Origin of the sequence: Sphaerotilus mobilis, assembly GCF_004216565.1 — a bacterium.
GTDB classification, from domain to species: Bacteria; Pseudomonadota; Gammaproteobacteria; order Burkholderiales; family Burkholderiaceae_C; genus Sphaerotilus; species Sphaerotilus mobilis.
The window spans coordinates 56,390-509,257 of sequence record NZ_SGWV01000009.1 but is presented as its reverse complement, the minus strand read 5'-3'; the positions used below and the strand labels follow the sequence as shown (position 1 = coordinate 509,257).

The 452,868-nt window shown below is 69.4% G+C and carries 420 protein-coding genes, 6 tRNA genes and 1 pseudogene (2 of these 427 only partly in view); 220 read left to right on the top strand and 207 right to left on the bottom strand.

Features of this window, described 5'->3' with window-relative positions:
* On the top strand, positions 1-132 hold the 3' end of the coding sequence (locus tag EV685_RS11600; protein WP_130482165.1) for a 2OG-Fe(II) oxygenase family protein. Its footprint begins 735 nt before the window's first position; 132 of the gene's 867 nt are visible here — the last part of the coding sequence; the start codon falls outside the window, past its left edge; the stop codon is at positions 130-132.
* A 32-nt stretch (positions 133-164) separates the two neighbouring features.
* Positions 165-584, top strand: a complete 420-nt coding sequence (locus EV685_RS11595) for a nucleotide pyrophosphohydrolase (RefSeq protein WP_242615541.1) — start codon at positions 165-167, stop codon at positions 582-584.
* Here the strand turns inward: EV685_RS11595 and EV685_RS11590 are convergent, their stop codons facing one another.
* From EV685_RS11590 to galE, 11 genes are all read right to left on the bottom strand, one after another.
* Positions 585-2,216 carry a methyl-accepting chemotaxis protein gene (locus EV685_RS11590; protein WP_165396778.1) on the bottom strand — a complete coding sequence of 544 codons (1,632 nt, stop codon included), beginning with the start codon at positions 2,214-2,216 and terminating at the stop codon, positions 585-587.
* Positions 2,217-2,455: 239 nt separating this feature from the next.
* Positions 2,456-2,531 (bottom strand) — tRNA-Phe (locus tag EV685_RS11585).
* A gap of 79 nt (positions 2,532-2,610) precedes the next feature.
* Entirely contained in the window at positions 2,611-3,450 is an 840-nt protein-coding gene (locus EV685_RS11580; protein ID WP_130482163.1) for a response regulator, read from the bottom strand.
* An 8-nt stretch (positions 3,451-3,458) separates the two neighbouring features.
* Entirely contained in the window at positions 3,459-5,807 is a 2,349-nt protein-coding gene (locus EV685_RS11575) for a sensor histidine kinase (RefSeq protein WP_130482162.1), read from the bottom strand.
* A gap of 63 nt (positions 5,808-5,870) precedes the next feature.
* On the bottom strand, positions 5,871-6,500 hold the full coding sequence (locus tag EV685_RS11570; protein ID WP_242615540.1) for a DUF4390 domain-containing protein: 630 nt from the start codon (positions 6,498-6,500) through the stop codon (positions 5,871-5,873).
* A gap of 51 nt (positions 6,501-6,551) precedes the next feature.
* The gene (rsmB, locus tag EV685_RS11565) at positions 6,552-7,955 is read right to left on the bottom strand and encodes a 16S rRNA (cytosine(967)-C(5))-methyltransferase RsmB (RefSeq protein ID WP_338054449.1); all 1,404 of its coding nucleotides are present in this window, start codon (positions 7,953-7,955) and stop codon (positions 6,552-6,554) included.
* A 46-nt stretch (positions 7,956-8,001) separates the two neighbouring features.
* The gene (locus tag EV685_RS11560; protein WP_130482161.1) at positions 8,002-8,883 is read right to left on the bottom strand and encodes a hypothetical protein; all 882 of its coding nucleotides are present in this window, start codon (positions 8,881-8,883) and stop codon (positions 8,002-8,004) included.
* Between the two features lie 136 nt (positions 8,884-9,019).
* Positions 9,020-9,580 carry a LemA family protein gene (locus EV685_RS11555; protein ID WP_130482160.1) on the bottom strand — a complete coding sequence of 187 codons (561 nt, stop codon included), beginning with the start codon at positions 9,578-9,580 and terminating at the stop codon, positions 9,020-9,022.
* A gap of 67 nt (positions 9,581-9,647) precedes the next feature.
* Positions 9,648-10,355 carry a 7-cyano-7-deazaguanine synthase QueC gene (gene queC, locus EV685_RS11550; RefSeq protein ID WP_130482159.1) on the bottom strand — a complete coding sequence of 236 codons (708 nt, stop codon included), beginning with the start codon at positions 10,353-10,355 and terminating at the stop codon, positions 9,648-9,650.
* A gap of 13 nt (positions 10,356-10,368) precedes the next feature.
* Positions 10,369-11,649: a glutamate-5-semialdehyde dehydrogenase gene (locus EV685_RS11545; protein WP_130482158.1), complete on the bottom strand. Its 1,281-nt coding sequence runs from the start codon at positions 11,647-11,649 to the stop codon at positions 10,369-10,371.
* A 65-nt stretch (positions 11,650-11,714) separates the two neighbouring features.
* A complete protein-coding gene (gene galE, locus EV685_RS11540; protein ID WP_130482157.1) occupies positions 11,715-12,764 on the bottom strand; it encodes a UDP-glucose 4-epimerase GalE in 1,050 nt (349 codons plus the stop codon).
* A 172-nt stretch (positions 12,765-12,936) separates the two neighbouring features.
* Between galE and EV685_RS11535 the strand changes: the two genes are divergently transcribed.
* From EV685_RS11535 to htpX, 6 genes are all read left to right on the top strand, one after another.
* Positions 12,937-13,452 carry a hypothetical protein gene (locus tag EV685_RS11535; RefSeq protein ID WP_130482156.1) on the top strand — a complete coding sequence of 172 codons (516 nt, stop codon included), beginning with the start codon at positions 12,937-12,939 and terminating at the stop codon, positions 13,450-13,452.
* A gap of 8 nt (positions 13,453-13,460) precedes the next feature.
* Positions 13,461-15,041: a ubiquinone biosynthesis regulatory protein kinase UbiB gene (gene ubiB / locus EV685_RS11530; protein WP_420820827.1), complete on the top strand. Its 1,581-nt coding sequence runs from the start codon at positions 13,461-13,463 to the stop codon at positions 15,039-15,041.
* A 101-nt stretch (positions 15,042-15,142) separates the two neighbouring features.
* Positions 15,143-15,517: an FmdB family zinc ribbon protein gene (locus EV685_RS11525; protein ID WP_130482154.1), complete on the top strand. Its 375-nt coding sequence runs from the start codon at positions 15,143-15,145 to the stop codon at positions 15,515-15,517.
* A gap of 87 nt (positions 15,518-15,604) precedes the next feature.
* Positions 15,605-16,252 carry a DUF502 domain-containing protein gene (locus EV685_RS11520; RefSeq protein WP_130482153.1) on the top strand — a complete coding sequence of 216 codons (648 nt, stop codon included), beginning with the start codon at positions 15,605-15,607 and terminating at the stop codon, positions 16,250-16,252.
* A 33-nt stretch (positions 16,253-16,285) separates the two neighbouring features.
* Positions 16,286-18,082 carry an aspartate--tRNA ligase gene (gene aspS / locus EV685_RS11515; RefSeq protein ID WP_130482152.1) on the top strand — a complete coding sequence of 599 codons (1,797 nt, stop codon included), beginning with the start codon at positions 16,286-16,288 and terminating at the stop codon, positions 18,080-18,082.
* A gap of 135 nt (positions 18,083-18,217) precedes the next feature.
* The gene (gene htpX, locus EV685_RS11510; RefSeq protein ID WP_130482151.1) at positions 18,218-19,093 is read left to right on the top strand and encodes a protease HtpX; all 876 of its coding nucleotides are present in this window, start codon (positions 18,218-18,220) and stop codon (positions 19,091-19,093) included.
* Positions 19,094-19,207: 114 nt separating this feature from the next.
* Here the strand turns inward: htpX and clsB are convergent, their stop codons facing one another.
* The 7 genes from clsB to EV685_RS11475 form a co-directional block, all read right to left on the bottom strand.
* Positions 19,208-20,587 carry a cardiolipin synthase ClsB gene (gene clsB, locus EV685_RS11505; protein ID WP_130482150.1) on the bottom strand — a complete coding sequence of 460 codons (1,380 nt, stop codon included), beginning with the start codon at positions 20,585-20,587 and terminating at the stop codon, positions 19,208-19,210.
* Complete coding sequence (locus EV685_RS11500) at positions 20,584-21,393, bottom strand: endonuclease/exonuclease/phosphatase family protein (RefSeq protein ID WP_130482149.1); 810 nt, start codon at positions 21,391-21,393, stop codon at positions 20,584-20,586. The genes clsB and EV685_RS11500 overlap by 4 nt, the downstream gene beginning before the upstream one ends.
* Positions 21,390-21,890, bottom strand: coding sequence for a dihydroneopterin triphosphate diphosphatase (gene nudB, locus EV685_RS11495; RefSeq protein ID WP_130482148.1), 501 nt, complete (start codon positions 21,888-21,890; stop codon positions 21,390-21,392). The genes EV685_RS11500 and nudB overlap by 4 nt, the downstream gene beginning before the upstream one ends.
* 75 nt (positions 21,891-21,965) lie before the next feature.
* Positions 21,966-22,916 carry a prenyltransferase gene (locus EV685_RS11490; protein WP_130482147.1) on the bottom strand — a complete coding sequence of 317 codons (951 nt, stop codon included), beginning with the start codon at positions 22,914-22,916 and terminating at the stop codon, positions 21,966-21,968.
* Between the two features lie 75 nt (positions 22,917-22,991).
* A complete protein-coding gene (locus tag EV685_RS11485; RefSeq protein WP_130482146.1) occupies positions 22,992-23,453 on the bottom strand; it encodes a hypothetical protein in 462 nt (153 codons plus the stop codon).
* A gap of 2 nt (positions 23,454-23,455) precedes the next feature.
* A complete protein-coding gene (locus EV685_RS11480; protein WP_130482145.1) occupies positions 23,456-24,094 on the bottom strand; it encodes a glutathione S-transferase family protein in 639 nt (212 codons plus the stop codon).
* Between the two features lie 121 nt (positions 24,095-24,215).
* Entirely contained in the window at positions 24,216-27,200 is a 2,985-nt protein-coding gene (locus EV685_RS11475; protein ID WP_420820826.1) for an adenosylcobalamin-dependent ribonucleoside-diphosphate reductase, read from the bottom strand.
* A 302-nt stretch (positions 27,201-27,502) separates the two neighbouring features.
* On the opposite strand from EV685_RS11475, the gene EV685_RS11470 reads away from it, so the two are divergent.
* From EV685_RS11470 to EV685_RS11455, 4 genes are all read left to right on the top strand, one after another.
* A complete protein-coding gene (locus EV685_RS11470) occupies positions 27,503-27,922 on the top strand; it encodes a metal-sulfur cluster assembly factor (RefSeq protein WP_130482143.1) in 420 nt (139 codons plus the stop codon).
* A gap of 153 nt (positions 27,923-28,075) precedes the next feature.
* On the top strand, positions 28,076-28,519 hold the full coding sequence (locus tag EV685_RS11465; RefSeq protein ID WP_130482142.1) for an iron-sulfur cluster assembly protein: 444 nt from the start codon (positions 28,076-28,078) through the stop codon (positions 28,517-28,519).
* 89 nt (positions 28,520-28,608) lie between these two features.
* The gene (gene asd / locus EV685_RS11460) at positions 28,609-29,469 is read left to right on the top strand and encodes an archaetidylserine decarboxylase (RefSeq protein ID WP_130482141.1); all 861 of its coding nucleotides are present in this window, start codon (positions 28,609-28,611) and stop codon (positions 29,467-29,469) included.
* Between the two features lie 5 nt (positions 29,470-29,474).
* A complete protein-coding gene (locus EV685_RS11455) occupies positions 29,475-29,669 on the top strand; it encodes an oxidoreductase-like domain-containing protein (protein ID WP_130482140.1) in 195 nt (64 codons plus the stop codon).
* 68 nt (positions 29,670-29,737) lie between these two features.
* Here EV685_RS11455 and EV685_RS11450 read toward each other — a convergent pair whose 3' ends face one another.
* On the bottom strand, positions 29,738-32,422 hold the full coding sequence (locus tag EV685_RS11450; protein WP_130482139.1) for a bifunctional acetate--CoA ligase family protein/GNAT family N-acetyltransferase: 2,685 nt from the start codon (positions 32,420-32,422) through the stop codon (positions 29,738-29,740).
* A 469-nt stretch (positions 32,423-32,891) separates the two neighbouring features.
* Positions 32,892-34,601, bottom strand: a complete 1,710-nt coding sequence (locus EV685_RS11445) for an AMP-binding protein (protein ID WP_130482138.1) — start codon at positions 34,599-34,601, stop codon at positions 32,892-32,894.
* A gap of 152 nt (positions 34,602-34,753) precedes the next feature.
* Between EV685_RS11445 and EV685_RS11440 the strand changes: the two genes are divergently transcribed.
* A complete protein-coding gene (locus EV685_RS11440) occupies positions 34,754-35,794 on the top strand; it encodes an esterase/lipase family protein (RefSeq protein ID WP_130482137.1) in 1,041 nt (346 codons plus the stop codon).
* Here the strand turns inward: EV685_RS11440 and EV685_RS11435 are convergent.
* The gene (locus tag EV685_RS11435) at positions 35,791-36,651 is read right to left on the bottom strand and encodes an HDOD domain-containing protein (RefSeq protein WP_130482136.1); all 861 of its coding nucleotides are present in this window, start codon (positions 36,649-36,651) and stop codon (positions 35,791-35,793) included. The genes EV685_RS11440 and EV685_RS11435 overlap by 4 nt on opposite strands.
* A gap of 159 nt (positions 36,652-36,810) precedes the next feature.
* On the opposite strand from EV685_RS11435, the gene EV685_RS11430 reads away from it, so the two are divergent.
* Both EV685_RS11430 and EV685_RS11425 read left to right on the top strand, forming a co-directional pair.
* Positions 36,811-37,599, top strand: a complete 789-nt coding sequence (locus tag EV685_RS11430; protein WP_130482135.1) for a DUF2189 domain-containing protein — start codon at positions 36,811-36,813, stop codon at positions 37,597-37,599.
* Between the two features lie 17 nt (positions 37,600-37,616).
* Positions 37,617-37,826 carry a DUF2788 domain-containing protein gene (locus tag EV685_RS11425; RefSeq protein ID WP_130482134.1) on the top strand — a complete coding sequence of 70 codons (210 nt, stop codon included), beginning with the start codon at positions 37,617-37,619 and terminating at the stop codon, positions 37,824-37,826.
* 16 nt (positions 37,827-37,842) lie between these two features.
* On the opposite strand, the gene EV685_RS11420 is transcribed toward EV685_RS11425, so the two are convergent.
* The 9 genes from EV685_RS11420 to EV685_RS11380 form a co-directional block, all read right to left on the bottom strand.
* Positions 37,843-38,118 (bottom strand): DUF493 family protein, encoded by a 276-nt coding sequence (locus tag EV685_RS11420; RefSeq protein WP_130482133.1) that lies wholly within the window; start codon positions 38,116-38,118, stop codon positions 37,843-37,845.
* A gap of 38 nt (positions 38,119-38,156) precedes the next feature.
* Positions 38,157-39,080 (bottom strand): aminotransferase class IV, encoded by a 924-nt coding sequence (locus EV685_RS11415; RefSeq protein ID WP_130482132.1) that lies wholly within the window; start codon positions 39,078-39,080, stop codon positions 38,157-38,159.
* A 91-nt stretch (positions 39,081-39,171) separates the two neighbouring features.
* Complete coding sequence (locus tag EV685_RS11410) at positions 39,172-40,353, bottom strand: D-alanyl-D-alanine carboxypeptidase family protein (protein ID WP_130482131.1); 1,182 nt, start codon at positions 40,351-40,353, stop codon at positions 39,172-39,174.
* A gap of 41 nt (positions 40,354-40,394) precedes the next feature.
* Positions 40,395-41,021 carry an alpha/beta hydrolase gene (locus EV685_RS11405; protein ID WP_130482130.1) on the bottom strand — a complete coding sequence of 209 codons (627 nt, stop codon included), beginning with the start codon at positions 41,019-41,021 and terminating at the stop codon, positions 40,395-40,397.
* Positions 41,022-41,049: 28 nt separating this feature from the next.
* The gene (locus EV685_RS11400; protein ID WP_130482129.1) at positions 41,050-41,382 is read right to left on the bottom strand and encodes a (2Fe-2S) ferredoxin domain-containing protein; all 333 of its coding nucleotides are present in this window, start codon (positions 41,380-41,382) and stop codon (positions 41,050-41,052) included.
* 50 nt (positions 41,383-41,432) lie between these two features.
* Positions 41,433-42,536, bottom strand: a complete 1,104-nt coding sequence (locus EV685_RS11395) for a VanZ family protein (RefSeq protein WP_130482128.1) — start codon at positions 42,534-42,536, stop codon at positions 41,433-41,435.
* A 13-nt stretch (positions 42,537-42,549) separates the two neighbouring features.
* Positions 42,550-42,990: a CopD family protein gene (locus tag EV685_RS11390; protein ID WP_130482127.1), complete on the bottom strand. Its 441-nt coding sequence runs from the start codon at positions 42,988-42,990 to the stop codon at positions 42,550-42,552.
* A 111-nt stretch (positions 42,991-43,101) separates the two neighbouring features.
* Positions 43,102-43,359 (bottom strand): hypothetical protein, encoded by a 258-nt coding sequence (locus EV685_RS11385; protein ID WP_130482126.1) that lies wholly within the window; start codon positions 43,357-43,359, stop codon positions 43,102-43,104.
* 103 nt (positions 43,360-43,462) lie between these two features.
* Positions 43,463-44,797 carry a serine/threonine-protein kinase gene (locus EV685_RS11380; protein WP_130482125.1) on the bottom strand — a complete coding sequence of 445 codons (1,335 nt, stop codon included), beginning with the start codon at positions 44,795-44,797 and terminating at the stop codon, positions 43,463-43,465.
* 158 nt (positions 44,798-44,955) lie between these two features.
* On the opposite strand from EV685_RS11380, the gene argS reads away from it, so the two are divergent.
* From argS to rpoN, 6 genes are all read left to right on the top strand, one after another.
* Positions 44,956-46,641 carry an arginine--tRNA ligase gene (gene argS / locus EV685_RS11375; protein ID WP_130482124.1) on the top strand — a complete coding sequence of 562 codons (1,686 nt, stop codon included), beginning with the start codon at positions 44,956-44,958 and terminating at the stop codon, positions 46,639-46,641.
* A gap of 70 nt (positions 46,642-46,711) precedes the next feature.
* Entirely contained in the window at positions 46,712-47,407 is a 696-nt protein-coding gene (locus EV685_RS11370; RefSeq protein WP_130482123.1) for an SPOR domain-containing protein, read from the top strand.
* Between the two features lie 57 nt (positions 47,408-47,464).
* Positions 47,465-48,133, top strand: a complete 669-nt coding sequence (locus tag EV685_RS11365) for a thiol:disulfide interchange protein DsbA/DsbL (protein ID WP_338054448.1) — start codon at positions 47,465-47,467, stop codon at positions 48,131-48,133.
* Positions 48,134-48,290: 157 nt separating this feature from the next.
* Entirely contained in the window at positions 48,291-48,902 is a 612-nt protein-coding gene (gene lptA, locus EV685_RS11360) for a lipopolysaccharide transport periplasmic protein LptA (RefSeq protein WP_130482122.1), read from the top strand.
* Entirely contained in the window at positions 48,899-49,681 is a 783-nt protein-coding gene (gene lptB, locus EV685_RS11355; protein WP_242615539.1) for an LPS export ABC transporter ATP-binding protein, read from the top strand. Before lptA ends, lptB begins: the two co-directional genes overlap by 4 nt.
* A 33-nt stretch (positions 49,682-49,714) precedes the next feature.
* Complete coding sequence (rpoN, locus tag EV685_RS11350) at positions 49,715-51,409, top strand: RNA polymerase factor sigma-54 (RefSeq protein ID WP_130482121.1); 1,695 nt, start codon at positions 49,715-49,717, stop codon at positions 51,407-51,409.
* Between the two features lie 96 nt (positions 51,410-51,505).
* Here the strand turns inward: rpoN and EV685_RS20625 are convergent, their stop codons facing one another.
* Complete coding sequence (locus EV685_RS20625; RefSeq protein ID WP_165396777.1) at positions 51,506-51,817, bottom strand: hypothetical protein; 312 nt, start codon at positions 51,815-51,817, stop codon at positions 51,506-51,508.
* A gap of 302 nt (positions 51,818-52,119) precedes the next feature.
* Complete coding sequence (locus EV685_RS11340) at positions 52,120-52,725, bottom strand: 2-hydroxychromene-2-carboxylate isomerase (protein ID WP_130482119.1); 606 nt, start codon at positions 52,723-52,725, stop codon at positions 52,120-52,122.
* Between the two features lie 149 nt (positions 52,726-52,874).
* Between EV685_RS11340 and EV685_RS11335 the strand changes: the two genes are divergently transcribed.
* Entirely contained in the window at positions 52,875-53,495 is a 621-nt protein-coding gene (locus EV685_RS11335; RefSeq protein ID WP_130482118.1) for a hypothetical protein, read from the top strand.
* 2 nt (positions 53,496-53,497) lie between these two features.
* Here EV685_RS11335 and EV685_RS11330 read toward each other — a convergent pair whose 3' ends face one another.
* The 5 genes from EV685_RS11330 to EV685_RS11310 form a co-directional block, all read right to left on the bottom strand.
* Entirely contained in the window at positions 53,498-55,498 is a 2,001-nt protein-coding gene (locus EV685_RS11330; protein ID WP_130482117.1) for a TRAP transporter large permease, read from the bottom strand.
* The gene (locus EV685_RS11325; protein ID WP_130482116.1) at positions 55,495-56,115 is read right to left on the bottom strand and encodes a TRAP transporter small permease subunit; all 621 of its coding nucleotides are present in this window, start codon (positions 56,113-56,115) and stop codon (positions 55,495-55,497) included. The genes EV685_RS11330 and EV685_RS11325 overlap by 4 nt, the downstream gene beginning before the upstream one ends.
* Before the next feature lie 121 nt (positions 56,116-56,236).
* Positions 56,237-57,352: a TRAP transporter substrate-binding protein gene (locus EV685_RS11320; RefSeq protein ID WP_130482115.1), complete on the bottom strand. Its 1,116-nt coding sequence runs from the start codon at positions 57,350-57,352 to the stop codon at positions 56,237-56,239.
* Between the two features lie 193 nt (positions 57,353-57,545).
* Positions 57,546-58,667 carry an N-acetylglucosamine-6-phosphate deacetylase gene (gene nagA, locus EV685_RS11315; protein ID WP_130482114.1) on the bottom strand — a complete coding sequence of 374 codons (1,122 nt, stop codon included), beginning with the start codon at positions 58,665-58,667 and terminating at the stop codon, positions 57,546-57,548.
* Positions 58,664-59,554 carry a glucosamine kinase nucleotide-binding domain-containing protein gene (locus EV685_RS11310; RefSeq protein WP_130482113.1) on the bottom strand — a complete coding sequence of 297 codons (891 nt, stop codon included), beginning with the start codon at positions 59,552-59,554 and terminating at the stop codon, positions 58,664-58,666. The genes nagA and EV685_RS11310 overlap by 4 nt, the downstream gene beginning before the upstream one ends.
* Positions 59,555-59,756: 202 nt before the next feature.
* On the opposite strand from EV685_RS11310, the gene EV685_RS11305 reads away from it, so the two are divergent.
* Positions 59,757-62,306: a bifunctional diguanylate cyclase/phosphodiesterase gene (locus EV685_RS11305; protein ID WP_130482112.1), complete on the top strand. Its 2,550-nt coding sequence runs from the start codon at positions 59,757-59,759 to the stop codon at positions 62,304-62,306.
* A gap of 109 nt (positions 62,307-62,415) precedes the next feature.
* Positions 62,416-62,973 (top strand): CZB domain-containing protein, encoded by a 558-nt coding sequence (locus tag EV685_RS11300; RefSeq protein WP_242615562.1) that lies wholly within the window; start codon positions 62,416-62,418, stop codon positions 62,971-62,973.
* Positions 62,974-62,992: 19 nt separating this feature from the next.
* Here EV685_RS11300 and EV685_RS20620 read toward each other — a convergent pair whose 3' ends face one another.
* Entirely contained in the window at positions 62,993-63,559 is a 567-nt protein-coding gene (locus tag EV685_RS20620) for a hypothetical protein (RefSeq protein WP_165396775.1), read from the bottom strand.
* Positions 63,560-63,918: 359 nt separating this feature from the next.
* On the opposite strand from EV685_RS20620, the gene EV685_RS11290 reads away from it, so the two are divergent.
* Positions 63,919-64,368, top strand: a complete 450-nt coding sequence (locus EV685_RS11290; protein WP_130482109.1) for a cupin domain-containing protein — start codon at positions 63,919-63,921, stop codon at positions 64,366-64,368.
* A 19-nt stretch (positions 64,369-64,387) separates the two neighbouring features.
* On the opposite strand, the gene EV685_RS11285 is transcribed toward EV685_RS11290, so the two are convergent.
* On the bottom strand, positions 64,388-65,128 hold the full coding sequence (locus EV685_RS11285) for a glutathione S-transferase family protein (RefSeq protein ID WP_130482108.1): 741 nt from the start codon (positions 65,126-65,128) through the stop codon (positions 64,388-64,390).
* 97 nt (positions 65,129-65,225) lie between these two features.
* On the opposite strand from EV685_RS11285, the gene EV685_RS11280 reads away from it, so the two are divergent.
* The gene (locus EV685_RS11280) at positions 65,226-66,512 is read left to right on the top strand and encodes a polyhydroxyalkanoate depolymerase (RefSeq protein WP_130482107.1); all 1,287 of its coding nucleotides are present in this window, start codon (positions 65,226-65,228) and stop codon (positions 66,510-66,512) included.
* Between the two features lie 178 nt (positions 66,513-66,690).
* Here the strand turns inward: EV685_RS11280 and EV685_RS11275 are convergent, their stop codons facing one another.
* From EV685_RS11275 to glpD, 7 genes are all read right to left on the bottom strand, one after another.
* Positions 66,691-68,424, bottom strand: a complete 1,734-nt coding sequence (locus EV685_RS11275; RefSeq protein WP_130482364.1) for an ABC transporter substrate-binding protein — start codon at positions 68,422-68,424, stop codon at positions 66,691-66,693.
* A 128-nt stretch (positions 68,425-68,552) separates the two neighbouring features.
* Entirely contained in the window at positions 68,553-68,861 is a 309-nt protein-coding gene (locus EV685_RS11270; RefSeq protein WP_130482106.1) for a DUF2160 domain-containing protein, read from the bottom strand.
* Between the two features lie 13 nt (positions 68,862-68,874).
* Complete coding sequence (locus EV685_RS11265; RefSeq protein ID WP_130482105.1) at positions 68,875-69,687, bottom strand: carbohydrate ABC transporter permease; 813 nt, start codon at positions 69,685-69,687, stop codon at positions 68,875-68,877.
* The gene (locus tag EV685_RS11260) at positions 69,680-70,564 is read right to left on the bottom strand and encodes a carbohydrate ABC transporter permease (protein ID WP_130482104.1); all 885 of its coding nucleotides are present in this window, start codon (positions 70,562-70,564) and stop codon (positions 69,680-69,682) included. The genes EV685_RS11265 and EV685_RS11260 overlap by 8 nt, the downstream gene beginning before the upstream one ends.
* Entirely contained in the window at positions 70,561-71,643 is a 1,083-nt protein-coding gene (locus EV685_RS11255) for an ABC transporter ATP-binding protein (RefSeq protein ID WP_130482103.1), read from the bottom strand. The genes EV685_RS11260 and EV685_RS11255 overlap by 4 nt, the downstream gene beginning before the upstream one ends.
* A 1-nt stretch (position 71,644) precedes the next feature.
* Positions 71,645-72,763 (bottom strand): ABC transporter ATP-binding protein, encoded by a 1,119-nt coding sequence (locus EV685_RS11250; RefSeq protein WP_130482102.1) that lies wholly within the window; start codon positions 72,761-72,763, stop codon positions 71,645-71,647.
* Positions 72,763-74,415 carry a glycerol-3-phosphate dehydrogenase gene (glpD, locus tag EV685_RS11245; RefSeq protein WP_130482101.1) on the bottom strand — a complete coding sequence of 551 codons (1,653 nt, stop codon included), beginning with the start codon at positions 74,413-74,415 and terminating at the stop codon, positions 72,763-72,765. Before glpD ends, EV685_RS11250 begins: the two co-directional genes overlap by 1 nt.
* Before the next feature lie 190 nt (positions 74,416-74,605).
* Between glpD and EV685_RS11240 the strand changes: the two genes are divergently transcribed.
* The 6 genes from EV685_RS11240 (at position 74,606) to EV685_RS11215 (ending at position 80,795) form a co-directional block, all read left to right on the top strand.
* Positions 74,606-75,373, top strand: a complete 768-nt coding sequence (locus EV685_RS11240) for a DeoR/GlpR family DNA-binding transcription regulator (protein ID WP_130482100.1) — start codon at positions 74,606-74,608, stop codon at positions 75,371-75,373.
* Positions 75,374-75,442: 69 nt separating this feature from the next.
* Positions 75,443-76,966, top strand: a complete 1,524-nt coding sequence (gene glpK, locus EV685_RS11235) for a glycerol kinase GlpK (RefSeq protein WP_130482099.1) — start codon at positions 75,443-75,445, stop codon at positions 76,964-76,966.
* A gap of 153 nt (positions 76,967-77,119) precedes the next feature.
* Positions 77,120-77,503: a response regulator transcription factor gene (locus EV685_RS11230; RefSeq protein ID WP_130482098.1), complete on the top strand. Its 384-nt coding sequence runs from the start codon at positions 77,120-77,122 to the stop codon at positions 77,501-77,503.
* A gap of 46 nt (positions 77,504-77,549) precedes the next feature.
* Positions 77,550-78,419: a phosphate/phosphite/phosphonate ABC transporter substrate-binding protein gene (locus EV685_RS11225; RefSeq protein ID WP_130482097.1), complete on the top strand. Its 870-nt coding sequence runs from the start codon at positions 77,550-77,552 to the stop codon at positions 78,417-78,419.
* A gap of 20 nt (positions 78,420-78,439) precedes the next feature.
* Positions 78,440-80,419: a sensor histidine kinase gene (locus EV685_RS11220; RefSeq protein ID WP_242615538.1), complete on the top strand. Its 1,980-nt coding sequence runs from the start codon at positions 78,440-78,442 to the stop codon at positions 80,417-80,419.
* Positions 80,420-80,423: 4 nt separating this feature from the next.
* Positions 80,424-80,795 (top strand): response regulator transcription factor, encoded by a 372-nt coding sequence (locus EV685_RS11215; protein ID WP_130482096.1) that lies wholly within the window; start codon positions 80,424-80,426, stop codon positions 80,793-80,795.
* A 135-nt stretch (positions 80,796-80,930) separates the two neighbouring features.
* Here the strand turns inward: EV685_RS11215 and EV685_RS11210 are convergent, their stop codons facing one another.
* The 9 genes from EV685_RS11210 to EV685_RS11170 form a co-directional block, all read right to left on the bottom strand.
* A complete protein-coding gene (locus tag EV685_RS11210; protein ID WP_130482095.1) occupies positions 80,931-82,061 on the bottom strand; it encodes an acyl-CoA dehydrogenase family protein in 1,131 nt (376 codons plus the stop codon).
* A gap of 52 nt (positions 82,062-82,113) precedes the next feature.
* The gene (locus EV685_RS11205) at positions 82,114-82,809 is read right to left on the bottom strand and encodes an SDR family NAD(P)-dependent oxidoreductase (protein ID WP_130482094.1); all 696 of its coding nucleotides are present in this window, start codon (positions 82,807-82,809) and stop codon (positions 82,114-82,116) included.
* Between the two features lie 4 nt (positions 82,810-82,813).
* Positions 82,814-83,941, bottom strand: coding sequence for a histidinol-phosphate transaminase (gene hisC, locus EV685_RS11200; RefSeq protein WP_130482093.1), 1,128 nt, complete (start codon positions 83,939-83,941; stop codon positions 82,814-82,816).
* Positions 83,942-83,982: 41 nt separating this feature from the next.
* On the bottom strand, positions 83,983-84,651 hold the full coding sequence (locus EV685_RS11195; protein ID WP_130482092.1) for a LysE family translocator: 669 nt from the start codon (positions 84,649-84,651) through the stop codon (positions 83,983-83,985).
* Between the two features lie 13 nt (positions 84,652-84,664).
* Positions 84,665-85,852 (bottom strand): acetyl-CoA C-acyltransferase, encoded by a 1,188-nt coding sequence (locus EV685_RS11190; RefSeq protein ID WP_130482091.1) that lies wholly within the window; start codon positions 85,850-85,852, stop codon positions 84,665-84,667.
* 62 nt (positions 85,853-85,914) lie between these two features.
* On the bottom strand, positions 85,915-87,747 hold the full coding sequence (gene aceK / locus EV685_RS11185) for a bifunctional isocitrate dehydrogenase kinase/phosphatase (RefSeq protein WP_130482090.1): 1,833 nt from the start codon (positions 87,745-87,747) through the stop codon (positions 85,915-85,917).
* Positions 87,747-88,469, bottom strand: a complete 723-nt coding sequence (gene can, locus EV685_RS11180) for a carbonate dehydratase (protein ID WP_130482089.1) — start codon at positions 88,467-88,469, stop codon at positions 87,747-87,749. Before can ends, aceK begins: the two co-directional genes overlap by 1 nt.
* Before the next feature lie 48 nt (positions 88,470-88,517).
* The gene (locus tag EV685_RS11175; protein WP_130482088.1) at positions 88,518-88,982 is read right to left on the bottom strand and encodes a PaaI family thioesterase; all 465 of its coding nucleotides are present in this window, start codon (positions 88,980-88,982) and stop codon (positions 88,518-88,520) included.
* Positions 88,983-89,015: 33 nt separating this feature from the next.
* Complete coding sequence (locus EV685_RS11170) at positions 89,016-89,438, bottom strand: MerR family transcriptional regulator (protein WP_130482087.1); 423 nt, start codon at positions 89,436-89,438, stop codon at positions 89,016-89,018.
* A gap of 119 nt (positions 89,439-89,557) precedes the next feature.
* Between EV685_RS11170 and EV685_RS11165 the strand changes: the two genes are divergently transcribed.
* Positions 89,558-90,646 (top strand): MBL fold metallo-hydrolase, encoded by a 1,089-nt coding sequence (locus EV685_RS11165; RefSeq protein ID WP_130482086.1) that lies wholly within the window; start codon positions 89,558-89,560, stop codon positions 90,644-90,646.
* A 19-nt stretch (positions 90,647-90,665) separates the two neighbouring features.
* Here EV685_RS11165 and EV685_RS11160 read toward each other — a convergent pair whose 3' ends face one another.
* The 6 genes from EV685_RS11160 to EV685_RS11135 all read right to left on the bottom strand — a co-directional run bounded on the left by EV685_RS11160 (position 90,666) and on the right by EV685_RS11135 (position 96,191).
* Positions 90,666-91,436 (bottom strand): ParA family protein, encoded by a 771-nt coding sequence (locus tag EV685_RS11160; RefSeq protein WP_130482085.1) that lies wholly within the window; start codon positions 91,434-91,436, stop codon positions 90,666-90,668.
* A 61-nt stretch (positions 91,437-91,497) separates the two neighbouring features.
* The gene (locus EV685_RS11155) at positions 91,498-92,109 is read right to left on the bottom strand and encodes a LysE family transporter (protein ID WP_130482084.1); all 612 of its coding nucleotides are present in this window, start codon (positions 92,107-92,109) and stop codon (positions 91,498-91,500) included.
* A 124-nt stretch (positions 92,110-92,233) separates the two neighbouring features.
* Positions 92,234-92,890, bottom strand: coding sequence for a 16S rRNA (guanine(527)-N(7))-methyltransferase RsmG (rsmG, locus tag EV685_RS11150; RefSeq protein WP_130482083.1), 657 nt, complete (start codon positions 92,888-92,890; stop codon positions 92,234-92,236).
* Positions 92,880-94,868, bottom strand: a complete 1,989-nt coding sequence (gene mnmG / locus EV685_RS11145) for a tRNA uridine-5-carboxymethylaminomethyl(34) synthesis enzyme MnmG (protein WP_130482362.1) — start codon at positions 94,866-94,868, stop codon at positions 92,880-92,882. Before mnmG ends, rsmG begins: the two co-directional genes overlap by 11 nt.
* 113 nt (positions 94,869-94,981) lie before the next feature.
* Positions 94,982-95,512 carry a M48 metallopeptidase family protein gene (locus tag EV685_RS11140; RefSeq protein WP_130482082.1) on the bottom strand — a complete coding sequence of 177 codons (531 nt, stop codon included), beginning with the start codon at positions 95,510-95,512 and terminating at the stop codon, positions 94,982-94,984.
* A 25-nt stretch (positions 95,513-95,537) separates the two neighbouring features.
* Positions 95,538-96,191, bottom strand: coding sequence for a YecA/YgfB family protein (locus EV685_RS11135; RefSeq protein WP_165396774.1), 654 nt, complete (start codon positions 96,189-96,191; stop codon positions 95,538-95,540).
* A 93-nt stretch (positions 96,192-96,284) separates the two neighbouring features.
* Here EV685_RS11135 and EV685_RS11130 point away from each other — a divergent pair, with 93 nt between their 5' ends.
* Positions 96,285-96,563: a YkgJ family cysteine cluster protein gene (locus EV685_RS11130; protein WP_130482080.1), complete on the top strand. Its 279-nt coding sequence runs from the start codon at positions 96,285-96,287 to the stop codon at positions 96,561-96,563.
* A gap of 26 nt (positions 96,564-96,589) precedes the next feature.
* On the opposite strand, the gene EV685_RS11125 is transcribed toward EV685_RS11130, so the two are convergent.
* Positions 96,590-96,817, bottom strand: coding sequence for a DUF2061 domain-containing protein (locus EV685_RS11125; protein WP_130482079.1), 228 nt, complete (start codon positions 96,815-96,817; stop codon positions 96,590-96,592).
* A gap of 341 nt (positions 96,818-97,158) precedes the next feature.
* Between EV685_RS11125 and EV685_RS11120 the strand changes: the two genes are divergently transcribed.
* The 8 genes from EV685_RS11120 (at position 97,159) to EV685_RS11085 (ending at position 107,381) form a co-directional block, all read left to right on the top strand.
* The gene (locus EV685_RS11120; protein WP_130482078.1) at positions 97,159-97,506 is read left to right on the top strand and encodes a ribbon-helix-helix domain-containing protein; all 348 of its coding nucleotides are present in this window, start codon (positions 97,159-97,161) and stop codon (positions 97,504-97,506) included.
* 170 nt (positions 97,507-97,676) lie between these two features.
* The gene (locus tag EV685_RS11115) at positions 97,677-98,960 is read left to right on the top strand and encodes a PQQ-dependent sugar dehydrogenase (RefSeq protein WP_130482077.1); all 1,284 of its coding nucleotides are present in this window, start codon (positions 97,677-97,679) and stop codon (positions 98,958-98,960) included.
* Between the two features lie 20 nt (positions 98,961-98,980).
* Positions 98,981-99,343 carry a c-type cytochrome gene (locus tag EV685_RS11110; protein ID WP_130482076.1) on the top strand — a complete coding sequence of 121 codons (363 nt, stop codon included), beginning with the start codon at positions 98,981-98,983 and terminating at the stop codon, positions 99,341-99,343.
* Between the two features lie 418 nt (positions 99,344-99,761).
* On the top strand, positions 99,762-105,698 hold the full coding sequence (gene uvrA, locus EV685_RS11105; RefSeq protein WP_130482075.1) for an excinuclease ABC subunit UvrA: 5,937 nt from the start codon (positions 99,762-99,764) through the stop codon (positions 105,696-105,698).
* A gap of 32 nt (positions 105,699-105,730) precedes the next feature.
* Complete coding sequence (locus EV685_RS11100; protein ID WP_130482074.1) at positions 105,731-105,961, top strand: DUF433 domain-containing protein; 231 nt, start codon at positions 105,731-105,733, stop codon at positions 105,959-105,961.
* A complete protein-coding gene (locus EV685_RS11095) occupies positions 105,958-106,290 on the top strand; it encodes a DUF5615 family PIN-like protein (RefSeq protein WP_130482073.1) in 333 nt (110 codons plus the stop codon). The genes EV685_RS11100 and EV685_RS11095 overlap by 4 nt, the downstream gene beginning before the upstream one ends.
* 193 nt (positions 106,291-106,483) lie before the next feature.
* Complete coding sequence (locus EV685_RS11090; RefSeq protein ID WP_130482072.1) at positions 106,484-106,855, top strand: hypothetical protein; 372 nt, start codon at positions 106,484-106,486, stop codon at positions 106,853-106,855.
* 121 nt (positions 106,856-106,976) lie between these two features.
* Positions 106,977-107,381: a hypothetical protein gene (locus EV685_RS11085; protein WP_130482071.1), complete on the top strand. Its 405-nt coding sequence runs from the start codon at positions 106,977-106,979 to the stop codon at positions 107,379-107,381.
* Between the two features lie 15 nt (positions 107,382-107,396).
* Here the strand turns inward: EV685_RS11085 and EV685_RS11080 are convergent, their stop codons facing one another.
* The 5 genes from EV685_RS11080 to EV685_RS11055 form a co-directional block, all read right to left on the bottom strand.
* On the bottom strand, positions 107,397-108,125 hold the full coding sequence (locus EV685_RS11080; RefSeq protein WP_130482070.1) for a pseudouridine synthase: 729 nt from the start codon (positions 108,123-108,125) through the stop codon (positions 107,397-107,399).
* 65 nt (positions 108,126-108,190) lie between these two features.
* Complete coding sequence (locus EV685_RS11075) at positions 108,191-108,469, bottom strand: DUF2917 domain-containing protein (protein ID WP_165396773.1); 279 nt, start codon at positions 108,467-108,469, stop codon at positions 108,191-108,193.
* 336 nt (positions 108,470-108,805) lie between these two features.
* Positions 108,806-109,216, bottom strand: a complete 411-nt coding sequence (locus EV685_RS11065; RefSeq protein ID WP_130482068.1) for a helix-turn-helix domain-containing protein — start codon at positions 109,214-109,216, stop codon at positions 108,806-108,808.
* Complete coding sequence (locus EV685_RS11060) at positions 109,213-109,497, bottom strand: type II toxin-antitoxin system HigB family toxin (protein ID WP_130482067.1); 285 nt, start codon at positions 109,495-109,497, stop codon at positions 109,213-109,215. Before EV685_RS11060 ends, EV685_RS11065 begins: the two co-directional genes overlap by 4 nt.
* Before the next feature lie 99 nt (positions 109,498-109,596).
* Positions 109,597-110,940 (bottom strand): THUMP domain-containing class I SAM-dependent RNA methyltransferase, encoded by a 1,344-nt coding sequence (locus EV685_RS11055; RefSeq protein ID WP_130482066.1) that lies wholly within the window; start codon positions 110,938-110,940, stop codon positions 109,597-109,599.
* A gap of 54 nt (positions 110,941-110,994) precedes the next feature.
* On the opposite strand from EV685_RS11055, the gene EV685_RS11050 reads away from it, so the two are divergent.
* Complete coding sequence (locus tag EV685_RS11050) at positions 110,995-111,969, top strand: 2-hydroxyacid dehydrogenase (protein WP_130482065.1); 975 nt, start codon at positions 110,995-110,997, stop codon at positions 111,967-111,969.
* 92 nt (positions 111,970-112,061) lie between these two features.
* Positions 112,062-112,742, top strand: a complete 681-nt coding sequence (locus tag EV685_RS11045) for a YiaD family glycine zipper/OmpA-like lipoprotein (protein WP_130482064.1) — start codon at positions 112,062-112,064, stop codon at positions 112,740-112,742.
* A gap of 197 nt (positions 112,743-112,939) precedes the next feature.
* On the opposite strand, the gene EV685_RS11035 is transcribed toward EV685_RS11045, so the two are convergent.
* From EV685_RS11035 to EV685_RS11025, 3 genes are all read right to left on the bottom strand, one after another.
* Positions 112,940-113,509, bottom strand: coding sequence for a DUF3455 domain-containing protein (locus EV685_RS11035; protein WP_130482062.1), 570 nt, complete (start codon positions 113,507-113,509; stop codon positions 112,940-112,942).
* A 62-nt stretch (positions 113,510-113,571) separates the two neighbouring features.
* Positions 113,572-113,913: a hypothetical protein gene (locus EV685_RS11030; RefSeq protein ID WP_130482061.1), complete on the bottom strand. Its 342-nt coding sequence runs from the start codon at positions 113,911-113,913 to the stop codon at positions 113,572-113,574.
* The gene (locus tag EV685_RS11025) at positions 113,910-115,109 is read right to left on the bottom strand and encodes a Bcr/CflA family multidrug efflux MFS transporter (RefSeq protein ID WP_130482060.1); all 1,200 of its coding nucleotides are present in this window, start codon (positions 115,107-115,109) and stop codon (positions 113,910-113,912) included. The genes EV685_RS11030 and EV685_RS11025 overlap by 4 nt, the downstream gene beginning before the upstream one ends.
* Positions 115,110-115,323: 214 nt before the next feature.
* Between EV685_RS11025 and EV685_RS11020 the strand changes: the two genes are divergently transcribed.
* Positions 115,324-115,704: a hypothetical protein gene (locus tag EV685_RS11020; RefSeq protein WP_130482059.1), complete on the top strand. Its 381-nt coding sequence runs from the start codon at positions 115,324-115,326 to the stop codon at positions 115,702-115,704.
* Between the two features lie 51 nt (positions 115,705-115,755).
* Positions 115,756-116,148, top strand: a complete 393-nt coding sequence (locus tag EV685_RS11015) for a hypothetical protein (protein WP_130482058.1) — start codon at positions 115,756-115,758, stop codon at positions 116,146-116,148.
* A 3-nt stretch (positions 116,149-116,151) separates the two neighbouring features.
* Here EV685_RS11015 and EV685_RS11010 read toward each other — a convergent pair whose 3' ends face one another.
* The 4 genes from EV685_RS11010 to EV685_RS11000 all read right to left on the bottom strand — a co-directional run bounded on the left by EV685_RS11010 (position 116,152) and on the right by EV685_RS11000 (position 120,214).
* On the bottom strand, positions 116,152-116,820 hold the full coding sequence (locus EV685_RS11010; protein ID WP_242615537.1) for an ATP-binding protein: 669 nt from the start codon (positions 116,818-116,820) through the stop codon (positions 116,152-116,154).
* The gene (locus EV685_RS20990) at positions 116,730-117,152 is read right to left on the bottom strand and encodes an AAA family ATPase (protein WP_242615536.1); all 423 of its coding nucleotides are present in this window, start codon (positions 117,150-117,152) and stop codon (positions 116,730-116,732) included. Before EV685_RS20990 ends, EV685_RS11010 begins: the two co-directional genes overlap by 91 nt.
* Positions 117,153-117,221: 69 nt before the next feature.
* Entirely contained in the window at positions 117,222-119,423 is a 2,202-nt protein-coding gene (locus EV685_RS11005; protein WP_130482057.1) for a malate synthase G, read from the bottom strand.
* A gap of 104 nt (positions 119,424-119,527) precedes the next feature.
* Positions 119,528-120,214, bottom strand: coding sequence for a haloacid dehalogenase type II (locus tag EV685_RS11000; RefSeq protein ID WP_130482056.1), 687 nt, complete (start codon positions 120,212-120,214; stop codon positions 119,528-119,530).
* A gap of 146 nt (positions 120,215-120,360) precedes the next feature.
* On the opposite strand from EV685_RS11000, the gene EV685_RS10995 reads away from it, so the two are divergent.
* Positions 120,361-121,314 (top strand): LysR family transcriptional regulator, encoded by a 954-nt coding sequence (locus EV685_RS10995; RefSeq protein ID WP_130482055.1) that lies wholly within the window; start codon positions 120,361-120,363, stop codon positions 121,312-121,314.
* Between the two features lie 404 nt (positions 121,315-121,718).
* Here the strand turns inward: EV685_RS10995 and EV685_RS20985 are convergent.
* A pseudogene (locus tag EV685_RS20985) lies at positions 121,719-122,237 on the bottom strand (class IV adenylate cyclase); the annotation flags it as partial.
* A 92-nt stretch (positions 122,238-122,329) separates the two neighbouring features.
* Between EV685_RS20985 and EV685_RS10985 the strand changes: the two are divergent.
* From EV685_RS10985 to EV685_RS10970, 4 genes are all read left to right on the top strand, one after another.
* Entirely contained in the window at positions 122,330-122,653 is a 324-nt protein-coding gene (locus tag EV685_RS10985; protein ID WP_130482053.1) for a type II toxin-antitoxin system Phd/YefM family antitoxin, read from the top strand.
* Positions 122,646-123,035 carry a type II toxin-antitoxin system RelE/ParE family toxin gene (locus EV685_RS10980; RefSeq protein WP_130482052.1) on the top strand — a complete coding sequence of 130 codons (390 nt, stop codon included), beginning with the start codon at positions 122,646-122,648 and terminating at the stop codon, positions 123,033-123,035. The genes EV685_RS10985 and EV685_RS10980 overlap by 8 nt, the downstream gene beginning before the upstream one ends.
* Before the next feature lie 69 nt (positions 123,036-123,104).
* On the top strand, positions 123,105-125,195 hold the full coding sequence (locus EV685_RS10975) for a sigma-54-dependent Fis family transcriptional regulator (RefSeq protein ID WP_130482051.1): 2,091 nt from the start codon (positions 123,105-123,107) through the stop codon (positions 125,193-125,195).
* A 228-nt stretch (positions 125,196-125,423) separates the two neighbouring features.
* Complete coding sequence (locus tag EV685_RS10970) at positions 125,424-127,214, top strand: NAD(P)-binding domain-containing protein (protein ID WP_130482050.1); 1,791 nt, start codon at positions 125,424-125,426, stop codon at positions 127,212-127,214.
* A gap of 153 nt (positions 127,215-127,367) precedes the next feature.
* On the opposite strand, the gene EV685_RS10965 is transcribed toward EV685_RS10970, so the two are convergent.
* The gene (locus EV685_RS10965) at positions 127,368-128,096 is read right to left on the bottom strand and encodes an alpha/beta hydrolase (protein ID WP_130482049.1); all 729 of its coding nucleotides are present in this window, start codon (positions 128,094-128,096) and stop codon (positions 127,368-127,370) included.
* Between the two features lie 138 nt (positions 128,097-128,234).
* On the opposite strand from EV685_RS10965, the gene EV685_RS10960 reads away from it, so the two are divergent.
* Genes EV685_RS10960 through EV685_RS10950 form a run of 3 tightly spaced genes read left to right on the top strand, consistent with a single transcriptional unit; the run spans position 128,235 to position 129,455 of the window.
* Positions 128,235-128,813 (top strand): tRNA-uridine aminocarboxypropyltransferase, encoded by a 579-nt coding sequence (locus tag EV685_RS10960; protein ID WP_130482048.1) that lies wholly within the window; start codon positions 128,235-128,237, stop codon positions 128,811-128,813.
* Between the two features lie 32 nt (positions 128,814-128,845).
* Complete coding sequence (locus tag EV685_RS10955) at positions 128,846-129,124, top strand: type II toxin-antitoxin system RelE/ParE family toxin (RefSeq protein WP_130482047.1); 279 nt, start codon at positions 128,846-128,848, stop codon at positions 129,122-129,124.
* 16 nt (positions 129,125-129,140) lie between these two features.
* On the top strand, positions 129,141-129,455 hold the full coding sequence (locus EV685_RS10950; protein WP_130482046.1) for a HigA family addiction module antitoxin: 315 nt from the start codon (positions 129,141-129,143) through the stop codon (positions 129,453-129,455).
* A gap of 46 nt (positions 129,456-129,501) precedes the next feature.
* Here the strand turns inward: EV685_RS10950 and mgrA are convergent, their stop codons facing one another.
* From mgrA to EV685_RS10880, 14 genes are all read right to left on the bottom strand, one after another.
* Positions 129,502-130,542, bottom strand: coding sequence for an L-glyceraldehyde 3-phosphate reductase (gene mgrA / locus EV685_RS10945; protein WP_130482045.1), 1,041 nt, complete (start codon positions 130,540-130,542; stop codon positions 129,502-129,504).
* 160 nt (positions 130,543-130,702) lie between these two features.
* Positions 130,703-132,355, bottom strand: coding sequence for an alpha-amylase family glycosyl hydrolase (locus EV685_RS10940; RefSeq protein WP_130482044.1), 1,653 nt, complete (start codon positions 132,353-132,355; stop codon positions 130,703-130,705).
* Positions 132,352-133,980, bottom strand: coding sequence for an alpha-amylase family glycosyl hydrolase (locus tag EV685_RS10935; RefSeq protein WP_130482043.1), 1,629 nt, complete (start codon positions 133,978-133,980; stop codon positions 132,352-132,354). The genes EV685_RS10940 and EV685_RS10935 overlap by 4 nt, the downstream gene beginning before the upstream one ends.
* Before the next feature lies 1 nt (position 133,981).
* A complete protein-coding gene (locus tag EV685_RS10930; RefSeq protein WP_242615535.1) occupies positions 133,982-135,652 on the bottom strand; it encodes an alpha-amylase family glycosyl hydrolase in 1,671 nt (556 codons plus the stop codon).
* Positions 135,653-135,666: 14 nt separating this feature from the next.
* The gene (locus tag EV685_RS10925) at positions 135,667-136,110 is read right to left on the bottom strand and encodes a pullulanase-associated domain-containing protein (RefSeq protein WP_130482042.1); all 444 of its coding nucleotides are present in this window, start codon (positions 136,108-136,110) and stop codon (positions 135,667-135,669) included.
* Between the two features lie 76 nt (positions 136,111-136,186).
* Positions 136,187-137,077 (bottom strand): maltose ABC transporter permease MalG, encoded by an 891-nt coding sequence (gene malG, locus EV685_RS10920; RefSeq protein WP_130482041.1) that lies wholly within the window; start codon positions 137,075-137,077, stop codon positions 136,187-136,189.
* Between the two features lie 22 nt (positions 137,078-137,099).
* The gene (gene malF / locus EV685_RS10915) at positions 137,100-138,638 is read right to left on the bottom strand and encodes a maltose ABC transporter permease MalF (protein WP_130482040.1); all 1,539 of its coding nucleotides are present in this window, start codon (positions 138,636-138,638) and stop codon (positions 137,100-137,102) included.
* 28 nt (positions 138,639-138,666) lie between these two features.
* Entirely contained in the window at positions 138,667-139,875 is a 1,209-nt protein-coding gene (gene malE / locus EV685_RS10910; protein ID WP_130482039.1) for a maltose/maltodextrin ABC transporter substrate-binding protein MalE, read from the bottom strand.
* Positions 139,876-139,967: 92 nt separating this feature from the next.
* Positions 139,968-141,074, bottom strand: coding sequence for an ABC transporter ATP-binding protein (locus EV685_RS10905; RefSeq protein ID WP_130482038.1), 1,107 nt, complete (start codon positions 141,072-141,074; stop codon positions 139,968-139,970).
* 35 nt (positions 141,075-141,109) lie between these two features.
* Positions 141,110-142,825 carry an alpha-amylase family glycosyl hydrolase gene (locus EV685_RS10900; protein WP_130482037.1) on the bottom strand — a complete coding sequence of 572 codons (1,716 nt, stop codon included), beginning with the start codon at positions 142,823-142,825 and terminating at the stop codon, positions 141,110-141,112.
* A 132-nt stretch (positions 142,826-142,957) separates the two neighbouring features.
* Entirely contained in the window at positions 142,958-144,187 is a 1,230-nt protein-coding gene (locus tag EV685_RS10895) for a maltoporin (RefSeq protein ID WP_165396772.1), read from the bottom strand.
* Positions 144,188-144,392: 205 nt separating this feature from the next.
* On the bottom strand, positions 144,393-145,181 hold the full coding sequence (locus EV685_RS10890; RefSeq protein ID WP_130482035.1) for an SHOCT domain-containing protein: 789 nt from the start codon (positions 145,179-145,181) through the stop codon (positions 144,393-144,395).
* Between the two features lie 100 nt (positions 145,182-145,281).
* Complete coding sequence (locus tag EV685_RS10885; RefSeq protein ID WP_130482034.1) at positions 145,282-146,373, bottom strand: LacI family DNA-binding transcriptional regulator; 1,092 nt, start codon at positions 146,371-146,373, stop codon at positions 145,282-145,284.
* Between the two features lie 150 nt (positions 146,374-146,523).
* Entirely contained in the window at positions 146,524-147,087 is a 564-nt protein-coding gene (locus tag EV685_RS10880) for a phasin family protein (protein WP_130482033.1), read from the bottom strand.
* 323 nt (positions 147,088-147,410) lie between these two features.
* Between EV685_RS10880 and EV685_RS10875 the strand changes: the two genes are divergently transcribed.
* The 18 genes from EV685_RS10875 (at position 147,411) to EV685_RS10790 (ending at position 162,086) form a co-directional block, all read left to right on the top strand.
* Positions 147,411-148,625 carry an HD-GYP domain-containing protein gene (locus EV685_RS10875; RefSeq protein WP_130482032.1) on the top strand — a complete coding sequence of 405 codons (1,215 nt, stop codon included), beginning with the start codon at positions 147,411-147,413 and terminating at the stop codon, positions 148,623-148,625.
* Positions 148,626-148,775: 150 nt separating this feature from the next.
* The gene (locus tag EV685_RS10870) at positions 148,776-149,561 is read left to right on the top strand and encodes an inositol monophosphatase family protein (protein WP_130482031.1); all 786 of its coding nucleotides are present in this window, start codon (positions 148,776-148,778) and stop codon (positions 149,559-149,561) included.
* Between the two features lie 38 nt (positions 149,562-149,599).
* A complete protein-coding gene (locus tag EV685_RS10865) occupies positions 149,600-150,655 on the top strand; it encodes an ABC transporter substrate-binding protein (protein WP_275938347.1) in 1,056 nt (351 codons plus the stop codon).
* A gap of 73 nt (positions 150,656-150,728) precedes the next feature.
* A complete protein-coding gene (locus tag EV685_RS10860) occupies positions 150,729-152,597 on the top strand; it encodes an ABC transporter permease (RefSeq protein WP_130482030.1) in 1,869 nt (622 codons plus the stop codon).
* A gap of 4 nt (positions 152,598-152,601) precedes the next feature.
* Entirely contained in the window at positions 152,602-153,687 is a 1,086-nt protein-coding gene (locus tag EV685_RS10855) for an ABC transporter ATP-binding protein (RefSeq protein ID WP_130482029.1), read from the top strand.
* Between the two features lie 131 nt (positions 153,688-153,818).
* Positions 153,819-155,036, top strand: coding sequence for an MFS transporter (locus EV685_RS10850; RefSeq protein ID WP_130482028.1), 1,218 nt, complete (start codon positions 153,819-153,821; stop codon positions 155,034-155,036).
* A gap of 27 nt (positions 155,037-155,063) precedes the next feature.
* Entirely contained in the window at positions 155,064-156,323 is a 1,260-nt protein-coding gene (locus EV685_RS10845; protein ID WP_130482027.1) for an MFS transporter, read from the top strand.
* A 228-nt stretch (positions 156,324-156,551) separates the two neighbouring features.
* Entirely contained in the window at positions 156,552-157,232 is a 681-nt protein-coding gene (rplC, locus tag EV685_RS10840; protein WP_130482026.1) for a 50S ribosomal protein L3, read from the top strand.
* Positions 157,232-157,852 carry a 50S ribosomal protein L4 gene (rplD, locus tag EV685_RS10835; protein WP_130482025.1) on the top strand — a complete coding sequence of 207 codons (621 nt, stop codon included), beginning with the start codon at positions 157,232-157,234 and terminating at the stop codon, positions 157,850-157,852. Before rplC ends, rplD begins: the two co-directional genes overlap by 1 nt.
* A complete protein-coding gene (gene rplW, locus EV685_RS10830; RefSeq protein ID WP_130482024.1) occupies positions 157,849-158,166 on the top strand; it encodes a 50S ribosomal protein L23 in 318 nt (105 codons plus the stop codon). Before rplD ends, rplW begins: the two co-directional genes overlap by 4 nt.
* A complete protein-coding gene (gene rplB, locus EV685_RS10825; RefSeq protein WP_130482023.1) occupies positions 158,166-158,990 on the top strand; it encodes a 50S ribosomal protein L2 in 825 nt (274 codons plus the stop codon). Before rplW ends, rplB begins: the two co-directional genes overlap by 1 nt.
* Positions 158,991-159,005: 15 nt before the next feature.
* Complete coding sequence (gene rpsS, locus EV685_RS10820; RefSeq protein ID WP_130482022.1) at positions 159,006-159,281, top strand: 30S ribosomal protein S19; 276 nt, start codon at positions 159,006-159,008, stop codon at positions 159,279-159,281.
* 12 nt (positions 159,282-159,293) lie between these two features.
* Complete coding sequence (gene rplV / locus EV685_RS10815) at positions 159,294-159,623, top strand: 50S ribosomal protein L22 (RefSeq protein ID WP_130482021.1); 330 nt, start codon at positions 159,294-159,296, stop codon at positions 159,621-159,623.
* A 15-nt stretch (positions 159,624-159,638) separates the two neighbouring features.
* Entirely contained in the window at positions 159,639-160,487 is an 849-nt protein-coding gene (rpsC, locus tag EV685_RS10810) for a 30S ribosomal protein S3 (protein ID WP_130482020.1), read from the top strand.
* A gap of 3 nt (positions 160,488-160,490) precedes the next feature.
* Entirely contained in the window at positions 160,491-160,907 is a 417-nt protein-coding gene (rplP, locus tag EV685_RS10805; protein ID WP_130482019.1) for a 50S ribosomal protein L16, read from the top strand.
* Positions 160,908-160,924: 17 nt separating this feature from the next.
* Complete coding sequence (gene rpmC, locus EV685_RS10800) at positions 160,925-161,122, top strand: 50S ribosomal protein L29 (RefSeq protein WP_130482018.1); 198 nt, start codon at positions 160,925-160,927, stop codon at positions 161,120-161,122.
* Entirely contained in the window at positions 161,122-161,397 is a 276-nt protein-coding gene (rpsQ, locus tag EV685_RS10795) for a 30S ribosomal protein S17 (RefSeq protein WP_130482017.1), read from the top strand. Before rpmC ends, rpsQ begins: the two co-directional genes overlap by 1 nt.
* A gap of 182 nt (positions 161,398-161,579) precedes the next feature.
* Complete coding sequence (locus EV685_RS10790; protein WP_130482016.1) at positions 161,580-162,086, top strand: peroxiredoxin; 507 nt, start codon at positions 161,580-161,582, stop codon at positions 162,084-162,086.
* Positions 162,087-162,187: 101 nt separating this feature from the next.
* Here EV685_RS10790 and EV685_RS10785 read toward each other — a convergent pair whose 3' ends face one another.
* From EV685_RS10785 to EV685_RS10720, 14 genes are all read right to left on the bottom strand, one after another.
* The gene (locus EV685_RS10785; protein WP_130482015.1) at positions 162,188-163,489 is read right to left on the bottom strand and encodes a zinc-ribbon and DUF3426 domain-containing protein; all 1,302 of its coding nucleotides are present in this window, start codon (positions 163,487-163,489) and stop codon (positions 162,188-162,190) included.
* Between the two features lie 22 nt (positions 163,490-163,511).
* Entirely contained in the window at positions 163,512-164,426 is a 915-nt protein-coding gene (prmA, locus tag EV685_RS10780; protein ID WP_130482014.1) for a 50S ribosomal protein L11 methyltransferase, read from the bottom strand.
* Complete coding sequence (accC, locus tag EV685_RS10775; protein ID WP_130482013.1) at positions 164,423-165,775, bottom strand: acetyl-CoA carboxylase biotin carboxylase subunit; 1,353 nt, start codon at positions 165,773-165,775, stop codon at positions 164,423-164,425. The genes prmA and accC overlap by 4 nt, the downstream gene beginning before the upstream one ends.
* 114 nt (positions 165,776-165,889) lie before the next feature.
* Positions 165,890-166,354 (bottom strand): acetyl-CoA carboxylase biotin carboxyl carrier protein, encoded by a 465-nt coding sequence (accB, locus tag EV685_RS10770; RefSeq protein ID WP_130482012.1) that lies wholly within the window; start codon positions 166,352-166,354, stop codon positions 165,890-165,892.
* A gap of 360 nt (positions 166,355-166,714) precedes the next feature.
* Positions 166,715-167,311, bottom strand: coding sequence for a TlpA family protein disulfide reductase (locus tag EV685_RS10765; protein WP_130482011.1), 597 nt, complete (start codon positions 167,309-167,311; stop codon positions 166,715-166,717).
* Positions 167,312-167,336: 25 nt separating this feature from the next.
* Positions 167,337-167,969 (bottom strand): hypothetical protein, encoded by a 633-nt coding sequence (locus EV685_RS10760; protein ID WP_130482010.1) that lies wholly within the window; start codon positions 167,967-167,969, stop codon positions 167,337-167,339.
* Positions 167,970-167,991: 22 nt separating this feature from the next.
* Entirely contained in the window at positions 167,992-168,783 is a 792-nt protein-coding gene (locus EV685_RS10755; protein ID WP_130482009.1) for a transglycosylase domain-containing protein, read from the bottom strand.
* A 16-nt stretch (positions 168,784-168,799) separates the two neighbouring features.
* On the bottom strand, positions 168,800-169,735 hold the full coding sequence (locus tag EV685_RS10750) for an energy transducer TonB (protein ID WP_130482008.1): 936 nt from the start codon (positions 169,733-169,735) through the stop codon (positions 168,800-168,802).
* Positions 169,736-169,752: 17 nt separating this feature from the next.
* Positions 169,753-171,822, bottom strand: coding sequence for a ribonuclease catalytic domain-containing protein (locus EV685_RS10745; protein WP_130482007.1), 2,070 nt, complete (start codon positions 171,820-171,822; stop codon positions 169,753-169,755).
* 107 nt (positions 171,823-171,929) lie between these two features.
* The gene (locus EV685_RS10740; protein ID WP_130482006.1) at positions 171,930-172,670 is read right to left on the bottom strand and encodes a beta-ketoacyl-ACP reductase; all 741 of its coding nucleotides are present in this window, start codon (positions 172,668-172,670) and stop codon (positions 171,930-171,932) included.
* Positions 172,671-172,717: 47 nt separating this feature from the next.
* Complete coding sequence (locus tag EV685_RS10735) at positions 172,718-173,347, bottom strand: YqiA/YcfP family alpha/beta fold hydrolase (RefSeq protein ID WP_242615534.1); 630 nt, start codon at positions 173,345-173,347, stop codon at positions 172,718-172,720.
* Entirely contained in the window at positions 173,340-174,704 is a 1,365-nt protein-coding gene (gene mpl, locus EV685_RS10730; protein WP_130482004.1) for a UDP-N-acetylmuramate:L-alanyl-gamma-D-glutamyl-meso-diaminopimelate ligase, read from the bottom strand. The genes EV685_RS10735 and mpl overlap by 8 nt, the downstream gene beginning before the upstream one ends.
* 377 nt (positions 174,705-175,081) lie before the next feature.
* Positions 175,082-175,471 carry a type II toxin-antitoxin system VapC family toxin gene (locus tag EV685_RS10725; protein WP_130482003.1) on the bottom strand — a complete coding sequence of 130 codons (390 nt, stop codon included), beginning with the start codon at positions 175,469-175,471 and terminating at the stop codon, positions 175,082-175,084.
* Positions 175,468-175,713, bottom strand: a complete 246-nt coding sequence (locus EV685_RS10720) for a FitA-like ribbon-helix-helix domain-containing protein (RefSeq protein ID WP_130482002.1) — start codon at positions 175,711-175,713, stop codon at positions 175,468-175,470. The genes EV685_RS10725 and EV685_RS10720 overlap by 4 nt, the downstream gene beginning before the upstream one ends.
* A gap of 148 nt (positions 175,714-175,861) precedes the next feature.
* Here EV685_RS10720 and EV685_RS10715 point away from each other — a divergent pair, with 148 nt between their 5' ends.
* On the top strand, positions 175,862-176,953 hold the full coding sequence (locus EV685_RS10715; protein ID WP_130482001.1) for a 6-phosphofructokinase: 1,092 nt from the start codon (positions 175,862-175,864) through the stop codon (positions 176,951-176,953).
* 19 nt (positions 176,954-176,972) lie between these two features.
* Here EV685_RS10715 and EV685_RS10710 read toward each other — a convergent pair whose 3' ends face one another.
* The 3 genes from EV685_RS10710 to thiD form a co-directional block, all read right to left on the bottom strand.
* The gene (locus tag EV685_RS10710; protein ID WP_130482000.1) at positions 176,973-177,854 is read right to left on the bottom strand and encodes a D-hexose-6-phosphate mutarotase; all 882 of its coding nucleotides are present in this window, start codon (positions 177,852-177,854) and stop codon (positions 176,973-176,975) included.
* Positions 177,855-177,859: 5 nt separating this feature from the next.
* Positions 177,860-179,164 (bottom strand): glutamate-1-semialdehyde 2,1-aminomutase, encoded by a 1,305-nt coding sequence (hemL, locus tag EV685_RS10705; RefSeq protein ID WP_130481999.1) that lies wholly within the window; start codon positions 179,162-179,164, stop codon positions 177,860-177,862.
* Positions 179,165-179,254: 90 nt separating this feature from the next.
* Positions 179,255-180,199 carry a bifunctional hydroxymethylpyrimidine kinase/phosphomethylpyrimidine kinase gene (thiD, locus tag EV685_RS10700; protein ID WP_242615533.1) on the bottom strand — a complete coding sequence of 315 codons (945 nt, stop codon included), beginning with the start codon at positions 180,197-180,199 and terminating at the stop codon, positions 179,255-179,257.
* Positions 180,200-180,431: 232 nt separating this feature from the next.
* Between thiD and EV685_RS10695 the strand changes: the two genes are divergently transcribed.
* The 7 genes from EV685_RS10695 (at position 180,432) to EV685_RS10665 (ending at position 192,835) form a co-directional block, all read left to right on the top strand.
* On the top strand, positions 180,432-180,584 hold the full coding sequence (locus EV685_RS10695) for a rubredoxin (RefSeq protein WP_130481998.1): 153 nt from the start codon (positions 180,432-180,434) through the stop codon (positions 180,582-180,584).
* Between the two features lie 22 nt (positions 180,585-180,606).
* Positions 180,607-181,044, top strand: coding sequence for a response regulator (locus EV685_RS10690; protein ID WP_242615532.1), 438 nt, complete (start codon positions 180,607-180,609; stop codon positions 181,042-181,044).
* A 92-nt stretch (positions 181,045-181,136) separates the two neighbouring features.
* Positions 181,137-181,502, top strand: a complete 366-nt coding sequence (locus tag EV685_RS10685; protein ID WP_130481997.1) for a response regulator — start codon at positions 181,137-181,139, stop codon at positions 181,500-181,502.
* A gap of 48 nt (positions 181,503-181,550) precedes the next feature.
* On the top strand, positions 181,551-182,090 hold the full coding sequence (locus EV685_RS10680; RefSeq protein ID WP_130481996.1) for a chemotaxis protein CheW: 540 nt from the start codon (positions 181,551-181,553) through the stop codon (positions 182,088-182,090).
* Positions 182,091-182,187: 97 nt separating this feature from the next.
* The gene (locus tag EV685_RS10675) at positions 182,188-184,518 is read left to right on the top strand and encodes a methyl-accepting chemotaxis protein (RefSeq protein ID WP_207224806.1); all 2,331 of its coding nucleotides are present in this window, start codon (positions 182,188-182,190) and stop codon (positions 184,516-184,518) included.
* 47 nt (positions 184,519-184,565) lie between these two features.
* Positions 184,566-191,723, top strand: a complete 7,158-nt coding sequence (locus EV685_RS10670; RefSeq protein WP_130481995.1) for a hybrid sensor histidine kinase/response regulator — start codon at positions 184,566-184,568, stop codon at positions 191,721-191,723.
* Positions 191,724-191,737: 14 nt separating this feature from the next.
* On the top strand, positions 191,738-192,835 hold the full coding sequence (locus EV685_RS10665) for a GGDEF domain-containing protein (protein ID WP_130481994.1): 1,098 nt from the start codon (positions 191,738-191,740) through the stop codon (positions 192,833-192,835).
* Positions 192,836-192,851: 16 nt separating this feature from the next.
* Here the strand turns inward: EV685_RS10665 and EV685_RS10660 are convergent, their stop codons facing one another.
* Positions 192,852-194,330: a cryptochrome/photolyase family protein gene (locus EV685_RS10660; protein WP_242615559.1), complete on the bottom strand. Its 1,479-nt coding sequence runs from the start codon at positions 194,328-194,330 to the stop codon at positions 192,852-192,854.
* A 112-nt stretch (positions 194,331-194,442) separates the two neighbouring features.
* Here EV685_RS10660 and EV685_RS10655 point away from each other — a divergent pair, with 112 nt between their 5' ends.
* The 8 genes from EV685_RS10655 to EV685_RS10620 all read left to right on the top strand — a co-directional run bounded on the left by EV685_RS10655 (position 194,443) and on the right by EV685_RS10620 (position 200,341).
* Positions 194,443-195,027: a YqgE/AlgH family protein gene (locus EV685_RS10655; protein WP_130481992.1), complete on the top strand. Its 585-nt coding sequence runs from the start codon at positions 194,443-194,445 to the stop codon at positions 195,025-195,027.
* A gap of 46 nt (positions 195,028-195,073) precedes the next feature.
* Complete coding sequence (ruvX, locus tag EV685_RS10650; RefSeq protein ID WP_130481991.1) at positions 195,074-195,583, top strand: Holliday junction resolvase RuvX; 510 nt, start codon at positions 195,074-195,076, stop codon at positions 195,581-195,583.
* Positions 195,580-196,092: a bifunctional pyr operon transcriptional regulator/uracil phosphoribosyltransferase PyrR gene (pyrR, locus tag EV685_RS10645; protein WP_130481990.1), complete on the top strand. Its 513-nt coding sequence runs from the start codon at positions 195,580-195,582 to the stop codon at positions 196,090-196,092. The genes ruvX and pyrR overlap by 4 nt, the downstream gene beginning before the upstream one ends.
* Positions 196,092-197,054 (top strand): aspartate carbamoyltransferase catalytic subunit, encoded by a 963-nt coding sequence (locus EV685_RS10640; protein ID WP_130481989.1) that lies wholly within the window; start codon positions 196,092-196,094, stop codon positions 197,052-197,054. Before pyrR ends, EV685_RS10640 begins: the two co-directional genes overlap by 1 nt.
* A 73-nt stretch (positions 197,055-197,127) precedes the next feature.
* Entirely contained in the window at positions 197,128-198,447 is a 1,320-nt protein-coding gene (locus EV685_RS10635; protein WP_130481988.1) for a dihydroorotase, read from the top strand.
* 30 nt (positions 198,448-198,477) lie between these two features.
* A complete protein-coding gene (locus tag EV685_RS10630; RefSeq protein ID WP_165396771.1) occupies positions 198,478-199,212 on the top strand; it encodes a lysophospholipid acyltransferase family protein in 735 nt (244 codons plus the stop codon).
* A gap of 67 nt (positions 199,213-199,279) precedes the next feature.
* Positions 199,280-199,603, top strand: coding sequence for a DUF1840 domain-containing protein (locus tag EV685_RS10625; protein WP_130481987.1), 324 nt, complete (start codon positions 199,280-199,282; stop codon positions 199,601-199,603).
* A 3-nt stretch (positions 199,604-199,606) separates the two neighbouring features.
* Positions 199,607-200,341 (top strand): histidine phosphatase family protein, encoded by a 735-nt coding sequence (locus tag EV685_RS10620; RefSeq protein WP_130481986.1) that lies wholly within the window; start codon positions 199,607-199,609, stop codon positions 200,339-200,341.
* A gap of 36 nt (positions 200,342-200,377) precedes the next feature.
* On the opposite strand, the gene ruvB is transcribed toward EV685_RS10620, so the two are convergent.
* The 4 genes from ruvB to EV685_RS10600 all read right to left on the bottom strand — a co-directional run bounded on the left by ruvB (position 200,378) and on the right by EV685_RS10600 (position 204,944).
* Positions 200,378-201,454 (bottom strand): Holliday junction branch migration DNA helicase RuvB, encoded by a 1,077-nt coding sequence (gene ruvB / locus EV685_RS10615; RefSeq protein ID WP_130481985.1) that lies wholly within the window; start codon positions 201,452-201,454, stop codon positions 200,378-200,380.
* Between the two features lie 49 nt (positions 201,455-201,503).
* Positions 201,504-202,079: a Holliday junction branch migration protein RuvA gene (gene ruvA / locus EV685_RS10610; RefSeq protein WP_130481984.1), complete on the bottom strand. Its 576-nt coding sequence runs from the start codon at positions 202,077-202,079 to the stop codon at positions 201,504-201,506.
* Positions 202,080-202,132: 53 nt separating this feature from the next.
* Positions 202,133-202,801: a response regulator gene (locus EV685_RS10605; protein ID WP_130481983.1), complete on the bottom strand. Its 669-nt coding sequence runs from the start codon at positions 202,799-202,801 to the stop codon at positions 202,133-202,135.
* Positions 202,802-202,922: 121 nt separating this feature from the next.
* On the bottom strand, positions 202,923-204,944 hold the full coding sequence (locus EV685_RS10600) for an ATP-binding protein (RefSeq protein WP_130481982.1): 2,022 nt from the start codon (positions 204,942-204,944) through the stop codon (positions 202,923-202,925).
* Positions 204,945-205,072: 128 nt separating this feature from the next.
* Here EV685_RS10600 and EV685_RS10595 point away from each other — a divergent pair, with 128 nt between their 5' ends.
* Complete coding sequence (locus EV685_RS10595) at positions 205,073-206,203, top strand: PhoH family protein (RefSeq protein WP_130481981.1); 1,131 nt, start codon at positions 205,073-205,075, stop codon at positions 206,201-206,203.
* Positions 206,193-206,720, top strand: a complete 528-nt coding sequence (gene ybeY / locus EV685_RS10590; protein WP_130481980.1) for an rRNA maturation RNase YbeY — start codon at positions 206,193-206,195, stop codon at positions 206,718-206,720. The genes EV685_RS10595 and ybeY overlap by 11 nt, the downstream gene beginning before the upstream one ends.
* Before the next feature lie 12 nt (positions 206,721-206,732).
* Here ybeY and EV685_RS10585 read toward each other — a convergent pair whose 3' ends face one another.
* Positions 206,733-207,668, bottom strand: coding sequence for a LysR family transcriptional regulator (locus EV685_RS10585; RefSeq protein ID WP_130481979.1), 936 nt, complete (start codon positions 207,666-207,668; stop codon positions 206,733-206,735).
* A 134-nt stretch (positions 207,669-207,802) separates the two neighbouring features.
* Here EV685_RS10585 and EV685_RS10580 point away from each other — a divergent pair, with 134 nt between their 5' ends.
* Both EV685_RS10580 and EV685_RS10575 read left to right on the top strand, forming a co-directional pair.
* Entirely contained in the window at positions 207,803-208,045 is a 243-nt protein-coding gene (locus EV685_RS10580) for a hypothetical protein (RefSeq protein WP_130481978.1), read from the top strand.
* Between the two features lie 59 nt (positions 208,046-208,104).
* Positions 208,105-208,338 carry a hypothetical protein gene (locus EV685_RS10575; RefSeq protein ID WP_130481977.1) on the top strand — a complete coding sequence of 78 codons (234 nt, stop codon included), beginning with the start codon at positions 208,105-208,107 and terminating at the stop codon, positions 208,336-208,338.
* Between the two features lie 132 nt (positions 208,339-208,470).
* Here EV685_RS10575 and EV685_RS10570 read toward each other — a convergent pair whose 3' ends face one another.
* The 3 genes from EV685_RS10570 to EV685_RS10560 form a co-directional block, all read right to left on the bottom strand.
* Entirely contained in the window at positions 208,471-210,357 is a 1,887-nt protein-coding gene (locus EV685_RS10570; protein ID WP_130481976.1) for a phosphoenolpyruvate carboxykinase (GTP), read from the bottom strand.
* Between the two features lie 272 nt (positions 210,358-210,629).
* Positions 210,630-211,379: a 16S rRNA (uracil(1498)-N(3))-methyltransferase gene (locus EV685_RS10565; protein WP_130481975.1), complete on the bottom strand. Its 750-nt coding sequence runs from the start codon at positions 211,377-211,379 to the stop codon at positions 210,630-210,632.
* Positions 211,380-211,442: 63 nt separating this feature from the next.
* Positions 211,443-212,957 carry a YifB family Mg chelatase-like AAA ATPase gene (locus tag EV685_RS10560; protein ID WP_130481974.1) on the bottom strand — a complete coding sequence of 505 codons (1,515 nt, stop codon included), beginning with the start codon at positions 212,955-212,957 and terminating at the stop codon, positions 211,443-211,445.
* Between the two features lie 285 nt (positions 212,958-213,242).
* Here EV685_RS10560 and EV685_RS10555 point away from each other — a divergent pair, with 285 nt between their 5' ends.
* The 21 genes from EV685_RS10555 to rplQ all read left to right on the top strand — a co-directional run bounded on the left by EV685_RS10555 (position 213,243) and on the right by rplQ (position 226,135).
* The gene (locus EV685_RS10555; RefSeq protein WP_130481973.1) at positions 213,243-213,581 is read left to right on the top strand and encodes a P-II family nitrogen regulator; all 339 of its coding nucleotides are present in this window, start codon (positions 213,243-213,245) and stop codon (positions 213,579-213,581) included.
* A gap of 23 nt (positions 213,582-213,604) precedes the next feature.
* A complete protein-coding gene (locus EV685_RS10550; RefSeq protein ID WP_130481972.1) occupies positions 213,605-215,113 on the top strand; it encodes an ammonium transporter in 1,509 nt (502 codons plus the stop codon).
* A gap of 126 nt (positions 215,114-215,239) precedes the next feature.
* Complete coding sequence (gene gshA, locus EV685_RS10545) at positions 215,240-216,535, top strand: glutamate--cysteine ligase (protein ID WP_130481971.1); 1,296 nt, start codon at positions 215,240-215,242, stop codon at positions 216,533-216,535.
* A 307-nt stretch (positions 216,536-216,842) separates the two neighbouring features.
* Positions 216,843-217,211, top strand: a complete 369-nt coding sequence (rplN, locus tag EV685_RS10540) for a 50S ribosomal protein L14 (RefSeq protein ID WP_130481970.1) — start codon at positions 216,843-216,845, stop codon at positions 217,209-217,211.
* Between the two features lie 21 nt (positions 217,212-217,232).
* Positions 217,233-217,550, top strand: coding sequence for a 50S ribosomal protein L24 (gene rplX, locus EV685_RS10535; protein WP_130481969.1), 318 nt, complete (start codon positions 217,233-217,235; stop codon positions 217,548-217,550).
* Between the two features lie 14 nt (positions 217,551-217,564).
* Positions 217,565-218,116 (top strand): 50S ribosomal protein L5, encoded by a 552-nt coding sequence (rplE, locus tag EV685_RS10530; RefSeq protein ID WP_130481968.1) that lies wholly within the window; start codon positions 217,565-217,567, stop codon positions 218,114-218,116.
* Positions 218,117-218,124: 8 nt separating this feature from the next.
* The gene (gene rpsN / locus EV685_RS10525) at positions 218,125-218,430 is read left to right on the top strand and encodes a 30S ribosomal protein S14 (RefSeq protein WP_130481967.1); all 306 of its coding nucleotides are present in this window, start codon (positions 218,125-218,127) and stop codon (positions 218,428-218,430) included.
* A gap of 32 nt (positions 218,431-218,462) precedes the next feature.
* Positions 218,463-218,858 carry a 30S ribosomal protein S8 gene (gene rpsH / locus EV685_RS10520; RefSeq protein ID WP_130481966.1) on the top strand — a complete coding sequence of 132 codons (396 nt, stop codon included), beginning with the start codon at positions 218,463-218,465 and terminating at the stop codon, positions 218,856-218,858.
* 15 nt (positions 218,859-218,873) lie between these two features.
* A complete protein-coding gene (gene rplF, locus EV685_RS10515) occupies positions 218,874-219,407 on the top strand; it encodes a 50S ribosomal protein L6 (protein ID WP_130481965.1) in 534 nt (177 codons plus the stop codon).
* A gap of 11 nt (positions 219,408-219,418) precedes the next feature.
* Positions 219,419-219,781 (top strand): 50S ribosomal protein L18, encoded by a 363-nt coding sequence (rplR, locus tag EV685_RS10510; protein ID WP_130481964.1) that lies wholly within the window; start codon positions 219,419-219,421, stop codon positions 219,779-219,781.
* Positions 219,782-219,811: 30 nt separating this feature from the next.
* Positions 219,812-220,330: a 30S ribosomal protein S5 gene (rpsE, locus tag EV685_RS10505; RefSeq protein WP_130481963.1), complete on the top strand. Its 519-nt coding sequence runs from the start codon at positions 219,812-219,814 to the stop codon at positions 220,328-220,330.
* Between the two features lie 16 nt (positions 220,331-220,346).
* Complete coding sequence (gene rpmD / locus EV685_RS10500) at positions 220,347-220,529, top strand: 50S ribosomal protein L30 (RefSeq protein WP_207224805.1); 183 nt, start codon at positions 220,347-220,349, stop codon at positions 220,527-220,529.
* A gap of 28 nt (positions 220,530-220,557) precedes the next feature.
* Positions 220,558-220,992, top strand: coding sequence for a 50S ribosomal protein L15 (gene rplO / locus EV685_RS10495; RefSeq protein ID WP_130481961.1), 435 nt, complete (start codon positions 220,558-220,560; stop codon positions 220,990-220,992).
* Between the two features lie 31 nt (positions 220,993-221,023).
* Positions 221,024-222,334 carry a preprotein translocase subunit SecY gene (gene secY, locus EV685_RS10490; RefSeq protein WP_130481960.1) on the top strand — a complete coding sequence of 437 codons (1,311 nt, stop codon included), beginning with the start codon at positions 221,024-221,026 and terminating at the stop codon, positions 222,332-222,334.
* A 15-nt stretch (positions 222,335-222,349) separates the two neighbouring features.
* Positions 222,350-222,568 (top strand): translation initiation factor IF-1, encoded by a 219-nt coding sequence (gene infA / locus EV685_RS10485; protein ID WP_130481959.1) that lies wholly within the window; start codon positions 222,350-222,352, stop codon positions 222,566-222,568.
* Positions 222,569-222,623: 55 nt separating this feature from the next.
* The gene (gene rpmJ / locus EV685_RS10480) at positions 222,624-222,737 is read left to right on the top strand and encodes a 50S ribosomal protein L36 (protein ID WP_012348927.1); all 114 of its coding nucleotides are present in this window, start codon (positions 222,624-222,626) and stop codon (positions 222,735-222,737) included.
* Between the two features lie 34 nt (positions 222,738-222,771).
* Positions 222,772-223,137, top strand: coding sequence for a 30S ribosomal protein S13 (rpsM, locus tag EV685_RS10475; protein WP_130481958.1), 366 nt, complete (start codon positions 222,772-222,774; stop codon positions 223,135-223,137).
* A gap of 29 nt (positions 223,138-223,166) precedes the next feature.
* The gene (gene rpsK, locus EV685_RS10470; protein ID WP_012348925.1) at positions 223,167-223,571 is read left to right on the top strand and encodes a 30S ribosomal protein S11; all 405 of its coding nucleotides are present in this window, start codon (positions 223,167-223,169) and stop codon (positions 223,569-223,571) included.
* A gap of 303 nt (positions 223,572-223,874) precedes the next feature.
* Complete coding sequence (gene rpsD, locus EV685_RS10465; protein ID WP_130481957.1) at positions 223,875-224,498, top strand: 30S ribosomal protein S4; 624 nt, start codon at positions 223,875-223,877, stop codon at positions 224,496-224,498.
* Positions 224,499-224,658: 160 nt separating this feature from the next.
* A complete protein-coding gene (locus EV685_RS10460; RefSeq protein WP_130481956.1) occupies positions 224,659-225,648 on the top strand; it encodes a DNA-directed RNA polymerase subunit alpha in 990 nt (329 codons plus the stop codon).
* Between the two features lie 94 nt (positions 225,649-225,742).
* Complete coding sequence (gene rplQ / locus EV685_RS10455) at positions 225,743-226,135, top strand: 50S ribosomal protein L17 (protein ID WP_130481955.1); 393 nt, start codon at positions 225,743-225,745, stop codon at positions 226,133-226,135.
* Between the two features lie 68 nt (positions 226,136-226,203).
* On the opposite strand, the gene EV685_RS10450 is transcribed toward rplQ, so the two are convergent.
* The 5 genes from EV685_RS10450 to EV685_RS10430 all read right to left on the bottom strand — a co-directional run bounded on the left by EV685_RS10450 (position 226,204) and on the right by EV685_RS10430 (position 231,105).
* Positions 226,204-226,734 (bottom strand): CinA family protein, encoded by a 531-nt coding sequence (locus EV685_RS10450; protein ID WP_130481954.1) that lies wholly within the window; start codon positions 226,732-226,734, stop codon positions 226,204-226,206.
* Positions 226,731-227,315, bottom strand: coding sequence for a phosphatidylglycerophosphatase A family protein (locus tag EV685_RS10445; RefSeq protein ID WP_130481953.1), 585 nt, complete (start codon positions 227,313-227,315; stop codon positions 226,731-226,733). Before EV685_RS10445 ends, EV685_RS10450 begins: the two co-directional genes overlap by 4 nt.
* Positions 227,312-228,307: a thiamine-phosphate kinase gene (gene thiL / locus EV685_RS10440; RefSeq protein ID WP_130481952.1), complete on the bottom strand. Its 996-nt coding sequence runs from the start codon at positions 228,305-228,307 to the stop codon at positions 227,312-227,314. Before thiL ends, EV685_RS10445 begins: the two co-directional genes overlap by 4 nt.
* A gap of 66 nt (positions 228,308-228,373) precedes the next feature.
* Positions 228,374-229,024, bottom strand: a complete 651-nt coding sequence (locus tag EV685_RS10435) for a response regulator transcription factor (RefSeq protein ID WP_130481951.1) — start codon at positions 229,022-229,024, stop codon at positions 228,374-228,376.
* Positions 229,021-231,105, bottom strand: a complete 2,085-nt coding sequence (locus tag EV685_RS10430; protein WP_130481950.1) for a sensor histidine kinase — start codon at positions 231,103-231,105, stop codon at positions 229,021-229,023. Before EV685_RS10430 ends, EV685_RS10435 begins: the two co-directional genes overlap by 4 nt.
* A 229-nt stretch (positions 231,106-231,334) precedes the next feature.
* On the opposite strand from EV685_RS10430, the gene EV685_RS10425 reads away from it, so the two are divergent.
* The 4 genes from EV685_RS10425 (at position 231,335) to EV685_RS21195 (ending at position 234,966) form a co-directional block, all read left to right on the top strand.
* Entirely contained in the window at positions 231,335-233,629 is a 2,295-nt protein-coding gene (locus tag EV685_RS10425) for an NADP-dependent malic enzyme (RefSeq protein WP_130481949.1), read from the top strand.
* 290 nt (positions 233,630-233,919) lie between these two features.
* On the top strand, positions 233,920-234,366 hold the full coding sequence (locus tag EV685_RS10420; protein WP_130481948.1) for a guanyl-specific ribonuclease: 447 nt from the start codon (positions 233,920-233,922) through the stop codon (positions 234,364-234,366).
* 34 nt (positions 234,367-234,400) lie between these two features.
* Entirely contained in the window at positions 234,401-234,796 is a 396-nt protein-coding gene (locus EV685_RS10415) for a barstar family protein (protein ID WP_130481947.1), read from the top strand.
* A gap of 38 nt (positions 234,797-234,834) precedes the next feature.
* A complete protein-coding gene (locus EV685_RS21195) occupies positions 234,835-234,966 on the top strand; it encodes a hypothetical protein (RefSeq protein WP_275938346.1) in 132 nt (43 codons plus the stop codon).
* A 109-nt stretch (positions 234,967-235,075) separates the two neighbouring features.
* Here EV685_RS21195 and rsmA read toward each other — a convergent pair whose 3' ends face one another.
* The 3 genes from rsmA to EV685_RS10400 are packed head-to-tail and all read right to left on the bottom strand — an operon-like array spanning position 235,076 to position 239,892.
* Positions 235,076-235,867, bottom strand: a complete 792-nt coding sequence (gene rsmA / locus EV685_RS10410) for a 16S rRNA (adenine(1518)-N(6)/adenine(1519)-N(6))-dimethyltransferase RsmA (protein WP_130481946.1) — start codon at positions 235,865-235,867, stop codon at positions 235,076-235,078.
* A gap of 40 nt (positions 235,868-235,907) precedes the next feature.
* Complete coding sequence (locus EV685_RS10405; RefSeq protein WP_130481945.1) at positions 235,908-237,284, bottom strand: peptidylprolyl isomerase; 1,377 nt, start codon at positions 237,282-237,284, stop codon at positions 235,908-235,910.
* 46 nt (positions 237,285-237,330) lie between these two features.
* Positions 237,331-239,892 (bottom strand): LPS-assembly protein LptD, encoded by a 2,562-nt coding sequence (locus EV685_RS10400; RefSeq protein ID WP_242615531.1) that lies wholly within the window; start codon positions 239,890-239,892, stop codon positions 237,331-237,333.
* A gap of 216 nt (positions 239,893-240,108) precedes the next feature.
* Between EV685_RS10400 and EV685_RS10395 the strand changes: the two genes are divergently transcribed.
* From EV685_RS10395 to EV685_RS10365, 7 genes are all read left to right on the top strand, one after another.
* Positions 240,109-241,194 (top strand): aminoglycoside phosphotransferase family protein, encoded by a 1,086-nt coding sequence (locus EV685_RS10395; protein ID WP_130482354.1) that lies wholly within the window; start codon positions 240,109-240,111, stop codon positions 241,192-241,194.
* Between the two features lie 4 nt (positions 241,195-241,198).
* Complete coding sequence (locus EV685_RS10390; protein ID WP_130482353.1) at positions 241,199-242,428, top strand: benzoate/H(+) symporter BenE family transporter; 1,230 nt, start codon at positions 241,199-241,201, stop codon at positions 242,426-242,428.
* A 15-nt stretch (positions 242,429-242,443) separates the two neighbouring features.
* Positions 242,444-243,394, top strand: coding sequence for a glutathione synthase (gene gshB / locus EV685_RS10385; RefSeq protein WP_130481944.1), 951 nt, complete (start codon positions 242,444-242,446; stop codon positions 243,392-243,394).
* Between the two features lie 222 nt (positions 243,395-243,616).
* Positions 243,617-243,889, top strand: coding sequence for a hypothetical protein (locus EV685_RS10380; protein ID WP_130481943.1), 273 nt, complete (start codon positions 243,617-243,619; stop codon positions 243,887-243,889).
* Positions 243,890-244,163: 274 nt separating this feature from the next.
* Positions 244,164-244,868, top strand: a complete 705-nt coding sequence (locus tag EV685_RS10375) for a class I SAM-dependent methyltransferase (protein WP_130481942.1) — start codon at positions 244,164-244,166, stop codon at positions 244,866-244,868.
* Between the two features lie 46 nt (positions 244,869-244,914).
* Complete coding sequence (gene infA, locus EV685_RS10370) at positions 244,915-245,196, top strand: translation initiation factor IF-1 (RefSeq protein ID WP_130481941.1); 282 nt, start codon at positions 244,915-244,917, stop codon at positions 245,194-245,196.
* Between the two features lie 120 nt (positions 245,197-245,316).
* A complete protein-coding gene (locus EV685_RS10365; RefSeq protein WP_130481940.1) occupies positions 245,317-246,087 on the top strand; it encodes a sulfite exporter TauE/SafE family protein in 771 nt (256 codons plus the stop codon).
* Positions 246,088-246,109: 22 nt separating this feature from the next.
* On the opposite strand, the gene EV685_RS10360 is transcribed toward EV685_RS10365, so the two are convergent.
* Positions 246,110-249,712, bottom strand: coding sequence for an indolepyruvate ferredoxin oxidoreductase family protein (locus tag EV685_RS10360; protein WP_130481939.1), 3,603 nt, complete (start codon positions 249,710-249,712; stop codon positions 246,110-246,112).
* A 180-nt stretch (positions 249,713-249,892) separates the two neighbouring features.
* Here EV685_RS10360 and EV685_RS10355 point away from each other — a divergent pair, with 180 nt between their 5' ends.
* Positions 249,893-250,417 (top strand): Lrp/AsnC family transcriptional regulator, encoded by a 525-nt coding sequence (locus EV685_RS10355; RefSeq protein ID WP_165396770.1) that lies wholly within the window; start codon positions 249,893-249,895, stop codon positions 250,415-250,417.
* A 22-nt stretch (positions 250,418-250,439) separates the two neighbouring features.
* Here EV685_RS10355 and mltA read toward each other — a convergent pair whose 3' ends face one another.
* The 4 genes from mltA to apaG all read right to left on the bottom strand — a co-directional run bounded on the left by mltA (position 250,440) and on the right by apaG (position 257,141).
* Positions 250,440-251,714: a murein transglycosylase A gene (gene mltA, locus EV685_RS10350; RefSeq protein ID WP_420820822.1), complete on the bottom strand. Its 1,275-nt coding sequence runs from the start codon at positions 251,712-251,714 to the stop codon at positions 250,440-250,442.
* Positions 251,715-251,933: 219 nt separating this feature from the next.
* Positions 251,934-254,312 carry an HzsA-related protein gene (locus EV685_RS10345; protein WP_207224803.1) on the bottom strand — a complete coding sequence of 793 codons (2,379 nt, stop codon included), beginning with the start codon at positions 254,310-254,312 and terminating at the stop codon, positions 251,934-251,936.
* Positions 254,313-254,634: 322 nt separating this feature from the next.
* Positions 254,635-256,770 (bottom strand): site-specific recombinase, encoded by a 2,136-nt coding sequence (locus EV685_RS10335; protein WP_130481935.1) that lies wholly within the window; start codon positions 256,768-256,770, stop codon positions 254,635-254,637.
* Entirely contained in the window at positions 256,767-257,141 is a 375-nt protein-coding gene (gene apaG, locus EV685_RS10330) for a Co2+/Mg2+ efflux protein ApaG (RefSeq protein ID WP_130481934.1), read from the bottom strand. Before apaG ends, EV685_RS10335 begins: the two co-directional genes overlap by 4 nt.
* 37 nt (positions 257,142-257,178) lie before the next feature.
* Here apaG and rpe point away from each other — a divergent pair, with 37 nt between their 5' ends.
* From rpe to EV685_RS10200, 26 genes are all read left to right on the top strand, one after another.
* Entirely contained in the window at positions 257,179-257,874 is a 696-nt protein-coding gene (rpe, locus tag EV685_RS10325; protein ID WP_130481933.1) for a ribulose-phosphate 3-epimerase, read from the top strand.
* Complete coding sequence (gene gph / locus EV685_RS10320; protein ID WP_275938345.1) at positions 257,871-258,554, top strand: phosphoglycolate phosphatase; 684 nt, start codon at positions 257,871-257,873, stop codon at positions 258,552-258,554. Before rpe ends, gph begins: the two co-directional genes overlap by 4 nt.
* Positions 258,555-258,867: 313 nt before the next feature.
* The gene (gene trpE, locus EV685_RS10315) at positions 258,868-260,355 is read left to right on the top strand and encodes an anthranilate synthase component I (RefSeq protein WP_130481932.1); all 1,488 of its coding nucleotides are present in this window, start codon (positions 258,868-258,870) and stop codon (positions 260,353-260,355) included.
* A 17-nt stretch (positions 260,356-260,372) separates the two neighbouring features.
* Complete coding sequence (locus EV685_RS10310) at positions 260,373-260,951, top strand: anthranilate synthase component II (protein WP_130481931.1); 579 nt, start codon at positions 260,373-260,375, stop codon at positions 260,949-260,951.
* A complete protein-coding gene (gene ltaE, locus EV685_RS10305) occupies positions 260,948-262,054 on the top strand; it encodes a low-specificity L-threonine aldolase (protein WP_242615529.1) in 1,107 nt (368 codons plus the stop codon). Before EV685_RS10310 ends, ltaE begins: the two co-directional genes overlap by 4 nt.
* Positions 262,055-262,077: 23 nt before the next feature.
* Entirely contained in the window at positions 262,078-263,115 is a 1,038-nt protein-coding gene (gene trpD / locus EV685_RS10300; protein ID WP_130481930.1) for an anthranilate phosphoribosyltransferase, read from the top strand.
* A 10-nt stretch (positions 263,116-263,125) separates the two neighbouring features.
* The gene (gene trpC, locus EV685_RS10295) at positions 263,126-263,920 is read left to right on the top strand and encodes an indole-3-glycerol phosphate synthase TrpC (RefSeq protein ID WP_130481929.1); all 795 of its coding nucleotides are present in this window, start codon (positions 263,126-263,128) and stop codon (positions 263,918-263,920) included.
* 25 nt (positions 263,921-263,945) lie between these two features.
* A complete protein-coding gene (locus EV685_RS10290; protein WP_420820825.1) occupies positions 263,946-264,680 on the top strand; it encodes a uracil-DNA glycosylase in 735 nt (244 codons plus the stop codon).
* Between the two features lie 154 nt (positions 264,681-264,834).
* Positions 264,835-264,920, top strand: a tRNA-Tyr gene (locus EV685_RS10285).
* A gap of 104 nt (positions 264,921-265,024) precedes the next feature.
* Positions 265,025-265,098 (top strand) — tRNA-Gly (locus EV685_RS10280).
* A gap of 90 nt (positions 265,099-265,188) precedes the next feature.
* Positions 265,189-265,263: transfer RNA gene (locus EV685_RS10275), tRNA-Thr, on the top strand.
* Positions 265,264-265,324: 61 nt separating this feature from the next.
* Positions 265,325-266,515 carry an elongation factor Tu gene (gene tuf, locus EV685_RS10270; RefSeq protein ID WP_130481887.1) on the top strand — a complete coding sequence of 397 codons (1,191 nt, stop codon included), beginning with the start codon at positions 265,325-265,327 and terminating at the stop codon, positions 266,513-266,515.
* 14 nt (positions 266,516-266,529) lie between these two features.
* Positions 266,530-266,605 (top strand) — tRNA-Trp (locus EV685_RS10265).
* Between the two features lie 128 nt (positions 266,606-266,733).
* Positions 266,734-267,117, top strand: coding sequence for a preprotein translocase subunit SecE (secE, locus tag EV685_RS10260; protein WP_130482349.1), 384 nt, complete (start codon positions 266,734-266,736; stop codon positions 267,115-267,117).
* Positions 267,118-267,175: 58 nt separating this feature from the next.
* On the top strand, positions 267,176-267,751 hold the full coding sequence (gene nusG, locus EV685_RS10255; protein WP_130481927.1) for a transcription termination/antitermination protein NusG: 576 nt from the start codon (positions 267,176-267,178) through the stop codon (positions 267,749-267,751).
* A gap of 166 nt (positions 267,752-267,917) precedes the next feature.
* On the top strand, positions 267,918-268,349 hold the full coding sequence (rplK, locus tag EV685_RS10250) for a 50S ribosomal protein L11 (RefSeq protein ID WP_130481926.1): 432 nt from the start codon (positions 267,918-267,920) through the stop codon (positions 268,347-268,349).
* Position 268,350: 1 nt separating this feature from the next.
* Entirely contained in the window at positions 268,351-269,064 is a 714-nt protein-coding gene (rplA, locus tag EV685_RS10245) for a 50S ribosomal protein L1 (RefSeq protein ID WP_130481925.1), read from the top strand.
* A 316-nt stretch (positions 269,065-269,380) separates the two neighbouring features.
* Positions 269,381-269,905, top strand: coding sequence for a 50S ribosomal protein L10 (rplJ, locus tag EV685_RS10240; protein WP_130481924.1), 525 nt, complete (start codon positions 269,381-269,383; stop codon positions 269,903-269,905).
* 39 nt (positions 269,906-269,944) lie between these two features.
* Positions 269,945-270,322 carry a 50S ribosomal protein L7/L12 gene (gene rplL / locus EV685_RS10235; protein ID WP_130481923.1) on the top strand — a complete coding sequence of 126 codons (378 nt, stop codon included), beginning with the start codon at positions 269,945-269,947 and terminating at the stop codon, positions 270,320-270,322.
* 349 nt (positions 270,323-270,671) lie between these two features.
* Positions 270,672-274,799: a DNA-directed RNA polymerase subunit beta gene (gene rpoB / locus EV685_RS10230; protein ID WP_130481922.1), complete on the top strand. Its 4,128-nt coding sequence runs from the start codon at positions 270,672-270,674 to the stop codon at positions 274,797-274,799.
* Between the two features lie 22 nt (positions 274,800-274,821).
* Positions 274,822-279,033, top strand: coding sequence for a DNA-directed RNA polymerase subunit beta' (rpoC, locus tag EV685_RS10225; protein ID WP_130481921.1), 4,212 nt, complete (start codon positions 274,822-274,824; stop codon positions 279,031-279,033).
* 129 nt (positions 279,034-279,162) lie between these two features.
* Positions 279,163-279,239 (top strand) — tRNA-Met (locus EV685_RS10220).
* Between the two features lie 163 nt (positions 279,240-279,402).
* Entirely contained in the window at positions 279,403-280,446 is a 1,044-nt protein-coding gene (locus tag EV685_RS10215) for a LacI family DNA-binding transcriptional regulator (RefSeq protein ID WP_130481920.1), read from the top strand.
* 122 nt (positions 280,447-280,568) lie between these two features.
* Positions 280,569-281,531, top strand: coding sequence for a Bug family tripartite tricarboxylate transporter substrate binding protein (locus EV685_RS10210; RefSeq protein WP_130481919.1), 963 nt, complete (start codon positions 280,569-280,571; stop codon positions 281,529-281,531).
* Positions 281,532-281,558: 27 nt separating this feature from the next.
* On the top strand, positions 281,559-282,917 hold the full coding sequence (gene gudD, locus EV685_RS10205) for a glucarate dehydratase (RefSeq protein WP_130481918.1): 1,359 nt from the start codon (positions 281,559-281,561) through the stop codon (positions 282,915-282,917).
* A 29-nt stretch (positions 282,918-282,946) separates the two neighbouring features.
* Positions 282,947-283,504, top strand: coding sequence for a GNAT family N-acetyltransferase (locus EV685_RS10200; RefSeq protein WP_130481917.1), 558 nt, complete (start codon positions 282,947-282,949; stop codon positions 283,502-283,504).
* A gap of 22 nt (positions 283,505-283,526) precedes the next feature.
* Here the strand turns inward: EV685_RS10200 and EV685_RS10195 are convergent, their stop codons facing one another.
* Positions 283,527-284,027, bottom strand: a complete 501-nt coding sequence (locus tag EV685_RS10195; protein ID WP_130481916.1) for a Crp/Fnr family transcriptional regulator — start codon at positions 284,025-284,027, stop codon at positions 283,527-283,529.
* A gap of 242 nt (positions 284,028-284,269) precedes the next feature.
* On the opposite strand from EV685_RS10195, the gene EV685_RS10190 reads away from it, so the two are divergent.
* The 7 genes from EV685_RS10190 (at position 284,270) to arsA (ending at position 294,879) form a co-directional block, all read left to right on the top strand.
* A complete protein-coding gene (locus tag EV685_RS10190) occupies positions 284,270-285,412 on the top strand; it encodes an NAD(P)/FAD-dependent oxidoreductase (RefSeq protein WP_130481915.1) in 1,143 nt (380 codons plus the stop codon).
* Positions 285,409-286,266 (top strand): fatty acid desaturase, encoded by an 858-nt coding sequence (locus EV685_RS10185; protein WP_130481914.1) that lies wholly within the window; start codon positions 285,409-285,411, stop codon positions 286,264-286,266. Before EV685_RS10190 ends, EV685_RS10185 begins: the two co-directional genes overlap by 4 nt.
* Positions 286,263-289,700, top strand: a complete 3,438-nt coding sequence (locus EV685_RS10180) for an adenylate/guanylate cyclase domain-containing protein (RefSeq protein WP_165396769.1) — start codon at positions 286,263-286,265, stop codon at positions 289,698-289,700. The genes EV685_RS10185 and EV685_RS10180 overlap by 4 nt, the downstream gene beginning before the upstream one ends.
* A gap of 56 nt (positions 289,701-289,756) precedes the next feature.
* Positions 289,757-290,935 (top strand): oxygenase MpaB family protein, encoded by a 1,179-nt coding sequence (locus EV685_RS10175; RefSeq protein ID WP_130481912.1) that lies wholly within the window; start codon positions 289,757-289,759, stop codon positions 290,933-290,935.
* Positions 290,936-291,000: 65 nt separating this feature from the next.
* Complete coding sequence (locus EV685_RS10170; RefSeq protein ID WP_165396768.1) at positions 291,001-291,870, top strand: pyridoxal phosphatase; 870 nt, start codon at positions 291,001-291,003, stop codon at positions 291,868-291,870.
* 35 nt (positions 291,871-291,905) lie between these two features.
* Positions 291,906-292,961 carry an aldose epimerase family protein gene (locus EV685_RS10165; RefSeq protein ID WP_130481910.1) on the top strand — a complete coding sequence of 352 codons (1,056 nt, stop codon included), beginning with the start codon at positions 291,906-291,908 and terminating at the stop codon, positions 292,959-292,961.
* A gap of 64 nt (positions 292,962-293,025) precedes the next feature.
* Positions 293,026-294,879: an arsenical pump-driving ATPase gene (gene arsA, locus EV685_RS10160; RefSeq protein ID WP_130481909.1), complete on the top strand. Its 1,854-nt coding sequence runs from the start codon at positions 293,026-293,028 to the stop codon at positions 294,877-294,879.
* Here the strand turns inward: arsA and EV685_RS10155 are convergent.
* From EV685_RS10155 to EV685_RS10130, 6 genes are all read right to left on the bottom strand, one after another.
* The gene (locus tag EV685_RS10155) at positions 294,870-295,112 is read right to left on the bottom strand and encodes an ATP-binding protein (protein WP_130481908.1); all 243 of its coding nucleotides are present in this window, start codon (positions 295,110-295,112) and stop codon (positions 294,870-294,872) included. The two genes, arsA and EV685_RS10155, sit on opposite strands and share 10 nt — an antisense overlap.
* Before the next feature lie 34 nt (positions 295,113-295,146).
* A complete protein-coding gene (locus EV685_RS10150; protein WP_130481907.1) occupies positions 295,147-299,532 on the bottom strand; it encodes a cellulose biosynthesis protein BcsC in 4,386 nt (1,461 codons plus the stop codon).
* Complete coding sequence (bcsB, locus tag EV685_RS10145) at positions 299,529-301,910, bottom strand: cellulose biosynthesis cyclic di-GMP-binding regulatory protein BcsB (RefSeq protein WP_165396767.1); 2,382 nt, start codon at positions 301,908-301,910, stop codon at positions 299,529-299,531. The genes EV685_RS10150 and bcsB overlap by 4 nt, the downstream gene beginning before the upstream one ends.
* Positions 301,911-301,927: 17 nt before the next feature.
* Positions 301,928-304,126 carry a UDP-forming cellulose synthase catalytic subunit gene (gene bcsA / locus EV685_RS10140; RefSeq protein ID WP_130481905.1) on the bottom strand — a complete coding sequence of 733 codons (2,199 nt, stop codon included), beginning with the start codon at positions 304,124-304,126 and terminating at the stop codon, positions 301,928-301,930.
* 124 nt (positions 304,127-304,250) lie between these two features.
* Complete coding sequence (locus EV685_RS10135; protein WP_130481904.1) at positions 304,251-304,460, bottom strand: hypothetical protein; 210 nt, start codon at positions 304,458-304,460, stop codon at positions 304,251-304,253.
* Positions 304,461-304,949: 489 nt separating this feature from the next.
* Positions 304,950-305,753, bottom strand: coding sequence for an IclR family transcriptional regulator (locus EV685_RS10130; RefSeq protein ID WP_420820824.1), 804 nt, complete (start codon positions 305,751-305,753; stop codon positions 304,950-304,952).
* A gap of 159 nt (positions 305,754-305,912) precedes the next feature.
* On the opposite strand from EV685_RS10130, the gene EV685_RS10125 reads away from it, so the two are divergent.
* The 7 genes from EV685_RS10125 (at position 305,913) to EV685_RS10095 (ending at position 312,181) form a co-directional block, all read left to right on the top strand.
* On the top strand, positions 305,913-306,869 hold the full coding sequence (locus EV685_RS10125) for an MBL fold metallo-hydrolase (RefSeq protein WP_130481903.1): 957 nt from the start codon (positions 305,913-305,915) through the stop codon (positions 306,867-306,869).
* 3 nt (positions 306,870-306,872) lie between these two features.
* Positions 306,873-308,513 carry an FAD-dependent oxidoreductase gene (locus EV685_RS10120; protein ID WP_130481902.1) on the top strand — a complete coding sequence of 547 codons (1,641 nt, stop codon included), beginning with the start codon at positions 306,873-306,875 and terminating at the stop codon, positions 308,511-308,513.
* 17 nt (positions 308,514-308,530) lie between these two features.
* Positions 308,531-308,761 (top strand): DUF2783 domain-containing protein, encoded by a 231-nt coding sequence (locus tag EV685_RS10115; RefSeq protein WP_130481901.1) that lies wholly within the window; start codon positions 308,531-308,533, stop codon positions 308,759-308,761.
* Positions 308,762-308,798: 37 nt separating this feature from the next.
* The gene (locus EV685_RS10110) at positions 308,799-309,338 is read left to right on the top strand and encodes a VOC family protein (protein ID WP_130481900.1); all 540 of its coding nucleotides are present in this window, start codon (positions 308,799-308,801) and stop codon (positions 309,336-309,338) included.
* Between the two features lie 8 nt (positions 309,339-309,346).
* Positions 309,347-310,675 carry a fumarylacetoacetase gene (gene fahA, locus EV685_RS10105; RefSeq protein ID WP_130481899.1) on the top strand — a complete coding sequence of 443 codons (1,329 nt, stop codon included), beginning with the start codon at positions 309,347-309,349 and terminating at the stop codon, positions 310,673-310,675.
* 28 nt (positions 310,676-310,703) lie between these two features.
* Positions 310,704-311,684 (top strand): DMT family transporter, encoded by a 981-nt coding sequence (locus tag EV685_RS10100; RefSeq protein WP_130481898.1) that lies wholly within the window; start codon positions 310,704-310,706, stop codon positions 311,682-311,684.
* A 77-nt stretch (positions 311,685-311,761) separates the two neighbouring features.
* On the top strand, positions 311,762-312,181 hold the full coding sequence (locus EV685_RS10095) for a VOC family protein (protein WP_130481897.1): 420 nt from the start codon (positions 311,762-311,764) through the stop codon (positions 312,179-312,181).
* A gap of 18 nt (positions 312,182-312,199) precedes the next feature.
* On the opposite strand, the gene EV685_RS10090 is transcribed toward EV685_RS10095, so the two are convergent.
* From EV685_RS10090 to EV685_RS10080, 3 genes are read right to left on the bottom strand one after another with little or no spacing between them, the layout of a single operon-like run.
* Positions 312,200-313,321, bottom strand: a complete 1,122-nt coding sequence (locus tag EV685_RS10090; protein ID WP_207224802.1) for a response regulator — start codon at positions 313,319-313,321, stop codon at positions 312,200-312,202.
* Between the two features lie 22 nt (positions 313,322-313,343).
* Positions 313,344-316,892: a hybrid sensor histidine kinase/response regulator gene (locus EV685_RS10085; RefSeq protein WP_130481896.1), complete on the bottom strand. Its 3,549-nt coding sequence runs from the start codon at positions 316,890-316,892 to the stop codon at positions 313,344-313,346.
* Positions 316,889-317,914 (bottom strand): ABC transporter substrate-binding protein, encoded by a 1,026-nt coding sequence (locus EV685_RS10080; RefSeq protein ID WP_130481895.1) that lies wholly within the window; start codon positions 317,912-317,914, stop codon positions 316,889-316,891. Before EV685_RS10080 ends, EV685_RS10085 begins: the two co-directional genes overlap by 4 nt.
* Before the next feature lie 89 nt (positions 317,915-318,003).
* Between EV685_RS10080 and dmeF the strand changes: the two genes are divergently transcribed.
* Together dmeF and EV685_RS10070 are read left to right on the top strand one after the other, a co-directional pair.
* Entirely contained in the window at positions 318,004-319,047 is a 1,044-nt protein-coding gene (gene dmeF / locus EV685_RS10075; RefSeq protein WP_130481894.1) for a CDF family Co(II)/Ni(II) efflux transporter DmeF, read from the top strand.
* 788 nt (positions 319,048-319,835) lie between these two features.
* Complete coding sequence (locus tag EV685_RS10070) at positions 319,836-324,512, top strand: cupredoxin domain-containing protein (RefSeq protein ID WP_242615527.1); 4,677 nt, start codon at positions 319,836-319,838, stop codon at positions 324,510-324,512.
* Between the two features lie 28 nt (positions 324,513-324,540).
* Here EV685_RS10070 and EV685_RS10065 read toward each other — a convergent pair whose 3' ends face one another.
* The 4 genes from EV685_RS10065 to EV685_RS10050 all read right to left on the bottom strand — a co-directional run bounded on the left by EV685_RS10065 (position 324,541) and on the right by EV685_RS10050 (position 330,269).
* Entirely contained in the window at positions 324,541-326,217 is a 1,677-nt protein-coding gene (locus EV685_RS10065) for a putative bifunctional diguanylate cyclase/phosphodiesterase (protein WP_130481893.1), read from the bottom strand.
* Between the two features lie 129 nt (positions 326,218-326,346).
* Complete coding sequence (locus EV685_RS10060) at positions 326,347-328,221, bottom strand: TRAP transporter large permease (protein ID WP_207224816.1); 1,875 nt, start codon at positions 328,219-328,221, stop codon at positions 326,347-326,349.
* Positions 328,218-329,270, bottom strand: coding sequence for a TRAP transporter substrate-binding protein (locus EV685_RS10055; RefSeq protein ID WP_130481891.1), 1,053 nt, complete (start codon positions 329,268-329,270; stop codon positions 328,218-328,220). Before EV685_RS10055 ends, EV685_RS10060 begins: the two co-directional genes overlap by 4 nt.
* A gap of 42 nt (positions 329,271-329,312) precedes the next feature.
* On the bottom strand, positions 329,313-330,269 hold the full coding sequence (locus EV685_RS10050; protein ID WP_165396766.1) for a TRAP transporter TatT component family protein: 957 nt from the start codon (positions 330,267-330,269) through the stop codon (positions 329,313-329,315).
* A 201-nt stretch (positions 330,270-330,470) separates the two neighbouring features.
* Between EV685_RS10050 and EV685_RS10045 the strand changes: the two genes are divergently transcribed.
* On the top strand, positions 330,471-331,745 hold the full coding sequence (locus EV685_RS10045; protein ID WP_130481889.1) for an O-acetylhomoserine aminocarboxypropyltransferase/cysteine synthase family protein: 1,275 nt from the start codon (positions 330,471-330,473) through the stop codon (positions 331,743-331,745).
* 10 nt (positions 331,746-331,755) lie between these two features.
* Here the strand turns inward: EV685_RS10045 and EV685_RS10040 are convergent, their stop codons facing one another.
* The 6 genes from EV685_RS10040 to rpsL all read right to left on the bottom strand — a co-directional run bounded on the left by EV685_RS10040 (position 331,756) and on the right by rpsL (position 337,738).
* A complete protein-coding gene (locus EV685_RS10040) occupies positions 331,756-332,580 on the bottom strand; it encodes a M48 family metalloprotease (protein ID WP_130481888.1) in 825 nt (274 codons plus the stop codon).
* 195 nt (positions 332,581-332,775) lie between these two features.
* Positions 332,776-333,087, bottom strand: a complete 312-nt coding sequence (rpsJ, locus tag EV685_RS10035) for a 30S ribosomal protein S10 (protein ID WP_019561663.1) — start codon at positions 333,085-333,087, stop codon at positions 332,776-332,778.
* 91 nt (positions 333,088-333,178) lie between these two features.
* Positions 333,179-334,369 (bottom strand): elongation factor Tu, encoded by a 1,191-nt coding sequence (tuf, locus tag EV685_RS10030; RefSeq protein ID WP_130481887.1) that lies wholly within the window; start codon positions 334,367-334,369, stop codon positions 333,179-333,181.
* 148 nt (positions 334,370-334,517) lie between these two features.
* Complete coding sequence (gene fusA, locus EV685_RS10025) at positions 334,518-336,620, bottom strand: elongation factor G (protein ID WP_130481886.1); 2,103 nt, start codon at positions 336,618-336,620, stop codon at positions 334,518-334,520.
* Between the two features lie 85 nt (positions 336,621-336,705).
* Positions 336,706-337,176 (bottom strand): 30S ribosomal protein S7, encoded by a 471-nt coding sequence (gene rpsG / locus EV685_RS10020; protein ID WP_130481885.1) that lies wholly within the window; start codon positions 337,174-337,176, stop codon positions 336,706-336,708.
* Between the two features lie 187 nt (positions 337,177-337,363).
* Positions 337,364-337,738: a 30S ribosomal protein S12 gene (gene rpsL / locus EV685_RS10015; protein ID WP_130482345.1), complete on the bottom strand. Its 375-nt coding sequence runs from the start codon at positions 337,736-337,738 to the stop codon at positions 337,364-337,366.
* Between the two features lie 305 nt (positions 337,739-338,043).
* Here rpsL and EV685_RS10010 point away from each other — a divergent pair, with 305 nt between their 5' ends.
* Positions 338,044-338,979: a LysR substrate-binding domain-containing protein gene (locus tag EV685_RS10010; RefSeq protein ID WP_130481884.1), complete on the top strand. Its 936-nt coding sequence runs from the start codon at positions 338,044-338,046 to the stop codon at positions 338,977-338,979.
* 87 nt (positions 338,980-339,066) lie between these two features.
* Positions 339,067-340,230, top strand: a complete 1,164-nt coding sequence (locus tag EV685_RS10005) for an alpha-hydroxy acid oxidase (RefSeq protein WP_130481883.1) — start codon at positions 339,067-339,069, stop codon at positions 340,228-340,230.
* Positions 340,231-340,278: 48 nt separating this feature from the next.
* Here EV685_RS10005 and EV685_RS10000 read toward each other — a convergent pair whose 3' ends face one another.
* The gene (locus tag EV685_RS10000; protein ID WP_130481882.1) at positions 340,279-341,919 is read right to left on the bottom strand and encodes a peptide chain release factor 3; all 1,641 of its coding nucleotides are present in this window, start codon (positions 341,917-341,919) and stop codon (positions 340,279-340,281) included.
* Between the two features lie 91 nt (positions 341,920-342,010).
* Entirely contained in the window at positions 342,011-342,559 is a 549-nt protein-coding gene (locus tag EV685_RS09995; protein WP_130481881.1) for a YaeQ family protein, read from the bottom strand.
* A 130-nt stretch (positions 342,560-342,689) separates the two neighbouring features.
* Between EV685_RS09995 and EV685_RS09990 the strand changes: the two genes are divergently transcribed.
* The gene (locus EV685_RS09990) at positions 342,690-342,995 is read left to right on the top strand and encodes an antibiotic biosynthesis monooxygenase family protein (RefSeq protein ID WP_130481880.1); all 306 of its coding nucleotides are present in this window, start codon (positions 342,690-342,692) and stop codon (positions 342,993-342,995) included.
* 74 nt (positions 342,996-343,069) lie between these two features.
* Here the strand turns inward: EV685_RS09990 and EV685_RS09985 are convergent, their stop codons facing one another.
* Positions 343,070-344,254 (bottom strand): acetyl-CoA C-acyltransferase family protein, encoded by a 1,185-nt coding sequence (locus EV685_RS09985; RefSeq protein ID WP_130481879.1) that lies wholly within the window; start codon positions 344,252-344,254, stop codon positions 343,070-343,072.
* A 198-nt stretch (positions 344,255-344,452) separates the two neighbouring features.
* Here EV685_RS09985 and EV685_RS09980 point away from each other — a divergent pair, with 198 nt between their 5' ends.
* Positions 344,453-345,577, top strand: a complete 1,125-nt coding sequence (locus EV685_RS09980) for a calcium:cation antiporter (RefSeq protein WP_130481878.1) — start codon at positions 344,453-344,455, stop codon at positions 345,575-345,577.
* A gap of 128 nt (positions 345,578-345,705) precedes the next feature.
* Here EV685_RS09980 and EV685_RS09975 read toward each other — a convergent pair whose 3' ends face one another.
* The 3 genes from EV685_RS09975 to EV685_RS09965 form a co-directional block, all read right to left on the bottom strand.
* Positions 345,706-346,695, bottom strand: a complete 990-nt coding sequence (locus EV685_RS09975) for a PQQ-dependent catabolism-associated beta-propeller protein (RefSeq protein WP_130481877.1) — start codon at positions 346,693-346,695, stop codon at positions 345,706-345,708.
* A gap of 163 nt (positions 346,696-346,858) precedes the next feature.
* A complete protein-coding gene (locus EV685_RS09970; protein WP_130481876.1) occupies positions 346,859-347,518 on the bottom strand; it encodes a response regulator transcription factor in 660 nt (219 codons plus the stop codon).
* Complete coding sequence (locus EV685_RS09965; RefSeq protein ID WP_130481875.1) at positions 347,515-349,053, bottom strand: histidine kinase; 1,539 nt, start codon at positions 349,051-349,053, stop codon at positions 347,515-347,517. The genes EV685_RS09970 and EV685_RS09965 overlap by 4 nt, the downstream gene beginning before the upstream one ends.
* An 82-nt stretch (positions 349,054-349,135) precedes the next feature.
* Between EV685_RS09965 and EV685_RS09960 the strand changes: the two genes are divergently transcribed.
* Together EV685_RS09960 and EV685_RS09955 are read left to right on the top strand one after the other, a co-directional pair.
* Positions 349,136-350,260: a 3-deoxy-7-phosphoheptulonate synthase gene (locus EV685_RS09960; protein WP_130481874.1), complete on the top strand. Its 1,125-nt coding sequence runs from the start codon at positions 349,136-349,138 to the stop codon at positions 350,258-350,260.
* A 142-nt stretch (positions 350,261-350,402) separates the two neighbouring features.
* Positions 350,403-350,993: a CBS domain-containing protein gene (locus EV685_RS09955; RefSeq protein WP_130481873.1), complete on the top strand. Its 591-nt coding sequence runs from the start codon at positions 350,403-350,405 to the stop codon at positions 350,991-350,993.
* A gap of 15 nt (positions 350,994-351,008) precedes the next feature.
* Here the strand turns inward: EV685_RS09955 and EV685_RS09950 are convergent, their stop codons facing one another.
* The 4 genes from EV685_RS09950 to icmF all read right to left on the bottom strand — a co-directional run bounded on the left by EV685_RS09950 (position 351,009) and on the right by icmF (position 358,536).
* Positions 351,009-352,721 (bottom strand): NAD(P)/FAD-dependent oxidoreductase, encoded by a 1,713-nt coding sequence (locus EV685_RS09950; protein WP_130481872.1) that lies wholly within the window; start codon positions 352,719-352,721, stop codon positions 351,009-351,011.
* A gap of 104 nt (positions 352,722-352,825) precedes the next feature.
* Entirely contained in the window at positions 352,826-352,993 is a 168-nt protein-coding gene (locus tag EV685_RS20615; protein ID WP_165396765.1) for a hypothetical protein, read from the bottom strand.
* A 108-nt stretch (positions 352,994-353,101) separates the two neighbouring features.
* Positions 353,102-355,150, bottom strand: a complete 2,049-nt coding sequence (locus tag EV685_RS09945; RefSeq protein WP_130481871.1) for a peptidylprolyl isomerase — start codon at positions 355,148-355,150, stop codon at positions 353,102-353,104.
* Positions 355,151-355,245: 95 nt separating this feature from the next.
* Complete coding sequence (gene icmF / locus EV685_RS09940) at positions 355,246-358,536, bottom strand: fused isobutyryl-CoA mutase/GTPase IcmF (protein ID WP_130481870.1); 3,291 nt, start codon at positions 358,534-358,536, stop codon at positions 355,246-355,248.
* A 557-nt stretch (positions 358,537-359,093) separates the two neighbouring features.
* Between icmF and EV685_RS09935 the strand changes: the two genes are divergently transcribed.
* On the top strand, positions 359,094-359,675 hold the full coding sequence (locus EV685_RS09935) for a hypothetical protein (RefSeq protein WP_130481869.1): 582 nt from the start codon (positions 359,094-359,096) through the stop codon (positions 359,673-359,675).
* Between the two features lie 132 nt (positions 359,676-359,807).
* Complete coding sequence (locus tag EV685_RS09930; protein ID WP_130481868.1) at positions 359,808-360,599, top strand: type III pantothenate kinase; 792 nt, start codon at positions 359,808-359,810, stop codon at positions 360,597-360,599.
* A gap of 28 nt (positions 360,600-360,627) precedes the next feature.
* Here the strand turns inward: EV685_RS09930 and EV685_RS09925 are convergent, their stop codons facing one another.
* From EV685_RS09925 to EV685_RS09865, 13 genes are all read right to left on the bottom strand, one after another.
* Positions 360,628-361,419 (bottom strand): hypothetical protein, encoded by a 792-nt coding sequence (locus tag EV685_RS09925; RefSeq protein ID WP_242615526.1) that lies wholly within the window; start codon positions 361,417-361,419, stop codon positions 360,628-360,630.
* The gene (locus EV685_RS09920) at positions 361,416-361,910 is read right to left on the bottom strand and encodes a RidA family protein (RefSeq protein WP_130481867.1); all 495 of its coding nucleotides are present in this window, start codon (positions 361,908-361,910) and stop codon (positions 361,416-361,418) included. Before EV685_RS09920 ends, EV685_RS09925 begins: the two co-directional genes overlap by 4 nt.
* A 32-nt stretch (positions 361,911-361,942) precedes the next feature.
* A complete protein-coding gene (locus EV685_RS09915; protein WP_130481866.1) occupies positions 361,943-362,347 on the bottom strand; it encodes a putative signal transducing protein in 405 nt (134 codons plus the stop codon).
* Positions 362,344-362,754: an iron chaperone gene (locus EV685_RS09910; protein ID WP_130481865.1), complete on the bottom strand. Its 411-nt coding sequence runs from the start codon at positions 362,752-362,754 to the stop codon at positions 362,344-362,346. The genes EV685_RS09915 and EV685_RS09910 overlap by 4 nt, the downstream gene beginning before the upstream one ends.
* Before the next feature lie 26 nt (positions 362,755-362,780).
* Positions 362,781-363,398, bottom strand: coding sequence for a hypothetical protein (locus EV685_RS09905; protein ID WP_130481864.1), 618 nt, complete (start codon positions 363,396-363,398; stop codon positions 362,781-362,783).
* 79 nt (positions 363,399-363,477) lie between these two features.
* A complete protein-coding gene (locus EV685_RS09900) occupies positions 363,478-363,894 on the bottom strand; it encodes a PH domain-containing protein (RefSeq protein WP_130481863.1) in 417 nt (138 codons plus the stop codon).
* A gap of 69 nt (positions 363,895-363,963) precedes the next feature.
* Positions 363,964-364,710 (bottom strand): hypothetical protein, encoded by a 747-nt coding sequence (locus EV685_RS09895; RefSeq protein WP_130481862.1) that lies wholly within the window; start codon positions 364,708-364,710, stop codon positions 363,964-363,966.
* 7 nt (positions 364,711-364,717) lie between these two features.
* On the bottom strand, positions 364,718-365,161 hold the full coding sequence (locus tag EV685_RS09890; protein WP_130481861.1) for an SRPBCC family protein: 444 nt from the start codon (positions 365,159-365,161) through the stop codon (positions 364,718-364,720).
* A gap of 200 nt (positions 365,162-365,361) precedes the next feature.
* Complete coding sequence (gene hslU, locus EV685_RS09885) at positions 365,362-366,738, bottom strand: ATP-dependent protease ATPase subunit HslU (protein WP_130481860.1); 1,377 nt, start codon at positions 366,736-366,738, stop codon at positions 365,362-365,364.
* A 20-nt stretch (positions 366,739-366,758) separates the two neighbouring features.
* Entirely contained in the window at positions 366,759-367,295 is a 537-nt protein-coding gene (gene hslV / locus EV685_RS09880; protein ID WP_130481859.1) for an ATP-dependent protease subunit HslV, read from the bottom strand.
* A gap of 115 nt (positions 367,296-367,410) precedes the next feature.
* On the bottom strand, positions 367,411-369,168 hold the full coding sequence (locus EV685_RS09875; protein WP_130481858.1) for a hypothetical protein: 1,758 nt from the start codon (positions 369,166-369,168) through the stop codon (positions 367,411-367,413).
* A 63-nt stretch (positions 369,169-369,231) separates the two neighbouring features.
* The gene (gene dksA / locus EV685_RS09870) at positions 369,232-369,720 is read right to left on the bottom strand and encodes an RNA polymerase-binding protein DksA (protein WP_130482343.1); all 489 of its coding nucleotides are present in this window, start codon (positions 369,718-369,720) and stop codon (positions 369,232-369,234) included.
* Positions 369,721-370,014: 294 nt separating this feature from the next.
* A complete protein-coding gene (locus EV685_RS09865; protein ID WP_130481857.1) occupies positions 370,015-371,067 on the bottom strand; it encodes a CobW family GTP-binding protein in 1,053 nt (350 codons plus the stop codon).
* A gap of 186 nt (positions 371,068-371,253) precedes the next feature.
* Between EV685_RS09865 and EV685_RS09860 the strand changes: the two genes are divergently transcribed.
* The 4 genes from EV685_RS09860 to EV685_RS09845 all read left to right on the top strand — a co-directional run bounded on the left by EV685_RS09860 (position 371,254) and on the right by EV685_RS09845 (position 376,422).
* Positions 371,254-372,144, top strand: a complete 891-nt coding sequence (locus EV685_RS09860; RefSeq protein ID WP_130481856.1) for an HlyC/CorC family transporter — start codon at positions 371,254-371,256, stop codon at positions 372,142-372,144.
* 13 nt (positions 372,145-372,157) lie between these two features.
* A complete protein-coding gene (gene lnt, locus EV685_RS09855) occupies positions 372,158-373,729 on the top strand; it encodes an apolipoprotein N-acyltransferase (protein ID WP_130481855.1) in 1,572 nt (523 codons plus the stop codon).
* A gap of 110 nt (positions 373,730-373,839) precedes the next feature.
* Positions 373,840-374,397 carry a peptidoglycan-associated lipoprotein Pal gene (gene pal / locus EV685_RS09850; protein WP_130481854.1) on the top strand — a complete coding sequence of 186 codons (558 nt, stop codon included), beginning with the start codon at positions 373,840-373,842 and terminating at the stop codon, positions 374,395-374,397.
* A gap of 144 nt (positions 374,398-374,541) precedes the next feature.
* Positions 374,542-376,422 (top strand): ATP-binding cassette domain-containing protein, encoded by a 1,881-nt coding sequence (locus EV685_RS09845; protein ID WP_130481853.1) that lies wholly within the window; start codon positions 374,542-374,544, stop codon positions 376,420-376,422.
* 43 nt (positions 376,423-376,465) lie between these two features.
* Here EV685_RS09845 and EV685_RS09840 read toward each other — a convergent pair whose 3' ends face one another.
* Genes EV685_RS09840 through EV685_RS09820 form a run of 5 tightly spaced genes read right to left on the bottom strand, consistent with a single transcriptional unit; the run spans position 376,466 to position 380,733 of the window.
* Positions 376,466-377,101, bottom strand: a complete 636-nt coding sequence (locus EV685_RS09840; RefSeq protein ID WP_242615525.1) for an SCO family protein — start codon at positions 377,099-377,101, stop codon at positions 376,466-376,468.
* 8 nt (positions 377,102-377,109) lie between these two features.
* The gene (cyoE, locus tag EV685_RS09835) at positions 377,110-378,024 is read right to left on the bottom strand and encodes a heme o synthase (RefSeq protein WP_130481852.1); all 915 of its coding nucleotides are present in this window, start codon (positions 378,022-378,024) and stop codon (positions 377,110-377,112) included.
* Positions 378,021-379,271, bottom strand: a complete 1,251-nt coding sequence (locus EV685_RS09830; protein WP_130481851.1) for a COX15/CtaA family protein — start codon at positions 379,269-379,271, stop codon at positions 378,021-378,023. Before EV685_RS09830 ends, cyoE begins: the two co-directional genes overlap by 4 nt.
* A gap of 9 nt (positions 379,272-379,280) precedes the next feature.
* Positions 379,281-380,009: an SCO family protein gene (locus EV685_RS09825; protein WP_130481850.1), complete on the bottom strand. Its 729-nt coding sequence runs from the start codon at positions 380,007-380,009 to the stop codon at positions 379,281-379,283.
* A complete protein-coding gene (locus EV685_RS09820) occupies positions 379,951-380,733 on the bottom strand; it encodes an SURF1 family protein (protein ID WP_130481849.1) in 783 nt (260 codons plus the stop codon). Before EV685_RS09820 ends, EV685_RS09825 begins: the two co-directional genes overlap by 59 nt.
* Between EV685_RS09820 and EV685_RS09815 the strand changes: the two genes are divergently transcribed.
* The gene (locus EV685_RS09815) at positions 380,732-380,962 is read left to right on the top strand and encodes a DUF2909 domain-containing protein (RefSeq protein WP_130481848.1); all 231 of its coding nucleotides are present in this window, start codon (positions 380,732-380,734) and stop codon (positions 380,960-380,962) included. The two genes, EV685_RS09820 and EV685_RS09815, sit on opposite strands and share 2 nt — an antisense overlap.
* A gap of 135 nt (positions 380,963-381,097) precedes the next feature.
* Here EV685_RS09815 and EV685_RS09810 read toward each other — a convergent pair whose 3' ends face one another.
* The 7 genes from EV685_RS09810 to EV685_RS09785 form a co-directional block, all read right to left on the bottom strand.
* Positions 381,098-381,979, bottom strand: a complete 882-nt coding sequence (locus EV685_RS09810; RefSeq protein WP_130481847.1) for a cytochrome c oxidase subunit 3 — start codon at positions 381,977-381,979, stop codon at positions 381,098-381,100.
* A 76-nt stretch (positions 381,980-382,055) separates the two neighbouring features.
* A complete protein-coding gene (locus EV685_RS09805; RefSeq protein WP_130481846.1) occupies positions 382,056-382,319 on the bottom strand; it encodes a DUF2970 domain-containing protein in 264 nt (87 codons plus the stop codon).
* Between the two features lie 8 nt (positions 382,320-382,327).
* Complete coding sequence (locus EV685_RS09800; RefSeq protein ID WP_130481845.1) at positions 382,328-382,963, bottom strand: cytochrome c oxidase assembly protein; 636 nt, start codon at positions 382,961-382,963, stop codon at positions 382,328-382,330.
* Positions 382,964-382,967: 4 nt separating this feature from the next.
* On the bottom strand, positions 382,968-383,087 hold the full coding sequence (locus EV685_RS20975) for a cytochrome oxidase small assembly protein (RefSeq protein ID WP_242615524.1): 120 nt from the start codon (positions 383,085-383,087) through the stop codon (positions 382,968-382,970).
* A 50-nt stretch (positions 383,088-383,137) separates the two neighbouring features.
* Complete coding sequence (ctaD, locus tag EV685_RS09795; protein ID WP_130481844.1) at positions 383,138-384,775, bottom strand: cytochrome c oxidase subunit I; 1,638 nt, start codon at positions 384,773-384,775, stop codon at positions 383,138-383,140.
* A gap of 29 nt (positions 384,776-384,804) precedes the next feature.
* Positions 384,805-385,980, bottom strand: a complete 1,176-nt coding sequence (gene coxB, locus EV685_RS09790) for a cytochrome c oxidase subunit II (RefSeq protein WP_130481843.1) — start codon at positions 385,978-385,980, stop codon at positions 384,805-384,807.
* Positions 385,981-386,367: 387 nt separating this feature from the next.
* Positions 386,368-387,312, bottom strand: a complete 945-nt coding sequence (locus EV685_RS09785) for a biotin synthase (protein ID WP_242615523.1) — start codon at positions 387,310-387,312, stop codon at positions 386,368-386,370.
* A gap of 115 nt (positions 387,313-387,427) precedes the next feature.
* Here EV685_RS09785 and EV685_RS09780 point away from each other — a divergent pair, with 115 nt between their 5' ends.
* Complete coding sequence (locus tag EV685_RS09780) at positions 387,428-388,210, top strand: ComF family protein (protein WP_242615522.1); 783 nt, start codon at positions 387,428-387,430, stop codon at positions 388,208-388,210.
* Positions 388,211-388,230: 20 nt separating this feature from the next.
* Positions 388,231-388,701: a tRNA (cytidine(34)-2'-O)-methyltransferase gene (locus tag EV685_RS09775; RefSeq protein ID WP_130481841.1), complete on the top strand. Its 471-nt coding sequence runs from the start codon at positions 388,231-388,233 to the stop codon at positions 388,699-388,701.
* Positions 388,702-388,725: 24 nt separating this feature from the next.
* Here EV685_RS09775 and EV685_RS09770 read toward each other — a convergent pair whose 3' ends face one another.
* Positions 388,726-389,715: an NAD(P)H-dependent glycerol-3-phosphate dehydrogenase gene (locus EV685_RS09770; RefSeq protein ID WP_130481840.1), complete on the bottom strand. Its 990-nt coding sequence runs from the start codon at positions 389,713-389,715 to the stop codon at positions 388,726-388,728.
* A 63-nt stretch (positions 389,716-389,778) separates the two neighbouring features.
* On the bottom strand, positions 389,779-390,234 hold the full coding sequence (gene secB / locus EV685_RS09765; protein ID WP_130481839.1) for a protein-export chaperone SecB: 456 nt from the start codon (positions 390,232-390,234) through the stop codon (positions 389,779-389,781).
* Between the two features lie 761 nt (positions 390,235-390,995).
* On the opposite strand from secB, the gene EV685_RS09760 reads away from it, so the two are divergent.
* From EV685_RS09760 to EV685_RS09740, 5 genes are all read left to right on the top strand, one after another.
* Positions 390,996-395,987, top strand: coding sequence for a cupredoxin domain-containing protein (locus tag EV685_RS09760; RefSeq protein WP_130481838.1), 4,992 nt, complete (start codon positions 390,996-390,998; stop codon positions 395,985-395,987).
* Between the two features lie 153 nt (positions 395,988-396,140).
* Positions 396,141-396,962, top strand: a complete 822-nt coding sequence (locus tag EV685_RS09755; RefSeq protein WP_130481837.1) for an FKBP-type peptidyl-prolyl cis-trans isomerase — start codon at positions 396,141-396,143, stop codon at positions 396,960-396,962.
* A gap of 10 nt (positions 396,963-396,972) precedes the next feature.
* On the top strand, positions 396,973-398,829 hold the full coding sequence (locus EV685_RS09750) for a c-type cytochrome (protein WP_130481836.1): 1,857 nt from the start codon (positions 396,973-396,975) through the stop codon (positions 398,827-398,829).
* Between the two features lie 64 nt (positions 398,830-398,893).
* Positions 398,894-399,547 carry an SCO family protein gene (locus EV685_RS09745; protein WP_130481835.1) on the top strand — a complete coding sequence of 218 codons (654 nt, stop codon included), beginning with the start codon at positions 398,894-398,896 and terminating at the stop codon, positions 399,545-399,547.
* Positions 399,548-399,646: 99 nt separating this feature from the next.
* A complete protein-coding gene (locus tag EV685_RS09740) occupies positions 399,647-399,898 on the top strand; it encodes a hypothetical protein (RefSeq protein ID WP_130481834.1) in 252 nt (83 codons plus the stop codon).
* Between the two features lie 13 nt (positions 399,899-399,911).
* On the opposite strand, the gene EV685_RS09735 is transcribed toward EV685_RS09740, so the two are convergent.
* Both EV685_RS09735 and EV685_RS09730 read right to left on the bottom strand, forming a co-directional pair.
* Positions 399,912-401,630 (bottom strand): type II secretion system protein GspD, encoded by a 1,719-nt coding sequence (locus EV685_RS09735; protein WP_165396764.1) that lies wholly within the window; start codon positions 401,628-401,630, stop codon positions 399,912-399,914.
* Between the two features lie 118 nt (positions 401,631-401,748).
* Positions 401,749-402,771: an SLAC1 anion channel family protein gene (locus EV685_RS09730; RefSeq protein WP_130481832.1), complete on the bottom strand. Its 1,023-nt coding sequence runs from the start codon at positions 402,769-402,771 to the stop codon at positions 401,749-401,751.
* A gap of 337 nt (positions 402,772-403,108) precedes the next feature.
* Here EV685_RS09730 and soxC point away from each other — a divergent pair, with 337 nt between their 5' ends.
* The 8 genes from soxC (at position 403,109) to EV685_RS09690 (ending at position 410,466) form a co-directional block, all read left to right on the top strand.
* Entirely contained in the window at positions 403,109-404,494 is a 1,386-nt protein-coding gene (gene soxC / locus EV685_RS09725; protein WP_242615521.1) for a sulfite dehydrogenase, read from the top strand.
* A complete protein-coding gene (locus EV685_RS09720; protein WP_130481830.1) occupies positions 404,478-405,596 on the top strand; it encodes a c-type cytochrome in 1,119 nt (372 codons plus the stop codon). Before soxC ends, EV685_RS09720 begins: the two co-directional genes overlap by 17 nt.
* A 122-nt stretch (positions 405,597-405,718) precedes the next feature.
* Positions 405,719-406,177, top strand: coding sequence for a thiosulfate oxidation carrier protein SoxY (gene soxY, locus EV685_RS09715; RefSeq protein ID WP_130481829.1), 459 nt, complete (start codon positions 405,719-405,721; stop codon positions 406,175-406,177).
* Between the two features lie 66 nt (positions 406,178-406,243).
* A complete protein-coding gene (gene soxZ, locus EV685_RS09710) occupies positions 406,244-406,555 on the top strand; it encodes a thiosulfate oxidation carrier complex protein SoxZ (protein WP_130481828.1) in 312 nt (103 codons plus the stop codon).
* 78 nt (positions 406,556-406,633) lie between these two features.
* Positions 406,634-407,455, top strand: a complete 822-nt coding sequence (gene soxA / locus EV685_RS09705; RefSeq protein ID WP_130481827.1) for a sulfur oxidation c-type cytochrome SoxA — start codon at positions 406,634-406,636, stop codon at positions 407,453-407,455.
* 17 nt (positions 407,456-407,472) lie between these two features.
* Positions 407,473-408,138, top strand: a complete 666-nt coding sequence (gene soxX, locus EV685_RS09700) for a sulfur oxidation c-type cytochrome SoxX (RefSeq protein WP_130481826.1) — start codon at positions 407,473-407,475, stop codon at positions 408,136-408,138.
* 143 nt (positions 408,139-408,281) lie between these two features.
* Entirely contained in the window at positions 408,282-410,012 is a 1,731-nt protein-coding gene (gene soxB / locus EV685_RS09695; RefSeq protein ID WP_130481825.1) for a thiosulfohydrolase SoxB, read from the top strand.
* A 25-nt stretch (positions 410,013-410,037) separates the two neighbouring features.
* On the top strand, positions 410,038-410,466 hold the full coding sequence (locus EV685_RS09690; protein WP_130481824.1) for a DsrE family protein: 429 nt from the start codon (positions 410,038-410,040) through the stop codon (positions 410,464-410,466).
* A gap of 39 nt (positions 410,467-410,505) precedes the next feature.
* Here EV685_RS09690 and EV685_RS09685 read toward each other — a convergent pair whose 3' ends face one another.
* The 3 genes from EV685_RS09685 to EV685_RS09675 all read right to left on the bottom strand — a co-directional run bounded on the left by EV685_RS09685 (position 410,506) and on the right by EV685_RS09675 (position 413,384).
* Positions 410,506-411,627: a YeeE/YedE family protein gene (locus EV685_RS09685; RefSeq protein ID WP_130481823.1), complete on the bottom strand. Its 1,122-nt coding sequence runs from the start codon at positions 411,625-411,627 to the stop codon at positions 410,506-410,508.
* 66 nt (positions 411,628-411,693) lie between these two features.
* Positions 411,694-413,019, bottom strand: a complete 1,326-nt coding sequence (locus tag EV685_RS09680) for an NAD(P)/FAD-dependent oxidoreductase (RefSeq protein WP_242615520.1) — start codon at positions 413,017-413,019, stop codon at positions 411,694-411,696.
* 20 nt (positions 413,020-413,039) lie between these two features.
* A complete protein-coding gene (locus tag EV685_RS09675) occupies positions 413,040-413,384 on the bottom strand; it encodes a c-type cytochrome (RefSeq protein ID WP_130481822.1) in 345 nt (114 codons plus the stop codon).
* A gap of 149 nt (positions 413,385-413,533) precedes the next feature.
* Here EV685_RS09675 and EV685_RS09670 point away from each other — a divergent pair, with 149 nt between their 5' ends.
* Genes EV685_RS09670 through EV685_RS09660 form a run of 3 tightly spaced genes read left to right on the top strand, consistent with a single transcriptional unit; the run spans position 413,534 to position 415,987 of the window.
* Positions 413,534-414,568 (top strand): MBL fold metallo-hydrolase, encoded by a 1,035-nt coding sequence (locus EV685_RS09670; protein ID WP_130481821.1) that lies wholly within the window; start codon positions 413,534-413,536, stop codon positions 414,566-414,568.
* Between the two features lie 50 nt (positions 414,569-414,618).
* A complete protein-coding gene (locus tag EV685_RS09665; protein ID WP_130481820.1) occupies positions 414,619-415,134 on the top strand; it encodes a TlpA disulfide reductase family protein in 516 nt (171 codons plus the stop codon).
* A gap of 1 nt (position 415,135) precedes the next feature.
* Complete coding sequence (locus tag EV685_RS09660) at positions 415,136-415,987, top strand: formylglycine-generating enzyme family protein (protein ID WP_130481819.1); 852 nt, start codon at positions 415,136-415,138, stop codon at positions 415,985-415,987.
* Between the two features lie 14 nt (positions 415,988-416,001).
* Here EV685_RS09660 and EV685_RS09655 read toward each other — a convergent pair whose 3' ends face one another.
* Positions 416,002-416,955 (bottom strand): LysR family transcriptional regulator, encoded by a 954-nt coding sequence (locus EV685_RS09655; protein WP_130481818.1) that lies wholly within the window; start codon positions 416,953-416,955, stop codon positions 416,002-416,004.
* A gap of 139 nt (positions 416,956-417,094) precedes the next feature.
* Here EV685_RS09655 and EV685_RS09650 point away from each other — a divergent pair, with 139 nt between their 5' ends.
* The 11 genes from EV685_RS09650 (at position 417,095) to EV685_RS09600 (ending at position 428,024) form a co-directional block, all read left to right on the top strand.
* Entirely contained in the window at positions 417,095-418,564 is a 1,470-nt protein-coding gene (locus EV685_RS09650; RefSeq protein WP_130481817.1) for a form I ribulose bisphosphate carboxylase large subunit, read from the top strand.
* 103 nt (positions 418,565-418,667) lie between these two features.
* Positions 418,668-419,102: a ribulose bisphosphate carboxylase small subunit gene (locus tag EV685_RS09645; RefSeq protein ID WP_130481816.1), complete on the top strand. Its 435-nt coding sequence runs from the start codon at positions 418,668-418,670 to the stop codon at positions 419,100-419,102.
* Between the two features lie 43 nt (positions 419,103-419,145).
* Positions 419,146-420,138 (top strand): CbbX protein, encoded by a 993-nt coding sequence (gene cbbX / locus EV685_RS09640; protein WP_130481815.1) that lies wholly within the window; start codon positions 419,146-419,148, stop codon positions 420,136-420,138.
* Positions 420,139-420,211: 73 nt separating this feature from the next.
* Positions 420,212-421,312 (top strand): class 1 fructose-bisphosphatase, encoded by a 1,101-nt coding sequence (locus EV685_RS09635; protein ID WP_130481814.1) that lies wholly within the window; start codon positions 420,212-420,214, stop codon positions 421,310-421,312.
* A 67-nt stretch (positions 421,313-421,379) separates the two neighbouring features.
* Positions 421,380-422,258, top strand: coding sequence for a phosphoribulokinase (locus EV685_RS09630; protein ID WP_130481813.1), 879 nt, complete (start codon positions 421,380-421,382; stop codon positions 422,256-422,258).
* Positions 422,259-422,378: 120 nt separating this feature from the next.
* Positions 422,379-424,388, top strand: coding sequence for a transketolase (gene tkt, locus EV685_RS09625; protein WP_130481812.1), 2,010 nt, complete (start codon positions 422,379-422,381; stop codon positions 424,386-424,388).
* A gap of 46 nt (positions 424,389-424,434) precedes the next feature.
* Positions 424,435-425,166: an HAD-IA family hydrolase gene (locus EV685_RS09620; protein WP_130481811.1), complete on the top strand. Its 732-nt coding sequence runs from the start codon at positions 424,435-424,437 to the stop codon at positions 425,164-425,166.
* Between the two features lie 59 nt (positions 425,167-425,225).
* Positions 425,226-426,263, top strand: a complete 1,038-nt coding sequence (gene fba, locus EV685_RS09615) for a class II fructose-bisphosphate aldolase (protein WP_130481810.1) — start codon at positions 425,226-425,228, stop codon at positions 426,261-426,263.
* 1 nt (position 426,264) lies between these two features.
* Positions 426,265-427,005, top strand: coding sequence for an HAD-IA family hydrolase (locus EV685_RS09610; RefSeq protein WP_130481809.1), 741 nt, complete (start codon positions 426,265-426,267; stop codon positions 427,003-427,005).
* A gap of 174 nt (positions 427,006-427,179) precedes the next feature.
* Positions 427,180-427,551, top strand: a complete 372-nt coding sequence (locus EV685_RS09605; protein ID WP_242615519.1) for a hypothetical protein — start codon at positions 427,180-427,182, stop codon at positions 427,549-427,551.
* A 110-nt stretch (positions 427,552-427,661) separates the two neighbouring features.
* Positions 427,662-428,024, top strand: coding sequence for an ArsR/SmtB family transcription factor (locus EV685_RS09600; protein ID WP_207224800.1), 363 nt, complete (start codon positions 427,662-427,664; stop codon positions 428,022-428,024).
* 28 nt (positions 428,025-428,052) lie between these two features.
* Here the strand turns inward: EV685_RS09600 and EV685_RS09595 are convergent, their stop codons facing one another.
* The 4 genes from EV685_RS09595 to EV685_RS09580 form a co-directional block, all read right to left on the bottom strand.
* Positions 428,053-428,343, bottom strand: a complete 291-nt coding sequence (locus EV685_RS09595; protein ID WP_130481807.1) for a metal-sensing transcriptional repressor — start codon at positions 428,341-428,343, stop codon at positions 428,053-428,055.
* Positions 428,344-428,464: 121 nt separating this feature from the next.
* Positions 428,465-428,689 carry a YgaP family membrane protein gene (locus EV685_RS09590; protein WP_130481806.1) on the bottom strand — a complete coding sequence of 75 codons (225 nt, stop codon included), beginning with the start codon at positions 428,687-428,689 and terminating at the stop codon, positions 428,465-428,467.
* Positions 428,686-431,991 (bottom strand): efflux RND transporter permease subunit, encoded by a 3,306-nt coding sequence (locus EV685_RS09585; RefSeq protein ID WP_130481805.1) that lies wholly within the window; start codon positions 431,989-431,991, stop codon positions 428,686-428,688. The genes EV685_RS09590 and EV685_RS09585 overlap by 4 nt, the downstream gene beginning before the upstream one ends.
* Before the next feature lie 44 nt (positions 431,992-432,035).
* A complete protein-coding gene (locus EV685_RS09580; RefSeq protein ID WP_130481804.1) occupies positions 432,036-433,136 on the bottom strand; it encodes an efflux RND transporter periplasmic adaptor subunit in 1,101 nt (366 codons plus the stop codon).
* A gap of 168 nt (positions 433,137-433,304) precedes the next feature.
* On the opposite strand from EV685_RS09580, the gene EV685_RS09575 reads away from it, so the two are divergent.
* Entirely contained in the window at positions 433,305-434,393 is a 1,089-nt protein-coding gene (locus EV685_RS09575; protein ID WP_130481803.1) for an adenosine deaminase, read from the top strand.
* 26 nt (positions 434,394-434,419) lie between these two features.
* Here the strand turns inward: EV685_RS09575 and EV685_RS09570 are convergent, their stop codons facing one another.
* On the bottom strand, positions 434,420-435,055 hold the full coding sequence (locus EV685_RS09570; protein WP_207224799.1) for a response regulator: 636 nt from the start codon (positions 435,053-435,055) through the stop codon (positions 434,420-434,422).
* Positions 435,052-436,530 carry a sensor histidine kinase gene (locus EV685_RS09565; RefSeq protein ID WP_130481802.1) on the bottom strand — a complete coding sequence of 493 codons (1,479 nt, stop codon included), beginning with the start codon at positions 436,528-436,530 and terminating at the stop codon, positions 435,052-435,054. The genes EV685_RS09570 and EV685_RS09565 overlap by 4 nt, the downstream gene beginning before the upstream one ends.
* Positions 436,531-436,623: 93 nt before the next feature.
* Here EV685_RS09565 and pqqA point away from each other — a divergent pair, with 93 nt between their 5' ends.
* The 8 genes from pqqA (at position 436,624) to ahpF (ending at position 443,409) form a co-directional block, all read left to right on the top strand.
* Positions 436,624-436,806: a pyrroloquinoline quinone precursor peptide PqqA gene (gene pqqA, locus EV685_RS20780; RefSeq protein ID WP_207224798.1), complete on the top strand. Its 183-nt coding sequence runs from the start codon at positions 436,624-436,626 to the stop codon at positions 436,804-436,806.
* 177 nt (positions 436,807-436,983) lie between these two features.
* Positions 436,984-437,916, top strand: coding sequence for a pyrroloquinoline quinone biosynthesis protein PqqB (pqqB, locus tag EV685_RS09555; protein WP_130482336.1), 933 nt, complete (start codon positions 436,984-436,986; stop codon positions 437,914-437,916).
* Positions 437,917-437,944: 28 nt separating this feature from the next.
* The gene (gene pqqC / locus EV685_RS09550; protein ID WP_130481801.1) at positions 437,945-438,706 is read left to right on the top strand and encodes a pyrroloquinoline-quinone synthase PqqC; all 762 of its coding nucleotides are present in this window, start codon (positions 437,945-437,947) and stop codon (positions 438,704-438,706) included.
* Positions 438,707-438,726: 20 nt separating this feature from the next.
* Positions 438,727-439,002, top strand: a complete 276-nt coding sequence (gene pqqD / locus EV685_RS09545) for a pyrroloquinoline quinone biosynthesis peptide chaperone PqqD (RefSeq protein ID WP_130481800.1) — start codon at positions 438,727-438,729, stop codon at positions 439,000-439,002.
* Complete coding sequence (gene pqqE / locus EV685_RS09540; RefSeq protein WP_242615518.1) at positions 438,999-440,153, top strand: pyrroloquinoline quinone biosynthesis protein PqqE; 1,155 nt, start codon at positions 438,999-439,001, stop codon at positions 440,151-440,153. The genes pqqD and pqqE overlap by 4 nt, the downstream gene beginning before the upstream one ends.
* A 61-nt stretch (positions 440,154-440,214) precedes the next feature.
* Positions 440,215-440,886 carry a LysE family translocator gene (locus EV685_RS09535; RefSeq protein WP_130481799.1) on the top strand — a complete coding sequence of 224 codons (672 nt, stop codon included), beginning with the start codon at positions 440,215-440,217 and terminating at the stop codon, positions 440,884-440,886.
* Between the two features lie 114 nt (positions 440,887-441,000).
* Entirely contained in the window at positions 441,001-441,564 is a 564-nt protein-coding gene (gene ahpC / locus EV685_RS09530) for an alkyl hydroperoxide reductase subunit C (protein WP_130481798.1), read from the top strand.
* Positions 441,565-441,825: 261 nt separating this feature from the next.
* A complete protein-coding gene (ahpF, locus tag EV685_RS09525; protein ID WP_130481797.1) occupies positions 441,826-443,409 on the top strand; it encodes an alkyl hydroperoxide reductase subunit F in 1,584 nt (527 codons plus the stop codon).
* Positions 443,410-443,411: 2 nt separating this feature from the next.
* Here the strand turns inward: ahpF and EV685_RS09520 are convergent, their stop codons facing one another.
* The 4 genes from EV685_RS09520 to EV685_RS09505 form a co-directional block, all read right to left on the bottom strand.
* Positions 443,412-444,164: a cytochrome c3 family protein gene (locus EV685_RS09520; protein WP_130481796.1), complete on the bottom strand. Its 753-nt coding sequence runs from the start codon at positions 444,162-444,164 to the stop codon at positions 443,412-443,414.
* Complete coding sequence (locus EV685_RS09515; RefSeq protein WP_130481795.1) at positions 444,161-444,745, bottom strand: hypothetical protein; 585 nt, start codon at positions 444,743-444,745, stop codon at positions 444,161-444,163. The genes EV685_RS09520 and EV685_RS09515 overlap by 4 nt, the downstream gene beginning before the upstream one ends.
* The gene (locus EV685_RS09510; RefSeq protein ID WP_242615517.1) at positions 444,745-445,992 is read right to left on the bottom strand and encodes a 2Fe-2S iron-sulfur cluster-binding protein; all 1,248 of its coding nucleotides are present in this window, start codon (positions 445,990-445,992) and stop codon (positions 444,745-444,747) included. Before EV685_RS09510 ends, EV685_RS09515 begins: the two co-directional genes overlap by 1 nt.
* Before the next feature lie 102 nt (positions 445,993-446,094).
* Positions 446,095-447,012: a LysR family transcriptional regulator gene (locus tag EV685_RS09505; protein WP_130481794.1), complete on the bottom strand. Its 918-nt coding sequence runs from the start codon at positions 447,010-447,012 to the stop codon at positions 446,095-446,097.
* A 113-nt stretch (positions 447,013-447,125) separates the two neighbouring features.
* Between EV685_RS09505 and EV685_RS09500 the strand changes: the two genes are divergently transcribed.
* A complete protein-coding gene (locus EV685_RS09500; protein WP_242615516.1) occupies positions 447,126-447,848 on the top strand; it encodes a DsbA family oxidoreductase in 723 nt (240 codons plus the stop codon).
* Between the two features lie 39 nt (positions 447,849-447,887).
* On the opposite strand, the gene EV685_RS09495 is transcribed toward EV685_RS09500, so the two are convergent.
* From EV685_RS09495 to glyQ, 5 genes are all read right to left on the bottom strand, one after another.
* Positions 447,888-448,952, bottom strand: a complete 1,065-nt coding sequence (locus EV685_RS09495) for a M48 family metallopeptidase (protein WP_242615515.1) — start codon at positions 448,950-448,952, stop codon at positions 447,888-447,890.
* 72 nt (positions 448,953-449,024) lie between these two features.
* Entirely contained in the window at positions 449,025-449,831 is an 807-nt protein-coding gene (locus EV685_RS09490; protein ID WP_130481793.1) for a lysophospholipid acyltransferase family protein, read from the bottom strand.
* 36 nt (positions 449,832-449,867) lie between these two features.
* Positions 449,868-450,488, bottom strand: coding sequence for a D-glycero-beta-D-manno-heptose 1,7-bisphosphate 7-phosphatase (gene gmhB, locus EV685_RS09485; RefSeq protein ID WP_130481792.1), 621 nt, complete (start codon positions 450,486-450,488; stop codon positions 449,868-449,870).
* An 11-nt stretch (positions 450,489-450,499) separates the two neighbouring features.
* On the bottom strand, positions 450,500-452,662 hold the full coding sequence (gene glyS / locus EV685_RS09480) for a glycine--tRNA ligase subunit beta (protein ID WP_130481791.1): 2,163 nt from the start codon (positions 452,660-452,662) through the stop codon (positions 450,500-450,502).
* An 11-nt stretch (positions 452,663-452,673) separates the two neighbouring features.
* Positions 452,674-452,868: the 3' end of a glycine--tRNA ligase subunit alpha gene (gene glyQ, locus EV685_RS09475; protein WP_130481790.1), read on the bottom strand. It continues 747 nt past the right edge of the window; only the last 195 of its 942 coding nucleotides appear in the window; the start codon falls outside the window, past its right edge — the gene reads right to left on this strand; it ends in the stop codon at positions 452,674-452,676.

The following is a 452,868-nucleotide window of genomic DNA, read 5'->3' as shown; positions in this document are numbered from 1 at the left end:
GAGGGTGCGCGGCGCTCTCGCCTGTCGATGCCGCTGTTCCTGCATCCGCGCCCCGATGTGCGCCTGTCCGAGCGCCACAGCGCCGGCAGCTACCTGCTGGAACGGCTGCGCGAGCTGGGGCTCAAGCCATGAGCCACCCGGATCACACAGCGAAGGGAAGCTCGATGAACACGGGCATCCTGGACGTCGCCGCCGTGCAGCGCCGGCTGCGCGCCTTCTCCGACGCACGCGGCTGGGAGCCCTATCAGACGCCCAAGAACCTCGCCATGGCGATGGTGGTCGAGGCCGGCGAGCTGGTCGAGATCTTCCAGTGGATGACGCCCGAGGCGTCCGCCCGCATCGCCGAGAAGCCCGAGGTCCAGCAGCACCTGGGCGAGGAAATGGCCGACGTGATGGTCTACCTGCTGCAGATCGCCGACCGCTGCGGCATCGACATCGCCGCCGCCATCGACCGCAAGATGGCGCTCAACGCCGCCAAGTACCCGGCCCCGGCCGATGCCACCCAGGCCACGCTGGTGCTGGGCGCCAACGGCAAGCTGGTGGTCGACGACGGTGCGCAGGTCGCGGGGTCCGACGTCGCCTGATCAGGCCGCCATCGCCGCCTTGGCCGAACGCCGCAGATCCACCGCATCGAGCTCGGCCAGCGTGCGGTCACGCGCGTCGAGCCGGAACATGCGCATCGAATCGGTCACCGCCACGACCTGGCCATTGAGCGTCATGGCCGACGCCGCCAGCTGCTCGACCATCGCCGCGTTCTGCTGCGTGATCGCGTCCATGTGCGAGACCGCCTCGTTGACCTGCGAGATGCCCAGCTGCTGCTCCTGCGCGGCGTTGCTGATCTCGCCCAGCAGGCTGCTGACGTTGGCGACCGCCTGCAGCGCATCGCCCATGCGGTTGCGTGCCTCGCGGGTCTGCTGATCACCTTCCTCGACCCGCGTGTGGGCCTCGCCGATCAGGCCGCGGATCTCGCGCGCGGCGGTGGCCGTCCGGGTGGCGAGCGCGCGCACCTCGGCGGCCACGACCGCGAAGCCGCGGCCCGACTCGCCCGCGCGCGCCGCCTCGACCGCCGCGTTCAGCGCCAGCATGTTGGTCTGGAACGAGACCGACTCGATCACGTGAACGATCTCGCCGATGCGCTGCGACGACTCGCGGATCGCCCCCATCGCCTGCGCCACGCCCTGCACCGCGTCATGGCTGCGCTGCGCGACCTCGGCGGTCTCCTGCGCCAGCCGGGCGCCCTGGCGGGCCGATTCGGCGCTTTGCTGCACCGTGCCGTTGATCTGCTCCATCGACGCCGCCGTCTGCTCCAGGCTGCTGGCCTGCGCCTCGGTGCGGCCCGACAGGTCCTGGTTGCCGGCGGCGATCTCGCCCACCGCCGCGCTGACCTGGCCCATCTCGGCCCGGCAGTCGCCGATCAGCGCGTGCAGGTTGACCGTCATCTGCGCCAGCGCCTGCTGGACCTCGCCCAGCGGCCCCGGGTCCGTGACCGCCGGTGGCGGCGACAGATCCCCCGCCGCCAGCCGCTGCGCATCGCGCGCCAGGCTGCGCAAGGGCTGGCGCGCCTGGTGCTGGCTGGCCCAGGCAGCGGCCAGCGCCAGCAGGGCGGCCAACGGCACCCAGGTCTGCACCGGCAAGGTCGCCGCCGCCAGACCAACGCTGGCCAGCGTCGCGCCGTGCAGGACCAGCGTCGCCGCACCGCCCAGCGCATGCCAGCCGGCAGCGACATGGCGCCGCCCGCGCCCCATCCACGTCGTCGTGTGGACACGGCTGCGGTGCACCACATGCCGCAGCGACCGGCCGGACGCGGCCTCGTCGCGCATCTGCGCATACAAGGCCTCAGCCGCCGCGATGCCCTCGCGGCTGGCCGGCGTGCGCACCGACAGGTAGCCGACGATCTGCTCGCCGTGGCGCATCGGCGTCGCATTGGCCTGCACCCAGTAATGCTCGCCCGACTTGCGCCGGTTCTTCACCAGCCCGGTCCAGGGCAGGCCGGCCTCGACGGTGTCCCACAGATCCCGGAACGCCTCGGCCGGCATGTCCGGATGCCGCACCAGGTTGTGCGGCTGCCCCAGCAGCTCGTCGCGGTCGTAACCGCTGACGTCGACGAAGGCCTGGTTGCAATACGTGATCCGCCCCTTGAGGTCGGTCACCGACACCAGCATCCGGTCGACCGGAACCTTGAATTCTTGCCCCGTGACAGGCAGGTTGACGCGCATCGCCGCACTCCATCCAACAACCGCAGCGTCCCGCGACTTCGGGGACACGAAACCGGATTGGGCCAGCGGGCACCCCCTCGACATCGCTTGAACAAGGGCGGGATTGGGGGGTAGATGCGTGGTGGTGGGGGGATGCGCGACGCGGCAAAGAGCCGCGCAGCAACGTGCGGACGCAAAAAAGCCCGGGCATGCCGGGCTGTCTTGCTGAGCCGGTAGCAGGACGCTTCCGGCGATGTTCTTGGTGGCCTGGGGCGGAATCGAACCACCGACACGCGGATTTTCAATCCGCTGCTCTACCAACTGAGCTACCAGGCCATCGAGCCCGAAAGTATAGCCTGAAAATGCTGGGGCGCCAGCGGTTTGTGGGGCTTGGGCTGGGAAAACGGGTGGGGCGTCAGTTGCCGCTGCGTTTGCTGCGGTTGAGGTCGACGCCAAGCTGCTTGAGCTTGCGGTACAGGTGGGTGCGCTCAAGGCCGGTGCGTTCGGCGACGCGGGTCATGCTGCCGTTCTCGCGGGCGAGGTGGAATTCGAAGTAGGCCTTCTCGAAGGCGTCGCGCGCCTCGCGCAGCGGGCGGTCTAGGGAGAAGTTCTGCTCGGACTGCGGACCGGTGGTGAGCATGGCCGAGATCATCGGTGCGCCGCCGGATGGGTGGTGCCCGGTGTGCAGGCTGCCGTGGTTGATCGGGTGCGCGCTGCTGGGCGTGCCCATCACCGGCGCGTCGACCAGACCGACGTCGCGGTCGAGCGAGCCGTAGGACGACACGCCGGGGTTGGTGCCGGGGCTGCGCAGCGGCGCCATGGAGGACATGCCCAGGTTGCCGCCCATGGATGTGGCGACCGGCGTGGCGGGGCGGGGTGCCGATGCGGGAGCCGGCTTGGCCAGACCCTGTTCGACAGCGCGCAACAGCTTCTGCAAGGTGATCGGCTTCTCGAGGAAGGCCATGGCGCCGTACTTGGTGGCCTCGACCGCCGTGTCGATGGTGCCGTGGCCGGACATCATGATGACCGGCATGCCCATCTGGGTCGCCGCGCCCCATTCCTTCAGGAGCGTGATGCCGTCGACGTCGGGCATCCAGATGTCGAGAAGGACGAGGTCCGGCCGCATGCGCTCGCGCGCGGCGCGGGCCTGGGCCGCGTTCTCCGCGAGCTCGACATGGTGGCCTTCGTCCGAAAGGATCTCGTGCAGCAGGGCACGAATGCCCATTTCGTCGTCGACGACAAGGATGTTGGCCATTGGGGGAATCAGGACACGCTCACCAGGGGAGGCGGGGTTCGACCCCGGGACGTCCGGGCATCGAGGGCCGGCTGGGCCGTCTCTGCCCAGCGGGAAAATGATATCGAAACTTGTGCACCGCTCCGCGCGGGGCTACCCGGTTGAGTGGGGGACAAATCGGCAAGGTTACCGAGTTGGATGCGCGCGCCGTGTTCCTCGACGATCTTGCGCACCACCGCCAGGCCCAAGCCGGTGCCGCGGCTCTTGGTCGTGACATAGGGCTCGAAGGCGCGCTTGAGCAGCGCCTCGCTGAACCCGACGCCGTTGTCCTGGACCTTCAGGCGCACGCTGCGCAGGCTGCCGTCGTCGTGGTGGGCGGTCTCGGTGCAGACAACGACATGGCCAGCTTCGTTGCGCTCGGCGACCGCATCCAGCGCGTTCTGGACCAGGTTGTGGATGACCTGACGCAGCTGGCTGGCGTCGCCGATCAGCGCCGGCAGGTCATCGGCCAGGCGGGCCTCGATGCGGCCGGACTCCAGGTGCTGGCCATAGAGCCCGAGCACCTCGCCGACCAGCCCGTTGAGGTCCAGCGGCGTGAGCTGGGCCGCCGGCAGGCGGGCGTAGTCGCGGAACTCGTTGACCAGGGTCTTCATGGCCTGGACCTGGTTGACGATGGTCGAGACCGAGCGTTCGAGCATCTGCGCGTCCGGCTCGGCCAGCTTGGATTCGAGCTTGTGGCGCAGCCGTTCGGCCGACAGCTGGATCGGCGTCAGCGGGTTCTTGATCTCGTGGGCGACACGCCGGGCGACCTCCGCCCAGGCGACGCTGCGCTGGGCCGAGACGACGTCGCTGATGTCGTCGAAGACGATCAGGCGGTTGCCGTCGGGCAGGAGCGCGCCGCGCACCAGCAGGGTCAATTCGCTGCCTTCGACGCCGGCCAGCTCGAAGGTGTGCTGCCAGTGGCCGCGCTCGCGCTCGGGGCTGGTGGTGTCGGCGCCGTCGGCGGTGTCCTGCAGGGCGCCTTCGAAGTGATGGTCGATCGAGCGCGAGAAGGCCTCCAGTCCCGGCACCTGGGCCAGCGGATGCCCGCGCCAGGCGGCCATCGGCACGCGCAGGATGCGCGCCGCACCCGGGTTGACGGTGTCGACGATGCCCCGCGCGGCAAACAGGATCACGCCGGCGCTGAGGTTGTCGAGGATGGTCTGCAGGTGCGCCTGGGCGCTCTCGGCGGTCGCCAGGCTGGTCTGGACCTGGGCGCGCGCGTCGGCCAGCTGCTGGGTCATGTCGGCGAAGGAGCGGGTCAGGCCGCCGAGCTCGTCGCGCGAGCTGAAGACCTCGGTCGGCCGCAGGTCGCCGCTGGCCACCTGGCGCACGCCGTCGGCCAGCACCAGCAGCGGCCGGGCCAGCTGGTGGCCCAGCGCAGCGGCCATCAGCAGGGCGCTGAAGACGCCGAGGATCAGCGCCAGCGTGAGCGTGCCGATGTACATCTTGCGCAGGCCCAGGCGGCCCAGCGCACGCTGCTGGTATTCGCTGTAGGCGGCCTGCACGTGCAGGGCGTTGTTGGCCAGCTCGAAAGGCACCTGCTGGGTGACTTGCAGGAAGCGGTCCTCGCTGGTCAGGCTGTAGTTGCCCGAGGGCACCCAGGCGATCGAGCGGATGCGGGCGTCCTGGATGGTGGCCAGCTGGTCGCGCGTCTCGGTCGGGTCGCCGTCCAGGCCTTCGAGCTGCGACAGCACGCGCTGACTGCGCGCCTGGCGCAGCATGGCCGCGCTGGGCCGGTCGGGCAGGAAGACGGTGCCCAGCGTGCCACCGGCGCTGGCCAGCACCTGGCCGCTGGGTGACAGCACCGCGACGCTCTGTGCGGCGAGCTGTTCGCGCAGGCGCTCGAGCGCGATGACGCTGAGCCGGTCGGGCGCCTCGGCGGCCCGTTCGGCGGCCAGCCGGGTCTTGCCGCCGAGATCGGTGACCAGCATCTGCAGCGAGGTGCGGCCCAGGTTCAGGCCCGATTCCAGTGCGCCTTCGACCTCGACGTCGAACCAGCTCTCGATGCTGCGGGACACAAACTGGTAGGACACGCCGTAGATCAGCGCCCCCGGCACGACACCGACGAAGGCGAAGATGGCCGCGAGCTTGAACAGCAGCTTGCTGCCGAACTTGCCGCGCCTCATGCGTCGCCACAGGTGGGCCAGCGCCGCGACGATGACCAGGCCCAGCACGGTCGCCACGCCGATGTTGACCCACAGCAGCCAGCCGAAATGGCGTTCGTAGAGGGCCCGGTTGTTGGTGGCGACGGCCAGCAAGAAGGCCAGCACCAGCACGGTGGCACCCGTCGCGATCAGGGCGACCAGCAGGGTCCAGCGCAGGGAACGGCGGCTCATCGAAGGGCGGGGGAGGACGGAGCGGGCGCTCGGGGGTTCGACGGATCGCGGGGCCGGGCGGCCTCAGCGGGCCGGTGGCAGCAGGATCGTACGCTCGATGCGCAGGCTCCATTCCGGCTGGCTGCCGATGGAGATCAGCAGCGGCCGGGGCAGCTGGTCAAGGTCCAGCCCGTAGCGGAATTCGAGGTAGTCGGCGTCCTGGGCGTCCTCGCCATCGCCGATGCGCCAGGCGCTCAGGCGCTGGACGGCGCGCAGCGCCTCGCGCAGCGTGGCATAGGTCTGGGCCAGGCCGCCCAGACTGACGCGGTAGTTCAGGGTCAGCGGCTGATAGGCCAGGCGCCAAGTGCGCCGGACCTGGGCCAGGCGCTTGTCGCGCCAGTACCAGCGCGATTGCACCAGGTCGGCCTCGGCGACGAAGTGCAGCGCGACGCCCCTCTGCAGTGCGTCTTCGACGCCGGCAGGCAACTCGAAGCGGGCGTCGAACTCGATGGCCAGACCCTGCTCGGTGCGCAGCACCTCAAGCCGGGGCAGGTCGACGGCCGTGGCAGCGTGGCCGGGACTGGCATGCCAGAGGCCCAGCCCGGCCAGTGCGATCAGCAGCAGCCACCGCGCCAGGCGACCGGACACACGTCGACCGACCGCCCGGGCGGGCAGGACAGCGGTGCGAGGGTCGTTCGGGCAGGCGGAGGGCACGGGATGTCGGGGGGCTGGCGTCGGCGCGACCCCGGACGTCCACGCCGCAGGTCAGGAAGGCTTGTCGAGGCGGGCGTAGAAGAAGCCGTCACCCCGGATCGCGGGTTGCGCGGATGCCTCGCCTGCCGTCTGCGACCCATTTTCAGCGATGCCCAGCCGATGCCCAGGCACCGCTTGTGTGCGCGCGTCGGCGGTCCGTTGCAGAAACGCCGCAAGCTGGGCGTCGCCCTCCGCGCGGAAGACCGAACATGTCGCGTAGACGAGACGGCCGCCCGGCTTGAGCAGCGGCCAGAGCGCGTCCAGCAGCCCGGCCTGGGTCCGCACCAGGGTGTCGATGTCGGTCGGGCGACGCAGCCAGCGCACGTCCGGGTGGCGCCGCACGATGCCCGAGGCGCTGCAAGGCGCGTCCAGCAAGATGGCGTCGAAGGGCCTGCCGTCCCACCAGGCGTCGACACGGGCGGCGTCGGCCACCTGCAGGCGCGCCGCCAGGCCGCAGCGGCGCAAGGTCTCGTCGACCCGGGCGAGGCGTTCGGGCTCGACGTCCAGCGCCAGCAGGTCGAGCGCGGCCAGCTCCAGCAGGTGGGCGGTCTTGCCGCCCGGCGCGGCACAGGCGTCCAGCACGCGGGCGCCGGCGGGCAGGCGGTCGGCGCCGTCGCCCAGCAGCAGCGGCGCGGCGACCTGGGCCGACAGGTCCTGCACCGACACACGGCCGGTGGCAAAGCCGGGCAGGGCCGTCACCGGCACCGGCCGGGACAAGACCAGCGCGTGGCTGCCGACCGCTTCGGCGTCGATGCCGGCTTCGGCCAGCTCGGCCAGGTAGCCGACCGCGTCGGTCTGTCGGGCGTTGACGCGCAGGGCCATCGGCGCGGCCCGGTTGGCGGTCGCCAGCAAGGCCTGCCAGTGTTCGGGCCAGTCGCGCTGCAGGCGCTCGATCCACCAGCGCGGGTGCTGCCAGCGCACCACCGGGTCTTCGGCCTGCCAGGCCGGCACCAGAGCGGCGCGCTCGCGCTGGAAGCGCCGCAACACGGCGTTGACAAAGCCGGCGCTGGCGGCACGGCGCTGGCGCATGCAGGCCACCGCCTGGTCGACCAGGGTGTGGTCGGCATAGACCGGCGACGCGGCGTCGGGGTCGTCCTGCGGCCACAGCAGGGCCAGCGCACACAGCAGGAGCGACTGGACCTCGGGCGGCGGCTTGCGCGGCGCCAGGTGGGCCAGCGCACGCTGCGCCCCGCCAAGCTGGCGCAGCGCGTGGAAGGCCAGTGCCTGGGTGCCGGGCCGGGCAGGCGCCGGGCAGGCCGCCAGCGCGTCGGTCAGCGAGCGGCCGGCCAGCACGGCGCCGACGGCGTCGGCGGCATGCCCCAGCAGGCGCTGCAGCGGCAGGCTGGCCGAAGGGCCTGAAGAGGCTCCCGGCGCAAGGCCGGTGCGGGGCGGGCGGGCAGGTTCGGTTCGGGTCACGGGCGGCAGTCTACGGGCCAGACATGAGCCCGCCGACCCGGTGCGGTCAGCCCGGCGCGGGGCCCGGCAATTCGATGAAGAGCCTGGCCAGCTCGGGCGGCAGGGGCGAGTCGAGCAGGCCGCAGCAGACCCGCAAGGCTTCGGCACCGCCCAGGTCCAGGCCGCCCAGGCGGGCCAGACCACCGCTGGCGACCGGCGCGCCGGGCTGTTCGGACAAGGCGCGCAAGGCGTCGAGCCAGAGCCGCACGATCAGCGGGCGGCGCATCCAATCGAGCTGGCGCACCGTCAACAGCGCACGCGCAAGGCCGTCGGTGTCGGGCACCTGACAGGCCGGCGGGTGCGGCGCCGGGCCCCACAGCGTCGCGACAACGCGGGCGTGCCAGCCCGCACCGGCGGCGCCGACGCGCGCCTGTGCATCGGCCTGCGGCACGACCCGCGCGAGGAAGGCCGTCAGGTCGGCCACGGCGATGCGCAGGGCCAGCGGCAGGTGGCCGAGCTCGGGGTCGGCGTCGCGCAGGCTGGCGCGTTGGGGCGACGCGTCGCCGGCCAGCCGCTGGCGCGCCAGCAACAGCGTCAGGCGGTCGATCGGGCGGACCCGGCCATCGGCGCACATGACGCGGCGCAAGGCCGGGGCCAGCTCCTGGCGCACAGCCAGCGGCAGCGCGGCGGCATGGGCCAGCGCAGCCTCAAGGGCCGGCAGTCGGGCGCTGGCAGGCAGGCTTTCGAGGTCGGACATCAGGAAGGAGACGCCCTCGAGCGTGTCGGTCTCCTCACGCCAGCACTGCCGCTCGCGCGCGCTGCCCGGCGTCAGGACCAGCGCCAGCAGCATCGCCCGCAGCTCGCCGGGACCGCGTCGCAGCCGAAGCCGGGCCCAGGCGTCCAGGGCGGTCGCCGGCAACGGTGCAGCCCCGGTGATCGGAAGGTGCATCACGGACATCTCGGCGGGCACGACAGACATGGCATGGGACATCAGCCAATGGCCAGTGATCGGTTCGGTTCTGAGCCGCGATGCTGCGTCGGCGTCGACCGCTTGTCCAGCGAAGGCCGACAGGCGGCCCGCAGGCTCAGATCGGCGGGAACTCGGGCGCCCGGTGGAAGCGCAGCAGGTTGGCCACCAGCGTGGTCGGAAACAGCGCGATGGCCTGGTTATAGGCGTCGGCGGCGCGGTTGTAGAGCAGCCGCGAGAAGGCGATCTGCTCCTGCAACTGGTCGCGCTGGCGCAGCAGGTCGCTGACGACCGGGTCGGGGCCGTCGCCGGAGGTCAGGTCCTGCAAGGCCAGGCCCAGTTCTTCGAGCAGGGACACCAGCCGCTCCTCGGCCACGGCGACTTGCTGCAGCACGTTGCCGCGCAAGGCCTTGAGCTGGACCTGGTCGCAGGCGTGACCGGCCCGGCGGGCCGCGCCGATGGTGCCGTCGACCAGCTCGGCGCGTGGGCTGTCGCCCATGCGGGCGCGCGAGGTCTCGGCCAGCGTCAGCGCCACCGCATGGCGTTGACGCAGCGCGCTCGACAGTGGCGCGTAGGCCTGGCGCAGGTCATGGCGCAGGCGCACCAGTCGGTTGTGCGCGCCGAGCATCCAGAAACCGAGCACGGCCAGCAGCAGGACCCAGGTGAGCGTGCTCGACATCGAGGCGATCGTGGCGGAGGCGGCGGAAGGGAGGGAAGCGGGGGATGACGGTCGACCGGCGCGGGGCTCAGCGCCCGCTCAGCCAGGCCGCATGACCGGCCGCACGCAGCGCGCAGGCGGGGCAGTGGCCGCAGCCATAGCCCCAGGGGTGGCGCTGGCCGCGTTCGCCGAGGTAGCAGGTGTGGCTGTGCTCGACCAGCAGCTCGACCAGCGCGGTGCCGCCGAGGTCCTCGGCCAGCGTCCAGGTCTGCGCCTTGGTCAGGAACATCAGCGGCGTCTCGAGCGTCATCGGCGTGGCCAGGCCCAGCGACAGCGCCACCTGCAGCGCCTTGAGCGTGTTGTCGCGGCAGTCGGGGTAGCCGGAGTAGTCGGTCTCGCACATGCCGCCAACCAGCACGCTGGCGCCACGCCGGTAGGCCAGCGCGCCGGCCAGCGTCAGGAAGAGCAGGTTGCGGCCGGGCACAAAGGTGTTGGGCAGGCCGTCGGCCTGCAGCGCGATCTCGCGCTCGACGGTCAGGGCGCTGTCGCCGACCTGGCCCAGCACCGACAGGTCGAGCAGGTGGTCGTCGCCCAGCCGATCGGCCCAGTCCGGGAAGCGGCGGCGGATCTCGGCGCGCACGGTCAGTCGGCAGTCCAGCTCGATGCGATGGCGCTGGCCGTAGTCGTAGGCGACGGTCTCGACGCGGGCGTAGCGGTCCAGCGCCCAGGCCAGGCAGGTGGTGGAGTCCTGCCCGCCTGAGAACAGGACCAGGGCGGTGCGCGGGTCGCGGCTCATGCGGTCGCCGGCTTCAGGTGCGGATCTCGCCCTGACCCAGCACGACGTACTTCAGCGAGGTCAGACCATCCAGCCCGACCGGGCCACGGGCGTGGAACTTGTCGGTGCTGATGCCGATCTCGGCGCCCAGGCCGTATTCGAAGCCGTCGGCAAAGCGGGTGCTGGCGTTGACCATCACGCTGGCCGAGTCGACCTCGCGCAAGAAGCGCATCGCGTTCGGGTGGTGGGTGGTCAGGATCGCGTCGGTGTGGTGCGAGCCGTGGCGGTTGATGTGGGCGATGGCCTCGTCGAGCGTGTCGACCACCTTGGCGCTGATGACGGGGGCGAGGTATTCCTCGGCCCAGTCCTGCTCGGTCGCCACCGCCGTCTTCAGGCCGGCCACGCCGGCGATCGCCGCCAGCGTGCGGGCGCAGCCACGCACCTCCACGCCCTTGGCCGCGAACACCGCCGCGATGCGCGGCAGGAAGGTCGCCGCCTGGGCTGCATGGACCAGCAGCGACTCGGTCGCGTTGCAGGGGCTGTACTTCTGAGTCTTGGCGTTCTCGGTCACGAGCAGCGCCATGTCGAGGTCGACCTCGGCATCGACGTAGGTGTGGCAGTTGCCGTCCAGGTGCTTGATGACCGGCACGCGCGACTCGGCGCTGATGCGCTCGATCAGGCCCTTGCCGCCCCGCGGGATGATGACGTCGACCGACTCGGGCATGGTGATCAGCTTGCCGACCGCCGCACGGTCGGTGGTCTCGATCAGCTGCACCGCCTCGGCCGGCAGGCCGGCTTCGAGCAAGGCCGCCTGGACCAGCTTCCACAGCGCGACGTTGGAATGCAGCGCCTCGGAGCCGCCACGCAGGATGGCCGCGTTGCCGCTCTTGATGGCCAGCGAGGCGGCCTCGATGGTCACGTTCGGGCGGCTCTCGTAGATCATGCCGAAGACGCCCAGCGGGACCCGCATCTGGCCCACGGCGATGCCGCTCGGGCGGCGCCGCAGGTTGAGGATCTCGCCGATCGGATCGGGCATCGCGGCGATCTGCTCGCAGCCTTCCGCGACGGTGGCGATGACTTTGTCGCCCAGCTTGAGGCGGTCGAGCATCGGGCCGTCGAGTCCGCCCGCCGCCGCAGCGGTCAGGTCACGCGCATTGGCCTCGGCGAGCGCCGGGCCGTTGTCGCGCAGCAGGCGGGCGAGCGCCACGAGGGCCTCGTTCTTGGCCGCCGTCGAGGCGGCGGCCATGCGGGTCGAGGCGCTGCGAGCGGCAGCGCCGACATGGGCCATGTAGGCGGAAAGATCGTGCACGTCCATGGCCCAGATTGTCGCAGAGCCTCCCGCTGCGAGGACCTTCGAGGGCCGGTTCCGGCCCCCCTCGATCAGGCCGCGATCGAGGTGTCGGCCGCACCCAGCGCCGGTGCATAGCCCTGCGGGTTGCGCGACTGCCAGCGCCAGGCGTCCTCGCACATCGCGTCGATGCCGCGCTCGGCCTGCCAGCCCAGCAGCTCGCGCGCCAGCGTCGCGTCGGCATAACAGGCCGCCACGTCGCCAGGGCGGCGCGCAACGGTCTTGAACGGCACGGCACGACCGCTGGCACGCTCGAAGGCGCGGATCACGTCGAGCACGCTGTAGCCTTGGCCGGTGCCGAGGTTGACCGTCAGCGACTGCTTGCGTTCGAGCAGGTGGCGCACCGCCGCGACATGGCCGGCGGCCAGGTCGAGCACGTGGATGTAGTCACGCACCCCGGTGCCGTCGGGCGTGTCGTAGTCGTTGCCGTAGACCTGCAGGAAAGGCCGCTTGCCAACCGCCACTTGCGCCACGTAGGGCATCAGGTTGTTGGGGATGCCACGCGGGTCCTCGCCGATCAGGCCGCTCGGATGGGCGCCGACCGGGTTGAAGTAGCGCAGGTAGCCGATCTTCCAGCGCGGGTCGCAGCGTTCAAGTTCGCGCAGCAACTGCTCGCCCATCAACTTGGTCAGGCCGTAGGGGTTGGTGGCCGACAGCGCGGCGGACTCCGCGATCGGCAGGGTCTCGGGCTGACCGTAGACCGTCGCCGACGAGCTGAAGACGAGCGCGAAGACATCCTGGTCGGCCATCGCCTGGGCCACGTTAACGAGGCCGCCGAGGTTGTTGCGGAAGTACTCGAGCGGCTTCTCGGCCGACTCGCCCACCGCCTTGTGGGCGGCGAAATGCACGACGGCCTGGGCGCCATGGGCCGAGACCACACGCGTCATCGCAGCGGCGTCGTTGACGTCGGCCTCCTCGAACACCGGCGCCTCGCCCAGCAGCGTGGCCAGGCGGTCGAGCACCTGCGGCGAGCTGTTGGCAAAGTTGTCGACGCCGACCACGTCATAGCCGGCGTGCTTGAGCGCGAGCCAGGTGTGCGAGCCGATGTAGCCGGTGGCGCCGGTCAGGAGGACGGTGGTCATGGCGGACTCTCAGGGCAGGAGGTGGTACGGCGCGGTGCGTCCGCCTGCCAGGCCGCACCGAATCCGGGTCGAGTGATTCGACAGATCCCGGACAAAACATTCTGTCAAACCCCCTGCCTCGCGACCGACCCGCCAAATCAAGGTTTCGTGAACTGCCTCCTACAATTCCTGGATGTTTCAAAACCTGCTCGATCCCCTCGGTCGCGAAGCCCAGGCTCGCGTCACGCTGCTGGTCAACCACGTCATCGCCGCCGAGCCCGAAGCAACGCGGCGCCTGCTGGCCCACAGCGGCGCGCTGATCGAGGTCGAGTGGACCGGCTGGCCCGCCTTCCTGCCACCGCCACCGGCGGCGCAATGGCGCATCACGCCGGCCGGGCTGCTGGAGGTCGAGGACGGCAGCGCCGCCGAGCCGGTCGATCCGGCCCGCACGCTGGTGGTCACACTGGACCAGCCCGCGCTGACCGCCTGGGCCTTCTCCGGCGCCCAGGGCCGCCCGCCGATGGCCGTGCGCGGCGACGTCGGCCTGGCCGCCGAGATCGGCTGGCTGGCCGAGCACCTGCGCTGGGACATCGAGGACGACCTCGCCCGCGTCGTCGGCGACGCCCCGGCGCGCCAGCTGGCCCAGTTCGGCCGCGCGGTGGCCCAGGGCGCCCAGGCCCTGCTGCAGCGCCTGCGTCCGCAGGCATGAAGGGCAGCCTGCGCAACACCTTGCGGCTGGGCCTGATCGTCTGGGTCCTGATGCGCCACGGCATGGACCAGCTGGTCCTGCGCAGCCTGCCGCATCCAGGCCTGCGGCTGCTGGCACGCATCCTGGCCATTGGTCGCACCCATGACGCCCCACGCGGCGAGCGGCTGCGGCTGGCGCTGGAACGGCTCGGGCCCATCTTCGTCAAGTTCGGCCAGGTCCTGTCGACCCGCCGTGACCTGGTCCCGCACGACATCGCCGACGAGCTGGCGCGGCTGCAGGACCGCGTGCCGCCGTTCCCGAGCGCCGCTTCGCGCGCCATCGTCGAGCGCTCGCTGGGCCGGCCGATCGAGGCGGTGTTCCAGCAGTTCGAGGCCGATCCGGTGGCCAGTGCCTCGATCGCGCAGGTCCATTTCGGCGTGCTGCACGACGGTCGCGAGGTCGCCATCAAGGTGCTGCGCCCAAACGTGCTGGACATCATCGAGGCCGACCTGGGCCTGCTGCGCAAGGCCGCAGCCTGGCTGGAGCGCCTGTCGCCGGACGGCCGCCGGCTGCGTCCGCGCGAGGTCGTTGCCGAGTTCGACAAATACCTGCACGACGAGCTGGACCTCGGCCGCGAGGCCGCCAACGCGGCCCAGCTGCGCCGCAACATGTTCGCCCTGGGCTTGCTTCTGATCCCCGAGATGATCTGGGACCTCTCCAGCGCCGAGGTGCTGGTGATGGAGCGCATGCGCGGCGTGCCGATCAGCCAGATCGACACCCTGCGCGCGGCCGGCGTGGACATCCCCAAGCTGGCGCGTGACGGCGTGACGATCTTCTTCACCCAGGTCTTCCGCGACGGCTTCTTCCACGCCGACATGCACCCCGGCAACATCATGGTGTCGACCGCGCCGGCGACCTTCGGGCGCTACATCGCGCTGGACTTCGGCATCGTCGGCACGCTCGATTCGCGCGACAAGGAATACCTGGCGCAGAACTTCCTGGCCTTCTTCCGGCGCGACTACCGGCGCGTGGCCGAGCTGCATGTCGAGTCCGGCTGGGTGCCCGCCAACACGCGCGTCGACGAGCTCGAAGGTGCCGTGCGGGCGGTCTGCGAACCGCACTTCGACCGGCCGCTCAAGGACATCTCGCTGGGCCAGGTCCTGATGCGGCTGTTCCAGACCTCGCGCCGCTTCAACGTCGAGGTCCAGCCGCAGCTGGTGCTGCTGCAGAAGACGCTGCTCAACGTCGAGGGACTGGGTCGCCAGCTCGATCCGGAGCTGGACCTGTGGCAGACCGCCAAGCCCTTCCTCGAGCGCTGGATGAACGAGCAGGTCGGCTGGCGTGCGCTGCTGGCGTCGGTCAAGGACGAGGCGCCGCGCTACGCCAAGCTGATCCCCGAACTGCCCCGCCTGCTGCATGACGCGCTCAAGCGCCAGGCCCATCCGGACGCCGCCCAGGAACAGCTGCTGCGCGCCCTGCTGCACGAACAGCGCCGCACCAACCGGCTGCTGACGATGGCACTCGGCGTGGCGGGCGGCTTCGTCGCAGGCGGGCTGTTCGCCTACTGGCTGCTGCCGGGCCTGTGGATGTGGCTGCACCGGGCCCTCTGAACGGGCGTGCCGCCCCGCAGCCTGGCGGGCCGCGTGACACAGACCGCCCACCTATAATTTTGGGTTTCGCATCAACGGTCTGATCCACTGTTTCCACAGCCATGCCGATCTATGCCTACCGATGCAGCGCGTGTGGTCATGCCAAGGACGTGCTGCAGAAAATGTCTGACCCGGTCCTGAGCACCTGCCCAGCCTGCGGCGCCGAGACCTTCTCCAAGCAGGTCACCGCCGCCGGCTTCCAGCTCAAGGGATCCGGCTGGTATGCGACCGACTTCCGCAACGGCGGCACCAACACGGCGGCCAGCACGGCGGCCACCGCGGCGGCGGCTGCCGGCACCGCTGCAGCGCCGGCATCAGCGTCCGACGGCTCGGCCTCGGGCGCCACGTCCAGCGCCGCCAGCTCGACGGACGCCGGTTCGAGCAGCACGGGCTCCGGTGGCGCCACCGCCTGCGGCGGCTCCTGCGCCTGTCACTGAGTCCCCGCTGATGCCCGTGCCGGCTGCGTGCCGGGCCGGGCATCACCTTCCACCGCACGTCCTCACCACGCCGCTGGGCGCCCTGTCGTGAAGAAATACATCGTCGCCGGCCTGCTCGTCTGGCTCCCGCTGGCCGTCACCATCTGGGTGCTGGCCTGGGTGCTGGGCGTGCTCGACGGCGTCTTCCAGGCCCTGCTGTCGCTTGTGGCCGCCGTGCTGCCGGCCAGCGCCGCCGCGCTGATCGAGTCGATCTCGCAGATTCCCGGGCTGGGCGTCATCGTGCTGGTCGTGCTGATGCTGCTGACCGGCATGTTCGTGGCCAACTTCGTCGGCCAGTGGTGGATCCGGATGTGGGACCGGATCTTCCAGAACATCCCCATCGTCAAGTCCATCTACAGCTCGGTCAAGCAGGTCTCCGACACGCTGTTCTCGAGCAGCGGCCAGGCCTTCCGCGAGGCCGTGCTGGTGCAGTACCCGCGCGACGGCCTCTGGACCATCGCCTTCGTCACCGGCAAGCCCGGTGGCGAGGTCGGCGAGGCGCTGCAGGGCGACTACGTCAGCCTCTACGTGCCGACCACGCCCAACCCGACCTCGGGCTTCTTCCTGATGGCCGCCCGCACCGACATCCGGCCGCTGGCGATGAGCGTCGACGAGGCGCTGAAGTACATCATCTCGATGGGCGTCGTCGGCCCCGAGAACGGCGCCCCGGGCGAGCCCGAGCCGGCCCCTCACTGAATCCAACCAGACTTGCCCCGGAGACTTCCCACCATGCGCAGCAGCTATGCAGGCCTCGTCAGCGAGAAGCTGATGGGCCAGACCGTCACCCTGATGGGCTGGGCCCATCGCCGTCGCGACCACGGGGGCGTGATCTTCATCGACCTGCGCGACCGCGAAGGCATCGTCCAGATCGTCTGCGACCCCGATCGCGCCGACATGTTCAAGACCGCCGAAGGCGTGCGCAACGAGTTCTGCCTTCAGGTCACCGGCCTGGTGCGGGCTCGTCCGGCGGGCACCGAGAACACCGGCCTGGTCTCCGGCAAGGTCGAGGTGCTGTGCCATGCGCTGGAGGTGCTCAACCCCAGCGTGACGCCGCCGTTCCCGCTCGATGACGAGAACCTCAGCGAGACCACCCGCCTGACGCACCGCGTGCTGGACTTGCGCCGCCCGCAGATGCAGAAGAACCTGATGCTGCGCTACCGCGTCGCGATGGAGGTCCGCAAGTTCCTCGACGCCAACGGCTTTGTCGACATCGAGACCCCGATGCTGACCAAGAGCACGCCCGAAGGCGCACGCGACTACCTCGTGCCCAGCCGCGTGAACGACGGTCATTTCTTCGCACTGCCGCAGTCGCCCCAGCTGTTCAAGCAGCTGCTGATGGTTGCGGGCTTCGACCGCTACTACCAGATCACCAAGTGCTTCCGCGACGAGGACCTACGCGCCGACCGCCAGCCCGAGTTCACGCAGATCGACATCGAGACCTCCTTCATGGGCGAGGAGGAGATCCGCGCGATGTTCGAGGGCATGATCCGCACGGTCTTCCGCCACGCCATGAACGTCGAGTTGCCGGTCTACCCGGTGATGAGCTATGCCGACGCGATGTTCAAGTACGGCTCGGACAAGCCCGACCTGCGCGTCAAGCTGCAGTTCACCGAGCTGACCGAGGTCATGAAGGACGTCGACTTCAAGGTCTTCTCGACCCCGGCCCAGAGCAAGGGCGGCCGCGTCGTCGCGCTGCGTGTGCCGGGCGGAGCCGAGATGAGCCGCGGCGAGATCGACGGCTACACCGAGTTCGTCAAAATCTATGGCGCCAAGGGCCTGGCCTGGATCAAGGTCAACGACGCCGGCAAGGGCCGTGACGGCCTGCAGTCGCCGATCGTCAAGAACCTGCACGACGGCGCCATCGCCGAGATCATCGCCCGCACAGGCGCCTGCAACGGCGACCTGATCTTCTTCGGCGCTGACAAGGCCAAGGTCGTCAACGACGCCATCGGCGCGCTGCGCATCAAGGTCGGTCACAGCGACTTCGGCAAGAAGCTCGGCCTGTTCGAGGACAAGTGGGCGCCGCTGTGGGTGGTCGACTTCCCGATGTTCGAGCACGACGAGGAAGAGGGCCGCTGGAACGCCGTGCACCACCCGTTCACGGCGCCCAAGGACGGTCACGAGGACCTGATGGACACCGACCCGGGCGCCTGCATCGCCAAGGCCTACGACATGGTGCTCAACGGCTGGGAACTCGGCGGAGGCTCGGTGCGGATCCACCGCGCCGAGGTGCAGAGCAAGGTCTTCAGCGCGCTCAACATCAGCAAGGAAGACGCCCAGGTCAAGTTCGGCTTCCTGCTCGACGCGCTGCAGTACGGCGCGCCGCCGCACGGTGGCCTGGCCTTCGGCCTGGACCGCCTGGTCACGCTGATGACCAAGGCCGAGTCGATCCGCGACGTCATCGCCTTCCCCAAGACCCAGCGCGCCCAGTGCCTGCTGACCGGAGCGCCCAGCCTGGTCGACGAGAAGCAGCTGCGCGAGCTGCACATCCGCCTGCGCAACGCGACGATCGCCGCGCAAGGCTGATCGCCACATGGCCGACCACCACGGTCGGCACCCTCAAGCCGGCTCACGCCCTGTGCGTGCAGCCGGCTTGAACTTTTCGGGCCACGCCTGCATCTGAGGGCTTCGCGTCACGACCTCCACCCTTCGGGAACCCACATGAAACGCATCGCGATCTTCCTTGTCACCAACCTCGCTGTGATGCTGGTGCTGGGCATCACGGCCAGCCTGCTCGGCGTCAACAAGTTCCTGGATGCCAATGGGCTGAACCTGGGCGCGCTGCTGGGCTTCGCGCTGATCATGGGCTTCGGCGGCGCCTTCATCTCGCTGCTGATGAGCAAGCCGATGGCCAAGTGGAGCACCGGCGCGGTCGTCATCAACGACTCGCACGACCCGATGCACCGCTGGATCGTCGGCACCGTGCAGCGCTTCTCTGCCGCCGCCGGCATCCAGATGCCCGAGGTCGCGCTCTACGAGGGCGAGCCCAATGCCTTCGCCACCGGCGCCTTCAAGAACTCGGCCCTGGTGGCGGTCTCCACCGGCTTGCTGCAGAGCATGTCGCGCGAGGAGGTCGAGGCCGTCATCGGCCACGAGGTCGCCCACGTCGCCAACGGCGACATGGTGACGATGACGCTGATCCAGGGCGTCATGAACACCTTCGTCGTCTTCCTCTCGCGCGTGATCGGCTACGTCGTCGACCGCGTCATCCTGAAGAACGACAAGGACGCGCCGGGCATCGGCTACTACGTCTCGACCATCGTGCTCGACATCGTGCTGGGCCTGGTCGCCGCCATCGTCGTGGCCTGGTTCTCGCGCCAGCGGGAGTTCCGCGCCGACGCCGATGCCGCCAAGCTGATGGGCAGCCGCGTGCCGATGCAACGCGCGCTGGCCCGCCTCGGCGGCCTCGAGCCCGGCGCCCTGCCCCAGAGCGTCGCCACGCTCGGCATCGGCAGCCGCGCCGGTGGCCTGATGGCCCTGATGTCCAGCCACCCGCCGATCGAGGAACGCATCCGCGCCCTCGAACAAGTCCGCTGATTGGAGCCCCTCGCCCGGCGGGTACGCCGGGCGATCCCCCGAGGGGATACGCAGGCCGCTTGGGAGCGGCCCGGCGCTGGCCTGCAAAGGCGCTCGGCCCCGGCCAGCCGGACCTCAATACCTGCCGGTGACCCCCGCGACACGCAGGTAGACGTAGGCCACCCACGCCACCACCGCCCGCCTGGCCAGCCGTACCCAGCCGGCTTCGCGCAGGCTGTCGGGCAGGACCTCGCGGCTGTCGGCCATGGCGCCTTCCAGCTCGGTGGCCAACGTGGCGCAGAAGCCTGCGTCCGACACGATCAGGTTGGCCTCGAGGTTGAGCAGCAGCGACAGCGGGTCGATGTTGCTGCTGCCCACCGTGCACCAGTCGTCGTCGATCAGCATGACCTTGGCATGCAGGAAGGCCGGCAGGTACTCGTGGATGTGCACGCCGTGCTGGTGCAGCTCGCGGTAGAGCGCACGGGCCGCCCAGGCCGCCAGCCGGTAGTCGGCCTTGCCTTGCAGCAGCAGCCGGACCTCGACGCCACGCCGCGCCGCATCGGCCAGGGCCAGCCGGAAACCGGTGCCCGGGTAGAAGTAGGGCGTGACCAGCCAGATGCGCCGCTGCGCCCCGCGCATCGCCTCGACGCAGGCGCGTTCGATGGTGCGGCGCTGGCGCACGTTGTCGCGCACCACCAGCGCGGCGCGCATCGTCGCTGCGGGGCTCGACCCGCCCGGCGGCTGGCCATCGGCGACCCCTTCGGCACCTGGGCGCAGCGGCATGCGCAGCTCGCGCAGCAGGCCGCGCAGACGCTGCATCGGCTGCGGTGCGACGACCAGCCGGCGCAGCGCGTCGCGCCAGTCGCTGCCGTGCCAGGCGCGTGACCACATCGCCCGGACCACCTGCCGCATCGTCTCCACCACCGGCCCGGACACCGCCAGCGCGTAGTCCAGCCGCGGCGCCTCGGTGCGGCCGTGGTTGAGGTCGACGTGGTCGTCGATCAGGTTGATGCCACCGATGTAGCCGACCGTGTCGTCGACCGTGCACAGCTTCATGTGCAGGCGGCGCAGCTGGCCGGGTTGCAGCCAGTGGGTCCAGCGCTCGATCGGCCGGAACACCGCCAGCTGCAGTCGCCGCGACGGCCGGCCGGTCTCGACGGCGATGCCCGGCGACGCGGCCAGCCGCTGCTCGATCCGGCTGCGGCTGTGCTTGGTGCCGAAGCCGTCGATGACGACCCTGACCCGCACGCCGCGCGCTGCTGCGGCCACCAAGGCATCGGCCACGACCAGCGCCTGCTCGTCGTCGTTGAAGATGTAGGTCGCCAGCCAGACCTCGCGCTGCGCCGCCGCGATCGCCGCGCACATCGCCGGGAACAGCTGCGCGCCGCCACGCAGCAGCGTCACCGCATGACCGTCGCGCAACACCGGCCGCTGCAGCAGGTACCAGCCGTAGCGGCCCCGTCGCAAGCTGGGACGCAGGCGGCCGGCCGGGGGCGACGGCGTCGGCGCGTTCACCCGGTCAGCTCCAGTTCCACCACCAGTGGCAGGTGGTCGGACATGCGGGCCCAGGACGCGCCGCGTGGCACCTCGGTGCGCAGGCAGCGCAGCCCGCGCGTGTAGACCCGGTCGAGCGAGAACAGCGGCAGCCGCGACGGAAACGTCAGCGGGTGGCGCAGCGCGCCCGGCACCGTCGCCCGCGCCAGCCCGGCCTGCACGAACCACGGATCGAGCCGCTCGCCCCAGTCGTTGAAGTCGCCCGCGACGATCACCGGCGCCCCCGCCGGCACCCGGCTGGCGACGTATTCGCCCAGGCGCTGCGCCTGGCGCGCCCGGCTGGCGTGGAACAGGCCGAAGTGCGCCACGATGCCGTGCACCGCCACGCCCTGCCAGTTCACGATCGCATGCAGCAGGCCGCGCTGCTCGAAGCGGTGGTCCGACACATCGTGATGGCCGATGTCGCCCAGCGGCCAGCGCGACAGCAAGGCGTTGCCATGCTCTCCACCGTGGGTGACCGCGTTGGTGCGGTAGGCCGTCTCGTAGCCGTCGGGCGCCAGGAACTCGGCCTGACCCTGCGCCGGCCAGCCGAAGGAGGTGTGGTCAAAGCGCCGCGCGTCACCGTGGTGGAACAAGCGGACCTCCTGCAGAAAGACCAGATCGGCGCCCAGCTGCGCCACGCCGTCGCCCAGGTTGTGGATCTCCAGCCGCTTGCGCGGACCCACGCCGCGCACGCCCTTGTGGATGTTGTAGGTCGCCACCCGCAAGCGGCGCTCGGCACCGGCCGGGTGTTCGGCGCGGTGCGGCGTCCGCAGGCTGCGGGTCATGCCTCACCCCGTTGGTGAGGCAGTTGCAGGATGGCCTCGGCATTGCTCGGCGAGAAGCAGCGATCGGCCGCCTCGCGCCACGGCAGCCAGGCGTGCTGCAGATGCTCGCGCGGCGCCAGCGTCACCGCGATGTCGCGCGGCACGGTCAGGCCGAAGACATGCTCGGTGTTGTGCGTCACGCCCGGCGCATAGCGGTGCCGCCAGACCGGGTAGATCTCGTAGACGTTGCGCAGGCCCCAGTCCCGCAAGGCGGCATCGGGCACCGCCGCCGAGCCGACCACGATGCCGGTCTCCTCGGCGACCTCGCGCACGGCGGTCAGCCGCAGGTCCTCGTCCGGATGGTCCTTCGAGCCGGTCACGCTCTGCCAGAAGCCGGGCTTGTCGGCCCGCTCGATCAACAGCACCTCCAGCGCGGCGGTGTGGATGACGACCAGCACCGATTCGGGGATCTTGGGTGGGCGGGTCGACGGTGGGAGATCAGGGTCAGAAATCGACATGGGCGGCGGACAACAGGTGGGCGATGAGCGGTCTGACGAGGATACCGGCCGACCCTGTCCGCGAACGCCCGGCCTTCACCCCCGCAACCACACCACCCGCCCATAAGCCGCACTCAGCAGCAGCCCGTGCAACACGGCCACCGCCACGGTCACGACCATCACGGCGCGCAGGCGCTGGGGGTGGCGGGCGTCGATCAGCAGCCAGATGGCGGCCCAGCCGCTGGGCAGGGCGGTCAGCAGGGCCCAGCCGGCCTTGGACGGCAGCCAGTCGGCCCACCACCAGGCGGCGACCCAGGTGTGGGCGGCCAGCACGATCAGCAGGTGCAGCCACGCGGCGGGGACCGGGCCGAGCCGGACCACCAGCGTGCGCTTGCCGACCTGGGCGTCGGCCTGCGCGTCGGGGAATTCGGCGACCCACAGGATCGCGCCGACCAGCAGCGCCAGGCTGACGCCGGGCAGCAGCGCCAGCGTGTTGAGGCGGTGCTGCTGGACCACGTCGGCCCCCAGCACGACCAGCCACCAGGCCAGCACGACGCCGAGTTCGCCGAGCCCGCGCGACATCAGCGCGACGCGTGGCTGCGAGTAGGCCCAGCCCAGGGTCAGGCCGACCAGGCCGATGGCGATCAGCGCCGGCCCGGCGCGGGCGGCCAGCACGATGCCGCCGCCGACGACGACCATGGCGAGCACGTGCACGGCGTCGCGCAGCTGATCGGGCGTCAGCACGCCGTCCTGGACCATGCGCGAGCCGCCACTGAAGGGCGCAATGCGGCCGGTGTTGATGGCGTCCGAGCCGATCTGGGCGTCGCCCCAGTCGTTGTGCAGGTTCATCGCCGCATGTGCCAGGACGGCCAGCACGATGGCGGCAGCGCCCGCCGGCCAGTCCGGCGGCGCACCACAGGCCAGTCCGGACAAGGTCCCCAGCAAGGCCGCCACGGCGGTGACGAGCAGAAAGCCCGGCCGCGTGGCGCGGACCCAGGTGCGCCAGCCGGGTCGGCGCGCCCCGGCGGAAAGGAGAAGGTCGGTCATGGCGCCAGCTTGACAGCGACGCCGGATCAGGCCTTGACGGTTCGCAAGCGGGCCGAAGGCCGGACCGCCGTCGCTTCAACGCCCTTGTTGTGGCGCACGTCCGCGCGCCTTCAGGGCCTGGCGGATGCGCTCGCTCATGGCCTCGAAGTCGCTGCGCAGCTGGCTGCAGGCGGCGGCGTTGCTCGACTCGCACAAGGTCGACACGTCGACACGCAGCTCGCCGCCGCGCGGGCGCTCGACGATGCGACGCACCAGCGCCGGGTGGGCCGGGTGGCCGGCCGGCGTGAAGGACCACTGCGCCGATGCCATCGGTTCATTGACCGTGGTCCAGCCGTCGGCATGCGTGACAACGGTGCCGTTGCCGTCGCGGGCCTCTAGTGCGCTCAGGGCCTCGGCAACCGTCGCATACGGGATCGGTGGCAGGGCGCTTGAACCGGTTGAGGCGGTTGATGCAGTCGAGGCCGCATCCTGGGCGAGCGCCGAAATCGCCAGCAGCAGGCCGGGTAGCACCAGCCAAGCGCGTGAAACACGATTCATCGTCATGCCTTCGTCGCGTCGATGCGGGCCTGGTTGATCTGGTGGGCGCGCCGTGCGGCCTGGCGGGACTGGACCCGGGCGACATAGGCCTCGAAGGCCGGCCGCTTCTCGATGGTGCCGAACATCAGGCCCCAGCCGAGGCTGGAGCCGACATACACGTCGGCCGCCGTGAAGCGCTCGCCGCACAGGTAGGGCCCGGTCGACACCGCGCCTTCGAGCGCCGCCAGCGTCTGGTCCCTGGAGCCAAAGCCGACCATGCCGCTGCGGCCCTCGGGCACCTGCCAGCCCAGCGCATGGGCGACGGTCGCCTGCTCCAGCGGGCCGGCCGCGAAGAACAGCCAACGCAGGTAGGCCGCACGCTCGCGGCTGGCCGGATCGGGCGCCAGCCCGGCCTGCGCAAAGCGGTCGGCCAGATAAGCGCAGATGGCAGGCGCCTCGGTCACGACCGCATCACCATCCCGCAGCGCCGGCACCTTGCCCATCGGGTTGATGGCCAGATAGGCCGGTTCCTTCATCGCCGGCCCGTAGTCGAGCCAGACGGTGGTGTAGGGCTGCCCGACCTCTTCGAGCATCCAGTGCGCGATGCGGCCGCGCGACTGGGGGTTGGTGTAGAAGACGAGCGCGGCGGGATCGGTGGACATGAGGGCCTCCTGAGGGGACGGAGGCTGACCCTAGCGCCAAAGCAGCCGCTTGTCGGCCCCGGGGAAGTGCGCAGAGGCGGGCCCGAAACACCCGCCCTCAGGCAACGATCCCCGAGCTCGCTCACCCACACGCCCCCACATACCCACAGCTGGTGCAGAAATCGCACCCGTCCTTGTGGATCATGGTGGCGTTGCCGCACTCGGGGCAGGGCTTGCCTGCCATCACCTTGCGGGTCGGGGCGGCGGCTTCGGCGGTGTCGGTGGTGTCGATTGAGGCCACGGCGGCGATCGGGGCGGCGAGGACGCCCATGGCGTTGACCGGCTCGCCCTCGGCCGTCAGCACGCCCAGCATGGCGTAGCGGTGGATCACGAGGCGGGCGACGTAGGCGACCGTGCTGGGCCAGATCTGCTGGCGCTTCTGGCCGGGGACCGGGGCCATGAAGTGGCCCAGTGGCTCGCCGACGTTGAGCAGCTTGCGCAGCTTCATGCCGACCCAGGCCGGGTCGATCACGCGCATGTCCAGCGACAGCAGGCGAGCCAGGCCGTCGAGGGCGCGCGGGTAGTTGCCGGCGAAGCCGATCGCGCAGGGCCGGGTGACGTGGCTGCCGTCCGGGCCGGGCAGGGTCACTTCCTTGAGCGTCAGGGTGAATTCCTCGCCGGTGGCGGGGTTGTGGATGTCGACCGCCCAGGCCAGCGTGCCGTCGCTGCCGGTGCGCGGCTCTTCCCGGCTGAACATGGCCGCCAGGACAGGCGACGGACCGCCTTCCTGCAGCGCGCCGAGCTGCTCGCAGCGCCAGCGGATCACCGCTGCGGTCGCGGCGACGACGCCGGGGAAGAGCTTCTTCTCGCCGGTCGGCGGGAAGGGCATCTCGAAGGCACGTTCCTCGGCCACGGTGGCCAGCGCGTCAAGCTTGAGCTTGAGCCAGGCGGCGTCGTTGGCCCGCATGTCCAGCGACAGGGTCTTGGCCAGTGCGGCCAGGCCGCGCGGCTGCTCGGCGCCGTTGACCCAGACCTCGAAGGGCACGTTGCGCTCGAACAGGCCGGCATCCGGTCCGGCGGCGGCCGGCAGCTCGCCCACGAACAGCGCGAAGTCGCCGTGCGGGTGCTGGATCATGTAGCTCCAGGCCGGGTTGCCACCGCTCATCTCGGGCCGGCTCGGCCAGCGCAGGCTGGACATCACCGGCTGCGGCAGGCGGTCCAGGCGCAGACGCTGGTTGGCGCCGGACGGTGCGCCCTCGGCGACGGTCAGCGGCTTGGGGCTGGCGGCGACAGCCGCCGGTGCATCGGCCACCGGAGCGGCGACCGGTGCGGCCACTGGCGTCGGCTCGACGCTCAGCACCGCGCCCAGCACGCTGTTCGGGCGGTAGGTCGCCAGGCCCTTCAGGCCGGACTTCCAGGCCGCCATGTAGAGGCCCTGGAAGTCCTCGTAGGGATAGTCGGCAGGGACGTTGACGGTCTTGCTGATCGAGGTGTCGACGCAGGGAGCGACCGCCGCGACCATCATCTCGTGGGCCTCGGCGCTCATCTCCAGCGCGGTCACGAAGGCCTCGCCCATGGGCGCGTCGACGCCCTTGAGGTGGCGGTGCAGGCGCCAGGCGTGGTCCTCGACGCTGTATTCCTTGAAGCTGCCATCGGCCTCGCGCTTGCGGCGGGTGTAGGTCCAGCTGAAGGGCGGCTCGATGCCGTTGGAGGCGTTGTCGGCGAAGGCCAGGCTGATGGTGCCGGTCGGCGCGATCGACAGCAGGTGCGAGTTGCGCAGGCCGTGGGCGCGGATGCGGTCCTTGACGGCGGCCGGCAGGCGCGAGGCGAAGCTGCCGCGGCTGAGGTAGAGATCGGCGTTGAACAGCGGGAAGGCGCCACGCTCGACGGCCAGGTCGACCGAGGCGTTGTAGGCCGCGTCGCGCATGACCTCGCTGATGTGGCGCGCCATGTCGCGCGCGGCCGGGGTGTCGTAGCGCAGGCCCAGCATGATCAGCGTGTCGCCCAGGCCGGTGAAGCCCAGACCGACGCGGCGCTTGTTGGCCGCTTCCTGCTGCTGCGCGGGCAGCGGCCAGACGGTGGCGTCCAGCACGTTGTCGAGCATGCGGGTGGCGACGGCGCAGACCTCGCTGAAGCCGGCCTCGTCAAAACCGGCATCGGCCTCGAACGGGCGGGTCACGAAGTGGGTCAGGTCGACCGAGCCCAGGCAGCAGCAGCCGTAGGACGGCAGCGGCTGCTCGGCGCAGGGGTTGGTGGCGGCGATGGTCTCGCAGTAGCCCAGGTTGTTGTCCTGGTTGATGCGGTCCAGGAAGAGCACGCCCGGCTCGGCGTGGTCGTAGGTCGAGCGCATGACCTGGTCCCACAGGTCGCGCGCGCGGACCTCGCGGTAGACCCACAGGCCGTCGGCGCGCTGGCGGGCACCCGCCGCCTTCTGCTTCGGACCCGGCTCGGCCTTGTGGACCAGCTCGATCGGGCCGTCGGCCTCGACCGCCTGCATGAAGGCATCGGTCACGCCCACCGAGATGTTGAAGTTGCGCAGGTCGCCCTGGTCCTTGGCGTGGATGAAGGTCTCGATGTCCGGATGATCGCAACGCAGCACGCCCATCTGGGCGCCGCGCCGGCTGCCGGCCGATTCGACCGTCTCGCAGCTGCGGTCGAACACGCGCATGTAGCTGACCGGGCCGGAGGCGTGGCTCTCGGTCGAGCCAACCCATGCGCCTTGCGGGCGGATGCGGGAGAAGTCGTAGCCGACCCCGCCACCGCGCCGCATCGTTTCGGCGGCTTCGGTCAGGGCGGTGTAGATGCCGGGGAAGCCGTCCTCGGCCTCGGCGATCGAGTCGCCGACCGGCTGGACGAAGCAGTTGATCAGCGTCGCGCTGAGCGTCGTGCCAGCGGCAGAGGCGATCCGGCCGGCCGGCACGAAGCCGCGTTCCTGGGCGGCCAGGAATTTCGCCGTCCAGGCCTCGCGCTGCTCGGGCGCCTCGACGGCCGCCAGCGCGGCGGCCACGCGGCGGCGCACGTCGGCGATGGTCTTCTCGTCGCCCTTGGCGTACTTTTCCTGCAGCACCTCGGTGCTGATGGCCTGGGCCGGCAGGTTGGCGCGGCTGGGGGCTTCGGGGGTGTTCACGGCGCTGCGGCGGGGCGCGGCAGGGCGGCTCGGGGAGGTGGTGGCGTCGCTGTCGAAGAGCGACAGGTCCTGGCGATTCGGGTCGGACATGGAGGGGTCTCCGTGGATCAGGGGCGGAGCATAGTGCGGACGCCGGGCGCCGCCCATACCCCGGCGGGAACCTGCGCGATGGATCAGATCCGGCGCATTCCGACCCCTTGACAGCGCCCTGATCGGTCGCTTGGCTTGACCCGGCGCAAGCCCTTCCGGCGCGTCCGACCGATAGTGCGCACACCCTGTCGCACGCCTTGCGGAGGCCCGCCATGTCGCGCTGTCCTGACATTTCCTACCTGCCGATGAGCTGTCCGAGCGGTCTGGCCGAACCACCACGCCCGGGCCTGAGCAGCGATGCCGACCTGCGCCTGGCCGGGCCGACCGGCGCGCTGCTGCGCGCGCTCGATGCCCTGCGCGGGGTGCGCGACCCGCTGCTGGGCGCCGGCATCGTCGAGCTGGGCCTGGTCGAGTCGCTGCAGATCGAGGACGGCGACGTCCGCCTCTGTCTGGTGGCCATCGGCCCGGACTGCCCCCTGTGCGACTTTGCCGCCGACCGCGCCCTGCGTGCATTGCAGGCGGCGCTGCCCGACACCGACATCTATGTGCGCCACGACCCGTGGCTGGAATGGACGCCCGAACGCGCCAGCCCAGGACTGCGCGATCGGCTCGACGCGGTGCGGCACGGCTGAACCGGCGCCGGTCGACCCCACGATCCAGGGGTCGGGCCGGACCCGCACCGCCTCGGATGCAGCAGCGCAACAGGCGTCGACTTTCACGGCCGGGCGTGTCAAGCTTGACTTCGCTCAACTTCGTCGAGCCCACCCGGGCGCAGGATCTCACCCATGGACTCCGACACCCGCCACGCCCGTCCCACGAACCCGACGATCTGGCTGCAGGCCGCCCCCGCCACGGCCGACGCAGCCGTGGCGACCGACACGGCCTGCGGACCGTGCGCGAACCTGCCGTCATCCCACCAGGACGAACCGGCGCAGCTGCGGCTGTCCGGTCCGGTGGCCCACCTTGAAGCGGTGGTGGCCGCCCTGCGTGGCGTGCAGGAACTGCGCGAGCCTCAAGACATCGTCGCAAGCGGTCGTGTCCAGGCCATCGACATCGCGGGCGACGAGGCCACGCTCACGCTGCGCATGGGACAAGGCCGGTGCGTGGACGCCCATGTGCTGGCCGAACGGGCCTTCGAGGCCCTGCGCGCCGCCTTGCCCGACACCGATCTCTATCTGCGTCACGACCACCCGATCGGCTGCGCCGGCAAGGCTGCAGCGGGCACCTGAAACGGTTGCATCCGGGCACGTCCGGGGGTCAGGACCCGCAAGGTGGCGCCGATACACTGCGGCCCGTTTGTCCACCACCGGTGCCTGCCGTGTCCGATCGCCTTGCCGTCCTGCCGCAGTACCTCCTGCCGAAACAAGCCCTGACGGCCCTGGCCGGACGCTTCGCCTCGGCCCGCGCTGGCGGCCTGACGACCTGGGTGATCCGCCGCTTCGTGGCCCGCTACGGGGTCAACATGGCCGAGGCGGCAGACCCGGACATCGGCCACTACGCCAGCTTCAACGACTTCTTCACCCGCGCGCTGCGGCCCGATGCCCGGCCACTGGCCGATGCCGATCTGATCTGCCCGGTCGACGGCGCCATCAGCCAGTTCGGACGCCTCACCGGCAACGCCGGTGACCAGATCTTCCAGGCCAAGGGTCACCAGTACAGCACCACCGCGCTGCTGGGCGGCGACCCCTTCCAGGCGCTGCCGTTCGCTGGCGGCCACTTCGCCACGCTCTACCTGAGCCCGCGCGACTACCACCGCATCCACATGCCCTGCGACGGCCGGCTGACGCGCATGACGCACGTGCCCGGCGCGCTGTTTTCGGTCAACCCGACGACCGCACGCGGCGTGCCCGGCCTGTTTGCGCGCAACGAACGGGTGGTCTGCTTCTTCGAGGGCCCGCACGGCCCCTTCGTGCTGGTGCTGGTGGGCGCGACCATCGTCGGCAGCATGGCGACCGTCTGGCACGGCCTGGTCAACCCGCCGCGTCCCGGTCACCTGCGGACCTGGACCTACGAGGCCAGCGGCAGCAGCGCCGTCATGCTGAAGAAGGGCGAGGAGATGGGCCGCTTCCTGCTTGGATCGACCGTGGTGATGCTGTTCCCGGCCGGCCCCTTGCGCTTCAACCCCGCCTGGGCGCCGACCCGCGCGATCCGCCTCGGCGAGGCGATGGCCAGCCTGTGACGTCGATGAACGGGATCGCCGAAGACCCGCGCCCGCTCGAACCTGAGCCGCTGCCCGAAGGCGCCTGCTGCGACAGCGGCTGCGACCCCTGCGTCCTGGACACCTGGCGGGCCGACTGGCTGGCCTGGAAGGCGGCGCTGAAGGCCTGGGAAGGCCGTCAGGCGCAGCGGGTCATCCCGATCCAGCCCACATCGGATTGATGCTGGGTTGATGCTGGACTGAGGTCAGCCTCAGGTCGGCCTGAGGTCAGCCTGAAAAGCCGCCCGCATCAAAGCGGCTTGCTGACCAGCTTGAACTCCGGATCTTCCGCAAAGCTGGCCACGCGAAAGCCCAGGCCACGCATCAGGCGCAGCATGTTCGGGTTGTTGGCCAGCACCAGGCCGTCGATCTCCGACAGGCCACGGCTGCGCGCCACCTCGATGATGCTGAGCATCAGCCGCGATCCCAGGCCCTGGCCCTTGTAGGCGTCCGACACCACCAGCGAGAACTCGCAGCTGGTCTGGTCCGGGTTGGTGATGTAGCGCGACACGCCGATGATCTGGCGCACCTCGCGCACGCCGCCCTCCGCGCTGTCGTCGGGGATCTTGTCGACATGCACGGCGACCAGCGCCATTTCCCGGTCGTAGTCGATCAGCGTGTAGCGCGCCAGCATGCGGGCCGGCAGCTCGTGCATGGCGCTGGCGAAGCGGAAGTAGCGGCTTTCCTCGGACAGGTTGCGGGTGAAGGCCTGCAGCATGTCGGCATCGTCGGGCCGGATCGGCCGGATCGTGTAGAGGTCGCCGCCCTTCATCGGCCACTCGCGTTCCTGGCTGGCCGGGTAGGGCAGGATGGCCAGGTGGTCGTAGCCGTGCATCGCGCTGGCGGTGTGTTCGATGACGATGCGCGCGTCGACCGCGACCACGCCGTCCTCGTCGACGATCAGCGGGTTGATGTCCATCTCACGCAGCTGCGGCAGCGCACAGACCATCTCCGAGACCCGCAGCAGGACCTGCTCGATCGCGTCGGCCTGGACCGCCGGCAGGCCGCGCCAGGCACCCAGCATCTCGGCGATGCGTGAACGTTCGATCAGCCGGTGCGCCAGGAACTGGTTGAGCGGCGGCAGCTCCATCGACCGGTCGGCGATCAGCTCGATCATGGTGCCGCCGGCGCCGAAGGTGATGACCGGGCCGAAGGGGTCGTCGGTGGTCATGCCGATGTAGACCTCGCGGCCATGGCGCTTGCCGCTCATGGGCTGCACGGTGACGCCGTGGATGCGCGCCTGCGGCAGCGCCCGGGCCACCGTCGAGAGCATGTCCTGGCAGGCGTCGCGCACGGCGCTGGCGCTGCGCAGGTTGAGGATCACGCCGTTGACATCGGACTTGTGGCTGATGTCGGGCGAGTCGATCTTCAGCGCCACTGGGTAGCCCAGCTGGCTGGCGATCAGCATGGCCTCGTTGGCATCGCGGGCCCGCATCGTGCGGGTGACGGGGATGTGGAAGGCCGCCAGCAGCGCCTTCGATTCCATCTCCGTCAGGACCTTGCGGCGCTCGGCCAGCACACCCTCGATCAGCAGCCGGGCGCCTTCCGCGTCGGGCACCAGCAGGCTGGACAGCGGCGGCGGCGTCTGCTGCAGCAGCTGCTGGTTTTGATAGAAGCTGGCGATGTTGTGGAAGGCGTCGACGGCCGACTCTGGCGTGCGGAAGGTCGGGATCGAGCGGTCGTTGAGCAGGATGCGCGCATCGCGCACGCTTTCCTCGCCCATCCAGCTGGTCAGCACCGGCTTGGCCACACGCGACAAGGTCTCGCAGACCACCTGCGCGATCGCGTCTGGGTCGCCTTCGGGCTTGGGGGCGTGCAGCACCAGCAGGCCGTTGACCGCTGGATCGCGGGCACAGGCCAGCAAGGCGGCGCGGTAGTGCTCGGGGCCGGCTTCCTCGCTCAGGTCGATCACGCCGTCCAGCGTCGCGCCTGCGGGCAGGCTGGGCGCCAGCTCGTCGCGCAGCGTCTGGCCCAGCGTGACCACGTTCAGACCCATCTCGTTGGCATGGTCGGCGGCCAGCACGGCCGGGCCGCCGCCGTTGGTGATGATGGCCAGGCCCCGGCCGGTCGGCCGGTAACGTGAGGCCAGGCACTTGGCCGCCGAGAACATCTGCGTGAAGGTCCGCACCCGCACCACGCCAGCGCGTCGCAAGGCGGCCTCGAAGACATCGTCCGACCCCACGATGGCCGCCGAGTGCGTCAGCGCGACGCGGCTGCCCGCCGGCTTGCGGCCGGCCTTCATCACGACCACTGGCTTGGCGTAGGCGGCCGCGCGCAGCGTGCTCATGAAGCGGCGTGCGTTCTGGATGCCTTCCAGGTAGACGAGGATGCTTTGTGTGGCCGCGTCATGGGCCAGGAAGTCCAGCACCTGCGGCAGGTCGACGGCGGTGTTGGCGCCCAGCGAGATGACGTTGGAGAAGCCCACGCCGTTGCGCGCGGCCCAGTCCAGCATCGACGCGGTCAGCGCGCCGGACTGCGACACCAGCGCCAGCGGTCCGGGCGCCGCCAGCCGGCCGGCCAGGCTGGCGTTGAGCTTCTCGTGCGGGCGCTGGAAGCCCAGGCTGTTTGGACCCAGCAGGTGCAGGTCATGACGCCGGGCGATCTCGTGCAGTTCCTGACACGAGGACTGCGGCAGGTTGCTCGACAGCACCAGCGCGGCGCGGCAGCGGATGCGCCCGGCGATCTCCAGTGCGGCGGCGATGCGCTCGTGGGGCAGCGCGATCAGCGCCAGGTCCGCCCGCGTGATCGCCAGATCACCGAGCGTGCCGGTCATCTCGGTGTCGAGGTGGGTGACGCGGCCTTCGAAAGGCTGCGCCTTCAAGGCCTTCAACAGGACCCGTGCGGGGCCGTGCGTCAGCGTGTCGGGATCCTCGCCGCCGGTGAAGACGACCAGGCTGGAAGGCAGAAACAGGGGATGCAGGAAGTGACGGTCCACGGGCGGGGTCCGGACGGCAGGAAGTGAACAGATGTGGCTCAGGATAGGTCAGCACGGTGTCAGGCGGGCGGTCCCGCCAGGGCCGTCAGGAACTTCCTTGTTGCACCGCAACATCGACCCGTGAGGTCCTCACGCCGCAGGCCCCGCAGGGCCGGCGTTGTCCCCTGTATTCATCGGCTGTTTTTGAAAATTTTCAGGGTAGTAGTCGTAATAGAGGCGCCCATCTTCTGTGGACAAGCCCGAAAAGCCCTTTTCGATCAAGGACTTGCAAGGCCCACAAGCCTGTGGGCCGGGGCCCTGGAAGCACAGGGGCAAGGTGACAACAACTTGACGGACGGCGCCGGACCTGTGGATTCATCCCGAACCGTGCCGGACTTGCCCACAGGCTTGTCCTCGCGACGCGGATCGCTGTGGGCAAGATGTGGACAAATTCGGGCAAGTTCAGGCAAGTTCAGGCAGCTCTGGTCCTTCAGCCCGCCTTGGCAGGCGGTGCGTCGCGCAGTTCGCGGCGCAGGATCTTGCCGACGTTGGTCTTGGGCAGCGTGGTGTGGAACTCGATCACATGCGGCCGCTTGTAGGCGGTCAGCTGCTGGCGGCACCAGGCGGCGACGTCCTCGGCGCTGAGCTGCGGATCACGCCGGACGATGCACAGCCGGACCGCCTCGCCGGTGCGCTCATCGGGCATGCCGACCGCCGCGCACTCGGCCACGCCCGGCATCAGGCTGACGACCTGCTCGATCTCGGTCGGGTACACGTTGAAGCCGGAGACCAGGATCATGTCCTTTTTGCGGTCGACGATGCGGACCTGGCCGGTCGCATCCATCGTGCCGATGTCGCCGCTGCGGAACCAGCCCTCGGCGTCCAGCACCAGCGCGGTCTCGTCTGGCCGTTGCCAGTAGCCCGACATCACCTGCGGTCCGCGGATGCAGATCTCGCCGGCCTCGCCGATCGGCAGGTCACGGCCGTCGTCGTCGCGGATGGCGATCTCGGTGGACGGCATCGGATAGCCGATAGCGCCGGTGTACGCCTTCACGTCGACCCGGTTGGCGCAGGCCACCGGCGATGTCTCCGACAGGCCGTAGCCCTCGACGATCGGACAACCCGTCAGCGCCAGCCAGCGCTGCGCGGTGGCCTGTTGCACCGCCATGCCACCGCCCATCGAGATGGCCAGCGCCGAGAAGTCCACCGTCTTGATGTCCGGGTGATCGAGCAGCGCGTTGTAGAGCGTGTTGACGGCCGGGAAGAGGTGGAAGCGCACGCTGGCCAGCGTCTTGATCGTGCCGGCGATGTCGCGCGCATTGGGCACCAGCACCATGCGCTGGCCCAGCCGCGAGCCCAGCATGAAGCAGATCGTCAGCGCGAAGATGTGATAGAGCGGCAGGGCACAGACGCCGGTCATCTGCTCACCATGCTGGCGGGTGATCGGGCTGAACCAGCTCTCGCACTGGGCGATGTTGGCGACCACGTTGCGGTGCCGCAGCATCGCGCCCTTGGATACGCCCGTGGTGCCGCCGGTGTATTGCAAGAAGGCCAGATCGTCCGGTCCCGGCGCCACGCGGCGCAGCGTCATGCCCTGGCCGGCCTTCAGGGCCTCGGGCCAGCGCCGCAGCGTGTGGCCGGCCCGCTCGGGCAGCGTCCAGGGCGGGATCAGCTTCTTGACATGCCGCACCACCGTGTTGACCAGCAGCCGCTTAAGCGGCGCCAGCGCGTCGCCCAGCTGCGTCACCAGGACATGGCGCACGCGGGTCTGGGCGATCACCGGCGCCAGCGTGGCGGCGAAGTTCTCCAGGATGACGATGGCCTCGGCACCCGAGTCGACCAGCTGGTGCGACAGCTCGCGCGGCGTGTAGAGCGGGTTGACGTTGACGACCACATAACCGGCGCGCAGCACCGCCGCCAGCGAGATCACCATCTGCGGCACGTTGGGCATCATCAGCGCGACACGCGCGCCCGGTTCCAGTCCCAGCGATTGCAGCCAGGCGCCGATCGCGCGCGACTGCGCTTCGACCTCCGCGAAGCGCAGTGCATGACCCATGAACAGCAACTGCTCGCGCTGGGCATGGCGTTCGAAAGCGTCTTCCAGCAGGTGGACCAGGCTGGGAAAGGCGGCCGGTCCGAGATCGGCGGCGACGCCGTCGGGGTATTGGTCCAGCCAAGGGCGGGAGCTGCGCGTGTCCATGGTGTTCCTCGAGACGTTGGAATGCCGGGGCTACGGGCGGCGTTGCCCAGATGAACCCAAGCTGCACCTAGGATGCCAGCGAGCGCCGCCCTGGCCCACTGGGGTCGGCACCATGTCGGCCCCTCGTCAGGGCCACCGGATCGGGAGCTTGGATGGGTGCACCGCAGCAAGGACGAACGGCCGATGACGCCATCTGGCGCCTGCGCACAACTTGGCTGATCGGCCTGGCCTCCGCGCTTGGCTTGGCAGCCTGGCTCTGGCAGGGCGCCGATGACGTCGCACCCGTGGCGCGCCTGCTGCTGGCGCTGCTGCCCTTCTGGTGCGGCCTGTTGCTGACCGTGCTGGCCTTCGCCACCGAGATGGTGTCGGTGGCGCTGCAGCACCGCGACGACCCGGCCCCGCGTCCCGCCGCAGCGATGCTGCTGCGTGCCGGCCTGCGTGAATCCTGGCTGGCGACCCGCGTGTTCGGCTGGCGCCAGGTCTGGCGCAGCCGGTCGGCGCCGGATCGCCTGGGTCAGCCGGGTCAGACCGGCGTGCTGCTGGTCCACGGCTACCACTGCAACCGCGGCTTCTGGTGGCCGGAATGGCCGGCTTGGCTGGAGCACAAGCGTCTGCCGCATGTCGCGCTCGACCTGCAGCCGGCCTGGACCGGCATCGACAACTATGCGCCGCAAGTCGAAGCCGGCGTGGCCCGCTTGCTGGCCTCGACCGGCCGGATGCCGCTGATCGTCGCCCACAGCATGGGTGGCCTGGCGGTGCGTGCCTGGTGGCGCTGGCGCGAGGCACAACGCGCCGCCGGCGTCGACCTGCCGGATCTGCCCATGCCCCTTGTGCTGACCTTGGGCACCCCGCATCGCGGCACCTGCCTGACACAGCTCTCCGGCGGCTTCGGCCCGCCCAACGCCCGCCAGATGGCCCCCGACAGCCCCTGGCTGCAAGCCCTCGCCGCCAGCGAGTCAGCCGCCTGGCGCGCGCGTTTCACCTGCGTGCACAGCCACTGCGACAACGTCGTCTTCCCACCCGCCCGCGCGGTGCTCAAAGGCGCCGCCGAGGTCCAGCACTGGCCGGGCCTGGCGCATCTGGAGTTGTCGCGGGATGGGCGGGTGTGGGGGGTGGTGGAGCGGCTGTTGGCTGACGCGACCGGTGACAGTTGGACGACGACCGGACGAACGTCAGCAAGCCCGTTGACCTAGCTGTCCAGCTCCCCCAGCAAGCCCCGCACCGCCATCGGCGACAGGTTGAGCAGCTGTGAGAGTTCTTCGATGTCGTCGGGCAGGGCGGCGTTGTCCCAGCCGGATTGGGTGTGGCGGGCCAGTTGGACCGCGAGCTTGACCAGGCGGCGCTGGGGTTGGACCAGGGCGAGGCCTTCGGCGTGGTCGTCGGTCAGGCGCAGCAGGCGTTCGGGCAGGTGCCAGGCGCGCAGCAGCGATTGCTCGAGGTCGATCAGGCTGACGTGCAGGACGTCGCGCTGGGCGGTCTCCGAGCGCAGCGTCGGGTCGGCGTGCAGGCGGGCGGCGACCTCGCCGATCAGGGCGGGGGCGTGGCACCACAGCAGCATCTCGGTGACGTCATGCAGCAACGCGGCGATGCGCAGCAGCGTGACGTCGGACTCCATGCGGTGGATGCCAAAGCCGAGCGCGAAGCGGGCCGATCGGTGGGCCCGGCGCAGCACGGCGGCCAGGCCTTCCCGGGCCTGGGGCTGGTTGGCCAGCAGGTCCTCGACCACGCGGGCCTCGGCGCTGGCGCGGAAGAAGGTGCCGATGCCCAGCATCATCACCGCCGACGTGATGGTTTCGGCCGGCGTGACTTGGCGGACGTGGCGCTGGCGGGCGGCGAGGTCCAGCACCCAGAGCGTGGCCAGCGGGTCGTCGTCGATCGCGACGTCGATGCGGTGGGCGTCGACGTTGCCATGGGTCTCTTCGGCCTCGGCCAGCGCGGCCAGGGCGGCGGCGCTGCTGGCCAGCAGGGGGATGGGCCGGTCGCGCAGGGCAGCGGTCCAGGACGCCAGGTCGGGCAGGGCGGCGGTCAGCGGGCGGAGGTCGGTGGACATGGCTTCGGTCTTCCGGCGGGGTCTGCGTCATGCCGGTACAGGCATGGGCCGATGATGAGCTTATCGGCCACATCCGCCATCGCCTTGAACCATGCCAAACGCGGCTTTCCCATGACGAAGCGCATGAAACCGCGTCGGACGCTGCTCTAGCATCGACCCATGAACGTCGACGCCACTGTCCCCCAGACCCCCATCCGCATCCTGCGGCCGCTGCAGCCGCTGACCTGGCTGGAGCGGGCGTGGCACGACATCCGGATCGCCCCGGGCATCGCCTTCTCGCACGGCCTGCTGCTGGCGCTGGCGGGATGGTTCATCCTGGCCGTGGCACGGCACCAGTTCTGGGTGATGGCCGGCGCCTTGTCGGGCTTCCTGATCGTGGCGCCGGTGGCGGCCACAGGGCTCTACGCGGTCAGCCGGGCGATCGAGCGCGGCGAGCCGGTGGGCTGGTCGACCGTGACGGCGATCTGGCTGTCGGTCGACCGCCGGCTGGTGACCTTCGGCCTGCTGCTCGGGCTGGCGGGCACCGGCTGGGTGCTGACCTCGGCGGCGCTGATCCACGCGCTGTCGCCGTCGCCGGTGGTCACGCCGATCGACTTCCTGCGGCTGGTCGTCGCGAATCGCCAGTCCTGGCTGTTCGAGCTCTGGCTGGCGCTGGGGGCTCTGCTGGCCGCGCCGGTCTATGCGTCCAGCGTGCTGGCCATTCCGCTGATGCTGGACCGCCCGGTCGGCGTCCTCGACGCCGTGCTGGTGAGCTGGCGCGCTGTGATCGAGAACCCCTTGCCGATGGCGATCTGGGCCGCCCTGCTGATGGGTTTCACGCTGCTCGGGCTGGGCTCGCTGTTGATGGGCCTGATCGCGGTGGTGCCGATGCTGGGTCATGCCAGCTGGTACGCCTACCGCGACCTGGTGCCGCCGGCCACGCCGGCCGTTGCGATGGCGCGCGGCTGAACGGGACGGACGACACCATGTTTGGCTACTCCGAAGAACAGCTCGCCCAGTTCGGCCTGACGGTTGGCGTCACGGCCTTCATCCTCTACATGCTTTTCATCATCGCGCAGCTCGCGCGCGAGTCGAAGGCGGGCCGCTTCGGCACCTTCGTGCTCTTCCTGGTGCTGTCGTTCGGGATGCTCGGCTTTGTCGCCAAGAACGTGATCGCCTGGGTCCTCGACATGTGAGGTGTTGGCCGCTCGCTCAGAGAACGATCTTCACCATCGGATGCCCCGACAGCGCGCGGTAGAGCGCGTCGAGCTGCTCGCGGCTGGTGGCGCGGATGGTGATCGTCAGGCCAAGGTAGTTGCCGCTCTTGCTGGGCCGTTGCTCGACGGTGGCGGGGTCGAAGCCGGGGTCGAATTCGCGCGCGACCGCGACGATGGCGTCCAGGTAGCCGGGCACGTGCGGGCCCATGACCTTGATCGGGAAGTCGCAGGGGTACTCGATCAGCGATTGTTCGGGCGGGATGTCAGGCATGGCGTGCGGTCCTTGGGGCGAGCCAGGGACGTGGGGCATCAGATCGATTGTTCAAGCTTGGCCTGCTCATAGGCTTCATGCAGCCGGGCATAGACCGGACCGGGCTTGCCGCGACCGGCGCCGTGGCCGACCGGCTCGCCGTCCAGGCGCGTCACCGGCAGCAGCTCGCGGCCGGCCGAGCTGATCAGGATCTCGTCGGCCGCGTAGAGCTCGGCCTCGCCGATCGGGCGCAGGTGGCAGGCGATGCCGGTTTCCTCGCACAGCGACTGCAGCAGTTCCAGCCGGATGCCGGCCAGCGTGTGGCCGGAGGGCGGCACGCCGATCAGCGCGCCTTCCAGCACGATCCAGACATTGCTCGAAGAGCCTTCGCTGACGGTCACGCCGCCGTGCGGCATCTCGCGCAGCAGGATGGTCTCGTCGGCACCGGCGTCCATGGCCAGCTGGCGCGCCATCACATTGCCCAGCAGCGAGGTCGACTTGATGTCGCCGCGCGACCAGCGGAAGTCCGCGTGCGTGATGCACGAGGCGCCGCGGTGACGCTGTTCCGGCCCGGGCGGGTGGTGCGGCGTGCTCATCAGGAAGACGGTCGGCTTGAGCCCGGCGGGCATGCCATGCACCCGTGGGGTGACGCCCCGGGTGATCTGCAGGTAGAGCAGCTGCTCATCGCCACCTCCGGCCTCGGCGACGCGCTCGACCAGCTCACGCATCAGCGCCAGCCAGGCATCGCGCCCGTGCGGGTTGGGGATGCGCACGGCGGTCAGGGAACGTTCCAGCCGCAGCATGTGCTCGTCGAAGCGGAACAGCCGTCGGCGGTAGACCGGCACGACCTCGTAGATGCCGTCGCCGAACATGAAGCCGCGGTCCAGCACCGGCACGCGGGCCTCGTCCAGCGCCAGCCAGCGGCCATCGAGGTGGCAGGGCAGTTCGCCGACGTGCACGTTTCGGGTCGGGTGATGGGTCATGACCAGCCTCCGTTCGCTCCCGGCCCGGGCGGGCTGCCCCGGCTGGAAGGACCAGATTAGCGCGACTGCCGCCGCCGCGCCATGTGCTGGCTCAGCGTATCCACAGCCGCAAGCTGTCCCAGCTGCGGCCCAGCAGGCCGGCCAGCGGCACGTCCTCGGTCACGGTGATGGGCGTCTGCGCGAGCACCTTGCCGTTGGAGGTGATCTTGAGCGTGCCAACGTTCTGGCCCACCGTCAGCGGCGCCAGCAGCGGGTCGGTGCGGGTGATCTCGGTCTGCAGCTTGCCCAGCTCGCCACGCGGCGCGGTCACCACCAGCGGCTGCAGCAGGCCCAGCTTGGCTTCCTTGGCGGCGCCCTTCCAGACCGTTGCGGTGGTGATGGTGGCCCGGGCGTCGTAGACCTTGACGGCGTCCCAGGCGCTGTAGCCCCAGTTCAGCAGTTTCTGGGCCTCGTTGGCGCGCGACTCCCGCGAGGCCGAACCCAGCACCACCGCCACCAGCCGGCGCGGACCGGCGGGCATGTCGCGCTTGGCGGTCGCGATCAGACAGTAGCCGGCGGCGTCGGTGTAGCCGGTCTTGAGGCCATCGACCGTCGGATCGCGCCACAGCAGCAGGTTGCGGTTGCTCTGCTTGATCTTGTTGTAGGTGAATTCCTTGGTCGTGTAGTACTTCGCCTCGTTGGGGAAGTCCAGCAGCAGGCGGGTGGCCAGCACCGACAGCTCGCGCGCCGTGCTGACATGGCCGGGCGCGGGCAGGCCCTCGGGGTTGCGGAACTGCGTGACCTTGAGGCCGAAGGCCTGGGCCTGGCGGTTCATCATGGCCACGAAGTTCTCGACCGAGCCGCCGACCGCCTCGGCCAGCTGCACGGTGGCATCGTTGCCGCTCTGCACGATCATCCCCAGGATCAGGTCCTCGACCCGCACCTGCGTGCCGATCTGGATGTACATGCGCGAGGCGTCGGTCATGCCGGTGCGCCAGGCGCGTTCGGACACGGTGAGCGGCTGGTCCAGGCTGAGCTTGCCCTCGCGCAGGGCCTGGAAGACCAGGTAGGCGGTCATCAGCTTGGTCAGCGATGCCGGTTCGACGGTGGCATCGGCATCGCGTTCGGCCAGCACCTGACCGGCGCTGGCGTCATAGAGCATGTAGGCGCGCGCGGCCACGTCGGGCGCGGCGACCTGGGCCTGCGCCGGGGCCACGGCAAGCACCAAGACCAGCGCGGCGGCGAACAGCGGTCGGCACAGGCCGGCCAGCAGGGAAGGGGTCGAAAACAGCATGTGGTGATTCCAGGTGGGGCCGATGGCCCGGCGCGGCCGGCTCAGTGCCAGCTGCGCACGATCAGTTGGCGCAGCTGGGTGAGCTGGCCGTGGAAGAAGTGGCCGACGCCGGGCATGACGATCACCGGCAGCTGCTGCGGCCGGGCCCAGTCCAGCGTGGCCGACAGCGGCACGACGTCGTCCTGCTCGCCATGGATGACCAGCGTGTCGGCTGGCACCGGCGCGGGCGTGGCCCGCTGGGTCGATGGGCCGACCAGCACCAGCCGCTCGGCCGCCTCGGCGCCGCTCAGGCGGGCCGCCGCCAGCGTCGTCACGTAGGCGCCGAAGGAGAAGCCGCCGAGCACCAGCGGCAGGCCCGGGCGACGCAGGGCAGCGACCACCGCGAGCAGGTCGTCGGACTCGCCGCGACCCTCGTCGTGCGTGCCGGCGGTGGCGCCCACGCCGCGGAAGTTGAAGCGCACCGTCTCGTAGCCCAGCAGCACCAGCGCGCGGGCCAGGGTCTGGGCGACCTTGTTGTCCATCGTGCCGCCAAACAGCGGATGCGGATGCGCAACCACCGCCACGCCGCGCGGTGTCTCGCGATGCAGCTCATCGGTTGGTCGGTCGATGGCGCATTCGATGGCCCCGACAGGGCCGTCGATGAGGCGGCGTTCGGTCTGGGCGTTCATCGCGGCAGCCCTGGCGGGCGACGAGCGATCACCGGCCGACGTCCGGCGCCAGCACCAGGCGCTCGACCACCTGACCGTCGCGCAGGTGCGATTCGACGATCTCGTCGATGTCGGTCTGGTCGACGAAGGTGTACCAGGTGGCTTCGGGGTAGACCACCGCGACCGGGCCGCCGGCACAGCGGTCCAGGCAACCGGCCTTGTTGACGCGGACCTGGCCCGGGCCGGCCAGACCGAGGCTCTTGACCTTCTGCTTGCAATGGTCGAAACCGGCCTGGGCGGCGTGGTCGGCGCAACTGGATTCGCCGTTCGAACGCTGGTTCAGGCAGAAGAAGATGTGACGCTGGTAGTAGCTGCTGCTCATGGGCGGGATTGTAGAAGTCGACCTGAGGGCGCCTGGCGCCGGGACTTGTATCAGCGTGCACCCGGCCGCGCGCGCGCGACCTCGGCGAGCAGCCAGCCCAGCGCCGCGAAGGGCCAGATCCAGCCGACCCAGCGCGCCACGCCGTGGAAGCGGATGAAGCGGCCCTGCTCCCAGCGTGCCAGGCTGGAGGTGAAGTAGGGATCGGTGCCCGCCTGCGAGGCCAGCGCGATCAGCGCCGTCAGGCCGACCAGCCCGAGCGCGGCGACGACCCGCGCGGGCAACACCGCCAGCAGCAGGCCGAGCAGGCCGGCCAGCGCGAGCGCCGGCCAGAAGGCGGGCGTCAGCCAGGTCAGGGCATGGTCGGGGCCGAAGTTCAGCGCCGTCGACAAGGTGGTGGTGGCCACTCCCAGCACGGCGGCGCCCAGCACCAGGACCAGCCGGTGGCGGCGCTGGTGCGAGATCGCGCAGGCGATCCAGCAAGGAGCGAGCAGGCCGAGGGCGATCGCGGCGGTTTCCAGGCTGGGCGACAGCGGCGGCGGTGGGGTCGGCGCGTTCAACCAGCCCTCGAAGGCACTGCCGGCGAGTTCCTCGTGCAGTGCATCGGCCAGCCGGACCAGGCCTTCGCCCAGCCCCATCGGCACCGGCGGCGGGAACAGCAGGCCGACGGGCCAGGTCGTCAGCAGCGTCAGGCCGACGGCACCGTGCGGCACGAACCAGCGGTCGCGCCAGCGCTGCCAGACCTGCAGCAGGCCGAGGTCCTTCGCGCTGGCCGCCAGCAAGGCGCCGACCAGCGTGCCGGCGCTGTTGAGGGCCCAGTCCACCCGCGACGGCACGCGCGAGGGCAGCAGCAGCTGGCACCACTCCATCAGCAGCGACAGCAGCGCGCCCCACAGCAGCGCTTGCGCGCCAGCGCGCACGACGCCGTGGCCCGCGCGCAGCCAGCCCATCGCCAGCAGGAAGCCGAGCGGCTGGTAGGCCAGAAAGTTGGACCACAGGTCGAAGCGCGGCGAGGCCGGGCTGGGCAGCCACAGGCGCAGGTACCAGGGCGGGCCGGGCGGCCAGCGCCAGCCGTCGAAGGGATGCAGGCTGGCGTAGACGATCAGCAGCAGCCAGGCCAGCGCCATCGGCCAGGCCGAGGATCGGGAGGGGCGCATCGGCCGGGCGGCGTCAGAAGGGCTTGACGACCACCAGCACCACGATGGCCGCGAAGGCCAGCACGGCGATCTCGTTGTAGACCCGGAACCAGCGGTGGCTGCGGGTGTTGGCGCCGCGTTCGAAGCGCCGGAGGTGGACGGCGTTGACGTGGTGGTAGCCGATCACCACCAGCACCAGCGCCAGCTTGGCGTGCAGCCAGCCGTTGCCGGGCCCCTGTCCGATGCCCACGCCGAGCCAGAGCCACAGGCCGCTGGCCAGCGCGATCCACATCAGGCCACTCGCGAAGCGGTGCAGCTTCCGCGCCATCACCAGCAGGCGCTCGCGCTCGGCGATGCTGTCGGACGCGACCATGGCCAGGTTGACGAACAAGCGCGGCAGGTAGAACAGGCCAGCGAACCAGCTGGCGATGAAGACGATGTGCAGGGCCTTGACCCAGAGGTAGCTGGCAGACATGCGAACGATCATAGCCACGGGCCATCGACGCGCATCGCTTCGGTTCTTTTCCGGATCGCGCCATGAAAAACGCCCGGACCAGCCGGGCGTCGTCGCGATGTCAGCGTGTGCTTACTTGGCCGCGTCGGCCACGCACTTCTTGACGAAGCTGTTCTTGGCAGCGCCGGCCAGCTTCTTCTCGGCGGCCTTGGCGTCGCAGGCGGCGCCAGCGTCACCGGCGCCCGACTCACGCTCGCACTTCTTGACGAAGCTGTTCTTGGCGGCGCCCGCCAGCTTCTTCTCGGCGGCCTGGGCTTGGCAGTCGGCGGCCTGGGCGGCGCCGCTCAGGGTGGCCAGGGTCAGGGCGATCAGGGAGATCCAGGTCTTCATGGCAGGGTTTGCTCCAGCACGTTGGCAAGGTTGACCAGCCCGGGTCGGGCTGGCGGCCGGCGGGATTCAACCCTGAGCCCACGCGGGGCACAAGGGGTGTTGCTCAGAGGATGCGGCGCGGGTGCGCCAGCGCCTCGTGGGCGGCGTGCAGGCGGCGCACCAGCACGCGGATGAAGGCCTCGTCGAACAGGTGGCGGCAGGCCGGGCTGAGCTTGCCCAGGCTGTCGGGCGAGAAGCTGATCGTGGTGGTGGTCTCGGTCACGACGATGTCGGTGCTGTGGCGGCGCAGCTCCGGGTTGGGTGCCAGATAGGCCATCTCGCCCACCGAGGTGCCGGCGCCCAGCTCGGCCACGCGGCGGCCGTCGCGGTACACCTCGACCGCACCGGAGGCGATGATGTGGAAGTGCCGCCCTTCCTCGCCCTTGGCGTAGAGCGCGTGGCCGACCGGGAAGCGCTGCCACTTGGCGCGGTGCACCACTTCCCACAGCGCCACGTCGCCGAAGTTGTTGAAGAACTCGAGCGTGCGCAGCAGCGTGAAGCGTTCCGAGTCCAGCACGCCCTGCAGCGCACCGCGTGGCACGTGGTGCTTGGCGATCAACTGTGACAGCGCATCGCCGACGGCGTCCCAGGACGGGTAGCGGTGGTCGCTGCGCTTGGACAGGCAACGCTGCACGACCTGGTCCAGCGCCGTCGTGACCCCCGCGCGCAGGCCCACCAGCGAGGCCGGCTGGGCGTGGCAGATCTGGTGCATCAGGCTGGCCTGGCTGGCCGCCTCGAAGGGCGCGTGGCCGGCGATCAGGTGGTAGAGCACCGCGCCGAGCGAGTAGATGTCGGCCCGCGCGTCGAGCTGGCTGCCGTCGAGCTGCTCGGGCGACATGTAGGCCAGCGAGCCGACCCGGTGCACCTGGGTCGAGTCCGAGGCCAGGTTCAGCGCGCTGCCGAAGTCGGTGATCTTGACGTCCGAGACCACCCCGCCGGCCTCCAGCGCCAGGATGTTGGCCGGCTTGACATCGCGGTGGATCAGGCCCTGCCGGTAGCAGTAGCCCAGCGCCATCGCGCACTTGAAGCCGATTTCGACGATCTGCTCCAGCGGCAGCAGGTGGCCGGGCTGGCAGTAGGCGCGCAGGGTCGTGCCGGGCACGTACTCCATGACGACGTAGGGCGCCGACGGGTCGGGCACGGCGTCGAAGATGTCGACCACGTTGGGGTGGTGCAGCAGACCGGCCAGCGCCGCCTCGGAGGCGAAGAAGCGCGAGAAGACGTGACCGTCCTGGGCGTCCGTCAAGACGTTGGGGCGCACCCGCTTGACCGCCACCTGGCGGTCATGGAATTCGTCATGGCAGAGGAAGACCTCGCTGGTGGTGCCTTCGCCCAGGCGTCGGATGACACGGTACTTGCCGATGCGTTCGGGCTGTTCCGCGATGCTGAGGTCGATCATGGGATGGGGTCGGTGGGGGACGCTTGAGTTTTTCACTGCCACGCCCGCCCGACAAGCCGATATGAGGGGTAACTCAGGGGCATCTGACACGCATGCGCCCGCTCCCGACGCCCAGCCTTGCGGCCGGACGAGCCTGGGGGGCCCCCTAGAATGAAGCCATGATTCAAGCCAAAGCGGAACTGTTGGCAGCGCTGGAACAGGCGCTGGCCGAGGTGGCACCGGGACATGCCCTGGTCCCCACCTTCGAGAACCCCAAGCAGGCCGCCCACGGCGACCTGGCGATCACCGCCGCGATGCCGCTGGCCAAGGCGCTGAAGAAGAACCCGCGCGAGCTGGCGTCGGCGCTGGTCGAGGCCCTGGGCCGCCAGCCGGCCGTGCAACGCTGGGTCGAGGCCACCGAACTGGCCGGACCGGGCTTCATCAACCTGCGCCTGCGCCCGGGCGCGCGCCAGCAGGTCATCGCCCAGGTGCTGGCCGACACGGACCGCTTCGGCGTCCAGCCGGCCAACGGCCAGCGTGTGATGGTCGAGTTCGTCTCGGCCAACCCGACCGGTCCGCTGCACGTCGGCCACGGCCGCCAGGCGGCGCTCGGTGACGCGATCTGCAACCTCTACGCGACCCAGGGCTGGCAGGTCCACCGCGAGTTCTATTACAACGACGCGGGCGTGCAGATCGGCACGCTGGCCGCGTCGACCCAGAGCCGCCTGAACGGCCTGAAGCCGGGCGACGCCGGCTGGCCCGAGTCGGCCTACAACGGCGACTACATCGCCGACATCGCCGCCAGCTTCAGCCAGCGCGAGACGGTGGCGGCCGATGACCGCAGCTTCACGGCCTCCGGCGACGTCACCGATCTGGACGGCATCCGCCAGTTCGCCGTCGCCTACCTGCGCCATGAGCAGGATCTGGACCTGCAGGCCTTCGGCGTGCGCTTCGACCACTACTACCTCGAGTCCGGGCTCTACACCAGCGGCCGGGTCGAGCAGATCGTCGCCCGCCTGGTCGCCGCCGGCAAGACCTATGAGGACGGTGGCGCGCTGTGGCTGCGTTCGACCGACTACGGTGACGACAAGGACCGCGTGATGCGCAAGTCCGACGGCACCTACACCTATTTCCTTCCGGACGTGGCCTACCACGCGCACAAGTGGGAGCGAGGCTTCAACAAGGTCGTCAACATCCAGGGCAGCGACCACCACGGCACCATCGCCCGCGTGCGCGCCGGCCTGCAGGCGGCCGGCGTCGGCATCCCGCTGGGCTGGCCCGACTACGTGCTGCACAAGATGGTCACCGTCATGAAGGGCGGCGAGGAGGTCAAGATCTCCAAGCGCGCCGGCAGCTACGTGACGCTGCGCGACCTGATCGACTGGACCAGCCGCGACGCGGTGCGCTTCTTTCTGATCAGCCGCAAGGCCGACACCGAGTTTGTCTTCGACGTCGACCTCGCGCTCAAGGCCAACGACGAGAACCCGGTCTATTACGTCCAGTACGCCCACGCACGGATCTGCTCGGTGCTCGACGCCTACGTGGCCGATCGTGGCGGCGACCTGGCCGCGCTGGCTGGCGTCGACCTAGCGGCGCTGACCGCGCCGACCGAGACGGCGCTGATGAACAAGCTGGCCGACTACCCCGAGATGCTGCAGCGCGCCGCCGCCGATCTGGCGCCGCACGACATCGCCTTCTACCTGCGCGACGTCGCCTCGGCCTTCCACAGCTACTACGCGGCCGAGCGCTTCCTGGTCGACGACGCCACGCTGCTGCACGCCCGCATGGCGCTGTTGGCGGCGACCGCCCAGGTGCTGCGCAACGCGCTGGCCCTGCTGGGCGTGTCCGCACCGCGCAAGATGTGATCGGGGCGCAAGCCCATCTCCGCAGCCACCTCCGCGTCCACCGCAACCTCCACGCATCCCAACTGACTCCATGGCCTATCCGCAATCCGGCGCGCGCAAGGGCGCCCTCAGCAGCCAGCGCGGCGGTTTTGCGCTCGGGCTGATCGTCGGCCTGCTGATCGGGGTGGCCCTGTCGCTGGCTGTGGCGCTCTACGTCACCAAGGTGCCGGTGCCCTTCATCGACAAGGTGCCGCAGCGCACCGCCGAGCAGGACGCCGAAGAGGCCCGCAAGAACGAGAAGTGGAACCCGAACGCGCCGCTGGCGGGCAAGTCCGGCAACAGCCCGGCGGCGTCCGCCGTTCCTGGCGCCGTGCCAGGAACGACGCCGGGAACCGTGCTGGCGCCTCCGACGGCGCCGGCCACGCCACCAGCCGTCGTGGCCCCGGCGGCCAGCACCGGGTCGGCCACGCCCGCGCCGGTCGCCCCGCCCATCGCGGCCATCGGCGCCTCGCGTCCGGCGCCGTCGGCGCGCACGGCTGCCGATCCGTTGGGGTACGTGGTGCAGATCGCCTCCTACTCGCGCGCCGCCGAGGCCGAACAACAGCGCACCCGGCTGATCCTGGCCGGGCTGACCGATGTCAAGGTGGTCGAGTTCGAACAGGCGGGCGGCAAGATGTACCGCGTTCGCCTGGGGCCTTTCAAGGTCCGTGAGGATGCCGACCGTGCCAAGGACCAGGCGGCCAGTGCCGGCTTCAGCGATGCGTCGGTCTGGCGGGCCGGTCAATGAGACCCGCGGCAGGCCGTGGGCCTGCCGGAATGTTCAGCTTGCCAAGAGGAAAACGAGATGATGGATCGTCGTGAGTGGATGCAGGGCAGTGCCGCGCTGGCGCTGCTGGGTGGCTGGGCCGGTTCGGCCGCAGCGCAGAACTTCGTCGAGGGCAAGCACTATGTGAAGCTGCCCTCGCAGGTGCCAGTGACGGCGCCGACCGGCAAGATCGAAGTGGTCGAGTTCTTCTGGTACGGCTGCCCGCACTGCAACGCCTTCGAGCCGGCCCTGGATGCCTGGGCCAAGAAGCTGCCGGCGGACGTGGCCTTCCGCCGTGTGCACGTGGGCTTCCGCCCGAGCTTTGAGCCGCAGCAGCGCCTGGCGGCGACGCTGGAGGCGCTCGGCTGGTTCGACGCCTTCCAGCGCAAGATCTTCCACGCCATCCACGTCCAGCGTCAGCGCCTGGACCGGGCCGAGGAAATCATCGACTTCATCGAGAAGAACGGCGGCGACAAGGCCAAGTTCGTCGAGATGTACAACTCCTTTGGCATGCAGGCCAAGGTGCGCCAGGGCAAGCAGCTGGCCGAGGCCTACAAGATCGACGGCGTGCCCGCGCTGGGCATCCATGGCCGCTTCTACACCTCGCCCTCGTTGGCCGGCGGTGACAACACCCCCGAGCAGGAAGGCGGCCAGCGTGCGCTGGCGCTGACCGACCAGCTGATCGCGCGGGTGCGCAAGAACGCCTGATCGGCCGGTTGGCCGATGGCGGCGCCGCACTCCGGGCGGCGCCATGCATCGTTCAGGTCGAGCCGCTTGGGGCACCGCCCCGCGTCACGATTGATGCATCTAAACCACCCGGCGGCGCAGACGTGTGGATAGAATCGTCTGCAATTTCTGTGCCGCCATGAACCCGCTCCCCGTCCTCGCCCCCCGCCTGCGTGCTGCCCTGACCGGGCTGGCGCTGTTGTCGGCCCTCGTCAGCGCGTGGCCGGCACGGGCCGAGCGGGCCGACCGCGAGCTGCCGCTGACCTTCGATGCCGGCCAGTTGCGCATCGACGGCAAGCGCAAGGTCCAGGTGCTGAGCGGGGGCGTGGAGATCACCCGCGGCACGTTGGTGCTCAAGGCGGCGGGCGTCGAGTTGCGCGAGACGCCGACCGGCCAGGTCGCCGTCGCCACCGGCAGTGCCGAACAGCCCGCCACCTTCCGCCAGAAGCGTGACGGCGTCGACGAGACCGTCGAGGGTCAGGCCCTGCGCATCGACTACGACACCGTCACCCAGACCGTGCGCTTCCAGCAGCTGGCCCAGGTCCGGCTCTGGCGCGGCAATGTGCTGGCCGACCAGATCAGCGGCGAGACCATCGTCTACGACCACGGCCGCGATGCCTTCGAGATCCTCGGCGGCGCGCCCGCCGCTGCCGGTGCCGCCAGCGCGGCCGGCTCGGGGCGTGTGCGCGGCGTGGTCACACCGCGCCCGGCGCCCGCAGGCGCTTCGGCACCGGCCGGAGCCAACCGTTGAACGTGCCGGCCGAGCTCGACCGTCGGGCCACGCCGGCGCCCAGCCGGCTCGAGGCCCAGGGGCTGCAGAAGTCCTACGGCGCCCGCAAGGTCGTCAAGGATGTGCACCTGGCCGTCGACAGCGGCGAGGTGGTCGGCCTGCTCGGCCCGAACGGCGCGGGCAAGACCACCAGCTTCTACATGCTGGTCGGCCTGGTTCGGGCCGATGCCGGTGAGATCCTCATCGACGGCCAGCCGGTGCAGGGCCAGCCCATCCACCTGCGAGCCCGGCTCGGCCTGTCCTATCTGCCCCAGGAGGCGTCGATCTTCCGGCGCCTGACGGTCGAGGAGAACATCCGCGCCGTGCTCGAACTGCAGCAGGACGCCAACGGCCGTCACCACGGGGCCGCTCACATCGAGCAGATGCTCGAAGCGCTGATGGCCGACCTGTCCATCACCCGGCTGCGCCACAGCCCGGCGCCGGCCTTGTCCGGTGGCGAGCGCCGCCGCGTCGAGATCGCCCGCGCGCTGGCCACCCAGCCGCGCTTCATCCTGCTGGACGAGCCCTTTGCCGGCGTCGACCCGATCGCGGTGATCGAGATCCAGCGGATCATCGGCTTCCTCAAGGCGCGTGGCATCGGCGTGCTGATCACCGACCACAACGTGCGCGAGACGCTGGGCATCTGCGACCGCGCCTACATCATCAGCGAGGGACGTGTGCTGGCCGAAGGCACGCCCGCCGCGATCGTCGAGAACCCGGATGTGCGCAAGGTCTACCTTGGCGAGCACTTCCGCATGTGATGTCCCTGTCTCTGTGACCCCCGGCCGGCCCCCATGAAACCCTCCCTGCAGGTCCGCCTTTCCCAGCACCTGGCGCTCACGCCGCAGCTGCAGCAGTCCATCCGTCTGCTGCAGCTGTCGACGCTCGAACTGCACCAGGAAGTCGAGCAGATGCTCGAACAGAACCCTTTCCTCGAAGCCGACGAGGATGCCGCCGGTGCCGATCGGCCGATGGCCCTGCCCGACGAGGGCGTGCCGGTTGCGCCCGCCGATGACGGTGGCAGCGCTGGCGTGGCGGACCGCGTGTCCGAGCAGGCCGCCGAGCGGGTCGCCGACAGCCCGTCCGATGCCGCCAGCACCAGCGCCGACGGCGATGGCGCGGGCATGGAGCAGCTCGATTTCGGTGCCTCCGAGGCCACCCCCGACGACTGGGACAGCGGCCACGACCGCGAGGATTTCAACAGCCTGTCCGACAGCAGCGGCAACCGCAATGGCGCGCTGGACGACGACGACAGCGACTGGAGCGAGCGGTCCACCGCCACGCCCAGCCTGGCCGAGCACCTGCGCGCCCAGCTGCACGGCATGCGCCTGGCCGACGAGGACGTCATGCTGGTGGAGTCGCTGATCGACTCGCTCAACGACGACGGCTACCTGGCCGACCGGCTGGAGGAGATCGTCGAACGGCTGGTCCAGGTGCTCAGCGGCGCGCCGCTGACCGAGGCCACCGAGACCCTGTCGGCCTCGCTGGTGGACGACACCGCCGACGCCATCGACCCGGCCCTGCTGGCCGAACAGGCGCTGCTGCGCGAGGACCTGCTCGACCGCCTGCGCTGCGCGCTCGGCTGGCTGCAGAGCCTGGAGCCGACCGGCGTGGGCGCGCGTGACCTGGCCGAGTGCCTGGTCCTGCAGCTGCGCGAGCGCGACACCACGCCGGTGCGCGACGTCGCCATCCGCCTGTGCCGCGACCACCTCGACCTGCTGGCGCGCCGCGACGTGCGCAAGCTGACCCTCGCGCTGGGCGTCGACGAGGACATGATCCGCGACGCCCAGAGCCTGATCGTCACCCTGGAGCCCAAGCCGGGCCGGCGCTTCGCCCGGGCTGAGGCCAACATCGTCGTGCCCGACGTGATCGTGCAGAAGGCCGGGCGCGGCTGGAAGGTCGTGCTCAACCCCGACGTGATGCCCAAGCTGCGCATCAACGACATGTATGCCCAGGTGCTGCGCCAGCACCGCAGCCAGCGCACCGGCGGTGGTGGCGACAACGGCGCGACGCTGTCGGCGCGGCTCCAGGAGGCGCGCTGGTTCGTCAAGAACATCCTCCAGCGCTTCGACACCATCCAGCGCGTCTCGCAGGCCATCGTCGAACGCCAGAAGGCCTTCTTCACGCATGGCGAGATCGCGATGAAGCCGCTGGTGCTGCGCGAGATCGCCGATGAGCTCGGCCTGCACGAGTCGACCATCTCGCGTGTGACGACGGCCAAGTACATGGCCACGCCCTTTGGCACCTTCGAGCTGAAGTACTTCTTTGGCAGCTCGCTCAACACCGAGGCCGGCGGCAATGCCTCCAGCACGGCGGTGCGCGCGCTGATCAAGCAGTTCGTCGCTGCCGAGGACCCGAAGAAGCCCCTGTCGGACAGCCAGCTCAGCGCGATGCTGGAAGAGCAGGGCATCCAGGTCGCGCGGCGGACGGTGGCGAAGTACCGCGAAGCCCTGAAGATCGCGCCCGCGAACCTGCGCAAGGACATGTGACGGGTCTGGCCCCGGTCCTGTCCGACGTGGACGGCCGGGCCCAGGGCGTCACGGTTGGTCTTGCTGCTGTTGCTACTGCTACTGCTATTGCTATTGCTATTGCTGTTGTTGCTGCTGCGCCAGCTGCGCCGCATAGCGGCTGGCGGGGCGCAGGCTCTGCTGGGCCTGGGCGCGGCTGCTGCGCAGGAAGTCCTCGGCCAGGCCTGCCAGCTCGGGGTTGCCGCTGGCGCGGCACAGGCTCATGACGGCGCGGGCGTATTCGGCCGGGCCGAGCATCAGGTTGATGTCGATGTCCTCGCCCATCTCGTGCAGCAGCAAGGCATGGATGCGGTGCACGAGGACGAGGCGCTGGCCGTCGTGCGTGCTGGTGGTGGGGTTGATGCTGACGTGATCGGTGACGGTGGGCATGGTGTGTGACTCCCTGATGAGCCCACTATGCAGATGACGTGCCCGTTCCGGCGCTGCCAGCCGGCCGGACGACGCCGCAAACGATCTCGTGTGACAGCGCACGATCGGGCGTCCGGGTAAGCCCGGGGGGCGGCGGCGAGTCGTGAGCCTTTGCACGCCGTGAGATGAACGGCAAAACACCCCGGGGATGAGCGACGGCCGAACGAGCCGCCATCGGCGCACCGAACTGCGGCGCAGCCCCGCCCGGCCGCGCTCGCCTTGCACCAGCCTGCGTCGGTGCACCGGTCTGGATGCCCCTCGGTTCAGCGCTCGCCGCCGAGCCAGCGGTCGATCTGGTGCTTGCGGTCGTTGCCCCAGAAAGGCTCGCCGTCGACGATGAAGAAGGGCGCGCCAAACACGCCGGCGGCGATCGCGGCCTCGTTCTCGGCGCGCAGGCGGTCCTTCCAGACCGGGTCGGCGCAGATGGCGGCCGCCTGTTCGGGCGCGATGCCAAATTCCGCCGCCAGGCCCTGCAGCGCGGCCATATCGCTGAGGTTGATGCCCCGCGCGAAGAAGCCGCGCAGGCCGGCGTGGGCCCAGTCGACCGCACGCTGCGGGTCCTGGCTGTCCAGCCACCAGAACAGCCGGGCGGCGTTGTGGCTCGGGATCGGGAAGGGCGAGGGCATCACGTAGGGCACGCCTTCCATGCGGGCCGACCGGGCGAAGTCGCGCAGCGAGTACTCGCGCTTGATCGGGTAGGAGACGGGGCTCTTCAGCTCGGCCGCCTGGAAGGTCACGCCCAGCAAGATGGCATGCCAGCGCACCGGACGGCCGTGGCGCGCGGCCAGTGCCGCGATCCACTCGGACGCGATGTAGGCGTAGGGCGACGAGAAGTCGAAGTAGAAGTGGATGGGCGAGGGTGCGTTCATTGCCACACCTTATGGCGCAGAAGAGACAGCGTCCATCGGCGACAGCCCGGGTTCGCGGCCAGGACGCCACGCTGCGCGCCGAGCCTGACGCGTGTGCGCAACTTGACCGGGGTCATGCCCCGGTGAAGACAGCTGCCTAGCATCGCCCCATGACCGACCTGCTGATCACGCTGGCCTGCACCGCGCTGGCACTCGCCCTGAGGCCCTGGCGCGGCTTTGCCGTAGAAGGTCCGCCCTGGCCGTGGCTGGCCTGGTGGCTGACCTTGCCGCTGTTCTGGGCCAGCGACCGGCTGGCCGCGTCCGCCCTGATCCAGCCGATGTCGGGTGTGCCCTTGCTGGTGCTGATGGCCGGTTGGCCGCTGGCCGTGCTGGCGCTGCTGCCGACCACGCTGCTGACCGCCTGGCTGGCCGGGCTGGACCTGTGGGAGGCCCTGCACCGGCTGGTCTGGCTGGGCCTGGTGCCCGCCGGCCTGACCGTCGCCCTGGGCGCAGCGGTGCGGCGCTGGTTGCCGCACCACCTCTTTGTCTACATCCTGGTGCGCGGCTTCGGCATGTCGCTGCTGGCGCTGACCCTGGCCGGGTTGGGCGCGCTGGCGGTCGACGGCGTGCCGGCCGGCTTGCAGACCGGCGAGGTCGCCATCGCCCGCTGGCTGGCTGCCTGGGGCGATGCCTTCCTCACCGGCATGCTGGTGGCCATCTTCGTGGCGTTCAGGCCGGGGTGGCTGGCGACCTGGTCGGACCGGATCTATCTGCCACCCCAGCGGCCTTAGCTTCAGCGACCGTAGAGCACCTGCGGCAACCAGAGCCCGATCTCCGGGAACATGTAGAGCAGGAAGATCGCGACGACCTGGATGCCCATGAAGGGCAGCATGCCCGCGAAGATCTGGTTGAGCGTGACGTGCGGCGGGCTCACGCCCTTCAGGTAGAAGGCCGCCATCGCCACCGGCGGGCTCAGGAAGGCGGTCTGCAGGTTCAGCGCGACCAGCAGGCCGAAGAACAGCGGGTCGACGCCGAAGTTGTCCAGCAGCGGCACGAAGATGGGCATGAAGATCACGATGATCTCGGTCCACTCCAGCGGCCACCCGAGGATGAAGATGATCACCTGACTGAGCAGCAGGAACTGCGTCTTGGTGAGGTTCATGCTCAGGACCCACTGCTCGACCAGCTCCTGCCCGCCCAGCAGCGCGAAGGCCGCCGAGAAGATCGCAGAGCCGACGAACAGCCAGCAGACCATCGCGCTGGTCTTGGCCGTCAGGAACACGCTCTCCTTGACCACCGTGAAGTTGAGCTGCTTGTAGGCCGCCGCCAGCAGCAGGCCGCCGAAAGCACCCACGGCAGCCGCCTCGGTCGGCGTGGCCAGACCGAACACGATCGAGCCCAGCACCGCCAAGATCAGCAGCACCAGCGGGAAGAAGGACGCCAGCAGCATCTTGAAGACCTCAAGCCGCTGGAAGCTCAGCATCGCGTAGAACGCGACCAGCGCCAGCGAGCCCACGCCCAGGCCGACCCAGTAGCCCGTCGAGGCGGGCACCGGCTCGGCCGGCGCGGCGGGAGCTGCCTCGGCGCCGGGTGGTTCGCTCACGCCTTGCGCGACGGTGCTGGTCTCGCCCGTGCTGGCCGATGCGGCCTCCTCGCTGCCCGGAGGCTCCTGCACGCCACCTTCGGCGCCCGGAGGTTCCTGCACACCGCCTTCGGACGGCGGCTCCTGCAGGCCACCTTCCTCGCCCGGTGGCTCCGCGAGTCCGCCACCTTGCGCGGCAGGCTCATCGGATGAGCCAGGGGGCGCACCGACACCGCCGTCGTTCTGCTGGATCTCGATGGCGGCCGCTGCCGGCCGGGTCGAGACATCGTGGCCCCACAGCGCGACGACCGCAAAGACCAGCGCCGGCAGCAGCGTGATGCCGAGCTGGCGCAGCAGGTAGCCGGCCGGGACGTCGACGTTGCGCTCGCCCTTGAGCGCCTTCACCAGGCCCGGCAGGGCGGTGTTCGAGATCGCATCCGAGACCCGCTGCGTCAGCGGCGGCAGCGGCACGAAGCGCTGTTCGGCCGACAGGGGCGGTGCCAGGTGCGGCTTGAGCTTGGCGATGATGATCACGTAGACGATGTATAGGCCCGCCAGCATGATCCCGGGGAAGAAGGCCCCGGCGTAGAGCTGCACCACCGACACGCCCGCCGTCGCGCCATAGACGATCAGCATGACGCTCGGCGGGATCAGGATGCCCAGGCAGCCGCCGGCCGTGATGGCACCGGCCGACAGCCGCACGTCGTAGCCAGCGCGCAGCATCTGCGGCAGCGCCAGCAGGCCCATCAGCGTGACGACCGCACCGACGATGCCGGTGGCGGTGGCGAACACCGCGCAGGTGAACAGCGTGGCCACGGCCAGCGATCCCGGCACCCGCGCCAGGGCCAGGTGCAGGCTGCGGAACAGCTTGTCGATCAGGTTGGCGCGTTCGACCAGATAGCCCATGAACACGAACAGCGGGATCGAGATGAGCACGTCGTTGCCCATCACCTTGAAGGCGCTCTGCACCATCAGCGTGAGGGTCTTGTCGGTGTCGCGCTCGTAGGCGATCCACGTGAAGATCATGCCCATGCCCATCAGCGTGAACGCCGTGGGGAAGCCCAGCATGATGGCCACGACCACCAGCGAGAGCATCAGCAGGCCGATGTGGCCATTGCTGATCTTGTCGGCGCTGACCAGCATGGTCAGTGCGCCCAGGATGATCAGCCCCATCAGGATGAAGCCGAACCAGAGTTCCTTGCGGATCTTCATGACGCGTCCTTCGGCGGCTTGATGTACTTGTCGAGGGCGATGATGTCCTCGTCCTTCACATGGACCATCTGCTTGAGCTTGTCGACGTCGACCTCTTCGACGTCCTGCTCGCGCGAGGGCCACTCGCCGTCACGGATGCAGCGCACGCAGCGCACGATCTCCACGACGCCCTGCAACAGCAGCATGGCGCCAGCCAGCGGGATGATGAACTTGAAGGGGTAGAGCGGCAGCGGCTCGGCCGAGAAGGTCTGCTCGCGGATGGCGAGCGACTCGTGGGCGAAGTTCCAGCCCGCCCAGGTCAGCGCGAAGATGCCCGGCAGGAAGAACAGCACGTAGAGCACCAGGTCCACGGTGGCCTGCGTGCGTGGCATGAAGAAGCCGTAGAGCACGTCGCCGCGCACATGGTTGTTCTTGGCCAGCGTGTAGGCGCCGCCCATCATGAACAGCGTGCCGTACAGCATGATCTGCGCGTCCAGCGCCCAGGCGTGCGGGTGGTTGAAGACATAGCGGGAGAACACTTCCCAGGTGATTAACCCGGTCAGCGCAACGATGGACCAGGCGAACAGCTGGCCCAGCCAGGTCGACATCCGGTCGACCAGCAACAGCAGGCTTTGCATGCGTGACACCCCTCGGTAAGCGGCCCCGTCGGTCGGGGCTCAAACAGACAAGCGCCTGCACGGAGCAGGCGCTTGTGTTTCGTTCAGTGGTCGGTCCGGCGGCGCGCAGGCCGCCCGGACATCAGGCCTTCTTGGCGCCGAAGTAGCGGTTCCAGGCCATCTTGAAGTCGACCATGTAGTCGTTCTGCCATTGGCCGGCGCGCTGAGCAAACTCGCGCTGGCTGTCGAGCACCTTTTTGAACAGCGGGTTCTCGGCGCCCTTCTTGGCGATGACCTTGTCCCAGGCGTCGAGCTGGGCCTTGAGGATGGCGTCGGGCGTCTTGTAGAACTTGATGCCGGCCTTCTTCAGCTCGATGTAGTCCTGCGAGTTGCGCTGGATCGCCTTCCAGCTCATGTCGGCGCTGCCGGCCTGCACGGCGTAGTCGATGATGGCGCGCAGCTCGGCGGGCAGGGCGTCGTACTTGGCCTTGTTGAACAGGATCTCGAACTGCTCGCCGCTCTGGTGGAAGCTCTGCAGCATGCAGTTCTTGGCCACGTCGGGGAAGCCCAGGATGCGATCAGAGGTCGCGTTGTTGAACTCGGCCGCGTCGATCAGGCCACGGTCCAGCGCCGGCACGATCTCGCCGCCGGGCAGCGGGTTGACGGCGGTGCCCAGTTCGGTGAACACGTCGACCGCCAGGCCGACGGTGCGGAACTTCAGGCCCTTCATGTCAGCGACCTTGGCCACCGGCTTCTTGAACCAGCCCAGCGGCTGGGTCGGCATCGGGCCGTACAGGTAGGAGACCACGTCCATGTTGATGGACTTGTAGATCTCTTCCAGCAGGGCCTTGCCGCCGCCGTAGTTGTGCCAGGCCAGGACCATGTTCGGGTCCATGCCGAAGGCCGGGCCCGAGCCCCACAGCGCCAGCGCCGACTGCTTGCCGTAGTGGTAGGCGACGACGCCGTGGCCGCCGTCGAGGGTGCCCTTGTTGACGGCGTCCAGCAGCTGGAAGGCCGGCACGACCGAGCCCGAGGGCAGCACCTCGATCTTGAGGCGGCCGCCGGCCATGTCGTTGACCTTCTTGGCGAAGTCGTTGGCGTACTCGTGGAAGATGTCCTTGGCCGGCCAGGTGCTCTGGAAGCGCAGCGTGGTGGTCTGTGCGCGCGAGATCATCGGCGCGGCGAGCGCGCCGGCGCCGATGGCACCGGCCGAGGCATTGCGGAGAAATCGGCGACGCGGTTGTGCGGGCTGGGTCATGTCATGTCTCCTGTGGAACGGTCCGTGGAACGGGCGCGGCCGGCTTTCCGTCTTGGACAAGCGACCTGCAAATGTGAGACACGATGCTAGGAGGCCGGCACGACCGTTCGTGCCCATGGATACCCTAGCGACGGGTCTCCGGCCACGTCAGTCTGTCGCTGGGGTGACATCGGGCAGCCGTTGACCGGCTTGTTCAGGGCGTTCGGCCGCCGATCAGCACCTGTTGCACCGTCAGCGGCTGCGGGTCGAGCACGACCAGGTCGGCGCAGGCGCCGACGGCCAGCCGGCCCAGGTCGGGTCGGCCGATCAGGTCGGCCGCGTGGGTCGAGACACGCATCGAGGCCTCAACCAGCGGCAGGCCAATGGCGACGAGGTTGCGCAGCGCCTGGTCCAGCGTCAGCGCGCTGCCGGCCAGCGTGCCGTCGGCCAGGCGCACGCCGCCTTCGCACTTGCGCACGGTGTGGCGGCCGAGCCGGAAGTCGCCGTCGGGCATGCCGGTGGCGGCGGTGGCGTCGCTGACGCAGTACAGGCCCGGGATGGCACGCCGCGCCGCGTGGATCGCGCCGGGATGCACATGCAGCAGGTCCGGGATGATCTCGGCGTGCGCCGCGTGCGCCAGTGCCGCGCCGACCAGGCCGGGTTCGCGGTGGTGCAGCGCGCTCATCGCGTTGAACAGGTGGGTGAAGCTGACCGCGCCGCAGCGCAGCGCCGCCACGCCGTCCTCGTAGCGGGCGTTGCTGTGGCCGAGCTGGACGCGGTGACCGGCCGCGCGCAGCGCTGCGATCAGGTCCAGGTGACCGTCGACCTCGGGCGCCAGCGTGATCGTCACCAGCGGCGCCAGCGCGTGCAGCTCGCGCACCTCGGCCAGCGTCAGCGCCCTGGCGAAGTCCGGTTGCGCACCCAGCCGGCCGGGGCTGATGTAGGGGCCTTCGAGGTGCACGCCGAGGATCCGCGCGCCACCGGCCGGACGCTGGCGCACATGCGGCGCCAGGGCGATCAGCGCGGCGCGGATCTCGTCCATCGGTGCGGTCATCGTGGTGGCCAGCAGCGCGGTGGTGCCATGGCGGGCGTGGCAGCGGGCGATCTCGGCGGCGGCGTCCGCATGGTTGGCGCCGTCCATCACGTCGTGGCCACCGCCGCCGTGCACGTGCAGGTCGACGAAGCCGGGCAGGATCAGCGGGGCATCTCCGGCCGGCGCGTCGACCGGCTGGCCGGTGATCGCCGCGATGTGACCGTCGCGCCAGGCGATCCGCCCGCGCAGCAGGCCGCCGGGGGTCAGGATGTCGCCGTCCAGATGCTCCAGCGCGTGGCTCATCGGGCGTTCTCCTGCAGCGCCGTGCGGATCAGGTGCAGCGCGCCGTCACAGGCGTCGCCGACCGGCTCCACCACGGCCTGCGTCAGCCCGGTGGCGATGCGCCGGGCGAGCTGCCGGCCGATGCTGCCGGCGATCACCAGCGGCAGGGCGCCGGACGGGTCCATCGCCCGCACGATGGCGCGGGCGTGGTGCACGGCCTGCTCGACCAGCGCAGCGGCGGCCGGGTCATGGCCGGCCTGTTCGAAGACCAGCGGCGCCAGTTCGGCATAGCCCGTCTGGCCGGCCGCCGCGCACCAGTCCAGCAAGGTGGCGCGGGTCGCGCCGCAGCCTTGCCAGACCGCCTGCACCAGCGCGCCGGCTGGCGCGCGGCCGTCCATCGCGCGCTGCGCCAGCCGCACCGCCTGCTGGCCGAACCAGGCGCCGCCGGCCTCGTCGCCGATCTGCCAGCCCCAGCCGCTGACCATGTGCCGGCTGCCGTCGGCATGGCGGGCCACGCCGATGCTGCCGGTGCCGATGGCCAGCAGCGCGCCGGGCCGGCCGCCGTGGGCGCCCAGCACCGCCGCCGCGCCGTCGCTGTCCAGCACGACACGGCCCCAGCCCGGATCGGCGGCATGGAAGTCCGCGACCCAGCCCGGGTTCTCGGCGCCCGACAGACCCAGGCCGAGCGCGCAGTCGGCCGGCCGTGCGGCGGCCATGCCGGCCGCCGCGAAGGCCGCAGCCACCGCCTCGCCGATGTGGCGCCAGGCCTGCGCGCTGCCTTGCCCGAGCGCCGAAGGGCCGGCCATGCCGTCGCCCAGCAGGCGGCCGTCGCGCGCGCTCAGGCGGGCCCGGGTGCCGCTGCCGCCGCCGTCCAGGCCGATCAGGAAGGAGAGGTTCTGCGTCGTCATGGCGACGATCGTAGGCGCCAGACCGTCCGTCCCGCTTCCCGCAAGACCGCACCACGCGGCGCGCGCGCCACCGTGGGGCGTGGATTTGTGTCGGGTTGCAAACGATTGATGGCCGGGGTGCGCCACGCGGCCCGGGTCTGACTACATTGATTGCCCGCCCACGCCGTTTCGTGCCGCCCTCGTTGTCGCCGTGCCGCCTTTCGTGACCCTTTCCGCCCATCTGGGCGATGTCGATCCGAACGAACGGATCGAGCCAGCGCGCTGGCGCACCCTGGTCGAGGACCAGGTCGAAGCGATCTCCCTCGCTCGACCGGATGACTTCGTGCGCGGCTACGTCAACCCCGCCTATGCGGCGCTCTATGGCCTGCCGCGCGAGGCGTTGCTGGGGCGTTGTCTGCTGGACCAGGTGCCGCCGCAGGACCGTGACGAGGTGGCACGACGCCTGGCCGTGATCCGCGACGAGGGCCGCACCGAACGCAGCGAGAACCGCATCGTCTTGCGCGATGGGCGCGTGCGCTGGGTGTCTTGGACGAACCGGGTGCTGCGTGGCCCTGACGGTCGCGTCGAGTGGCTGCATTCGGTCGGCCGCGACATCACCGACGAGGTGCTCGGCCGACAGGCGCTGGCCGATCGGGAACAGCAGTTCCGGGCGCTCTACGACCGCACGCCGGCGATGCTGCAGTCCATCGACGGCGAAGGGCGCTTGCTCAGCGTCAGCGATGCCTGGCTGGCGCACCTGGGTTATGCGCGCGAGGAGGTCATCGGCCGGCTGTCGGTGGACTTCCTGGCGCCGGATTCACGCCGCTTCGCGCTGGAGCAGGTCCTGCCGGCCTTCTTCCGCGATGGCCGCAACCACGGCGTGCCTTACCAGATGGTGCGGCGCGATGGCAGCCTGATCGACGTGCGCCTGTCGAGCGTGCTCGAACGCGACGGCGACGGTCGGCCCTTGCGCTCGATGGCGGTGATCGAGGACGTCACCGAGCGGCTGCGCCTGGCCCGCGGGCTGGAGGCCGAACATGAGCGCCTGTCGGTGGCCCTGCATGCGATCGCCGACGCCGTCATCACCACCGATGCCCTGGGCCGCATCGACGACATCAACCCGGTGGCCGAGGCGCTGACCGGCTGGCCGCGTGCGCAGGCCCTGGGCCAGCCGGTCGAGCGGGTCTTCCAGCTCGTCCACGAGACCCGTCACGACCCGCTGGACAACCCGGTTCTTCATTGCCTGGCCGACGGCCAGCCGGTGCCGCTGCGCTCCGATGGCCTGCTGCGGGCGCAGGACGGGCAGTCCTGCGGCATCGAGCACGCCGCGTCGCCGATGCGCGGCGTCGACGGCCGGCTGATCGGCGTCGTGCTGGTCTTTCGCGACGTCACCGCGCAGCGCCGCATGGCCGGCGAGATGCGCTACCGCGCCACCCACGATGCGCTGACCGGTCTCGTCAACCGCAGCGAGTTCGAGGACCGCCTGCAGCGCGCGCTCGACCACAGCGGGGACACCGGCGGCCAGCATGCGCTGCTGTTCATCGATCTGGACGAGTTCAAGCTCGTCAACGACAGCAGCGGGCATGCCGCTGGCGACGAACTCTTGCGCCAGATCGCCAGCTTGCTGCAGCGCGCCGTGCGCGGCCGCGACACGCTCGCGCGCCTGGGTGGCGACGAGTTCGCGGTCATCCTCGAACACTGCCGCATCGATCAGGGTCTGCGGCTCGCGCAACAGCTGTGCGAGCAGATGGACGAGTTCCGCTTCGTGCATGGCGAGCGGCGGTTCCGCATCGGCGCGAGCATCGGGCTGGTCGGCATCGATGCCCGCTGGACCGACACCGCCAGCCTGCTGCAAAGCGCCGACGGCGCCTGCAGGAGCGCCAAGGCGGCCGGGCGCAACCGCGTGCACGTGGCCGATGACCATGAGCAGCATCTGCAGACCCTGCGCGGTGAGGCCCAGTGGGCCGCCCGCATCGATGCGGCGCTGGACGAGCAGGCCTTGCCCGAGCACACGCTGGTGCTGCATGCACAGCGCATCGTGCCGGTGGTGGCCGGTGAGCCTTCCGCCTGCGGCGATGGCGCTGAGGCGCACGGCGGCCGCGCGCCGCTGCATGCCGAGGTCCTGCTGCGCATGGCCGACGGCCAGGGCGGACTGATCACGCCGGGCGCATTCCTGCCGGCGGCCGAACGGTTCCACCGCGCCGGCCGGATCGACCGCTGGGTGCTGCGCAGCGTGCTGGACCTGCTGGTGCGCCTGCACGACCGGCTGCGGCCGGGCGACCTGCTGGCGGTCAATGTGTCAGGACAGTCGGTCAGCGATCGTGCCTTCCATCGATGGGTGCTGGCCCTGGTCGACGCCCATGCCGGCCTGGCCGCCCACCTCTGCCTGGAAATCACCGAGACCGCCGCGATCACCCGGCCGCTCGATGCGGCCGCGTTTGTCACCGAGTTGCGCCAGCGTGGCGTGCGCATCGCGCTGGATGATTTCGGCGCCGGGGCCTCGTCCTTCGGCTACCTGAAGTCGCTGCCGGTGGACTACCTCAAGATCGACGGCCAGTTCATCAGCGGACTGGGCAACGACCCGCTGGACCTGGCGGCGGTGCGCAGCTTCTGCGACGTCGCCAGCGTCATCGGCGTGCCGACCGTGGCCGAGTTTGTCGAACACCCCGCCACGCTCGACGAGCTGCGCAGCCTGGGCGTGACGCTGGCCCAGGGCCACCTGCTGCATCGGCCCGAGCCGCTGGCGGCCTTGCTGGCACGCAGCCTGCGCTGAGGTCGCCCGGCGTTGTTCGACATTCCTTCAGATGCCGCAGGCACCATCGGCCACCGCACGGCCCGACCGGGCCCTGACCGGCAACGAAGGGGAGCTTGACGTGGCACTGATGGATTGGTTGAGGGGCCTGTCTGGCCGGCTGGATCGGCATGAACGGCGGCGGCGTGAGCTGCAGGCCCTGGGCGTACCCACCGGCCCGGCACCGCTGACCGAACCGGCGCCGCTCACCGACCTGGGTCAACTGTCGGTCGATGAACAGGGCCAGGCGGTCTTCGAAGGGCTGGACTTTGCCGGCGCGATCCGCGCCCATCAGCTCTGGAAACGTCGGCTGCTGCAGGTCATGGACGGTGCCAGCGACGAGAACTTCGACATCGCCCGCGTCCGCCGCGACGACTGCTGTGACCTGGGCCGCTGGCTGCATGGCGATGCCAAGCGCAAGCATGGCGGCGACGACGTCTTCCGGCGCCTGTTGCTGAGCCACCAGACCTTCCACGAGACCGCCGCCGATGTGCTGGTGCTTTGTCAAGCTGGCGACGTGGCCCGTGCCCGTGAACTTGTCGAGCGGGGCCTCTACGCGCGCTTCTCGGTGCGGGTGCAAGGGCTGCTGGCGCAGTTCTTCATCGAGCGCCAAAACGGTGGACCCGGCGGACCCGGTGGCCCCGGCTGACGCACCCGCCACCCACCGGTCAGTGCGGCAACGCGGCGCGGGCGGAACCTGCCGTCGCCACCCGCACCGGCTGGGCCAACAGCTGGATCTCGTCGAGCGAGATGTCCAGCGGCGTGTAGAGGGTGGGCAGGTCCAGCCAAGCGACCGGCGGGCCGTTCTCCAGGTTCGGGCTGACGTCCAGGCCCTTGCGCTCCGGCGGGCTTTGCGGCTCCTCGCCGGTGGGCGTGAACCAGCGCCGCAGCGAGCGACGCATCACCCGTGGCGCCACCGACTTGCCGATGTAGAGGTCGGCGTGAACGTCGGCCAGCTGCGCCAGCGTGACCTCCTCCGGCCGATCCACCAGCAGCACCAGCGGCGCGCGGCGCAGCGTGCGCCGGAGTTCGCGCAGCAGCGCAGGCGCCGCCGACATGCCGCACCAGGCCAGGTCGACGAAGACCAGGTCCGGTCGTTCGTGGTGGCTCTGCTCGCCGGCGTCCAGCGGCGCAGCACCGCTGCAGCGCACCTGGGCCATGGCGGACATCGGGTTCAGGATGTCCTGCAGCAAGGGGAGCAGGGTTTTCTGGTGGCTCAGGATCAGGGCATTCATCGGTTCTCCTCCGGGGATGGGCTGGGGTGCACGCGCCTCCTGGCCCGGTGGTCGACGGGCGACTTCTTTGTGTGAGGTTTTTCGCGTTTGGGACCTGATCGTGACCGCTTGCAGCCGACCGCGCCTGCCGCTTCCTGCAACCGCGTCGAAGGTCTGTTGCCGGACGTGAATGGCGCTCACAACTGATCCCCCAAACGGGTGTGGCTGCAAGCGAGTGTGTGCAGGGGGTATCCAGGTGCAACCCAGCGGGGTATGACCGGCCCCGGGCCGAGGTTCAGGCAGGCCGCAGGCCGAGGGAATGGAACATGCATGTCGCGCTGCAGCATTCTTCAACCCGCCCTGCATCTCAGGAGGCTCCCATGCTCGACAAGGTCCGCGCCGTTGCCGGCGACACGCTGTTCTCCCACGTCAAGCCGATGGACACGACGTTCCGGGGTGACGGCCTGCGCGATTTCTTCCTCTACCGCGACCTCGGCGTGGCAGCCGCGACCGGCGGCAAGGTGCTCGCGCAACTCGTCGTGGCGCACAACGCACCCGAGAAGGGCACCGGTTGGCACCGCCACGAGGCCGATTTCCACATCGTGATCATGTTGCGCGGCTGGGCCCGCTTCATGTACGAGGACCAGGAGACGCTGGTCAGCGCCGGTGACTGCGTGCACCAGCGCCCAGGCGTGCGCCACTACCTGTTCGACTACTCGCCCGACATGGAATACCTCGAGATCGTCGGCCCGGCCGACTTCAAGACCATCGACGTCGATGCGGTCTGCGAGATCCCGGCGGCGCAGGGTTGGGGGCTCAAGGCGGCGTGAGCCGCCGGGGGTGGCGGGGCTAGAACTCCACCTCCAGCTCATCGATCGCCTCCGGCTCCGCTAGCGCCGCCGCGATCCATTCCTGCATCGCGGGCAGCGCCAGGATGGTCCGGCAGTAGGCCGCGCAGACCGGGTCGGCGACCTTCACGTCATAGGTCTGCAGGCGCGTCACCACCGGCGCGTACATCGCATCGGCGACGGTTGGCGTGGCGCCGAAGAGGTAGGGGCCGCCATGCTGGTCCAGGCACTCGCGCCAGATCTGCAGCACCCGCGCGATGTCGGTGGCCGCGCGGCTCCAGACCTTGTAGGCCGGGAAGCGGCCCTTGAGGTTCATCGGCAGGGCCGACCGCAGCGAGGTGAAGCCCGAGTGCATCTCGCCGCTGATGGCGCGGCAGTGGGCCCGCGCGGCGCGGTCGGCCGGCAGCAGGCCGGCGTCGGGGCAGACCTCGTTCAGGTATTCGGCGATCGCCAGCGTGTCCCACACCGTCGCGCCCTCGTGGCGCAGGCAAGGCACCAGCATGGACGGCGCCAGCAGCAGCATCTCGGCCTTGGCGTCGGGGTCGTCCGGCGACAGCATGACTTCGTCGACGCTCAGGCCGGCAAACCGGCACATCAGCCAGCCGCGCAGCGACCAGGACGAGTAGTTCCGGCTGCTGAGCGTCAAGGTGGTGCGGGGGGTGGTGCCGGGTGCACCGGCGATGGCCGGGGCGGCCGCAGCTGCGGTGGCGGCGGCGCGGCTGCGTGGGGTCTTCGAGGGCATGGGGCGGTCTCCTGCGTTCAGGGGACCGACGCAATCGATGTGCCATGTCGGGCCAGCCCCACGCTGAAACTGGCCTGCAACTTGCCTGTTCCGGTCCATGAACCAGCTCTATGCCGCCTATCAGGCGCTCACCGATGCCATCGGTCCCTGGCAACAGGCCGCTGCGTGGACGTCGCAGGCGCTGGCCCGGAGCGCCCAGCATCTGCAACCCTGGCCGGCACCGCCCGGCCTGTACGCGGCCGCCGCTGCGCACGAGGTCTTCTCGCGGCTGCGCCTGACCCATCGCAGGCCCGACTACGGCATCCACGCCGTGCTGCCCGCCGAGCCCGGCGTGATCCCCAACTCGGTGGACGCGCCCGGCGCGGTGGCCGTCACCGAACACGTGATTCGGCGCAGCGCCTTCGGCAGCCTGCTGCACTTTCGCCGTGCCGACCTCGCGCAGGCCGGCGATGGCGGCAAGCCCCTGCCGCGCGTGCTGGTCGTCGCGCCGCTGTCGGGCCATTTCGCGACCCTGCTGACCGACACCGCGCGCACGCTGCTGGCCGATCACGACGTCTGCATCACCGACTGGCACAACGCCCGCGACGTGCCGCTGGCCGAAGGGCCGTTCGGGCTGGCCGAGTACATCGAGACCGTCATCGACTTCATCGCGGCGATGGGCGAGGGCGTGCATGTGCTGGCGGTCTGCCAGCCTTGCGTGCCGGTGCTGGCCGCCGCCGCGCTGATGGCCCAGCGTGAACACCCGGCCCAGCCGCACAGCCTGACGCTGATGGCCGGCCCGATCGACACGCGCATCAACCCGACCCAGGTCAATGTGCTGGCCACCGGCAAGCCGATCGAGTGGTTCGCCAAGAACCTGGTCCACCCGGTGCCGTGGCGACATGCCGGCGCGGGCCGCGAGGTCTACCCGGGCTTCCTGCAGCTGACCGCCTTCATGAGCATGAACCCGCAGCGCCATGCCGACGCCTTCCGCAAGCTCTACGACAACCGGCGCGACGGCGACCACGCGGCAGCGGACGCGACCGCGGCCTTCTACGACGAGTACTTCGCGGTCAACGACCTGCCGGCCGAGTTTTACCTGGAGACCGTCGAGCAGGTCTTCCAGACCCACCGGCTGGCGCGCGGCGAGCTGGTCGTGAACGGCCAGAAGGTCGACTGCGGCGCGATCCGGCGCAGCGCGCTGTTCACCGTCGAGGGCGAGCGCGACGACATCTGCGCCATCGGCCAGACCGTTGCCGCGCACGACCTGTGCACCGGCATCAAGCCCTGGCTCAAGAGCCACCACGTGCAACTCGGCGTCGGCCACTACGGCGTCTTCAGCGGCCGGCGCTGGCGCCAGCAGATCTACCCGCGGGTGCGGGAGATGATCCATTCGGTGAACTGAGCGGAGGGCCGCCGGGGGACGTGTGCGGCGCGGCCGAGACGCAGCTCAGGGGCGGCCATGAAGCGGCCATGAAAAAGGCGGTCGGGGAGACATCCGACCGCCTGAAGGACCCCGCACGCGGCGGGGCCCACCCTTCCCGGAGAGGTGGCCGGCGCCTCGCAGCGCCGGCGGGGCACGATCAGCGCGCCTTGCCGGCCTTCCACGCGCTCAGCAGCGAGTCATAGGCGATGGTCTCGCCCTTGGGCTTCTCGTTGGCCAGCTTCTTCCACGGCGCGGCCTTGTCGCTCAGCCACTTGTCGGGGCTGCCCTTGGCGTTCATCTTGGGCGGGCACTTGGCCATGCCGGCGCGCTCCAGACGGGTCAGGACCTGATCCATCTCGTCGGCCAGCGTGTCCATCGCACCCTGCGGGGTCTTCTCGCCGGTGACCGCCTGCGCCACGTTCTTCCACCACAGCTGCGCCAGCTTCGGGTAGTCGGGCACGTTGGTGCCGGTGGGCGACCAGGCCACGCGGGCCGGGCTGCGGTAGAACTCGACCAGGCCACCGAGCTTGGGCGCGAGGTCGGTCATGGCCTTGCTCTGGATGTCGGACTCGCGGATCGGCGTCAGGCCGACCACGGTCTTCTTCAGGCTGGTGGTCTTGGCGGTGACGAACTGGGCGTAGAGCCAGGCGGCGGCGGTCTTGTTGGCATCGTGGTCCTTGAAGAAGGTCCAGCTGCCGACGTCCTGATAGCCGTTTTGCATGCCCTGCTTCCAGTACGGACCGTTGGGGCCGGGGGCCATGCGCCACTTCGGCGTGCCGTCGGCATTGACCACCGGCAGGCCCGGCTTGGTCATGTCGGCGGTGAAGGCCGTGTACCAGAAGATCTGCTGCGCGATCTGGCCTTGTGCCGGGACCGGGCCGGCCTCGCCGAAGGTCATGCCGGTGGCTTCCTTGGGCGCGTACTTCTTCATCCAGTCGACGTACTTGGTCAGCGCGTAGACGGCGGCCGGCGAGTTGGTGGCGCCGCCGCGAGCGACCGAGGCACCCACGGGGGTGCACTTGTCGTCGGCCACGCGGATGCCCCACTCGTCGATCGGCAGGCCGTTGGGCGCGCCGATGTCGGCGGTGCCGGCCATCGACAGCCAGGCGTCGGTGAAGCGCCAGCCCAGCGACGGGTCCTTCTTGCCGTAGTCCATGTGGCCATAGATGGCCTTGCCGTCGATGGTCTTCACGTCGTTGGTGAAGAACTCGGCGATGTCCTCGTAGGCGCTCCAGTTCAGCGGCACACCGAGGTCATAGCCGTACTTGGCCTTGAACTTGTCCTTCAGGTCCTTGCGCTCGAACAGGTCGGCGCGGAACCAGTAGAGGTTGGCGAACTGCTGGTCGGGCAGCTGGTAGAGCTTGCCGTCCGGCGCGGTCGTGAACTTGGTACCGATGAAGTCCTTGACGTCGATGCCGGGGTTGGTGAACTCCTTGCCCGCGCCGCTCATGTAGTCGGTCAGGTTGAGGATCTTGCCGTAGCGGTAGTGGGTGCCGATCAGGTCGGAGTCGCTGATCCAGCCGTCGTAGATCGACTTGCCCGACTGCATCGAGGTCTGCAGCTTCTCGACCACGTCGCCTTCCTGGATCAGGTCGTGCTTGACGGTGATGCCGGTGATCTCGGCGAAGGCCTTGGCCAGCGTCTTGGCCTCGTACTCGTGCGTGGTGATGGTCTCGGAGACGACCGAGATCTCCTTGACGCCCTTGGCCTGCAGCTTCTTGGCGGCGTCGATGAACCACTTCATCTCGGCCATCTGCTGGTCTTTGTTCAGGGTCGACGGCTGGAACTCGCTGTCGACCCACTTCTTGGCTTCGGCCTCGCCGGCCTGTGCGGCCTGGCTGGCGAGCGCGGCCACGGCGGCCAGCGCGAGTGCGGTGTGTCGCATCTTCATGGTTCTGGACATGGACTTGTCTCCTCGGAGCGCTTCCCCTTGCATTGATCAGGAACGGCCCCGGGGAAGCGTCGGGCCGGATCCGTGGAAATCGTGGCCACGCCGGGTGGCGCAGCGCTTGCGCCGCGTCAGCCGCGCCGCATGATCAGCGCGAGGGCCGCCATCGAGGCGACGAAGCTGACCCAGATGCTGGGCTCCTGGTCCAGGGCCAGCCAGCCGGCGATGCGCCCGGCCAGGCCGATGAACACGAGGTTGATGTAGGCCGCGCAGAGCAGCCCGATGAACAGCCGGTCGCCGCGGGTCGTGGCGATCGGCAGGAAGCCCTTGCGCAGGGTCGTGGGCGAGCGGATCTCCCAGACCGTCATGCCCACCAGCATCAGGGCGATGCAGATGAAGAAGACGGCCACCGGGAGCGTCCATGCCATCCAGTCGAACATGGCGTGTTTCCTTTCAGACGCGACCCATCGCAAAGCCTTTTGCGATGTAGTGGCGGACGAACCAGATGACGATCGCGCCGGGCACGATCGTGAGGACACCGGCGGCGGCCAGCGTGGCCCAGTCCATGCCCGAGGCGCTGACCGTGCGTGTCATCGTCGCGACGATGGGCTTGGCGTTGACGCTGGTCAGCGTGCGCGCCAGCAGCAGCTCGACCCAGCTGAACATGAAGCAGAAGAAGGCTGCGACGCCGACCCCGGCCTTGATCAGTGGCAGAAAGATGGTGACGAAGAAGCGCGGGAAGGAATAGCCGTCGATGTAGGCGGTCTCGTCGATCTCGCGCGGGATGCCGCTCATGAAGCCTTCCAGGATCCACACCGCCAGCGGCACGTTGAAGACCAGGTGCGCGAGCGCCACCGCCAGGTGCGTGTCCATCAGCCCGACGGTCGTGTAGAGCTGGAAGAAGGGCAGCAGGAAGACCGCCGGCGGCGTCATGCGGTTGGTCAGCAGCCAGAAGAAGACGTGCTTGTCGCCCAGGAAACTGTAGCGGCTGAAGGCATAGGCGGCCGGCAGCGCCACGCCCACCGAGATCACCGTGTTGATCGCGACATAGATCAGGCTGTTGATGTAGCCCGAGTACCAGGACACGTCGGTGAAGATCGTCTTGTAGTTGGCCCAGGTGAAGTGCTGCGGCCAGAGCGAGAAGCTCGAGACGATCTCCTCGTTGGTCTTGAAGGACATCATCGTCATCCAGTAGATCGGCAGGATGGCGAAGACGATGTAGGCGATCAGGAAGATCGTCCGCTTCTGGAAGCGTGGCTCAGTCATGGCTGCCTTCCTTCTCGGCCTGGCCGACCCGCTGCATCCAGTTGTAGAGGATGAAGCACAGCAGCAAGATGATGAGGAAATAGATCAGCGAGAAGGCTGCGGCCGGGCCGAGGTCGAACTGGCCGACCGCCTTCTGCGTCAGGTACTGGCTCAGGAAGGTGGTGGCATTGCCCGGCCCGCCGCCGGTCAGCACGAAGGGCTCGGTGTAGATCATGAAGCTGTCCATGAAGCGCAGCAGCACCGCGATCATCAGCACGCCACGCATCTTGGGCAGCTGGATGTAGCGGAACACCGCGAGCTTGCTGGCGCCGTCGATGCGGGCAGCCTGGTAGTAGGCGTCGGGGATGGAGCGCAGGCCGGCGTAGCACAGCAGCGCGACCAGCGGCGTCCAGTGCCAGACGTCCATCACCAGCACTGTGACCCAGGCGTGCGTGGCGTTGCCGGTGTAGCTGTAGTCGAAGCCCAGCCCCTGCAGCGTCGCGCCGAGCAGGCCGATGTCGGCGCGGCCGTAGATCTGCCAGATGGTGCCGACCACGTTCCACGGGATCAGCAGCGACAGGGCCACCACCACCAGCGTGGCCGAGGCCTTCCAGCCCTGTGCTGGCATCGACAGCGCCAGCGCGATGCCCAGCGGGATCTCGACGGCCAGCACCGACAGCGAGTAGGTCATCTGGCACCACAGCGCGGCATGCAGGTCCTCGTCACGCATCACGGCGGCAAACCATTCGGTGCCGACGAAGACGCGCCGCTCGGGCGAGATGATGTCCTGCACCGAGTAGTTCACCACCGTCATCAACGGCAGCACCGCCGAGAAGGCGACGCACAGGAACACCGGCAGGATCAGGAACCAGGCTTTCTGGTTGACGGGCTTGTTCATGCGATGAGCGCCTCGTTCTGGTTGTAGAAGCAGGTGTGCGGGCCCAGCACCTGCAGCCACAGCGGTCGGCCGGGTGCGGGCACCTCGGCATCGGCGCCGAGGCGGACCTTGACCTCATGGGCGCCGATGCGCGCGCTGACCAGCCACCAGGTGCCGACGTCCTGCACCTGCACCACCTCGGCCGGCACCGCGCCGGGCGTGCTGGCGGCGCAGGGCACCAGGTATTCGGGCCGCACGCCCAGCAGCAGCTCGCCCTCGGGCAGCGTGGCGATGTCCTCGGGCAGGCTCATCGCGTGAGCCTCCAGCCGAAGGCTGCGGCCCAGGCTGTGCACCGGCAGGAAGTTCATGCCCGGCGAGCCGATGAAGTGACCGACGAAGCGGTGCGCCGGTCGTTCGAACAGCGCATCCGGCGAGCCCAGCTGCACGACCCGGCCGCGTGTCATGACGACGACCTGCTCGGCAAAGGTCAGCGCCTCGACCTGGTCGTGCGTGACGTAGATCAGCGTGAGCTTGAGCTCGCGGTGGATCTGCTTGAGCTTGCGCCGCAGCTGCCACTTCAGGTGCGGGTCGATGACGGTCAGCGGCTCGTCGAACAGCACCGCGCTGACGTCCGAGCGGACCAGGCCGCGGCCCAGCGAGATCTTCTGCTTCTGGTCGGCCGAGAGGCCGGCCGCGCGCTGGTCCAGCTGGTGGCTCATCTCCAGCATCTCGGCGATCTGGCCGACGCGCTGGCGGATGCGGTCTTCCGGAACGCGCCGGTTGCGCAGCGGGAAGGCGAGGTTCTCGGCCACGGTCATCGTGTCGTAGATGACCGGGAACTGGAACACCTGGGCGATGTTGCGCTGCTGCGGCGTGGCGCGGGTCATGTCGACGCCGTCGAAGGTGACGCGGCCCTGCGAGGGCACCAGCAGGCCCGACATGATGTTGAGCATGGTCGTCTTGCCGCAGCCCGAAGGACCGAGCAGCGCGTAGGCGCCGCCGTCCTCGAAGCGCATCGTCAGCGGCAGCAGGGCGTAGTCGCTGTCCTGCGAGGGATTGGGGCGGTAGCTGTGCGCCAGGTCGAGGTCGATGCGGGCCATCTCAATGTCCTTGCACGGTGCGACGCGGCGGTGCGAGCAGCAGCTCGCCACGGCCGTCGAAGACGTGGATCTGGCGCGGGTCCAGGTGCAGCGTGATCGCGCTGCCCAGTTCGAAGTCATGCACGCCGGTCAGCTGCGCGACCAGCTCGCCGGCCAGCGTGGCCACGTGTACGAAGGTGTCGGAGCCCGACAGCTCGGCCAGCTCGACCTGGCCGGGAATGGCGATGTCGCCGGGCCGGGCCTGCATGCGCAGCGCGCTGGCGCGCACGCCGACGGTCAGCGCATGGCCGGAGGCGGCATGGCCGTGGCCGTTCACGACACCGGCCGGCAGGCTGCGCGGCAGCGTCAGGGCCAGCACCGCGCCGCCGGCCAGTCGCACGCCGCCGTCCTGTGCCTCGGCGGCGATCAGGTTCATCGGCGGGTCGCTGAAGGCACGCGCCACGCGGATCGAGGCCGGGGCGTGGAAGACGTCGGCGGTGGGGCCGTACTGCAGCAGCTCGCCAGCGTCCATCACGGCGGTCCAGCCGCCCAGCAGCAGCGCTTCGCCGGGTTCGGTGGTGGCGTAGACGACGGTGGAATCGCCGGCCGCGAACAGCGCGCCGAGTTCCTCGCGCAGCTCCTCGCGCAGCTTGTAGTCGAGGTTGACCAGCGGCTCGTCGAGCAGCATCAGCGGCGCATTCTTGGCCAGCGCACGGGCCAGCGCGACACGCTGCTGCTGGCCGCCCGACAGCTCGGCGGGCAGGCGCGGCAGGAAGGTCTCGATGTGCAGCCGCGCGGCGATCTCGCGCACCCGGGCGTCGATGCCCTGTTCGCCGCGCAGCTTCAGCGGCGAGGCGATGTTGTCGTAGACCGTGAACGACGGGTAGTTGATGAACTGCTGGTAGACCATCGCGACATTGCGCTCGCGCACCGGCACGCCGGTCACGTCCAGGCCGTCGACGGTGACGCGTCCGGTGGTGGGCACGTCCAGGCCGGCCATGATGCGCATCAGGCTGGTCTTGCCGGCCTGGGTGGCGCCCAGCAGCACGGTGACCGCGCCGGGCTGCGGCTGCAGGTCCATCGCGTAGAGGTGTTCGGATGGGCCAACCTTGCGGGTGATGCCCTCCAGCGCCAGTTTCATCAGGCAGCCTTTCTGGATGCGGGGGAGTTCGGGGACCGGGCTTGCGTGGGCCGGTGAGGATGCGCCGCCAGCCAGTCCGCCACCGCCGCGCGCTGGTCGGCGCTCAGGTGCAGGCCGAGCTTGGAGCGGCGCCACAGGACGTCGTCCGCGCTGACGGCCCATTCGGTGCGCTGCAGGAAACGCAGTTCGGCCTCGTGCAGCCCAGGCGCGATCTCGTTGCCCAGGTCGGCCAGCGTGGCGGCGTCGCCGATCAGGTCGTCGATCCGGCTGCCGTAGGCACGCGCCAGGCGGTGTGCCAGGGTCGGCGCCAGCCAGGGATGGCGCTGCGTCACGGCTTGGACGAAGCGGGTGAAGTCGGTGTCGGGGCGCTGCGCCGGGCCGATCCAGCCGGACAGGTCGCCGCCGGGCAGGGCGGCCTCGCGGGTCCAGGCCGGGCGGCGTTCGCCGAGCATGCGGCCGATGTCCTCGGCGGCGTCCTCGGCCAGCTTGCGGAAGGTGGTGATCTTGCCGCCCCAGACGCTCAGCAGCGGCGCGGCGTCCTGGTTGGACTCCAGCAGGTAGTCGCGCGTGACGGCCGATGCGTCGCCCGACTCGTCGTCCAGCAGCGGGCGCACGCCGCTGTACTGCCAGACCACGTCGGCCGGCGTGAGCGGCTCGCGGAAGTAGTGGCTGGCCTGGGCGCAGAGGTAGGCGATCTCGTCGGCATCGATGCGCGCGCCGGCCGGGTCGGTGCCGGGCAGTTCGACGTCGGTGGTGCCGATCAGCGTGTAGTCGCGCTCGTAGGGGATGGCGAAGATGATGCGCTTGTCGGGGTTCTGGAAGATGTAGGCGTGCGGGTTGGCCGGGTCGTGCTCGAAGCGGCTGCGCACCACGATGTGGCTGCCCTTGACCAGGCGCAGGTGGCGCGTGGCCAGGGTCTCGCCACCGGCCGGGCGGGCGACGCCGCGCAGGAAGGCTTCGGCCCACGGCCCGGCCGCGTTGACCAGGGCGCGGGCGCGCAGCGTGCGGCGCGTGCCGTCAGGGCCTTGCAGGCTGACGTTCCAGCCGCTGGCATCGCGTTCGGCGCCGATGCAGCGGGTGCGGGTGTAGATCTGCGCGCCCCGCGCCTGGGCGTCCAGCGCGTTGAGCACCACCAGCCGGGCGTCGTCGACCCAGCCGTCGGCGTAGATGAAGCCGCGCCGGTACTGCGGCTGCAGCGGCTGGCCGACCAGGTGCTGGCGCAGGTCGACGCCGGTCGAGCCGGGCAGGACCTCGCGGCGCGCCAGGTGGTCGTAGAGGAACAAGCCCAGCCGGATCAGCCAGGCCGGCCGCAGCAGGTTGCCATCGGGCTGCAGCGGCATCACGAAGCGCAGCGGCCACATGATGTGCGGGGCGCTGCGCAGCAGCACCTCGCGTTCTTGCAGCGCCTTGCGGACCAGATTGAACTCGTAGTACTCGAGGTAGCGCAGCCCGCCGTGGATCAGCTTGGTCGACGAGGACGAGGTGTGCGCGGCCAGGTCGTCGGCCTCGACCAGCGTGACGCGCCAGCCGCGCCCGGCCAGGTCACGGGCGATGCCGCAGCCGTTGATGCCGCCGCCGACCACGAGCACGTCGCAGCCGGCGCTGTCGTCGGGGCTGTGGGGAAGGGCGGTCGGGGAGGCGGTGGCGGGCATGCGGCGAGGCGGGTCGGTGGATGGGGGGCGGCGAATGGGTGGGCGATGGGGACTGATCGCTGAGGCTCGAATGTTCGATTGATGTTCGTTTGTTTTCGCTTTTTTTCTTTGTAGCGGCGAAAGCCGGGCATGTCATCACCGGAATTACCCGCAACTGGCTTCGTTTCAGCTTGGGCTAGGCTCGCGACCCATGAATCCGAACCCCCGTCAGGCCGAGCTGCTGGCCGAGGTGCGTGCGCGTGGCTCGGCCACCGTCGAGGCGCTGGCCGAGCGTTTCGGGGTGACGCTGCAGACCGTCCGGCGCGACGTGAAGCTGCTGGCCGAGGCCGGCCTGCTGTCGCGCTTCCACGGCGGGGTGCGCCTGCCGGGCTCGACCACCGAGAACATCGCCTACCGCCAGCGCCAGGCCCTGCATGCCGACGGCAAGCAGCGCATCGCCCGGGCGATCGCGCAGGCGGTGCCGGCGGGCAGCTCGCTGTTCATGAACATCGGCACGACCGTCGAGGCGGTCGCCCATGAGCTGCTGCAGCACCGCGGGCTGCGCGTCATCACCAACAACCTGAACGTCGCCGGCATCCTGGCCGACAACCCGGACTGCGAGGTCATCGTCACCGGCGGCCTGCTGCGCGCCCGCGACCGCGGCCTGATCGGCGAGGCGACGGTGGACTTCATCCGCCAGTTCAAGGTCGACATCGCGGTGATCGGCATCTCCGGCATCGAGGCCGACGGCACGCTGCGTGATTTCGACTTCCGCGAGGTCAAGGTCTCGCAGGCCATCGTGGCGCAGTCGCGCGAGGTCTGGCTGGCGGTTGACGCGAGCAAGTTCAACCGGCCGGCGATGGTCGAGCTGGGGCGGCTGTCCGACCTGGACCGGGTCTACACCGACGCCGCGCCGCCCGAGCCCTACGCCCAGCTGCTGGCCGAGGTGGACGTGCCGCTGGTCGTCGCCGCCGGCTGAGCGCCTGCACACGAACGCCGAACCCAGAACCTCGAACCCAGAACCCGAACGAACCTCCCGGAGCCCGCCATGGCCTACCTGCTCGCCCTCGACCAGGGCACCTCCAGCTCGCGCAGCATCGTCTTCGACGAGCACGGCCACATCGTGGCGATGGCGCAGCGCGAGTTCCGCCAGATCTACCCGCAGCCCGGCTGGGTCGAGCACGACCCGTTCGAGATCTGGCAGAGCCAGCTCGAGACCGCCCGCGAGGCTTTGGCCAAGGCCGGTCTGGCGGCGCGCGACATCCGTGCCATCGGCATCACCAACCAGCGCGAGACCACGCTGGTGTGGAACCGCCGCACCGGTCAGCCCATCCACCACGCCATCGTCTGGCAGGACCGGCGCGGCGAGCCGACCTGTGCCCGGCTGCGCCAACAGGGGCTGGGCGAGGTCTTCCAGCGCAGCACCGGGCTGAAGGTCGACGCCTATTTCTCGGCCACCAAGATCGCCTGGATCCTGGACCACGTGGCGGGCGCGCGCGAGGCCGCCGGCCGGGGCGAGCTGGCCTTCGGCACGGTCGACAGCTGGCTGCTGTGGCAGCTGACCGGCGGGCGGGTCCACGCCACCGACGTCACCAACGCCTCGCGCACGATGCTGTTCGACATCCGCCAGCAGCGCTGGGACCCGGAGCTGCTGGGTCATCTGGATGTGCCCGAGAGCCTGCTGCCGCAGGTCTTGCCGTCCAGCCACGTCTACGGCGAGACCGAGCCGGCGCTGTTCGGCGCCGCCCTGCCGATCGCGGGCATCGCTGGCGACCAGCAGAGCGCCCTGTTTGGCCAGGCCTGCTTCAAGGCCGGGCTGGCCAAGAACACCTACGGCACCGGCTGCTTCATGCTGATGCACACGGGCGGGCAGTTCCAGCCCTCGCACAACGGGCTGCTGACGACCTCGGCGGCGCAGGTCGCGTCGCCGCCGGCGCCGCAGGGCGGCGGCCTTGGGGGCCCACAGTACGCGCTGGAAGGCAGCGTGTTCATCGGTGGTGCCGTCGTGCAATGGTTGCGCGACGGCCTGCGCGCCATCCAGGGCAGCGGCGAGGTCCAGTCGCTGGCCGAGAGCGTGCCCGATGCCGGCGGTGTGATGTTCGTGCCGGCCTTCACCGGCCTGGGCGCGCCCTACTGGGACGCGCAGGCACGCGGCGCCATCGTCGGTCTGACACGCGGCAGCACGGTCGCCCACATCGCCCGCGCGGCGCTGGAGTCGATCGCCTTCCAGAGCGCCGCCCTGCTGCAGGCCATGGCGCGCGACGCCCAGGCCAGCGGTGGCGCGGCGGTGACCGAGCTGCGGGTCGACGGTGGCGCCTGCGTCAACAACCTGCTGATGCAGTTCCAGGCCGACCTGCTCGGCATCCCGGTGGTGCGGCCCCAGGTCATCGAGACCACGGCGCTGGGCGCGGCCTATCTTGCCGGCCTGGCCACCGGGGTCTGGCGTGACACCGACGAGCTGGCCGGCCACTGGCGCGCCGAGCGCACCTTCGTGCCGACGCTGCCGCGCGAGCAGGCCGAGGAGCGCCTGGCGCTGTGGGACCGCGCCGTGCGCCAGGCCACCACGACCTGATGCCGCCCCAGGCGCCCCGGCGGGCGCCAACGCCGTGACTGAGGGGTGAGTACCTGCGTTTTCTCAACTTCAGCGCCGGCCGTTTGGCATCCAATGGATGGTCTCCCGTCGTTGCGCGCCGTGTCGGCGCGCGGGCGGGTCGGGTGATGTCCGATGAAGATCCTGATCGTTGAAGATCAAGCCGACCTCCGCAAGCTCATGCAGATGACGCTGGGGCTGGATGACCACGAACTGCACGAAGCGCCCGACGCCCAGGCGGGCTGGGATGCGGCGCTGGTGCACCAGCCCGACCTGGTGCTGCTCGACATCATGATGCCCGGCACCATGGACGGCCTCGACCTGTGCCGGCGCCTGAAGGCCGACCCGCGCACCGCGCGCGCCAAGGTGGTGCTGGTCAGCGCCCGCGGCCACCGCAACGACATGCAGATCGGCATGGACGCTGGCGCCGACGACTACCTGCTCAAGCCCTACAGCCCGATGCGCCTGCTGGATGTGGTGTCGGCCATGGCGGCGATTGCACAATCCAAGCAGGGTTGAACCGGGGCCTGCACCCGCTGCGCCCACGGCACCCACCGGAGCCCCCATGAGCAACCTTCTGTCTGCCTGGCGCCGCTGCGCCGGCCTCTTACTGGCTGCGGCGCTGCTGGGCGGTGCACCGGCCCGGACGCTGGCGCAAGAGGGCGATGTCTACCGCTTCTCGCCGGTCAACCAGTACGGCATCGCGGTCACCGCCGCCTACTGGAATCCGATCATGACCTACGTGTCGCAGAAGAGTGGCGTGAAGCTGCAGCTCAAGATCGGGCGCACCTCGGCGGACACGACCGCCTATGTGCTGGCGCAGGAGGTCGAGTTCATCTTCAGCAACCACCTGTTCAGCCCCGAGCGTGAAGGCCTGGGCTGGAAGGTCTTCGGCCGCCGCCTGACGCCGCCTGTGCACAGCCAGATCCTCGTGCCGGCCGACTCGCCGATCACCGACCTGAGCCAGCTCGCCGGCAAGGAGGTGGTCTTCCCCGGCCCCGAGGCGCTGGTGGCCTACAAGTTCGCGGCCGCCCAGCTCATGTCGCGCAAGGTCGAGTTCAAGACCGTCTTCGGCGGCAACATGGACGGCGCCTTTGGCCAGCTTTTCAGCGGCAAGGCCGCCGCCGTCGGCGCCAACTCGCAGCTGGCCGAGGGCTACACCCGGCGCGAGGGCCGCAAGTTCCGCGTCCTGTGGCAGTCGCAGCCGCTGCACGATCTGGCGCTGATGCACTCGTCCAAGGTGCCCGACAAGGTCCTGAAGGCGGTGGCTGCCGCCTTCATCGGCATGCATGCCGACCCCAAAGGCCGGGCCGTGCTGACCCAGGCCTCGGCTGAGGTCGGTCTGGGCGAGGAGGCCTACTTCATCGCTTCGGACGGCAGCGAATACGCCGGCTACCGCGACTTCTACCGCAACGCACCGCCCAGCCTGCGCTGACCTTCGCGCCTCGCACCGTCGTGACGCGCCCGCCGATCCACCTGCTGCCCCGTTCCCTGGTCGGGCGCGTCTTCGCGCTCTATTCGGTCACCTTGCTGGGCTTCGTCGCCATCGGGCTGCTGCTGTTCTACCGCTACCAGCTCAGCGTCGAGCTGGAAGAGGCCCAGCTGCGCGCGGACGCGCTCAGCGCGGTCATCCAGCCGGCCGTCACCGACAGCGCCGTGATCGGCGACTACGACACCATCCACCGGACGCTCGAAAGCGCGGTGCACCACCCGTCGTTCGCCCAGGCCATCTTCATCGACCTGGTCGGTGGCGTCGTCAAGGCAACCCGCACGGACGCGCCGGCGGTGCCGCCACCGGCCTGGCTGCTGGCGACCGTTCAGGCCCGTCTCTACGACACCAACATGCCGATCCGGGTCGGCGGGCGCGACTACGGCGTGCTGCGCCTGGGCTTTGCCGCCGAGCGCATCGCCGGGGGCCTGTGGCAGCAGACCCGCATCGCGCTGGCGCTGGGCCTGCTGGGTGTCGTCGGCGGCATGTTGCTGATCCGCTGGCCGCTGGTGCGCTGGTTGGGCAAGCTCAGCCGGGTGCATGACTTCGACGAGGCCATGCGCCATGACGGCGCGCCACTGCCGATCCCGAGTGCCGAAGACGCACCGCTGGAATTCCGCGAGACCTTCGAGGTGCTCGGCCGCGCCGCCGCCAGCGTGCGTGGTCAGCGTGAGCAAGCCGCCGTTTCGCTGGAGGCTCTGCGCCGCGTGCTGGAGGACCTGACGCCGGGCATGCCCGCGGCAGCGGCGTCCGCAACCGACGATCTGGCCGCCATCTCGCTGATGATTTCCGAGCTGGTGCGCCGGCTGCGCGAGCGCGGCGAGCAACTCGACGCCATCTTCGCGCTCAGTGCCGACGGCTTCGTCTCCTTCAATGCGCAAGGCCAGGTCAACTACGTCAGCCCGGCCTTCACGCTGCTGACGGGCCAGCCCGAGACCGACCTGCTCGGCGCCGACGAGCGTGCGGTCGAACGGCTGCTCAACAGCCTGGTCGACGCACCGATGCGCTGGCGCGGCTTTTCGGCGATGCGCCTGAGCGGCCAGACCGAGGCCGCTGCCGACGGCGTCGCCTTGCCGACCCGGGATCGCATCGAGACCCGTCGCCCGGCCCGCCGCACGCTGGAGGTCGCCCTGCGCATGGGCGACGGCCAGGTGATCTCGCAGGTGCTGTCGCTGCGCGATGTCACGCACGAGAGCCTGGTCGACCAGATGAAGAGCGAGTTCCTGTCGACCGCCGCGCACGAGCTGCGCACGCCAATGGCCAGCATCTTCGGCTTCGTCGAGCTGCTGTTGCGCCGCAAGATGACACCCGAGAAGCAGGCCGACGTGCTGGAGACCATCCACCGCCAGAGCGCCCGGATGATCGCCATCATCAACGAGCTGCTCGACCTCGCCCGCATCGAGGCCCGGCGCGGCCAGGACTTCGTGCTCGAGACCCTGGACCTCAACCTGCTGCTGCCCGAGGTGCTGCACGACTTCAAGCCGCCGCAGGAACGCGACACGCCGGGCGTGGACCTGCTGCCGCTGCCGGTCTGGGTCCGGGTCGATCGCAACAAGCTCACCCAGGCGCTCGTCAACGTGCTGTCCAACGCCTACAAGTACTCGCCCGAGGGCGGTGCCGTGCGGGTCCGGCTGCTGCGCGAGGCCGGGCTCGACGGCCAGGCCGGGCGCATCGGCATCGAGGTGCGCGACGCGGGCATCGGCATGACCGCCGACCAGCTCGCGCGCGTCAGTGAACGCTTCTACCGCGCCGATGCCTCCGGCAGCATCGCCGGCACCGGACTGGGCATGAGCATCGTCAAGGAGATCATCGAGCTGCTCGGCGGCACGCTGGCGCTGTCGAGCCATCAAGGCGCCGGCACGTCGGTGACGCTGTGGTTGCCGCGTGCCTCGGCCCCGCGCCCACCCGGTCAGCCAACCAGCGATTTCCTGAGCCTGGGCGCGTGATCCGATGGCCCGCATCCTCGTCATCGAAGACGTCGCGGCGATCCGCCGCCTGATTCGCTGGAGCCTCGAACCCGAAGGCCACGTGATCACCGAGGCCCCGGACGCCCGCCGTGGCCTGCTGACCCTGCGCGAAGGCCTGCCCGAGCTGATCGTGCTCGACGTCATGCTGCCCGGCGACATCGACGGCTACGCGCTGTGCCGCACCCTGAAGTCGCAACCCCGCTGGGCCCACATCCCCGTGCTGCTGCTGACCTCGCTGTCCAGCGCCCGCGAACGTGCCACCGGCGAACAAGCCGGCGCCACCGCCTACCTCACCAAGCCCTTCGTGCCGATGGAATTGGTGGAGGTGGTGGAGGCGTTGTTGTTGCCGACGTGAGCCGGGCGGTCGGATACGCCGTGTCCGACCGCCCGGGTGGCATGCAGGATGTCGCGGGCGGGCGTTGCGGGCGGGTGAGATGAACCGGTGCGAGGAGCGGTGGTTCTGAATGGGCGGCCCGTGTCGGCTGCGCCGTCAGGCCAGCGCTCGACCGATCAGGATGCGCTGCACGTCGCTGGTGCCTTCGTAGATCTGGCAGACCCGCACGTCGCGGTAGATGCGCTCGACCGGGAAGTCGCTGACGTAGCCGTAGCCGCCGAAGGTCTGTATCGCGGCCGAGCAGACCCGTTCAGCCATTTCGCTGGCGAACAGCTTGGCCATGGCCGCTTCCTTGAGGCAGGGCAGGCCGGCGTCCTTCAGGCTGGCGGCGTGCCAGATCAGCTGGCGTGCGGCCTCGATCTGCGTGGCCATGTCGGCCAGGCGGAACTGCACGGCCTGGTGGTTGAAGATCGCTGTGCCGAAGGCGACGCGGTCCTTGCTGTAGGCCAGCGCGGCCTCGAAGGCGGCGCGGGCCATGCCCACGCTCTGGCTGGCGATGCCGATGCGGCCGCCTTCCAGGCCCGACAGCGCGATCTTCAGGCCCATGCCCTCGTCGCCGATGCGATAGGCGGCCGGCACGTGGCAGTTCTCGAACAGGATCTGGGCGGTGTCGCTGCTGTGCTGGCCCATCTTGTCTTCGAGCCGCGCCACCGTGTAGCCGGGCGTGGTCGTGGGCACGAGGAAGGCGCTGATGCCCTTCTTGCCGGCGGCCTTGTCGGTCACGGCCATGACGATCGCGACGTCGCCGTGTTTCCCGCTGGTGATGAACTGCTTGACGCCGTTGAGCACATAGCCGTCGCCCTCGCGCGTGGCGGTGGTCTTCAGGCCACCGGCCTCGGAGCCGACGTGCGGCTCGGTCAGGCAGAAGGCGCCGAGCATCTCGCCGCGCGCCAGCGGCTTGAGGAACTGCGTCTTCTGGGCCTCATTGCCGAAGGCCATCAGGATCGAGCAGACCGGGCAGTTGTTGACGCTGATGACGGTGGAGGTGCCGCCATCGCCGGCCGCAATCTCTTCGAGGATCACCGCCAGCGCGAGGTAGTCCAGCCCGGCGCCGTCCCAGTCGGTGGGCACCGCGACGCCGTAGCAGCCCAGCGCTGCCAGGCCTGCCAAGGCCTCGGCGGGGAAGGTGTGGTCGCGGTCCCATTGCGCGGCATGTGGCGCGATCTGGTCCTGCACGTAGGCGCGCACGGCGTCCTGCACGGCGCGGTGGTCTTCGCTCAGCAGCATCGGGGTCTCCGGTCTGGTCGTTGTTCTGGCTGGGGATCGATGGGGCGGTCGATCACCACGGCATCGGCGTGCCGTCGTGGTTGAACAGCCCGCCGTTGTCGGCCGGCTTCAGGCCGTCGAGCAGGCGACGCAGATCGGCCGCGCTCTCGGCCGGATCGAGCGTGCCGCCGGCGCCACCCATCGCGGTGCGGACCCAGCCGGGGTGTGCGGCGATGCAGATGGCGCGGTCGGCCAGGGCCAGCGCGACGTCCTTGAGCACCGAGTTCAGCGCCGCTTTGGAGGCGCTGTAGAGCCAGCTGCTGGCACCTTGCCGGCTGCCGATCGAACCCAGCACCGAGCTCATCACCAACAGCCGCGCACCCGGCGCGAGCGCGTCGACCAGCTGCGGCAGGACCTGCATCGGACCCAGCACGTTGACGTGCATGACGGCGTCGAAGTCGGCCACCGACGGGCTGTCGAGCGTGCGCAGGCGCGGGCCGAACACGCCGGCATTGACGAAGACGCGGTCGAAGCCGGCCCCGTCGAGCTGCCAGGCCAGCGTCGCGACGCTGGCGGGCTGGGTGACGTCGAGCTTGATGGCGCGTGCGCCGAGCTGGCCCAGCGTCATCAGGCTGTCGTCGTCGCGGGCGGTGGCCACGACCTGATCGCCGTCGCCGACCGCCTGTTGGGCCAAGGCCAGGCCGATGCCGCGCGAGGCGCCGATGACGAGGGTGCGCAAGGCGCGCGCCGAGGAAAGGGAACTGCTCATGGTGTCACCCCTGTGGGCCGAGGATGTCGCGCAGCGCCGCGACCAGCGCGTCGCACTGCGCGGGCGTGCCGATGGTGATGCGCAGCCGGTCGGCGATGCGTTCGGGCCGGCTGAAATGGCGCACCAGGATGGCCCGCTCGCGCAAGGCGCGTGCGAGCGTGGCGGCGTCGTGGCGCGGGTGGGCCGCGAAGACGAAGTTGGCCTGCGAGGGCAGCACGTCAAAACCCAGCGCGGCGAGTTCGGCGCTCAGCTTGGCGCGGCTGTCGCTGACCGCGCGGCAGGCCCGCGTGAACCAGTCGGAGTCGGCCAGCGCGGCCTGTGCGCCGACCAGTGCGAGGCGGTCCAGCGGGTAGGAGTTGAAGCTGTCCTTGACCCGCACCAGGGCGTCGATCAGCTCGGCGTGGCCCAGCGCGTAACCCACCCGCAGGCCGGCCAGCGCGCGCGACTTCGACAGCGTGTGCACCACCAGCAGGTTCGGGTGCGCGGCGATCAGCGGCACGGCCGACTCGGCGCCGAAGTCGACATAGGCCTCGTCGACCACGACGACCGTGTCGGGCAGGGCGACCAACAGGCGCTCGATCTCGGCACGCGCCACGCCGCAGCCGGTCGGCGCGTTGGGGTTGGGGAAGACCACGCCGCCCGCGTCATGTGTCCGGGCGGCGTCGATCAGGTCGTCGACCCGCAGCTGCAGGTGCGCGTCCAGGGCGACGGTCTGCGGCGTGATGCCGTAGAGCCGGCAGTAGGTCGGGTAGAAGCTGTAGGTGATGTCGGGGTAGAGGAGCGGTCGCGCCGAACCGTCCGCACGGCGGTGGTTCAGCAGCGCCTGGAAGGCATGGGCCAGCACCTCGTCCGAGCCGTTGCCGACGAAGACCTGGGCGGCGTCCAGCCCATGCACGTCGGCCAGCGTGGCGCGCAGCGCGGCGGCGCTCGGGTCAGGGTACAGACGCAGGCGCTCGCCGGCCTCATCCACCGTGCTGCCCGCCAGCTCGGCGGCGATCGCTTCGGCGACCTTCGGGCTCGGCGGCCACGGGTGCTCGTTGGTGTTGAGCTTGATGAGCTGCGCGATCTTCGGCTGCTCGCCCGGCACATAGGGGCTCAGCGTGTGAACCAGCGGACTCCAGTAACGGCTCATCGGGAAAGGTCTCGGGGAAGGGCGATGTCCGGTCGGACGGATCAGGGCCGGGTCGTCAGCGCCAGCCGCGCGGCCAGGCCCAGGAACAGCAGGCCAGTCAGGCCATCGAGCGCGCGCCGCAGCAGCGCACCCGGCCGCCAGCGCCGCAGCGGCGCGACGGCCAGCACCAGCGCGATCAGGAACACAGCGCTCTGCAGGACAAACCAGGCACCCAGGGCCAGGAAGGCCCAGGTCTTGTGCGGCGCCTCGGCGGCGATGAACTGCGGCAGCAGGGCAAGAAAGAAGATCGCGACCTTGGGGTTCAGCACATTGGTCAGCAAGCCCTGCCGGAAGATCGCGGCAGGCGACTCGGCCGCGACCGAGGTCGACGCCCCCGCAGAAGCCGCATCGACGGGCGCCGGGTCCACTGCTTGCCGGCAGGCCGCCCGCCAGGCCGAGAACCCCAGCCACAGCAGGTAGGCCGCACCGGCCCACTTGAGCACCGCAAACGCCGCCGCCGACGTCGCCAGCAGCGCCGCCAGCCCGAAGGCCGCGCCGACCGCATGCACCACGCACCCGGCCGAAATCCCCGCCGCCCCCGCCAGCCCACCCCGCACGCCGTGCTTGAGCGTGCGCGTGATCGTGAACAGCAGGTCCACGCCAGGCGTGGCGTTGAGCACCAGCACGGTCAGGCTGAAGAGGGCGAGGTCCTGGAGGCCGAGGGGGGTCACGTTCGCGCCAGGTTCACAACATCTCAAGCGCCAGCGCCGTCGCCTCGCCGCCGCCGATGCACAGGCTGGCCATGCCGCGGCTCAGGCCGCGTTTGCGGAGGGCGCCCAGCAGCGTCACGACGATGCGGGCGCCGGAGGCGCCGATGGGGTGGCCGAGGGCGCAGGCGCCGCCGTGCACGTTGACGATGTCGTGGGGCAGGTCGAAGTCGGCCATGGCGGCAAGGGTGACGGCGGCGAAGGCCTCGTTGACCTCCCAGAGCTGCACGTCAGCGGCGCTCCAGCCGGCCTTGGCGAGGGCCTTGCGGATGGCGCCGGCCGGGGCGGTGCTGAACCAGGCCGGCTCCTGGGCGTGGACCGCGTGGCTCACGATGCGAGCCAGCGGGTGCAGGCCGCGCGCCTGGGCGGTCGAGGCCCGCATCAGGACCAGCGCGGCCGCGCCGTCGCTGATGCTGCTGGCGTTGGCGGCGGTGATGGTGCCGTCCTTCACGAAGGCCGGCCGCAGGCTGCCAATCTTGTCGAGCCGGGCCTTGGCGGGCTGCTCGTCGTGGCGGACCAGCGTCTCGCCGCCGCGGCCGCTGACTGTCACCGGCGCGATCTCCCAGTCGAAGCTGCCGTCCTCGTTGGCGGTCTTGGCGCGGGTGGTCGAGGTGATGGCGTAGCCGTCCTGCGCCTCGCGGGTGAAACCGTATTTCGCCACGCAGGCCTCGGCGAACACGCCCATGGCCTTGCCGCGCTCGTAGGCGTCTTCGAGGCCGTCCATGGCCATGTGGTCGAACATCTGCGCCGCGCCGTACTTCACGCCCTTGCGCGCGAACATCAGGTGGGGCGCGTTGGTCATGCTCTCCATGCCTCCGGCGACGACCACGTCGGCGCTGCCGGCAGCCAGCATGTCGTGGCCGAACATCATGGCGCGCATGCCCGAGCCGCACATCTTGCTGAGCGTGACCGCACCGGCGCTCAGCGGCAGGCCGGCCTTCAGCGCGGCCTGGCGGGCGGGGGCCTGGCCCTGTCCGGCCATCAGGCAGTTGCCCATCAGGACCTCGTCGACGGCGGCACCGTCGATGCCGGCGCGCTGCACGGCCGCCGCAATGGCGACACCGCCGAGTTCGGCGGCGCTCAGGCCGGCGAAGTCACCCAGCAGGCCGCCGATCGGCGTGCGGGCGGCGGAGACGATGACGATGGGGTCGGTGGCGGTGGACATGGCAGTGGACATAGCAGGAACCTCGTGTGGATCGGCCCTGGCGGCCGTGGGCCTGGGCGGAATCAGTCGGCCGATTGGCCGGCTTGCGCCAGGCTGTTGCTGCTGGGGCCACGCGGCGCGCCGCCGTTGCGGTGGCTGACGAAGCGCTTGTCTTGTTCGTAGGGGAAGACGTCGTGCACGTGGCCGGCCAGGATGCGTTCCTTGTGGCCCTGCCAGAAGGCGGCATCGAGCAGGTCGCCGTGGTGCTTGAGGAAGACCGCGCGCACCGCGTGGTTGCCCAGCAGGAAGGGGCCGAAGGTCTCGGGGAAGACGTCCTTGGGACCGACCCGATACCAGATCTCGCCGGACATCTCGTCTTCCTCGTTGCGCGGCTCGGGCACGCGGCGGAAGTTGCAGTCGGTGATGTATTCGATCTCGTCGTAGTCGTAGAAGACGACCTTGTTCTGCCGCATCACGCCGAAGTTCTTCCACAGCATGTCGCCGGGGAAGATGTTGGCCGCCACCAGGTCCTTGATCGCGTTGCCGTACTCGATCACCGCATGTTCGAGCTGCGACGGATCGGCCTCCTGCAGGTAGATGTTGAGCGGCACCATGCGGCGCTCGATGTAGACGTGCTTGAGGATGACCTCCTGCTCGCCGTCGCCGTCGCGGTCGGAGATCTCCAGCTGGCTGGGCGCGAACTTCAGGATCTCGTCGATCAGCTCCTGCTCGAAGCGGGCCCGCGGGAAGGCGACGTTGCTGAACTCGAGCGTGTCGGCCATGCGCCCGACCCGGTCGTGCTGCTTGACCAGCAGGTACTTGCTCTTGATCAGCTCGCGCGTGGTGTCCTTCTGCGGCGGGTAGTAGTCCTTGATCACCTTGAAGACGAAGGGATAGCTCGGCAGGTCGAACACCAGCATCACCATGCCCTTGATGCCGGGCGCGATGCGGAAATGGTCGCTGCTGTGACGCAGGTGGAACTGGAAGTCGCGGAAGAACAGCGTCTTGCCCTGCTTTTGCAGGCCCAGCGCGTTGTAGAGCTCGCTGCGCGGCTTGCGCGGCATCATCGAGCGCAGGAACTGCACATAGGCCGAGGGCACCTCCATCTCGACCATGAAGTAGGCCCGCGCGAAGCTGAAGAGCATCTGCAGGTCGTCCTCGCCGAGCAACATGGCGTCGACGTAGAACTCGCCGGTGGCGTTGTGCAGGATGGGCAGCGCGAAGGGCGTCTCGCGGTAGCCGTTGAGGATCTTGCCGACGATGTAGGCGCCCTTGTTGCGGAAGAACAGCGAGGACAGCACCTGGAACTGGAAGTTGGTGCGCAGGCGCTCGTCGCCGAGTTCCTGGCGCATGACCGCGTCGATGTGGTCGATGTCGCGGTCGAAGTTCTCCCAGCGACCCTGCAGGTCGAAGTCACCCACCAGCTGGGCGAGCGTCTCGCGCAGCGTCTCGCGGGTCGGGTACCAGGCCCGGAAGGTCGGCTTGGCGGTGGGCTCGTTGTTCTCGATGTACTCGGTGCTGACGGCCGGGCGCACGAAGATGAAGTCGTTGTGGAAGTAGTCCCGGTGCAGGATCTTGGTGGTGACCGAGTTGAAGAAGGTCTCGGCCAGCTCGGGCTGGTGGTGGTTGGTCAGCAGGCCGATGTAGTGCAGCTTGATCTGCTGCCAGACGTCCATCGCCAGCGTGCCGGCCTTGAACTCGGTCTGCAGCCGGTCGGCCGCTTCCTGCACCCGGATGTCGTAGAACTCGATGCGCTCGCGCTGGGCGCGCTGCTGGCCATGCCAGTCGGCCACCTCGAAGCGGGCCTTGGCCTCGGCACTGGTCTCGCGGAACAGCCGGTAGTGGCGGTTGAAGCCTTCGAGCAACGCGGTGGCGATGTCAAAGGCGCGGCTGTCGTTGAGCTGTTGCGGGAACATCAGTCGGCTTTCTGCGCCGCCGTCGGGTCGGCGGGTGCGGCGGTGGCGGCGGTCGCGGGATCCGCGCTGACGTAGCGGGCGGTCAGCGCGTCGAGGGCGGCAGCGTAGGCCGGCTGGATATCGCCACCCTGACGGACCGTCATGCGCAGGTCCTGCAGCAGACCGTTGTGCAGGCCGTAGACCCAGCCGTGCACGACGACCTCCTGGCCGCGCGCCCAGGCGTCCTGCACGGCGCTGGTGTGGCAGACGTTGAGCGACTGCTCCAGCACGTTGAGCTCGACCAGCGCGTTCAGGCGCAGCTCCGGCGCGATGCGGTCCAGCAGGTTCTGGTGCAGGTGGCGCACGTCCTTGACGTGGCGGATCCAGTTGTCGACCAGGCCCAGGCGGAGGTCGTTGAGCGCGGCCTTCACGCCGCCGCAGTTGGAATGGCCGACCACGATGATGTGCTGGACCTTCAGCCCGTCGACGGCGAACTGGATCACCGACAGCGCGTTCATGTCCGAGTGCACGACCACGTTGGCGACGTTGCGGTGCACGAACAGCTCGCCGGGCAGCAGCCCGACCAGCTCGTTGGCCGGCACGCGGCTGTCGGCGCAGCCGATCCACAGGTATTGCGGCGTCTGCTGTTCCAGCAGCTTCGAGAAGAAGCCGGGCTCCCGCTGCTCGACCTTGCGGGCCCAGTGGCGGTTGCTGTCGAAGAGTTCTTGCAGTTCGGTGGTCATGGCGAGAATTGTTGCGCAGCCGCATGGCGCTGCGGTCACTTCCGGGTATCAGCCGCGCACGTCCTCGCGGCCGCTGATGGTCATCACCGTGGCCGTCATGGTGGCCACGACCTGGGTCTGCGCCGGGTCGCGCGGGTGTGCTTGCACGGCCTGTCCCTCGACCACGCTGATGGTCCGGCCGGCCTTGACGACCCGTCCGGTCATGCGGATCACCGGTCCGCGCGCGGGCGCCAGCAGGTTGACCTTGAACTCGATCGTCAGCACGCCCGCATCGGCCGGCATCAGGCTGGACGCCGCATAGCCGCAGGCCGAATCGAGCGCGGTGGAGACGATGCCGGCGTGCACAAAGCCGTGCTGCTGGCAGATCGCCGGGCCGTGCGGCAGCTCGATCTCGACCTCGCCGGGCCGCACCGCGACCAGGCGCGCGCCGATGGTCGACATGGCGCTCTGGCGGGCAAAGGACTCTGCGACGCGTTCGGCGTAGGCGGGGTCGGCGGCCTGGAAGGCGGACATGGGCGGGTCTCCGGTGGGGGCTCGATCAGTCGATCAGTCGATCGCGTCGCTCAGCTCGCCGGACTTGCCGTCGAGCATGCGCAGGCAGCGGTCCTCGTGCTGGGCGATTTCGGCCAGCGTCACCTGCAGATCCTCCAGCTGCTGCTCCAGCTGGCTGCGGTGCTGGCGCAAGATGCCGAGGAAGGCCTGCAGCTGCTGGTGGGTGTCGTCCGGCGAGTCGTACATGTCGACCAGCTGCTTGATCTCCTGCAGGCTCAGCCCCAGGCGCTTGCCGCGCAGCGTGAGCTTGAGCCGCGTCCGGTCGCGGTGGGTGTAGACGCGGTTGCGGCCGTCGCGGGCCGGTTCGAGCAGGCCGACGTCCTCGTAGAAGCGGATCGCGCGCGGCGTGATGTCGAACTCGGCCGACAGCTCGGAGATCGTGAAGGTCCGGGTGGCAGCAGCAAGGCTGGTGGTCATGGCTCGCGGTCCGGTCGGAGGTGAGAGGCGCTGGTTAAACTGCCGTTGACGTAAACGTCAAGTTCACCAGTCTAACCTTGCGATCCGGCCGCTGACCGGGTCGACGCGATGGAGTCCCGATGGCCAATCCGCTCGAACACCAGCTCGACTACGTCCTTGGCGACAGCGTCCCCGAACCGGGCCAGGCGATCACGCTGGCGCCCGGCGTGCGCTGGATCCGCATGGGCCTGCCCTTCGCGCTGGACCACATCAACCTGTGGCTGCTGCGTGACCGGCTCGACGGCCGCGAGGGCTGGACGGTGGTCGACTGCGGCATCACCAACGACCCGACCCAGCGCGCCTGGGAACAGGTCTTCGCCGAGCAGATGGACGGTCTGCCGGTGCTGCGGGTGATCGTCACCCACATGCACCCGGACCACATCGGGCTGGCGCACTGGCTGTGCGAGCGCTGGACCACGCCCGAGCATGACTGCCGACTCTGGATCAGCGGCACCGACTGGAACGCCGCGCGCATGGCCAGCCAGCAGACCACCGGTTATGGTGGCGAGGCGGCGGCGCGCTTCTTCGCCTCGCATGGCCTGAACGATCCGGAGCGCCAGGCCAAGGTCCGCGCCCGGGGCAACTACTACGGCTCGATGGTGCCGAAGGTGCCGACCCAGTTCCGGCGCCTGATGGACGCTCAGGTGATCGAGATCGGCGGCCAGGCGTGGCACTGCATCGCCGGCCACGGCCACGCGCCCGAGCACATCAGCCTGCATGCGCCGGGGCTGGGCCTCATGATTTCCGGCGACATGGTGCTGCCGCGCATCTCGACCAATGTCAGCGTGATCGACCTGGAGCCCGAGGCCGACCCGCTGCGGCTCTACCTCGAATCGCTCGACCGCCTGCGTCCGCTGCCGGCCGACACGCTGGTGCTGCCCTCGCACGGCAAGCCCTTCCGCGGGCTGCACGCGCGCATCGACCAGTTGCATGGCCACCATGAGGAACGCCTGGCCGAGGTGATGGAGGCCTGCGCCGCCGCGCCGCAGAGTGCCGCCGATGTGCTGCCGGTGCTGTTCAAGCGGGCGCTGGACCTGCACCAGACCACCTTCGCGATGGGCGAGTCGGTCGCCCACCTGCACGCGCTGTGGCTGTCCGGCCGGCTGGTGCGCAGCCGGGACGCCGAGGGCATCTGGCGCTTCGGCTTGCCGGCCAGCGCGCTGGCCTGAGGCCAGCCGGCGACCCTGGTCAGAGCGCCTTGACGCGCTCGACCATCTCCTGCGCGAACTCGACGAAGGCCTGCGCGCCGCGCGAGGCCGGGTCGAACACGACGCCCGGCAGGCCGTAGCTGGGCGCTTCGGCCAGGCGAACGTTGCGCGGGATCATGCTGTTGAAGACCTTGTCGCCGAAGTGCGCCTTGAGCTGGTCGCTGACCTGCTGCTGCAGCGTGATGCGCGGGTCGAACATCACCCGCAGCAGGCCGATCAGCTGCAGGTCGCGGTTGAGGTTGGCGTGCACCTGCTTGATGGTGTTGACCAGGTCGGACAGGCCTTCGAGCGCGAAGTATTCGCACTGCATCGGCACGATCACGCCGTGGGCGCAGTTCAGACCGTTGAGCGTCAGCAGGCTCAGCGAGGGCGGGCAGTCGATCAGCACAAAGTCGTAGTCGTCCAGCGCGGGCGTCAGCGCGACTTTCAGGCGGCGGTCGCGCTGCTCCAGGTTGACCAGCTCGATCTCGGCGCCGGCCAGCTCGCGGTTGGCGCCCAGCACGTCATAGCCGGCCTTGTCGCTGCGCACGCGGGAGTCGCGCACGCTGACGCTGCCCAGCAGCACGTCGTAGACGGTGGCCTTCAGCCCGCGCTTGTCGACGCCTGAACCCATGGTCGCGTTGCCCTGCGGGTCAAGATCGATCACCAGCACGCGCTGGCCGATCTGACCGAGTCCGGCGGCGAGGTTGACGGTGGTGGTCGTCTTGCCGACGCCACCTTTTTGATTGGCGATGCAGAAGATACGGGCCATGGGTGCGCGGTCTGGGAGCGGTGGGGGAAGGTCAGAGGGGCGAGGGGCGGACGGACGAGGCTCAGCGCACCATGCGCAGGCCGAAGCCGATCAGGCAGAGACCGGCGCCGCGTTGCAGCAGCAGGGCCAGCCGGCGATGCGCCCGGACGTGCCCGGCGATGCGTTCGGCGAAGGCACACAAGGTCAGGCACCACAGCGCGGTGATGACCGCGATGGTCACGGCCATGGCCGCGAAGGTCGGCAGGCCGAGGTGGGTGGCTGGGTCGATGAAGAGCGGGAAGAAGGCCATGTAGAACACGATGGCCTTGGGGTTGAGCAGGGTGATCAGCAGGGCCTGGCGGAAGTAGTGGCTGGGGGCGATCTTGACGGGGCTGGCGTCTTCGCCCTCCTTGGCGACCAGCAGCTTCCAGCCGATCCACGCCAGGTAGGCGGCGCCGGCCCAGCGCACCGCGTCGAACAGCCAGGGCGTCGCGGCCATCAGCGCGGCAACGCCCGCAACGGCCAACCACAGCAGGACCTGGTCACCGACGATCAGGCCGAAGGTCGCGGCGCTGCCGGCCTTGAAACCGCCTTGTCCGGTGGCGCCCAGCAGCGCGAAGGTGCCCGGTCCGGGCAGGGCGAGGAAGACGACGATGGCGGCGCAAAAGGCGCCGAAGTCCGCGATGCCGAGCATGGAGAAGGTCTTTCGGAAGGCCGTGGATCAGGGGCGATCGAGCGTACCGCAGATGCCTGTCACGGCATCCGTCGCGCGCGAGCCCAAGCGATGCGGTGGGACCGTCGGCGCGCCGACTGTTGCGTCAAACAGTCGCCGGGCGCATCCAGATCAGGCAGCGTTCGGCATCCAGCTGCGGGACCTTCAGCGGTTCCACGTGAAACACGGTGACATCGGCCGGCAAGGCGTCGATCTCGGTTTGCGGATGCTGGCCCTTCATCGCCATCCAGCAGGCGCCGGGCGCCAGCAGAGCGCGCGTCAGCCGGACCAGGTCCGCCAGCGAGGCGAAGGCGCGGGCGGTGATGACGTCGAAGGGCGGGTCCTTCAGTTCCTCGACCCGGGCATGGCGGGCCTGCAGATTGGGCAGACGCAGCTCGGCGGCCACCTGGCGGATGAAGGTCGCCTTCTTGCCGACCGTGTCGACGCAGGTGACGGCCACGTCCGGCCGCAGCACGGCGACGACCACGCCCGGCAGGCCGCCGCCGGAGCCGACGTCCAGCAGCCGGATCGCCGGGGCACCGAGCGTGGCGCGGTGCCGGTCCAGCGGCGCCAGCACCGACAGGCTGTCGAGCAGGTGCTGCACCAGCATCTGCTGCGGGTCGCGGATGGCGGTCAGGTTGTAGACCGCGTTCCAGCGCTGCAGCAGCGCCAGATAGGCCAGCAGCGTGTCGGCTTGTGCGTCGCTGATCGGTGTGCCGAGCGTCGTGGCACCGGTCTGCAGCTGGGTGCGATCAGCCGACATCGCTGGCCGTTTCTGCCGGGGTGCCGACCATCTTGTCGAAGCCCTTGTACTTGCCCTTCTTCAGGTGGACCAGCAGCAGCGAGATCGCGGCCGGGGTGATGCCCGACACCCGCGAGGCCTGGCCCAGCGTCTCCGGCCGGTGCTTGGCCAGCTTCTGGCGAACCTCGAAGGACAGGGCGGTGACCTGGGCGTAGTCCAGCTCGGCGGGCAGGCGCAGGTGTTCGTAGTGGGCGGCGCGCATGACTTCGTCGTTTTGCTTGTCGATGTAGCCGGCGTATTTGGTCGCGATCTCCAGCTGCTCGATGACCGCATCGGCCAGCGTCGTGCCGAGGCGGGCGATCAGCGTTTCACGTGAAACACGCTCGTCCGGCGCCGTGTGCGGGCGGGCGAGGGCGGCCACTTCGGCGACCGCGTCGTAGCCGACGCCGGGCCGGCGCAGCAGGTCGGTCAGGTTGTATTCGCGCTCCAGGGCCTTGCCCAGCAGCCGCTCGGCCTGAGCCGCATCAAGGATGCCGGGGTGCACCCAGGTCGACTTCAGCCGCTCGGTCTCGCGCGCCAGCGCGTCGCGCTTGCGGTTGAAGGCTTCCCAACGCAGATCGTCGACCAGACCGATCTGCCGGCCCAGCTCGGTCAGGCGCAGATCGGCGTTGTCTTCGCGCAGTTGCAGACGGAACTCGGCCCGGCTGGTGAACATGCGATAGGGCTCGGTCACGCCCTTGGTGATCAGGTCGTCGACCAGCACACCGAGGTAGGCCTGATCACGACGCAGCGTCAGCGGGCCGTCGCCGCGTGCCTGCAGAGCGGCGTTGGCGCCGGCGTGCAGGCCCTGGGCGGCGGCTTCTTCGTAGCCGGTCGTGCCGTTGATCTGGCCTGCGAAGAACAGGCCGCCGATCGCCTTGGACTCGAAGCTCGCGCTCAGCTCGCGCGGGTCGAAGTAGTCGTATTCGATGGCGTAGCCGGGCCGCAGGATGTGGGCGTGTTCCAGGCCCGGCAGGGTGCGCACGGCGGCGAGCTGGATGTCGAAGGGCAGGGAGGTCGAGATGCCGTTCGGGTAGTACTCGTTCGTCGTCAGGCCTTCGGGCTCCAGGAAGATCTGGTGGCTGTCCTTGTCGGCGAAGCGGTTGATCTTGTCTTCGATGCTGGGGCAGTAGCGCGGGCCGACGCCCTCGATCACGCCAGTGAACATGGGGCTGCGGTCGAACCCGGTGCGCAGGATGGCGTGTGTCTGCTCGCTGGTGTGGGTGATCCAGCAGGGCACCTGGCGCGGGTGCTGCCCGGCGTGGCCGAGGAAGCTGAAGACGGGCACCGGGTCCAGGTCGCCGGGTTGTTCGGTCAGGCGGCTGAAGTCGATCGAGCGGCCGTCGATGCGCGGCGGCGTGCCGGTCTTGAGGCGGCCTTGCGGCAGCTTCAGCTCCTTGAGCCGGCTCGACAGGCTGACGGCGGGCGGGTCTCCGGCGCGTCCGGCCGGGTAGTTGTTCAGGCCGACATGGATCTTGCCGTCCAGGAAGGTGCCGGCGGTCAGCACGACGGTGCGGCTGCGGAAGCGGATGCCGACCTGGGTGACGGCGCCGACGACGCGGTCGCCTTCCACCATCAGGTCATCGACGGCTTGCTGGAACAGCCACAGCTTCGGCTGGTTCTCCAGCCGCTGGCGGATGGCGGCCTTGTAGAGGATGCGATCGGCCTGCGCCCGGGTCGCCCGCACGGCGGGGCCCTTGCTGGAGTTCAGGATGCGGAACTGGATGCCGGACTCGTCCGTGGCCGCCGCCATCGCACCGCCGAGCGCGTCAACTTCCTTGACGAGGTGACCCTTGCCGATCCCGCCGATCGACGGGTTGCAGCTCATCTGGCCCAGCGTCTCGATGTTGTGGGTCAGCAGCAAGGTGCTCGCGCCCATGCGCGCGGCGGCGAGCGCGGCCTCGGTGCCGGCATGGCCGCCGCCGACCACGATCACGTCGAATTCCTGGGGATAGAGCATCTGGGCTACCTGCTTGGACAACCCACGATTTTAGGGAGGGCCTGTGGACAAGTCACCCGCGCCGCCCGGGAGGCCCTGCACGGTTCCACGTGAAACAGCGCCAGGGCGCCGGATCAGGCGATGCGCGGAGCGGCCTTGTCCAGCGCCAGCGCGATCAGGTGCAGGCGCAGGTCGAACTCCAGCTGGTGGTAGTCCGGCTCCATGTGGCAACACAGCGCGTAGAAGGCGCGGTCGTGTTCACGCTCGCGCAGGTGGGCGAGTTCGTGCACGACGATCATCTTCAGGAACTCGGGCGGCGCATCGCGGAACAGCGCGGCAATGCGGATCTCGCGCTTGGCCTTGAGCTGTCCGCCTTGCACCCGGGCGATGGTCGTGTGGGTGCCGAGCGCGTTCTGGATCACGTCCAGCCGGGCCGCGTAGACCACCTTGGCCAGCGGCGGCGCACTCTTCAGAAAGCGTGACTTGAGCGCCTGGGTGTAGTCGTAGAGCGCGGCGTCGGTGCGCACGATGTGGCGTTCCGGGTAGCGCCGGGCCAGTCGTTCAGGCAGTCCGCCGGACAGCGCCAGCGTGCGGACCTGCTCGCGCACCGCATCGCCATAGCCGGCGACCAGGCGCAGCGCGTGTTCGACGGTGCTCGCATCCATGGCCGGGCGGATGGCGGTGCGGCGATCAGGCGTCGGCCGCGTCGTCGCTCGGGTCGGCGGCGACGGCCGGGTCCAGCCTTGTCGGATGCCAGTGGCGCAGCAGCGCCTCGATCGAGTCCGGCACCTGGCGGCTCCACTCGTCGCGCTGGGCCGGCGTGGCGACCAGGGCGGAGTCCTCGGGCGCCAGCTCGTCGCCGCCCAGCAGCACGATCGGGCGCAGCGCCAGCGCCACCTCGGGCAGGTCCCAGTCGTGTTGCCACTGGTCGGCGCAGAGGTCCAGCGCCAGCAGGAAACCGGCACACCAGACCTGGGCATCGACCCATTCTTCGGGGCCCGACTCGGCCACACCGAACCAGGGCTCGAAGCGCGACATGTCGCCGCGCAGTTGGCGGTCTGTGCCGGCCATCATGCGCAGCGCGAGTTGCACCACCTTCTTGGTCTGCTTGCCGCTGGGGAAGGGCGGCTCGCTGTCCTCGTCGCCGCCCCAGATCCGCGACAGCCAGACGTCCGAGGCCGGCAGCTGCGGGCTGACCAGCAGGCCGGTCAGGTAGCCGTCGAGCGATTCGACATCGAGCACGGCATCGCTGTCGACCTTGGCGAGCAGGCTGTCGAGCTGGTCGACCTCGGCGTCGCTGAGGGGCTCGTTGGGCAGGGCGGGGTTGTATTGCGGGTGCTTCATGGCAGTCGATCGGCTGGCGCGGAGGGCCGTCAGTGTGGCACGCCCGGGGCGCCGCTCCGGCGACCGGAAGGGTGGCCTGCCTATCATTTGGCGATGCCGCCCACGCCGCCGCCCGTCTTCATCTGCCGACCGCACTGCGGTGCCTGCTGCACCGCACCGTCGATCAGCAGCGCCATCCCCGGCATGCCCGACGGCAAGCCGGCCGGCGTGCCCTGCGTGCAGCTCGATGCGGACCTGCGTTGCCGCCTCTTCGGCTCGCCCGAGCGCCCGGCGGTCTGCGCCGGCCTGCAACCCGGCCTGGAGATGTGTGGCACCGACCGCGTCCACGCGATGACCTGGCTGACGCGCCTGGAACAGGCGACGCGACCCTGAGGCGTTGTGCCGCTGACCCGGCTCGATCAGGCGCTGACCGAGGCCCCGTAGCCGGGTGACGGCGCGTCGATGCGAACCTCGCGAGGCTGCTGGCGACCTTCCCACCAGCGGTCGAAGAAATAGTGCGCGACCGTGTTGACGATGGGCTCGACCACGGTGATGGCGCCTGCGATCTGCCAACTTCCGGTCAGTCCGTAGCTGACGCCAAAGGCAATGCCGAGGTGCATGACGCCGAAGGTTGCCGACTTGGCCATGGTGGAACTCCTGTCTTCTTGAGAATGATTCGCAACAAGAGAAGGATCTCATGCCCGCTGGCCGAGCGGGATCGGGTCTGGCAATGGCTGCATTAGGGTCGCATCAGGTCCACATCAGGTCCACATCAGGGCCGCATGAGGGCCGTGTCGAACGCTTGTCCCAGCGCGGGCGCGTCACCTTGTCGCCTGGGCGACCTGTGTGCTTGGGATCTTCCCGCGTAGGTAGCCAACTATCACCAGAGCCTGCAAACCAGCGGAGAAACTCCGCTGTAACGGTCTCCCGGCAGCTCCGGTCTGCGGAGTCAGGAGCGGTGTCAGGAAGCACACGACAGGAGTTCCGCATGTGCGAGTTTTTCGTCAAGGCTGATCCCATCCTCTATGAACAGCGCACCCGGACCATCCGGATCCACGGTGTGCTGACCAGCATCCGGCTGGAGAACATGGTGTGGGACACCTTGGCCGAGATGGCCGCCGCCGAGGACCGCACGACCAACGCGCTGATCGTCCAGCTGCACGACGAGATCGTGGCCCATCGCGGCGAGGTGCCGAACTTCGCGTCCTTCCTGCGCGTGACCTGCATGCGTTTCATGCGCCGCCAGATCGACAACCTGCAGGCCGACGAACCCGTGGTCGCGAAGGTTCAGCCGCTCGCCCGGCCACAGGTGGTGCCGATGGCCGCGCGCAGCTAGCGCCGCTGTTTGCCGGCAGGCGCGTCTTGTGGACGTGCGGGTCGGCTCTCCAGATTTCAGGGATTCAGGCAACTCCGCCGCCGATGGCGGGGGCGGCCGGATGGCTGCTGCGTGAACGTCGGACGCAGTGGTTTCACGTGAAACGACGATCAAACCGTGGAGACTCAGACATGAAGCACCGTTCCTTGTTTGCCGTGGGTGGGGTTGCGCTGGCGGCCATGCTGGCCGTAGCTGGCGTGCAGGCCCAGACCATCGAGAAGATGAAGCAGTTCAAGGTCGCCACCACCGATCTGAATCTGCCGGTGGTCGCCCAGGAAGGGCGCAACGCCAACGCGATCCGCAAGAACCTGGAAAAGGTGAAGCTGCCGCCGGGCTTCAAGATCGAGCTGTTTGCGGTCGTGCCCGATGCCCGTCACATGGCGGTGGCGCCCAGCACCAACATGCTCTTCGTCGGCACCCGCAAGACGTCCGTCTGGGCCGTCACCGACCGCAACAGCGACGGTGTCGCCGACGAGGTCAAGTCCTTTGCCCCGGGCCTGAACTTCAAGGTGCCCAACGGCGTGTGCTGGACCAAGGACGGCTTCCTGATCGTCGTCGAGCACAACCGGGTCCTGAACTTCCCGGCCGCCGAGTTCTTCTACGAAGGCCCGGACGTCGCGGTGATCGAGGCGGTGCCGCAGGGCGCGCTGATTCCCACCGAGCATGAGAGCTTCAACCACGGTGCGCGCACCTGCCGGGTCAGCGATGACGGCAAGCTGCACATCACGCTGGGTCAGCCTTTCAACGTGCAGCCCAAGGAGAAGATCGCCGAGTTCGAGAAGCTCGGCATCGGCGGCATGATCCGGCTGAACCCGTTTGACGGCTCCGGCCGTGAGGTGGTCGCCAGGGGCGTGCGCAACTCGGTGGGCATGGACATCAACCCGAAGGACAAGACGGTCTGGTTCACCGACAACCAGACCGACGGCATGGGCGACGACATCCCCCCGGGTGAACTCAACCGCATCACCAAGGCGGGCGGCGAGCACTTCGGCTATCCCTACATCCACGGCAACAACACCCAGATCGCCGGCACCGGCGCGGCGCCTGACCTGAAGGGCATGCAGCCGCCGGCGCAGTGGACCAAGCCGCAGGTCGAGCTGCCGGCCCACCAGGCGCAGCTGGGCATGAACTTCTACACCGGCAAGCAGTTCCCGGCGAAGTACCAGGGCGGCGTGTTCATCGCGGCACACGGCTCGTGGAACCGCACCAAGCCGTCCGGCGGTCTGGTGCAGTTCGTGCCGATCAAGGCCGACGGCACGGCCGGCGCGCTGGAGACCTTCGCGGAAGGCTTCCTCGACGCCGAGACCGGCAGCTACCGTGGCCGCCCGGTCGACGTGGCGGTCTGGAAGGACGGCTCGCTGCTGGTGTCGGACGACTACGCCGGTGCGATCTACCGCATCAGCTACAGCAACTGACGCCGGGGAAGGACCGCCGCATGAAGGTGTTTCAAGCAGGACGGGACGCTGTTGCGGCGACCCTGACGACCCTGGCCCTGGCCTCAGGTCTGGCGGCGGCGAGCGGATCGGCGCTCGCCGCTGACCCGGTCGCCGGCCGGCAGAAGGCGGGCATGTGCGCGACCTGCCACGGTCCGCTCGGCATGGGCCAGACGCCGGACGCGCCCCATCTGGCCGGTCAACCGGCGATCTACCTCGACGCCCAGCTCAAGGCCTTCCGCAGCGGCGCCCGCCGCCACGAGGTCATGAACGTGATGGCCCGGCCGCTCAGCGATGTGGACATCGCCAACCTGGCCGCCTGGTACGCCAGCCTGAAGATCGACGTCGTCCCTCCGCCGGACTGACGTGTCTCGGGGTCGTCCACGGACCCCGCAGACCTTCCAAGGCCACCCGGCATCCGTCGGGTGGCCTTTTTCATGGTTGTCCCGCCTTGTTCCCAGCCTGTCCATCGCTTGCCCCCAGGCTTGTCCACAGGTGGATCGACCGCCAGCGGCTTGTCCACACGCCGTCCCGCCGCCTGCACAGCCTGCCCCCAGCTTGTCCACAAGCCGATCGCCCTTTGTCCACCGACGGATGCGTTCCGACCGCATCGGACCGTTTCTGTCCACCGTGTCCGCACAGCTCATCCACCCGGTCTTGCACAGCCCGCGCAAGGCTTGTCCCCAGACTTGTACACAGGGCTCGGGTCGTGCCTGACAGCGGCAGCAGGGACGGGGCTGGCTTCCTAGAATGCTCGGTTCCCCCTTGAGCAAGCAGCCTCTCATGCCTGGTTCGAATGGTTCTTCCGCTTCCGCTCCCGGCTCGCGCGCCGGCCTGATCCGCATCCGGGGCGCGCGCCAGCACAACCTCAAGAACCTGGATCTGGACATCCGCACCGGCGAGCTGACGGTGGTGACCGGCCCGAGCGGCTCCGGCAAGTCCAGCCTGGTGTTCGACACGCTCTACGCCGAGGGCCAGCGCCGCTACGTCGAGACCTTCTCGGCCTATGCCCGCCAGTTCCTCGACCGCATGGACCGCCCGGCGGTCGACGCGGTCGAAGGTGTGCCGCCGGCCATCGCCATCGACCAGACCAACCCGGTGCGCACCAGCCGCAGCACGGTCGGCACGATGACCGAGCTGAACGACCACCTCAAGCTGCTGTTCGGCCGCGCCGCCCATCTGCACGATGCCGACACCGCCCGGCCGGTGCGCGAGGACGATCCGCAGAGCATCTGGCGCGATCTGCAGGCCCGCGCGGCGGCGGCCGGCGACCCGCGCCTGGTGCTGACCTTCCCGGTCGAACTGCCCGCCGGCACGACCACCGAGGAGATCACCCAGTGGCTGTCGGCCAGCGGCTACACCCGCATCCAGGCCGAACGCGAGGTCGCGACGCCGGCGGGGCCACGCAAGCGCCTGGACGTGGTGGCCGACCGGCTGCGCATGGGCAACGCCGAGAAGGTTCGTGTGGTCGAGGCGATCGAGGCGGCGCTGAAACGTGGCGGTGGCCGCTTCAATGTCTACGTGCTCAAAAATGAGGCAGGTGCGGAAGGCGGCTCGGACCTTGTCCACAGCCCCCCTGCCGAGCCTGAGATCTGGCGTTACAGCGCGGGCCTGCATTGCCCGGAAAGCGACCGCCGCTACAGCGCGCCGCAGCCGTCGATGTTCTCGTTCAACTCGGCCTACGGCGCCTGCGAGACCTGTCGTGGCTTCGGCCGGGTGATCGGGGTGGACTTCGGCCTGGTCATCCCCGACGTGCGCAAGACCTTGCGTGGCGGTGCCATCAAGCCGCTGCAGACGCCCGCCTGGAAGGAATGCCAGGACGACCTGATCAAGTACGCCGGGGACGCTGGCGTGCCGCGCGACACGCCGTGGAACCAGCTGACGGCGGCCCAGCGCGACTGGGTCATCGAGGGTTCGCCGAACTGGAACGGCAAGTGGAACCAGCAGTGGTACGGCATCCGGCGCTTCTTCGAGTACCTCGAAAGCAAGGCCTACAAGATGCACATCCGCGTGCTCTTGTCCAAGTACCGCAGCTACACGCCCTGCGGCGACTGCGGCGGTGCGCGGCTCAAGACCGAGTCGCTGCTGTGGCGCATCGGCACGAAGGCCCAGGCCGACGCGGTGCTGTCGCCCGCGAAGCGCTTCATGCCCAAGGGTGTGGCCTGGACGCGCGAGCAGCTCGAAGCCTTGCCCGGCCTGGGCCTGCATGACCTGATGACCGTGCCGATCGAGCGCCTGCGCCGCTTCGCCGATGCACTGGCCGCCGAGCCACAGCACCTGCCGGGCGAGGGCGCCGCCGATGCCGCGATGCAGCTCGTGCTCGACGAGGTCCGCACCCGGCTGCGCTACCTCTGCGATGTCGGCCTGGGCTACCTGTCGCTGGACCGCCAGAGCCGCACGCTGTCGGGCGGCGAGGTTCAGCGCATCAACCTGACGACGGCGCTGGGCACCTCGCTGGTCAACACGCTGTTCGTGCTGGACGAGCCCAGCATCGGCCTGCACCCGCGCGACATGCACCGCATCAACCAGGCGATGCTGCGCCTGCGCGATGCCGGCAACACGCTGGTGGTGGTCGAACACGACCCGGCGGTGATGCTGGCGGCCGACCGCGTCATCGACCTCGGCCCCGGTCCCGGCACGCAGGGCGGGCGCATCGTCTTCGACGGCACGCCCGAACAGCTCAAGTCGGCCGAGACGCTGACCGGCGCCTACCTGGGTGCGCGCCGCAGCATCGGCCTGGGGCTGGCGCGGCCGGTGCTGGACAGCACGCCGCGCCTGATCCTCGAAGGCGCGCGCGAACACAACCTGCGCGACCTGACGATCGAGTTCCCGCTGCAGCGCCTGGTCTGCGTCACCGGCGTCAGCGGCTCGGGCAAGTCGACGCTGATCCAGGACGTGCTGCACCCGGCGCTGGCCCGCCACTTCGGCCAGGCGACCGAATCGCCCGGCGAACACGACCGGCTGCTCGGCGCGGACTGGCTGTCCGACGCCGTCTTCGTCGACCAGAGCCCGATCGGCAAGACCGCGCGCTCCAACCCGGCCAGCTTTGTCGGCGCCTTCGATGCCGTGCGCGAGCTGTTCGCCGCGCTGCCGGCTGCGCAGCAGCGCCACTACACCGCCGGCATGTTCAGCTTCAACGCCGGCGACGGCCGGTGTGCGACCTGCGGCGGCTCGGGCTTCGAGCATGTCGAGATGCAGTTCCTGAGCGACGTCTACCTGCGTTGCCCGGACTGCGACGGCACCCGCTACCGGGCCGAGATCCGCGAGGTCAGGCTGACCCGGGCCGGTCGCGACCTGAGCATTTCCGATGTGCTGGAACTCACCGTCGCCGATGCCGTGCGCCTGTTTGCCGACGACCGCGAGGTGGTGCGTGCGCTGCAGCCGCTGGCCGATGTGGGTCTGGACTACGTCAAGCTCGGCCAGCCGGTGCCGACGCTGTCCGGCGGCGAGGCGCAGCGCCTGAAGCTCGCCGGCTTCCTGGCCGAGGCGGCGCGCAACAGCACCGCCAGCCGCCAGAAGCTGGCCCGCAAGGGCACGCTCTTCCTGTTCGACGAGCCGACCACCGGCCTGCACTTCGACGACATCGCCAAGCTGATGCGGGCCTTCCGCAAGCTGCTGGAGGCCGGTCACAGCCTGCTGGTGATCGAGCACAACCTCGACGTCATCCGGGCCAGCGACTGGCTGATCGACCTCGGCCCCGAAGGTGGCGACGCTGGCGGCCTGCTGGTCGCCGAAGGCACCCCGGCCGACCTGCGCGCCCACGCCAGCAGCCACACCGGCCGGGCCCTGCGCGAGTACGAGGAGATGCTCGGCCACGGCGGCGTGCGCGTGGCCGAGAAGAGCGCCACCTATGCGTCGACCGAAGAGGCGCGCGACGCCCAGGCCGACGCCGAAGGCCGCCCGCTGCAGTCGCTGCTGAAGGCGCGGCGCGACCAGGCGATCCAGATCGTGAACGCCCGCGAGCACAACCTCAAGGGCGTCAGCGTCGACATCCCGCGCGGCAAGTTCAGCGTCGTCACCGGCGTGTCCGGCTCGGGCAAGAGCACGCTGGCCTTCGACATCCTGTTCAACGAGGGCCAGCGGCGCTATCTGGAGAGCCTCAACGCCTACGCCCGCAGCATCGTGCAACCGGCCGGCCGGCCCGACGTCGACGCGGTCTACGGCATCCCGCCGACCGTGGCCATCGAGCAGCGCCTGTCGCGCGGCGGGCGCAAGAGCACGGTCGCCACCACCACCGAGGTCTGGCACTTCCTGCGCCTGCTCTACGTCAAGCTGGGCGTCCAGTACTGCCCCGCCTGCAGCGACTTCCATGTCCTGCCCGACAAGGCCGGCGCGGTGCCCGACGAGTGGGTGGCCGTGCAGCCGCAGACGCCCGAATCGATCGCTGCGCAGATGCTGCGAGAGTACCGCGGCCAGCACATCGGCCTGCTGGCGCCGCTGGTCGTCAACCGCAAGGGCGTCTACACCGACCTGGCCAAGTGGGCCAAGGGCAAGGGCTACACCCATCTGCGGGTCGACGGCGAGTTCCTGCCGACCGACGGCTGGGGCGGCAAGGGTGCCAAGCTCGACCGCTACAAGGAACACACCATCGAGCTGCCGGTGGCCGACCTGGTGGTCGAACCCGAGAACGAGGCCCTGCTGCGCGCCAAGCTGGCCGAGGCGCTGGAACACGGCAAGGGCGTGCTGCACCTGCTGACGCCGCTCAAGGGCCTGAAGACGGCGATGGCGGCGGGCACCTCCGGGCGCATCGGCCGGGCCAAGGTCTTCTCGATCAAGCGTGCCTGCCCGCAATGCGGCACCAGCTACCCCGAGCTGGACCCGCGCATGTTTTCCTACAACAGCAAACACGGCTGGTGCCCCGACTGCGTCGGCACCGGCCTTACGCTGACGCGCGAGCAGCGCAAGGCGCTCGACGACAGCCTGCAGGACGACGACAACAAGGGCCGCGAGCGCACCTTCGCCGAACCCGAGATCGAGCTGGAGGAGGGCGCCGAGGCGACGCCCTGCGCGGCCTGCCACGGCGCGCGGCTCAACCCGGTGTCGCGCTCGGTGCGCTTTCGCGGCGAGTCGATCGCGGCGCTGGCCGCGCTGTCGGTCAACGACGCGGCGCGCTGGGTCACGCGCCAGAAGCTCGACGGCCGCGAGGCCGCGATCGCCCGCGATGTCGTCAGCGAGATCAAGTCACGCCTGGGCTTCCTCGACGAGGTCGGCCTGGGCTACCTGACGCTGGACCGCGCCGCGCCGACGCTCTCCGGTGGCGAGGCCCAGCGCATCCGCCTGGCCGCCCAACTCGGCAGCAACCTGCAGGGCGTCTGCTACGTGCTCGACGAGCCGACCATCGGCCTGCACCCGCGCGACAACCAGGTGCTGCTGGACGCGCTGCACAAGCTCGGCGCCTCGGGCAACACGCTGGTGGTGGTCGAACACGACGAGGACACCATCCGGCGCGCCGACCACATCATCGACATCGGCCCGGGCGCCGGCAAACGCGGCGGCCGCATCATGGCCGAGGGCACCGCCGAGCAGCTCAAGGCCAACCCCGAGTCGATCACCGGGCGCTACCTCAACGCGCCGCTCAAGCACCCGCTCAAGCCGCGTCGCACCATCGACGCCGACACGCCGGTGCTGACGCTGCGCGGCGCGAAGCTGCACAACCTGCGCAGCGTCGACGCCGAGGTCCCGCTGGCCCGGCTGGTGGCCGTCACCGGCGTGTCCGGCTCGGGCAAGAGCACGCTGGCGCGCGACGTCCTGCTGGCCAATGTGCAGGCGGCCGTGACCGCCCGTGGCACCGGCCGCAAGGCGGCCGAGGCGCCGCTGCCCAAGGTCGCCTGGACCGGCTGCGAGGCGGTCGAAGGCTGGAGCAACGTCGAGCGCGTGCTGGAGGTCGACCAGACCCCGATCGGCAAGACCCCGCGCAGCTGCCCGGCCACCTACATCGGCTTCTGGGACACCATCCGCAAGCTCTACACCGAGACGCTCGAAGCCAAGGCGCGCGGCTACGCCGCCAACCGCTTCAGCTTCAACACCGGCAATGGCCGCTGCCCGGGCTGCGAAGGGCAGGGCATGCGCACCATCGAGATGGCCTTCCTGCCCGACGTCAAGGTGCCCTGCGACCTCTGCCACGGCGCCCGCTTCAACCCCGAGACGCTGGCCGTCACCTGGCGCGGCAAGAGCATCGGCGACGTGCTGCGCATGGAGGTCGACGAGGCCGTCGAGTTCTTCGCCAGCATGCCCAGCATCGCCCACCCGCTGCGCCTGCTGCAGGACGTTGGCCTGGGCTACCTGACGCTGGGCCAGCCCTCGCCGACGCTGTCCGGCGGCGAGGCCCAGCGCATCAAGCTGGTGACCGAACTCAGCAAGGTCCGGGATGAACTGCCCTTGCCCCCCGGCCCCGCCGACGGCCCGACCCCGCGCGCCACGGTGCGCCGCGGCCCCGGCGCGCCGCACACGCTCTACGTGCTGGACGAGCCGACCGTGGGCCTGCACATGGCCGACGTCGAGAAGCTGATCCGCGTCCTGCACCGCCTGGTCGACGCCGGCCACAGCGTGGTGGTGATCGAGCACGACCTCGACGTCATCGCCGAAGCCGACTGGGTCATCGACCTCGGCCCCGAAGGCGGCACCGGCGGCGGCCAGGTCGTGATGGCCGGCTCGCCCGAACAGGTGGTGCGCAGCAGGACGCACACGGGGGTGGCGTTGAAGGCGGTGCTGGCGCGGTAGAGTCAAGACACGCTTTGATTCGGAGGAAACCCATGTCGCTCTACCGCGATCGGATCACGCTGGAACCCGGCAAACGCGGCGGCAAACCGTGCATCCGGGGCCTGCGCATCACGGTGCACGACGTGCTGGCCTGGCTGGCCAGCGGCATGTCGACCGAAGAAATCATCGAGGACTTTCCGCAACTCGCGCCCGAAGACATCCAGGCTGCATTGGCCTACGCGGCTGATCGCGAGCGTCACACCGCCTGGGTGCGCGCCGCGTGAAGCTGTTGCTGGACGAAAACCTGTCGCACCGCCTCGTGCCTGCCTTGCAGCTCGACTATCCCGGTTCGACGCAGGTGACGCTCGCTGGGCTGGGCGCTGCAGACGACCGGGCCGTCTGGCGCTACGCCGCGGAGTCCGGGTTCGTGCTCGTCACCAAGGACGACGATTTTTTGGACCTTGCGGCACACCACGGCGCACCGCCCGTCGTGATCCGGCTGGTGCTGGGCAACTGCCGCAATGAGCAAGTGCTCGCCGTCCTGCATGCCCATCGGCAAGCGATTCAGGACATGGTTGATTGCGGAGATGTCGGGGTGATCGAGCTGGGGTGAGTGCGTCCCGAAACCTGCCCCGTCCCCCACATTCAGGTGGTGTCCCAGGTGGCAGGACCGCACGGATCGGCGGTCTCAAACCAGACAATTGTCAAGATCCGAAATCGTTTGCTGCCTACGATGGGTGCAACCCGACGAGATGCCGGCCTCGGTCGGGGCTCCGACCCACCCTCCCTATTCAGGCAGAAACCACATGGCCAACACGAACTCCCGCACCATCCAGCCGCTGCGCGACCTGGAAGGCTTCATCGCCGCCGCCCTGGTCGACTCGACCAGCGGCATGATGATCGAGTCCACCAGCAACGGCAGCTTCGACATCGAGGCCGCCTCGGCCGCCAACACGCAGGTCGTGCAGGCCAAGCTCAAGGCGATGAAGGCGGTCGGCCTCGGCGACCAGTCGATCGAGGACATCCTCATCAGCCTGACCGAGCAGTACCACCTGATCCGCCCGCTGGGCATCAACCGCGAGGTCTTCCTCTACCTGTCCATCGACCGCCGCCACGGCAACCTGGCGCTGTCGCGCATGGAGATGAAGAAGCTCGACCAGTCGATCAAGAAGCTGTGACCCGGGACGGCGGGCATGGCGGCTGCGGCTGTCACGCCTGACACGTCCTGCAACCCGCTGGCGCGGCGGCTTGCGCAGACTTCATTCCGAACCGGCAGTCATGCGGGATGGAGTGAAGGTGATGAGCAGCAAGCGGATCCACAAGTTGACGATGGCCTGGGGTGTCATGGGCACCCTGAGCATGTTGGCGGCCAGCGCCGTGCTGGCGAGTCCAGCCGCGCGTGTCGGCTCAGCGCCCCGTGTCGAACGGGTCAGTCGCCCGGGCAGCGTGCCTGCCCCGGTGGTCACGCCGGTCGCAGCGCCTGTTGCCGCGCCGGCTTCCGACGCCCGGCTCGACCAGTTCGTGGCCGATGCCCGGGCGCTCTGGCCGGACCTGTCGCCCGACGTCCGGGAGATGGTGCTGGAGCTGGTCCGCAGCCGCGGCCGGCAGGCCGAACTGGCCGCCTTCAGCGGTTTGGATGCGGCGTCGACCCAGTTGGCGGACGCCCGCAAGCTGCAAGCCACGCAAGCAATCGTGACGGAATGAACACCTGAGCGGCGCTCAGGCCGCCGGCTGGACCTCGGTCGGGCTGGTGATCCAGCGCCAGCGGCCCGGCGCCAGGTCGGCCGGCAGGGTGTAGGCGCCGAAGGTGCTGCGGTGCAGGGTCTCGACCCGGTTGCTGACAGCGGCCACCATGCGCTTGACTTGGTGGTACTTGCCTTCGGTCAGCGTCAGCCGCAGCCCGTGCAAGGTGCCGTGCTGCGGATGTTCGAACGGCCCGGTCGCCTCGGCGGCGGCCGCCTTCACCGGCAGCGGATCGTCGTGCAGCACGACGCCGTGCAGCAGATCGCGGATCGCGCGCTCGTCCACCGGATGTTTGCAGCCGGCCTCGTAGACCTTGGCCAGCACATGCTTGGGCGAGGTCCAGCGGTGGATCAGGTTGCCGTCGTCGGTGAACAGCAGCAGGCCGGTGGTGTCCTCGTCCAGCCGGCCGATGGTCTGCACGTCCCGACGGCGCAGCGGCGCCGGCAGCAGGCTGTAGATGCTCGGGTGGTGCTTGGGCTTCTGCGAACACTCGTAGCCGGCGGGCTTGTTCATCACCAGCAGCGCCTTCTCCTGGTAGGTCCAGGCCTGGCCTTCGACGACAAAGCGCAGGCCGACCGGATCGACCTCGTGGAAGGGGTCGTCGACGACGACATCCCCGATGCGCACCTCGCCCGAACAGATCAGGCCTTCACAGGTGCGGCGCGGGCCGAAGCCTTGGGAGAACAGCAGTTGGGAGAGCTTCACGGCGGCGGGGCGGATGGGCGGTTGGGGAAAGGCGCGATTGTCTCCGCGCCGCCCGGCCAGCACCGCTAGGCCGTCCAGCGCCAGAGGCTGGCGGCCGCACCGTCCGCGTCACCCTGGATGACGCAGCGCCCGGCGCGCGTGGCCGTCCAGCCTTGTCCGGCGGCGACGAAGTGGTCATCCGGATCGCCGTGCAGCGTGATCCACAGGCGCCCGGCCAGCACCGTCAGCGACGCGCCGACGGCGACCTCGCGGCGATGAAGGGCCGCGTGCGCCAGCGACAGCGCAGGGCAGGCGGTGGCCGGGGTCGATGCCGGCAGGGCGACGAGGGCGGTGGTGGTATCCATGGGCCACATCGTGTGAGCCCTCTGTGCACCCCACCAGCCACAGGAACGGCTGGACCGCACCGGCATACCGGGACCGGGTGGCGCGGCTGTGTCGGCTTCCCCAAGGGCACCCGCGTCACCGACCCGGCCGGTGGCTTCATCCTGTGGGTCGAGTTGCCGGGAGGCTTGGATGCGATGGCGCTGACCCAGGCCTGCCTGGCACGCCGCATCTGCATCGCCCCGGGCACGATGTTCAGCGCCACCGACCGCTTCCGCCACTGCATCCGACTGGGCGTCGGCGGCCGACGGGACGCGGCGCAGCGATGGCGACAAGGCCGTCCTCCGCCGCGCGAAGGTTCACCCCACGAACACGTCCATCGGCACACTGAACCTTGCCGCCAGCGCCTTGATCTGCCGGAGATTCAGGCTGCGCTTGCCGGCCAGCACCTCGCTGACCACGCCCTGGGAGCCGACTTCGGGCAACTGGCCCTGGGTCAGGCCGTGGTCCTGCATCAAGCTGGCCAGGACCTGGGCGGGTGTGCTGGTGTCAGGCCACGGATGATGACGCGCCTCGAACTCGCGGATGCGGTCGCCCGCCACGCCTATCAGTCCCCAGAGCGGGTGCGCATCGTTGCCGCCGGTGGCGTCAACCATCGCATCCACCTGGGCGAGCAGGGCGAGGTAGGCGGCTTCGTCCACCAGCGGCGCGCCGACGCCCAGCGCCTCATGCAGCGCAACCCAGTGCGACGAGATGTCCTGCACGTTCATTTCCAGGCTCCTTGGTCGTACTCAGCGTGGGTCATGACAGCCTTGATCCACAGGAGTTGCGGGGCGTACGCGATGGTGGCTACCAGTCGGTACTTGTTGCCGCCGATATTGAACACGTGGCGCTCCCCGACCTTGTCGACGGTCGCAAACGTGGCGCGCAATTGGGCAAAGCTGCCGAACTCACCCCGCTCGATCAGTCGACGCCATGCCTGCAGGGGGCCGTCGGCGTCTGGATGCCGGGCCGCGAACTCGCGCAGCGTCTTGTTCGAGATGAGTTTCATCAGCCCCCTGAAGCTTATCTCAATATGAGATTGGACGGCTGTTGACCTCGCGGCCGGCAATGGATCCGGCGTCGCCGGTCGGCCATCGAGCGTGGCGGTTCAATCCTGCGCATCGACCTCAACTTGCCCCAAGCCCGACGCCGGCTTGCTCTCCCGCATCGACCCGGCCACCAGGTCGAAGCGGAACAGCCGGCATTCGATCGGGCCGTTCCACATCGGGATGCGGCGGCTTTCCTTCAGGCGCATGGCGCTGGGGAGCTTGGCGTCGGGGCTGAGGACCCAGGCGGTCCAGCCGCCGTATTGGCGCTTCCAGTGCGCCGCCAGGGAGGAGAAGAAGGTGGCGGCGTTGGTGGCGCCTTCGAAGCCTTCGCGGGCACCGGCGTCGTCGCGCTGGCCGGGGCGTTCCCAGGCTTCGGCCGACTGCCAGCGGTCGTTCTCGCGCGACGGGCGGCCGCCCGAGCCGCTGCCCTTGGCCTCGATCCGCTCGCCATAGGGCGGGTTCATGATCAGCACGCCGCGCGGGCCCGGGGCGGGGCGTTGCAGGGCGTCGGCGGTCTTGAACTGGATGGCGGACATGACCCCGGCGCGTTCGGCATTGCGGGTCGCGAAGTCGGTCATGCGAAAGGAGACGTCGCCGGCATGGATCGCCACGGCGGGCGCGTGGCGGGCTTCGCGGGCTTCGGTCTTCATCTGCTGCCAGGCGACGGCCTCGGCGCGGAAGGGGGCCAGCTTCTCGAAGGCGAAGCTGCGTTGCAGGCCGGGCGCGATGCCGCAGGCGATCTGGGCGGCCTCGATGGCGATGGTGCCGGCGCCGCAGCAGGGGTCGAGCAGGTCGCCGTCTTCCTCGCGGCCATGCCAGCCGGCGGCGGCCAGCATCGCCGCGGCGAGGGTTTCCTTCAGCGGGGCCTCGCCCTTGGCCTCGCGCCAGCCGCGCTTGAACAGGGCCTCGCCGCTCAGGTCGATGCTGAGCGCGGCGTGGTCTTCGTGCAGGTGCAGGACCAGGCTGAGATCGGGGTGGCGCGGGTCGACGTCCGGACGCGCGCCGTGGCTGGCGCGCAGCGCGTCGCAGACGGCGTCCTTGATGCGCAGCGAGGCGAAGTGCAGGCTCTGCAGCGGCGAGCGGATCGCCGTGGTGTCGACCCGGATCGAGTTCTTCGGCGTGATCCAGTCGCCCCAGCGCACGCCCATGGCTAGCGCGTAGAGGTCCTGCTCGTCGCGGTAGGGGCCGGCGGCGATCTGCCACAAGACGCGCTGGGCCAGCCGGCTGTGCAGGTGCAGCCGCATGGCGGTCGCGGAGCTGCCCAGCAGGCCGACGCCGCCGCGTCCGGCGTTGATCGTCTCGAGCGCACGCGGCGCGACGGGGGCCAGGATGGCGCGAACTTCGTCGGCCAGGAGGGCCTCGACGCCATTGGCGCAAGGCAGGAAGAGGGGTGTCGGATTCACCGCCGGATTGTCGCCGTGAACCAGGCCGCGAGGCTCGCTCGGTATGCTGGCGCGATGGATGCCCCGATCACCGAACCGACCATTCTGCTGACCGGCCGCTGGGATCGCGACGAGCGCGACGACTGGCACCGCGCGCTCGCCGCTCGTCTGCCCGAGGCGCGCTGGGTGCTGGACGCACCGGCGACGCCCGACGAAGCCGGCCGCATCGACATTGCCATCGTCGCCAACCCGGCACCGGCGGTGCTGCGCGGCCTCCCGAAGCTGCGTCTGGTGCAGTCGCTCTGGGCGGGGGTGGAGAAGCTCTTGGCCGATGACAGCGTGCCGGCGGACTTGCCGATCGCCCGCATGGTCGACCCGGCCATGAACGCCGCCATGGCCGAGACCGCGCTGTGGGCCGTGCTGATGCTGCATCGCGGCTTCCACCGCTATGCCCGCGCGCAGCAGGAGGGCCGCTGGGCGCCGCACCCGCAGCGCCGCGCCGACGAGGTCCGCGTGGCCGTGCTGGGCCTGGGCCAGATGGGCCGCACGGCGGCGCTGCGGCTGAAGGCGCAGGGCTACGACGTGACCGGCTGGGCCGCCCAGCCGCGCACGTCGGGGGTCGATCCGGACGGGCTTGCCAAGGTGACTGGACCGGACGCCTTGTGGCCGCTGCTCGCGCGCAGCGAGGTCGTCGTCAACCTGCTGCCGCTGACGCCGGCCACGCGCGGACTGATCGATGCGCGCTTCCTGGCCGCCTTGCCGCGAGGCGCTGCGCTGGTCAACCTGGCGCGCGGCGCCCATGTGGTCGAGGCCGAGCTGCTGGCGGCGCTGGCGTCCGGCCAGATCGGCCATGCGGTGCTGGACGTCTACACGACCGAGCCGCTGCCGGCCGGTCATGCCTTCTGGACGCATCCGGCGGTGACGATGCTGCCGCACGCCGCCGCGATGACCGACCTGCGCAGCGCGGCCGACGTCGCCGTGGCCAATGTGCGTGCGGCCTTGACCGGCGGCACGGTGCGGCACCGGGTCGACCGGCGACGGGGCTATTGACAGCTTGTGACAGGCCGTTCGGGCAGCGGCGACAGAATCGCGCCGCGCGACCGGGTCGATGTCTGCCCGGCGCTTGCTACAGGAGTTTCTCGATGAACCACGTCCAAACGACCCGCACGCCCCGTTCGAACTTCCGCCCGATCGCCGTTGCCGCCTTGACGGGCTGTGCCTTGCTGCTGGGCGCCTGCGCCAACATGAGCGAAACCCAGAAGGGCACGGCCGCTGGTGCGGCCATCGGGGCGGTCGGCGGCGCGCTGATCGCCAAGGGCACCGGCGGCAAGGCCGGCACGGGCGCAGTGGTCGGTGGCGCCGTGGGGGCGGTGGCCGGCAACCTGTGGTCCAAGCGCATGGAAGACAAGCGCCAGGCCATGGAAGCCGCCACGCGCGGCACTGGCATCGACGTTGCCCGCACGACCGACAACCAGCTCAAGGTCAACATCCCGGCCGACTTCAGCTTCGACGTCGGCCGCGCCGCGATCAAGCCGGTGATGGTCCCGGTGCTCGACAAGCTGGCCCAGGGCCTGGACGCCGACATGCAGATGCACGTCATCGGCCACACCGACGACACCGGCAGCGAGGCGGTCAACAACCCCTTGTCGCTGGACCGCGCCGAAGCCGTGCGCGACTACCTGTCCCGCCACGGCGTCCCGGCCAGCCGCGTCCAGGTCGAAGGCCGTGGCGAACGTGAGCCGGTGGCGACCAACACCACGCCGGCCGGCCGAGCGATGAATCGGCGGGTGGAGATCTACCTGCGGGAGCCGCAGAAAGGCTGATCTCTGCCCCCGGTCACGCGGGAGCCATCGCACCAACCCGGTAGGTCGGACACCCGTGTCCGACGGGTTGTTGCCGGGTGCGCCAGCCCGAAACCTGGCCTGGCGCGCCTGCCGGGCCGAGCGCCGGGCCGCCCCAAGCCGGCCCGGCATCCCCCTGGGGGATCGGCCAGCGTACCCGCTGGCCGAGGGGCGCCATGTCACATCTTCTTGGCTGCCCAGAAGATGTAGTCCGCCTGGTACTTGACGACCTCCTTCTTGCCGACAGCGCCCGCATCGCAGGCCATCGCCGGGGCGACGCCGCCCATCGTGGCAACACGCTGGATGTGGCTGATGCCTTGCATCGCGCCCATGCCCATGGCCGGGTTGGCCTGGACCAGTTGCAGCGGGATGTTGCCGGTGCCGGCCGGGGCGACCGCGAGCTGCTTGCCGGTGATGGCCGAGCCGTCGTTGGCCTTCCAGGTGGCGGGCGGGCCGAAGTAGCTGCCAATGGCCTTGCCGCTGCGGTCCTTGAGCACGGCCATCGGGCCGACGAAGACCCACTCGTGGCCGCTCATGTCGGCCTTGGCCTTGCATTCGTAGGTGATGTCGCCAGCGCCGACCGTCTCCAGCACGACCTGGTGGCCGGCGGGAACCTGCACGGCGGCGGGCAGGGCGGCCTGGTCGAAGGGCTTCATCGCCATCTTGTCGGCCATCGGCTTCATCGAGCCGCAGGCGCCCAGCAGCAGCGTGGCGGTGGTGGCGGCGATCAGGGTGAGCGTGCGTTGCATGGTGTGCGTTCCGGGTGAGGTTGAAGGGCTGAGCGGCCGACGTCGGCCGCTCACCTCACCCTTTACGCAGGACGCAGCGGATCGGATGCAGCGATCGGCGCGACCTCGCTCCAGTTCCAGCCCAGCAGCTCCGCCAGGCGCTGCAGCACCCAGCCGGCTTCGGTGGCGTCCATCTGGCTGGACGGATCGGCCAGGCCGGCGCCGATGCGGGCGATCACCTGGTCCTGTGCCACGCCCAGGTCGTGGTGGACCTGCTGGGCGCGGTCGACCAGCATCTGCGCCATGTCCTCGCACCACTCGTAACGCTGGCGCAGGTCCAGCCGGGAGATGCGCAGTCGCCCGCGCGGATCGGCGTGCAGGGCGATGAAGGAGGCCGGGATCTCGATCTGGTCGTCGTCGCTCATGAGGTGGCAGGCACCGTGTCGCGCCGTCCCAGCGTGCCCCAGGTCAGCAGGGCGGCCATGACCGCGCAGCCGGCAATGCCGCAGACCATCGGCCAGGCGGTGCCGTCGACGAAGACCGACACCGCGCCCATCACGGCCGCGCCGATCACGAACTGGATCGTGCCCTGCAGGGCCGATGCGGTCCCGGCGACCGCGCCGTGGTCTTCCAGCGCCAGCACCGCCGTGGTCGGCACCACCAGGCCGAGGCAGCCCAGGCTCAGGAAGACCAGCACCAGCATCAGCGGCAGCGAGCCAAAGCCGGCCGCGAAGCTCAGCCACAGCAGCAGCGCCATGCTGGCGTAGCCGATCACGCCGATCCGCACGACGGCCGGCAGGCCGTGGCGCTCGACCAGTCGACCGTTGAACTGCGCCAGGCCGATGAAGGCCGCCGCGTTGATCGAGAAGCAGAAGCTGTACTGCGTCGGGCTCAGGCCGTAGTGCTCGATCAGCACATAGGGCGAACTGCCCAGGTAGGCGAAGAAGCCCGACATGCCAAAGGCGCCGATCAGCGTCAGGCCCAGGAAATGGCGGTCGCGCAGCAGCATCAGATAGGCCGGCAGGACGCCGCTCAGGCGGGTGCCGACACGGGCGGCGGGCGGGCGGCTTTCTTCCAGCCACATCGCCATCATCACGATGGCGGCCAGCGCGAACAGCGTGACGATCCAGAAGATGCCGCGCCAGCCGACCACCGCGATCGTCAGGCTGCCGGCCAGCGGCGCCAGGATGGGCGAGACGCTGAAGACCAGCATCAGCAGCGAGCTCAGCCGGGTCGCCTCGACGCCGGTGTGCAGGTCGCGCACGATGGCGCGCGGCACGACGGCACCGGCGCAGGCGCCCAGGCCTTCGAGGAAGCGGAAGGCGATCAGCGTCTGCACGTCGGTGGCCAGCGCGCAGCCGATGCTGCCGATGATGAACAGCGCCAGGCCGAAGTACAGCGGCGGCTTGCGGCCGTAGCGGTCCGACATCGGGCCGTAGATCAGCTGGCACACGCCCATGGCCAGGAAGAAGACGGTCAGGCTGTTCTGCACCGCATGAGGCTCGGCCTGCAGCGCCCGGCCGATCTCCGGCAGCGCCGGCAGGTACATGTCGATCGCGAAGGGGCCGATGGCCGACAGCAGCCCCAGGATCAGGGCGTGGTGGAACAGGGAGCGGTTCATCGGCAGCGGTTTCTTTCGGGCAAGGGCGGGATGCTATCGGCTCGGGCGTCCTCGCCGACCCGCGCGGCCTTCCGCCCAGGCGCCAGCGGCTTGCGCCCGGTCAAGGCCGGCGCGGCGCACGGGGCAGAACATGGCCTTGACGCCCGGGGCACGCCAACCACCGGCAGCCCGCCGACCCGGCCCCGGACGCGATGCTGATGCAGGAGATTCTTCGATGACGATGTTCCATGCCGTGGTTCTGATCGATCACCACCAGGCCCAGGTGCTGCAGTTCGACGCCGAGCATGTGCAGGCCGAGAAGATCAAGGCCCGCACCCACCACACCAAGCAGCACGGCAGCGCGGTGCGCACCGAGCATGAGTTCTACGCGGTCGTCTGCGACGCCTTGACCGGCATCGCCGAGGTGCTGGTGACGGGCTCGCACACCGCGCTGGCGGACTTCCGCCACTACGTCGACAAGCACCGCCCGGCGCTGTCGCCGCAGGTGGTGGGCTACGAGGCGGTCGACCATCCGAGCGATCGGCAACTGGTCGCGCTGGCCCGCCAGTATTTCCTGAAGCACGACCGGATGGCCGGCACGCCCGTCCCGACCTGAAGGCCTGTGCCCGGCGATGCCGGCGGGCCGGGCCGGGACAGAATCCCGCCGATGACCGCACCGATCGCCCTGACCTTGCTGGACTTCGAGACCAGCGACGACGGCGAAGGCCACCTGACGCTCGACGTCATGGCCTCCGTCCGCCCGGACCACCTGCCCACCTTGCATGCCGAGGTGGTGTCGGTGCTGGCCTGGCTGCATCGCCATGCCCCCGACGGCCCCGGCCCGCTCGACGAAGGCTCGTCCTGGGATGCCGACCTGCGCGCCAGCACCGAACGCAGCACCCGCGAGCGACTGCGCTACGAGCCGTCCACCCGCCGCCTGATCGCCGAAGCCGTCAACGGCGGCGAGACCGTGCGCCACACCGTCACGCTGTCGATCGCCGCGACCGAGGCGGTCGGACAGGCGCTGGCGGAGGCTTTCTCGTGGGGCGGGGAGGGGTGAGGTTCAGCCCAACTCGGCGCACAAGCTCGCCAGCGGGATCACCTCGACGCCGCGCGCCAGCGGGTAACGCTCCGTGCCGGGGTAGACCACCAGCCGGCGCTGTGGCTGCAGGTCGTCGCAGGCGGCATGGAAGCCGCGCCTCACCTTCGGACTCAGGCTGCGCTTGACCTCGATGCCCAGCAGCGCATGCACCAGGCCGCTGTCGCGCACGTAGACCTTGGGCGACTTGACCAGGCGCTTGCCCAGGTTGGCGTGCCAGGGCGGCAGGCGGCGCAGCAGCAGCAGGTTTTCCAGCAGGTTGATGTAGCCCTGCACCGTCTTGACGTCGACGCCCAGGTTGCGGGCGAACTGCGACATGTTGAGCAAGCCGCCCTGGTGGTGCGCCAGCATGGTCCAGAAGCGCTGAAGCATGGCCGCAGCGATGCGCGGGCCGAACTGCGGGATGTCGCGTTCCAGGTAGGTGCGGATGAAGTTCTGCCGCCAGCGCAGGCTCAGCGCGTCGCTGTCGGCCTCCAGGCTGTCGGGAAACCCGCCGCGCAGCCAGAGCCGGTCGGGTGGCACCGAGCCGGTCTCGCGCACGGTCAGCGGTGCCAGTTCCAGGTAGGCGATGCGCCCGGCCAGGGTCTCGCCGGACTGGGCCAGCAGGTCCAGCGATGCCGAACCCAGCAGCAAGCAGAGGCCCTGCCGACGGCCGTCGGCAGGGCCTGGCCGATCAGCCCGCGCAGCAGCGGGAACAAGGCCGGCACGCGGTGCACCTCGTCGAGGATCACCAGCTTGTCCAGGTGGCCGGACAGGGAGAGCTCGGCCTCGCCCAGGCGGGCCCGGTCGCGCTCGGATTCGAGGTCCAAGTAGAGGCTGGACGGCCCGGGCTGGGCGCGCGCCAGCTCATCGGCCAAGACAAGGGCCAGCGTCGTCTTTCCCGTCTGACGCGGCCCGAGCAGCGCCACGGCCGGCTTGTGCGCCAGCTCGTCGCGCAGGTCGAGGAGCCGGGCTCGATCAAACATCCTTGCAATTCCGGAGTCTGACCCCCTGATTTGCAAGGATAAAGAGCGACCTCAGGCCCTTCCGCGGCCTCAGCCCGCCTTGACCTTCAGCCGCCACGCGTGCAGCAGCGGCTCGGTGTAGCCGCTGGGCTGTTCCTTGCCCTTGAAGACCAGGTCCAGCGCGGCCTGGAAGGCGGCGCCGTCCGGGTGGGCGACGAGGCTCTTGTAGGACGGGTCGCCGGCGTTTTGCTGGTCGACCTTGGCGGCCATGCGGGCGAAGGTCTCGCGCACCTGGGCTTCGGTGACGACGCCGTGGTGCAGCCAGTTGCAGATGTGCTGGCTGCTGATGCGCAGCGTGGCGCGGTCTTCCATCAGGCCGATGTCGTTGATGTCGGGCACCTTCGAGCAGCCCACGCCCTGGTCGACCCAGCGCACCACGTAGCCGAGGATGCCCTGCACGTTGTTGTCGATCTCCTGCTGGCGCTCGGTGGCGCTCCAGTTGGCCTGGGCGACGACCGGGATGGTCAGCAGGTCGGTCAGCAGCTTCTCGGTCAGGGCCGCGTCGCGGGCGTCGCCGCTGGCCTCGATCTGCTGCTGGACGGCCGCCACGCTGACCTGGTGGTAGTGCAGGGCGTGCAGCGTCGCGGCGGTCGGGCTCGGGACCCAGGCGGTGTTGGCACCGGCCTTGGGGTGGCCGATCTTCTGGTCGAGCATGGCGGCCATCAGGTCGGGCATGGCCCACATGCCCTTGCCGATCTGGGCCCGGCCGCGCAGGCCGCAGGCGAGGCCGATCAGCACGTTGCGGCGCTCGTAGGCGGCGATCCAGGCGCTGCTCTTGATGTCGCCCTTGCGCAGCATCGGGCCGGCCAGCATGGCGGTGTGCATCTCGTCGCCGGTGCGGTCCAGGAAGCCGGTGTTGATGAAGGCGACCCGCGACGAGGCCGCCGCGATGCAGGCCTTGAGGTTGACGCTGGTGCGGCGCTCCTCGTCCATGATGCCCAGCTTGACGGTGCTGTCGGGCAGGCCGAGCAGCTGCTCGACGCGGCCGAACAGCTCGGCGGCAAAGCCCACTTCGGCCGGGCCGTGCATCTTGGGCTTGACGATGTAGACGCTGCCGGTGCGCGAGTTGCGCAGGCCGCCCTGGCCACGGCCCTGCAGGTCATGCAGCGCGATGGTGGTGGTGACGACGGCGTCCAGGATGCCTTCGGGGATCTCCCGATCGTCGGCGCCCCACAGGATCGCCGGGTTGGTCATCAGGTGGCCGACGTTGCGCACGAACATGAGCGAGCGGCCGTGCAGGCGGACCTCGCCGCTGCCCGACGGCGCGGTGTAGAGGCGGTCGGCGTTGAGGCGGCGCACAAAGGTCTTGCCGCCCTTGCTGACCTGTTCGGTCAGCGTGCCCAGCTGGATGCCCAGCCAGTTGCGGTAGGCCAGCACCTTGTCCTCGGCGTCGACGGCGGCGACCGAGTCTTCCAGGTCCAGGATGGTCGACAGCGCCGACTCGACGACGATGTCGCTGATGCCAGCGGCGTCGCTGGCGCCGATGGTCGTGCTGCGGTCGATCTGCACGTCCAGGTGCAGGCCGTTGTGGCGGATGAGCACCGAACGCGGCGCGGCTGCGTCGCCGGTGTAGCCGACGAAGGCGGCACCGTCCTGCAGGCCGGTCGTGGCGCCGCCCTGCAGCGTCACCACCAGCGCGCCGCCGGCCACCGCGTAGCCGGTCGCATCCGCGTGGCTGCCGGTTGCCAGCGGGGCGGCCTGGTCCAGCACCCGGCGGGCGTAGGCGATGACCTTCGCGCCGCGCACCGGGTTGTAGCCGCCGGCCCGCTCGGCGCCGTCGCTCTCCGGGATGGCGTCCGTGCCGTAGAGCGCGTCATAGAGCGAACCCCAACGGGCATTGGCCGCGTTCAGGGCGTAGCGGGCATTCAGGATGGGCACGACCAGCTGCGGGCCGGCCTGGGTCGCCAGCTCGGCATCGACGTTGGCGGTGGTGGTCTGCACCGTCTCGGGCACCGGCACCAGGTAGCCGATCTCGCTCAGGAAGGCGCGGTAGGCGGCCATGTCGGCGATCGGGCCGGGATGGGCGCGGTGCCAGCCGTCCATCGCCGTCTGGAGGCGGTCACGCTCGGCCAGCAGCGCGGCGTTGCGCGGTGCCAGGTCGCGGACGATGGCGTCAAAGCCGGCCCAGAAGCTGGCGCTGGCGACGCCGGTGCCGGGCAGCACCTCGTCTTCGATGAAGCGGAACAGCTCGGTGGCGACCTTCAGGCCGTGGACGGTGGTGCGTGCGGTCATGGGGATGTCCTTCGGGGGAGGTTGGCGGTCTTGTGGTCGGGGACGGGATGCCGATGTGCAGGGAGGCCCAGCGGCAGGGCAGCAGAGAGGCAGAAAGGCAGGAATCAGGCCGGCTCGTCGAAGAAGCCCAGCACGTCGGCCAGGCTGTGGCCGATGCGGCTGGGCTCGGTGCCCAGCGGGTCCAGCGGCAGGCCGGCGCGGTTGACCCACAGGGTCGTGTAGCCGTACCAGGTCGCGCCGATGGCGTCCCAGCCGTTGCTGGAGACGAACAGGATGTCGCGCGCCGGCAGGCCCAGCGCCTGCGGGCCCAGGGCGTAGGCGCGGGCGTCGGTCTTGAAGGCGCGCACCGGCTCGACGCTCAGGAGCGGGTCGATCAGGTTGTCCAGCCCGGCGCTGCGCACCGCGATGCCCAGCATGGCCGGGTCGCCGTTGCTCAGGATGCCGGTGCGGATGCCGCGGGCGTGCAGCGCCTGCAGCACCTCGCGCACCTCGGGGAAGGCGCTCAGGTGGCGGTACTGGTTCATCAGCCGGTCCTCGGCCTCGGCGCTCATCGCCAGGCCCAGGCGCTGGCCCGCGAACTGCAAAGCCGCGCGGGTGACGTCCCAGAACGGCCGGTAGCGGCTGCCGTCCGGTGCGCTCATGGTGATGAGGCGGGTGTATTCGATCTGCTTGTCGCGCCAGAGCAGCGCCAGCGCCTCGCCGCGCTGCGGGAACAGCTGCTCGGCCAGCAGGCCGACGCTGTAGACGTCGAACAGGGTGCCGTAGGCATCGAACAGGACAGCGCGGACCATGGTGCAGTGCGGCAATCGCAGGTGGGTGGATCGGGAGACAGCGTGAGTCGTCACTTTATTCCATACTTTGATCTGCATTACGCACGCCAAAGTTCTTGGATTCGTGCATGGGATGCATGAATGAACGACTCCCCCGGAGCCCCGCCATGTCCGACCGCCTGACCCAGCTCGAAGCCTTTGTCGCCGTCGCCCAGAAGGGCAGCCTGACCGCCGCAGCGGCGGGCGCGGGCGTGGCGCCGGCCATGATCGGCCGGCGCATCGACGCGCTGGAGGCCCGACTGGGCGTCAAGCTGATGCTGCGCACGACCCGCCGCATCACGCTGACCCACGAGGGCAGCGCCTTTCTGGAGGACTGCCACCGCCTGCTGGCCGATCTGGCCAATGCCGAGGCCAGCGTCAGCGCCGGTGGCGTCAAGGCGGCCGGCCAGTTGCGCCTGACCGCGCCGGGCGGCTTCGGCCGCCGCCATGTCGCGCCGCTGGTGCCGCGCTTCCAGGCGCTGCACCCGGAGGTCCGCATCTCGCTGAACCTGGCCGACCGGGTGATCGACCTGGTCCACGAAAGCTACGACTGCGGCGTGCGCGTCGGCGACCTGCCCGACTCCAGCCTGATCAGCGTGCGGCTGGCCGACAACCGGCGCCGCTGCGTCGCCGCGCCGGCCTATCTGGCGCGCGCCGGCCGGCCGCAACACCCCGGCGACCTGATGCGCCACGAGTGCCTGACGCTCAGCTCCGAGGCCAGCCAGTCGCGCGGCTGGGCCTTTGCGATCGACGGCGAGGTCAGCCACCTGCGTCCGCCCGGCCGGCTGGACTGCAGCGACGGCCAGGTCCTGCACGCCTGGTGCCGCGACGGCCTCGGGCTGGCCTGGCGCAGCCAGTGGGAGGTCGAGGACGACCTGCGCAGCGGCCGCCTGGTGGCCGTGCTGGACGACTACGCCGCCCCGCCGAACGGCATCTACGCGGTCTTCTCCCACGCCCGCCACCTGCCGCTGCGGGTGCGGCTGTGGATCGACTACCTCAAGCACACGTATGGGGCGCCCAGCTACTGGACCGGCGGGACGGGCTGGACGGGCGCGGCGGCGTCGCCAGCTCAGCAGGCGTGAACGCCTAGGCGCGGCGCTGCGTCGGGCAGGCTCACCGTGACGCCGGCCGCCCGCACCGCCAGTGCAGGACCGTGGGCGGGCGCAAGCTCCAGCCGCAGCGAACCGGTCAGCGTGCCCGGGCAGGGCAGGGCGAGCGTGCGGCCCGTGTCGACGCCGACCACCCGGGCGCTGCGAATGCGGCCGGGCGTGACCTCGGCGAGCGTCGCCGCATCTATTCCGTCGACCGCCTCGAAGCGCAGGCTCGCACCCAGCGCGTGTTCGGCTTCGACGCCCTCGGCGCGTTGCGCGGCTGACGGAACAAGCACCGCGACCGCCAGCCGCAGCTGCAGGCCGCCGTCCGCGTCGAGCCGGATCTCCGCCAGCTCGGAATCGGCCAGGTCCAGGTGCCAGGCCCGGACATCGGCCAGCAGGTCGACATAGGCCCGCGCCACCAGCTGGTCCGCGCCGATGCCCAGCTGCGCCATCAGCGCACGCGCCTCGGCCAGACCGACCTCGGCTTGCTCGCCGTCGCGCATCACCACCTCCAGCTCCAGGAAGTCGCCCAGCCCCTCGACGGCATCCAGGTGCACGCGGGTCCGTCCCACGATGTAGAGCACGCGCCGCTTGCGCACCCGCCCGGTCTGGCCCTGCGCCTCGGCCAGCAAGGCACGCATGCCGTCCGGATCCGGGCAGGCGCTGATGCGGTAGTGGCTGGCCTTCGGCCCGGCCGCGTCGGCCCGTTGATAAAAGATCAACTCGGCCGGCGCGGTCCTGCCCTGTGCATCCGGCCCGAAGGCCCGCAGCTTGAGCCGACCGTTCGCACAGGCGAAGAAGGTGTCGTCCTGCAGCAGCACCACCGGCCCCTCGTTGGCCACCGCCGCAACAAGCGGCTCGACGGCCGCGAGGGAGGGGAGGCGGGCCTTGATCTCGATGTTGCTGGGCATGGGGCATTCCTTGGGGAGGGCCGGTGCAGGCAGCCTGGGCGCTGTCGTAGACTGCACAGAATTCTGTCATCTACCCAAGCGAGGAGCCGGTCATGGGATTTTCAGCCAGCGATGTGGTGCCCTTCACCCAGGCACGCGCCAACCTCTCCGAGCTGGCCGATCAGGCCAAGGCCGGGGCCGAGAAGATCATCACCAAAAACGGTGAGAGCTACGTGGCCCTCATCGATGCCGACCGCTTGGACTACTACCACCAGCTGGAGCGCGAGCGCATCCATCTCCTGCTGATCGATGACGCCAAGCGCAGCCTGGCCGACATCGAGGCCGGCCGCGCCTACGGTGCCGATGCCGCCCTCGCCCAGCTTCAACAACGCCGCGCCAGCGCAGCCACAGGCAAGGCCGCCAAGAAGCATGGCTGAGGATCTGTACCGCGTCGAATTGACGGCCAGCTTCCTGGAGCGGCTGGACGACATCGAGGCGTTCCTGACCGAAGCCGATGCCGCCTTTGCCTTCGACGACCTGTTGGCCGAACTGCGCGCCACGGTTGTCCCTAACCTGGCCCGGTTCCCTCGCATCGGGCGGCGCTATCTGAAGAACCCGCCGCAGTCGGCAGAGGCCCTGGCCCAACTGGCGACGCTGCCCGCTGGGGTGGCCAGTGCCTTGCGTGAATACCTGCATGGCGACTATCTGATCCTCTACACGGTCACGGAAGCCGGATCGACGGTCCATCTCCTGTCCATCCGTCACCACCGCCAACTGTCGTTTGATTTCGCCCGCCTCTGGCCGTCCTCCGCTCCGTGATTCCACCCCCTCGCCACCCCGCCGCCCCTGCGGCACATTCGGCGGTTCCGATCTGACCGGAGACCGACCATGGCCGCTGCCGCGCCCCTTGCCTCGCCGCTGAACCGGCAGGCCCACATCGCCACGGTGATGCAGGTGGCCGATGGCGGGATCGGCGTGCCGGCTGCGGCGCGGCACGACACCATCATCCGGGCGAGCTGGGAGCGCTGCGTGCGCGAGCACCGGCTCGATCCGACCCGGATGCAGGAGGCGGTCATCCTGCCGCAGGCCCGGCTGCGCGAGCACCAGGACCAGATGGATGCCTTCCTGTCGATCGCGCGGCATGGGCTGGAGTCGCTCTACCAGCAGGTGGCCGGACAGGGCTATGTCGTGCTGCTGACCGATGCGCGGGGCATCACCGTCGACTTCCTGGGCGACCTGCAGTTGGAGCCGCATCTGCGCCGCGCCGGGCTTTATCTGGGGGCCGACTGGAGCGAGCACCACGCCGGCACCTGCGGCGTCGGCACCTGCCTGAGCACCGGCCAGGCGCTGACGGTGCATCTGGACGACCACTTCGACGCCACACACATCCCGCTGACCTGCACCGCCGCGCCGGTGCACGACACGCTCGGGCGGCTGCAGGCCGTGCTGGACATCTCGCAGCTCAGCTCGGCCCAGCCCAAGGAGAGCCAGCATCTGGCGCTGCAGCTGGTGAAGGTCTATGCCCAGCACGTCGAGAACGCCGCCTTCCTGCAGCGCCACCGGCAGGACTGGGTGCTGCGCCTGAGCGAGGCGCCGCAGTTCCTCGACGTCAACCCGGACTACCTGCTGGCGCTGGACGAGGCCGGCCGCGTGATCGGCCACAACCGCCGCGCCCAGCTGCTGTTCGAGGCCGGCCTGCCGGGGCTGGCGGCGATGCCGGGGCGGCCTTCGGCGCTGATCGGCCAGCCGCTGGCGCGCCTGATCGACGTGCCGCTGGAGCGGCTCGGCCGCTATGTGCAGGGCCGTTCGGTCGACCAGCGCGCGGTGCGCCGCAGCGACGGCCGGCAGCTGCTGTTCCTGCTGGCCTCGCCGCCGCCGGGTCGGCCGCAGGTGCAGCGCCCGGGTGGCGACGCCGGGCTGATCGCCGACCTGTCGGCTGACCTCAAGGTGCCCGCGCCGCTGGCCGTGCTGTCGGCCGGCGACCCGGCGCTGGACCGCCAGATCGAGCGCGCCGCCCGGCTGGTCAACAGCCCCGTCAGCCTGCTGATCACCGGCGAGACCGGCAGCGGCAAGGAGCTGTTCGCGCAGGCCATGCACGCGGCATCCGAACGGCGCAGCGGGCCCTTTGTGGCGGTCAACTGCGCGGCGATTCCCGAGTCTCTGATCGAGAGCGAGCTGTTCGGCCACCTCGCGGGCAGCTTCTCCGGTGCCGGCCCCAAGGGCAAGCGCGGGCTGATCCAGGAGGCCGACGGCGGCACGCTCTTCCTCGACGAGATCGGCGACATGCCGCGACCGCTGCAGGCCCGGCTGCTGCGTGTGCTGGCCGAACGCGAGGTGCTGCCGATCGGCGCGACCCGGCCGGTCAAGGTCAAGCTGCGCGTGATCGCCGCGACCCACCGGCCGCTGGAGGCGCTGGTGCGCGAGGGCCGCTTCCGCGACGACCTCTACTACCGCCTCAACGGGGCCCATGTGCAGCTGCCACCGCTGCGCGAACGGCGCGACCTCGACGGCCTGATCGACCGCATGCTGGCCGAGCCCCGGCCGACGCCGGCTTTGAGCGACGAGGCCCGCGCCGCCCTGCATGCGCACCGCTGGCCCGGCAACCTGCGCGAGCTGCGCAACGCGCTGGACTACGCCCGCACCGTCTGTGTCGACGGCCGCATCACCCGGGCCGACCTGCCGGATGCGGTGCTGCGCCCGGCCGACGCGGGCGACCACGGCGGCGCTGACGACGCTGACCACGCGGCCGCGCCGCGGACGTCCAAGCCACGTGTGATGCCCGCGCTGGACCGGCGCGTCGAACAGGCCAACGAGGTCGATGAAGCCGACACCTTGCGCCACGCGCTGCAGGCGCAGCGCTGGAACGTGTCGGCGGTGGCGCGCAGCCTGGGCTGCTCGCGCATGACGCTGTACCGGCGCATGAAGCGCTGCGGCATCGTCTCGCCGCTGGACCAGCCGGGCGCGGCCGGCGGGCTGTGACAGCTGTCTCGCGCGGCCTGTGACAGCTGATCGGCTGTGACAGGTGCACGGGGTCGGTGAACGGTTGCTGACGACCGTGCCCACACGTGCCTGATCGCAGGGAAAGCCGATCAACACGGGCAAACGTCGCCTCTTGGTTGTGTGGAACGGGGTCGGCATGGGCCTTGCGCTGGATCAAGTCGCCAGGCCCGATCCGCCTGGTGGACCACACCACAGGAGACTTGATCGATGACGACACCCACACAACATGCCCAGGCTTGGCTGGGGCGTTTCGAGGCGGCGCTCGACAGCGGCGATGCCGATGCCGTGGCGGCGCTGTTCGAGGCCGACAGCTACTGGCGCGACCTGGTGGCCTTCACCTGGAACATCCGCACCGAGGAAGGCCGCGACGCGATCCGCGAGATGGTGGCCGCACGCGCCCGCGACGTGCAGGCGCGAGGCTTCACCGTGCGCGGCGAGGCCACCGAAGCCGGCGGCGTGACCGAGGCCTGGTTCGACTTCGAGACCGGACTGGCGCGTGGCCACGGCCTCTTGCGCCTGAAGGGCGAGCTTGCCTGGACGCTGCTGACGACCATGACCGAGCTCAAGGGCCATGAGGAGAAGAAGGGCACGCAGCGCGTCAAGGGTGCCGAACACGGCGTCTTCCCGGGCCGCAAGTCCTGGGCCGAACAGCGCGCCGAGGAAGAGGCCACGCTGGGCTACAGCGTGCAGCCCGACACCGTGATCATCGGCGGCGGGCAGGGCGGCATCGCACTGGCCGCGCGGCTGCGTCGGCTGGGCGTGCCCGCCGTGGTCATCGAGAAGAACGCCCGGCCGGGCGACAGCTGGCGCAACCGCTACAAGAGCCTGCACCTGCACGACCCGGTCTGGTACGACCACCTGCCCTACCTGCCCTTCCCGGACGACTGGCCGGTCTTCGCCGCCAAGGACAAGATCGGCGACTGGCTGGAGCACTACACCCGCATCATGGAGATCAACTACTGGAGCTCCACGGTGGCCGAGAAGGCCCGCTGGGACGAGGCCAGCGGGACCTGGGAGGTGCGCGTGGTGCGCGAGGGCAAGCCGGTCACCCTGCGCCCGAAGCAGCTGGTGTTCGCGCTGGGCGTCTCGGGCTACCCGAACGTGCCGAAGATCGCCGGTGCCGAGACCTTCGAGGGCGTGCAGGTCCACTCCAGCAAACACGCCGGCTCGGACGGTTGGACCGGCAAGAAGGCGGTCGTGCTGGGCTCCAACAACTCGGCCCACGACATCTGCGCGGCGCTCTGGGAACACGGTGCCGACGTGACGATGCTGCAGCGCAGCTCGACCCACATCGCCCCGTCGGATTCGCTGATGGAGCTGGCGCTGGGCGGCCTCTACAGCGAGCAGGCGGTGGCCAACGGCATCGACCACCACAAGGCCGACCTGATCTTCGCCAGCGTGCCCTACAAGATCATGCACACCTTCCACATCCCCGTGTACGAGGAGATGAAGAAGCGCGATGCGGACCTGTACGCGCGGCTGGAGAAGGCCGGCTTCATGCTCGATTTCGGCGAGGACGGCTCAGGCCTGTTCATGAAGTACCTGCGCCGCGGCTCGGGCTACTACATCGATGTCGGTGCCAGCGAGCTGGTGGCCAACGGCAGCATCAAGCTCAAGAGCCGCGTCAACATCGAGCGCATCAACCCGAAGTCGGTGACGCTCACCGACGGCACCGAGTTGCCCTGCGACCTGCTGGTCTACGCCACCGGCTACGGCTCGATGAACGGCTGGCTGGCCGATCTGATTTCGCCCGAAGTGGCCGACCAGGTCGGCAAGTGCTGGGGCCTGGGCTCGGCCACCACCAAGGACCCCGGCCCGTGGGAGGGCGAGCTGCGCAACATGTGGAAGCCCACGCCGGTCAAGAACCTCTGGTTCCACGGTGGCAACCTGCACCAGTCGCGCCATTACTCGCAGTTCCTGTCGCTGCAGCTCAAGGCCCGCCACGCCGGGCTGGACACGCCGGTCTACAAGCCGGCACCGGCGCATCACGTGCGGTGAGGGGGCGGCCTCTCGTGTGAACGGACGCGCCCGGTGGTTTTCCGCCTGGGTGCGTTCAACACGGATTCGGAGCGGTTGCCCATCGGCACCAGCCCGTCGGGCTGGTGCCGACGGTCCTCTGCCCCAACACCTCGATCAACGCGTCCCTGTCGCTCAATCCCGCCCGGCCCGCTCGATCGCCCGGGCCAGCGCGGCCGGTTCGGTGAACCAGGCCTCGTGGCTGCCCGCGCTCTCAATGTAGCGGTAGAGGCCCAGGCGCTCGGACAGCCGCGGGTGCCAGGGCAGGCTGGCGGGCAGGGCGGTGTCGAGCACGCAGTTGACGTAGGACTTGCCGATCATCAGCGCGGCCATCGGCTGCTCAATCGCCGAGGGCTCGGTGAAGGTCCGGTAGGGATGCGGGTTGAGACGCTCGAAGGCCGATTGCGCCAGCGCCAGGTCGCCGTCGTTGATGAAGGCCTCGCGCCAGACCGGGAAGGGCAGCATCACCGCGTTGGCGTTGGCCGCCGCGATGGCGTCGAACAGGGCCGTGTAGTGCGGCGGCACCAGGTCGTTCAGGCACTCGCCCGGCAAGGGCACGAAGGCGTTGACGTAGACCAGCCGGGCCAGCCGGGGCAGCAGCGCGGCCGCGGCGCCGGAGATCACCATGCCGCCGTAGCTGTGGCCGACCAGGCGCACGCCCTGCAGCTGTGCGGTCTCGACAAAGTCGACCAGCGACGCCACCGCGTCGGCCAGGCCGATCGCGCTGCGGTCGTCGCTGGGCCGGTTGCCGGCCAGCGTCGGGCAATGCACCACGTGGCCGGCGGCGCGCAGCTCGCTGGCGACCGCTTCCATCTCGGCGCCGGTGTGCCAGGCGCCGTGGACGAGGACGTAGGTGTCGGACATGGGTCTTGTCTCCTTGGAGTGTTCGATCGCGTGGGACGGCAGGAGCGCCGATCCTGCGCAAGGCCGGTGCCGATGGGCAAGCGAGCAAACCCGGCGCGGGCGCGCGGGCAAGCGGCGTTGCGCAGCGAAGATCGGCCGATGCCCCGTCCCATCTGTTCCGCCTGCCAGCGCCCACGGCCCACCTGCCTGTGCGCCTGGGTCCGCCCGACCGCGAACACGGTCGAGGTCCTGCTGCTGCAACACCCCGACGAGGCCGGCCAGGCCAAGGGCAGCCTGACGCTGTTGCAGCGCAGCCTGCGGCAGGCCGAGGTCCACTGGGGCGAGACCCTGGGCCGTCCGGCCGATGCCGGCGCCGAAGGCCGCACCGTGCTGCTCTACCCGGTCACCGAATCCGCGCCGGGCCCGCTGGCCGATCGTTCGATGCGCCCGCAGCGCGTGGTCGTGCTTGACGCCACCTGGCGCAAGAGCCTGCGCATGCTGCACCTCGACCCCGCCCTGCAGGCCCTGCCGCGCTGGCCACTGCTGGCCCCACCCCCGACCCGCTACGCCGCACTGCGCAAGGCCGCCCGCCCGGGCCAGGTCTCGACGCTCGAAGCGACCTGCCTGGCGCTGGCCGACATCGAAGGCGATGCCGCACCCTATGCGCCTCTGCTGGCGGCGTTTGAAGGGTGGGTGGCGGCGCAGGCGGCTTGGCGGCGAGGGATGCAAGAACGTTGAGCAATTACGTTTAACGTAATACGATTCGCGGCATGATCCAGTCGTTTCGGGACAGGGATACGCAGGCGCTGTTCGAGGGCAGCTGTCCTCCTCGTTTTCGGGCGATCCAGGCCACGGCCGAGCGCAAGCTGGCTCAGCTCGACGCGGCGCAGACCCTGGACTTCCTTCGTGCGCCGCCAGGCAACCGGCTGGAAGCTCTCAAGGGCGATCGAGCGGGCCAGCACAGCATCCGTGTCAACGACCAGTTCCGGCTGTGCTTCATGTGGACCGACACCGGTCCGGCGAACGTTGAAATCGTCGACTATCACTGAGCAGGAGTGACTCACCATGCCCCGACCCACCAACGGCTTGCGCCCCGTTCATCCGGGCGAGGTGCTGCGCGAGGACTATCTGACTCCCTTGGGGATGAGCGTGAATGCGCTCGCCATGGCCCTTCAGGTGCCGGCCACGCGCATCCACGAGATCGTCAAGGAACGCCGCAGCGTCACGGCGGACACCGCTGAACGGCTGGCGCGCTACTTTGGCGGTGATGCGGCCTCTTGGCTGGCGCTTCAGGCCAGCTACGACCTCAAGACCTTGTCCACCCGCGACGAGATCGAGCAGCGGGTGTTGCCGCGAGAGGCGGGCGAGCTGGCCGCCTGAGCGGCGCAGGCGGCTTGGCGGCCGGCGTGAGCCGGTCTGCGCGTGCTCAGGCCCAGTCCGACGCCGGTGCGCGCCACAGGTCGACGCCGCCTTCGCTGGCGTGCTGGTCGATCTCGGCGAGTTCCTCGGCGCTGAATGCCAGGTTCTGCAGCGCGGCGACGTTCTCGCGGATCTGGGCGGCGCTGCTCGCGCCGATCAGCGTGGTGGTGACCCGCGGGTCGCGCAGCACCCAGGCGAGCGCCATCTGGGCCAGGCTCTGGCCACGGCGCTGGGCGATGCCGTTCAGGGCGCGCACGCGCTGCAGGTTGGCCTCGCTCAGGTGCTCGCGCATCAGCGAGCCGCCGCCGGGGCGGTTGATGCGGGCATCGGCCGGGATGCCGGCAAGGTACTTGTCCGACAGCACGCCCTGCGCCAGCGCGGTGAAGGTGATGCAGCCCGCGCCGTGCTGCGCCAGCGTGTCGAGCAGGCCGTTCTCGATCCAGCGGTTGAGCAGGTTGTAGCTGGGCTGGTGGATCAGCAGCGGCACGCCTTCGGCCTTGAGCAGCGCGGCCATCTCGGCGGTCTTGCCAGGCGAGTAGGACGAGATGCCGATGTACAGCGCCTTGCCCTGCCGCACCGCATGGGCCAGCGCGAGCGCGGTCTCTTCGAGCGGCGTGTCCTTGTCGTAGCGGTGCGAGTAGAAGATGTCGACGTAGTCCAGACCCAAGCGCTGCAGGCTCTGGTCCAGGCTGGCCAGCACGTACTTGCGCGAGCCGCCGCCTTGTCCGTAGGGGCCGGGCCACATGTCCCAGCCGGCCTTGCTGGAGATGATCAGCTCGTCGCGGTAGGGCTTGAAGTCCTCGCGCAGCAGCCGGCCGAAGTTCAGCTCGGCGCTGCCATAGGGCGGGCCGTAGTTGTTGGCCAGGTCGAAGTGGGTGATGCCCAGGTCGAAGGCGGTGCGCGCCATCTCGCGCTGCACGTTCATCGGCGTGGTGTCGCCGAAGTTGTGCCACAGCCCCAGCGACATCGCCGGCAGCTTCAGCCCGCTGGCGCCGCAGCGGCGGTAGGGCATGGATTCGTAGCGGTCGGCGGCAGCGGCATAGCTCATGGTGGGTCTCCTCGGGGCGGTCGTTCGGCGAGGCGGGATGATGCCGCGATCGGCTGCGACGGGCAGCGGGCAAAAGAGAACCCGGACGTGCCGGGTTCTGAAGAAGCCCGGCCGGGCTCGCTGGCCGGGTTTCGAGGAGGCCCGTGCCGGGCAGCTCGGTTCAGGGCACGGACTCGAAGACCCGGAAGGACTGGGCCGGTAGCTGCAGCCAGGCGGCGCCTTGTGCGTCGGTGCGCAGGGCCCCATCGCCGGCGGGCCAGCGGTTGGTCAAGGTGCTGTTTGCAGGCAGTCCCTCGACCCGGGCGTTGGCGGCGCGGCGCGCATGGTTGAAGACGACCAGCGCACGGCGCTCGCCGAGCACGCGCTGGAAGCTGAAGACCAGGCCGTCGACCCGGGGCTGCGCGTAGGCGCCTCGCATCAGTGCCGGTGAACTGCGTCTCAGCGCGATCACGTCCCGGTAGAAGCCGCGCAGCGAGGCCGGGTCGCCTCGCTGTGCCGCCGCGTTCTGGCGGGTCACATTGGCCGCCAGCGCCCGGTAGGGCTCGCCGGTGGTGAAGCCGCCCCGCAGCGGGTCGCCGGTCCAGCTCATGGGCGAACGCAACTTCGGGTCACCCGTGAGCGTGGCCGCGTTGGCCATGCCGACCTCTTCGCCGTAGTAGATGAAGGGCGTGCCCGGCAGCAGCAGATAGCTGGCGGCGGCCTGGCGGATCTGCGCCAGGTCGCCATCGAGCTGGTTCCACAGCCGGTCACCGGCGAAGCTGTCGTGGTTGCTGGCCATGGTGGCCATGGTGGCGGGCGCGGTGCTGAAGTAGGCCGCCGCGTCGGCCAGCGAGGCGTCATCGCCCGCCGCGGCACCGACGACGTTGAAGTTCTGCGTGAACGCGAAGGAGGCGCCACAGGTGTGGGCCGATGCGTAGCGCAGCGGCGCGCCCGGCGATTCGCAGACCAGGTAGCGGTTCGGGTAGCCCATGACGACGCGGCGCACGCCGTCGAGGAGGGCATCGTTCTCGGGCTGGTTCTCCCAGCGGTCCGGGCCGTTCTCGACCAGGTTGCCGACGGCATCGAAGCGGAAGCCGTCGACACCGCGGTTGAGCCACCAGCGCAGGTTGTCGTGGTGCCAGGCCACGACCGCCGGGTTGCGCAGGTTGAAGTCGGGCATCTGGTTCCAGAAGCCGGCGAAGTAGGCACCGTGGTCGGTCTCGTACCAGGGGTTCTGGCCGTAGATCTTCCAGCCCTCGGGCACGGTGTCGCGCCAGACATACCAGTCGCGCCAGGGCGAAGCCCCCGTCGTGTCCGACGCAATGAACAGCGGGTGCTCGGCGGCGCTGTGGTTGATGACGTAGTCGATGATGACGCCGATGCCGCGCGCATGGGCCTGCCGCAGCAACTCGTCGAAGTCGGCCAGCGTGCCGTAGGCCGGCTCGATGGCGCGGTAGTCCTTGACCGCATAGCCATGGTCCTGATCCTGGCTGGGCATGACCGGCAACAGCCACAGCCCGGTGATGCCCAGCGCCTGCAGGTCGTCGAGCCGCGAGATCAGGCCGCGCAGGTCGCCGTGACCGTCGCCATCGCTGTCCTGGTAGCTGCGCACGAAGACCTGCATGAAGGCGCCGTGTCGCCAGTCCGACGACAGGGTGCTGGGGCTGTGACGTGCCGGCACCGGCGTCAGGTCGACCGCAGGTGCGCTGATGCTGGCGGTGCCGGCCATGGCGGTCATGCCGGACATGCTGACCGCGCCCAGGACCAGCGCCAGGGCGACGCGCTGGAGCGATGCCGTCCAGGTGCGTGCCGCCGGGCATCGAGACGGGTTCATGGCGTCGCTCCTGGCGGGATCTGGAAGACCGCGAAGCTGCGCCCGGGCAGCGTCACCGAGGCGCGACCCGCGCCGTCGGCCTGCAGGTCGCTGGCACCGGTCGGCCAGTGGCGGACCAGGCGGGTGTTGGCCGCCAGGCCCGGCACGTCCAGCGTCACCGGCGTGTCGCCGTGGTTGATGCCGACCCAGGCACCGCCCTCGCGGACCGGATCGTTGCCCGGGCGCTGGAACTGCAGCGCCAAGCCGCTCGACGATGCGTGGGCATAACGCCCGGTGGCCAGCGTCGGCACGGCCCGCCGCAGCGCGATCACGGCGCGGTAGTGCGACAGCAGCGAGTCCGGATCGGCCTGCTGCGCCGCCACGTGGTGGGTGGACGCGTTGCCGGCCAGGGCGCGGAAGGGCGTGCCGGTGGTGAAGCCGGCACGGCCGCGCTCGCCGGTCCAGCTCATGGGGGTGCGCAGCTTCGGATCGCCGTCCAGGGCGGCGGCACCGGTCATGCCGATTTCTTCGCCGTAGTAGACGAAGGCGGTGCGGGCCTGCAGCAGGTAGGTCGCGGCCAGCAGCTTGAGCCGCGTGGTGTCGCCACCGAGCTGGTCGGCCACACGCTGACCGGCGAAGCCGTCGTGGTTGCTGGCAAAGAGGGCCATGCCCGGCGGGGCCGTCAGCGGATAGGCGGCCACCCGCGCCACCGCTGGCGCGTCGCCTCGGGCGGCGGACACCAGATCGGCCTGATGTCCGAAGGCGAAGGCCGCGCCACAGCTGTCGGACGCGGCATAGCGCTGCGGCAGGCTGGGCGCTTCGCAGACCAGGTAGCGCCCGCCATAGCCGTCCAGCACGGCTCGGGTCGCGGCCAGCACAGCATGGTTGTCGCTCTGGTGTTCCCAGGCGGCGGGCCCGTTCTCGACCAGGTTGCCGGCCGCGTCGACCCGCAGGCCGTCGATGCCCCGGTTGAGCCAGAAGCGCAGGTTGTCCTGCTGCCAGGACACGACCGCCGGGTTCTTCAGGTTGAAGTCCGGCATCTCGGTCCAGAAGGGCGCGTAGTACGACCCGTTGGTGGTGCCGCGCCAGGGATCGCTGCCATAGACCGACCAGCCAGCCGGGTGCTGGCGCTGCCAGACGTACCAGTCGCGCCAGCGGTTGTTGTCGGCGCTGCGCGCTTGCGCGAACAGGGCATGGCGCGCGGCGCTGTGGTTCATCACCCAGTCCAGGATGACGCCGATGCCGCGTGCGTGGGCCTGTTGCAGCAGCTCGTCGAGGTCGGCCAGCGTGCCGTATTCGGGTGCCACGGCGCGGTAGTCGGTCACCGCGTAGCCGTGGTCGCCGTCCTGACTCGGATGGATGGGCATCAGCCACAGGCCGGTGATGCCGAGTTGCTGCAGATGGTCCAGGCGCTGGGTCAGACCGCGCAGGTCGCCGATGCCGTCGCCATTGCTGTCCTGATAGGCCCGCACGAAGACCTGCATGAACACGCCGTCCTGCCAGCCGGCGGGCAGCGCGCTCGGACGGGCCGTTGCGGCCACCGCGCTGGTGTCGGGTGTGGGCAAGGGGGTGTCGGCAGATCCGCCGCCGCCGCAGGCGCCCAGCAGCAGTCCCGCAGCCAGGGCCGCGAACGTGTGGATCCGCATGTCAGCGCCCCTCGACCGACCAGACCTGCAGCGACTGCGGGCCCAGGTCCAGCTGGACGCGGCCGCGCCGGTCGACCTTCCGCGCGCGGGGCGGCGCGGTCTGCGTCTGCGCTGGCCACAGCGGCCGCAGCGTTGCGCCCGGCGGCAGTTGTTCGACGCGCCCGCGCCGTTTCGTGGTGCCGAAGTTGTAGACCACCAGCGTGCGCTCGCTGCGTCCGGTGTCGCCGTCGACCGGCGCGGCGCGCTGGAAGCTCATCATCCAGCCGTCGGTGCGGGCCTGTTCGTAGCTGCCTTGGCGCAGCGACGGCCGGCTGTTGCGCAAGGCGATCAGGGCGCGGTAGTGCGACAGCAGCGAGCGCGGGTCGGCCTGCTGTGCCGCGACGTGGTGGCTGGCCGCATTGACCGGCGCCGCACGGTAGGGCGTGGCGGTGCTGAAGCCGGCATGCGTGCCGCCGTCCCAGCTCATCGGTGCGCGCAGCTTCGGATCACCCTTGAGGCCAAGACCGCCGGCCATGCCGATCTCCTCGCCGTAGTAGATGAAGGGCGTGCCCGGCTGCAGCAGGTAGGTCGCGGCCACCAGCCGATAGGCGGCCTCGTCGCCGCGCACGCGATCCATCAGGCGCTGGCCGGCGAAGCTGTCGTGGTTGCTGGCGAAGGTCGCCATGCCGGCGGGCATGCGCTCGAAGTAGCCGGCCACATGTTCGAGCGGGGTCGGGCTGCCCATGGCCGCGCTGACCAGTCGGTTGTTGTGGCCGAAGGCAAACGCGGCACCGCAGGCGCGGGCGTAGGCGGGCGGGTCGCCGGGTGCCTCGCAAACCAGGTAGCGGCGCTCGTAGCGCGCGACCAGCGCGGCCACGTCGGCCATCAGCGCGACGCTCTCGGGCTGGCTCTCCCAGGCCAGCGGGCCGTTCTCGATCAGGTTGCCGACCGCATCGAAGCGGAAGCCGTCGACGCCGCGGTTGAGCCACCAGCGCAGGTTGTCGTGGTGCCAGGCGACGACGGCCGGGTTCTTCAGGTTGAAGTCCGGCATCTCGCTCCAGAAGCCGGCGAAGTAGTGGCCGTGGTCGGTCTCGTACCAGGGGTCGTTGCCGTAGATCTGCCAGCCCTTGGGCTTGGTGTCGGACCAGACGTACCAGTCGCGCCACGGGCTGGCCGGTGAGGCCTCGGCGGCGCGGAACAACGGGTGGTCGGCGGCGCTGTGGTTGATGACGTAGTCGATGATGACGCCGATGCCGCGCGCATGGGCCTGTCGCAGCAGCTCGTCGAAGTCGGCCAGCGTGCCGTAGTCCGGCTCGATGGCACGGTAGTCGCGCACCGCGTAGCCGTGGTCGCCGTCCTGGCTGGCGGTGATCGGCATCAGCCACAGGCCGCGCACGCCCAGCGACTGCAGGTGATCGAGCCGCTGCGTCAGGCCGCGCAGGTCGCCGATGCCGTCGCCGTCGCTGTCCTGGTAGCTGCGCACGAAGACCTGCATGAATGGGCCATGACGCCAGTGCGGGTCCAGGCTGCTGCCCGGGTCGGCCATGGCCACTGGCGAGGTGTCGATGGCGGGCTCGGCGGCCTGCAGCGGGGCGGTGCTCATCAGCATGAGTGTGGCCGCTGCCAGCAGGCGCGCCCAGGCGCGTCGGCCGGGTCGACCGGCGGGGTCCGTCGGGCGGGCTGCTGCGGGCATGGCGGCGTCCTCGATCAGGAGCAGGGCTTCTCGGCGCGCGCCTTCTGCGCGTCGTCGAGCGAGCTGTAGATCTTGCGATCTCCACCCAGCACCCAGATCTCGCGGGTGGTGTTGCCGTCGAACTTCATGTCGCGGCCACCCTGCTCCTTGGTGTCGCCCTTGTGGATGATGTAGTTGACGGTGGCGGACTTGCCGAACTCGGCCAGGTCGGCCTGCCAGAACACGCCGAAGTCGCTCTTGCCGGTGGGCATCATCGGGTTCTGCCACTCGATGCCCGGCAGCGGGATGCCAGGGTTCTTCCAGAGGTGCACACCCCAGCCGTCATAGGCGTTGTCGCAGCGGCTGTAGTGGATGACGACCTTGCCATCGGGTGGCGCGGCATGGGCCGGCGCGGCTGCGAAGGTCGACAGGATGAGGGCAAGGGAGCCGAGCAGGCGGGCGGTGCGGATCAGGCGCATGGTGGTCTCCTGGGTTGCGCGTGGGGAAGATGGGGTGAGTGGCTCATGGCATGAGCCTGTGAGGGACGGGCGTCGATCAGCCCTTGATGCCGCCGGCGGTCAGCCCGGCGATCATCCATTTCTGGGCCAGCATGAAGACGACCGTGATGGGCAGGCCGGACAGGATGGCCACGGCCGCGAAGTCGCCCCACTTGAAGTTGTGCTCGGCGACGAACATCTTCGTGCCCACGGCCAGCGTCAGCATCTCCTCGCGGTGCAGCAGCACCGAGGCGACCGGGTACTCGATCAGCACGCCGATGAAGGCCAGCAGGAAGACCACCACCAGGATGGGCAAGGCCATCGGCAGCAGCACCAGGCGGAAGGCCTGCCACGGCGTCGCGCCGTCGACCCTGGCCGCTTCCTCGACCTCGTAGGGAATCGTGTCGTAGTAGCCCTTGATGGTCCAGACGTGCATGGCGATGCCGCCCGAATAGGCCAGCAGCAAGGCCCAGTGCGTGTCCACGCCCAAGGCTGGGAAGACGCTGCCGATGCGGTCGAAGATGGCGTAGATCGCCGCCAGTGCGAGCACGGCCGGAAACATCTGCATCAGCATCAGGCCGCTGAGCAACTGACTGCGACCGCGGAACTTCATGCGCGCCAGCGCATAGGCGCCGGTGGTGGAGAACAGCAGCGTGATCAGCGCCGACAGCGTCGCCACCTTGACCGAGTTCCACAGCCACAGCAGCACCGGCAGTTCGGGCTCGACCATCACGCCGTCGCGGCCCAGGTAGGGCAGGCCGAAGGCATAGCGCCAGTGGTCCAGGCTGATGGCCTCCGGGATCAGGCTGCCGGTGGCGAAGTTGCCGGGTCGGAAGGACACCGACAGCACCACCAGGAAGGGGAAGATCACCAGCGCACACAGTGCGATCAGGAACGCATGGGCAGCGGCGACGCGCCAGCGCTGGGACTTGTCGAGAACGATGGCCATGGGGCGCTCCGGCGGCGTGGGGTCAGCGGGTTTCCTGGGCTGCGATGCGGGTGAACCGCATCTGCACCAGCGTGATGGCCGCGACGATCAGGAAGATCACCGTCGAGATGGCCGAAGCCAGGCCGAACTGCTGGCCCGAGTCCTGGAAGGCGATCCGGAAGGTGTAGGACACCAGGATGTCGGTCGTGCCCGCTGGCACCTGGGTGTCGAGGAAGTCGGGCCGTCCGCCGGTCAACAGCGTGATCAGCACGAAGTTGTTGAAGTTGAAGGCAAACGACGAGATCAGCAGCGGCGTCAGCGGCTTGAGGATCAGCGGCAGCGTGATGCCGAAGAAGTTCGTCAGCGGGCCGGCGCCGGCCACCGCCGAGGCCTCGTAGAGGTCGCTCGGGATCGACTTGATCAGCCCCATGCAGACCACCATCATGTATGGGAAGCCCAGCCAGGTGTTGACGATCAGCAGCATCGCCTTGGCCAGCAGCGGGTCCGAGGTCCATGCGGGCTTGATGCCGAACAGGCCGTCCAGGATCAGGTTGATCTCGCCGAGGTTCTGGTTGAACAGGCCCTTGAAGATCAGGATCGAGATGAAGCCCGGCACCGCATAGGGCAGGAACAGCAGCATGCGGTAGACGCCCTTGAAGCGCAGGCTGTCCCAGTTCAGCAGCACCGCCAGCAGCAGGCCGAGCGAACTCGCGAACAGCACCGTCAGGCCCGAGAACGCGAGCGTCCAGCCGAAGATGCGCAGGAAGGGTTCGCTGAACTTCGAGTCCGTGAAGATGCGCGCGTAGTGCGACAGGCCGACACCGACCTTGAAGCCGGGCTGGACACGCTCGCCGGCCGGGTCGACGTAGAAGCCGATGTGGAAGTCAGGTCGCAGCCGCGCGCCGGTGTCGCGGTTGAGCAGGCTGCCATCGGCCTGGGCCTCATACAGCGGCTGCACCGGGGCGTAGCTGCGCAACGAGGCCATGCGCAGGTCGATGCCGTCGGGCTTGCGCAACGTCAGGGCCTTGAGCGCCTGCTGCCGCGCGATCACGTCCTTGAGCGGCAGGGGCTCGCCGAGTGCGATCTCGGCGGCCTGCCCATCCACCAGCACCACCGGCGTGTTCGACAGCGCTTGCAGCGACAGCACCGGGCTGAGGTAGACACGTGTCTCGTCGTCCTGATCGACCAGCCGCAGGCGGTGCCCGCCACCGTCTGCGTGCAGCGTGTAGGCGTGGTTGCCGCCGGGGGCCTGGAAGGTTTCGTCGAGCAGGTACTGGCGCGCGCGGTCGTGGTCCAGCAGGTTGGTCGAGCTGTAGTTGGTGAAGCCGATGCTCACCGTGTAGACCATCGGGAAGACGACGAACACCACCGCCGCCGCGATGCCCGGGAACAGGTAGCGCAGCGCCATCGTGCGGGCCGACGTGTAGGTCCACAGCGCCAGCGCGCTGATCAGCAGCAAGGTGCCGGCCAGCAGCGGTTCGCCGAAGGTGTAGACCACCGTCACGAGGTAGAGCGCGGCCAGTGCCAGCACGCCGGCCAGGGCATGGCCGGCGTGCCGGCGCAACGGGTTCGGGGAGGTCATCGCGGGCTTGCGTCGACGGTCCGGCGGCTCACTTGGCCTGGATGCGCTTGGCCGCGCCGTCCATCGCTTCCTTGGGCGACTGACGGCCTTCCATCACATTGCCCAGAGCCGACACCATGGCCGACCAGAAGCGGCCCATCTCGGGGTTGTTGGGCATCGGTGCGCCGTCTTGCGCCGAGGCCATCGTGGCGGCGATGTTGGGATTGCCCTTGAGCTCGTTGTAGAACACCTTGCTGGCCGGCGCCCCGATCGGCTCGGCGGCGTTGACGGTCTTCAGCCCCTTGAGGCTGAGCATGTGGTTCTCGATGAACTCGACGGCCAGGTCCTTGTTGGGCGAGGCCTTGTTGATCATCACGCCCTTGACGCCGACGAAGGGCGCGGCCTTCTTGCCGGCCACGGCCGGGATCTTCGCCACGCCGAAATCGATCTTGGCCTTGCGCAAGTTGTCCCAGGACCAGGGGCCGTTGATCATCATCGCGACCTTGCCCTGGGCCATCGCCCCTTCCATCTCGGCGTAGCCGCTGCCTTCGGGCATGTAGTCCTCGCGCAGCAGCTTGTTGAGCAGCTCGACGCCCTTGAGCGCGCCCTCGTTGTTGACGCCGGTGTCGCTGCCGTCATAGGTGCCGTCGGCGCGCTGCTTGAAGGCATAGCCGCCGTTGGCGGCGATCAGTGGCCAGGTGAAGTAGGTGTTGGTGTAGTCCCAGAGAATGGCCTTCTTGCCCTGACCGGCCAGTTGCTTGTCCAGCGCCATGACCTCCTCGAAGGTCTTGGGCGGCGTCTTCACCAGAGCCTTGTTGTAGACCAGCGAGACGGCCTCGATCGCGTACGGATAGCCCCAGGTCTTGCCACCGATGGTGAAGGCCTTCATCGCCAGCGGATCGATGTCCGCAGCGATCGCCTTGCTCGGCGTGACCGGCACGATCAGGCCGCCAGCGATCCATTCGCCGATGCGGTCATGGGCCCAGACCCAGATGTCCGGGCCCTTGCCGGCCGCAGCGGCCTGCTGGAACTTGCCGGGGCCGTCCTCGGGTGCCTCGACCACCACCGGCACGCCGGTCTTCTTGGTGAACTCGTCGGCGACCTGTTGCAGCGCCTTGGTGCCGTCGGTGGTGAACCAGATCAGCAGCTTGCCGGGCTCGGCGGCGGTGGCCGGCAGGCTCAACAAGGTGCCGAGCGTGGCAGCGCCGAGGGCGAGGCGCAGGAAGGGGCGGCGGGTGTTGGACGGCAGGGCGGTCATCGGGTTCTCCTCGCGAGGGGTCGGGCGGGTCGGTCGGGTTGGGTGGAACAGGCGGGTCAGGTGGTACACACGGTTCACGCGGTTCAAGCGGTTCAAGCGGTTCCGGTGGGTCGGGCCAGCGTGCGGCCTTCGGCATCGAACAGGTAGCAGCGCTGCGGCGGCAGGACCAGGTGGGCCAGTTCGCCAACCGCCAGCGGGTTGTCCGGATCGGTGCGGGCCACGAAGCTGGTGTCGCGGCCGGGTGTCTGCAGGTAGAGGTAGGTCGTGTCGCCCAGGTGCTCGGCGGCCTGCACGTAGCCCTGCAGGGTGTTGTCGACCGGATCGGCGACGGCCAGGACGTGTTCCGGCCGCACGCCCAAGGTCAGCGCCGCGCCGGGACGCAGCCCGCTGGCATCGGCCTGCACGACGATGGGGGTGCCGTCGGCCAGCGCCACGCGGGCCTGATCGGCCCCGGCCGAGACCAGCGTCGCGGGCATGAAGTTCATCGTCGGCGAGCCGATGAAGCCGGCCACGAAGAGGTTGACCGGCCGGTGGTAGAGCGCCATCGGCGTGCCGACCTGCTCGATGCGACCCTGGTTGAAGACCACGATGCGGCTGGCCAGCGTCATCGCCTCGACCTGGTCGTGGGTGACGTAGACCATGGTCGTGCGCAGCTCGCGGTGCAGCCGGGCCAGCTCGACGCGCATCTGCACGCGCAGGGCGGCATCGAGGTTGGACAGGGGCTCGTCGAACAGGAACACGCCGGGCTTGCGCACGATGGCGCGACCGATCGCCACCCGCTGGCGCTGGCCGCCGGACAGGTCCTTCGGCCGACGTTCGAGCAGGTGGCCGATCTGCAGGATGTCGGCGGCCCGGTTGACGGCGGCGTCGATCTCGGCGTTCGAGTAGCCCGCCAGCTTCAGGCCGAAGGCCATGTTCTTGGCCACCGACATGTGCGGGTAGAGCGCATAGCTCTGGAACACCATCGCGATGCTGCGACGGGCCGGCGGGATCTCGTTGACGACCTGATCGCCGATGCGCAGTTCGCCCTCGGTGATGTCTTCAAGACCGGCGATGCAGCGCAGCAGCGTCGACTTGCCACAGCCCGACGGGCCGACGAAGACGACGAACTCGCCGTCGTCGATCGTCAGGTCGATGCCGTGCAGGATGCGGGTGTCGCCATACGACTTGCGCAGGCCGGTGAACTGGAGATGGGCCATGTGGAGGTCCTTGGGTCCTTGCGTCCTGCGGTCCGTCAATCCCTGAGGAGGGCGATGTGGATGCCGTAGCCCGGCACGACGAGCGCCTGGCCGTCGCGACGGGCGGCCTGTCGCGCGGGCAGGCCCGGCACCGCGATGGCCTCGGCGGACTGCAGCGCGGCGGCGTGCTCGGGGGCCAGCGCGGCGCAGCCCAAGGTCACTGGCGTGGCCTCGAAGTTCAGGACCAGCACCAGCGTGTCGCCGGCCGTGCCGGGCTCGGGGCGGCGGATGGCCACGAACAGCGCCGGCTCGGGGGTGTCGATGAACTCGACCGGGCCGCGCACCAGGGCCGGCTGGCGACGCCGCCAGCGCAGAAAGGCGCGCATGAAGTGCAGCGGCGAATCCGGGTCGGCCTCGTGGCGGTCGACCGCCAGGGCCCGGTGGGCCTCGGGCACCGGCAACCAGGGGCGCCGCCCGGTGTCGGTGCCGAAGCCGGCGTGGGGTGCGTCGTGTTGCCAGGGCATCGGCGTGCGGCAGCCGTCGCGGCCCTTGTATTCGGGCCAGAAGGCGATGCCCGGCGGGTCCTGCAGGTCCTCGAAGCGCAGCTCGGCCTCGGGCAGTGCCAGCTCGTCGCCCTGGTACCAGCAGACGCTGCCCCTGAGCGCCAGCAGCGCCACCAGCTTCAGGCGCACGAAGTCCGCAGGCGCCTGGCCGCCTTCCCAGCGGGTCAGCAGCCGGGTCGAGTCGTGGTTGCCCAGCGTCCAGCAGGGCCAGCCGCCTTGGCCGGGTGCGCGGGCACCGGCTTCGAACTGCTCGCCGTGGCGGCGCAGGTGCGCCACGCTGTGGTCGCGCGAGAGCAGCGCGAAGCTGTAGGTCATGTGCAGGCGCTTGCCGCCGGCCGTGTAGGCAAGCATCTTGTCCAGCGCTTCGGCATCGCCGACCTCGCCGACGCTGGTCGCGCCGTAGGCATCCAGCAGTCGGCGGACCTGCTCCAGGAAGACCTCGGTCTCGGGCCGGTTCTTGTCGTGCAGGTGCTGTTGGTGGTCGTAGGGATTGGCCGGCAGGGGCACGTCCGCGGCGCGTTCGAGCGCCGGGTTCGAGCGCAGCGCGCGGTCGTGGAAGAGGTAGTTGGTGGTGTCGAAGCGGAAACCGTCGACGCCCCGGTCGAGCCAGAAGCGCAGGTCCGACATCAACTGCCCCTGCACGTCCGGGTGGTGCAGGTTCAGGTCGGGCTGGGCGGCCAGGAAGTTGTGCAGGTAGTACTGTTTGCGGCGCGTGTCCCATTGCCAGGCCGGACCACCGAACACGCTCAACCAGTTGTTGGGCGGGCTGCCATCGGGCAGGGCATCGGCCCAGACATACCAGTCGGCGCGCGCGTTGTCGCGGCTGCTGCGGCTTTCCTGGAACCAGGCGTGGCTGTCGGACGTGTGCGAGAGGACCTGGTCGATGATGACCTTCAGGCCCAGGTGGTGGGCATGCGCCACCAGCCGGTCGAAGTCGGCCAGCGTGCCGAACATCGGGTCGATGTCGCGGTAGTCCTCGACGTCGTAGCCGAAGTCCTTCATCGGACTGCGGAAGATCGGCGACAGCCAGACCGCGTCCACACCCAGGCTGGCCACATAGGGCAGCCTGTCGGTGATGCCGGCCAGGTCGCCGATGCCGTCGCCATTGGCGTCGGCAAAGCTGCGCGGGTAGATCTGGTAGATCACGGCGCCGCGCCACCAGTCCAAGTCGGCGGGCGGGCGCGGGGTACGGGCGGAGATCGAGGTCATGGGCATTGAACTCGGCGCGCGCCTGGGGTCGGCGCACGCGGGGGCAGGGCGGGCCCGCCGACACGAGGTCGGCGGGCTGCAGGGCCGGGACGACCCGTGACGGGGCCTCAGGCCCGCGTCACCGGCGTCCGATCACCACCAGGCTTCGGCCTGGACGCCAAACGAGGTGCCGGCCTTCTTGGCGCCGAACACGCCGTTGGCCACGGTGCCGTTGTCGCCGTTCCACTTGGCGTGGGTGACGAAGCCGCGCAGCACCGGACGGGCCCACGCGCCGGCGGCCAGCGCCAGCTGCGGGGCGATCGTCAGCTTGGTCATCGTCGGCTTGGACGCGCCTTGCTTGCCCTGGTCACGGCCGACCTCGGCCGCGATGCTGAAGTTCTTGGTGAAGTTGTACTGCGGCCGCACGCCGTAGCTGATCCAGGTCTGCTTGTCGCCGGTGCCGGGCTTGACCTCGGCATAGCTGGCGGTGGCCATGCCGGTGATGTTGGTGCCCTTGAAGTCGAAGTACAGGTGGTCGTGGATGCGGAAGGACTTGGAATCCGCCTCGCCGCCGCCGGCATAGGTCGGCAGCCATTCGAAGCCGTTGCCGCCGGCATCCTTGCCCAGCACGACCGCGATGTGGTTGAAGCCGCCGAGCACGCCGTCCTGCGCCAGCTTCAGGAACAGGGCCTGGCCGCTGCCAGCCGGCGTGGTGCCGGCGGTGCTGCCCTTGATCGCGACCAGCTCGCCTTCGAGCTTGGTCTTCTCGCCCAGGCTGATGTCGTAGAAGCGCAGCGAGTAGCGCTTGGCGTTCAGGTCGTTGACGGCGTTGGCGTTGGGGCTGTTCTGCATGTAGGCCAGCGACAGCTTGGCCGGGCCGGCCTGGATCTCCTCGATGCCGCCGCCGACGCCGTTGTTGGTCCAGTAGTAGTAGTCGCTCATGTGGATGTCGTGGCGGTTGTAGAACCGCTTGCCGACCCACACCTTGGCGTTCTCAAGCGCACCGGCGCTGAAGAAGCCGCCCGCCTCGAAGAAGTTCTCGCGATGCAGCATGTTGAAGCTGTCGCCGATCGTGTTGTCCGGCTCGCTGCCCTTGTCCTGCAGCGCCAGCGTCAGGTGGTACTTGGCCCAGACGTCGTTGGTGTCGCCGAAGCCCAGGCCGATGCTGTGCTCGCTGTAGTTGTCGCACTCGTTGCCCAGACGGTACTTCGAGCGCACCGGGTAGGCGCCGCTGAAGCACTGCAGGTTGCCGCCTTCGGTGGTGCCGCCGGCCTGGATGCGCGTGTAGCCGTGGTACTCGATGCCTTCGGCGCGCACGCCGGCCGAGGCCATCACGCCCGCGATGGCCAGGGCCATCGGCAGCAGGACAAATCGTTTTTGCATCTCCATGCTCCTCAGAGGTCGGGCCAGGGCCCGAGGGGTGGGCGTTGGGTCGCCTGGGGTTGTGGTGTGTGGGGTTTGGGGGTCATCTGAATCGATTCAGATGACAGGGCGCGATTCTGAATCGATTCAGTTTTGCGTCAAGAAGCGCCGATTCGGTGCTTACCCTGAGGCGTGGCCGATGGCCGACAGGCGCTGCCGGGCGTCCTCAGAGCGCGTCGAGCAGGCTGCGGCGCTTGTGCGCGTAGTCCTCGGCGCTGATCAGGCCCTGCTCGTGCAGCGCCTTGAGCCGGCGCAGACGGTCTTCCAGCGTGGCATCGCCTGCGACGGGCACGGGCGCGGTGCCGGGACGTGGCTCGGCCGTCTCCAGCGGCCAGGTCAACCAGTCCGGCCGCGGCCCGGGCGGCCCCTCGCGCTGCAGTCGCACCTCCGAGGCGCCGGACCGTGTGCCGAAGGCCAGCGTCGGCATCACCTGCTGCGACCGGAACGGCGTGACGATGTTGAGCCGATCACCCTGCACCAGCAGCTGCAGCGCGCCGTCGGCCACGAACAGCCGGGCGGTGACGCTGAGCATCGGCGTGAGCGGTCCGGACCGCCGCGCCGAGCTGAGCAGGATCAGGTCCTGGTCCGGCCGCGCCACCTGAAGCGCCGCCACCACGCCCTTGGCAACGGCCTCGACCTCGTCGCGCATGAACAAGGGCTCACGCCCACCGTGCAGGCGTGCCTGTGCCAGCCAGCGTTCAACCTGCTCGACCGGCAGGCTGCGTGGATGCTGGTTGGGCGTGGCACCGGTCTCGATCGGCACCAGCCTGACGGCGCTGTACTCGGCGATGTTCCAGGCCTGTGCGCGGGGCTCGCCAGCGACGACGGTCGGCCGGGGGCGGCCTTGCAGCACGTGGTCCATCGGACCGTCGGCGGCGGCAGCCGGGGAGCAGGGCAGCAGGCCCGTCAGGGCCAGCAGGACCGACAGGACAGACGGGCGCAGGGGTGAGGTCATGCGGGCTCCGGGACGTCGGAAGGACGTGGACGGGCGGCATGATGCCGAGATCGTCTGAATCGATCCAGACGGCAAACCCTGATCGGGTCGACGGCGCCGGTCAGGTCCGGCGCACGACCAGTTCGACCGGCAGGTCACTGGAGGGCAGGCCGTCCAGCACGGTCTGCACCGCCAGTTCGCCCTTGCGGTGGGCGTCCTGCCGGACCGTGGTGAGCCCGGCGGCGGCGGCGGGCACGTCGTCGAAGCCGACCACTGCCACCACCTCGATCTCCTTCCAGGTCGCCAGTTCGACCAGCGCGGCCAACGCCATGCGGTCGGTCATCGCGACCACCGCCAGCCGGGTGCCGGGCGCCATCGAACTGCGCAGCTCAGCCAGGCGGGCGCTGGCCGATTCGGGGTGGCGGTCCTCGACCTCCAGCCAGTCGATCCGCCCGGCGGTCCAGCCGGCCGACAAGGCGGCCTGGACCATGCCGGTGCGCCGCTCGACCGCGACCGACGGGCTGCGTGGTGGCAAGGTCCGCCCACCACGGAAGACCTGCGTGCGCTGCACCTCGTTGAGCGTGAAGCACAGCGCGATCAGGCGGTCCGGCTGGCGCGACAGCGCATGTGCCATCGCCATGGCCGAGCCCTTGCGATCCTCGACGCCGACGGCCGCGACGCCGTCGACCAGCGTGTCCACCAGCACCAGGCGCTTGCGCGCGGCCAGCACCTCGGGCGCCAGCTCGGGGCCGATCTCGGCATGCACGATCAGGGCATCGGCGGTGGTGTGGAAGGCGGCGGACAGCTCCAGGTCCCGGCCCAGCTTGGGAATGAGCTGCAGGCTCAGGCCGCGCGCATCGAGTTCGGCCCCCACGCCCTGCAGGAACTGCACGCTCAAGGGGTCGTTCAGCGCGAACGACAGGCCGTGGTGATAGACCACCGCCACCTCGCGCAGCGACTGGCGGCGCAGGGCCCGCGCCGCTGGATCGGGACCGAAGTAGCCGAGTGCGCGTGAGCGGGTCAGGATCTCGTCGCGCAGGTTGGCCGAGAGCTGGTCGGGCCGGTTGAAGGCGTTGGAGACGGTGGCGCGGCTGACCCCGAGTTCGGCCGCCACGTCGCTCAATGTCAGTCGGGTGCGAGCCGGTGCGGCGTCGGCAGCGTCCGGGACCGACGTGGCTTTTGTGGTGGACGACTTCGGGGCGCGGGACGGCATCGGCAGCAATCGGCGGGACAGGATCGGCCGATGTTAGGGGGCGCTTCCTGGCGAGCGGATCACACCCGTCAGACGCACAAAAGCCCGGCCAGGGCCGGGCTTCTGAAGCGGATCGGACGGTGCCTGTCTGACGACAGGCGCCGTTGGGGATCAGCGCTTGGTGGACTTCTTGACGGCTTCGGCGGCGGCCTTGGCGGTCGATTCGGCCGTGGCGCTCAGCTGCTTGAAGTTGGCTTCAGCGGCCGAGGCGGCTTGCTTGGCGGCCTTCTGGACGGTGTCGTAGGCGGCGGTGGCGTTGGCGATCGCGGTCTTGACGGCGGCGACGGCGCTTTCGCTGCCGGCCGGGGCTTGCTTGGTGGCGGCTTCGACCAGGGCTTGGAACTGGTCTTGAGCGGCCTTGACCTGGGCTTCGGCCAGCTTGGTCACTTCGGCTTGCGTGGCGGCGGCGATGTCAGCGACCTGACGGCCGTAGGCGACGGCCTTTTCCTGGGCCGGCTGGATCAGGCTGGCTTGCAGGCCGACGAGTTCTTGCGGGTCCTTGGCGCCCAGGGCGGCCTTGGCCTTCTCGGCGGTGTCGTCCAGCGAGCTGCGGGCGGCTTGCATGTTCAGCTCGACCAGCTGTTCCATGCCCTTGAAGGCTTGCTGGGTCAGGGTGACGAGGTTGTCGAGGGCGGCCTTGTTGGCGGCGGCGATCTGGTCGGGGGTGATGGTCATGGTGTGACTCCGGGGGGTTGGTGGATCGGGTGGATCAGGTACGGCTGGGACTCGTCTGCGGTGCCGGCACTTGTTTGCTGCACTGCAACATGGATCGGACTATAGGGGTCCGTGCCGGGGATCGCAAGCGATTTGCTGCGCTGCAGCAAAGTCTGGTGATGAAACTCTAGAAGGCCGCTGCTTGGCGTCTCGGGTGACCTCTCCCGCGACCTCGGCCGCGACCGGGTCAGCAGGTCGGCGCGTGACGGTGAGAGACTCGAACCCCGTCGGTTTGTGGCTGGCAGAGCCGCATCGGCGAGAACCGGTCCCAGGTGGAGGAACCCATGAGTGCTGCACAACCCCCTGCCGGAAGCGTTCCCCCCGGTGAGCGCGTCCCGCTGGCGCAGGTCCGGGACCTGATCCAGATGGGTCAGCCCTTGCCATTCCGCGTGCTCGACGCGCAGGCCCGACTTCTGCTCGCGCAGGGCCAGAGCGTGTTGACCGAACGCCAGTTCGAGATGCTCAACGAGCGCGGCGCATGGGTCGAATACGCGCAGGTCCAACGTCTGCGCAGTGAACGTGCCAGCGCGGCTGCGCAGGGCAGCGGCAAGGTGCCCAGCGCCCGTCACATGACCCTGTTCGACCGCTGGGAGCAACTGGTCTGGGACTACGACGCGCTGCTGCGCCGGGTGCCGAAGTTCAGCGACCTGAAGCCGGAGCTGGAGGCCTTTGCCGACAGCTGCATCGCCCTGGTCGACCGCGATGCGGACGTGGCGCTCTACCTCGCGGTGCGGCGTGACGACCGCCGTTTTGCGCTTTATGCGCTGACCCATGCGCTGCACGTCGCGACGATCTGCCTGTTGACCGCCCGGGCGCTGGGCTGGCCGGCCGAGCGCCAGCGCCGCATGGTCGGCGCGGCCTTGACGATGAACGTGTCGATGCTGGAGTTGCAGGCGGTGCTGGCCGAACAGGTCGATCCGCCCAACACGCGCCAGCGCGAGGCGATCCGACTGCACCCCAAGCTGTCGGTGGAGCTGCTGCGCGGCTGCGGCGTCGACGATGCCGAGTGGCTCGACGCCATCCTGATGCACCACGAGGAGCCCGGCGGCGGTGGCTACCCCCACGCGGTGGCCGAACCGACCGAGGCGGCCCGGCTGCTGCGCGCGGCCGATGTCTACATGGCCAAGATCAGCCCGCGTGCGGTGCGCGCCGCGCTGGCGCCGCAAGTGGCGGCGCGCCAGCTCTACCAGTCCGAGCAGGTCGACGCGCTCGGCAAGTCGATCGCGCAGGCGCTGATCCGCTCGATCGGCATCTACCCGCCGGGCGACCTGGTCAGCCTCAAGAGCGGCGAGACGGCGGTCGTGACCCGCCGCGCCGCACAGGGCCCGGCGCCCAAGGCGGCGGCGATCAGCGACACACGCGGCAACCCGTCGCTGGCGACCACGCCGCGTGACACCGCGCAGGCCGAGTTCGCCATCGCCGGCCCGCTCGACCCGGCCAAGGCCGCCCAGCTGCCCAAGCTGCAGCCCGAACGCTTCTACGGAATCATCCCGGCCTGACCCGCCGGACGGCCTGCGGACGGCCTGTGGTCGGCGGGCGTCCTTGCGGGAAAGTCCGGGTGCGGGCCCGCCGGTATCGCTTGGGTTGGCCGGCTAGCATGGTTTCATGACAAGCATGTGTCGGTTTCATGACATCGGCGGGGTCGGTCGATGAGCCGGCTTGCCTTCCTGCGCCAGCTCGCCTGCGAGGCCGGCGCGCTCGCCCACACCGGCTTCGGCACGGCGCCGTCGTCGCTGAAGGGCCGCCATGACGTGTTGACCGAGATGGACGGCCGGGTCGAGCGCCATGTCCGCGCGGCCATCGCGGCGGCGTACCCGGACGACGCGGTGATCGGCGAGGAAGACGGCGGCGAGTCGGGCGAACGGGTCTGGATCATCGACCCGATCGACGGCACCGCGAACTACGCCCGCGGCATCGCGCACTACTGCGTGTCGATCGGCTACCTGGAGGCCGGCCAGCCGGTGCTGGGCGCCATCCACGACCCCTGCCACGACCGGCTCTACCTGGCGCAGCGCGGACAAGGGGCCTGGCTGATCGAGCCCGGTCAGCCCGACCGGCGCCTGGCGGTCAGCCCCTGCGCGACGCTGGACGCCGCCACGGTGGAATGTGGCTGGTCGCTGCGCCGCTCGACCGAGGACTACCTGGCGATGGTCTCGCGCGTCATGCACGCCGGTTGCGCGATGCGCCGCGCCGGCTCGGGTGCGCTGGGCCTGGTCGACGTGGCCGCCGGCCGCATCGAGGCCTATGCCGAGCTGCACATCAACGCCTGGGACTGCGCGGCCGGCATCCTGCTGGTCGAAGAGGCCGGCGGGCACTGCAACGACTTCTTCACCGCCGACGGCGCCGGCGTGCGCGACGGCAATGTGCTGGTCGCCACCAACGACGCGCTGGCCCGTCTGCTCGAACCGGTCATCGGCATTGCCCGACTGACCTGAAACCTCTGCATCCACCGAACCCACCTGAGGAGAACACCATGAACCCGTGCAAGTCCCCGCTGTCGTCGATGCGTCGCTGGTTGTTGCTGCTGGGCAGCGCGACGGCGCTGGTCGCCCCTTCGATCGCCTCGGCCCAGGGCGAGCTGACGGTCTATTGCACGGTGCAGGAAGAGTGGTGCCGGCCGATGGTCGCGGCCTTCGAGAAGACCACGGGCATCAAGGTGTCGATGACGCGCAAGAGCTCCGGCGAGTTCTACGCCCAGATCAAGGCCGAGGCCGCCAACCCGCGCGGCGACATCTGGTGGGGTGGCACCGGCGACCCGCACATGCAGGCCGCTGAAGAGGGCCTGACAGAGGCCTACAAGTCCCCGCGTCTGGCCGAGTTGCAGGACTGGGCGGTGCGCCAGGCCGAGCAGGCCAAGTTCCGCACGGTCGGCATCTACGCCGGCGCGCTGGGCTACAGCTACAACGCCGACGAGCTGAAGAAGCGCAAGCTGCCCGAGCCGAAGTGCTGGTCCGACCTGACCTTGCCGGCCTTCAAGGACGAGATCCAGGTCGCCAACCCGAACTCCTCGGGCACGTCCTACACGATGCTGGCCACGCTGGTGCAGATCATGGGCGAGGACAAGGCCTTCGCCTTCATGAAGGCGATGCACCGCAACGTCAACCAGTACACCAAGAGCGGTGCGGCGCCGGCCCGTGCGGCGGCCACCGGCGAGTCGCTGGTGGGCATCACCTTCCAGCATGACGCGGTGGTGCAGGCGCTCGGTGGCGCGCCGGTCAAGATCGTCTCGCCCTGCGAGGGCACCGGCTACGAGATCGGCAGCATGTCGATCATCAAGGGCGCCAAGAACCTCGAGAACGCCAAGAAGTGGTACGACTGGGCGCTGACGCCGGAGGCCCAGGCCATCGGCGCGAACGCCAAGGTCGCCTACCAGGTGCCGTCCAACAAGTCGGCAGCGGTGCCGGCTGCAGCGCCCAAGCTCAACGAGATCAAGCTGATCCCCTACGACTTCGCCAAGTACGGCTCGTCGGCCGAGCGCAAGCGCCTGCTCGCCAAGTGGGATGCCGAGGTCGGCAACCAGCCGAAGTGATGCGGACCGGGCGTGCAGGCATGTTTGAGACGATCCAGGGCGCGGTGCATGGCGCGATGACCACGGCAGCCGCATGACGACCGCGCTGACCCTGGCGCTGGTCGTCGTTGGCGCGCTGGCGCTGGCGCAGCTGCTGGCGCGCCGTGGTGCCTTCGGGGCGGACCGGACCGTCGCGACCATCGTGGTCCTGATCGCCACGCTGCTGCTGCTGTTCATCTTCTACCCGGTCGGCCGCTCGCTGGGCGCCGCGCTGTTCGACGACACCGGCGCTTTCGCGCCCTGGGTGGTGATGCGCCGGCTGGCCGCACCGGACATCTGGGGCCTCGGCTGCCTGAGCGGCGCGGGCGTGCAGTGCGGCGTGGCCATCAACTCGATCGTGCTGGCCAGCCTGGTCGGCCTGCTGTCGACCTTGCTGGGGCTGGTGCTGGCGCTGGCCGCCCAACGCGGTCATCGCGACCCGGAGGCGCAGCGCCGGCAAGGGGCGCTGTTCCGTCTGATGGCGGTGCTGCCGATCGTCACGCCGCCCTTCGTGATCGCGCTGGCGCTGGTCGTGCTGTTTGGCCGCACCGGCCTGGTGACGGGCTGGCTGTCGAGCGTCTTCGAGATCCCACGTTCGCGCTGGATCTACGGCCTGACCGGCGTGACGCTGGCGCAGCTGCTGAGCTTCACGCCGATCGCCTTCATGATGTTGCACGCCGCGCTGGCGGCCATCAGCCCTTCGCTGGAAGAGGCGGCGCAAACGCTGCGGGCCTCGCGCTGGCGGGTCATGCGCACCGTCACCTGGCCGCTGCTGCGGCCGGCGCTGGCCAACGCCTTCCTGCTCGGCTTTGTCGAGAGCATGGCCGACTTCGCCAACCCGATCGTGCTGGCCGGCAACTACGAGGTGCTGTCGACCAAGATCTTCTTCGCCGTGGCTGGCGCGCAGCACGACCCGGGCCGGGCCGCCGTGCTCGCCGCCGTGCTGCTGGCCTTCACGCTGGCGGCCTTCGCGCTGCAGCAGCGCTGGCTCGGCCGGGCCAGCTATGTCAGCGTCACCGGCAAGGGCGATGGTGGCCTGCCCGCCGTCTTGCCCGACGGCCTGCGGCGCGGCTGCGTCGGCCTGTCTTGGCTGTGGATCGGCTTCACGCTGGCCTGCTATGCGGTGATCGCGGTGGGTGGCTTCGTCAAGGACATCGGCCGGGGCGACATGACCTTGTCGCTCAAGCACCTGGGCGACGGCTTCGGCATCGACTGGGGTCCGCATGGCCTGCTGTTCAGCGGCTCGGCCTGGGACAGCTTCTTCACCACCGTGACCGTGGCGGGTGTGGCCGCACCGCTGACGGCCATCGTCGGCCTGCTGTCGGCCTATGTCATCACCCGGCACCGCTTCGCCGGCCGCGGTGCCTTCGAGTTCCTGACCCTGGTGGCCTTCGCGGTGCCGGGCACGGTCATCGGCGTGGCCTACATCGTGGCCTTCAACGTGCCGCCGCTGGAGCTGACCGGCGGCATGGCCATCCTGGTGATCTGCTTTGTCTTCCGCAACATGCCGGTGGGCGTGCGCGCTGGCGTTGCGGCGCTGGCGCAGATCGACCGCTCGCTTGACGAGGCCTCATCGACACTGCGTGCGGGCACCTTGACGACGCTGCGCCGGGTCGTCATCCCGTTGCTGCGACCGGCCATCGTGACCACGCTGGTCTTCAGCTTCACGCATGCGATGACGGCGGTCAGCGCGGTGATCTTCCTGGCCACCGCCAAGTACAACCTCGCCACCGTCTACATCATCGGCCGGGTCGAGGCGGGCGAATATCCGCTGGCGATCGCCTATTCGACCGTGCTGATCTTCTTCATGCTGGCCGTGTTGCTGGCCGTGCAGGCGCTGACCGGCGAGACCCGCATCGGCCGCCGCCAGCGCGATGCCGAACCAGCCGCGGGCACGCGCGACGTGCTCGTCACCGGACATTGATCTCATGAACCAGCCCGTCCCCCAGAACGCCGCCGGCGGTGTCGCCTTCGAAGGCGTCAGCAAGCGCTACGGCAGCTTCACCGCGGTCGACGCGGTGAGCTTCACCATCGCGCCCGGTGAACTGGTCACGCTGCTGGGCCCCTCGGGCTGCGGCAAGACCACCACGCTGCGCATGGTCGCTGGCCTGGAAACCGCCAGCGGCGGCACGATCCGCATCGGCGGCGTCGACGTCACGCGCCGGGCCGCGCACGAGCGTGACGTCAGCATGGTGTTCCAGTCCTACGCGCTGTTCCCGCACCTGAACGTGCTGGACAACGTCTGCTACGGCCCGATTGCCAGCGGCACGAAGCCGGCCCAGGCCCGTGAGCTGGCGCAGGACAAGCTGCGCATGCTGGGTCTGGCAGGACTGGAGCAGCGCCTGCCGTCGGAGCTGTCGGGCGGCCAGCAGCAGCGCGTTGCGGTGGCGCGTTCGCTGGTGCTGGAGCCGGCGGTGCTGCTGTTCGACGAGCCGCTGTCCAACCTCGACGCCAAGCTGCGGCGGCGGGTGCGCCAGGAGATCCGAGAGCTGCAGCAGTCGCTGGCGCTGACGGTGCTCTACGTGACACACGACCAGAGCGAGGCGCTCGCGGTGTCGGACCGCGTCATCGTCATGAACGGCGGACGCATCGCCCAGCAAGGCACGCCGGCCGAGCTGTACGAACGACCGGCCAGCCGCTTTCTGGCCGACTTCATCGGCGACGCCAACCTGGTCGACGGCAGCCTGCAGCGCGATGGCGAACGCAGCCGCTTCGAAGCCGGTGGCGTGGTCGTGCCGGTCGAGCCGACGGCGGTCGCGGCGGGCCTGCCAGCGGGGCCTGCCTCGCTGGCGCTGCGCCCGCACCGCATCGGCCTGGTCGCCGCTGGTCAGGGCCGCTTCGACGCCACCTGCCGGCGTGCCGACTACCTTGGCAGCCATGCCGAGGTGCTGCTGGATTCGCCCTGGGGCGAGCTGCTGGCCTTCGGCCCGGTCGGCGCGGCGGCGCTGCGCCGGGGTGATGCGGTCGGCGTCGCCTTCGAGCCCGGCGACGCGGTGCTGCTGCCGCGCGACTGACCGGACGCGGCAAGGACGTTCGACGATCCGCCGCAGGCCGTGTTCCCATGCTGTCGCACGGCCTGGCGTCGTGCGTCGGATACTGCGCGGCCGCCATCGCACCGCCCTGATCCGACCACCGGAGCCGCCGCTTGTCCTCGTCCCTGATCCACCGCCTCGGGCTCACCTTGCCCGCCCATCGCCGCGTCTTCGCCGGCTTCTTCCTCTATGCCTTCGGCTTTGGTGGCTTCTTCCCGCGCCTCGGTGAGCTGCAAGGAATGATGGGCATCACCGAAGGCCAGCTCGGCCTGGGCCTGATCGGGGCGGCGATGGGCACGCTGGTCTCCCTGACCTTTGCCGGCCGGCTGATCGAGCGCATCGGCCACCGCCGCATGCTGCTGATCGTGCCGCCGCTGCTGCCGATCTTCTACGCGGTCGCCTCGCATGCGAACGGCACGCTGGCGCTGTTCCTCTGCCTGTTCCCCGCAGGCCTGTTCATCGGCGCGATCGAGGTGGTCGTCAACCTCGAAGCCGATCGGGTCGAGCACCAGGAAGGCCGGCGCATCATGAACCGGGCCCATGCCTTCTGGAGCTTCGGCTTCTTCGGCGCCGGCCTGCTGGGCGCGCTGGCCGCCCGCGCCGGCATCAGCCCGCAGTGGCAGCTCGCCGGCATGGTGCCGCTGTCGCTGGTCATGACGGTGCTGCTGATGGGCCGCTTCGAAGCGGCACCGCACCGCGTGGCGGCGGTCGATCCTTCGGCCGAAGCAGCGCCGATGTTCGCCCGCCCCACCGGCGCGATCCTGGTGCTGGTGGCGCTGTCGCTGTCGGCACTGGTGCTTGAGGGCGCAGGCTTCGACTGGTCGGCGATCTACATGCGCGATGTCTTCCAGACCGCCCCCTGGGTTGGCGCGGCGGCAGTGGCCATCGGCGCCTTCACGCAGGCGGTGACGCGCTACCTCGCGGACCGCCACGTCGAGCGCCACAGCCCGATGAAGGTGGCGCGCCTGATGCTCACGCTGCTGGGCATCGGCAACGTGCTGGTCGTGGTCGCCAATCACCCGGCGCTGGCCTTGCTCGGTTTTGGCCTGATGGGCGTGGGCACCAGCGTGCTGTTCCCGCTCGCGATGTCGGCCGCAGCGCAGCGCACCGACCGGCCGGCGGCGGTCAACGTCGCGGCGCTGGCGCAGATCGCCTTCGTCAGCTTCATGCTGGCGCCGCCGCTGCTTGGCTTCATCGCCGAGCACATCGGCATCCGCTGGAGCTTTGGCCTGTGCCTGCCCCTGGTGCTGCTGAGCCTGGCCGTCACGGGTGTGCTGCGACAGCGTCCGGCGGCGTCCGCTGCCGCGCCAGCGGGCGTGCAGAGCGCCTGAGCGCGGTCCGGTCCGCCTGCTGCACCCATGTCCGTCAACGAATCGCGTTCCTTCCTCAGGCCCGCCTGGGGCGTGTTCTCGCCGCGCGTCGTCACGACAGCGGTGTTCTTTGCCTTTGCCCTTGGCATCGGCCTGTGGGCTGGCTCGATCCCGGTGCTGATGCACCGCACAGGGCTGGGCGCTGAAGGCCTGGGCCTGGCGCTGACCCTGCACAGCGCGGCCTACATCGGCGCCATGACACTGGCCGGGCGCATGACCCGTCGCTTCGAGCTGCGCGCCTTCATGGCCTGGCTGCTCGCGGCCCATGGCGTGGCGTTTTTCGGCATCTTCCTGGCCCCGAACGCCTGGCTGCTGGTGCTCGCGCTCATCGTCATGGGCCTGACCGCCGGTTCGCTCGACCTGGCGATGAACACCGAGGCGACCACGCTGGAACACGAGCGCGGCCGCCCGCTGCTGACGCGCATGCACGCGGCGGCGTCGGCCTCGTTCGCGCTGGGGGCGATCGGCGGCAGCCTGATCTCGACCTCGCTCGGCCCGCTCGCCTGCGCGCTGCTCAGCGCGGCGGTGGTCGCGCCGGTCTGGCTGGCGGTGCGACGACTGGGTCGACGCCGGCCCTTGCCCGATCCCGCACCGGCCACCTTGCGCGAACCTGAGCTGGAAGCGGCTGGCGCGGCGGCGGTCCAGGCCGCGGCGCGGACCGCGTCAACCACCGAGCCTGCCACCCGTCGCCGGCCGGATCCGGTGCTGCTGTTCGGCATCGTGCTGGGCCTGTCGACCGTGGCCGAGCTGACGGCGCAGATGTGGTCGGCCAAGTTCCTGGCCGAACAGGCCGCCAGCCTGGCGGCGCTGGCCGGCGCTGGCGCGGCGTTGTATGCCGGCTGCCAGTCGGCGGTCCGGCTGGTGGGCGATCAGCTGCGCCGCCGCTTCGGCGATGTCCGGGTGATCGCGGTCTCGCTGGTGCTGGCGGCGGTCGGCTTCGTGGTGGTCGCGCTGGCCGATGGTTTCGCCACCGGCGTGGCCGGCTTTGCGCTGGTCGGCCTGGGCACCGCCTGCGTCGTGCCCTGCTGCTTCGCGCAGATCGCGGCGGCGCTGCCCGGGCGCGGCGGTCAGGCGCTGGGCAAGGCCTCGCTGATCTCGGGCGTCATCCGCCTGCCCACGCCGATGCTGCTGGGCCTGATCGCGGCGCGTCAGTCCGATTCGACGGCCTTTGCGCTGATCGCGGTCTCGCTGCTGGTGGGTGTCGCCGGCATGCTGATCGCCCTTCGGCAGGCCGCCCGAGCAGCCTGACAACCGTCGCTTGACAGCCCATGCGCTTCCCCGTTAAGCGCGACTTGATGCCCGCGCATCGCCTGTGCTAGCATCGCGAGCTTTCCCGGACGAGGGGCAACCCGCGTCCATTTCAAGCGCTCGCTGGAAAAGTCCGGTCACCAGATCCGCCAGGGTCTGAGGATCTTGCTGGCCAGACGAGCACATCAGTCAGCCCGGCCAATCGTTGTCGGGCATTGGAGAAGAACCATGACTACCCCCAACCCGGGCGAACGCCTCGGTTTGCTGGGCCGCAAGGTGGGCATGATGCGCATCTTCACGGACGACGGCGATGCCGTGCCCGTGACCGTGCTCGACGTGTCCAACAACCGCGTGACCCAGGTCAAGTCGGTCGAGAACGATGGCTATGTCGCCGTTCAGGTCGCCTTCGGCAGCCGCAAAGCCTCCCGCATCACCAAGCCCGAAGCCGGACACCTGGCCAAGGCTGGCGCTGATGGCGCGGAGCTGCTGCGCGAATTCCGTGTCCCCGCAGACGTCGCCGCCGAGCTGAAGCCGGGTGCCACGATCGCTGCCAGCCTGTTCCAGGTCGGCCAGCAGGTCGACATCCAGGGCACCACGATCGGCAAGGGCTTCGCCGGCACGATCAAGCGCCACCACTTCGGTTCGCAGCGCGCGTCGCACGGTAACTCCCGTTCGCACAACGTGCCGGGCTCGATCTCGATGGCGCAGGACCCGGGCCGTGTGTTCCCGGGCAAGAAGATGTCCGGTCACCTGGGCGACGACACCGTCACCACCCAGAACCTCGACGTCGTGCGCATCGACGAAGCCCGCCAGCTGCTGCTGGTCAAGGGCGCGGTTCCTGGCGCCAAGGGTGGCTTCGTCACCGTGCGTCCGGCCGTGAAGGTCAAGCTCAAGAAAGGGGCCAACTGATGCAGCTCGAGCTCCTGAACGAGCAGGGTCAGGCCACCGCCAAGGTGGACGCGCCTGACACCGTGTTCGCCCGCGATTACAACGAAGCGCTGATCCATCAGCTCGTCGTCGCCTACCAGGCCAACGCGCGTCAGGGCACCCGTGCCCAGAAGACCCGCGCCGAAGTCCACCACTCGACGAAGAAGCCGTTCCGCCAGAAGGGCACCGGCCGCGCTCGCGCCGGTTCGACCGCCTCGCCGCTGTGGCGCAGTGGTGGTCGCACCTTCCCGAACAAGCCCGACGAGAACTTCAGCCAGAAGGTCAACAAGAAGATGTATCGCGCCGGCATGGCGTCGATCCTCTCGCAGCTGGCCCGTGAAGGCCGTCTGGCCGTGGTCGATTCGATCTCGATCGAAGCGCCCAAGACCAAGCTGCTGGCTGCCAAGCTGAAGGCGATGAACCTGGATCACGTCATGGTGATCTCGGACGCGATCGACGAGAACCTGTTCCTCGCCTCGCGCAACCTCGCCAATGTGCTGGTGGTCGAGCCGCGTTACGCCGATCCGCTGTCGCTGGTCTTCTACAAGAAGGTCCTGGTGACGAAGGCCGCCATCGAGCAGCTGCAGGAGATGTACGCATGAGCGCCGCACCCAAGTCGAACGAGGGCCGTCTGGCCCAGGTGCTGGTTGCCCCGATCATTTCGGAGAAGGCGACCCGCGTTGGCGAGAAGAACAACCAGGTGACCTTCAAGGTGCTCCAGGACGCCACCAAGACCGAGATCAAGGCCGCTGTTGAACTGATGTTCAAGGTCGAGGTCGCGTCGGTGAACGTGCTGAACATCAAGGGCAAGACCAAGCGCTTCGGTGGCCGCATCGGCCGTCGTGACCATGTGCGCAAGGCCTATGTTTCCCTGAAGGAAGGCCAGGAACTCAACTTCTCCGGGGAGGCCGCGTAATGGCTGTCGTCAAGGTCAAACCGACTTCGCCCGGCCGCCGTGCCGTGGTGAAGGTGGTGCACAAGCACTTGCACAAGGGTGCGCCGGAAGCTTCGCTGCTGGAACCGCAGAAGCAGAACTCCGGCCGCAACAACAACGGTCACATCACCATCCGCCACAAGGGCGGCGGGCACAAGCACCACTACCGCGTGGTCGACTTCCGTCGCAACAAGGACGGGATTCCGGCCAAGGTCGAGCGCATCGAGTACGACCCGAACCGCACGGCGCACATCGCTCTGGTGTGCTATGCCGACGGCGAGCGTCGCTACATCATCGCCCCGCGTGGCCTGGAAGTGGGTCAGACGGTCCTGAGCGGCGCCGAGTCGCCGATCAAGGCTGGCAACACCCTGCCGATCCGCAACATCCCGGTGGGTTCGACCATCCACTGCGTCGAGATGATGCCCGGCAAGGGCGCCCAGATCGCCCGTTCGGCCGGCACCTCGGTGACGCTGATGGCGCGCGAAGGCACCTACGCCCAGGTCCGCTTGCGTTCGGGTGAAGTGCGCAAGATCCACGTCGACTGCCGCGCCACGCTCGGCGAGGTCTCCAACGAAGAGCACAACCTGCGCCAGTACGGCAAGGCCGGTGCCAAGCGTTGGCTGGGTATCCGCCCGACCGTTCGCGGCACGGCGATGAACCCGGTGGACCACCCGCACGGCGGCGGCGAAGGCCGCACCGGCGAGGGCCAGGCCCCTGTGTCGCCGTGGAACACCCTGACCAAGGGCTACCGCACCCGCAACAACAAGCGCACGCAGACGTTCATCGTCTCGCGTCGCAAGAAGTAAAAGGGGAGCGAACACATGTCTCGTTCACTCAAGAAGGGTCCCTTCGTCGACCACCACCTGCTCGCGAAGGTCGAGAAGGCTGTGGCCACCAAGGACAAGAAGCCGGTCAAGACCTGGTCGCGCCGTTCGACCATCCTGCCCGAGTTCATCGGCCTGACCATTGCCGTGCACAACGGCAAGCAGCACGTGCCTGTGTACGTGTCCGACCAGATGGTCGGCCACAAGCTGGGCGAGTTCGCGCTGACCCGTACGTTCAAGGGTCACCCGGCGGACAAGAAGGCCAAGCGCTAAGGAGTCGCAGCAATGGAAACCAAAGCAATCGTGCGAGGCGTCCGCTTGTCCTGCGACAAGGGCCGTCTGGTCGCGGACATGATCCGTGGCAAGAAGGTCGATCAGGCGCTGAACATCCTGAACTTCACCCAGAAGAAGGCCGCCGGCATCATCAAGAAGGCGCTGGAAAGCGCCATCGCGAATGCCGAGCACAACGATGGCGCTGACATCGATGAGCTGCGCGTCACCTCGATCTACGTCGAGCAAGGCGCCACGCTGAAGCGATTCGCTGCACGCGCCAAGGGCCGTGGCAACCGCATCAGCAAGCCCACCGCGCACATCTACGTGACCGTCGGCAACTAAGGCAGGACGAAATCCATGGGACAGAAAATCCATCCGACCGGGTTCCGCCTGCCGGTGACGCGCAACTGGTCGTCTCGTTGGTACGCTGGCAACCGCCAGTTCGCCGCGATGCTGGCCGAAGACATCGAAGTTCGTGAGTTCCTGAAGAAGAAGCTCAAGAGCGCCGCTGTCTCGCGCATCACCATCGAGCGCCCGGCCAAGAACGCCCGCATCACGATCTACTCGGCACGTCCGGGCGTGGTGATCGGCAAGAAGGGCGAGGACATCGAGAACCTGAAGGTCGAACTGGCCAAGATGCTGGGCGTGCCGGTGGCCGTCAACATCGAGGAAGTGCGCAAGCCTGAAGTCGATGCCCAGCTGATCGCCGAATCGATCACCCAGCAGCTCGAGAAGCGCATCATGTTCCGCCGCGCCATGAAGCGCGCGATGCAGAACGCGATGCGCCTGGGCGCCCAGGGCATCAAGATCATGTCGGCCGGCCGCCTGAACGGCATCGAAATCGCTCGCACCGAGTGGTATCGCGAAGGCCGTGTGCCGCTGCACACCCTCAAGGCCGACATCGACTACGGTTTCTCGGAAGCCAAGACCACCTACGGCGTCATCGGCGTCAAGGTCTGGGTCTACCGGGGTGACCGCCTGGCCAACGGCGAAGCGCCGCAGCTGCGTGGTGAGGATCGTCCGGAAGACGACCGTCGCCGCCGTGGCCCGCGCAACGACCGCCCGGGTGATCGTCGTGGTCCGCGTGGTCCCGCTCGTGGTGACGGCCCTGCCGCTGCCCCGTCGGCCGGCCCCGCCGGTGATGCCAAGCCGGGTGCCAAGCGCGTCGTTCGCGCTGCTGCACCGGCGGCTGCCAAAGGAGAGTAAGGAATGTTGCAACCATCGCGTCGCAAGTTCCGCAAGGAACAGAAGGGCCGCAACACCGGCCTCGCCACCCGTGGCGCCAATGTGTCGTTCGGCGAGTTCGGCCTGAAGGCCACTGAGCGTGGCCGCATCACCGCGCGCCAGATCGAAGCCGCCCGTCGTGCCATCTCGCGCCACATCAAGCGCGGCGGCCGCATCTTCATCCGGATCTTCCCGGACAAGCCGATTTCGCAGAAGCCGGCCGAAGTGCGGATGGGCAACGGCAAGGGCAACCCCGAGTACTACGTGGCCGAGATCCAGCCGGGCAAGGTCCTGTACGAACTCAACGGCGTGCCCGAAGAACTCGCTCGCGAGGCGTTCACGCTGGCAGCCGCCAAGCTGCCGCTGCGCACGACCTTCGTGTCGCGTGGCTTTGGCGCCTGAGCGCAAGGAGAACAAAGATGAAAGCCTCTGAACTCCGTGCCAAGGATGTCGCAGCTCTCGAAAAGGAAATCAGCGATCTGCTGAAGGCCCATTTCGGTCTGCGCATGCAAAAGGCCACGCAACAATTGAGCAATACCAACGTGCTCAAGCAGACGCGTCGCGACATCGCCCGCGCCCGCACGATCCTCGCTGAGAAGAAGAAGGGAGCTGCGTGATGAGCGAAGCCCAAACCCGCGCCAAGTCTGTCCGCACCTTCGTGGGCAAGATCGTCAGCGACAAGCGTGCCAAGACCGTGACCGTGCTGGTCGAGCGCCGTGCCAAGCACGAGCTCTACGGCAAGATCGTGGCCCGTTCGCGCAAGTACCACGCGCATGACGAGACCGGCGAATTCAAGATGGGCGACGTGGTCGAGATCACCGAGAGCCGTCCGCTGTCCAAGACTAAGAGCTGGGTCGTGACCCGCCTTGTCGAGAAGGCACGCACGGTCTGATGACCGACCGGTGCCGGCCTTCGCGCCGGCGCTGTCGCACCGACCCCTGGTGATCGAGCGGTTTAGCCGCTGCGGGTCACCTCGAAACCGGACTGCTGGGATACTGGCAGGCCGGTTTTTTCATGTCTGCGCGCAGCCCGTGCAGGCCCATCCCACACGGTTCACTCACGCTGGAGAAGCAGATGCTGAAGGTTGGAGACAAGTTGCCCGCGGGCACGTTGCAGGAATTCATCGAGGTCGAGGGCAATGGCTGCTCGCTCGGCCCCAACAGCTTCGACGTGCAGAAGGAGACCGCCGGCAAGAAGGTCGCGATCTTCGCCCTGCCCGGTGCCTACACGCCGACCTGCTCGGCCAAGCATGTGCCCGGCTATGTCGAAGCGGCTGCGGACCTGAAGGCCGCCGGTGTCGATGAGATCTGGTGCGTGTCGGTCAACGACGCCTTCGTGATGGGCGCCTGGGGCCGTGACCAGGGCACCGCCGGCAAGGTCCGCATGATGGGCGACGGCTCGGCATCCTTCACCCAGGCCGTCGGCCTGACGCTGGACCTGACCGCGCGCGGCATGGGTGTGCGCTCGCAGCGGTATTCGATGCTGGTCGAGGACGGTGTGGTCAAGACGCTCAACATCGAAGGCCCCGGCGCCTTCGAAGTCAGCGATGCGCAGACCATGCTGAAGCAGGCGCGCGCCTGAAATTTCGCCCGCGCTGGCGCATGTGACAAGGGCGACCACGGGTCGCCCTTTTTCATGTCCGTCTGAATGCGACCGAGTCCTCGCGACCGTGGCCGGCGGGCTCAGGGATAGAAGATCGCCACCGTGTAGCCGGCGACCCGGCGGTCGCTGCTGGCGAACTCCAGCTGCCAGTTGCCCTCTGCGGCGGCGGCCAGCGCATCGGCCTGCTGGAAGTCGGCGGGCTTGAGCACGCGACGAACCACCAGTGCTCCGGCCGCATCGGTCAGGCTGAGCTCGACATTTGGCGCACGAACGGCGTGTTCGGCGCGGTTGCGCAGCAGAACCTGCAGACGATAGCCGTCGACCCCGGAGAGCTTGACCATGTTGCTGTACTCGACCGCCAGCGCGTCAAGCAGGCGCGGCGCTTCGAGGGTGCAGCCCATGGCTGCGCAGACCGGCTGCAGGACGGCGGCGGCGAGGGGCGACTGGGCCGCCAGCAGGTCGCGCCGCATCAGTCCGAACTGAAGCACCAGCCCGGCTGCCGCCAGCACACAGCCGGCGTACAGCGCGACCCGAACCGCCGGACGGCCCCACCATGCGGCACGGTCGGCGTGGCGCACGAAACTCGGGGCCGCCTGCATCTCGCCCCAGGTGGCCGATCCGGGGCCGCCCAGCGCATCGGCGTCGACCGCTGAAGCGACCGAGCCCGCATCGCGCAGGGGCATCTCCGGCCAACCCCCGGGCAAGGGCTCGAAACGGGGTTCGAGGGCCTGAACATCGTCGGCGGCGCGGCCATCGGACCGATCTTCGCCCGGACGTTCACCCATCAGCCCGAGGTCAAGGGCGCCCTGAGGGTCATGGGCCTGGAAGACGGTGTCGGCATCCGAGAAATCGGGGTGATGTCGCGCGCTCGTGTCCGCCGCTTCCAGCTCATGGCGTTCGTGCACCGTCCCTTCGGGTCCCTGCGCCGGCATCGTCGACACGGGCGCCATGGACCAAGTCTCACGAGTCTCACGAGTCTCACGAGTCTCACGAGCCTCCCGAGGCTGATCCTGCGGCGGCACGAACTCGGTCGGCAGCTCCGACGTCTCGGCCGTGCCGAAGCCCGAGGGCGCGGCCAGGCCCGATGTCGCGACCGCCGAGCGGGTCTGACGGATGGGGAGGTCCGGCGATGCCGGGCCCGTGCCTTCCGGCGGCGCCATTTCCGGCACTTCCTGCAGCACACCGGCCCCGCTGGCCAGACCTTCGCTCATCGGGCGGGAATGGCCGCTGCGCGGGCGCGCGCCGAGGTCGAACAGACCTTCCAGCGCGTTGAAGACCGAATGGCAGTGGCCGCAGCGGACCCAACCCTCGGATACCTTGAGCTGGTCCTCGATGACCTTGAAGACCGTGCCGCAGGAAGGGCAGGACGTCGCGAGCGTCATGGGCGATCGGGCCTGCGGCTTGTCAGGTGCGGCGGCCGGTCAGCAGCACCCAGCCGTCCTGCTCGTCACCGACCTCGAGCGCGAGCCAGGGCGCGTAGGCTGCCTGCAGTTCTTCGGTCTGGCGGGTCAGGATGCCCGCCAGCACGAGATGACCACCCGGCGCGACATGGCTGCACAGCAGCGGCGCCAGCAGCTTGAGCGGCGCCGACAGGATGTTGGCCAGCACGACCGGATAGAGCCCGCTGGCCCGGTCGGGCAGACCCGGCTGCAGCGTCACGCCGTTGGCGCTGGCGTTGGCCAGCGTCGACTCGACGGCGGCCGGGTCAATGTCGACCGCATCGATGCCACGCGCGCCATGCAGTGCCGCGCCGATGGCGAGGATGCCGGAGCCGCAGCCATAGTCCAGCAGGCGGTCCCAGCCCGGCGCCTGGTCGCCGTGGCGGGCGATCCAGCGCAGGCACATGCGGGTGGTCGGGTGCGTGCCGGTGCCGAACGCCAGGCCAGGGTCCAGTCGCATCACCTGCCGCGCTTGGGCCGGCGGCTGGTGCCAGGACGGCACGATCCAGAAGCTGTCGGTGATCGGCACCGGGTCGAACTGCGACTGGGTCAGGCGGACCCAGTCCTGGTCGGCCACGGTCAACATTGACTGGACATGCACGCCCTCGTCGCCGGCCATGCCGTCTTGCGCCAGCAGGATCGTCAAGGCCTCGGTGGCGGCGTCTTCATCCTCGAACAGCGCCTTCAGGATCGACCGCTGCCAGCCGCGGATCTGCTCGGACAGGGTCGCCGGCATGCCGGGCTCGCCGAAGATCGGCGCCTCGTCGGGCGTGTCGGCGTCGGCGTCCTCGACCGTGACGGCCAGCGCATCCAGCTCCATCAGGATGTCGGAGACCTCGTCGACGCGCGTGGCCGGCGTCAGCAGCAGCAGCTCGATCATCGACGCTTGCGCCTTTCCATCCAGCCTTCGAGGTAGTGGATGCTGGTGCCGCCTTCCACGAAGGCGGCGTCGGCCATCAGCTCGCGGTGCAGCGGGATGTTGGTGGATATGCCTTCGACGAGCGTCTCGCTCAGCGCGCTGCGCATGCGCGCCAGCGCCTGCTCGCGGGTGTCGCCATGCACGATGATCTTGCCGATCATCGAGTCGTAGTTGGGCGGCACCATGTAGTTGGTGTAGGCGTGCGAGTCGACCCGCACACCCGGGCCACCGGGCGGATGCCACATCGTGATGCGGCCCGGCGAGGGCATGAAGGTGTACGGATCTTCCGCGTTGATGCGGCACTCGATCGAATGGCCGCGCAGCGGCACCTGCTTCTGCGTCACCGACAGCGTCTCACCGGCCGCGATCCGGATCTGCTGCTGGACGATGTCGATGCCGGTGACCAGTTCGGTGACCGGATGCTCGACCTGGACGCGGGTGTTCATCTCGATGAAGAAGAACTCGCCGTTCTCGAACAGGAACTCGAAAGTGCCGGCGCCGCGATAGCCGATCTTCTTGCAGGCCGCCGCGCAACGCTCGCCAACCTTCTCGATCACCTTGCGCGGGATGCCCGGTGCTGGCGCCTCCTCGATGATCTTCTGGTGGCGGCGCTGCATCGAGCAGTCCCGCTCGCCCAGCCAGACCGCATTGCCGTGGGTGTCGGCCAGCACCTGGATCTCGATGTGGCGCGGGTTCTCGAGGAACTTCTCCATGTAGACCGACGGGTTGCCAAAGGCCGCACCGGCCTCGGCGCGCGTCGTCTGCACCGCATTGATCAGTGCGGCCTCGGTGTGCACCACGCGCATGCCGCGACCACCACCGCCGCCCGCCGCCTTGATGATGACCGGGTAGCCGATCTGGCGGGCGATGCGCACGATCTCCTTGCTGTCTTCAGGCAGCGCGCCGGGCACGCCGGGCACGGTCGGGACGCCTGCTTCGACCATCGCCGCCTTGGCGGAGACCTTGTCGCCCATCAGCCGGATCGACTCCGGCGTCGGGCCGATGAAGGCGAAGCCGCTCTTCTCGACACGTTCGGCGAAGTTGGCGTTCTCGGACAAGAAGCCGTAGCCGGGGTGGATGGCCTCGGCATCGGTCACTTCGGCCGCCGCGATGATCGCCGGCATGCTGAGGTAGCTCTGCGCCGAGGGCGCCGGGCCGATGCAGACCGCTTCGTCGGCCAGCTTGACGTACTTGGCTTCGCGGTCAGCCTCGGAATAGACGACCACCGCGCGGATGCCCATCTCGCGGCAGGCGCGCTGAATGCGCAGGGCGATCTCCCCGCGGTTGGCAATGAGAATTTTCTTGAACATGGTGCCTCGGCTCTGGGCCCTCGCGGGCCTTGCCCGGTGAGCGCGCGCCCCGGTGGTCGGGGCGCGGCGGTCAGGGTCTCGTGAACATCGGTCCCGCGTGGCGGGACGCCGGGATCACTCGATGATGAAGAGCGGCTGGCCGTATTCGACCGGCTGACCGTTCTCGACCAGCACCTTGGTGATCACGCCGGCCTTGTCGCTGTCGATCTCGTTCATGATCTTCATGGCCTCGATGATGCACAGCGCCTGGCCTTCCTTGACCTGCTGACCGACATCGGCGAGCGGCTTGGCGCCGGGGTTGGACGCGCGGTAGAAGGTGCCGACCATCGGCGACTTGACCATGTGGCCGGTGACGGCCGGCGCGGCGACTTCCAGCGGCACGGCGGCGGCAACCTGGGCGGGCGCGGCCATCGCCGGGGCGGGCTGCGCGGTGGCCATCACCATCGGCGCGGCGGCTTGGATGATGGTCGGCGGTGCCTTGACGATGCGCACCTTGCCTTCGGCTTCGGTGATCTCCAGTTCGGACACGTTGGATTCCGACACCAGGTCGATCAGGGTCTTGAGCTTGCGAAGGTCCATACGAGGCGCTCCAGGATTGTTCTGCTTGGGAAGTTCGGACGCCGCTGGGGCTGTCGCGTTGCGTGACTTGCTCATGCGCGGGCGCACCATCCAAAAGTTGTGGGATCACCGCCGAGCTGCCGTGGCGACGCGAGGAGCGCGCCACAGATCAACAAGCGGCCGGTCGTGCCAGCCGGTGCCGTCCGGAACCCTTCAGGCCGGTCCCGTCGGGGAGACGGGGCGGCTGGCCGAGAGGGGCGAAACAGCGACGTTCGACGCCGGAAGCGGTGGGTTTCCGAGGCGAAACCCGGACTTTACGCGCTTTTCAGCCCAAAAAGAGCCTTGACAGCCGATCGCTTCGTTCCGTGGGCAAGGCCCGCGTCAGAGCTTCAGGGCACGCGCCCAGTCGGCCAGATCGGCCGCCTTGGTTTCGCCGAGCTTGCGCACGATGGCGCTGCCGGCGGCGTCGAAGACGACGGTGAAGGGCAGGCCACCCTGCTCGTTGCCGAGCTGTCGGGCGAGCTCCGTGCCGGCAAAGCCGGTCAGGCCGATGGGGAAGCTGACCGGGGTCTTCTGCAAGTATTCGCGCACCGGCGACGGGCTGTCGACGGCCAGGCCCAGCACCGTCAGGCCGTGGCCGGCGTGCTGCTTCGCCCAAGCGTCCAGCAGCGGCATCTCGCGCACGCAGGGCGGGCACCAGGTGGCCCAGAAGTTGATCACCAGCGGCTTGCCCTTCAGGCTGGCCAACTCGATGCGGCCCCCGTCGGGACGGTCGAAGGCCAGGCTCCAGAGATCACCACCCGTGGCCGACGGGGCGGAGGCCGGATCGCCGGCGACCGCCGAGCCCGATGCAGCCGGGGCGGCCGGGGCGGAGGTCTCGGTGACTGGCGTGAGCGGCGTGCGGCGCAGCGACCAGCCGATGCCGGCGGCGAGGGCGACGCCAGCGACGGCGCCTAGGGTGAGGTTGCGACGGTTCATGCGGCGATTCCAGAAGCTCAGCGGTTCAGGTGGACCCGGCGGGGTCGGAGGCGAGATCGGCGTCCAGCAGACGACGCAGCGCCACGAGGTCGCCACGCTGTGGCCGGCCACGCGCATCGGGCTTGAGGGCGCCGCGCAGGTCGTCGTGGTCCAGCACGCTCAGGCGCACCAGCACATGGGTCTGCAGCGCCCGGCAGGGTAGCTCGCACAGCAGCGTGTCGATGGGCTGGCCACGCGGCCCGGGGGCCGAAGCCACGTCGAAATCCACACCCGCGTCGAGCAGCGCGATCTCGGCGGTCTTGCTGTCCTCGCAATACAGCTCGATGTGCACGGTCGACAACCGGGTGGCCGTGCCGCGCCAGACCGCCCCGCACAGGTAGGGACGGAACTGCGGCCAGCGCGCCATCCACTGCGCGGCCAGCTCGCGCAGGGCCCGCAGCTCGGCGGGCTGGGTGTCGGCGCAGAACAGCGCGATGTGCTCGCGCACCGCGTCTTCCAGCAGCTCGTTGTCCGGCAGCTCGGCGCCGCCCCGGCGACCACCCGTGCGCAAGCCCAGGCTGTCGGCGGCGCGGCGCTTGGCGGGTCCGTATTCCATGCCCTCGTCGACCACCAGCCGGGCGGCGACGGCGGCGATCTCGAGCGTCAGGTCGGAGGTCATGGCGTTGTCCGGTGGGACGGGTTCAGGGCAGCTCGACCGCGCCCATGCGGGCGGCGACCGTGCCGGCGCGGCCGATCACGTAGGCCGAGTCGGGCCGCTTCTCGAAGCGCTTGGGGGCCGGCAGCATCACCGCCAGGCGCGCCGCCTGCATCGTCGTCAAGGCGCCGGCATCCTGCCGGAAGTAGTGGCGCGCCGCCGCCTGGGCACCGAACAGGCCTTCGCCCCACTCGACGTTGTTCAGGTAGATCTCCAGGATGCGCTGCTTGGGCAGCAGCGCCTCCAGCATCAGCGTGATGACGAGTTCCTGGGCCTTGCGCGCGGCGGTGCGCTCACCCGACAGGAAAAGGTTCTTGGCCAGCTGCTGGCTGATGGTGGACCCGCCGACCAGCTTGGGACTCACCGGCGTGCTGGCGGCTGGCGCCGCCTTGCCACGCTGGGCCAGGCGCTGCTCGCGCCGTTCGCGCGCCTCGTTGAGCTGCTCGGCGCGGGCCTCGGCCTTCTGGTTGCGGCTCCAGGCCTTCTCGATCGCGTCCCATTCGACGCCGCTGTGTTCGGTGAAGCCGGCGTCCTCGCTGGCGATCACCGCACGCTTGAGGTGATCGGCGATCTGGGCCTGATCGACCCAGCGCTGGCTCCAGTCGACCTGTTGCCGCTCGACCGCCAGGCGCCAGATCTCGCTGCGCTGGAAGGTGGTTGACTCGGGCGCGATGACGCGCATCAGCGCGATGCGGCCGGCGAAGAACACCTGCAGGCCGATCCCGCTCAGCAGGATCAACAGCGCCAGGCGCAGGGCGTGGGTTCGCAGCGCGCGCATCGCCAGCGGGGTCGGTTCAGCGCGCCGCCGGGTCGGCCGCGCGTTGCACGCTGGCGTCCTCGACGTTGGCGCGCAGGCCCTCGTCGCGGGTGAAGCGGAAGCGCGAGACGAACACCAGCTGGTCGAACTGCGCGCGCATCGCGGTGCTGAACTCACCGTAGGGCCCGGCGCCGCGCACGATGGTGAGCGCCCGCTTGTCCAGCGCGGCATTGCCCGAACCCTGCACGATCTCGGCCTCGGCGACCCGGCCGAGCGCGTCGACGGCCACCAGCACGGTCAGCTCGCCATAGAGCTTGCGGCCATTGGCGGTCGGGAAGTTGCGCGTGCCGACCTCCTCGATGCGGTGGCGCAGCTGGTCGTAGTACAGCGCATGCACGCCCTCTCGCGCGGCCGGGCCGACGTAGCGGCGGCGCGGCCGTTCGTTCTCGATCTGGATGCGCTTCTCGATCTCGGCCAGCAGGTTGAGCAACTGCCGGCGCCGGTCCTCATCGGACGGGCGCAGCTTGGGCGAGCCGGCCTGGCGCTGTTCGGGCGACGGCAGGTTGGCCAGCTCGCGCTTGACCTGGGCCAGCAACTGCATCTGCTGGACCTGCATCTGCTCCAGGTGCTTGCGGGTCTCCTCCAGCGCGTCGCCCGACTGGTTGGCGACCATCGGCGGCAGCGGCGAGGTGGCGCGGCCCTTGGCGGCGTCGCCGCCGCCGGTGAGGTTGCGCTGCGCGATCACCTGAGCCTTTTGCGGCGCGGTCGCACTGCTGGCGTTGATCAGCACCACCTCCAGCGGCGTGTCGTCCAGCACCCGGCGCAGGGCTTCCGGATCGGCAAAACGCACGGTCAGCAAGGCCAGATGCACGAGCACCGACACCAGCAGCGCGCGCTGCAGCGTCGTCATGTCGCGCCAGGTCTGGCGGCTCAGCAGCCGGCGCAGGTCAAGGCGGGGCAGGGCCAGGCGCATGGTGGATTCCGAAGACGTCAGGCGGCCGGCGGCGCCACCGGCGCTTCGGTGGCCTCGTCCGCGTCCGCCACGTCGATGGCCAGCGCCAGCGGCGCGGCGGCGGCGCCTTCTTCGGCATCGGCGTCGTCGTCGACCGGGGCGTCATCGGTCGGCACATCGTCCAGACGGGCGATCACGCTGCCGCCGATGTCCAGCGTCAACAGGTCCGGCTCGCCCAGGCGGATGCGCACATGCGCGCCGCGCGGCAGGCTGTCGGCACCGACCGCGCGCAGCACCAGCGGCAGCGTGTCGGCGCGCACCAGGCCGTCCTTCATCGCCGTCGCGGTGATCTCGGTCGTGCCCGACTGCTGCAGCCAGCGCAACGTCCAGTAGCGCTCCATGCCGTTCTGGAAGCCGTTGTAGGCGGTGTAGGCCGCGTCAAAGCCGCTGATGATGGCCAGCAGCGTCGTGTCCTTGGGCTTGAACGGGGCGGCCAGCAGCGCCGTCGCGCCGTGGCGGGCGCAGGCAATGATCTGCCACTGGTTGACCAGGTCGACGTAGCGCCGCAGCGGCGAGGTCGCCCAGGTGTAGTGCGCCACGCCCATGCCGGCGTGTGGCGCCGCGCGGGTCGACATGCGCACCTTGATGCCCGGCGCCATGCTGGCCTGGCTGCGGTAGATGCCCGGCACGCCCAGCGTGGCCAGCCAACCGCCCCAGGTGTTGTTGGCCAGGATCATGGCCTCGGCCACGATCAGGTCCAGCGGCGCACCGCGGCGGCGTTCGCTGATCTGCACCGACTCGACGCCGGTCGGCGGCTCGCTCGGCGACTTCCCGTCGGCGTCGACCAGGCGGAAGTTGTAGTCCGGCCGGTTGAAGTTCTCCGGCTTGCCGCGCACCACCTCGCGCTGCGCCTTCAGATGACGCGCCAGCCGGTGGGCGAAGGTCAGCTCGGTGGCGAAGTCGAAGGAGGCCGGCGCCTCGCCGCTCAGCGCCGCCTCGGTCACGACCGCATCGAGCTGGTCGTGGCGCAGGTTGGCGACGATGGGCACGCGCTCCAGCTTCGTCTCGCTGGCCTGCACGGCCAGCGTGGCCTCGTCGAAGGTGACGTAGAGCGAGACCGCAGGGCAGTCGCGGCCTTCCAGCAGCGTGTAGGCCTGCACCACCTCGTCAGGCAGCATGGTGATCTTCCAGCCCGGCATGTAGACCGTCGAACAACGGTCGCGCGCGACCTTGTCGACCGCTGAATCCGGCGCGATCGCCAGCGCCGGCGCCGCGATGTGGATGCCGACCACGACCGTGCCGCTGCCGATGCCCTGGAAGGACAGCGCGTCGTCGATCTCGGTCGTCGACGAGTCGTCGATCGAGAAGGCCCGCACCGGCGCCAGCGGCAGCTCGGCGGTGATGGCCGGCGCCTGCAGGCCCGCCGGGAAGCCCGGGCCCTTGGGGAACTGGTCGAACAGGAAGCGCCGCCAGTGGAACTGGTAGGGGCTGTCGATCGCCCCGGCCGCCAGCAGCAGGTCCAGCGGCGCACGCTGGGCACGTTTGGCCGCGTCGACCACGGCCTTGTATTCGGGCGCGTTCTTGTCGGGCTTGAACAGGATCTTGTAGAGCTGCTCGCGCACCGGCTGCGGGCACTGACCGGCGACGAGTTCGTCGACCCAGCCGGCAATCTGCGCGGCCTGCTGCGCCTTGCGCTCGATCGCCAGCAGGGCGGCCTTGACGATCTCCTCGGGCGCCTTGCGGAACTGGCCCTTGCCGGCGCGGCGGAAGTAGTGCGGCGCGCCATGCAGGCGGAACAGCGCGGCGGCCTGCTGGGCGGTGCCGGCGCTGGCGTCGAAGTAGTCGCGGGCGAAGTCGGCGAAGCCGAAGTCCTCTTCCGGAGCGAACTCCCAGGCCAGGTCCAGGTCGATGGTCTCGGCCAGACGCTGGCCGTCGGCCAGCAGCTCGGCGGGCGCTGGCTTGTCGAAGCGCAGCATCACGTTGGCCGACTTGACCTTGACGCGCTTGCCCGAGTCGAGCTCGACCTGCAGGGAGCTTTCGGCTTCGGAAAGGACACGGCCGGCGAGGAATTTACCGGCGTCATCGAACAGGGCGTAGGTCGAGGGCATAGGGCGCGGATTGTGGCAGGGGCGACATGACCGACCGCCCCCGCTGGGCGTGACGGATGCCAGCGAATTCAGCCAGCCAATGCCGCGCGCAGGGCGGCGTCAAGCCGTCAAACCGTCAAGCCGCCAGCGACCTCGATCACGGCGCCGTTGATGTAGCTGGCCTCGTCGCTCGCCAGGAAGGCGTAGACATTGGCGATCTCCTCGGGCTGGCCCAGGCGGCGCAGCGGCACCTCCTCGCGCATCTGGGCGATCAGCTTGTCGGGGATGGTCGCCAGGATCGGCGTCTCGATGAAGCCCGGCGCCACCGCGTTGACGCGGATGCCCTTCGGCCCCAGCTCGCGGCTCCAGGTCTTGGCATAGCCGATCACGCCGAACTTGCTGGCCGCGTAGTTGGTCTGGCCGTAGTTGCCGTAGATCCCCACCACGCTGCTGGCCAGCAGGATCACGCCCGAGCCCTGCTCGACCATCGCATCCGCGACCGCTTGCGAGCAGTGAAACACCGCGCGCAGGTTGACGTCGATGACCGCGTCGAACTGCTCCAGCGTCATCTTCTGCAGCCGCGCGTCGCGGGTGATGCCGGCGTTGTTGACCAGCACGTCGATGCGGCCGAAGCGCTCGCGCACGCTCGCCACCAGCGCATCGACCGCCGCCCGGTCGGTCACGTTGACGGCATGGCCGACGGCCTGCGCGCCCAGCGCGAGGCACTGCGCAACCGCCGCCTCGACCGCCTCGGGCTTCATGTCGACGATGACGACGATGGCGCCCTCGCGGGCGAACTTCAGCGCGGTGGCCAGGCCGATGCCCTGGGCGGCGCCGGTGATGATCGAGACCTTGTTCTGCAAACGCATGGTGGCTGGGGTTTGGGTGGGTGGGTCGATGGGGGGACGGTTGGGCATCAGCTTGCCGGATCGAAGCCAAGAAAGGCCAGCACGCCGGGCAAGTGGTCCTCGAAATCGCTCAAGGCATGGTCGCTGCCCTCGACCACGACGGTGTCGCCGCTGGCGTAGCGCGCGGCCATCTCGCGCCAGTCCAGGACCTCGTCGCCCGTGGCGATGACGGCGTGGTATCGGGCCGGGCGGGTCAGCGGCACCGGCGGCTGCAGCGCGCGCAACTCGTCGATGAACTCGGGGCGGAAGAAGAAACGATCCTGCGGGTCGTGCCAGCTGGTCTGCTCGCCGATGTGCCGGGCCAGGTCCCGGGCCGGCTCGACGGCGGGGTTGAGCAGCACCGCCGGCCAGCCGTGCCGTTCGGCGACCACCGTCGCATACCAGCCGCCCAGCGAACTGCCCATGACCGCGCTGCGACCGGCCGGCCAGCTGGCGATGCCCGCTTCGATCAAGGCCACGGCCTCGGCCGGCGACGGCGGCAGCTGCGGACACCAGAACGTCAGCCCCGGCGCCCGCTCCACCGCCCAGCGCGCCATGCGCTGCGCCTTGGTCGATTGCGGCGACGAGCGGAAGCCGTGCAGATAGAGCAGGTGGGTCGGCGGACCCGGCTGGGTCAGCGACACCGGCAGATCAGCCACGCCGCGTGGCCAGCGCGTCCAGCAGCTTCTGGTGCACGCCACCGAAGCCGCCATTGCTCATGCACAGCACATGGTCGCCCGGCCGGGCGGCCTTGACGACGGCGGCGACCAGCCGGTCGAGCTGGTCATGCACCTGCACCTGCTCGCCCAACGGCGCCAGCGCGGCCCCCGCATCCCAGGCCAGCCCGGCGCTGTGGCAGAAGCTCAGGTCGGCTTCTTCCAGCGCCCAGGGCAGCAGCTCGGCCATGGTGCCCAGCTTCATCGTGTTCGAACGTGGCTCGAAGACCGCCAGGATCCGGTCCAGCCCGACCTTGCGGCGCAGGCCGTTGACGGTGGTCCGGATGGCGGTCGGGTGGTGCGCAAAGTCGTCGTAGACCTTGACGCCCCCCGCCTCGCCGCGCAGTTCCAGCCGCCGCCGCACGTTCTCGAAACGCGCCAGCGCGACGCCGGCGACCTCCGGCGTCACCCCCACCGACTCCGCCGCCGCGATCGCCGCCAGCGCGTTCAGCTGGTTGTGCTCGCCCAGCAGCGCCCAGTCCACACGGGCCACCTTCAGGCTGCCGCGCAGCACATCAAAGGCATGCGGCTCACCCCGGGCACGCAGGGCACCGGGCGTTTCCTTGCGCGCGCCAAACCAGGTCACCTCGGTCCAGCAGCCACGCTCCAGCACCCGCTGCAGGCTGTCCTCCCGCTGGTTCACCACCAGCCGCCCGGCCCGCGGCACGGTGCGCACCAGGTGATGGAACTGCAGCTCGATGGCCGCCAGGTTCGGAAAGATGTCGGCGTGGTCATGCTCCAGGTTGTTCAGCACGGCGGTGCGCGGCCGGTAGTGCACGAACTTGCTGCGCTTGTCGAAGAAGGCGGTGTCGTATTCGTCCGCCTCGATGACGAAGGGGGCGCCCGCCGTACCCAGCCGCGCCGACACCCCGAAGTTCTGCGGCACCCCCCCCACCAGAAAGCCCGGCTGCAGACCGGCCGCTTCCAGGATCCAGGCCAGCATGGCCGTGGTGGTCGTCTTGCCATGCGTCCCCGCGACAGCCAGCACATGCCGCCCCGCCAGCACATGCTCGGCCAGCCACTGCGGCCCGCTGGTGTAGCGCGCACCGGCATCCAGGATGGCCTCCATCAGCGGATTGCCCCGGCTGACGACGTTCCCGATCACGTACAGATCCGGCTTCAACGCCATCTGCCCCGGATCCCAGCCCTCGATCAGCTCAATGCCGAGCGCGCGCAACTGGTCGCTCATCGGCGGATAGACATTGGCATCGCAACCCGTCACGCGATGCCCCGCTTCACGTGCCAGAGCGGCCAGACCTCCCATGAAGGTGCCGCAGATGCCGAGGATGTGGATGTGCATCGGACGATTCTAGAAGTCGGGGCATGGCGGCCTGGTGAACGGGCGGGGGTGCTTTCCCGTGGCTGCGGGGTCCGCCGCCGACGCCGCAAGGCATGGTCGACCTGGATCCTTCGCACCCGTTCGAGCACCCCTTCGGCCACGCCCTTTGGACCTTGTTCGCTCGACGTCCTCTGCATGTACGAGCGGACGCTGATGCCGGTCATCGTCGCGGCAAGGGACGCCCAGAGCCTGCCCGCTCGCATGACGGTGGCATGGGCAGACGTTCTAGAGGCCGTTGGCGTGTCGCGCCTCGACATCGATGCGGAACTGGCCGAGATGCGGTCGACCATTCGTTTCCGGACGACGCGACGCGCGCGGCCGGCGGGGCCTGAACCGCTTCAGCTCAGCGCCACCGCCCGGTCCGGAAACGCCCGCAGCAGTTTCTTGTCGAGGGTGAACAGCCGGGTGTCCAAAGACATGGCCAGCGCGATGAACTCGCAGTCGTAGGCGGAACAGTCGCTGTCCCGGACGAGTTCGAGGACGGCCCTGGAATCGACCTCGTGCTCGCAACCCGCCATCAGGCTTTCGGCTTCGGCCTGCAGGCTCAAGGCCTGTCCGAACGAAAGGGTGGCGCGACGGACGTATCCCGCCAGGATGTTGCGGAACTCGCTGCGCCAGAGCACGGGCGCACACCAGTCCGGATCCCGCCGCAGCAGTGACTCCGCAGCGGCCGTGTGCTCGCCGGGCAGGTAGAGATAGGCCAGCACGTTCGTGTCGACCACGATCATGGTCGGCCCTCGCGCTTGGCAGCGTCGATGTCGTCGGCCAGGAAACCTTGTTGGGGCAGCGCCGCTCGCAATTCACGCGCCCTGGCCAGCCGCTCGCCGGTCGACAGCCGGGTCGGCAGGAGGACCGCTTCCAGGCACACGATCGCCTCGCTGTTCAGGCTGCGCCGGTTCATCTCGGCGGCAGATTTCAGGCGCGCGTAGACCGCGTCGGGGATGTTCTTTAGCGTGAGGGTCGTCGGCATGTCGATGGCACCATTCGGGAACCAGAATGGTTGCATTGTTGCGCGAAGCTGTGGCCGTCGCCAGCCTCTCGCCAAGCGTTCCGCCCTGTGCGAGAAACCCGGCTGGATCCACCAGACACTGCTGCTCCCCGGTTGACAGCGCTTCCATATGCCCAGCTCCACGCCCCCCACCCGCATCGCCATCCTCACCGGCGGCGGCGACTGCCCCGGCCTGAACGCGGTCATCCGCGCGGTCACCAAGTCGCTGATCGGCCAGTGCGGGGCCGAGGTCATCGGGATCGAGGATGGGTTTCTCGGGCTGATCGAGCGGCGGGTGCGGGCGCTGGACTGGCGCAGCGTCAGCGGGATTCTGGGGATGGGGGGGACCTTGCTCGGGACGAGCAACACCGCCAGTCCGTTCAACTTCCAGGGGCGGGACGTGTCGGGCGAGGTGTTGGCCTATGCGCGGGAGACGCTGGGTTTGCAGGCGCTGGTGGCGATTGGGGGTGACGGGACCATGACCATGGCCGGGCGGCTCAGTGCGATGGGCTTGCCGGTGGTGGGCGTGCCCAAGACCATCGACAACGACATCGCCTGCAACGAGCGCAGCTTCGGGTTTGACACCGCCGTGGCCATCGTCACCGATGCGCTGGAGCGGGTGCAGACCACCGGGCAGAGCCATGGGCGGGTGATGGTGGTGGAGACCATGGGGCGTTATGCCGGCTGGATCGCGCTGGAGGCGGGCCTGGCTGGGGCGGCGGACGTGATCCTGTTGCCGGAGATCGCCTATGACCCGGACCGGGTCGCGGCCGTCTGTGCCGAGCGGGCCGGGCGGCAGCGCTACACCGTGGTCTGCATCGCCGAAGGGGCGTGCGCACAGGGCGCGGGGCTGACGGTCGAGCGGACCGTGGCCGACAGCCCGGACCCGTTGCGGCTGGGCGGCGTCGGCCATGTGCTGCGCGCGCAGCTGGAGAGCCGGCTGGCGGTGCTGGGCGTCAAGACCGATGTGCGGACCACCGTGTTGGGCCACATCCAGCGCGGCGGCAGCCCGACGCCGTTTGACCGGGTGCTGGCGACCCGCTATGGCCATGCCGCCGCGCAGGCGGTGCAACGCGGCGAGTTCGACTGCATGGTGTCGCTGCAGCGCGGCGAGATGGTGACGGTGCCGCTGGCGGAGGTGGTCGGGCGCAACCGCACCGTGCCGCTGGATCACCCGCTGCTGCGGTGCGCGCGGGACATCGGGGTCTGCCTGGGCGACTGAGGCGGGGCGCCCGGTCGCGTCAGGTCTGGACTTCGAGCGTCTGCATGCCGGTCCATTCCTCGCCGGGGGCGAGGCGGACCGGGTTACCGATCTGGGCGGCTTCGACGCACAACATGCCGAGCCAGCCGTCATCGGGCAGATCGGGCAGGGCGGCGCTGCGCTCGGGGCCGGGGTTCCAGACGACGGTGTCCTCGAAGGCGGTCTGGCGGATCTCGACCTTGCGGCCGACCTCGCGCAGCAGCAGCTGGCGCGGCGATTCCCAGTAGATGCGGTCCAGCTCCTGGGCGATGGTGACGACGTCGATCCACTGCTGGCGCGGCTGGTCCAGCACCTTGTCGTGGTAGTTCTGGTCGAGCAGGCCTTCGAGCTGGGCGCGGCGCACGTCGGCGCAGGCCAGGTAGGTGTGCAGGGCGGCCTGGAACTCGAAGGGCGTGTCGCCGCGGTTGATGACGGCGAGCTCCATCTCGATGCGGCGGCGGTCGACGCTGATGGTGAGTTCGAGCGTGAAGGCGTGCGGCCAGAGGGCGCGGGTCTCGGCGTCGTCTTCGAGCGTCAGCACGGCAAAGGCGTGTTCGCCGCGCACCGTCGCCTGTTCGAGCGTCCAGGTGCGGGTGCGGGCCAGGCCGTGGCGTTCGAGCGGGCCTGTGTCGCTGAACTGCGGGAAGACCACGGGCACGCCGCCGCGCACGGCGGTGTGGCCGTCCAGCACCGTCTCGGGCGACAGATAAAGCTGTTCCTCGTCGCCAGCGGGGATCCAGGACACAAGGTGCGCGCCCTGCAGCAGCACGGTCGCTTGGGCGCCATCGGGCGAGCGCAGGTGAACGGCGGGCAGTCCGCCGAACTCGCAGGGGCCGGTGCGGTGCAGTGCGCGGGGTTGCTGGGGAGCGTCGTGGGTCGTCATGCGGATCAGGAAGCGCGCAGCGCCTCGCGGGCGGCGGCGATGGTGGCGTCGATGTCGGCGTCGGTGTGGGCGGCGCTGACGAAGCCGGCTTCGTAGAGCGCCGGGGCGAGGTAGACGCCGCGGTCGAGCAGGCCGTGGAAGACGCGGTTGAAGCGGTCCTTGTCGGTGGCCATGACGGCGCTGTAATTCTGCGGCAGCTCGGGCCCGAAGAAGAAGCCGAACATGCCGCCCTGGCAGTCGGCCGCGAAGGGCACGCCGGCCTCGCGGGCACCGGCGCTCAGGCCGTCGACGAGCCGACGGGTCTTGCGCGACAGGTCCTCGAAGAAGCCGGGCTGGCTGATCTCGTGCAGCGTCGCCAACCCGCAGGCGGTGGCGATCGGGTTGCCGCTGAGGGTGCCGGCCTGGTAGACCGGGCCAAGCGGCGCGAGCAGCCCCATGATCTTGCGGGACGCTCCGAACGCCGCCAGCGGCATGCCGCCGCCGATGACCTTGCCGAACACGCTGATGTCGGGCTGGAAGCCGGGGATGGCCTGGGCGTAGAGGCTTTGTGCGCTGCCGAGCGCGACCCGGAAGCCGGTCATCACCTCGTCGAAGACGAAGAGGGCGCCATGCTGGTCGCACAGCTCGCGGATGCGCTTGACGAACGGCACCTGGGCGCGCACGAAGTTCATGTTGCCGGCGATCGGCTCGATCATCACGCAGGCGATCTCGTCGCCGTGGGCGGCAAAGGTGGCCTCGATCTGTTCGATGTTGTTGTATTCGAGGACCAGGGTGTGCTGCACCACCTCGGCCGGCACGCCCGCGCTGGTCGGGTGGCCGAAGGTGGCGAGGCCGGAGCCAGCCTTGACCAGCAGCGCGTCGGCATGGCCGTGGTAGCAGCCCTCGAACTTGATGATCTTGCTGCGGCCGGTGGCGCCGCGCGCCAGGCGGATCGCGGTCATGCCGGCCTCGGTGCCGGAGCTGACCAGGCGGACCTGCTCGATGCTGGGCACGGCCTCGACGATGGCCTCGGCCAGCTCGACCTCGCGCTCGGTCGGTGCGCCGAAGCTGAAGCCTTCGGTGGCGGCGCGCTGCACGGCGTCCAGCACGGCCGGGTGGCCGTGGCCCAGGATCATCGGGCCCCAGGAGCCGATGTAGTCGATGTAGCGCTGGCCTTCGGCGTCCCACATGTAGGCGCCCTGCGCGCGGGCGATGAAGCGCGGTGTGCCGCCGACGGCGCGGAAGGCGCGCACGGGCGAGTTGACGCCGCCGGGGATGGTGCGCTGGGCGCGCTCGAACAGGGCGGCGTTGGTGGTCGGGGCGGTGCTCATCGTGGGGGCTCCAAACGGGCGCGACGGCCATCGGCCGTCGCGGGGGTCGTCATCGGGCAGGCAAGGTGCCAGCCGCTGTCCAGGGGGTGATCAGTGGATGTTGCGCGACGGCGGCACGGTGGCGTCGCCGTCGTCGCCGCCATCCACGCCGTTGGCCTCGGCGCCTTCCTCGTCCTCGTCCTCGGGCGGCAGGGCCCAGAAGAAGCGGTCGGGGATGACGCTGCCCATGCCAGGGCGGAAACCGGCGTCGAGCGCCTGGTCGAGGAAGGCGAGCGCCTCGGACACGGCCAGGTGCAGCTCCTGCCCGGTCGCCAGCAGCGTGGCCAGGGCCGACGAGAGGGTGTCACCGGCGCCGACGAAACTGGTCTCGAAGCGCTCGAACTTCTCGCCGGTGATGGCGCCCTGCGGCGAGGCCAGCACGTTGTCGACGAAGTTGTTGGGCAGCTGCACGCCGGTCACCAGCACGTGGCTGGCGCCCAGCTCGCCGGCAGCGACCGCCAGTTCGCGGGCCGAAGGCGGGCGCTCGGCGTCCCAGTCGGGCAGCAGGAAGTCGGTCAGCGTCTTCTGGTTGCCGACCAGCACCTCGGTCTGCGGCAGCACCAGCTCGCGCAGCGCGTCGTGGTAGCTCTGGGCGGCGTCCTCGTCGTCGATCCAGGACAGCGAGGGCACGTAGGTGACAAGCGGCACGTCGGGGTAGTCCGACAGCACCTCGGCCACCGCGCCGACGGCTTCGGCGGTGCCGAGGAAGCCGACCTTCCAGCCGCCGATGGTGAGGTCTTCCAGCACGCTGCGGGCCTGCTCGACGACGGTCTCGGGGTCGATCGGGGTGTGGTCGAAGATCTCGGCGGTGTCGCGCATCACGATGGTCGTGATGACCGGCAGCGCGTGGCCGCCCATGGCCGCCACAGTGGTGATGTCGCCGGACACGCCACCCGCGCCGCTGGCGTCGCTGGCGTTGAAGCACATGACGCAGACCGGGCCCGAGACCTGGTCGTCGTTCGGGTCGATGGGAGCTTCTGTGTCGGGCGTGTTCATGGCGTCCTGCGCGTGGGTTGGGGCTCGGGTTCGGGCTGCGGACCCGAAGGCCGGGCCGGGCTTTTCAGCATGACCCGGGCTGCGCCGACGTGCGCTGGAAAAAGCTCCAGCACTTCCTGAGAAATGTTGTCTAGGTGCCGACAAAACCTCGCTTTTCAGGCAAGTCTCGTCGCTAGAATCTGATTCATTGTAGACAAGCTGATCGCACGCTGTGAGCGCAACTCAAACCTGGATGTGCCTGATCTGCGGCTGGATTTACGACGAAGCCGCAGGCGATCCCGATCACGACATCGCCCCTGGAACCCGGTGGGCCGACGTGCCGATGAACTGGGTCTGTCCGGAGTGCGGAGCCCGCAAAGAAGACTTCGAGATGGTCCAGGTCTGAGACCACACATCGGGAGGCGTTCATGAGCCTGGATACCGCGGTTGCGCAGTTCCCGTCCGATGCCGCCGGCTCGGTCCGTGACCCACAGGTCACGCGGGTGCTGGTCATCGATGACAGCAACACGATCCGGCGCAGCGCCGAGATCTTCCTCAAGCAGGGCGGCTGCGAGGTCGTGCTTGCCGAGGACGGCTTCGATGCCCTGGCCAAGGTCAGCGACCACCGGCCCGACCTGATCTTCTGCGACATCCTGATGCCCCGGCTGGACGGCTACCAGACCTGCGCCATCATCAAGCGCAACGCGGAGTTCGCCGGCGTGCCCGTGATCATGCTGTCCTCCAAGGACGGACTGTTCGACAAGGCCCGCGGGCGCATGGTGGGCTCGCAGGACTACCTGACCAAGCCCTTCACGAAGGATCAGCTGCTGCGGGCAGTGGCCCAGCACCTGCGCGCACCCGCCTGAACGGCGGCGGCCGCGCCCGGAGCCGGTCCCGACCTCCGGCCAGCCTGCGGCCTCCACCGCCGACCTCGAAACCACGCAAGGGACCCTGCGCCATGGCGATCCACAACATCCTCCTGGTGGACGACTCGAAGACGGAGCTTCACTTCCTGTCCGACGTCCTGACGCGCCAGGGCTTTCGCGTTCGCACCGCCGAGAGCGGTGACGAGGCCCTGCGCCGCATCGTCGAGGAAAAGCCCGACCTGATCCTGATGGACGTGGTGATGCCCGGCGTCAACGGCTTCCAGCTGACCCGCACCATCACCCGCAACCCGCAGTTCGCCGATGTGCCGGTGATCATGTGCACCAGCAAGAACCAGGAAACCGACAAGGTCTGGGGCATGCGCCAGGGCGCCCGCGACTACGTTGTCAAGCCGGTCGATCCTGACGAGCTGGTGCAGAAAATCCGCGCCTTCGGCTGAGCGCTGCGGCGCCTGAGCTGACCGACCGAACCCTCCGACCCCCACGACATGGCCAACAAGGAAGCGTTGCGCGAACTGCAGGGCCGACTCGCCGAGCGGCTGCACGAGGTCAAGACCCAGGAGCGCGTGCAATCGTGGCTGGCGGTCGAGGCCGGTGGCTGCGGCTTCCTGTTCCCGCTGTCCGAGGCGGGCGAGATCTTCCAGTGCGGCGCGCTGGTGCGTGTGCCGCATGCCTCGCCCTGGTTCCTGGGTGTGGCCAACCTGCGCGGCGTGCTGGCCGGCGTGATCGACCTGGGCCGCTACCTGGGCCTGCGCGGCGGCGCTTCGGGCGATGCGGCCGAGGCCACCGAGCAGGACCGCGTGATCGCGTTCAACCCCTCGCTGGACGTCAACGCGGCGCTGCGGGTGGACCACCTCGCGGGCTTGCGCAACGCCTCTCAGCTTTCGCTGATGCCCGACGACGGCGTGGCGCGGCCCGGCTTCGTGGGCGCGCGCTACCGCGACGCCGCCGGCCGCATCTGGGTCGAGCTGCGGCTGGCCTTGCTGGCCCGTGATGAACGTTTCCTGCGCATCGTGGGGGCCCTGTGAACCGCCGGCCCGCGTGCGACGACGAACCAACGACGCGCGCCGCGCTGGCCGATCCGGCCGGGCTGGCTGGCTGCGCGGACCTGATCTGAGGCTGGGCATGACCTTTCTCGACAAGCTCAAGGGTGTGGGGGCCGACAAGCGCGGCCACGACAGCGAACTGGCCGACGAGGTCTCCTACGTCGATGCGCTGTCCATCGTCGACGACCCTAACGATGCGCGCGACACGGTGCAGGACATCGGCCTGCTGGGCGAGCCGCACGGGGGTTCCCTGATCAGCGAATCGGCGCCGTCTGCGGCTGCGTCCAGCTACCTGAACACCCGCATGCCGGGCGCGGATCCGGCCCAGGGACAGGCGCCCCAGGCTGGCGTTCGCCTGCCGCTGATCGGCCACCTGGGCTCGGACCAGCAGCAACGCCTGCTGGGCGTGCTGCTGGCGCTCGGCGTGCTGGGTCTGGTGCTGGCCTCGGTGCTGGCGGTGCGTTCGGCCGGCGGCAGCGCCGCCCAGGTCGGTGCCACCGGCCAGGCGCTGATGCAGTCGCAGCGGCTGGCCAAGTCGGTGCTGCAGGCCATGGTGGGCAACCCGGCCGCCTTCGCCGAGGTCCGCACCTCGGCCGACGTGCTGGCGCGCAATGTGCGCGGCCTGTCCGACGGCGCGTCCATGCCCGGCCTGGAAGCGGCCCCGCTGACCGCCCAGCCGCTGCTCACGCCGCTGCTGCCTCTGGTCGACAAGGCCGAGAAGAACGCCCAGGTCGTGCTGGCCCAGGAACAGGTGCTGACCCAGGTCGGCAAGGCGCTGCGGGCGATCGGCAAGCAGTCGGCCGACCTGCTCGACCCGGCCGATGCGGTCGCCAACGCCCGGCTGCAGGCCGGCGGCCCGGCCACCGACATCGCCGCCGCCGGTCAGCTGGTCATGCTGACCCAGCGCATCGGCCGCTCGGCCAGCGAGGCGCTCAGCCCGCAGGGCGTCTCGCCCGAGGCGGTCTTCCTGCTCGGCAAGGACCTCAACACCTTCAACGACCTGGCCCGCGGCCTGCTCGACGGCAGCCCCGAGCTGCGTCTGACCGGCGCCCGCGACGCCGCTTCGCGCGAACGGCTCGAGGCCTTGCTCAAGGCCCATGAGCAGCTGCGCGCGCAGGCCGGCGTCATCGTCGGCAACCTGCAGGGCCTGGTGGCCGCGCGCGATGCCCAGCTGGCCATCCTGACCGACAGCGAGGCGTTGCGCGCCGGTCTGGAGGAGGTCCAGGGCTCGCTGTCGGCTGCCGGCGGCATGGGCTGGTTCAACGTCATCCTGATCGGCCTGTCGCTGCTGCTGGGCGGCCTGGGCGGCCTGGGCCTGCTGGCGGTCTTCACGCACGACCAGCGCCAGCGCGCCTCGATGTCGGACACCCAGCGTGCCGAGGCCGAACGCCAGGAGCGCGAGGCCAAGCGCGTCAACGATGCCAACCAGGCGGCCATTCTTCGGCTGATGAACGAGCTGCAGTCGGTGGCCGAAGGCGACCTGACCCAGCAGGCCACCGTGACCGAGGACATCACCGGCGCGATCGCCGATTCGGTCAACTACACCGTCGAAGAGCTGCGCAACCTGGTGTCGCAGGTGCAGGGCACGGCCGCCCGCGTGACCGACACGACCCAGCAGGTCGAAGCCACGTCGACCGAACTGCTCGCCGCCTCCGACGAACAGCTGCGCGAGATCCGCGAGACCGGCGAGGCGGTGCTTCAAATGGCCGGCCGCATCCAGCGCGTCTCCGGCCAGGCCCAGCAATCGGCCGACGTGGCGCGCGAGTCGCTCGCGGCGGCAACCTCCGGCCTGACGGCGGTGCTCGACACCATCACCGGCATGAACACGCTGCGCGACCAGATCCAGGAAACGTCCAAGCGCATCAAGCGCCTGGGCGAGTCGTCGCAGGAGATCGGCGAAATCACCGAGCTGATCTCGGACATCACCGAGCAGACCAATGTGCTGGCGCTGAACGCCGCCATCCAGGCGGCCTCCGCCGGTGAGGCTGGGCGCGGCTTCTCGGTCGTGGCCGAAGAGGTGCAGCGGCTGGCCGAACGCTCGGCCGACGCGACCCGCCAGATCGCCGTGCTGGTCAAGACCATCCAGACCGACACCGCCGACGCGGTCGGCGCCATGGAGCGCTCGACCCAGGGCGTGGTCGAAGGCGCGCGGCTGTCGGACAACGCCGGCACGGCGCTGGCCGAGATCGACCGCATCTCGCGCCAGCTCGCCGAGCTGATCGAGGAGATTGCCTCCCAGGCGCGGCGCGAGTCCGACTCGGCCACCGTGGTGGCGCAGAACATCCAGCACATCTTCGCCGTCACCGAACAGACCGGCGAGGGCACACGCTCGACGGCGCAGCTGGTGCGCCAGCTCTCGCGCACCGCCGAGGAACTGCGCCAGTCGGTGGCTCGTTTCAAGATCAGCTGAAGCCGGCTCACACCCGGCTGACCCCGTAGATCGGTTCGGTTACTCTGATGTCGATGGATCCGCAACGCCACGCCGCCCCCGCTCCTGCGCAGGCCGACGACCTCAGTGCCCTCGCCTGGGTGCTGGAGGAACTGCGCAAGAGCCTGGAGCAGGCCCACAAGGGCCTGCGGCGCTACCTGCGCGAAGCCGAAGCCAGCGCCAGCTCCGACCTCGAGGACGTCGAACCGGCGGTTCTTCGAAACGCGAGGCAACAGTTGCATGGCGCCGTGGGTGCGCTGCAGCTGGTCAACGAGGCCGAGGGTGCCTTGTTGCTGCGCGCCAGCGAGGCGGCGGTGCAGCGCTTCGTGCAGCGCCCGCAGCGCGCCGATGCCAAGGGCGTCGAGACCATCGAGCGCGCATCCTTCGCGCTGCTGGACTACCTGAGCCGGCGCCTGGCCGGCAAGCCCGCGCCGGCGGTCGGCCTGTTCCCGCAGCTGCGTGCGCTGCTCGAACTCAATGGCGCCGAGCGCATCCACCCGGCTGACCTCTGGCCGCATGACTGGCGCTGGCGCCCGATCTCGCCGATCGGCTCCTTCGGTCACCCGGTCGACCCGACCATGCTGGCCGACGTCGAGCGCCGCATGCTCGGCCTGGTCAAGTCCAACTCGGTCGAAGCGGCGGCGGGTCTGTCGCGCGCCTTCGATTCGGCCGCCATCGGCGCCCGTGCCGGACATCACCTGGCCGAGGCCACGCTGTGGTCCATCGCCGCCGGCTTCTTCGAGGCCTGGGGCCACGGCCTGATCGCGCCCGACCTGTTCGTCAAGCGCACCGGCTCGCGCGCCATGGCCGCCTTGCGCGCCAAGGTGAAGTCCGCCGAGGTCGATGCCTCTGAGCGGCTGGCGCAGGACCTGCTGTTTTTCTGCGCCCGCGCGCTGCCGGTCGACCCGGCGCACTCGCCCTATCTGCACACGGTCTGGATCGGCTACCAGCTGCGCCACGAGGCCGGCGGCGACTACGCCGAGCCGCGCTATGGTCGCCATGATCCGGCGCTGATCGTGCAGGCGCGCAAGCGCATCGTCTCGGCCAAGGAGGTCTGGAACGGCGTGGCCGGCGCCGAGCCGCAGCGGCTGGCCAACCTGACCGAGTCCTTCAGCCTGGTCGGCGACTCGATGCGCCGGCTCTACCCGGGCGGCGGTGACCTGGCCGGCGCGCTGGCGTTCGCCGCCGAGCAGTGCACCCGCACCGGCCGCCCGCCGGCCCCGCAACTGGCGATGGAGGTCGCCACCAGCCTGCTCTACCTCGAAGCCGCGCTGGACGACGGCGAGCTGGACCAGCCCGACCAGGGCGGGCGGGCGAGCGCGCTGGCGCAGCGCATCGGCGCAGTTGCGCAGGGCCATCCGGCCCAGCCGCTGGACCCGTGGATGGAAGAGCTCTACCGCCGCGTCTCCGACCGCCAGACCCTTGGCAGCGTGGTGCAGGAGCTGCGCAACACCTTGTCGGAGATCGAGCGCCAGGTCGACCAGTTCTTCCGCAGCCCGGCCGAAAGCGGGCTGCTGGCGGCGGTGCCCGAGCAGCTCAACGGCATGCGTGGCGTGTTCTCGGTCATGACGATCGCGCCCGCCATGCAGGCCGTGGCGCGCATGCGCGGCGACGTCGAGCAGCTGCTGCACGGCGAGGCACCCGATCCACGCGCACCCGCCACGCAGGCCGCGTTCCACCGGCTGGCCGGCAACCTGGGCGCGCTCGGTTTCCTGATCGACATGCTCAGCGTGCAGCCGCAGATGACGCGCCAGCTGTTCCGCTTCGACATGCTCAACGGTGTGCTGTCGCCGGTGATGGGCCGCAGCACCATGGCGCCGGACGTGATCGACCGCGCCCAGGCCATCGCCGAGGCGGTGCGCCGCCACGAGATGCCGCTGGCGCTGGTCTCGGCCGAGCTGGCCGAGCTGTCGCGCGACACCCAGGTCAGCGACCAGCCCGAGCTGGCCGCGTCGCTGCAGTCTGCCCGTGCGGCGCTGGCCCAGGCCCATGAAGCCGGGGCGGGCCACGACACCGAGGACGCTGCACGCGAGCATGTCGCCCAGGCCATGGACGACTTCGTCGCCACCGCCACCTCGCCGATGGGCCTGGACCCGATCGGTCTGGCGCTGATCTCGCGGCCGATGTCGCTGGGCCCGGAGGAACACGCCGAGTTCGCCGCCACCGGTCTGGAAGACGACGACGAGATGCGCGGCGTCTTCCTGGAGGAGTCGACCGAGGTGCTGGCCGACGCCATGGCCGCGCTGGAGACGCTCAACCACGCGCCGTCCGACCTGTCGGCGCTGACGACGGTGCGGCGTGCCTTCCACACCCTCAAGGGCAGCTCGCGCATGGTCGGCTTCAGCGCCTTCGGCGATGCGGCCTGGGCCAGCGAGCAGCTCTACAACCACGTGCTGGCCGAGCAGACGCCCGCCAGCGCCGACCTGCGCACCTACACCAGCGATGCGCTGACCTACTTCGCCGCCTGGATCGCGGCCATCACCCGCCACGAAGCCGGCGTGTTCGCGCCCGATCCGGTGATCGCGGCGGCCGATGCGCTGCGGTTGGCCGGTGAGCTGATGCGGGTCCATCTGCCTGGTGCGGCCGAACCCAACGCGCCGGCCATCGGCGCGCTCGATGCGGTCTCCGACCTGGTCGACCTGGAGGTGCCGATCGACGACGCACCGATGCCGGTGCTGGAGACCCTGCAGGCGACCCAGCCGGTGCCTCGCCCGACGCTGGAGGACCTGCCGCCCGAGCCCATGGCGTTGCCCGAGATCGACCTGGTGCTCGACTTCGACGCCGCCGATTTCGGCCTCGCGGCCGAACCCGAGGCGATGCCGGCCTTGGCACTGGCGCCGGTGCCGGCACCGATGTCGGACTTCAGCCCGACCGAGCCGCTGGTGACCGCGCTGACCCCGGGTGCGGCGGTCACCGGGTCGCTGGACCTGTCGGGCTGGGAGCCCACCGGCCTGGTCGAGCCCGACGAGTCCGGAGCGGTCGATCCGCTGCAGCCGCTGGATGCGCTGCACTCGCCGGCGCTGATCGACCTGCCGCTGGACGTGTCCTTCGACTTGCCGGCCGATGGTGTCGTCGACCTGGACCTGGACCTGCCCGACCCCGCCGGCCGGGTGCTGGAGCCCGATGCCGGCCCGCCGGTCGAGCCGTCCGATCTGGCGCCGCTCGGCGACGTGCTGCCGTTCGAGCCCTGGTCGCCGTATGAACGCGCCGCAGCGGCTGAGCAGGCCGATCCGGCTTATTTTGCTGAAGCGGCTGAAGCGGCTGAAACACCCGGAACACCCGGAACGCCCGGAACGCCCGGAACGGCAGGAGCCGCTGGCGAGGCGGACATCGAGCCGCTGCCGCTGCCCGAGACCCGCTGGGATGACGCGCCGGTCACGATCAACGACGAGGACCCGGCCTCGCTGCTGCTGCCGCTGGCCCAGACGCCCGCGCCGACGCCTGAGCTGCCCGACGTGCCCGTGCTCACCGAAGTCTTCGAGCTGGCCGACGACTGGGACGCCGCATCGCCCGAGCCGGAGCCGCTGGCGGTCGGCGAGGTGCTGTCCGAACCGGTCGACGAGCCGGTGGTCGAGTTGCTGGACGATGTGGCGGACCAAGCAGCGGACGATGTGGCCGACAGCGCGCTGCTCGACGCCACCGAGCCGCCGGACGGCGTGGTCGACCCGATCGACCTGGCGCATCTGGCCGCCCTCGATGGGGTCGATGCGCTGCTGCCCTTGTCGGACGATGCCGAGCCCGCCGTCATGGCTGCACCGGCCCCCGCTCCCGCCGGCGCCGAAGTCATCCGCCTGGACGACTTCCGCCCGTCGACCAGCCTGCCCGCGCCGATGGACCTCAGCGCCCTGCTGGGCCGCGACGATGACATCAAGGTGGTCGGCTCGCTGCGGCTGCAGATCCCGCTGTTCAACATCTACCTCAATGAGGCCGACGAGCTGTCGCGCCGCCTCAGCACCGAGCTGACGCTGTGGTCGATGGAGCTGGATCGCCCGGTGGGAGCCACCGCCGTGGCGCTGGCGCATTCGCTGGCGGGCAGTTCGGCCACGGTCGGGTTCAGCGACCTGTCGCAGCTCGCCCGTGACCTCGAACATGCGCTCGACCGGATCCAGTTCCTGGGCGCGGGCGAGGTCGACGATGCGGCGCTGTTCGTGGCGGTGGGCGACGAGATCCGGCGCCTGCTGCACCAGTTCGCCGCCGGTTTCCTGCACAGCCCGCCGCCGGAGCTGGCGCAGCGTCTGCACGACTGGATGGAATCGGCCGCCGCGCGCCAGCCGGTGCGCTCGCCCGAATCCCGGCTGGGCGACTCGACGCTGGATTCGCGTGGCATGGGCGACAGCGACCTGGCCGGCCTGACCCTGCCGACGGGCTGGATGGTGGAGCCCGATGCCGCGCCACCGGCCGCTGGCGTGGATCTGCCGCTGGACCTGCCCGTCGACCTGCCGCTGGATTTGCCGCTGGACGTCTCGCTGGACGGCTCGCTGGACGTGCCTCTCGGCGACCTGCCTCTTCCAGTCGCCGACGCAACGCCGATGTCGCTGGCCGAGCTGCCAGCGCTGCAGGGCGTGTCGCTGGACCTGTCGCCGCCGGCCTCGCCGACCTACGCGATCGCGCCGCCGGCCGCACCGGTGCCACACGACGACGTGGCCGCGCTGATCGAGGCGCTGGGCGAGGACATCGACCAGTCCGACCACGTCGATGCCGAGCTGTTCCCGATCTTTGACGAGGAAGCACAGGACCTGCTGCCACAGCTGGCAGGTCAGGTTGGCGAATGGCGTCAGGCACCGACCGATCCGAGCGCCGCCACCGCTTGCATGCGCACCTTGCACACCTTCAAGGGCAGCGCGCGGCTGGCCGGTGCGATGCGACTGGGCGAGCTCGCCCACCGCTTCGAGTCGGCGGTCGAGAAGCTCTCCGGCGTGGCCGTGAGCGCGGCCGACCTGGACGAGCTGCAACGCCGCGTCGACGTGCTGGCGGCGGTGTTCGACTCGGTGCGCCGCACCCACGGCGTCGCCCCGGCCACCAGCATGGGCCTGCTGCAACCCACGGCCAGCTGGACCACCCGAGCGGGCGGCTTGGGCACCGGCAGCGGCGAATTGCGCAGCAGCTACGGCACCGGCGCGATGGCGCTGGGCGATGGCACCGGCTTCGACATCACCGGCTTCGGCAACACCGGCTACCGCACCACCGGCTACGGCTCGCTGGACACCCACATCGGCGCCGCGCCGTCCGACCCGGACGCCGCCGCGCTGTCGCTGTCGCCCGAGGGCATCGACTGGCAACGCTTCGTCGCCGCCGGGGAACCGGCCCCTGTCAACCCGACCGAACGTGCGCCCGTCAGCGCCCAGCCGGTGCGGGTGCGGGCGCCGCTGCTGGACCGCCTGGTCAACCTGGCCGGCGAGGTCAGCATCACGCGGGCCCGGCTGGAATCCGAGGTCGGTTCAATGCGAGGTTCGCTGGTCGACCTCAACGAGAACCTGGACCGCCTGGGACTGCAGCTGCGTGACCTGACGCTGCAGGCCGACACGCAGCTCGAATCGCGCATGCAGGCCGCCCGTGCCGCCGCGCTGGAGTTCGACCCGCTGGAGCTGGACCGCTACACCCGGCTGCAGGAGCTGGCCCGCATGATGGCCGAGTCGGTCAACGACGTGGCCACCGTGCGCAGCGCGATGCAGCGCACGCTGCAGACCACCGAAGACGAGCTGGCGGTGCAGGCGCGCCTGACGCGCGAGCTGCAGGGAGACCTGCTGCGCACCCGCATGGTCGAGTTCGAGAGCCTGTCCGAACGGCTCTACCGGGTCGTGCGCATGGCGGCCAAGGAGACCGGCAAGCAGGTCCGCTTCGACATCGTCGGCGGCTCGATCGAAGTCGACCGCGGCGTGCTCGACCGCATGACCGCCGCCTTCGAGCACCTGCTGCGCAACTGTGTCTCGCACGGCATCGAACCGGGCGATCAGCGCACGGCCGCCGGCAAGGACCCGACCGGCAGCATCGTCATCGAGCTGCAGCAGGAGGGCAACGAGGTCAGCATCGAGATCCGCGACGACGGCGCAGGGCTGGACCTGGACCGCATCCGCGAGCGCGCCATCGCGATGGGCGTGATCGACGCCCAGGCCGCACTGGCCGACAAGGACCTGTCCAACCTGATCTTCGTGCCCGGCCTGTCGACCAGCGCGGTGGTGACGGAGCTGTCCGGCCGCGGGGTTGGCATGGACGTGGTGCGATCGGACGTGCACGCCATGGGCGGGCGCATCGAGACCCGCAGCACGCGCGGTCGGGGCACCCGCTTGCGCCTGGTCCTGCCGCTGACGACGGTGGTCACGCAGGTCGTGATCCTGCGCGCCGGCACGGTCCAGATCGCCGTGCCGTCCAACCTGGTCGAACTGGTCCAGCGCGCCACGCCGCAGACCCTGGAGGCGTCCTACCAGCAGGGCGTCTACGGCTATGGCGGCCTGCAACTGCCCTTCTTCTGGCTCGGCGCCCTGCTCGATGCCAGCGGACGTGGCACCGAGACCGGTCGCACGTTGCCGGTGGTGATCGTGCGCTCGGCCCAGCAGCGTGTCGCGCTGCATGTCGACGACGTCCAGGGCAGCCACGAAGTGGTGGTCAAGAACCTCGGCCCGCAGCTCTCGCGCATGCCCGGCCTGGCCGGCATGACGCTGCTGCCGGCCGGCGGCGTCGCGCTGATCTACAACCCGGTCGCGCTGGCGGCGGTCTATGGCGCCCATGCCCACCGCCTGATGCAGCTGGCGATCGCCGAGCCCGCGCCAGGTCCGGCGCTGCCCGAGCTGTCGTCCGATCGGCCGGCGCCGCTGGTGCTGGTGGTCGACGACTCGTTGACGGTGCGCCGCGTCACCAAGCGTCTGCTGGAGCGCGAAGGCTATCGCGTCGCGCTGGCCAAGGACGGCCTGGAGGCGCTCGATGCGCTCAGCGGCGAACGCCCGGTCGCCGTGCTGTCGGACATCGAGATGCCGCGCATGGACGGCTTCGACCTGCTGCGCAACATCCGCGGCGATGCCGAGCTGGCGTCGCTGCCGGTGATCATGATCACCTCGCGGATCGCCCGCAAGCACCGTGACCTGGCGACCGAGCTGGGTGCCAACCACTACCTGGGCAAGCCCTACAGCGAAGAAGAACTGCTGGGCGTGCTGCGCCAGCACGCCAGCGTGCAGCGTCGCGTGGTGGCCTGAACACGGGCACGCCGATGTTGACCCGAGGGCCGGAGCACGGCGTTCCGATCGCCGCTCAGGACGGCGGATCCAACACCGGGTCCAGCGCCCTGGACCATGTCGTCGAGCTGACCCGCTCGCGCGACCGGGCCTTGGTCGAGTCCTCGCTGATCAGCGCGCTGATGGATCTGCTGGGTGCGCGCGAGGTCACGATCTGGCACCTGGTCCCAGAAGGCACGGGGACGCCGACGTGGCGGCGCATCGCCCAGCGCCTGGCCGTCGACGAGCCGGCATCGACCCGGACCGTCGACGCCGACGGCCTGCCCGAAGACCGTCTTCCCGAGCACCTGCGTTGTCTGCGCGAAGACCGGGCGGTCGCTCAGCCCGTGGCTGTCGACGGCTGCTTCGGCGTCTTGCTGCCGATGGGTGGCGAGCTCGAAGGCGGTGGCGTGATCGAGCTGGTCTTGCCGCAGCCGCTGGACGAGCGCGACGGCCGCGTCGCCACCAGCATGCTGCGCATCCATGCCAACTTCATGCACCTGCTGGACTACAGCGAGCGCGACACGCTGACCGGCCTGCTCAACCGCAAGAGCTTTGACGAGACCTTCATGAAGGCGACCGTGCTGGAGGCCCGCCGCCAGTACGTCGAACTCGCCCAGGAGCGTCGCACCGGTCAGGAGCGCCACCAGTTCCTGGGGGTCATCGACGTCGATCACTTCAAGCGCGTCAACGACGTGCACGGCCACCTGATCGGCGACGAGGTGCTTGTGCTGGTCGCCCGCATCATGCGCGGCGCGCTGCGCAGCGACGACCGGCTCTACCGCTTCGGTGGCGAGGAATTCGTGGTCCTGCTCGACGCCAGCGACGAGACGGGTGCCCGCGCGGCCTTCGAGCGCTTGCGTCTGGCCGTGGCGGCCTACGACTTCCCGCGCGCCGGCCATGTCACCGTCAGCGTCGGCTACGTCGACGTGCGCCCGGGCGACACGCCGCAGGCCGCCTTCTCGCGCGCCGACCAGGGCGTCTACCACGCCAAGGCGCACGGGCGTGACCGGGTCGTGGCCTATGCGGAGCTGGTGGCGGCCGGCGTGGTCGTCGAGAGCGACGGCGCCAACGACATCGAACTGTTCGAGTGACCGTGGCGCGTCTGGCTCAGTCGTCCACCGCCTTCGGCGCCGGTCCCTTCTTCACCACCGCATAGCGCGCCAGCGTCTGCTCGCGGGCCACGGCGTGGTCGACCAGTGGCAGCGGGTAGTCGATGCCCAGGCGCAGGCCGGACGCGGCCAGGTCGATCGGGCGTGCCTGCCAGGGCGCATGGATGGCCGGGGCCGGCAGCTGCGCCAGGGCTGGCAGGTAGCGGCGGATGAAGCGGCCTTCGGGGTCGAAACGCTGGCTCTGGCTGACCGGGTTGAAGATGCGGAAATACGGTTGCGCGTCACAGCCGGTCGACGCGGCCCACTGCCAGCCGCCGTTGTTGGCGGCCAGGTCGTAGTCGTTGAGCTGGCGCGCGAACCAGGCCTCGCCGCGTCGCCAGTCGATGCCAAGGTCCTTGGTCAGGAAGCTCGCCACGATCATGCGCAGCCGGTTGTGCATGTAGCCCGTCTGGTTGAGCTGGTGCATCGCCGCGTCGACGATGGGGTAGCCGGTGCGGCCCTCGCACCAGGCCTCGAACCAGGCGTCGGCCTCATGGCCGTGGTGCCAGCGGATCGCGTCGTATTCGGGCTTGTAGCTGTGGCTCACGACACGCGGGTGGTGCAGCAGGATCTGGTGATAGAAGTCGCGCCAGACCAGCTCGGACAACCACGTCGCCGCGCCGCTCGAGCCGGCTGTCATGCGTTCGTGGGCATGGCGGGCCAGTTGGCGGATCGACACCGTGCCGAAGCGCAGGTGCGTGCTCAGGTAGCTCGGCCCTTTGACGGCGGGGAAGTCGCGCGTCTCGTCGTAGGCGTCGATGCGTTCGAGGAAGTCCAGCAGCAGCGTCGCGCCGCCCGAGGCCCCCGGGTGCAGGCGCGTGGCCATGTCGGTGGGCAGGAAGTCGAGGTCGCTCAGGCGCGGCAGGCCACGGTCGACCCCTTCCGGCGGTCGGGCCAGCGCGCCCAGGTGCCGCTCGATGGGGTAGCTGCGCAGGTAGAACGGTTCGAGCTTGCGCAGCCACGCGTTCTTGTAGGGGGTGAAGACGCCAAAGGGCGAGCCGGCCTGGGTCAGCACCTCGTCGCCCTCGAAGATCACCTGATCCTTGTGGCTGTGCAGCGCGATGCCGGCGTGGGCCAGTTCGCCGCGCACGCGGGCATCGCGCTCGATCGCGGCGGGCTCATGGTCGCGGTTGATGTGCACGGCCTGCACGCCCAGCGCACGGGCCAGCGCGGGGATCTCCTCGAAGGGGTCGCCATGGCGCACCAGCAGACCACCGCCATGCTGGCGCAGCGTCGCATCGAGTTCGGCCACGCTGTGCCAGATGAACTCGACCCGGCGGTCGGCGCGCGGCAAGTCATCGAGGATGGTGGTGTCGAAGACGAAGGCGCACCAGACCTTGCGGGCGCTGCGCAAGGCGTGGTGCAGCGCGGCGTGGTCGTCCAGGCGCAGGTCGCGGCGCAGCCAGACCAGGGCGCCGTCGACCGGCTCGATGGCCACCGCCCGACGGGCGTGGGCGGGGCGGCTCCAGGGGTGGGGAAGGGCGGTGGTCACGGGGCGCGGGGGGTGGTCTTCGAAGGGCCGCAGTGTGCGTGATCGGTACAATCCGCGCATGTCCGAGGCCCGCGAAATCAACCTGACCAACCAGTTCCTGATCGCGATGCCGGGCATGGCGGACGACCAGTTCGCGGGCTCCGTGGTCTACCTCTGCGAGCACTCCGGCAAGGGTGCGCTGGGTCTGGTCATCAACCGCCCGATCGACATCAAGCTGAAGAACCTGTTCGAGCGCGTCGACCTCAGCCTCGACCGCGAGGACCTCGCCGACGAGCCGGTCTATTACGGCGGCCCGGTCCAGACCGAACGTGGCTTCGTGCTGCACGAGCCGATCGGCGAGGCCGGCGGCGACGGCTACAGCTCCACCCTCAACATCCCCGGCGGCCTGGTCATGACGACCAGCCGCGACGTGCTCGAAGCGCTGTCCAACGGCGCCGGCCCGAAGCGCGTGCTGATCACGCTGGGTTATGCCGGCTGGGGGGCGGGGCAGCTGGAGGACGAGCTGGCCCGCAATGGCTGGCTGACCGTGGCGGCCGACCCGGGCGTCATTTTCGAAACCCCGGTCGAGGCGCGCTACGAGCGTGCCCTCGGCCTGCTCGGCATCGACCGGCTGATGCTGTCGTCGGACGCCGGCCACGCGTGAGGTCGACCGCATCGATGCCGGCCCGCGCCCCACAGGAGCGTTGCCGATGAGTGTTCCGGGCCCCACCGCAGCCGCCGCACATGGCAAGGCCAGCGGGCCGTTGCAGCAATTCCTCGCCTTCGACTACGGCCGCAAGCGCACGGGGGTGGCCAGCGGCAACCGCGTGCTGCGCCAGGCCGCGCCGCTGACGACGGTCGCGGCCGAGGGCGATGCCCGCTTCCCGCTGATCGCCAAGCTGATCGCGCAGTGGAAGCCCGACGCGCTGGTGGTCGGCATCCCGCGCCACCCCGATGGCCGTGGCCACGACAACACCCGCTTTGCGCAGCGCTTCGCGCGCCAGCTGCATGGCCGCTTCAACCTGCCGGTGTTCGAGGTCGACGAGCGCTACAGCACGACCGAGGTGCTGTCCTCGCGTCCGCGTGACGCCGACGCGGCCGCCGCCGCCGTGCTGCTGCAACAGTATTTCGACGCCAGCGAGCGCGAGGCCGCAGCCGCCGCTGCTGCAGCCGCCGACGTGACGCCACCGGCCGACGACCCCAAGGAGTCCACCCCATGAACCTGAGCCTGGATGCCGAGGACCTCTACCTTGGCCTGCGCCACGGCGTGCGTCAGCTGCTGGCCGCCGAGGAACGCCGCGACGCGGTGCTGGTCGGCGTCTGGTCCGGTGGCGCCTGGCTGGCCGAGCGGCTGCAGCGCGACCTTGGCCTGGCGACGCCGCACGGCGTCATCTCCAGCACGCTGCACCGCGACGACTTCAGCGCGCGCGGTCTGGCCAGCGGCCATGACGCCACCCAGCTGCCCTTCTCGGTCGACGGCCGGCCGATCGTGCTGATCGACGACGTGCTCTACACCGGCCGCACCATCCGGGCGGTCATCAACGAGCTGTTCGACTTCGGCCGCCCGTCCAGCGTCACCCTCGCCGTGCTGGTTGACCGTGGCGGTCGACAACTGCCGATCGAGGCCGCGATGGCCGCCGCCCGCGTGACCCTTCCCCCGGAGCAGAAGCTGGCGCTGGCACGCGCTGGCGACGGCTCCTTCTCGTTCAAGATCGAGGAGACGCGCTGATGCTCGCGCGCCGCAACCCCCAGCTGAACTCGCACGGCGAGCTGATCCACCTGCTGTCCATCGAGGGCCTGCCCAAGGCCGTGCTGACGCACATCCTCGACACCGCCAGCACCTTCCTGGCGGTCAATGACCGCGAGGTCAAGAAGGTCCCGCTGCTGCGCGGCAAGAGCGTCTTCAACCTGTTCTTCGAGAACAGCACGCGCACCCGCACGACCTTCGAGATCGCCGCCAAGCGCCTGTCTGCCGACGTGATCAACCTCGACATCGCCCGCAGCAGCACGGCCAAGGGCGAGAGCCTGCTCGACACCATCGCCAACCTGAGCGCGATGCATGCCGACATGTTCGTGGTCCGCCACAGCGACAGCGGTGCGCCCTACCTGATCGCGCAGCACTGCGCCCCGCACGTGCACGTGGTCAACGCCGGTGACGGCCGCCACGCGCACCCGACGCAGGGCCTGCTCGACATGTACACGATCCGTCACTACAAGCGCGACTTCACGCAGCTGCGCGTGGCCATCGTGGGCGACATCGTGCACTCGCGGGTGGCACGTTCGGACATCCATGCGCTGACCACGCTGGGCGTGCCCGACATCCGTGCGGTCGGCCCCAAGACCCTCGTGCCGGGCGACCTGCGCGACATGGGCGTGCGGGTCTGCCACGACATGGCCGAAGGCATCCGCGATGCCGACGTGATCATCATGCTGCGCCTGCAGAACGAGCGCATGAGCGGCGCCATGCTGCCCAGCGCCGGCGAGTACTTCAAGAGCTACGGCCTGACCGCCGCCAAGCTGGCGCTGGCCGCGCCCGACGCCATCGTCATGCACCCCGGCCCGATCAACCGCGGCGTCGAGATCGACTCGGCGGTGGCCGACGGCGCGCACAGCGTGATCCTGCCGCAGGTGACCTTCGGCATCGCGGTGCGCATGGCCGTGATGTCCATCATTGCCGGGAACGACGCATGAGCCCCCGCACGCCCCATCGTTCGTCGCCCCCCGAGTGCGTGTGCCGCCTTGAGGCGGCTCGGCGGAGAACCGCATGAAGATCCTGATCAAGAACGGTCGCGTGGTCGACCCCGCCAGCGGCCGCGATGAGCGCGCCGACGTCGCCATCGCCGCCGGTCGCATCCTGCAGATCGGCGGGGTCAACCCCGACTTCCAGGCCGCCCGCGTGATCGATGCGCAGGGCTGCGTCGTCGCTCCCGGTGTGGTCGACCTGGCCGCGCGGCTGCGCGAGCCGGGTCACGAACACGAGGGCATGCTCGAAAGCGAGCTGAACGCCGCCGCCGCCGGGGGTGTCACCAGCCTGGTCTGCCCGCCCGACACCGACCCGACGCTGGACGAGCCCGGCCTGGTCGAGATGCTCAAGTTTCGCGCCCGCAAGCTCAGCCTGTGCCGGCTGTTCCCGCTCGGGGCACTGACCCGCGGCCTGGCCGGCACGACGCTGACTGAGATGGTCGAGCTGACCGAGGCCGGCTGCGTCGGCTTCTCGCAGGCCGAGGTCGCCATCGCCGACACCCTCGTGCTGCAGCGCGCGCTGATGTACGCGTCGACCCACGGCTACACCGTCTGGCTGCGGCCGCAGGACCCGTGGCTGGGCAAAGGCGTGGCCGCCAGCGGCGGTGTCGCCACCCGCATGGGCCTGTCGGGCGTGCCGGTGATCGCCGAGACCATCGCGCTGCACACGCTGTTCGAGCTGATGCGCGTGACCGGCGCGCGGGTCCACCTGTGCCGCCTGTCGAGCGCGGCCGGTGTGGCGCTGCTGCGCGCGGCCAAGGCCGAGGGCCTGCCGGTGACGGCCGACGTCAGCATCAACTCGCTGCACCTGACCGACATCGACATCGGCTACTTCAACCCGGCCATGCGCCTGAACCCCCCGCTGCGTCAGGGCCGCGACCGCGACGCGCTGCGCGCCGGCCTGGCCGACGGCACGATCGACGCGCTGGTGTCGGACCACACGCCGGTCGAGGGCGACGCCAAGCAGGTGCCCTTCGCCGAGGCCGAACCTGGCGCGACCGGGCTGGAGCTGCTGCTCAGCCTGGCGCTGAAATGGGGCGCCGACGCCGGCTTGACGATGCCGCAGACGCTCGCCCGCGTGACCTGCGAGCCGGTGCGCGTGCTGGGCGATGCGCTCGGCTCGCTGGTCCACACGGCCGGCCGGCTGGTCGAGGGTGGCGTCGCCGACGTCTGTGTCTTCGACCCGGAAGCGACCTGGGCCGTCACGCCCGACGTGCTGCGCAGCCAGGGCAAGCACACGCCCTTCGCCTTCGCCGACACCGGCATGGCGCTGCCGGGCCGCGTCCAGGCCACGCTGGTGGCTGGCACGGTGGCCTACGAGTCGCCGCGCCGCGCCGGCTGATCCTTCTCGTTCCAGCGTTCAAGACCTTCGATGCGACACCTGATCGGCGCGTGGCGCCTGCTGCGCACGTTTGCGCACGTCCTGCACGGCACCTGGGTGGTGTGGCGCGAGTTCGGCGCGGCCAGCGAGGCGACCCGCTGCGCCCACATCCAGTGGTGGTCGGCCAAGCTGCTGCAGGTGCTGGGCGTGCGGCTGCAGCCGATGGGCCGCTTCGAGGGCGGACCGCAGCTGATCGTGGCCAACCACATCTCCTGGTTGGACATCGCGGCCATCCATGCGGTCTGCCCGCAGGCCCGTTTTGTCTCCAAGTCCGACGTCAAGGAATGGCCGCTGCTGGGCTGGCTGATCGGCTCGGCAGGCACCTTGTTCATCGAACGCGCCAGCAAGCGCGACGCGCTGCGGGTGGTCCACCAGATGGCCGCCGCGCTGCAGGCCGGCGACACGGTGGCCGTCTTCCCGGAAGGCACGACCGGCACCGGCCACACCCTGCTGCCCTTCCACGCCAACCTGCTGCAGGCGGTGCTGCCGGGCGCCACGCCGGTTCAGCCGGTGGTCTTGCGCTATGCCGAACCCGGCCATGCGGTCAGCCCGGCGGTCGCCTTTGTGGGCGACACGACCTTGGTGGGCAGCATCTGGGCGGTGGTCTGCGCACGTGGCCTGTCGGTCGAGGTCGAGGTGCTGGCGCGCCAGCCCAGCGCGGGCCTGGACCGGCGCGCGGTCTCGCAGCTCGTCAGCGACCAGATCGCCGCGCGGCTGGCCCGCTGACGTTGGCCTGGTGAAGTTGGCCCGGTGAAGTTGGCCTGTTGAAGCGGCCACGGCCCACAATCGGCCCATGCTCTACAAGTTCAAGTCCAAGGCCGCCAGCGACCTGATCATGACCGCGCCCGTGGGCGACCGCCTGCTGCGTGTGATGGGCCGCGAAGCCGCGCCACAAGGCATCTTCGAGGTCGTCGACATGCCCACGCTGATGGCCGCGCTGGAGGCCGCCATCCTCACCGAAGAAGTCGCCCAACGCGCCGCCGAGCAGCTCGCCGAGGCCGAGGGCCGCAGCCCGCCGCGCCGCGCCGAGGTCGGCTTGCGTCAACGCGCCTGGCCGCTGGTCGAGATGATGAAGCGCTCGCACGCCGCCGATCAGCCCATCGTCTGGGGCGTCTGAGGCATGGGGCACGAGCAGATCACCCGCATCCTCGCGATCCGGCACGGCGAGACGGCCTGGAACCGCGATCACCGCATCCAGGGCTTTCTCGACATCGCGCTGAACGACGCCGGTCTGGCGCAAGCCGAACGCATGGCCCAGGCACTGGCCGACGAGGCCATCGACGCCGTCTACAGCTCCGACCTGCAACGCGCCCACGCCACGGCCCTGCCGCTGGCCCGCTCGCGTGGCCTGGCGGTGCAGACCGACACGGGTCTGCGTGAACGTTGCTTCGGCACCTTTGAGGGCCTGACCTTCGTCGAGCTGGAGGCGCTCTACCCCGAGGAGACCCTGCGCTGGCGGCGCCGCGACCCGGACTTCGGCCCGGCCGGCGGCGAGCGCCTGGTCGACTTCGACGCCCGCTGCATCGCGGCCATCGCCCGCCTGGCCGAGCGCCACCGCGGCGGCTGCATCGCGGTCGTCAGCCATGGCGGCGTGATGGACTGCCTCTACCGCGCCGCCGCCCGCCTCAGCCTGGACGCGCCACGCACCTGGACGGTGGCCAACGCCAGCATCAACCGCGTGCTGCACAGCCCGGAAGGCTTTGCGCTGATCGGCTGGGGCGACACCCGCCACCTCGACGGCACCGAACACGCCGCCCTCGACAGCCTGAGCAGCCGCCACGCGCTGACGACCGACGAGTTGCGCGCAGCGGTGCTCGATGACGACAGCGACGGCGGGCGCACGACGGCCGCCTGAGCCGCTGCCCGATTCATCGCCCGAGCCGTCGCCCGCTCAGCCCTCGAACAGGTCCGCTGCCCCCGAGCCCGCGCCGCGCGGCGGCGTGACGCCCAGGTGTCGGTAGGCGGCCACGGTGGCGATGCGTCCGCGTGGCGTGCGCTGCAGGTAGCCCTGCTGGATCAGGTAGGGCTCGATGACGTCCTCGATCGTGCCGGCGTCCTCGCCGATCGCGGCGGCGACGTTGTCCAAGCCGACCGGCCCGCCGTCGAAGCGGTGCACCACCGCTTCGAGCAGCTTGCGGTCCATCACGTCGAAGCCCTTGGGGTCGACGTCCAGCATGGTCAGCGCCAGGTCGGCAATGGCCTTGACGATGCGGCCGTCGGCCTTGACCTCGGCGTAGTCGCGCACCCGGCGCAGCAGCCGGTTGGCGATGCGCGGGGTGCCACGCGAGCGGCGCGCGATCTCCAGCGCGCCGTCGGCGTCGATCGGCGCGTTCAGCAGCTTGGCCGAACGCGTCACGATGCGGGTCAGTTCCTCGGCCGTGTAGAACTCCAGCCGGGCGACGATGCCGAAGCGGTCGCGCAGCGGGTTGGTCAACATGCCCGCGCGGGTTGTCGCACCGACCAGCGTGAAGGGCTGCAGGTCCAGCTTGATGCTGCGGGCGGCCGGGCCCTCGCCGATCATGATGTCGATCTGGTAGTCCTCCAGCGCGGGGTAGAGGATCTCCTCGACGACCGGGGACAGGCGGTGGATCTCGTCGATGAAGAGCACGTCGTTGCGCTCGAGGTTGGTCAGGATCGCGGCCAGGTCCTTGGGCTTTTCCAGCACCGGGCCGCTGGTCTGGCGCAGGTTGACGCCCAGTTCGGCGGCGACGATGTGGCTCAGCGTGGTCTTGCCGAGGCCCGGCGGGCCGAACAGCAGCACGTGATCGAGCGCCTCGCCGCGCTTTCGGGCTGCGCCGATGAAGATCTCCAGCTGCTCGCGGGCCTTGGTCTGGCCGATGTATTCGTCGAGCAGCTTGGGCCGCAACGCCCGTTCGAGCGCGTCTTCCTGTGGCGAGGCGGGCGCCGCGCTGACGATGCGCCGGTCAGGCGGCGGTGCGCTGGCGAAGGTGTCGGTCTGGATGGCCATGCCGGATTATCGGGACCGGCTGTCCGGGCGGACGCCTGGGGCTGCCGGCTCAGCGCGCCAGCGCCTTGAGCGCCAGCTTGATGCCGTCGCTGACGCCGACATCGGCCGGCAGCGGCTTGATGGCCAGGGCCGCTTCCTTCTCGTTGTAGCCCAGCGCGATCAGGGCCTGGACGATGTCGCCCTGGTTGTCGCTGACGATGGCCGCACCCGGCAGACCCAGGTCAGCGCCGAGCTTGCCCTTGAGTTCAAGCAGCAGCCGCTCGGCCGTCTTCTTGCCGATGCCCGGCACCTTGACCAGCCGGCCGGCCTCCTGCCGCGTCACCGCCTGCGACAGCTCGGCCACGCTCAGGCCCGACAGGATGGACAGCGCGGTGCGCGCGCCGATGCCGGTGATCTTGATCAGCAGACGGAAGGTGGCGCGTTCCTCGGCGCTGAGGAAACCGTAGAGCAGCTGCGCGTCCTCGCGCACCACGAAGTGGGTCAGCAGCGTGACCTTTTCGCCGAGCGCGGGCAGGTTGTAGAACGTGCTCATCGGCACGTCGACCTCGTAGCCGACGCCGTGCACGTCGACCAGGATCTGGGGCGGGGTTTTTTCAGCCAGCTGGCCGACGAGGCGTCCGATCATGGGCGCGGATCATAGGCGGGCCGTCCCGCCACCCGGCCCCGCGAACCGGGCGTTCAGCGCCGGAACAGGCCCAGGCGCTGCGCCTCCAGCGCGGCCTCGGCGCGCGAGCTCACGTTGAGCTTGCGGTAGATCTGCTTGACGTAGTCGGCGATGGTGTGGCGCGACAGGCCCAGCTGGGTGCCGATCTCCGGCAGCGTGAAGCCCTTGGCGACGCGCAGCAGCACCTCGCGTTCGCGCTCGGTCAGCTGGACGTTGGGCATCAGCTGGTCGGCGGCGGGTTGTTGTGCCATCGGCCGGCTGGCCTGGGCCGAGAAGTAGGAAATCATGCGCCGCGCGATCGACGGCGACAGCGGCGGCTCGCCCTGGCTGATGCGCTGCAGGTGCTCCATCAGCTGCTCGCGCGGCTGTTCCTTGAGCAGGTAGCCGTAGGCGCCGGCCTGCAGCGCCGGGAACAGGTGATCGTCATCGTCGTGGATGGTCACGACCACCGACTGCGCATCGGGTTGCTGGTCACGCAGCGCCTGCACCACCTTCACCCCCGAACCGTCGGGCAAGCCCAGGTCGATCATGGCGAGGTCGAAGCGGTGGGCGCCGACCTGCTGCAGCGCGTCGGCAATGCGGGCCGATTCGACGACGGTCGAGCCGGGGAAGACCTGCAGCACCAACGCGCGGAGGTAGGCGCGGATCTCGGGCAGGTCTTCAAGCAGCAGGATCTGTTTCATGGGCTCTCCGCCGGCGAGGCTGGGGCAAGGTTGGCGAATATGAGTGTCACCGAGTATCGGCGCGGCGCGGCTGCGCTGTCGCGTGCGGGTGACGCCAGTGGCGTGCAATCGGTTGTATGCATCACAACGGCAAGGTCAGCCGGATGGTCGTGCCGTAGCCCGGACCGGATTCGACCAGGCACTGGCCCTGCAACTGCTTGGCGCGGCCCTTCATCGTCGACATGCCGTGGCCGCGGTCGAGCTTGCCGTCCAGCTCGCTGGGGATGCCCTTGCCGTTGTCCGCGATGGTCAGCTCGAAGTCGTTGTGATCCTGCCGGATCGTGATCTCGCAGCGCGTCGCGCGGCTGTGCTTGAGCACGTTGCTGACCGCCTCGCGCAGGATGCGGGTGGTCTGCACATAGGCCCGCGCGCTCATGGCCCGCTCGCTCATCAGCAGCTCGTCGGAGGCGTTCCAGACCAGCTCGACGCCACCGTGCGAAAAGCGCGTCATCAGCTCGCTGCGCCAGTCGCCGATCGCGTCGCCGATCTGCATCGCCCGGCCGGTCAGGCCGCGCACGGACAGGCGCATCTCTTCCAGTGCCTCGCGGGCCAGCGTGGAGATGCGGTCGTTGTCGGCGGTGTGCACGATGGTCAGCAGCTTGGCGCCGAGGTCATCGTGCAGGTCGGCGGCGATGCGCTTGCGTTCCTTGGCCGTGACCTGCTCGACCCGCAGCTCGGCCATCTGGCCGTAGTTCTGCTCCATGTCGGCGGTTGCCTGCAGCAGCCGGCGTTCGGCCTGCACACGGCCTTGTTCGGCCGCCGCAATGGCGCCCTGGAAAAGCTGGTGCATGCGCCCGACCATGCCGGCGAACATCACCAGCAGGCTGACGCTGATCGCGTGTTTGCCCGGCAGCAGAACGTCGCCGGGGCGCAGCAGCAGCTCGGCGCCCAGCGTCAGCGCAAAGGCCGCCAGCGCCACCGCGCCGATCCAGAAGTCGTTGCGCGAGTAGCGCCAGGCGCGGTGCAGGAAGACGCCACCGACGCCGACCACCTCCAGCAGCAGGATCGAGGTCCACGGCAGCGCCACGCTGTGGATGCGGTCCGGCGCGGCCAGCGCCAGGCTGGCGGGCACGACGATGCACTGCAGCGCCATCGCAACCTCCAGCCAGACCACCCGCAAGCCGCAGTAGCGCAGCAGGTAGAGCATGGCGGCCAAGGCGACCGGTGGCGCGAAGGCGGCGATCAGCAGCTCGGTCCAGAGGCCCGGCATGGGCAGCGCCGCACCGGTCATCAGGGCGGTCAACAGGGCCCAGCCCAGCGCCGTGGCGCCAAAGTAGCCGAAGTAGGGCAGCTGGCTGGACGCGCGCAGCAGCAGCGCGGCCAGGCCGACGACCGCCGCGACGGTCGCCAGGGCCTGGGTGGCGCCGAGGTTGAAGGCCAGCGTCTGGCGGTGCAGCGGGTCAAGCGCCGCATGCGCGCCGATGCGCACCGGCGCGAGCTGCGCCGCGCGCTCGCGGGCGGCCACCTGGGCCAGCGCCTGACCGGACACGCGCACGTCCAGCCGGTTGCCTTCGGCCTTGAGCAGGCTGGGCGGCAGGGGGATCAAGGCGGGCTCGTAGCAGTCGCCGGGATGTGGGTCGGCCAGGTTGCCGCGGGCGTCGATCAGCTGGCCGTTCAGGCGCACCTCGAAGGCGGCGCAGACCTGCGGCAGAAAGGCCGCGAGCATCGCGCGGTCGGACTGGTTCGGCGTGCGCGGCGCGACGAAGGCCAGGCGGTATTCATGCACGCCGCTGTTGTCGCGGCCGGGCCGTTCGCGCAGGTGGGGCAAGGTGACGGGCCGGGCGTCGGCCTCGACCGGGTGGCCGTCCGGCGCGATCCGCACCATGCTGGCCTGGGTCAGCAGGATGCTGCCTGCGGTGCTGCCGCTGTTGGCGACCTCAAGGCTCCACAGCGAGACCAGCACCAGCGTCGTCAGCAGCAGGCCCCAACGCGCCGGGTGCAGGCCCTGGGCGCAGGCTCGCAGGCCGCTGCGCAGGCGGGGGAGCAGGGCGGGGCGGCGGGCTGGCGACGGCTCGGAGGCGGGCGCCTCGGCAGGCGCCATGACGACGGTCTCGGGAGATGGGTGCACGGACAAGGTGGTCAAGCGCGGCTGGATCGGGGTCATGCGGGGCGCCGGGCGGCGCCGCTGTCCGGTCTTCGGCCAGCGAGGTGCGATTCTGAAGGCGCGCAACGCCGGCCATGTCGGCGCGACAATCAGGTTTCCGGGCCCAGCCCGAAAGATGCACGCTTGCCTTGATCCTGCGCCACGCCTTCATCCCGCCCGACAACCGCCGGCTCGCCCATGTCTGCGGCTCGCTCGACCAGAACCTGCGCACCATCGAGGCCGCGCTCGACGTCGTCATCCAGCGCCGCAACGAGTCCTTCCGGGTCGACGGCCCGAAGCGCGGCGCCGAGCGGGCGGTGGCGCTGCTGCAGCAGCTCTACGACCAGGCCAGCGCCCCGATCGAGCCGGCCCGGCTGCAGCTCGAGCTGATCCAGGTGATGCAGGCACCGGCCAGCACGAACGGTTCGAACGGCCCGAACAGTCCGAACGGCACCGCACCGCTGGCGCCGTCCACCGCGATGCCCGAGCGGCTGGACGGGCTGGACGCCATCGGCGCGATCGAACGCCCGGCCGACGAGATCGTGCTGCGCACCCGCCGCAGTGACCTCGTCGGGCGCACCGTCAACCAGGTCGACTACCTGCGCAACATCCTCGGCCACGACATCACCTTCGGCATCGGCCCGGCCGGCACCGGCAAGACCTTCCTGGCGGTGGCCTGTGCGGTCGATGCGCTGGAGCGCAACCAGGTCCAGCGCATCGTGCTGACCCGCCCGGCGGTCGAAGCCGGCGAGCGGCTCGGCTTCCTGCCCGGCGACCTGGCGCAGAAGGTCGATCCCTACCTGCGTCCGCTCTACGACGCGCTCTACGACCTGATGGGACTGGAACGCGTGGGCAAGGCCTTCGAGAAGGGCCTGATCGAGATCGCCCCGCTGGCCTTCATGCGCGGGCGCACGCTCAACCACGCCTTCGTCATCCTCGACGAGGCCCAGAACACCACGCCCGAGCAGATGAAGATGTTCCTGACCCGGATCGGCTTTGGCAGCCGCGCCGTCGTCACCGGTGACATCAGCCAGATCGACCTGCCCAAGGGCAGCAAGAGCGGTCTGGTCGACGCCGCCCAGGTCTTGCGCCGGGTGCGCGGCATCGCGCACACCCGCTTCACCTCGGCCGACGTGGTGCGCCACCCGCTGGTCGCCCGCATCGTCGAGGCCTACGACGCCGTGCCCGACTCGGCCCGCCGGCTGGCCGAGGCCGAAGCCGAAGCGGCGCTGGACGCCGCCGCACGTCCGACCCGCCCTGGAGCCCGCGATGGCCGCTGAACCTCCAGGCCGCGGTCCGCACCGCTCTGCCGCGCCCGAGTTGTCGCTGTCGCTGCAGTTCGCCGACCCGCGCCACCGCGACCAGCTCAAGCGCCACCTGGTGCAGCGCTGGATCCGCGCCGCGCTGGAGGCGCCCGGCGAGATCACCGTGCGCATCGTCGATGCCGACGAGGGCCTGAGCCTCAACACCGACTACCGCGGCAAGGCCTACGCCACCAATGTGCTGACCTTCGACTACGCGCAGGAACCCGTGGTCTGCGCCGATCTGGTGCTGTGCGCCCCGGTGGTCGAGGCCGAGGCCCTGGCCGCCGGCAAGCCGCTGCTGGCGCACTACGCCCACCTGCTGGTGCACGGCACTTTGCACGCCCAGGGTTACGACCACGAGGACGACGAGGCTGAGGCCGAGCACATGGAAGCGCGGGAGCGCGAGGTGCTGGCCGCGCTGGGCTTCCCAGACCCCTACGCGGAACCGGACGTGAAACCGGGCGCGGAACCGGACGCGGCAGGCGGCGGCTGAGCCGCCCATCGCTCAAGCCGGCGTCTGCGCCACCACGGTGGCGATCTGATCGCGCAGCCACTGCTGGGCCGGGTGCCGGTCCAGTCGGCGGTGCCACAACATGTGCACACGCAGCGCTGCGAGCGGCAGCGGCAGTTCGCGGATGACCAGTTCGCCGTGGTCACCGGTGACCGGCAGGAAGGCGCGCGGCAACACGGTCAGCAAGTCGGTCTGGGCGACGACGCGGCCGGCGGTGAAGAACTGGTTGACCGTCAGCACCAGCCGGCGCTGGCGCTGCACGGCGGCCAGCGCCTCGTCGATCAGACCTTGGCCACGGCCAGAGAAGCTCACCAGCAGGTGCTCCGCGGCGCAGTAGTTGTCCAGCGTCAGGGCGACCTCAGCCAGCGGGTGGCCGCGCCGCATCACGCAGACGTATTCGCTCAGGTAGAGCTCGCGGTGCAGGATCGGAGCCTGCAGGCCGAGGCCGGACTGGCGCACCACGACCTCCGGGAAATGGCCGATCGCAAGGTCGGCCTCGCCTTGTTCGAGCAGCCCGCTCGGGTCGCGTGTGGCCAGCGGCTGGACCCGCAGCCCGGCCCGCGCCTGGCCGTCCTGCAGCTGGCGCAACAGCGGCGGCAGGATCAGCGCAGCGGTCGCATCCGCCATCGCCAGCAGGAAGTCGTGGCCCTGCTCCTGCGGGTCGTAGTGGCTCGGGTCCAGGTTCTCGCGCAAGAGCGTCAGGGCCTGTTGCACGGTCGGCCAGAGCGCCTCGGCGCGGGCGGTGGGCTTGACGCCGTTGGAGGTGCGCGTGAACAGCGTCTCGCCGACGCTGTCACGCAGCCGGCGCAAGGCATTGCTCACGGCCGGCTGCGTCATCGCCAGCTGCTCGGCGGCGCGCGTCAGGTTGCGTTCGGCCATCACCGTGTCGAACACGCGCAGCAGGTTCAGGTCCAGCGTGCGGAAGTTCATGGCAGTCCCCAGAAAGCGCCTTCGATCATAAGCACTGTGAATGATGGGGATTCACAAATGCTGCTTGGCGCATAACAAGGGTTTACCCTAGACTGCGAAGCACTGGGGTAAACCCTAGATCCAAGGAGTTAGAAATGACCGTGACCACCATGACCTTCCAGCACGTGAACGCCTTTGACGCCCTGATGGCGCAGGCAGGCGCAGCGGTCGGCAACGCCCTGCGTTCGGTGGCGAACCTGTTCGCGACCGACGCTGCCACCGAGCCGCGCACGGCGCAGGAGCTGCTCGACTGGGCCGACCAGTACGAGGACACCCAACCTTCCTATGCCGCTGACCTGCGCGCCGCCGCTCAGCGCCACATCGACCGCAACCGCTGAGACGTCCGCGACCTGAGTTCGCGACCCGCCACCGCACACACCGTATCCAGGAGTCTTTCATGACCGCTCACACGATGACCTTCCACCCGGCCTCGCCCATCGACGCGCTGATCGCGCGCGTGGCGGGCTGGACCGTCCGCACCGCCACGAACGTGGCCACCTGGCTGAACGCCGATCCGCAGCGCGAACCGCGCACCCCGGAAGAGCTGATCGCCTGGGCCGAACAGTACGAGTCGACCCAGCCGTCCTACGCGGCCGATCTGCGCGCCATCGCCAAGCGCCACATGGACTGATCCGACACGGCGGGCGCACCACCGCCTGCCGCGACGATGACGACGGAGCCGGCGCATCACCCCACGCGACCGGGCTCCAGAAACGACAAGGCCCGCCAATCCGGCGGGCCTTGTTCGTTCCGGGGAGGGGTTTCAGCCTGCCAGGCGCGCCTCGATCGCCGACTTCGTGTCGCGCAAGGCCTGCGGCAGGTGGTGGGCCAGTTGCTGGAACAGCTCGCCGTGCAGCGTCAGCTCTTGCTGCCAGGCGGCGCGGTCGATGCCGATGACGCTCTGGAACTGCTCGGCGCTGAAATCCAGGCCGGACCAGTTCAGGTCGGCGTAGCCGGGGCTGACACCGAAGGCGTTGTCGGTGCCGGCGGCACTGCCGTCCAGGCGACCCAACATCCACGCCAGCACGCGCATGTTGTCGCCGTAGCCGGGCCAGACAAACTTGCCGTCCGTCCCCTTGCGGAACCAGTTGACGCAGTAGATCGCCGGCAGTGTGGCGCCCTGGGCCTTCAGCTTCGCACCCAGGTCCAGCCAGTGCTGGAAGTAGTCCGACATGTTGTAGCCGGTGAACGGCAGCATCGCGAAGGGATCGCGCCGGACCACGCCCTGCTGGCCAGCGGCAGCGGCGGTGGTCTCCGAGCCCATGGTCGCGGCCATGTAGACGCCTTCGGTCCAGTCGCGCGCCTCGGTCACCAGTGGCACGGTGGTCGAGCGGCGGCCGCCGAAGATGAAGGCGTCGATCGCCACGCCGGCCGGGTCGTCCCAGGCCGGGTCCAGTGCCGGGTTGTTGGTGGCGGCGACCGTGAAGCGCGCGTTCGGGTGTGCGGCCGGGCGCAGCTTGCCGTCGGGCTGGCGGGCGTTCTCGGGCGTCCAGTCCTTGCCTTGCCAGTCGATCAGGTGGGCCGGCGGGGTGTCGGTCATGCCTTCCCACCAGACGTCGCCGTCGTCCGTCAGCGCGACATTGGTGAAGATGACATCGCGGTCCAGCGAGGCCATGCAGTTCGGGTTGGTCTTGTGGTTGGTGCCCGGGGCGACGCCGAAGTAGCCGGCCTCCGGGTTGATCGCGTAGAGGCGGCCGTCGGCGCCCGGCTTGATCCAGGCGATGTCGTCACCGATGGTGGTGACCTGCCAGTCGCCCAGCGCGGCCGGCGGGATCAGCATGGCGAAGTTGGTCTTGCCGCAGGCGCTCGGGAAGGCGGCGGCAACGTGGCGCTTCTTGCCTTCGGGCGAGGTCACGCCCAGCACGAGCATGTGCTCGGCCAGCCAGCCCTGGTCGCGGCCCATGGTCGAGGCGATGCGCAGCGCGAAGCACTTCTTGCCCAGCAGCGCGTTGCCGCCATAGCCCGAGCCGTAGGACCAGATCTCGCGCGTCTCGGGGTAATGGACGATGTACTTGGTCTTGTTGCACGGCCAGGCGACGTCGCCCTGACCGGCCACCAGCGGCGCACCGACGGTGTGCACGCAGGGCACGAACTCGCCGTCGACGCCCAGCACGTCGTGAACGGCCTTGCCCATGCGGGTCATGATGCGCATGTTGACGGCCACGTAGGGGCTGTCCGACAGCTCGATGCCGATGTGAGCGATCGGCGAGCCCAGCGGGCCCATCGAGAAGGGCACGACATACATCGTGCGACCGCGCATCGAACCGGCGAACAGTGCCGGCGTGCCGTCAGGCTGACCGGTCTGCAGCAGCGCGCGCATCTCGGCCGGTGCCATCCAGTTGTTGGTCGGGCCGGCATGTTCCTTCTGCTCGGAGCAGATGTAGGTGCGGTCCTCGACGCGGGCCACGTCGCTCGGGTCGGAGCAGGCCAGGAAGCTGTTCGGCCGCTTGACCGGATCGAGCTTGCGGAAGGTGCCGGCGTCGACCAGCTGCTGGCAGAGGCGGTCGTACTCTTCCTGGGAGCCGTCGCACCAGTGGATCGCGGCCGGTTGCGTCAGCGCAGCGATCTCCGAGACCCAGGCGATCAGCTGGGCGTTCTTGACGTAGGCGGGTGCGTTCACGCGCAGGCCGACCATGGCGGGATGGTTCATCGAGCAGGCTCCAAGGTTGAAAAAGGCATCTCGACAACACCGCGCTGCGGCGTTCTCGGGATGCCCCCAAAACCAGTTTGAGCTTCTGCTGGCTCGATTACAAAGCGATTACATGCGCATTCAGCATGACTGGATGCGCGCCCATCGGCGCCCGTGCGATCCGTCGCAGTTCTTTCCGGGCTGACCCTGAGACGTGGGCACAGACCTGGTTCAGCTCTCCGGGACAACCCGACACCCGCTCTTGGGGGTGTTGCCCGGGCGCCGCAGGGGGGTCAGCCCGCGACGCTGGCTGTGAGCCCGATGTAACCCAGCGCCGCCAGCGGCGCGGTTTCGGCGCGCAGCACGCGCGGTCCGAGCGTGGTCGGCAGGGCGCCGGCACGACGCAAGGCCTCTTCCTCGGCGGGGCTGAAGCCGCCTTCCGGCCCGCTGTAGAGGCGCAGCGAACGCAGCGGGGCGTCGGCGGCGGCCAGCCGTTCGGCCAGCGGACGCGCCTCGGCCAGGCTCAGCGCCAGCGTCGTGACGGCATCCGGGCCGCCGTCGGGCGACGCCAGGGCCGCCGCCAGCGTGCGGACCGCGGCGATGCGCGGCACGCGGGTCCGGCCGCACTGTTCGGCCGCCGCCACCGCGATGGCTTGCCAGTGCGCGCGCTTCTTGTCCGCCCGTTCGGCGTTCAGGCGCAGCACCGAGCGCTCGCTCATCAGCGGCTCGATGACGGCTGCGCCCAGCTCGGTCGCCTTCTCGATCAGCCAATCGAAGCGGTCATTGGCGGGCATGACAGCTGCCAGCGTCACCGCCAGCGGCAGCTCGCGGGCGACCGGGTCGTGACAGCCGATCTGCACCCGCACGTCGCTGCGGCCCATCTGCAGCACGGTGGCCTGCCATTCGCCGCCCTGGCCGTTGAACAGCGTCAGCACGTCGCCCGGTTGATGGCGCAGCACCTGGACATGCCGTGCCGCGCCGGCCGGCAGTTCGAGTTCCAGGCCTGCTTGCAGCGGGAGGTCGACGTGGAGGCGGGCTGGCATGGCGGCTGGTCGGCTGGGCGATGAAGTGCGGCCCGGCAGTGTGCCGCAGCGCCCCGGCTGGCTTCAGGCGCCCGGCAGCCCGCGTCGCAGCTGGATCGCTTCGGCGACAGGGCCCAGGCCGATGCTCTCGGCGCCGTCCAGGTCGGCCAGCGTGCGGGCCACCCGCAGCACGCGGTGCAGGCTGCGCCCGGACCAGCCGAGCCGGTTCGCCGCGCTGTCGAGGAATTCGCGGGCGCCGGCCTGCAGCGCGGCGACCTCGTCGAGCTGGCCGGATTCGACGACCGCGTTGGCGCAGCCCTGACGATCAAGCTGGCGCTGGCGCGCGGCGGCGACCCGTGCGGCGACGGTGGCGCTGTCCTCGCCGTCGCGACGGGCGGACAGCGCCTGCGGGGTCAGCGCGAGGACCTCGACGCGCAGGTCGATGCGGTCCAGCAGCGGGCCGGAGATGCGACCTTGGTAGCGCCGAACCTGCTCGGGCGTGCAGCGACAGGCCGGCCGGATCGCACCCAGGTGGCCGCAGGGACACGGGTTCATCGCCGCGACCAGCAGGCAGCGGGCCGGGAACTCGGCCTGCCGAGCGGCCCGCGAGATGGTGATGCGGCCGTTCTCGAGCGGTTCGCGCAGGGCTTCCAGGGCGGCGCGAGGGAACTCCGGCAGCTCGTCCATGAAGAGCACACCATGGTGCGCCAGCGACACCTCGCCGGGGCGCGGCGGCGAGCCACCCCCGACCAGCGCGACCGACGAGGCGCTGTGGTGCGGCGTGCGCAGCGTGCGTTGCGACCAGCGGCTGGCGTCGAAGGGGCCGGCCAGGCTCAGGACGGCGGCCGATTCGAGGGCCTCCTGTTCGGTCATCGGTGGCAGCAGACCGGTCAGGCGTTGCGCCAACATCGACTTGCCGGTGCCGGGCGGGCCGACAAACAGCAGGCTGTGGCCACCGGCGGCGGCGATCTCCAGTGCACGCCGCGCCCCCACCTGGCCACGCACATCGACCAGATCGGGCCAGCGCGGGGCCGGCTGCGGGATCGGCGCGGGTGGCAAGGCCAGCGGCGGGGTGTCGTCGCCATCGCGCAGCGCGGCGACCACATCGAGCAGGTGACGTGCGCAGCGCAGGGGCAGATCAGGCACGCGGGCGGCTTCCTGTGCACTGCTTTCGGGCAGCACCAGACAACGTCCCGTCGGTGCACGCCGCATCGCCAGGGCCATCGCCAGGGCGCCGTGCACCGGCCTCAGGTCGCCGGCCAGGGACAGCTCGCCCGCGAACTCGTGCCGGTCCAGCCGCCGGGCGTCGATCTGGCCGCTGGCGGCCAGGATGCCCAGCGCGATCGGCAGGTCGAAGCGGCAACCTTCCTTGGGCAGGTCCGCCGGCCCCAGGTTGACCGTGATGCGCTTGTCGTGCGGGAAGGTCAGGCCGCTGTTGAGCACGGCGGCGCGGACCCGTTCGCGCGATTCCTTGACCTCCATCTCGGCCAGCCCGACGAGGGTGAAGCTGGGCAGGCCGTTGGCCAGATGCACCTCGACGGTGACGGGTGGCGCCTGCAGGCCCAGCAAGGCACGGCTGTGGACGGTCGCAAGAGACATTTCAGGGCACTCCGGAAGCGCCCGGCGGGCGCACAGGGGCCGGATTCTGGGCAGCACGTCACATCTGCTGACACCCTCCGAAGGGGGTTGCACCGTCATGGTGCATTTGTGGGTGCTTCCGTGCGTCGTGCGTGACCTGGGGGCGGACGCCGCGCCGGAATGGGGCGGAGGGCCGTCCTCGCGAGGCGCCGAGGGCTGGCATGGAAGCTGCAGAAGAAAGGCTCAGCTGCTGCCCAGCTATCCGCTGTTTTGCTTTCCACCGCCATCAACCTTCCGGAGGCCGCCATGAAAATGGTCACCGCCATCATCAAACCCTTCAAGCTCGACGAGGTGCGTGAAGCCCTCAGCAACATCGGCGTGCAAGGGATCACCGTCACCGAGGTCAAGGGCTTTGGCCGTCAGAAGGGCCACACCGAGCTGTACCGGGGTGCCGAGTACGTCGTCGACTTCCTGCCCAAGGTGAAGATCGAGGCCGCCGTGGACGACGCCATCGTCGACCGCGTGATCGAGGCGATCGAGGGTGCCGCACGCACCGGCAAGATCGGCGACGGCAAGATTTTCATCACCGCCCTCGAGCAGGTGTTGCGCATCCGGACCGGCGAGACCGGCAAGGACGCTCTCTGATTTCCCTCACCCCGAGAAAAACCATGAAAAAACTGCTTGCCATCCTGGCCTTGGGCTTGGCGGTGCTGGGATCTTCCGGCGCTGTCTGGGCCCAGGCTGCTTCCGAGCCTGCTGCCGCCGCCTCGGCGGTTGTCGAGGCTGCGGCTGTTGCCGCTGACGCCGCTTCTGCGGCCGTCGAAGCCGCTGCACCCGCTCCCGTTCCCAACAAGGGCGACACCGCCTGGCTGCTCGTCTCCACGCTGCTCGTCATCATGATGACGGTGCCTGGCCTGGCGCTGTTCTACGGCGGCCTGGTGCGTGCCAAGAACATGCTGTCGGTCCTGATGCAGGTGATGGTGACCTTCTCGATGATCGTCGTGCTGTGGGCCATCTACGGCTACAGCCTGGCGTTCACCGAAGGCAACGCCTTCATCGGTGGCTTCGACCGCCTGTTCATGAACGGCGTCTGGGACAACGCGGCCGGCACCTTCGCCAACGCGGCCACCTTCAGCAAGGGCGTCTACATCCCCGAGATCGTGTTCGCGGCCTTCCAGGCCACGTTCGCGGGCATCACCTGCTGCCTGATCGTCGGCGCCTTCGCCGAACGCATGAAGTTCTCCGCCGTGCTGATGTTCATGGTGCTGTGGTTCACCTTCAGCTACGCGCCGATCGCGCACATGGTCTGGTTCTGGATGGGCCCTGACGCCTACGCCGCTGCCGACGTGGCCGAGTCGATGACCGGCAAGGCTGGCCTGATCTGGCAATGGGGCGCGCTGGACTTCGCTGGCGGCACCGTCGTGCACATCAATGCGGCCGTCGCGGGTCTGGTCGGTGCCTTCATGGTCGGCAAGCGCGTCGGCTACGGCAAGGAAGCCTTCACGCCGCACTCGCTGACGCTGACGATGGTGGGTGCCGCGCTGCTGTGGGTGGGCTGGTTCGGCTTCAACGCCGGCTCGGCGCTGGAAGCCAATGGCTATGCCGCGCTGGCCTTCATCAACACGCTGTTCGCCACCGCTGCTGCGGTGCTGGCCTGGTGTGTTGGTGAAGCGCTGATGAAGGGCAAGGCCTCGATGCTGGGCGCTGCTTCCGGCGCCGTCGCGGGTCTGGTTGCCATCACCCCGGCCGCCGGCAACGTCGGCATCCTGGGCGGCATCATCATCGGCCTGATCGCCGGCTTCGCCTGCCTCTGGGGCGTCAACGGCCTGAAGAAGATGCTGGGCGCGGACGACTCGCTCGACGTGTTCGGCGTGCACGGTGTCGGCGGCATCCTGGGTGCCCTGCTGACCGGTGTCTTCAACTCGCCGAACCTGGGCGGCCCGAGCGCCGTGGCCGACTGGGTCACCGTGGGCATGATCGCCCCGGACGCCTACTCGATCGCCTCGCAGGTCTGGATCCAGGCCAAGGCCGTCCTGCTGACCGTGGTGTGGTCGGGTGTCGTCTCGGTGATCGCCTTCAAGGTCGTCGACCTGGTGATCGGCCTGCGCGTCACCGAGGAAGAGGAACGCGAGGGTCTGGACATCAGCTCGCATGGCGAGACCGCGTACCACAAGTGATCTGAGCCGGTCTCCGGCCTGAATCGAGGGGTCGCCGCTGGCGGCCCCTTTTCATTTGGCGCGGCATCCCCAGATGCCTCGCTCCTTAGAATCGATTCCACCCGTCGGCTACGCCAGGACACGCGCATGGTTCCCCACCTCGTCACCGCTCTCAACGGTCCCATCAACGAACTGGAGGCGCGCATCCTGGAGTCGATGCCTGCCATCGAACGCTGGTTCCGGCTCGAGTGGATGGAGCACACGCCGCCGTTCTACTCGTCGGTCGACGTGCGCAACGCTGGCTTCAAGCTGGCGCCGGTCGACACCAACCTCTATCCGGGCGGCTGGAACAACCTGACGCCCGAGATGCTGCCGCTGGCGGTGCAGGCGGCGATGGCGGCGATCGAGAAGATCTGCCCCGAGGCCAAGAACCTGCTGCTGATCCCCGAGAAGCACACCCGCAACCCGTTCTATCTGCTGAACGTTGCGCGGCTGCAGGAGATCTTCACGCTGGCTGGCCTGAACGTCCGGCTGGGCACGCTGGACCCGTCGATCGACAAGCCCACCCCGGTGGCACTGCCCGACGGCAGCGAGCTGCTGATGGAGCCGCTGGTTCGCACCCAGCGTCGGCTCGGCCTGAAAGGCTTCGACCCGTGCACCATCCTGATGAACAACGACCTGTCGGCGGGCATCCCCGGCATGCTCGAAGACCTGCATGAGCAATACCTGCTGCCGCCGCTGCATGCGGGCTGGGCGGTGCGGCGCAAGACCAACCACTTCCAGGCCTATGAGGAAGTGGCCAAGAAGTTCGCCAAGCTGCTGGGCATGGACCCGTGGCTGATCAATCCGATGTACACCCAGTGCGGCAAGGTCAACTTCGGCGAAGGTGACGGCATCGAGTGCATCAAGTCGAACGCCGAGGCGCTGATCGCCAAGATCCGCCGCAAGTACAAGGAATACGGCATCAACGAAAAGCCGTTCGTGATCGTCAAGGCCGACAACGGCACCTACGGCATGGGCATCATGACCGTGCGTGATCCGAAGGAACTCGATGAACTGAACCGCCGCACGCGCAACAAGATGAGCGTGGTCAAGGACGGCCAGGAGGTCTCCGAGGTCATCATCCAGGAAGGCGTGCCGACCTACGAGCGCATGAACGACGCGGTCGCCGAGCCGGTCGTCTACATGATGGATCGCTATGTGGTCGGCGGTTTCTACCGTGTGCATGCCGACCGCGGCATCGACGAGAACCTCAACGCGCCCGGTGCCCAGTTCGTGCCACTGGCCTTCGCCGAGAGCCATCACCTGCCGCGTGTGGGAGCCAAGCCTGGCCAGAGCGCGCCCAACCGCTTCTATATGTATGGCGTCATCGCTCGCCTGGCGATGCTGGCGGCCAGCTACGAGCTGGAGGCGACCGACCCGGATGCCGAGGTCTACGACTGACGGGGGGCCAGTGCGTGCGGCCATGGCGTGCCGCATGGTCCTTCCCAGGTCCTTGCAGGGGCGGCGACTTCACCCGAAGCGTCGCCCCTGAATCTTTCTTCTGGATGTGTTGACTTGCCCTGCGAGCCACATGCATAATCGCTGACTCTGCTGGCTTGAGCGCGTGCCTAGCCGCCCGCTGCGCAAGCCAGTTTCGCCCCCAGCTGCGTCCTGATCAAATTCTTGAACAGGACGTACGACGGGCCCAAGACTGACCGCAGTGGTGGCCATCCGGCCGCAGCCAGAGCGGGACAAGTTGGGGATAGACATGATCCAAATGCAATCGCGACTCGACGTCGCGGACAACACGGGTGCGAAGTCCGTCATGTGCATCAAGGTGCTTGGCGGTTCGAAGCGTCGTTACGCCAGTATTGGCGATGTGATCAAGGTCAGCATCAAAGAAGCTGCGCCGCGTGGTCGCGTCAAAAAGGGCGAGGTCTACAACGCCGTGGTCGTGCGCACCGCCAAGGGTGTGCGCCGCCAGGACGGTTCGCTCGTCAAGTTCGATGGCAACGCTGCGGTGTTGCTCAATGCCAAGCTCGAGCCGATCGGCACGCGCATCTTCGGCCCGGTCACCCGCGAACTGCGGACCGAGCGCTTCATGAAGATCGTGTCGCTCGCTCCTGAAGTGCTCTAAGCCGACGGCGAAGGACAGGCCATGAACAAGATTCGCAAAGGCGACGAGGTCATCGTGCTGACCGGTCGCGACAAGGGCAAGCGCGGCGCTGTGTCGCTGCGCGTGGACGAAGACCACCTGGTCGTTGACGGCGTGAACGTCGTCAAGAAGCACGTCCGCCCGAACCCGCTCAAGGGCACGACCGGTGGCATCGTCGACAAGACCATGCCGATTCATCAATCGAATGTGGCGATCTTCAACCCCGCGACCGGCAAGGCCGACCGCGTGGGCATCAAGCTCCTGGCTGACGGCAAGAAAGTGCGTGTCTTCAAGTCCAGCGGCGACGAGATCAAGGCCTGAGGCAGGAACCTGAAATGGCTCAACAACAAGCTCGCCTGCAAGCCTTCTACAACGACACCGTCGTCCCGTCGCTGGTCGAGAAGTTCGGCTACAAGTCGGTGATGGAAGTGCCGCGTTTCCAGAAGATCACCCTGAACATGGGTGTCTCGGAAGCCGTGTCGGACAAGAAGGTCATGGACCACGCCGTCGGCGACCTCACCAAGATCGCCGGCCAGCGCCCCGTCGTCACCAAGTCGCGCAAGGCCATTGCCGGATTCAAGATCCGCGAGAACGTGCCCATCGGCTGCATGGTCACGCTGCGTGGTGCCCGCATGTTCGAATTCCTGGATCGCTTCGTCACCATCGCGCTGCCGCGCGTGCGTGACTTCCGCGGTATCTCGGGCCGTTCGTTCGATGGTCGTGGCAACTACAACATCGGCGTCAAGGAACAGATCATTTTCCCCGAAGTCGAGTACGACAAGGTGGATGCTCTGCGTGGTCTGAACATCAGCATCACGACGACGGCCAAGACCGATGACGAGTGCAAGGCGCTGCTGTCGGCCTTCCGCTTCCCGTTCAAGAACTGAGGTGTACGGTGGCAAAACTGTCCTTGATCCAGCGTGAAGAAAAGCGCGAGAAGCTGGTCGCCAAGTACGCCAAGAAGTTCGCAGAACTGAAGGCCATCATCGGTGACCAGAGCAAGTCCGAAGACGAGCGTTACCTCGCTCGCCTGGCGCTCCAGAAGCTGCCCCGCAACGCGAATCCCACGCGTCTGCGCAGCCGCTGCGAGATCACCGGTCGTCCGCGTGGCACTTTCCGCAAGTTCGGACTGGGCCGCACCAAGATTCGTGAACTGGCCTTCCGTGGCGACATCCCCGGTGTCGTCAAGGCGAGCTGGTAAATCGGCCCCAGGGCACGAACAGGAGTGATTCCATGAGCATGAGTGATCCGATCGCGGACATGCTGACCCGCATCCGCAACGCGCAGATGGTCGAGAAGGCCAGCGTTGTGATGCCGTCGTCCAAGCTGAAGGCTGCCATCGCGCAGGTCTTGAAGGACGAGGGTTACATCGACAGCTACGCCATCAAGGCAGACGGCGGCAAGGCCGAACTGCAGATCGCGTTGAAGTATTACGCCGGTCGCCCGGTGATCGAACGCATCGAGCGCGTCAGCCGTCCTGGCCTGCGTATCTACAAGGGCCGCCATGACATTCCCCATGTCATGAACGGTCTCGGTGTGGCCATCGTCACCACGCCCCAGGGCGTGATGACCGACCGCAAGGCGCGCGCTGCCGGTATCGGTGGCGAAGTGCTCTGCTACGTCGCTTAAGGACAGGAGCAGCAGATGTCCCGCGTTGGAAAGATGCCGATCGCCGTCCCGCAAGGCGTGGACGTGTCGGTCACCCCGGAGCAGATCAGTGTGAAGGGTGCCCTCGGCACCCTGGTGCGCCCCGCGCACAGCCTGGTCAGCGTGAAGAATGAAGCTGGCACGCTGAGCTTCGCGCCGACCAACGAGTCGGCCGAAGCAAACGCGATGTCGGGTACTGTGCGGGCGCTGGTCGCCAACATGGTCACTGGCGTCAGCAAGGGTTTCGAGCGCAAGCTCAATCTGGTTGGCGTGGGCTTCCGCGCCCAAGCCCAGGGTCAGAAGCTCAACCTGCAGATCGGGTATTCGCACCCGGTCGTCAAGGACATGCCGGCCGGTATCAAGGTCGAATGCCCGACGCAGACCGAGATCCTGATCAAGGGTGCTGACCGCCAGGTCGTCGGTCAGATCGCAGCAGAGGTGCGCGCCTTCCGTCCTCCCGAGCCCTACAAGGGCAAGGGCATCCGTTATTCGGATGAGAAGGTCACGCTCAAAGAGACCAAGAAGAAGTAAGGAGCCGCACCATGTTGAACAAGAAGGAACAGCGGCTGCGTCGCTCCCGTCAGACCCGTGCCCGCATCGCCTTGCAGGGTGTCGAGCGCCTGACCGTCTTCCGCAGCAACCTGCACATCTACGCCAGCGTGATCTCCGCCGATGGCGGCAAGGTCCTGGCGTCGGCCTCGACGGCCGAGAAAGACGTTCGTTCGGAACTGGGTGCTGGCAAGGGCGGCAACGTCAATGCAGCCCAACTGATCGGCAAGCGCATCGCGGAGCGTGCGAAGGCAGCAGGCGTCGAGAAGGTCGCATTCGACCGTTCGGGCTTCGCCTACCACGGCCGCGTCAAGGCACTGGCCGAAGCTGCCCGCGAAGCGGGTCTGCAGTTCTGATCCGCGCGTCGGCAAACCAAGGAACATCAAATGGCTAAGTTTCAACCCAAGGTGGCTGACGAAGGTCGCGACGATGGGATGCGCGAGAAGATGATCCAGGTCAACCGCGTGACCAAGGTGGTCAAGGGCGGTCGGATCATGGCATTCGCGACCCTGACGGTCGTCGGCGACGGCGATGGTCGCGTCGGCATGGGCAAGGGCAAGGCACGTGAAGTGCCGGTGTCCGTGACCAAGGCGATGGAGCAGGCGCGTCGCAACCTCGTGAAGGTCCCGCTGCGCAATGGCACCGTCCCGCACAACGCGACCGGCGAACACGGCGCTGCCAAGGTTCTGCTGGCGCCTGCGCCGGCGGGTACCGGCATCATTGCTGGCGGCCCGATGCGCGCCATCTTCGAAGTGATGGGTATCACCGACATCGTGGCAAAGAGCCTCGGTTCGTCGAACCCGTACAACATGGTTCGCGCCACGTTCGACGCTCTGTCCCGCATGACGACGGCTTCTGAAGTCGCAGCCAAGCGCGGTCTGACGATCGAACAGATCTTCAACTGAGCGCCGGGAGTCCATCATGGCTGAACAAAAGACCCTCAAGGTGCAGCTGGTTCGCAGCCCGATCGGCACCCAGGCATCGCACCGCGCCACCGTTCGTGGCCTGGGCCTGCGCAAGCTGAACAGCGTCTCGGAACTGCAAGACACGCCGGCCGTGCGCGGCATGATCAACAAGATCGCCTACCTGGTGCGCGTGCTCTGAGCGGCGCGCGTCATCAAGGAAGAATGACATGGAACTGAATTCGATCAAGCCGAGCTCGGGTGCCAAGCACGCCAAGCGTCGCGTCGGTCGCGGCATCGGCTCGGGCCTGGGCAAGACCGCAGGTCGCGGTCACAAGGGCCAGAAGTCGCGTGCTGGTGGCTACCACAAGGTGGGCTTCGAAGGCGGACAGATGCCGCTGCAGCGTCGCCTGCCCAAGCGTGGCTTCAAGTCGCACCTGCTGAAGTTCAATGCCGAGATCAACCTCAGCGAACTGAATGCGCTGGGCGCCGATGAAGTCGACCTCCTGATGCTCAAGGCCGTCGGCCTCGTGGGTGAGCTGGTTCGCAACGTCAAGGTCGTGAAGTCCGGCGAGCTGACCCGCAAGGTCGTGCTCAAGGGCATCGGTGCGACCGCTGGCGCCAAGGTCGTCATCGAAGCCGCTGGCGGCTCGTTGGTCGACTGAGCGACAGAACGCTGCCAAGCACAGGTACTCCGTGGCAACCAACGCGAATCAACTGGCCAAGAGCGGCAAGTTCGGCGACCTCCGTCGCCGGCTCGTCTTTCTGCTGCTGGCGCTGGTGGTGTACCGGATCGGGGCTCATATCCCGGTTCCGGGCATCAACCCCGATCAACTGGCGGAACTGTTCAAGGGCCAGCAGGGCGGCATCCTGAACCTGTTCAACATGTTCTCGGGTGGCGCGCTGTCCCGCTTCACCGTGTTCGCGCTCGGCATCATGCCGTACATCTCTGCATCGATCATCATGCAGCTGATGGGGTATGTGGTGCCGACGCTGGAAGCGTTGAAGAAGGAAGGCGAAGCCGGTCGCCGCAAGATCACGCAGTACACCCGCTACGGCACGCTGGCACTTGCCATTTTCCAGTCGCTGGGCATTGCGCTCGCACTGGAAGGGTCGGCTGGGCTGGTGGTGAATCCGGGCCCGATGTTCCGGATCGGCGCGATGGCAAGCCTCACCGCTGGCACGATGTTCCTGATGTGGCTGGGTGAACAAATCACCGAGCGCGGTCTGGGCAACGGTATTTCCATCTTAATTTTCGCGGGTATCGCCGCTGGTTTGCCCAGCGCGATCGGCGGGCTCTTGAATCTGGTGAACACCGGTTCGATGAGCATCATCGTTGCCTTGTTCATTGTTTTGTTGGTCGTGGGCGTCACGTTCGCCGTGGTGTTCGTTGAACGTGGGCAGCGCAAGATCCTGGTGAACTACGCCAAGCGACAGGTCGGCAACAAGGTTTATGGCGGCCAGTCGTCGCACCTGCCGCTGAAGATCAACATGTCGGGTGTGATCCCGCCGATCTTTGCGTCGTCGATCATTTTGCTGCCGGCGACGGTGGTTGGCTGGTTCGCGACCGGCGACAAGCTGACCTGGCTGAAGGACATTTCCTCGGCCTTGTCGCCCGGACAGCCGATTTATGTCCTGCTGTATGCGGCCATGATCGTGTTCTTCTGCTTCTTCTACACCGCGCTGGTTTTCAACAGCCGTGAGACCGCAGAGAACCTTAAGAAGAGCGGCGCATTCATCCCGGGTATTCGCCCGGGTGACCAGACCGCTCGACACATCGACAAGATCCTGGCGCGGTTGACGCTGGGAGGGGCGGTCTACATCACCTTGGTGTGTTTGCTGCCTGAGTTTCTGGTTCTGAAGTACAACGTCCCGTTCTATTTTGGTGGCACCTCGCTGCTGATCATCGTGGTCGTGACGATGGACTTTTGGGCCCAAGTGCAGTCCTATGTCATGTCCCAGCAATACGAAGCTTTGCTCAAGAAGGCGAGCTTCAAGGCTGGGTGATGTTCTGGTTGTGCGATGGCCAAGGACGACGTCATCCAGATGCATGGTGAGGTTGTTGAAAACCTCCCCAACGCGACGTTCAGGGTGAAGCTGGAAAACGGGCACGTGGTGCTCGGCCATATCTCCGGGAAGATGCGCATGCACTACATCCGCATCCTGCCAGGCGACAAGGTGACAGTGGAACTGACGCCGTACGATCTTTCCCGTGCTCGCATCGTTTTCCGGGCGAAGTGAGCGACAGCCGTAGAGTCCCGGAAGACAAAGCGCTTAGCCGATCAAGGAGAAGACCATGAAAGTCTCCGCATCCGTCAAGAAGATCTGCCGCAATTGCAAGATCATCCGCCGCAAGGGTGTGGTCCGTGTCATTTGCACCGACCCGCGCCACAAGCAGCGCCAGGGCTGAGCCTTCCTGGGCTGTCACCGAATAGAGGACGCACATGGCACGTATTGCTGGTATCAACATTCCGCCGCACAAGCACACCGAGATCGGCCTGACGTCGATCTACGGCGTGGGCCGCACCACGGCTCAAAAGATCTGTGAGGCTTGCAGCATCCCCTTCAACAAGAAGGTCAAGGATCTGACGGACGCCGATCTCGAAAAGATCCGCGACGAAGTCGGCCGCCTGACCATCGAAGGTGACCTGCGCCGCGAGATCTCGATCAACATTAAGCGACTGATGGACCTGGGCTGCTACCGCGGCTTCCGCCATCGTCGTGGTCTGCCGGTCCGCGGCCAGCGCACGCGCACCAACTCCCGCACCCGAAAGGGTCCGAAGAAGGGCCCGCAGGCGCTGAAGAAATAATCGAGGCGTCGCCCCGGAGAACATGATTCATGGCTAAAGCACCCGTCAACAACGCAGCCCGTCGCGTCAGCAAGAAGGTTCGCAAGAACATTGCCGACGGCGTCGCGCATGTGCACGCGTCCTTCAACAACACGATCATCACGATCACCGACCGTCAGGGCAATGCGCTGTCGTGGGCTTCGAGTGGCGGTCAGGGCTTCAAAGGCTCGCGCAAGTCGACCCCGTTTGCTGCGCAGGTCGCTGCAGAAGTCGCAGGTCGTGCTGCTCAGGAACAAGGCATCAAGAACCTTGACGTCAAGATCAAGGGCCCCGGCCCGGGTCGCGAGTCGTCGGTTCGCGCGCTGGCATCGCTGGGCATCCGTATCGCGTCGATCTCCGACGTGACGCCGGTTCCGCACAACGGCTGCCGTCCGCAGAAGCGTCGCCGCATCTGAACCCGATGCGTGACCCGTCGGGCTTTCCGGCCCGATGTGCAGCAAATGGCTGCATGCCCGGTTTATAATTTCCGGCTGTCCGGCGAGGCCCAGGTGCGTCGCCGGATTTTCCATTGAGGCGTGCATCTCCCTGCCGGAGGATGTGCGGCGACGGGTCTGCCCGTCGGTCGGAATCGCCTCGCTGATAAGCCCACTGTCGGGCTGCCTCGCACGGTGCGCTTGACGCGACGGTCCGTGTGTTGAGCCCGACTTGCGCGGTGCGCCGATCCGGCCCCGCGTCAGCACAGACACAAGGACAAGACTGTGGCACGTTACCTCGGCCCGAAGGCCAAACTTTCCCGCCGCGAAGGCACCGACCTGTTCCTGAAGAGCGCCCGCCGCTCGATCAGCGACAAGGCGAAGTTCGAATCCAAGCCTGGCCAGCACGGCCGCACCTCGGGTTCGCGCACCTCTGACTTTGGCCTGCAGCTGCGCGAGAAGCAGAAGGTCAAGCGCATGTACGGCGTCCTCGAACGCCAGTTCCGCCGCTACTTCGCCGAAGCCGAGCGCCGCAAGGGCAACACGGGCGCGAACCTGCTGATGATCCTGGAATCGCGCCTGGACAACGTCGTCTACCGCATGGGCTTCGGCTCGACCCGCGCCGAGGCTCGCCAGCTGGTGTCGCACAAGTCGGTGACGGTCAATGGTGAGGTCGTGAACATCCCGTCCTACCTGGTCAAGGCCGGTGACGTCGTGGCCGTGCGCGAGAAGGCCCGCAAGCAGCTGCGCATCGCTGATGCGCTCAAGCTCGCCGACTCGATCGGCCTGCCGGCCTGGGTCTCGGTCGACCTCAGCAAGATGGAAGGTGTCTTCAAGAAGACGCCGGACCGCGACGAGTTCGGCGCGGACATCAACGAATCGCTGATCGTCGAACTGTATTCGCGCTGATCGGTCGGAGCGGCCCCTGTCGGGACGTCGGAAACGATGTCCTGCCAGCCGGGCCGCTGCGCCGTTTGGCCTTTGCCGAAGGTCCGGCCTCTCCCGGATCTTCGGCTGGTCCCGCAGCCTTATCGGTGTAACGAGCCGAGGGTATTGACAGGAACTTTCGATGCAAACCAATCTGCTGAAGCCCAAAGCCATCAACGTCGACCCGCTTGGCGGTCACCGTGCCAAGGTGACGCTCGAGCCGTTCGAGCGTGGCTACGGGCACACGCTGGGCAACGCGCTGCGTCGCGTCCTGCTGTCGTCGATGGTCGGCTACGCGCCCACCGAAGTGACGATCGCCGGCGTGCTGCACGAATACTCCACCGTTGACGGTGTGCAGGAAGACGTGGTTCACATCATGCTCAACCTCAAGGGCGTGGTGTTCCGTCTGCACAACCGCGACGAAGTCACGTTGGTGCTGCGCAAGGAAGGCGAGGGCCCGGTCAAGGCCAGCGACATCCAGACGCCGCATGACGTCGAGATCATCAACCCGGACCACGTGATCGCTCACCTGGCCCAGGGTGGCAAGCTCGACATGCAGATCAAGGTCGAGAAGGGCCGTGGCTACGTGCCTGGCAGCATGCGCCGTTATGCGGATGAGCCGACCAAGTCGATCGGCCGCATCGTCCTGGACGCCTCGTTCTCGCCGGTAAAGCGCGTCAGCTACGCGGTCGAAAACGCCCGCGTTGAGCAGCGCACCGACCTCGACAAGCTGGTGATGGAGATCGAGACGAATGGCTCGATCTCGCCGGAAGAGGCGATCCGTGCGTCGGCCAAGATCCTGGTCGAACAGCTGGTGGTGTTCACCCAGATCGATCCGGGCGAAATGGCCTCGATCATCGACTCGCCGCAGCCGCGCGCCCAGCACTTCGATCCGATCCTGCTGCGCCCGGTCGACGAGCTCGAACTGACGGTGCGTTCGGCCAACTGCCTGAAGGCCGAGAACATCTATTACATCGGTGACCTGATCCAGCGCACCGAAACCGAGCTGCTGAAGACCCCGAACCTGGGTCGCAAGTCGCTCAACGAGATCAAGGAAGTGCTGGCCTCGCGTGGCCTCACCCTTGGTGCTCGTCTCGAGAACTGGCCGCCCCAGGGTCTCGACAAGCGTTGATTTCTTGAAAGTGGAGTGGCGGCTTGAACCGCCCTCCGGTGCACCCGGCGGTACCTGATCCGGCCGTCGGTATTCATAAGGAAAGGAAAGCACCATGCGTCACGGCAACGGCCTCCGCAAACTCAATCGCACCTCCGCCCACCGTCAGGCGATGCTGCGCAACATGGCCAACTCGCTCATCGAGCACGAGGCCATCAAGACGACCGTCCCCAAGGCCAAGGAACTGCGTCGCGTCGTCGAGCCGCTGATCACGCTGGCCAAGGAGCCGACGGTCGCCAATCGCCGCCTGGCCTTCGACCGCCTGCGCAACCGCGACAACGTCGTCAAGCTTTTCGACGTGCTGGGCCCGCGCTTCAAGGCGCGCCCGGGCGGCTACACCCGCATCCTGAAGATGGGATTCCGTGTGGGCGACAACGCGCCGATGGCTTTCGTTGAGCTGGTTGACCGCGAGGACACCACCACCGACGTGCCGACCGCCGCTGAATAAGTCGCGTTTGACACCCGAAGGGCCGGCATTGCCGGCCTTTTTTCATGGGCGGTCGACAAGTGCCTGGATCAGGTCGGCGACGCGGACTGGCCCAAGGTGGTGACGAGCCAGCCCAAGGCGTGGCGCACGGTCTGACGACGCACGGCGCGGCGATCACCGGTGAAGTGGCAGACCTCGACGTGCTGACGCCCTGGCAGCGACCAGCCGAACCAGACGGTGCCGACTGGCTTGTTCGGTGAGCCACCGGTCGGTCCGGCCACGCCCGTGACAGCGACCGAAACCTGCGCTGCGCTGTGTGCGCAGGCGCCCCGGGCCATCGCGGTGGCAACGGGTTCGCTGACCGCGCCGTGGGTGGCGATCAGCTCGCCGGATACGCGGAGCAACTCGGACTTGGCGGCGTTGCTGTAGGTCACGAAGCCACGCTCGAACCAGAGGCTGGATCCCGACAGCTCGGTGCAAGTGGCCGCGATCAGGCCGCCGGTGCAGCTCTCGGCGCTGGCCAGCATCCAGCCCCGCGCCATCAGTTGCTGGCTCAGTGTCTGAGCCAGTGCCAGCAGCTCGTCGTCGCTGACCTCGGTCGACGTTGCGATGCCGTTCATGCCCAGCCCAACCAAACCATGAGGCGCTCGACAACGGCCAGCACGAACAGGCTGCAGCCCGCAGCGACCAGGTCATCGAAGAGGATGCCGAAGCCGCCACGCCAGCCGCCACCCTTGAAGACCTGATCGGCCCAGCGCACCGGTCCAGGCTTCGCCGCGTCGAAGTAGCGGAACACCGCGAAGGCCAGCAACTGCATGGCCCAGTCCGACGGCGCGATGACCCAGAGGATGAGCCAGAAGGCGAGAACCTCGTCCCAGACGATGAACCCGGGATCGGCGATGCCGGCGTGACGGGCCGTCACCGTGCAGGCCCACCAGCCCAGCGGCAGGGACAGCCCGATGACCCAGCCCCAGTCCGAGGGCGCGAGGTAAGCCCCGAAGACCAGCCAGGCGACCCAGGCCCACAGCGTGCCGAAAGTGCCGGGCGCCTTGGGGCTGAGACCACTGCCAAAGCCGAGCGCGATCAGGTGAGCCGGGTGAGCCAGCATGAAGCGGCCGTCGATGCGGGGACGTTTCGACGCACGTGGCGCCACCTCGATGTCATCGGCTTGTCCGCCCGCATCCCGTGGCGTGCCGCTCATGCCCTGCCGCCTTCCTGCGTGCCGAAGTGGTCATAGCCTGACCATGGGCCTTCCAGCGACCGCCCCATCGCATCTCGCACCTCGACGCCGGGCGCCTCCACGATCTGGCCGATTGCGTGCACGGCGACACCGGCTCGTTGCGCTGCCTCCTGCACGTCGGCATCCCGCGAGGGCGGGGCGGTGAACAGCAGTTCGTAGTCGTCGCCGCCCGCGAGCAGGCAAGCGAGCACGGTCTCTTCGGGCAGCCCCGCCAGGGCAGGATGACGCGGCAGGCGGTGGGCGTCAATGCGCGCGCCCAGCGCCGCATCCGACGTCGGCCCGGAGCGCGCGAGCACATGCGCCAGATCGCCAAGCAGGCCGTCCGACAGGTCGATCGCGCTGCTCGCCACGCCCCGCAGCGCCAGGCCCAGCCCGACCCGGGGTTGCGGGTACTCCATCGCCAGCCGGCCGGCTTCGAATGAAGCGCCCTCCAGACGCAAGGTGCCTCGCACCGCGTCGAGCCAGAGCCGTGCCCGCCCCGGCCAACCGCTCACCCAGATGACGTGCCCCGGCCGCGCGCCACTGCGCAACAGCGCCTGTCCCGGCGGCACCTGACCCATCACGGTGATGCCGATGGTGAGCGGACCGGCGGTGGTGTCGCCGCCGACCAGTTCGATGCCGTGCGCATCGGCCAGGGCGTGCAGGCCGCTGGCGAAGGCGCCGAGCCAGGCGTCGTCGACGCGGGGCAGGGCCAGCGACAAGGTGTAGGCCATTGGCTCGGCGCCACAGGCCGCGAGGTCCGACAGGTTCACCGCCAAGGCCTTGTGGCCGAGCGCCTGGGGTGCCACCGTCGACAGGAAGTGCCGGCCTTCGACCAGCAGGTCGGTCGACACCGCCAGTTGCTGGCCCGGCGTCGGCGCCAGCAAGGCGCAGTCGTCGCCCACACCCAGCGGCTGGTGTCGCACCGGCCGGTCGAAGTGGCGTCGGATCAGGTCGAATTCGCCGAGGGGCATCGGGGCTCGCGGGCGAGCCGCGTCGTCAAAAGCCTGGATTATCGGCAGAGCGATCCGGGCGGGGCCTCAACCCAGGCCGTGATCGCGCAGCAGGTTGGCCAGCTCGACGGCTGACTTCACCCCCATCTTGTCGAACACCCGCGAACGATGGACCTCGACGGTGCGAACACTGATGTCGAGCGCATCGGCGATCAGCTTGTTCGGCCGGCCATCGACGATCAGGCGCATCACCTCGCGCTCGCGTTCGGTGAGCTCGGCCATGTCGCGCTCCACGCCGCGCACGGCCAGGCGGGCGGCCAGGGCGGCGGCGCTGGCCTGCAAGGCCTCCACCACACGATCGACCAAGGCGTTGTCGGAAAACGGCTTCTCGACGAAGTCAAAGGCGCCGCGCTTGACCGCCGACACGGCGGTGCCGACATCGGCGTGACCGGTCAGGAAGATGACCGGCATGGCCTGGGCCCAGCCGCGCTCGATCAGCCGCTCGAACAGCGCCATGCCGTTCATGCCGGGCATGCGCATGTCCAGCAACAGACAGGACGGGTCGTCGATGCGAACGTCGCCGCTCTCGATCGCGGCATGGAAGGCGTCGGCGCTCGGAAAGGTGCGCGGCAGCAGGCGCCGGCTGCGCAGCAACCAGCCGAGTGCGTCGCGCACAACTTCCTCGTCGTCGACAACGTGCACGGTGCCGGAGGCGGTCGGTCGAACGGGCGGGTTCATGGTGTGTCTCCAGTCAAATCCGGCGAGGCAGGCGGCGCGGGCGGCGTCGACGAGACCGGCAGCGTGAAGCGGAAGATCGTGCCGCGGCCGTCGCGGCCGGGGCCGAAAGTGAGGGTGCCGCCGTGCTGCTCGACCACCGTGCGGCACATCGACAGGCCGATGCCCATGCCCTCGGCCTTGGTGGTGAAAAACGGCGTGAACAGCTGTCGCGCCACTTCCTCTGGAATCCCCGGTCCGCTGTCCTCGACCCGGAACGCCACCCAGCGTTCGTCGACCATTTCGGCGCCCAGCGTCAGCAGCCGTTCGATGCCCGCATCGACATCGGCCTCCATCGCTTGCAGCCCGTTGCGGGCGAGGTTGAGCAGCACCTGTTCGACCATCGTGCGGTCGCAGCTGACCCGTGGCGGCGGCTGTGCCACATCGACCACAACCTGTGCATGGCAGCGCCTGGCGGCCAGGCGGACCAGCGGCAGCACGGCCTCGATGGGTTCATGGGCGCGCAGGTTCTCGCGCAGGCGCTCGCGGCGGCGCACGAACTGGTGGACGCTGCGGATGACACGGCCAGCCCGGTCGGCCTGTTCGGCGACCCGCACCAGGGCCTGCCGGATCATCAACTGCGTGTCGGCGTCGGCGGGCACATCGCTGTCCGCGCCGGGCAACAGGTTCAGCGAACCGTGTGCATAGCTTGCGATCGCCGCCAGCGGCTGGTTCAGCTCGTGGCTCAGCAGGGTGGCCATCTCGCCCATGGTCGCCAGCCGGGCGCTGGCCTGAAGCTTCTCCTGCTGCTGGCGAGAGAAATCCTCGGCGCGCCGCTGCGCCGTCAGGTCCAGCACCGAACTCATCCATCCCGTGCGACGGCCCCGGCTGTCGAGCAGTGGCGCCTCGAAGATCAGCACCGGAAAGCGTTCGCCGTCGTGGCGCATGAAGACCGTCTCGTGGCCCTCGCGCGGCGGGGCGTCGCCGGCCTGCCGTTCGGCATGACGGCGCCGGTAGGTGTCGCGCAACTCGGGTGGCCAGTACGGCGGATCGTCGGCGCCGCGCAGCTCGGCCTCGCTCCAGCCGACCATCTGGCAGAAGGCCCGGTTCACATAGGTGATCGCGCCGTCGAGGTTGCGGGCTCGCAGGCCCGTCACCAGCGAGTTCTCCATGGCCTTGCGAAAGGCCAGCGCCTCGGCGAGTTCGCGCTCCGCAGCGGCGCGACGCCGCACGTCCAGCGCCAGCAGGCCGATCACCAGGCACAGCGCGGCCGACAGCGCCAGCACCAGCGAGGAGCCGACATGCGACAGCAGCGAGGGCCGCGCGGCCGTGCTGTCCAGCCGCAGCAGGGCGGTGAAGTTGTCGAGGTCGACCAGGCGATCGGCCCGAAAGGCCCCCAGGCCACGCTGAGAGCCGGCCCGCGCCAGGCGGGTGCCGTCGCTCTCGACCAGCATCACCTCATGGTCGCGCATCAGCTCGTTGGGCGTGGCTTGTTCGAGCAGCACCGACAACACCAGCGTCGCCACCAGCGCGCCGCGCACCTCGCCCTCGATGATCTGGGGCACGCACAGGTCGACCACCTCGCCGCCGAGGCCGCCTTGTTGCGGCACGAAATAGCTGCGCGAATAGACAGGGATGCCGAAGCGCTGGGCGGTCAGGCAGGCCGCTTCGGCGTCGGACTTGAGCGCCTCGCGCGGCAACGGACCGGGCATGGCGCTGCGCAAGGCAGACCGGACCTCGGCGCGCAGGCCGAAGCGGGCATCACGCCATTCGATGCGCGCCAGCTCCGGTCGACGCCGCAGCGTCTCGATGGCCTCCTCCTGGAAGCGCCGCTCGGTCAAGGGCGACCACAGCAGCGCCTGCAGCGCGCCGCTGGCGTCGGCGAGGCGGCGCCGGACCTCGATCGCGGCGCGCGCGGCGGCTTGCTCGGTGGCGTCCTGCAGGCGGTTGCGCTCGTTCTGCCATGTCAGCCACAGCAGGCTCGATTCCATGGCGACCAGCAGCAGCGCCAGCGCCAGCCAGATGCCGGCGCGTCGCACGTTCCAACGCCGCCAGGCGGGGCGACCGGAAAAGGACTGCGAGACGGGCATGACGCGCTCAACCATCGCGGCAGTATCCGGGCGACCCGTGCGCGAGCGCTAAGCAGTTCCTCGCATGGCGGGCGCTGGCCCGCGCCGGACACTGCGGCAGCGCCGGACGGCAGGGACTTGTGTGGCCATGCGAGCCTTGCATGGCGGCATGACGCAGCCCATTGCGTCGGCGCGCACGGGTCGATCGGGCCCTTCCTAGAATCCACGCCCCGGCGCCCGCCGCACACAGCCACAAGGTCCTTCCATGTCGTCTTCCGAAGAAAAGCGCGAACAGCTGCGCCGCAGCGCCCTCGAGTACCACGAGTTCCCGACGCCCGGAAAGATCGCCATCTCGGCGACCAAGCAGCTGGTCAACCAGCGTGATCTGGCGCTGGCCTACTCGCCGGGCGTGGCCTATGCCTGCGAGGAGATCGTCGACGACCCGGCCAACGCCTTTCGCTACACCTCGCGCGGCAACCTCGTCGCGGTCGTGACCAACGGCACCGCCGTGCTGGGGCTGGGCGACATCGGCCCTCTGGCGTCCAAGCCGGTGATGGAGGGCAAGGCGGTCCTGTTCAAGAAATTCGCCGGCATCGACGTGTTCGACCTCGAGATCGAGGAGCGCAACCTCGACAAGCTGGTCGACGTGATCGCCGCGCTGGAGCCAACCTTCGGTGGCATCAACCTCGAGGACATCAAGGCGCCGGACTGCTTCTACGTCGAACGCAAGCTGCGCGAACGCCTGCGCATCCCCGTCTTCCATGATGACCAGCACGGCACCGCCATCGTGGTCGGCGCGGCCTTGCTGAACGGCCTGAAAGTGGTCGGCAAGCCGATCGACCAGGTCAAGCTGGTGGCCTCCGGTGCCGGCGCCGCCGCGCTGGCCTGTCTGAATCTGCTGGTCAAGCTGGGCCTGCCGCGCCAGAACATCTGGGTGACCGACCTGGCCGGCGTCGTCTACGAAGGCCGGGCCGAACTGATGGACCCGGACAAGGCCGAGTTCGCCCAGCCCACCGACCTGCGCACGCTGCGTGACGTCATGTCGGGCGCCGACATCTTCCTGGGCTTGTCGGCCGGTGGCGTGCTGAAGGCCGACATGGTGGCGGGCATGGCGGCCAACCCGATCATCTTCGCGTTGGCCAACCCGACCCCGGAGATCATGCCGGAGGAGGTCAAGGCGGTCCGCGACGACGCCATCATGGCCACGGGTCGCACCGACTACCCGAACCAGGTCAACAACGTCCTGTGTTTCCCCTACATCTTCCGGGGTGCGCTGGACTGCGGCGCGACCACGATCACCGACGAGATGGAGATCGCCGCCGTCCGCGCCATCGCTGACCTGGCCCAGGCCGAGCAGAACGACGTGGTGGCCGCCGCCTATGCCGGTGCAACCCTGAAGTTCGGTCCCGAGTACCTGATCCCCAAGCCCTTCGACCCGCGCCTGATGATGCAGATCGCGCCGGCCGTGGCGCTGGCGGCGGTCGCTTCGGGGGTCGCGACCCGTCCGATCGACAACATGGACGCCTACCGCGACCGGCTGCAGGCCTTCGTCTACGCCTCGGGCACGGTGATGAAGCCGATCTATGCCGTCGCCAAACGGGCCAAGGCGCGTCGCGTGGCCTATGCCGAAGGCGAGGACCGCCGCGTGCTGCGCGCCGTGCAGGTCGTGGTCGATGAGGGCCTGGCCTACCCGGTGCTGGTCGGACGCGGCAGCATCATCCGCAGCCGCATCGAGCAGCTCGGCCTGCGCCTGGAAGAGGGCCGCGACTTCGAGATCGTCAACATCGACGAGGACGCTCGCTACCGCGAGTTCTGGCAGACCTATCACGAGATGATGGATCGCAAGGGCGTGACGGTGCAGCTGGCCAAGATCGAGATGCGCCGGCGCATGACGCTGATCGGTTCGATGCTGCTGCACAAGGGCCATGTCGACGGGCTGATCTGCGGCACCTGGAGCAACACCGGCTACCACCTGCAGTACATCGACCCGGTGATCGGCCGCCGCGCAGGGGTCAAGACCTATGCCTGCATGAACGGCTTGGTGTTGCCGGGCCGTCAGGTCTTCCTGGTCGACACCCACGTCAACTACGACCCGACCGCCGAGCAGCTCTGCGAGATCACCGTGATGGCCGCCGAGGAGATGCTGCGCTTTGGCATCCAGCCCAAAGCGGCGCTGCTGTCGCACTCGAACTTCGGTTCGAGCAACCAGCCGTCGGCGGTGAAGATGCGCGAGGCGCTGGAACTGATCCGCGAGAAGGCGCCCTGGCTGGAGGTCGATGGCGAGATGCACGGCGACACCGCGCTGGACCCGGTCTACCGCAAGGAACTGATGCCGCGCAGCGCGCTGACCGGTGAGGCCAACCTGCTGGTCCTGCCCAACATCGACGCCGCCAACATCAGCTACAACCTGCTGAAGACGGCAGCCGGCGGCGGCATTGCGATCGGTCCGGTGCTCTTGGGCGCGGCCAAGCCGGTGCACATCCTGACGCCTTCGGCGACCGTGCGCCGGATCGTCAACATGACGGCACTGACCGTCGCCGACGCCAACGCCGCACGTTGACGGCGGTGCAGCCACGAGGTCGCCGCGCGGGATGCCGGCGGCCTTGTGCCAAGGGCGGATGCTGCGCTGCGGCACGCCCCTGAATGGAAAAGGGCGAACGGTTGCGCGATTCGGGGCCGTAGGCGTGCGTTGAAAGTTGGCGCACGCTTACAAGCATCGGAAAGACCGTGCTCAGTGCTGAAAATTGAGGCAATCCCTTGAGCTTCAGGGCCCGAACAGATACCATCCGGCCTCAGTTTTCCAGGGTGCCCTTCGTGTTTCGAGGCCGTTTCATCCAAGGTGGTGCTTGCATGTCGCGGTGGTCGAAATCGGTGGCCAGCCGGGTGGCCCTGGCGGCGGTGGTCTTGTTGTCGAGTCTGGCTGGCGCACTCAGCGTCGGCACCATCGGTCTCACCGCAAGTCCCGCTGCACAGGCCCGGGAAGCCGCTCCGGTGGCAGCCACGCAAGCGGCTGTCGCGCTGTCCGAGCTGCCGCCTCAAGCCCGCCAAACGCATCGCCTGATCCTTGTCGGCGGTCCGTTTCCCTACCCGAAAAAGGATGGTTCGGTGTTTGGCAATCGCGAGCGACTGCTGCCCCGCGAGCCTCGAGGCTACTACCGTGAGTACACCGTGCCGACCCCCGGATCGCGAGATCGTGGAGCCCGGCGCATCGTGTGTGGCGGGAACGAACCCCGGTCTCCGGATGTCTGTTACTACACCCAGGATCACTACGCGAGCTTCAAGCGCATCGTGCAGTGATCGAGGCGAGGACTGAAAGCGCTAAGAGAACATCATGCTTCTGCAGACCGTGCGTCCCAACATCGTGCAGGCCATCCGGGCCTTCCGCGTGGACGATCTATTGGCGGCGGCCCAGACCATGGGCCATCACTTCCTGTACGCCAACCTCGCTTCGGCACAGACCAAGCAGGACGTGCTCGAAGGCATCGCCCAGGCCTTCCTGTTTCCGGCCCATTTCGGCAAGAACCTCGATGCCTTGCACGACTGCATGACCGATCTGGTCTACAAGTCGGGCGAGCAGGCGGGTTTCGTCGTGGTGCTGGAGCAGCTGCCCGACAACCCTCGCTTCGACCGCGAGGTGCGTGAACAGGTGCTGGACGTGTTCCGGGACACCGCCGACTTCTGGGGGGAAAGAAAGATACCCTTCAGATGCTTCTATTCTTTTCAGTAGCCCGCTCCCAGGACAACGGGCAATGGGAGCGGGCTGAAGTGGCCCCCATCGAGCAGCAGCCGGTCAAGCCGGCGCCGAAGCCGACCAAGAATGCCGCGCCGACTTTCGCGCCGCACATGCCGCTGATGAGCAGCGCGTTCGACACCGCCAACTGGCTGGTCGCCGCCTGATTCATCCGGAAGGATCGACGCGCATCTCTCGATGCCTCCGGGCGGTGGTCCACACCGCCCGACCCGACAAGGCCCGCCTCGCGCGGGCCTTGTCTTTGGCGCCGACACCTCAGGTCGGGTCGACCTGGGCGGCCTGTCCTTCTGCGACCGCGAGCGCGACAAACTCGGCCACAGGCACTTCCTCTGCCCGGCGCTGAAGGTCGAAGGTGCTGCGGCTGCCACGCTGCTCCAGCCAGTGGCCCAGGCTGTGGCGCAGCAACTTGCGGCGCTGCGAGAAGGCCGACGTCACCAGCGCGCCCAGCAGCTTGACGTCGATCGCTGGCGGCTGCGCCAGTGGCGTCATGCGCACGACGGCCGAGTCCACGCGCGGTGGCGGATCGAAGGACTCCGGCGGGACGTCCAGCAGCGACTCGATGTCGTAGCGCCACTGCAGCATCACCGACAGCCGGCCATAGTCCTTCGAGCCTGGCGCGCTGGCCATGCGGTCGACGACTTCCTTCTGCAGCATGAAGTGCTGGTCCGCGATCACGTCGACATGGTCCAGCAGGTGGAACAGGATCGGGCTGGAGATGTTGTAGGGCAGGTTGCCGATCACGCGCAGCTTTTGCCCGGGTGCGCAGAGCTGTGTCGCCAGGGCGCTGAAGTCGACCCGCAGCACATCGGACTCGACCACCGTCAGCTCGGCACGCTTGCGCAGCCGGGCTGCCAGGTCGCGGTCCAGCTCGATCACGGTGAGCTTCTCGCAGCGCGCCACCACCGGGTCCGTCATGGCGCCCAGGCCGGGGCCAATCTCGACCACCGCTTCGCCCGGGCGCGGATCGATGCTGCGCACGATGCGGTCGAGCAGGGCGGTGTCGACCAGGAAATGCTGGCCGAAGCGTTTGCGGGCGATGTGTTTCAAGCGGCGGTCCGGTGGACGTGCGGGCGATCGATCGGCGGGCTCACAGGCCCGGGGGTTCGCGCAGTTCGACGTAGGCGCGGGCGCGCACCTCGCGGGCCCATTCGAGGTAGGTTTCCTCGTACTTCTGCTCGCGCAGGGCCGCTCGCGCGGCCTCGCGCTGCTGGCGCACGTCCAGGCTGACCTGCTTGCGTTCGAGTACCTGGATCAGGTGCACGCCAAAGCGCGACACGACCGGCGCGGAGACCTCGTTGAGCGCCAGCGATTGCATCGCCTGCTCGAACTCGGGCACGAACTGACCGGGCGAGGCCCAGCCCAGATCGCCGCCGCCGGGCGCGCTGCCGTCTTCCGAATGCTGGCGTGCCAGTTCGTCGAAGCGGGCGCGACCGGCCGCGATGCGTTGCCGGAACTCCTCCAGGCGGCGGATCACCATGGTCTCGCTGCTTCCCGGGCTGGGCCGCAGCAGGATGTGGCGGGCGCGGGTCTGCGTGACAGACAGCGCAGCGTCGCGCCGCTCGACCAGCTTCAGGATGTGAAAGCCGGCGCCAGATCGAACGACCTGCGGCGCCACTTCTCCGGCGAACAAGGGGCGTACCGCTTCGACGAACAGGTCGGGCAGCGCATCGCCGCGCCGCAGGCCGAGCTCGCCGTTGTTCGCCTTGGAGGCCTGCGAGACCGACTTGACCAGCGCGCCGAAGTCCTCGCCAGCCTTGAGCCGCTGCAGCACCGAGACGGCCTGCGCCCGTCGAGCCGCCGCTTCGGCCGGCGTGGCGGTCTCGGGCACGGCAATCAGGATCTGGGCGATGTTGTATTCGTTGACGGCGCCGGCCTTCTCGCGCTCCCGGGCCAGCCAGTTCTCGATGTCGGCATCGACGATGCGCAGGCGCGCCTGCACGTCGCGCTCGCGCACGCGCTCCAGCGCCAGCCGGTCACGCAGGTTGTCGCGGAAGCGGGCGTAGTCCTGGCCATCGGCGCGGAGCCGCTCGCGCAGTTCGGACACGCTCAGCTGGTTCTGCGCGGCGACACTGGCCACGGTGCGGTCCAGCTCGGCCTCGTCGATGCGCAAGCCGCTTTCGGCGGCATGGGTCAGCTGGGCACGTTCGTCGATCAACTGGTCCAGCACCTCGCGCAGCAACACGTCACGCCCTGGCAGCTGGGCGCCGGAGCGACCCGCCTCCGCCTCGACGCGCTGCAGTCGGGCCTGGACCTCGCTGTTGGTCACCAGTTCGCGGTTGACGATGGCCACGATGTAGTCGGCACTCTGTCGAGCGGCTTCCTGGCGTTCGGCAGGTGCGGACACCGCCTGGGCGGCCGCGAGGGGGCACAGGCTGGCGCCGGCGGCCAGGCAGGCCGCGAGGTGCAAGGCCAGGGCCAGACGGCGCGAGCCGGCTCGGGTGATCGGTCGGTCAGGTGAGGTCATGAACAGGGTGGTTCAGGTCGGCCGCAGGGCGGCTGTCGATCGGGCGTCAGGGGACAGGCGTGGCAGCGGTGCCGGACGAGAGGCTGCCGTCCGCCTTCGGGTCGCGCAGCAGCATGTAGCCGGGCACATTGTCTTTCAAGACCCCCAGCGGATTGGAGCCGAGCCGCGACAGGCCGACCAGCTCAAGCTGGAACATCAGCCGCGTCGTCGCTTCGCTGGCGCCGGTCGACTGGCGCAGCGCGACCACCCGCCCGATCCAGCAGCCCGCGTCGTATTCGAAGCCCAGCACCGCGCCGGAGACCCGCCGATCGGTGACGCTGTAGTCGAGCCGGCCGACACCGTAGAGCGTGCCGACGCAGCTTGACGCCGTCGACCGGGTGCCTGCCGAGCCGCTGGCGCGTGCCTGTGCCACCGCCGCCTGTGCGGGCGTGCCGGCCGCTGCGACCAGCTCGCTGAACAGGCCGGGCAAGGGGCCGCGGATCGGCCATTGCCAGCCCAGCGCCACTTGCTCGCTGGCGCCACGTTGCAGGCGATAGCCCAGGGTCGCGGTGCGAAACGGACCCGGCGAGTAGGTCATGCTGCTGATGCTGCGCTCCACCTGCCGCAACTCGGGGCTGTATTGGACGGCGGTGTCGAACGTCCAGTTCGGCACGGTGTTGAGCGTGCCCAGCAGGTAGAGGTCCGAATAGCCCTTGCTGACCTGGCGACCATCGGGCGCCGCCTGGGGGTCGCTGAGCACGTAGCGCTGCGCGATGCCCACGCTGGCGAGCTGGGCGCCATTGCCGGCGTCGAGGTAGCGCGAGCTCAGCCCGGTGGTGACCTGCTCGGCTTCCGAGACCCAGTCGACGCCCGAGAAGGCGTTGGGCGAGAACAGGCTGTGCGCGTTCAGGTCCAGACGGGCGCTGTCATAGTTGGGCAGGCCGGCCAGGTCACGCCAGGGCGTGTGCACGTAGAGCAGACGCGGTTCGAGGGTCTGCGTCATGTCCCGGCCGAACAGCCGGGTCGGGCGTTCGAAGGACCAGGCGCTTTCCAGGCTGAAGGTCGGCACGCTGCGACCGGCCTGACGCTCGCCGTTGCCCAGCACCGTGTCGGTCTGGTAGCGCGCCGCGTTCAGGCCGACCCGCGGCGTCAGCTGCCAGCCGCCGTCGCCGATCGCCCAGGCGACATCGCCGACCAGATGGGCCCGCGAGCCGCCCGCGCTGCCGTCCTGCACGAGGCTGAAGCGGTTGACCTCGGTCTGCAGGGAGCCGCTCAGGCCGCCGCGCTGGGCTCGCCAGAGGGCGCCGATCTGCGGCTCGCGCTGGTAGGGCGCGACGATCGCATCGGTGGCGACCTTGCTCTGCAACACCTGCCAGTGCTGCACGCGGGCGTAGAGCCACTGGTCGATCTGCGCGTCGTCGTCCGAGCGCAGTGCGCGGCGCTGGTTCAGCTGGACCGATGAACCCAGCAGGCGCGGCGTCAGCGAGTCGACCCCGCGCAGGCCGTCCTTCCAGTAGTCGTCGTCGGAGACGCGCAGGGTGCGCCAGTCGTAGGTCCACGCGCCGTCGGCGGGCAAGACGTCGCCGAACTGGCCAGTGTGGCGCCATCCTAGGGACCATCGCTGCTCGCCGGTGACGCGGTCGTCGGGCAACCAGGACGAGTCCAGCGTGCCGCCGTCGCGGTCCCGCAAGTAGCGGATCTCGCTGTCCAGCGAGGCGCCGCGCTTGAGCGACAGGTAGGGCGTCAGCGTGGCGTCGTGTGACGGCGCGATGTTCCAGTAGTAGGGCACGCCCAGCTCCAGGCTGCTGGTGCTGGCGAGGTTGATGTGCGGCGGGAGCCAGCCGGACTTGCGCGCGTCGGTGACCGGAAAGCTCAGGGCCGGCAAGGCCAGGATGGGCACGTCGAAGAAGCGCAGCACGGCGCCCTCGGCCAGGCCCTCGTTGGCCTCGAAGTCCAGCCGCACGCGCCGGGCCGAGAGCTGCCAGGGCACGGTCTGACCGGGCTCGACCTCGCAGCTGCTGTAGGTGGCGCCCAGCACCACCATGCGGTCACGGCCGAGGAAGTCGATGCGGTCGGCGCCGCCACCGGCCTGGGTGCGGGCGAAATGGAAGGTGGGGTTGAGGAACCAGCCCTCCGACTCGCGCGTGTCGATGTCGATCTCGCTGCCGCTGTAGTAGTCCTGGCCGCGCCACATCTCGATCGAGCCCAGCGCACGCATCCGGTCGGTCGGGTAGCGGTATTCCAGCTCGTCGGCCTGCACGGTCAGCTCGCCGCGCTGCAGGCGGACGTCGCCGCGCGCCTGAAGGCTCAGGCCGGTCTCGCCGGACAACCGGTCGGCCTCGATGACGATGCGGTCGGCGTCTGCCGTTCCGGTCGCGGGTGTCGGCAGGCTCAAGGGCCGCAAACCGCCGCGTGATGCCCGGCGCCAATTGACGATGCGGCAGGCCTGGGCGGGGGTGTAGACGCCCGCTGCCGGCGCATCGACAACGGCCTCGGCCGGGGTCTGGGTCTGTGCCTGGGCCTGAGCCGAGGTGGAAACCCAGGCCGAACAGATCGCCAGCGCCAACGCCCTCAGGCGCAGGTCGCGGGGAAGGTCTGGTCGGGGGAGGCGGCGGCGGAGGACAGGCACGTGAGGCGGGCGCAATCGAGGCGTAGCGCCGTTGCGGCCGGGCCCGGAGCGGGCCAGGGTCCGCGAGCCCGGCTCGCTAAAATTCATTTGATTATTCCATGCAGGTCTGGCCGGACAGCCCACCGGACGGGCGCCGTGGCCCACCTTGCTCCCTCACCGATTGCCGCCGTGACCCACGCCGACGCCGCCGCCAGCGGACCCGCCGCCCCGCCCGCCATCACCTGGGCCGATCCGGCTCGACAGGCCGCCTTTGACGGCTGGCTGGCCGGGCTGGCACCGCGCCACGCCCTGCAGGTGCAGACCTTGGCGCCGGCCAGTGCTGATGCCAGTTTCCGGCGCTACTTCCGCATCCAGGGCGAGGCGTCCGGCCGGCCGGCCACCTTCATCGTGATGGATGCGCCGCCAGCGGTTGAAGACAACCGCGCCTTCGTCGACATCGCCGCGCTGCTGCGGGCCGCCGGCCTGAACGTGCCGCAGGTGCTGGACTGGCAGGTCGAACACGGTTTCCTGCTCATCAGCGACCTGGGCCGGCGCACTTACCACGCTGAACTGCTGTCGCTCGACCTCGAACAGGGCGCCCACCAGCGCCGCGCCGACGGGCTCTACCGCGACGCCATCGGCACGCTGGTGACGCTGCAGGGCATCGCCGTGCCGGAGGCCTTGCCGCGCTACGACGCCGCGATGGTGCGGCGCGAGCTGGACATCTTTCCTGAGTGGTACATCGCCCGCCACCAGGGCATGACGCTGGACGATCGCCAGCAGCAAGGCCTGGCGCGCGCCTTTGACCAGATCACCCAGGTCTTCACCAGCCAGGCCCAGGTGCTGGTGCACCGCGACTTCCACAGCCGCAACCTGATGGTCTGTGCCCCGATCGACACCGACGGCGCCGGCCCGGCCCCCAACCCGGGCCTGCTGGACTTCCAGGGCGCGGTGCTCGGGCCGGTCGCCTACGACCTGGTCTCGCTGCTGCGCGACGCCTACCTCGATTGGGACGAGCCGCAGCAGATCGACTGGGCCGCCCGCTACTGGGAGCGCGCCCGCAAGGCCGGCGTGCCGGTGCCGGACGACTTTGGCACCTACTGGCGCGACCTTGAATGGACCGGTCTGCAGCGCCACCTCAAGGTGCTGGGCATCTTCGCCCGGCTGTCGCACCGCGACGGCAAACACGGCTACCTCGACGACCTGCCCCGGGTCTGGCGCCAGGCCCATCATGTGGCGATGCGCTACGCCGTGCTGACGCCGCTGGCGCGCCTGCTGGAGGCGCTGGCCAAGGTCGAGGCGCGTGACGGCTACACCTTCTGACGCGGTGAACGCCGCTGCCGCCGCTGGCGAAGGGTCGACCGGACACCGTCGCTTCTTCGCGGACCTGTCGCTGCCGGCGGTCGTCGCTGGCTTCGTCGCGGTGCTGGTGGGCTACACCAGCTCGGTCGTGATCGTCTTCCAGGCGGCCCGCGCGCTGGGCGCCACCCCGGCTCAGCTGACGTCCTGGCTGTGGGCGCTGGGTCTGGGCATGGGGCTGACCAGCATCGGCCTGAGCCTGCGCTACCGCAAGCCGGTGCTGACGGCGTGGTCGACGCCGGGTGCGGCGCTGATCGCCTCGGCCGCCGCCGGCATGGACGGCGTCACCATGGCCGAAGGCATCGGCGCCTTCATGCTCTGCGCCGCCGCGATCGCCCTGGCGGGCTGGAGCGGTGTTTTCGAACGCGTCATGGACCGCCTGCCGCAGCCCATCGCCGCCGCCTTGCTGGCCGGCGTGCTGACGCGCTTCGCGCTCGACGCCTTCGCCGCCCTACGCACCGACCTCGCGCTGGTCGGCGGCATGTTGGTCGTCTACCTGCTTGGGCGGCGGCTCTGGCCACGCTACGCGGTGCCGGGCGTGCTGCTGGCGGGGCTGGCGATCGCCGCCGGGTTCGGGCAACTGAACCTCCAGGCGGTCGCGGCCCAGCCCGCCTGGCCTGTCTGGACCACGCCCGAGTTCACCTGGCGCGGCTTGATCGGCCTGGCGCTGCCGCTGTTCGTCGTGACGATGGCCTCGCAGAACCTGCCGGGCGTGGCGGCGCAACGGTCGGCCGGCTATGACACGCCGGTCTCGCCCGTCATCGGGACGACCGGACTGGTCAGCCTGGTGCTGGCGCCGTTTGGCGGCTACAGCTTCAACCTGGCGGCGATCACGGCGGCGATTTGCATGGGCCGCGAGGCCCACGAGGATCCTGCCCGGCGCTACACCGCCGCCGTCATGGCCGGCGTGTTCTACCTGCTGATGGCCCTGGCCGGCGGCGCGGTGGTCGGCCTGCTGGCGGCCTTCCCGAAGGCGCTGGTGCTGGCCGTTGCCGGGCTCGCGCTGCTGGGCACCATCGGTGCCGGCCTGGGCGCCGCGCTGGGCGAGCCACGCTGGCGCGAGCCGGCACTGATCACCTTCCTGGTCACGCTCAGCGGCGTCAGCCTGGGTGGCATCGGTGCGGCCTTCTGGGGTGTCGTCGCCGGCACGATCGCGGTCGCTGTGCAAAACTGGCGCGTTCGCCCATCGACCCCCTAGCCTGATCGCCTACCCATGGACCTGCTGTTCGTCGCCGACCCGATCGAGACCTTCAAGACCTACAAGGACTCGACCTTCGCGATGATGCGCGAGGCCGCCCGGCGCGGTCACGGCATCCTGGCTTGCGAGCCCCGCGACTTGGTTTGGCAGCACGGCGGCCGGGTCGTCGCCCGCAACACCCGCACGCTGGCGCTGACCGGCGACGCCGAAGACTGGTACGAGGTGCGCGAGACCGACACCGTCGCACTGGCCGACCTGGGTGCGGTGCTGATGCGCAAGGATCCGCCCTTCGACGCCGAATACGTCTACGCCACCCACCTGCTGCAGCAGGCCGAACGCGAGGGCGCGCGGGTTTTCAACCGGCCGCAGGCACTGCGCGATCACCCGGAGAAGCTCTCGATCCTCGAGTTCCCGCAGTTCACCGCACCGACCCTGGTCACGCGCGACGCACAGGCGATCCGCGAGTTCCACGCCGAGCACGGCGACGTCATCCTCAAGCCGCTCGACGGCATGGGCGGCATGGGCATCTTCCGGGTCGGACCGGACGGGCTCAATCTCGGTTCGATCATCGAGACGCTCAACCGCGAGGGCGCCCAGACCGTGATGGTCCAGCGTTACCTGCCAGCCATCGTCGACGGCGACAAGCGCGTGCTGCTGATCGGCGGCGTGCCGGTGCCCTTCTGCCTGGCCCGCATCCCGCAGGGCAGCGAGATCCGGGGCAACCTGGCGGCCGGCGGCAAGGGCGTCGCCCGCCCGCTGAGCCCGCGTGACCGCGAGATCGCCGAGGCCCTGGGCCCCGTGCTGGCTGCGCGTGGTCTGCTGCTGGTCGGTCTGGACGTGATCGGTGACAGCCTCACCGAGATCAACGTCACCAGCCCGACCTGCTTCCAGGAGATCACCGACCAGACCGGCTGCGACGTGGCGGCGCTTTTTGTCGACGCGCTGGAGGCGGCGCTGCACGCCTGAATCGTCGTCAGCGCCCGGATCTGAAAACCAGGCCCTCATGTCGGGGGTGTGACGTGGTCCGGCTTCCACAGCCAAGGGCGCGGCGCGAAGTTCCGAATTGACGCAAGGGGGGCGTCGGCCCAGTATCACGGAGTCGGGCCCTGGGGCCAGTCCCGGGGCAGTTCGCCGCAGGTGTCACGACGACGTGACCGCCTCCGCGAACCCAACCAGGAGCTCTCCGCTGTGCAAGCCTTCCCCTATGCGGCGCCCCGCTACCAGATCCGCCTGACGCGGGTCGACGATCCCTCCCTCTCCGATCCCGCCGACCCGATGGGCCTGGCCCGCGGCCGCGTCGTCGGTCTGCGCACCGCCACCGTGTTCCTCGAACCCGGCGAGGCCGATCAGGTCCTGCACGAATGGCTCGCCGGTGGTGACGGCGAGCGGGCCGGCCGTTGGCGCGGCGACGTCGTCCCGATGTTCGAGAGCCCGGCAGCGGCGGTCACCGTCGCAGGTTGAGTCGGCCTGGGCTGAACCCGGCGGAATGGCCACACGGCGCTCGCCCGGGTTTCCTGCCTGAAGGTGCGAGGGTGCGAGCGTGTACACTTCCGCGCCTTCCGGGGATTCCAAAGCCCGGCAGCCCTTCCACCGTTTTGCCTCGCGTGTCTGCCTTTCGGCGCGCATGACGTCCGCCCCGGGGCGCTCATGCGGGATCGATGTGACCGTCGCGTCTGCCGCACAGCGTCGATTCACAGACGGTCCGGTCCCAGATCCGTCCCAGCGAGGAGCCCCGTTGCCGGGTTACCAGGTCAAGTTCGAACAGGTCGAGGTCACAGGCGTGGCCGATCTGCACATCCGGTCGCTGCTCGATCGCCAGCAGTACGCCGATCCCGAAGGGTCGGCCGAAGCCATCGGCATCTCGTCGGCAGCCTGGCCCCTCTTCGGACTCGTCTGGCCCTCGTCGCAGGAACTCGCTTCGGTGGTCGCGCGCCGCCCGGTGCAGGTCGACGAAGGCATCCTTGAGATCGGCTGCGGGCTGGCACTGGCCAGCCTGGTCTGCCATCGCCGCGGTGCCCAGGTCACGGCCAGCGACTGCCACCCGCTGACGCGCCAGTTTCTCGACGAGAACGTGCGCCTGAACGGCATGTCGCCGATGCGCTACCGGCATGGCGACTGGGCCGCTGCCCAGGACGCTGACCTCACGCCGACCTGCGCCCAGGGCTCACGCCTGCAAGGCCGGTTCGAGCTGATCATGGGCAGCGACGTGCTCTACGAACGCGATGAAGGCGGCGTGCTCGCCACCTTCATCGAACGCCACGCGGCGGCCGTTGGCGAGGTCCTGATCGTCGACCCCAACCGCAGCAACCGCAGCCCCTTCCATCGCCGCATGGACGCCATGGGCTACGACCTCGACGAGACCGTGCTGCACGGCGGCGCCGAGGTTCGCGCCGGCTACCGCGGCCGCCTGCTTCATTACCGCCGCAGCCTGTCGTCCTGACGACGACCGGCCGCACACCCCACGCACAAACACGAAGGAGCCTCATTTGGCCAAGGAAGAACTCATTGAAATGCACGGTCAGGTCACCGAAGTCCTGCCCGACTCGCGCTACCGCGTCACGCTGGACAACGGCCACATCCTGATCGCCTACACGTCCGGCAAGATGCGCAAGCACCACATCCGCATCCTGGCCGGCGACGCGGTGTCGCTGGAACTGTCGCCCTATGACCTGAGCAAGGGCCGCATCACCTTCCGCCACATCGAGCGCCGTGCGCCGGGCAGCGGCGGTGCGCCGCAGGGTGGTTCGGGCGCGCGCCGTTCGCGCTGAGCCTGTCGACCGGATCCGGGTTGCGGCGCGGCTGACGCGCCGGCCTGTGCGAGCATCGCGCCCCCGAGCGCCCTCACGCTGACGACCTCCAGGCCACTTCCGGCCTGCGCCCCCGGATCCATGACCCCCGCCGACCTGCTCCTGCTGATCGCCGCCGCCAGTGCGGCGGGCGTGCTCAACGCCATCGCCGGAGGCGGCAGCTTCCTGACCTTTCCCGCCCTCGTCTGGACCGGCGTGCCGCCCATCGCGGCCAACGCCACCAGCGCGGTCGCGGTCTCGCCTGGCTACCTGGGCAGCGCGCTCGGCTTTCGTGCCGAGCTTGCGGCTCTGCCGCGTGCGCTGCTCTGGCGCGAGGGGCTGATCTGCGGCTTCGGCGGCGTCACCGGCGCGCTGCTGCTGTTGGTCACGCCGGCCAAGGTCTTCTCGGCGCTGGTGCCCTGGCTGCTGCTGTTCGCGACGGTCGTGTTCGCCGTTGGTCCCCGGCTGATGTCGGCCTGGCGCGCACGGGCTGGTGCGGATCCGGCGTCCGTCCTGTCGCCGGCCGCTTGGCCGCGCACGCTCGGGCTGCTGGTCGTGGCGGTCTATGGCGGCTACTTCAACGGCGGCCTGGGCATCTTGCTGATGGCGCTCTACACGTTGACCGGCGAGACGCGCATCCACACCGCCAATGCGCTGAAGAACCTCAACTCGCTGCTGCTGTCGCTGCTGAGCGTGGCGGCCTTCGCCTGGGCCGGTGCGGTGCATTGGCCGCAGGCGCTGGTGATGATGGTCGCGGCCACTGCCGGCGGCTTCGGTGGCGCGCGCATCGCCCGTCGCCTGCCGGCCGCCTGGGTGCGTGGCATCGTCATCGTGACCGGCGTGGTGATGTCGGTCGCGTTCTTCCTGCGCTGATCCGCCCGGCGCGGCCTCGCGCTCAGGCCCGTTGGCCCCGAGCCTGAGCCGACACCGCCGTCGCCGCGATCGAGGGGTCGCGCCAGCGCAGCAGCGCCGTGTGCCAGCGCTCGCGCACCGCCGCCAGGTTCTTCGCCTTGACGTGGCCGTAGCCGCGGATGCCGTCCGGCAGCTGGGCGATCTCGACCGCCTGCGCCAGCCGCTCGGCCGTCAGGCCGGCCAGCAACTGCTCGACGGTTGCCCGGTACTCGCCGATCAGCGCCCGTTCGGTGCGCCGCTCCTCGCTGCGGCCGAAGGGGTCCAGCGCCGTGCCGCGCAGGAACTTCAGCTTGGCCAGCCAGGGCAGGGCGCGGTGCATCCACGGACCGAAGGCGGTCTTGAACGGCTGGCCCTGCGCATCGGTGCGGCCCAGGATCGGCGGCGCGAGGTGGTGCACGATGCGCACCTCGCCCTCGAACATCGCCGCGATGCGCGCGTCGAAGGCTGGATCGGCGTGCAGCCGGGCCACCTCGTACTCGTCCTTGTAGGCCATCAGCTTGTGCAGGTTGCGGGCGACGGCCTCGGTCAGCCGGGTGCTGCCGAGCACCGCCTCGGCGGCGCGCACGCGCTCGACCAGCTCGACATAGGCGCGGGCGTAGCCGGCGTCCTGGTAGGCGCCCAGGGCCTGAACGCGGGTGGCGATCAGCTCGTCCAGCGAGGGCCGCTTGACGAACTGGATCACCTGCGCACCCTGGCTGCCGCCGGCCCGTGCGCTGACGTCGGCCAGGTCGACGGCGCAGCGCCGGCCCCATTCGAAGGCCGCCAGGTTGTTGGCGACCTGTGTGCCATTCAGCTCGATCGCCCGGCGCAACGCGGCGCGGCTGAGCGGGATGCGGCCGTGCTGCCAGGCGTGGCCCAGCAGCAGCGGGTTGGTGTAGATCGAGTCGCCCAGCAGTTGCGTGGCCAGCGTCTCGGCATCAAAGGCGACAACCTGATCAGCGCCGACGGTGGCGCGCAGCGAACGTTCGCAGGCCTCGGCCGGGAAGGCCCAGTCACGGTCGTGCACCAGCGAGGCGGTCGGTGTCCGGTGCGTGTTCAGGGTCACCCAGGTGCGGCCCTCGGCCATCACCGAAACGGTCTCCTTCTTGGCTGCAACGATGCCGTCACAGGCGATCACCAGGTCGGCCTTGGCGGTGTCGACCTTGGTGGTGTGCAGGGCGCTGGCGTGTTCGGCGATCTGGATGTGGCTCCAGGTCGCGCCGCCCTTCTGCGCCAGGCCGGCCGAGTCCTGCGTGACCACGCCCTTGCCGTCCAGGTGGGCTGCCATGCCCAGCAGCTGGCCGATGGTGATGACGCCGGTGCCGCCGACGCCGGCCACCACGATGCCCCAGGCTTCGGTGGCCATGGGCAGGCGCGGCTCGATCAGCGGCGGCAGGCTGTCCGGGTCGACACGGGTGTCCTTTTTGGGCTTGCGCAGCTGGCCGCCCTCGACGGTCACGAAGCTCGGGCAGAAGCCCTTCACGCAGGAGAAGTCCTTGTTGCAGGTGCTCTGGTTGATGCGGCGCTTGCGGCCGAAGGGCGTTTCCACCGGTTCGACCGACAGGCAGTTGCTCTGCGTCGAACAGTCGCCGCAGCCTTCGCAGACGGCCTCGTTGATGACGACGCGGCGGGCCGGATCGACCATCGTGCCGCGCTTGCGGCGACGTCGCTTTTCGGTCGCGCAGGTCTGGTCGTAGATCAGCACGGTGCAGCCGGTGGTCTCGCGCAGCTCGCGTTGCACGGCGTCCAGTTCGTCGCGGTGGCGGACCGTGACGCCCGGTGCCAGGCGGGCCTTGATGGCCGCGTCATCGCGGTAGCGCGCCGGCTCGTCGGTCACGATGACGATGCGGCGCACGCCCTCGGCGTCCAGCTCGCGGCTCATCTCCGGCACCTGGAGCGTGCCGTCGACCGGCTGGCCGCCGGTCATCGCCACGGCGTCGTTGAACAGGATCTTGTAGGTGATGTTCACGCCGGCGGCGATGCTCTGGCGCACCGCCAGCAGGCCCGAGTGGTAGTAGGTGCCGTCGCCCAGGTTGGCGAACACATGCGGCTCGGTCGTGAAGGGCGCCTGGCCAACCCAGGGCACGCCCTCGCCGCCCATCTGCGTGAAGGTGTTTGTCTCGCGGTCCATCCACAACGCCATGAAATGGCAGCCGATGCCGGCCAGCGCGCGTGAGCCTTCCGGGACCTTGGTGCTGGTGTTGTGCGGGCAGCCGCTGCAGAACCAGGGCGTGCGCTCGCCGGTGTCGCTGTGGGCGGTCTGCAGCGTGCGTTCCTTGGCGTCGATGACCGCCAGTCGCTGCTGCATGCGCGCGGACACGTCCTCGGGCACGCCCAGACGGGTCAGGCGCTTGGCGATGGCCTTGGCGATCAAGGCAGGCGTCAGGTCCAGCGTGGCCCGCAGCAGGCCGTGGGCGCTGGGATTGGGGCGGCTCCATTCGCCGCCACTGTGGTCGCCCTCGACCTCGTCGAACTTGCCGACCACGTCCGGGCGCACGTCGGCGCGCCAGTTGTAGAGCTCTTCCTTGAGCTGGTACTCGATGACCTGGCGCTTCTCCTCGACCACCAGGATCTCCTGCAGGCCGGTGGCGAAGGCGCGCGTGACGGTCGCCTCCAGCGGCCAGACCACGCCGACCTTGTGCAGCCGGATGCCAACGCGCCGGCAGGTCGCCTCGTCCAGGCCGAGGTCCGCGAGCGCCTGGCGGGTGTCGTTGTAGGCCTTGCCGCTGGCCATGATGCCCAGCCGGGCGTCGGGCGTGTCGATGACGGTGTGGTTGAGCCGGTTGGCCCGCACATAGGCCAGCGCGGCGTACCACTTGTGGTTCATCAGCCGGGCTTCCTGCTCGACCCGGTCGTCCGGCCAGCGGATGTGAACGCCGCCGGGCGGCATGGCGTAGTCCTCGGGCAGCACGATGGACACGCGGTCCGGGTCGACGCAGACCGTGGTGGCGCTCTCGACGACTTCCTGGATCGTCTTCATCGCCGACCAGACGCCGGCATAGCGGCTCATCGCGATCGCGTGCAGACCCATGTCCAGGATCTCCTGCACGCTGGCCGGGAAGAACACCGGCAGGCCGCAGGCCTTGAAGATGTGATCGCTCTGGTGCGCCGCCGTGCTGCTCTTGGCGACATGGTCGTCGCCGGCGATCGCGAGCACGCCGCCGTGACGGGCCGTGCCGGCCATGTTGGCGTGCTTGAAGACGTCGCTGCAGCGGTCGACGCCTGGCCCCTTGCCATACCAGATGCCGAAGACGCCGTCGTGCTTGCGCCGCGTCGGGTCCAGGTCCAGCTGCTGGCTGCCCCAGACGGCGGTGGCGGCGAGTTCCTCGTTGACGCCTGGCTGGAAGACGATGTTCTGCTTGGCCAGATGCGCCTTGGCCAGCCACAGCGCCTGGTCATAGCCGCCCAGCGGGCTGCCGCGGTAGCCGCTGATGAAGCCGGCGGTGTCCAGCCCGGCGCGGGCGTCGCGCAGCTGCTGGAGCATGGGCAGGCGGACCAGCGCATGGGTGCCGCTCATGAAGGCGCTGCCTTGCGCCAGGGTGTACTTGTCGTCGAGCGTGACGGCCTCAAGGGCGCGTCGAACAGCATCGGGCAGGGGGGCGTTCATGGCGGACTCCAGCGGCGCAAGGACAGCGAAATGATGCGCAAAGTCTAGACAGCCAGCCCCGACAGGTGTTTTCCATCTTTGCGCGGATTCACAGTCATGGCGCAAGAAATATGATCGGAAAGGACGAATGGAGAATCATCCTTGCCCGAATTGCCAAACCAAGGGAAAACCCGGAATCCTGTGATCGATCCGAAGTCCGAGCCGGGCGAGGCCAGCCACGATGCCGGGCTGGACCGCTACGACATCGCCATCCTGGGCGAGCTGCAGTGCGATGCACGCTTGTCCAACGCCGAGCTGGCCACGCGCATCGGCCTGTCGGCCGCGCCGACCTGGCGGCGTCTGCGCTGGCTGGAGCAGCAGGGCTACATCACCGGCTACCGCGCCGAGATCGACCGGCGCCGCATCGGACTGGGCGTGCTGGCCTTCGTGCGCATCGATGCCGATCGCAACGACGCCGAGGCGACCCAGGCGCTCGAAGCGGCGATCCGCGCCTTGCCCGAGGTGCTGTCCTGCCACTTCATCAGCGGCGCCGGGACCTTCGAGGCCCAGGTCGTCGCCACCGACATCGACGCCTATTCGCGCTGGGTGCGCGAGACGCTGTTCAAGCTGCCGCACGTCAAGGACATGCACACCAGCTTCTCGCTCGGCGAGGTCAAGGCCGGTCAGGTGCTGCCACTCGGGCACCTGCGCGGCACGGCGTCCTGACGCGTCGACCGGGGCGGCGTGCTCAGCGCGGCCAGAGCGCCCACAGCCGCAGCGGCTGCTTGGTGCGGCCGGCGCGGTCCTCGGCGCCGTCGCCCCAGCCCCAGTAGTAATCGGCCCGCACCGCGCCGACGATGGCGCTGCCGGTGTCCTGCGCCATCACCAGGCGTTGCAGCGGGCGGGCCGGCGGCGGGTTGAGCGACCAGGGCTGCGGCTCGGTCGAGGCCAGCCAGACGGGCGTGCCGTAGGGAATGCTTTCCTTGTCGACGGCGATCGAACGCCCGGGCGTCAGCGGCACGCCCTGGGCGCCGACGGCGCCGATGGACGGGTCGGGCAAGGCCTCCTCGCGGAAGAAGACATAACGCGGGTTGACGTTGACCAGCTCGCGTACCCGCTGCGGGTTGGCGCGGGCCCAGTCGCGGATCGCCGGCCAGCTGGCCTGCTCCAGCGTGAACGCGCCCTGCTGGACCAGCCAGCGGCTCAGTGGCACGAAGGGGTGGTCGTTGTTGGCGGCATAGGCGATGCGGACCATGCGGCGGCTGCCGTCAGGCTCGGTCAGCATCAGGCGGCCGGAGCCCTGGACCTGCACCAGCGTGGCGTCCAGCGGGTCGGCAACCCAGGCGATCGCCTTGCCCTTGAGCGCACTGATCGCGGCGGGCAGGGTGTCGATCTGGGCGCGGGTGTACCAGGGCTTGCGCGTGGCAAGGTCAGCCGGCGGCGCGTACAGCGGCACGGTCTGGCGGGCGGTGCGCACGCGGCTGGCCTCGATCAGCGGCTCGAAGTAGCCGGTCATCAGGCCGTCGACCTGACCGGTCGGCCCTTCGACCCGCCAGGGCTGCAGCCGGCTGGTCAGGAACTGGCGGATGCGGGTCTCGTCGGCGGCCGGGCCGATCGCGCGGGCGGCGTCACAGACCGGCGCCCAGGCGCTGGACTGAACGGCGCCGGCCGCCGGCAGGCGGTCACAGCTGCGCAGCAGTGCCGGCCAGGCGAGCGTCAGGCTGTCGTCGTTCCAGCCGGGCAGGGCGCTCCAGTCGGCACGCACCCAGCGGCCGCGGCCGGTGGTTCGCACCGGCTCGTTCGCGCCGGTCGGATCGGGGCTCGGACGGGTCTCGGGCGGCGTCGTGACGGGCGTTTCGACCGGCGCAGGCGGGATGACCGGCGCCGGCGAGGTGCAAGCCGACAGCAGCAGGATCAGGCCCAGCAGGCTGCCTAGAATCGCGCCGCCCTCGGGCTGGCGCTGGGTGCGCTGGCGGTGTCGCAAGGGCGTGGCGGGCTCGTGGAGCGGGAAGGAAACGGACATGTGGCTCATTGTGCTGGAAGCCCTCGGCGCGGGCGCCCTGCTGGTCGGCATCGTCTGGTGGACGATGTTCTCGGGCCGTCGCAGCGGTGAACGCATCGACGACGATCCGCCGCCCTGAGCCCGACCGGCCGGTCACGCCGGCCGCACCTGTGACAAGGCCCGCAGCGCATGCTGCGGGCCTTGTCGGGCCACCCGGTCCGGGGCCGGAGCCCCGTCTGATCACTTCGGCAGCGTGTTCCAGTGCCGCAGCAGGGCCCGCAGCGCCTCGGGCTTGTTCTGCGGCGCCGCGTTGCCGGCCTGGTCGGCCTGGTTGGCACCGTGGCAGGACGCGCAGACCCGCACCTCGCCCGGCTGGAAGGTCACCCAGACACGTTCCCGCACGATCGGCGTGCCGACGGTGTCGGTGGTCTGCCAGGTCAGCGCACGGCGGGCCGGCACGAAGGCAGCGGTCGAGCCATCGGCGGCGATCTTCACGCTGCCCACCGGGCCGGACGTGTTCGGCGCGTTCTTGCCGGCCGCGTCATGCATGGGCTGCGCGATCGGGCGACGGCCGCTGCGGCTGGTGTAGCCGCGCACCTGATCGGCCTGGAAGATCTGGTAGTGCGAGACGTCATAGACCTTGCCGGTATTGCCGACCGTCTTGACGCCGCCGGGCACCTGCAGGTTGTAGGGCTGCTGCTTGTCGGCGCGGTCCCGCGAGGTCTGGTTGCGGGTCACGATCAGGGCCAGGTTGTTGGTCCGCATCCAGTTGCGCAGGGCGGCCTCGTCGACACCTTCCTCGGTCAGGATGGACTTCTCGGGCGTCGGGATGGCCGGGGCGGTGCGCGTGACCGGGCGCAGGCGGGCGACCACCTCGACCGGCTCCAGTTCCCACAGCTTGCCGGTGTAGGACTTCTGGACGTCCGGATCCCACCAGCTGACCGTCTTGACGATGCCACCGGTCAGCGAGACGCCGGCCGTGTAGCGGGCGCTGGTGGCGTTCCAGGCCAGCTGCTTGATCGTGAACTCGACGCTGGTCGGCGTGCTGACGTTGGTGCTCGGCGTGTGCACCGCCAGCATCTGGCCGTCGGTCAGCGGCAGCGGGTTGCGGTAGCGGCCGCCGGCATTGGCCGGATCGGTCGCGTCGACCACCGCCATCTGTTCCGGATTCAGGCCGACATAACCCTGGAACTTGACGATCTGGCTCGCGCCGAGTTCACCGAACTCGCGTCCGAAGATCGCGTAATAGGTGCCCGGGTTGCGCGGATCCTCACGCAGCTGGAACAGGCCGCCGTCGTTGCGGATGAATTTCTTGTTGGCCGTGAAACCCGCGTTGGTGTAGTCCAGCAAGGCGCTGTCGCTGCTGAACGAGCGGGTGAAACTGCCCAGCTGGAATTCCTGCCGGCCGACGTGGTTGAGGGTTTCCTCGTCGCTGCCGTCCTCGTTGACCTGCCACGGCGTGAAGATGTTGAAGGTGTAGCCGTTGACCGGACCGTAGGCGCTGGTGCTGGCGGTGCGCGGCTCGGGGAAGACCTCGCTGGCGCTGGCGAGCTTGGCGGCGTTGGCCGCTTCGCTGGCCATGTTGAAGTGGCCATAGGTGCCGGCGTCGGCCTGCTGGTCACGCTGCAGGTGGTCCCAGCGGGTGTAGATGATGCGGCCGGCGCTGTCGATGAAGGGCGTGAAGGCGCCGCTGACGGCGTGGTTGACCAGGCGCAGGTCGCCGGTGGCCGGTGCCAGGCTCCAAATGCCGGTGTTGGTCGGCGTGCTCTCGTACTCGTCGAGCTGCGGGTAGAGGTGGGCCTCGCCACCGCGCGGCCGGTCGGACGTGAACAGCACGCGGTCGTCGGTGCCGTAGAACGGCGTGACGTTGTTGTAGGTCGCCGGCTGGTTGGCCACCTTGGTGATGCGCACCGTCTCGCCCTTGCCCAGGCCGCTGACCTCGTAGATCTGCCAGTTGGCGCTGACGTTGAAGTACTGCTTGGTCGGCGCACCGATGACCATGCTGAACAGCGCCTTGGTGCCGCTCCAGTGCACCGACGGGTCCCGCACCGCGATCGCGTTGGCGCCCTGCAGGCCGGTCGTGCCGTAGCCGGCCTCCGTGGTCAGGCTGCGCAGCGTGCCGTCCGGGTAGCGGATCATCAGATCGCCGCCGCGTGGGGTCAGCTTGATCGAGGTCAGGTGGTTGGCGAAGGTGCCCATGCGCGACGAGAAGTCGGTCGAGGTCGGCACCTGGGTCACGAACAGGATCGGATTCTTGACGCTGGCGGCCGTGCTGCCGGGCGTGGGGGCCGGAGCCGGAGCCGGCACAGGTGCCGGGGCGGGTGCTGGCGTCGGGGCCGGTGCGGGAACAGGCGCCGGAGCCGGCGCCGGGGTCGGCGCAGGCGTGGGAGCCGGCGTGGGCGCAGGGGTCGGGGCCGGTGCCGGAACAGGTGCCGGAGGACGGTTGCGCCGCCGCAGCGCTTCGGCGTCGGTTGCGCTGGCGGTGCTGTCGGCGCTGGCGGTGTCGGTCGATTCGCCACCGCCGCAGCCGCTCAGCAGCGCCGCGGACGAGGCCAGCGCGGCCAGGGTCCAGAGGGCGTGCAGGCGGCGCAGCCGGGCGGTGGGGTTGGCGTGATTCATCGGGTATCCCTGTGTGGTTCGTGGCGCGCCGGGCCTATCGCTGCGCAGCGCTGTGCATGAACCTCACTATCGACGTGCCGGCCGCACCGGCCGTAACGAAAGGAATCCCACCCGATTTGCTTACCGATATTTGCAGCTTCGAAAGAATTGCAAAACCCGCGGGCGCCTTGGGTATCAGGTTTGCGGAAAAGTTTGCAGTTCTGCGTGGTTTGCGTGCCGAAACTGTCGCAGGAGTTTGCCGGCTTGTGCCCAAAGGTGTTTCGGGCGGTCGGCGGTGGCACCTTGCCGATACAGCTGGGAAACGATTCCGGTTTCGCCCTGCTTATTCCGGCGTTCGATCGCTTGACAGGATCGACGGCGGTTGGGTCGTGAGATGCTCCGGCGTCGGCCCGGCCGGCGGTCGCAGGAAGCTCATCGGCTGGCTGCGCAGGCGCGACCGGAGCGCCGCCTGCAGGCGCCCGCGATCCTGCAGGCGCAGGCCGCGCGAGCGCATCGCCACCCGGAAGGCGAGCACGAAGCTGACCAGCAGGTTGAGCGCTCCGACCAGCGGCACGGCGGCGAGGCACCACCAGAAATCCGGCTCGCGCAGCACGGCCCAGCCGAGCGCACCGGCCGCTGCAGCGATCTGGCCAGCGCCGAGCGTGACGTGGCGGACCTCCAGCGGCAGGCCGAAGAACAGCGCCAGCGCCGGCACCAGGCCCAGCATCAGGCCCAGCGAGACATTGGCCGCGAGCCCGGAGATGTTGCTGCGCCACCAGGTCGCCCAGCGCTGCGCACGGGCCTGGCCCAGCAGCTGGACGATGCGCGGGTTCCAGGCGATGGCGCTGTCGATGCGGTGCAGCACGAAGGCGTTCTCGATCCAGCCGGCGATCAGGCTGGAGCCAAACAGCAGCACGCCGGTGAAAGCGGCGAACAGCAGCGTCGGTCCGAGCAGCGTCAGGTGGGCGAGCACGTAGCGGCCCTCCTCGACGCTGATGGCCGGACGGCCGAACACCGCCGCTGTCGCCAGCTGCAGGGTCAGCACGATCGGCACGACGGCCGCCAGGTTGCCGACGATGCCGGCCATCTGGCTGCGGATCAGGTGCGTGACCTCGTCGACAAAGGACTCGACCTGTTCGTCGTCCAGGCTGCCGCCCTCCAGCTTGGCGGCCATGGCCGGCGCCGTCATGGCCGGCTGCTTGGTCGCCAGCGTCCAGCCCAGCAGCTGGATCAGCACGAAGCTGCCGGCGTAGTTGATGCCGGCCCAGAAGCCGCCCCAGAAGGCGGAGAAGCCGAGTGCTCCGATGGCCGACTTCAACAGGGTCGTGCCGGCCACCACCGCGCCGCCGCCGCAGGCCCGCCAGAGCATGCTGCGGTATTCCTCGCGGTTGCGGGTGATGTAGTGCTCGCCGGTCTCGGCGCTGCGCTCGGTGACCTTGCGCGCCAGCAGCGAGTAGTGGCGCGCGAACAGCCGCCGCAGCCCGCGCCGGTCCTGCACCGCCTGGGCCAGCTCAACCATCAGGCCGGGCCAGTCGCGCTCGGGCTGCGGGCTGGTCAGCAAGGTCAGCAGGGTCTCGATGCGGCGCACCCGCTCGCGCAGCTGGGCCACCTCGAAGACCACGTCGACCGACACGCCGCTCTCTTCCAGATGGGCGCGCACCGAATTGGCCGCCCGGCGGCATGCGTGCAACTGGATGCGCAAGGCATCGGCCTGACGCTGCAGGCCATCGGGCGCGGCGTGGCCGTCCAGGTCGGCCATGTCGGCGAGGTGCTGGGCGCTCTGCGCCAGGTGGTGGAAGGGACGCTGGGCCAGCAGGCGCTCGTCCATGCGCGGACGCAAGGTGCCCGACAGGCCGGACGCACGCACCTGCGCGGCCAGCAGCTGGATCGAGTCCAGAACCGCGCCGCGCCAGTGCGCCGACAGGTCCTCGTCGACCAGCAAGCGGGCCAGCCGGCGCCAGGTCACGGCATCGACCTGACCCAGCCAGCGGGCGTCGTCCGGGTGGCGGAACACCAGCTGGAACAGCTCGCCGAGGTCGGCCGTGTCGGGCGTGCCCGGCAACAGGGCACGGCGCATGCGCTGGCCCAGCTCGCTCATCAGCGAAGCGCGTGGCGCGAAGCCGAAGTCGGCCAGCAGCGCGGCGACGTCGGTGCCAGTCAGGGCCGAGCGCAGCAGCTGACGCACCGGTTCGGCGTGCTGGGGGTGGCGCTCCAGCACGTTGAGCAGGTGGCGCAGCCGGCGCAGCGGCCAGGGGCTGACGTCGCCATTGCTCGCTTCCGGGGTGCCGGGCTGGGTGCGCAGGTCGGCGCGCAGCTCATTGCGGTTGCCGGGCTGAGGCGGCGCGCTGCGCAGCCATTCGACCAGCCGGATCAGCCAGAGGTGACGCTCGGGGCGGCTGGCGCGGGCATCTGCGGCGTTGAGGAGGGCGGTCAGGTCCCAGGCCCGCGGGGACCAGCGCCGTCGCAGGGCGTCGATCAATGCAGCGCGTGCGCCTGGCCGAGTTCGAAGGCCGGGATCGGGGCTTCGAACCAGTGGGCGTCCTCGGTGATGCAGAAGAAGGTGCCGCGCATGCGACCGTGCGGCGTCGCCAGCCGGGTCCAGCTGGTGTATTCGAACCGTTCGCCCGGCCGCAGCAAGGGCTGGTGGCCGACCACGCCCAGGCCGCGCACCTCTTCGGTGTGGCCGGCGGCGTCGCTGATCAGCCAGTGGCGGCCGATCAACTGCGCCGGCACGTCGCCGCTGTTGCTGATCACGATCGTGTACGCGTAGGCATACACGCCGCGTGCCGGGTCGGATTGCTCGGCGAGGTAGTCCGTCTTCACCGAACAGCTGAAGGAGGGTGCGCTCATGCGGCGGATCATAGTCCGGCATCCCTAAAATCACTGGATGACTGCCTCCACCGCCCACCACGCGCGCATCGCGCCCTCCATCCTCTCGGCCGATTTCGCCCGTCTGGGCGACGAGGTTCGACACGTGCTCGCTGCGGGCGCCGACTGGATCCATTTCGACGTGATGGACAACCACTACGTCCCCAACCTGACCTTCGGCCCGATGGTCTGCCAGGCGCTCAAGAAGCACAGCGTCAAGCCCGACGGCACCCCCGCGCCGATCGACGTGCACCTGATGGTCAGCCCGGTCGACGACCTGGCGCTGGCCTTCGCCAAGGCCGGCGCGGATCTGGTCAGCTTCCACCCCGATGCCAGCACCCACGTCGACCGCACCTTGCAGCTGATCAAGGGCGCCGGCTGCCAGGCCGGCCTGGTCTTCAACCCGGCCGCCAGCCTCGACGTGCTTGAGTACGTGCTCGACAAGGTCGACCTGATCCTGATCATGAGCGTCAACCCCGGCTTCGGCGGCCAGAGCTTCATCGACAGCGCGCTGCGCAAGATCGAGCGGGCCCGCAAGCTGATCGACGCGAGCGGCCGCGACATCCGCCTGGAGGTCGACGGCGGCATCAAGGTCGACAACATCCGCCGCGTCGCCGACGCCGGGGCCGACACCTTCGTGGCCGGCAGCGCGATCTTCAACGCGCCCGACTACAAGGCCGTCATCGACGCGATGCGCGCCGAGCTGGCGCGGTGAGCCGCACGGTCCTGACGCTGCAGGGCTGGCCGATCGAGGCGGCCATCGTCGACCTGGACGGCACGATGGTCGACACGCAGGGCGACTTCGTCGTCGCGCTCGGCCGGATGCTCACCGAGCTGGGCCTGCCGGGTGTCGACCGTGCCTTCGTGTCGCTCACCGTGGGCAAGGGCAGCGAACACCTGATCCGCCGTACGCTGGCCCATGTCGGCGCGGCCGACGTCGATGCGCTCTACGAGCCGGCCTGGGCGGCCTACCAGCGCCACTACCTGGCGATCAACGGCCAGCATTCGCAGGTCTACCCTGGCGTCGTCGAGGGCCTGGCGCGGCTGCGCTCGCTGGGTCTGCCGCTGGCCTGCCTGACCAACAAGCCCGGCGACTTTGCCCGGCCGCTGCTGGCGCGCAAGCGGCTGGACGGCCACTTCGCACACGTCTTCGGCGGTGACGCGTTCGCCCGCAAGAAGCCCGACCCGTTGCCGCTGATCGAGACCTGCCGCGCGTTGGGCACCGTGCCGTCGCGCACGCTGATGGTGGGCGACTCGCGCAACGACGCCGAAGCGGCGCACGCCGCCGGTTGTCCGGTCGTGCTGCTGCGCCACGGCTACAACCACGGCGAGCCGATCGAGGCGGTGCCCGCGCTGGCCCATCTGGACCGGCTCGACGCACTGGCCTTCGACTAGACTTCGTGACCATGTTCCGCTCACGGAAACGGACCCTCGTCCGTCACCTCATCACGCTGCCCGGGTCGCACGACCGGGGAGCCTGGCCCTGGCGTCGCTGAGCCGCGCCGGCCGCGTGGTTGCCTGCTGGACGAGCAGCCCACGTTGATCCGCATCGCGCCATGTCGCCATGGCGCAGAGACCGGATCTGCACCCTCGGCGGTGCCCGTCCCCCGAGCCTCATCCGTATCAATCGACCGCCCGGAACCCCCGTGTCGACCGGCCCTGCAGGGCTTCGATGCGTGTGCCTACGGCGCGTCCCAGGAGCCGAACCGTGATCACCGAACTTGAATTCCAGAGCCTGGCCCGCGAAGGCTACAACCGCATCCCCCTTGTCAGCGAGGCCTTCGCCGACCTCGAGACGCCCCTGTCGCTGTACCTCAAGCTGGCCGGCGGACGACCGCTGAGCTTCTTGCTCGAATCGGTCGTTGGCGGGGAGCGCTTTGGCCGCTACTCCTTCATCGGCCTGCCTGCGCGCACCTTGCTGCGCACCCGCGAAGGCGTCACCGAGGTCGTCACCGACGGCGTTGTGGTCGAACGCCACGAGGGCAACCCGCTTGACGTCATCGAGGCCTACCAGCAGCGCTTCAAGGTCGCGCTGCGCCCGGGCATGCCGCGCTTCTGCGGCGGGCTGGCCGGCTATTTCGGCTACGACACGGTGCGCTACATCGAGAAGAAGCTGGCCGACACGCGCCTGCCCGGCGGCATCGGCACGCCCGAGATCCAGCTGCTGCAGACCGAGGAGCTGGCGGTCATCGACAACCTCTCGGGTCGCCTCTACCTGATCGTCTACGCCGACCCGCGCCAGCCGGAGGCCTACTTCAAGGCCAAGCGCCGGCTGTCCGAGCTGGCCGATCAGCTGCGCTACAGCGTGGCCGCGCCGCAGGTCCGGCGTGGCGCCTCGCACCCGGTCGAACACGAGACCCGCCAGGCCGACTTCGAGGCCGCCGTCCTCAAGGCCAAGGCGTTCATCGCCGCCGGCGACTGCATGCAGATCGTGCTGGGCCACCGTGTGCACAAGCGCTACACCGAGAGCCCGCTGTCGCTCTACCGGGCGCTGCGTTCGCTCAACCCCAGTCCCTACATGTACTACTACGACATGGGCGACTTCCAGATCGTCGGCTCGTCGCCCGAGATCCTGGTGCGCCAGGAGGCCCGCGAGGTCGACGGCAAGACACAGAAGATCGTCACCATCCGCCCGATCGCCGGCACCCGCCCGCGCGGCGCGACGCCCGAGCTGGACGCGCGCCATGAGACCGAGCTGCTGGCCGACGCCAAGGAACGCGCCGAGCACCTGATGCTGATCGACCTGGCCCGCAACGACATCGGTCGCATCGCCAAGACCGGCACCGTCAAGGTCACCGAGGCCTTCGGCATCGAGCGTTATTCGCACGTCATGCACATCGTCAGCAACGTCGAGGGCGTGCTCAAGGACGGCATGAGCAGCCTGGACGTGCTGCGCGCCAGCTTCCCGGCCGGCACGCTCAGCGGCGCGCCCAAGATCCATGCGATGGAGATCATCGACCAGCTCGAAGGCAGCGAGCGCGGCATCTACGGGGGCGCCTGCGGCTACCTCAGCTATGCCGGCGACATGGACGTGGCCATCGCGATCCGCACCGGCGTCATCAAGGACCAGACGCTCTACGTCCAGGCCGGCGCCGGCGTGGTTGCCGACTCAGTGCCCGAGCTGGAGTGGAAGGAGACCGAGGCCAAGATGCGCGCGGTCATCCGCGCGGCCGAGCTGGTCGAAGAAGGCTTCTGAGCGCGAAGGGGAAGAACATGCTGCTGATGATCGACAACTACGACTCCTTCACCTTCAACCTCGTGCAGTACTTCGCCGAGCTGGGCGAGGACGTGCGGGTGCACCGCAACGACGAGATCACGCTGGCCGAGATCGAGGCGATGAAGCCCGATCGCCTGGTCCTGTCGCCGGGCCCGTGTTCGCCGGCCGAAGCGGGCATCTGCATCGACAGCATCCGGCACTTCGCCGGCAAGCTGCCGATCCTGGGCGTCTGCCTGGGCCACCAGAGCATCGGCGCTGCGCTGGGTGGCAAGGTCGTGCGCGCGCAGGTCCAGATGCATGGCAAGACCGAGACCATCACCACCGACCAGCAAGGCGTGTTCGCCGGTCTGCCGCAGCAGTTCAGCGTGGTGCGCTACCACTCGCTGGCGATCGAGCGCGCGTCGCTGCCGGCCGATCTGGTCGTCACTGCCACCAGCGCCGACGGCGAGATCATGGGCGTGCGCCACCGCACGCTGGCCATCGAGGGCGTGCAGTTCCATCCCGAGTCCATCCTCAGCGAACACGGCCACGCGATGCTGCGCAACTTCCTGACGCAAGACCGGGTGAGCGCATGAGCACCGACGCCGTCATGTCCACCATCGACCTGCGCAGCGACACCGTCACCCGCCCGACCGCCGCGATGCGCGAGGCCATGGCCCGCGCGCCCGTGGGCGACGACGTCTTCGGCGACGACCCGAGCGTCAACGCGCTGCAGGCGCGCATGGCCGGGCTGGCCGGCTTCGAAGCGGCGCTGTTCATGCCCTCGGGCACGCAGAGCAACTTCTGCGCGCTGCTGGCGCACTGCCAGCGCGGCGACGAGTACATCGTCGGCCAGCTCGCCCACACCTACCGCTACGAAGGCGGCGGTGCGGCGGTGCTGGGCAGCATCCAGCCACAACCGCTGGCACAGGACGCGCAAGGCCGCATGGCGCTGGGCGACATCGCCGCGGCGATCAAGCCCGACGACGCGCACTTCGCCCGCAGCCGCCTGCTGTGCCTGGAGAACACCTGGAACGGCCACGTCATGCCGGCTGACTATCTGGCCGAGGCGACGGCACTGGCGCGCGCTCGTGGCCTGGCCTGTCACCTCGACGGCGCGCGGGTGTTCAACGCGGCGGCTGCCAATGCCGGGCAGGGCGGCGACATCATGGCCGCGCTGCGCGACATCACGCGGCACTTCGACAGTGTCTCGATCTGCTGCTCCAAGGGCCTGGGCGCGCCGATCGGCTCGGTGCTGTGCGGCAGCCGCGAGCTGATCGGGCGGGCCCACCGCATCCGCAAGATGGCCGGCGGCGGCCTGCGCCAGGCCGGCCTGCTGGCCGCCGCGATCGACCATGCGCTGGACCACCATGTCGAACGGCTGCACGACGACCACCGGCTGGCGCGGCGGCTGGCCGAAGGGCTGTCCGGCATCGACGGCCTGGTGGTTCGCAGTGCGGCCACCAACATCGTCTTCGTCGATGTGGCCGACGGTCGCGGACCGGCGCTGCTGGCCTGGCTGGCCGAGCGCCACATCCTTGCCACTGGCCTGATCGGCCTGCGCTTCGTCACCCACCTGGACGTCGACGCCGCCGGCATCGACGCCACGGTGGCGGCGGTGCGCGCCTTCTTCGCGGCGGGGCGCCACGCAGACGCTGCGCCCGCAGCCGCCCCTGTTGCCCCTGTCGCCCCGTATTGATCCCCACACGAAGCGAGCCCGCCATGCCCATCACCGACCACGAGGCGCTGACCCGCGTCATCGAGCACCGCGAGATCTTCCACGACGAGATGCTGGCGCTGATGCGTCGCATCATGAGCGGCGAGATGAGCGCGCCGATGATGTCCGCCATCCTCATCGGCCTGCGCGTCAAGAAGGAGACCATCGGCGAGATCACCGCAGCCGCGCAGGTCATGCGCGAGTTCTCGGTCAAGGTGCCGGTGGCCGATCGCAGCCATCTGGTCGACATCGTTGGCACCGGCGGTGATGGCTCGCACACCTTCAACATCTCGACCTGCAGCATGTTCGTCGCGGCCGCCTGCGGCGCGCGCGTGAGCAAGCACGGCAACCGCAGCGTCTCCAGCAAGTCCGGCAGTGCCGATGTGCTGGAGGCTCTCGGCGTGAGCCTGTCCTTGCCACCGGAGGCGATCGCGCGCTGCGTCGCCGAGGTCGGCATCGGCTTCATGTTCGCTCCCAATCACCACCCCGCCATGAAGAACGTCGCACCGGTGCGGCGTGAACTGGGCGTGCGCACGATCTTCAACATCCTCGGGCCGCTGACCAACCCGGCCGATGCGCCCCACATCCTCATGGGCGTCTTCCACCCCGACCTGGTCGGCATCCAGGCCCGCGCGCTGCAGCGCCTGGGCGCAGAACACGCGGTCGTGGTCTATGGCCGCGACGGCATGGACGAGGTCTCGCTGGGTGCGTCCACGCTGGTGGGCGAGCTGGTCGACGGCGGCATCCGCGAGTACGAGATCCACCCCGAGGACTACGGCCTGCGCATGGCCAGCAGCCGGGCGCTGAAGGTCGAGACGCCGGCCGAGTCGATGACGCTGCTCAAGGCGGTGCTGGACAACCAGCCCGGCGCGGCGCGAGACATCGTCGTGCTCAACGCCGGCGTGGCGCTGTATGCGGCCGACGTCGTGCGCAGCATCGCCGACGGCATCGAGGCGGCCGACGCCGCCATCACCGAAGGCCGTGCGGCAGCCAAGCTCGACACCTTCGTGCGGCTGAGCCAGTCGCTCAAGCCCGCCGCCTGAGGACCGCACCATGAGTGACATCCTGCAGAAGATCGTCGCCACCAAGCGCGAGGAGATCGCCGCTGGCCGGCTGCAGCGCAGCGAGGCTTCGTGGCGCGACGAGGCCGAGGCGCGCGGCGCCGACACGCGCGGCTTCACCGCCGCACTGCGCGCCAAGGTCGCGGCCGGTCAAGCGGCGGTGATCGCCGAAATCAAGAAGGCCAGCCCCAGCAAGGGCGTGATCCGTGCGGACTTCCGTCCCGCCGAGATCGCCGCCAGCTATGCCCGTCACGGCGCGGCCTGCCTGAGCGTGCTGACCGACGTGTCCTACTTCCAGGGCCACGCCGCCTACCTGCGCGAGGCCCGCGCGGCCTGCGCGCTGCCGGTCCTGCGCAAGGACTTCATGGTCGACGCCTACCAGGTCCACGAGGCCCGCGCGATGGGCGCGGACTGCATCTTGCTGATCGCCGCCTGTCTGGACGATGCGCAGATGGCCGACCTCGAGGCGGTCGCTCTGGCGCACGGCATGGATGTGCTGGTCGAGGTCCACGATGGCGCCGAGCTGCAACGCGCCTTGCGCCTGAAGACACCGCTGGTGGGCATCAACAACCGCAACCTTCGCACCTTCGAGGTCACGCTCGACACCACGCTCGGCCTGCTGGCAGACGTGCCGGCCGACCGGCTGCTGGTGACGGAGTCCGGCATCCTCGGCCCGGCCGATGTTCAGCGCATGCGCGCTGCCCGCGTGCACGCCTTCCTCGTCGGCGAGGCCTTCATGCGCGCCGACGACCCGGGCGCGGCGCTGGCAGCGCTGTTCGCCAGCTGATCCGGTGGTCCAGCAAGGCCTGGGGCTGGACGAGCCGTCGCCCGACAACCGCTTGCGGCAGCCGCTGCGCGCGGCCTTTGCGGAAGTCGCGCCGGGCTGGCGTGGTGTCACCGACGCGTGGCTGGCGACGCCGGCCGGCGAGGCCTTGTGCGATGCGGTCGATGCCCGTGTCGCGGCCGGTGCAGTGGTCTACCCGGCGCGGCCGCTGCGTGCGCTGGCAACGGGCGGGCCCGGCGCCGTCCAGGTCGTCATCCTGGGACAGGACCCGTACCACGGCCCGGGCGAGGCCGAGGGGCTGGCCTTCTCGGTCGCCCCGGGCGTGCGCATCCCGCCGAGCCTGCGCAACATCCACGCCGAACTGCAGCGCGAGCTGGGACACGCGCCGCCGCGTCACGGCAGCTTGGCCGGCTGGATCGGGCAGGGCGTGCTGCTGCTCAACACCTGTCTCACGGTCGAGGCCGATCGCCCCGCCAGCCACGCCAAGCTGGGCTGGCAGGGCTTGTCCGACGCGGTGATCGGCGCCCTGGCGGCCGACGCCGCCCCGAAGGTGTTCTTGCTCTGGGGTGCTCACGCGCAGTCCAAGCAGGCGCTGATCGATGAACGTGGATCGGGTCGGCATGCGGTGCTGGCGTCCAACCACCCCTCGCCACTGTCGGCCCGCCGTCCGCCGGTGCCCTTCATGAGCAGCGCACCCTTCGGGCGTGCCGACGCGTGGCTGCGTGCGCAAGGGCGTCCGGGCGTCGACTGGCGGCTGGACTGATGCACGGTGCTTGCGGCCGGCGTTGCCTTGTCGACGCGTCAGCTGCGGGCCTGCCGCACCGACACGGTCCTGTCGCATGACCGCCTCATCATCACGATCTGTCGCGAAGGTATTGCGCAAACTGAATCGCGTGATAAACTCGCGGGCTCGCTCCGGAGGGGTGCCCGAGTGGCTAAAGGGGGCAGACTGTAAATCTGTTGGCTTACGCCTACGCTGGTTCGAATCCAGCCTCCTCCACCAGAGCGGACCTCATTCGAGAGGTGGTCCGATGGACAAACGACCTTGTGGTCGGTGTCCATCGGGCTGCTTCCAGGTTGTGGTCGCGGACCGGTTGTTTGGGTCGGGCGGGAGTAGTTCAATGGTAGAACCTCAGCCTTCCAAGCTGATGGCACGGGTTCGATTCCCGTCTCCCGCTCCAGGTGCCGACAGGTGGTCTGAAGCGGGTTGAAGAAGAGTGGTGATGTTGTCGCCATCGGTCTGCGCGTCTTGCGTGTAGACCCGTGTCGATGCCCATGTGGCTCAGTGGTAGAGCACTCCCTTGGTAAGGGAGAGGTCGCGCGTTCGATCCGCGCCATGGGCACCACCTTCTTTCCTTCTCTTCTTTCTTGCTCGATCGCGTGATCGGCGCAATCAGGAGTCTGAGCATGTCCAAAGAAAAGTTTGAACGGACCAAGCCGCACGTCAACGTCGGCACCATCGGCCACGTCGACCACGGCAAGACCACGCTGACCGCAGCGATCACGACCGTGCTGTCGAAGAAGTTTGGCGGCACCGCCAAGGCCTACGACCAGATCGATGCGGCGCCCGAAGAAAAGGCCCGCGGCATCACGATCAACACCGCGCACGTCGAGTACGAGACGGCCAACCGTCACTACGCGCACGTGGACTGCCCGGGACACGCCGACTACGTCAAGAACATGATCACGGGTGCCGCGCAGATGGACGGCGCGATCCTGGTGTGCTCGGCCGCTGACGGCCCGATGCCCCAGACCCGCGAGCACATCCTGCTGAGCCGCCAGGTGGGCGTGCCTTACATCATCGTCTTCCTGAACAAGGCCGACATGGTGGACGACGCCGAGCTGCTGGAGCTGGTGGAAATGGAAGTCCGCGAGCTGCTGAGCAAGTACGACTTCCCCGGCGACGACACCCCGATCGTCAAGGGTTCGGCCAAGCTGGCGCTGGAAGGCGACACGGGCGAGCTGGGCGAGCAGGCCATCATGAAGCTGGCCGATGCGCTGGACAGCTACATCCCGACGCCCGAGCGCGCCGTGGACGGCGCCTTCCTGATGCCGGTCGAAGACGTGTTCTCGATCTCGGGCCGCGGCACCGTGGTGACGGGCCGTATCGAGCGCGGCATCGTCAAGGTCGGCGAGGAAATCGAGATCGTCGGCATCCGCGACACCCAGAAGACCACCTGCACCGGCGTGGAAATGTTCCGCAAGCTGCTGGACCAGGGCCAGGCTGGCGACAACGTCGGCATCCTGCTGCGCGGCACCAAGCGCGAAGACGTGCAGCGCGGCCAGGTGCTGTGCAAGCCGGCTTCGATCAAGCCGCACACGCACTTCACGGGCGAGGTCTACGTGCTGAGCAAGGAAGAAGGCGGCCGCCACACGCCGTTCTTCAACAACTACCGCCCGCAGTTCTATTTCCGCACGACCGACGTGACCGGCTCGATCGAGCTGCCGAAGGACAAGGAAATGGTCATGCCCGGCGACAACGTGTCGATCACCGTCAAGCTGATCGCCCCGATCGCGATGGAAGAAGGCCTGCGCTTCGCCATCCGTGAAGGCGGCCGCACCGTCGGCGCCGGCGTCGTTGCCAAGATCATCGAATAACAAGAGTCGGCCGCAGGGGTATAGCTCAATTGGCAGAGCGTCGGTCTCCAAAACCGAAGGTTGGGGGTTCGATTCCCTCTGCCCCTGCCACACCCGCCGACTGATCCGGCGGGTTGCTACCCGACTCGAACGAGGCCCGCGGGACGTCTACGCCCCGGCGGGCTTTGCTGCTGATGGCGGCGATCACCGTGATCGCAGGGCCTGACCGTTGGAATCACATGTCCAGTCAAGAAGTCGAAACCGTCTCCACCGCCGCTGACAAGGCCAAGCTGGCCGTCGCGGCGCTGTTGATCGTCGGCGCGATCGTGGCTTTCTATGCCTTGAGCAAGCAGGGTCCTCTGGCTCAGTGGGCGGCGCTGCTGTTGCTGCTGGGTGGCGCGGTCGCCGCCTTTCTCACGGCCGAACAGGGCAAGGCGCTGATCGCGTACGGCCGTGAATCGGCCCGCGAACTGCGCAAGGTGGTTTGGCCGACCCGCAAGGAGGCCGGTCAGATGACGGCCTACGTGTTTGCCTTTGTCGTCGTGATGGCCCTTTTCCTGTGGCTGACGGACAAGACCCTCGAATGGGTGTTCTACGACCTGATCCTCGGCTGGAAGCGCTGATCGGCACGTGCCGATCAATGACGCTGACCGCCACCACGAAAGACCAGGGACTCCCGCGATGACCGACACCACTTCCAGCGCTCCGACCGCTCCCGCTGCCAGCCCCCTGCGCTGGTTCGTCGTGCATGCCTATTCGGGCATGGAGAAGGCCGTCGAGCGCAACCTGCGCGAGCGCATCGAACGCTCGGGCATGCAGACCAAGTTCGGTCGCATCCTCGTTCCGACCGAAGAGGTCGTCGAGATGAAGAACGGCAAGAAGGCCGTCACCGAGCGTCGCTTCTTCCCGGGTTACGTGCTGGTCGAGATGCTGATGGACGACGAGTCCTGGCACCTGGTCAAGAACACCAGCAAGGTCACCGGCTTCGTCGGCGGCGCCAAGAACCGTCCGACGCCGATCTCGGATGACGAGGTCATGAAGATCGTCAACCAGATGCAAGAAGGCATCGAGAAGCCCCGGCCCAAGGTCGAGTGGGAGGTTGGCGAGGTTGTTCGGGTCAAGGAAGGTCCGTTCACCGACTTCAATGCCTCGATCGAAGAGGTCAACTACGACAAGAACAAGCTGCGCGTCTCTGTGACCATCTTCGGTCGCGCGACGCCGGTCGAGCTCGACTTCCACCAGGTCGAGAAGGTCTGATCAGGACCTGAGTTTTCTCGGCTCCAGGCGTGAAGGACCCGTCGCCTGGGGTTGATCCACACAACGGGTCCATGACGAGGAGCTGCCGGCCCCTCGGTCCGCAGGTCGCACGTGGTGCGTCCTGCAGGGCTTGAAGAGCCGGAGCGTTCGCACTCGAGGAGCCATCATGGCAAAGAAAATCGTCGGCTACATCAAGCTGCAAGTGCCGGCCGGCAAGGCCAATCCGTCGCCCCCGATCGGCCCGGCGCTGGGTCAGCGCGGCCTGAACATCATGGAGTTCTGCAAGTCGTTCAACGCGCAGACCCAGGGCATGGAACCGGGCCTCAAGCTGCCGGTGATCATCACCGCCTACGCCGACAAGTCGTTCACGTTCATCCTCAAGAGCCCGCCCGCCACGGTGCTGCTCAAGAAGGCCGCCAAGATCGAGAAGGGCTCTGCTCGCCCTCACGTCGAGAAGGTCGCCAAGCTGACGCGTGCGCAGCTTGAAGAGATCGCCAAGATCAAGGTGAAGGACCTGACGGCTGCCAACATGGACGCCGCCGTCAAGACCATCGCGGGTTCGGCCCGTTCGATGGGCATCAACGTGGAAGGGGTCTGACATGGCCAAGTTGACCAAGCGCCAGAAGGCGCAGCAGGGCAAGATCGAATCGACCAAGCTCTACGCCATCGACGACGCGATCACGCTGGTGAAGGAATTCGCCGCTGCCAAGTTCGATGAGTCGATCGACGTGGCTGTGCAGCTCGGCGTGGATGCCAAGAAGTCGGACCAAGTCGTGCGTGGCGCGGTCGTGATGCCCAACGGCACCGGCAAGACCAAGCGCGTGGCCGTGTTCGCCCAGGGCGCCAAGGCTGAAGAAGCAAAGGCCGCTGGCGCCGACATCGTTGGCATGGACGATCTGGCTGCCGAAGTGAAGAACGGCGTCATCAACTTCGACGTGGTGATCGCCTCGCCTGACGCGATGCGCGTGGTCGGTCAGCTGGGTCAGATCCTCGGCCCGCGCGGCCTGATGCCGAACCCGAAGGTCGGCACCGTGACCCCGGACGTCGCCACCGCCGTCAAGAACGCCAAGGCTGGCCAAGTCCAGTACCGCGTCGACAAGGCCGGCATCATCCACGGCACGATCGGCCGTCGCTCGTTCGACTCCGACAAGCTGAAGGTCAACCTGCAGGCCCTGCTGGACGCGCTGAACAAGTCCAAGCCGGCCACCAGCAAGGGCATCTACCTGCGCAAGGTTGCTGTGTCCTCGACGATGGGTGTGGGCGTCCGCGTGGACGTCGGCAGCATCACGTCGGGCATGACGGCTCAGAGCTGATCTGACAAGGATCGTGGCGCTGCGCGAGTCTGGCGCGGCGCTGCACAAATTGGTGGGCTGACGGCGCGAGTGCCTCCGGGCGCGGGTCGTCAGGCCATCCAAGACCGCTGGTGCAGGGCGACGGCCTTGCTTAAACGGACGCCGAACGGGGCATGCCCCCGGGATGCACCAACCAGCGCAGATGGCGGTCCCGCCGCAAGGGTTTTCGTGTGAGGGTCTCGACCCTCGCGGGTTCCTGAACGGCAAGGTCGCTGAAACCGGTGCGGGCCGGCGGGGATGCAAGTCCCTGACGTCCCGCGTTTTGAAGGAGTGGACCTTGAGTCTCAATCGCAACGAGAAAGCTGCCGTTGTCGAGGAAGTGCAGGCCCAGGCGGCCAAGGCACAAACCTTGACCGTGGCCGAGTACCGTGGCCTCACCGTCGCTCATCTGGATGCCCTGCGCAAGATCGCGCGCGAGAAGGGTGTGTATCTTCACGTGCTGAAGAACACACTGGCTCGCCGTGCGGTCGCAGGCACCCAGTTTGAAGTGGCCGAGGCCCAATTCGTCGGACCTCTGATCTACGGCTTCTCTGAAGACGCCGTCGCGGCGGCCAAAGTCATCGCCGACTTTGCCAAGACGAACGACAAGCTGGTGATCAAGGGTGGTGCATTCGGTGGCAAGGTGCTGGACGTCAATGGCGTCAAGGCTCTGGCCAACGTGCCCAGCAAGGAAGTGCTGCTGTCCCAGCTGCTCGGCCTGCTGCAGACCCCCGTTTCCGGCCTGGCACGCGTGCTCGCCGAAGTGGCCAAGAAGCAAGGCGGCGGCGCCGAAGAGCCCGCAGCCGAAGCTGCGACGGCCTGACCCCCTCACACACGAATCAACCGCATTTAGGAGCCCAACATGGCTTTCGACAAAGACGCTTTCCTGGCTGCCCTGGACACCATGACCGTCCTGGAACTCAACGACCTGGTCAAGGCCGTTGAAGAGAAGTTCGGCGTGTCCGCCGCTGCTGTCGCCGTTGCCGGCGGTGGCGCGGGTGGCGCTGCTGCCCCGGTCGCTGAAGAGAAGACCGAGTTCAACGTCGTGCTGCTCGAAGCCGGCGCCAACAAGGTTTCGGTCATCAAGGCCGTGCGCGAACTGACGGGCCTGGGCCTGAAGGAAGCCAAGGATCTGGTCGACGGCGCGCCGAAGCCCGTCAAGGAAGCGATCCCCAAGGCCGACGCCGAAGCCGCGAAGAAGAAGCTCGAAGACGCTGGCGCCAAGGCCGAGATCAAGTAATCCGGCGTGCGCGACTCGTCGCTGCGCTGAATGGCTTGAAAGGCTGGTCCTCCGGGGCCAGCCTTTTCGTGCTTGTCGGCACGATTTCCAGGGCGATGCCCTGGAGAGCACCTGAAAACGTCGCCGGGGCTATCCTCGACGGTCTTTTCAAGTGTTCTCTGAACCGACTGCGGAGAACCGGTTTGGTCGAGGTGGCGTGCAATGCGCCGTCTGTCCGCCAGCGGCTGGTAGTGGCCAGCCACCAAGCAACGGGCCGTCCCCCAATCCACCGGGACGTGCGCCCGCCCAGGCCAGTCGCCGAACGATGCATCGTCCTGGCCCGACGGTGGTGTTCGACACGGAGTGATAGATGGCGCAAGCTACCCCTTACAGCTACACCGAGCGCAAGCGTATCCGCAAGAGCTTCGGCAAGCGCGCAAGCGTTCTCAACGTTCCTTATCTGCTGACCATGCAGAAGGACAGCTACGTCGCCTTCCTGCAGAAGGACGTAGCCCCGAAACAGCGCAAGCCCGAAGGCCTGCAGGCTGCCTTCCTCTCGGCGTTCCCGATCGTCTCGCACAACGGGTTTGTCGAGATGAAGTTCATCGAGTTCAACATCGCCAAGCCGCCGTTTGACGTGCGGGAGTGCCAGCAACGCGGCCTCACGTTCGCGGCTGCGGTGCGCGCGCGACTGCAGATGATCGTCTACGACCGCGAGGCGTCGACCAACCAGTCCAAGGTCGTCAAGGAGATCAAGGAGCAAGAGGTCTACATGGGCGAAGTGCCGCTCATGACCGACTACGGCTCCTTCATCGTCAACGGCACCGAGCGGGTCATCGTCTCGCAGCTTCACCGCTCGCCGGGCGTGTTCTTCGAGCATGACAAGGGCAAGACCCACAGCTCGGGCAAGCTGCTGTTCAGCGCCCGCATCATTCCTTACCGCGGTTCCTGGCTGGACTTCGAGTTCGACCCGAAGGACATCCTCTACTTCCGCGTTGACCGCCGTCGCAAGATGCCGGTCACGATCCTGCTGAAGGCCATCGGCCTGAACCCCGAGCAGATCCTGGCGAACTTCTTCAAGTTCGACAATTTCCGCCTGATGGACAGCGGCGCCCAGATGGAGTTCGTCGCCGAACGCCTCAAGGGTGAAGTCGCCCGCTTCGACATCACCGACAAGAACGGCAATGTCGTCGTCGAGAAGGACAAGCGGATCACGGCCAAGCACATCCGCCAGCTCGATGCCTCCGAGACCCAGCACGTCAGCGTGCCGGAAGACTTCCTGATCGGCCGCGTGGTGGCCCGCAACATCGTCGATGCGGACACCGGCGAGATCGTGGCCAAGGCCAACGAGGAAGTCACCGAGATGCTGCTCAAGAAGCTGCGCACCTCGGGTGTCAAGGACCTGCCGACGCTGTTCACCAACGAGTTGAACCAGGGCGCCTTCATCAGCCAGACCCTGGCCAGCGACGAGACCGCCGACCAGCTGGCCGCGCGTGTTGCGATCTACCGCATGATGCGCCCCGGCGAGCCGCCGACCGAGGACGCGGTCGAGGCCCTCTTCAACCGCCTGTTCTACAGCGCCGACACCTACGATCTGTCGCGCGTGGGCCGCATGAAGTTCAACGCCCGCGTGGGCCGCGAAGGCTCCGAAGGCGCGATGACGCTGTCCAACGCGGACATCCTCGACGTCGTCAAGATCCTGGTCGACCTGCGCAACGGCAACGGCGAGGTCGATGACATCGACCACCTCGGCAACCGGCGTGTGCGTTGCGTGGGCGAACTGGCCGAGAACCAGTACCGCTCGGGCCTCGCCCGCATCGAGAAGGCCGTCAAGGAGCGTCTGGGCCAGGCCGAGACCGAGGCCCTGATGCCGCACGACCTGATCAACTCCAAGCCGATCAGCGCGGCGCTCAAGGAGTTCTTCGGCGCGTCGCAGCTCTCGCAGTTCATGGACCAGACCAACCCGCTGTCGGAGATCACGCACAAGCGTCGCGTCTCTGCCCTGGGCCCGGGCGGTCTGACCCGCGAGCGTGCCGGCTTCGAGGTTCGCGACGTGCACCCGACCCACTACGGTCGTGTCTGCCCGATCGAGACCCCGGAAGGTCCGAACATCGGCCTGATCAACTCGCTGGCGCTGTTCGCACGCCTGAACGAGTACGGTTTCCTGGAGACGCCGTACCGCCGCGTCAACGACGGCCAGGCGACCGCTCAGATCGACTACCTGTCGGCCATCGAGGAAGGCAAGTACGTCATCGCGCAGGCCAACGCCAAGCTCGATGCGGACAACAAGCTGATCGACGAGCTGGTGTCGGCCCGCGAGATGGGCGAGTCGGTGCTGACCCAGCCCGAGCGCATCCAGTACATGGACGTGGCCCCGACCCAGATCGTGTCGGTGGCGGCTTCGCTCGTGCCCTTCCTGGAGCACGACGACGCGAACCGCGCGCTGATGGGCGCCAACATGCAGCGCCAGGCCGTGCCGGTGCTGCGTCCGGAAAAGGCCTTCGTCGGCACCGGTGTCGAGCGCGTCGCTGCGGTCGACTCGGGCACCGTCGTGACGGCCCGTCGGGGTGGCGTGGTGGACTACGTCGACACCAACCGCATCGTGATCCGCGTCAATGACGCAGAGACGGTTGCGGGCGAGGTCGGTGTCGACATCTACAACCTCATCAAGTACCACCGTTCGAACCAGAACACGAACATCCACCAGCGTCCGATCGTCAGCCGCGGCCACCACGTTGGTTCCGGCGACGTCATCGCCGACGGTGCCTCGACCGACCTGGGCGAGCTCGCGCTCGGCCAGAACATGCTGGTCGCGTTCATGCCCTGGAACGGCTACAACTTCGAGGACTCGATCCTCATCAGCGAACGTGTCGTCGCCGAAGACCGCTACACCTCGATCCACATCGAGGAACTGGTGGTCATGGCCCGCGACACCAAGCTGGGCCCTGAGGACATCACCCGCGACATCCCCAACCTCAGCGAGCAGCAACTGGCTCGCCTGGACGAGTCGGGCATCGTCTACATCGGCGCCGAGGTCAACCCCGGCGACGTGCTGGTGGGCAAGGTCACGCCCAAGGGCGAGACCACTCTGACGCCGGAAGAGAAGCTGCTGCGCGCGATCTTTGGTGAGAAGGCGTCCGACGTGAAGGACACCTCGCTGCGCGTCGACCAGGGCACGCAGGGCACCGTCATCGACGTGCAGGTCTTCACCCGTGAAGGCATCACGCGCGACAAGCGGGCCCAGCAGATCATCGACGACGAGCTCAAGCGCTTCCGCCTGGACCTCAACGACCAGCTGCGCATCGTCGAGGCCGACGCCTTCGACCGGATCGAGAAGCTGCTCAACGGCAAGATCGCCAACGGCGGCCCTCGCAAGATCACCAAGGGCACCGTGATCGACAAGGCCTACCTGGCCGACGTCGAGAAGTACCACTGGTTCGACATCCGCCCGGCCGAGGACGATGTCGCCAACCAGCTGGAGTCGATCAAGAACTCGCTGGAGCAGACCCGCCACAGCTTCGACCTCGCTTTCGAAGAGAAGCGCAAGAAGCTGACGCAGGGCGACGAGCTGCCCGCGGGCGTGCTCAAGATGGTCAAGGTCTACCTGGCCGTCAAGCGCCGCCTGCAGCCCGGCGACAAGATGGCCGGCCGCCACGGCAACAAGGGCGTCGTCTCCAAGATCACCCCGATCGAGGACATGCCCTACATGGCCGACGGCACCCCTGCCGACATCGTGCTGAACCCGCTGGGTGTGCCCTCGCGGATGAACGTCGGTCAGGTGCTGGAAGTGCACCTGGGCTGGGCCGGCAAGGGCATTGGCCAGCGCATCGGCGACATGCTGCAGGAGCAGGCCCGCGTGGCCGAGATCCGCAAGTTCATGGACGAGCTCTACAACCAGTCCGGCGGCAAGTCCGAGACCCTCGATGACCTGACCGACACGGAAGTGCTCGAAATGGCGTCGAACCTCGCCAAGGGCGTGCCGTTCGCCACGCCGGTCTTCGACGGTGCCAAGGAAGAAGAGATCCGCGGCATGTTGAAGCTGGCCTATCCGGACGACATCGCCGCCCGCAAGGGCCTGACCGCCACGCGCACCCAGGCTTGGCTGTGCGACGGTCGCACCGGCGAGCAGTTCGAGCGCCCGGTCACGGTAGGCTACATGCACGTGCTCAAGCTGCACCACCTGGTCGACGACAAGATGCACGCCCGTTCGACCGGCCCGTACTCGCTCGTCACCCAGCAGCCGCTGGGCGGCAAGGCGCAGTTCGGCGGTCAGCGTTTCGGTGAGATGGAAGTGTGGGCCCTCGAAGCCTACGGTGCGGCCTACGTGCTGCAGGAGATGCTCACCGTGAAGTCCGATGACGTGAATGGCCGTACGAAGGTGTACGAGAACATCGTCAAGGGCGAGCACTCGATCGAGGCGGGCATGCCCGAGTCGTTCAACGTGTTGGTCAAGGAAATCCGTTCGCTCGGCATCGACATCGAGCTCGAGCGCAACTAAGCACAGGGAATAGGAGAGCCCCATGAAAGGTTTGCTGGACCTGTTCAAGCAGTTCACCCCGGACGAGCACTTCGACGCGATCAAGATCGGGCTGGCTTCGCCCGAGAAGATCCGTTCCTGGTCGTTCGGCGAGGTGAAGAAGCCCGAGACCATCAACTACCGGACGTTCAAGCCCGAGCGTGACGGCCTGTTCTGCGCCAAGATCTTTGGCCCGATCAAGGACTACGAGTGCCTGTGCGGCAAGTACAAGCGCCTGAAGCACCGCGGCGTGATCTGCGAGAAGTGCGGCGTCGAAGTGACCCAGACCAAGGTCCGCCGTGACCGCATGGGCCACATCGACCTGGCCGCGCCGTGCGCGCACATCTGGTTCCTGAAGTCGCTGCCGTCGCGTCTGGGCCTGGTGCTCGACATGACGCTGCGCGACATCGAGCGCGTGCTGTACTTCGAAGCCTACGTGGTGACCGACCCGGGCATGACCCCGCTGAAGAAGTTCAGCATCATGTCCGAGGACGATTTCGACACGAAGCGCCGCGAGTACGGTGACGAGTTCGTCGCGATGATGGGTGCCGAAGGCGTGCAGCAACTGCTCGCCGAGATGGACCTGGACGTCGAGATCGACAAGCTGCGCAACGACATGACCGGCAGCGAGCTGAAGGTCAAGAAGAACTCCAAGCGCCTCAAGGTGATGGAGGCCTTCAAGAAGTCGGGCATCAAGCCGAGCTGGATGGTCATGGACGTGCTGCCGGTGCTGCCGCCGGACCTGCGTCCGCTGGTGCCGCTGGACGGCGGTCGTTTCGCGACCTCCGACCTCAACGACCTCTACCGTCGCGTCATCAACCGGAACAACCGCCTGGCCCGTCTGCTGGAGCTCAAGGCGCCGGAAATCATCGTGCGCAACGAGAAGCGCATGCTGCAGGAAGCCGTCGACTCGCTGCTCGACAACGGCCGCCGCGGCAAGGCCATGACCGGTGCGAACAAGCGCGCACTGAAGTCGCTGGCCGACATGATCAAGGGCAAGAGCGGCCGCTTCCGCCAGAACCTGCTGGGCAAGCGCGTCGACTACTCGGGCCGTTCGGTCATCACCGTGGGCCCGACCCTCAAGCTGCACCAGTGCGGCCTGCCCAAGCTGATGGCGCTGGAGCTGTTCAAGCCCTTCATCTTCTCGCGCCTCGAGGCGATGGGCATCGCCAGCACGATCAAGCAGGCGAAGAAGGAAGTCGAGTCCGGCACGCCGGTGGTCTGGGACATCCTTGAGGAAGTCATCAAGGAACACCCGATCCTGCTGAACCGCGCCCCGACGCTGCACCGCCTGGGCATCCAGGCCTTCGAGCCGGTGCTGATCGAGGGCAAGGCCATCCAGCTGCACCCGCTGGTCTGCGCCGCGTTCAACGCCGACTTCGATGGCGACCAGATGGCCGTGCACGTGCCGCTGTCCATCGAGGCGCAGATGGAAGCGCGCGCCCTGATGCTGGCATCGAACAACGTGCTGTTCCCGGCCTCGGGTGAGCCGTCGATCGTGCCGTCGCAGGACGTCGTGCTGGGTCTGTACTACGCGACCCGTGAACGCACCAACGGCAAGGGCGAAGGCCTGATCTTCTCGGACACCGTGGAAGTGCAGCGCGCGCTGGACAACTCGGTGGTCGACCTGACCACGCGCATCAGCGTGCGCCTGACCGAGTGGCTGCGCAACGAGGACGGCGAAGGCTTCACGCCCAAGACCACCCTCACGCACACCACCGTCGGCCGAGCCCTGCTCAGCGAGATCCTGCCCAAGGGCCTGCCCTTCAGCGTCATGAACAAGGCGCTGAAGAAGAAGGAGATCTCGCGGCTGATCAACACCGCCTTCCGCAAGTGCGGCCTGAAGGAGACCGTCGTCTTCGCCGACAAGCTGCTGCAGAGCGGCTTCCGGCTGGCCACCCGCGCGGGCATTTCGATCGCCATCGATGACATGCTCGTGCCCAAGCAGAAGGTCGAGCTGATCGAGCGCGCCGAGAACGAGGTCAAGGAGATCGAGCAGCAGTACGTCTCCGGCCTGGTGACCGCCGGCGAGCGCTACAACAAGGTCGTGGACATCTGGGGCAAGACCGGCGACGAGGTCGGCAAGGTCATGATGTCGCAGCTCTCCAAGGAGAAGGTGCTCGACCGCAACGGCAAGATGGTGGACCAGGAGTCGTTCAACTCCATCTACATGATGGCCGACTCGGGCGCCCGCGGTTCTGCGGCCCAGATCCGCCAGCTCGCCGGCATGCGCGGCCTGATGGCCAAGCCTGACGGCTCGATCATCGAGACGCCCATCACCGCGAACTTCCGCGAAGGCCTGAACGTTCTCCAGTACTTCATCTCGACCCACGGCGCCCGCAAGGGCCTGGCGGACACCGCGTTGAAGACGGCGAACTCGGGTTACCTGACGCGTCGCCTGGTCGACGTGACGCAGGATCTCGTGGTCATCGAGGATGACTGCGGCACCGACCACGGCATCAACATGCGCGCGCTGGTCGAAGGCGGCGAGGTCATCGAGTCGCTGCGCGACCGCATCCTCGGCCGTGTCACCGCGATCGACGTCATCCACCCCGAGACGCAGGAAACCCTGATCGTCGCGGGCAAGATGCTCGACGAGGACGCGATGGACGTGCTCGAAGCCGCTGGCGTCGACGAGGTCAAGGTCCGCACCCCGCTGACCTGCGAGACCCGTTACGGCCTGTGCGCCAAGTGCTATGGCCGTGACCTGGGTCGCGGCGGCGTGGTCAACACCGGCGAAGCTGTCGGCGTGATCGCGGCGCAGTCGATCGGCGAGCCGGGCACGCAGCTGACGATGCGGACCTTCCACATCGGCGGCGCGGCGTCGCGGGCGGCGGTTGCCTCCAGCGTCGACGCCAAGTCGGACGGCATCATCGGCTTCAACAGCACGATGCGTTACGTGACCAACGCCAAGGGCGAACTGGTGGTGATCTCGCGTTCTGGCGAGATCGTCATCACCGACCCGCACGGCCGGGAGCGCGAGCGCCACAAGGTGCCGTACGGCGCAACCCTGAACGTCAAGCCCGACCAGACCATCAAGGCTGGCACCGTGCTGGGCAACTGGGACCCGCTGACCCGCCCCATCATCACGGAATTCGCAGGTCACCTGACCTTCGAGAACGTCGAAGAAGGTGTGACGGTCGCCAAGCAGGTCGACGAGGTCACCGGCCTGTCGACGCTGGTGGTCATCGACCCGAAGCGCCGTGGTGCCGCCAAGATCGTGCGCCCGCAGGTCAAGCTGCTGGACGTTGCCGGACAGGAAATCAAGATCCCCGGCACTGACCACTCGGTGACGATCGGCTTCCCGATCGGCTCGCTGATCCAGGTCCGCGACGGCCAGGACGTGATGCCCGGCGAGGTGCTGGCCCGTATCCCGGTCGAAGGCCAGAAGACGCGCGACATCACCGGCGGTCTGCCGCGTGTGGCCGAGCTGTTCGAGGCCCGCACGCCCAAGGACAAGGGCATCCTGGCCGAGATCACCGGCACGGTGTCCTTCGGCAAGGAGACCAAGGGCAAGGTCCGCCTGCAGATCACCGACCCGGACGGCAAGGTCTACGAAGAGCTGGTGCCCAAGGAAAAGAACATCCTGGTGCACGAAGGCCAGGTGGTGAACAAGGGCGAATCGATCGTCGACGGCCCGGCCGATCCGCAGGACATCCTGCGCCTGCTGGGTGTCGAGGAACTGGCGCGCTACATCGTCGACGAGGTCCAGGACGTCTACCGACTCCAGGGCGTGAAGATCAACGACAAGCACATCGAGGTGATCGTTCGCCAGATGCTGCGCCGCGTGCAGATCACCAACTCGGGCGACTCGACCTACATCGTGGGCGAGCAGGTCGAGCGCTCCGAGCTGTTCGACACCAACGACCGCCTGCGCGGTGAAGACAAGCTGCCGGCGACCTATGCCGACGTGCTGCTGGGCATCACCAAGGCGTCGCTGTCGACCGACTCGTTCATCTCGGCCGCTTCCTTCCAGGAAACGACCCGGGTGCTGACCGAGGCGGCCATCATGGGCAAGCGCGACGAGCTGCGGGGTTTGAAGGAGAACGTGATCGTCGGTCGCCTGATCCCTGCCGGCACCGGCCTGGCCTACCACCAGGCCCGCAAGGCGAAGGACGAGATGGACGACCAGGAACGCCGCCTGATCGCCATGCAGGAAGCGCAGGACGCGCTGGCTGCCGTCGACGCCGCATCGGCGGGCGAAGCGGCCGACTGAGTCGCCTCGACCCGTGCTGCCGATCTCCCGATCGGCAGCCTCCCGAAGGGCCGCTCATGCGGCCCTTTTTCTTTTACCGAAAGAACGCTTGCGTGTTGCGGCGCAACAAGTCATAATAGCTTTCTCAGTCGCGGAGTGGAGCAGTCTGGTAGCTCGTTGGGCTCATAACCCAAAGGTCGCAGGTTCAAATCCTGCCTCCGCAACCAAGAATACATGTCGAGAGCGGTAGTTCTCGAAGCAGCAAAGCCACCCTCGCGGTGGCTTTTTTGCGTGTGTTCGCGGTGTGGGGTCGCCGCGTGGGCACGCAGCGTTGGGTGGGGGACGGTAGCGCTGCCAAAGGCGGGTCTGGCACCGCCCTAGAATTCCGCCATGACGAGCGATGGCGTGAAGGACGGGGAGACACCGCGCAGGTCACGCCGGGGCAGTGGCGCGGTGACCTTGCATGACGTGGCCCGGATCGCGGGCGTTGCGCCGATCACGGCGTCGCGGGCGGTCAACACCCCCACGCAGGTCTCGGCCGAGGTGCTGCGCAAGGTCAGCGACGCCATCGCGCGGACCGGCTACGTGCCCAACCGCACGGCGGGTGCGCTGGCCTCGGCCCGCAGCCGACTCATCGCGGCGGTTGTGCCGACCATCGCCGGCTCGGTCTTCCTCGCCTCGGTGCAGGCCTTGACCGAGACCCTCGCCGCCAGCGGCTACCAGTTGATGTTGGGCCAGTCGGGCTACGACCCGCAGCGGGAAGACGCATTGCTCGAAGCCATCATCGGCCGTCGCCCGGACGGCATCGTGCTGACCGGCATCCTGCACACGCCGGAAGGCCGACGCCGCCTGGTGGCCGCCGGCATCCCGGTGGTCGAGACCTGGGATCTCACGCCCACGCCCATCGACATGCTGGTCGGTTTCTCGCACGTCGACGTCGGCCGTCGGGTCGCTGAACACCTGCATGGACGCGGCCGGCGCCGGCTGGCCATCGTCTCCGGCGACGACGAACGGGCGCGCCGACGGGAGGACGCCTTTGCGTCTGCGGCCCAGGCACTGGGCCTGCCAGAGGTCCGCCACGTGATCGTCCCGGCGCCGACCACCTTGCGCAGTGGCCGGGCCGCCTTGAGCGAACTGCTCCAGGCGGGTGCGGATGTCGACGCCGTCTTCTGCAGCTCCGACATGCTGGCACTCGGCGTCATCACCGAGGCCCAGTCGCGTGGCCTGGCGGTGCCCGAGGCGCTGGCCGTCATCGGCTTTGGCGACCTCGAGTTCGCCGCCGACCTGCACCCGGCCCTGAGCACCGTGCGCATCAACGGCGCCGAGATCGGCCGCCAGGCCGCACGCTTCATCGTCGAGCGCGCCGAGGGCCGGCCGGTCGAGTCCCGCATCGTCGACATCGGCTTCTCCATCGCCGAGCGCGAGAGCGTCTGATCCGGGTAGACCCGGAGATCGAGCGTCTGGTGAGGCTCGATCGGTAGCGCTACCATTCGGTCCACTTTGGTAGCGCTACCGGCATGAAGGCCGGTTCCAACCTCTCCGAAAGGACCGACCCCATGAAGAAGTTCCTGACCGCCCTCACGCTCGGGCTGTCCCTGGCCAGTGCCGCCATGGCCGAGACCTGGCCGGCCCGCCCGGTGACGCTGGTGGTGCCGTTCCCGCCCGGCGGATCGACCGACAGCGTCGCCCGTGCGCTGGCGCCCGCCCTGGGCAAGGCGTTCAACCAGACCTTCGTGGTCGAGAACAAGGCCGGCGCGACCGGCACGATCGGTGCGGCAGCGGTCAAGCGCTCGCCGGCCGACGGCTACACCTTCCTGGTCACGTCGCTCGGCCCGCTGGTGGTCGTGCCCCACCTGCTCAAGGGCCTGGCCTACGACCCATTGAAAGACTTCGACACACTCACCGTCGCGGTCCAGGCGCCCAATGTGCTGGTGGTGCCTGCAAGCTCGCCGCACCGCAGCCTGGCCGATGTCGTGACGCACCTGAAGGCCAATCCGGACAAGATGAGCTTTGCCTCGTCCGGCAACGGTTCCAGCGACCACCTCACGGCCGAGCTGTTCTGGCTCGAGAGCGGCACCTCTGGCGTGCATGTGCCCTACAAGGGCGGCGGCCCCGCGATCTCCGACCTGCTGGGCGCGCAGGTCGACGCCTCGTTCCAGAACGTGAACTCGGTGATCCAGCACATCCGCTCCGGCAAGCTGCGGGCCCTGGCCATGACCGGCAGCAAGCGCTCACCCGTGTTGCCCGATGTCCCGACGATGAGCGAGGCCGGCGTGCGACATGTCGAGGTGACCTCCTGGCAGGCCGTCGTGGGACCGCTGGGCCTGCCGGCCGATGTCCGCGCCAAGATGCACGCCGCGCTCGTCGCGGCCATCAACGACGCCCAGATCCGCACCCAGTTCACCTCCGCCGGACTGGAGATCGTCGCCAGCACGCCCGAGCAGTTCGCCGCTTTCCAGCAGCAGGAACATGCCCGCTGGAAGCGCGTGATCGAGACCCGCAAGATCACCGCCGACTGACCCTCCCAAGCTCAGCAGGACCCGGCCATGAACCCGATCGACAACCTCCGCGACACGCCCCGCGACACCCCGCGCATCACCGCCCTGCGCGTCATCCCGGTGGCTGGACGCGACAGCATGCTGCTCAACCTCAGCGGCGCGCACGGGCCGTTCTTCACCCGCAACCTGCTGCTGCTGACCGACAGCGCCGGCCGCACCGGCGTGGGCGAGGTGCCCGGTGGCGAGAAGATCCGCCAGACGCTGGAGGACGCGGCCGAGCTGATCGTCGGCCAGCCGCTGGGCTCGCAGCAGCGCCTGATCCAGCAGGTCCAACGCACGTTTGCCGACCGCGACGCGGGCGGGCGTGGCCTGCAAACCTTCGACCTGCGCACCACCATCCACGCGGTCACCGCGATCGAGTCGGCGCTGCTGGACCTGCTCGGTCAGCACCTGGGCGTGCCGGTCGCGGCCTTGCTCGGTGAAGGCCAGCAGCGCGACGCGGTCGAGATGCTCGGCTACCTGTTCTATGTCGGCGACCGGACCCGCACCGATCTGCCTTACGACGCCCAGCCCGATGCCGACGACGACTGGCTGCGGCTGCGCCACTACGCCGCGCTGACACCCGAGGCGGTCGTGCGGTTGGCCGAAGCCGCGAGGGCACGCTACGGCTTCAACGACTTCAAGCTCAAGGGTGGCGTGCTGCGCGGCGACGAAGAGGTCGAGGCCGTGCGCGCGCTGCACGAACGCTTCCCGCAGGCCCGGGTGACGCTGGACCCGAACGGCGGCTGGCTGCTGAAGGACGCGATCCGGCTGATGCGCGATCTGCGCGGCGTGCTGGCCTATGCCGAAGACCCATGCGGTGCCGAGGACGGCTATTCGGGCCGCGAGGTCATGGCCGAATTCCGCCGCGCCACCGGCCTGCCCACGGCCACCAACATGGTGGCCACCGACTGGCGCCAGCTGGCTCATGCGCTGAGCCTGCAGTCGGTCGACATCCCCCTGGCCGATCCGCACTTCTGGACCATGGCCGGCTCGGTCCGTGTCGCCCAGACCTGCCGCGACTGGGGCCTGACCTGGGGCTCGCACTCGAACAACCACTTCGACGTGTCGCTGGCGATGTTCACGCACGTCGGCGCGGCGGCGCCCGGCAAGGTCACGGCCATCGACACGCACTGGATCTGGCAGGACGGCCAGCGCCTGACGCGCGAGCCGCTGCGCATCGTCGACGGCCATGTGCAGGTGCCCAAGAAGCCGGGCCTGGGCGTCGAGCTGGACATGGTCGAGGTCGAGAAGGCCCACCAGCTCTACCTGCGTCACGGCCTGGGAGCCCGTGACGACGCGGTCGCGATGCAGTACCTTGTGCCCGGTTGGCGCTTCGACCCGAAGCGTCCGGCCCTGGACCGATGAGACCGGGGCGCTGAACCCGGAACCTCACGATGACCGACACCGCACCGACCGATACCACCGAGACCGACACCCTGGTCGACTGCAGCTTCGAGCGCCACGCGCCGGCCATCCTCGCCATCCTCAACGACGCGATCGTGCACACCACCGCGCTGTACGACTACCAGCCGCGCAGCATGGCCAACATGGTCACGTGGTTCGACGTCAAGCGCCAGGGCGGCTTCCCGGTCATCGGCATCGAGGACGCCGCCGGCACGCTTCTGGCCTTTGGCAGTTACGGCACCTTCCGGGCCTTCCCCGCCTTCAAGTACACGGTCGAGCACTCGGTCTATGTGCACCCCGACCACCGCGGCCGGGGGCTGGGCTTGCGGGTCATGTTGGCGCTGATCGAGGCCGCCCGGCGCGCTGAGCGCCACGCGCTGATCGGTGCCATCGACGCCAGCAACGCCGGCAGCATCGCGCTGCATGAGCGCCTGGGCTTCCGCCTGGTCGGCACCCTGCCGCAGGTCGGCTTCAAGTTTGGCCGCTGGCTGGACCTGGCGCTCTACCAGCTGACGCTGGACACGCCCACGCAGCCGGTCGACGGCTGACGCCGCCGGCCGTCGCCGATCGTCAGGACAGCAGCGGCCAGCTCAGCCCGCCCTCGTCCGTCTTGGGATGGGGTTCGGTGATGAGCATCCGGCTGGCGTCCGACAGCAACAGGCGGCGGCAGAGTTCGCGCGAGAGGTTCATCTGGATCTCGATGAACTGGTCGACGTCGCGTTCGCGCAGCACCTGCAGGTTCAGCGGCGAGATCTCGAGCGCGGTGCAGTCGGTCACGGCGCGCACCGTGGCGCTGCGGCCGGAGGTCGAGATCAGCGCGACCTCGCCGAAGCAGTCGCCCGGCAGCAGCAGGCCCACCTCCAGCTCGCGGTCCGTCCACGACTTGCGCACGCTCGCCTCGCCGCTGACGAGCACATACATGTAGAGCGCCTCGTCGCCTTGCAGGAAGAAGTGGTCGCCGGCCGGCACGCGGATCGTGCGGGACTCGGACAGGACCACGGCCAGCGCGCCCTCCGAGATCCGGTCGAACACGGGCATGTTCTTCAGCAGGGCGATGTTGTCGTGCGTCATCGGGCTACTCGCGGCTGGCTGGGGTGGACGTGGACGGCTTGCGTCATCTTGCACGCGACAGCAGGGTCGCGGGCCCGTTCAGGCACCATCAAAGATGATAAACCGAAGCGCCGCTGATACTATTTCTCAGTTCGGGGGCCTGTTCTGGGTCTCGCACCGACATCCGCCGCTCTGGCGCCGCCCCGGCGCTGCCCCTGGCACCTTTCCCAGCGCCCCCCAACCTCCGTGGATGAGATTCCGGTATGGCTTGCATTGCAATCGTCGGCGCGGGTCCATCGGGTGCGGCGGCTGGACGGCATCTGGCGCTGCAAGGCCATGCGGTCACGCTGTTCGACAAGTCCGCCTTCCCGCGCGACAAGACCTGCGGTGACTGGCTGACGCCCATCGCGCTGCGCGAGCTGGGCGCCCTCGGGCTGGACCTGCATGCGCTGGACGCGCTGGTGCCCGGCCATGCGCAGGTCCGGCGCAGCATCCTGGTGTCGCCCGACGGCCGGCGCAGCGAGCATCCGAGCGCACCCCAGGGCCGCTGCATCCGGCGCGAGCACCTCGACGCGCTGCTGGTCGACCAGGCGGTGCGCGCCGGCTGCCGGCTGGTCCGGCGCACCGTCCGCCGGGTCGACCGCAGCGATCCGGAGTGGGCCGGCTTCGAACACCTGATCGACGCCCGCGGGGCCGGTTCGGTGCGCGCCAATGCGGTCGGCGTGCGGACCTACTGGACCGTGCGCCACCACCCGGACACCGTCGCGCTGGCCGACGAGGTGGCGCTGCACACCGATGCCCGGCACCGGCGCGGCTATGGCTGGATCTTCCCGGTCGAGATCGACGCGCAGATGCTGACCTTCAACATCGGCGTGGGGCTGTGGCAGCGCGACAGCCGGCCTGGCGCGACCGTGACCGACTACCTGTCGCACTTCCTCGAACACAACCCAGTGGCGCGCCGGCTGGCGCCGCACCGGCTGGGCGAAACACGCCGCCACGGCTACCCGGTCGTGCTCGGCGGCTGGCGCCAGCAGGTCGTCGACGCGGGCGTGCTGCGCATCGGCGACGCCGCCGGGTTGGCCGATCCGCTGACAGGCGACGGCATCGGCAACGCCCTGATCAGCGGCCGGCTGGCCGCCGCCGCCATCGGCGAGGCCACCGCCAGCGGCGCGGACGCCGCCGCGCTCTGGCGCCGCCGTCATGCCGAGCAGATCGCGCCGGAGCTGCGCCGGGCGCTGCTGCTGCGCAACCTGCTGGTGAGCACGACGGCCAAGAACCTCGCCACCGCCGTGCTGGATCGTGGCCCGGCGCACTGGCGGGCCCGCCTGCATGCCGCGATCTTCGGCAGCGCGCCCTATGGCGCCTTGCTGTCGCCGCGCGGCGTGGCCGGCGAGGTGCTGGCATGAAGATCCGCCCGGCCTCCCGGCGCCAACAGGCGCGCGCCGCCGACCCCGGCCGCCACTACCTGCGGGCCACGCTGGCCTGGACGCTGCTGCTCTATGCCGTGCTGGCGCTGGCACTGGCTGGTTGGCTCGCGCCGGTCTGGCTGCTGCCGGTCGTGCCGCTGGTCTATGTGCGGCTGGCGCTGGCGCTGCATGAGCTGATGCACCTGCGCGGCGCCGGCCGGGTGCCGGGCTTCCACCAGCTGGCGATGATCTTCGACACGCCCTTCGGCCTGGGCTACCGCGAGCACCGCACCATCCACCTCGCCCACCACCGCCACGGCGCCAGCCCGGACGACCCGGAGTGGTTCCAGATCGCCGGCAGCCATGCCCACGCGCTGGGCCAAGCGCTGATCGTGCCGGAGCGCTCGGCCTGGCGCTGGATCGCCCGCCACGGCCTGAGCCGTTCGCTGGCGCTGCAGGGCGGGCTGCGCGCGCTGGCCTTTGTCGCCGTCGCGGCGCTCAACCCGCCGGTCTTCCTGACCTACTGGCTGGTGTTGCGGCTGGCCATCGGTGCGTCCGGCTTCATCTTTCACCACCTGCTGCACCAGCGCGACGGCCAACACGGCACCTATGCCTTGCCGGCGCCGCGTTGGCTGGTGGCGATCGGGCGGCGCGTGTTCGGCCATGAGCCGATGCAGATCCTGCTGCGCCACCGCGAGCACCACCTGTGGCCCGGCCTGCGCGTCTGGGAGCTGCCCGAGCTGCCGCCGACCTATGTGCTGCCGACCCGCGCGGCGCCGGTCCGGACCGAGCCGCCCTCGTCTCAAGCGGCGCCCACCTTCGGCGCCGTTCCCCGCCTGGAGCCTCACCCGTGAACTGCGTCAAGTGCCTTGCCCCACTGGCCGACGGCGCCCGGTTCTGCTCGGACTGCGGAGCCCCGCAGAACCTGGCCTGCCCGGCTTGCGAGACGCCGGTGCAAGCCAGCGCGCGCTTCTGCCATGGCTGCGGCCTGGCGCTGGCCAGCGCCAGCGGGCTGACGCGCCCGGCGGCGCTGCCGACATCACCCGCCGCCCTGACCACGCCCGCGCCGCTGACCCCGCTCCACACCGGCTGGGGCCGTCCGGCCGAGGCCGATGACATTGGCGAGCGCCGCCACATGTCGGTCATGTTCTGCGACCTGGTCGGCTCGGTCGAAATGGCCCGGCGGCTTGACCCGGAGGATCTGCGCGAGCTGGTGCGCGGCTACCGCGACACCTGTGCGGCCGTGATCGAACGCCACGGCGGCACCATGGCGCAGTTCCACGGCGACGGCATCGTGGTGTATTTCGGTTACCCGGTGGCCCACGAGGGCGACGTGCGCCGCGCGGTGCAGTCCGGCCTGGACATCGTGCAGGCCATCGCCAGCCTGGCACCGCTGGCGCGGGCCCGCCACGGCGTCGACCTGCAGGTGCGCATCGCGGTCAACACCGGGCTGACGCTGGTCGGCGACCCGGATGCGAGCGCCGGCATCGGCCGGCTGGCGCTGGGCGACACGCCCAACGTCGCGGCCCGTCTGCAGCAGATCGCCGAGCCCGGCACGGTCGTGGTCAGCGAGGTCACGCAGCGCCTGGTGGCCGGCTTCTTCCAGATGAGCAGCCTGGGCCGGCAGGTGCTCAAGGGCATCGCCGAGCCGATCGAGGCCTACCGGGTGGAGTCCGCCAGCGGCGCGCGCGACCGTCTGGAGGCGGCCGCCCAGCAGCACCGCGCGCCCTATGTCGGCCGGGCCAGCGCGATCGCCGCCCTGGCGTCTTCCTGGGTCGCGGCACAGGAAAGCCCCGGCCACGCCGTGCTGCTGACCGGTGATCCGGGTGTGGGCAAGTCGCGTCTGCTGTCGGAGTTCCGGGCCTCGATCGGCGACGGGGCCTGCGACATCGTCGAGTGTTATTGCTCGCCCGACTACGCCCACACGGCGCTCTACCCGCTGGTCGCGGCGATGCGCGAGCGCCTGGGCATCGAGCAGGCCGCCACGCCTCAGCTGGCGCTGGCCGCCCTGCGTGAGGAACTGCAGCGCCACGGCTGCGAGCTTGACACCGCCTTGCCGCTGCTGGCGCGGCTGTTCGGGCTGGCGCCGGAATCGGGCTACGAGCCGCTTGGCCTGCACCCGATGACGCAGAAGCAGAAGACCCTGGTGGCGCTGGTCACGCTGCTGACCTCGGGCGCCGCCCGACGTTCGCTGCGGCCGACGCTGATGGTCGTCGAGGACCTGCACTGGGTCGACAGCACCACGCTGGAGCTGCTGGGCAACCTGCTGCGCGAGCTGCCGTCCAGCCGGCTGCTGCTGCTGATGACCTCGCGGCCCGGTTTCTCGCCGCCCTGGCTCTATGGCGAGCACCTGACGCTGATCCCCGTCAACGTGCTGTCGGCGGCCGACACCGAGACGTTGATCCACCGCGTCGTCGGCAACAAGCGGCTGCCGGCCAAGCTGCTGTCGCTGCTGGTCGACAAGACCGACGGCAACCCGCTCTACGTCGAGGAAATGACGCGCATGTTCCTGGACTCGGGGGCGCTGCGCGAGTCGGCCGGTGGCTACGAGATCGACGGCCCGTTGCCCGAGTCGATGGTGCCGGCCTCGCTGCAGGACTTGCTGATGGCGCGGCTGGACCGCATCCAGCCCGAAGCCCGCCGCGTGCTGCAGCTGGGCGCCTGCATCGGCCGCGAATGGACCTTCGAGCTGCTGCTGGCGGTGTTGCCCGAGGAAGAGCGCCTGCTCACCACCGGCGTCGAGCAGCTGATCGGCGAGGGCATCGTGTTCGCCACCGACGGCGGCTTCACCATCAAGCACGCGCTGATCCAGGACGCCGCCTACGACTCGCTGCTGCGCCGCACCCGGCAGGCCTACCACGAGCGCATCGCGCTGGCGCTGCAGTCCGGCGTGGGCGGGGCGGCCTTCCCCGAACGCATCGCCCAGCACTGGACCAAGGCCGGCCAGCACGCCCAGGCCCTGCCGCACTGGTTGCAGGCGGGCCAGCAGGCCCTGGCCTCATCGGCCACCACCGAAGCCGAGAGCCATCTGCGCCATGGCCTGGACGCGATCGCGCTGCTGCCGGCATCGGCCGAGCGTGACCGGCTCGAACTGGCGCTGCTGTCGACGCTGGGCGTGGCCCTGACGATCCAGCAGGGCTGGGCCGCGCCGGCCGTCGCCACCGTCTACCAGCGCGCCCAGGTGTTGTCCGAGCGGGTGGGGCCCAACCCGCAGCTGTTCTGGGTCGTCTGGGGCCTGTGGGCCTTCTACCTGGTCAAGGGCGAACAGCACCGCGCCATCGAGTTCGCCGAGCGCATGTCCGGCATCGCGGTCGACATGGGCAGCGCCTCGCTGCGGCTGGAGGCCGACTTCGCGCTCGGCCTGAGCCACTACTACATGGGCCGGCTCGAAAGCGCGCAGGCGCTGCTGTCGGCCTCGATCGCGCAGTACGTGCCCGAGCGCCACCGCGGCCAGGCCCACCTGACCGGTCAGGACGTGGGCGTGACCGCCCGCGCCGTCGCCGCGATGGTGCTGTTCCTGCGCGGCGAGACCCGCGCCGGCCTGAGCCATGCCCGTCAGGCGGTGACGCTGGCCGGCGAGCTCAAGCACCCCTTCAGCCACGCCTATGCGCTGGGCTGCGCGACCTGGCTGGACGCCTACCGGCGCGAGCCCGAGGCCATGGCCGACCACGCCACCGCGACCATCGAGCTGTCGAGCGCGCAGTCGCTCGGCTTCTGGACCGTCTGGGGCTCGATCTTTGCCGGCCGGGCCCTGGTCGACGAGGGCCAGTCGGCTGCTGGCGCGCAGCACATCGAGGAGGCGCTGGCGACCTACCGCAGCATCGGCAGCGGCATGGTGGTGCCCTTCTTCCTCGTGCTGCTGGCCGAGGTCGAAGCCGGCCAGGGCGCGGCCGAGCGGGCGCTGGCCCGGCTCGACGAGGCCCGCCAGGTGATCGACGCCGGCGGCGAGTCCTTCATGTCGGCCGAGATCGAGCGCCTGGAGGCGCAGATCCGGCTCGACCGCCTGCGCGGTGGCGAGCCGGCCGACCATGCCGCGCTGGACGACATCGAACGCCGCTACCGCCGCGCCCTGGCGCTGGCGCAGCGCCAGGGCAACCGCGTCTTTGCGCTGCGTTCGGCCTGCGGGCTGGCACCGCTGCTGGCCGCTCGCGGCGACCTGCATGCGGCCCAGGCCCTGCTCGACGATGTGCTGGCCGCCATCCCCGACGCCACCGCAACGCCCGACCTCGAACAGGCCCGCAGCCTGCAGCAGGCGCTGGCGCTGGCCCGGGCACGTCGCCCGACCTGAGCCGGGGCGTCACCGCGATCCGTTCCTTCCCACGACCCTGACCCGAAGACCCGACCATGAGCCAAGAACGCTGGACCGACGAGCACCTGCAGGCGATGCGCGCCGAGGCCGATCCGATCGCCGACGCGGTCGTCGCCCGCATCTATGAGACCGACGCGATCAGCGGCGTCAACCGCTTGCTGGCCAACCTGTCGCGGCCGGACCGCCCGCTGGATCCGGCCATCCAGGCCCTGGTCGACCAGTACATGGCCGAGACGGCGGTGCTGCCCGACTGGGCCGACCCGCAGCTGATCGTGGCCTGCGAGGAGTTCTTCTCCAGCCACGGCACGCTGTCCTCGACCGTGTTGTGCTGCGCCAGCCTGCCCGAGTGCTACCTCGATGCGATGGACGCGCCGGTGCTGGCCTCGACCACCCAGCTGCTCCAGCATGTGGAGCGGCGCATCTTCGAGACCGCCTACATGATCGTCACCGTCATGCAGCCCGGCGGCATGACCACCGGCGGGCTGGGCCTGCGCTGCGCCCAGCGCGTGCGGCTGATGCATGCGGCGGTGCGCCACCTGTTGCGCTCGGACTACCGCGCTGCCATGACCGCACAGGCCGCCGGCACGCCGCGCCAGCCGCGCTGGAACATGGCCCACGGCGAGCCGATCAACCAGGAGGCCATGGCCTTCGTGATCCTGACCTTCTCCTACGTCGGTCTGCGCTCGTTGGAGCGGCTGGGCTACCACCCGGCGCCGGAACTGCAGCGGGCCTACATGCACACCTGGAGCGTGATCGGCCACGTCATGGGCGTGCGTGACGACCTGCTGGCGCACAGCTACGAGGACGGCAAGCTGCTGTTCGAGCGCATCAAGGCACGCCGCCGCGGCGCCTCGCCGGAAGGCCAGGCGCTGACCGCCGCGATGCTGGAATGGATGGTCCAGACGCTGCCCGGCCCGCTCGACCCGCTGCCAAAAATGATGTTGTGCCAGCTCATGGGCGACGAGGACGCCGCGCTGCTGGGCGTGCACCAGGACAAGCGCGAGAACGAGGCCGAGGCCGTCTTCGCCAAGATCGCCAACGCCGTCATCGACGTGGTGGAGGTCCTCAAGGAGCTGACGATCGTGCGGCGCTTCTCGCAGGCCTTGTTCCACTACTTCACCCGCGCGATCTGGAAGCAGCATCCCGAGTGGGGCCAGGAAGCCTTCGCGCTGCCGCCGGCCCTGCAGGAAGCGTGGCGGGTCAACGAGCGCTGAGCGGGCGGGCCCTGCCGCCACGGGCCTTGGCTACGATGCGCGACCTTTGCCGTCCGCAGGCCGCCATGCCGTCCACCCTGTCCCTGACCGCCGCCCGCCGATCGCCCTTCCGGGTGATCGCCCTCGACCTCGACGGCACGCTGCTCGACGAGCGCATGCAGATCCTGCCGGCCAACGTCGACGCCCTGCAGGCGGCCCGCCAGCGTGGCATCGAGGTCGTGCTGGTGACCGGCCGCCACCACATCGCCGCACGGGCCTACCACCAGCGGCTGGGGCTCGACACCCCGGCGGTCTGCTGCAACGGCATCTACCTGCACGACTACGTCAGCGACACGCCACTGCGCGGCGAGCCGCTGCCGGTGGCCGACCGGCTGGCCCTGCTCGAACGGGTGCGGCGCGACGGCCTGCACGCGCTGGCCTACCTCGGCGACCGCTTCTGCTTCGAGACCGGCGAGCCGGTGCTCGACGAAGTCATGGCCTGGGCCGAGACCCTGCCCGACGCGCTGCGGCCGCGCTTCGAGCGTGTCGACGACCTCGCGCCGGTGCTGACGCAGGCCGAGCGAGTCTGGAAGATCGCGGTCAGCCATGTCGACCCGGCCGCGCTGCCGGCCTTCGCCCGTGGCGTCGAAGCCGAGCTGGGCCTGGGCACGGTGCAGACCGGCCCGCTGCGGCTGGACATCGGCCGGCCCGGCCACAGCAAGGCCAGCGGCCTGCTGCACTGGCTGGCCAGCCGGGGCCTCGATGCCGACCAGGTCGTGGCCTTCGGCGACAACCACAACGACGTCTCGATGCTGATGGCCATGGGCCACGGCGTCGCGATGGCCAACGCCCCGGCGGCGGTGCGCGAGCGCGCCGACGAGGTCTGCGGCGACAACGACCAGCCCTCGATCGCCGCCGTGCTGCAGCGCCTGCAGGCCGAGGGCCTGCTGGGCTGAACACCGTCAACCCCCACCCCCGAACGCCCCAGCGCATGAGCCACGACACGTCCCCCGATCCCTGGGCCCCCGCCCGCCTCTACACGCTCGAAAACGCCGCCGGCCTGCGCGTGCAGGTGCTCGACCGTGGGGCGACCTGGGTCTCCTGCAGCGTGCCGATGATGGAAGGCACACGCCGCGAGCTGCTGCTGGGCGGCGCCAGCCTGGCCGCCTACGAGGCCCAGCCGGCCTACCTCGGCGCCACCGTCGGCCGCTACGCCAACCGCATCCGCGACAGCCGTTGCATGGTCGACGGGCAAGCCGTCGAACTGGCCGCCAACGAAGGCCCGAACCAGCTGCATGGCGGCCCGGACGGCTTTGATCGCCGCACCTGGACGGTCGAATCGCACACCCCGCAGCGGCTGGTGCTGACGCTGGTCTCGCCCGACGGAGACCAGGGCTGGCCCGGCGAGGTGCAGGCCCGCGTCAGCTACACGCTCGGCCAGGAGCTGGCGCTGGAGATCGCCTTCGAGGCCACCACCACCCGCGCCTGCCCGGTCAACCTGACCCACCACGCCTACTTCAACCTCGACGGCGATGCCGGCGAGGCAACGCGCAACGTCTTGCAGCACCACCTGCAGGTGCTCGCGCCCGCGTGGTTGCCGGTGGGGGCCGACCTGCTGCCGTCAGGTGAGCTGGAGCCGGTCGACGACACCGGCTTCGACCTGCGCGAGCTGCGCCGGCTCGACCAGGCCATCGCCGCCGAACCGGCGCTGCAGCTCGGCCGCGGTTTCGACCACGCGCTGGCGCTGGACCCCGCCTGCGCCGATGCCTTGCGCGCCGCCGTGCGCCTGCTGTCGTCCGACGGCCGGGTGGCCCTGTCGCTGGCCACCGACCTGCCGGCGCTGCAGGTCTACAGCGGGCAGGGGCTGACCGGCCTGCCGGCGCGCGACGGCACCCTCTACCCGGCCCACGCCGGCATCGCGCTGGAGCCGCAGTACCTGCCCGACAGCCCCAACCACCCGGTCGCGCCGCCGCACTGGCCGGACGTCGTGCTGCGACCCGGCGAACGGCGTCGGCATGTCAGCCGGATGTTCTTCGACGTGGGCTGACCCGCCGCAAGGCCGCGCCGTTGGCACGGGTGCAGGCTGGGGGCCCTCCCACCGGACATCCGCCATGACCGTTGCCGTCGAACACCCCTTGCCCACGCGGGACCTGCCCACGCTGGACCTGTTTGGGCACCTGACCCGCCACCTGTTCTTCACCGGCAAGGGCGGCGTGGGCAAGACCTCCGTCTCGACCGCCACCGCACTGGCGCTGGCCGATGCCGGGCGGCGTGTGCTGCTGGTCAGCACCGACGCCGCATCCAACCTTGACGAGATGCTGGGCGTGCCACTGCGCAACCAGCCTGTGCCCGTGCCCGGCGCGCCGGGGCTGGCGGTCCTCAACATCGATCCGGACGCGGCGGCCCAGGCCTACCGGGCCCGCGTGCTGGACCGGCTGGCCGCCGAAGGGGTCGATCCGGCAGGCCAGGCGACCGTGCGCGAGCAGCTCTCCGGCGCCTGCACCACCGAGATCGCAGCCTTCGACGAGTTCGCCGCGCTGTTGGCCGGGGACGAGGCAGCGGGCTACGAGCATGTCGTGTTCGACACCGCGCCGACCGGCCACACGCTGCGCCTGCTGAGCCTGCCGCAGGCCTGGAGCGGCTTCCTGGCCGGCAACGACCGGGGGGCCTCCTGCCTCGGTCCGCATTCCGGCCTGAAGATGCAGGAGGCCCGCTTCCAGGCCGCGCTCGCCGCCTTGACCGATGCAGCGGCGACCACGGTGGTGCTGGTCACGCGGCCGGAGGCCGGCGCGATCGCCGAGGCCGCCCGCACCGCCACAGAGCTGCAGGCGCTGGGCCTGCTGCGTCAGCGACTGGTCGTCAACGGCGTCTTCCACGCCAGCGTGCCGGACGACCCGGTCGCGCGCTCCTTCGAGGCTGTCGGCCAGCAGGCCCTGGCCGACTTGCCAGCCGTGCTGCAGGCCCTGCGGCAGGACCACGTCCCTCTGCGCGCCTTCGACACCGTCGGCCTGCCGGCGCTGCGCGCGCTGCTGCGCGACGACAGCCCGGCCCCGGCGAGGCCGGCCGCGCCTGACGGTGGCCGCGAGGCGGCCGGACCCGATCTGGACGCGCTGGTCGACCAGCTGGCGCAGCCCGGCCACGGCCTGATCCTGGTGATGGGCAAGGGCGGCGTGGGCAAGACCACGCTCGCCGCTGCCATTGCGCTGGGGCTGGTGCGACGGGGCCATGGCGTGCACCTGAGCACCACCGATCCGGCCGCCCACCTGGCCGGCACGCTGGCCGCCGAGGTGCCGGGCCTGCGGGTCGACCGCATCGATCCGCGCGTCGAGACCCAGCGCTACATCGACAAGATCATGGCCGCGCGTGCCGGCGAGCTTGACGAGGCGCAGCGCGCCTTGATGCTGGAGGACCTGCAGTCGCCCTGCACCGAGGAGGTCGCCGTCTTCCACGCCTTCTCGCGCCTGGTCGGCGAGGGCCGCAGCGCCTTCGTCGTGCTCGACACCGCGCCCACCGGCCACTCGCTGCTGCTGATGGACGCCACCGGCGCCTACCACCGCCAGATGCTGCGCGAGTTCGAGGGCCACGGCGCCGCCCGGGTCGTCACGCCGCTGATGCGGCTGCAGGACGACGCGCACACCCGCGTACTGCTGGTGACCCTGCCCGAGCCCACGCCGGTCTCGCAGGCCGCCGCGCTGCAGGCCGACCTGCGCCGCGCCGGCATCGAGCCCTGGGCCTGGGTGCTCAACAAGAGCGTGCTGGCCGCCGGCACGCGCGACCCGCTGCTGGCCGCCCGCCTGGCCGGTGAACGCGCGCAGATCGCCCGCATCACGGACCCGGGGCACAAGGGCGAGCCCGGCGATCCGGCGCTGGCCCGGCGGCTGCATGTCGTTCCCTGGCAAGCCGAGCCGCCGATCGGGCTGGCCGGCCTGTCGGCGCTGCTGCACGGCGCGGCCGCTCAGCCCTGAGGCGGGCTGCGCCGCCGCACCATCGCGATCGCGTCGAAGGGGCAGCGCACGGCGCATTTGGCGCAGCCCGTGCAGTCCTGCGGATCGCGCAGCGTCGACGTCTTGCGGCCTTCCGGCCCCGACACCTGCAGCGACAGCAGGTGAACATGGCAGGTCGGCACGCACCAGCCGCAGCCGGTGCAGCGGCCCGGGTCGATCCGGGGCAGGGCGGGGGACGGGCGCGGGGCGGTCATCGCGCCGCCACTCTAGACCCGCCGCGCCGCCGCCTCAATCCAGCATCGATCCCGGCATGCGCAGCGGCGATGCGACGCTGTCCGGGTCGAGGCTGACACGCAGGTAGAGGCCGCCGCTCATCTGCGTGTAGTCGGCGGCGTTGTCCAGCGCCAGCCGGCTGCCCAGCGCGAGCTGCGGGCCGAGGCGGTATTCGGCCGCGCCCTGCAGCGCGATGCTCAGGCCGATCGAGCTGCGGCCCACATGCGTCGCCGACGTCGCCTGACCGAGCGTGACCGCGTTGCTCAGCTGCTGCTGGGCGGCGCCGTCCTGCGGGTAGTAGGGGGCGCTGTCTTCGCGCCAGGCCTGCAGGCCCGGGGCCACGTTGAGGCCCCAGCGCAGTCCGGCGCGCTGGCCCATCAGGGCGATCGGGGCCGACAGCGTGATGCTCTGCTGCGGGCTGAAGTAGCCGCCGTGGCCGAGCGTGAAGTGGCGCAGGTTCTCGGCGTGGTGGGTGTAGTTCAGGTCCAGGCCCCATTCGAGGCGGCGCCCCGGCTCGTCGATGCTGCGCCAGCGCGTGCCCGCACCCAGCTCGATGCGGCTGTTGTTGCGCACGCCCTCGCCGGCCAGCAGGTGGACCCCGGCGCGGGCCAGCAGCTGCAAGCCGTCGTCGCCGCGCCAGTTCAGCGAGCCCTGCACGCCGGTGGCGGTCACGCCGCCCCAGACCTGACCGGTGCGCGGGTCGCGCACGCCGGCCCAGGACAGCACGCTGTCGGTGACGGCACGGCGCGAGACCTCCGCGCCATAGCCCAGCCGGTTGCCCCACAGGCCGCCGACCCGCAGGCCGCCGACCACGTTGACGACCGGGAAGCCCAGCGGCGTGACGCCGATGTCGCCGGCCAGCATGCGGCCGGCCAGACCGATGCTCAGGCCGACGCCGGAGGCGCTGACCGATTCGGCGCTGCGTGTGCCGCCGAGCGCCTGACTGCCGAAGCGGCCTGCGGCGTCGTCGTCCTGACCGGGCGCGCCGGCTTCGAGCATCGTTGGCACCGCCTGGAGCGTCAGCCGGCCGACGTCGCCCACCGGCGTCTGGAAGCCGACCGGCGCGCGCAGGTCGACCAGCTGCGAGGTGCCGCTGTCGCCGCTGCGCCAGCGCAGGGCCGCGCCACCTTCGAAGGCACGCGAGCCCCGTTCGGCCAGCACCTCGGCGAGTTCGTCGTTCAGGCCCTTGGGCAGGGCGCTGCGGGGTGTCACCGCCAGCGGGCTCGTGTTGACCAGCGGGCTGGTGGCGACCAGCGGGGCGGCCGTTTGAACGGATCGTGGCGCTGCCATGCCGCTGGGGTCGGGGCGACCGGCACCGGTCGGTGGCAGATCGGCGAGCAGGTCGTTCGGGCTGGCCAGGCTGGGTGCGGGGCTGCGTGACGGGCGCGGACCGGCGTCCCAGGCGCGCACCTCGTCGCGCGGCGCGTTCGCCAGGCCGTTGCCCGTCGGGGCGCCAGCCGCTGGCTCGGCCCCGGCGCCGCGCAACCAGGCGTCGGTGGCGGTGCCCAGGCTGCTGGTTCCCAGGCTGCCGGTGCCGCCCTGACCGGTCTGCGGCGAGCCCGTGGCGGTGCCGATGCTGCCCCGCAGCGGCCGTGTCGGGGGCTGATGACCCAGCGCCTGGGCGGAGGTCGAGCCGCTGGCCGCCGTCGGGGCCGACAGCAGCGGCTCCAGCGCCGGCATGGCCGGGGGCAGGTCGCTGGCGATCGGGCGGCCCCAGGCGCGGGACGGCTCGGCCGGGCGGTCGAGGGCCGGTTCGGTGATCCGGTCGTTGCTGCGATCCCCCAGGCCGCGCCGCAGCGGCGCGCGGGTGCCGGCCGGCCGCTGCGCGGCGATGGCTGCACGCAGGTAGTCGGCCGCCAGCCGCAGTTCGCCACGGGCGCGGTGGTGACGGGCATATTCGGCCAGCACGCGCGGGTTGTTCGGCGACAGGCGGCTGGCCTCTTCCAGCGAGGCCAGCGCCAGCGCCGCATCGTCGGCGGCGGTCGCCGCGCTGGCGCGGGCCAGCCAGGCGTCGAGGTTGGCCGGTTCGCTCGCCAGCACCGCGTCGACCACATCGAGCGCCTGGGCCGGATCGCCGACCGCGACGTGCAGCCGTGCCAGTGCCAGCGCCAGACGGACGTCGCCCGGGCGTTCGTTCAACAGCGGTTCGAGCTGCTCGTAGGCACCGGCGGTGTCGCCGGCTTCGCGCAGCCGGTCCACCTGGCGCAGCGTGAGGCCCACGCGCAGGCCGTCGAGCTGGTCGCGCTGGCTGGGGCTCAGCGGCTGGCTGGCCAGCATCGGCAGCAGGCCGGCAAGTTCGCTGTCCTGACGGGCGTTGTCGAGCAACTGGGCGTATTGCAGCCGCGCGCCCGGGTCGCGTGTGCCCGCCTGGCCGCGTTCCTGCGACAGGGCGGTGCGCAGCAGCTGCAGGCCGCGGGCGGTCTGGCCGGCTTCGCCGTAGGCGTTGCCGACGCTGGCGAGCAGCTCGGGCTCGCGTCCGGCATCGGTCTGAGCCCTTTGCAGGGCGGCCAGGGCGGCCACGCTCTGGCCTTGAGCGCCCAGCTCGCGCGCTTGCGCCAGCCCGAGCTGCACGCGCAGCTGGCGGTGCAAGCGGGCCATCTCGGGACGCCGGTCGGCCGGTGCGATGCGGTCCAGCGCCTGCAGGCCGGCGGCCGGCTGCTGCAGGTCGGCCTGCCACTGCGCCAGCGCCCACCAGGCATCGGCGCGGCGCGGGTTCTGCGCGGCCAGGTCGTCCATCAGCCAGCGTGCGTCCTCTGTCCGGCCCTGGGCCGTCAGCAGCTGCGCCAGGCTCAGGCGCAACCACGGGTCCTGCGGGTTCAGGCGCAGGGCCTCGTCGAGCTGCGACTCGGCCCGGGCCAGCTCGCCGCGCTGCTGCGATTGCGCGGCGTCTTGCTGCAGCAGCATGGCCAGCAGCGGCTCGCGGCCGCCGATGGCGCCGGCGCGGGTGTCGGGCAGTGCGTCGATCGCCACCCGGGCCTCGTCGCCACGGCGCTGGGCGTGCATCGCCCGGACCCAGCCCCGCCAGGCATCCGGCTGGGGCGGTTCGAGCGCCTGCGCGGTCCGGTAGTGGCCCTCGGCGGCGGCCCAGTGGCCCAGTTCGGCCTGCACGTCGCCGGCCTCGACCCAGGGCAGCGGGTCGCGGGCGTCGAGCACGGTGGCCTGCCGCAGCGTGTCCAGCGCGGTCTGGTGGCGGCCGGCGCTGCGGGCGGTCTCGGCCTGCTGCAAGAGCACGCGGACCTGGGCGTTGACATGGGCCTTGTGCCAAGGGCTGCGGGCGTCGCCGCTGAGCGCCACGGCCTGTCCGAGCAGCTCGCGGGCCTCGCCGTAACGGGCCTGCCGCAGCCGCACGACGCCGAGGCCACCGAGCGCATCGCTGTCCTTCGGGCGGGCCTGCAGCAGTTTGGTGAAGCGTTCGGCGGCGGCGTCCAGCTCACCGCCCTGCAAGGCGTCGAAGCCTTGCCGGCGGCTGCGCACCAGCGGGTCGCGTTCGCGCGCCTCGGCCATGCGGCGGGCCTCGTCGCTGCCCTTGAGCAGCTCGTCGAGCCGACCACGCACGGCGCTGTCCTCGCCAGCCTGTTCCAGGTGATCGCGCAGCAGCGCGCTGTCGGTGGGCTTCAGGGTCAACCACAGCAGCGACTGGCGCCAGGCCTCGCGCGCCTCCTGGCGCTGGGCCGGGCTGGGCGTTGTCGCCGACACCACGCCGCCCGCATCGGGCGTCTGACTCAGGGTGGCGAGCCGGGCGATGGCGTCGCGGCGGCTGGGCTCGCGGTAGCTCAGCACCTTGGCCAGCGCCAGGCGGGTGCGCACGTCATCCGGATCGGCCTGGGCCAGCCGTTCGAGGCCGCGCCGGGCCTCGTCCCAGCGGGCGGTGCCGGCCAGCGTCTGGTAGTACTCGACCGCCAGCGCGCCCTGCGGGTTCGGGTCGGCCAGCAGCAGCTCGTACTGGCGCGCGGCGGCGTCGTACTGGCCGGCGCTGGCGAACTGGCGGGCCTTCTGCAGCTGGCTGCTGTCGCCGGCCTTGCCCTCGCGCTGGCGGGCTTCGAGCCGGCGCAGCGCGGGCGAGTCGGGATGGCTGCGGCGCAGCGTCGCCAGCGTGTCGTTGGCGGCTTCCGTCTGGCCGAGATCGATCTGGGCCTGGGCCAGGCCCTGCAGCGCCTCGGCATGCTGCGGCTCGAAGGCCAGCAGCTTGCGCCAGGCCGAAGCGGCCAGGTCAGCCCGGCCACGTTCCTGCCAGCGCCGGGCCTGGGCGATCAGGGTGCGCACCGCCGGGCTGTCGGCGGTGGTCGGCGTGGCCGTGGCGGGTGTGGCAGCCGGCGCGTTCGTGGTCGCCGCCAGCGGCAGCGACGGGGTCAGTCCGGCCAGGGCCAAGGCGGCGGCCAGGGCGGTGAGTCGGGGGGTCATGGGCGGGGCTCCGGCGCGGGGCGCATCAGGGTCGGGTCGGGCGGCGGGGCGTCGGCGCTGGCCAGCCGGCGGGCGGCCAGGCGGCGCAGCATCGAGGCGCTCAGCAGCGCCAGCACGACGGCCAGCAGCAGGCTCAGCAGCGCCAGCAGGACGGGCTGTTGCGCCAGCGTGTAGCGCAGCCGGTCGAACAGGCCCACGCTGCCGGTGTGATAGGTCGCGCCGGCATGCAGGCTGCGCAGGCCATCGGCCTCGATCAGCGTGGCACTGCCGTGGGTGCGGGCGATCAGCGCCGGCTCGATGAACAGGCTGCTGACGCTGCGCAGCAGGCTGCTGTCACTGCCGGTCAGCACGACCACACTGCGTCCGCTGGCCAGCGGCGACTCGAAGCCCAGCAGGGCGGCACCGCCGGCTGCTGTGCGCCAGGTCGGCAAGGGGCCGTTGTCCTGTCCGGGCAGCAGGCCGATCAGGCGGCGCCACAGGTCGGGTGGTGGCGGTTCGCTGCGGGTGTCCAGGTGCATCGGCAGGTGATCGGCCCACTGGCGCAGCAAGGGCTGGCGGGCCGGCGTGCCGATGACGACCAGGTCGCGGTCCTGCAGCCCTTGTGTGTCCAGGCCCTGCACCACCTGCACCGCCACGCCGGCCAAGCCGGTGCTGCGTCCGGCGTGGCCCATCAGGTCCAGGTAGACGTCGATCTCGGTGGTGTCCGGCGCGTCGGGCAGCATCACCGCCGTGCCGGCCAGGTCGGCCAGGCGGCTGAACGGGAAGGCGCTGTTGGCGAAGGCGGCCAGGTCGGGCAGGCCGATGAAGTGCGGCACGCCGGAGAAGTCGATGGTCGAGCCGCCGTCCACGCCGGTGCGCTGCTGGCCGCTGGCCTGGGTGGCCGCACAGGGGTCGTCGACCGGCGCGTCGTAGTCGAAGCGCATCGTCAGGTGACTCTCGGGCTGGCGGCTGACCAGGCCGCCGGGGATGGCGACGCGGCTGTGGCGCTGCTCCAGCGCATCGATCCCGGCGCCGCTGCTGCGCCGTCCAATGCCGTCGGGCAGGGCCAGACGGCCGGTCGGTTCGAGCGCGTAGCTGCGCACCGGGGCGCCATTGAAGGCCAGGTGCAGGGCCGAGCGGTCGGCCTGCGGCGGCGGCGTGTGGTGCCAGCGCAGATCCACCGGCACATTGGCCTGACGGGCGAAGTGCAGGTCCGGCGGCAGGCGCAGCGCCAGGTTGAACGGCGTCGGATGCGGGCCCACGGCGGTCAGGCGCGTGGCGGCCTCGATCTCGTCGAAGCGCACCGGCCGGTCGGTCGGCAACCAGCGTGGCGCGTCATAGGGCTTGCGCGGCGCGAGGGCGTGCGGCGGGCCGACCCGGACACGTTCGCCCTTCAGGTCGCCGGGCCGTCCGAGCTGGCCCAGGCTCAGCGCGTCGGCGGCCCACTTCAGCTCGTCGGCGTCACGGCCCAGCACCAGCAGCAGCTTGGCGCCGGGCTGGGCCGGGTGTTCGACCACGCTCAAGGTCGGGCCGTCGATGGGCGGCAGCGACACGCCCGGCACGCCGGTCTGCGAGGTCGCCAGCACGACCGCGTGCGAGGCCGGCAAGGCACCGCCGAGCTGGCTGTGGAAGGTCGCGCCGCGGTAGCTGGCCTGCGCGCCGAACCAGGACGCCATGACGCCGGCGGCCTGCAACAGGCGCGGGCCGGGCTGCTCGGGCAGCACCATCGCCAGGTCCAGGCGGCGGTTGTCGCGGGCATCGAAGAAGGGGGCCGGCAGCAGCGCCAGGTCGGCGGCCACCGGCAGCGGCGCCACCGTCATCGTCAGCAGCGATTCGGGCTGGAGTTCAGCCCACAGGCGGTCGCGGTCGAGGCGGTTGCACAGCCGCTCGCGCGGCATCGTCAGGGCCAGACCGATGCGGTTGTGGTCGCTCAGCAGGCGCGGGTCGATCTCGATCTCGCGGCTCATGCGGGCCAGGTTGCCGTCGCGCTCGACCGGCAGCTCGGCCACCGGCTCGTCGTTGACGCTCACCAGCAGCTGGGCGCGCTGCAGCGCCAGCTCGCTGGACAGGCCGAGGTCCAGGCGCAGCACCAGGCGGGTCACGACCTCGTCGGCGCGGACCGAGAACGGCACCGTGTGGCCGCCGTCCAGCGGCAGCAGCCGGCGCGGCTCGGTCTGGCCGAGCTGGCCGAGCGTCAGCACGACCGCATGGGGCGCGGTCAGCGGCGTGGCGGGTGCGACCCGGGCGGGCGCGGCCAGCACGCGGCCGGTCTGGGCCTGCGCCGGTGTCAGGCCGGGCGGGGCGATCGACAGCAGCAGCACGAGCGCGCTGGCGCTGGCCATCGAGCAGGTGGCGGCGGAGGGCTTGTAGCGGGCAAAAGAGGCGGAACGGGCAGTCATGGTCATGGCTCCGGGGCTCAGGCGTCCGGGCCGTCGGCGGCGGCCGGTCGGCCTTGTCGGCGCCAGGGCAGCAGCTGGGCGCAGCCGCGCAGGCCGTGGGCCATCACGCGGCCCATCGACACAAAGGGTCGGTCGTCACCGCGCTGCGGCGAACGCGCCAGCCAGGCGTCGGCTCGGGCGAAAGTGCACTGCACCAGCATCGATTCCTGGGCCAGCGACATCGGCCCGAAGCGCAGCCTCAGCTCGCCGCCAGCGACGTCGACCAGCTGGGCATCGAAGGCCGAGGCCAGGCCGCGCCGGTAGAGCTCGACCTGCACGACGCTGTCGGGCGGGAGCGTGACGGCCTCGTCCAGCCGCAGCCGCAGGCCCCCTTCGGAGACGTCGGACGTGCGGGCCGGCAGCAGCCGGCCGTCGGCCAAGCGCAGCGAGGCCGGGATGTCCAGCGGCACGCGGTGCGAACCGCGCACCTGACGCGCCTCAGCAGCGGCGGCCAGTGCGGCGCCCAGGATGACGATGTTGTAGGCCGTCCAGACCAGGTTGAGCACGATGGTCTCGACCTCCGGGTCCGGCCACCAGAACAGCCGCAGGCCGCCGACCACCACGCCGGCCAGGTTCAGCAGCAGCAGGAAGAGGTAGGGCCGGGCGATCTGCCAGTCGATGTAGCGCGAGGCCACCAGGCCGCCCTTGGGCGTGACGTTGAAGGAGCCCGCCTTCGGGTTGAGCAGCGCCAGCGTGGTCGGGCGCAGGATGTACCAGGCCAGCACGGTCTCGTAGACCTCGGCCCAGAAGCTGTGCCGGTAGCGGCCTTGCACGCGCGAGTTGGTCATGTTGGCGTGCACCAGGTGGGGCAGCGCCATCGCCGCGATCATCAGCGCCGAGGCGTTGATGACGTGGGCCTGCACGAACAGGTAGGCCAGCGGCGCGGTCAGGAAGATCAGCCGCGGCAGGCCGTAGAAGAAGTGCAGCATCGCGTTCACGTAGCACAGGCGCTGGGCGAGGCTCAGGCCGCGTCCGACCAGCGGGTTGTCGATGCGGAAGATCTGCGCCATGCCTCGGGCCCAGCGGATGCGCTGGCCGACGTGGGCCGACAGGCTCTCGGTGGCGAGGCCGGCCGCCTGGGGCAGGCTCAGGTAGGCGGTGGTCCAGCCGGCGCGGTGCAGCTTCAAGGCGGTGTGGGCGTCCTCGGTGACGGTCTCCACGGCGATGCCGCCGATCTTGAGCAGCGCGTCGCGGCGCAGCACCGCGCAGGAGCCGCAGAAGAAGGCGGCGTCCCACAGGTCGTTGCCGTCCTGCACCAGGCCGTAGAACAGCTCGCCCTCGTTGGGCACGCGCCGGTGGGTGCCCAGGTTGCGCTCGAAGGGGTCGGGCGAGAAGAAGTGGTGCGGCGTCTGCAGCATCGCCAGCTTGCGGTCCTTGAGGAACCAGCCGACCGTCATCTGCAGGAAGGAGCGGGTGGGGATGTGGTCGCAGTCGAAGATCGCCACCAGCTCGCCCGAGGTCTGCTTGAGCGCGGCGTTGATGTTGCCGGCCTTGGCGTGCTGGTTGTCCGGCCGGGTGATCCAGCGCACGCCGGCCTGCTCGGCGAAGACGCGGAACTCCTCGCGCCGGCCGTCGTCGAGGATGCAGATGTTGATCTTCTCGCGCGGCCAGTCCAGCGCCAGGGCGGCCAGCACGGTCGGCTTCACGACCTTGAGCGGCTCGTTGTAGGTCGGGATCAGCACGTCGATCGTCGGCCACAGGTCGAGATCGGCCGGCATCGCCACCGGCTTGCGGCCGAGCGGCCAGATGGTCTGGAAATAGCCCAGCACCAGCACCAGCCAGGCGTAGATCTCGGCGGCGATCAGGCCGTAGCTGAAGAAGGTGTCGAGGCCGGCGCCGTAGTCGATCGTCTCGGCCAGGCGCCAGTACAGGTAGCGGCTGGACATCACCAGCGACAGGCAGGTCAGCGCCAGCGTCGCGGTGCGGCCGGGCCAGCGCTTGATGACCATCGCGATCAGCAGCGTGATGACAGCGAAGACCGCCTGCTCCATCAGGTTGAGCGGCGCAGCCGTCACCACCAGCAGCAGGAAGACCGCCACCAGCAGCAGCGGCACCAGCCAGAGCGGGCGCAGGCGGCTGGCGGTCGTGACGGGTGCGGCCGGCCCTGTCGACGGGCCGCGCCGGGCCTCTTGCGCGTGCGCGGCCGGCGGGTGGTTGGCGATGCCGTGGTGGGACATGGTGGCAGTTCAGTCTTGAAGGTGGCGCGAGGCACAGGCGCGCAGCCGATCACGCCGCACAGGGGTGCGGACGTCCGGGAGAGGGGGGGTGTGGCCGCTCAGGCGCAGGCCCGAGGGCGCGGGTTCAGGCCAGGCCGGCGCTTGCCAGGGCAGGCAGGTGACGCGCCGCGTCGATCGGGCGAACCCGGGCCGGGACGGTGTCGATGACCACCGCCGGCGCGGGCGGGTCCGCAGGCAGGGCGGTGGGGAGTTCGGCGACCGCAAATTCGCGGTAGCTGTCGCGGATGGCACCCACCTGTCGAAACAGGTTGGCCAGATCGTCATGTGCATCCATGGCAAGCGTCCTTCGCATCCAGAGGCCTGTGGGCCGGAACCGTGCTCACGAACCCCGTGACCCGGTGTCGTGCAGCCCCTTCGATGCGGGCAGGGCGTGGAGGCTCGACCAGGACCGACGCGCTTGGCGCGATGGTCTCGAACGGCCCCTCTGCCGCCTGAGCCGCCGGGTGGTCACGCTGGGCGTGCCGCCACCGGCTCAGGGGAACCCTGCCTCTTGGGCGAACGGTGCGTCGCAGCTGCAATCGAAGTTGCAACCGAAGTTGCAGTTGCAGCTGCGAAAACCGGCCCCTATTTGAAACAGTCTGTTAACAAATGTGAGTTTATCGCCGACAACCCAGGCGAACCTTATTGCCCTGCAAACGATCTTGTAACCAGGCGAATGAGGGGGTATCAGGCTTTCCTGAGCGCAGCGTTTTTCCAATTCAAGACCGATTCCTGTTGCAATTCGTGTCATTCATGCAACCGCCGGCGTCGACCCGAAAGGCGGTCAGCCGCGCCAGCCGATCCGCCGGGAGATGGTCTGCGCCGCATCCCGCAGCGGTGCCAGCAGGGGGCTGCTGGCGTCGACCGGCAGGGCGGCGCTCGGGCCGATGGCGACCAGCGCCAGCACCATCGCGCCGAAGCCGTCGAACACCGGCGTGGCCAGTGCGCTGACACCCGGCATCGAGCCGTCGACGCGGGCGGCCCAGCCCTGTGCGCGGACCTGGTCGAGCACCGCCAGGAAGGCCGCGTCCGGTGTCTGGCCGTTCTCGGCGCGCAGCATCGTGTCGACCTCCACCGCCGGCCGGTGGGCTGCGAACAGCAGGCCGGATGCGGTGCCGTCCAGCGACACCACCGTGCCGTGGCGCATGTTGACGTGCACGGCGGTCGGGCCTTCTTCCAGCCGGACGATGGTCGGCCCGCGGTTGCCCCAGACGGCGATGGCGACCGTGTGGCCGACCTGCTGCGCCAGCGCCGGCAGCTCGGCGCTGGCCAGCCGCACCGGGTCGAACTGCTGCAGGCTGATCAGGCCCAGCTGCAGCGCCAGCGGCCCCAAGCCGTAGTGGCCACTGCCGGCGTCCTGCACGACCAGGCCGAGCTTGCCGTAGCTGACCAGATAGGGATGGGCCTTGGCCGGGACCATGCCGGCCTCGCGCGCCAGGTCCTTGAGCGCCATGGGCCGACCGACATGGGCCAGCGCGATCAGCAGCTGGCCGCCGACCTCCACGCTCTGGATGCCGCGCGGGCCACGGGGCGCTGTCTCGGTGGCGTCGGACACCGCCAGGGTGGTGTCGGACGTGTCGAGGGACAAGGGCAGGGCGGCGTCGGTCACAGGGTGGCTCGGGTTTTCACGTAGACGAATGAGTTAGACACTAGCAAACGAGTTGCCTAAGATCAAGCCTCGTTCGGATAAGTTGAACTCGTTAGACATCGACGAACTCCCGATCCCACCCACCCAGCCGCCGCCGCCATGAACACCAAAGCCTTTGCCAGCCAGGCCGACCTGGTCGAGAAGCAGGTCAGCTTCACCCGCCTGTCCGAGAACGCCTACGCCTACACCGCCGAGGGCGATCCGAACACCGGCGTCATCGTGGGCGACGACGCGGTGATGGTGCTGGACACCCAGGCCACGCCGGTGATGGCGCAGGACGTGATCCGGCGCATCCGCGAGGTCACCGACAAGCCGATCAAGTACGTCGTGCTGAGCCATTACCACGCGGTGCGGGTGCTGGGCGCGTCGGCCTACCAGCCCGAACACATCATCGCCAGCCGCGACACGCACGACCTGATCGTCGAACGCGGCGAACAGGACAAGGCCAGCGAGATCGGCCGCTTTCCGCGCCTGTTCCGCAACGTCGAGAGCGTGCCCGCCGGCCTGACATGGCCGACGATCACCTTCACCGGCCGCATGAGCATCTGGCTGGGCCGGCTCGAAGTCCAGCTGATCCAGCTCGGCCGCGGCCACACCAAGGGCGACACGGTGGCGTGGTTGCCCGAGCAGAAGATCCTGTTCTCCGGCGATCTGGTCGAGTTCGACGCCACGCCCTATGCCGGCGACGCCTACTTCCAGGACTGGCCGAAGACGCTGGACAACATCGCCGCGCTGCAGCCCAACGCCTTGGTGCCCGGGCGCGGTGCGGCGCTGACGACGCCCGAGCAGGTCCAGGCCGGCCTGCAGGGCACGCGCGACTTCATCTCCGACGTCTGGACGAACGTGAAGGCCGGCGTCGACGCGGGCAAGACGCTCAACGCGGTCTACAAGGACACCTACGCGGCGCTCAAGCCCAAGTACGGCCACTGGGTCATCTTTGACCACTGCATGCCGTTTGACGTGACGCGCTGCTACGACGAGGCCACCCAGCATGCCGATCCGCGCATCTGGACGGCCGAGCGTGACCGCCAGATGTGGGAAACGCTGGAGGGCTGAGCCGTGCTGTCGACCTACACCTACCCGCGCTTCGATTACCGGCGTCCGCCCGAACTCGATGTCGGCCCGGACGCCCCCGTGCCGCGCCGGCCGGTGGTGGTCGTGGGCGCCGGGCCGGTCGGCATCTCGGCGGCGATCGAGCTGGCGCAACAAGGTCTGCCGGTGCTGCTGCTGGACGACGACGACACCGTCAGCATCGGCTCGCGCGGCCTGTGTTACGCCCAGCGCACGCTGCAGATCCTCGACCGCCAGGGCTGCGGCCAGGCGGTGGTCGACAAGGGCGTGACGTGGAACGTCGGCCGCACCTTCTTCGACACCGAGGAGGTCTTCCGCTTCGACCTCGTCGCCGAGCCCGGCCATGAGCGGCCCGGCATGGTCAACCTGCAGCAGTACTACCTCGAAGAGTTCCTGCTGCGCCGCGCCGCCGAGCTGCCCGGCATCGAGCTGCGCTGGAAGAGCAAGGTGGTCGGCCTCACGCCCGAGGGCGACGGCGCGCTGCTGCAGGTGGAGACCGCCGACGGCGTCTACGCCCTGCGGGCCGACTGGCTGGTGGTGGCCGACGGCGCACGCAGCCCGATCCGGCGCATGCTCGGTCTGGAGATCGAGGGCCAGGTCTTCAAGGACCGCTTCCTGATCGCCGACGTGGTGATGAAGGCCGACTTCCCGGCCGAGCGCTGGTTCTGGTTCGACCCGCCCTTCCACCGGGGCCAGAGCGTGCTGCTGCACCGCGAGGCCGACAACGTCTGGCGCATCGACTTCCAGCTGGGCTGGGACGCCGATCCCGACGAGGAGAAAAAGCCCGAGCGGGTCATCCCGCGCATCCGCGAGATGCTGGGCGACGGCCGCGAGTTCGAGCTGGAGTGGGTCAGCGTCTACACCTTCCAGTGCCGCCGCATGGCGCGCTTCCGACACGGGCGCGTGCTGTTCGCGGGCGACGCGGCGCATCAGGTCTCGCCCTTTGGCGCGCGGGGTGCGAACTCGGGCATCCAGGACGTCGACAACCTGGGCTGGAAGCTCAAGGCGGTGATCGACGGCGTGGCGCCCGAGGCGCTGCTGGACAGCTACTCCGACGAGCGGGTCGTCGCGGCCGACGAGAACCTGCGCAACAGCACCCGCTCGACCGACTTCATCACGCCCAAGAGCCGCGTCTCCAAGGCCTTCCGCAACGCGGTGCTGGGGCTGGCACGCCAGCATCCCTTCGCCCGCGCGCTGGTCAATTCCGGCCGGCTGTCGGTGCCGGCCCTGCTGACGGGCTCGGCGCTGAACACGCCCGATGCCGACGCCTTCGAGGGCTGGATGGTCCCCGGCGCGCCGCTGGACGACGCGCCGGTGGTGCGCAACGGCCAGGCCGACTGGCTGCTGCGCCATGTCGGCGGCGCCTTCACGCTGCTGGTGTTTGGCGATGCCGAGCTGACGCTGCCGGACACGCCGATGCCGCTGGTCGTGCGGCGCGTCAAGCCGCCCGGCTCGATGGTCGTCGCCGGTGACCTGATCGACAGCGAAGGCCTTGCCGCCCGCCGCTGCGACGCCCGCCCCGGCACGGTCTACCTGATCCGGCCGGACCAGCATGTGGCCGCCCGCTGGCGCGGCTTCGACGCTGCGGCGCTGCAGGCCGCGCTGGCCCGTGCGCTGTGCCTGAACTGAGCCCGAGGACCGCTCCCATGCCACACCTCAACACCCAGCCCAACTTCGGCACGCCCGGCGAGCGCAGCGTGCGCGCCTACACGCCGGGCGACGACTTCTACGAGGCGCTGATCGACAGCCACCGCGACCTGGATGACGCCCAGAGCGAGCAGCTCAACGCCCGCCTGGTGCTGCTGCTGGCCAACCACATCGGCGACCTGCGCGTGCTGCGCGAGGCGCTGGCCGCCGCGCGCGACGGCCTCGTCTGAACCGGGTCATCGACCGGACAACGAAGGAGCACACCCCATGAAGATCGACCGCATCCACCACGTCGCCTACCGCTGCCGCGACGCCAAGGAAACCGTCGAGTGGTACGGCCGCATGCTGAAGATGGACTTCCTGCTGGCCATCGCCGAGGACCTGGTGCCCAGCACCAAGGCGCCCGACCCCTACATGCACGTCTTCCTCGATGCGGGCCAGGGCAATGTGCTGGCCTTTTTCGAGCTGCCGACCCAGCCGCCGATGGGCCGTGACCCGAACACGCCGGCCTGGGTCCAGCACATCGCCTTCCGGGTCAAGGACCGCGCCGAGCTGCTCGACTTCAAGGCCCACCTGGAAGTCGAGGGCGTCGACGTGCTGGGCGTGACCGACCACGGCGCGTTTCACTCGATCTACTTCTTCGACCCCAACGGCCACCGGGTCGAACTGGCCTGCCCGGACCCGGACGAGGCCGACATGCTGCGCCGCATGGACGCGGTCAAGTGGCAGATGCTGGAGGACTGGAGCAAGACCAAGCGCGCCCCGCCGCACGCCGCCTTCTTCCACCAGCGGGAGTTCAAGCAGTGAGCGCATCGGTGACCGCAGACACGCCCGCGCTCGACGAGAGCCACGACCCGGCGCTGACGAGCTGGGTGGCGTCGGCCAACGCGACGCAGACCGATTTCCCCATCCAGAACCTGCCCTTTGGCCGCTTCCGCCCGGCCGGCCTGGGCGGCGCCTTGCGCGTGGGCGTGGCCATTGGCGACCAGGTGCTGGACCTGTCGATCGCCGCATCGGCCAGCGGCTGGCCGGCCGAGGTGATGCCCGCGCTGGCCTTGCTGGCGGCCGGCGACCTGAACGGCTACATGGCCCTGGGCCGCGCGCCGCAGCGGGCCGTGCGTCTGGCGCTGAGCCGCGCGCTGCGCGCCGGATCGGCGATGCAGCCGGCCTTGTCCGGGGCCTTGCTGCCGCAGGCGCAGGCCGAGATGGCGCTGCCCTGCGAGATCGGCGACTACACCGACTTCTACACCGGCATCCACCACGCCACCACGGTGGGCACGCTGTTCCGGCCCGACAACCCGCTGTTGCCCAACTACAAGTGGGTGCCCATCGGCTACCACGGCCGCAGCTCGTCGCTCGTCGTCAGCGGCACGCCGGTGCGCCGGCCACATGGCCAGATCAAGGGGCCGGACCATGCCGAGCCCATCCTGAGCCCGAGCCGCCGGCTCGACCATGAGCTGGAGCTGGGGGCGCTGATCGGCCGGGGCAATGCGCTGGGCGATGCCATCGGGCTGGACGCCGCCGAGGCGCATCTGTTCGGCGTGGTGCTGCTCAACGACTGGTCCGCCCGCGACGTGCAGGCCTGGGAATACCAGCCGCTGGGCCCCTTTCTGGCCAAGAACTTCGCCAGCACGGTCTCGCCCTGGATCGTCACGATGGATGCGCTCGCGCCCTTCCGCGCGCCGTTTGTGCGCGCGGCCGAAGACCCGCAGCCGCTGCCCTACCTCGACGGCGCGGCCAACCGCGCCAGCGGCCAGCTCGATCTCGTGCTGGAGGTGCTGATCCAGACCGCCGCGATGCGCGCCGCCGGCCGCGCACCGCACCGCCTGTCGATCGGCCGCACGACCGAGGCGGCCTACTGGACCTTCGCCCAGCTGGTCACCCACCACACGGTCGGCGGCTGCAACCTGCGCAGCGGCGACCTGCTGGGCAGTGGCACGCTGTCGGGCCCCTTGCCGGAACAGGGCGGCTCGATGCTGGAGCTCAGCGCCGGTGGCAAGCGGGCGCTGGACCTGCCCGGTGGCGAGACCCGCACCTTCCTGCAGGACGGCGACACCGTCATCCTGCGGGCCTGGGGCGAACGCGCCGGGGCGCGCCGCATCGGCCTGGGCACCTGCTCGGGCACGGTGCTGCCGGCGGCGTGATCGGGTGGGCGGTGTCAACATCGCGGGCATGACGTCGCCCGTTGTTGCCCCCGCTGCGGCCCCCGCGCCCACCCCGCCGACCCTGCCGCCGCCCCGCTCATCGGAGGTGGTCGGCATCGGCTTTCTGGTCGCCGCCGTCGTCTGCTTCGGCGCGCTCGACACCAGCGGCAAGGTGGCCGCCGCCTCGGTGCCGGTCGCCCTGGCGATCTGGGCCCGCTATGTGGTGCAGAACGTGCTGTCGCTGGCGCTGATGTGGCCGCAGCACGGCCGCGCGCTCTTTCGCACCGCCCAGCCCCGTGGGCAGGCCCTGCGCGCGCTGCTGCTGGTGGGCTGCAACGGCCTGGCCTTCCTGTGCCTGCGCACGATGCACGTCGGCGAGTTCACCGCGGTGATGATGCTGACGCCGCTGCTGATGACCGTGGTCGCCGCCTGGGGCCTGGGCGAGCGGGTCTCGCTGCTGCGCTGGTTGTGCCTGCTGGGTGGCTTCGCCGGCACGCTGCTGGTGATCCGGCCAAGCCGTGAGGTGCTGCACCTGAGCACGCTGCTGCCGCTGGTGCTGGTCGTCATCAGCGCGGCCTTCCAGGTCCTGACCCGCACGCTGGCGCGCACCGACCTGCCCGAGACCACACACGTCTGGTCGGGCATCGGCGGCTTGCTGCTGACCTCGCTGGCGCTGCCCTGGGCCTGGGAGACGCAGCCGCTGTCGATGTGGCTGATGATGGGCCTGATGGGCGTGTTCGGCGGCGTCGGCCACTACCTGCTGGCGCTGGCCTACAGCCGCGCGGGCGTGGCCACGCTCACCCCCTTCCTCTACCTCCAGGTGCCGATCGCCACGCTGGGCGGCTGGCTGGTGTTCCAGCACCTGCCCGACGGCCTGGCGCTCGCCGGCATCCTGGTGGTCTGCGGCTGCGGCGTGTTCGGCACCTGGCTGATCGCCCGCGAGCAGCGCGCCGCCCGCCAGACCGAGCGCGACCCCGCCGCGCTCGTGCCGGCCGGCGAGGCGGGCTGAGGCCTGTCAGCCGATCGTCCTCCCCGGCCTTCCTCCCCGATCGTCCTCCCCGATCCACCTCCCTCGAAAGCAAGCCAATGCGCTACCTGCACACCATGGTCCGCGTGACCGACCTCGAGACCTCCTTGCGCTTCTACCGCGACGCCCTGGGCCTGGCGGTGATCCGCACGCACGAGGCCCCGGCCGGCCGCTTCACGCTGGTCTACCTGGCCGCGCCGGGCCAGCCCGATGCCCAGGTCGAGCTGACCCACAACTGGGACCCGGAGGTCTATACGGGCGGCCGCAACTTCGGCCATCTGGCCTATGAGGTGGACGACATCCACGCCACCTGCCAGCGTCTGGTTGAACACGGCGTCACGATCCTGCGCCCGCCGCGCGATGGCCGCATGGCCTTCGTGCGCTCGCCCGACCAGATCTCGATCGAGCTCTTGCAGGCCGGCCCGGCGCTGACGCCGGTGGAGCCGTGGGTGTCGATGCCCAATGTCGGGAGCTGGTGAGCACGCTGACTCGCCAGGTCACACCGGATCGACAAAACGCTGCGCGATCTCGACGAAGCGGTCCTGCACGGCCAGGAAGGCGTCGACCAGGTCGGGGTCGAAGTGCTGGCCGCTGCCCTCGCGGATGATCTCGACGGCCTGCGCGTGCGAGAACGGCGGCTTGTAGATGCGGCGGTTGATCAGCGCGTCGTAGACGTCGGCAATCGCCATCAGGCGGGCTGACAAGGGAATGGCGGTGCCGGCCAGGCCTTGCGGGTAACCGCTGCCGTCCCACTTTTCCTGATGCGACAGGGTGATCTCCTTGGCAAAGCGCAGGAACTCCAGCTCGGTGCCCAGGCCCTGCTCGGCCGTCACCAGGGCCTCGTGGCCCAGCGTGGTGTGGGTCTTCATGACCTCGAATTCCTCGGCGCTCAGCTTGCCGGGCTTGAGCAGGATGCGGTCAGGGATGCCGACCTTGCCGATGTCATGCAGCGGGGCGGACTTGTAGAGCAGCTCGATGTTGCGATCGGTCAGCAGCGCCGCAAACGCCGGATAACGCTGCGGCTGGTCGCGCAGGTGTTCGGCCAGGCAGCGCACATAGTGCTGGGTGCGGCGGATGTGGTTGCCGGTCTCGTTGTCGCGCGTCTCGGCCAGCGAGGCAATGGCCTGCACCGTCACGTCCTGGGTCAGGCCGATCTCGCGGGTGCGCCGCGCCACCTCGCTCTCCAGCCGGGCGTTCTGCTGGCGCAGCAGGTCGGCGGCGGTCTTGAGCTGCAGGTGGGTGCGCACGCGCGCCAGCACGATCGGCGGGCTGATCGGCTTGGTGATGTAGTCGGCCGCACCGAGCGCGAGGCCGCGCGTCTCGTCCTCGATCTCGACCTTGGCGGTCAGGAAGATCACCGGGATGAGCGCCGTCTGCGGGTCGGCCTTGAGGGCGGCACAGACCTCATAGCCGTCAATGCCCGGCATCATGATGTCCAGCAGGATCAGGTCGGGCCGCTGGGCGCGCGCGAGCTGCAGCGCCCGCTCGCCGTTGTGAGCCACCCGCACGCGGTAGTGCTCGTGGGCCAGCAGCCCGGCCATCAGCTCCAGGTTCTCCGGCGTGTCATCGACCACCAGGACGGTGGAGGTCGTGCGCGGCAGCAGGTCGGTCATCGGCATGGCAGGCGTCCGGCGGCGGTGATCAGGGCGGGCTCAGCAGCGCACGCAGCATCTGCCGGGCCTCGTCGAAGGCGTAGCGGGCGATCGCGTGGGTGAAGCGCAGGTGCTGGTCGCCCAGCGCGTCGGCCAGCAGCGAGGCGTTGCGGGCGGCGGTGTCTTGCGCTTCGGCGTCGCCCTCGTCGAGCTGGCGATCGAGCTGGCGGACGACCGCCTGCAGCCGTTGGGGATCGGGCGGTGGCCGCTCGGTCTCGGTCGCAGCGGGGACCGCCGGCAGTTGCTGCGCCAGGCCGCCGATCAGCTCGGCCAGCTCGGCGGCCAACGGGGCCCGCGCCGCTTCCAGTTCGTCATGTGTGGCGCCGGTGACCAGGCGCCGCTCCAGTTCGGAGGCCCGCGCCTGCACGCCGCTGGCGCCCAGGTTGCCGGCCACGCCCTTGAGCGCGTGGGCCAGATGCTGGGCCTCGGAGCGTCCGCTCGGATCGCCACCGGCGTGGCGATCCAGCGCCGCCTTCAGGCGCTCGCAGACATCCTGGTGGCTGTCGACGAACTTGCGCAGCAGCGAGCGGTACAGCGCCTTCTTGCCACCGCTGCGGCGCAGGCCCAGTGCGTGGTCCAGGCCGGCGACCTCGGGCACCACCTCGGCGTCGTCCGCCAGCGGCTGCGGTGCCCGGGTGATGGGCCGCACCGGCACGACCTGCGGCGCACGCGCGATGCCCGGTGCGATGTGGGCCAGCAGCACCTGCGCCAGCTTGTCGGGCTCGATCGGCTTGGCGACGAAGTCGTTCATGCCGGCATCGAGGCAGCGCTGGCGGTCCTCGGCCATGGCGCTGGCCGTCATCGCGACGATGCACAGGTCGGCGCGGTCGGGCATGGCGCGGATGGCGCGGGTGGCGGTCAGGCCGTCCATCACCGGCATGTCCAGGTCCATCAGCACCAGGTCGTAGTCGCGCCGCGCGACCTTCTCGGTGGCCTGCAGGCCGTTGACGGCCACCTCGACCTGGAGGCCGGCGTCGACCAGCAGCTCGCGGGCGACCTGCTGGTTGATCTCGTGGTCCTCGACCAGCAGCACCACCGCGCCGCGGATCGACGCCAGGGTCTGGTCCATCGAGACCGGCTCGGGCACCGCGTCCGGCGGGCGGGCGGCACCCGGCGGGCCGGCCTTGCGGAAGACCTGCATCAGCGCGTCGAACAGCATCGAGCCGTTCACCGGCTTGACCAGCACGCCGGAGAAGCCCTCGGCCTCGGCCTGGTGGTGGATCTCCTCGCGGCCGAAGGCGGTCACCAGGATCTGGGACGGCACCTGGGCCAGGCCCAGCGCGCGGATCTGGCGGGCCGTCTCCAGCCCGTCCATGCCGGGCATCTGCCAGTCGATCAGGGCCAGCTCGTAGGGCTCGCCATCGTCCTGCGCCTGCCGCAGCGCTTGCAGCCCGGCCGGTCCGCCGTCGACGGCATCGGCCTGCAGGCCGATGGCCTCCAGCAGGTCGCACAAGGTCAGGCGGGCGGTCGCGTTGTCGTCGACCACCAGCACGCGCCGGTTGCGCACGTCCGGCTCGGGCGGTTGCCAGGCCGGGCGGTGCGGGCTCAGGCCGAAGCGGGCCGTGAGCCAGAAGGTCGAACCCTTGCCGGGTTCGCTGCTGACACCGACCTCGCCGCCCATCAGCTCGGCCAGCCGGCTGACGATCGCCAGGCCCAGCCCCGTGCCGCCGTAGCGGCGGCTGGTCGAGCTGTCGGCCTGGTGGAAGCTCTGGAACAGGCCGCCGCGCTGTTCCTCGTTCAGGCCGATGCCGGTGTCGCGCAGCTCGAAGCGCAACGCGACCTCGCCGGCCTCGGCCTCGGTCTCAGGCAAGGGCTGTCGCATGACCTTCAGCTCGATCTCGCCGTGCTCGGTGAACTTGACCGCGTTGTTGCCGTAGTTCAGCAGCATCTGGCTGAGCCGCAGGGGGTCGCCCACCAGGTGGTCCGGCACGTCGCGGCCGACCCGGAAGACCAGCTCCAGGCCCTTGGCCGCCGCGCGTTGGGCGATCAGGGTGGAGAAGTCGTCCAGCACCTTGGAGAGCTGGAAGTCGATGTGCTCGATGTCGAGCTTGTTGGCCTCGATCTTGGAGAAGTCCAGGATGTCGTTGATCAGCCCGAGCAGCTGCTGGCTCGACTGCTGGATCTTGCGCAGGTAGTCGCGCTGGCGCTCATCGCTGGCCGCCCGCATCGCCAGGTGGCCCAGGCCGATGACGGCGTTCAGCGGCGTGCGGATCTCGTGGCTCATGTTGGCCAGGAAGTCGGCCTTGAGGCGGGCCGAGTTCTCGGCCACCGCCTTGGCATCGCGCAGCTCGGTCTCCTGCTCGATCAGCCGGGCGTTGGCCTGCGACAGCGCGGCGGTGCGGCTGGCGACGCGCTCTTCCAGGGTTGCGTTGAGCGCCCGGATCTCGTGCTCGGCCTGCATCCGCGCGGTGACGTCGCGCAAGATGGCGGTGTAGAAGACCTCGCCGTCGACCGTCAGGCAGGCGATCGACGCCTCGACCGGGAACTCCTCGCCGCTGCGGCGCACGCCATGCACGACGGCATTGCGGCTCATGGTGCGGGCGCTCTCGCCGCTGTCGCGGAAGCGTTCCATGTGGGCGACATGGCCGTGCCGGAAACGCCCCGGCATCAGGACATCGAGCGGCTGCCCGAGCGCCTCGGCCACCGGCCAGCCGAACATCGCGGCGGCGGCGCGGTTGAAGCCGACGATGCGCTGGCTGCTGTCGACGGTGATGATTCCGTCCATCGCCGCGTCGATCATGCCCTCGAGCCGGGCGTTGCTGTTGCGCAGCGCCTGCTGGCCGTGCGCCAGCCGTGCGCCCATCCGGTTGAAGCTGCGGGCCAGGTCGCGCAGCTCGGACGGCCCCAGCTCGGGCACCGGCTCGCCGGCCTGCTCGGACGCGCTGATGCGACCGACGACGTCCTGCAGGGCCCGCAGCGGCCGGGTGAAGGCGATGCGGATCAGCCGCGACAGCACGCCGATGGCCAGCACCAGCAGCAGCAGCCGCAACCCCAGCGTGCGGGCGCTGCGGTGATCGACCTGCTGGTCCTGCAGCGACAGGTCGTGGGTCATGTAGACCACGCCGCCGTTCTCGCTGCGCAGCTGGCGCTCGTCGGGGCTGACCTCGAAGGGCAGCATCAGCGAGAGCCGGCGCGATGCCTCGTCGACCTGAAGGTCGAACATCCGCCCGCGCGAGATGCGCTCGAAGCGCACCGGGCTGTAGCCCTCCAGCACCGCCACGGCGGGCTGGCCGGTCCAGGCCAGACGCTGGCCGACGGCCACGCGGCCGGCCGGATCGATCAGCGCCACGATGGCCACCCGCACATCCGTCGACACGGCGGCGACCTCGACGGCGACCCGGGTCGGGTGGTCACCCAGGCTGTTCTGGGCCGCCAGCGCCAGCCGTTCGGCGTCACGCACGATGGCGGTCCGGGCGCGGTCCAGCACCTCGGCGCGGCCGTTGTGGCGCTCCTCCGCCCAGGCGCCCAGCAGCAGCAGCAGCAGCACGCCGGCCAGTCCCAACGGCAGCCCGATGCTGGCGGAATAGGGCCGCTTCATGTCGGCGACCCCAGGGTTGCGGGCAGGAAACGCAGGTCAAACAGGTCGGGCGGCAGGCTCGCGTGGCCGGCGCTGGACGTGCGCCGCAGCAGGCCGTGCGCCTGCATCAGGTGCAGCAGCTCGCGGGCCGACTGGACCAGCGGTCCGTCAACCGCCATCAGCGTGCGGTTCTCGGCCAGACCGGGGATGTGCAGGCCCATGAAGGCCGCCGGCACGTCGGCCGGGGCCAGTTGCAGCCGGGTGGCCATGCGGCGCGCGGCATCCTCCGGATGGGCGACCTGGTGCTGGCGGGCCTCCAGCAGGGCGCTGACCAGCAGGCGCAGCGTGGCGGCATGGCTGGCCAGCCGCGCGCGCCGCACCGCCAGCACGTCGACGATCAGGTTGGGCAAGGCGCGCGAGTCGAACACGCGCACGCCGCCCTCGGCCTCGATCCGGTTCGACCACGGTGGGGCGGTCACGACCAGATCGGCCTCGCCCGAGTGGAAGACCTCGACGCTGCGGTCCAGCGTCATCGGCAGGGTGCGGATGTCGGACACCGCCAGCCCGGCGGCATTGAGCAGGCCTTCGAGCATCACCGCGCCATTGGCGCCAGACTCGACCGCGATCCGCTTGCCGCGCAACTCGGCCAGGGCGATGGGCTGGCGGGCGTAAATGGCATCGGCACCGGCGGAGATGTCCAGCACCAGCAGCACCGCCAGGTCAATGCCGGCCGAGCGGGCCGTGACCACCTCGTCGAGCGTCAGCTGACAGGCATCGAGCTGGCCGGCGGCCAGGGCCCGCAGGCTGTAGGTGTTGGCAGGCAGTTCGACCAGCCTGACCAGGCGCTCATCCAGCCAGCCCAGGTCGCGGGCGAGGAAGGCGTATTCGTAGGTCGGAAAGACGATGCTGCCCACGCGCAGCGGCGGCAGCGGTTCGCTGCAGGCGGTCAGCACGCCGCTGCCACCCAGGGCGAGCAGACCGGCAAGGATCTGGCGGCGTCTGGGGCCGAGGTCCGGCGCAGGGTTCGGCGGGTGGCGTCTCATCAGATGCTGTTGGGTGCCGGTCGATCGGCCCGTCGAGTCTATCCAGCTTGGGTTTATGGGGGCCGAGGTGGACTCTGCAAAATGGGGTGATGCACGACCGAACCGACGCGGCCCCCTCCGACCCGAGCGCACCTTGGGAACACCACCACCGCTTCGACACCGGCAACGCGGCGGCCGAACGCGGCACGCGCCAGGTCCTGGTGATCACGCTGCTGATGATGGCCGCCGAGATCGTCGCCGGCCTGGTCTACGGCTCGATGGCGCTGCTGGCCGATGGCATCCACATGAGCTCGCACGCGCTGGCGATCGGCCTGAGCGCGCTGGCCTATGCGAGCGCCCGGCGGCTGGCCGACGACCCGCGTTATGCCTTCGGCACCTGGAAGATCGAGGTGCTGGCGGGCTACACCAGCGCGGTGCTGCTGGTGGTGGTGGCGATCCTGATGGCGGTCGGCTCGATCGAGCGGCTCCTGTCGCCCGAGCCGATCCGCTACATCGAGGCGATGGTGGTCGCGGGCATCGGCCTGGTCGTCAACCTCGTCTGCGCGCTGATCCTTGGCGGGGCGCACGGGCATGAACATGGGCATGGGCACGCGCATGGACACGGACACCCGCACGGACATGAACATGGGCACGGCCACGACCACGCGCACCCGCATGACTCTGACCACCCTGACCACGCCGCAGCGCCCCCGGCCGACCTGAACCTGCGCTCGGCCTATGTGCATGTGCTGACCGATGCGGCCACCTCGGTGCTGGCGCTGGTGGCGCTGGCGGCGGGCTGGCTGTGGGGCTGGTCGTGGCTGGACCCTGTTCTCGGGCTGGTGGGCGCGCTGGTCGTGCTGCACTGGTCACGGGGCCTGCTGGGTGACAGCAGCCGGGTCCTGCTGGACCGCGAGATGGATCATCCGGTGGTCGACGAGATCCGCGCGGCGATTGCCGCCCATGGCCGCGATGGCGCCACCCGCCTGACCGACCTGCACGTCTGGCGCATCGGCCGTGCCAGCCATGCCTGCACGCTGGTGCTCGTGACCGACGACGCCCGCCTGACGCCGGCACAGGTGCGCGCCTGGCTGGCCGCCCACGAGGAGATCGTGCACGTGACCATCGAGATCCACCTCCGTCCGGCACCATAAAAAAATGGCCTCCCGACAGCGTCGTGAGGCCATGCACCCAATCGAAGGGAACTGCCGGGTGCAAAAAACCTGGCGCGCCAGCACGGACAGGTCGATGCCTGAGTGCTGGGAAATCACCCCATTATCACCAGCCTGGTGCCCGCGCCGTTCGGGTGGTGTCGGGCGGGGTGAGGGACCGGCAGGCCGAATGCCCGCTCAGCCGATGTTGAGATTTTGAGAGTTGATGTCTGTCAATACTTAACAATCACTGAACGACGGTCGGTTGACAAGCCCAGTCTGGCATCACTGCAAAGAACGTCATCGATGACCGCCGTTTTGGGGCCGGATGGCATCGAATCCGGCGGCGCTTGTTCAGTTTCGGCGAACCTGCCGACAAGTTCTGCTTGGCCCTACGCACGACGGGTCTTGCTGGATGCACGTCGACGAGCGTGCAGGGCATCACGCTCAGTTTGAATTCATGCTGAACGCTGGATGAATGATCCCTGATCCTGGCGACCTCGTCCGCGTGGCCGACGTCCGCATCGGAATGCCGGTGTATCGGGGTCTTCTGTCGGGCGGGTGAACGGTTTGATCGGACCGTGGATGGTCCGAATGTGGCAAAAACGCCATGACGCATTCCCGCGACAGGCCCGGTGACGGCAGCCCCTCGCGACGCCGGGTTACTCCACGCCCAGGTGGGTCTCTGTCCAGCCGCGCTGACACCATTGGACACAAGTAGGCCAGGCCCGTCGGGTCATGCCACCCAACCGGGCAGGCTCGGTTGCCCCTGTGTGTCACGCCCGGATCCCATGAACCCTGATCGCATCCGCCACGCCGCCGGCCTGGTCATCGCCCTGCTCAGCGGCTGGCACGCCGCGCCCGCCGTCGCACGCCCGGCGGGCACCGTCGAGGCGGACGTCGTCGCGATCGACCAGCCGATGGTCTACAACCGCTTCGGCTCCTACAACCCCTACGGCATGGTCTACGCGCTCAAGCGCGACGTGGTCGACCTCGACAGCGGCCTGACGCTGGACCAACCCGGCGCCGTCGCCACGCCCTGCCGGGTTGCCTTGCGCGAGGACAAGCGACCCCGCCCGCTGGTGCTGCGCGGCAACGTGGGCGACCGGCTGGCCGTGCGCTTCACCAACCTGCTGTGCAACGACGCCCCCGGTGCCGAGGCGACGGGCGGCAGCGCCGACCGGCCGGCCACCCGGCTGGCCTCGATCATGTTCAACGGTGTCAGCCATGACACCGGCGCGACCGGCTACGACAGCTGGGACCCGCGCGTGACGGGCATCGCCGGCATCGAGCCGGGGGCGTCGATCACCTACCGCCTGCTGCTCGAACGCGAGGGCGCGCAGATCTTCCACGACAACGCCGCGCCGATCGGCGGTCAGGCCGATGGCGGCTCGACCGTGCTGGGCCTGTTCGGCAGCCTGAACATCGAGCCGGCCGGTGCCGACGTCTACCGCAGCGAGGTCAGCGCCGCCGTGCTGGCCGCCGCCCGCGCGCAGGCCAGTGGCTCGGCCTGGATCTCCTACGAGGCGGTCGACACCGACGGCCGGCTGACCGGTCAGGCGGGCCGGCCGCTGCTGAACATGCACCAGTCCCTGGGCGGCAACCGCTGGCAGCTGGTCCACGGCGACCTCAACGCGGTGGTGCAGAACCAGCCGGTGACGTCCGACGGCTATGCGGTGACCAACGAGAACTGGTTCCGCGAGTTCACCGTGATCCTGCACGACGAGCTGAAGACGGTGCAGGCCTTTGCCGATGTGCTGGACCCGGACGGCGCCGGCATCGGCCTGCGCGACGGCTTCGGCATCAACTACGGCGCCAGCGGCCTGGGCGCGATCGTGGCGGCCAACCGCGCGGGCGTGGGTCCGGCGGCCAGCTGTGCCGAGTGCGCGCTGGAGGACTTCTTCCTGACCTCCTGGGCCAACGGCGACCCGGCGATGGTGGTGCAGGTGCGCCCGGACGGCACGGCCGAGCAACGCTATCCGGACGATCCGGGCAACGTCCATCACAGCTACCTGGGCGACCCGGTGAAGTTCCGCACGCTGCAGGCCGGCGTCAAGGAGACGCATGTCTTTCACCTGCACGCCAACCAGTGGTTCGCCCGGACCGGCGCGGGCGACGGCCGTTCGAGCTACCTCGACAGCCAGACCATCGGCCCGCGCCAGGGCATGAGCTTCGACATCGCCTACACCGGCAGCAACCGCAACCTGTCGGTGGGTGATGCGATCTTCCATTGCCACATGTACCCGCATTTCGCCCAAGGCATGTGGGGCCTGTGGCGGGTCCATGACGTGCTGGAGGACGGCACCCGGCGCCTGCCCGACGGCGAACTGGGCCCCGGCACCGACCCGCTGACCGGCGAGACCCGCGGCGGCGCCTACAGCCCGGCGCTGCTGCCGATCCGCGGCACCGCGCTGGCGCCCGCGCCGACCTATGGCGCGGCGGCCGCTCCCGGCTTCCCCTTCTTCGTGCCCGGCGCGGCCGGCCACCGCCCGCCGCAGCCGCCGCTGGACCTGAGCGCTGACAGCCAGCTCGGCCCGAACGGCCTCGGCCGCCACCTGATCACGGCCGGCAGCCGCACCCTGGGTGCCGGCGTGGCGGCGGCCGACCTGTCCTCGCACCTGGAGACGGTCGACCTGACGCTGCTGCCCCATCAAGGCACGCCGCTGGAACGTGCCGCCATGGCCTTCCACGGCCGTCCGGGCGGCCATGCCAGCCGGACCGTCGACGGCACGGCGGCGACCTTCAAGGTCAACGGCCGCCCGGCCGCACCCGGCGCCCCGTTTGCCGACCCGTGCCCGGCGACCGCGCCGACGCGGCGCTACGACGTCTCGGCCATCGAGCTTGATCTGGTCGTCAACAAGGCCGGCTGGCACGACCCGCAGGCCCGCATCAACGTGCTGAGCAGCGACGTCGCCGCGTTCGAGGGCAAGACCCGTCCGGCCGACCCCTTCTTCTTCCGCGCCCATTCCGGCGATTGCATCAACTTCTTCCACACCAACCGCACCCCTGAGGTGCTCCAGCGCGACGCCTTCCAGGCGCTGGTGCCGACCGACACGATCAGCCAGCACATCCACCTGGTGAAGTTCGACGTGATGGCCTCCGACGGCGGCGGCAACGGCTGGAACTACGAGGACGGCACCTTCGCCCGCGGCGCGCTGGTCGAGCGGGCCGAAGCCGCGCTGGCGCCGGGCGGCGCGGTGCGCCAGATGGGGCCGGACGGCGTGGTCCGACCGGTCGACGGCCATGCCGTGCTGCCCGAGCCGGCGGCCATCGGCTTCCAGACCTCGGTGCAGCGCTGGTGGGCCGACGAGCTGTTCGACAAGGACGGCCGTGACCGCACCTTGCGCACGGTCTTCACCCACGACCACTTCGGCGCCTCGTCGATCCAGCAGCACGGCTTCTACAGCGCGCTGGTGGTCGAGCCCAAGGGCAGCCAGTGGCTCGACACGCGCAGCGGCCAGCCGCTGGCCGGCGGCGTGGGCACCGAGGCGCTGGTGCGCGGTGCCACCGATCAGCAGACCCATCCCGACTTCCGCGAGTTCATGCTCGCCAGCGCCGACTTCGCGCTGCTCTACACGCAGGACGGCCAACCGGTCGACCCGCCGGCCGTGCCCGAGGCGGTCTCGGCGCGTCACCACAACCCCTACCTCGTCAACTACCGCAACGAGCCGCTGCCGCTGCGCCTGTCGGCCGACGGCAGCCGTTCCGGCCTGCACCTCGATCAGCGCGCCGACCCGGCCTATGTGTTCAGCTCGCGCGTCCACGGCGATCCGTACACGCCGGTGTTGCGGGCCTATGAAGGCGAGCGGGTCCAGCTCAAGCTGATCCATGGCGCGCAGGAGGTCCAGCATGTCTTCACGCTGCACGGCCAGCGTTGGCGCCGCGAGGTGTCCGACCCGAACGGCCCCTACGTGGCCGCGCAGGAACTCGGCATCTCCGAACACATGGAGATGGACCTGGGCTTGCTGGCCAAGGTCAGCGGCGGGGCGAAGCAGACCGACCACCTGTTCCACTACGGCAGCACCGATGCACTGTGGAACGGCGCCTGGGGCATCTTGCGCACCTATGCCGATGCCAACGCGGTCGACGGCCTGACCGGCACGCTGGCCGGCGGGCTGATCCAGCCGCTGACGAACACGGTCGGCAGCTTGAGCGGTGGCCTGCTGGGCGGGCTGCTGAACACGGTCAGCTCGGTGCTGGGCCTCAACGGTTGCCCGGTGGGTTCGCCCGCGCGCAGCCACAACATCGAGGTCTGGGCCGCGCGTGACCTGCTGCCCGGTGGCGCGCTGGTCTACAACCGGCGGGCCGGCATCACCGATCCGAGCGCACTGCTCTATGTGCATGCCGCCGACGTCGCCGGCCTGCGTGCCGGCACCCGCCAGCCCGAACCGCTGGTGATGCGGGCCAACGCCGGTGACTGCATCACCGTGCGCCTGACCAACCGTCTGCCCGCCAACAAGCCGGTGCCGGACCTGCCCGGTGATGCGGAACTGCCCACCGTCACCTCGCTGCGGGTCGACGACATCAAGCCCTCGCACCAGGTTGGCCTGCACGCGCAACTGGTCCATTTCGACCCGCGCAGCAGCGATTCGGCCAACGTCGGCCTGAACCCGGAACAGCTGGTGGCGCCCGGACAGTCGCGCAACCTGGTCTGGTATGCCGGCCGCATCGAGTGGGACCTGCTCAACGGCGTGGCCAAGGGCGGCAAGCCCGAGGCCTTCGGCACCATCCCGCTGCGTGCGATGAGCGACGTGGTCAAGCAGGGCAGCCAGGGCCTGATCGGCGCGCTGATCGTCGAGCCGCAGGGCAGCAGCTGGCTGAACGCGGCTGGCACCAGCACGGCGGGTGCGGAACGCTCGACCGAGGCGGTGATCCGCCGCGCCGACGGCACACGTTTCCGCGAGTTCGTGCTGCACTTCCAGGACGGCCTGAACCTGCGCCTGGGCGCCGGGGGGGCGACGGCACTGCCCTCATCGGCCGATGGCGACGATTCCTACGACCAGGGCGAGCGGGCGCTGAACTACCGCACCGAGCCGCTGTGGTCGCGCATCGACTTCAACGGCCAGCCCTCGGCCAACTGCTCGCAGGCATTGGTGCTGGCGGGCGACGTCAACCCCTGCGTGTTGCCGGCCACGCTGATGACCGACAACGATGCCCGCCTGCCGTCGACGCTGCGCGGCCTGCCGGTGGAGACGCCCGTGTTCAGCGCGACGGCCGGCGAGGCGGTCACCTTCCGCGTCCTGCAGGCCGACGGACGGGCGCGCCAGCACAGCTTCCGGGTCATCGGTCACAGCTACGCCGACCTGGGCATCGAGCGCTTCATCGCCCCGGGCGCCAGCCTGATCGCCCCCGGCAAGGGCGTGAGCGCCAGCCTGCAAGGCGGCGCCAAGCGCGGTTACTGGCACTACCGCGACGGCCCGACGCCGATGATCGGATCGGGCATGTGGGGCCTGTTCAAGGTGAACTGAGCGCCGCTGGCCGGCGTCGTGCGGCGCCTCAGTCGTGGGTGGCGCGCACGACGTGATGGCCCATGCCGAGGTCGCAGCCGATGGCCTCCAGCACATGGCGCTGCGCCGCCGATTCGATGCCCCCGGCGATGACCCGCAGGCCCAGCTTGTGTGCCAGCTCGACCAGCCCTTCGCACAGGGCCAGCACCTGGGCGTCGTGTTCGATGTCGCGCAGCATGTCGCGATCGATCTTGAGCGTGCGGGCACCCAGACGGTGCAGGTGGACCATGCTGCTGGCGCCGCCGAAGTGGTCGAAGGCGATCTGCAGACCGGCCGCGCGCAGCCGCGTCAGCGCCGGCAGCAGGGTGTCGGCGCGGGCCGTCAGGGTCGGCTCGGCGATGCCCAGCACGATCCTGTCGCGGGCCAGGCCCAGCGTGTCCAGGCGATCCAGCCAGCGGCTGAAATAGTCCGCTTCGGCCTGCAGCTGGATCGGTGAGACCCGCATCGCCAGCCGCGGTGACGCGGTCAGCGGGCCACCGCCGGTGCCGCGTTGCAGCAGCGCGAGGGCGCGGTCGAAGATCCAGTCGCCCAGCCGCAGCATCAGGCCGGCCTCCTCGGCGACCTTGAACAGCGTGTCCGCATCCAGGTGGCCGTGCGCGGGATGGTCCCAGCGCAGTTGCACCTCGTGGTGGTCGACCGCGCCGTCGTTCAGGCTGTAGACCGACTGGCAGGCCAGATCGAGCGTGTCCTGTTCGATGGCCACGCGCAGGTCGCCGATCAGCGCGACGCGCTGGCGGGCCGCCGATTCCAGCGCATGGTGGTAGTGGCGCGCCTGATTGCGGCCCTGCTGTTTGGAGGCGTACATGGCGAGGTCCGCGTGTTGCAGCAGCTCTTCGGTCGACTCGCCGTCCTGGGGGAACAGCGCGACACCGATGCTGCCGGAGATGTGCACCGGCACGTTGCCGAGCTGGAAGGGCTCGAACAGCGTGGCATTCAGGCGCTGCGCGATCTCACTGGCGATCGACGCCGTGTCGAGGTCGGGCAGCACGACGGTGAACTCGTCGCCACCGATCCGGGCGACGGTGTCGACCGCCCGCACGCAGGACTGGATGCGGCGCGAGGCCTGCTGCAGCAGGTCGTCGCCGGCCTGGTGCCCGAGGGTGTCGTTGACCGCCTTGAAGCGGTCGAGGTCGATGAACAGCAGCGCCAGATGCCGGTGACGGCGTCGCGCCAGCACGAGTTCCTGTTGCAGGCGTTCGTGGAACTGGCGCCGGTTGGGCAGTTGGGTCAGCGTGTCGACGTTGGCCTGCCGCCAGATCGTGCGTTCGGCCTGGATGCGCTCGGTGATGTCACGCGCGATCTTCGAGGCACCGATCACCTGCCCGGTCTCGTCGCGCAGGGGGGAGATGGTCGCGGAGATGTCGACCAGGCTGCCGTCCTTGCGCCGCCGCACGGTCTCGAAGTGTTCGACCTTCTCGCCGCGGGCGATGCGCGCGAGGATCTGCGGCTCCTCGTCGATCCGGTCGGCCGGGAAGATGGACACCATCGGCCGGCCGATCATTTCGTCGGCCCGCCAGCCGAAGATGCGTTCGGCGCCTCCGTTCCAGCTGGTGACGATGCCGTCCAGCGTCTTGCTGACGATGGCGTCGTCCGACGATTCGACGATGGCGGCCAGCCAGCGTTCGGCCAGGGCGGTCTGGCGGGCGAGGGGCAGGGGAGCGTTCATGGCACTGCCAAGTGTCCTGCTGCCTGCCGCCCGTCGTTCGGGGCATCAAGCCCGCATTGCGGGGCCAGTTCGGGCTGACGAGAGCCCCTGCTCCAGCCCTGTCCGGGTGGGTATCGCGCCAGCGGCGCCTCAGCGTGGCATGAGCTGCAGCCAGCTTGGCAGCGCGGTGGCCAGGCCGGGTAGCCAAGAGATCGCCAGCGTGCCCAGGAAGATCGCCAGCAGCGAGGGCAGCACCGAACGCGCCACCGTGCCGATCGGCTTGCCGAACATCGCCGAGGCGAAGTAGATGTTCATGCCGGCCGGCGGACACAGGAAACCCAGCTCCATGCTGGCCAGGAAGATGATGCCGAAGTGCACCGGGTCGATGCCGTAGCTGAGCGCGACCGGCAGCAGCAGCGGCACCAGCACGACGAGCGCGGCATAGATCTCCATCAGCGCGCCAGCGGCGAACAGGAAGACGTTGAGGGCCAGCAGGAACATCCACTTCTCGGGAATCGTCGCCTGCACCCATTCGATCGCGGCGTCCGGGATGCCGGCGTCGACCAGGTAGTTGGTCAGCCCCAGCGCCATGCCCAGGATCAGCATCACGCCGCCGATCACCTGGGTGCCGTCGCTCAGGCAGCCGGCCAGCCGGCGCGTGTCCAGCTCGCGGTGTGCCCAGGCCTGCGTCAGCACGGCGTAGGCGGCGGTCAGCGCCGCGCTCTCGGTCGGTGTGGCGATGCCGCTGACCAGCGAGCCGATCGCCACCACCGGCGCCAGCAGCTCCCAGCGAGCAGCCCAGAGCGCCGTGCGGATGGCGCGGCCACGTTCGCCGGGTGCATGGGCCGGTGTCGGCGCCAGTCCCGGCGTGCGGCGCAGGAAGCCGCCAAACACCAGCAGGAAGCCGACCATCACGACGGCGGGCACGACGCCGGCCAGGAACATCGTGTTGATCGGCACCCGCGCGATCACCGCGTAGAGGATCAGCGGCACCGACGGCGCCAGCAGCACGCCCAGCGCGCTGGCGCTGGTCACCAGGCCGATGCCGCGGTCTTCCGGATAGCCCGCCTGACGCAGCAGGGGCAGCAGCAGGCCGCCCAGCGCCAGGATGGTCACGCCACTGCCGCCGGTCAGCGCGGTGAAGAAGGAACACAACACGGCCGCCGCCAGCACGGTGCCGGTCACGCCGGAGCCGAACAGCGCGACAAACAGCGTGCCCAGCCGCTGCGAGGCCCCCGTGCGCGCGAACACCAGCCCGGCCAGCGTGAACAGCGGCAGCGCCGGCAAGGACGGGTTGACAGTGATCTGGTAGTGCGACAGCGGCACCGAGGCCAGCGGCGCGCCCTCGTTCCAGAACAGCGCCAGCGCCAGGCCACCGAGCACGCTGAACACCGGCGCGCCGGCCAACAGCAGGGCGACCAGCGCGAGCACCGCCGGCAGCAGCGGCAGGCTGGCGCCGTCAAAGGATGCGGCCAGCGCGGCGCCCGCCAGCGGCGCGAGCACCGCCACGGCCAGCCGGGCCGGCAGAGGCGTTAGAACCGGCAGCGCGCGCGCGGCGAGCTTCAGGCCGATCAGCGCGAAGCCGACCGGCATCGTCATCTGCACCCAGGCCACCGGCAGGCCATAGGCCAGGGTCAGCCCGGCGTCCAGCTCGCTGGCGACGAACTGCCAGCTGGCCCAGCCCAGCACGCCACACAAGGCCGCCGATCCGGTCTGCGCGACGACCTTGAGCGCGGCCTGCCAGCGCGCGCCACCCAGGCCGCCCAGGCCGCCGCCCAGGGTCGTCAGGTGCCCACCGCGCTCGGCGGCCAGCGCACCGGCCATCGCCAGCACCAGGCCCAGGTGCTGGACCAGCACCGGCGCGTTGGCGATGCCACTGCCGTGCAACGGGCGCAGCGCGATCTCGATCAGCGGGATCGCCATCATCAGCAGCAGCGCCAGGCCGGCCAGCACCTCGTCGAAGCGGCCTATTGCTTGCCAGTCGCGCCAGCTGCGCCAGCCGCTGTGTGCCCCTGCGGCGCTCACCGGGTCTTGCCCGCCGGGGCGCTGGCGCGGTAGGCCTTGAGCAGCGCGAAGACCTCGTCGAAGGTGGCCGCATCGACCAGCGTGCCGCGGATGCGCGGGTAGAGCTGCTCGGCCAGCGCGGTCCATTCCTTCAGCTGCTCGGGGCTGGGGCGGTTGACGGTCAAGCCGCGCTTCTTCATGGCGTCGACCGCCTCGTCGACCTCGCGACGGGCTTGTGCGCGCAGTTGCACGCCGGCCTTCTCGCCCGCGTTGCGCAGGGCGGTTTGGGCCTCGGGTGTCATCTCGTCCCAGGCCTTGCGGGTAACGACCAGCGCACCGACGATCGGCGCCCAGTTGATCTCCAGCATGTTCGGTGCGCTCGCGTAGATCTGGCTTGCCAGCGCAAAGTAGGGCGTCGAGGGCACCACGCCTATCATCCCGGTCTGGATCGCCGGCAGGATGTCGTTGGTCTCCAGGGGCACCGGCGTGTAGCCCAGGCTCTTCATGATCTCCTGCTGGGCCGGCTCGCTCCCCCAGGCGAAGAACTTCATGCGCTGGAAGTCGGTCGGACGAAAGGCCGGCTCCTTCGAGAAGAAGCGCACCCACCCGGCGTCGCCCCAGGCGAGCACGACGAAGCCGCGGTCGAGGAACTTGCGCTCCATCGTCGCGCGCATCTTCTCGCGCACATGGTCGACCTCTTCCCAGCTGCGGAAGGCCAGCGGCAGGGACTGCAGCGCGGCGATCGAGGGTTCGATCTCCTGCAGCCCCACCACCGACATCAATGCGCCCTGCAACTGGCCGATCCGCATGCGGCGGGCCATTTCGGCCTCGCCGCCCTGGCTGCCGTCCGGAAAGACCAGGAACTTGCCCGCGCCGCCTTGGGCCGCCCGCCATGCTTCGCCGATCTCCAGCAGCTGGCGGTGATAGAGCGAGTTCTTGGGCACCAGCGTGCCGATGCGCAGCGGCTTGGGGTCGGCGGCGAGGGCGGTGCCGTTGCTGCCGACCAGACCGGCCAGCAGGGTGAGGACGAGCAGGGCGGGGCGCAGGCGGTGGCGCAGGACGGCGGTCATGGTGGCTTTCGGGGAACGGGGTGTGCGCGACCAGCGGCCGCGTCAGAACAGGTCGTCGACACGACCCAGCAGCCAGCGGGCACGCGCTTCGAGCACGCGGTTGGCCAGGTCGGCGCCGCCGGGAATGGCATCGGGCGCGGCCCGGCGGGCCTCGGCGTCGGCCTGCCGCGCGGCGTCCAGCGCCCGCTGCAGGTCGGCGACGTAGCCGTCGCGGTCGCCGGCCGGCTGGGCGATCAGCTCGGCGCGGGCCAGCCAGGCGCCGGCCGGGTGGTGGCGGCTCACGCGCAGGGCGTGCGCCAGATAGGCCTCGGTCTGTTGCCGGCTGCCGCCGGGGCGGGCGGACTCGAACTGCGCCATCAGCACGGCCAGCGCGCCGTCGCCGTGGTCAGGAGCGGCCTGCCAGGCGAGGTTCGCCAGCCGGATCGCCTGGGGCAGGTCGGCGACGATGTCCGGGTGGTCCTTGGACAGCGAGATCTGCCCGCCCCAAGCGGCGGCGGCCCAGTAGGCGAGGCCGGCCAGCGAAGGATCCAGACGCAGCGTGGCGGCGCCAGATGCCGGTGCGGCCAAGGTCGCGATCAGACCCGGCTGGCGGCGTTCGAGCGTAGCCAGCGCGTGGCGCCGGGCGCGCAGGTAGAGCCGGGCGGCGCGTTCGCGCAGGGCCTGGGCGGCGCGGGCGTCTTGCTCGTCCAGGCGCTCGGCCTCGCTGGCGACGAAGGCGTAGGCGTACTGCGTGTAGCCGCCGGCGACCGCCTCGGCCAGCGCGGCATGTTCAGGGGTCTGGCGCAGCACGGATTCCGACAGCTTCAGGTAGAAGGCCGCCGCCTCGCGCGCCAACTGCGGATCGTCTTCGGATGCGGCGCCCTGGGTGGCCAGCTCATCGGCCAGGCTGCGCACGACCAAGTGGCGCGGCGAACAGGCCGCCAGCAGCGTGACCAGGCACAGCAGCAGCAGGGGCAGCGCCCGGCGGGGCCCGGCAGCGGATCGGTCGAGGAAGGACAAGGCAGGACACCCAGAGCGGCACAGCGCCAGACCGGCCGCAATCTAGGCGCTCATCGTGTAGCGACGGTGACACCGTGGCGTGCCGACATCGCCAGGTCTGCAGGGATGGTCCTGCTGCGGCGATCGGCGTCTGCCGTCAGGATCGTGGCGCGGTCCGGTGCGGACCGCGCGCAGCGCCAGCAACGACCCAGGAGACAGACGATGAAGTTCGAGACCCTTGCCGTGCACGCGGGCTATCAGCCCGACCCGACCACCAAGGCGGTGGCGGTGCCGATCTACCAGACGGCGGCCTATGCCTTCGACAGCGCCCAACATGGCGCCGACCTGTTCGACCTGAAGGTGCAGGGCAACATCTACACGCGCATCATGAACCCGACCCAGGGCGTGCTGGAGGCGCGGGTCGCCGCGCTCGAAGGCGGCATCGCCGCGCTGGCGCTGGCGTCCGGCCAGGCGGCGGTGACCTATGCGATCCAGACGATCGCCGAGGCCGGCGACAACATCGTCTCGTCCACCGCGCTGTACGGCGGCACCTACAACCTGTTCGCCCACACGCTGCCGCAGTACGGCATCCAGACCCGCTTCGCCGACCACCGCGACCCGGCCAGCTTCGAGCCGCTGATCGATGCGCGCACCAAGGCGATCTACGTCGAGTCGCTCGGCAACCCGCAAGGCAATGTCACCGACATCGCCGCGCTGGCCGAGATCGCGCATCGCCACGGCGTGCCGCTGATCGTCGACAACACGGTGCCCAGCCCCTATCTGTGCCGGCCGTTTGAACATGGCGCGGACATCGTCGTGCACTCGCTGACCAAGTACCTGGGCGGCCACGGCAATTCCATCGGCGGGGCCATCGTCGACTCGGGCAAGTTCCCCTGGGCCGAACACAAGGAACGCTTCAAGCGCCTCAACGAGCCGGACGTCAGCTACCACGGCGTCGTCTACACCGAGGCGCTCGGGGCGGCGGCCTACATCGGCCGGGCCCGCGTGGTCCCGCTGCGCAACATGGGCGCGGCGATCTCGCCGTTCAACGCCTTCCTGATCCTGCAGGGCATCGAGACGCTGCCGCTGCGCATGGACCGCATCTGCGACAACGCGCTGGCCGTGGCGCGACACCTGCAGCAACACGCCCAGGTCGGCTGGGTCAACTTCGCCGGTCTGCCCGAGCACCCGGACCATGCGCTGGCGCAGTCGTTGATGGGCGGGCGGGCGTCGGGCCTGCTGACCTTTGGCGTCAAGGGCGGCCGGGCGGCTGGCGAGCGTTTCCTGGACGCCCTGCAGCTGTTCACCCGGCTGGTCAACATCGGCGACTGCAAGTCGCTGGCGACACATCCGGCCTCGACCACGCACCGCCAGCTCTCGCCGGACGAACTGGCCCGCTCCGGTGTCGGCGAGGACACGGTGCGCCTGTGCGTCGGCGTCGAGCACATCGACGACCTGATCGAGGATCTGGACCGGGCGCTGGCGGCGTCGGCCTGAGTCGCCGGGCTCAGTCGGCCGGGCGTCCCTGGTGCAGCCGCTGCGCCAGTGGCAGCCGCTCGCGCAGCCAGCCCAGCCGGTCGACCAGCGTCGGGTGGGTCTGGACCAGGCCGCGTCGCGGCTCGCCCTGGGCAGCGGCGCGTTCGAGGAAGGCGAGCTGGCGCTGCGGCTCATGGCCGGCGGCGGCGGCCAGCAGCAGTCCCAGCTCGTCGGCCTCGCGCTCGCCCTGCTGCATCACCGGCTCCATGGCCTTGAGCAGGCCGAGGTTGTGGTCGATCTCGACATAGATGTCGGCCACCGTGCGCGGCACCTGGCGCGGCAGCAGCATGCGGGCAAAGGTCAGGGCCTGGCGCTCATGTTCGAGGATGCTGTGCGCCATCTCGTGCGCGAGCACGAAGGCGAGGGCGTCCTCGTTCGGCACGGCCTCGTCGATGAAGTGTTCCGAGACGATCACATGGCCACCGGGCAGCGCCATGGCCTCGACCGACGCGCTGCGCAACACCGTCAACTGCCAGTTGAGCCCAGCGGCTTGCGGGGCTTCCTCGCGCACCTGGGTCATCAGGCGGTCAAAGACCCGCGTCAGCATCTCGCAATGCCGTTGGCAGCCCAGCTGGTCACGCCGCCGGGCGTCATCGATCAGCACGGTGGCGGTGTCGCGCGTGGCGTGGTCGATCTCCTCGGCCGACCAGGCGAGACCCACCGGTGGATCGGCCAAGCGGGGTTGTGCGGCGCTGGCGGGGTCCGTGATGGCTGCGCAGCAGACGGCGGCGGTGCTCAGGCACAGGCCGCCGCGACGGCGGATCCAGTCGACGATCGTTCGAGCCCACGCGGCCATGGCACTGCCCTCCTGGTTCAGGCCAGCATAGGCAGGTGACAGCTTGATGACCACCCGTCGATCGGGTGTTGGATGGCCAGGATCCGTGCCGGGTTGGACAGTTGGGCCGGAAAAACAAAAAACCCCTGTCAGGCCTAAGCCCGACAGGGGTTGTGTGCACCGAGGACCGGCTGGGCCGGACTCAGCGCGGCTGCATCACTGCAGCTTGATCTCGACGTCCACGCCAGCCGGCAGGTCCAGCTTCATCAGCGCGTCGACGGTCTTGTCCGTCGGGTCGACGATGTCCATCAGGCGCTGGTGGGTGCGGATCTCGAACTGGTCGCGCGAGGTCTTGTTGACGTGCGGCGAACGCAGGATGTCGAAGCGCTGCATGCGGGTCGGCAGCGGCACGGGGCCCTTGACGATCGCGCCGGTGCGCTTGGCCGTGTCGACGATTTCCAGAGCCGATTGGTCGATCAGCTTGTAATCGAAGGCCTTCAGGCGGATGCGGATCTTTTGCTTTTGCATGGTGATTCCTTAAAGAGCAGGGTGGCCTTGCGGCCGCCGATACAGGACGCCGGCCGACCCGCTGGGGATCGTCCGGCGGCCATGCAAAGACTTACTCGATGATCTTGGCAACGACGCCGGCGCCGACGGTGCGGCCGCCTTCACGGATGGCGAAGCGCAGGCCTTCTTCCATCGCGATCGGGGCGATCAGCTTGACGGTGATCGACACGTTGTCGCCGGGCATGACCATTTCCTTGTCCTTCGGCAGCTCGATCGAGCCGGTCACGTCGGTCGTGCGGAAATAGAACTGCGGGCGGTAGTTGTTGAAGAACGGCGTGTGGCGGCCGCCTTCTTCCTTGCTCAGCACGTAGACCTCACCCGTGAAGTGCGTGTGCGGCTTGATCGAAGCCGGCTTGCACAGCACTTGGCCGCGCTGCACGTCTTCGCGCTTGGTACCGCGCAGCAGGATGCCGACGTTGTCGCCAGCCTGGCCCTGGTCCAGCAGCTTGCGGAACATTTCCACGCCGGTGCAGGTGGTCTTCTGGGTGTCGCGGATGCCGACGATCTCGATTTCCTCGCCGACCTTGACGATGCCGCGCTCGATACGGCCCGTCACCACGGTGCCGCGGCCCGAGATCGAGAACACGTCTTCAACCGGCATCAGGAAGGCGCCGTCCACGGCGCGCTCGGGCGTCGGGATGTAGCTGTCCAGCGCATCGGCCAGCTTCATGATGGCCTGCTCGCCCAGCTCGCCCGTGTCGCCTTCCAGCGCCAGCTTGGCCGAACCCTTGACGATCGGGGTGTCGTCGCCGGGGAAGTCGTACTTGCTCAGCAGCTCGCGGACTTCCATTTCCACCAGCTCCAGCAGCTCGGCGTCGTCCACCATGTCGGCCTTGTTCAGGAAGACGATGATGTAAGGCACGCCCACCTGGCGGCTCAGCAGGATGTGCTCGCGGGTCTGGGGCATCGGGCCGTCAGCGGCCGAGCACACCAGGATCGCGCCGTCCATCTGCGCCGCACCCGTGATCATGTTCTTGACGTAGTCGGCGTGTCCCGGGCAGTCCACGTGCGCGTAGTGACGGTTGGCCGTCTCGTACTCGACGTGCGCGGTGTTGATCGTGATGCCGCGGGCCTTTTCTTCGGGCGCTGCATCGATCTGGTCGTAGGCCTTGGCGGTGCCGCCAAACTTCTTCGACAGCACGGTCGTGATCGCTGCGGTCAGCGTGGTCTTGCCGTGGTCGACGTGGCCGATGGTGCCGACGTTGACGTGCGGCTTGGTCCGTTCAAACTTTTCTTTAGACATGTCAGATTCCTGATCAAAGAACAATGCCCGTGGGCGGTTTTAGGTCTCTCGCGGCGCTGTGGATCCCCCGGGCACGGGCAATCGGAGGCTGGCGCTGCGGAGACCGCACGAAGTGCGGCCGCCCGTCTCAGGCGGCCGCGGGTACTGCTTACTTGGCGCGAGCGGTGATGATCGCTTCGGACACGTTGCGCGGGGCTTCGGAGTAGTGCTTGAACTCCATCGTGTACGTCGCGCGGCCCTGGGTGGCCGAACGCAGCGAGGTCGAGTAGCCGAACATTTCCGACAGCGGAACCTCGGCCTTGATGACCTTGCCACCGCCCGGGATGTCGTCCATGCCCTGGACCATGCCGCGGCGGCTGGACAGGTCGCCCATCACCGTGCCGGCGTAGTCTTCAGGCGTCTCGACTTCCACGGCCATCATCGGCTCGAGGATGACCGGGCTGGCCTTGCGGCAGCCGTCCTTGAAGCCGATCGAAGCCGCCATCTTGAAGGCGTTTTCGTTCGAGTCCACGTCGTGGTACGAACCGAAGGTCAGCGTCACCTTGACGTCGACGATCGGGAAGCCGGCCAGCACGCCGTTGGGCAGCGTGTCGATCAGGCCCTTCTCGACGGCGGGGATGAACTCGCGCGGCACCACGCCGCCCTTGATCGCGTCGACGAACTCGAAGCCCTTGCCGGCTTCCTGCGGTTCGACGGTCAGCACGACGTGGCCGTACTGGCCCTTGCCGCCCGACTGGCGAACGAACTTGCCTTCGACTTCCGTGACCTTCGAGCGGATGGTCTCGCGGTAGGCGACCTGCGGCTTGCCGACGTTGGCTTCCACGCCGAACTCGCGCTTCATGCGGTCGACGATGATTTCCAGGTGCAGCTCGCCCATGCCCGAGATGATGGTCTGGCCAGACTCTTCGTCGGTGCGCACGCGGAACGACGGATCTTCAGCAGCCAGGCGACCCAGCGCGATGCCCATCTTTTCCTGGTCAGCCTTGGTCTTCGGCTCGACGGCCTGCGAGATCACCGGCTCCGGGAAGACCATCTTTTCCAGCGTGATGATGGCGTCCGGATCGCACAGGGTCTCGCCCGTGGTCACGTCCTTCAGGCCCACGCAGGCGGCGATGTCACCGGCCAGAATTTCCTTGATTTCTTCACGCTGGTTGGCGTGCATCTGCAGGATGCGGCCGATGCGTTCCTTCTTGCCCTTGATCGGGTTGAAGACGGAAGCGCCCGAAGCCAGCACGCCCGAATAGACGCGCACGAAGGTCAGCTGGCCGACGAACGGGTCGGTCATCAGCTTGAAGGCCAGCGCGGCGAACTTCTCGCTGTCGTCTGCGCGGCGGGTGGTTTCCTGCTCGTCGTCGTCCGTGCCCTTGACCGGGGGGATGTCCACCGGCGAAGGCAGGAAGTCGATCACGGCGTCGAGCATGCGCTGCACGCCCTTGTTCTTGAACGCGGTGCCGCAGAGCATCGGCTGGATCTCGGTCGCGATCGTGCGCTGACGGATCGCCAGCTTGATCTCTTCCTCGGTCAGCTCGCCGCTTTCCAGGTACTTGTTCATCAGCTCTTCGCTGGACTCGGCGGCGGCCTCGATCATGCTTTCGCGCCACTTCTGCGCTTCGGCCACGAGTTCGGCGGGGATGTCCTGATAGTCGAACTTCATGCCCTGGGACGCTTCGTCCCAGAAGATGGCCTTCATCTTGATCAGGTCCACGACGCCCTTGAAGTTCTCTTCGGCGCCGATGGGGATCACGATGGGCACGGGGTTCGCCTTCAGGCGCGTCTTCATCTGGTCGACGACCTTGAAGAAGTTCGCGCCGGTGCGGTCCATCTTGTTGACGAACGCGAGGCGGGGAACCTTGTACTTGTTGGCCTGGCGCCAGACGGTTTCCGACTGGGGCTGCACGCCACCCACGGCGCAATAGACCATGCACGCGCCGTCAAGCACGCGCATCGAACGCTCGACCTCGATCGTGAAGTCGACGTGTCCGGGGGTGTCGATGATGTTGAAACGGTGCTCGGGGTAGGACAGGTCCATGCCCTTCCAGAAGCAGGTCGTCGCGGCCGACGTGATCGTGATGCCGCGCTCCTGTTCCTGCTCCATCCAGTCCATCGTGGCCGCGCCATCGTGGACTTCACCGATCTTGTGGTTCACACCCGTGTAGAACAGGATGCGCTCGGTGGTGGTGGTCTTGCCGGCGTCGATGTGGGCCGAGATACCGATGTTGCGGTACCGCTCGATGGGGGTCTGGCGAGCCATGTGTCACTCCAAATACGAAGGCCGCCCTGGCCGGTCGATCGGACCGGATGGGGCAGCCGGGGGGTTCAAGGTCGGGTTGACCGGATCAGAAACGGAAGTGCGAGAACGCCTTGTTGGCTTCGGCCATGCGGTGCACTTCGTCGCGCTTCTTCATCGCGCCACCACGGCCTTCGCAGGCTTCGAGCAGCTCGTTGGCGAGGCGCTGGGCCATCGACTTCTCGCTGCGCTTGCGGGCCGATTCCTTCAGCCAGCGCATGGCCAAGGCCATCCGGCGGATGGGGCGAACTTCCACGGGAACTTGGTAGTTCGCACCACCGACACGGCGGGACTTCACTTCGACCATGGGCTTCACGTTGTTCAGCGCGGTCAGGAAGATCTCCATCGGATCCTTGCCGGCCTTCTTCTCGACCTGCTCGAGCGCACCGTAGATGATGCGTTCGGCGACGGCCTTCTTGCCCGATTCCATGATCACGTTCATGAACTTGGACAGGTCCACCGAACCGAACTTCGGGTCCGGGAGGATCTCGCGCTTCGGTACTTCGCGACGACGTGGCATTTCTATTCCTTTCGAGGCTTCAGCGGGTTGCTGCGGTGCGCGTCCTGCGCCCCTGCTGCCACCGAGATGTCACTCACAAGCCTGGACATCCGCTTACTCGACAGACACGCCCCAATGGGTCGGCTGCCGCTGGTTCCGTCGGGCGCCTATCGTGACGATGCGGCGTGACGGGATGATGATCAGACGATCACTTCTTCGGGCGCTTGGCGCCGTACTTGGAACGCGACTGCTTGCGATCCTTGACGCCTTGCAGGTCGAGCGAACCGCGCACGATGTGATAGCGCACACCCGGCAAGTCCTTGACACGGCCGCCGCGCACGAGCACGACGCTGTGTTCCTGCAGGTTGTGGCCTTCACCGCCGATGTACGAGATGACCTCGAAACCGTTGGTCAGGCGCACCTTGGCGACCTTCCGGAGCGCCGAGTTCGGCTTCTTCGGGGTCGTGGTGTACACGCGGGTGCAGACGCCGCGTCGCTGCGGGCAGTTCTGCATCGCAGGTGACTTGGATTTCGTGGGCTCGACCTCACGGCCGTGGCGCACGAGCTGATTGATGGTTGGCATGGGTAACTTGTTCCCGTTTGAAGTTACGTGGTGGTTCTTCTCGCGCGGTGCCCGGGTCTCGACCAGCAGAAAAGCCTGCGTGCGGCTCATGGCCGTCGCAGGCTTCGGGGCATGGCCCTGGCTTCTGGTGTCGCGTCCCCGTTCGGTCTGGCTGGATGCACCCAAGGATTTGTAGCCAAGGATGTGTAGCCAGTTGTCGTCCATGGACCGAGCGAAAAGCTCGCGATTATAGGGGGCTGCTCAAAAACGTGGCAAGGCGGAGCGCCCGGACGGCCGAGCGGCGGGGCGTCCTCTAGAGTGGGGACATGAACGAGCCCGTGCTGCCACCGTCCGCTGACCTGCGATTTCCGTCGATCGAGGCCTTGCGTGCCTTCGAGGCCGCTGCGCGGCTGGGCAGCTTTGAGCGGGCGGCTGACGAACTTGCCGTCACCGCCAGCGCCGTCAGCAAGCGCATCGCGACGCTGGAGGACCTGCTCGGCGCGGCCTTGCTCTCGCGCGGTGGGCGAGCGCTCACCTTGACCGCGCTGGGCAAGGAATACCTCGGCCAGGTGCGCGCCGCGCTCGGCCTGCTGGCGGCCGTGCCGCTGCATCAGCGGGCCCGACAGCGCCGGCGCACGCTGCGGGTCAGCGCGCCGCCGACCTTCTCGCGCCATGTGCTGGTGCCGGCCTTGCCAGCCTGGACCGCCATGCATCCGGAGGTCGAGCTGGAGGTGGTGCTGTCCATTCCCTATCTGCAGGACGGCGCCGGGGTCGAAGCCGATGTCGAGGTCCGCCACGGCCCGCTTGGCTCGCCGGGCATGGCCTTGCTGATGGACGAGGCGGTGCTGCCGGCCGCCAGCCCGGCGCTGATCGAGCGCCACGGCCGGCCGCGCCTGCCCGCCGATCTGGCGGGCTGGCCGCTGCTGCGCACCCCGGTCGAGCCGTGGCAGCCCTGGTTCCGCGCGGCCGGGCTGGACTGGCCCGAGCCCGTCGACGGCCCGCGCCTGGTCGACCTGGGCCTGACGCTCGAAGCCGCGCTCGGTGGCCAGGGCGTCGCGCTGGTGCGGCCGTCGCTGGCACGCGGCTGGCTGCAGCGGGGCGAACTGTGTGCGCTGTTCGACCTGCCGGCTCGGCCGGCGCAGCAGTACCAGGTCCGCATCCGGTCGGGCGACCTCGCCGCTGCCGCCTTTGCCGACTGGCTGGCGAGCGTCTGCGAGGCGGCTGTCGCGCAAGGCCACGCCGCGCTTTCCGGTCGCGCCTGAATTTCTTTCCGGCGACCTGGGCGGGGCGCTCGCTAGCATCGCGGCGCCTGCTGCCCATCCCACATCAAACACCCGAGGAGACCCGCCATGCCCGTGATCACCAACATCGAGGACCTGCGCGTGCTGGCCGAGAAACGCGTGCCGCGCATGTTCTACGACTACGCCGATTCGGGCTCGTGGACCGAGGGCACCTACCGCGACAACGAGAGCGCGTTTGCCCGCATCAAGCTGCGTCAGCGCGTGGCGGTGAACATGGAGAACCGCAGCACCGCCGTCGAGATGATCGGCCAGGCCGCGAAGATGCCTGTGGCGATCGCCCCGGTTGGCCTGACCGGCATGCAGCACGCCGACGGCGAGATCCATGCCGCGCGGGCGGCCGAGAAGTTCGGCATCCCGTTCACGCTGTCGACGATGAGCATCTGCTCGATCGAGGACATCGCCGAGCACACCACCGCGCCCTTCTGGTTCCAGCTCTACATGATGCGTGACCGCGAGGCGATGGCCCGCATGATCGACCGCTGCAAGGCCGCGAAGTGCAGCGCGCTGGTGCTGACGCTGGACCTGCAGGTGATCGGCCAGCGTCACAAGGACCTGAAGAACGGCCTGACCGCACCGCCGCGGCCCACGCTGGCCAACATCGTCAACCTGATGACTAAGCCGCGTTGGTGCCTGGGCATGGCCGGCACGCGCCGCCACACCTTCCGCAACCTGGTCGGCCATGTGCAGGGTGTCAGCGACATGCGCTCGTTGTCGGCCTGGACCAACGAGCAGTTCGACCCGCGCCTGTCCTGGGCCGATGTGGCCTGGGTCAAGGAGCGCTGGGGCGGCAAGCTCATCCTCAAGGGGATCATGGAGGTCGAGGACGCCGTGCTGGCCGCGCAGGCCGGTGCCGATGCCATCGTGGTCAGCAACCACGGCGGTCGCCAGCTCGACGGTGCGCCGGCCAGCCTGGATGCGCTGCCGGCCATCGTCGACGCGGTGGGTTCGAAGGTCGAGGTCTGGATGGACGGCGGCATCCGCAGCGGCCAGGACGTGCTCAAGGCCTGGGCCCTGGGCGCACGCGGCACGATGATCGGCCGCGCCATGGTCTACGGCCTGGGCGCCATGGGCGAGGCCGGCGTCAGCAAGGCGCTGCAGATCCTGCACAAGGAACTCGACGTGACCATGGCCTTCTGCGGCCACACCAAGCTGGTCAACGTCGACCGCTCGATCCTGGTGCCGGGCACCTACCCGGTGGCGCCGCGCGACTGAGCCCGCTGCGACGCCATCCAGAGAGCCGCCTTCGGGCGGCTTGTCCGTTCAGAGCGTCGGTGCGGCGCCGAAGACGCGGCCGGAGTGCTCGCGCATGGCGTGGAACTGGATGTCGGGCACCCGCTCCTGCGTCACCCGCAGGTCCGAGCTGTACTGCACCAGGAAGGCCGGAGCGCCGACTACGTCGTGGGCGATGCGCAGCGGTTCGGACTCGATGAAGCGCTTGAGCTTGGCCTCGTCCGTGCTGGTGATCCAGCGCGCCAGCGTGAAGCGGCAGGGGTCCAGCCGGGCCTCGACGCCGTATTCGCTCTTGAGGCGGTGCAGCACCACCTCGAACTGCAGCTGGCCGATCGCGCCCAGCATCAGCGAGCCGCCCGAGACCGGGTTGAAGACCTGGATCGCGCCTTCCTCGCCGAGCTGCTGCAGGCCCTGTCGCAGCTGCTTGCTGCGCAGCGGGTCCTTGATCTCGACGGTGCGGAAGCTTTCCGGCGCGAAGAAGGGCAGGCCGGTGTAGTGCAGCGCCTCGCCCTCGGTCAGCGTGTCGCCGAGCTGCAGCACGCCGTGGTTGGGGATGCCGATGATGTCGCCGGCCACCGCCTCGTCGACCAGCTCGCGGCGTTGCGACAGGAAGCTCACCACCGTCTGCGGGCGCATCTCCTTGCCGTTGCGCACCACCTTGAGCCGCATCCCGCGGATGAACTTGCCCGAGGACACGCGCACGAAGGCGATGCGGTCGCGGTGGGCCGGGTCCATGTTGGCCTGGACCTTGAAGACGACGCCGCTGAACTTGCCCTCGTCGGGCTGCACGGTGCGCTCGATCGCGGTGCGCGCGCCGGGCGGCGGGGCCAACTCGACCAGCGCGTCCAGCACCTCGCGCACGCCGAAGTTGTTGATCGCCGAACCGAAGAACATCGGCGTCTGCTTGCCCGACAGGAACTCGGCGTGGTCGAAGGACGGCGCGGCGTCGCGCACCAGCTCCATTTCGCCCAGGGCCTGCTCGAAGGGGGCGCCGAAACGTTCGATGTGGACGGGGTCCTGGAGGTCGTGCAGCGTTTCCTCGTCGCCGCCGACGCGGTCCTCGCCGGGTGCGAACAGGCGCATCTGGTCGGCCCGCAGGTCCATCACGCCGCGAAAGACCTTGCCCATGCCGACCGGCCAGGTGAAGGGCACGACGGTCATGCCCAGCTCCTGCTCGATCTCGTCCATCAGGGCCAGCGGGTCCTTGACCTCCCGGTCCATCTTGTTGATGAAGGTGAGGATGGGCGTGTTGCGGGCCCGGCAGACCTGCAGCAGGCGGCGGGTCTGCGGTTCGACGCCGTTGGCCGCGTCGATCACCATCAGCGCGGCGTCGACCGCGGTCAGCACGCGGTAGGTGTCTTCCGAGAAGTCCTGGTGGCCGGGGGTGTCGAGCAGGTTGATGACGCAGTCGCCGTACTCCATCTGCATCACCGACGAGGCCACCGAGATGCCGCGCTGCTTCTCGATTTCCATCCAGTCGGACGTGGCGTGGCGGCTGGCCTTGCGGGCCTTGACCGAACCGGCGATCTGGATCGCGCCCGAGAACAGCAGCAGCTTCTCGGTCAGCGTGGTCTTGCCGGCGTCGGGGTGCGAAATGATCGCGAAGGTGCGGCGGCGGCGGATCTCGCGGGCCAGCGGGTCGGTCGGTGCGGCGGAGGTCTCGGTGGTCATGGCGGCGCGCTCTGGGGTCTGCAGGGCCCGGTGTCATCGGGCGAACCCGTGATTCTCGCAGCGCCGCCAGCGGTGCTTGCCGCCGCTTGAATCAGGCAGGCGGCGCCTGCCAGTGCTCCAGCGCCAGCTCGGCGCTTCCCTTGGCGGTGCTGACGAGGATGTGGCCGTCCTGGATCGTGGCCGACAGCCGCATTGAGCGGTCGACCAGCGCGGTCAGCGCCTCGCAGGCGGGCTCGTTGAGGAAGTCGACCGTCAGGTTGCGGTGGCGCGCCAGCGTGTTCTTGTTGTCGGCCCACCAGGCCTCGGCCTTGCGTGCGCCATAGGTCAGCACGGTGACCCGGTCGGCCCGGCCGCAGGCCTTGCGGATGACCCGTTCATCGGGCAGGCCGACCTCGATCCAGTGCAGCACCGCGCCGGTGTCGTCGCGCTGCCAGAGGGCAGGCTCGTCGTCGGTGGAGATGTCGCCGGCCATGGTCAGGCGCTCGTCGGCGTGGAGCATGAAGGCCAGGATGCGCACCATCAGCCGCTGTTCGGTCTCGGATGGATGCCGCGCGATCGTCAGCGCGTGGTCGGCGTAGTAGCCCCGGTCGATGTCGGCGATGGCCAGTTCGGCCTTGTGGATGGTGGAGCGTATGGCCATCGGGGGATTCTAGGTGGGGGGTCCCGGGCGACCCGGCCTCGCTACGATGCCGGCCTTGCCGAACCGCGCCGTCGGCCTCTACTCAACACCCCAACGCCCCAACGCCCCACGCCCCATCAGGAGCCCCACCATGATTCTCGAAGTCGCCGACATCCGCATCCAGCCTGGCCGCCAGGCCGAGTTCGATGCCGCCATCCAGCACGGGCTGGCCACCGTCATCGCCCATGCCAAGGGCTTTCACGGCTTCAAGGTCCACAAGGGCATCGAGTCGCCCGAGCGTTACCTGCTGACGATCTGGTGGGCCACGCTGGAGGACCACACCGTCGGCTTCCGCGAGTCGCCGGCCTTTGCGCAGTGGCGCGCCATCGTCGGCCCCTTCTTCGCGCAGCCGCCGGTGGTGGAGCACTTCGACCTGCTGGCGAAGTCGGCCGACTGAGGCGTCCGCCGCCGCATGAAAAAAGGGGCCAGAGGCCCCTTTGTTATTGATGCGTCCGACGGATCGGACGTGGATCACAGGCGTTCGAAGATCGCCGCGATGCCCTGGCCGCCGCCGATGCACATCGTCACCAGCGCGTAGCGCTGTTGCGTGCGCTGCAGCTCGTAGATGGCCTTGACCGCCAGGAAGGCGCCCGAGCAGCCCACCGGGTGACCCAGGGCGATCGCGCCGCCGTTGGGGTTGACCTTGGACAGGTCGAACTCCAGGCCACGCGCCACGGCGATCGCCTGAGCGGCGAAAGCTTCGTTGGACTCGATCACGTCGATCTGGTCGAGCGTCAGGCCGGCCTTCTTCAGGGCGATCTTGGTGGCCGGGATCGGGCCTTCGCCCATCACGTCGTTGGGCACGCCAGCGACGGCGTAGGACACCAGGCGGGCCAGCGGCTTGTGGCCGTCGGCCGAGGCGCGGGCGGCGTCGCCCAGCACCAGGAAGGCGGCGCCGTCGTTGATGCCCGAGGCGTTGCCGGCGGTGACCGAGCCGTCCTTCTTGAACGCCGGCTTCATCTTGGCCAGCGTCTCCATCGTCGTGCTGGCCTTGACGTGCTCGTCGGTGTCGAAGGTCACTTCGCCCTTGCGGGTCTGCTTGACGATCGGGACGATCTGGCTCTTGAAGCGGCCTTCGGCGATGGCCAGCGCGGCGCGGCGGTGCGACTCGACGGCCACGGCGTCCTGCTCTTCACGGCTGATGCCCCACTTGGTCACCAGGTTCTCGGCGGTGATGCCCATGTGACCGACGCCGAACGGGTCGGTCAGCACGGCGACCATCGCGTCGAGCATCTTGGCGTCGCCCATGCGGGCACCCGAACGCATCTGCGGCGACAGGTAGGCGCCGCGGCTCATGACTTCGACGCCGCCGCCGACGCCGTAGTCGCAGTCCGACAGCAGGATGTTCTGCGCCGTGGTGACGATGCCCTGCAGGCCCGACGAGCACAGCCGGTTGACGGCCATGGCGACCGAGTCCATCGGCAGGCCGGCCTGGATCGAGGCCACGCGGGCCACGTAGGCATAACGGCTTTCGGTCGGGATGCAGTTGCCGACCGTCACGTAGTTGATCGACTTCGGGTCGACGCCCGAACGCTCGACCGTGGCCTTCATGACCGCGCCAGCCAGGTCGGCCGGCTCCATGTCGGCGAGCGAACCCGCGAAAGTGCCGATGGCGGAACGGGCTGCGCCCAGAACGACGACGTCGCGCTTGCTCATGTGAGTCTCCTGCTGGAAATCGGGGGAGTGACGGGAACGGAATTCAGGTTCCGTGCGATCAGGAACCGTGATTCGGGACCATACGCCGGCCCGGGTACAGCGGCCTGACGACGGCCGACATCATGCCCGATGCCGCCGACCCGGGGACATCTGCCGCCGCCCGCGCCCCGCTGCGGCCCCCTCCCGTATGCTTTTGGCATGAGCAGCCCACCCCGCCCGTCGATCGCTTCCCGGCTTCCGCACGCCTTGCCGATGTGGAGCCTGCAACTGCCGGCGCTGGCGCTGGTCCTGCTGGTGGCGCTGCAGGGCCTTGGCTCGCAGGCCTGGTGGGCGGTCCTGCTGGCGGCGGCTGGTCTGATCGCGGCGGTGCTGTCGGCGGTCCACCACGCCGAGGTCGTTGCCCACCGGGTCGGCGAGCCCTTCGGCACGCTGGTGCTGGCCTTGGCGGTGACGGTGATCGAGGTGGCGCTGATCGTCTCGCTGATGCTGGCCGGTGGCGCCTCGGCCAGTGCGCTGGCGCGCGACACGGTGTTCGCTGCCGTCATGATCGTCTGCAACGGCGTGGTCGGCCTGTGCCTGCTGGTGGGCGGCATCCGCCACGGCGTGCTGGCCTTCCGGGTCGAGGGCACCAGCCCGTCGCTGGCGGTGCTGGCCGCCTTGTGCACCTTGACGCTGGTGCTGCCCGTCTTCACCACCAGCACGCCGGGGCCGACGTTTTCCGGGCCGCAGCTGGCCTTTGCCGGGGTAGTGTCGCTGGCGCTCTACGGCGTCTTCGTGTTCGTGCAGACGGTGCGCCACCGCGACTACTTCCTGCCGGCCGATGCGCAAGACCTGGCGGATGCCAGCGCCCATGCCGAGCCGCCCAGCGCGGCGGTCGCCTGGGTCGCGCTGAGCCTGCTGATGGTCTGCCTGGTCGGCGTCGTCGGTCTGGCCAAGACCCTGGCGCCCAGCCTGGAGGCCGGTGTCAGCGCGCTGGGGGCGCCGCAGTCGCTGGTCGGTGTGCTGGTGGCCTTGCTGGTGCTGCTGCCCGAGACCTGGGCGGCGGTGCGCGCAGCCGCACACAACCGGCTGCAGACCAGCCTGAACCTGGCGATCGGCTCGGCGCTGGCCAGCATCGGGCTGACCATCCCGGCGGTCGCCGTGCTGTCGTTGTTCTATCCGCATCCGCTGGTGCTCGGCCTGGATGCCAGCGCCATCGTGATGCTGGTGCTGACCTTCATGGTCGGCACCTTGACGCTGGGACGCGGCCGCGCCACGGTGCTGCAGGGCGCCGTCCACCTCGTGCTGTTCGCGGTCTTTCTGTTCCTGGCCGTCTTTCCCTGAGCCGCCCCTGACGTGACAAGGGCAGACGTGACAAGGGCGGACGCCATGCGCCCGCCCTTGTCACCCGCCGCCGGGTCCGTCACCCGGGCAGGCAGCCCCGTCGTCCAACCTTCAATCGTTGCGCGCCGTCACTCGACCACCACCACGCTGTGCGGCACGCGGCCGACACGCACGGTCTTCAGCGCCTTGGCCGCGCCGGTATCGATGACCGTCAGGTCATCGGACAAGCCGTTGGCGACGTAGAGGCGGTCTTGCGCCTTGTTCAGACCCAGGCCCCAGGCCCGCTTGCCGGCCAGCACCAGGTCGGTCGTCTTGCGGGTGGCCACGTCGACGAAGGCGACGTGGTTGGCATTGCCCAGGCCGACATAGGCGCGCTTGCCGTCGGCGCTGATCTTGACGTCGACCGGCGTGATGTCGCTGGCGCGGGCGCCCTTGACGGCGAACTTGATCGTCTCGATCACCTTGTTGTCGGCCGTGGAGATCACGCTCACGCTGGCGCCCAGTTCGTTGCTGACCCAGAGTTGCGCGCCATCGGGCGTCATGGCGAAGCGGCGCGGGCGCTTGCCGACCTTGATGTTGTGCGTGACCTTGCCAGTGGCCGTGTCGATCACGTGGACCATGCTGGCGACCTCGGAGGTGGCGTAGACCTTCTTGCCGTCCGGGCTGACGATCACGCCCTCGGGTTCCTGACCGACCTTGACGGCTTTGCTGCGCTTGCCGCTGGCGACGTCGATGACGCCGATCTCGGCGTCTTCCTCATTGCTGACGTAGAGCGTCTTGCCATCGGGCGACAGGTCGAAGATCTCCGGGTCTTCGCCCAGGTCGATGCGGCCGACCGACTTGCGCGTGGACAGGTCGATCACGTCGGCCTCGCCGGAATCGCCGCAGGCGACCACCAGCTGCTTGCCATCGGGCGTCGTGCGCATGTGGCGCGGGCGCTTGCAGGTGGCGACGGTGCCCGTGACGGCCTGGGTGGCGAGGTCGAACACGGACAGGGTGTTGTCCTTCTCGCTCGACACATAGGCCACGCCTTGCGCCAGGCTGGCGCCGGAGAAGGTGGCCGATGCGGCCAGGGCCAGCAGGGCGAGGGTGACGGGGGCGCGGCGGGCAGTGGTCATGTTGGTGGACGTCGTTGAGCGTTGAACGTGGGCTCTACCGTAGCGACCGGTCTCACGGGCCACCAGGGAAATCTTCCTGATCGATGGAAAGTCCCGATGCCTGCGGGCGACGGTGCGTCGTTCTGGAGCAAGGCGGCGCCGGTCCGGAACACCCGCGTGGGGCTCACGGCATGAGCCCATGGCTGCGTGCGTAGTGCAGCAGCTCGACGGCGTTGCCCACGCCCAGCTTCTGGCGGATCTGGGTCTGGTGGTTGGACACGGTCTTCTCGCTCACGCCGAGCTGATGGGCAATCTCCTCGAAGGCCATGCCGGTCAGCAAGCGGCGCAGCACCTCGACCTCGCGGGCGGTCAGGTCGTGGTGAGGAGGGCGCAGCGCCGGCTCGCCGTGGCCCGGTGGCAGCACCAGGTCGCCGCGCAGGACCCGGCGCAGCGCGTCGATCAGGGCCTGCGGATCGGCGCTCTTGGAGACGAAACCGCGCGCACCGGCCTGCAGGCACTGCGTGACCAGCGCGGCGCTGTCGTGCATCGAGACCACCAGCACCGGCAGCGGCAGGCCGGCGCGCACGATGCTGCGCAGCAGTTCCAGGCCGCTGCGGCCGGGCATCGACAGGTCCAGCACCAGCAGGTCGATGCGACCGCGCAGCGGGCCGGCGAGTGCCGCGAGCGCCTGTTCGGAGTCGCCGAACTCGGCGCTCACCACGAGGTCGTCCTCCAGCTCGATCAGGCGGGCGTAGCCGGCCCGGACGATGGCGTGATCGTCGACCAGCGCAAGCCGCGCCGGTGCCGTCGGGGGCGTGTCAGGGCTGGTCTCACGGAGCGTCATGGGGTGGGTTTCCAGGTCAGGCGGGCGGACAGTCTGAGGCCGGGCCGGGTCGATCCGGCAGATCCGTCGGCCGCGTGCGCCGGCCCGACCGTCCAGGTGCCACCCAAGGCCCAGACCCGTTCCTGCATGCCGCCCAGGCCATTGCCCCGCTGGCGGGCCAGCGCCGCGTCGGGCAGGCCGATGCCATCGTCCTGCACCGACCATTCGAGCGTCGGCGGCTGGCTCACGAGTCCGAGCGTCAGCGACAGCTCGACCTCGCGGGCGCCGGCATGGCGGGCGGCATTGGTCAGGGCTTCCTGGCTGATGCGGTAGACCGCCAGCGCCAGGTCGCGCGGGATCCGGGTCGACGCGGCGACCGCCGGATCGAGCGGCAAGGCCAGCGCCCCGAGCATCGCCGGGTGGCCGATCTGCGTCAGCGTCAGGCGCCATCGGGTCGGCGCGGCGCTGTCCTGTGCCGCAGCGCCTTCGCCTTCCCCATCGCCACGGGCGCTGGCCTGCCAACCCGCGACCAGGCTGTCGAGCAACTGCACCAGCCGCGCCAGGGGCAGCAGGCTGGACTCGTCGTCATCGCCGTCGTCGACCGGACCGAGCGGGCGCAGCCGCACCAGCAGGTCGCGGATGTCGCGCTGGACCTCGGCGCAGCGTTCGGCCATGCCGGTGACCACGCCATGCAGTTCGGGCTGGTCGGCCAGCCGGCGGCCGAGCCAGGCGGCGTCCAGGCGCAGGGCGGTCAGGCGCTGGCCGAACTCGTCGTGCAGCTCGCGCGCGAGGTGGTGGCGCTCGTCCTCCTGCAGCGTCAGCACCTGCTGGCTGAGCACGCGCCGTTCGGACTCGGCCGCATCGAGCGCCTGCACCAGTGCGCGCAGGGCGGTGGCGATCGATTCCAGCTCGCGGATCGGCATGCGTGGCAGCTGGCGCACGCCGGTGTCGTCCTGGTGTTCGAGCCGGCCGATGGCGGCCAGCAGCGCGGTCAGTGGCGCGAAGGCGCGGCGCACGTTCCAGGCCATCGCCAGCAGCAGCGCACCGAAGCAGGCCAGCAGCAATGCCAGCGCGCCGGCCAGGTCGTTGAGGGCCTCGATGCGCTCGCTCTCGTGCGAGGCCGCCAGCGAGACCACCCAGCGCCCGCCATCGGGCCGCCGCACGGCCCAGGTGGCGCGGCGACCATCGGGCGCCGACAGGGTCTGCCGGTGCAGCTCGTAGAGCCAGCCCAGCGGGCCGGGGTCGGGCGGCGGTGGCAGGGGGCGCAGGATGACCCGGCCGTGGCTGTCGACAATGTGCAGCGTCAGGTGGCGCAGGCCCTCCTGGGCCAGCGTCTCGCGCACGCTGGCGAGGGCGCTGCGGTCGTCGACCTGATCGAGCGCGCCCAGCCGCGCCATCACGCTGGCCAGCGACATCGCGGCATCGACCTCTTCGGCAATGTTCTGGTTGACCCGCATCAGCCCCAGCGCGGCGGCCAGCAGCAAGCCCGCCAGGCCGGTGGCAAAGGCACGCCGCATCACCAGGCGCGGCAGATCGAAGGGCGGGCTCCAGCTCATCGGCGGCGATGGTGCCCGAGCCCAGGGGGTCTGGACGGCCGGGATAATCCCGGTCTTGCCCCTGACGCTCCCGAGATTTGCCATGCCTTCCTTGGACGACCCCCGCCACGACCGCGAAGCCGGCACGCGCTGGAATGAAGACGAACGCACGCTCGACACCACCCGCATCGACGACGTGCGCATCCGCGCGGTCCGACCGCTGATCAACCCGGCCTTGCTGCAGGAACGCCTGCCGGTGCCCGAGGCCACGCTGGCGCTGGTCGAACGCAGCCGCGCCGAGCTGGCCGAGATCCTGCACGGCCGCGACGACCGCCTGATCGTCGTGGTCGGTCCCTGCTCGATCCACGACCACGACCAGGCGATCGCCTATGCGCGCTTCCTCAAGCACGAGGTGCCGCAGCTCAGCGACGCGCTGGCCATCGTCATGCGGGTCTACTTCGAGAAGCCGCGCACGACGGTGGGCTGGAAGGGCTACATCAACGACCCGCATCTGGACGGCAGCTTCGCCATCAACGAGGGCCTGGAACGCGCGCGTCGCCTGCTGCTGGAGATCGGCGAGCTGGGCCTTCCCACCGGCACCGAGTTCCTCGACCTGCTGAGCCCGCAGTACATCGCCGACCTGATCAGCTGGGGCGCCATCGGCGCGCGCACCACCGAGAGCCAGTCGCACCGCCAGCTGGCGTCGGGCCTGTCCTGTCCGGTCGGCTTCAAGAACGGCACCGACGGCAACCTGAAGGTCGCCAGCGACGCCATCCAGTCGGCCAGCGCGCCGCATGCCTTCATGGGCATGACCAAGATGGGCCAGGCCGCGATCTTCGAGACCCGCGGCAACGCCGACTGCCACGTCATCCTGCGCGGCGGCAAGGCGCCGAACTACGGCGCCGAGCACATCGAGGCGGCCTGCGCCAACCTGCGTGCAGCGGGCCTGCGCGAGCAGGTCATGGTCGACTGCTCGCACGCCAACAGCAGCAAGCAGCACCGCCGTCAGATTGAGGTCGCCGCCGACATCGCCGCGCAAATGGCGGCCGGCGAGCGCCGCATCACCGGCGTGATGATCGAGAGCCACCTGCAGGAAGGCCGGCAGGACCTGGTCGACGGCCAGCCGCTGGCGCATGGCGTGTCGATCACCGACGCGTGCATCAGCTGGGCCCAGACCCAGCCGGTGCTGCACCAGTTGGCGCAGGCGGTGCGGGCCCGACGGGGTTGATGGCGCGACAGGTTCTTGCGTCCTGACACCGGATCGGTGTGGATGGATACGTGGGGTCGCCGTTACCTTGGCGACCTGGGCCGACGACGCCACACGCGGCCCGCCCCTCCGATCCACCCGACCTGCAAGGACCCCGATCGCCATGAACACGTCGACGTTGCGCACCTTCCGCTTCCCCGAAGGCACCTGCATCGCCCAGGCCCAGCCGCCTCTGGCGGCGGTGGTCACGACCGAATCGCCGGCGCTGTCGGTGATGACCGACCTGGCGCGCGTGAAGGCGGCCACCATCGCCCCGACGCTGTCGCTGCGCGAGGCGCGTCAGACCATGATCCAGCAGGGCGTGCGGCTGCTCTTCGTGGTCGAGCAGATGCCCTGCGTGGAGGGCCTGATCACCTCGACCGACCTGGAAGGCGACCGGCCGATGCAGGTGATCGCGCGGCGCGGCGTGCGCCACGACGACCTGGTCGTGTCCGACGTGATGACCGGCCTGTCGGCGCTTGATGCGATCGACTTCGAAACCCTGGCCCACAGCCGGGTTGCCGACCTGATCGAGACCCTCAAGATGGTGGGCCGGCGGCACCTGCTGGTGGTCCAGAAGGCGGGCCTGGACGGGCCGGCGCGGGTGCGCGGGGTGATCTCGCAGGCACAGATCGAACGCCAGCTCGGACGTTCGATCGACGCGACCGAGATCGCGTCCACGTTTGCCGAGATCCAGCAGGCCTTGCGGGCCTGAGGCACCCGGCAACGCTCAGCGGCGGTCCGGCAGGGTCGCGAGACCCAGGATGGACCGCGCCACCGACTCGGCCACCTCGATGCCGTCGACGCCGGCCGACATGATCCCGCCGGCATAACCCGCGCCTTCGCCGGCCGGGTAGAGGCCGCGCGTGTTCAGGCTCTGGTGGTCACGGCCGCGGTTGATGCGCAGCGGCGATGAGGTGCGCGTCTCGACGCCGGTCAGCACCGCGTCGTGCATCGAGAAGCCGTGGATCTGGCGCTCGAAGGCCGGCAGGGCCTCGCGGATCGCGTCCAGCACATAGGTCGGCAGGCTCTCGCGGCCGGGCTCGCTCAGGTCGGTCAGGTTCACGCCCGGCTTGTAGGACGGCATGACGTCGCCGAAGTCCTGACCGCGCCGGCCCTTGCGCGGGTTGGCGATGAAGTCGCCGACCAGCTGGCCCGGCGCGATGTAGCCGCCACCGCCGAGCTCGTAGGCCCGCGACTCCCAGTGGCGCTGGAAGGCCATGCCGTCGAGCGGGCTGACGGGCCCGTCGCTGCGGCCGTCTTGCCGGTAGTCCTGCGGGTTGATGCCCACGACGATGCCGGCATTGGCGTTGCGCTCGTTGCGCGAGTACTGGCTCATGCCGTTGGTGACCACCCGCAGCGGCTCGGAGGTCGCCGCCACCACGGTGCCGCCCGGGCACATGCAGAAGCTGTAGACCGAACGGCCGTTGCCGGCGTGGTGGACCAGCTTGTAGTCGGCCGCTCCGAGGATCGGATGGCCGGCGTTCGGGCCGAAGCGCGCTCGGTCGATCACGCCCTGCGGATGTTCGATCCGGAAGCCCACCGAGAAGGGCTTGGCCTCCATCGCCACGCCGCGTCCGTGCAGCATCGTGAAGGTGTCGCGGGCGCTGTGGCCCAGGGCCAGCACGACATGGTCGGCGCGGATCTGTTCACCCGATTCGAGCGTCACGCCGCGCACCTGGCGGGCGCCGTCGGCTGCCGTCTCGACCTGCAGGTCGGTGACACGCTGGCGGAAGCGGATCTCGCCGCCAAGGGCCTCGATCTCGGCCCGCATCTTCTCGATCATGCTGACCAGCCGGAAGGTGCCGATGTGGGGCTTGCTGACGTAGAGGATCTCGTCGGGCGCACCGGCCTTGACGAACTCGGTCAGCACCTTGCGGGTCAGGTGGCGCGGGTCGCTGATCTGGCTCCAGAGCTTGCCGTCGCTGAAGGTGCCGGCGCCGCCTTCGCCGAACTGCACGTTCGACTCCGGTTCGAGCTGCTGGCGTCGCCACAGGCCCCAGGTGTCCTGGGTGCGTTCGCGCACCACCTTGCCGCGTTCGAGCACGATGGGCCGCAGCCCCATCTGCGCCAGGATCAGCGCGGCGAACAGCCCGCAGGGTCCGAAGCCGATCACCAGTGGACGCAAGCGGCCGTCGCCCGAGCCGAAGTCCACCGGCGCATGGCCGAGGAAGTGGTAGCCGGTGTCGGGGCTGACCTTGACGTGCGGATCCGCCGCGAAGCGCGCCAGTGTGGCGGCCTCGTCCAGGCCCTCGGCCAAGGTGCAATCGACCGTGTAGATCAGCAGGATCGCCGTCTTCTTGCGTGCGTCGTAGGCCCGCTTGAAGACGCTGAACGCGGCCAGGTCCGTGTCCCGCGCCAGCCCAAGTCGCGCAACGATGGCGGCACGCAACGCCGGCTCGGCATGGTTCAGCGGCAGGCGCAGTTCGGTGATGCGGATCATGGCGTTGTGAGGGCTGGGGCTCAGAAACGACAAAGACGGCCAATGGCCGTCTTCGAGGTCGCGTCGTCAAGGCGCGAGATGCAAGGCGCGTCAGCGCCGACGCATCAACCGCCCTTCTTGGCGCGCTTGCCCGGGTTCTTCTTCGAGCGGGTGTGCGAACCACGCTCGAGGCTCACCTTCTGGCCATGCGGCGCGGTGAAGGCAACGCCGGTCGGGGCGGCGGGACGGGGGGTGGCCTTGCGGTCGGCTTCGGTGATGATCTTGTTGCCCATGACTGGCTCCGGGGGTCTGTTGAGGTAAACGAGCGAGTGCTGCAGACCCGCGAACCCTCAATTAGGCCACAAAACTCGGGCCCGCGGCCGCAGGGTCGGTCAGAACGGTCATTTCAGACGGTAGGCCCACAGGATCTTCGGCGGATCCAGCGGCTTGCTGATCTCGTCGTCCCCGTTGTCCTTCACGTTCACGTTGCGGATTGCCTGCACCGTCGAGGCCATGCCCGAGATCACGCGGCCGAAGACGGCGTAGCCGTCGACCGTGGAACTGCCGTTCAGCTTGTCGGTGTTGTCAACGACGTTGATGAAGAACTGGCTGGTGCCGGTATTGGCAGCGGTCAAGCGCGCCATGGCGACGGTGCCCACGGTGTTCGACAGGCCGGTGATCGAAGTCTTCTCCAGCGTAATGGCCGCCCGCGTCGGTGTCTTGTAGAAGCCTGCTGCCGTGTAGCCACCACCTTGGACCATGAAGTTGCTCATGACCCGGTGAAACTGCGTGTCGCCGTAGAAGTCCTCGTCGACGTAGGCCAGGAAGTTCCTCGACGAGATCGGCGCCTTCACGTTTTCCAGCGCGATCACGAACTCGCCCAGCGTGGTCAGGAAACACACCGTTGGCAGGCTGCTCGCGGCAGATGCCGTCTTGCCGGCTTCGCTGCAGGCGGACAGCGTGCGCGCTGCGGCGACGCTGACGTGGCCGGTGCCATCGCGGGCATAGACCTTCACCGTCGTCTTGGTCGCAGGCAGGGGCAGGTTCAAGGTCGTGTGTGCCGTCTGACTGGGCGTCACGGCCGCGAAGCAAGGGTCAGCCGCCGTCGGCACCGACTCGTCGCTGCGCAAACAGAAGCCGGTCACTCCGACGCTGTCGACTGCCTTGGCCTTGACCGGCACGATGCCGCTGACCGGCGCGCCCAGCGTGACCGACACCACCGAAGGCGAGACCATGTCCAGCGTGTAGGGCAGGCCGGCGCTGACATTGCCGGACGCGTCGCGGGCAAAGGCCAGGTAGCGCCGGAAGTCGATCGGCTTGTTGACGGTGACGGTCGGCCCGGTGACGAAGCAGGCGTCCGACGCGGACGGCGCCGCCTTGCTGGCCAGGCTCAGGCAGACGGCGCTGACGCCGTGGGCATCCTGCGCGTCGATCCGCACGCTCACCTGGGTGGCGCCGATGTCGTTCGTGACGGCGGCCTGCACGACCGGCGCCACGCCATCGAGCACGTGTTCGATGGCTGAGCTGACATGCCCGGCGTTGTCGCGGGCGTAGACCTTGTAGGCCTGGAAGGTCACCGGTGCATCGACCACGGCGGGCGTGGTCTGGAAGCAGCCGTCCGTGGCCGCAGGAAGCGTCGCATCCGTCCTGAAGCACACGCCCGACACACCCTGGTCGTCGCGTACCGAGGCGGTCAGCGCATAGCGGCCATCGGCCTGTCGAGCCGCCGCGACGGCCGTGACGGCTGGCAGGCCCGTGTCCAGCGCGGCGTACACGTCGACGTCGCGCGCCAAGGCCGTGCTGACGTTGCCCGAGCCATCGCGGGCATAGGCGCGGTAGCTGACCGAGCCGACCACCGCCGCCACGCTGACCGTGTCGCCGACCGTGAAGCAGGGATCGTTGGCGAGGGGCACCGTCGTGTCCGCGCGCAGGCAGACCGCGCCGACGCCGTGCGAGTCCGACGCGGAGATCTTCATGCTCACCCGGCCGCTGGCCAGTGCGATCGGTGCCAGCGCGGTCACCACGGGCGCCTGCAGGTCCACCAGTTGGTCGAACGCGGCGCTGACACGGCCGGCGGCGTCGCGGGCATAGGCGCGCCAGGTCGCGTGCGTCGCGCTCACGTCCACCGTGAACGTGGCGGCGGCCTGGAAGCAGGCATCGCTGGCGGCGGGTGCGGTCGCGTCAGAACGAAAGCAGAAGCCCGTCACGCCGACATCGTCCGTGGCGGTCGCGCGCAAGGTGACGCGGCCGCCGGCCGGCGTGCCGATCTGCACCGCGCTGACCTGGGGTGTGCCCGCATCAGGGTTCGGGTTGCCGTTGCCGGGGAGGCTGCCCGGGTCTGTGTCGCCCCCACCGCAGGCGTTCAGCAGCAGGGCCAGGAGGGCAGCAGCGACCTTGCCCGCCGTGTGGCTGGCCTTGGGCAAGGTTCGGGTGTCGAGGGGTGTTTTCATCCCCTCGAAGATGCAGGAAAGGCCTTCGTCCCGAAATGCCGTGAACCTGTGAGTGACCTACCGGTTTGAGGCAGTCGGCAACCCGACCGGGCGCCTCACATGCTGCGCCGGTACTGCCCGCCCACCTCGAACAGCGCATGGGTGATCTGTCCCAGCGAGCAGCAGCGCACGGCGTCCATCAGGACCTCGAAGACGTTGCGGTTCTCGATCACGGCTTGCTGCAGCTTCGCCAGCAGCGCTGGCGCTTCGGCCGCGTGGCGGGCGTGGAAGTCGGCCAGACGCTGCAGCTGCGACTGCTTTTCCTCGTCGGTCGAACGGGCCAGCTCGATGTGCTCGGGCACCGGTTCGCCGTGTGGATTGCGGAAGGTGTTGACGCCGATGATGGGGTACTCGCCGGTGTGCTTCTGCATCTCGTAGTGCATCGACTCTTCCTGGATCTTGCTGCGCTGGTAGCCCGTCTCCATCGCGCCCAGGACGCCGCCGCGCTCGGCGATCTTCTCGAACTCGGCCAGCACGGCTTCCTCGACCAACTCGGTCAGCTCGTCGATCACGAAGGCGCCCTGGTTCGGGTTCTCGTTCTTCGCCAGACCCCACTCGCGGTTGATGATGAGCTGGATGGCCATGGCCCGGCGCACGCTCTCCTCGGTCGGCGTGGTGATGGCCTCGTCGAAGGCGTTGGTGTGCAGCGAGTTGCAGTTGTCGTAGATCGCGATCAGCGCCTGCAGCGTCGTGCGGATGTCGTTGAACTGGATCTCCTGCGCGTGCAGGCTGCGGCCGCTGGTCTGGATGTGGTACTTGAGCTTCTGGCTGCGCTCGTTGGCGCCGTACTTGTCCTTCATTGCGACTGCCCAGATGCGCCGCGCGACCCGGCCCAGCACGGTGTATTCCGGGTCCATGCCGTTGGAGAAGAAGAAGCTCAGGTTGGGCGCGAAGTCGTCGATGTGCATGCCGCGCGCCAGATACGCTTCCACGAAGGTGAAGCCGTTGCTGAGCGTGAAGGCGAGCTGGCTGATCGGGTTCGCGCCGGCCTCGGCGATGTGATAGCCGCTGATCGAGACCGAGTAGAAGTTGCGCACGTCGTGGTGCACGAAGTACTCGGCGATGTCGCCCATCACCTTCAGGCTGAACTCGGTCGAGAAGATGCAGGTGTTCTGGCCCTGGTCTTCCTTGAGGATGTCGGCCTGCACGGTGCCGCGCACATTGGCCAGCACCCAGGCGCGGATCTTGGCGGCCTCGGTGTCGGTGGGCTCGCGGCCGTTGTCGGCCTTGAACTTGGCCAGCTGCTGGTCGATCGCGGTGTTCATGAACATCGCCAGGATCGACGGCGCCGGGCCGTTGATCGTCATGCTGACGCTGGTCGTCGGCGAGCACAGGTCGAAGCCGTCGTAGAGCACCTTCAGGTCGTCGAGCGTGGCGATGCTGACGCCCGAGTTGCCGACCTTGCCGTAGATGTCCGGGCGCGGGTCCGGGTCGTTGCCGTAGAGCGTGACCGAGTCGAAGGCTGTCGACAGGCGCTTGGCCGGCATGCCCTCGCTGACCAGCTTGAAGCGCCGGTTGGTGCGGAAGGCGTCGCCCTCGCCGGCGAACATGCGCGTCGGGTCCTCGCCCTCGCGCTTGAAGGCGAACACGCCGGCCGTGTAGGGGTAGCTGCCGGGCACGTTCTCCAGCATCAGCCACTTCAGGATCTCGCCGTGGTCCTCGTAGCGTGGCAGCACGACCTTGCGGACCTTGTTGCCGCTCAGCGTGGTGTGGGTCAGCTGGGTGCGGATTTCCTTGTCGCGGATCTTCACGACGTACTCGTCACCCGCGTAGGCGGCCTGCATCTGCGGCCACTGGGCCAGCAGCTTGCGGGCGTCGGCATCGAGGCGGGCGTCGCGCTGCTCGGCCAGATCGGTGACCGCGTCGCGGGCACGGTGCTTTTCGGGGATCGCCTCGAACAGCATGCGGGCGCTTTCGCGCAGCTGCTGGACCTCGCGCGCCAGCCGGGCCTGGGCGCGGGCGCGGGCCTTGTAGCCGCGCACGGTGTCGGCGATCTCGGCCAGGTAGCGCACCCGGGCGCCCGGCACCACCGGCGTCTGGTGCGTGCTGTGGCGGGTGTCGACCTGCGGCAGCCGGCCCTCGTCGAGCGCCAGACCGGCCTGGACCAGCCGGGCCTTGATCGCCTGGTAGAGGGCGGTCACGCCGTCGTCGTTGAAGCGGCTGGCCATGGTGCCGAAGACTGGCATCTGCTCGGGCCGCACGCCAAAGGCCTCGCGGTTGCGCTGGACCTGCTTGGCGACGTCGCGCAGCGCGTCGGCCGCGCCCTTGCGGTCGAACTTGTTGATGGCGACGAACTCGGCGAAGTCCAGCATGTCGATCTTCTCGAGCTGGCTGGCCGCGCCGAACTCGGGCGTCATCACGTAGACCGGCACATCGACCAGCGGCACGATCGCCGCGTCGCCCTGACCGATCCCGGAGGTCTCCACCACGATCAGGTCGAAGCCGGCCGCCTGGCAGGCCGCCAGCACGTCGGGTAGCGCGGCGCTGATCTCGCTGCCGGTGTCGCGGGTGGCCAGGCTGCGCATGTAGACGCGCGGGCCGTGGCGCCACGGCCCCGTCGCGTTCATGCGGATGCGGTCGCCCAGCAAGGCGCCGCCACTCTTGCGGCGCGACGGGTCGATGCTGATGACGGCGATGCGCAGGCGGTCATCCTGGTCGAGCCGGATGCGCCGGATCAGCTCGTCGGTCAGGCTGGACTTGCCCGCGCCGCCGGTGCCAGTGATGCCGATGACCGGTGCCTTGTCGACGGTGGCGGCCTCGCGCACGGCAGCGGCGAGCGTCGGGTCGGCCTTGCCGTTCTCAAGCGCGGTGATGAGCTGCGCCAGCGCCCGCCAGGCCGACTCGGTGTGGCCCTTCAGGGCGCCGACGGCGGTCGGTGCGTGCGGCGACAGGTCGACGTCGCAGCGCATGACCATCTCGCCGATCATCCCTTGCAGGCCCATGCGCTGGCCGTCCTCGGGGCTGAAGATGCGCACGCCGTGGTCGGCCAGGTCGCGGATCTCGGCCGGCACGATCACCCCGCCGCCACCGCCGAAGACCTGGATGTGGCCACCGCCGCGCGCGCGCAGCAGCTCGACCATGTACTTGAAGTACTCGACGTGGCCGCCCTGGTAGGAGCTGACCGCGATGCCCTGCGCGTCTTCCTGCAGCGCGGCGGTCACCACCTCGTCGACCGAGCGGTTATGACCCAGGTGGATCACCTCGGCGCCCATGCCCTGCAGGATGCGCCGCATGATGTTGATCGCCGCGTCATGCCCGTCGAACAGGCTGGCGGCCGTCACGAAGCGCACTTTCTGGGTCGGGCGGTAGGCCGCGAGGGCCTGGTAGTCGGCGCTGAGCTGGGTCATGCGGGATGTCTCCGTGGGGTGGTCCGGGCGATGGACGGTGCGGTCGAAAACGGATTCTAGGTTGACGTTTACGTAAACGTCATCGCGCCAGCGCCAACCTCGGGGTAACCCTATTGCTGCTGGCTATGCACGGTCCTGGTGCGTGGCGCTGGATTCCGGACGTTCACCAGGCCGCGCTTCGGTGCGCCGATGGGCGATCGGCCGTGTCAAGCGTGATCTGTGTCATGAATCGCCGGGTGCCGGCCGCTGGCACGGCTCCTGCGATATCTCTAGCGAGGTCGCCTCACGGTGGCCTCACTAGGTGGGACATTTTTGGACAACGGCGTCCGATCGTCCCGGGCAGGCGGCGCGAGCTTCCCGACCGGACCAACGATCGTGACGCCGCCTTTTTGTCCGCTTGCCGACCGAGTCTGATGAATCTGAACTGTCCGTCGCGTTCGGGCATCGGTGCCGCGCGGGCCATGAACCTCATCCGTTCGGGGGTGTCAAAACGGCGCAGAATCCGGCCGCCGTCCGTGCCAGTGTGGCAACGGTGGCACACAGCACGAGGGGACACCTTGGGGATACCGTGCAAGACGGCCGCCGGCCATGCCGAACTTGTGGCGAGCCAGCGCAGCCTGTCCCAGCGCCACCGGACGGTGCTGCTGCTGGTTGATGGGCGGCGTGATGTTGACGAGGTCCAGCGCCTCGCCCGTCAGCAGGGCGTCTCGCGTGGCTACCTCGACGAGCTGGAAGCCCTCGGCCTGATCGTCGTCTGCGCCCCCTTGCCGCCGGTCGCCGAAGAGATGACCGGCTGGCCGCCGTCGCTGTCCCGGCCGCACACCCATCCACCGGTCGACGGTTCGGCCCCCGGTTCGCTCGACACCATCGGGCTCGCGCCGCCGATGTCGCCAACCCAGTTGGCCGATCTGGCCGAGCATGACGCCGGCCTGGCGCAGGCCCGCAGCCTGATCCAGCACGCCTTGTTGACCCAGGTGCCGGTCAGCGGCGCGGTCACCTTGTTGCGCGTGCGCCGGACCCGCAACCGGCACGACCTGATGGTGCTGCTGCCCGAGGTCCAGGCCCGGCTGTCACGCCCGCAGCGACTGGCCGAGGCGCGCCAGCTGATCGCCCAGGTCGAACGTCTGCTGGCAGGCTGACCTAACACGCCCGGCCGCGCTCAGGCAGCGGGACAGCCCCGCAGCGGGCGCTCACCGACCCGCCGTTACGATCGCAGCCCGCCCGGGTGGTCGTGTGACTGGCCCGGACCGATCCTCCCGCTGCGGCACCCCATGAGTTTCCTGGCCCTCGACATCGGCAACACCCGTCTCAAGTGGGGCCTCTACGACGCCGCGACGCCCGGTGCGACGCTGCTGGCGCATGGCGCCGTCTTCCTAGAAACCATCGACGTGCTGGCCGAGACCGACTGGGCCCGCCTGCCGCACCCCAGCGCAATGCTGGGCTGCGTCGTCGCCGGTGACGCGGTGCGCCGGCGGGTCGAAGAACAGCTCGAACTCTGGGACCTGACGCCGCAATGGGTCGTGCCGCAGGCCACCGGCGGCGGCATCGTCAACCGCTACGACCACCCGAGCCGGCTGGGCAGCGACCGCTGGGTGGCGATGGTGGGTGCCCGAGCCCGTCTGCAGGCCGACACGCCAGTCGGCGCGCCGGTGCCACCCGCCATCGTCGTGATGGTCGGCACGGCGGTCACCGTCGACGCGCTGGACCCGTCGGGCTGCTTCCTCGGTGGCCTGATCCTGCCGGGCTTCGGCCTGATGCTGAAGGCGCTCGAATCCGGTACCGCCGGCCTGCGCGTGCCCACCGGCGAGGTGCAGGACTTCCCGACCAACACCAGCGACGCCCTGATGAGCGGCGGCGCCAGCGGCATCGCCGGTGCGGTCGAACGCATGCACCGCCAGCTCACGCTGCGTTGCGGCGCCACGCCCCGCATCCTGATGAGCGGCGGCGCGGCCGTGAAGCTCGCCCAGCTCCTGCACGACCGCGACATCGAGGTCATCGACACGCTGGTCTTCGAGGGCCTGCTGCGGCTGGCGCGCGAACGCAGCCTGTTGATGCCGGGCTGAACCACTTCAGCGACGACACCCCCGGGCCTCAGGCGCGCCAGCGCGCGATGACCTCGCCCAGGCTGTGCGCGCCCGGTGCGGACAGCGCCAGTCCGGCGCCCGTCAGCGCCATCAGCACGGCGGTCAGCACGAAAGGCCAGGCGGTCCTCCGCACGGCGGTCGACAGCCAGTGCGGCCGGTCGTCGGTCCGCCTCTGGCGATCGAGCCGGCGGTAGAGCGCATACGACAAGGTGCCGTCCAGCAGCAGTTCCGCGAACAGCACAGGCGCCAGTTGCACCAGCCAAGCTGCGGTCACGACCAGGCCCAGCGCCATCGCGGCGACCACCAGCAGCGCCAGCAGCGGAATCGCGCCTTCATCGGCCTCCAGGCTGGCGCTGGCCGCTTCGCCGACCACATCGCCGACAGCGCCCGGCCAACCTTCGACCAAGCCCGCATCGGGCGCCGCGAACGATGCCGTGACGCCCCCGCCGCCGAAGTCACCGCCCCCGCCCGACGGCGCACAGCCCGCCCCGCTGCGGCCCATGCCGCCCGGCCCCTGCACGACCAGATCGGCCACGTCCCACACATCCAGCCGCAGCCAGGCCCACAACAAGGCCAGGAAGACCAGGTAGGCGAACCCCACCGCCAGCGGATAGCGCCACGCCATCGCATCGACGCCGAACACACCCAGCAACAAGGCCGACGCCAGCCAGCCGGCCAGCCCCGTGACCGCGACGATCAGGCTCATCTGCAGCCGCGGCGAGGACAGTCGCTCCAGCTGGCGGCGCAGCTGGGCGAGGGATGCGTGGCGCGATGGGGCGCGGTGAGCCGATGGCTTCATGCGAAAGCGGGCATGACGGCAGCGACGAGGTCGATCTCCACCGTCGCGTCCTTGGGCAACTGATGGACGCCCACGGAGGTGCGCGTGTGCCGCCCTGACTCTCCGAGCACCTCGTGCAGCAGGTCGGAGGCGCCGTCCGCGACCTCGCTGTGTTGGGTGAAGTCGGATGCGGACTGCACGAAGACCGTCAACCGCAGCACCACCGCCACCCGCGACAAGCTGCCCAGCTCGCGCTGAATCAGCGCCAGCGCACGCAGCACGGCGACGCGGGCGGCGTGGCGGGCCTGGTTCAGCGTGACGGTCTCGCCGACCCGGCCGCAGACGACCACCCGATCGCCGATCCGCGGCACCTGGCCGCTGATCCAGACCTGGTCGGCGTGGCGCAGCAGCGGCACATAGTGCCCGCCGATGCGGATCTCGGCCTGCGGGTCCAGACCGACCCCGGCGGCCAGCCGCGCAAACCGTTCATCGGGCGTGTCATGCGTGTTCATCGGGCTTCCCAGCGATCGTGGCGTGGGAGAGCTCAAAGCGGCTGGTGCGCGAACCAGCTGCGGGCCAGGTGGGTGGCGGCAACCAGCACGGCCAGCAGCAGGAAGGTCCAGCGCCAGCCCGTGCCGACCGTGCGCGGTGTGGGTTCGGGCGGCTCGCGGTCGATCGCGCCGGATTCCGGGCCGTCGTCGGACAAGGCGAGTGCGCCGCCGTGGAAGTCGGCCAGCGCGCGCCGGGCGGCGTCCACCTCGTCGGCGGGCACCAGCACACGCACGCCGCCGGTGGCCTGGGTCATCCACGGGTCGGCCTGGATGAAGTTGGCGTCGGCCACGCGCGGATGAAGGCCGACCGCGGCGAGCATGCCGTGCAACAGGTGCGCTTCGGTGGGCGTGGCGCAGGTGGCGATGCGGACGAAGTCGCTCGCGGCGTGGCCGGTCATGGTCGACGCTGCCGGGACGTCCGCGTCGCCTGCAGCGCCAGATCCTGTGCCCGCCGCAGCCGCGTGATGCGCTCGATCAGGTCCAGCGGCAGCGGCTGGTCGAGCGGGAAGCGCAGGTTGCCCTTCTCGCCGGCATAGGGCGCTGCAGCGGCCTGCAGGTCGACGTCGCCCTGGACCGGCGGGTAGAAGCCGATGTGGCGCTTGAAGCCGGCAAAGTAGACCAACACGCCGTGCTGTCGGAGGGCGGGGATCCGGTAGCTGATGACCTCGGTCGCGTCCGGAGCCGCCCGACGGACGGCGGCGCGAACCTGTTCCAGCAATGGCCGCACGGCTTCGGGCTGGGCCGCGATGTAGGCATCGATGTCGCTGCAGGTCGCGGTGACCGGGTCGGTGTCGGGACGGCCCATCTTCGACCTCTTCCGGTCCGGCCCGATCAGGGCGTGCCGGTCGACGGCGTCGCCATCAGCGTGGCCGTCAGCGCCGCGCTCATGTCGCGGTCCAGCGTGCCGACGCCCTTGATGACCCAGCGCCCGCCGTTGCGCCACAAGGTCTGCGCGTTCGCCAGGCGGGTCGACGTGCGGGTGTCGAGCACACGGACCTCGATGCTGGCCTCGGTGCCGCCTTCGAGCACCCACGGCAGGCCGATCTCCAGGCGCGGCCCAAGCTCGCGCACAACCACCAGCAGCAGCAGCGCCGGCGCGTCCCGGCCGCCGCCCGGCAGGCGCTGCAACTCGGCGTCGTTGGACAGCGGCTGCGTGGCCGAGAGGCGGTGGATGCCGCGCACCGCCAGGCAGTCGGTGCGGGCCGCGAAGTCCTGGATGCCCCGCAGCGCGGCCAGCTCACGCCGCACCGGCTCCTTCTGGTCGACCCGCCATTGCGGCGCCCAGTAGATGACCGTCGACACCGGCGGCGAGCCAGGCTGGCACAGCGGCCCGCGCAGCAGCTCACCGGTCGACTGGACCTGGGTGGCGGCGCAGCCGGTCAGAAGCGTGGCCAGGCTCAGGCCCAGCACCAGGGTCATCCGTCGGAAGGACAAGGTTTCCATCAGCATGGCGGCATTTCAGCAGACCCCTGTGTCAGCCGCATCCGGGCTAGCCACACGAGACGTGTCAGCGTTCAACGCCTTGGGTTCAGGCCCGCGCCTGATCCTGCGCCTCGATGAAGGCGCGCCGGAAGGCCATCGGGTCGGAGATGCCGCTGACCGGCGCCTGCGGGTTGCCGGCGCCGGCAATGATCAGGGTGCCGTGGTTGAACAGCCGGCCGAGGATGTCCTGGTCGACCTGGATGCTCTCGACCTTGTTGATGTTGATCTCGACGGTGCTGCGCCGGATCAGGCCAAACTTGACGATCACGCGGCGCGTGGTCACGGCCAGTTCGGTGGTGCGGTAGCGGACCCAGGCCTTGATCAGAAAGATCAGGCCCAGACCGAAGGCCGGCAGCAGGAGTACGCCCAGGGCAATCAGGTGGGCGAGCGACCACAGGCTGATGCGGCCCATGTGCACGATGCGTTCGTCCTGGATCAGGGCGCCTTCGACGTAGCTGGTCATGTGGACAGGTCGGGTTTAGGTTGGATGGGGACGGTGGGCGGAAGACGTGCGGGCAGGGTATCAGCCACGTCATGCCGGGCGGTGCTGCCAGACCCGCAAGGCGCCGATGCGCTCGAAGCCGACGGCGCGGGCGGCGTCGAGGTCGTCGCCGTCGCGTTCGTAGCCGACCAATGGACGGCCCGGCTGATCGCGGGCGATCGCATCGGTCAAGGCGGCCCACGCCCGCATCCGGTCGCCGGTGACGACGAACAGGTTGGAGAGTCCGACCACGCCCGGCGACCGGTTGGCGATGGCGCCAGCGCTGATGTGTCCCTGCGCGTCGAGCACCGCGTAGAAGCCATGGCGCGGGTCCGTCCAGACGGCATCGGGGAACTGCCGCCAGGGCAGCTCGGCGCGGTCGTCGTGGCGCAGCCCATGCCAGGCACGTTCCCAGCGCACGCGGTCGGCGGGGGTGTGCAGGCGCACCGCAGGCGCCGTCGACAAGGGAAAGGCGGCAAGGTCGTCACGCCAGATCCAGTGGGCCGAGAACAACTCGCCCCAGCCGGCCTCGACCAGGTCGAAGGCGGCGTGGCTGTCCTTGATCGTCCAGTCCGGTGCGATCGGCGCTGAGGCCAGCGACGCCAGGACCGCGTCCAGCTCGTCCCGGCCGAAGTCGGCGGCGACGGTGACGAGGTTGGAATGGAAGGGCGGCGGTCGATGCCGGGTCAGCCAGAAAGCTGGCCCGATCACCCCGCCGGCACCGTGGGCGGCGCAGACGGCCTCGCACCAGCAGGCGTTGTTGAGCGCGGCCAGTTCGCGCCGGACCCTGTCGTCCACGGGACGCTCAGCCGGGGATCTCGGCCTCGACCAGCAAGGCCAGCAGCGCCAGCGATTCCTGCCAGCCCATGTGGCAGGCCTCGACCGGGATCACATCGGGGATGCCTTCCTGCACGATGTCCAGCTCGGTGCCGCAGAACACCTGGCGGAAGGTCAAGGTGACCGTCAGCGTGCCGGGCAGGTTGGGGTCGTCGAACACGTCGGTGTGGCGGATGCGCTCGCCGGGCACCAGCTCCAGGTACTCGCCACCGAAGGCATGGCTGTGGCCGCTCGCGAAGTTCGTGAACGACATCCGGTAGGTCCCGCCGACCCGCGCATCGAGGTGATGGACCTTGGCCGTGAAGCCATGCGGCGCGATCCACTTGACCAGCGCATCGGCATCCAGAAAAGCCCGATAAACCCGCTCGGGCGGTGCGCGCAGGACGCGGTGGAGGCGAATGGTGTTGGGCATGCTGGGTGGCTCCAGGGAGAGGCGAGAAAGCGCGACAGGGTCAGGCGCCGGAGCCACGAGTCTAGGCGGGTGCCGACTTGCCTAGACTCGTGCGCCGCCAGCGGCAAGACCGCGAGCGAAAGCCGCCCATCCTCGATCCCCGACAGGACCTGCGAGTTCAACAACCGGTCGCTGGCCAGACTTTGCGCGGGTGCTTGCGCTCACAGCACGTAGCGCGACAGGTCCTCGTTGGCGGCGAGATCGGCCAGGCGGGCGTCGACCAGTGTGGCGTCGATGGTGATGGTCTGGCCGGCGCGGGCCGGGGCGTCGAAGCTGATCTCGTCGAGCAGGCGTTCGAGCACGGTCGACAGGCGCCGCGCGCCGATGTTCTCGGTGCGTTCATTGACGTCGCAGGCGATCTGGGCGAGGCGGCGGATGGCGTCGGGCGCCACGTCCAGGGTCACGCCTTCGGTCGCCAGCAGGGCCTGGTACTGCTTGATCAGGCTGGCGTCGGTGCGGGTCAGGATGGCCTCGAAGTCCTCGACCGACAGGGCCTGCAGCTCGACCCGGATCGGGAAGCGGCCTTGCAGTTCGGGGATCAGGTCGCTGGGCTTGGACAGGTGGAAGGCGCCCGAGGCGATGAAGAGGATGTGGTCGGTGTGGACCAGGCCGTGCTTGGTCTGCACGGCGGTGCCTTCGACCAGTGGCAGCAGGTCGCGCTGCACGCCCTGGCGGCTCACTTCCGCGCCACTGCCACCGCCGTCGTGGTTACGGCTGGCGACCTTGTCGATCTCGTCGAGGAAGACGATGCCGTTCTGCTCGGCGTTGGCGACCGCGCGGCTGCGGATCTCGTCCTCGTTGACGAGCTTGCCGGCCTCCTCGTCGATCAGCAGCGTGCGGGCTTCGGCGATCTTGAGCTTGCGGGTCGTGCGGCGAGCCTGGCCCATCTGCGCGAACAGGCCCTTGAGTTGGTCGGCCATGCCGTCCATCCCGGCTGGCGCCATCACGTCGATCGTCGGCTTGGGGTCGGCCAGGTCGATCTCGATTTCCTTGTCGTCCAGCGTGCCCTCGCGCAGGCGCTTGCGCATGACCTGGCGGGCGGTGCTGTCGGGCACGGGGGCGGGCGGCGGCGCGGGTTCGGCGGCGAAGCCGAACAGGTTGTCGGGCGCCCGCGAGGCGCTGCGCGGCGGCGGCACCAGGGCGTCAAGGAGGCGATCCTCGGCAGCGTCCTCGGCCCGGCTGCGCAAGGCGATCACCTGGCGTTCACGCTCTTGCTTGATGGCGCTCTCGACCAGGTCGCGCACGATGCTGTCGACGTCCTTGCCGACGTAGCCGACCTCGGTGAATTTGGTGGCCTCGACCTTGATGAAGGGCGCATCGGCCAGCCGCGCCAGCCGGCGCGCGATCTCGGTCTTGCCGACGCCGGTCGGGCCGATCATCAGGATGTTCTTGGGCGTGATCTCGCTGCGCAGCGCGCCTTCAACTTGCTGGCGCCGCCAGCGGTTGCGCAGTGCGATGGCGACGGCACGCTTGGCGCCGTGCTGGCCGACGATGTGGCGATCCAGCTCGGCGACGATCTCTTGCGGGGTCAGGGCCATGGGATGGGACTCGTGACGGGTCAGTCCAGCGTCTCGATGACGTGCGACTGGTTGGTGTAAATGCACAGGTCGCCGGCGATCTCCAGCGAGCGCTTGACGATCTCGGCCGGGCTCTGCTGCGTGTGCTCGTGCAGGGCGCGCGCGGCGGCCTGGGCGTAGGCGCCACCCGAGCCGATCGCGACGATGCCGTGTTCGGGTTCGAGCACATCGCCGTTGCCAGTGATGATCAGGGAGGCCGTGCGGTCGGCCACCGCCAGCATGGCTTCGAGCTTGCGCAGCACGCGGTCGGTGCGCCAGTCGCGCGTCAGTTCGACAGCGGCTCGCACGAGGTGGCCCTGATGCTTCTCGAGCTTGGCCTCGAAGCGCTCGAACAGCGTGAAGGCGTCGGCGGTGGCACCGGCGAAGCCCGCCAGCACCTGGTCACGGTAGAGCTTGCGGACCTTGCGGGCGCTGGACTTGACGACGATGTGGCCGAGCGTGACCTGGCCATCGCCGCCCATCGCGACCTGGCTGCCGCGACGCACGCTCAGGATGGTGGTGCCGTGGAAGGATTCCATGAGGGGAGGGCGCAGGGCGAGCTGCGCGGTGCGGTGTCGTCGGTGGAAGCTGGCGCCGAAGCCGTCGATCACAAGTCCGGCGAGGTGTCGACCCAAGGCTGGGTCGACGGGACGCTCAGATGTTGCGGACCGTCACGCGGGCGTGTTCGGTGATGCCCATCGCGCCACAGAACAGCGCGACCAGCCGGTGCGCGTCGATGAAGCTGACACTGCGGTTCTCGGTGCGGCGTGCCAGCACCCAGTTCAGCAGGTCACCCGCCGCGATGAAGTCGATGCGGATCAGGCGGGCGCACGACACGTGGATCATCGAGGCGGTGCCGACCTTGTTCTCGAGGCCCTTGAGCAGGGCACCGATGTCACCAACCAGCTGGCCGTTGAGCTCAACGGTGGAGACCATCGGCACGCTGTCCTCGGCCGCATCGACCTCGGGGAAGGCCAGGCCGCTGTCGGCTGGCTGGGTCGGCGGGGAGACGGTCACGCCGCTGCCGCCGGACACGCGCAGCGAGCAGCGAGCGTTGGACCAGGACGGCGGCGAGACCTCGTAGGTCAGGCAGTAGTCGATCGCGGCCTGATCGAAGTCGGGCGCTCGGTTGGCCAAGCGCAGCGCTTCGAGACGCAGCAGCCAAAAGGCCGGATCGGCGTTGCGGCTGTTGGGCGGCGCCAGATCGGCAAGCAGGGCAAAGAACTTCTCGCCGCCGATCCAGCGCATCTCGATCGGTTCGTTGGACCAGTCGGTCAGCAGCTTGGTCAGCGCGGCGCTGGCCTGGGCGTCGATGCGGCGCACCTGGCGCCAGTCCAGCACCCAGGGCAGCGGCATGCGCAGCAGCTGGTTGCGCAGCTGCTGGACGGCCGGCACGTCGACCAGATCGGGGGCGACCCAGCCGATCGAGCCATCGATTTGCGAGGGCTTGCGAGCCGTCTTGGGGGCGTCGCCGGCAGCCGCTTCGGCAACCATGCGCGGCAGCGAGAACCACTGCGGCGGCGACCAGCCGAAGCGCTGCACATAGTCCATGGCCAGCGCGTCGAACTTGGCTTGCAGGCCGGTGGCACGGTAGAGGTCAAACAGCGCGAACCAGGTCTCGGTGTGCTGGGAACGCTGCGCGCCCGGCGCGATCAGGCCTTGCAGGGTGTGCTCGCACTGCTCGAAGTCGGCGTTGGCAAAGGCGATCACCGCCTCGTCCAGCTCGGGGTCATGGGCCAGCTCGGTCACCTCGACGGCGAAGGCATTCGAGCCTTCACCCAGACCCATCAGTGGCGACAGGGCCGAGATGCCCTTGCTCATCATGCGCGCCGGCGCGCCAGCGTCGCCGCCAGGCCCCGACGAAGGGTCGGGCAGGTTCAGCTGCAGCGAGCCTTCGAGCATCTGCATCGGCGTCGTCGGCTTGAACGCATCGGCGGCGTGGGCCGGCATCATCACCTGCGGAGCGGTGGTGGCGGCAAAGAAGGCATCGGACATCGACGGCGTCGTTGAACGCATCACCGCCGCGCCGCGCCGATTGCCGCCAGACTCGCCGACCATCATGCGTTCGATCGCGTCGATCTTGTCCTTGACGTCGCCCTCGGCGCGCGCACCGCTGTCCTGCGTTCGGACCTCGGAGTCGTCCAGGTGCGAAAGCCCCTCCAAGCCGGCAAGTCCCTCGCCGGTCAGGCCTTCACGTCGGATCTTGCGCAGCATGTCGAACTCGCGCTTGCGCACGAAGTCATTGCGGCGCTTGCGCTCGATCATGGCCTTGAGCTCGGTCTTGGCCTGATCGTCCTCTTTCTGCTCTTGTGGATTGCCGTTCAGGTCTGCCCAATCGGTGGTCGGGTTGAGCGCAAACCGCACCACCTTTCGGAGGAAGCCGCTCTTCTGGGGTTCCTTGGGTTCAGACATGAGGGCTGTGCGATGCCGCGCGCTGGAGGCTGTACGAAGGGTGGCTGCGGCGGGTGCGCGGGATCAGTCGCCGAAGAGCTTCTGCTTCAGTTCCCGGCGCTGTTGCGCTTCGAGGGAAAGTGTAGCGGTCGGTCGTGCCAGCAAGCGGCCGAGACCGATGGGTTCACCTGTTTCGTCGCAGTAACCATAGTCACCAGATTCGATCCGTGACAGCGCCTGCGAGATCTTCTTGAGCAACTTGCGCTCGCGGTCGCGGGTGCGAAGTTCCAGCGCGTGCTCTTCCTCGATCGTGGCGCGGTCGGCCGGGTCGGGGACGATGGAGGTGTCTTCGCGCAGGTGCTCGGTGGTCTCGCCGGCATTGCTCAGCAGGTCGTTCTTCTGGGCTTCCAGGCGAACGCGGAAGAACTCGAGCTGCTTCTCGTTCATGTACTCGCTGTCGGGCATGGCCATCAGCTCGGGCTCGCTCATGTCGCGGCCGGCCTTGTTCTTCCAGGCATTGGCGAGTTTCGGGTCGGCTTTTTGGGCCGCGCGGGTGGCTTCGTTCACAGGCATGGGACGACTCGAGGAGGTTGGCAGGTTGGAGGGCGCTGCGACCACCAGGGCGGTCGAACTGCGGACATCTCGGGCCGATCCGGATGTGCTTCTGATGCTTGTGTGTGACCGGCGGCACGCCCGTCTCGAACGGTGTGCCGACCGGTTTCGGATGCCGTCACCGGCTGCGGGACTGGATCGCCGCTGCGGTGTTGCCGGCCCCGTCGGGCGCGCGGATTGTAGCCACGCAGCCCTGGCGCGCATCGGTGGGGCAAGGTGCGCGTCATGGCTAGGCTCAGGTCGACGTGTCAGGCGTCACACGAGGCAGTGTTCCAGCCCTTGCTGGAACACCTCGCGCGGCAGGTCGATGCCGATGAAGACCATCTTGCTGCCACGCTCCTCGCCGGTGGCCCACTTCGGGCCCAGATCGCTGCCCATCAACTGGTGCACACCCTGGAAGATCACCTTGCGGTCGGTGCCCTGCATCAGCAGGACACCCTTGTAGCGCAGCATCTTGGGGCCGTAGATTTGCACGATGGAGCCAAGGAAGTCTTCCAGCTTGGCCGGGCTGAAGGCCCGGTTGGAGCGGAACACGAAGGACTTCACGTCGTCGTCGTGGTGGTGATGGTGCGGGTGATCGCAGTGCTCGCCATGCTCGTGGTCATGGTCGTGATCGTGGTGCTCATGGGCGGGGCCGTGGCCGTCACCGCTGAGGAAGTCCGGATCGATCTCGAGCTTGGCGTTGAGGTTGAAGCCGCGCAGGTCGAAGACCTCGGCGATCGGCACCTCGCCGAAGTGGACCCGTCGCTGCGGTGCACGCGGGTTCATGTGCTTGAGGCGATGGGCCAGCGCGTCGACCGATGCGGCATCGGCGATGTCGGTCTTGCTGATGAAGATCTGGTCGGCGAAGCCGACTTGGCGGCGCGCTTCCTGGCGGTCGTTCAACTGCTGCGCCGCGTGCTTGGCGTCAACCAGCGTCAGGACCGAATCAAGCAAGTAGCTCTCGGCGATCTCGTCGTCCATGAAGAAGGTCTGCGCGACCGGGCCCGGATCGGCCAGGCCGGTGGTCTCGATGACGACGCGATCGAACTGGATCTCGCCCTTGCGGCGTCGCGCAGCCAGGTCGGTGAGCGTGGCGCGCAGGTCTTCGCGGATGGTGCAGCAGATGCAGCCGTTGCTCATCTGGATGATCTGCTCCTCGGTCTCGGCCACGAGGATGTCGTTGTCGATGTTTTCCTCGCCGAACTCGTTCTCGATCACCGCGATCTTCTGGCCGTGTGACTCGGACAGCACGCGCTTGAGCAGCGTGGTCTTGCCCGAGCCGAGGAAGCCCGTGAGGATGGTGGCGGGGATGAGGCCGGTGGACATGACGGACGACTTTCGCAGGAATGGACGGGGCCGGCGCACGGTTGTGGCAAGCGACCCCTGACATGGGGATGATGCACTGTCTGTCAAGGCCCGGGTGTCGTCAAGGCGCGAAGGACGGGCTGCGAGCGCATGGCCCGTCACGACCATCGGGTATTCTTTGCGCGTCTCCACTTCCGGCATCCCGCCGTGTCCGAACCTCAGCCAGGTTCGCGTTCTCCACGCGAATCGGGGCGCTCCAGCCCCCCAGACCGGCGCTCGCTGTTCGAGCGCGTGCTCGAATTCATCTCGCCCGGCCCGGACTCCACCGCCGAGTTGATCGAATCGCTGGCCGAGGCCGAGCAACGTGAGCTGATCGACCCCGAGTCGCGCGCGATGCTCGAAGGCGTGATCCGCATGGCGGGCCTGACCGCCGGCGATGCGATGGTCGCTGCTCCCCGGATGGACCTGCTCGACATCGCCTCGCCCTACGACGAGCTGTTGGCCAACGTGATCGACTGCGCCCATTCGCGCTTCCCGGTCTACGACGGCGAGCGCGAGAACATCATCGGCATCTTGCTGGCCAAAGACCTGCTCAAGCTGCAGCGGGCACCGGAGCTGAACCTTCGCACCCTGTTGCGACCGGCGGTGTTCGTCCCCGAGTCCAAGGGCCTCAACGAACTGCTGCGCGACTTCCGCTCCAACCGCAATCATCTGGCCCTGGTGGTCGACGAGTTCGGCCGCGTCGCCGGCCTGATCACGATCGAGGACGTGCTGGAAGAGATCGTCGGCGAGATCGAGGACGAGTTCGACGAGAAGGACACCGAGGCCGGCATCTACACGCTCGCCGACGGGAGCCAGCGCGTGGCCGGCGATGCCGACATCGCGGCGGTGGCCGAGACCTTCGCGGTGAGCCTGCCGGTCGATGCGTTCGAGACCATCGGCGGCCTGGTCGCCCACCAGCATGGCCAGGTCCCGCGTCGGGGCGAATCGGTCGATGTGGCCGGCCTGCGCTTCACCGTCATGCTGACCCGGGGCGGGGCGGTGCGCTGGTTCAAGGTCACCCGCGTTCCGGCTGACGAGCGCGACGAGAACCGCTGAACGTTCTCCCCCGATGAGTCCGAGCCCTGCCCTTGCGGCCCCCTGGCCGTCGCGCTTGACCGCGCCAGCTGCTGTGCTCTGCGGCCTGGGGCAGGCGCTGGCCTTGGCGCCCGCATCGTTGCCGGGTCTCCAGTTGCTGTCGCTGGCGGGCTTGTTGTTGCTGGTCGTCGCCGGACGTGCCGGCACCGGCCGGGCTGCGTGGCTAGGTTTGCTGGCCGGCACCGGCTGGATGGCAGGCAGCTTCTGGTGGCTCTACATCAGCATGCACGACTACGGCGGCTTGGCAGCGCCACTGGCCGCCTTGGCGGTGCTGGCGCTGGCCGCTGCGCTGGCGCTGTTGCCAGCCGCCGCGTTGGCACTCTGGCAGCGCGCCCGATGCGGCCTGCCGGTCCCTGATGCGGTCTTGTTTGCGGCGTTGTGGCTGTTCATCGAACTGGCGCGTGGCGAGTGGTTCACCGGTTTCCCCTGGGGCGCCAGCGGCTATGCGCACACCGATGGCGTGCTGGCCACAGCGGCGCCATGGCTGGGTGTGTACGGCGTCGGTGCCGTCGCGGCTGGACTGGCCGCCTGGTTCGCCGGCGAGTCGGCGGCTTGGCTGTCCGGCGGCCGGGAGCGCCGCATCGCGCTGCTGTTGTCCGCACTGGTCCTGGGAGCGGCTGGCTGGGCGCCGGCCTGGCGGGGCCATGACTTCACCGTGGCGGGGACACGCCTGAGCGTCTCCCTGCTGCAAGGCAACGTCAGTCAGGACGAAAAATTTAGCGCCGAGCGCCTGCCCGAGGCGCTCGACTGGCATCTCCAGACCTTGCTGGCGGCCCAAACCGATCTGGTCGTCGCGCCCGAGACCGCCATCCCGCTGCTGCCTGCCCAATTGCCAGAAGGTCTGTGGCAGACACTGACCGCGCAGGTCGCGCGCAGCGACCGTCATGTGCTGGTCGGTGTGCCCCTCGGCGACTTCGAGCGCGGCTACACCAACTCGGTGGCCGGACTCGGGCCAGCCGGCACGCCGCCCTACCGCTACGACAAGCACCATCTGGTGCCCTTCGGCGAGTTCGTGCCGCGAGGCTTCCGCTGGTTCGTCGACGCGATGCACATCCCCCTGGGCGACTTCACGCGCGGCCCGCTGATCGCCCCGCCGTTCCGGGTCAAGGGCGTCGCGGTGGCGCCCAACATCTGCTACGAGGACCTGTTTGGCGAGGAACTCGCGGCCCGCTTTGTCGGCGCGCCGGAAGATGTGCCCGGCGTGCTGGCCAACGTCAGCAACATCGCCTGGTTCGGCCGCAGCGTCGCCGTGCCGCAGCACCTGCAGATCTCGCGCATGCGCACGCTCGAACTGCAGCGGCCGATGCTGCGGGCGACCAACACCGGCGCCACCGTGGTGATCGACCACCGCGGCGAGGTCCGGCACGCCCTGCCGGCCCATCGGCGCGGCGTGCTGGTCGGCGAGGTCGAAGCCCGGACGGGCCTGACGCCCTACGCCGTCTGGGCTGGCCGCCTGGGACTCTGGCCGGCCTGGGCGTTTGCGCTGGTGACCATCGTGTGGCGGCTGCGGCGTCGTTCGCTTGGGATCAGGTTCGACACGCATTGACGTGAACTGGTTGACAGGGCATGTCCTGAACCGTCACTTCGTCACGCTAAAATATTTGGCTCCGTGTGTTCCGCATGCGGCCCCACCCACTGCTGCCACCAGGACCAACAATGATCCGTCTGACCTCCGCCGCCCTCATCGCACTGACGCTGGCTGCATGCTCCAGCACGCCCCCGGCGCCGGCCCCCGCGCCCGCCCCGGCTCCGGCCGCCGCCCCGGCACCGGCTCCCGCGCCCGCCCCAGCCCCGGCTCCCGCCCCGGCTGCTCCGGCCGCCGCAGCGACCAGCAACAACGCCGCCGCCGCCCTGGCGCCGCACCTGGATCCGAACAGCGACCTGTCCAAGAAGCGCAGCATCTATTTCGACTTCGACCAGTTCGTGATCCGCGCCGATGACCGTCCGGTCGTCGAACTGCACGGCAAGTACCTGGCTTCGGCCCCGGCGGTGAAGGTCGTCATCGAAGGCAATGCCGACGAGCGCGGCAGCAGCGAATACAACCTGGCTCTGGGCAACAAGCGCGCTCAGGCCGTCGTGCAGTCGCTCAAGCTGCTGGGCGCCCGTGACGCGCAGCTGGAAGCCGTCAGCTACGGCGAAGAGCGTCCGGTCGCCACCGGCAGCACCGAAGAAGCGTGGGCCAAGAACCGCCGCGCCGACGTCAAGTACCGCTGATCCAGCGGGCAGGGACCTGACGCGCCACGCAACGGTCCCGCCTCCACACGCCCGAATGGCCGGCTGCTCCGGCTGTTCGGGCGTTTTCTTTGGTGCCTCGATTCCCGCCGTGCGGGCGCGAGGCCATGAACGGAAATCTGCGCGATGGCTTTGCTGACCCTGCTCGATGCCAGTCTGGCCTATGGCCATGTGGCGCTGCTCGACCATGCTGCGATGTCGCTCGAAAACGGCGAGCGCATCGGCCTGATCGGCCGCAATGGCAGCGGCAAGTCTTCGCTGCTGAAGATCCTCGCCGGCATGGAACTGCCCGATGACGGCCTGCTGCAGGTCCAGCAGGGACTGCGTCGGGTCTATGTCGCGCAGGAGCCCACCTTCGAGCCCGGTGCGACCGTGTTCGAGGCCGTCAGCGACGGCGTGGCCGAGGCCCGCGACCTGCGCCAACGCTACGAGAACCCGGGGCCGGACGATGATCTGGACACGCTGCAGAGCCGCATCGAGGCGGTTGACGGCTGGACCTGGGAGCAGCGCGTCGACGAGACCCTGCACCGCCTGCAGCTCGATCCCGAGCGCAGGGTGGATGCGCTGTCGGGCGGTCTGCGCAAGCGGGTGGCGCTGGCACGTGCGCTGGCCGCCGCGCCGGACGTGTTGCTGCTCGACGAGCCGACCAACCACCTCGACCTCGACGCCATCCTGTGGCTGCAGGAACTGCTGACCAGCTTCCGCGGCGCGCTGGTCGTCATCACCCACGACCGCGCCTTCCTGGATGCCGTCTCGACCCGCATCGTCGAACTCGACCGCGGCGTGCTGCGCAGCTACCCGGGCCGCTTCTCGGCCTACGAGGCGACCAAGGCGCGCGAGCTGCAGGACGAGGCGCTGGCCCAGGCCCGCTTCGACAAGCTGCTGGCGCAGGAGGAGGTCTGGATACGCAAGGGCGTTGAAGCCCGCCGCACCCGCAGTGTTGGGCGCATCGGCCGGCTGGAGAAGCTGCGCGAACAACGTGCGGCCCGCCGCGACGTGGTCGGCAAAGCCAAACTTGAGCTCGACGCGGGCATGCGCAGCGGCAAGATCGTGGCCGAGCTGGAAGGCGCGGCCAAGTCCTTCGGCGAGCGCACCATCGTGCGCGACTTCAACTACACCGTGCTGCGCGGCGACAAGGTCGGCCTGATCGGCCCGAACGGCGCCGGCAAGACGACGCTGCTCAAGCTCATCCTCGGCCAGCTCGCGCCCGACAGCGGTACCGTCCGTCTGGGCACGCAGATCCAGGTCGCCTACTTCGACCAGATGCGCGAGGTGCTCAACCCCGAGGCAACGCTCGCCGACACCATCAGCCCGGGCAGCGAGTGGGTCGAGATCGGCGGCACGCGCAAGCATGTGATGGGCTACCTGGGCGACTTCCTGTTCGCGCCGGCGCGGGCCAATTCGCCGGTCAAGAGCCTGTCTGGCGGCGAGCGCAACCGGCTGTTGCTGGCTCGCCTGTTCGCACGGCCGGCCAATGTGCTGGTGCTCGACGAGCCGACCAACGACCTCGACATCGAGACGCTGGAACTGCTCGAAGACCTGCTGCAGGACTACCCCGGCACCGTTTTCCTGGTCAGCCACGACCGCACCTTCCTGGACGCTGTGGTCACCAGCACGCTGGTCAGCGAGGGCGACGGTGCTTGGCGCGAGTACGAGGGTGGCGTGGAGGACTGGCTGCAGCAATCACGCCGCGCGGCAGCCCTGGCCGCCAAGGAGGCCAGCAAGGTCGAGGCCCCGAAGGCTGTGGCCACGCCGGTGGCGGCGCCCGTCGCACCGGCCCGTCGCAAGCTCAGCTACAAGGAACAGCGCGAGCTGGACGAACTGCCCGCGCGCATCGAGGCGCTGGAGACCGAGCAGAAGCGGCTGTCCGAGCTGCTCGCCGGCAGCGCGATCTACGCCGAGTCGCCGCAGCGCGTGGCCGAGGTCCATGCCCGGCACGGCCAGATCGATGAGGAGCTGATGACCTTGCTCGAACGCTGGGAAACGCTGTCGGCACCGGCGCGGTGACGCGCTGGGGCGCTGAGGCGCCCAGCCGAGGTTTGCGCCCGACTCAGCCCCGTTCGGCCAGCAGCTGACGCAGGTCGGCCGCCAGGTCGGCGGCCGGCATGCCGTTGCGCACATACAGCCGGATGCGTCCGCGCGGATCGAACACATAGGACGCGGCGGTGTGGTCCATGGTGTAGCTGCCGGGCTCGCGGCCCGGCGCCTTGCGGTAGAAGACCTTGAACATCCGCGCCATGGCCTGGGTCTGGGCGGCGTCGCCCCGCAGGGCCACCCAGTCCGCACCGAAGCTGGCGACGTAGGGCTTCAGCAGTTCGGCGGTGTCGCGTTCGGGGTCGATGGTGACGAGCACCGCGACCACCTTGTCGCCATCGGCGCCCAACAGCTGGCGGACCTCGGCCAGCATCGCCAGCGTCGTCGGACAGACGTCCGGGCAATGTGTGTAGCCAAAGAAGACCACCGGCAGCCGGCCCTTGAAGTCGGCCAGCGTGCGCATGCGACCGTCGAGGTCGGGCATCTCGAAGCGGTTGGCGTAGTCGGCGCCGGTGATGTCGACGGCCTTGAAGGGCGCTCGTGGGGGCTCGTCGCAGCCCGTCAGGCCGACCGACAGTCCCGCCAGCGCCAGGGCGCGGGCCAGCAGTAGTCGACGCGGCGTTATCGGCATCGCCAGCCGTGGCGTGGGCATGGGGCGGTTCACCGTTGCCAAGGCAGCGTGTAGTGGTCGACCAGCAGCGCCGCGAACAGCAGCGACAAGTGCCAGATCGAGAAGCGGAAGGTGGCCCGCGCCAGCGTCTCGCTGTAGTGGCGCCAGAGCTTGAACGCGTAGTGGATGAAGCGGGCGCCCAGCACCAGCGCAGCGGCGAGATAGAGCCAGCCGCTCATGCCCTGCACGAAGGGGAGCAAGGTGGCGGCCAGCAGCACCAGGGTGTAGAGCAGGATCTGCAGCCGGGTGAACTCGTTGCCGTGCGTGACCGGCAGCATCGGCAGGCCGGCGCGGGCGTAGTCGTCGGCGCGGTAGAGCGCCAGGGCCCAGAAGTGCGGTGGCGTCCACAGGAAGATGATCAGGCAGAGGATCATCGATTCGGGGCCGACGTCGCCGGTCAGTGCAGCCCAGCCCAGCACCGGTGGCATGGCGCCCGAAGCGCCACCGATGACGATGTTCTGCGGCGTCAGCGGCTTGAGCACGACGGTGTAGATCACCGCATAGCCCACGAAGGTGCCGAAGGTCAGCCAGGCCGTGAGCGGGTTGACGCCTGCGTGCAGCACCACCATGCCCGCGCCGCCCAGCACGGCCGAGAACACCAGCGCCTGCGTGCGGCTCAGTTCACCGCGGGCGGTTGGGCGCCACGCGGTGCGCTTCATGCGGGCGTCGATGTGTTGCTCAATCAGGCAGTTGAAGGCCGCCGCCGCGCTGGCGACCAGCCAGATGCCGACGGTGCCCCAGAGCGCCAGCCGGGCCTGTTCCAGGTCGGGCAGGCCCGGGACGGCCAACAGCATGCCGATGGCTGCGCAGAAGACGATCAGCTGGACGACCCGTGGCTTGGTCAGGGCGAGGTACTGTCGCCAGGGCGAGAGGGACGGCGCGGCGGCGCTCGAGGTGGCGTTCATGCGGACTCGGGTGTGGCACCCGGCGTGGCGCGGACGCGCGTGGCCGGGCGGGACGGCCATTGGCCGCCAGGTTCGGGAACGGTGAGGCGGGTCGAGGCGGCCAGCGACGCAGCGAGCACCGCGACAAGCGCTGCAGCGCCGGCGGTGTGGGCGAGTGCGGCGACCAGTGGCCAGCCCAGCACCACATTGGACAGACCACTGACGAATTGCCAGGCCGCCAGGGCGATCAGCCAGGTGCCGTAGGGCCGTGCGCGGACGTCAACGTCCCGTCGCAGCGCGATGCCCAGCGCCAGCATCGCGGCCAGCACGACGAAGGCGGCCAAACGGTGGGTCATGTGGATGGCGGTCAGTGTGGCCAGCGAGAGTTGCTGGCCGGCAGCGTTCAGCCCCAGGGCCGGGCGCCATTCGAAGGCGTGCGAGTAGTCCATCTCCGGCCACCAACGGCCTTGGCAGGTCGGGAACTCGGTGCAGGCCAGCACGGCATAGTGGGTGCTCACCCAGCCGCCCAACATCACCTGCACGATCACCAGCAGCAGCACCGCCAGCACGGCACGGCGCAGGCCGGCACTCAGGGCGACTGGGCTGGGCCAGAGCCCGTCACCCGTGACCGCACTGCCCGGCGTGGCCAGGCCGGCGGTGTAGCGCTGCGCCTGCACCGCCAGCAGGGCCAGCAGGCCGATGCCGCCCAGAAGGTGCAGCGTGACGATCCCGGGGTTGAGCTTCATGGTCACCGTGAGCGCGCCGAAGGCACCCTGCAGGCAGACCCAGAACAGGCTCAGCGTGGCCCAGCCGGGCGAGATCGCAGCCGTGGCATGACCGCTGGTGCGCACCGACCGGCGTGCAGCCCGCCACGTCCAGGCACACAGCACGATCAGCAGCATGCCCACGCCGGTGGCGAGGTAGCGGTGGATCATCTCGATCCAGGCCTTGCCGTGTGTCACCGGGCCAGTTGGCATGGCGGACTGGGCCGCCTGGATCTCGCTGCGGGCGCCAAGCGGACTGACGCTGCCGTAGCAGCCCGGCCAGTCGGGGCAACCCAGGCCCGAGTCGGACAGGCGGGTGTAGGCGCCGAACACGATCAGGTCGAAGGTCAGGAACAGCGCCAGCAGGGTCAGCGCCCGCAGCCGTTCTGGCGTGCCGGCATGGCGATGGCGGCGCAACAGCCACAGGAGCGGCCCGCCGGCCAGCAGCAGGCCGATGCCGGCGAGCAGCAGGACGGGGCTCATGTCGATCAGCTCCGCGTTCATGGTGTCGACTCAGAGGGTGTCGCGACCCGCCCGGTCCCAGGACGCGGCGGCGCGCAGCAGCCGTTCGAGGTCACGGCGGACCTTGGCCGGGTCGAAGTCGGCGGGCACCCGCATCATCCATTGCCCGTGCGGGTCGACCAGATAGAGGTGATCACCCAGCCGGCGACCCGCTTCCGCTTCGAGCCAGTTGGCAACCTGGCCCTCGACGGCGCGCAGCACGGTGGCTTGTGCCATCGCCGGCAACAGCTCCGGGCGCGGCGCTGCTTCGCCGGTCACCAGCCAGACGCGGTCCAGCCGCTCTTTCTCTCGTCCCAGCCCTTCGCGCAGCTGGCGCTGGGCATAGAGCAGCGTCTCGCAGTTGCTGTCGCAGGCGCCATCGGACACCACCACCAGCAGCCACTGGCCGCGCAAGGTGACCGGATCGACCGGCCGGCCGGCGAGGTCCTGCAGGCTCAGCTGGGTGGCCGAGGGCACCGAGCGTGGCGGCAAGATCAGCGTGCTGTAGTTGGAGTGCGTCTGAGGCCGGATCACGTAATACGTGAAGTAGGAGGCGATCACCGGTGCGGCGCACATCAGCAGGATAAGCAGCATGCGCAAGCGGCCGCTGCGGGTGCGCTGGTCTACCTCGATGGGCTGGACCGGCAGGCTATGCACCGTCAGGCCGAGCGGTGCGTCCTCGTCAGGCCGTGGCGCTGCGACGCTGCTGGAGGCGGGGACGGATGAGTTGGAACCAGACATAGAGTCCTGCGCTCAGGGCGCTCAGGGCGAACCATTGGGCGGCGTAGCCCAGGTGCTTGTGGATGTCGACGGCCGGCGCCGGCCAGTCGCGCAACAGTGGCGCCTCGTCGGCACGGACCGGATCGGTCTGCAGGATCGACGCCGGCCGCAGCGGCAGGCCCAGGGCCGAGGCATGGGCGGCGAGGTCGAGATTCTGGCGGATGAGTCCCTGACCGGCGTCACCGAAGTCGTAGAGCTTGGACGGTGGCGGGGCAATCCTGCCCTGGACCTCCTGATCGCCCGCCGGCTGGGGCAAGGGCGCGAGCCGGGTGCGGTCCTGCCCATCGCGCGGGATCCAGCCGCGCACGACCATCACGGCATCGCCGGGCGCCAGCACCAGCGGCGTGACAACGTGGAAGCCGGGGCGGGCCTGCATCTGCCGGTTTTCCAGGTAGACCGTGCCGTCGTGGCGCCACTGCCCCCGCAACGTCACGAGGCGATCGTGCAGGGACGGGTCAGCTGCGCGTTCGACCGGCCAGTCTGCCGCTGAGAGCGGGGGCAGGGCGTGGCGCGAGGCGATCTGCTGCTGCAGCCGCGTCTTCTGGTCGGCGCGGTCGAGTTGCCAGACGCCGAGCCGTGCGGTCACTGCACAGACCACCACGGCGGCCGCCAACACGAACAGCTGCTGGCCGCGGCGTGACGGACGGGGCTCGGGCGGGGGGTGGGTGGAATAATCGGTCGCCATGAAACTCATCATCGGATTGGCCTTCGTCGTCATTCTCGGAGCGCTGGCCTCAGCCGGTGTCTTCATGCTCAGGCGTCCCCGCGAGGGCGACGATCAGGATGGGCGTTCGCACATGGCGCGTGCCCTGACGGTGCGCATCGGCGTGTCGGTCGCGGTCTTCCTGTTTGTGCTGCTGAGCTGGTTCATGGGCTGGATCCAGCCGACCGGCGTGCCGCTCAAGCCGATCTGATCGACGGCCGTTCAGCGTCTGCCCCGCCAATAAAAAGAGCGCCCGCGAGGCGCTCTTTTTTCTTCCCTGCTGCGGTCTAGGGCCGCTCTCCGGGTGGGTGGCAGACGGCGGTGCCGGGCACCGCCGGGGTCCGCCTCAGAACCAGTAGACGACGATGTAGAGGCCGAGCCAGACGACGTCGACGAAGTGCCAGTACCAGGCCGCGCCTTCAAAGCCGAAGTGGCGCTTGGCGCTGAAGTGGCCCTTCTGCAGACGCAGCGTGATGAACAACAGCATCAGCATGCCGACGAACACGTGGAAGCCGTGGAAGCCGGTCAGCAAGAAGAAGGTCGAGCCGAACACGCCCGAGGACAGCTTGAGGTTCAGGTCGCTGTAGGCGTGGGCGTATTCATAGCCCTGGAAACCCAGGAAGACGATGCCCAGCAGCACGGTGACCCACATCCAGCGGATGCACTTGGCGCGCTGGTCAGCGATCAGCGCATGGTGCGCGATCGTCAGCGTCACGCCCGAGGTCAGCAGCAGGGCGGTGTTGATGGTCGGGATCGGCCACGGGCCCATCGTCTTGAACGCATCGACCGTTCCGGCCGGCGCGGCCGTGATGCCAACGCCGGCGCTGGGCCACAGCGCCTTGAAGTCCGGCCACAGCAGCGCATTCTCCAGGCTGCCCAGGCTCGGCACCGACTGCACACGCAGCCAGTACAGCGCACCGAAGAAGGCGGCGAAGAACATCACCTCGGAGAAGATGAACCAGGCCATGCTCCAGCGGTAGGAGACGTCGATGCGGTCGCTGTAGAGACCGCTTTCGCTCTCGCCGGCGGCCTCGCCGAACCACTGGCGCAGCACCACCGCCACCCAGGCCAGGCCCAGCATCAGGGAATAGGCACCCCAGCCGTGGCCGTTGATCCACTGGCCGGCGCCAAGAATCACGAAGAACAGGCCAATGGCCATCATGACCGGGTGCCGCGAGGGCGCCGGGACGTAGTAGTAGGGCGTGACGCCCTTGCTCGCTGCCGACATGTCTAGCTCCTGAAACTGGCTGATGTCTGTGGTTGTCTGTCGTGGTGAACCGGAAGGGTTCGTTCGGATGTCGGGGTCAGGTCGCCGCACCGCTGGCGACGATCCACTTCACCAGCATGACCAGGCCCAGCACGAACAGCAGGGCGGCGATCACGCCAGCAATGATCACGTGCACCGGGTTGAGCCGGTTCACGTCGTTCTGGTAGTCGCGCCCGCGTCGGATGCCGAGGAAGGACCAGGCGACTGCCGCGGCGGTCTGGCGGAAGGACAGCTCGCGCTGCGCTGCCGCCTTCAGGTCCGCGCCGGGCGCGTGTGGGTCGTGTGGCTCGGGTGTTTGCATCGGCGAGTTCATGAGCCCGGCACCACGATCGGCGCGGCGGCCGCGCTGCTGCCATTGGCACCCTTCACCTTGGCCCCGACCTCGAAGAAGGTGTAGGACAGGGTGATGGTGGTGACGTCCTTGGGCAGCTTCGGGTCGATCACGAAGACCACCGGCCAGCTCTTGGCCTCACCGGGCGCGAGCGTGTACTCGTTGAAGCAGAAACACTCGAGCTTGTTGAAGTGCGGCGAGGCGTTGCGCGGTGCGTAGCTCGGGATGGCCTGGGCCGCCATGGTCCGGTTTTGCACGTTGCGGAACTCGTACATGACGGTGGTCACCTCGCCCGGGTGCACCTGCACCGAACGCTGCGCCGGCTTGAAGTCCCAGGGGCCACGCGCGTTGGCATCGAACTCGACCGTGATCGTGCGGCTGCGGTCGACCTGGGTGTTGCGCAGCGTCTCGGCGTCCTGGCTGCGGCCAGCCTGGCGGAGCTCCGAGACCGACAGCACGTTGATGCCCATCGCCTCGCAGATCGCCCGGTACATCGGCACCAGCGCATAGCCGAAGCCGAACATCAGGCCGGCGACCAGTGCCAGCTTGCCCAGCATGCGCACGTTGTCGCGGCGGACCGCGACACCGGCGCTGGGTCGTTGCTCTCGTGTCATCGCGTCACTTGCCCAACATCACGACCTTGGCGAAGAAGCCAAGGAAGAAGACCACCGCCACGCTTGCCAGGATCAGGCCAAGCTTGCGGTTCTGGCGGCGCTTGTCATCGGAAGGCAGGGACATGGCGGGGACTGCTGGGTTTCGATGGATCGCGGGATCGCTGTAGCGGATGCTCAGCCGATCACGCGGGTCGCGGTGGCGTCGAGCTTGGGCGGGTTCTCGAAGGTGTGGAACGGGGCCGGCGACGGCACTTCCCACTCCAGGCCTTCAGCGGCTTCCCACGGCTTTTGCGGGGCCTTCTCGCCCTGGCCGCGCATCATCGGGACGACGACGAACAGGAAGAAGTAGACCTGGCACAGACCAAAACCCAGACCGGCGATCGACGCGACCATGTTGAAGTCGGTGAACTGCAGCGGGTAGTCGGCGTAGCGGCGCGGCATGCCGGCCAGGCCGAGGAAGTGCATCGGGAAGAAGGTCAGGTTGAAGAAGAACATCGAGGCCCAGAAGTGGATCTTGCCGCGCGTCTCGGAATACATGACACCGGTCCACTTCGGACCCCAGTAGTAGACGCCCGCAAACATCGCGAACAGCGAGCCGGCCACCAGCACGTAGTGGAAGTGGGCCACCACGTAGTAGGTGTCGTGCAACTGCTGGTCGATCGGTGCCATCGACAGGATCAGGCCGGTGAAGCCGCCCATCGTGAACACGAAGATGAAGCCGACGGCCCACAGCATCGGGGTCTCGAAGGTCATCGAGCCCTTCCACATCGTGGCGACCCAGTTGAAGATCTTCACGCCGGTGGGCACCGAGATCAGCATCGTCGCGTACATGAAAAACAGCTGGCCGGTCAGCGGCATGCCGGTCGTGTACATGTGGTGGGCCCACACGATGAAAGACAGGATCGCGATCGAGGCGGTCGCATAGACCATCGAGGCGTAGCCGAAGAGCTTCTTGCGCGCGAAGGCCGGAACGATCTGGCTCACGATGCCGAAGGCCGGCAGGATCATGATGTAGACCTCGGGGTGACCGAAGAACCAGAACACGTGCTGGTACAGGATCGGGTCACCGCCGCCGGCGGGGTTGAAGAAGGTGGTGCCGAAGTGGCGATCGGTCAGCGTCATCGTGATGGCACCGGCCAGCACGGGCATGACGGCGATCAGCAGATAGGCCGTGATCAGCCAGGTCCACGCGAACATCGGCATCTTCATCAGCGTCATGCCAGGGGCGCGCATGTTGAGGATGGTGACGATGATGTTGATCGAACCCATGATCGACGAGGCGCCGAGGATGTGCATCGCGAAGATGCCGGCATCCATCGACGGGCCCATCTGCAGCGTCAGCGGCGCGTAGAGCGTCCAGCCAGCGGCGGGAGCGCCACCGGGCATGAAGAAGCTCGCCACCAGCATGATGGCCGCCGGGATCATCAGCCAGAAGCTGAAGTTGTTCATCCGGGCGAAGGCCATGTCGGAGGCGCCGATCTGCAGCGGCAGCATCCAGTTCGCGAAGCCGACGAAGGCCGGCATGATCGCGCCGAACACCATGATCAGCCCGTGCATCGTCGTGAACGAGTTGAACAGTTCGGGGTTCACGTACTGCAGGCCCGGCTGGAACAGCTCAAGGCGGATCAGCAGGGCCAGGATGCCGCCGATCATCAGCATGGCAAAGGCAAACAGCAGATACAGCGTGCCGATGTCCTTGTGGTTGGTCGCAAAGACCCAGCGACGCCAGCCATGCGGCGCATGGTGGTCGTGGTGGTCGTCATGACCGTGACCGTCGTGGGCGTGGCCGCCGGGGTGAAGAACTGCGCTCATGGTTCGTGTACCTCTCGGTTGAGCCTGTGTTACTTGCGTGCCGCGACGACGTCGGCCGGCTGCACGATTTGCCCAGTCTGGTTGGACCAGTTGTTCTTCGTGTAGGTGATGACGGCGGCGATCTCGGTGTCGGACAGCTGCTTCCAGGCAGGCATCGCACCATTGTTCTGGCCGTTCAGCAGCACGGCGATCTGCTTGGTCTTGTCGGCATCGAGCACGACCGGCGAGCCGTCCACCGGCTTGATCGGGCCGGCGCCCTTGCCGTTGGCCTGGTGGCAGGCCTGGCAGTTGGCGGCGTAGACCTTCTCGCCACGGGCGACCAGATCGGGCAGCGCCCAGACCTTGGCAGGATCATCGGCCTTGGCGGCAAGCTTCTTCTTCTCTTCGGCTGCCCATGCGCTGTAGTCCTCTTGCGAGAGCACCTTCACATGGATCGGCATGTAGGCGTGTTCCTTGCCGCACAGCTCGGCGCACTGGCCATAGAAGTCGCCAACCTTCTCGGCGCGGAACCAGGTGTCGCGCACGAAACCGGGGATCGCGTCTTGCTTGATGCCGAACTGCGGCACCATGAAGGCGTGGATCACGTCGTCAGCAGTGGTGATCACGCGGATTTTCTTGTTGACCGGCACCACCAGCGGGTTGTCCACCTTGAGCAGGTAGTTGTCGATGTTCTCGGGCTTGCCCGAATCCGACATGACGCGGTGGCTGGTGTCGAGCGTCGACAGGAAGCCGATGCCTTCGCCTTCGCCCTTCAGGTAGTCATAGCCCCACTTCCACTGATAGGCCGTGGCCTTGATCGTGAGGTCGGCGTTGGTCGTGTCCTTCTGGGCGACCACGGTCTTGGTGGCCATCGCGCCCATGCCGATCACGATCACGAAGGGCACGACGGTCCAGGCGATTTCCACGGCGATGCTCTCGTGGAAGTTGGCCGGCTTGTGGCCTTTGGATTTGCGATGCTTGATGATCGAATAGAACATCACGCCGAAGACCAGCACGAAGATCACCGCACAGATGATCATCATGATCCAGTGCAGCTGGTGCAGATCGGCGGACATCTTGCTCGCACCGATGGGCAGATCAAGCTGGTTGACGCCCGGTCCGCCCGGCAGGCTGTTGACAGCCCAGGTCGCTGGCGTCGCCAGCGCCGCACACGTGGCCAGGCCGACCCGGGCCAGGTGCCGTCGCAGAGCATTCATGGTCTTCATCGTCTTCACTTTCCGTTCATCACCCGGTGCCCGCCCGGACCTTGCCGGGTTCGACACGCTGCGCTTGAGAGTTGCCTGACCGCCCGCTCCGCCCCGGCGGCGGGACGATGCTCGGTCACTGTGCCCGAGGCCCGGTGACCACGTCATCCAGATCGGTCCGGATGTCGTGGCAGGACACTTGGTGCGACTGGGGCTCGCATCACCTTGCGTCGTGCCAGCTCTGACACGAAGCGGCCCACGACAGTGCGCGGGCCTTGGTGAGGATCAAGTCAAGGGCATGAAGCACTTGATCGGGATCATTGCGTCGCCTTGCAGCTCAACCCGTGAATTCTACGAGGGGCCAACGGGCTCGCAAAGAATGTTCACAAGTCGCGGAGGCCAGAGGTGTCATGCACCCTCGGGCGGGTTGCGTCGACGCGTCATTTCGCGCATCGCGTCCAGCGTGATGGAGGTCTGCGCGCTGACCTTTGCACGCGTGACGGCACGAAATGCATGCCCGTAGACGATTTCAAACGTGAGCGTCAGGCGTCCGTCAGGCCCTGCCAGCTGCTCTGCAAGGGTTTCCTGCAGGCGCTGGTTCCAGCGCGGCGTGCGCAGGCCGGCGTGGCGTTGTGGATGGGTGTTGCGGCCAAGGCTGCGCAGCTCGGCAAGCAGGGCGGGCGCGCCGGCCCAGCTCAGCTTCAGCGTCTCCATGTCCATGACCGGGTCGGCGAAGCCGGCGCGGACCAGCTCGTCGCCCAGGTCATGCATGTCGATGCAGGGACTGGCCGGCTCGCCCCAGCCGGCGGCGCGGTAGATCGGCCGCAGCTCACGCAGCGTGTCGGGGCCGAAGCTCGAGAACATCAAGTAGCCGTCGACCCGGATCGCCCGGTGCCACTGTGCCAGCAGTGCGGGCAGCGGATCGGCCCAGTGCAGCATCATGTTGGCCCACAGCAGGTCGACCGGCGGCGCGGCCGGCGTGTCGCTGCTGGCGACCTTGTCGAGCAGCTGGCGCCACCAGGCTTTGTCGGGCGTGGGCGCTGGGCGGATCGACGCGTTCGGGTCTCCCGCCTCGACCTGCCACCGGCGTGCCTGCGGGCAGGCGGCGACCAGGGCGTCGGTCCCCTCGGCGCGCTCGGGCCACCAGTCCAGCACCTCGGTCGGCGCTTGCCGGACCAGGCTCAGCCGATCGGCCATGCGGCGGGCGATCTCGCCGTGCAGCCAGGGCTGCGGTGCATCGGCCCGGCGCTGTTGCCGCAGGCGCGTCACGGCGGCCGGATCGAGCATCGTGCGGCCGTCCAGACCGGGTGTCGGGACCGGGTCGGAGGGGGCCGTCGTGGGGGGCTGGACCATGGTGGCGCGGCAGTATAGTGACCCGCCCATGTCACACCCGCCCTTGCCGACAGGCCCGATTCCATCGCGTGTTCCGGCCGTCCGGTCGACTGCGAAGGGGTGGTGGCGGGCAGGCTTGTCGGCCTGCTCCGGCGTTTGGCGCAGCCAGTGCCAGGTCTGCGACGCTTGGTCGTCCGACGTGATCTGCGCCGACTGCCAGGCCGCCTTCGCGGCGCCGCGCTGGCGGTGTGCACGCTGCGCGATCGGTCTGCCGGCGGGCCTTGCGCGGCATCTTCAGGAAGCCCGTGACGCCGGTCGGCCGGCCGAGCCGCTGTGTGCCGACTGCCGGCGTCAGCCGCCGGCCTTCGACGCCGCCTGGGCGGCGCTTGACTACGGCATGCCGTGGGATCGCCTGATTGCTGCGTTCAAGTTCCACGCGGCGGCCGAGCTGGCCCGGCCATTGGCCGGGCTGATGCTGCAGGCCTACCACCGGGCTGCGACGCCTGACCGGGACCCGCCGACCCTGCTTCTGCCGGTCCCGCTGACCGCCGAACGCTGGCGCGAGCGGGGCTACAACCAGGCCTGGGAACTGGCACGCCGGCTTGGCCCGGCGCTGGGACTGCCGGTGCGCGATGACCTGATCGAGCGCCTCGTTGGCGGTGCCCACCAGGCCGAACTGAGCGGCGAGGCGCGCCGCCGCCAGGTGCACGGCGCCTACGCCGTGCCCGCCTCGGCCCGGTCCGCGCTGGCCGGCGTGCATGTCGTGCTGGTCGACGACGTCATGACGACCGGCGCGACGCTGGCCGAATGCGCCCGCGTGCTCAAGCGTTCGGGCGTCCGTTGTGTCACGGTCTGGGCGCTGGCCCGCACGCCGGCCGACGGCGGCCGGATCGGCTCGGCATACTGCGCGCCGTCCTGAGCTTGACGTCCTGCCCGCCCATGTTCCACATCGTCTTGGTCCACCCCGAGATCCCGCCCAACACCGGCAACGTGATCCGGCTGGCGGCCAACACGGGGTGCACGCTGCACCTGATCGAGCCGCTCGGCTTCTCGATGGACGACAAGCTGCTCAAGCGTGCCGGGCTGGACTACCACGAGCACGCCCCGGTGCGTCGCCACGCCGACTGGGACGCCTTCCTGCGCGCCGAGTCGCCCGATCCGGCGGCGATGTACGCCTTCACGACGCGCGGCAGCCGGCCTTTCGGCGAACTGCGCTGGCCGGTCGGTGCATGGTTGGTGTTCGGCTGCGAGACCGCCGGCTTGCCCGAGGGCATCCGCGATCGCTTCGAGCCGTCGCAGCGCGTGCGCTTGCCGATGCGATCGGGCCAGCGCAGCCTCAACCTGAGCAATGCGGTGGCGGTGACGGTGTTCGAGGCCTGGCGCCAGCACGGCTACGCAGGCGCGGCCTGAACCGCGTCCTGCGCTGCGGGCCCGTCACTCATTGCGCGCCTCGCGCTGCATCAGCAGGCCGACCGCCGCGCGCGGCGACATCCGGCCTTGCAACACCGCGACAACGGCCGCCGTGATCGGCATGTCGACGCCACACTGCTGCGCCCGGTCAAGCACGGTGTGGGCGCTGTAGACGCCCTCGGCGACATGGCCCAGCGTGGCCAGGATCTCGGCCAGGGTCCGGTCTTGCGCCAGCAACAGGCCAACTCGGCGGTTGCGTGACAGGTCGCCCGTGGCGGTCAGCACCAGGTCGCCCAGGCCGGACAGGCCCATGAAGGTTTCGGCCCGCGCGCCCAGGGCCAGGCCCAGCCGGGTCATTTCGGCCAGGCCTCGTGTGATCAGCGCGGCACGCGCGTTCAGGCCCAGGTCCATGCCGTCGGCGATGCCGGTGGCGATCGCCAGCACGTTCTTGACAGCACCCCCGACCTCGACGCCGATGGGGTCGTCCGAGCCATAGACCCGCAGGCTGCCGCCGTGCAGGGCCGCGATGGCGGCGTCGCGCAGGGTCTCGTCGTGGCTGGCGGCGACCAGCGCGGTCGGTTGCTGGCGGGCGACCTCGAGCGCGAAGCTCGGACCCGACAGCACGCCGCAGCGCAGCCCGGGCGCGACCTCGCGGGCGATCTCGTGGCCGAGTCGGCCGGTGCCGGCCTCGAAGCCCTTGCTGAGCCACAAGGTCGGCAGATGGGCTGGGATGCCCGCCAGCATGCCGCGCAGGCCGGCCATCGGCGTGGCGACGATCACCAGACCGTCGGTGCCGTGGCGGCCGGCGTGGGCCAGTGCGGCATCCAGGTCCGCGCCGTAGGTCAGCGATGCGGGCAACGCGACGTCCGGCAGGTAGCGCGGGTTGACCCGCTCGCGGGCCATCGTCGCGACTTGATCGGCGTCACGGCCCCACAGCAGCGTGGGGTGGTGGCGGGCGGCCTGGGCGGCCAGCGCCGTGCCCCAGGCACCGGCGCCGAGCACGGTGATCTGCATGCTGCGTGACGTCTCGGGTGTTGGGAGAGAAGGCGGTGGCCGGGCGCCACCGCCGTCGCGGCATCAGGCGTTGCCGGCGACCTGGCCCTGCTGGGCCTCGTACATGGCCTGGAAGTTGACTTCGGCCAGGTGCACCGGCGGGAAGCCGGCGCGGCTGATGACGTCGGCCACGACGGCACGCAGGTAGGGATAGACGATGCCGGGGCAGGCGATGCCCAGGATGGGCTGCATCTGCTCGGGCTCGATGTTGCGGATCTCGAAGATGCCGGCTTCCTTGGCCTCGCACAGGAACAGCGTGCGCTCGCCCAGGGTGGTCGTCACGGTGGCGGTGACGGCGACCTCGAACATGCCTTCGGCGATCGGGGCGACCTCGACCTGCAGGTTGATGTCGACGTTGGGCTGGCCCTGTTCGACCAGGATCTGCGGCGAGTTGGGCTGTTCGAGCGACAGGTCCTTGAGGTAGACGCGCTGGATCTGGAAGACGGGCGCTTCGCCCGCTGCGGCTTGTTCGTCGGCCATGGTGTGTGTCTCGTTCGGGTGGGCGCGGAGGTCGCAAAAAAGCCCGCGCTCGCGCGGGCGGATCGGATTATGGCAGCGGGACCTCGGCGCAGCGGTGGGCGCCGCCCCGCGGGTGCGGCGGGCCGCAGCTCGGCGGTCCGTTCCCGCCCGTCCCTCGAATCGGGGGTCGATTCGGGTAGGAAAACTTCACACTTCTCGCCTATCGGGGTTCATGCCCGATTTGGGTATGGGGGCATTCGTGCGCTTGTTCACGGATCGTCCCGGCCAAATCCGCTTACTCGAACATTAACCCCTTGCAAACAACTCGGGAATATCGATCCCCAAATGGGTGCGCGCCAAGCGAAATTGGCCATCGATACCAGGTCTGTCAAGTGATGAGTGGTTGCTCGGCGGGCGTTCCGGGGTTTTCGGGGTCCGATTTAATGATCACGTCAGGTTCGCTGGCGACGGAATATCTGCGCGCATACACGCCCATTCTTTTGGAAGTCTTAAAGGGTGGGTATCGAGCCGCCCCAGCGGGCGCCTCCGACGACGTTGTCGACAGGGGGGTGCCAGTTGTCGGAAGTTTTCCTTAGTATCCGTTCACGCCTTCAAAACCAAAGCAAGAAGGCATCACGCCGCATCAGGAACAAGCCGCACCACGGGGCGGTCGGGCATGCCTTTGCCTGACGCCGGACCAAGGTGGGTATGTGCCGGATCCGGGGGATACACGGTCTATCAGCGTCTTCGGGCGCATTCAACCGCGACGAGCGGGGGGTCCAATGGCAAACATCAAGCAGGCGAAGAAGTCGGTCGCCCAAACCTTTGTTCTTTCCACCAGCGTGCGTGCCACGCTGATGGCGATGACCGCCATGGCAGCAGCACCGCTGTATGCCGGCGTCGGTTTCGGCGAAAGCCAGGACGTCAATGGCAACTACATGGCCGTGCGTTCGCACTTTGCACACAGCCCGCGTGGCGACCGCGAGTCGCAGACGCCGGAGTCGGTGGCCGAAGCCGCCACGCTGTTCAGCAACGGCAAGCTGACCGGCAACACCGCGCTCGACACCGGCCGCGCGCTGCGCAAGTTCATCGACCCGCTGCCCCTGCCGGGCATCGAGCAGACCATGGCCGACGGCGTCACCAAGCGCACGCTGCCGGTGGCCAAGCCGGCCAAGTGGGTCAACCCGCAGACCGGCCTGGCCGGCAGCGACGACTACTACGAGATCGCGGTGGTCGAGTTCAAGCAGAAGCTGCACTCGGACCTGAAGAACCCGACCACGCTGCGTGGCTACGTCCAGATCGACCATGAGGCCAGCAACGGCCGCACCGCGATCGCGGGCAGCAAGTCCTTCCCGCTGACCTATCCGGACGGCGGCGCCATCCTGATCCAGGCCACCGACGCCAAGGGCTTCCTGGTCTTCAACGCCGACGGCAGCCGCGCGATGGTGCCGGCCCTGGCCGTCGAGCAACCGCACATGTACGGCCCGGTGATCCAGGCCCGCAAGGGCACCCCGACGCGCGTCAAGTTCGTCAACCTGATGCCCGCCGGCCGCGCCGAGACCACCACCGGCCCCGATGGCAAGACCGTCGTGCTCAAGCGCAACGGCGACCTGTTCCTGCCGGTCGACAAGTCGATCGCGCACGCCGGTCTGGGCCCGGACGGCTTCACCGAGTTCACCCAGAACCGTACCAACATCCACCTGCACGGCGGCGACACGCCGTGGATCAGCGACGGCACCCCGCACCAGTGGATCACCCCGCTGGGCGAGTCCCTGCCGCGCCCGGCCGGCTCCACCGCCGCCACGCTGATCGAGCAGAACATCGACGCGCAGTACCTGCCGGCCTTCCTGCGTGGCGCCAGCGCCGCCAACGTGCCCGACATGCCCGATCCGGGCCCCGGCGCGATGACCTACTACTTCCCGAACGGCCAGTCCGGCCGGATGCTCTGGTACCACGACCACACGATCGGCATCACCCGCCTGAACGTGTATTCGGGCATGGCCTCGGTCTACATGCTCGGCGACGAGGTCGATGACGCCCTGGTCAGTGGCGGCACCGTGGGCACCACCACCCTCCAGAAGGTCCTGCCGCCGGCCGAGCGCACGCTGCCGCTGGTCTTCTCCGACCGCACCTTCGTGCCGGCCGACGTCGCCCTGCAGGACGCCAAGTGGAACGCCAGCGCCTGGGGTTCGGAGAGCGACTCGTGGTTCCCGCACGTCTATGAGACGGTGCAGGACCAGGCCCAGCTCAACGGCTTCAACGCCGTTGGCCGCTGGCACTGGGGCCCGTGGTTCTGGCCGGTCTTCCCCGCCATGTACGACCTGCCCACCGGCGAATACGGCGACGTGACCACGACGCCCGAAGCCTGGATGGACACCCCGCTGATCAACGGCGTGGCCTACCCGACGCTGGACGTCGACCCGACCACCTACCGCTTCAAGATCCTGAACGCCTCGAACGACCGCTTCATCACGGTCAACATGTTCGTGGCCGATGACGCCGCCGCAGCAACCTTCGAGGGTCGCAACACCGAGGTGAAGATGGTGCCGGCCGCCCAGGCCGCCAACGTCTGCCCCGCTGGCGAGACCCGCTCGGTCGCCGGTTGCTATCCGGAACTCTGGCCCACCGACAACCGTGCCGGCGGCGTGCCCGATCCGACCACGCAGGGCCCGACGATTTACCAGATCGCCAGCGAAGGCGGCCTGCTGCCGGCCGTCGCCAAGTACGACCCGGTGCCCATCAACTACAACATGGACAAGGGCCGCATCACGGTCCTGAACGTCGACACGACCGCGCTCTACCTCGGCAACGCCGAACGCGCCGACGTGGTGGTGGACTTCTCGCAGTACGCCGGCAAGACCCTGATCGTCTACAACGATTCGGGCGCTCCGGTGCCTGCCGGTGACCCGCGCAACGACTACTTCACCGACGTGGGCGACCAGTCGACCGAAGGCGGTGCGGAGAACACCAAGGTCGGTCACGGCCCGAACACCCGCACCATGATGATGATCAAGGTGCGCGCGGCCAACGACCCGGCCGTCACCAGCGTCGCTGGCGACATCACGCTGGACGCCGTCAAGGTGGCCGCTCTCGAAACCGAACTGCCCAAGGCCTACGCCCTGTCGCAGGAACGTCCAGTCGTTGGTCAGGCGGCCTACAACGTCGCCTTTGGCGAGCAGTGGGGCATCGCCGCCACCGCCGCTGCCGGCCCGGCCAACTACGCCGACATCTACACGGGCTCGCTCAAGCAGCCGGTCTTCAACTACGTGCCGGGCACCCCCAACCTGGGCGGCTTCAACAGCGTCAAGGTGGACGACATCGGCGCGGGCTACGTCACCGCTCCGGTCATCACCTTCACGGATGCCGATGCCGGTGCCGAGTCCGGTGCGATCGCCCAGTCGACGCTGAAGATCAGCGACATCCAGGTCACCGACGGTGGTTCGGGCTACACGATCGCCCCGCTGGTGTCGATCGTGGCCCAGGCCGGTGGCGGCTCCGGCGCCGTGGCCGATGCCCGTCTGTCGGTCGACCAGGTCACCATCACCAACGGCGGCGCGGGCTACACCAGCGCTCCCGTGGTGTCCTTCTCGACCCCGACGGCGGGTGGCGTGCGCGCCCTCGGCACCGCTGTGGTCTCGGGTGGCCGCGTCATCGGCGTGACCATCACCGAGCCGGGCCGTGGCTACGCCTCGGCCCCGACCGTCAGCTTCCAGGGTGGCGGTGCCACGACGACGGCGCGCGCCACGTCGACGGGCCACGTCTCCGAGGTCAAGCTGCTGGCACCGGACCCGAGCGGCCCGATCGTGCGTGACGCGGCCGGTGTCATCACCGACCTCGGCAGCGCTGGCGGCGGTGGCTACACCGACCTCAGCCAGGTGCTGATCAACTTCAACGGCGGCGTCGCACCCGCTGGCGGCACGGCGGCCACGGCCACCGCGACCGGCAGCCTGTTCGACATCACGATGGTCAACCATGGCACGGGCTACTCTGCAGGCACCGTCCCGGTCGTGGCCCCGCCGCCGGCCGGCGGCCGTCAGGCGACGGCCTCGGTCGACACCGCCAACAATGGCCTGGCCACCGGCAGCAACCTGGTCAAGACCAAGGCGATCCACGAGCTGTTCGAGCCGACCTTCGGCCGCATGAACGCCATCCTGGCCGTCGAGATCCCGTTCACCAGCGCGCTGACGCAGACCACCATCCCGCTGGCGATGATCGACCCGCCGACCGAGGAGTTCTCCGACGGCGAGACCCAGATCTGGAAGATCACGCACAACGGCGTGGACACCCACCCGGTCCACTTCCACCTGCTGAACGTGCAGCTGATCAACCGCGTGGGTTGGGACGGCTGGATCTCCCCGCCCACGCCGGCTGAAGTCGGCTGGAAGGAGACGATCAAGATGAACCCGCTGGAGGACGTGATCGTGGCCGTGCGGGCCAAGCGTCCGCCGCTGCCGGGCTTCGGCGTGCCCAACAGCATCCGTCCGATGGACCCGTCGCAGCCCCTGGGTTCGCCGTTCGGCTTCACGCAGATCGACCCCAACTCGGGCACCCCGAAGGCGATCGTCAACGAGACGTTCAACTTCGGCTGGGAATACGTCTGGCACTGCCACATCCTGGGCCACGAAGAGAACGACTTCATGCGTCCGATCGTGTTCCATGCCAACGAGGCGGTGCCGTTGGCGCCGACCACGCTGAGCGTGCGCAACGGCACGACCCCGCTGGGCAACAACGTCGCGGCCAATTCGCCGGTGACCGAGATCCGTTGGGCCGACCAGGCGCAGACCGAGTACCAGTACCTGGTTGAGCGTTCGGTCAACAACGGCGCCTGGGAGTCGATGGGCACTGCCCTGGCCAACGCCAGCAGCTTTGCGCTGCCGGCTGGCTCGGTCCTGCCGATGGGCACGGTGTGGAAGTTCCGCGTCACCGCCGTCGGTGCCAACGGTTCGGCGTCTTCGGAGGTCTCGATCGAGTCGCCGCCGGCCAACGCGCTGCCGGCTCCGACCAAGCTGGTGTCGCTGGGCGTCACGGGCATCCAGAACGCCCGTCCCCGCATCACCCTGAACTGGACCGACACGGCGATCGGCGAAAGCAACTTCGACGTCTACCGTCGTGACGTGGTGGCGGGCACACCGGCCATCTGGGTCGGTTCGCGCAACACCACCAACGCGGCGGGAACCGGCACGGTCGGTCGCTTCATCGACGGCACCGACAACACGGCGGCCTTCTGGCCGGTGTTCGGCAAGACCTACGAGTACACGGTGCGTGCGCGCTCCGGTGGTCTGAACAACCCGACCGCGACCTCCGCGCAGAGCGCTGCTCTGACGGTGACGGTGGGCAGCACGGGTGCTGGCAACGCGTTTGGCACGATCACGCCCACCCTGGGCACGGTCAACGCCATCCGCATGGCCACCACTGGCACCAACCGCAACCGTGACACGGTGATCCTGGACTGGACCGAAGAGGCGACCAACAGCAACACGGTCTACGCGGTGCAGTACCGGATGTGCGCGGTCGCCAACACCTCCGCCCTGACTTGCCGTTACCCGACCACCGATGCCCGCTACTGGGGTCCTTGGACCACGGCCGCCCTGGGTGCGGCAGGTGGTGCGGCCAACAGCACCGGCGCGTCGTTCACGATCGCCAACCAGTCGGTGCACACGGTCCAGCCGGGCCAGACCGCCGCCGGCCGTCCGGCGCAGTTCCAGATCCGCGCGCAGAACAGCATCGGCAACGGTGGCTGGTCGACGCCGGCGACGGACATCGTGCTGCCCTGATCGGCACGGGCGCGCATGCCACGTCGAACCGGTCCGTGTGACCGGTTCGACGGCCGGAATGCGCAATCGGTGACACGGGTGGCGGGCCCGTCAGCTTCGGCTGGACGTGGCTCGCCACACTGACCGCCACCCCAACTTCCCCTTCTGACTTCCATGAGCCAACTTCAACTTCAAGCCCGGGCGCCGCGTCTGACGCGCACGTTGCGCACGCTGGCCACCGTCGGCCTGCTGGGTGCCAGCCTTGGCTGGAGTGTCCAGGCCCAAGCCCAGACCCAGACCCCGATTCAGGCCGCCGCTCCGCAGGCCGCCGCCTCCGATGTCTCCACCGGCATGCGCTCGACGGCCAACCCGGCCAACCCGGCGCTGACCCGCGAGGACATCAGCTACGCCACCGGCGTCTCGACGGTGCGCAACTTCCAGAAGAACAAGGTCGAGCTCGACGTCGATGCCGTGATGCGCGGCATGCGCGACGCGCTGGCCGGCGGCAAGGCCGTCAAGATGAGCGACCGCGAGATCCGCGCCGCCATGAACGCGCTGCAGGTCGAACTGCGGCGCCAGGAAAAGATCGGCCGCAAGGAAGCGACCGAGTCCAACCTCAAGCGTGGCGCCGCCTACCAGACCGAGTTCCGCGCCCGTCCCGGCGTGCAGGCGCTGGCCAACGGGGTGCTGTACCGCGAGGTCAAGGCCGGCCACGGCGCCAAGCCGTCCGACATGGACAACGTCGTCGTCAAGTACCGCGGCACGCTGGTCGACGGCACCGAGTTCGACGCCACCGAGAACGACCGCCCGGTCACCATCCGCCTGGTCAACGGCATCACCGGCTGGCGCGAGGCGCTCAAGCAGATGCCGGTGGGCGCGCGCTGGGAAGTCGTGATCCCGCACAACCTGGCCTATGGCGACCGCGGCGTGCCTGGCAGCATCGGCCCGAACGAGACGCTCGTCTTCGACATCGAGCTGCTGGACGCCAAGCGCTGAGGAGCCGGTGATGTCGCGCGTGATCCTGTCCCTGTCGCGCCGCCTGCTGGCGGCCTGCGCGGCGCTGTGGATGCTGGCCGGCGTCGTGCCGGCGGCCGTGGCGGCCGAAGACACCGACTGGGTCGCGCTCGGTCGTCGCGTCTACCGTGAAGGCATCGGCGCCAACGGCGCGCCGCTGTCGGCGATCAAGGCCGGTGGCGTGACGGCGTCCGGCGCGGCCGTGGCCTGCATCCAGTGCCACCGCACCAGCGGGCTGGGCGGCGTGGAGGGCATCAACGTCATCCCGCCGATCACCGGCCGCTATCTTTTCGAGCGCGACGGCCATGCCGTCGTGCAGCAGAACATCCGCGGCGTGAAGGCGTTCAACCAGCGCCACGAGGCCTACGACGCCCGCAGCGTGGCACGCGCCATCCGCGCCGGCCAGCATGTCAGCGGCCGGACGATGGAAGCGCTGATGCCGCGCTACGCCATCGACGACGATTCGATGCGCGCGCTGCTGGCCTACCTCAAGCCGCTGTCGGCCGGCCCGGCACCCGGCGTGACCGACAAGCGCGTGCGCCTGGCCACCGTCATCACGCCCGGCGTCGACGCCGCCCGGCGCCAGGTCTTCAAGGACACCGTCAACGCCGCCGTGCGGCAGAAGAACGGCAGCGTCACGCAAGGCGGGCGCTCCATGGCCAGCGCCGCCAGCATGCTGCTGCGCACCGAGCGTCACTGGGACCATGCGTTCTGGGAACTGCAGGGCGAGCCGTCGACCTGGCCGGCCCAGCTGGCCGAGCGCCAGGCCGCCGCGCCGGTCTTCGCGCTGGTCTCGGGACTGGGCGATGGCGACTGGTCGCCGGTCCACCGCTACTGCGAACAGCAGGCCCTGCCGTGCTGGTTCCCGAGCGTGCCGGCGCCGCCGCCCGAGTCCGAGGCGGACCACTACTCGATCTACTACTCCCGCGGCCTCTGGCTCGAAGCCGATGTGCTGCTGCAGCACTGGCAGGCCCTGGCCGCCGACTCCCGCCCGAGCCGTGTCCTGCAGGTGCTCGCACCCGACAGCGCCGCCGCTGCCAGCCTGGTCGCCGCCATGGTCGACGACGAGCTGATCGGGCGCGGCGTGGCCGTCGAGCGCCTGACGCTCGATCCGGCCGATCCGGCCAGCGAGGCCGCGCTGGCGCAATGGCTGGTGCAGGCCGGTCCGCGCGATGCCGTCGCGCTGTGGCTGCGTCCGGCCGCGCTGCAGCGCCTGGGCCAGCGACTGCCGGCCGTTGCGAGCCCGGCTCGTCTGCACACCTCCGGCACGCTGCTGTCGGGCCAGACGCCGGCCTTGCCCGCCGCCTGGCTGGCGCGCAGCCTGTCGCCTTATCCCTACCAGCTGCCGGCGCAGCGCGACGCCAGCCTGAGCGTGTTCCACCAGTGGCTGCAGATCGCCCGCCTGCCGCAGGTCGACGAGGTGCTGCAGTCGGAGGTCTATTTCGCCTTCACCGCCTTCAGCGACACCTTGCTGGAGATGCTCGACAACGTCCAGCGCGACTACCTGATCGACCGGGCCGAGGCCATGCTGACCCAGCGCGAGAAGGCCAAGGCCGAGGACGAGGCCCGCGAGGCGGCCGTCGTCTACGTCAACCGGGGCCCGCGCGCGACGCCGCAGCGCCCGGTCATCCAGCGCCAGATCGCCACCCGTCCCTTGCCCGGCAAGCTGCTGCGCGCCGATGCGCCCAAGGTCGACACCGTGGCCGCCATCGAGCAGGCCGAAGGCACCACCGTCTATCCCCGCCTGAGCCTCGCGCCCGGCCAGCGTCACGCCTCCAAGGGTGCCTACCTGGTGCGCCACGCCGACCCCAGCCACATCGAGGCCGACGGCGGCTGGATCGTGCCCTGAGCCGTCCGTCAGACCGCCCGCCCGCCCGCGAACACCTTCCAGATCCTTCGAACCGGAGTCCCCCATGCACCCAGACCTCAACACCGCCACGCAGCCCCGTCGCCGCGCCCTGCTGGGCCTGGCCTTGGGCGGACTGGCCGCCGCCGCGCTGCCACGTCTGGCCCGCGCCGCCGCGCCGGTGGTCGATGACAACTGCCACGGCGTGGCCGTCCAGATCGCGCCGGGCGTCAAGCGCACCACCGCGCCCTACCCGATGCCCGCTGTCACGCTGACCCGCGACGACGGCCAGCGCCAGACGCTGGCCCAGGCCCTCGACGACGGCCGGCCGGTGGTGCTGAACTTCATCTACACCTCGTGCAACACCATCTGCCCGGTGACCAGCCAGGTCTTCATGCAGACCCGCGAGCAACTGGGCGCGCAGCGCGACGGCATCAACATGGTGTCGGTCTCGATCGACCCCGAGCAGGACACGCCACGCCGCCTGAAGGCCTATGCCAAGCGCTTCGCGAGCTTCGGCACCTGGTCGCACTACACCGGCAGCGCGGCCGAATCGCTGGCGGTCCAGCGCGCCTTCGCCGCGTGGCGCGGCGACAAGATGAACCACCTGCCGCTGACGCTGATCCGCGTCGCAGCCGGCCAGCCATGGATCCGCCTGGACGGCTATGTCTCGCCCGACCTGCTGGTCGCCGAGCTGCGCAAGTCCGCTGCGGCGGTCTGACGCGCCTGGCGCGTGTCACCGCCTCTCCCTGATCGACCCACGTCGAAACCGGCGCTTCCGGCGCCTTCCTGCCAGAGCAACTCAGAAAGCCACTTCATCATGACCACGACCTTCCGTCACCTCGTCGCCATCGGCCTGCTGGCCGTCGCCAGCGTTTCCACCGGCCTGGCGCAAGCCGCCGACGCCGCCACCGCGCCGGCCGCCGCCGCCTCTGGCGCGACCAAGCCGCACGTCACCGCCCGCGCCATGCAGGAACGCAGTGCCAAGTTCTCGGCCTGCCGCAAGACGGCGCTGGACAGCGGTCTGCAGGGCGAAGCGCTCAAGCAGGCCCTGGTGACCTGCATGCAGTGACCGGTCGATCCGGTCAGTTCGTCGCGCCGCCTTCGGGCGGCGCACTGCCTCGGGGCCGGCGACCCGGCTCGGGCCGCGGCATCTGCGCGGGCAGGCCCGGCATGTCGCCCACCATCGGTGCGACGGTGGCCGGGTCAGGCAGGCGTCCGACCGCGCCGATGCCGGCCTTGCCGGTGGTGTCCACCACGATGGCCCGGCCGTCTGTCGTGTCGATGGTCTGACCCAAGGGGCGCGTGCGCAGCCGGGCGTCCTCGCCGCTGTCGATCGCCATGGCGGACGCGCGCGGCGCCCCGGCGGACTTGACGCGCCGCGGCGTCACCGCCATCAGCAGCTCGGTCTGGCCGCGGTCACTGCCGTGGCTGCCGAACAGGCGCCCGGCGACCGGCATCTGCGACAGGCCCGGCAGGCCGGCGATCGTCTCGCGGTCCTGCTGGTCGATCAGCCCGCCGAACCACTGCGTCTGGCCATCGCGCAGCCGCATGGAGGTCTGCGCCTGGCGCGTGGCCAGCTGGTAGGCCTGGCCCGATGCGGTGGTCAGGGTGCTGCGGATGCGGCTGATCTCCAGCGCCAGCTTCAGGCCGATGTCGCCGTCGCCGAACAGCTGCGGCTCGACCTCCAGCTTCAGGCCCACATCGAGGTATTGCACCGAGCCGGTGATCAGCAGGTTGCCGCCACCGCCGGTGTTGGCGTTGGCATTGGCGTTGGCATTGCCCGCTGCGCCGCCGGCATTGCCCGCCGCGCCACCGGCATCACCCGTTGCGCCGCCTGCTGCGACCTCGCCGCTGCCGCCCTGCTGCGTGACCTGGTTGGTGATCACCGGCACCTTGTCGCCGACCAGCAGCGTGGCCTTTTCCTTGTGTCGGGCCCGCACGCTGGGTTGCGCCACCACCTCGCCGGGCAGTTCCTGCAGCTTGAGGTTGGCGGTCCAGACCAGCGGCGTGAAACGCCAGCCGTCGCTGCGGCTGGCACGCAGGTCGCCCAGCGTGGCCAGACCCTCGGGCGGCGCCAGCACCAGCTGGCTGGGCCAGGCGATGCCGAGCTGGCTGAGCTGCTGGCGGCTGACCTCGATCAGCTGCACATCGACAACCACGTCATCGATCGGCCGGTCGTGCGCGGCGATCAGCCGTTCGGCCAGCGCCAGCGCCTCGGGCGTGTCGCGCAGCACCAGGGCGTTGCCCTTGTCCAGCGTGACGCTGGCGGAGGTCCGCAGCATCGTCTTGAGCGTGCTGGCCATCGCGGCGGCGTCGACATGGTCGAGCGACCAGCGGCGCGTCTGCAACTCGGCGTGCAGGCGGCGGCGGGCGGGGGTGTCGGGATAGACCAGCAGCGTGCGGCCGTCCAGCGCCCGCAGGGCCAGCTGCTGCGAGGTCAGCAGCACATCCAGCGCATCGGCGAACGAGCTGCCTTCGATGAACAGGGTTGCCCGCACATCGAGCTTCAGTTCGGGATCGGGCAGGAAGCGCACTCCGGCCGCTTGCGCCAGCGCCTCCAGCGCGGTGCGCAGCGGCACATCGCGCAGCCGCAGCGTGATCGGCCGTGCCGCGACCTCGGGCGCCAGCGTCGCCGCGCCGGGCGGGGTCTGCCAGAGCGTCTCGCCGTCCTGCACCGGCACGGCCGAGCCTGGCATGCCCTGCGCGTGAGCCGTCACCAGCGCCCCGGCGGGTCCGAGCAGGAGCAGCAGCGCAAGGCCGATCGATCGGTGGGGCAGGGGGCTGCGGGCGGGAGACTTCAAGGGCGACGGTCCGGTCGGCGGTGGCAAACCAGTATTGTCCGGCGCCGACCTGGGCAGCGGGCCGTCCGCCACGTTCACACGGGCGACGTCGCGGCGCAGGAAATCACGGCGCAGGACCTCACGCGCCAACCGGCTGCAGGCTGGCCACCGGCTCCGGCGCCAGCAGCGTGCCATCGCGCAGGCCGCGCCAGGTTGCCAGCAGCAGGCCCAGCACCAGCAGCGACGTGGCCGCCAGCAGCACCGGCCCTACCACCGCCAGCAGCCCACCCGGGCGCGCCAGCGTCAGCGTCAGGGCCGTGAAGGCGGCCAGCGGGAAGGACAGACCCCAGTGCGGCAGGCCGAAGGGCTGGGCCAGCATGCGCTGCGCCTGCGTCAGCACCCAGACCAGCGTGAACAGGCCGATGCCCCAGCAGGCCCAGCCCAGGGCGATCGGCGCACCGGCCTGCAGCAGCACCAGGCCGATCACTGCCGGCGGGGCGAGCAGGATCAGGTTGGACGGCATCAGCCGGTCCGGCCACGGCCCCTGCGTCGCCACCCGGGCCAGCATCAGCGTCAGCAGCACCGGCCAGAACAGCACGCCCAGGCCGAACTGCGCCATCGCCCAGTCGCCATGCCCCAAGCCCAGGCCGGCCAGCGGCGGGATCACGTTGCCGACCACCGGGATCAGCAGCGCGGGCGTGAAGATCGGCCAGACCAGCCCGCCGGGCTGGTTGCCGCGCCACCAGCGGGCGAGCGTCCACAGCGTCGCCAGCCACAGGCCGATGCTGCCGGCCCACCAGGCCAGGTCGACGACGGCGCGCAGCAGCGGCATGTCCTCGCGCGTGGGCTTGAGCAGCGACCACGCCAGCGTCGCCAGCAAGAGCAGGGCGGCCGGCATCGCGGCCATGAAGACATGCCGCACCGGATGGGCCCGGTCTGCCGCCCAGGCTTGCGGATGACGCCGCAGCCGCACGATGCTGGCGACCGCCAGAACCCCGAAGATCGCCAAGGCCAACACGCCGATCAGCCCGGCGATCGGCCCGGTCAGTTCGCCCATCAGCGCTTCGGCGCGCAGCCAGGCCAGACCGAGGCCACACAGCCCCATGACGATCGAGAACCAGGCGGGCGCGAGGTGTTGCAGGGCATTCGGGCGCGTGTTCATCGTGGCGTGAGGGCAGTCGTCAGCGGGTGAAATTCATAATATCAGTCGTTGCGAATATGAAGGGTCGACGGCGCTCGAACCCGCGCACGGGTCTGTCGATGTGCGCGCCGCGCTGACCGTGCTGGCGCGCCAGGTGCATCAGCAACTGACAGGCTGACACCGACCTGTCGTCCGTGACGGCACATGGGCCTTCGTCGGCTGTCCGCGTCACCCTGGTGTTTTCACCAAGATGTTCGGCGAATGACGGACCATAATATCTGTACGTGCTTATATGTAGATGTGGCGAAGTGGACCCACCCTCCGCGCCCCATCCGCCGACACCCGAACAGGAGTCCGCTTGTCCTCCCCAACTTCCGGAACCGGCCGCCTTCAGAAGGCGCCCGAGAACTTCCTGGACCGCCAAGGCGTGCGCCAGGTCTTTGAAGAGGCCCGCCATGGCCGACGCGACTTCATCCGCCAGGCGTTTGCCGGTGCGGCTGGGGCGGCGGCAGCGGTCGCGGCGCCTGCCGCGCTGGCCCAGTCCAACCCCTTGCCCGTCGAAGGCGGCGACCCGCACATCCTGAACCTGCCGGCGCACAGCACCGGGCTGGGCCAGGCGGTGGCCACCGACGGCTATGGCAAGCCGTCGAAGTACGAGTCGAACGTTCAGCGGCGCCAGAGCCCGGGCCTGACGCAGACCGCGCAGGCTTCGGTGTCGTTCGCGCCCTTGCAGTCGCTGTTCGGCATCGTCACGCCCAGCGGCCTGCACTTTGAGCGTCATCACCAGGGCTGGTGGGACGTCGACCCGAGCCAGCACCGGCTGATGGTCAACGGCAGCGACCCGTCGCTGGTGAAGTCGCCCAAGGTCTTCACGATGGACGAGATCATGCGTCTGCCGTCCGTCTCGCGCTTCCACTTCATCGAGTGCGGCGCCAACAGCGGCATGGAGTGGGGCAACGTCGCCGTGCCGACGGTGCAGTACAGCCACGGCATGCTCAGCTGCAGCGAGTTCACCGGCGTGCCGCTGAAGGTCCTGCTGGACCTGTGCGGCGTCGACACCAAGCGCGGACGCTTCGTGCTGGCCGAAGGTGCCGACGGCTCGTCGATGACCCGCACCATCCCGATGGAGATGGTCGAGTCCGGCGAGGTGTTCGTCGCCTACGGCCAGAACGGCGAGATGCTGCGGCCGGAGAACGGCTACCCGCTGCGCCTGGTCGTGCCGGGCGTGCAGGGCGTCAGCTGGGTCAAGTACCTGCGCCGCATCGAGGTCGGTGACCAGCCCTATGCCAGCAAGGACGAGGCGATCCACTACATCGACCTGATGCCCGGTGGTCTGCACCGCCAGTACAGCAGCATCCAGGAATGCAAGAGCGTGGTCACCACGCCGTCCGGCGGCCAGGTGCTGCTCGACAAGGGCTACTACAACGTCACCGGGCTGGCCTGGTCCGGTCGCGGCAAGGTGGTCAAGGTGGACGTCTCGGTCGACGGCGGCCGCAACTGGCGTCCGGCCCGGCTTGAAGGGCCGGTGCAGAGCAAGTGCCTGACGCGCTTCAACATCGACTGGTCCTGGGATGGCCGGCCGGCGGTGATCCAGAGCCGTGCGACCGACGAGACCGGCTATGTCCAGCCCAGCTACAAGCAGCTGCGGGCGGTGCGTGGCACCCGCTCGATCTATCACAACAACTCGATCCAGTCGTGGCTGGTGCAGGAAAGCGGCGAGGTGAAGAATGTCCAGCTCTCGTGAGCGCCTGATGCGCAAGGCATGGCGTGCGGCCCTCGGGCTCGGACTGGTGTTCGGTGCAGCGGCCAGCCTGGCGGCCGAGCCCGGCTATGCCGGCATCGGTCGACCCGCCACGGCCAAGGAAATCGCCGCCTGGGACATCGATGTGCGCCCGGACTTCAAGGGCCTGCCCAAGGGCTCCGGTTCGGTGGCGCAAGGGCAGGACATCTGGGAGGCCAAATGTGCCGGCTGCCACGGGGTGTTCGGTGAGGCCAACGAGGTCTTCAGCCCGCTGGTTGGTGGCACGACCGCCGAGGACGTCAAGACCGGCCGCGTGGCCCGCCTGAACGATCCGGCCTTCCCGGGTCGCACGACCCTGATGAAGGTCGCCACGGTCTCGACGCTGTGGGACTACATCAACCGCGCGATGCCGTGGAACGCGCCCAAGTCGCTCAAGCCCGATGAGGTCTACGCGGTCACGGCCTTCTTGCTCAACCTGGGTGGTGTCTTGCCCGACAACTTCGTGATGTCGGATGCCAACATCGCCGAGGTGCAGGCGCGCATGCCCAATCGCAACGGCATGACGCTGGACCATGCCTTGTGGCCGGGCAAGGCCTTGCCTGGTCAGGCCAAGGTGTCGACCCGCAAGCCCGATGTGCTGGCGCGAGCCTGCATGAGCAACTGCGAGCCCGAGCCCAACATCGCGTCCTTCCTGCCGGACTTCGCCCGCAACGCACACGGCAACCTGGCCGAGCAGAACCGCATCGTCGGTGCGCAGCACGGTGTGGACACCACCCGCCCGGCCGGCGCGATCGGCACGGCCGTGTCGGCTGTGGCGGCGCCTGCCAAGGCGGCCGCGCCGTCGGCCTCGGCCGCCGTGCTGGCGCTGGCACAGAAGCACACCTGCACGGCCTGCCATGCGGTCGATGGCAAACTGGTCGGCCCGTCGTTCAAGGAGATCGCCGCCAAGCATGGAACGCGTGCCGATGCGGTGGCCTACCTGACCGGCAAGATCCGCTCCGGCGGAGCGGGTGTGTGGGGTGCGATCCCGATGCCCGCGCAGACCCTGCCTGAGGCCGAGGCCCAGCAGATCGCCGCCTGGCTCGCCGCCGGCGCCAAGAAGTGAACGCATGAACCCCCGATCGCCACGGCGATCGAGGGTTCCCCGGGTCGGCCCTCAGCCAGTGCGGTGCCTTCCCTCGCAGAATCCAGCACGGCAAGTTCATGTTCCTTGAAGGAGTTTCCACGATGCAAACCCGTCGCGAGATGCTGGGCCGCAGTGCCGCCGTCGCCGCCATGCTCGGCAGCCTGGGGCTGTTGCCGCAAGCCGCCCAGGCCGCCTATGCCACCGCCGCATTCGATGCCAAGAACATGGCCGACCTGATGAAGGCGCTGGGCGCCGGCACGCCGGCCGAGAGCAAGGACGTCACGCTGCAGGCCCCCGACATCGCCGAAAACGGCGCGGTCGTGCCGCTGGGCTGCTCGACCGCGCTGCCGGGCGTCAAGCGCCTGCTGCTGCTGGTCGAGAAGAACCCGTCGATGCTGTGCGCGATGTTCGACATCACCGATGCCATCGATGCCAACGTCAACACCCGCGTGAAGATGGGCCAGTCGTCCAACGTCTTCGCGGTTGCCCTGATGGGCGACGGCAAGGTGCTGTACGCGGTCAAGGAAGTGAAGGTCACGCTGGGCGGCTGCGGCGGCTGAGCGCCACCGACCGACCCGACCTCACCCCACGACACCCGAACATCACCGCAACACAGGAGTATCCAAATGGCAGATCCGATGCGCATCCGCGCCCAAGCCGCTGGCGACAAGGCCACCGTCCGAGTCCTGATGAGCCACGAGATGGAAACCGGTCAGCGCAAGGACGCGTCCGGCAAGCTCATCCCCGCCTGGTTCATCCAGGAGGTCAGCGCCGCCCTCAACGGCAAGGTCGTCATGACCGCGCAGTGGGGCCCGGCCGTGGCCAAGAACCCCTTCCTGCAGTTCAGCATCAAGGGCGCAAAGGCCGGCGACAAGGTCGCCGTGAGCTGGGTCGACAACAAGGGCGACAAGCGCACCGACGAAGTGTCGGTGTCCTGACACGCGACGCCTGCATGGGTGCCGACTGGCGGGCCGCGGCGCCCGTCAGATCCATCTCGACATCGAGGAGACACAACGATGAATCAGCTGATCCGCCGCAGCGCGACTGTTTGGGGCTTGCTCGCCCTGGCTGTCACCGCGATCACCACGCCTGCCCTGGCCCAGAAGTCGGCCGCAGACGGCATCGCCGAGTACCGCAAGATGCTCGAGGACGGCAACCCCGCCGAGCTCTTCGAGGCCAAGGGCGAAGACCTCTGGAAGCAGAAGCGCGGCCCGAAGAACGTCTCGCTCGAAGCGTGTGACCTCGGCAAGGGTCCGGGCGTCGTCAAGGGCGCGTTTGTCGAACTGCCGCGCTTCTTCGCCGATACCGGTCGCGTGCAGGACCTGGAGACCCGGCTGGTCACCTGCATGGCCATGCTGCAAGGCTTCAACGCCGACGAGATCAACAAGACCGCCTTCGGTCGCGGCGAAATGGCCAACGTGACCGCGCTGGCCACCTGGATCGCGGCCGAGTCGCGCGAACAGCGGTTCAACCTGCCGGCCAGCCATCCGGAAGAAAAGCGCATGTACGAGCTGGGCAAGCGCGCCTTCTTCTTCCGCGGTGGTTCGCACGACTTCTCGTGCGCCAGCTGCCATGGCGTCGATGGTCAGCGCATCCGCATGCAGGACCTGCCCAACCTGACCAAGAACCCGGGTGACGGCATCGGCTTCGCGGCCTGGCCGGCCTACCGCGTCAGCAATGGCCAGATGTGGAGCATGCAGCTGCGCCTGAACGACTGCTTCCGCCAGCAGCGCTTCCCGTACCCGGGCTTCGGCTCGGACGTGACCGTCGCGCTGTCGTCCTACATGGGCATCAACGCCAAGGGCGCGGTCTCGATCGCCCCGTCGATCAAGCGCTGAACGCAGGAGCACGCGACATGAACACCATCCGCATCAAGCAACTCGCAGGCGTCACGCTGGCACTGGTCGGCGTCGCCGGTCTGGCCGCTTGTGCGACCGGCCCGAGCCCGGCCGAGCTGGACCGCCAGGCCACCGCGATGATGAAGGCCTCGTTCCGCGATCAGGGCATCGCCAAGGTGGATCGCCTGAACCAGGATCCGGCCAACGAAGCCTGCTCGCAGGCCGGTACCGGTTCGCCGGCCGAGGCGCTCGTCAAGTCGATCGAGGCGGCCAACCTGGCCACCGTCAAGGCACCGTCGGACGGCCAGTTCCTGGGTGACTGGAAGGCTGGCGAGAGGCTGGCGCAAAGCGGTCGTGGCATGACCTGGACCGATCCGACGGCAGATGCCAAGGACAACGGCGGCAATTGCTACAACTGCCACCAGATCAGCAAGGAAGAGATCTCGCACGGCACCATCGGGCCGAGCCTCTACCAATACGGCAAGCTGCGTGGCGTGGCCAATCCGGCCAGTGCCGAGTCCAAGCCCATCGTCGAGTACACCTGGGGCAAGCTGTGGAATGCGCGGGCCTACAACGCCTGCTCGCACATGCCGCGCTTCGGCCACAAGGGCCTGCTCGACGAGAAGCAGCTCAAGGACATCATGGCCTTGCTGCTGGACCCGAAGTCGCCGGTCAACCAGTGAGCTGAGTCGACCTGAGCCCAAGCCGTTAGCGGCTGGCCAGCCGACACCCTCCCAGACATCGCCCAAACGTACCCCAGACGCCCGCGCCGAGACCACTCTCACGCGGGCGTTTGTCCTTTCAATACATCATTGATTGCTGATTCATGAATCTCTCCAAGCGCGAATTTCTTCAGGTGCTCGGCGCGGCCTCGGCCGCCGGCATGGCGCTGGGCCAGCACGCCGATGCGGATGCGGCGACGGCGCAGCAGGGCCTCTATGACGTCAAGCCCTTCGGCAATGTCAGCTTCCTGCACATGACCGACTGCCATGCGCAGCTCTTGCCCATCCACTTCCGCGAGCCCAGCGTCAACCTCGGCATCGGCGCGATGCGGGGCCAGCCGCCGCACCTGGTCGGCGAGCATCTGCTCAAGCGCATGGGGGTGCGCCCGGGCACCCAACTGGCACATGGCTACACCTACCTCGACTTCGAACGTGCCGCACGCCGCTACGGCAAGGTCGGCGGCTTCGCCCATCTGAGCACGCTGGTCAAGCAGCTGAAGTCGCAGCGCCCGGGTGCCTTGCTGCTCGATGGCGGTGACACCTGGCAGGGCTCGGCGACCTCGTTGTGGACCAATGCCCAGGACATGGTCGATGCCTGCAAGCTCCTCGGTGTGGACGTGATGACCGGCCACTGGGAGTTCACCTACGGCATGGATCGGGTCAAGGAGATCATCGACAAGGACTTCGAGGGCAAGGTCGACTTCGTGGCCCAGAACGTCAAGACCAATGACTTCGGCGACCCGGTCTTCAAGCCCTATGTGATCCGCCCGATCAATGGCGTGCCCTGCGCCATCATCGGCCAGGCCTTCCCCTACACGCCGATCGCCAACCCGCGCTACATGGTGGCCGACTGGAGCTTCGGCATCCAGGACGAGAACATGCAGGCCATGGTCGACGAGGCCCGTGGCAAGGGCGCGCAGGTCGTCGTCGTGATCAGCCACAACGGCATGGACGTCGACCTGAAGATGGCCAGCCGCGTGCGTGGCATCGACGCGATCTTCGGCGGCCACACCCATGACGGCGTGCCCATGGCGATCCCGGTCAAGAACGCGGGTGGCACCACCTTGGTCACCAATGCGGGCTCGAACGGCAAGTTCCTCGGCGTGATGGACTTCGACGTCAAGGACGGCAAGGTCAGCGACTTCCGCTACCGCCTGCTGCCGGTGTTCTCCAACCAGCTCAAGGCCGATCCGGAGATGGCCGCGCTGATCACGAAGATCCGCGCGCCCTACGAGGCCAAGCTGGCCGAGAAGCTGGCGGTGACCGACGGCCTGCTCTACCGCCGAGGCAACTTCAACGGCAGCTGGGACCAGCTGATCTGCGACGCGCTGATGGACGTGCAAGGCGCCGAGATCGCCTTCTCGCCGGGCTTCCGCTGGGGCACCTCGCTGCTGCCGGGCCAGGCGATCACGCGCGAGCTGCTGATGGACCAGGTTGCGACGACCTACTCCTACGCCACCGTCACGCCGATGACCGGCGAGACCATCAAGACCGTGCTGGAAGACGTCTGCGACAACCTCTTCAACGCCGACCCCTACTACCAGCAGGGTGGCGACATGGTGCGCGTGGGCGGGCTTGCCTACAGCTGCAGCCCGAATGAGAAGATGGGCAGCCGCATCGGCGACATGCGCCTGAACGGCAAGCCCGTCGAGGCCGGCAAGACTTACAAGGTCGCCGGTTGGGCGCCGGTGGCCGAAGAGGCCCGCAGCGCCGGCAACAAGCAGGTCTGGGATGTCGTGGAGACGTGGCTCAAGGCCCAGGGTGGCCACGTCAAGGCGCGCAAGATCAACACCCCGCGCCTGATCGGCGTGGACGGCAACCCGGGTCTGGCCTGAACAACATCGATCGGAGCAATCCACCATGAACCACACGCTGAAGGGACTGCGCCGTGGCGCGCTGGCCCTGACCCTGGCCGTGGCTGCCGCTGGCGCCTGGGCACAGGACCAGGTCGTCTATCACATCGCGGACGCGGCCACGCAGGCGCTCGGCGGGCTGCGCAACGTCAAGAACCACCTGGACACGGACCCGACGGCGCAGATCACCGTCGTCACCCATGCCCAGGGCGTGGACTTCCTGATGCAGGACGCGGCCGATCGCAACGGCAATCCCTACGAGATCGCGGTTCAGCAACTGGTGGCGCGGGGCGTCAAGTTCGAGGTCTGCGAGATCACGCTGAAGAACCGTGGCCTCAAGCGCGACCAGTTCATCGCCGAAGCCGGCTTCACGCCTTCGGGCGTGGTTCGGCTCGCCAAGCTGCAGAAGCAGGGCTATGCCTATATCCGGCCTTGAAGCAGGCCAGGAATCAGGCCTTGAAGCAGGCCCTGAGGTTCAAGGCCTTGCGTAGCTGGCGCTGAGTTCCGGATCGGCGCCGACGATGGTCGGCGCCGCCGGGACGGTTTCCTCGCGCCGGTCGACCAGCCAGTCGGTCAGGCTCGCGCTGGCCCACATGGCGACCAGCGTGAGCCAGGACGTCAAGGTGTAGACCGAGGCGCCCGACACACCAGCGCCGACGGCACAGCCGCCGGCCAGCATCCCGCCAAAGCCCATCAGGAAGGCACCGGCGATGTAGCGCCGCATGGCCTGTCCACCCTGGAAGCCTTCGAGCTTGAGCTCGCGCCACAGCAGCGCCGAGACAAAGGCGCCGATGGCCACGCCCGGCACCAGGCCGAGGTCGAATTTCAGCACCTGCCCGGGCGGCGACAGCACCAGCATCAGCGTGTCGGCGGCCGGCCCGGTGAAGGACAGGCTCTGCACCGGCACGATCAGGTCGAAGACGGCGCGCGACAGCACCCAGGTGCCCAGCCAGGCCAGCGCCACCATGACGCCGACGCCGACCGCGCCGAACCAGCCCCAGAAACTGACGCGCTGGCGGTGTCCCCAGATCAAGGCGGCCGCCAGCCACAGCGCGCCAAAGGCGATGCCACCGGCATGGCCGAGACCGCTGATGGCGAGGATGTCGCGGGCCGCGCCGCCCTCGACGGTCCACCAGCCGGCAAGCGTCTGACGCAGCGGGGACAGCACACCGGTCAGGGCCGCCTGGGCGCTGACCGCGAAGACCAGCCCGGACAGCAGCGCGCGCAGGTTGCCCTGTGCGGCCAGCACCAGAAGTCGACTGGAACAGCCGCGCGCCAGGATCATCCCGGCGCCGAACATCGCCCCGCCGATCGCCGCGCCCGACAAGCTGCCGCGCGCGGACAGCTGGCGCGCGCCGCTCACGTCCAGCCAGCCCGCGACGATGAACAGCTGCGTCAGCAGCACCGCCGTCGAGAAGGTGTAGAGCCAGACGGTCAGCTTGCCCTCGCGCGTGCCACGTGCGAACTCGATCACCGCCGAACGCAGGCAGAAGCGGGAGCGGTGGGCGAAGAAGCCGAACAGCACGCCGATCACGGCGCCCAACGCCGCGATCGCGTGTTCCTCGCCCAACCAGGTCAGCAGCGTCTCGATGGCCATGATTGGATCAGTGAATACGAATATTCAGATGGTCCACCCTGGCCGGCCGGGCTGCCTTGACCTGGGTCACATCAGCATGTCCGCCCAGATGTTGCGGGCCCAAGCATTGGCGAAGCTGGCTTCCAGCTCGTTGCGGGCATCGGACACGCCGCCCGAACCGCCGATCGTGAAGAAGCTCTTCTTGGGCGCCTGGTACTCATGCACGCTGGCCACGTGGATGACGTGGGTGTCGTCGACGAAGCTCATGCAGACGTTCGTCAGCATCGGGTGCGGGTTGGGCTCATAGCCCTGCAGCTCGGCCACGATGGCCGCCGCCGTCACCTTGGCATGCGAGTTGGCCATGTGGCCGGACTTGGGCATGCCCTGCGCGACCTGGATCGCGTCGCCGATGACGTGGATGTCCTTGGCCGCCGTCGACTCGAAGTTCAGGAAGTGGGTGTTGCACCAGCGGCCATTGGCGTTGGCCAGGCCGGTCTGCACCGCCAGCGCGCCGGCGCGCATCACCGGCAGCACGTTCAGCACGTCGGCCTTGACGTCGTCCTGCACGTCGAACTTGACGGTGCGCGTGGCGCCGTCGACCGCCGTGGCGGTGTGCTGCGCGCGGTACTCGACGCGGTCGCCGTACAGCTCCTTCCAGGCCTTCTTGAACAGCGGGCCCTTGGAGGTGACGTCCTGGTTGGCATCCAGGATCAGCACCTTCGAGCGCGGCTTGTGCTTCTTGAAGTAGGACGCGATCACGCTGGCGCGTTCATACGGTCCGGGCGGGCAGCGGTAGGGCGCCTCGGGGATGACGATGGCGTAGACACCGCCGTCGCGCATGTCCACCAGCTGCTGGCGCAGCGTCATCGTCTCTGGGCCGGCCTTCCAGGCGTGCAGGATCTGGCCGGCGGCGTGGGCTTGCTGCAGGCCGGCGATACGGTCCCACATGAAGTCGATGCCGGGCGACATGACCAGCTTGTCGTAGCCGATCGAGCCACCACCGGCGAGCGTGACGGTCTTCTTGACCGGGTCGACCGCGCTGGCCATGTCATGCACGATGCGCACGCCATGCTTGCCGGTCAGGCCGCTGTACGGGTTGGTGATGTCGGCCATGGTGCGTTGGCCGCTGAGCACCAGGTTGGAGATCGGGCAGGAAACGAACTGGCGGTTCGGCTCGATCAGCGTCACCGAGATGCGCTGGTCCGACAGCAGCCGGATGTACTTGGCGACCGTGGTGCCGCCGTAGCCGCCGCCGATCACGACCACCTGGGCCTTGGACGCAGCATTGCTGCCACCCAGCGAGGCGCAGCCTGACAGGCCCAGCGCGCCGCCGGCCAGCAGGCCTTGCAGCAGGCGTCGGCGTTGCGCCTGGGTCTGGGGCAGCGGCAGATCGGTCAGGTTCATCGTGTTCATGGGGTTCTCCGGGCGTGCGCTCACTTCAGGCCTCCGAAGTAGGTGGCCAGCGACTCCAGCTGTTCCTGCGAATAGCCCTTGGTGATCTGGTGCATGATCGTTGCGGGCCGCTGGCCGCTGCGGAAGGCCATCAACTGCGTCAGCAGGTAGTCGGCCGGAAGGCCAGCCAGGCGGATCGTCGCCTCGCCTTCCACCGCGCGGCCATCGGTGCCGTGGCATTGGGCGCAGGTGGCGGCCAGGGCGCGCAGCTTGAGGGCTTCGGGCGCCGGACGACCAGCGGCCTGTGCCTGGGCCGACAGCGTGGTCAGGGCGAGCAACAGGCCCGTCAGGGCGCTGGCCAGGGTTCGGGGAAGGGTTCGAGGCATCGGTTCTCCTGGGTGCATCTCGGAATTCTGACGGGTGGAACCCCAGGTCGATCCGTGATTGACCCAGGCGCCGCAGGGCTGTAGTGTTCCGAATATCACTACATACGAATTTAGTGGTTTTCCTGGGCCTGCCCTGCGAGCAACACAGCATGAATCATCCTGATCGCGTCAGCTTCCTGCAATCCTTGCGTGGCCACGTTGGACGCGCAAGTCGGCTCGTCCGATTGGCCGGCGCCGCCATCGCCACGACAGCCGGGTTGCTGGGCGCGAGCCTGCCCCCGGCCGCTGCGGCAGGGGCGCCCGACATGCCGCTGCAGCCAGTGGCCGACCGGGTCTGGTTCGTCCAGGGCGAGTCGGCCATGGGGTCGGCGGCCAACCAGAACTTCATCTCCAACGCCGGGATCGTCCTGACCGACACCGGCGTGGTCGTGATCGATGCGCTGGGCTCGCCTGCGCTGGCCCAGCGGCTGATCGAGCGCATCCGCGAGATCACGCCGCTGCCGATCCACACGGTCATCGTCACGCACTACCACGCTGACCACATCTACGGCCTGCAGGTGTTCCGGGACGCGGGCGCCCGTCTGGTGGCACATGCCCGGGCGCGCGACTACATCGGCTCGGAGACGGCGGTGCGGCGGCTCGAGGCCAGCCGCGAGGAGCTGTTCCCCTGGATCGACGAGCACACCCGGATCGAAGCGCCCGACCTCTGGCTGGGCGAGGGCGGTCACGACGAGGACGTGACCTTGCACATCGGCGGCACCGACTTCGTCGTGCGGCACGCAGGTCCGGCCCACACGCCCGAGGACCTGATCGTCTCGGTGCCCGCCCGCAGCGTGCTGTTCAGCGGCGACCTGGTGTTCCGCCAGCGTGTGCCCTATGTCGGACTGGCCGACAGCAAGGCCTGGATCGTCGCGCTGGACCGCATGCTGGCCTTCGATCCGAAGGTGGTGGTGCCGGGGCACGGCCCGGTCTCGAACGACCCCCGCAGCGACCTGGCCACGACCCGCGACTACCTGCGCTACCTGCGCGACGCGATGGCAGAGGCGGCGACCAATCTGGAGCCCTTCGACGAGGCCTATGCACGCGTGAACTGGGCCCGTTTTGAGAAACTCCCGCTGTTCGGCGCGGTCAACCGCATGAACGCCTACAACACCTACCTGCTGATGGAGCAGGAGGCCCGCTGAGCCGGCACAGCCCTTTGTTGGCGGCCCGCTGGCCCTGATCCGGACGAACGATGCCCGCAGTCCTCGACCCCAAACGCCGACGCCTGGTCGGTGTCACCACCGGCCTGTTGCTGGGTGGCCTGTCACCGGCCTTGCGCGCCGCCCCGACGCCGCGCGGCGAGCGGGTGAACTGGCCGAGCGTCACCCTGACCGATGGCCGCCGGGTCGATGCCGGGACGCTGCAGGGCATCGCCACCGTCGTCGTCTTCTTCGACACCGGCTGCGCCTACTGCAAGCGCCACAACCCGCGCCTGGAGCGTCTGGTGCGGGCTCACCCCGAGGCGCCGTTGCGCGTCATCCTGGCCGCCCATGACCGCAGCGCCGAACCGGTGCGCGACTACCTGAGCCGGCTCGCGCCATCGCTGGACGCCACCCTGGACGCCGCGCCGCTGCATGCGGCCCTGAGCGAGCGCCGCATCGTCCCGCTGACCTGCGTGATCGACCGCAGCGGCGTGCTGCGCGAGGTCATCCCCGGCGAGATGGCCGAGGACGACGTGATGGGCCTGATCAAGTGGACACGGACCTGAGATGGCGTTGCCGAGCCTGAACCTGTCCTCGCTCGCCCGCCGTCTGGGCTTGTGCCTGTGGCTGTTCCCGGTCTCCGTCCCGGTTCTGGCCGCGACGGCCCCGTGGCGCGACTGCGAGGAACCGCGCTGCCCCTGGCTGATCACCGTGCCGGCCGGGTCGTTCATGATGGGTTCGCCCGAGACGGAACCGGGTCGTCACCCGGACGAAGGGCCGCGCCGCCGGGTCACGCTGCGTGCCTACGCGATCGGCCAGCATGAGGTCACCTTCGCGCAATGGGACGCCTGCGTGGCGGCTGGCGGCTGTCCGGCCCAGCCGCGCGATCAAGGCTGGGGACGTGGCGAACGGCCGGCCATACGCATCACCTTCGAGATGGCGCAGGCCTATGTCGACTGGCTTTCCCGCAGCACCGGCCAGCGCTACCGCCTGCCCAGCGAGGCCGAGTGGGAATACGCCGCCCGCGCCGGCACGAGCACGCCGTTCGGGCTGGGTGAGCGCATCGATCCGTCGATCGCCAACATGGCCGGCGGCTTCACGTACAACGGCAGCGTGCGCGGCGTGGACCGCCAGCGCACCGTGCCGGTCGGCAGCCTGCCGGCCAATGCCTGGGGCCTGCACGAGGTGCACGGCAACGTGCTGGAGTGGACGGCCGACTGCTGGCATGAGGACTACCGCGGCGCCCCGCGCGATGGCCGGCCTTGGCTGAAGGACTGCAGCCAGGGCGATCGCCGCGTGCTGCGCGGCGGCAGCTGGTACGACCGCGCCAGCGATCTGCGCTCGGCCTTCCGCAGCGGCCTGTGGGCCGGCAACGAGAACGGCACCGGGCTGCGCGTGGTGCGCGAGATCGGGCGCTGATCGCGGCCCTCCTGTCACGCCGGACCGGTGCGCTGCATCGCCTCCAGCCAGCGCCGGTCGTGGGCGGCGAGGTGGTTCTCGCCATGTTCGATCATGAAATAGCGGAAGGCCTCGGCCGCCGGTGACAGCACCTTGCTCTGCAGGTGCACCACGTTCCAGGTCCGGATGATGGGTGTGCCTTCGGCCGCGACCAGCTCCAGCAGGCCCGCCTGCAGCTCCAGGTGCAGCGTGTGCAGCGACAGGAAGCTCAGGCCCATGCCGGCGATCACCGCCTGCTTGATGGTCTCGTTGCTGGGCATTTCCATGGCGATGCGTGGCTCGACCCGGTGCTCGGCGAAATAGCGGTTCATCAGCGCCCGCGTGCCGGAAGCGCCTTCGCGCGAGATCAGCCCGTGCGAGGCCAGCGCCGACGCCGGCGGGTGGCCCACGCGCAGGATCGGGTGGCCAGGCGGCGCGACAAAGACATGCGGATGGGCCGCAAACGGCTCGGCCCGCGTCGCCAGTTCTCGTGGTGGCCGGCCCATGATGGCGAGGTCGCAGTCGCCGTTTTCCAACAGCGTCACCAGCTGGTCGCGGGTGGGTGTGACCTGCAGGCGCAGGTCGACGCCGGGATGCTCCAGGCGGAAGTCCGCCAGCAGGCGCGGCACGAAGTACTTGGCGGTGCTGACCATGCCCACCGTCAGCAGGCCATCTTCGAGTCGGCGCAGCCGGGCCATGGCGTCTTCGGCCTCCTTGAGCACCGCCAGCAGGCGGCGGGCATAGACCAGGAAGTACTCGCCGGCCGTCGTCAGCACGACCTTGCGGCCCTGCCGATCGAACACCGGCAGGCCCAGCGCGCCTTCCATCTCCCGGATCTGCTGGGTGACGGCCGGGGGCGTGACATGCAATTCCTCGGCGGCGCGGGCAAAGCTTCCCAGCCGCGACACGGCGAGGAAGGCGCGCAGCTGGCGGATGGAGATGTTGAGCAAACTTTTCCTTAGTCGAGCCGAAACAAAACGCGAATTTACTGAAGTGTCGTGCATCCCTAACCTGCGGTCACGCCTTGTCCAACAGATGTCCAGCAGCGAGGACCGGGCGCCAGACACCACAGACCAGGAGACCGTCATCGTGAACACCCCCGTCGACACCGGCGTCATCACCGACGCGAAGAAGCGCTACAGCGCAGGCGTCCTCAAGTACCGCCAGATGGGCTACTGGGACGCCGACTACTGCCCGAAGGACACCGACACCCTGTGTCTGTTCCGCATCACGCCGCAGGACGGCGTTGACCCGATCGAGGCGGCTGCGGCGGTGGCCGGCGAATCGTCGACCGCCACCTGGACCGTGGTCTGGACCGACCGCCTGACCGCTTGCGACAGCTACCGCGCCAAGGCCTACAAGGTCGAGCCGGTGCCCAACAACCCGGGCCAGTACTTCGCCTGGGTGGCCTACGACATCATCCTGTTCGAAGAGGGCTCGATCGCCAACATCACCGCCAGCCTGATCGGCAACGTCTTCAGCTTCAAGCCGCTGAAGGCCGCGCGGCTCGAAGACATCCGCATGCCGGTGGCGCTGATCAAGACCTTCAAGGGTCCGCCGACCGGGCTGGTGGTCGAGCGTGAGCGCCTGGACAAGTTCGGCCGCCCCTTGCTGGGCGCGACGACCAAGCCCAAGCTGGGCCTGTCGGGCCGCAACTACGGCCGCGTCATCTACGAAGGCCTCAAGGGTGGCCTGGACTTCATGAAGGACGACGAGAACATCAACTCGCAGCCCTTCATGCACTGGCGTGACCGCTTCCTCTACGTGATGGACGGCGTCAACAAGGCGAGTGCGGCGACCGGCGAGGTCAAGGGCAGCTACCTGAACGTCACCGGCGCGACGATGGAAGACATCTACGAGCGCGCCGAGTTCGCCAAGGAGTTGGGTTCGGTCGTGATCATGGTCGACCTGATCATCGGCTGGAGCGCCATCCAGTCGATCGGCAACTGGGCCCGCAAGAACGACATGATCGTGCACATGCACCGGGCCGGTCATGGCACCTACACCCGGCAGAAGAACCACGGCGTGTCCTTCCGCGTCATGGCCAAGTGGCTGCGCCTGGCCGGTGTCGACCACCTGCACACCGGCACGGCGGTCGGCAAGCTCGAAGGCGACCCGATGACGGTGCAGGGCTACTACAACGTCTGCCGCGACAGCTACACCAAGCAGGACCTGCCGCGCGGCCTGTTCTTCGACCAGGACTGGTGCGACATGAAGAAGGTCATGCCGGTGGCCTCGGGCGGCATCCACGCCGGCCAGATGCACCAGCTGATCGACCTCTTCGGTGACGACGTGATCCTGCAGTTCGGGGGCGGCACGATCGGCCACCCGGCTGGCATCCAGGCCGGCGCCGTGGCCAACCGCGTGGCACTGGAGTGCATGGTCAAGGCCCGCAACGAAGGCCGCGACATCAAGGTCGAAGGCCCGGAGATCCTGCGCAAGGCGGCCCAGTTCTGCACCCCGCTCAAGCAGGCGCTCGATACCTGGGGCGAGATCAGCTTCAACTACGCCAGCACGGACACCTCGGACTACGCGGTGACCCCGAGCCCCCAGGCTTGACGCTCACGCGTCTGCGCCACCCCCCGAGGGGGCTCACGCCAGGACCGGCCAAGCCGGATCACCGCGTGCCGTCCTCGCTCAACCGACTTGGAGACCTGCCGCCATGATGACCAACCCGACCGGCCGCATCACGCAAGGCCAGTTCAGCTTCCTGCCCGATCTGACCGACGACGAGATCGCGATGCAGATCCAGTACGGACTGGACAAGGGCTATGCCTGGAGCGTCGAGTACACCGACGACCCGCACCCGCGCAACACCTACTGGGAGATGTTCGGCATGCCGATGTTCGACCTGCAGGACGCCGCCGGCGTGCTGCTCGAACTGCAGCAGTGCCGGGCCACCTTCCCGAAGCACTACATCCGCCTGATGGCCTTCGATTCGACCCGTGGCGTCGAGACCATCACGATGAGCTTCATCGTCAACCGGCCGCCGAGCGAGCCCGGCTTCGGCCTGGTGCGCCAGGAGATCAACGGCCGCTCGATGCGCTACACGGTGCACAGCTACGCGACCGACCGTCCCGAGACCCAGCGCTATTGATGCCCAGCGGTGGAGGCCGTGAGGCCTCTGCCCGGAGTTGCCGATGAACACGCCGCTCTACGCGATCCCCGGCCAGCGTGCCCCGCTGGCCGACGCGCCCTCGAAGAACCCCGTGACCGGGACCGTTGCCGGAACCGTGGCCGACACCGATGGCGACCCGCTGTCGCGCGCTCGCAGCGTCGCCGAGGTGCTGGCGCACAGCCAGGTCGAGTCGGTCATGGACCTGCTCGACCGTGACCTGGTGGGCCTCGCGCCGGTCAAGCAACGCATCCGCGACATCGCCGCGCTGCTGGTGATCGACCGCTTGCGGCGCAACCTCGGGCTGGCCGCGCAGGCCCCCAGCCTGCACATGTGCTTCACGGGCAATCCGGGCACAGGCAAGACGACCGTGGCGATGCGCATGGCCGAGATCCTTCAGCGCCTGGGCCATTGCCGCAAGGGCCATCTGGTGGCGGTGACGCGCGACGACCTGGTGGGCCAGTACATCGGTCACACGGCGCCCAAGACCAAGGAAGTGCTGAAGAAGGCCATGGGCGGCGTGCTCTTCATCGACGAGGCGTATTACCTCTACCGGCCCGAGAACGAGCGCGACTACGGACAGGAAGCCATCGAGATCTTGCTGCAGGTGATGGAGAACCAGCGCGACGACCTGGTCGTGATCCTGGCGGGCTACAAGGACCGCATGGACACCTTCTTCCAGTCCAACCCGGGCGTGAGCTCGCGCATCGCGCATCACCTCGACTTCCCCGACTACAGCGTCGACGAGCTGCTCGACATCAGCGGCCACATGCTCGACGCCCAGCATTACCGCTGGGGAGAGGGCGCCCGCGAGGCCTTCGACGCCTACTTGCAACGGCGCACCCAACAGCCCCATTTCGCCAACGCCCGCAGCGTGCGCAATGCGCTGGACCGGGCCCGGCTGCGCCAGGCCAGCCGCCTGTTCGCGCAGCGCGACCGGCACCTCGACGAGGCCGACCTGTGCACGCTGGAGGTGGCCGACATCCGCGCCAGCCGCGTGTTCCAGACCCAGCCCTGATCCTTGATCCCCTGACCCCGACCCCTGAGCCCCCGACCCGACACCACAACGACAACGACCCGAGGAGACGTCCATGAGCCTTTCCAACCGTTCGACGCTGACGCAGTACCTGATCGAGCAGCGCCGCCGTTTCCCGTCCGCCAGCGGCGACCTCAACGCCTTGCTGCTGGAGGTGGCGCTGGCGTGCAAGTCCATCGCCCGTTCGGTGGCCTTCGGTGAACTCGGTGGCGTCATGGGTGACGCGTCGGTCGATGCGGCGCAAGGTGGTGCGGTCAACGTCCAGGGCGAGGTCCAGAAGAAGCTCGACGTGCTCAGCAACGACGTCTTCGTGCGCATGAACGAGTGGGCCGGGCACTTGGCGGGCATGGCCTCGGAGGAGATGGAACAGCCGTCCCAGATCCCCGCCCAGTACCCGCGTGGCAAGTACCTGCTGGTGTTCGATCCGCTGGACGGCTCCAGCAACATCGACGTCAACGTGTCGGTGGGCAGCATCTTCTCGATCCTGCGTGCGCCCGATGACGTGATCGCCAGCGGCCGCGATGTGGTCGAGGCCGACTTCCTGCAACCCGGCGCAACCCAGGTGGCCGCCGGCTATGCGCTCTATGGTCCGACCACGATGCTGGTGCTCAGCGTGGGCAATGGCGTGGCCGGCTTCACGCTGCACCCCAACCTGGGCGAGTTCGTGCTGACGCACCCCGACATCCAGGTGCCACCCGACACGCGCGAGTTCGCGATCAACGCGTCCAACAGCCGCTTCTGGGAGCCGCCGGTCAAGCGCTATGTCGACGAATGCCTGGCCGGTGCGACGGGCCCGCGTGGCAAGGACTTCAACATGCGCTGGATCGCCAGCATGGTGGCCGAGGCCCACCGCATCCTGATGCGCGGCGGCGTCTTCATGTACCCGCGCGACACCAAGGACCCGAGCAAGCCCGGCCGGCTGCGGCTGCTCTACGAGGCCAACCCGATCGGCTTCATCATGGAACAGGCCGGGGGCCGTGCATCGACCGGTCGCCAGCCGATGCTGGGCGTGGTGCCGAGCTCGCTGCATCAGCGCATCGGCCTGGTGTTCGGCTCCCGCAACGAGGTCGAGCGCATCGAGCGCTACCACCACGAGCCGGTCAAGAACGACTTCAACACGCCGCTGTTCGCCGAGCGTTCGCTTTTCAGGAATTGACCGGCCCACAGCGGTCGCGGGATCAGACCTCGCCCTTCAAGCATCGAATCAAATCGCAGGAGACAGCATGTCCGAACGCCATCCGATCATCGCCATCACCGGCTCGTCCGGTGCCGGCACCACGTCCGTGACGCGGACCTTCGAGAACATCTTCCGGCGCGAGAAGGTGTCCGCCGCCGTCATCGAAGGCGACAGCTTCCACCGCTACGACCGGCTGGAAATGAAGAAGCGCCAGGCCGAGGCCGAGCGCGAGGGCAATCGCAACTTCAGCCACTTCGGGCCGGAGAACAACCTGTTCGCCGAGATCGAGCAGCTGTTCCGCACCTACGGCGAGACCGGCACCGGCATGCGCCGCAAGTACCTGCATGACGCCGAGGAGGCCGCGCCCTACCAGCAGAACCCCGGCACGTTCACGCCCTGGGAGGAGATCCCCAAGGGCACCGACCTGCTGTTCTACGAGGGCCTGCACGGCGCGGTCGTCACGCCCGAGGTCAACATCGCCCGTCACCCGGACCTGCTGATCGGCGTGGTGCCGGTGATCAACCTGGAATGGATCCAGAAGCTCTGGCGCGACAAGAAGCAGCGCGGCTACAGCACCGAGGCGGTGACCGACACCATCCTGCGCCGGATGCCCGACTACGTGAACTACATCTGCCCGCAGTTCGCCCACACCCATGTGAACTTCCAGCGTGTGCCCTGCGTGGACACCAGCAACCCCTTCATCGCCCGCGACATCCCGTCGCCCGATGAAAGCATCTGCGTGATCCGCTTTGCCAACCCCAAGGGCATCGACTTTCCCTACCTGCTCAACATGATCAACGACAGCTTCATGTCGCGCGCCAACACCGTGGTGGTGCCGGGCGGCAAGATGGAGCTGGCCATGCAGCTCATCTTCACGCCCTTCATCTGGCGAATGATGGAGCGCAAGCGCAGGCTCATGGACTGAGCCACCCGGCGCGCCCTGCGCCACCCTGCGCCGCCCCCTTCCTACTTCCTCCGTCTTGCCGATGTGCGCGGCCCGCCGCGCGCCGGCCCCGTCACGTCCATCGATCTGGAAACCCGCCGCATGAACGCCCCGCTGAACCTCACCACCGACATGGCCAACGCGCTGCGAGCGCTGGCCATGGATGCCGTCCAGAAGGCCAACTCCGGCCACCCCGGCGCGCCGATGGGCATGGCCGAGATGGCCGTCGCACTGTGGGGCCGCCACCTGCGTGTCAACCCGGCCGATCCGGGCTGGCCGGACCGCGACCGCTTCGTGCTGTCCAACGGCCATGCGTCGATGCTGCTCTATGCCCTGCTGCACCTGAGCGGCCATGCGCTGTCGATGGACGACCTGAAGGCCTTCCGCCAGCTGCACAGCCGCACGCCGGGCCACCCGGAGATCGGCATCACGCCCGGCGTCGAGACGACCACCGGCCCGCTCGGTCAGGGGCTGGCGAATGCGGTCGGCATGGCGCTGGCCGAGAAGCTGCTGGCGCAGGCCTTCAACCGGCCGGGCCACGACATCGTCGACCACCGCACCTACGTCTTCATGGGCGACGGCTGCCTGATGGAGGGCATCAGCCAGGAGGCCATTTCGCTGGCCGGCGTCTGGGGCCTGAACAAGCTGATCGCGCTCTACGACGACAACGGCATCTCGATCGACGGCCCCGTCCAGGGCTGGTTCGCCGACGACACCGCGCTGCGTTTCAAGGCCTGCGGCTGGAACGTCATCGGCACCGTGGACGGCCATGACGTGGCCGCGCTCGATGCGGCCATCACGCAGGCCCGCAGCAGCAGCGAGCGGCCGACGCTGATCATCTGCAAGACCCGCATCGGCCAGGGCTCCCCGAAGCGTGCCAACACCGCCAAGGCACACGGCGAGCCGCTCGGCGCCGAGGAGATCGCCGCGACCCGCGCCGCCATCGGCTGGCCGCACGCGCCCTTCGAGATCCCCGAGACCGTGCGCAACGCCTGGGACTTGCGCACACGCGGCGCCGCGCAGCAGCGCGACTGGACCGCCCGGCTGGCCGACTACCGCGTCGCCCATCCGGCGCTGGCCGAGGAACTGGAGCGCCGCCTTTCCGGCCGCCGCCCGATCCACTTCGAGGACGTCGTCTTCAAGGCCATCACGGACGTCGCCCTCAAGGGCGAGACGGTTGCCAGCCGCAAGGCCTCGCAGCAGGTGCTGGCCGCGCTGGGTCCCGCCTTGCCCGAGCTGATCGGTGGTAGCGCCGACCTGACCGGCTCCAACCTGACCGACTTCCCGGGCTGCGGCGCGGTCAAGGGCGGGTCCTTCGAGGGGCGTCACGTCCACTACGGCGTGCGTGAGTTCGGCATGGCCGCGGCGATGAACGGCATGGCGCTGCACGGTGGCTTCATCCCCTATGGCGGCACCTTCCTGACCTTCAGCGACTACAGCCGCAATGCCATCCGCATGGCCGCGCTGATGAAGCAGCAGGTCATCCATGTCTTCACCCACGACTCCATCGGCTTGGGCGAGGACGGTCCGACCCACCAGCCGGTCGAACATGCCGCCAGCCTGCGGCTGATCCCCCACCTGGACGTCTGGCGACCGGGCGACGCCACCGAGACCGCCGTGGCCTGGGCGCATGCGCTCGGCCAGCGCGACCGTCCGAGCGCGCTGCTGTTGAGCCGCCAGAACCTGCCGGCCCAGACCCGCACGCCCGAACAGGTGGCCGAGGCCCACCGCGGCGCCTATGTGCTGAGCGACCGTGCCGCCGCCCGCGCCGTGCTGATCGCCAGCGGTTCCGAGCTGGGACTGGCGATGACGGCGCAACAGCACCTCGATGCCCTGGGCGTGCCGGTGCGCGTGGTCTCGATGCCGTCCAGCAGCGTGTTCGACCGCCAGGACGCTCGCTGGCAACAAGCCGTGCTGGGCGATGCGCGTCTGCCGCGCTTCGGGGTTGAAGCGGGCATCTCTCGCTTCTGGCGCCAGTACGGCTGCGTCGACGCGCTGGGGGTGGACAGCTTCGGCGAGTCCGGCCCGGGACCGTCGGTCTATGCCCATTTCGGCCTGACCGTCGAGGCGCTGGTCGCCCGGGTGCAGGCCTGGCTGACCGCAGCGGCCTGAGCACCGCACCACGACCTTGTCCCCGGACCTGTCAGAGGAACAGCCGATGAACACGCACATCCCGTCCGTCGACGCGGTCTCGTTCGACCTCGACGGCACGCTGGTCGACACGGCCGGCGAGATCGCCGCAGCGGTCAACGCGACCTTGAGGGACTTCGACATCGCGGCACGCAGCACCGAGGACATCACGGCGCTGATCGGCGACGGCCTGCGTGCCTTGATGCTCAAGCTCCTGGCCCGGCTGTTGCTCGACCAGCCGGCGTTGGCCGACCGGCTGCATCCGGATGCCGTGCTGGCCCGCGTCGAACACCACTACGGGCTGCGGGTGGGCGGCAGCGCGCGGGCCTATCCCGGTGCGGCCAGCACGCTGCAGGCCCTGCGTGCAGCGGGCGTGCGCACCGCCTGCGTCACCAACAAGGACGGCCGCTACGCCCGCATGCTGCTGGAGGCCACCGGCCTGATCGAGCACCTCGACCTGGTCGTCGCGGGTGACACCCTGCCGCACAAGAAGCCGCACCCCAGCGTGCTGCGCCATGTCGCCAAGCGGCTGGGCGTCGCGCCGCACCGGCTGGCGCATGTCGGCGACTCGCGCACGGACCTGCTGGCGGCCCGCAACGCCGGTGCCGCCGACTGGGCCGTGCCGCATGGCTACAACGGCGGCGAGCCGATCGCGGCGGCCGAGCCCGGTCGCCTCTTCGACGACCTGCCGGCCGTGGCGGCCTGGGTGCTGGCGACCCGGGCGTCCGGCCCGTCGCCAATCCAGTCGATGGCGGCCTGAGCCGGCCGTCACCTCCAGCCGCTACCTCCCCATTCATTGACCCTTGCACGGAGCCCCACATGGCCCTGATCTCGCTGCGCCAACTGCTCGACCATGCCGCCGAACGCGGCTACGGCGTGCCCGCCTTCAACGTCAACAACATGGAGCAGATCCACTCGATCATGGAAGCCGCGCAGGCCACGCGCAGCCCGGTGATCCTGCAGGCCTCGGCCGGGGCGCGGAAGTACGCCGGTGAGGCCTATCTGCGCCACCTCGTGCTGGCCGCGATCGAGAGCCACCCGGACATTCCTGTCGTGCTGCACCAGGACCATGGCGCGTCGGCGGCGGTCTGCGTGCAGGCGATCCGTTCGGGCTTCTCCAGCGTGATGATGGACGGCTCGCTGCGCGAGGATGCCAAGACGCCAGCGAGCTACGACTACAACGTCCAGGTGACCGCCGACGTCTGCCGCATCGCCCATGCGGTGGGTGTGTCGGTCGAGGGTGAACTCGGCTGCCTGGGCTCACTGGAGACGGGCGCGGCCGGCGAGGAAGACGGCGTGGGTGCCGAAGGCAAGCTCAGCCACGAACAGATGCTGACCGACCCGACCGAGGCCCGCGACTTCGTCGCCCGCACCGGCGTCGACGCCCTGGCGATCGCCATCGGCACCAGCCACGGTGCCTACAAGTTCACCCGCCAGCCGACCGGCGACATCCTGGCCATCGACCGCATCGCCGCCATCCATGCGGCGGTGCCCGACACCCACCTGGTCATGCACGGCTCATCGAGCGTGCCGCAGGAGTGGCTCGCGCTGATCCGCCAGTACGGCGGCGACATCGGCGAGACCTACGGCGTGCCGGTCGAGGAAATCGTGCGCGGCATCGCCAACGGCGTGCGCAAGGTCAACATCGACACCGACATCCGCCTGGCCATGACCGGCGCGATGCGCCAGACCTTTGCCCAGCAGCCGTCCGAGTTCGACCCGCGCAAGGCCTTGATGGCCGCGACGAAGGCCGCGCGTGGCATCTGCGAGGCACGCTTCAAGGCCTTCGGCTGTGAAGGTCAGGCCGACCTGATCAAGCCGGTGTCGCTGGACCGCATGGTCGCGCGCTACCGCTGACATGAGCGGCTTGCGCGCACTGCTGTGGGACGTCGACGGCACGCTGGCCGAGACCGAGCGTGACGGCCATCTGGTCGCCTTCAACCAGGCCTTCGACGACATGGGCCTGCCCTGGCGCTGGGACGAGGCGCGTTATGCCCGTCTGCTGCGTGTGACGGGCGGGCGCGAGCGCCTGCTGCACGACATGGCAGATCGGGCCGATGCACCGGCCGATCCGGCCCGCCGCGAGGCCCTGGCGCGCGAGCTGCACACGCGCAAGAACCGGCGCTATGCCGAACGTGTCGATGCGGGGCTGGTGACACCGCGCCCCGGCGTGCTGCGCCTGATCGGCGAGGCCCGCGCGGCGGGCGCCTTGCAGGCCATCGTCACGACCACCAGCCGGACCAATGTCGACGCCCTGCTGGGCCGGATGCTGGGACCGGACTGGCACGACACCTTTGCCGCCTGCGTCTGTGGCGAGGACGTCGAGCACAAGAAGCCCCACCCGCAGGCGCATCGGCTGTCGCTGCAGCAGCTGGGCCTGCGCGCCGAGGAGGCCCTGGCGCTGGAGGACAGCGAGGTCGGCCTGCAAGCCGCCGACGCCGCCGGGTTGGCTGTGCTGCTGACGCCCAGCGTGTTCTTTCCCGCCACGGCACAGAGCCAGGAGCGGGCCTGGGCCTGCTGCACCGATCTGGACTGCGGCGGCGCGAGGTTTTCGGGGGCAGTGAGCTGGGCCAGTCTGCGCGAGCAGGCGGGCTCCTGAACACTGCTGAGGCGTGATGGCGGCCGGAGCCTTCCGGCCCCCGTCGTTGCCTCGTTGTCACGGCAGGACGTCCCTCAGGCGTCCTGCCGTTTTTTTCCGGCTCGCCGGGTTTGCGGCCCTTGCCGCCTGAGGGTGGGCAAGGGCAAAGTCCGGTCTCCCATCCGGAGTCCGTCCATGTCCCCGCGTCGATCGTCGTCCCGCCTCGCCCTTGCTCCTGTGCTCGCCCTCGTCGCGATGCTGCTGGGCGCGTCCTTCCTGCTGGGCACGGCCACGCCGTTGCGGGCTCAGGGCATCGAGATCTTCGTGGACGCCGATCTGGCCTTGGGCGAGAAGCTGATCCGCGAGAGCCAGTGCGACGCCTGCCATGCCCGCAACGTCGGCGGGGATGGTCACGACATCTACAACCCCAAAGGCCGCATCTCCACGCCCGGCGCCTTGCGCGGCATGGTCGAGTACTGCAACACCGAACTGGGGCTGGGCTTCTTCCCCGAGGAAGTCACCGCCATCGCGGCGGTGCTGCAGCGTGACCACTACCGCTTCCGTTGAGTCCAGCGCATCCGGCGCATCTGGTGCATCTGGCGAGGCCCTGGCCATGCCGTTGCATCAGTGCAGACGCATAAAATGATGCAACGATGAACACGACCGAGGCACCGACCATGTCCGACAGCCCCCGCGACGAAAGCGACGCCGTCTTTGACTCCGTGGCCGAGTTGTTCTCGCTGCTGTCCACGCCGATCCGGTTGAAGATCATCAGCTCGCTGTGTCACGGCGAGAAGAACGTGTCGCAGCTGCTGGAAGACATCGACACCACCCAGCCCAACATGTCCCAGCACCTGTCGACGCTCTACCGCGCCGGCGTGCTGGGCAAGCGGCGCGACAGCACCCAGATCTACTACCGGCTGCAGAGCGAACGTGTGGCCACGCTGTGCCGCGCGGTCTGCAACCAGGTCGCCACCGAGATGGACCCGGCCGCGCAGGTGCCGGTGGCCGAGCGCCTGTTGCCGGCCGCGCCGCGCTGACGTCGCTGACGTCGCCGACGCGTGGGCTTCAGCGCACCTTCCCCAGCAGGGTCTGCATGTCGTCGAGCATGCCTTCGAGCACCGGCGTCTGCTGCTCGTTCATGCCCAGCCGCTGGGTCAGCTCCTGCTGCATGAAGCAGACGGTCATCCGGACATAGGCGCTGTCCAGCGCCTTGCGCACGGCGGCCATCTGGCTGGCGATGTCCATGCAGGACTCGCCGCCTTCGATCATCCGCTGGATGCCACGCAGCTGGCCTTCGGCCCGTTTCAATCGATTCAGCAGGTCGGTGCGTGCACCTTCGTCCTGGAGTTGGGCCATGGCGCAGTCCTCCGTTGCGTTCAGTCTTTGTTCAAGATCGGCCATTGTCCATGCTCCAAGAGCTCACTCTGCGCTCAGGGTGTGTCACCCGTCTCGAACTCGGGACTTGTGTGCAAACCGATCAGCGCGGTGTGCTGCAAGCCACATCGGCGACCCCGGCCTTGCGCAGGAACCAGCCCAGCGGACAGACGTTGGTGAAGCCAAACTGCAGCAGGTTCAGGCCCACGAAGGCGGTGAAGGCCAGGGCCCAGCGGCTGACGAACAGCGGACTGCCCTCGACGCCCAATGCCAGCGAGATCAGGATGAAGGTGCCCGCGAAGATGCGGATGAGACGGTCGACGGTCATGGTTGGCTCCGGTTGTTGAAGACGGTGAAGTAGAGGACGGGGATGACGACCAGCGTCAGCAGGGTCGACACCGCGATGCCGAAGATCAGCGTGATCGCGAGGCCGTTGAAGATCGGGTCATCGAGGATGAAGAAGGCGCCGACCATGGCCGCCAGGCCGGTCAGCACGATGGGCTGGGCGCGCACCGCCGCCGACTGCACGACCGCCTCTGCGAACGCCATGCCCTGTGCGACCTGCAGCTCGATGAAGTCGACCAGCAAGATGGAGTTGCGCACGATGATCCCGGCCAGCGCGATCATTCCGATCATGCTGGTGGCCGTGAACTGCGCGCCCAGCAAGGCGTGGCCGGGCATCACGCCGATGATGGTCAGCGGGATCGGCGCCATGATCACCAGCGGCGTCACGTAGCTGCGGAACTGCGCCACCACCAGCAGGTAGATCAGCACCAGGCCGACACCGTAGGCGGCGCCCATGTCGCGGAAGGTCTCGTAGGTGACCTGCCATTCGCCGTCCCACTTGATGGCGTACTGGCGGTAGGGATCGGCCGGCTGGCGGATCCACCATTCGCCGAGTTCGCCGGTGCCGGGCAGGGCGGCCTCGGCCAGGCGGCTGCGGATGGCGGCCAGACCGTACAGCGGCGAGTCCAGCTGGCCGGCCATGTCGCCGATGACGTAGCTCACGCCCTGCAGATCCTTGGTGTAGAGCGGCCGGTCGATCACGCCGCGTTCGACGCGCACCAGCGCCGACAAGGGCACCAGCTGGCCGTTGGCCGCCCGCAGCGGCAGGCGCAGCAGCGTGTCCAGGCCGACCTGCGCGTCCAGGGGCAGTTGCAGGCGCACCGGGACGGCGCGGCTGCTGCGGCCGTCGTGCAGATAGGCCGCGTCGACGCCCGAGAGCGCGCCGTGCACCGTCTGAGCGATCACTGCCACGGGGATGCCCAGCGACTCGGCGCGGCTGCGGTCGATGCGCAGGAAGGCACGCGGCGCGGCGGCCGACGGGTCCTTCACGGAGGTGTCGACGCCGACGATGTCCGGCGTGGCGCGGAAGGCCTCGGCCAGGCGCAGCGCAAGCTGCTGTCGGCCGGCCTCGTCCGGGCCGTAGACCTCGGCCACCAGCGGACTCAGCACCGGCGGGCCGGGCGGCACCTCGACCACCTGCACCCGCGCGCCCCAGGTCGCGCCGATGCGCTCCAGCTCCGGCCGCAGGCGCTGCGCGATGGCGTGACTCTGGTCGTGGCGATGGGCCTTGTCGACCAGGTTGACCTGCAGGTCGCCCTGCTCGGCATCGGCGCGCAGGTTGTACTGGCGCACCAGGCCGTTGAAGGTGATCGGGCTGGCGGCGCCGGCATAACCCTGCAGGTCGCGCACCTCGGGCTGCTGCGCCAAGTAGGCGCCCATGGCCTGCAGCGCGGCGGCGGTGTCCTCGCGCGGCGTGCCGGCGGGCATCTCCACGACGACCTGGAACTCGCTCTTGTTGTCGAAGGGCAGCATCTTGAGCACCACCCACTGCACGCCGGCCAGGCCGACGCTCAGCAGCAGGGCCGCCGCGATGCCGCCGGCCAGCAGCCAGCGCTTGCGGGCGCTGGCCAGGAAGGGCGCCAGCACGCGGGTGAAGAAGGCCGGCAGCTTCGCGGCCAGGCCGGTCGGTGTGGCATGGGCGGTGTGCGCGTCATGCTGCTTCATCAAGCGCGCGGCCAGCCAGGGCGTGACGCTGAAGGCGATCGCCAGCGAGATCGCCATGCCCAGGCTGGCGTTGATCGGGATGGGCGCCATGTAGGGGCCCATCAGGCCGCTGACGAAGGCCATCGGCAGCAGCGCGGCGATGACGGTCAGCGTGGCCAGGATGGTCGGGCCGCCGACCTCGTCGACCGCGCCCGGGATGATCTGCAGCAGCGGCTGGCCCGGATGCAGTTGCTGGTGGCGGTGGATGTTCTCGACCACCACGATGGCGTCGTCCACCAGGATGCCGATCGAGAAGATCAGCGCAAACAGCGACACCCGGTTGAGCGTGTAGCCCCAGGCCCAGCTGGCGAACAGCGTGGCGGTCAGCGTCAGGATCACGGCCGCACCGACGATCACCGCCTCGCGCCGGCCCAGCGCCAGGCCGACCAGCGCGATCACCGAGCCGGTGGCGAAGGCCAGCTTCTGGATCAGCTTGGCGGCTTTCTCGCCTGCGGTCAGGCCGTAGTCGCGGGTGATGTCCATGCGGACCTCCGCCGGCACCAGCGTGTTGCGCAGCGCATCCAGCCGTGCGCGGGCGGCGGCGGCCACGTCGACCGCGTTGGCGCCGGGCTTCTTGGTCAGCGTCAGGGTGACGGCCGGATACACCGCGCCGACCTGAGCGCTCGCGTCGCCCGTTGTCACGGCCGCCGCGCCGGGCGTGGTCCAGACCTGCCGTGGCGACTGGGCCGAGCCTTCGCGGATTTGCGCCACCTCGCGCAGGTAGACCGGCTTGCCAGCGTGCACGCCGACCACCAGCGCACCGACGTCCTCGGCCGAGCGCAGGAACTCGCCGGTCTCGACCGTCAGCAGCCGGCTGCCACCGCCGGCCACACCGCCCTCGCGCGGCTCCAGCACCGCGCCGGCCGGCATCGCCAGGTTGGCGGCCGACAGGGTCTCGCGCAGGCGCATCAGGTCGACGCCGCGTTCGCGCATCCGGTCCGGGTCCAGCTCGACCTGCACCGCCTGACCGGGTCCGCCCAGGGTCTGCACCTCGCGACTGCCCGGCACACGCTTGAGTTCGACCTCGATGCCACGGGCGATGCGCTCCAGTTCAAGCGCGGAGGTCGGGCCGGCGCCGTCGGCGGCGGGGCTCCACAACGTCACCGCCAGCACCGGCACGTCGTCGATGCCCTTGGGCTTGACGACCGGGGCCAGCGCGCCGAGGCCGGCCGGCAGCCAGTCCTGGTTGGCGTTGAGCACGTCGTACAGGCGCACCAGCGCCTCGGTGCGCGGCACGCCGACGGAGAACTGCACCGTCAGCAGCGCCAGGCCGGGCCGCGAGACGCTGCTGGTGTGTTCGATGCCGGCGATCTGGCCCAGCACCTGCTCGGCCGGCCTCGCCACCAGCGCCTGCACGTCCGCCGCGCTGGCGCCCGGGAAGGGGATCAGCACGTTGGCCATCGTCACGTTGATCTGCGGCTCTTCCTCGCGCGGGGTCACCAGCACCGCGAACAGGCCCAGCAGCAGCGCGACCAGCGCCAGCAGTGGCGTGATCGCGTTGGCCTGGAAGGCCGCGGCCATGCGGCCGGCGATGCCCAGGCGCGGGCTCGCGTCGATCGGCGAAGGGGTGGGGGTATCCATGGGAGGCTTTCGCGGTCGGGTTCGGGCGTGGGCGGGCGGGTGGATCAGTTCGACGGCCGTGCGCCAGCCAGGCCGGCCTTGACCGCATCGGCGGCGATGCGTTCGCCGGCCCGCACGCCGCTCAAGAGGCTGACGGACTCGCCGCCCAGCGGACCGGTGCGCACCGCCCGCAGCACGTAGTGGTTGTTGGTGTCGGCGACGTAGACCGCGCTCAGCTCGCCACGCTGCAGCACCGCACTGCGGGGGACGCTCAAGGCGGTCCCGGCCGCGCTGGGCTTGGTGTGGATGGGCAGGCCCTCGAAACGCGCCCGCACGCTCAGACCCGGCGACAGCGTGGCGGCATCGGCGCCGGCCAGGTCAAGCCGCCATTCGAGCGTCTGCGTGACCGCATCGGTGCCGGGCAGTTCGCTGCGGCGCGCCGGTGTCAGGCGTCGGCCATCGGCCAGCTCGATCTCGATCTGGCTGGCCGCACGCACCTGGGCGGCCAGCGAGGCCGGCACCGCAACCACCGCGCGCAGGGCGCCGGGCGCGTAGACGGTCAACACCGGACGGCCCGGCGCGGCCAGGTCACCGGCTTCGAGGTGGGTGGCCAGCACGATGCCGTCGAAGGGCGCGACGACGTTGGCGAAACCGCGCGCCAGCGCCGCCTGGCCCCGGCCCGCCTGGGCCTGCGCCAGCGCGGCTTCGGCGGCACGGGCCTGGGTCTCGGCCCGGTCCAGCGCGGCTTGGCTGACATACCCCTGGGCGTGCAGCTCGCGGCTGCGGTCGCGCTCGATGCGGGCCAGCCGCGCGGCCGCGTCGGCCTGGTTGACGGCCGCATCGCCCTGCGCGAGTGCGGCGGCGGTGCTGCGTTCGTCGATGCGCGCCAGCAGCTGGCCGGCCCGGACGCGGTCACCCGCCTTGACGGCCAGCGCGACGACGTTGCCGCCGACCTGCGCCGCCACCGTGGCCTGGCGGACGGCCTGCAGGCTGGCGTCCAGCGTCAGCGAGCCGGCGATCGTCTGCGCCTGCAGCGTCACGGTGGGCACGGGGATCGCGGCCGCGACCGGCTCGGCGCCGGCTGCGACCGTAGCGGGGGTCGTGACCAGCCCGGCAAGGGCCAGTACAGCGGCGATCGGGGCAAGGTGGCGGGTGCTTCGGGTCATGGTCATCTCCTGATACCCCGTATCCTATATTTATACGGCCGTGGGTATCAAGCGGCGCGTCATCGACCCTGTTGCCAACCGGGTGTCCGTGTGGCTTCGGGCACAGTACATGCTCGGTCTCGGATGGAGACCCACCCCGATCAAACAAGACCCGCAGGAGCCCCGCCGATGCCCGACATCCACACCCGACCGCACCCGGACGCCACCGTCGCCGCCGCCCTGGACCGCCTGCCGCGCGAACGCCTGCCCGAGCTGCTGCGCCGCATCCCCAAGGCGGAGCTGCACATCCACATCGAGGGCTCGCTGGAGCCCGAGCTGATCTTTTCGCTGGCCGCGCGCAACGGCGTGGCCTTGCCCTACGACAGCGTCGAGGCGCTGCGGGCGGCCTATGCCTTCAGCGATCTGCAGAGCTTCCTGGACATTTACTACGCCGGGGCCAGCGTGCTGCTGCACGAGGCCGACTTCCACGACATGGCCTGGGCCTACCTGCAGCGCGCAGCGGCCGACGGGGTGCGGCGCGCTGAAATCTTCTTCGACCCGCAGACCCACACCGAACGGGGTGTGCCGATCGGCACCGTGATCGCCGGCCTGAGTGCCGCATTGACGAAGGCCCGCGCCGAGCTGGGCGTCGACGCGGACCTGATCCTGTGTTTCCTGCGCCACCTGAGCGAAGAGGCCGCCTTCGAGACGCTGGACGCCGCGCTGCCTTACCGGGACCACTTCATCGGCATCGGCCTGGACAGCAGCGAGCGCGGCCACCCGCCCAGCAAGTTCGAGCGTGTCTTCGCCCGCGGCCGCGCGCTCGGTCTGCACGTCGTCGCCCATGCGGGCGAGGAAGGCCCGCCGGCCTACATCATTGAGGCGCTGGACCTGCTCCAGACCGAACGCATCGACCACGGCGTGCGCTGCGTCGACGACCCGGCGCTTGTCGCCCGCCTGGCCGCCGAGCGCATGCCGCTGACGGTCTGCCCGCTGTCCAACGTCAAGCTGTGCGTCTACCCGACGATGGCCGAACACAAGCTGCCCGCGCTGCTGGACGCCGGCCTGTGCGCCACGATCAACAGCGACGACCCGGCCTACTTCGGCGGCTACATGAACCAGAACTGGCTCGACACCTTTGCCGCCTTGCCCCAGCTCGGCGCGCGCGAGGCGTGGCAGCTGGCCGCCAACAGCTTCGAGGCGGCCTTCGCCGATGCGGATCGCAAGGCCGCCTGGCGGGCCGAGGTTGATCGGGTCGTGCTGGAGGTGGCCGGTTGACCGTTGCCGGTCCCCTTGCCGGCTGATCAGGCTTCCAGCAGGCCCCAGCGCAGCGCCAGCAGGGTCAGCTCGGCCTGGTTGGCCGCGCCGAGCTTCTGCTTGACGTTGTAGAGGTGGGTGCCGACGGTGCTGGCGCTGAGCTTGAGGCGGCTGGCAATGTCGGCGACGCTGGCGCCTCTTGCCAGCTGCACGAAGACCTCGAACTCGCGTTCGGACAAGGCATCGACCGGGCTGGGTTCGTTGCCGAGCTGCGCCAGCGCGAGCTTCTGGGCGATCGCCGGGTCGATGTAGCGCGCACCGGCGGCGACCCGCCGGATCGCGTCGACCAGCGCCTCGGGGGCGCCGCGCTTGCTCAGGTAGCCGTGCGCGCCGGCCGCCAGCACGCGGCGCGGGTGGGCGGTGTCCTCGTGGGCCGACAGCACCAGCACGCGCAGGGCATCGTCGCGGGCGCGCATGCGCCGCAGCAGTTCCAGCCCGCCCATGCCGGGCATCGACAGGTCTAGCACCAGCAGGTCGGGCTGGATGCGTTCGAGCAGCGCCAGCGCCTCGTCGCCCGACGCGGCCTCGGCGACCACCTCGATGTCGGCGCCGGAGGCCTCCAGCAGCATCTTGAAGCCCATGCGCACGATGGTGTGGTCGTCGACCAGCATGACGCGGATCACCGTGCACGCTCCGCCGTGGCCACGGGTGTGACCGGCCGCACCGGTAGGCTGGCCGCGATGCGCACGCCCGGATGTGCGGCGCCGGGCAGTGCCGCCTCGACCGCCAGCGTGCCGCCGAGGCTGCGCACGCGTTCACGCAGGCCGCGCAGGCCGTAGTGACCGGGACGTTGCCAGTCCGGCGGCAGGCCTTGGCCGTTGTCGTCGACCTGGACCTGCAGGCGCTGGCCGGCGGCGCCGTCCACCAGACCCACCCCGATGTGCAGCAGCGTCGCGCCGCTGTGGCGCAGCGCGTTGTTCAGGGCCTCCTGCACGACCCGGTAGGCGGCGAGCGCGAGGTCGTTGTCCAGATCGCCGGGCAGCGGCGTGACGGTCAGCTCGATGCGGGGGGCGCCCGGGTGCTGCCGGGCGCCGCCGGCCAGGTCGGCCAGTGCATCGGCCAGGCCCAGGCTGTCCAGCGCCAGCGGTGTCAGGCGCGGGATCAGGCCGTGCATGACGTCATAGAGCCGGCCGGCCTCGTCGGCGATCAAGGTGGCGGTGGCGCCGGCCGGCGGGTCGCGTTCGGCCAGACGGTGGGTCAGCGACAGTGCCAGGCTGCGCATCGCGGTGACGGACTGGCCCAGCTCGTCGTGCAGCTCGCGGGCGATCTCGCGCCGTTCGCGTTCGGTGTGCAGCTCGACCTGATGGGCGATCTCGCGGCTCTCGGCCAGCGAACGTTCGGCCTCGTAGGCGGCCAGGCGGGTCTGCAGCTGGTCCTCGACCGCTGCGGCCATGCGGTTGATGGCCGCGCCGATCGAGCCGGCCTCGCGGCCCGGCAGGTCCGGCAGGCGGGCGGCGTAGTCGCCGCGTTCGAGTCGGCCCAGGCCGGCCAGGATGGTGGCGAAGGGCCGCAGCGTGACGCCGACGTACCAGAACACCAGCGCATTGATCAGCAGCAGCGCGATGCCACCGATGGCCGCCAGCCGCTGCAAGTCGTCCCAGCCATCCAGGATGGCGCGCGAGGCATCGGCCTCGACGGTCAGCCGGCCACCGCCGGGCAGTTCGATGACCTGCAGCTGCGGCGGCGGCGCCACCTGGGCGTCGAACCAGGGCGGCGCCTCGCGGCCCTGCTTGTAGACCGACGGCGGCGAGCGGTAGATCAGCCGCCCTCCCGCGTCGACCAGCGTGATCTCGTTGGCCCGCACGCGGCCGAGCTGCTGGAGAAAGTCCAGCATGCCGTCCGGACCCGACAGGCGGTAGACCCAGCCGACCCGCTGCAGCAGTTGCCCGGCGACGCGGTTGCCGGCCACGATCTCCTCGTGCACGCTGTTGCGGGTGGCCTGGATCTGCAGCAGCAGCAGGGCCGAGACGAAGCCCAGCATCAGCACGCCCAGCAGCACCTGGACCTTGAAGCGCAGGCTGCGTCCGGCCGATGTGGCGGGGGCGGCGAGGGTGGCGGCCGGCGGGGCCGGATCGGGCGTGGCGGTGAGGCTGACCATGGGCGGATTGTCCCGGCGCCGTCGCCCACTGGAGGCGCGTAGGCGCTGGGGTCTACCCGGCCCGCGAATGGCGATTTTCATGAGGCCGCGCTCATGGTCCGCGCGACGACAGCAACCCGGGCTTTGCCGACACTGGCGCTGCACCGGAACACCTTCGGCTGCGTTCGGACCTCACCACCACCTTTTGACCTGGAGACTGCCATGACCTGGGAAACCCCCGCCGCGATCGACTTCCGCTTCGGCTTCGAGATCACGATGTACGTGGCCGCCCGCTGAGCTGGCGACCCGATCCGATCTTTCCTTGCGAGCCGCACGGCCCGGCCCGGACTGGTTCCGACGCCGGGCCGTGTCGCATCTGCAGCACGGCTTGCCAGCCCCCGCACACGACCCTTCCAGGCGCTTGACCCGCGCCCGTCCACCGTGAACCCTGCCCCGTCCACCGCCCCGCAAGCCCTGACCGTGCGCGTGCTCGGCTCCGCCGCCGGTGGCGGCTTCCCGCAGTGGAACTGCAACTGCCGCCAGTGCGCGGCGGTGCGCGCCGGCTCGCCGCACCACCGCGCCCGCACCCAGTCGTCGATCGCCGTGGGCGGTCCGCAGGACTGGCTGCTGGTCAATGCCTCGCCCGACATCCTGACCCAGCTGCAGCGCAGCCCCGCGCTGCAGCCCGCCCGCGCGCTGCGCGACAGCGGCATCGCCGCCGTGCTGCTGTGCGACGGCCAGATCGACCACAGCACCGGCCTGTTCATGCTGCGCGAACGGGGCCGGCCGCTGCCCTTGTGGAGCACCCGCCCGGCGCATGAGGACCTGAGCCAGGGCAACCCCATCCTGCGGGTGCTGGGCCACTACTGCGGCGTCGACTGGCACGAGCTGCCGCTGGACGGCACGGCGGTGCGCCTGCCGGCCGCCCTCGAAGCCCCGCAGCTGGCTCCGTTGCGCATCACCGCCTTGCCGCTGGACAGCAAGCCCGCGCCGTATTCGCCACACCGCGAGGCACCGGTCGAGGGCGACAACGTCGGCCTGGTCCTGGAAAACACGGCCACCGGCGGGCGGGTTTTCTACGCACCCGGCCTGGGCGCCATCAGCCCGGCGGTGTGGGCGGCGATGAACAGCGTCGACGCCGTCCTGGTCGACGGCACCTTCTGGACCGACGACGAGATGATCACGCTGGGCTTCTCGCGCAAGACCGCGCGCGACATCGGCCACCTGCCGCAGTCCGGTGCCGGCGGGATGCTGGAGGTGCTGGGCCGCCTGCCGGTGCGCACCCGCAAGCTGCTCATCCACATCAACAACACCAACCCGATCCTGGACGAGGCCTCGCCCGAGCGCCGCGCCGTCGAGGCGGCCGGCGTCGAGGTCAGCTTCGACGGCCTGGAGCTGCTGTTCTGAACCCTGAACCCTGAAGCCCGAGGCCGCCATGAACCACGCCACCCTGCCGCCCCCGAGCCCATCTGCCGCCGTCGCGCTGGCCGAGGCGCCCGCCTGGGATTGCGTCACCTTCGAGCAGCAGCTGCGCGAACGCGGTCGCAGTTATCACATCCACCACCCTTTCAACGTGATGCTCAACACCGGCCGCGCGACGCCGGAGCAGATCCGCGGCTGGGTCGCCAACCGCTACTACTACCAGATCGCGATTCCGGTGAAGGATGCGGCGGTGCTGTCCAACTGCCCCGACCGCGAGATCCGGCGCGGCTGGGTCCAGCGCATCCTGGACCATGACGGCTTCGAGATCGGGGAGGTCAAGGACGCCGGTGGCATCGAGGCCTGGATCCGCCTGGGCACTGCCACGGGACTGAGCCGCGAGGAGATCGTCGACCTGCGCCACGTCGTGCCGGCGGTGAAGTTCGCGGTCGACGCCTACATCCACTTCGCCCGCCACGCGCCGTGGCAGGAGGCGGTCTGCTCATCGCTGACCGAGCTGTTCGCGCCCGAGATCCACAAGCAGCGCCTGGCCACCTGGCCCGAGCACTACCCATGGATCGACGCCGACGGCCTGAGCTACTTCCGCAACCGCGTCAGCCAGGCGCGGCGCGACGTCGAGCAGGGCCTGGCCGTCACGCTGGACCACTTCCGCAGCCGGGCGCAGCAAGAACGCGCGCTGACCATCCTGCAGTTCAAGCTCGACATCCTCTGGGCCATGAACGACGCGATGGCGCTGCGCTACGGGGTCAACGCATGAACCCGCCGACCGCCAGTCCCATGACTGAACTCGGCGATGCCAGCGTGCCCGCCGTGGCCGCCGGCTTCCGCCTGCAATGGGAAGAGGCCCAGGGCAACCATGTGCTGCTCTACCCCGAAGGCATGGTCAAGCTCAACCGCAGCGCGGGCGAGATCCTGAGCCGCTGCGACGGCGTCGCCTCGGTGGCTCAGTTGGTGAGCCAGCTCGAAGCGGCCTTCAAGGTCCAGGGCCTGCGCGCCGACGTGATCGCCTTCCTGCGGATGGCGCACACCCAGGGCTGGGTGAGGTGGTCATGAACACGCCTGTGATGGCTGCAGCCAGCGCGCCCGTGATCGGCCCGCCGCTCTGGCTGCTGGCCGAGGTGACCTACCGCTGCCCGCTGCACTGCGTGTTTTGCTACAACCCGCTGGACTTCGCGGCCACCGGCAAGGGCCAGGAACTGTCCACCGAAGACTGGCTGCGTGTGCTGCGCGAGGCCCGTGCGCTGGGCGCCGTGCAATGCGGCTTCTCCGGCGGTGAGCCGCTGGAGCGCGACGACCTCGAAGAGCTGGTCGCCGAGGCGCACCGGCTGGGCTACTACACCAACCTGCTGACCTCCGGCGTTGGCCTGAGCGATGCGCGCGCGGCGGCGCTGAAGGCGGCCGGGCTGGACCATGTCCAGCTGAGCTTCCAGGATTCAACCCGCGAACTCAACGACTTCCTGAGCCACACCAAGACCTTCAGCCTGAAGCAGCAGGTCGGCGAGCGCATCAAGGCCCATGGCTGGCCGATGGTGATGAACGTGGTGCTGCACCGGCTCAACATCGACCACATCGACCGCATCATCGCAATGGCCGAGGCGCTCGGGGCCGAGTACCTCGAACTGGCCAACTCGCAGTACTACAGCTGGGCCCACCTCAACCGCGACCAGCTGCTGCCGACCTCAGACCAGATCCGCCGCGCCGAGGCCGTCACCGACGCCTGGCGCCAGAAGCTCGAAGGCCGCATGCGGCTGTTCTTCGTCGCGCCGGACTATCACGAGGGCCGGCCCAAGAAGTGCATGAACGGCTGGGGCAACGTCTTCCTGACCGTCACGCCCGACGGCACCGCGCTGCCCTGCCACACCGCCAAGATGCTGCCCGGCCTGAGCTTCCCGAACGTGCGCGAACACGGCATTGCCCACATCTGGCGCGACAGCGAGGGCTTCAACCGCTACCGCGGAACCGGCTGGATGAAGGAGCCCTGCGTGTCCTGCCCGGACAAGGAAAAGGACCTGGGCGGCTGCCGCTGCCAGGCCTTCCTGCTCGCCAACGACCCCGAGGCCGCCGACCCGGTCTGCCCCAAGAGCCCGCACCACGCCCAGGTGATGCAGGCGGTGCAGGCCGCCGACGCGGGACGTGGCATCGAGCGGCCGCTGGTGTTCCGCGACCCGAAGAACTCGCGCTCGCTGATGGGCGCGCCAGACTGATCCGGCGCGGCCGGTCGTCTGGCCGAGCCGACCAGAGCCAACCAGAGCCAGACTACGGGACATGCCTGTCCCGTTCGACCTCCTGGATGCCATCCCTGCCGACGCGCTCGCGCTGTTCGCCCAGTCCTTCCTGATCGGCCTGTCGATGGCCGCGCCGGTCGGCCCGATCGGGCTGCTGACGATCCAGCGCAGCCTGCAACTCGGCCCGCGCGCCGGACTCGCCACGGGGCTGGGCGCGGCGGTGGCCGATGCGGCCTACGGTGCCATCGGCGCCTACGGCATCTCCGGGCTGGTCACCTGGCTCGGGGCTTTGCGCCCGGTGCTGGTGCCCGTGGGCGGGGCCGTGCTGCTGTGGCTGGCCTGGGGCATCTGGCGCGCGCCGGTGGCCGAACGGGCAGCAGCGCTCGACCTGCCGGCGCACCGCGCCGGACGCATCCGCTTGCTGGCCGGCTGCTTTGCCGGGACCTTGCTGCTGACGCTGTCCAACCCCGCGACGATCCTGAGCTTCCTGGCCGTCTTCGGTGCGCTCGCCGGTCGCCACGAGGTCGTCAGCCCTGGCCTGATGGTGGTCGGCGTGTTCGCGGGCTCGGCGGCCTGGTGGCTGCTGCTCAGCACGACGATCGGTCACTGGCGCGAACGGTTCGATGCGACCTGGCGACGCCGCGTGAACCGGGGTTCGGCCGCGCTGCTGGTGGGGCTTGCGCTCTGGCCATGGTTGGCTGGGGGTCGATAGCGTCGGGTTAACGAGGGCGATTGAGATCGTTGATGCAATCGCACATGAAACGTCGATAGCATTCAACCCATCGCTTCTTCCCAACCCCCCTCACTTCAACCCACAGGAACCACGATGTCCCTCATCAACACCCAAGTCCAGCCGTTCAAGACCCAGGCCTTCCACAACGGCAAGTTCATCACCGTCTCCGACGAGAGCCTCAAGGGCAAGTGGTCGGTCCTGATCTTCATGCCGGCGGCCTTCACCTTCAACTGCCCGACCGAGATCGAAGACGCGGCCGACAACTACGCCGCCTTCCAGGCTGCGGGCGCCGAGGTCTACATCGTCACGACCGACACGCACTTCTCGCACAAGGTGTGGCACGAGACCTCGCCGGCCGTTGGCAAGGCCAAGTTCCCGCTGGTCGGCGACCCGACCCACACGCTGACCAACGCGTTTGGCGTGCACATCGCCGAAGAAGGTCTGGCGCTGCGCGGCACCTTCGTGATCAACCCGGACGGCGTCATCAAGACCGCCGAGATCCACTCCAACGAGATCGCCCGTGACGTGTCGGAAACGCTGCGCAAGCTCAAGGCTGCCCAGTACACCGCCGCCAACCCCGGCCAGGTCTGCCCGGCCAAGTGGAAGGAAGGCGCGAAGACGCTGGCTCCTTCGATCGACCTCGTCGGCAAGATCTGATCCCGGCCCACCCCCCGGAGCGGCTTGACGCCGCTCCCCCCTCCAGGGGGGCCAGACGGGTGGACCGGCCAAGCCGGATCCACCGTCTGCGCTGGATGAATGGACTGACCGAGTGACTGGCGAAGGGCGGCTGGCCCGCCTTCTTCCTGAACAACTGCATCGGCGCAGTTGAAAGCATGTGACGGCCCGGCCGGTGCGTGTTTTCAACTGGGCCGGGAATCGACTCGCCCCTGCGACACACCGCACCGAAAGGACCGCACCATGCTGGACGACACCACCAAGGGCCAATTGGCCGCCTATTTCGAGAAGATCACCCAGCCGATCGAGCTGATCGCCAGCCTGGATGATTCGCAAGGCGCTGCTGACATCCGCGAGCTGATCGCCGAGATCGCCGCGATCGCGCCGGAGAAGATCGCCGCGCGCTACGACGGCCAGCATGCGCGCCGTCCCTCCTTCCAGATCACCCGCGTCGGCCACGACATGGGCGTGCACTTTGCCGCCCTGCCGATGGGCCATGAGTTCACCTCACTGCTGCTGGCGCTGCTTTGGGCTGGCGGTCATCCGCCCAAGGTCGACGCCGCCGTGGTCGAGCAGATCCGATCGCTCGATGGCGACTTCAGCTTCACCACCTGGATGAGCCTGACCTGCCACAACTGCCCGGACGTGGTGCAGGCGCTCAACCTGATGGCCGTGCTCAACCCCCGCGTTCGCCACGTCGCCATCGACGGCGGCCTGTTCCAGGCCGAGGTCGAGGCGCGCCAGATCATGGCCGTGCCCAAGACCGAGCTGAACGGCGCGGACTTCTCCAGCGGCCGCATCGAGCTGGGCGAGATCCTCGCCAAGATCGACACCGGCGCGGCGGCTCGCGAAGCGCTTGCGCTCAGCGAGAAGGCGCCCTACGACGTGCTGATCGTCGGCGGCGGCCCGGCCGGCGCGGCGGCGGCGGTCTATGCGGCTCGCAAGGGCATCCGCACCGGCATCGTCGCCGAGCGTTTCGGCGGCCAGACCATGGACACCATGGCGATCGAGAACTTCATCTCGGTCCAGGAGACCGACGGCCCGAAGTTCGCCGCCGCGCTGGAGGCCCACGTCAAGGTCTATGACGTCGACGTGATGACGCTGCAACGTGTGCAGGCCGTCGAGCCCGCATCGGCACCCGGCGCGCTGGCATTGGTCAAGCTGCACAACGGCGCGGAGCTGAAGGCCCGCACGGTGATCCTGGCCACCGGCGCGCGCTGGCGCAACATGAACGTGCCCGGCGAGGACACCTACAAGACCAAGGGCGTGGCCTACTGCCCGCACTGCGACGGCCCGCTGTTCAAGGGCAAGGACGTCGCGGTGATCGGCGGTGGCAACTCGGGCGTCGAGGCCGCCATCGACCTGGCCGGTCTGGTGCGCAGCGTCACGCTGCTGGAGTTCGCCGACCAGCTCAAGGCCGACCAGGTGCTGGTCAACAAGCTGCGCAGCCTGCCCAACGTGACGGTGCATGTGAACGCCCAGACCACCGAGGTGATCGGCGACGGCCAGAAGATGACCGGCCTGCGCTACAAGGACCGCGTCTCGGGGGCCGAGCACACGCTCGATCTGGCCGGTGTGTTCGTGCAGATCGGCCTGGTGCCCAACACCGAGTTCCTGCGCGGCACGGTCGAGCTGAGCCGCTTCGGCGAGATCATCATCGACGCCAAGTGCCAGACCAGCGCCCCCGGCATCTACGCCGCTGGCGACGTGACGACCGTGCCCTTCAAGCAGATCGTCATCGCGGTGGGCGAGGGTGCCAAGGCGGCCCTTGGCGCGTTTGACCACCTGATCCGTCAGCCGGTCGTGACCGAGGCGGCGGCTGGCTGAGGTCAGTCGCGTTCCGGGCGGTCGCCGCCACCGCGGCTGCGGTTGCCCCCGCGTGCCGAGCCCTTGCCGGGCTCGACACCGGGGTCGCGGTGGCATTCGACGCAGTCGGCGAAGTCCCGGATGCCTTCCTCCTCATGCTCTGCCCTCACGTTGGCGAGCGTGTGTTCGTGGCAGCCGTAGCAGGTGTAGGTCGCGTAGTCGTTGCGGACGTGGCAGGTGTCGCAAGCCACGTCGTGGTCGCGATCCAGCACGAACGAGCGTTCATGGTCGAAGGTGGCGGGCTTCCAGGCCTCCTGCTGGTGACAGGCACTGCAGTCGTCGTTCACCTTCCGGTGCAGCCGGTCGTCCGGCGGTCGGTGGCAGGTGCCGCAGGCCTTCTGCACGTCGGCCACCAGCAGTGCATGCGAAAACGGCTTGCGGCTGCGCTGTGTGAGCTTGGGGCCGAGGTGGTCGCTGTGGCAGGCCATGCAGTCCTGCTCGATCAGCTTCTGGTGGAAAGATGCCTTCAGCGGTCGCGCCGGCAGGGCCACACCCAGCGTTGTTCGCAGGCCGATGTCTGCCGGTTTGTGGCAGTCGATGCACAGCGCCGCGCTCGCGCCGCGCCACGGGCGGTGGCAGGCGAAGCAGTCCGTGGCGAGTTCGGCATGGGCCTTGACCAGCGGCCCGGGGCTGATCATCAGGTGCGGGTAGACGAAGACCAGCACGATCAGCGCGATGGCATTGATCGCTGCCAGCCACGCGAGAATCCGCTTCATGCCCAGCCCCAGAACAGGAAGATGGCCACGATGTGCGCCAGCGCCAGCAGCCCGAAGGCAAGAGTGATCGGGATGTGGATGACGCGCCACTGCCGCACTGCGTCGAAGGTCATGCTGTCCCAGTAGGTGCGATCGGCCAGTTCGTCGGGCGACAGGCCCTGGGCGCGTAGGCGCTCGCGGGCCTCGTCAAGGCGGCGTCGTGAGCGGTCGAGCAGGAACTTGCCGGTCAGGCCGCTGATGACGTTCAGGCTCATGGCTGCCACGGCCAGCCAGCCCAGGATGGCGTTGAAGTGGATACCGGCGTGCACCAGCACGAGCAGCGAGCCCAGCCAGGCCAGCACCTCGTGGCCACGCAGCCAGCCGGTGGGCGAGCCGGTCGTGATGCGCTTGCGCTTGCGCAGCGAGTAGCCGAAGGAACCGACGATCAGCAAGGTGCCCGGGATGCCCAGCCAGCGACCGATCCAGGCAATGCCGAGGCGGTGCAGCAGCAGGTCGATCAGCAGGGTGCCCACGGCCAATGCGACCAGGTAGAACAGGAAGGGCAGCACCTCTCGGCGCAACAGGCGGGCTTGCCGTGACATCAGGCCTCCAGCACCAGGTCGGTGAGCGGTCGTGCCACACAAGGCAGGCAATGGCCTGCTGGGATGTCGTGGTCGGGTGCGTGCGGGTAGCTCACGCGGCCCTCGATCAGGCGGGTGGCACAGGTGCCGCAGCCGCCCGAGCGACAGCCTGCGTCGATCAGCAGCGCATGCCGCTCGGCGAAGTCGAGCAGGCTGGCGTCCTGGCCGTCCCAGGCGAGCACGCGGCCACTGCGCTGGAAGCGGATCTTGACGCCGGCTGCCGCTGCATCGACCGGTGCTGCCGGGCGCTGGACCGAGGCCGGACCAAAGGCCTCGAACAGAACATCCTCGTCGGGCACGCCCCAGGCCTTCAGGGCCGGCACCAGCGTCGACATCATCGTTCCCGGTCCGCAGATGAAGAAGCGGTGGCGGCCATGCGGCAGGGTCTTCTGCAGCAGTGCCAGATCGACATGGCCGACGAGATGGTGGTCGATGCCGAGCTGGTCGGACTCGGCCGGCCGGCTGTAGACCACGTGCAGCCGCAAGGTCGGGTGGTTCGTCTGCCGCGTCCGAAGGTGGGCCTTGAAAGCGTGTTCGTGCCCGCTGCGCACGCCGTAGAACAGGTGGACCGGGCGGCTCGGCTGGTGACGAATCAGTTCTTCGAGCATCGAGATCATCGGCGTGATGCCGATGCCGCCCGCGATCAGTACGGCTGGAACCGAGGGATCCTCGTCGAGGTGAAAGTGACCCGACGGTGCGCGCACCTGCATGAGGTCGCCGACCTGAACATGGTCATGGAAGTGGTTCGACACCAAGCCTGCCGACCATTCAGGGTGATCGGCCGGCTTGCCCACCCGCTTGATCGTGACGCGGTAGTGCGGCAGGCCTGGGCCGTCCGACAACGAATAGCAGCGGGTGACCTGCCGTCGCCCACCTGGCGCGAGCGGGTCCGCCAGGTCGAGCACAAAGGTGAGGAACTGGCCCGGCCGGAAGGGCGGTGGCGGGGTGCCGTCGACCGGTTCGAGAACGAAGGAGCATTGCGTCCCGGCGGCGTCCTCGAACCGTCGTTCGCGCACGCGCCAGGCTTGCGTGCCGGACCACGCCAGCGAGGATCGAGGTGCGCCAGGCGGCTCGCTGGCCGTGCCCGACGACTCGGCTGTGCTGCGGCCATGACCACGGATGGCAAGCACGGCGACGGCCAGAGCCTGTAACAGCAGGGCCGCGACGATCAGTCCGAGCAACTGCGGGGCGTCGAGGTCAGGGATCACGGTGTGATGGCGGCTTTCATCGGAACAATCGTGGTCGCCCCGGATGAATCTGGGCTGAAGCGTCGTCGGACCCGAGCCGACCGCGAGGGTGCAAGCGCCGGATCAAGCCGGGTCGGCCGTCTCCCACCACCGCCCCTGCAGGGATTCCTGCAGGTGGGCGATGAAGCTGGTCACCTTCGACGGCACCAGCTTGGGCGACGGGAAGACCGCGTGGATCTCCTGCGAGGCCAGCGTGTGGTCGGTCAGCACCGGCACGACGCGGCCGTTGTCGACCGACTCGCGGGCGACGTACCAGGGCAGCATCGCCAGCCCCAGTCCACTGCGGGCGGCGGCCAGCACGGCCGACAGGTTGTTGGACCGCAAGGGGCCACGCACGGCGACCGACTGCGGCGGCGCGCCGCCCGGTGCGCCCAGGCTCCAGCGGTCGTCGCCCTGCACGCTGCTGTAGACCAGGCAGTCGTGCATCGCCAGGTCCGCCAGCGTCTGCGGCTGGCCACGCCGGGCCAGGTAGTGGGGCGCGGCCACCATCACCCAGGGGTTGTCGCCCAGGTGGCGCGCGCCCAGCGACGAGTCGGCCAGCCGGCCCATGCGGATGGCCAGGTCGACACCTTGCTCGATCAGGTCAACGTAGCGGTCATCGAAGCTCAGGTCGATGCTGACGCCTGGGTGCAGCGCCATGTAGCGCAGAACCCTCGGCACCAGCACGCGGCGGCCGAAGGCGACCGAGGTGCTGACCCGCAGTTGCCCGCCGACGCGGCTCTGCAGCAGCGTGGCGAGGTTGTCGGCCTCGTCGATCTCGTGGGCGATGCGCTTGCACTTGTCGTAGTAGATCGCGCCGACCTCGGTGGGCGTGACACCGCGCGAGGAGCGGTGCAGCAGCCGCGCGCCCAGGCGCTGCTCCATCGCGGCGACCGCCTTGGTGGCCGTGGGCTGGGTGATGCCGAGCTCGACGGCGGCACGGCTGAAGCTGCCGGTCTCGACCACCCGGATGTAGAGCTGCACGCTGGTGATGCGATCCATGGGTGGACTTTAGGGTGCAACGGTCATGTCCGTCAGCCTAGACTTGACGACCGAAAGACGCGTCCGCCAGGCGGGCACGCAGGCAAGCAGGCATGAACGAAAGAGGCACGACGATGAGCGAGCAGACGGTTCCGATGACGATCGAGGTGGTGTCCGACGTGGTGTGCCCGTGGTGCGCCGTCGGGGTGAGTTCGCTGATGCGCGCCGTCGAGCAGCTGGAGGGCGAGCTGTCACCCCGGATCCGCTTCGAGCCCTTCGAGCTGAACCCGACGCTCGGACCAGGCGGTGCCGACATCGTCGACTACCTCAGCCGCAAGTACGGTTCGACGCCGGCCCAGATCGAGCAGATGCACGCCAAGATCGCCGAACGGGGCGCCTCGGTCGGCTTCGCCTTCTCGATGGACAAGCGCAGCCGCACCTACAACACGTTCGACGCCCACCGCCTGCTGCACTGGGCGGGCGAGGTCGATGCGGGTGACGGCGGCGATCGCCAGCTGGCGCTCAAGCGCGCGCTGCTGAGCGCCCACTTCACCGACGGCCGCGACCCGGGCGACCACGGTCTGCTGATCCGGCTGGCCGATGCGGTAGGCCTGGACCCGAACGAGGCCGCCGTGATCCTGACCGGTGACGCCCATGCCGACGCGGTGCGCGAGCGCGAGCAGTACTGGCAGGAGCTGGGCATCAACTCGGTGCCGGCCTTCATCGTCAATGACACCCACCTGATCGAGGGCGGTCAGCCGCCCGAGGTCTTCGTCGCCGCGCTGCGCCAGATCGCCGCCGAACGGTCCGGCGATGCCGGCCCGGAGACGACGCCGGCGACCGACCTGGAGCTCTGATCGCCGCTGCGGGGCGAGGCGAATCAGTAACCCGGTTGTTCAGTCGAACACCGGCACCTGACCGTCCTTCAACTGCCCGCGTCGGCTCTCGTAGTCGGGCATGACGGAGCGGACCACCTCCCAGAAGGCGGCGCTGTGGTTCATCTCGCGCAGGTGGGCCAGTTCATGGGCGACGACGTAGTCGATGCTGGCGAGGCTGAAGTGGATCAGGCGCCAGTTCAGGCGCACGGTGCCGTCGGCGCTGGCGCTGCCCCAGCGGGTCTGGGCCGAACTCAGGCGCAGCCGCGCGACGCGCACGCCCAGCTGGGCGGCGTAGTGGCGGCAACGGGTCTCGAACAGGGCAATGGCCTGGCGCTGCAGCCAGCTTTGCACGGCGTCGCGGATCTGCGTCGCGTCGGCGCTCTGCGGCAGGCCGATGTGCAGCACCCGCTGCGCCATGCCGGCCAGGCCGGTCTGCGGGCTGGGTGCGGCGATGCCGTCGGCGCAGGGTTGGCTGTGGCGGCCGTCGCGCAGTTCGGCGCCGGCCACGCGGGCGTCCAGCACGATCAGCAGCGGCTCGCCGAGGTAGGGCAGGCTGGTGCCGTCGCACCAGGTGACACGGGCGGCGGCGATGCGCTCGATGCGCTCATGCTGGTCGGCCAGCTTGCGCAGGATCCAGCGGGTCTTGCTCAGCAGCGCGGCGTCGATCTCGGGCTGGCCGACCCAGCGCGGCGCGCTGACCACCAGGCCTTCGGCGCCGATCACAAAACCGATGGTGCGACGACGGGCACGCCGGAGCTCGTAGCCGACGCTCTGGCCGCCCAGCCGGATCTCGCGGTTGCCACGCGGATGGCGCCACAGCGCGGAATCACCTTGTGGGGTGTCTGCAGCGCGGCGCGGTGCGGGGCTGGGAACGACCGGATGAGCGGCGGGATGGGGGGACAGCAGCGCCGGTGGCAGGGCGGTGGGCGCGCTCGCCGCAACCTGGCCGATGGCGTGGGCGGCCGGGGCCATCGGCGGGGCAACCGCTGCGGGCGTCGACGGCCACGCATCGTGCTCGAACAAGGGGAGTTCGAGCTGCGGGGTTGCGGTGTCCGAACGGGCTGCGGCGCGCCGGTTTTTCATGGGCGGGAAGTCTAGAGCAGGGCTTGCCGGCGGGGCAGGTGCGTGGCGGTGCCGATGTCGTCTCGCGGGGTCTCAGGACGCCTGCTTCGTGCCGGATGTGGCAGAAATCACGCTGGCCGTGCGGGCGGTGTCGTTGGCCGGATAGGCCTCGGGATCGAGCCGGCGCATCTCGGACTCGATCCATGCCTCGACCTCGGCCATCAGCTCATCGGCCTGCCGGCCTTCGACCGGGATCGGCCGGCCGATCGAGACGTCGATGGTGCCGGGTGTGAGCAGGAAGCTCTTGCGCGGCCAGCAGCGCGCGGACGTCACGGCGATCGGCACGATCGGCGTGCCGGTGGCAATGGCCAGTCGGGTGGCGCCCGTCTTGTACGGCCCTTGGCTGCCGCGTGGCGTGCGGGTGCCTTCGGGAAACATGATCACCCAGTTGCCTTGCGACATCAGGCGCTGACCCTGCTCCTGCACCCGCCGCCAGGCTTCGGCGCGACGGCTGCGGTCGATGTGGACCATGTCCAGCCGGCCGATGGCCCAGCCGAAGAAGGGGATCCACAGCAGCTCGCGCTTGAACACGTAGGCGAGGGGGTGCGGCATGATCGCCGGCATCGCGAAGGTCTCCCAGGTCGACTGGTGCTTGGGCGCCAGCAGCACGGCGGCTTGACCGTCGCGCGCATCGGGCACGTTCTCCAGGCCTTGCACGCGGTACTTCACGCCGCAGATCCAGGTGGCGGCCTTGATCGACAGCTTGAGCCAGCCGACGCAGAACCAGTAGAGCTTCGTGCGCGGCAGCACCGGCGACAGGATCACGGCCAGCAACGCCCACGGGATCACCGTGATCGTCAGCCAGGCCAGGTAGAGGGCAGAGCGCAGCAGCTTCAACATAGGTCAGGGCGACGTCGTCGGTCGACGTGTGAGGGTTCAGGCGCTGGCGGCCGGCGGACGGCGCGCGTCCTGCAGGCGCTTGCGCTCGGCGCCGAGCAGTTGCTCGGCAAAGGCGGGCAGGTCGTCGTGCACGCCGATCGGGCCGCCCACTTGCGCCAGCAGCGCGGCCAGGGCCGCGTCGTCCAGCCCGTCCGAGCGGCCGGTGCGGACCAGGTGGGTGCGGCAGCCGGCGGCGTGTGCGGCTTGCAGGTGGCGGATGTTGTCGCCGACGGCATAGACCTCGTCGAGGTCGACGCCCATGCGTTCGGCGATGTCCTCGAACAGACCGGGCAGCGGCTTGCGGCAGCGGCACTGGTCCTCGGGGGCGTGCGGGCAGAAGAAGATGGCGTCGATGCGCCCGCCGAGCTGCGCCAGCTTCGCGTTCATCACCTGATGCACGGCGTTGAGCGAGGACATGTCCAGCAGCCCGCGCCCCAGGCCCGACTGGTTGGTGGCGATCACCACATGCCAGCCGGCCTGGTTCAGGCGCGCGACCGCCTCCAGCGCGCCCGGCAGCGGCTGCCACTCCTCGGGTGTCTTGACATGGTCGTCGCGTGGCTCGTTGAGCGTGCCGTCGCGGTCGACGATGACGAGCTTGGTGGGGGCGCGCTCGGGCATGGTGTGGCGCCTCAGACAGCCAGCCGGGACAGGTCGGCGACGCGGTTCATGGCGGCGTGCAGCGACGCCAGCAGGCCGAGCCGGTTGGTGCGCAGCGCCGGGTCGTCGGCGTTGACCATGACGCCGTCGAAGAAGGCGTCGACGGGGCCGCGCAGGGCGGCCAGTGCCTGCAGGCTGGCGGTGTGCTCGCCTTGTTCGAACAGGCCGTCGGCTTGCGGGCGGACGGCATCCAGCGCGGCGGCCAGCTGCTGCTCGGCGGCCTCCTTGAGCAGGCCCGCGTCGACATGGGCCGCGACGGCAGGGCCTTCGACCTTCTTCAGGATGTTGGCGATGCGCTTGTTGGCGGCGGCCAGCGCAGCGGCTTCCGGCAAGGCGGCAAAGGCACGCACCGCAGCCAGCCGGCGCGGGATCTCGCCCAGACGGGCGGGGCTGAGGGCCAGCACCGCGTCGACCTCCTGGGCGCTGGCGCCGTGGTCGCGCAGCGAGACGGCCAGGCGGTCGTGCATGAAGCCCAGCAGTGCCGTGCTCGGGTCGGTGATGCGCTCGCCAAAGGTCGGCACCGCAGCGGCGATCAGCGCGGGCAGTTCCAGTGGCAGGTTCTTCTCGACCAGGATGCGGATCACGCCCAGCGCGTGGCGGCGCAGCGCAAACGGGTCCTTGTCGCCGGTGGGCAGCTGGCCGATGCCGAACAGGCCGACCAGGGTCTCCAGCTTGTCGGCCAGCGCCAGCACCGTGCCGGTGTGGTTGCGTGGCAGCGCGTCACCGGCGTAGCGCGGCTTGTAGTGGTCCTCGATGGCGATGGCCACGCCGTCGCGCAGGCCCTCGTGGCGGGCGTAGTAGCCGCCCATGATCCCCTGCAGTTCCGGGAACTCGCCGACCATGTCGGTCAGCAGGTCGGTCTTGGCCAGGCGGGCGGCCTGCTGGACCTTGCTGTCGAGCACCGCGAACTCGTCCTGCGCCTCGACCGTGTAGGGCACGGTGGCCATGCGCAGCTGGTTGACGATGGCGTGGGCGATGGCCCGCACACGCTCGGCGCGCTCGCCCTGGGTGCCGAGCTTGCCGTGGTAGACCACCTTGGCCAGGCCGTCGACGCGCGATTCGAGGGTCTTCTTGCGGTCCTGGTCGAAGAAGAACTTGGCGTCGGCCAGGCGCGGACGCACCACGCGCTCGTTGCCGCCGATCACCGCGCTGGCATCGTCCGGGCGGATGTTGCTGACCAGCAGGAACTTGTGGGTCAGCTTGCCTTCCTTGCCCGGTGACGCGTCCAGCAGCGGGAAGTACTTCTGGTTGGCCTTCATCGTCAGGATCAGGCATTCCTGCGGCACGGCCAGGAACTCGGGCTCGAACTGGCAGGTCAGCACGTTCGGGCGTTCGACCAGTGCGGTGACCTCGTCGAGCAGGGCCTCGTCGTCGATGGGCTTGAGACCTTCCTTCGCAGCGGCCTCGGCCAGCTGGCGGACGATCTCGGCGCGGCGTTCGTCGAAGCTGGCGATCACGGCCCCTTCGTCGCGCAACTGGGTGGCGTAGCCGTCGGCGTCACGCAGCGTGACGGTGGCCTGCGCGGCCTCGAAGCGGTGGCCGGTGGTCGTGCGGCCGGCCGTCAGGCCGAGCGCGCCGACCGGCACGATGTCCGCGCCATGCAGCGCGACCAGGCCGTGGGCCGGACGCACGAAATGCACGGTCGACCAGCCGTCGTCCAGCTGGTAGCCCATCACCTTCGGAATCGGCAGCTTGGCCAGCGCCTCGTCGAGCGCCTTCTGCAGGCCCTCGGCCAGGCTCGCGCCGGGCAGGATGCTGTCGAGGAACAGGGCCTCGGCCTTGCCGTCGGGCAGGCGCTTGAGCTGGGGCAGCACGGCCGCGTCCAGGCCCATCGCGCCGAGCTTCTTGAGCAGCGCGGGCGTGGCGTTGCCGGCGGCGTCCAGGGCGACCGCGACGGGCATCAGCTTGGTCTGCTGGGCCTTGTCGGCCGCACGCGCGGCCACGCCAGCGACCAGCACCGCCAGGCGGCGCGGCGAGGCGTAGGCCGTGACGGCGGCATCGGCGGCGGCCAGGCCTTGCGACATCAGGCTGGCCGACAAGGTGCCGGCGAAGGACTCGCCCAGCTTCTTCAGGGCCTTGGGCGGCAGTTCCTCGACGAACAGTTCGACCAGGAGGTTGCGGGTGTCGACGGTCATGGTCATGGGGCTCACGCGGCCTTCTTGTCGTTGTTCTTGAGGGCTTCGGCGTCCAGCTTGGCGACCACCTCGTCGGCCCAGGCCTTCGGTGCCATCGGGAAGCCCAGGCGCTTGCGGCTGTCCAGGTAGCTGGCCGCGACGCTGCGGGCCAGGTTGCGGATGCGGCCGATGTAGGCGGCCCGCTCGGTCACGCTGATCGCCCCGCG

Excerpts from the sequence above, each read along its gene's own strand:
- EV685_RS11595 (WP_242615541.1), top strand. The coding sequence starts at position 165 with ATGAACACGGGCATCCTGGACGTCGCCGCCGTGCAGCGCCGGCTGCGC.
- EV685_RS11590 (WP_165396778.1), bottom strand. The coding sequence starts at position 2,216 with ATGCGCGTCAACCTGCCTGTCACGGGGCAAGAATTCAAGGTTCCGGTC.
- EV685_RS11580 (WP_130482163.1), bottom strand. The coding sequence starts at position 3,450 with ATGGCCAACATCCTTGTCGTCGACGACGAAATGGGCATTCGTGCCCTG.
- EV685_RS11575 (WP_130482162.1), bottom strand. The coding sequence starts at position 5,807 with ATGAGCCGCCGTTCCCTGCGCTGGACCCTGCTGGTCGCCCTGATCGCG.
- EV685_RS11560 (WP_130482161.1), bottom strand. The coding sequence starts at position 8,883 with ATGCACCTTCCGATCACCGGGGCTGCACCGTTGCCGGCGACCGCCCTG.
- EV685_RS11555 (WP_130482160.1), bottom strand. The coding sequence starts at position 9,580 with ATGTCGAGCACGCTCACCTGGGTCCTGCTGCTGGCCGTGCTCGGTTTC.
- queC (WP_130482159.1), bottom strand. The coding sequence starts at position 10,355 with ATGAGCCGCGACCCGCGCACCGCCCTGGTCCTGTTCTCAGGCGGGCAG.
- EV685_RS11545 (WP_130482158.1), bottom strand. The coding sequence starts at position 11,649 with ATGGACGTGCACGATCTTTCCGCCTACATGGCCCATGTCGGCGCTGCC.
- galE (WP_130482157.1), bottom strand. The coding sequence starts at position 12,764 with ATGACCACCGTCCTCCTGACCGGCGCCACCGGCTACATCGGCTCGCAC.
- EV685_RS11535 (WP_130482156.1), top strand. The coding sequence starts at position 12,937 with ATGTTTCAAAACCTGCTCGATCCCCTCGGTCGCGAAGCCCAGGCTCGC.
- EV685_RS11525 (WP_130482154.1), top strand. The coding sequence starts at position 15,143 with ATGCCGATCTATGCCTACCGATGCAGCGCGTGTGGTCATGCCAAGGAC.
- aspS (WP_130482152.1), top strand. The coding sequence starts at position 16,286 with ATGCGCAGCAGCTATGCAGGCCTCGTCAGCGAGAAGCTGATGGGCCAG.
- htpX (WP_130482151.1), top strand. The coding sequence starts at position 18,218 with ATGAAACGCATCGCGATCTTCCTTGTCACCAACCTCGCTGTGATGCTG.
- EV685_RS11500 (WP_130482149.1), bottom strand. The coding sequence starts at position 21,393 with ATGACCCGCAGCCTGCGGACGCCGCACCGCGCCGAACACCCGGCCGGT.
- nudB (WP_130482148.1), bottom strand. The coding sequence starts at position 21,890 with ATGTCGATTTCTGACCCTGATCTCCCACCGTCGACCCGCCCACCCAAG.
- EV685_RS11490 (WP_130482147.1), bottom strand. The coding sequence starts at position 22,916 with ATGACCGACCTTCTCCTTTCCGCCGGGGCGCGCCGACCCGGCTGGCGC.
- EV685_RS11485 (WP_130482146.1), bottom strand. The coding sequence starts at position 23,453 with ATGAATCGTGTTTCACGCGCTTGGCTGGTGCTACCCGGCCTGCTGCTG.
- EV685_RS11480 (WP_130482145.1), bottom strand. The coding sequence starts at position 24,094 with ATGTCCACCGATCCCGCCGCGCTCGTCTTCTACACCAACCCCCAGTCG.
- EV685_RS11470 (WP_130482143.1), top strand. The coding sequence starts at position 27,503 with ATGTCGCGCTGTCCTGACATTTCCTACCTGCCGATGAGCTGTCCGAGC.
- EV685_RS11465 (WP_130482142.1), top strand. The coding sequence starts at position 28,076 with ATGGACTCCGACACCCGCCACGCCCGTCCCACGAACCCGACGATCTGG.
- EV685_RS11455 (WP_130482140.1), top strand. The coding sequence starts at position 29,475 with ATGAACGGGATCGCCGAAGACCCGCGCCCGCTCGAACCTGAGCCGCTG.
- EV685_RS11445 (WP_130482138.1), bottom strand. The coding sequence starts at position 34,601 with ATGGACACGCGCAGCTCCCGCCCTTGGCTGGACCAATACCCCGACGGC.
- EV685_RS11440 (WP_130482137.1), top strand. The coding sequence starts at position 34,754 with ATGGGTGCACCGCAGCAAGGACGAACGGCCGATGACGCCATCTGGCGC.
- EV685_RS11435 (WP_130482136.1), bottom strand. The coding sequence starts at position 36,651 with ATGTCCACCGACCTCCGCCCGCTGACCGCCGCCCTGCCCGACCTGGCG.
- EV685_RS11430 (WP_130482135.1), top strand. The coding sequence starts at position 36,811 with ATGAACGTCGACGCCACTGTCCCCCAGACCCCCATCCGCATCCTGCGG.
- EV685_RS11425 (WP_130482134.1), top strand. The coding sequence starts at position 37,617 with ATGTTTGGCTACTCCGAAGAACAGCTCGCCCAGTTCGGCCTGACGGTT.
- EV685_RS11420 (WP_130482133.1), bottom strand. The coding sequence starts at position 38,118 with ATGCCTGACATCCCGCCCGAACAATCGCTGATCGAGTACCCCTGCGAC.
- EV685_RS11415 (WP_130482132.1), bottom strand. The coding sequence starts at position 39,080 with ATGACCCATCACCCGACCCGAAACGTGCACGTCGGCGAACTGCCCTGC.
- EV685_RS11410 (WP_130482131.1), bottom strand. The coding sequence starts at position 40,353 with ATGCTGTTTTCGACCCCTTCCCTGCTGGCCGGCCTGTGCCGACCGCTG.
- EV685_RS11405 (WP_130482130.1), bottom strand. The coding sequence starts at position 41,021 with ATGAACGCCCAGACCGAACGCCGCCTCATCGACGGCCCTGTCGGGGCC.
- EV685_RS11400 (WP_130482129.1), bottom strand. The coding sequence starts at position 41,382 with ATGAGCAGCAGCTACTACCAGCGTCACATCTTCTTCTGCCTGAACCAG.
- EV685_RS11395 (WP_130482128.1), bottom strand. The coding sequence starts at position 42,536 with ATGCGCCCCTCCCGATCCTCGGCCTGGCCGATGGCGCTGGCCTGGCTG.
- EV685_RS11390 (WP_130482127.1), bottom strand. The coding sequence starts at position 42,990 with ATGTCTGCCAGCTACCTCTGGGTCAAGGCCCTGCACATCGTCTTCATC.
- EV685_RS11385 (WP_130482126.1), bottom strand. The coding sequence starts at position 43,359 with ATGAAGACCTGGATCTCCCTGATCGCCCTGACCCTGGCCACCCTGAGC.
- EV685_RS11380 (WP_130482125.1), bottom strand. The coding sequence starts at position 44,797 with ATGATCGACCTCAGCATCGCGGAACAGCCCGAACGCATCGGCAAGTAC.
- argS (WP_130482124.1), top strand. The coding sequence starts at position 44,956 with ATGATTCAAGCCAAAGCGGAACTGTTGGCAGCGCTGGAACAGGCGCTG.
- EV685_RS11370 (WP_130482123.1), top strand. The coding sequence starts at position 46,712 with ATGGCCTATCCGCAATCCGGCGCGCGCAAGGGCGCCCTCAGCAGCCAG.
- EV685_RS11365 (WP_338054448.1), top strand. The coding sequence starts at position 47,465 with ATGATGGATCGTCGTGAGTGGATGCAGGGCAGTGCCGCGCTGGCGCTG.
- lptA (WP_130482122.1), top strand. The coding sequence starts at position 48,291 with ATGAACCCGCTCCCCGTCCTCGCCCCCCGCCTGCGTGCTGCCCTGACC.
- rpoN (WP_130482121.1), top strand. The coding sequence starts at position 49,715 with ATGAAACCCTCCCTGCAGGTCCGCCTTTCCCAGCACCTGGCGCTCACG.
- EV685_RS20625 (WP_165396777.1), bottom strand. The coding sequence starts at position 51,817 with ATGCCCACCGTCACCGATCACGTCAGCATCAACCCCACCACCAGCACG.
- EV685_RS11340 (WP_130482119.1), bottom strand. The coding sequence starts at position 52,725 with ATGAACGCACCCTCGCCCATCCACTTCTACTTCGACTTCTCGTCGCCC.
- EV685_RS11335 (WP_130482118.1), top strand. The coding sequence starts at position 52,875 with ATGACCGACCTGCTGATCACGCTGGCCTGCACCGCGCTGGCACTCGCC.
- EV685_RS11330 (WP_130482117.1), bottom strand. The coding sequence starts at position 55,498 with ATGAAGATCCGCAAGGAACTCTGGTTCGGCTTCATCCTGATGGGGCTG.
- EV685_RS11325 (WP_130482116.1), bottom strand. The coding sequence starts at position 56,115 with ATGCAAAGCCTGCTGTTGCTGGTCGACCGGATGTCGACCTGGCTGGGC.
- EV685_RS11320 (WP_130482115.1), bottom strand. The coding sequence starts at position 57,352 with ATGACCCAGCCCGCACAACCGCGTCGCCGATTTCTCCGCAATGCCTCG.
- nagA (WP_130482114.1), bottom strand. The coding sequence starts at position 58,667 with ATGAGCCACGCGCTGGAGCATCTGGACGGCGACATCCTGACCCCCGGC.
- EV685_RS11310 (WP_130482113.1), bottom strand. The coding sequence starts at position 59,554 with ATGACGACGCAGAACCTCTCCTTCCTGATCGGCCTGGACGGCGGCGGC.
- EV685_RS11300 (WP_242615562.1), top strand. The coding sequence starts at position 62,416 with ATGGATTGGTTGAGGGGCCTGTCTGGCCGGCTGGATCGGCATGAACGG.
- EV685_RS20620 (WP_165396775.1), bottom strand. The coding sequence starts at position 63,559 with ATGAATGCCCTGATCCTGAGCCACCAGAAAACCCTGCTCCCCTTGCTG.
- EV685_RS11290 (WP_130482109.1), top strand. The coding sequence starts at position 63,919 with ATGCTCGACAAGGTCCGCGCCGTTGCCGGCGACACGCTGTTCTCCCAC.
- EV685_RS11285 (WP_130482108.1), bottom strand. The coding sequence starts at position 65,128 with ATGCCCTCGAAGACCCCACGCAGCCGCGCCGCCGCCACCGCAGCTGCG.
- EV685_RS11280 (WP_130482107.1), top strand. The coding sequence starts at position 65,226 with ATGAACCAGCTCTATGCCGCCTATCAGGCGCTCACCGATGCCATCGGT.
- EV685_RS11275 (WP_130482364.1), bottom strand. The coding sequence starts at position 68,424 with ATGAAGATGCGACACACCGCACTCGCGCTGGCCGCCGTGGCCGCGCTC.
- EV685_RS11270 (WP_130482106.1), bottom strand. The coding sequence starts at position 68,861 with ATGTTCGACTGGATGGCATGGACGCTCCCGGTGGCCGTCTTCTTCATC.
- EV685_RS11265 (WP_130482105.1), bottom strand. The coding sequence starts at position 69,687 with ATGACTGAGCCACGCTTCCAGAAGCGGACGATCTTCCTGATCGCCTAC.
- EV685_RS11260 (WP_130482104.1), bottom strand. The coding sequence starts at position 70,564 with ATGAACAAGCCCGTCAACCAGAAAGCCTGGTTCCTGATCCTGCCGGTG.
- EV685_RS11255 (WP_130482103.1), bottom strand. The coding sequence starts at position 71,643 with ATGGCCCGCATCGACCTCGACCTGGCGCACAGCTACCGCCCCAATCCC.
- EV685_RS11250 (WP_130482102.1), bottom strand. The coding sequence starts at position 72,763 with ATGAAACTGGCGCTGGAGGGCATCACCCGCAAGGTTGGCCCATCCGAA.
- glpD (WP_130482101.1), bottom strand. The coding sequence starts at position 74,415 with ATGCCCGCCACCGCCTCCCCGACCGCCCTTCCCCACAGCCCCGACGAC.
- EV685_RS11240 (WP_130482100.1), top strand. The coding sequence starts at position 74,606 with ATGAATCCGAACCCCCGTCAGGCCGAGCTGCTGGCCGAGGTGCGTGCG.
- glpK (WP_130482099.1), top strand. The coding sequence starts at position 75,443 with ATGGCCTACCTGCTCGCCCTCGACCAGGGCACCTCCAGCTCGCGCAGC.
- EV685_RS11230 (WP_130482098.1), top strand. The coding sequence starts at position 77,120 with ATGAAGATCCTGATCGTTGAAGATCAAGCCGACCTCCGCAAGCTCATG.
- EV685_RS11225 (WP_130482097.1), top strand. The coding sequence starts at position 77,550 with ATGAGCAACCTTCTGTCTGCCTGGCGCCGCTGCGCCGGCCTCTTACTG.
- EV685_RS11215 (WP_130482096.1), top strand. The coding sequence starts at position 80,424 with ATGGCCCGCATCCTCGTCATCGAAGACGTCGCGGCGATCCGCCGCCTG.
- EV685_RS11210 (WP_130482095.1), bottom strand. The coding sequence starts at position 82,061 with ATGCTGCTGAGCGAAGACCACCGCGCCGTGCAGGACGCCGTGCGCGCC.
- EV685_RS11205 (WP_130482094.1), bottom strand. The coding sequence starts at position 82,809 with ATGAGCAGTTCCCTTTCCTCGGCGCGCGCCTTGCGCACCCTCGTCATC.
- hisC (WP_130482093.1), bottom strand. The coding sequence starts at position 83,941 with ATGAGCCGTTACTGGAGTCCGCTGGTTCACACGCTGAGCCCCTATGTG.
- EV685_RS11190 (WP_130482091.1), bottom strand. The coding sequence starts at position 85,852 with ATGTCCACCGCCACCGACCCCATCGTCATCGTCTCCGCCGCCCGCACG.
- aceK (WP_130482090.1), bottom strand. The coding sequence starts at position 87,747 with ATGTTCCCGCAACAGCTCAACGACAGCCGCGCCTTTGACATCGCCACC.
- can (WP_130482089.1), bottom strand. The coding sequence starts at position 88,469 with ATGACCACCGAACTGCAAGAACTCTTCGACAGCAACCGCCACTGGGCC.
- EV685_RS11175 (WP_130482088.1), bottom strand. The coding sequence starts at position 88,982 with ATGTCCGCCTTCCAGGCCGCCGACCCCGCCTACGCCGAACGCGTCGCA.
- EV685_RS11170 (WP_130482087.1), bottom strand. The coding sequence starts at position 89,438 with ATGACCACCAGCCTTGCTGCTGCCACCCGGACCTTCACGATCTCCGAG.
- EV685_RS11165 (WP_130482086.1), top strand. The coding sequence starts at position 89,558 with ATGGCCAATCCGCTCGAACACCAGCTCGACTACGTCCTTGGCGACAGC.
- EV685_RS11160 (WP_130482085.1), bottom strand. The coding sequence starts at position 91,436 with ATGGCCCGTATCTTCTGCATCGCCAATCAAAAAGGTGGCGTCGGCAAG.
- EV685_RS11155 (WP_130482084.1), bottom strand. The coding sequence starts at position 92,109 with ATGCTCGGCATCGCGGACTTCGGCGCCTTTTGCGCCGCCATCGTCGTC.
- rsmG (WP_130482083.1), bottom strand. The coding sequence starts at position 92,890 with ATGTCGGCTGATCGCACCCAGCTGCAGACCGGTGCCACGACGCTCGGC.
- mnmG (WP_130482362.1), bottom strand. The coding sequence starts at position 94,868 with ATGCTCTATCCCCAGGAATTCGACGTGATCGTGGTCGGCGGCGGCCAT.
- EV685_RS11140 (WP_130482082.1), bottom strand. The coding sequence starts at position 95,512 with ATGGATGCGAGCACCGTCGAACACGCGCTGCGCCTGGTCGCCGGCTAT.
- EV685_RS11135 (WP_165396774.1), bottom strand. The coding sequence starts at position 96,191 with ATGAAGCACCCGCAATACAACCCCGCCCTGCCCAACGAGCCCCTCAGC.
- EV685_RS11130 (WP_130482080.1), top strand. The coding sequence starts at position 96,285 with ATGCCGCCCACGCCGCCGCCCGTCTTCATCTGCCGACCGCACTGCGGT.
- EV685_RS11125 (WP_130482079.1), bottom strand. The coding sequence starts at position 96,817 with ATGGCCAAGTCGGCAACCTTCGGCGTCATGCACCTCGGCATTGCCTTT.
- EV685_RS11120 (WP_130482078.1), top strand. The coding sequence starts at position 97,159 with ATGTGCGAGTTTTTCGTCAAGGCTGATCCCATCCTCTATGAACAGCGC.
- EV685_RS11115 (WP_130482077.1), top strand. The coding sequence starts at position 97,677 with ATGAAGCACCGTTCCTTGTTTGCCGTGGGTGGGGTTGCGCTGGCGGCC.
- EV685_RS11110 (WP_130482076.1), top strand. The coding sequence starts at position 98,981 with ATGAAGGTGTTTCAAGCAGGACGGGACGCTGTTGCGGCGACCCTGACG.
- uvrA (WP_130482075.1), top strand. The coding sequence starts at position 99,762 with ATGCCTGGTTCGAATGGTTCTTCCGCTTCCGCTCCCGGCTCGCGCGCC.
- EV685_RS11100 (WP_130482074.1), top strand. The coding sequence starts at position 105,731 with ATGTCGCTCTACCGCGATCGGATCACGCTGGAACCCGGCAAACGCGGC.
- EV685_RS11090 (WP_130482072.1), top strand. The coding sequence starts at position 106,484 with ATGGCCAACACGAACTCCCGCACCATCCAGCCGCTGCGCGACCTGGAA.
- EV685_RS11085 (WP_130482071.1), top strand. The coding sequence starts at position 106,977 with ATGAGCAGCAAGCGGATCCACAAGTTGACGATGGCCTGGGGTGTCATG.
- EV685_RS11075 (WP_165396773.1), bottom strand. The coding sequence starts at position 108,469 with ATGGATACCACCACCGCCCTCGTCGCCCTGCCGGCATCGACCCCGGCC.
- EV685_RS11065 (WP_130482068.1), bottom strand. The coding sequence starts at position 109,216 with ATGAACGTGCAGGACATCTCGTCGCACTGGGTTGCGCTGCATGAGGCG.
- EV685_RS11060 (WP_130482067.1), bottom strand. The coding sequence starts at position 109,497 with ATGAAACTCATCTCGAACAAGACGCTGCGCGAGTTCGCGGCCCGGCAT.
- EV685_RS11050 (WP_130482065.1), top strand. The coding sequence starts at position 110,995 with ATGGATGCCCCGATCACCGAACCGACCATTCTGCTGACCGGCCGCTGG.
- EV685_RS11045 (WP_130482064.1), top strand. The coding sequence starts at position 112,062 with ATGAACCACGTCCAAACGACCCGCACGCCCCGTTCGAACTTCCGCCCG.
- EV685_RS11035 (WP_130482062.1), bottom strand. The coding sequence starts at position 113,509 with ATGCAACGCACGCTCACCCTGATCGCCGCCACCACCGCCACGCTGCTG.
- EV685_RS11030 (WP_130482061.1), bottom strand. The coding sequence starts at position 113,913 with ATGAGCGACGACGACCAGATCGAGATCCCGGCCTCCTTCATCGCCCTG.
- EV685_RS11025 (WP_130482060.1), bottom strand. The coding sequence starts at position 115,109 with ATGAACCGCTCCCTGTTCCACCACGCCCTGATCCTGGGGCTGCTGTCG.
- EV685_RS11020 (WP_130482059.1), top strand. The coding sequence starts at position 115,324 with ATGACGATGTTCCATGCCGTGGTTCTGATCGATCACCACCAGGCCCAG.
- EV685_RS11015 (WP_130482058.1), top strand. The coding sequence starts at position 115,756 with ATGACCGCACCGATCGCCCTGACCTTGCTGGACTTCGAGACCAGCGAC.
- EV685_RS20990 (WP_242615536.1), bottom strand. The coding sequence starts at position 117,152 with ATGTTTGATCGAGCCCGGCTCCTCGACCTGCGCGACGAGCTGGCGCAC.
- EV685_RS11005 (WP_130482057.1), bottom strand. The coding sequence starts at position 119,423 with ATGACCGCACGCACCACCGTCCACGGCCTGAAGGTCGCCACCGAGCTG.
- EV685_RS11000 (WP_130482056.1), bottom strand. The coding sequence starts at position 120,214 with ATGGTCCGCGCTGTCCTGTTCGATGCCTACGGCACCCTGTTCGACGTC.
- EV685_RS10995 (WP_130482055.1), top strand. The coding sequence starts at position 120,361 with ATGTCCGACCGCCTGACCCAGCTCGAAGCCTTTGTCGCCGTCGCCCAG.
- EV685_RS10985 (WP_130482053.1), top strand. The coding sequence starts at position 122,330 with ATGGGATTTTCAGCCAGCGATGTGGTGCCCTTCACCCAGGCACGCGCC.
- EV685_RS10980 (WP_130482052.1), top strand. The coding sequence starts at position 122,646 with ATGGCTGAGGATCTGTACCGCGTCGAATTGACGGCCAGCTTCCTGGAG.
- EV685_RS10975 (WP_130482051.1), top strand. The coding sequence starts at position 123,105 with ATGGCCGCTGCCGCGCCCCTTGCCTCGCCGCTGAACCGGCAGGCCCAC.
- EV685_RS10970 (WP_130482050.1), top strand. The coding sequence starts at position 125,424 with ATGACGACACCCACACAACATGCCCAGGCTTGGCTGGGGCGTTTCGAG.
- EV685_RS10965 (WP_130482049.1), bottom strand. The coding sequence starts at position 128,096 with ATGTCCGACACCTACGTCCTCGTCCACGGCGCCTGGCACACCGGCGCC.
- EV685_RS10960 (WP_130482048.1), top strand. The coding sequence starts at position 128,235 with ATGCCCCGTCCCATCTGTTCCGCCTGCCAGCGCCCACGGCCCACCTGC.
- EV685_RS10955 (WP_130482047.1), top strand. The coding sequence starts at position 128,846 with ATGATCCAGTCGTTTCGGGACAGGGATACGCAGGCGCTGTTCGAGGGC.
- EV685_RS10950 (WP_130482046.1), top strand. The coding sequence starts at position 129,141 with ATGCCCCGACCCACCAACGGCTTGCGCCCCGTTCATCCGGGCGAGGTG.
- mgrA (WP_130482045.1), bottom strand. The coding sequence starts at position 130,542 with ATGAGCTATGCCGCTGCCGCCGACCGCTACGAATCCATGCCCTACCGC.
- EV685_RS10940 (WP_130482044.1), bottom strand. The coding sequence starts at position 132,355 with ATGAACCCGTCTCGATGCCCGGCGGCACGCACCTGGACGGCATCGCTC.
- EV685_RS10935 (WP_130482043.1), bottom strand. The coding sequence starts at position 133,980 with ATGCGGATCCACACGTTCGCGGCCCTGGCTGCGGGACTGCTGCTGGGC.
- EV685_RS10930 (WP_242615535.1), bottom strand. The coding sequence starts at position 135,652 with ATGCCCGCAGCAGCCCGCCCGACGGACCCCGCCGGTCGACCCGGCCGA.
- EV685_RS10925 (WP_130482042.1), bottom strand. The coding sequence starts at position 136,110 with ATGCGCCTGATCCGCACCGCCCGCCTGCTCGGCTCCCTTGCCCTCATC.
- malG (WP_130482041.1), bottom strand. The coding sequence starts at position 137,077 with ATGGCCATCGTTCTCGACAAGTCCCAGCGCTGGCGCGTCGCCGCTGCC.
- malF (WP_130482040.1), bottom strand. The coding sequence starts at position 138,638 with ATGACCTCCCCGAACCCGTTGCGCCGGCACGCCGGCCATGCCCTGGCC.
- malE (WP_130482039.1), bottom strand. The coding sequence starts at position 139,875 with ATGACCGCCCTGCCGTCCAACACCCGCCGCCCCTTCCTGCGCCTCGCC.
- EV685_RS10905 (WP_130482038.1), bottom strand. The coding sequence starts at position 141,074 with ATGGCCCATCTCCAGTTCACCGGCCTGCGCAAGTCGTATGGCGACACC.
- EV685_RS10900 (WP_130482037.1), bottom strand. The coding sequence starts at position 142,825 with ATGACCTCGATCTCCGCCCGTACCCCGCGCCCGCCCGCCGACTTGGAC.
- EV685_RS10895 (WP_165396772.1), bottom strand. The coding sequence starts at position 144,187 with ATGCAAAAACGATTTGTCCTGCTGCCGATGGCCCTGGCCATCGCGGGC.
- EV685_RS10890 (WP_130482035.1), bottom strand. The coding sequence starts at position 145,181 with ATGACCTCACCCCTGCGCCCGTCTGTCCTGTCGGTCCTGCTGGCCCTG.
- EV685_RS10885 (WP_130482034.1), bottom strand. The coding sequence starts at position 146,373 with ATGCCGTCCCGCGCCCCGAAGTCGTCCACCACAAAAGCCACGTCGGTC.
- EV685_RS10880 (WP_130482033.1), bottom strand. The coding sequence starts at position 147,087 with ATGACCATCACCCCCGACCAGATCGCCGCCGCCAACAAGGCCGCCCTC.
- EV685_RS10875 (WP_130482032.1), top strand. The coding sequence starts at position 147,411 with ATGAGTGCTGCACAACCCCCTGCCGGAAGCGTTCCCCCCGGTGAGCGC.
- EV685_RS10870 (WP_130482031.1), top strand. The coding sequence starts at position 148,776 with ATGAGCCGGCTTGCCTTCCTGCGCCAGCTCGCCTGCGAGGCCGGCGCG.
- EV685_RS10865 (WP_275938347.1), top strand. The coding sequence starts at position 149,600 with ATGAACCCGTGCAAGTCCCCGCTGTCGTCGATGCGTCGCTGGTTGTTG.
- EV685_RS10860 (WP_130482030.1), top strand. The coding sequence starts at position 150,729 with ATGACGACCGCGCTGACCCTGGCGCTGGTCGTCGTTGGCGCGCTGGCG.
- EV685_RS10855 (WP_130482029.1), top strand. The coding sequence starts at position 152,602 with ATGAACCAGCCCGTCCCCCAGAACGCCGCCGGCGGTGTCGCCTTCGAA.
- EV685_RS10845 (WP_130482027.1), top strand. The coding sequence starts at position 155,064 with ATGTCCGTCAACGAATCGCGTTCCTTCCTCAGGCCCGCCTGGGGCGTG.
- rplC (WP_130482026.1), top strand. The coding sequence starts at position 156,552 with ATGACTACCCCCAACCCGGGCGAACGCCTCGGTTTGCTGGGCCGCAAG.
- rplD (WP_130482025.1), top strand. The coding sequence starts at position 157,232 with ATGCAGCTCGAGCTCCTGAACGAGCAGGGTCAGGCCACCGCCAAGGTG.
- rplW (WP_130482024.1), top strand. The coding sequence starts at position 157,849 with ATGAGCGCCGCACCCAAGTCGAACGAGGGCCGTCTGGCCCAGGTGCTG.
- rplB (WP_130482023.1), top strand. The coding sequence starts at position 158,166 with ATGGCTGTCGTCAAGGTCAAACCGACTTCGCCCGGCCGCCGTGCCGTG.
- rpsS (WP_130482022.1), top strand. The coding sequence starts at position 159,006 with ATGTCTCGTTCACTCAAGAAGGGTCCCTTCGTCGACCACCACCTGCTC.
- rplV (WP_130482021.1), top strand. The coding sequence starts at position 159,294 with ATGGAAACCAAAGCAATCGTGCGAGGCGTCCGCTTGTCCTGCGACAAG.
- rpsC (WP_130482020.1), top strand. The coding sequence starts at position 159,639 with ATGGGACAGAAAATCCATCCGACCGGGTTCCGCCTGCCGGTGACGCGC.
- rplP (WP_130482019.1), top strand. The coding sequence starts at position 160,491 with ATGTTGCAACCATCGCGTCGCAAGTTCCGCAAGGAACAGAAGGGCCGC.
- rpmC (WP_130482018.1), top strand. The coding sequence starts at position 160,925 with ATGAAAGCCTCTGAACTCCGTGCCAAGGATGTCGCAGCTCTCGAAAAG.
- rpsQ (WP_130482017.1), top strand. The coding sequence starts at position 161,122 with ATGAGCGAAGCCCAAACCCGCGCCAAGTCTGTCCGCACCTTCGTGGGC.
- EV685_RS10790 (WP_130482016.1), top strand. The coding sequence starts at position 161,580 with ATGCTGAAGGTTGGAGACAAGTTGCCCGCGGGCACGTTGCAGGAATTC.
- EV685_RS10785 (WP_130482015.1), bottom strand. The coding sequence starts at position 163,489 with ATGACGCTCGCGACGTCCTGCCCTTCCTGCGGCACGGTCTTCAAGGTC.
- prmA (WP_130482014.1), bottom strand. The coding sequence starts at position 164,426 with ATGATCGAGCTGCTGCTGCTGACGCCGGCCACGCGCGTCGACGAGGTC.
- accC (WP_130482013.1), bottom strand. The coding sequence starts at position 165,775 with ATGTTCAAGAAAATTCTCATTGCCAACCGCGGGGAGATCGCCCTGCGC.
- accB (WP_130482012.1), bottom strand. The coding sequence starts at position 166,354 with ATGGACCTTCGCAAGCTCAAGACCCTGATCGACCTGGTGTCGGAATCC.
- EV685_RS10765 (WP_130482011.1), bottom strand. The coding sequence starts at position 167,311 with ATGAACCGTCGCAACCTCACCCTAGGCGCCGTCGCTGGCGTCGCCCTC.
- EV685_RS10760 (WP_130482010.1), bottom strand. The coding sequence starts at position 167,969 with ATGACCTCCGACCTGACGCTCGAGATCGCCGCCGTCGCCGCCCGGCTG.
- EV685_RS10755 (WP_130482009.1), bottom strand. The coding sequence starts at position 168,783 with ATGCGCGCGCTGCGAACCCACGCCCTGCGCCTGGCGCTGTTGATCCTG.
- EV685_RS10750 (WP_130482008.1), bottom strand. The coding sequence starts at position 169,735 with ATGCGCCTGGCCCTGCCCCGCCTTGACCTGCGCCGGCTGCTGAGCCGC.
- EV685_RS10745 (WP_130482007.1), bottom strand. The coding sequence starts at position 171,822 with ATGCCCTCGACCTACGCCCTGTTCGATGACGCCGGTAAATTCCTCGCC.
- EV685_RS10740 (WP_130482006.1), bottom strand. The coding sequence starts at position 172,670 with ATGCGTTTGCAGAACAAGGTCTCGATCATCACCGGCGCCGCCCAGGGC.
- mpl (WP_130482004.1), bottom strand. The coding sequence starts at position 174,704 with ATGCACATCCACATCCTCGGCATCTGCGGCACCTTCATGGGAGGTCTG.
- EV685_RS10725 (WP_130482003.1), bottom strand. The coding sequence starts at position 175,471 with ATGATCGTGGTCGACACGAACGTGCTGGCCTATCTCTACCTGCCCGGC.
- EV685_RS10720 (WP_130482002.1), bottom strand. The coding sequence starts at position 175,713 with ATGCCGACGACCCTCACGCTAAAGAACATCCCCGACGCGGTCTACGCG.
- EV685_RS10715 (WP_130482001.1), top strand. The coding sequence starts at position 175,862 with ATGCCCAGCTCCACGCCCCCCACCCGCATCGCCATCCTCACCGGCGGC.
- EV685_RS10710 (WP_130482000.1), bottom strand. The coding sequence starts at position 177,854 with ATGACGACCCACGACGCTCCCCAGCAACCCCGCGCACTGCACCGCACC.
- hemL (WP_130481999.1), bottom strand. The coding sequence starts at position 179,164 with ATGAGCACCGCCCCGACCACCAACGCCGCCCTGTTCGAGCGCGCCCAG.
- thiD (WP_242615533.1), bottom strand. The coding sequence starts at position 180,199 with ATGAACACGCCCGACACAGAAGCTCCCATCGACCCGAACGACGACCAG.
- EV685_RS10695 (WP_130481998.1), top strand. The coding sequence starts at position 180,432 with ATGTGCCTGATCTGCGGCTGGATTTACGACGAAGCCGCAGGCGATCCC.
- EV685_RS10690 (WP_242615532.1), top strand. The coding sequence starts at position 180,607 with ATGAGCCTGGATACCGCGGTTGCGCAGTTCCCGTCCGATGCCGCCGGC.
- EV685_RS10685 (WP_130481997.1), top strand. The coding sequence starts at position 181,137 with ATGGCGATCCACAACATCCTCCTGGTGGACGACTCGAAGACGGAGCTT.
- EV685_RS10680 (WP_130481996.1), top strand. The coding sequence starts at position 181,551 with ATGGCCAACAAGGAAGCGTTGCGCGAACTGCAGGGCCGACTCGCCGAG.
- EV685_RS10675 (WP_207224806.1), top strand. The coding sequence starts at position 182,188 with ATGACCTTTCTCGACAAGCTCAAGGGTGTGGGGGCCGACAAGCGCGGC.
- EV685_RS10670 (WP_130481995.1), top strand. The coding sequence starts at position 184,566 with ATGTCGATGGATCCGCAACGCCACGCCGCCCCCGCTCCTGCGCAGGCC.
- EV685_RS10665 (WP_130481994.1), top strand. The coding sequence starts at position 191,738 with ATGTTGACCCGAGGGCCGGAGCACGGCGTTCCGATCGCCGCTCAGGAC.
- EV685_RS10655 (WP_130481992.1), top strand. The coding sequence starts at position 194,443 with ATGTCCGAGGCCCGCGAAATCAACCTGACCAACCAGTTCCTGATCGCG.
- ruvX (WP_130481991.1), top strand. The coding sequence starts at position 195,074 with ATGAGTGTTCCGGGCCCCACCGCAGCCGCCGCACATGGCAAGGCCAGC.
- pyrR (WP_130481990.1), top strand. The coding sequence starts at position 195,580 with ATGAACCTGAGCCTGGATGCCGAGGACCTCTACCTTGGCCTGCGCCAC.
- EV685_RS10640 (WP_130481989.1), top strand. The coding sequence starts at position 196,092 with ATGCTCGCGCGCCGCAACCCCCAGCTGAACTCGCACGGCGAGCTGATC.
- EV685_RS10635 (WP_130481988.1), top strand. The coding sequence starts at position 197,128 with ATGAAGATCCTGATCAAGAACGGTCGCGTGGTCGACCCCGCCAGCGGC.
- EV685_RS10630 (WP_165396771.1), top strand. The coding sequence starts at position 198,478 with ATGCGACACCTGATCGGCGCGTGGCGCCTGCTGCGCACGTTTGCGCAC.
- EV685_RS10625 (WP_130481987.1), top strand. The coding sequence starts at position 199,280 with ATGCTCTACAAGTTCAAGTCCAAGGCCGCCAGCGACCTGATCATGACC.
- EV685_RS10620 (WP_130481986.1), top strand. The coding sequence starts at position 199,607 with ATGGGGCACGAGCAGATCACCCGCATCCTCGCGATCCGGCACGGCGAG.
- ruvB (WP_130481985.1), bottom strand. The coding sequence starts at position 201,454 with ATGGCCATCCAGACCGACACCTTCGCCAGCGCACCGCCGCCTGACCGG.
- ruvA (WP_130481984.1), bottom strand. The coding sequence starts at position 202,079 with ATGATCGGACGCCTCGTCGGCCAGCTGGCTGAAAAAACCCCGCCCCAG.
- EV685_RS10605 (WP_130481983.1), bottom strand. The coding sequence starts at position 202,801 with ATGAAACAGATCCTGCTGCTTGAAGACCTGCCCGAGATCCGCGCCTAC.
- EV685_RS10600 (WP_130481982.1), bottom strand. The coding sequence starts at position 204,944 with ATGACCCCGATCCAGCCGCGCTTGACCACCTTGTCCGTGCACCCATCT.
- ybeY (WP_130481980.1), top strand. The coding sequence starts at position 206,193 with ATGGCCGCTGAACCTCCAGGCCGCGGTCCGCACCGCTCTGCCGCGCCC.
- EV685_RS10585 (WP_130481979.1), bottom strand. The coding sequence starts at position 207,668 with ATGAACTTCCGCACGCTGGACCTGAACCTGCTGCGCGTGTTCGACACG.
- EV685_RS10580 (WP_130481978.1), top strand. The coding sequence starts at position 207,803 with ATGACCGTGACCACCATGACCTTCCAGCACGTGAACGCCTTTGACGCC.
- EV685_RS10575 (WP_130481977.1), top strand. The coding sequence starts at position 208,105 with ATGACCGCTCACACGATGACCTTCCACCCGGCCTCGCCCATCGACGCG.
- EV685_RS10570 (WP_130481976.1), bottom strand. The coding sequence starts at position 210,357 with ATGAACCATCCCGCCATGGTCGGCCTGCGCGTGAACGCACCCGCCTAC.
- EV685_RS10565 (WP_130481975.1), bottom strand. The coding sequence starts at position 211,379 with ATGCCAGCCCGCCTCCACGTCGACCTCCCGCTGCAAGCAGGCCTGGAA.
- EV685_RS10560 (WP_130481974.1), bottom strand. The coding sequence starts at position 212,957 with ATGTCTCTTGCGACCGTCCACAGCCGTGCCTTGCTGGGCCTGCAGGCG.
- EV685_RS10555 (WP_130481973.1), top strand. The coding sequence starts at position 213,243 with ATGAAAATGGTCACCGCCATCATCAAACCCTTCAAGCTCGACGAGGTG.
- EV685_RS10550 (WP_130481972.1), top strand. The coding sequence starts at position 213,605 with ATGAAAAAACTGCTTGCCATCCTGGCCTTGGGCTTGGCGGTGCTGGGA.
- gshA (WP_130481971.1), top strand. The coding sequence starts at position 215,240 with ATGGTTCCCCACCTCGTCACCGCTCTCAACGGTCCCATCAACGAACTG.
- rplN (WP_130481970.1), top strand. The coding sequence starts at position 216,843 with ATGATCCAAATGCAATCGCGACTCGACGTCGCGGACAACACGGGTGCG.
- rplX (WP_130481969.1), top strand. The coding sequence starts at position 217,233 with ATGAACAAGATTCGCAAAGGCGACGAGGTCATCGTGCTGACCGGTCGC.
- rplE (WP_130481968.1), top strand. The coding sequence starts at position 217,565 with ATGGCTCAACAACAAGCTCGCCTGCAAGCCTTCTACAACGACACCGTC.
- rpsH (WP_130481966.1), top strand. The coding sequence starts at position 218,463 with ATGAGCATGAGTGATCCGATCGCGGACATGCTGACCCGCATCCGCAAC.
- rplF (WP_130481965.1), top strand. The coding sequence starts at position 218,874 with ATGTCCCGCGTTGGAAAGATGCCGATCGCCGTCCCGCAAGGCGTGGAC.
- rplR (WP_130481964.1), top strand. The coding sequence starts at position 219,419 with ATGTTGAACAAGAAGGAACAGCGGCTGCGTCGCTCCCGTCAGACCCGT.
- rpsE (WP_130481963.1), top strand. The coding sequence starts at position 219,812 with ATGGCTAAGTTTCAACCCAAGGTGGCTGACGAAGGTCGCGACGATGGG.
- rpmD (WP_207224805.1), top strand. The coding sequence starts at position 220,347 with ATGGCTGAACAAAAGACCCTCAAGGTGCAGCTGGTTCGCAGCCCGATC.
- rplO (WP_130481961.1), top strand. The coding sequence starts at position 220,558 with ATGGAACTGAATTCGATCAAGCCGAGCTCGGGTGCCAAGCACGCCAAG.
- infA (WP_130481959.1), top strand. The coding sequence starts at position 222,350 with ATGGCCAAGGACGACGTCATCCAGATGCATGGTGAGGTTGTTGAAAAC.
- rpmJ (WP_012348927.1), top strand. The coding sequence starts at position 222,624 with ATGAAAGTCTCCGCATCCGTCAAGAAGATCTGCCGCAATTGCAAGATC.
- rpsM (WP_130481958.1), top strand. The coding sequence starts at position 222,772 with ATGGCACGTATTGCTGGTATCAACATTCCGCCGCACAAGCACACCGAG.
- rpsK (WP_012348925.1), top strand. The coding sequence starts at position 223,167 with ATGGCTAAAGCACCCGTCAACAACGCAGCCCGTCGCGTCAGCAAGAAG.
- EV685_RS10460 (WP_130481956.1), top strand. The coding sequence starts at position 224,659 with ATGCAAACCAATCTGCTGAAGCCCAAAGCCATCAACGTCGACCCGCTT.
- rplQ (WP_130481955.1), top strand. The coding sequence starts at position 225,743 with ATGCGTCACGGCAACGGCCTCCGCAAACTCAATCGCACCTCCGCCCAC.
- EV685_RS10450 (WP_130481954.1), bottom strand. The coding sequence starts at position 226,734 with ATGAACGGCATCGCAACGTCGACCGAGGTCAGCGACGACGAGCTGCTG.
- EV685_RS10445 (WP_130481953.1), bottom strand. The coding sequence starts at position 227,315 with ATGAGCGGCACGCCACGGGATGCGGGCGGACAAGCCGATGACATCGAG.
- thiL (WP_130481952.1), bottom strand. The coding sequence starts at position 228,307 with ATGCCCCTCGGCGAATTCGACCTGATCCGACGCCACTTCGACCGGCCG.
- EV685_RS10435 (WP_130481951.1), bottom strand. The coding sequence starts at position 229,024 with ATGAACCCGCCCGTTCGACCGACCGCCTCCGGCACCGTGCACGTTGTC.
- EV685_RS10430 (WP_130481950.1), bottom strand. The coding sequence starts at position 231,105 with ATGGTTGAGCGCGTCATGCCCGTCTCGCAGTCCTTTTCCGGTCGCCCC.
- EV685_RS10425 (WP_130481949.1), top strand. The coding sequence starts at position 231,335 with ATGTCGTCTTCCGAAGAAAAGCGCGAACAGCTGCGCCGCAGCGCCCTC.
- EV685_RS10420 (WP_130481948.1), top strand. The coding sequence starts at position 233,920 with ATGTCGCGGTGGTCGAAATCGGTGGCCAGCCGGGTGGCCCTGGCGGCG.
- EV685_RS10415 (WP_130481947.1), top strand. The coding sequence starts at position 234,401 with ATGCTTCTGCAGACCGTGCGTCCCAACATCGTGCAGGCCATCCGGGCC.
- EV685_RS10405 (WP_130481945.1), bottom strand. The coding sequence starts at position 237,284 with ATGACCTCACCTGACCGACCGATCACCCGAGCCGGCTCGCGCCGTCTG.
- gshB (WP_130481944.1), top strand. The coding sequence starts at position 242,444 with ATGGACCTGCTGTTCGTCGCCGACCCGATCGAGACCTTCAAGACCTAC.
- EV685_RS10365 (WP_130481940.1), top strand. The coding sequence starts at position 245,317 with ATGACCCCCGCCGACCTGCTCCTGCTGATCGCCGCCGCCAGTGCGGCG.
- EV685_RS10360 (WP_130481939.1), bottom strand. The coding sequence starts at position 249,712 with ATGAACGCCCCCCTGCCCGATGCTGTTCGACGCGCCCTTGAGGCCGTC.
- mltA (WP_420820822.1), bottom strand. The coding sequence starts at position 251,714 with ATGTCCGTTTCCTTCCCGCTCCACGAGCCCGCCACGCCCTTGCGACAC.
- EV685_RS10345 (WP_207224803.1), bottom strand. The coding sequence starts at position 254,312 with ATGAATCACGCCAACCCCACCGCCCGGCTGCGCCGCCTGCACGCCCTC.
- apaG (WP_130481934.1), bottom strand. The coding sequence starts at position 257,141 with ATGAGCGCACCCTCCTTCAGCTGTTCGGTGAAGACGGACTACCTCGCC.
- rpe (WP_130481933.1), top strand. The coding sequence starts at position 257,179 with ATGACTGCCTCCACCGCCCACCACGCGCGCATCGCGCCCTCCATCCTC.
- EV685_RS10310 (WP_130481931.1), top strand. The coding sequence starts at position 260,373 with ATGCTGCTGATGATCGACAACTACGACTCCTTCACCTTCAACCTCGTG.
- ltaE (WP_242615529.1), top strand. The coding sequence starts at position 260,948 with ATGAGCACCGACGCCGTCATGTCCACCATCGACCTGCGCAGCGACACC.
- trpD (WP_130481930.1), top strand. The coding sequence starts at position 262,078 with ATGCCCATCACCGACCACGAGGCGCTGACCCGCGTCATCGAGCACCGC.
- trpC (WP_130481929.1), top strand. The coding sequence starts at position 263,126 with ATGAGTGACATCCTGCAGAAGATCGTCGCCACCAAGCGCGAGGAGATC.
- tuf (WP_130481887.1), top strand. The coding sequence starts at position 265,325 with ATGTCCAAAGAAAAGTTTGAACGGACCAAGCCGCACGTCAACGTCGGC.
- secE (WP_130482349.1), top strand. The coding sequence starts at position 266,734 with ATGTCCAGTCAAGAAGTCGAAACCGTCTCCACCGCCGCTGACAAGGCC.
- nusG (WP_130481927.1), top strand. The coding sequence starts at position 267,176 with ATGACCGACACCACTTCCAGCGCTCCGACCGCTCCCGCTGCCAGCCCC.
- rplK (WP_130481926.1), top strand. The coding sequence starts at position 267,918 with ATGGCAAAGAAAATCGTCGGCTACATCAAGCTGCAAGTGCCGGCCGGC.
- rplA (WP_130481925.1), top strand. The coding sequence starts at position 268,351 with ATGGCCAAGTTGACCAAGCGCCAGAAGGCGCAGCAGGGCAAGATCGAA.
- rplL (WP_130481923.1), top strand. The coding sequence starts at position 269,945 with ATGGCTTTCGACAAAGACGCTTTCCTGGCTGCCCTGGACACCATGACC.
- rpoB (WP_130481922.1), top strand. The coding sequence starts at position 270,672 with ATGGCGCAAGCTACCCCTTACAGCTACACCGAGCGCAAGCGTATCCGC.
- rpoC (WP_130481921.1), top strand. The coding sequence starts at position 274,822 with ATGAAAGGTTTGCTGGACCTGTTCAAGCAGTTCACCCCGGACGAGCAC.
- EV685_RS10215 (WP_130481920.1), top strand. The coding sequence starts at position 279,403 with ATGACGAGCGATGGCGTGAAGGACGGGGAGACACCGCGCAGGTCACGC.
- EV685_RS10210 (WP_130481919.1), top strand. The coding sequence starts at position 280,569 with ATGAAGAAGTTCCTGACCGCCCTCACGCTCGGGCTGTCCCTGGCCAGT.
- gudD (WP_130481918.1), top strand. The coding sequence starts at position 281,559 with ATGAACCCGATCGACAACCTCCGCGACACGCCCCGCGACACCCCGCGC.
- EV685_RS10200 (WP_130481917.1), top strand. The coding sequence starts at position 282,947 with ATGACCGACACCGCACCGACCGATACCACCGAGACCGACACCCTGGTC.
- EV685_RS10195 (WP_130481916.1), bottom strand. The coding sequence starts at position 284,027 with ATGACGCACGACAACATCGCCCTGCTGAAGAACATGCCCGTGTTCGAC.
- EV685_RS10190 (WP_130481915.1), top strand. The coding sequence starts at position 284,270 with ATGGCTTGCATTGCAATCGTCGGCGCGGGTCCATCGGGTGCGGCGGCT.
- EV685_RS10185 (WP_130481914.1), top strand. The coding sequence starts at position 285,409 with ATGAAGATCCGCCCGGCCTCCCGGCGCCAACAGGCGCGCGCCGCCGAC.
- EV685_RS10175 (WP_130481912.1), top strand. The coding sequence starts at position 289,757 with ATGAGCCAAGAACGCTGGACCGACGAGCACCTGCAGGCGATGCGCGCC.
- EV685_RS10170 (WP_165396768.1), top strand. The coding sequence starts at position 291,001 with ATGCCGTCCACCCTGTCCCTGACCGCCGCCCGCCGATCGCCCTTCCGG.
- EV685_RS10165 (WP_130481910.1), top strand. The coding sequence starts at position 291,906 with ATGAGCCACGACACGTCCCCCGATCCCTGGGCCCCCGCCCGCCTCTAC.
- arsA (WP_130481909.1), top strand. The coding sequence starts at position 293,026 with ATGACCGTTGCCGTCGAACACCCCTTGCCCACGCGGGACCTGCCCACG.
- EV685_RS10155 (WP_130481908.1), bottom strand. The coding sequence starts at position 295,112 with ATGACCGCCCCGCGCCCGTCCCCCGCCCTGCCCCGGATCGACCCGGGC.
- EV685_RS10150 (WP_130481907.1), bottom strand. The coding sequence starts at position 299,532 with ATGACCCCCCGACTCACCGCCCTGGCCGCCGCCTTGGCCCTGGCCGGA.
- bcsB (WP_165396767.1), bottom strand. The coding sequence starts at position 301,910 with ATGACTGCCCGTTCCGCCTCTTTTGCCCGCTACAAGCCCTCCGCCGCC.
- bcsA (WP_130481905.1), bottom strand. The coding sequence starts at position 304,126 with ATGTCCCACCACGGCATCGCCAACCACCCGCCGGCCGCGCACGCGCAA.
- EV685_RS10135 (WP_130481904.1), bottom strand. The coding sequence starts at position 304,460 with ATGGATGCACATGACGATCTGGCCAACCTGTTTCGACAGGTGGGTGCC.
- EV685_RS10125 (WP_130481903.1), top strand. The coding sequence starts at position 305,913 with ATGAACACCAAAGCCTTTGCCAGCCAGGCCGACCTGGTCGAGAAGCAG.
- EV685_RS10115 (WP_130481901.1), top strand. The coding sequence starts at position 308,531 with ATGCCACACCTCAACACCCAGCCCAACTTCGGCACGCCCGGCGAGCGC.
- EV685_RS10110 (WP_130481900.1), top strand. The coding sequence starts at position 308,799 with ATGAAGATCGACCGCATCCACCACGTCGCCTACCGCTGCCGCGACGCC.
- EV685_RS10100 (WP_130481898.1), top strand. The coding sequence starts at position 310,704 with ATGACGTCGCCCGTTGTTGCCCCCGCTGCGGCCCCCGCGCCCACCCCG.
- EV685_RS10095 (WP_130481897.1), top strand. The coding sequence starts at position 311,762 with ATGCGCTACCTGCACACCATGGTCCGCGTGACCGACCTCGAGACCTCC.
- EV685_RS10090 (WP_207224802.1), bottom strand. The coding sequence starts at position 313,321 with ATGCCGATGACCGACCTGCTGCCGCGCACGACCTCCACCGTCCTGGTG.
- EV685_RS10085 (WP_130481896.1), bottom strand. The coding sequence starts at position 316,892 with ATGAAGCGGCCCTATTCCGCCAGCATCGGGCTGCCGTTGGGACTGGCC.
- EV685_RS10080 (WP_130481895.1), bottom strand. The coding sequence starts at position 317,914 with ATGAGACGCCACCCGCCGAACCCTGCGCCGGACCTCGGCCCCAGACGC.
- dmeF (WP_130481894.1), top strand. The coding sequence starts at position 318,004 with ATGCACGACCGAACCGACGCGGCCCCCTCCGACCCGAGCGCACCTTGG.
- EV685_RS10070 (WP_242615527.1), top strand. The coding sequence starts at position 319,836 with ATGAACCCTGATCGCATCCGCCACGCCGCCGGCCTGGTCATCGCCCTG.
- EV685_RS10065 (WP_130481893.1), bottom strand. The coding sequence starts at position 326,217 with ATGAACGCTCCCCTGCCCCTCGCCCGCCAGACCGCCCTGGCCGAACGC.
- EV685_RS10055 (WP_130481891.1), bottom strand. The coding sequence starts at position 329,270 with ATGACCGCCGTCCTGCGCCACCGCCTGCGCCCCGCCCTGCTCGTCCTC.
- EV685_RS10045 (WP_130481889.1), top strand. The coding sequence starts at position 330,471 with ATGAAGTTCGAGACCCTTGCCGTGCACGCGGGCTATCAGCCCGACCCG.
- EV685_RS10040 (WP_130481888.1), bottom strand. The coding sequence starts at position 332,580 with ATGGCCGCGTGGGCTCGAACGATCGTCGACTGGATCCGCCGTCGCGGC.
- rpsJ (WP_019561663.1), bottom strand. The coding sequence starts at position 333,087 with ATGCAAAAGCAAAAGATCCGCATCCGCCTGAAGGCCTTCGATTACAAG.
- tuf (WP_130481887.1), bottom strand. The coding sequence starts at position 334,369 with ATGTCTAAAGAAAAGTTTGAACGGACCAAGCCGCACGTCAACGTCGGC.
- fusA (WP_130481886.1), bottom strand. The coding sequence starts at position 336,620 with ATGGCTCGCCAGACCCCCATCGAGCGGTACCGCAACATCGGTATCTCG.
- rpsG (WP_130481885.1), bottom strand. The coding sequence starts at position 337,176 with ATGCCACGTCGTCGCGAAGTACCGAAGCGCGAGATCCTCCCGGACCCG.
- rpsL (WP_130482345.1), bottom strand. The coding sequence starts at position 337,738 with ATGCCAACCATCAATCAGCTCGTGCGCCACGGCCGTGAGGTCGAGCCC.
- EV685_RS10010 (WP_130481884.1), top strand. The coding sequence starts at position 338,044 with ATGAACGAGCCCGTGCTGCCACCGTCCGCTGACCTGCGATTTCCGTCG.
- EV685_RS10005 (WP_130481883.1), top strand. The coding sequence starts at position 339,067 with ATGCCCGTGATCACCAACATCGAGGACCTGCGCGTGCTGGCCGAGAAA.
- EV685_RS10000 (WP_130481882.1), bottom strand. The coding sequence starts at position 341,919 with ATGACCACCGAGACCTCCGCCGCACCGACCGACCCGCTGGCCCGCGAG.
- EV685_RS09995 (WP_130481881.1), bottom strand. The coding sequence starts at position 342,559 with ATGGCCATACGCTCCACCATCCACAAGGCCGAACTGGCCATCGCCGAC.
- EV685_RS09990 (WP_130481880.1), top strand. The coding sequence starts at position 342,690 with ATGATTCTCGAAGTCGCCGACATCCGCATCCAGCCTGGCCGCCAGGCC.
- EV685_RS09985 (WP_130481879.1), bottom strand. The coding sequence starts at position 344,254 with ATGAGCAAGCGCGACGTCGTCGTTCTGGGCGCAGCCCGTTCCGCCATC.
- EV685_RS09980 (WP_130481878.1), top strand. The coding sequence starts at position 344,453 with ATGAGCAGCCCACCCCGCCCGTCGATCGCTTCCCGGCTTCCGCACGCC.
- EV685_RS09975 (WP_130481877.1), bottom strand. The coding sequence starts at position 346,695 with ATGACCACTGCCCGCCGCGCCCCCGTCACCCTCGCCCTGCTGGCCCTG.
- EV685_RS09970 (WP_130481876.1), bottom strand. The coding sequence starts at position 347,518 with ATGACGCTCCGTGAGACCAGCCCTGACACGCCCCCGACGGCACCGGCG.
- EV685_RS09965 (WP_130481875.1), bottom strand. The coding sequence starts at position 349,053 with ATGAGCTGGAGCCCGCCCTTCGATCTGCCGCGCCTGGTGATGCGGCGT.
- EV685_RS09960 (WP_130481874.1), top strand. The coding sequence starts at position 349,136 with ATGCCTTCCTTGGACGACCCCCGCCACGACCGCGAAGCCGGCACGCGC.
- EV685_RS09955 (WP_130481873.1), top strand. The coding sequence starts at position 350,403 with ATGAACACGTCGACGTTGCGCACCTTCCGCTTCCCCGAAGGCACCTGC.
- EV685_RS09950 (WP_130481872.1), bottom strand. The coding sequence starts at position 352,721 with ATGATCCGCATCACCGAACTGCGCCTGCCGCTGAACCATGCCGAGCCG.
- EV685_RS20615 (WP_165396765.1), bottom strand. The coding sequence starts at position 352,993 with ATGGGCAACAAGATCATCACCGAAGCCGACCGCAAGGCCACCCCCCGT.
- EV685_RS09945 (WP_130481871.1), bottom strand. The coding sequence starts at position 355,150 with ATGAAAACACCCCTCGACACCCGAACCTTGCCCAAGGCCAGCCACACG.
- icmF (WP_130481870.1), bottom strand. The coding sequence starts at position 358,536 with ATGACCCAGCTCAGCGCCGACTACCAGGCCCTCGCGGCCTACCGCCCG.
- EV685_RS09930 (WP_130481868.1), top strand. The coding sequence starts at position 359,808 with ATGAGTTTCCTGGCCCTCGACATCGGCAACACCCGTCTCAAGTGGGGC.
- EV685_RS09925 (WP_242615526.1), bottom strand. The coding sequence starts at position 361,419 with ATGAAGCCATCGGCTCACCGCGCCCCATCGCGCCACGCATCCCTCGCC.
- EV685_RS09920 (WP_130481867.1), bottom strand. The coding sequence starts at position 361,910 with ATGAACACGCATGACACGCCCGATGAACGGTTTGCGCGGCTGGCCGCC.
- EV685_RS09915 (WP_130481866.1), bottom strand. The coding sequence starts at position 362,347 with ATGACCGGCCACGCCGCGAGCGACTTCGTCCGCATCGCCACCTGCGCC.
- EV685_RS09910 (WP_130481865.1), bottom strand. The coding sequence starts at position 362,754 with ATGGGCCGTCCCGACACCGACCCGGTCACCGCGACCTGCAGCGACATC.
- EV685_RS09905 (WP_130481864.1), bottom strand. The coding sequence starts at position 363,398 with ATGCTGATGGAAACCTTGTCCTTCCGACGGATGACCCTGGTGCTGGGC.
- EV685_RS09900 (WP_130481863.1), bottom strand. The coding sequence starts at position 363,894 with ATGACCAGCTACGTCGAAGGCGCCCTGATCCAGGACGAACGCATCGTG.
- EV685_RS09890 (WP_130481861.1), bottom strand. The coding sequence starts at position 365,161 with ATGCCCAACACCATTCGCCTCCACCGCGTCCTGCGCGCACCGCCCGAG.
- hslU (WP_130481860.1), bottom strand. The coding sequence starts at position 366,738 with ATGGCCCTGACCCCGCAAGAGATCGTCGCCGAGCTGGATCGCCACATC.
- hslV (WP_130481859.1), bottom strand. The coding sequence starts at position 367,295 with ATGGAATCCTTCCACGGCACCACCATCCTGAGCGTGCGTCGCGGCAGC.
- EV685_RS09875 (WP_130481858.1), bottom strand. The coding sequence starts at position 369,168 with ATGTCTGAACCCAAGGAACCCCAGAAGAGCGGCTTCCTCCGAAAGGTG.
- dksA (WP_130482343.1), bottom strand. The coding sequence starts at position 369,720 with ATGCCTGTGAACGAAGCCACCCGCGCGGCCCAAAAAGCCGACCCGAAA.
- EV685_RS09865 (WP_130481857.1), bottom strand. The coding sequence starts at position 371,067 with ATGTCCACCGGCCTCATCCCCGCCACCATCCTCACGGGCTTCCTCGGC.
- lnt (WP_130481855.1), top strand. The coding sequence starts at position 372,158 with ATGAGTCCGAGCCCTGCCCTTGCGGCCCCCTGGCCGTCGCGCTTGACC.
- pal (WP_130481854.1), top strand. The coding sequence starts at position 373,840 with ATGATCCGTCTGACCTCCGCCGCCCTCATCGCACTGACGCTGGCTGCA.
- EV685_RS09845 (WP_130481853.1), top strand. The coding sequence starts at position 374,542 with ATGGCTTTGCTGACCCTGCTCGATGCCAGTCTGGCCTATGGCCATGTG.
- EV685_RS09840 (WP_242615525.1), bottom strand. The coding sequence starts at position 377,101 with ATGCCCACGCCACGGCTGGCGATGCCGATAACGCCGCGTCGACTACTG.
- cyoE (WP_130481852.1), bottom strand. The coding sequence starts at position 378,024 with ATGAACGCCACCTCGAGCGCCGCCGCGCCGTCCCTCTCGCCCTGGCGA.
- EV685_RS09830 (WP_130481851.1), bottom strand. The coding sequence starts at position 379,271 with ATGAACGCGGAGCTGATCGACATGAGCCCCGTCCTGCTGCTCGCCGGC.
- EV685_RS09825 (WP_130481850.1), bottom strand. The coding sequence starts at position 380,009 with ATGTCTGGTTCCAACTCATCCGTCCCCGCCTCCAGCAGCGTCGCAGCG.
- EV685_RS09815 (WP_130481848.1), top strand. The coding sequence starts at position 380,732 with ATGAAACTCATCATCGGATTGGCCTTCGTCGTCATTCTCGGAGCGCTG.
- EV685_RS09820 (WP_130481849.1), bottom strand. The coding sequence starts at position 380,733 with ATGGCGACCGATTATTCCACCCACCCCCCGCCCGAGCCCCGTCCGTCA.
- EV685_RS09810 (WP_130481847.1), bottom strand. The coding sequence starts at position 381,979 with ATGTCGGCAGCGAGCAAGGGCGTCACGCCCTACTACTACGTCCCGGCG.
- EV685_RS09805 (WP_130481846.1), bottom strand. The coding sequence starts at position 382,319 with ATGCAAACACCCGAGCCACACGACCCACACGCGCCCGGCGCGGACCTG.
- EV685_RS09800 (WP_130481845.1), bottom strand. The coding sequence starts at position 382,963 with ATGACACGAGAGCAACGACCCAGCGCCGGTGTCGCGGTCCGCCGCGAC.
- EV685_RS20975 (WP_242615524.1), bottom strand. The coding sequence starts at position 383,087 with ATGTCCCTGCCTTCCGATGACAAGCGCCGCCAGAACCGCAAGCTTGGC.
- ctaD (WP_130481844.1), bottom strand. The coding sequence starts at position 384,775 with ATGAGCGCAGTTCTTCACCCCGGCGGCCACGCCCACGACGGTCACGGT.
- coxB (WP_130481843.1), bottom strand. The coding sequence starts at position 385,980 with ATGAAGACCATGAATGCTCTGCGACGGCACCTGGCCCGGGTCGGCCTG.
- EV685_RS09785 (WP_242615523.1), bottom strand. The coding sequence starts at position 387,312 with ATGGTCCAGCCCCCCACGACGGCCCCCTCCGACCCGGTCCCGACACCC.
- EV685_RS09775 (WP_130481841.1), top strand. The coding sequence starts at position 388,231 with ATGTTCCACATCGTCTTGGTCCACCCCGAGATCCCGCCCAACACCGGC.
- EV685_RS09770 (WP_130481840.1), bottom strand. The coding sequence starts at position 389,715 with ATGCAGATCACCGTGCTCGGCGCCGGTGCCTGGGGCACGGCGCTGGCC.
- secB (WP_130481839.1), bottom strand. The coding sequence starts at position 390,234 with ATGGCCGACGAACAAGCCGCAGCGGGCGAAGCGCCCGTCTTCCAGATC.
- EV685_RS09760 (WP_130481838.1), top strand. The coding sequence starts at position 390,996 with ATGGCAAACATCAAGCAGGCGAAGAAGTCGGTCGCCCAAACCTTTGTT.
- EV685_RS09755 (WP_130481837.1), top strand. The coding sequence starts at position 396,141 with ATGAGCCAACTTCAACTTCAAGCCCGGGCGCCGCGTCTGACGCGCACG.
- EV685_RS09750 (WP_130481836.1), top strand. The coding sequence starts at position 396,973 with ATGTCGCGCGTGATCCTGTCCCTGTCGCGCCGCCTGCTGGCGGCCTGC.
- EV685_RS09745 (WP_130481835.1), top strand. The coding sequence starts at position 398,894 with ATGCACCCAGACCTCAACACCGCCACGCAGCCCCGTCGCCGCGCCCTG.
- EV685_RS09740 (WP_130481834.1), top strand. The coding sequence starts at position 399,647 with ATGACCACGACCTTCCGTCACCTCGTCGCCATCGGCCTGCTGGCCGTC.
- EV685_RS09730 (WP_130481832.1), bottom strand. The coding sequence starts at position 402,771 with ATGAACACGCGCCCGAATGCCCTGCAACACCTCGCGCCCGCCTGGTTC.
- EV685_RS09720 (WP_130481830.1), top strand. The coding sequence starts at position 404,478 with ATGTCCAGCTCTCGTGAGCGCCTGATGCGCAAGGCATGGCGTGCGGCC.
- soxY (WP_130481829.1), top strand. The coding sequence starts at position 405,719 with ATGCAAACCCGTCGCGAGATGCTGGGCCGCAGTGCCGCCGTCGCCGCC.
- soxZ (WP_130481828.1), top strand. The coding sequence starts at position 406,244 with ATGGCAGATCCGATGCGCATCCGCGCCCAAGCCGCTGGCGACAAGGCC.
- soxA (WP_130481827.1), top strand. The coding sequence starts at position 406,634 with ATGAATCAGCTGATCCGCCGCAGCGCGACTGTTTGGGGCTTGCTCGCC.
- soxX (WP_130481826.1), top strand. The coding sequence starts at position 407,473 with ATGAACACCATCCGCATCAAGCAACTCGCAGGCGTCACGCTGGCACTG.
- soxB (WP_130481825.1), top strand. The coding sequence starts at position 408,282 with ATGAATCTCTCCAAGCGCGAATTTCTTCAGGTGCTCGGCGCGGCCTCG.
- EV685_RS09690 (WP_130481824.1), top strand. The coding sequence starts at position 410,038 with ATGAACCACACGCTGAAGGGACTGCGCCGTGGCGCGCTGGCCCTGACC.
- EV685_RS09685 (WP_130481823.1), bottom strand. The coding sequence starts at position 411,627 with ATGGCCATCGAGACGCTGCTGACCTGGTTGGGCGAGGAACACGCGATC.
- EV685_RS09680 (WP_242615520.1), bottom strand. The coding sequence starts at position 413,019 with ATGAACACGATGAACCTGACCGATCTGCCGCTGCCCCAGACCCAGGCG.
- EV685_RS09675 (WP_130481822.1), bottom strand. The coding sequence starts at position 413,384 with ATGCCTCGAACCCTTCCCCGAACCCTGGCCAGCGCCCTGACGGGCCTG.
- EV685_RS09670 (WP_130481821.1), top strand. The coding sequence starts at position 413,534 with ATGAATCATCCTGATCGCGTCAGCTTCCTGCAATCCTTGCGTGGCCAC.
- EV685_RS09665 (WP_130481820.1), top strand. The coding sequence starts at position 414,619 with ATGCCCGCAGTCCTCGACCCCAAACGCCGACGCCTGGTCGGTGTCACC.
- EV685_RS09660 (WP_130481819.1), top strand. The coding sequence starts at position 415,136 with ATGGCGTTGCCGAGCCTGAACCTGTCCTCGCTCGCCCGCCGTCTGGGC.
- EV685_RS09645 (WP_130481816.1), top strand. The coding sequence starts at position 418,668 with ATGATGACCAACCCGACCGGCCGCATCACGCAAGGCCAGTTCAGCTTC.
- cbbX (WP_130481815.1), top strand. The coding sequence starts at position 419,146 with ATGAACACGCCGCTCTACGCGATCCCCGGCCAGCGTGCCCCGCTGGCC.
- EV685_RS09635 (WP_130481814.1), top strand. The coding sequence starts at position 420,212 with ATGAGCCTTTCCAACCGTTCGACGCTGACGCAGTACCTGATCGAGCAG.
- EV685_RS09630 (WP_130481813.1), top strand. The coding sequence starts at position 421,380 with ATGTCCGAACGCCATCCGATCATCGCCATCACCGGCTCGTCCGGTGCC.
- tkt (WP_130481812.1), top strand. The coding sequence starts at position 422,379 with ATGAACGCCCCGCTGAACCTCACCACCGACATGGCCAACGCGCTGCGA.
- EV685_RS09620 (WP_130481811.1), top strand. The coding sequence starts at position 424,435 with ATGAACACGCACATCCCGTCCGTCGACGCGGTCTCGTTCGACCTCGAC.
- fba (WP_130481810.1), top strand. The coding sequence starts at position 425,226 with ATGGCCCTGATCTCGCTGCGCCAACTGCTCGACCATGCCGCCGAACGC.
- EV685_RS09610 (WP_130481809.1), top strand. The coding sequence starts at position 426,265 with ATGAGCGGCTTGCGCGCACTGCTGTGGGACGTCGACGGCACGCTGGCC.
- EV685_RS09605 (WP_242615519.1), top strand. The coding sequence starts at position 427,180 with ATGTCCCCGCGTCGATCGTCGTCCCGCCTCGCCCTTGCTCCTGTGCTC.
- EV685_RS09600 (WP_207224800.1), top strand. The coding sequence starts at position 427,662 with ATGTCCGACAGCCCCCGCGACGAAAGCGACGCCGTCTTTGACTCCGTG.
- EV685_RS09595 (WP_130481807.1), bottom strand. The coding sequence starts at position 428,343 with ATGGCCCAACTCCAGGACGAAGGTGCACGCACCGACCTGCTGAATCGA.
- EV685_RS09590 (WP_130481806.1), bottom strand. The coding sequence starts at position 428,689 with ATGACCGTCGACCGTCTCATCCGCATCTTCGCGGGCACCTTCATCCTG.
- EV685_RS09585 (WP_130481805.1), bottom strand. The coding sequence starts at position 431,991 with ATGGATACCCCCACCCCTTCGCCGATCGACGCGAGCCCGCGCCTGGGC.
- EV685_RS09580 (WP_130481804.1), bottom strand. The coding sequence starts at position 433,136 with ATGACCCGAAGCACCCGCCACCTTGCCCCGATCGCCGCTGTACTGGCC.
- EV685_RS09575 (WP_130481803.1), top strand. The coding sequence starts at position 433,305 with ATGCCCGACATCCACACCCGACCGCACCCGGACGCCACCGTCGCCGCC.
- EV685_RS09565 (WP_130481802.1), bottom strand. The coding sequence starts at position 436,530 with ATGGTCAGCCTCACCGCCACGCCCGATCCGGCCCCGCCGGCCGCCACC.
- pqqA (WP_207224798.1), top strand. The coding sequence starts at position 436,624 with ATGGTCCGCGCGACGACAGCAACCCGGGCTTTGCCGACACTGGCGCTG.
- pqqC (WP_130481801.1), top strand. The coding sequence starts at position 437,945 with ATGAACCACGCCACCCTGCCGCCCCCGAGCCCATCTGCCGCCGTCGCG.
- pqqD (WP_130481800.1), top strand. The coding sequence starts at position 438,727 with ATGACTGAACTCGGCGATGCCAGCGTGCCCGCCGTGGCCGCCGGCTTC.
- pqqE (WP_242615518.1), top strand. The coding sequence starts at position 438,999 with ATGAACACGCCTGTGATGGCTGCAGCCAGCGCGCCCGTGATCGGCCCG.
- EV685_RS09535 (WP_130481799.1), top strand. The coding sequence starts at position 440,215 with ATGCCTGTCCCGTTCGACCTCCTGGATGCCATCCCTGCCGACGCGCTC.
- ahpC (WP_130481798.1), top strand. The coding sequence starts at position 441,001 with ATGTCCCTCATCAACACCCAAGTCCAGCCGTTCAAGACCCAGGCCTTC.
- ahpF (WP_130481797.1), top strand. The coding sequence starts at position 441,826 with ATGCTGGACGACACCACCAAGGGCCAATTGGCCGCCTATTTCGAGAAG.
- EV685_RS09520 (WP_130481796.1), bottom strand. The coding sequence starts at position 444,164 with ATGAAGCGGATTCTCGCGTGGCTGGCAGCGATCAATGCCATCGCGCTG.
- EV685_RS09515 (WP_130481795.1), bottom strand. The coding sequence starts at position 444,745 with ATGTCACGGCAAGCCCGCCTGTTGCGCCGAGAGGTGCTGCCCTTCCTG.
- EV685_RS09505 (WP_130481794.1), bottom strand. The coding sequence starts at position 447,012 with ATGGATCGCATCACCAGCGTGCAGCTCTACATCCGGGTGGTCGAGACC.
- EV685_RS09500 (WP_242615516.1), top strand. The coding sequence starts at position 447,126 with ATGAGCGAGCAGACGGTTCCGATGACGATCGAGGTGGTGTCCGACGTG.
- EV685_RS09495 (WP_242615515.1), bottom strand. The coding sequence starts at position 448,952 with ATGAAAAACCGGCGCGCCGCAGCCCGTTCGGACACCGCAACCCCGCAG.
- EV685_RS09490 (WP_130481793.1), bottom strand. The coding sequence starts at position 449,831 with ATGTTGAAGCTGCTGCGCTCTGCCCTCTACCTGGCCTGGCTGACGATC.
- gmhB (WP_130481792.1), bottom strand. The coding sequence starts at position 450,488 with ATGCCCGAGCGCGCCCCCACCAAGCTCGTCATCGTCGACCGCGACGGC.
- glyS (WP_130481791.1), bottom strand. The coding sequence starts at position 452,662 with ATGACCGTCGACACCCGCAACCTCCTGGTCGAACTGTTCGTCGAGGAA.